Raw genomic sequence first — 460,290 nt, forward strand, 5'->3', positions numbered from 1 at the left:
AATCGGCGTAGGCCGAGCCGGCCACCATCAGCTCGTTGCTGTAGAGCATGCGGTCGAAGTGCTTGAACAGGTCGGCGGCGTGCAGGTAGTTGCTGATGGCTTGGTTATAGTTGCCCATGTGGCGGTACGAGCCGGCCAGCACCAGGTAGCAGGCGGCCTCGTTCTGCATGGGACCGTGCACGCGGTAGAACTCCAGCTTCTGCTTGAAGTAGGCCAACCGCTCCTCCGACTGCTTGAGCCGGTTGTAAAGCGGCGCTAAATCAATGAGCAGGCGTGGAATGGGACGGCGGGTTTCGTCAAACAACTCAACCGCTTGCTGCAGCAGCTGCATGGCCTGAGCGTCGTCGGTGGCGTTTACCCAGAACTGCACGCCGCGGCGCAGCAGGCGGTACGGCCGGTCGTCGAAACGCTGCAGTTCCTGGTTGAGCACCACCAGCCGGTCGAGAAAGGGCAGGGCTTCTTCGCGGCGGCGCGCCTCGGTTAGCTCCGTTACATCCAGCAGGTGCACAAGGGTGCGCAGCTCGGCCGTATCCGACTGCTGCCGCGGCAGCACGCGGCGCAGCGAGTCGTAATCGGCGTTCCAGTAGCCTCCGGCCCATACGTGCTGACTAAGCAACAGGGCGAGCAGCAGTAATGAGGTGCGGAGTGCGGCAGAAAGCACAAGTAACTGAATAAAGCGGTGTGAGGCCGGCAAGCCGGATGCCAGGTAATAGAATGCGGAGCAGCGGGTATCAAAAATACGGGAATACCAGCAGTCAATTGCTGTCGGGCAAAACGAATTGTCCCATTTTGGGATGGGGTGCCGTTCAGGCTTTACCCAAGCAGGCCGCGCAGCTGATCCAGCAGTACCGAGCCGCTCATGTAAGCCATAACCAGCACCACCAGCAGGCCAAATACCCCCAGCCACAGCGGGTGCCGGTAGCTGCCCACTATTTCCTTCCGAAAGGCCGCAACAAGTAAGGTGCCCAGGGTAATGGGGAGAATGAAGCCGTTGATGGCGCCGGCCCACACCAGCAGGCGTACCGGCTTGCCCACCGTCACAAACACCAGCGTAGAAACCACGATGAATCCGATGATATAGCGGTTTTCCGGGGATGCCACGCTGGGCACCAGGGACTTCAGAAACGAAATAGACGTGTAAGCCGAGCCGATGATGGACGTGACGGCCGCCGCGAACATTACCACCCCGAACAGCTTGTAGCCCAGCTGCCCGGCCGCCTGCTGAAACACCGAGGCCGGCGGGTTGGCCGCATCCAGCGCAAGGCCCTTGCTCACCACGCCCAGCGTGGCCAGAAACAGCAGCACCCGAATCAGCGACGCCACCGACACGCCCATAACGGCGCTTTGCGTTACCTGCGGCAGCGCGGCCGGGCCTTTCACGCCCGCATCGAGCAAGCGGTGCCCGCCCGAAAACGTGATGTAGCCGCCCACAGTGCCGCCCACCAGGGTTACAATCGACACAAAATCGATGGTGGCGGGGGCCACCGTGCGCAGGGCGGCTTCGGCCACCGGGGGATGGGTAGTAAAGGCCACGTAGAGGATAATCAGAATCATGACCAGGCCCATAAGCTGCGCGAAACGGTCCATAACCGGGCCGGCCTCGCGTACCAGAAATACTGCCACGGATAAGCCCGCCGCCAGCACCGCGCACAGGGTAACCGGCAGGCCGGTTAGCACCTCCAGCCCCAGTCCGGCCCCGCCCACATTACCGATGTTAAAGGCCAGGCCTCCCAGCACAATCAGCACCGAAATAAAACCGCCCAGGCCCGGCAGCACCTTGTCGGCAATGTCCGGTGCCCGCATTTCCGACACGGCAATAACCCGCCAGATGGTGAGCTGCACGCCGATGTCGATGATGATGGACGTGAGAATGACGAAGCCGAAGCTGGCCCCCAACGACTGCGTGAAAACCGTGGTTTGGGTAAGAAAACCCGGCCCCACGGCCGAGGTGGCCATGAGAAACGCGGCGCCCAGCAGCACGCCCCAGTTGCGTACCGGCTTCATAGCGCGGCGCGGTGTTGCGGTCCGGCCTGAACGGCAATGCCTTCGTGGTGCAGCGTCGCCCGGATTTCGCGGGCAAACTCCAGCGCGTGGGCGCCGTCGCCGTGAATGCACACGGTATCGGCCCGAATGGCTACGTCGGTGCCGGACAGGGCGCGCACCTGGCCTTCTTTCACCATGCGCACTACCTGGGCAATGGCTTCGGCGGGGTCGGTAAGCAGGGCATTGGGTTGGTTTCGGGGCGTGAGCGTGCCGTCGGGTTGGTAGCTGCGGTCGGCAAAAACTTCGTTGGCGGTGGCCAGTCCTAGCTTTTGCGCGGCCTGAATTAGCTCACTGCCGGCCAGGCCGTAGAGGCAGGCTTCGGGTTGTGTGCGGTACACGGCTTCGGCAATGGCCTCGGCCAGAGCGGCGCTGGTGGCGGCCATGTTGTAAAGCGCGCCGTGGGCCTTCACGTGGTGCAACTGGCCGCCTTCAGCCCGCACGAAAGCGGCCAACGCGCCAATCTGGTACACTACCATGTCGTAGGCCTCTTCGGGTGAAAGAGCCATGTTGCGGCGGCCAAAACCCACCAGATCGGGTAGGCCGGGATGGGCGCCGATGGCGACGTTGTGCCGCAGGGCCAGGCGCACGGTGCGCTTCATTACGGCCGGGTCGCCGGCGTGGAAACCACAGGCAATATTGGCCGAGGTTACGAAGGGTAGAATGGCTTCGTCGTGGCCCAGGGTGTAGGCGCCGAAGCTTTCCCCCATGTCACAGTTTAAATCGACGCGGTGGGTTGGGGTCATCAGTAGCGGTTGGTGGTCAGCGCAATGGCGGTTTGGAGTTGCTGAAGGTGTTGTTCCTGAGCCAGCAGGACTTGCTGGGCCTCGGCCAGCGTAACTTCCTGAAAGCGAATAGAGCCACCCGGCGGCACCTGCGCGAGCGGTGAAAAATCGGCGGTAATTACCTGCGCTAAGCGTGGGTAACCACCGGTGGTTTGGTGGTCGGCCATGAGCACGATGGGGGCACCATTGGCCGGGACCTGCACCGTGCCGAAGGTAACGGCGCTGGAAAGAATTTCCTGCGGCGTGTGCTGCTCCATTCGCGGACCGTTCAGGCGGTAGCCCATGCGGTCGGAGTGGGAACTGAGGGTGAATTCCTGCTGCCAGAAAGCCTTCTGGCTTTCCTCGGTAAACGCGTGGTACTCGGGCCCGTGCACCGCTCGAACGATGGTGGTGCTGCCCGCTCGGCTGGGTTGCTGCAAGGGCCCCGCAAACCACGAAGCCGCTTGCCACAGCTGCTCTGTTTCGGGAGCGGTTACGCTGCGCCGCAGCCTTTGACTTGATGCCGATGCTTCACCAACGGGCAGTTGGTCGCTGGCTTGTAAAGCGCGGCCCTGAAAACCACCGATGCCGGCCCGCAGGTACGTGGCCCGGCTACCCAGTATTTCCTCGGTAGCCAGACCCCCGGCCACGGCCACGTAAGCCCAACGGCCCTGGCGTGGGGCGCTGAAGGCTAATTCGCAGCCGGCCGCCACGGCAACGGACCGCCACATGGGCAGCGGAGTGCCGTTCAGCGTGGGAGCAAGGTCGGCCCCCGTAATTGCTATCAGGCATTCGGTTTCAAGGCGAAGCCGGGGGCCGGGCCAGGTACACTCCAGCGCCGCGGCCGTGCTGGCGTTGCCCACCAGTAAGTTGCCCAGGCGCAGCGCTACGCCGTCCATGGGGCCGCTTATAATTACGCCGGCCTGGCGGTAACCGAAGCGGCCCGCGTCCTGCACGGTCGTCAGCAAACCGGAACTCAGTACGCTAATGCTCATGCTGCTGGAGTTCTTCGTATTCAGCTGCCGAAATGGGCACAAACCGCAGGCGCTGCCCGGCGCGGAGCAAGCTGGGCGAGTCGGCCTCGAGGGTAAACAGGCGCAGGGGCGTGCGCCCAATCAGCTGCCAGCCGCCGGGCGTGGGCAGCGAGTAAATGCCGGTTTGCGGGCCCGCAATGCCCACCGAACCGGCCGGGACCAGCGGGCGGGGCTGCGGCTTACGGGGCGTGGCCAGCTGCGCGGGCATTCCGCCGAGATAGGGGAAGCCGGGCGCGAAGCCAATCATGTACACCAGGTAATCGGGCTGGCTGTGCAGGCGGATGATTTCCTCCGGGCTAAGGCCGGTGTGCTGCGCTACTTCGGCTAGGTCGGGGCCGTACGGACCGCCGTAGCACACGGGTACTTCCACTACTTGCGGCGGGGCCAGTTCATCGGCAGGAGGCACCCTGGGCAAAAGGGCTTGCAAGTGCTCAGCTACGTGGGCGTACGGATCGGGGTGGCCGTTCTGCCGAATCTGCCAGGGGTTGTAGAAAACGGTGAGCGTGGTAAAGGCCGGCACGTACTCGATCAGGCCCGGAAACGGGTGCAGGTCGAGGAAAGCGGCCACGGCCTGAATGGTGCGGTGCGTTTGCTCGCTAATTTCGTCGCCGAACTGCAGCACCAGCGCGGCGTCGCCGAGGGGAAAAAGCTGCACCGGATACCGCATAGCTGAGGTCGGCTGCCGCGTGGGCGTGGGCCGAATGAAATACGTAGGAAACTTTCACGGCGCTAGAACCGTCGGACGAGCATGAAATATAGCAAGTATGCGCGCAGGGGCACCGGTTGGCTCGCGCTGGGACTCATGGCCTGCACCAAAGGCCTGGTGGTTTCCGATGCTCCGCCCGCCGCGCCCGCGGCCGAAGTAGCCGTGGTGCCGGGCGTGAGCGAGGAGCTTGCCGCCGACCGCACCCGCCGCGTTTCCCGCCTGGGCTATGAGCTGCAGCTGGCCATTCCGGAAAGCAAAACGGCCGACATTCGGGCTTCCGAAACCGTGCGTTTTCATCTCGCCGATGCCCGCCAGCCGGTGCAGCTGGATTTCAAAGAGCTGACCTCGAACCTGAAAAGCGTAACGGTTAATGGCCAGTCCGTGGCCATCGACCACCGCCAGGAGCACCTGGTGCTGCCCGCCGCCAATCTGCGCGTGGGCGCCAACGAAGTCGGCATCGAGTTCATTGCCGGCAACCAGTCGCTTAACCGCAACGAGGACTACCTGTACACGCTGCTCGTGCCCGACCGCGCCCGCACTGTGTTTCCGGTGTTCGATCAGCCTAACCTCAAGGCTTCCTTTACCCTGAGCCTTACGCTGCCCAGAAACTGGCAGGCTATGGCCAACGGCCCGCTGCAGGATTCCACCGTCGCGGCCGCCAGCAAAACCTACCGCTTCGCGCCCTCCGATACCATCAGCACCTACTTGTTCTCGTTTGCGGCCGGCAAGTTCACGCGCCTCACGCGTACCGTAGCCGGCCGCGAAATGCAGATGCTGCACCGCGAAACCGATAAGGACAAGCTGCGCCTGAGCCTGAATCCTATCTTCCAGATTCACGCCGATGCGCTGGCTTTTATGGAAAGCTACACCGGCATTCCGTACCCGTTCCGCAAGTTCGATTTCGTGGTGCTGCCCGATTTCCAGTACGGCGGCATGGAGCACGTGGGCGCCATCGACTACAAAGCCAGCACGCTCTTCCTCGACGAAGGAGCTACCCAGGATCAAAAAATAGCCCGCTCCAGCCTCATCAGCCATGAAACCGCCCACATGTGGTTCGGGGATTTGGTCACCATGCAGTGGTTCAACGACGTGTGGATGAAGGAGGTGTTTGCCAACTTCATGGCCGATAAAATCACCCAGGTGGCCGTGGCCAACTCGAATTACGACCTCAAGTTCGTTATCGACCACTATCCCGCCGCCTACGGCGTGGACCGCACCAGCGGCGCCAATCCCATCCGCCAGAACCTGGAAAACCTGAAGGACGCCGGCTCGCTCTACGGCAACATTATTTACCACAAAGCGCCCATTATGATGCGCCAGCTGGAGCGGCTTATGGGCGAAGACGCGTTCAAGCAAGGCCTGCAGCAGTACCTAAAAACCTACGCCTACCGCAACGCCACCTGGCCCGACCTCATCCAGATTCTCGACGCCCGCACCCCCGCCGATTTGCAGGCCTGGAACCAGGTGTGGGTAAACCAGCCCGGCCGCCCGGTGTTCGATTACGCGCTGAAAACCAGCAACGGCAAAATCACCGAGCTGCAGCTCACCCAGCAGGCCGAAGACGGCTCGGAACGGCTCTGGCCCCAGCTGTTTGAGGTGTTGCTGGTGTACCCCGACCGCGTGAAGGAGCTGACCGTGAACATGGGCCAGCGCCAGGTAGTGGTGCCGCAAGCTGCCGGCGAAGCTGCGCCCACGTTCGTGCTGTTCAACTCTACCGGCCTCGGCTACGGCGTATTCCCCATCGATAAGCAGCAACTGACATCGGGCCTCACCAAGCTCACGAACCCCGTGGCCCGCGCCGCGGCGTACGTTAATCTGTACGAGAACATGCTTAACGGCCGCCAGCTCAGCCCGCAGCAACTGCTGGGCGTGTACCGCCAAGCCCTGGCCACCGAGCAGGAGGAGCTGAATATCAAACTGATTTCGGGCTACGTGAGCGACATGTTCTGGAAGCTGCTCAAGCCCGCCGAACGCGTGGCCCAAGCTCCGGCGCTGGAAAAGGAGCTGTGGCAGCGCCTGCAGCAAACCGCGGCGCCCAATTCCAAGAAGTTGCTCTTCAAAACCTACCAGTCGGTAGCGCTGAGCAAAGACGCGGAAAAGCGCCTGTTCCAGATCTGGCAAACGCAGCAGGCCCCCGCCGGCGTAACGCTCACCGAAGACGACTACACCGCCTTAGCCCTGGCGCTGGCCCTGCGCGACTACCAATCCACCACGCCCATTCTGCCCACGCAGCTGGCCCGCATCAAGAACCCCGACCGCCAGAAGCGCATGCTGTTTCTGATGCCGGCCCTGTCGCCCTACGCCGAAACCCGCGACGCGTTTTTCGCCTCGCTTACCGACGAGCGAAACCGCGAAAAAGAGGCTTGGGTGGTGTCGGCACTGGCGTATCTGCACCACCCGCTGCGCGCTGCTACCTCGGAGAAATACCTGCCGAAAAGCCTGGAGCTGCTGGAAGAAATTCAGCAGACCGGCGACATTTTCTTCCCGTATTCCTGGCTGCAGGCCACGTTAGGCGCCTACCAGACGCCCACGGCCGCCCGCACCGTGCGCGAGTTCCTGGCCGCACATCCGCAGTACAACCCCAAGCTGCGCGCCAAGCTCCTGCAAGCCGCCGACGACCTGTTTAGGGCTGAGAAACTGGTGATGTAAGCATCTGTATAAATCAAACAATAAAGACCTTCATGCTGAGCTTGTTGAACCGAAGGAAGACGTAGTCAAGCATCTCTACCGCTTCGTTACTCCTCTGTAACCGATAAACCTGATGAGCACTACCTCGACGTGGATTGAGCACCTTGTGAATCCCAAAACGATAACGAGTATTTACACAACGGAACCACCATCATTAGCACAAGTACACTTGTCTGAGGTGTCGATTGTTTGTGGCAGTGACCTACAATGTAGACTCCACTTCGACTTGAAAGATTTTCCTGCTGACGCCCCAATCAAATGGGTACAGCGGAAATGCAATACAGTTCAACTAAGCCTGAACCTGATTCAAATTGAGCTAACCCAGTGCACTATACCCAGCGGAAGCGGCATTGGAGACTTGATTATCATACACGATGGGACACGCTTTCATATAACCTTCACCACCCAGCCGCAAGGAGTCGTTTTTCAAGCAACGGCTACTTGGATACATGTTGATAACATATCGGGCTATCAAAAAGAACAAGTTTCGTTGAGCGCCCAATGAAGCGGTAGAGATGCTTCGACTGCGCTCAGTATGAAGGTCTTAACGCCCGTAAGGACTATCGGCCTTAAACTGCCGCTCGAACTCTTCGCGGGAGCAAATCGACTTTACGTCCACCATGCGGTCCAGAGTTAAAATGCCGTCGAGGTGGTCGATTTCGTGCTGCAGCAGCTCGGCCAGGTCGTCTTCGCGGCCGGCGTAGGTTTCGTGCCAGTTGCCGGCCAGGTCCTGGTAGCGCACCGTTATCCATTCGTGGCGCTCCACCTGCAGGAAGATCGACAGGAAGGACAGGCACGCGTCCCACACCACCATCGTTTCGGGGCTGCGGTCGATGATGCTGGGGTTGATGAGCGGCCACGCTTCGCGCCCCGGCAGGCGCAGCAGAATAACCCGTTGCAGCTCCCCAATTTGCGGTGCTGCAATGGCGCGACCGTAGCCCGTGGTTTCGCGCCAGTGCGCTACCGTATCGGTCAGGTCTTGTACTAGGGCGGCTACGTCCGGTGTGGTTGGGTCAGGAACGGGCTGAGCCACAGCGCGCAGAAGCGGGTGGCCGAGCTGAAGTACGTCGCGAATGGGCATGGCGAAAAGCTAGCGGTTTTTAACGGCCTGCACCATAGCGCGCAGGTCCTGGGCAGTGTACACATTGCCGCGCGATACCACCGTGTGGACCCGCCGCAGGTGGCTGATGTTTTCCAACGGATTGCCGTCGAGCAGCACCACATCGGCGTCTTTGCCCGCCCGAATAGTGCCGGAACGCTGGTCGGATTTCAGGAACCGTGCGCCGTTAATGGTGGCGGCTTGTAGGGCCTGCGCGGGCGTGAGGCCGGCTTGTACCAGCAACTCCAATTCGCCCAGCAGCGAGGCGCCGGGGTACACGTAGGAATTGGAAGGGCCGCTGTCGGAACCGGCCAGAATGGTCACGCCGGCGGCTTGCAGAACCGGAATCAGGGTCATGAATTTGGCGCCGAGCTGCTTGTTAAAGGCGCGCGTAGCCGGGCTTTGCGCCCGGGCGCTGGCAATGCGCCGGGCGTAGGTGGTTTGAATGCCGGGCGCAATGTAGGCCAGCATGGTGTCGCGGGAATGGTCGGTTTCGGGTAGTTCCGTCAGCAGCTTCTGAATGAAGAGCGTGGGCACTACGGCCGTGCGGCGCTTGGCCAGCAGCCGGAAGGTTTCCTGAGCTACGGCGGGGTCGTAGGTGCGCAGTACGGCCGGCAGCACCGCAAACAGGCCCAGCGGCTTGCTCGTGCCCAGGCTGTTGCGTACGGCCGTGGTAATGCTGTCTTCCCTGGCAGAACAGGCTTTGAGCAGGTAATACAGGTGCTCGGTAGCATCCAGCCCGCGCTCGGAGGCCTCGCGCAGTGTGGCCGTGTAAGGCATGTGGCCGGTGGTGGTGAGGCCCCGCTTTTCAGCGGCCGCAATGGCGTTCAGAAACGCGTCCCGCGAAATAGTGCTTTCGTAGAGCTTCACGTAATCGACGCGCAGCTTCTGGAGTGAGTCGAGGGCCCGTTCGATTTGCGCCGGTGTTTCTATTTCCAACGAGCCGGCCCAAAAGGCTTTCGGACCATCGAGCTTGGGGCCGGAGGTGAAAATGCGCGGCCCGGCCAGCTGCCCGGCCTCCATTTGCTGGCGCCAGCGGTACACGGCCGGCGTCAGGTCGCCGCCCGCGTCGCGCACGGTGGTAATGCCGTGGGCCAGGTACAGCGGCAGCAAGTTGCGGTTGGCGTTAGTGAGCGAGTCGCCACCACGGAAGTGCACGTGCATGTCCCACAAGCCCGGCATCAGGTAGCGGCCCTGCGCATCAATGGTGCGGGTTGCCGGTGGAGGCGTAGCGGCCGACTTGCTTATCCGCTCGATACGGCCTTGGCGGATGCACACCGTTTGGTCGGGCAGCAGACGGCCGGTTTCCACGTCCACCACGTTGGCGTGGGCAATAACCACATCGTAGCCGCGCTGGGAGGTACTGCCGGCGCAACCGCAAAGCAGAAGGGCCAGCGTGCCGGTTAGAAAGGAAGGGGGAAACCGCATGTCAAGATCAGAAAAGCACGAAATAGCCCGAGAAGGTAGTGCAGAAACCGCGTTTAGGCTGAGTGGTTAAGCCGATAGTAACACTTGCAGGGTTAAATCGGCTGCGCGGCTAGGCGCCCAACAACTCCCGCAGCACCGGCAACACGCGCAGCCCGCGCTCCAGGTCTACATCGTACTTCTGGACTGAAACGGCCGCCAATTCACCGGCGGCCAGGTTCAACACCTGTTGCCGCTCGGGCTGACTGAAACCGATGAACGAGCGGCGCAGCAGCGGCACCGTTTCCTGGAAAACCGCCTCGTCGAGCCCGCTCAGCCAGGCATCAAGCAAGTCGAACAGCACGCGGTTGTGGATGAGCAGTAGCCCGCTGCCGCGCAGAAAGCCCTCAATCCAGGCAGTGGCATAATCGGTGGGTTGCGCGGGTGCCAGGGCCAGCCCGAGCAGCGTAGCAGTATCGTCGGGCAGGAGCTGCTGGGCATCGAAGAGCAGGCGCGTGGCAGCACCCGCTAGCAGGCCGCTGCTGGTGGGCTGCCGCGCGGTGGTGTGCAGGGCCGCGTACCAATTGGCGTGCTGCGCCTGATCGGGCAATAAACGAATGGCTTGGTGTGCGCCCTCAATGTGCTCCAGCAACTGCCGGGCCGCGTCGGCATCGAGGCCGGTGGTGGCCAGCGGCAACGAGATGCACAGGCGCGGCACCAAATGATGGACCACTTGGGCAACCTGCGCGCTTTCGGTGCGGCGCACGTTGCCGTAGCGCAGCACATTCACCAACGGCGGTAGGGCCGCCAGCAGGTGCGCTACGTCGCGGGTGCCGGCGCTCAACGCTTCCAATTGAGTTACTAGCGCCGGCAGGGCCGGGGCAAGGTCGGCGCGCAGGGCTTCTTCCAGCAGTTGGCTGATTTGCGCCAAATCGGTGGCTTGCCGGGCACGGTGGCCGACGGCACCGCTGGCGGCGGCCAGCACGGTGTTGCCCCAGCGGCCGGCTTCCAGTATACCCAGCACCATTTCGGGCCGCCACTGCAGCTCCCACACTTCGTGGAAAGTGCCGCTTTTGCCCTGCACGCGCTGCGGCCGGCCCCAGGCAATGCCCAGCAACTGCAAGCGGTGCAGCAAGTGGCTGCGGCTCAAGTCGAGGTCTTTGCGTAAGTCCAGGGCCAGGGTTTTGCGGGTGGCTTCGGGCTTCAGGCGCAACGCTTTTTGTTGCTGGGCCACATCCTGCTGCAGCGGCGAGGCCGGTAGCTCCTCCGGCACTTCGCCCAGCTTTTCGCCGATAACCAGCTGCTCATGCACCAGCCCCAGCGCCTCGGCATAGCCCCCACCGAAAATGGCCACCGCAGCTTCCTCTAATTCCTCGATGCCCGGCAGCGCCAGCCCGCGAACGGCTGCCAGCGCCTCGGCCAGCCGCACGCCCTCAATGGCGTGCGCCGACGACGCATCTACCTGTTGGGCCCGCAGCAAGTGGGCCGCCCGTACCATCCAATGCGTTACCACCCGCTCGTGCGGCTCCGTGAATAGCAGCTCGTACCAGGCCGGGGAAAGCACGCCCGCGCCGTAGCCCGATTGCCGGGCCAGCCGCTCGTAAGTCCACGGAACCCAGGTGGCTTCGGTGGTAACCTTCTTGATGCCTTTCAGGCGGGCCTTGTCGTCTTTGGCGTGGCGCGGCAGCTCCTCGGGGCGCAGCACTGGCGCGTGCCAGGCTCCGCACACCACGGCCACGCGCTGGTAACCCTGCTTGAGCGTGTTGCGCAGGGTTTCGCGCATGTAGGCCTCGCGCAGCAGCGTTTCTTCCGATTCGGGCAGGGCCAGCTCTTCGCGCAGCGCGGTCATCATCTGCAGTACCACCTCAAAAGCATCGGCGTTGCCGGTGCTGTGCTCGATGCGGGCTTCCCACCACCGTTCCCCGTCGGCATACCCGTCGAGGCGGGCAAGGTGGGCAATGGGGTCGAGGCGGAGCGGGGCTTCGTTGGGGGCTGAAGGTTCGTCGCCCGTTGGCAGTATGGTTTCGGCCTCCGGCACGTCAGAAGCGGTTGAATCGGCTTCAGCTGCTTCTGCCGGCACGCGCTCCACGGCGTCGGCCAGGGCAAAGCGCAAGGTCATGGGCAGGTCGAAGCAGCGCAAGTGGGCGCCGTGCTGCTGGCACCATTGCGCGGCCTGCCACTCGGGCGAGAAGTGCGCGAACGGTAAAAACGTAGCCTGGGCGTGCTGCTTGGGGTTGTAAATCAGCAGCGCTACGGGCGGCCGCAATGCCGGATCAGCGGCCACGGCCAACGCTGCCTCGCCGTCGGCGGGGCATTCGAGCAGCACCATGTCGGGCTGAAAAGCATGCAGGCCTTTTAGCAGGCTGGCGGTGCTGCCCGGGCCGTGGTGACGAATTCCGAAGAGGCGCGTTTCGGGTACCATGCTCACGATACATCAAGACCACGCTCCTGCAACAGTTGCAGCGCGGCCGCATGGGCGTCGGGCACTACCGCCCGGCGGCGCACGATTTCCTGCAAGCTGGCATCGGAGTACCGGGCGTACGTGGCTTTGAACCTGGCAATTTGCTCGTGGTGATATGCTGCCTGCTTTTGCGGGCTGGGCGGAGGTAGCATCTGGGTACGCAGCCTGCTCAGGAGCCGTTTTGAGCTGCGCCGATTAAGCAGGTAAAAACCGAGGATAAACAGCAGCGAAAGAGGCTGAATGCCTGCCCGAACCGAACCAAAACCCATACCTACGCTGAAACGATCGGGCGTAAAGCTCAGCACGTCCAACAGGCCCAGCAGTAACATGCCCAGCAGCGTGAATTTAAACCGCCGCCGGTTCAGGAAATACACCGCCAGATTTAGAGCCACGGCCGCAAACGCCAAGTAGTGCCGGTAGGTAAACGCCCGCTGAAAGTACTCGCCCTGGCTGTACACCTCCTCGAACCAAATGACAGCCGCAGCGTGAATGCACAAGCCCACCAGTAAGAGTAGAAGAAGCAAGTTGCGGTGCCTGTACAGAAGCGGCATAAGTGCTGAATAGAGGCCCCGGCCAATACAACCGGGGCCAACAAAATAAACCATAAAAAAAGAGGCTTCCTACGCCGTAGGAAGCCTCTTTAGTAAGAATGCCGCGCTGGTTAGTTGCGCGTCATCAGGCGGTTGGTTTGAAGCTCCGTTGAGGGAATGGGCCACACATAGAGCACGTCGCTGGGGTTAACCGCGCTAACCGGGCCCTTGCCAGGAATAGGAGCGTTAAGGCGCATGATATCGATGTTGCGGATGCCTTCACCCAAGAACTCGATGCGACGCTCAAACAGCACCGCATCCACGGCGGCCTGGGTCGACGTGAACGGAGCATACTGGAACGGCGCGGTAACCGGGTTCGTTAACGGCGTAGCGCGCAGCGGAATGGCGTTAAGAAGCGCCAGAGCTCGGACACTGCCAGCCCCTTCGGTGCGGAACAGGGCTTCTGACAAGCTCAGCAGCACTTCGGCGTAGCGAATAACCGGGGCTTTGTCGAGGTATGGGGTGCCGCTTGGGTACTTGCGCAGGTAAGAGGTAGTGCCAACCGTCGTCACGAAGTTTATGCGGCGGTCATCATTGGCCCGGAAAGCAGGGTTAGCCAGCAGGCTACCGGCAGCGGTGTTCAGGTTGTATTCACCGCCGCCACCTAAAGTCGTGGGCAGGTAGTAAAAAGCCAATTGGTTCTGCGTACCGGGCGTGTTTTGGGCCGAAAACGGAAAGGACAGGATGCTTTCCGTCGTCTCCTGGGGCGGAGCAAACACCGCGGCCACCGATGGGTTCAAGGCGTGGGGTACGCCCGTCGTGGCTCGGAAGGGGGCGGTCGGCGACACTATTTTGTTCGCTTCCCGAATGACATCATCGTACTTACCCATGGTGAGGTACACCCGCGTTTTCAGGGCAATGGCCGTGTTGCGGTGGGCCCGCGTCACGTTCAGCACCGCGCTGGTGTAGGTTAACGGCAGGTTGTCTTCGGCGAAGTTCAGGTCGGCTAGAATCTGGGCGTAAACTTCTGCCACGCTGCTGCGGGCCAGGTCGTTGTTATCCATGCCGGTTTCAGCCTGCAAACGCAGGGGCAAACCGGGCTTGCTGCCGTTTCCGTCGATGTAGGGGCGGGCGTAGAGCTGCAGCAGCGAGTAATAGGTCAGGGCGCGCAGCAGCCGGGCCTCGGCACGGTATTGTACGGCCGTGGTAGTTACGTAGTTAGCCGGGAAGGGCGTGGTGCCCAGCTTGGCTGCGTTGGCATCGAGACCGGCCAGAAACACGTTGATCTGGTTGATGGCCGCGTAGCCCGCCGTCCACGTGTTTACCACGTCGTTTTGCGACGTCTCGGTGAGGGTGTGGTTCCACACGCCCACGCCGGTAACCCCGTTCGACGTACGGTTGATAAAATCGTTAGCCCGGATGTCGCCGAAAATCTGGTAGCGGCCACCCAAAAAGTTGCCCACTTTCACGTAGGCGTACATGTTGTTCACCTGCAGCAGCACGCGGGCCGGGGTGTCGAACACCACTTCCTGGGGAAACAACGTTTTGGGCGTGGGGTCAAGCTTATCGGTTTGGCAGGAAACCGCACCGAAAGCCAGGAAAGCAGCAAATAGGCTTGCCGCGACGTTATTCTTATTTAGGGTCTTCATCAGACTACTGCAATTAGAATGCGATGTTGAAACCTACCGTGTAGGTGCGGGCCTGGCCCACAGAGTTGCGGTCGACGCCGGCGCCGGTGTTGCTGGCACCGTTGGTCGAAATTTCGGGGTCGATGCCCGAGTACTTCGTCAGCAGGGCGGCGTTCTGCACCTGGGCGTACACCCGGGCGCTCGACATGTTAAAGCGGCCGAGGAAGGTGGGCTTCAGGGTGTAGCCCAACGACACGTTACGCAGACGAATGAAGTCGCCTTTTTCTACGTTCGAGGACATCACCAGAGCCGAGCCGTTCGAAACGTTGTCGCCGTACACCACGCGCGGCCACTTGGCGTTTTCGCGGTTGCTTTCCGTCCAACGCTCCAGAATGTCCACCTCGTTGTTCCAGAAACGCATGTCGTGCAAACCGGCCTTGGTACCGTTGTAGATGTAGTTACCGCCCGAGTACTGCAGGAAAATGCCCAGGTCGAAGCCTTTGTACTGGAAGCTGTTGTCGAAGCCGCCGTAAAAAGTGGGCAGCGTCGGGCCGTAGTACTGACCGTCAACGAGCTGGTTTGGAGCCGACGTGGGCCGGTCGCCGTCAACCGTGGTCCAGCCTTTGCCGAGGTGGTCGTACTGCACCACGGTGCCGTCGGCCTTCTGCAGCATGCGGCGGCCGTTAGCCGGGTTAACACCCAATGAGGGCACAGCCAGAATTTCGCCTACCGAGCGTCCTACTTGCGTGAAGTTTACCGTTTCCAGGCCCGAGGTAGCCGTGCCAATGCGCTGGCCTTCGGAGGCCAGGGTCAGCACTTCGTTTTTCAACGTTGTGAAGTTGCCGCTAATCGTCCACTTGAAATCGTCGCGCTGAAAGGCGCGTACGGTCAGGTTCAGCTCGATGCCCGTGTTGCGCATGGAGCCCACGTTCGCCAGGAAAGAGTTGTTGTTCACGTTGGCCACGTCGCCGGGAGCGGCGCCGGTGCCCGGAATGCCTTTGGAAGGAGCCTGTGGCACGCGCAGAATCAGGCCGTCCACGTCGTTGCGGTAATACGACAGGTCGCCTTGCACGCGGTCGTCAAACAAACCGAAAGAAGCTCCTACGTCGGTTTTCTTGCTGGTTTCCCAGGTTAGCTGCCGGCTGCCGGGGCTGCTGAAGTACAGCGTGGCCAGCTCGCCGTAAAAGTTGTTTTCGTAGGTAAATAGGGAGCCGAAGTCGTCGACGCCCTGGCTGTTGCCTACTTCGCCGTAGCTACCCGTAAACTTCAGGAAGTTAACCGGAGCCAGGAAGCCAGTATTCTTCCAGAACTCTTCTTCGGAGATGATGTAGCCCACCGAAGCGCCGTAGAAGTTACCCCATTTCTCGGCCCAGGCCGAGTACCCGTCGCGGCGGAAGTTTACCGACGCCAGGTATTTTTTGCCGAAGTCGTAGTTCAGGCGGGTGAAGTACGAGAGCAGGTAGTTTTCGCCCTGAAAGTTACCGGCGGCGGCAATGTTGGTGTGCAGCCCCTGGAAACCCGAAAGGAAAGCATCGGCAATGGCGGTACGGTTAGCACCCCACCGGTCGATTTGGGTGTACTGCTGCTCGCCGCCCACCAGCAAGGAAATGTTGTGGTTCTCGCCAACGGTCCGGTCGTACTGGGCGGTGTTCTGCCAGTTCCAGCGCTTGTTGGTGCGGTAGTAGTTAACCGACTGGCCGCCGAGGGAGAAACCGTCGCCCGCAATTGGGGTGAAGAACGATTTATCCTCGAAGGAGATATTGTTGATGCCGTAGGTCGTGCGCAGGTTCAGGCCCCGAATGGGTTCCCAGTTCGCGTACAGGCTGCCTTGAATCTCGCTGCCGTCGGAGGTGAAGTAGTTGTTCTCCAGGTCCACCAACGGGTTGTAGTAACCGGGGAGCAAGGGCGCGTTGTTAACGCCCGTGGGGTTGATGTTCGCTCCTGGGCCAATGCCGGCTCCGCTGATGTTGTAGGTGCCGTCGGGGTTACGGGCAGGAATGTTGGGCGGCAGCACCAAGGGCAGACGGCCCAGACCGGCCGTGCCGAAGGCGCCGTCGGCCACGGAACCCGAGTTAGGGGCCTCGTTTCGGCTGTTAGAATAACCCACGCGGGCCCCAACAGAGAAGTTCTTGTACACCTTGTGGTCCACGTTCAGGCGGGCCGACATGCGCTTGAACTCGTTGCGCTCCAGCATGCCGCTCTGCTTGGTGTAGCCAACGGAGGTGTAGTAATTGGTTTTGTCGGTGCCGCCCGAGAAGTTCAGGGTATTGGAAGTAGCGAAGCCCGTGCGGTACACGTAGTCGTACCAGCGGGTATCTACCGGGTTGCCGTTGCCGTCGAGGGTGGGGCGGAAGCCCTCCACGTTGGTTGCCGGCTGACCCAAAGCGGCGCGGTTGGCATTCAGGTTGCGTACCGACTCGTTTTTGATGTCGATGTACTGCTCGGCATTCAGAATGTCGTAGAGGCGTACCGGCTCCGAAACCCCTGCCCAGGAGTCCAAGGAAATCCGGCTCTGACCGAGCTTGCCTTTTTTGGTGGTTACCAGAATAACCCCGCCAGCGGCCCGGGAACCGTAAATAGCCGTAGCCGAAGCATCTTTCAGCACCTCAATGCTTTCGATGTCGTTCGGGTTTACGTTGCCCAGCGGGTTGTTCGGCACGCTGCCCACGGCCGAGCTGTTGCCGCTGAAAGCCGGAATACCGTCAATCACAAACAGCGGCTGCGAGCTGAGCGTAATGGAGTTTACACCCCGAATACGAATAACCGGTGGGTTGTTGAGCACGCCGTTGGGCGTGGTAATGTTCACGCCCGGCGCCTGGCCCTGCAAAGCTTGGTCGAAGCTTTGCACCGGCTTGGTGGCAATTTGGGTGCCGCTGATGGAGGATACCGAGCCCGTCAGGTCGCGGCGGGTTTGGGTGCCGTAGCCTACCACCACTACTTCATCGAGGCCGGTGGTTTTGGCGCCCAGCGTCGTGTTAACGCTTGATTGGTTGCCAATAGCTACTTCTTTGGTGTCATAGCCTACGAAGGAAAAAACCAATACGCCCGACGACTCGGGAACTGACAGCGAATAGCGGCCTTCAGTGTCGGTGGAAGTGCCTTGCGAGCTGCCTTTTACCACCACGGTAACACCCGGCAGCCCCGACCCGTCGGTGCCCACTACACGTCCCGTAACGGTTCGGTTCTGGGCCTGCAAATCGGGGCTGACCAGCGCAATAAGTGCAGCTGGCCCAAACAGTAAAGCTTTCCTCATGTAAGTGATTTTTATGGTTTATGCATTGTTTGGCGTTAATTACCAGGAGAATTTACAAGCAAACAAGTGTTAGGCTGTAATTTTTAAAAAATTGAGGTGTACGAAATGCAACGCTTGAGCAGTATTTCCGCCTTTAAAAGTTTATCCTGATCGTTCGAAAGAAAGCCAGAACGCCCCAAGCCTGTAGACTTGGGGCGTTCTGGCTTTCTTCGTAAAGTGCTTATTTGTAGCTTAATAGGCTTTCGGCTACTCAGTCACTTCCCGGCATGCCCGGTACAAATCCTTCCATCCGTCGCGTTCCTTTACCACTGTTTCCAGGTATTCCAGCCACACCACGCGGTCCTGCACGGGGTCTTTCACCACGGCGCCGGTAAGGCCGGCAGCCAAGTCGGCGGCTTGAAGGGTGCCGTCGCCGAAGTAAGCGGCCAAAGCAAGGCCGCTGTTGAGCACCGAAATGGCCTCGCCGGTACTGAGTGTTCCGCTGGGACTTTTGAGCTTGGTTTTGCCGTTCTCCGTCACGCCCGAACGCAGTTCCCGGAAGATGGTAACCAAGCGGCTGATTTGCTCCAGAGCCGCCGTGGTGGGCGGCAATTGCAGGGCTCGGCCGGTTTTCTCTACCCGCGAATGCACAATCTGCACTTCCTTAGCCACCGAGGTAGGCAGCGGCAGCACCACGGTATTAAAGCGGCGGCGCAGGGCACTGCTGAGTTCGTTCACACCTTTGTCGCGGTCGTTGGCGGTGGCAATAACGTTGAAGCCGCGCGTGGCCTGGATTTCGGTGGCCAGCTCGGGTACGGGCAGCACCTTTTCGGAGAGTACCGTGATAAGCGTGTCCTGCACATCGGATGGAATGCGCGTGAGTTCTTCCACCCGCACCAAGGCTCCTTCTTGCATGCCTTTGAGCAGGGGCGAAGGCACCAGCGCCGCCGCCGACGGGCCCTCGGCAATGAGGCGGGCGTAGTTCCAAGAGTAGCGAATCGCGTCCTCGGAGGTGCCGGCCGTACCCTGAATGAGCAGGTTGCTGTGCCCGCTGATGGCCGCCGTCAGATGCTCCGATACCCAGCTTTTGGCCGTGCCGGGCACGCCCAGCAGTAGCAGGGCCCGGTCGGTGGCTAGCGTGGCGACGGCAATTTCCATCAGCCGCCGCTGCCCAATGTACTTGGGCTCGATTTCGAAGCCGTTATCGAGCGTGCCGCCGAGTAGGTAGGTAACCACGGCCCAGGGCGAGAGTAGCCAGTTGGGCGGTTTGGGGCGGTCGTCAACGGCGCGCAGGGCCGCAAGTTCTTCGGCGTACTGCACCTCCACGTGCGGGCGCAGAATGTTATCGGGGCTGTTAGTGGCGGACATGGTAGAAATAGTAGAGCTAAAGCTACAGATTAAGACAAGCGTGGAGCGACGAAGCTCGTTCGAAGCAGAAAAACCCGTCAGCTGTCAGGCCCGGGCGGCTCGAGGAGACTTGCCGCCATCTGCCGCCGGAAATACAGCGTGTCGAGGGTGCGATGCACGAGGCGTTGGTAATCGGGGAAGTACTCCAGAAGTGCCTGCAGCTGCTCGCTTACCGAATCAAATGAAGCTGGTTCAGCAGCATGGCCGAGGTGATTGAGCAGCCGGTCGAGGCCCTGCAGCACTTGGTACCCCGTGGGCGACTGAGCAGCGGCCACGATGGTGTTTTGCACCAGTTCTACGGCCCGCTCGTTCAGCCGCCGGGGCCAGGGGCCGGGCAGGTAAGCCAGGGCTTCGGCAGGCCGGGAGGCCGGGTACGTAAGGCTGTTAAGGCTTTGCAGATGGGTTAACAAAAGCTCCGCCACGGCCGCCCGGGGCGGCACACCCAGCAAATTCCAAGAGAACGAAACGTTCTGTTCCTGCGCCAAGCTCACGTTCAGCAAAGCCAAGGCCCAGGCTCTGTCGTGGTGCAGCTGGGCCGCGGCAGACCAGGCCGGAAGCAGCAGCGGAGCCCAGTCGCTTTCGATTACCAATTCTAACAAACGGCTCGGCGGCAGTTTGAACTGCTCCGTCCAGCGGGCGGGCGGAATCAACGCCAGCATTTGGCCCAGCCACGCCGCTTTTTCGCCGGTAAACCGGGCATCTTTCTGCTCAACGCCGTCGGCCTGCCATTCAGCGGCCCAGGCCTCTGGTAGTTCAATGTGCAGTTGCCGGCCGTGTAGTAAACTGCGCTTTACCTGCACCATTTTGCTGGCCCGCAGCCACAGCCGCTCGGCCAGCGCACTGCCGGAAATACGCGCCAGCATGGGAGCCACGACCTGGCGCACTTCCTTGCCTTTCGAGTTTAGGTACTGTTCCAGTAGGGCGGCGTCTTCGGGCCCTAGGTTTACAGTCAGTGCAGTGAGTAAGGCGGCTTGTTGCTTGGCGGCTTCCTGGGGCAAAGCGGCAGACAGTAATTCGCGGGCTTGCTGTGGGTTTTGCAGGCGCAGGTTTTCCAGGTAACGCTGGCGTTGCTTGTGCGTGCCGGTTTCCCAAAGGGCTTCTTCGTCGGGCATAGCAAAGACGGGCGCCCAGGCAGGATTAAGGCTGGCCAGCCACGGACCTCGCTCGCCCAGCACGTCGGGGGCGTGAAGCTGTAGCTCGGGGCGTGGCGTTATATAGTCGAGCAAGGAAGGCAGCAGGCGGTGGGGCACGCGCCGACCGTGCTGCGCCAGCTGGGCCAGGTACTCGGCAAACAACGGCGCGTGCTGGCCGTCGAGTAGCTGTTGCAGGCATTGCAGGCCTACACTGCCCAGCGTCGGCAGAATTTCAGTGGGCGCAGCAGCCGGTACGGCCGGGGCATCGGCGGCGGGCTTAAAGCCGGCTTTACGAATCAGCGCGAGGGTTCCGGCGGCTTGTAGCAACTGGTTTTCACGTGAATCGGGAACGGGCAAGCCGCCGGTTGCGGGTGCTGCTTCGCCGCTTTGGCGAGTACCGAGCAGGGCGATGCGCAAGAGCTGCTGCCAATCGGATTGCGGGTTCATGGCGCGACGGTTGCAGGGTGGAAGCTAAGGGGCAACAGGCGTACGCCGTTCCACTCCCCAAAAATGGTGAGCGGATGCCCGCCGCTTACGGCCAGCAGTTGCCAGCGCAGGTCTTCGTCGGCACTCACCGGTATCGAGGAAGCAGAGTCCGAAGCCAGCAAAACAACGTTGCCGCCGGGCAGCAGTACGGGCACTACGGCAGCCAATAGCACTGGCCATTCACGCAGCCACGGCTGCTGGGCAAGAGCGTCGGCGTAGGTGGATAAAACCTCCTCTGGGTTGCCGGAAAAAAGCAACTGACCCGGCGCTGCCGTACCCTCAAACGACCAATCGGGCCCGATAACAGCCCGTAACGAGGCGGTGCCGGGGTAAAAAGCCAAGCCGCCGTGGTACCGCCCGTTCGGCACCAACGGGCTGGCAAAAGCCTGGCCGCCGAAGGCGTATTCCAGCACCAGCGCGTAGTGGCCGGTTTCGTGCCCGCGCAGCCAGGTACGGCGCACCAGCAGCCGTTCTTCCTCGAAAGTAAGCTGGCCCATTACCAGCCAGGTATCCACCACGGTAGGTTCCAGGCGCAGCACCTCGTCTTTCTTAACGTTCACGCCCAGCAACTGCAATACGTCCTGCTGCCGAGGCGCCGGCAACTTATCAAACCGTTGGAAAGCGCGCACGAGCAGGTACAGCTCACCCAAACGCGCCAGCATACGCTCGGGCCAGTCGGGACCGTAGTGGCGCAAGCTGGCTAATTCGCGCAGTGTAGCGGCCAAACCCGGCAACTGGTCATCTATGAGGCGGGCCGCCTGGTTTTCCCAGAACGCGGCGGGCTGTTTTTCGGTCTGGGCCAGGCCGGCGCCCACCAAATCGTGCAGCCACGTCAGCAGCTCATCGGCACCGCGCCGCATGCGCTCCAACCGTTGCGCCGAAACACCTGGGCCTTTTTCTTCCTGCGGGGCGCCGGCTAATGGTGCCGTAGGGGGAGGTGCTTCGGTCGGCTTCGCTGCTTTCTTCTCTTGGGTGCTTTGGCGTTTTTCGAGCCACTCAGCAAGCCACGTGGGTGGCGTAGCGGCGTTCAGTATTTGCGGCTGACGGGCCAGCAGCAACAATAAACCCGCGCCGTGCTTGCAGGGAAACACCCGGCTGGGGCAGGAGCATTTGAAGGCGGGCTCCGAGAGGTCGATGCCAACCAGGTAAGGCTTGGCGCCGCTGCCGGCGCACTCGCCCCACACGGCGGCTGCGGTGCGGCCGAGGTTGCCCCATTTAACGGGCGCGGCCAACTCCATTCCGCGTTTTAGCGTGCCGGAATCGGTAATGAGGGCGCGGGCCTGGTCTTCGGTCCACATGAAAGCAGCGAGAAAATACAGTAAACAGGCCGCGGCGGGCACGAGCTGCCGGCAAGATAACGCAACCGGCCGCAAGCATGCCGGTATTTCAGCCGGCCAGTTCCTCGCCGCAATTGCGGCAGCGGTATACGGTGGTTCCGGCGTAAAACAGCCGTTTCAGCCACGAGCGGTGGGCTTCCGGATCGGGCCATACATCGTAGGAGCCGCAATGGGGGCAGCGCACGGCGGCGCGCTCGGTGCGTTGCTGCTCGAAGGCCGCCACAATCTCGCGGGCCGATTCCACGTCTTCTTCTTCGATGAGCAAGCGGAAATAAAGGCCGTCGCCGAAGGGCAGGGTAGCAGGGCCATAGTTCTTGACCAAACTCACCACGCCCACTTCGTCGTGCAGGCGGCGGTACAAACCCACGGCTTCGGTGTAGGTCAGGTATTCGGCGGCTACAACGAGCATGGCGGGCAGGAAACGGCTAGCGCCGACGGCGGGCCGGCGCAGCGCTCAGTTGCTGGCGCTGCCGAAAGATAACCCACAGCAAGCCGGCGCACAGCAGGGCCAAACCGGCCGCCAGCAGCTCGGGCGTGGAGCGGGCGGCCTCGGCTTCCTTGGCGGTGGCTTCGGCGTCGCGCAGTTTCTTCTCGCGCTGCTTGTCGCGCAGTTCCAGGTTCTGAATCTGGTTTTCGAGGTCGTAAAAACGCTGGCGGGTGGCGGTTTGGTCGGTGGTGGCCACGGTAACCTGCTGCTCGGCCTGCTGCTTTTCGGCCACAATGCCCGCTGTGCGCCGCAACGACGTTTCGTTCAGGGCCTTTACAATCTCGGTGTCTTTTCGAATGATTTCCTTGAGCGCGTCAATCACTTCCTGCAGGTCCTTTTTCGAGGGTTTATTGGCCAAGAAGGCGTTGCGCTGGGCACTGGCCTGCTCGTACTGGCTCATGAGCGTTTGCCGCTCCTGCAACAGGCTTTGCAGCCGGTCGTCGGTGGGGGCGGAGGCTGGCGCGGGCGTTTGGGCCAGGGCCGGCAGGGAAAGAAAAAGGGCGAAGAGTAGCGGGCGGAGCGTTTTCATAGGGTGGGCAAAAATACGCGGAAACCGGTAGGGGGTTCCTGCGGCTTACGCCGCTCGTGCCTGCCGCGCTTTGCCCACGCGCGGCTTTTTATAGAAGGCCAGGATCAGAATGGGCAGCAAGGTCAGCTCGGCCACCACGCCAAACAGCAGCGTGAGGCCAATGAGCAGGCCCACGTAAAACGTGCCATCGAACGACGAAAACAACAACGTGCTGAAACCGCCCACCAGAATGAGGGAGGTAACGATAACGGCCTTGCCCGCCAGCCGGTATGTGTGGCTTACGGCCCGCTTCACGGTAGGCTCCTTGCCCAGCATCAGGCGCAACTTGCTGATGAAGTGAATGGTGTCGTCGACGGCAATGCCGAAGGCAATGGTGAAAATGATGCTGGTGCTGACTTTCATGGGCACACCGCACACGCCCATTACGCCGCCCACTACCACAATGGGCAGCAAGTTGGGAATGAGCACCACCGGCACCATGCGCAAGGAGCGGAACAGGGCCAGCACAATAAGCGTGACCATAATCACGTCCACGCTGATGCCCAGCAGCATGTCGCGGGTCAGGTTCTGGTTGTTTTTATCGATAAGCAGGGCCGAGCCGGTCAGGCGGGTTTGCAGCACCTGCGGGTCGGTGTTGGTGCTCAGGAAGCGTTTCAGACCGCCATTCAGGCCCGCTACCACGGTGCTGCCGGGGTCGGGCATGCGGCCGGTTAGGCGGCCTTCCTGGCCGTCGGGCGTAGCTAGGGCGCGGAATTCAGGCCGCTTGCTCACGCGCCGCAGCTGTTTCTGCAGGCGCTTTAGCTCGGCTTCAGAAGCCGGCAGGCGGTATTCTTCCAGCGCGCCGCCGTTTAGGGCCTTGCGCACCGATTTCACCACCGACACCGGCGAGGCCACGAAATGCAGGCCGTACTGCCGGGTAAGGTAGTTTTCGATGGCCTCGGTTTGGCGAAGCACGTCCAGATCATACACCGAGCGGCCGCCTTGCGGCTGCAGGTTCAGCTCGAAGGGCCGCACGCCGGCAAAGCGCTCCTCAAAAAAGCGAAAATCGAGCTGTACGGGGTCGTCCTGGGCCAAATCATCGAGCAGGCGCGACTCAATGCGCACCTGACTGGCGGCGGCAATGCTACCGACCAGCAGCAGCGCGGCAATGCTCAACACCCAGCGGCGGCGCTTCAGCACGTGAAACAGCAGGCGGTTGAAAAACGCGTCCCAGGAGCGGCCTGCGCCGTAGCGTTGTTGCGGCCGCGGCAACAGTACCAGCAAAGCTGGCAGCAAGGTATACGTGAGGCCGTAGGCCAGCAGCACCGACAAGCCCGTGTACAACCCGAAGTTGTGGATGGGCCGAATGTGACTGGCCGTGAGCGTGAAAAAGCCCAGGCTGGTGGTTAGGGCCGACAAGCCCGAGCCGAACATGGATTCCCGCATGCTGATGCGCAGGGCCGGCACGGTGGCGGTGCCTTCGCCGGTTTCGGTGACGTAGCGCGTAAGCAGGTGCACCGAATCGGCAATGCCCACCACGCACATCATTACGGGCAAAAGGGCCGTCATCAGGTCAATGCCGGCGCCGCTCCAGCCCACCAGCGCCAAACCGCCCACAGTAGCGCCGGCCACTACGGTAAGCGGCAGCACCACACCCCACCACGAGCGGAACGTGAGCCACAAAAGCCCCATTACCAGCAGTACCGAGAGGGACACGAACACGGCCATTTCCACCTGCAGCCGGTCTACAAACACCGATTGCGCCACCAGCTTGCCGCCCAGGTGCACGTGCTCTTCGGGGAAACCCAGGCGGGTTAGCTCGGTGCGCAGGGCGGTCATGAGCGTGTCGCCGGGCGGTTTTTTAAGGTCGGGGGTGGTTTGCAGCAGCACCGTTACGGCGCGGGCGTCACGCGCAAACAGGTTGCCCACGAGGCCGGGCGTGCGGAAAATCAGGCTGGAATCCTGGGCGCGCGACGCTGGGTCGGTCAGGCGGTCGAGGTGCAGGTAGGGAATGTTGAACACGCCCAGGCCTTCCACCACCGGGTTAGCGGCCGTGGTGGGGGAAAGCACGTGCACCACGTTGGGCTGCCGCTGCGCGAACTGCGTGAACTGATCCACGCGGCGGGCGAAACCGGCATCGAATAACGTGCGGTCGGCAGGCGTTTCCAGGCCGATGAGCACGTAGTCGTTGTCGTTGCCAAAGCGGGCCGAGTACTTCTCGTAGAAAGCCAGGTCCGGGTCGCCGGTGGGGTAGAAGTCGTTGAAATTATAATTGAACCGCAGGCGCATCAGGCCGGTGACGCACACGGCGCCCACTACGGCCAACAGCAGCAGGGTGAGGTAACTAAGGGAGCGAACAGACATGCAAAACGAATACGGAAACCACTAAGCGAAGGCCCGGCAGGGTTGCCGGCGCGCCAAGTTCGGCGGACCAGCGCAGCCGGGCTGCATCGTTGCCGAATTCTACTTATCTTTCAACCCAGCGGTGAGCCAACCGCCCGTTTTCCGCTTTTGTTTCTACAATCCTTCATTTTCACCACCCATGAAAAACGCATTGCTCGCCCTGGCCCTGTTCGCATTCGTCGGCTCCGCTTCCGCCCACGACGGCAAGGATGAAAAAGGCAAAAAAGGCAAGAAGGCCAAGTCGGGCCAGTCTCATTGCGCCTCAGAGGCCAAAGAAGCTACGGCTACGCTGGGCAGCACGCCCTCTTGCTGCTCGAAAAAAGGCGCGGTAAAAACGGCGGAAGTGAAGACGACCGAAGCCACGCCCGCAGTTAAGTCGCTGTAACCAGCAACAGTTTATAAAAGAAGCGCCCCGGCTGTAAAGTCGGGGCGCTTCTCGTTTATCTGATATTGCATCATTCAAATAGAATATTACATTTAGGCTCAAGCATTCATTCATCCCCTTTCATATGGAATTAATAGATCAACTCACCAATCTAGCCTCACGTGTACAAAAGCAAGTAGGGCACATTCAGACAGAGGAAGCTACCAAAAACGCCCTCGTACTACCATTTATTAATGCGCTTGGCTACAACGTCTTCGATCCGACGGAAGTAGTACCAGAGTTTATCTGCGACATCGGTACTAAGAAGGGCGAGAAAGTCGACTACGCGATTTTTCGCGAAGGGAAGCCCATTATGCTCATTGAGTGTAAACACGTTGGAGCCGACTTGAATATCAATCATGCCAGTCAGCTTTTCCGCTATTTCCACGTGACTGAGGCACGGATTGCTATTCTCACTAACGGGGTAACCTACAAACTATTTACTGACCTAGAGCAGGCTAACAAAATGGACGAGCGGCCTTTCATGGAGTTCGATCTATTTAACTTCCACGAAAACGATACTACCGAGCTTCGCAAATTGAGCAAGGCTAATTTCAGCATCGATGATATGCTGTTTGCTGCCTATAATCTCAAATACATGCGGGCCTTCAAAAAATACTTTGATGAGCAGCTAACTCAGCCTTCGTCTGACTTCGTGAACTTTGTATCAAAGCAGGTATATGACGGAGTTCTGACGCCTAAACTGAAAGACCAGTTTGGCTCTTTAGTGCATCGTTCGTTCCATCAGTTTCTGAACGATAAGGTCACGGGGCGTTTAAAATCAGCGCTTGTAGACGCGAGCAGCCAAACTATGCTGCCGCCCGCTTTTCCTGTAATTGCTAAAGCAGAAGAATCTACAGTCGCTTCTGAAAACGGAGAAAACAAGGAAAAAGACATCGTGACCACCGTTGAGGAAACGGAAGGATTTATGATAGTGCGCGCCATTCTTCGCAAGATGGTTGCAGTTAACCGGGTTGTGATGCGTGACGTGCAATCGTATTGCGGCATTCTACTCGACGACAACAACCGCAAACCTATCTGCCGGCTTCACTTTAACGGAAGTAAGAAGTACGTAATGGTCTTTGATACCGAAAACGGCGAACGAGTTGATATTACTTCACTCGATGACCTTTACGGATTAGCAAGCCGTATTCGCGCTGCTGTAGAAAGGCATGAAACCAAGTCGAAAGAAGCGGTAGCCAGCGCTTAGCAAACCACCTTTCAGCAAACAAGCCGCTCCATTGGGGCGGCTTGTTTGCTGAAAGGCTTCGACAACTTGGTGCTTCTACTTCTTACCGGGCCCGGTAGTCCTTAATAGCTCCCTCGCAAATCCAGTTGGCCAAAGCCTGGCGGTTCTGGGAAAGCACGAAGCGGCGTTGGTCGTTGCTGTTGCGGATGTTGCCCAGCTCAATGAAAACGGTGGGAGCGTAGCTGTTGCGCACCACATACAGGCTGGTGCGCGGCGAAACCGTGCCCACGTAAGGCCGGTTAGGTTGGTAGCGCTTGTAGCGGCTGCTGAACGTTTGGTGAATGTTTTTGGCCAGGCGCAGGCCCACGGCGCTGTTTTCGTGGTGGTAGAAGAACACATCGGTGGTCATGCCCGCGCTGCGGCTGTCGATGTGGATGGTAATCATGCGCTGGTAGGTTTTCCGCCCGTAGCGGCCGTGTAGCCGGTTGATGGCATTTACGTACTGGCGCAGCCGCGCCACGTGGCCCAGCGGAATGGTCAGGTTGGGGTGCGTCAGCTCGTCGGAGTCCATGGGCAGCACGCCTTCGTCGCGGATGCCGTCGTTGGGGTCCTGCACAATCATGTGCACCGTGGCGCCGTGCTCCATCAGCACGCGGGCCAGGCGCAGCGTTACGTCGTAGGCGTATTCGTCCTCGGCCAGCTTGTTGGCGCCGTATTGGCCCACCGCCCCAGGATCGGGTCCGCCGTGCCCCGACATGAGGTAGTACACCGCGCCGCGCAAAGATTGGCCGGAGGCCGACGGGCGGCCGTACTTGCCGAACAGCAGAGCCGTTTGGCCGCTGTGCTTTTTGTTTGAGGCTTTGGCGGCCGCGGTATTCGGGGTTGCGCCTTTCCCGGCTACGGCCTTGGGCGCGGCGGGCTTGCGCCGGGGCAGCCGGTAGCTTTTGCCCGCCCGCAAACTGTTGCGCGGCCCCAGCAAGGGCTTGTTCAAGGCCACGAAGTCCCGCTCGTAAAGCCGCGGGTTCAGCCCGTGGCGCACCAACAGCGTCGAAATTACGTCGCCGCGTTTGGGTACTACTTTGCGGTATTGCTGGCTAAACGCTACAGCTGGAATGAGCAGGAGAAAGAGCAGAAATAGGCGCAAGGCAGCGGGGCGACGGGTGAAAACGAAACGTAGGTGTAACCGAATAGTGAGAATGGTAGGACCAAAGTCCGGCAGATAGCCGCATGCATATAGGGTAATACTACCGCAAAAGTAGTTACAGGAGTTGCTGCGAGAAGTATGCTGGCGGGTTCTGGGGTAGAAAATGCTGAAGTTGCGCCGCGGCCCCGCGCTACATCCTTATTTTTGCCAACTCCCCAATCCGCTCCGCCGCCATGCAGCAGTACCTCGACCTCGTTCGTCATATCCTTGAAAACGGAACCCAGAAAACCGACCGCACGGGTACCGGCACGCTTTCGGTGTTCGGCCATCAGATGAGGTTCGATTTGCAACAGGGCTTTCCGTTGGTGACTACCAAAAAGGTCCACCTGAAAAGCATCATCTACGAGTTGCTTTGGTTCCTGAACGGCGACACCAACACCAAATACCTGAAGGATCATGGCGTGAGCATTTGGAACGAGTGGGAGGACGAAAACGGCGACCTGGGCCCCGTGTACGGCAAGCAGTGGCGGAGCTGGCCCGACGGCCGCGGCGGCCACATCGACCAGATGCAGCAGATCCTGGACCAGCTCCGCCACTCGCCCGACTCGCGCCGCATCCTCGTCTCGGCCTGGAACGTGGCCGAGCTGCCCGACATGAAGCTGATGCCCTGCCACGCCTTGTTCCAGTTTTACGTGGCCGACGGCCGGCTCAGCTGCCAGCTTTACCAACGCTCCGCCGATGTGTTCCTGGGCGTGCCCTTCAACATTGCCAGCTACGCCTTGCTCACCCTTATGGTAGCCCAGGTGGTAGGCCTGCAGCCCGGCGAGTTTATTTGGACCGGCGGCGACACCCACCTCTACAGCAACCACCTGGAGCAGGCCCATTTGCAGCTCACCCGCGAACCGCGGCCGCTTCCCCAGATGCACCTGAACCCGGCAGCTCTGGACCTTTTTAATTTTCAGTTCGAGGATTTCAAGCTGGAAAACTACGACCCGTGGCCGGCCATTAAAGCGCCCGTAGCAGTGTAGCGGGGCTTCTAAACAGGTCAAAACGTTTCCTTCGGGCTTGGCCGGCAAATTCAGGCCGCTTCGGAGTGAAATAATATTTAGGCACAGGCACAAGCCTCGATTACCCGCTTAGGTAGGAAGGAGCTTGATCTTTACCAAGGTTGTTTATTGATTTAATCGGACCCGGGAAGGATGTCGGATAAATTACTGGGATAATCACATATAGATGTGAGGGTTTTAGTTTGCTTTCGGCAACATAACCATGGTTTTTTGCGTTGGGGAAATTAAACCCGCCCAGTAAAATCCAATCCAACGGCAGTTCCCGTATCTGCTGCATGGCACCTTCCCACCCGCGTCCGTTGCTTACCGCCACCCTAACCTCGCCTAGCTCCTTGCCACGTCAGCACCGGGCCTGGATTGCTCTTTATGCCCTGGAAGCCGGCGCCGCGCCCCGGATTCAGGTCTTACGCGATAACGACGTATCTGAAACCGACTTGTTGGAATTCGAAGAGAGCTGGCTGGCTTTGCGCTGCCGAACGGTTACCCCGGCCTCCTAAGCAACTTGCTCCCAAACGCGTAGGTCTTGTAACAGAGCGTGGTCTTCGCTCTCAAACAGGCTCTGCTCAATTCTCTGCACGGCGCGAAGTCCGGCCACGTTGGCCGTAAAAACAGCTTCCGAGGCTAACACTTGTGCCGCCGAAAAGTGCCCTTCGTGGCATTCGATGCCCCTTTCGCGGGCTACTTGCAGCAGGTGGGCCCGCCGCACGCCGGCCACGCAGCCGGTGGTTAACGCGGGGGTGTACAAAGCGCCGTCCTGAATCCAGAATACTGCTGCTGCCACGGCCTCGGCCACGGCACCGTGCGCATCGAGCAGCAGCAGCTCACCGAGGCCACGGGCCTGGCGTTCCTGGGCGGCCAGTACGTACAACCAGCCTTGGGGCCCCTTGCAAAAAGCCAGCGGTCCGGGCAGCGTTTGCACTTGCCGGGCAAAACCAGCTTCGTTTATCGGTTTATCGTTTAGGTGCAGGTCCGCAGCGGCAAGCAGGTAATCGGCCCGGTTTGTTTCGGGCAAGTACAAACCTGCGCCGCCGCGCCAGCATTGCAGCCGCAGGCGGGCTTGCTCGCGGCTGGTAGCGGCTACCAGGCGGCTTGCTTCCGCCGCAATTGCTTCGGCCGATTGCAGTTCGGGCGGCAGCTCAAGCCGTAATACGGCGGCCGCTTGTTGCAAACGGGCAAGGTGCCCGGCCAGGTAACCCACGCGGCCAGCCGTCCACACCATTGTCTCAAAAAAACCGTCGCCGTACAAAGCAGCCCGCGAGGAATGTGGCAGCGAAAAGCCCGCCGCGGTCTGCAATTGCCCGTTGTAAATCACGTAATCGGCGCCGGGTGTCATATCCGCGCGAATTTTTTTCCCGGTAAAGCCTTCACCAATCCTCGGAATTCCAGGCCCAGCAGCAGCGAGGCCGTTTGGTGGCCCGGTAACTGGGCCCGCCAGCTCAGCTCATCAATTTGCTTTTCGCCCGTGCCCAGGGCCTCGAGCAGCCGAAACTCCTCGGGCGTGAAATCCGCAGGGTCGAGCGCGGCTTTGGCTGGTTTGGTGGGGTGCAGGGCGTTGTCCCAGTTCAGGGTTTGCTCGATGTCTGCAGGTCCGGTGTAAATGCTGGCCTGCTGGTTCCGAATGAGGTGGTTGCAGCCCTCCGAAGCCGCGGCACCCAGGTTGCCGGGTACCGCCAGCACTTCGCGGTCGTAGTCCAGGGCCAACTCAGCGGTGATGAGCGCGCCGCCTTTTATTGCTGCTTCCACTACCACGGTGCCATCGGCGAGGCCAGCTATGATTCTGTTCCTCGCGGGAAAGTTGTAACGGTCTGGGCCAGTGCCGAAGGGGTATTCCGTCAGCAGACCTCCGTTTTCCAGCATTTTCTCGGCGGTGCGCCGATGCGCAGCGGGATACATCTGATCGGGACCGGTGGCCATAACGCCAATGGTGGGCAGGCCTTCCTGCAGGGCCGCGCGGTGCGCTACAATGTCGATGCCGTAGGCCAGGCCGCTGATGATGAGCGGCTGGTAAGGCGCCACGCCTTTAATGAGGCGTTCGGTTTGCTCCCGGCCGTAATCGGTGGCTTGGCGGGTGCCCACCACGGCCAGAGTGCGGGGGGCATTTAGCTCGGCGGTGCCTTGGTAATAGAGCAGCACCGGCGCGTCTGCTAGGGGCCGGAGGCGAGTGGGGTAATCGGGGCGGGTGTAGTAGAGCAACCTCGTACCGGTTTTTTCGGCTTGACGCAAGATGATTTCGGCCTGCCGCAGGGCTGCAGCTTGGTTGCGCAGGGTGGCTGCTACGGCCGGACCCACACCCGGTACTTTCTGCAGCTTTGCGGCTGGAGCACTGAGCACCGCCTGCGCCGAACCAGCGTAGCTAATGAGCTGCCGGGTTAGCAAAGGCCCGATGCCGGCCAGCAGCGTCAGGGCTACTTCGGGTAGTAAATCAGCTGAAGCAGCTGGCTGCGGGCCTTCGGCGCCAGCTTGCAGGTCGGGAGAAGATGTAAACAAAGGCACCTGCAATAACTGCTAGCGAATAGTGATGATACGTAAAGTCGGAATTAGCGGAGCCGTGCAGGCTCGGCTATTCTTTATCAAGAGTTAGCTGTTCAAATTCTTGCTCGTAGCATCTAACTCCTTGCGCAGGCCCACCAAAAAGTTGCGCACTTTCTCCAACGAGTGAATCACGTCTACTTTTTCCTTGAGTTGCGGGCCGCGCTGTTTCATTAGGTCGCGGGCACCGGGAATGGTGTAGCCACGCTCCTTTACCAAGTGGTAAATGGTGCGAAAAATCTCGATGTCCTGCGGCGAATACAGCCGGTTGCCTTTCTTGCTTTTGCGCGGCTTGAGGTCATCAAACTCGGTTTCCCAGAAGCGAATGAGCGACGGTGCCACGTCGAACTGCGCCGCCACCTCGCCAATGGTAAAGTATTGTTTCTCGATGTCGTGCTCTTTGTAAGGCATAAGGGCGTAGGCGGGGCGGTTTAGGGCAGCTACCGAACTCGGTAGAGCCGGAAGTGCGCTGCTGTGCAAGCTAAAGCCGGCGGCGCGTTCTTTCTTCCATGCGAAGTGGCTACTTTTGCCGGAAGTGCTTTCCGAGGCGACTTTACTCGCTTCGGAAGCCGAAAAGTAGCCAAAAACCCGGCCGTTGCCAATTCTCCGGCTGTCGGGTTTGTTTCTTCCGATACCTAACGATTCGCGAACCTCGTGTTCGTGCTCCAGCCGCTTATGTCGCTTCCCTCAGCCAATCAAGTTCGTCAGCAGTTCCTTGATTTCTTCGCCTCCAAGGGCCACCACATCGTGCCCTCGGCGCCCATTGTGGTGAAAGACGACCCCACGCTGATGTTCATCAACTCGGGCATGGCGCCGTTCAAGGACTACTTTCTCGGCAACAAGCCCGCGCCGTACGCCCGCATTGCCGATACCCAGAAATGCCTGCGCGTGAGCGGCAAGCACAACGACTTGGAAGAAGTGGGTTACGACACCTACCACCATACCATGTTCGAAATGCTGGGCAACTGGTCGTTTGGGGACTACTTCAAAACCGACGCCATTGCCTGGGCCTGGGAGCTGTTAACGGAAGTGTACAAGCTGCCGAAGGAGCGCCTGTACGTAACGTATTTCGAAGGCGACCAGGGCGACAAGCTGGGTGCCGATACCGAAACCCAGGCCCTGTGGCGCAAATACACCACCGATGACCGCATTCTGCCCGGCAACAAGAAGGACAACTTCTGGGAAATGGGCGACACCGGCCCCTGCGGCCCCTGCACCGAAATCCACATCGACCTGCGCGACGAGGCCGAAATTGCCCAGCAGGGCGGCGCCGAGCTCGTGAATGCCGACCACCCGCAGGTAGTGGAAATCTGGAACAACGTGTTCATGGAATTCCAGCGCAAGGCCGACGGCTCCCTGGAAAAGCTGCCCGCCCAGCACGTAGACACCGGCATGGGCTTCGAGCGCCTGATGATGGCCGTGTCGGGCGTGAAGTCGAACTACGACACCGACGTGTTCCAGCCGCTGATTCAGTTCATTGCGCAGGAAGCCGGCGTTAAGTACTACGGCACCGCCCCAGCCACCGTGACTGACCAACCGGCCACCGAGCACGAAAAAACCGACATTGCCGTGCGCGTCATTGCCGACCACGTGCGTACCATTGCCTTCACCATTGCCGACGGCCAGCTGCCCTCCAACGTGAAGGCCGGCTACGTTATTCGCCGCATTCTGCGCCGCGCCGTGCGCTACGCCTTTTCGTCGCTGAACCAGAAGCAGCCCTTTCTCTACAAGGTGGTGCCGGTGCTGGCCGACCACATGAAGGCTATTTTCCCCGAGTTGAAAGCCCAGCAGTCATTTGTGACGCGCGTGATTGAGGAGGAAGAAATTGCCTTCCTCAAAACCCTTGAAAACGGCCTGCGCCGCCTCGACGCGCTGGAAAGCGGCTTCCGCCAGAACAACAACCACATCGACGGCAAGTCAGCCTTCGAGCTAAGCGACACCTTCGGCTTTCCCTTCGACCTAACCGCCCTGCTGGCCCGCGAAAAAGGCCTGACGGTGAGCGAAGACGAGTTTAAAGCCGAGCTGGAACAGCAGAAAGCCCGCTCGCGCAACGCCTCTGAGCAGGAGCAGAGCGACTGGACCATTGTGGAGCCCTCGCAGGAGCTGCCGCGCTTTGTGGGTTACGATGCCATCGAGGCCGAGGCGCGCATTCTGCGCTACCGCGCCGTGACGCAAAAGGGCAAAACCGAGTACCACATCGTGCTCGACCAAACGCCGTTCTACGCCGAGTCGGGCGGGCAGGTGGGCGACACCGGCTACCTTATTACGCCGCTTTCCAAAGTGCGCGTAATTGACACCCGTAAGGAAAACGACCTGATTGTGCACACCGTGCTCGATTTGCCACAGGACCTGGATGCACCGGTGGAAGCCAAAGTAGACCAAGCCCGCCGCGAGCAGATTCGCAAAAACCACACGGCCACCCACCTCATGCACGCCGCCCTGCGCGAAGTGCTGGGTACGCACGTAGCCCAGCGCGGATCGTTGGTGAACGAAAAGCTGTTGCGTTTCGACTTCTCGCACTTTTCCAAGGTAACCGACGACCAGCTGCGCCAGGTGGAGCGCATTGTGAATGAGCGCATCCGCCAGCAAATTCCGCTGGGCGAGGAGCGCAACGTACCCATCGACGAAGCCCGCTCGCGCGGAGCCATGGCCCTGTTCGGTGAGAAGTACGGCGACTCGGTGCGCGTCATCACCTTCGACCGCGACTACTCCGTGGAGCTTTGCGGCGGCATTCACGCCCCGAATACCGGCGAAATCGGCTTCTTCCGGATCGTGAGCGAATCGGCCGTGGGCGCCGGTGTACGCCGCATCGAGGCCGTGACGGCCGACCTAGCCGAGAAGTTCGTGGACGAGCAAATGGACCTGCTGGCCCAGGTGCGTGAGCTGCTCGGCAACCCGCAGCACTTGGTTACCACCATCCAGAAGCTCTCCGACGAAACTGCCACGCTGCGCAAGCAGTTGGAGCAAGCCGAAGTGCAGCAGCTTGGGCAGTTGAAAGACCAGCTGGCCGGCCAGGTGAAGGCGTTGAACGGCGTGAACTTCCTGGCTGCCAAAGTGCCGGCTCGTTCGGCCGATGCGCTTAAAACGCTGGCTTTTGGCCTGCGCCAGGTTGTAGAAAACCTCGTGCTGGTGTTGGGCGCCGAAGTGGATGGCAAGCCGCAGTTGGCCGTGATGCTGGACGACGAGCTGGCGAAAGGCGGCAAGCTGAACGCTACGCAGATGATTCGCGAGCTGGCCAAAGAAATCCAGGGCGGTGGCGGCGGTCAGCCGTTCTTCGCCACGGCCGGCGGCAAAAACGCCGCCGGGTTGGATGCCGCCATTGGCAAGGCTGAAGGGCTGGTGAGCGGCCTGCTGAGCTAGTCTTAGCGCCGCAAATGCAACATTGGCGCTGGCCGCTTCTTTCGCTCTACACCGAGCGAGGGGAGCGGCCAGCAGCTTTTTGGTGGTGCGCCAACCGCTCCATACATTTATATTCCCAAGGTATTATTCAAATACTCCCGCAGGGTATTCGCCTCTTTTATTCTCTTCGCAATGGATCAGCTTTTACGCGTTGGCTTGGCTGGTTTGCTAGCTGCCTTACCTATTTCCATGCAGGCGCAGCAAACGTCCGGCTCCAACGAGCCGCGTACGGTGGTGGAGTATTTCGATGTCAATAACAAGAAACTTCCTTCGGCGGAAGGGGCTGTTACGCGGGTAGAAACCCAGTTCGCGGATAGTTTACACGCAGTTGAGTTTACCTATAACGCCAACGGAACCAAGATTGCAACTTGGCCCTACGAGCATTACCGCAAGCATATTACACACGGCGTGGCGGAGCGGTGGTACAAAAACGGTCAGCTGCATTGGCGCGACACATGGGTACACGGCCAACGAACCGGCGAATTAGTAGTTTATCACCGAACTGGACAACTCAAGCGGCGTGAGCAGTTTGTGGCGAACGAATCAAAGGGTGGCACTTGCTACGCGCCGGATGGACAGGTCGTGCCCTACTTTCCCTTCATGCAGATGCCCACGCCGCCCGGTGGCATGGCTGGGCTAATGAATCATCTCGGCAAAAACATCCATTACCCCGCCGAAGCCTTGCGGGAGCAGGTGCAGGGAAAGGTTTTCGTTGGGTTTGTGGTGGATACCTTGGGGAGGGTCACCAATCCCGTGGTCCGCCAAGGCCTGCACCCGGCGCTTGACGAGGAGGCACTTCGCGTTATTTCCGATTTGCCTGATTGGGAACCGGGCCGGCAGGATGAAGTTCCGGTTACCGTAGTCTACACCGTGCCGGTCACTTTTACCATTAAAAACGGCTTTGCGCCGCGGCGTAACAAGCGGCGCGAGGCCGCAATGGAATAGCTGCCCGCGCCGTTCGCAGCCATTGTCTTCCGTTTACACCTAATTCATTCTTTTCATCAACCCGCCTATGCAACTTTCTACTTTGTTTACGGGCTTACTGCTCGCCGGCCTCGCCACCACCGCCTCAGCCCAAACCTTCACCGACCCCGGCGCCTACAATAACTTTATTGTGGCTGAGCAACGGGCCATGCTCAAGAAAAACCTGCGCTACATCAGCAAAGCCGCGCACTCCGACAACGAAAAGAAAATCGATGCCAAGCGCCTCGATCTGGTAAAGCAAACCGAGCTGTCGTTGAGCAAGCTGGGCAAAATGCCGGCTTTTCAGGACGACAAAGGCTTTAAAGACCAAAGCATTGAGGCTTTTTTGCAACTCCTGAAAGTATATTCCGAGGATTACAAAGCCGTGGATATGTTGGCGGCCACTCGCACCGCTACCATCGAAAACATGGAACAGTATTTCCGGCTGCAGGAAATTGCCGAGCGTAAGCTGCAGGTAGTAAACGACTCGGTTGACGCCGCTCAGCAACGCTTTGCCAAGCGCCACGGCATGACCACCACCCAGGACCCCGAGGGCAAGCGTCTGGCGCAGTACATGGCGCAGGTGTCGGAGGTCAACAGCTACCAGCACCGAGTTTTCCTAGCCGAATTCCGCATCGAAAAGGCCTCGGCCAAGCTCACCGATGCCATGAACGCCCAGGACGCCGCGGCTTTCGAAACAGCCCGCCTGCAACTACTGGAAGACAGCAAAACAGCCTTGTCGGCGCTGGCAACTGTGCCCGCTTTTCGCGGTAAGGATGCGCAGTACCGCGAAGCCGCCAAGAACCTGGTAAACCACTATGCCGGAATGTGCCAGAACCAGTTTGTGAAAATGCAGGAACTGATGCAACGCAAAGACGCCCTATCGAAGGCCGATGTCACAGCTTTTAACGGCTACATCAATTACTTCAACCAGAATAACCAGAAATACATCGACGCTTATAACCGCGCCAGCCACCAGTTTATGGCAGCTTATGTGCCGGTTTTCAACGATTGATTTTAGAAGTTTTGACCAACGTAATCGAGTACAGTGAATCCGTCGCGTGAGGGTCGGGTAGTTCTTTCCAGGCTTTCGATGGGAGCTGATGATAACAGTATCTTTGCTCGAAGCCCTTGCCGATGAAAGCACTGTTACCCTTCGCTTTAAGTCTTGCTGCCTTGGGTGCACAAGCCCAACAGTCGGTGCTCACGCCCTGCATCGACGACTCCATGGTGCTTTACCTCGACGAAGATTTGGTACAAGTGCCTATGGCCAAGGCCTACTACACGCAGGTGCTGAAGCCAACCAACGGCGCACCCAAAGCCCCCGCCGTAACCCTCACGTTTTTTCCGGATGGGCAGCTGTACTCGGAGGTAACCTACGCCAACAACACCCGCCGCGTGCAGCAGGGGCCGGCCCGCAGCTTTTACCCCAATGGCCTGCTGCGCCTGAGCTACACCGCCGATGACGGCCAGACCGACGGTTACCTGCGCACTTACTACCCCGACGGCAGCCCCAAGCGCAACGACCTTTACGACCACGGTCGGCTGATAAAAGGCCAGTACTTCGCGCCCGATGGCCAGCTTGTGGAGCCTCATGTGCCGTTTCGGCAAGATCCAGCGTTTCCCGGTGGCAACGAAGCTCTCGTGGCGCACTTGAGTAACCACCTGCGTTACCCAAGTGGAGCCCTGCGCGACGCTGCCGAAGGCCAGGTGTTGGTGGCCTTTACCGTAACCGCCCGCGGCAACGTGGACGAGGTGCGGGTGCAGCAGGGTATTAATCCTGATTTAGATGCCGCCGCCGTGGCTGCCGTGCGCACCTTGCCTGCCTTCACACCCGGCCGCGCCGACGGCGAACGGATTCCGGTAACCATGCTGGTTCCCATCAGCTTTAAAGCGCCCGGTGCGGTAAAAGCGCTCCGCCGGCTGGGCTTGTAGGAAATTCGGTTGGGCAAAGCCTGATTAAACAGACATGCAGCAGGAGCGAGGTTGCGCGCTTAACAGTATCTTTCGCTTGCTATGACTTCATTCTACGTTCGTTTGGCTGCCCGGCGCGGCCTCTTGGCTTCGCTGCTCGTTGCGCCGCTTGCCGTTGCGCAGGCTCAGGTTAAAACCGTGGCTTCTCTCGAGCAGCTCGACGGCCATAAAGTAGCCGTGCGCTACCTCGACCGCAACGCCGTGCCGCTGCCCTCAGCTCAAGGGGCGTACAGCTACGACATCATGCGCCGCGCCGATAGCCTGGGCGTGAAATGGCGGGTGCGCCGCTATACGCTACAGGAGCACAAACAACTGCTCGATGCCGGTTTCAGCAGCGACGTGCCCTTTGTGACCCCGCACGCCCGCACCCGCGAGTGGTACCCGAACGGCCAGCTGCACGAGGACCTGAGCTACCGCGCCGGCAAGCTCGACGGCCCCATGAAAACCTTTTACCCCGACGGCAAACCGCGCCGCGACCAGCAAAACCGCGCCGGCACCATTGTAAAAGGCGAGTGTTTTGGCGCCGGGGGGCAAGTGCTGGAGGTTTGTCCGGTGTACCGCACCGCCGCGAAACTTACGGGCAAAGGCGCCGGACAAGCCGTGGTGTTTCAGGCCCTGCAAAAGCAATTCGCGCAGTTTATCCCTAAAGGCTACGCCCGCGCTACCGACGGTGCCGTGCATGTGGCCTTCGCCGTTGATAGCCTGGGCAACGTGCAAGACCCGCGCGTACTCACCTCCGACGACCCCGACCTGAACGCGCCCGCCCTAGAAGCCGTGCGGCGCTTGCCGCGCCTTGTGCCGGCCACTGAGGAGGGCCAGCCCGTACCAAGTGTAATGGAAGGCACCTTCTTTTATTACCCCACGCGCCGCGCTGCCGCCGCTTCCAACGAATAAGCGCAGGCTCACCTAAGAACGCCCAAAGCCCGCCGCGGCCCGAAAGCACACGACTTTGGGCCGCGGCGGGCTTTGCGCATTGCCGAGCCTTTCTCCTCCTAAAGCTTAGGCGGCGGACGTCGGCAAAAAGCGCGCGGGCTGCTAACTTGCGCCCTCAATGCCGGCGGGGCTGAATCCCGCGCCGGCGCCTTGCTTATGGACGAGAACATCAAATTGAAATACCAGCCCGTTATTGGCCTTGAAGTGCACGCACAGCTGCTCACGCGCAGCAAAATGTACTCGGCCGACGAAAACGAGTACGGAGCCCTGCCCAACTCCAACTTGTCGGTAATTACCCTGGGCCACCCCGGCACGCTACCGCGCATTAACCGCACGGCGGTGGAGTACGCCATTAAAATGGGCTTGGCCACCAACTGCCAGATTACCCGCGACAACCTGTTCGCGCGCAAAAACTACTTCTATCCCGACCTGCCCAAGGGCTACCAGATTACCCAGGACAAAACCCCGCTCTGCACCAAGGGCCACGTGGAAATCCGGCTGGCCGACGGTTCGACCAAGAACGTGGGCATCACGCGCATTCACATGGAGGAAGACGCGGGCAAGTCCATGCACTTGGCCGGGGAAACCGAAACGTTGGTTGATTTGAACCGCGCCGGCGTGCCGCTCATCGAAATTGTGTCGGAGCCGGACATCCGCAATGCCGACGAGGCCTACGCCTACCTGACCGAAATCAAGAAGCTGGTGCAGTACCTCGACATCTGCGACGGCAACATGGAAGAAGGCTCGTTGCGCTGCGACGCCAACATTTCGGTGATGCTGCAGGGGGCCGGCAAGTTCGGTACCAAGGTGGAGGTGAAGAACATGAACTCCTTCCGCAACGTGCAGCGTGCCATTGAGTACGAAATTGAGCGGCAAATTGCCTTGCTGGAAGCTGGGGAGGAAGTGGTGAGCCAAACCCGCGGTTTCGATGCCACCACCGGCACCACGCAGGCCCAGCGCACCAAGGAAACCATGAACGATTACCGGTACTTCCCCGAGCCGGATTTGCCGCCCGTAATCGTAGACGACGCCTGGCTGCACCGCGTACAGGCCGAACTGCCGGCCCTGCCGCAGCAGCTCTATGCCCGCTTCACGGGCGAGCTGGGCTTATCCGATTACGACGCCAACGTGCTGACTGCTGAGAAAGACATTGCCCTGTTTTTCGACGAGCTGACGCGTCTTACGCCCAACGCCAAAGCCGCTGCCAACTGGATGCAGGGTCCCGTGAAGTCCTTCCTGAACGAGCGGGCTTACACCATGAGCGAGTTTCCGCTTAAGGCGCAGCAGCTAGCCGACATCATCGGCCTGATCGACGGGGGCAAGGTAAACCACTCCGTAGCCTCCAAGCAGCTCTTCCCGCATTTGCTCGACAACCCTGCCCAATCGGCCAGCGAAGCTGCCGAAAGCCTGGGCTTGTTGCAGCAGTCCGATGCCGGCGAGCTGGAAAGCATGGTGCAGCAGGTGCTCGATGCCAACCCCGCCAAGGTGGCCGAATACCGCGCCGGTAAAAAGTCGCTGACCGGCATGTTCATGGGCGAGCTGATGAAGCTCACCAAAGGCAAAGCCGACCCCAAGCTGGCCAATCAGCTGCTGCGCGACAAGCTGGAGCAGGCGTAAACCGGCCGAGCCCCTTGCAACTTCACGCCCACTCATTGGTCTCCAGCGGGTGGGCGTGTTTTTTTGCCGCTCGTTCTTGGTTATGCGCCCAACCTTCTTGCTGCCGCTCACCTTCCTGCTCACCCTGGCCGTACCGGCCGCCGCCCAACGGCGCCCCGCCGCGCCCAACTACGAAGTCAGCGGGCAACTGCGCAACGCCCCGGCCGGCACCTGGGTGCAGGTCAGCGACTACCGCGATGGGCGGGACGTGGTCCTGGATTCGGCCCGCACAGATGCCGCCGGGCGCTTTCGCGTGCGGGGGCGGGTAGCGGCGCCGGGCGTGTACTCGCTGCGCGTGCCGGGCCAGCGCGCCACCGCCGGCTTGGCCCTGGCCCCCGGCAGCCACCTGCGGGTGCGTGCCGACGCGACTAGCCTCTGGCTGACGGGCGAGGTCAGCGGCTCGTCCGCGGCCGTGGCGCTGGCGGAAATGAACCGGGAGCACGCCCGCATTATGGGGCGCATAGAGGAGTTGGCCCGGCGCCCGCCGCCAGTCCCCGCCGACACGGCTGCCCAGCGCCGGGTGGCGCAGGAGTGGAGCGCCCACGCGGCGGCTCTCACCGCCGCGGCCAAGCGCGTGGCCCGGCAAAACTCCTTTGTAGCTCCGTACGCGGCCATGTCGTTTCTGAGCGGGGCCGCGTACGAGGCCGACCAGGCGTTTGTGGATTCGGCCACCACGCGCTACGCCCGGCAGTGGCCGGAGTTATCCTACACCCGGCGTCTGTTACAGTACCAGGCCATGCGCCGCGCTACCGCCATCGGCCAGCCGGCCCCGGACGTGCAGTTGCCCGGCCCCGATGGCCAGCCCCAGGCGCTGAGCAGCCTGCGCGGGCAGTACGTGCTGCTCGATTTCTGGGCCTCTTGGTGCGGACCTTGTCGGCAGGAAAGCCCCAACCTGGTGAAACTGCACCGGCAGTACCAGGGCCGGGGCTTCGCCGTGTACGGCATTTCCGTCGACAGCAAGCGCGAGGCCTGGACGGCGGCCCTCGCGCAGGACCAGCTGCCGGGGGCGCAGGTGCTCGACGCGTCGGGCGAGGCCAGCGTGGCCGGCACCAAGTACAACGTCTACGAATACCCCACTTCGTTTCTGCTGGATCGGCAGGGGCGCATCATTGCCAAAAACCTGAAAGGCGAGGCGCTGGAGAAAAAGCTTGCCGAACTGCTGCCGTAGCCGTCGGCAGGGAACCAACCCACCCGCCTACGACTTGTGCAGTAGCCGCGGAGTGCCGATTGCTTTCCAAACCGGCCGGCAATCGGCATCTTGCAGTCTGAACTGTTCGGGCGCCATGCCAGCTGGCGGTGCCGTGAATTTTACCCGCAGATGAAATACCCCATGTACAGCCTCTTTCTGGCCGCCGCCGTGTTTGGCGCCACCCACACCTCCTGTTCCGAATCCACGCCCGCGGGCAGCGCCGAAACCGTAGCTGCTGCCAAAGATGGATTCGAAATTACCGGCCAGCTGCGCAATGCTCCGGCCGGTACCAAGGTGTACTTGTCGGAGCTGACCGAAACCCAGTTCGTGAGCCGCGACACGGCCGCAACCGACGCGCAGGGGCGTTTTAAATTCAAGGGCAGCGTAACGGAAACCGGGCTGTACCAGGTGAAAGTTAACGAAGCCAACCAGGTGCTGCTGGCTCTCGACAACAAAACCAAGGTGCAACTAACCGGCGACGCCCAAAAACTGGGCACCGACTACACTGTGAAGGGCTCCAAAGACTCGGAGATGCTGCAGCAGGTTACGCGCACCATGAACCAGTCACGCAAGTCGCTGGAGTCGCTGAATGCCCGCTTCCAGGCGAATGGCCAGGCCGGGCGGGAAGACTCCATGAAAATTATTGAGCAGCAGTTTTACAAAGCTCAGGCCTACAGCACTGCCTCACTCAAGAAGCTGATGCTGCAGAATCCGAAGTCGGTGGTGTCGGCTTTCGTGATGACCAACCTGGTAAACCCCGACGAGAACTTCGGCTTTGCCGACTCGCTGGCCACCGGACTGAAAGCCAGTATCCCAAACTCGCGCTACACCAAAGCCCTGGTTGCCAAGCTGGAGCCGCTGCGCAAAACGGCGGTGGGCACCGTAGCCCCCGATATTAACCTCGCCACTCCCGATGGCAAAACGGTTTCCCTGAGCAGCCTGCGCGGCCAGTACGTGTTGCTCGATTTCTGGGCTTCGTGGTGCGGCCCCTGCCGCCAGGAAAATCCGAACGTGGTACGCACTTTTAACAAGTACAAAGACAAGAACTTCACCGTGTATGGCGTGTCGTTGGACCAGGACAAGGGCAAGTGGGAAAAGGCCATCCAGGCCGACGGGCTGACCTGGACCCACGTCTCGGACCTGAAGGGCTGGCAATCGGCCGCCGGGCAGGCGTACGGCGTAACGGGTATTCCCATGAACTTCCTGCTCGATCCGCAGGGTAAGATTATTGCTAAAAACCTGCGCGGCGAACAGCTGGAGGCCCGTTTGGCCAAAGTGCTGAAGTAAGCTTAAAACCGGGTGGTGTAATGCTGCTTGTTTTAACTACGGACAGAAAAAGAGCCCGCGGCATGCCGCGGGCTCTTTTTCTTTGTGGGAGGGGTAGAAAAGCCTTTACTAGCCCAGAAACATGCGCTGCAAGGCCTGCCAGAGCTGCTTCTTGCGCGAATTGTCGTACTCTATAATCTCGATTTCAGCTGCCGGCAGGTAGGCCACGTCACCAAGGCGCACGGGCTCGTAGGGCTGTGTGCGTTTGGTGGCCACGTCGAGCAGGTTCTTACCGAAGCCCAGTACCTGAGTGGCGGCCAGGCCGCTGGCGCGCAAATCGGCAATGCCCACGGGGTAGGGACTGCGCACGTTCACCACCACGCACTCTTCCATAACCCGCCCAATGGCCTTGAGCATGTTGTTCAGGAACACGTTGCGCTGCAGTTTTACGAGGTTTTCAGGCTCCACGCGCACTAGCAGCACAATGCCGGTTGGGTTACTGCCTAACGTATCGAACGGTACGGGTGGGCGGGCTATGGGTACCTGGGGTAGGGGTTGGGCAGCGGCGGCAGGCGCCGGGACCGGGTTTGGCGTGGCAATGGCCGGTGCCATTGGCGCTGCCGGAGTGGGCTGCGGAACGGCCTCCCGGGCCGCTTTCAAGTCGGCTAACGACGGTAGGCGGCTGGGGCCTGCTGGCGCAGCCGCAACCGGCACGGGGGCCGTTACAGAAACCTCAGGAGCTTGTTTGTTGGCTACCGGTAACGCAGAAGGCACCACCGAAGGAGCCGCAACGGCAGGAGCAGCTGGTACCGGTTTGGCAACTGCTGTTGGGGATGCAATCGGCTCGGACGCGGGCTCATTTACCACGTATAGGGGCGTGCCGTTGTAGAGCTGCTGGTAGAAGGCGGGCGTTGCGTCGTCCACGGGTAATAAAATATGGAAATGAGACGGGAAGAGGTTTGAAGAAGCGCCGGGCTGATGCTGGCAGCGCTCCTTCAAGTTAGCTCTTTCACTATTCCATGTCAAACAAGGCTTTCAGCTCATTGGCTTCCTGCGGCTTCATGCGGCCACCCAGCACAAGGCGTAGCTGGCGACGGCGCAGGGCCCCGTCGTAGTGACGAATTTCCTCTTCGGTTTCAGCCACGGCCTCGGGCACGTCAATAGGCCGGCCGGATTGGTCGACGGCCACGAAAGTGAAATAGGCTTCGTTCGACTTGACTTTGGTGCCGCTGGGAATGTCTTCGGCCCACACGTCGATGTGCACTTCCATGCTGGAGCTGAAAGCGCGCGTCACCTTGGCTTCCAGTGTTACCACGTTGCCCAGCCGAATGCCCTCGCGGAACGAAACGTTATCGACCGAGGCCGTAACCACGATGCGGTTTGAGTGGCGCTGCGCGGCAATAGCGGCAGCAATGTCCATCAGGTGCATCATACGGCCGCCCATCAGGTTGTTGAGCGTATTGGTGTCGTTGGGCAGCACCAGCTCGGTCATTCGGACGAAGGATTCCTTTACGGGTTTCTGTTTGCGCATCACTGGCAGGAGGTATAGCGGGAAATCGGCCGCAAAGATAGACTACCGCTGCTCTCTCTGGTCTTTCCATAAAAACAACACGGCCCCCGCACAATTGTGCGGGGGCCGTGTTGGCCGAAAAATAGGCGCCTGTTATTGCACCAGCACCCGGGTGGTGTACCGCTGCTGATCCAGGGTGAGCTGTACCACGTACACGCCGGCGGCCAAACGCTTGCCGTCGGCCTGCAAGAAAATGCGCTGCTGACCAGTGCCTAAGCTGCGCGCTTCGGTGCTGAGTACCGGGCGGCCCAGCAAATCGAACACCTGCACCTGGGCTGTGGTGGGCTTATCGAGGCGGAACTGCACAGCCGTTTCGCGGGTAAGCGGGTTCGGGAATACCGTAATGCCGCGGCTGGCCATATCAGCCGCCTGGTTCGAGGCCACTACCGGTTCGGCTACTCGGAAATTATCGAGGTAAAGGAAGTTGCCGCCAGCCGAGGTAACCTCCAGGCGCACCAGCAGACGCGTGGCGCTCTGCAAGGTGGGCGGAATCGGAATCGACGTGGTGGCCCACTGCGTTGGTTGCGGAATGAACGTGCCCGGCACAAACGCGCCGCCATTGGTTACCAACGAAGCCGTGCTGATGGTGATGGAACTCGTCCAGGTAGAGCCACAGTCGCCGCTGAAAGCCACACGCATTACCTCGGCCGAAGAGCTGTTGCGGCGGGCGTAGGCGCGGTCAAAAGCCAATTCGTAGCTACCGCGAACGGGCGTGGCTGCCAGGTTGATCAGGGGTGAGTAAAGCGTGGTAACCGTGCCGTTAGGCAGGCTGCTGGAGCCATTGGCCAGACGAATAGCAATATCGTCGGAGGGGCCGAGCAGGGGTGAGCCAACGCTCTGCAGGCGCACCCACTTACTTGCCGTAGGGGAGCTGCTTTCCACGCGCCAGCTTTTCTCGGGGTCGGTGGCGTTGTTAGGCCAGGAAGAGTTAGCAAAAGTTTCGAAGAAGGGCGCTACGAACGCCGCATTGGCTCCGATTACGCGTACAAACTGCTGCTGGGTGAGGGTGCCCGCCGGACCGTTGGTGGGCGTAACGGTCAGGGTTACGTCGTAAACGCCTGGGGTATTATAGGTAACCGTGGGCGTGCGCGCGGTAGACGTTGCGGGCGTACCACCGGGAAAACTCCACTGGTAGGTGGCATTGGCCAGGTTGGCATTGTAGGAGTACTCGGCAAAAGAAACCGAGCCGCCCTGGCAAATGGTGGAAATGGACGAGCGGAAGGCCACCGTGGGGGCGCACAACACCGGCGTGTAGCCGTCGTTCGTTCCCGTAGCCACGAGGTTAGCGGAGGAAACCATGGTGGACCGGCAGGCCAGATTCAGCGAGGCGCGCATCACGGCTTTCTGGCCTTCGGTAAACATCTTCGCGCAGGAAGAATAGTCCATGTAGTTCTGCACGTTGGCCAGCACCCCGCACGACTGGTTGGTGAGCGGGCAGCCGGTACCGCCGATGCCACCGCCTACGCCCACAGTGTTGGGCGTATCGGCAATGCCGTCGTCGAAGTTGCAGTTAGAGGCAGCGCCCGGCGTGTTGCCCGGACCCCAGGTATGGGGCAAACCAAAGTGGTGGCCCATTTCGTGGGTGAGGGAACGGTTGCAGAAGTTGCTGCCGCAGGAGCGGCCAATGCTGGCAAACTGCGTGTTCAGAATCACAATGCCATCGAGCAGCGGTCCGCCACCGCAGGGCAAAAAGGCGTAGCCGCCGGCGCCGTTGGCGCGGTCAACTACCCAAATGTTCACGTAACGGTCGGCAGGCCAGCGAATCACGTCTTTCACGTTGCTGTCGCCCACGTTGGTTTGCGTGGAGTAGGTGCGCGTGATGCCGGTCGTGCAGTTGCCGTTCGGGTCGCGCTGGGCCAGCCGAAACTGAAAGCCCACGCGGGCATAAATCGGCTGGAACGCGGCAATTACGTCCGACGTGTCGCGGTTCAGCTTGTTGAAATCTTCGTTCAGGATACGAATAGCGTCATACACCTGAGCATCCGAAATGTTATTTCCCGTGCCCGTGTGCATAACGTGCACCACCACCGGCACCGTTACGTCGGGCATGGCCCGCAACTGGTTGCGCTGGGCCGGCGTCATGGCGGCCACTTGCTGCATGAACGCCTGGTATTCGCGCTTGGCGCCGGGGTTACGTTGCCATTCGGCCTGCTGCACGCTGTCGAAAGCGCAGCGGAAGCCATAGGAGTGCTCGGGGTGCGACTGGCGTTGCGCCTGGGCCGGCGCCGCCGACCAAAAGACGCTGACGGCGAGCAGCAGCGCGGGTAGAAGTTTACGTAGCATGAACAGTAGAATGGTGGAACAAAAAAATACGGCTAAGCCCGACCGTTTAAGGCAGTGGAATGCAGGCGTGAAGCCATGACCGGGCCGTAACGGCTGGCCAATTTACATCAGCGCTTCTCGAATTCAAAGGCATGATAAAGAGGCGGTTCACTCACCCCAGCCTGCGGCTCCGCGCAGCGGCACAAAACGAAACTCTTCGAATACCTCCTGGGCGTAGCCTTCGGCCGATTCGCGCGTTACCCGCACCATGCGCTGCACGTGTTCGTCGCCCACCGGAACCACCAGCCGCCCGCCCACGCTCAACTGTCGCAACAGCGGCCGGGGCAGGGTAGGCGCGGCTGCCGTCACCAGAATGCGGTCGAAGGGCGCATGCTCGGGCAGGCCCACCGAGCCGTCGCCGCAAAACAACTGCGCGCCGGCAAAGCCCAACTGGGCCAGTCGGTGCCGGGTGCGTTCGTAAAGCACGGCATTGTACTCAATGCTGAACACGGTGGCCTGCAGCTCCAGCAGCACGGCGCACTGGTAGCCCGAGCCGGTGCCCACCTCCAACACCCGTTGCCGCGGGGCTACGTCAAGCAGTTGGCTTTGATAAGCCACGGTGTAAGGCTGGGATATGGTTTGGCCTTCGCCAATGGGAAAGGCTTTGTCCTGGTAGGCGTGCGACTCAAAGGCCCGCTCAAAAAACAGGTGGCGTGGCACGCTGCCAATGGCTGTCAGTACCCGCTCGTCGTGAATGCCTTTGCGGCGCAGCTCCTCCACGAGGGCGCGGCGCTGGCCACGGTGACGGTAGGTATCGGCGGCTGAATCGTGCATGGCGACGGAGTGGCGGGCGTTTCGGGTTGTGGAATCCTGCCCTACCTTTACACCCGGCTTCTTGCGGGCATTTTCAGTCGCTAAGCTACGCCGGCGGTACGATTTTCGCGTGCGTCGGCGTTTATTCAGCCGCCTCTATTTTCTCTCCTTGATTCGTTCCCTGCAAAAACTCAAGCTGCTGGCCGCCGATTTTGGCGCGGCGCTGTTGGCTTGGGTTGCGTTTTTTCTGCTGCGCAAGTACCTGCTGAGCGAAATCAACGCGGGTTACCGTTTTACCGGCGACCAGCTGTTCACGCTCACCGGGTCGGCCCTTATGATTGCCACCTTCTGGGTGATTCTCTACGCCCTCATCGGCGAATACCGTGACATTTTCCGCAAGTCGCGGGTGGCAGAAATCATTCGGCTGGCTCGCATTTCAGGTCTGGGGGCGGTGGTCATTTTCTTTGCCCTGCTGCTCGACGACCAAGGCGTGAGCAACTACCGGCTGTACTACAAAACCATTTCGGCCTATTTCCTGCTGCACTTCTCCATCACGGCCGTGCTGCGTACCTGGGCCGTTACCTCCATTCAAAAGCTGGTGCGGCGGCGCGTTATTTCCTTTAACACGCTGATTGTGGGCGCCAGCGCCCTGGCCCGTGACACCTACCGGGAACTGGAGCGTTCCAACCGCCACCTCGGCCTGAACATCGTGGGTTTCGCGCCCGTGGGCGAGGCCGTCGACCCCGACTTGGCCACCGAACTGCCACGCCGCGGCTCATATGAGCGCCTCCCAGCGCTTATTCGGGCCCTGAAAATTGAGCAGATTGTTATTGCCCTGGAGCCCAGTGAGCATGAAATGATTCAGCGGGTGCTCGACCGACTGGAAGGCACGCCGGCCCGCGTGAGCGTACTGCCCGACGTGTACCAGATTCTGCTGGGCTCGGTGAAAGTGAACCACTTGTTCGGTACGCCGCTCATCGAAATCAAACATGATTTGCTGCCGGTGTGGCAGGAGGTGGTGAAGCGCATAATCGATGTGGTGGGTTCCGGGCTGTTTTTGGTGCTGGCCTGGCCGGTGTACGCCTTCACGGCCATTATGGTGCGGTTGTCGTCGCCGGGGCCGATTTTCTTTGCGCAGGAGCGAATCGGCAAGCACGGCCACCCCTTTAAAATCTACAAGTTCCGCTCGATGTACGTGGATGCGGAGCGCATGGGGCCGGCTTTGTCGAGCAAAAACGATCCGCGCATTACGCCCTGGGGCCGCTTTATGCGCAAGGTGCGCCTCGACGAGCTGCCGCAGTTCTGGAACGTGGTGAAAGGCGATATGAGCCTGGTGGGCCCGCGCCCCGAGCGGCAGTTTTTCATTGACCAGATTGCCAAAGTGGCGCCGCACTACCGCCATTTGCACCGCGTGCGTCCTGGCATTACCAGCCTGGGACAAGTAAAGTACGGCTACGCCGAAACCGTGGAAGAAATGGTGCAGCGCTTGAAATATGACATCCTCTACATCGAAAACATGAGCCTGGCCATGGACTTTCGGGTGATGCTTTACACGGTGAAAATCATTGTGGAAGGACGCGGGAAATAACGTGCTGGAATGCGGAAATGCGCGTAATGTGGCCGTTGAGTTATTCTCAGGAATTGGCCCGTCAAACATTTGCACATTCGACCACATTTAGCACATTCAACCACATTAGAAACAATGTTCACCGGCATCATCGAGTCACTCGGAACCATAACCGAAGTGCGTAGCGAAGGCACCAACCGCCACTTTACCGTGGCCTCGCCCTTTTTCAGCGAATTGCAGATTGACCAGAGCGTGTCGCACGATGGCGTATGTTTAACAGTGGTGGCCCTGGATGCCGCCGCTGGCACGCACACCGTTACGGCTATTGACGAAACGCTACAAAAAACCAACCTGGATTCCTGGGCCGCTGGCCGGCAGGTGAACCTGGAGCGCTGCCTCGCCGCCAACGGCCGCTTCGATGGCCACATCGTACAGGGCCACGTAGACCTCACGGCCACTTGCGAAGCCGTGGAAGACCAGAACGGCTCGTGGCTGTACCGCTTCCGCCACGAAACCGGCCCCGGCCGCGTGACGGTAGAAAAAGGCTCCATTTGCATTAACGGCGTAAGCCTGACGTGCTTTAACAGCACCGACGACGGCTTCTCCGTGGCCATCATTCCTTACACCTACGAGCACACTACCTTCCAGCACCTGCGCCCCGGCGACAAGGTGAACCTGGAGTTCGATATCGTGGGCAAATACGTGGCAAAGCTGCTGGGGCGGTAAAATTCAACAGTCAAGCAGAAAGCATACGGATAAAGAACGCGCATAAACACTGCTTCCACGAACATGCAACAGGTGGATGAATCGGGACCAATGCGGGTGAATAATTAAGAGTATCACTTGTATAATACTGCGCATCAACCGCTTTTCGAGCAAGGTTAAACCAACTTCAGGGTACAGGCTGCGTACGAACTGGCGGACTAACTTCCCCCAAGCCATGTCGAAACGCGAGCTAATAGAACCCAACGAAGGCGACAAGCGCTACATCCGTCGCGATGGAAAAGGCCGGATTACGGAATCAGATGACCTGAACCGTTCCCTGTCGCAAGACGACCGTAAGAATTCGAAGACTACCACGGAGTCCGGCCAGGGCGACCGGGGCGACGGCCACACCGGCAACCGCAAACCGGCCAAGTAAATGCGTAAAAAGCCCCGCAGTTAGTAACTGCGGGGCTTTTTTATTGGGAGTGGTTAAGGCGTTACGCTATAAGCCGGCCACCAACGGGCTTCGCCTTGGCGGTAAAGCCAATAACAGAACCATCCAAGCAATGCGCCCAAAGTGGCTCCGGCAATTACATCGGAGGTATAGTGGGCCACCAGGTAAATGCGGCTGTAGCTAAGCACGGATGCCCAGATGAGAAGGAGCACTTTCACCGGCCGAAAGCGTTTGGGCAGCACCAGACACAGAAAGACGGCCATGGAAAAGGAGTTGGCCGCGTGCGAGGAAATAAACCCGAACTGCCCGCCGCAGCCGTTCACCAGGTTCAGCGTTTCCGACAGGTCGGGGTCGTGGCAGGGGCGAAGGCGGCCAAAAAAGGGCTTAAAGAACCGGCTCGAAATGGAATCGGCCAGGGCCACGCTCAGGCCCATCAGCGGCAGAACCAGGTAGGCCCGTTTGCCGAAGTAGTAAATGAGCGCAACGATTATGACCAGGTAAGCCGGAAACCACACAAACCGCTCCGACATGAAAATCATGAACTTGTCGAGGCCGGGGGAGTGGGTGCGGTTGGCCGCCTTCAGCAGCCAGCGGTCCAAATTCTGCAGGTAATCAATCAAGCGAAGAGGTGGAATTTTCCAGCCAATTTACGCCCTTTCGCAGCCACTGCTGCGTGGCGGCTTCGGGCGAGCCGGGCTCGGGTTGGGTGTTGTAGTGCCATTCGCAGCGGGGCGGCAGGCTCATCAGGATGCTTTCGGTGCGGCCGCCGGTTTCCAGGCCGAATTTGGTGCCGCGGTCGATGGCCAGGTTGAACTCGGCGTAGCGCGAGCGGCGCAGCATTTGCCACTGTACTTCGCGCTCGGTGAAGGGCAGGTCGGCATTCTGGCGCAGCAGCTCGCAGTACGTCGGCCCAAAGGTGTCGCCCACAGCCTGCACAAAGGCGAATAGCTCCTCGCGGGTGCCGTCTTTGCCTACCGTAAGGCGGTCGAAGAAGATGCCGCCCACGCCGCGCGTTTCCTGCCGGTGGGTGATGAAAAAGTAGTCATCGGCCCAGGGCTTGAAGCGGGCGTAATAGGCCGGGTTGTGGCGCTGGCACACGTCGTGCAGCTGCTGGTGAAACCAGCGCGCTTGCGCCTCGTCCACGTAAATCGGCGTCAAATCGATGCCGCCGCCAAACCACGCCTCGCCGTTGCCGGCCTCGAAGTAACGCACGTTCATGTGGGCAATGGGCACCATGGGGCTGCGCGGGTGCTGCACCACGCTCACGCCGGTGGCGAAGTAGCGCGGGTCAGGCATGAGCAGCATTTTGGCGGCGCGCTCGTCCATTTGGCCCTGCACCGCCGAGAAGTTCACGCCGCCTTTTTCCAGAATCCGACCGTTTTCCAGCACGTTCGATAAGCCCCCGCCGCCCGAGTGGTGCTGCCACGCGTCGGGCCTGAAACGGGCCTGGTCTTCCACGGCTTCCAGCTGGCCAATGAGGCGCTGCTGGAAGTCACGCATCCATTGTTCGACGGTGTGGCGGAAAGGGGGAAGTTCAGTATCGGTCATGAGAAAAAGCGGGGAGGCGTCAGCGTGGTCGGCGGGCTTGTAGAGGCGAAAAAGCGTTGCCTGGCCGCTATCGGTCCTGCACCGAAGGAAGCTCAACGGTTGTTTTCGGCATTGCAAAGGTGGCGGGTTTTAACGGAAGCTGCCATCCTGTACTGCCCCGCGGGCCACCTGCAGCTTTGCCGAGTGCTACTACTGCCGCGGCGCCGCTTGGCGAAGCTGGCGCAGAAAAGTTGGATCGACCGCAGCCGGATTCAATTGGCGGGCGCGGTCCGTCCATTGCCAAGCGCGCTCGTAATCCTGCTTGCGGAAATAACCCATGGCAAGAGCGGCATACACCGGTATCCGGGATTCATTTCCGGACGCATTATTTTCCCGCGACACATACAGTTCGAACAGTGCCAGGCTGCGTTCCAGGTCCGCATTGGCGCGGAAAGCATCGTAACGCTGGAGCAAAGTACCAGCTAAATCCGCCGTTAAATTCTGGTTGTCAGGCTGCCGCTTCAGGCTGTTGCTAAGCAACGTAATCGATTCGTTGTAATCACCTTGGGAGCCGCGCAAAATGCCGAAGCCCCAATAAGTATCTGCATTGGTACTGTCGAGCAGCCACGCTTGGTTGAAGCGCTTCATGGCAGTGGCGTAGTCGCCGGCTCGAAAATAGTCCATGCCTCGCTTCACAAAATGCTTGGCTGCCACGGCGCGGTTAGGTTCGTTACGGTCGGTTGTAGCCAAGAAAAGCTCGTCGGCTAATTGCAGCCTTTTGGGTTTGCGGGCCCCGCCGTACATCGGCAGCAGGTTAATGTCGACCCCGTTTAGCTTGCTTTGCGCCTGGGCAGCGTGTTCGGTTAGTAGAGAAAATGATACGAGGAGAATGAGCCAATAACGCGCCATTGATTGTTGAATAATGGAGTAGAACATCGACCAAAATAAGCGGTTTGTGAACCCGCTCCAAAACAAAACAGCTTAGTAGCTTGAATTTATACGAAAGCTACGACCCTCTCATTCAGGTTTTGTGAATGCAAGTAGCTCCGGCTCCGTTTGCCGATTTGAATTAGTCACGAAATCATACAGCCCAAACCTCAGACGTAGCAGCAACCCGTAACCACTGTCTGCGCCCGATGCCGTAATTTCGCCTTCCCGTCACCGCTTTCCCCATTGCATGCAAGCCTCCACCGACCTGGAAACCCCCGAAGCTGACTTTGCGCCCGTTGCAGCTCCCACGCAACCCGACCGCGCCACCTTGCTGCGCGCCTACCGGCTGATGCACACGTCGGCGGAAATGGCCCGGCTCTACGAAGAAAACAAGGCCGTAACGGCCAAATACGTACACGCCTCGGCCCGCGGCCACGAAGCCATTCAGCTGGCCGCCGCCTTCCAGCTGCGCGAAACCGACTACTGCGCCCCGTACTACCGCGACGACGCTTTTTTGCTCGGCCTGGGCCTGCAGCCTTATGAGTTGATGCTGCAGCTCATGGCCAAGCGCGACGACCCGTTCTCGGGCGGCCGCACTTATTACAGCCACCCGTCGCTGCGCCGCGCGGGGGTGCCGGTTATTCCGCACCAAAGCTCGGCCACCGGTATGCAGGCCATTCCGGCTACCGGCATGGCCCATGGCATCAAGTACCTCGAAAGCCAGAACCAGCTCCCCAGCGCTGCCCAGCAGCCAGTGGTAGTGTGTTCTATTGGCGACGGCGCCATGACCGAAGGCGAGGTGTCGGAAGCGCTGCAAATGGCCGTGCTGCACCAGCTGCCGGTTATTTACTTGGTACAAGACAACGAATGGGGCATCTCCGCCACCGGTCGTGAAATGCGCGCCATGGACGCTTACGAGTTTGCCGCCGGCTTTAAAGGCCTGCACCGCCTGCAATGCGACGGCGCCGATTTCGTGGACAGCTACACTACCATGGCCGCCGCCACGCAGTACGTGCGTAGCACGCGCGGGCCGGTGCTGGTTCACGCCAAATGCCCGCTGCTGGGCCACCACACCAGCGGTGTACGCCGCGAGTGGTACCGCGGCGACAACTTGGCCGAACATACGCTCAACGACCCACTGCCGCGTTTTCATCAGCAATTGATTACCGAGGGCTTCGACGAAGGTGAGCTGGGCTACGCCGCTGCCGCCGCCCGCACCACCGTGCTGGAAGACTACCAGCGTGCCTTGGCCGCGCCTAACCCCGACCCGGCCACCTTTGCTGACCACGAGTTTGCACCGCCCGCTGTTACCCAGGAAACCGGCCAGCGCAGCCCCGCCGGCGCCGATAAAGCCCTGATGGTGGATGCGGCCCTGCACACCGTGGATGATATTCTGCGCGAGTTTCCCGAGGCGCTGTTCTACGGCCAGGACGTGGGCGGCGAGCTGGGCGGCGTGTTCCGCGAAGCCGCGCTGCTGGCCAAAAAGTACGGCGACGCCCGCGTGTTCAATACCCCCATTCAGGAAGCTTACATAGTGGGCAGCACCGCCGGCATGTCGGCCGTAGGAGCCAAGGCCATCGTGGAAATTCAGTTTGCTGATTACATCTGGCCGGCCCTGAACCAGCTGGTGGAAGAACTCAGCAAGTCCTGCTACCTCTCGAACGGCAAGTTCCCGGTGCAGTCGCTCATTCGCGTACCCATTGGGGCATACGGCGGGGGCGGGCCCTACCACTCGGGTTCCATCGAAAGCACGCTGCTTACCATTCGGGGCATTAAGGTGGTGTATCCGTCGAATGCGGCCGATATGAAGGGCTTGCTGCGCGCCGCTTTCCTCGATCCGAACCCGGTGGTGATGCTGGAGCATAAAGGGTTGTACTGGAGCAAAGTACCCGGTACTGAAGACGCCAAAACCACCGAGCCGGAAACGGGCTACGTTATTCCGCTCGGCAAAGCCAACGTGGTGCAGGAAGCTTCGGCCGAGAAGCTGGCCCAGGGCGACACCTGCGCGGTAATTACCTACGGCATGGGCGTGTACTGGACCAAAACGGCCAGCAAGCAGCTGCCCGGGCAAGTTGAAATCCTGGATTTGCGCACCCTCAACCCACTCGACTGGGAAGCCGTGGAAGCCGCTGCCAAACGCCACGGTAAAGTGCTGGTGCTAACCGAGGAGCCGCTCATGAACTCGTTTGCCGAGTCGTTGGCGGGTCGTATTCAGCGTCACTGCTTTCAGCAGCTCGATGCGCCGGTGTTTACCCTGGGCGCTGCCAACCTGCCGGCCATTGCCCTGAACGTGGAGTTAGAGAAGCAAATGCTGCCCTCGGCCGACAAAGTGCTTGCTGCGCTCCAAGAACTACTGGCCTACTAAGCTGCTCCGCTAATCCGCGTAGCTAATAACGAAAACGCCTGCTTCTGTAAAGAGGCAGGCGTTTTCGTTGGCGGTTAATAGCAGTTAGAACGGGTAGCCAATGCCCACGTTCAGGGCCGGGGTATTCAGCCAAGGCTTGTTCCTGTTGCCGAACACAGCGAAGTTGCGCAAGGCCCACCGGTCCTGCGCTACGGCCGTGGGGTCGTACACTTTCACGGCGAAATCGAGGCGCACGATGAGGAAGGTAAAATCGAAACGCAGGCCGGCGCCGGAGCCCACGGCAAACTCGCGGTAAAAGCGTTTGGGGCTGAACCGGGCGCTGCCCTGGGTGTAGCCGGTGGTGTCGCGGCGGGCGTCGCGCTGCAGCGTCCAAACATTCCCAAAATCGGTGAAAACGGCGCCGCGCACGTAGCTAAACAGCGGAAAACGGTATTCCACACTGCCTTCGAGCAGCAGCTCGCCCGGCTGTTCAATGTTTTCGTCCCGCAGTGGAATGCCCCGGCTGTCGAGTATTATGTCTCCGCGGTTGTTGTACTGATACGTAGGATAAGAGCCCACGCCAAGCCGACGGGGCCGCCACGCCCGAACACTGGAGCCGCCGCCGGCGAAGAAGTACTTGTCGTAGGGAATCAGTAGCGACGAAGTGACTTGGCCGGATTGCAGGTTCCGTAGTTCGGTGGGAGTAAGGGCTTGGGCTATGCCTCCATTTAGTCGCCAGGTAAAGTATTGGCGGGATGTTAACTTATGGTAACGCCGGAAGTCGGCTCCGGCTCGGGCGTAGTCCAGCACCAGCAGATTACCCACCAGCGTTTCAAGTTGTTCCTGGTTTTGCGTGCCGATGGTAGTGCGGGTGCCCGGAGCAGTGTAAAACTGCCGGCCAGGGGCTCCCAATTCGGTGTAGAGCCGCAGGTACTTGGCGTCTAACGTTTGTACGAAGTCGTTGGAGTTGTAGAGCGAGCTGGCGTTAATGCTGGGAATCAGCAGGCGGTCGAAAGAGCGCAGCAAAGCGCCTGAATTGGACTGTTTCAGCAGTACGTCGCGAAAGGCAGCATCAATTTTAGGCGTGTTTACCAGGCTGACATTGAGCGGCGTGAGTACGTATTGGTGAAACGCGTTGCGCTGCCAGATATAATCGTAGGTACTCTCCAGCGTGGTACGGTTGTACTCCGGCCGGTCAACATAGGTATAGCCTAAGGAGAAACGCGTGCGCGGACTGTATTTGGTCAGCAGCGGATTGGCCCGCCACGGCACCAGAAACTGCGGCAACGTTAACGTGGCATTTGCTCCAAGCTGGAGGGTGTATACCGATGGTATTCTGGCATTAGACCCGGGAGGTGTGGTTGTGGCCTTATACTGTCCCTCCAAACCGGCCCGCAAACCAAGGTCAAGAATCTCGGCGCCGCCAAAAGCGTTGCGCACCCGCAAGCGGAAGTTTCCAAATGGACCTGGCTTTTCAGCTACTACAGTGCCGCCTATCTCGCTGGTTTCCTGATACTTTTTAAGTAACGAGGTGCTCACAAGCGCATCCAGCAAGCCGGTGGTGGTATCGGTGGGCATCGGCACTTTCTGGTACGTAACCCCTTGGAAACGAAATACGTCCAGATCGGCCAGCTGCCGCTGGGTAAGAATGGACTTCGAAAGGCTGTACTGCTCACCGGGGCGCACGGCCACCTTGCGGTCCAGAATACGGGTGCTGAAGCGGTGGTCGTAGGCCAGGTAATTGATCCCGTTGCGCTGCACCGTATCGCGCTGCACGCCAAAGCGGTTCACGCCCGCATCGGTTATCATGGTCACGTTGCGCACGGAATACGCGCGGTGGCCGGGCTCGTCGGGAGGGTTTTCCACCATTACCAGCAGCCGCACCGAGTAAGGCGCGAAACTGGTGTCGGCTTCCAGGGAAATGTATTGCTGCCGAAAATCAAAGTAGCCCCGGTTTTTAAGCATACTCTCCAGCCGGCCCCGCTCACGGCCAATCAGCTCTTCGTCGTACGGCTGGCCTACGCGCAGCAGCGCCTGACTGGAATCGGCCTTGATAATGCGGGCCACGGCCGAGTCGGCAATGTCGTAGGCCAACTGGCTGATGAGAAACTGCTGGCCTTCCTGCACACGGTAAGTAACCGCCACGCGGCGGCAGCCCAGGGTGTCGCGTCCCTGCTTGCCGGGGCCGCCAAACAGGCCGCGGGGGCAGTCGGTGGTGTCGGTGGCCGACACACGGGAGCGGAAAAAGCCCTTAGAACGCAGAAAAATCCGCATTTGCTCGGCAGTTACACGCGTGAGCTGCTCGTCGTAAATAACGGGCGGGTCGCCGAGGCGCATAATGGCATTCCCCTTGTCGATGGCGGCCTGCAGGCGCTGGGTGCGTTTCTCGCGCTTCTGCAGCAGCTTGCCCACGGCTACCGAGTCGGTACCGGCGGCGGCAATGCGCCGGGTGTATTCAGCGCGGGTGGTGTCGAGCTTCTGCTGCAGCCGCTCGGGGTTGTAAAACGTGTAGCCGAGATTGTAAGTGGCTAGCTTGGGCAACGGAAAATTATCGTTGGGCCGTTGCCGGTACAAAGCCTCCAAGCGCTCTTGGTCGGCTTGTTTCACGCCTTCTAGCTGTACTTTCGTCAGCAATTGCTGCCGCGGGCCCAGCAGCCGCATGGGCGAGCAGGCCGCGGCTCCCAGCAATACGGCCACGGTCAAGCCCTTGCTAATCAGGTGCCGAACCGGGCCCACATGCTCACTCATTACCGAAACAGATGGTTTCAAAAGCCGTTGCGAAATACGTGCAGTCGTTGCACCAAAAGAAATACCGCCAGCGTCACGGCGCCTTTTTGGTAGAAGGCACCAAGAACGTACGGGAGCTGCTAAGTTCTGCACTTACGGTGGAACGGTTGCTGTATACGGCTGATTTTGCCACTGCCGTACAAGTTCCGCACCAGCTGGCAGGCGTAGCCGATGTGGTTACGCCCGACGAGCTGACCCGCCTCGGCACGCTGCAAACCAACGACGCCGCCCTGGCCGTGGTGCGCATTCCCGAGGAACGTCCGCTCCAAGCGCAGGCCGGCGAACTGCTGCTGGCCCTCGACCAAGTGCGCGACCCCGGCAACGTGGGTACGCTCATTCGCTTGGCCGATTGGTACGGCCTAGCCGGCGTGGTGTTGTCGGAAACCTGCGCCGATGCCTGGAACGCGAAAACCGTAGCCGCCAGCATGGGCTCGTTTACCCGGGTGCCCGTGTGGCACCGCCCGTTGCCCGAGTGGCTGGCTGCCTTGCCACCCAGCCTGCCCGTGTACGGAGCCGATCTGCACGGCGATAACGTGCACCAGCAGCACCTGCGCCCCAGCGGCGTACTTGTAATGGGCAGCGAGTCGCACGGCTTAACGCCGGAAGTAGAAGCGCATCTTACCCAGCGGCTGCACATTCCCGGCCGCGGCGGCGCCGAAAGCCTGAACGTGGCCATTTCCGCCGCCATACTGCTGGATAATTTTTTTCGCCACGAATAAATCGACTAAAGTCGTACCCAGGGAAATAGCCTGTAAACAGGAAAGGACCTTCTCACGCCCAAACGAGTCGTTGGTACGATGCTCGCTCGGTGGTGAGAAGGTCCTTTGCTGCAATTAAGCTGACCGATGAACCGCGGTTACAGGTCGCTGAAGGTGATGCCGAAGCTTATTACTTGGGCTTTCGGGCCGCGGTTTTCTTTGAACAGGTCGTTCATGTTGTACTTGGCAAATAAGTCGAAGCCGTGTACGCCTACGCTGCCTTGCACACCGTACTGGAAATCCTCCAGGTTGTAGCTGCCGCGGTCTTTGTCTTTGCGGGTGCTGCCTTCGTCTTCGTACTTCAGCTTGGTGTGCGAGGCAATGCGGTAGCCCACAAAACCGCCGGCCCCGAGGCGGAACATCTCGTCGTGCTTGCCGTTGCGGAACTTCAGCGTAAAGCCCACCGGCAGGTTCAGGTTGGTGGTAGCCAACTTGCTTTTCTCGTACTGACGGGTGCCGTCCTGTATAATGTTGGTGCGGGAATCGGCCTGCACGAAGCGGCGGTTGCCTTCCAGCATGTAGTTATTGAAGGCAATTTCCGGCCCGAGGTGGAAGTACAGCGGGCTGTTTTTGCCGGTCCGGGCCCAGTAGCTCCACTTGAAGCTTACGTAGCGCGAACCGAATGGCCGCAGGTCGAAGGGCTGTTCCACGTTGTCGCCGCCAAAGTACGGCTGACGGTTCACCAGCGCGTTCAGACCTACGTCGAGCCCAAAGTCGGTGCCGGTGAGGCGTTCCTGATGGGCCTTGCGCTTGGCTGCTTTCAGCGAGTCGCTCTTGGGGTTGTCAGTATTGAGCTTTACCGAGACGCGGTCCTTGCCGTTGTCGATGTCCTCGTCGGATTCCACCAGGATGCCCATTTTGCCCATCATCACCTCCACGCGCTCTGATTTCGCATTCTTCGGGCCGCGTACTGTTACGCGCACTTGCTCGGGAGCGGCTTTGCTGTTGGGCTGCTCTTTGGCGGGGTAAAATTCCATGGTAACCTGCCCGTTGCCCGACTTGTTGCCGGCGGCTTCGGCCTGGCTGATGTAGCCCGAGAGCAGAATCATGAGCGAGTCGAGCTTGTATTCGCGCAGCTCGCGCAGCTGTTGTTTGTCGCGGGCCACAATGGTCATCGACACTTGGTTAGGCAGCTTCACCAGAATGGTGTCGTCGTTGCCGGCGGTGGGAGCCAGCGTGCGGGCAGAGGCAGCAGCGCCGGTGAGCAGCAGCGCCGCCGTGGCAGCGCAGAAAAACGCGGGTTTCATACAGGTAGAGAAATCGGAAAGTCGGAGGAAGAGAGGAGGGCGGCAGCGGGGCTGCGGCTACAGGGAAATCGTTTTGGTGAGGGTGTGGCTGCCCAGGCGGGCCTGCACCGTAAGGGCAGGGTTCGAAGGCAGGCCTACTTCGGTGAGGTCAGGCTTTTCGCCGCGCACCACACGGCTTACTTGTTTCACTACCCCAAACAGTCGGCTGCGGCGCGAGGCCTCAGGTTCTACTCCGGCGGTGGCCACCACCGGCAGGTTCGCGGCTGATTCACGCACTTCCACTTCAATGGCACCCTGCGGAGCCTTGGGCAGCCCAGTAGCTGCCAGGGCCTGGCTGCCGGCCGGTACTGGCGCCGGCGAGGTAGCGAGAAGTTCAGGGGCCGGAGCGGCAGCAGGTTTTACTGCCGCTACCGCTTCTTCGGGCTGCGGCGTGGGGCGAAGTGCGGGGCGCTGCTCCGGAGCAGGCGCCCCGCGCTTCGTGCGGGCTACCATCCGGATGGCGTCCCGCTGACGAGCAGCTTCTGGCGTGGGGGTGAAAGAATCGGTGGTTTGAGCAGGCGTGGAGCGGTTGGTATCGGCCGCCGGAGCGGCCGTTTCTTCAGATGAAGCAGAAGGAGTGTTGGCCGCCAGCGCGTCGGGTTGAGCAAGCGCTTCTTCGCTAACGGAGCCCTGGGTTTGATCAGCAACGCCGGTTTGCGGCGGCGAAACCGTGGCCAACTCACCCAAAACCGGGCTTTGGCTCAGTTGGGTGGGGCGCCACACCAGCCAGCCGGTGCCGGCCACCAGCAGCAGCGTAATGGCAGCAGCTACGGCGTACATCCAGAATCCGGCGCGGCGCTTTTCTTCCTTCGGTTCGATGCGTTCCTGCAGGTCAAACCAAAGGCCGGGCGGCGGGGGCGTTACGTGCTGGTCGAGCTTTTCCCGAAACAGCTTATCAATATCTTCCGGTCGCATAATATTCTTTCGGTGAGGAGTTGGACGAGGCCTGGGCGCTGGCGGCGCCGAGGCGGCGCTGAAGCATGGCCCGGGCCTTGCTAAGCTGCGATTTGCTGGTACCCTCTGAAATGCCCAGCAGCTCGGCTATTTCGGGGTGGTTGTAGCCCTCTACGGCGTACAGGTTAAAAACCGTGCGGTACCCGGCCGGTAGTTCGCTCAGCAGCTGCATTAAATCGGCAGCGGCCAGGTTGCTTTCGGCGTCGGCTTGCGTGGAGGGCACGTCGGTCACCATGTCGTCGATGGCCAAGTGCAGCGGTTCCTTGCGGCGTAGCTGCCCGAGGGCTTCGTTTACCATGATGCGCCGAATCCAGCCTTCAAACGAGCCTTCGTGGCGGTACTGATCGAGGGCGCGGAACACCTTCGTAAAGCCCATGAGCATGGCCTCCTCGGCGTCGGTGCGCTGGCGCAGGTAGCGCAGGCACACCGTCAGCATCAGTCCGGCAAACCGCTCGTAGAGCTGTTTTTGCGCCCGGACGCTGCCTTGCCGGCAAGCACTGATGAGTTCGGCGTCGTTCACGGCTTTGGGTAGGAGTAGAGCAGTAGATTGGGCGTTTGCAATGGTAGATGGAAGCGTGGCAAGCAGCGTTGCCTGGGCCGTGCGAAAAAGTTGCAAGACTATTTTGTATACTTATTAATCTATTGAAAATCAGTTGTTTAAATAAAGTATGGGCCGTTTGAAAATGTGAAAATATTTAATGTCGCATCGATAGAAAAAGCCCCGCCACCGCTGCTAAAGCGGGAAGCGGGGCTTGCAAAGCAGGATATACCCGTTTAGTAGTTGCCTACGGAGAGCATAACTAAGGTGCAGGCTTCTTCCGTGCGGATGCCCTGCTGCTGGGCGCGTCGTTCCAACTCGTCGTTTTCAGTACCAGGATTGAAAATGATGCGCTTGGGCTTTAGGTCGAGGATGTAATCGTACCAGGCGGGTTGGTTTTGCGGGCCCACGTATAGCGTAACGGTATCAACGCCTTCTACGGCCGGCTTGTCGAGGGCAATGTCGAGCCCGGCTACCTGGCCCTTGCGGATGCCCACCGGCACCACTTCGTGGCCGTGGGCTTTCAGCCGGTGCACGGCTTGGTAGGCATAGCGTGAGGGGTTATCGGATGCACCGATGACGACTGTTTTTTTATTAGCCATGGGGAGGAAAATGTCAGGCGTGATATATGAAAGGACGCGGCCTGTTTCAGGGAAACAGCTTCCGCAGCACTTTGTACGAAAAAACCGCCACCAACGTCAACTATTAACGGCCAGCAGCTACCTGTACGGCAATGGCTTCGGCGCACCGTTCCCCGTCCATCGCCGCTGACACGATACCGCCCGCGAATCCGGCCCCTTCGCCACAGGGGTAAAGTCCTGTTACTTCCGGGTGCTGGAGCGTGGCCGGGTCGCGCGGAATGCGCACCGGGGCCGAAGTTCGGCTTTCCACGCCCACAATCTGGGCCGCGTTAGAGGTATAGCCCGGAATTTTACGTCCGAAAGCCTGGAAGCCCTGCCGCAGCCGGTTGGCCAGGTTCGAGCCCAGCACCTCGTCCATGGGCAACGACGTCAGGCCCGGCTGGTAGGAAGTTTCCAGCAGGCTGCGCGAGGTTTTGCGCTGCACAAAGTCGCCGAGAAGCTGCGCCGGGGCTAACTGGGTATTGCCGGCCAGCTGGCAGGCGCGTTGCTCAATTTCCTGCTGCAACTTCAAACCCGCCAGCACGCCGTAGCGCTTCAGGTCCATGTCTTCGGGCTCAATAGCTACCACAATGCCAGAGTTAGCGTAGCGCGAGTCGCGGCGCGAGGGGCTCATGCCGTTTACCACTACCTCGCCCTGCGTGGTGGCCGCCGGTACGATGAAGCCGCCGGGGCACATGCAAAACGAAAATACGCCGCGCTGTCCGCCCGGTCCATCGGTTTGCTGCACCAAGGCATACGAGGCGGCGGGCAGCTGGCCGCGGTCGGTGCGGTGGTACTGGGCCTGGTCGATGAGGCTTTGTTGGTGCTCCACGCGCACGCCCAGGGCAAAGGGTTTAGCCTCGATGCGCACTTGCTGGCGCAACAGCAGCTCGTAAATATCCCGCGCCGAGTGGCCAGTAGCCAGCATTACCGCGTCGGCCTCAATCGTGGTGCCATCGGCGGTAACCACGCCGCGGGCCCGGCCACCGTCGAGCAGTAGCTCGGTCATGCGGGTTTCAAAGCGCACCTCGCCGCCGTGGTCCACAATGGTTTGGCGCAAGGCCTGCACTACGGCCGGTAGTTTGTTAGTACCGATGTGCGGGTGGGCATCCACCAGAATTTCGGCGGTAGCACCGTGCTGCACGAATAATTGCAGCACGCGCTGCACGTCGCCGCGCTTTTTAGAGCGGGTGTACAGCTTGCCGTCGGAGTACGTACCGGCGCCGCCTTCGCCAAAGCAGTAGTTGGAGTCGCTGTTTACTACGTGCTCCTTATTCAGGGCCGCTAAATCGCGGCGGCGGCTGCGCACGTCTTTACCGCGCTCCAACACAATGGGCCGAATACCCAGCTCAATGCAGCGCAGGGCCGCAAACAAGCCCGCGGGGCCCGCGCCCACAATCACGGCGCTGTGCTTAGCGTCGCTCACGTTTTTATAGTGTACCCACGGCCCAAACAGCTCCCGCGGTGGGGGCGTCTGGTAAATATCGGCCCGCAGGCGTACGCCCACGTTGCGGCCCCGCGCATCAATGGAACGCCGGGTCAGGTGCACGAAATCGGCTTGGCCAGGTTTCAGGCCGGCGGCCTGCAACAGCGCTCGGTAACGGGCCAGCTCGTCATACGCCTCGTCGGGCGCCAGCACGAGTTCTACTTCTTGTTTTTGCATAAAGAAGGCGGCAGGGAGTTAGGCCTGCAAGCCAGGTAGGGTTCAGACTGCAAAGATAACCTGATGGTTCCTTAGGGCGCCGAAGAGGCGACGGGAAGCTTATTGTATGGTAAACGTAATGGGCTGGGTGAATACCACCTTGGTTGGCTTAGCATCGATGGTGACTGGCAGCCACCAGTTGTCGAATACCTGCCGAGTGACGCGTAGGGCCTCTGCATCAAGGGCCGTATCCAGGCTTTCAACGACCCGAAAATCACGGGCATTGCCGTTCTCATCCACAATGAATTCTACCATGACCCGGCCGGCAGCTTGGCGTTTAAGAGCCGAGTCGGGATAACGGATGCGCCCGTCCGCGCCCAGCCAGCGGATTTCGTCGCCGCCGACAAACAATACGGGCGAGGTGAGCCGCTGCCGCCGACGTTGGCCTGCCAGCTCGACTACCCAAGTGGTAGTATCGGCCGGAGTTACTAGATTTTCCAGGGTACGCGTACTGTGGTTGTATCGACACCGCAGCTTGCCATCCGGCCCCCAGTACTCCCAGCGTCCGGCTTTCTGACCTACTTGGTAGCGGCCGCGGGACTGCAACTGCCCGCTAGGCGCGTAGTAAAAACTCCATATGCTGTCTTTACGCCCCTCCCGAAAATAGCCACGTACCAAGGCGCGGTTTAGCAATCCGTTTTTTGCGTACGGCCCATGCCGTACCCGGCTGTCTGCAGTCAGCACAGCGTACGTTTCGGTGTAGTAAGGTTTCTCCCGTTTCACTGTAAGTAGGCGAGTGGACTGGCACAGCACGGTCAGGGGGAGCACGCTGAGTAGTAGGCTCAGCATGCTCATTTGCAGCCTGCACATCAAGGGGAAAATAAAGTGAGACCAACAATAAGTACGCAGTTGAAACGCAGCGTCGTATCCGGGTATTGCCCCGGGGGCGCATTGCTTTGTGCCGGCACGAAAAAGCGACCCTGGCTTCGTGAAAAAGCCAGGGTCGCTTTTTAATGTGCGTTATACCGCCCCGCGCTGCGCGGTTGCTGCTTACATGTCGTTTACCTGCATTGCTGCTTACGACAGCACCACGCCGGGCGTGTCGGTTTGTTGCTCGCGCACGCGGGTTAGCCGCTCGTTGTACTTCTGAATTCCCTGGTTTTTCGGGTCACGGCGCTGGGCCAAGCGGAAATATTCGCGGGCTCCTTTAGCATCACCCTGCATACTGAGGCAGGCGCTGAAGCCGTAATACACGTTACAGTTGGTGCTATCGAGCAACCAGGCTTGGTTGAAACGCTTGATGGAAACTTCGGGGTTTTGCTGCGCCAGGTGCTGCCAGCCTAATTCCACGCTTACATCGGAGGCAGCGCGGGCATCGTTGCGGTAGCGTTTCAGCTCGGCGCCCACAAAAGCCCTATCAATCTTTTGCAATTCCTTAGACTTAGCCTTACCGCCGTAGCGCGGCAGCGTGTTTAGGGGCTGTTGCTTTACCTGGGTGCCGGCTGCCACAGGCTGCGCCAGCAGGAACGTGAAGGCCGAAAGGGTAGCGAGAAGCAGGCGTTTCATAGCAGGCAGCGGGTCAGTCTATAAACCAAAAATAGCCAGTCGGAATTATATTCCGACTGGCTATTCGTTTTTTATCTATTTGGTGCTCATGGCAGCTACTTCTTCCAGCACCTGATCGACCCAGGTTTTACCCCATTCTTCCAGTTCTTTTTCGGTCCAGAGCTGGGGGTAAAAAATGCGTTTCTGAAACTTGGGAGGCAAATACTTGCGCCAGTTGGTGCCGCCAGTAGCCGGAACGGCGTCGCCGGCCTGCCGCTCCAAATAGCGTACTGCCGACTTGTAGTGCATCAGCGGCCAGTTGATGTTCACGTTCACATCCAGCTGCTTTAGCTGGCGCATCAGGCGCGGGTGGCGGCGGTCGTCTACGGGCAGGCGGTCGACCACGGCCCACACGTTGCGCTGGCGGAAGCGGGCAGCGTGGTCTATGAGCAGCTGGTGGTATTTCTGCTCGAACTGCAGCAGGGTAAGGGTTTTGGCGCCGTCGTGCTCCTGGGTAGCGCCGGCCTTCCAGTAAATGCAACCCATCAGCTCCTCGTGGCTGTCGGACTCGCCCAGCAGGCGGTGCTTCTCCTTGTCCACGAGGTTATCGAGCGACGTGGAGGCAATTTCAATCATGCGGTATTGCACCGACTGAAAGCCAGAAGCAGGCATGAGGGCCATCCGAAACTGCAGGAACTGCTGCCGGTCCATGCCGTCGACCATCACATCGAACGAGTCGATCAGGTTTTCGAAGTAGCGGTTGATGCGGCCCAGGCGCAAGACCAACTCGCCTAGCGTGGGCTTTTGCAGGTCCCCAATTTGTTCGTATTCCACCAAACAGAGCTTGAAGTACAGCTCCGTAATCTGGTGGTACATGATAAAAATCTTCTCGTCGGGAATCTTGGTTAGCGGCCGTTGCAACGAAAGCAGGGTATCCAGTTCGATGTAGTCCCAATAGTTGACGTAATCGGCGTGGTATAAGCCTTCGAGGTAAGCGGCCAGATCTTGGCCGTCGGCGGCGTACTTCTCCTGCAATCGGCGTAGCTGGGTGACTACCGCCGGGGAGAATTCTTCTTGGTTTGGCATTGGGTGGGGAGGTGGGAAAGCGGGGAGGGGACACAAAGAACGAAATTCGGCGCAAAATGTAAGCTTGCCGAGCAACCCTTCGCTATCAGTATTCATCTAGCCGGTACACCGGCACTTCGCGAAGTGCTTTAGGAAGGGCATAAGGGTTGTTTTTACCCGCACAGCCAGTACCTTTAGCTCACTTTATGGCTGAAAAATCCAGTATTTTTGATATGATCGGGCCGGTGATGATTGGGCCCAGCTCGTCGCACACGGCAGGAGTCGTGCGCATTGCGCGGGCGGCCATCCGGGTGTTGGGGAGTTTGCCCACGCACGCCACCGTCACGTTCTACAATTCCTTTGCCCGCACCTACGAAGGGCACGGTTCCGACCGCGCCATTGTGGCCGGCATGCTCGATTACCCCACCGACGACAAACGGATTCGGGAGGCTTTCGAGCACGCCAAAGCGGCCGGTTTGCAGTACACCTTTCAGGGAGTGGGCAACGCTTCCACCATGCACCCCAACACCATTCGGCTGGAGCTGCGCGACGAGCGCACCGGTCAGCAGGTGGAGGTAATTGGGCAGAGCCGGGGCGGGGGAGTTATCCGCATCGTGGAAGTCGACGGGTTTCCGTGCGACTTTTCGGCCGGGCTGCACACGCTCATTATCGATGCCGACGACGTGAAAGGCTCCATTGCCTTTATTGCCGACGTAATTGCCCACGACGACTGCAACATTGCTACCATGAACGTGAGCCGCAAGGGCAAAAACCAAGTGGCCCGGCAATTCATCGAAATGGACTCGCCGCTTTCTGATTTAAGCCTGGAATACCTGCGTCACCTGCGCTGGGTGCATCAGGTTCGCTACCTTCCCGCCATCGATTAAAGTCCCGCTGCGGGCTATTGGCGTTTCCGCAGCCGATGAGCTGCTGGCCCTTATCAGTTTGAGAACCCCTCGCACGAAAACAACTACTATCCCCGATGACTCCTTTTGCCTCGCTTTTGTCGCGTCAGGCTACGCGCTCGGCCAGCGCCCTGGTGCTTGCTACGCTGGGACTGGCCCTGCCCGCGGCGGCCCAAAACCGACCCACACAGCCGCCCGCCGCGGCACTGCCGCAGGCCACGGCACCTTCGGGGCCGTGGACGTTGCAGCAGGCAGTAGATTACGCGCTGCAGTACAACCTTAATGTGCGGCAGTCGCAGCTAACGGCGGAAGTAAACGACGCCGTGTTGCGCCAGAGCCGGCTGAACCGCCTGCCCACGGCCAACGCTTCGGCTTCACAAACCTGGAACTACGGTACCAACGTCGACCCGCTCACGTTTACCTTCCAGAACCAGACCACCCGCGCGAACAACCTCTCGGCCAGCGCCCAGCTGAACCTGTTTTCGGGTTTTCAGGTGCGCAACTCTATTAAGCGCAACGCCCTCGATTACCAGGCCAGCTTGCTCGATATTGACCAGGCCCGCAACGATTTGTCGGTGAACGTGGCCTCGGCTTACCTGCAGTTTTTGCTGGGAGAAGAATTGGTACGCACCAGCGAGGCCCGCATCAGCTCGGCGCAGCAGCAAATCGACCGCACGCAGAAGCTGCTGCGCGCCGGTTCGGTGGCCGAAAGCAATTTGCTCGACAGCCAGGCCCAGCTAGCCACCGACGAGGTGAACCTGGTAACGGCCCAGAATCAGCGCGACCTGGCCCGGCTGCAGCTCACGCAGCTGCTCAATCTGGAAGCCGAACGCGCCGCCGCGTTTCAGGTAGCGGTGCCCGACTTGCCCGACCCCGACGAAATGCCCGCCATGGACGCCGACATAGCCGGCACATTTCAAACCGCGCAGAGCACGCAGCCGCAGATTCGGGCCGCCGACTTGCGCGTGCAAAGCGCCATGCGCGGCGTGGAAGTGGCCCGCGGGGCTTACTACCCACGCCTCACGTTTGGCGGTAGCATTTTCTCGGGTTACTCGTCGGCCCGCATTGGCCGCCGCCTCACCGGCGACTCTACCATTGTGCCGGCTGGTTTCATTTACCAGATTACCCCCACCGGCCCGCAGCAGGTACCTGGTGTGTTTGCCGGCGTGAACCAGCCCCGGTTCGAAACGCTGGAAGAAGGCTTTGGGTCACAGGTAAAAAACAACCTGGGCAAGCAGCTCAGCTTTAACCTTTCCATTCCCATTCTCAACGGCTGGCAGGCGCGTACCAACGTGCAGCGTTCCACCATTGGGGTGAAGCAGGCCGAGTTGCGTGCCGAGCAAAGCCGCCTCCAATTGCGCCAAACCATTCAGCAGGCCTACGCCGATGCTTTGGCCGCCCAGCGCCGCTACGCCGCTAACAAGCGCCAAACCGAAGCCCTGACTACGGCCTACCGCAACGCTGAAATCCGGTTTAACAACGGCCTGATGAACGGCACCGACTTCAACATTGCCAAAAACAACCTGACCGCCGCCGAGTCAGGCATGATTCAGGCCAAGTACGAATACCTGTTCCGGCGCAAAATTCTGGATTTCTACCAAGGTAAGCCGCTTTCGTTGTAGTCTCATTATCAATGCGAAAACGGCCAAACGTCTCGTTATAGCCCGGCTGCCACGCCTGCGCCTCTGCCGAGGTGTGCGTGGCAGCCGTCTTTTTTACTTCTTTTGCCCCGCCGGTGCCTTCGCCGGTTCATGCTGACCCCCATTCTACTGGTTTTATGCGCAACAACCGTCTGTTGTTTATTTTGCTCGGCGTACTGGCCGTGTTAATCGTGGGCTACGTGGTAGCCAAGAAACAAGGCTGGATAGGCAAACCCGCCGGGGTGGAGGTGCTGGCAGCCAAGGCTGGCCCAGCAAACATTGTAGAGAAAGTGAGTTCCTCGGGCAAAGTGCAGCCCGAAACCGAGGTAAAAATCTCGCCCGACGTATCGGGCGAAATCACGGAACTGTACGTGCGTGAAGGCGACTCCGTGCGCAAAGGCCAGCTCCTGTTGCGTATTCGCCCAGATAACTACCAGGCCATGGTTAGCCAGCAGTCGGCCGTGGTGGGTACGCAGCAGGCCAACGTGGGCCAGTCGCAGGCGCGTTTGCAGCAGCTGATGGCTTCGGCCAAGCAAACCGAGCTGGCTTACCGCCGCAACGCTTCCTTGTTTAAGCAAAAGGTGATTTCGCAGGCCGAATACGAGCAGTCGAAAGCCGCTTACGAAGCCTCGCAGGAAGAAATTAACTCGGCCCGCGCCAGCATTCGGGCGGCCCAGAGCAGCGTGCAATCGGCTCGCGCCGGCCTGGAAGAAGCCCGCCGCAACCTCGATAAAACCACCATTTACGCCCCCGTTAGCGGCACCGTTAGCAAGCTGAACGTGGAAAAAGGCGAACGGGTGGTAGGAACCTCGCAAATGGCCGGTACCGAGATTATGCGCATTGCCAACCTGAACTCGATGGAAGTGCGGGTGAACGTGAACGAAAACCAAATCGTGAATGTGAGCCTCGGCGACTCGGCCGACGTGGAAGTGGACTCCTACACCAGCAAGGGCGAGAAGTTCCGCGGCATTGTGACCAGCATTGCCAACAGCGCCAAAGACGCTGTGACGGCCGAGGCTGTAACCGAGTTTGAGGTGCGCGTGCGCCTGCTGCCCGAATCCTACCGCCAGCTGGTGCGCACGGTGGGCGGCCGCACCATTGTTCCGTTCCGCCCTGGCATGACGGCCTCGGTTGATATTATTACCGACCGCCGCGCCAACGTATTATCGGTGCCGCTGAACGCCGTTACCACGCGTTCCGACAGTGTTATGCAGGCGGGCAAAGAGAAGGAAGGCGGCTCGCGCATTCGGGTGGGCAGCCGCGGCGGATCGGGTACGCCCGAAGCCGAAACCATGCCCAAAGGCGACGTGCAGGAAGTGGTATTCGTGATTCGTAACGGCAAGGCCGTGCTGGTGCCAGTGAAAACGGGCATCAACGACCTGGAGCACATTCAGATTCTGGAAGGTGTTAAAGCCGGCGAGGAAGTAGTAAGTGGCCCGTACGGCGTGGTATCCAATGCACGGCGCCTGAAAGACGGCAGTGCGGTGGTGGTGAAGGATGCTAAGAGCCTGAACCGCGCTACGTTGAAGGAAGACCAACCGGAAGAAGATTAGGCAAGGCGGTTCTTACAGGTTCGAACCTGAGAGAGGCCGGGGCTGTGTGCAGCCCCGGCCTCTCGCTTTTTTTAGCTAAAATGCCGCTTGTTGCGTTGCAGGCGTGCGCCACAGCGCGGCCGGCCGTTGCGCGTTTACCGCGGTATGGCCACATAACTACTCCTTCCTCATGCCCGCGCTGTGGCGCGGCTTTGCTCTTTCCCCGTGGATAAAATAGCCATGATTGGCGGCGGCTCTTGGGCCACCGCGTTAGTGAAGATTCTTTCTGAAAACGGCGCCCGCGTGGGCTGGTGGATGCGCCACAAGTCCGACGTAGAGCACCTGCGCAGCACCCGTCACAACGCGCGCTACCTCTCGTCGGTGCAGTTTGACCTGACCCGTGTAACGCCCTCCACCGACCTTAGCGACGTGGTGAAAGATGCCGACTGGGTGGTGCTGGCCGTGCCCGCTGCCTTCGTGAAAGAAGCCCTCGATAAGCTTGACCGCGACGCTTTCAAGAACAAGCGCGTCATTTCCGCCATCAAGGGCATGATTCCGGGCCGCAACGAGTTGGTGACCGACTACGTGATGGAGCGTTTCAAGGTGAACCGGGAACGGCTGGGCGTGGTGGCTGGCCCGTGCCACGCCGAGGAAGTAGCGCTGGAAAAGCAGAGCTACCTCACCATCGGCTCGCCCGACCTTGCCTTGGCCGAAGACTTCTGCCAGCGCCTGCGCAACCGCTACGTGAAGGCGCACCCCGCCGCCGACCTCGACGGCATTGAGTACTGCGCCGTGATGAAAAACATCATTGCCCTGACCTCCGGCATAGCCCACGGCCTTGGGTACGGCGACAATTTTCAGGCGGTGCTGGTGGCCAATGCCGTGCAGGAAATTCGCCGTTTTCTGTACGCTCTCAGCCCTCAGCCGCGCGACCTATCGGCCTCGGCCTACCTCGGCGACTTGCTGGTAACGGCCTATTCCCAGTTCTCGCGCAACCGCACCTTCGGCAACATGGTCGGGCGCGGGTACTCCGTAAAATCGGCTCAGATGGAGATGAACATGGTGGCCGAGGGCTACTACGCCGTCAAAAGCATTTTTGAGCTCAACAAGGACCTGCGCGTGAACATGCCGATTACCACGGCCGCCTACCACGTGCTGTACGAGAAGATTGCACCGGCCGTGGAGCTGGAAATTCTCAAGGAGAAATTCAGGTAAGGCGGTAACAGCGGCTTCATTTTCTAGCCCGGAGTTTTAGCAGCCGGTTGGCCGCTTTAGCATGCACCAAATGAGTCAGCGCTTTTCGGCAGGGTTGTGGTTTTGTTCGTTGGGTGCGGCCATGGTGGCGTTCCTAATCATGGTGGTCTGCTACATCTGGTTTGATGCGGCTCGTTGGCTAACTTCCGGCAATGTGGGCGGGACCCTTTACCCGCCGCTGGCCGGACTGCCGCAGGCTGTGCCAGAAACCAATTCCGGTGACCCAGTTGACTTTTTACTGTACATGGGGGCAGTGTACGCCGGCGCTGCCGCAGCTACGGTTTCCATTGGGTTTTGGCTGGCCGCCTGGACGAGGGACCGGCAGCGTCGGTTGGTGCCTGAGCCGCAGAACAAACTGATATGGCTGCCGCTCGTGCTGCTTATTCCATTGGCTGTTCATGTGGCTGCTATGGCCTACCACGCAGCATCTGACCCGCAGAACTTTGAGGAGAGTACAGCTCTTGCTTCTTAGTTCTGCGTAAGTGCTTTTCCATTCCACCTAACCACTTCCACACATGGGCGCCTGGGGCTACTTTAACTTCGACAACGACGCCGCGGCCGATTTCGCCGGCGACTTTCGCGACAACCACACCGAGGCCATGCTCTACGAAGCACTGGCTACGGCTTCCGAAGAGGAAGGCTACCTCGAAGTCGATGAAGCCAGCGAAGCATTGGCTGCCGCCGAAATTGTGGCTGCTATTTTGGGTAAGCCGGCCAAAGATTTTCCTGCCGACCTTATTCCCGTTATTCTGAAGTTGGACGCTTCCGAAAGCGAAGACCTCCGCGACCTAGCCATTGAAGCAGTAGAAGCGGTGGTGAAAAAATCGGAGCTGCAGGAAATGCGCTCTGAAACCGATGATTACGCCAACTGGCAGCAGCTGCAGCAGGATCTGCTGGCGCGACTTAAATAAGATGCATTGGCTGGCTCTGGCGCTGCTCACGGCTTTCAGCCTGGCGCTGTATAACTTCTTCATCAAGTTGGCCTCCAGTCATGTGCAGGCAGCGGTAGGCGCCGTGGTGTTGCAGCTGGTGGCTGCGGTCCTGGGTGCCGTGTGGCTGCTGAAACTGAAGCTGCAAGGCCAGCCACTGCCCGTAACCAGTAAAGGGTTGTGGCTGGCGGCCTTGGCCGGTGTGGGCGTGGGGCTGGCCGAAATTCTCACGTTTGTGGTGTTTAGTCGCGGGGTTTCATCGTCGGTGGGCACGCCGGTTATCGTGGGTGGTTCGGTACTGCTGACGGCCATACTAGGCATGGTGGTGCTGCGCGAGGCGCTTACGGTTTCGCAACTCCTGGGCCTGCTATTGGTGGTGGGCGGTATTGCGCTGTTGGCCCGCGGCCATTGAGTTCAGGCACATTTGCACGTTACTGCGGGGCCCGTTCAGTAAAGCTGGACGGGCCCCGGTGCGTTAAGCAGCTTCCTGTATGGCGTGGGCCAGTGCCACATGCATGTGCGATGCCCACAACATGCTTATGCGATTGTGCCCCGCTGCTTGGTGCTGCTCCTTTGCTCTGTTCGTTAGCACCCTAAAGTCTGGGCTGCTGAGGAATGCCGAAAGAAGGCCCGGGAAGCACTTCCGGCCCGTTCTGGTCGGCCGAGGTTGTAGCGGGCTTTCCGGTTAATACCATGAAAAACGTGCAATGGCTGTGTTGCGGGCTGGTGGTGGCGGCCGGTCTGTTGGGTGGAGGTTCTGCCGGCTTCGGTGTCGGCTCTGCCGCAAATGTGCTGCAGGTGAAGCCTGCCGTGCAGCTTGGGCAGCCGTGGGCAGCTAGGTGGCTGCTTACCCGGGTGAATAATGGATCGGGAGCTAACACGTCCGAAACCGCACAAGCCTCCGTTGTGCGGGCCCTCGGGCGTTTGGTACGCGCTTACGCCGACTCAGCTCCGCGGTAAACTCCACCGGCGCATCAGGTCAGCGCTGCGCTCTTCTTGGCCGCTCGTCTTCAGGCGTACTCCCTGGCAACCCCTTTGTAAGTGCTCTGGGCGTAAGAGCCGATGCTTTTTTACCTCCGTCACCAGCTTGGCTGTAACCGACTTGGTGGCGCGCCGTACCTTAGCCCCGATCAGCAAGCCGCTCCCCTCGGGCTTGCTTTGCGCGGTAAGGCGTGCTGGTAACGCCCACCCAAGATGGTACGATAAGCCGAGCTGCTGATCAGCTTCGGTAAAGAGGGTTGCTTATGATTTCTGCTACCACTGCCTCGGCCCCGGCCGTTAACCGCACCCACCGCTGGGCCGTGTCGGCTTGGTTTTTCTTGCAAGGGTTGATTTTTGCGAGCTGGGCCTCGCGAATTCCCGCCATTCAGCAGCGCATGGGCTTCTCCGATGCCACGCTGGGCCTTGTGTTGCTGGCGTTGCCGTTGGGCCAGCTGCCGTCGTTGCCGCTCACGGGGTGGCTGATACACCGTTTTGGCAGCCAACGGACGGCTGTAGCGGGCGTGTTGCTGTACAGCAGTTCGCTGGTGGGTTTGGGTTGGGCTCAGCAGCCATGGCAGCTATTGCCCTGCATGGTGCTCTTCGGCTTTGCCAGCAACCTGATGAATATTTCCATCAACACCCAAGCAGTGGGAGTGGAGGCGCTGTACGGCAAGCCCATCATGGCCTCGTTTCATGGCATGTGGAGCTTAGCTGGCTTTACCGGCGCGGCCGTCGGCACGGCCATGATTGGTTGGCAGGTGTTGCCGCAGCTGCACTTTCTGCTCATTGCCGGGCTGGTGCTGGCCGGCGGTCTAATCAGCTACGGCGCTTTGCTGCCCCACTCGGTTTCCGACGATGCCGGTGAGCAGCCTGCCTTCGTACTACCCGACCGCACCCTGCTGGGGCTCGGTGCCATTGCCTTCTGTGCCCTCATTTGCGAAGGCGCCATGTTCGATTGGAGCGGCGTGTACTTTCAGAAAGTGGTGCGGGCCGAAAAAGCCTGGGTGGGTGCGGGCTACACCGCCTTCATGAGCACCATGGCCCTGGGCCGCTTCGGCGCCGATTGGCTAACGGCGCGCCTGGGGCCGAAAAGAGTTATTCAGTGCAGCGGGCTGCTCACGGCAACTGGCTTGCTGGTGGCAGTGCTATTTCCCACGCTGGGCACGGCCTTGCTGGGCTTTATGCTGGTGGGTTTCGGAACGTCGTCGGTGGTGCCGCTGGTGTACAGCGCGGCGGGTAAATCGGAGGTAATGCCGGCCGGCATGGCTTTGGCGGCCGTGTCGACCATCGGGTTTCTGGGTTTTCTGATCGGGCCGCCCGTTATCGGCTTGGTGGCCGGGGCCACCAGCCTGCGGTTTTCGTTTGCCCTGATTGCGGTAATGGGTTTGTGTGTGGCGGCCGTTGCCACGCGTGCTAAATTAAGATAGGGCCGGTGAACCGGGTTAAAAAATGTGGGGTTTTGGTATGGCTTGATTATGAGTGGAAATGGGAATGGGAGAAATTCCTTCTGGAGAATTATTCTCCGGAAGGAAACAGAATGGATATCTTGTCGTTAGTAAACTCCTACCCTTAAACCCCAAATGCCTATGACTCCCGAGCAGCCTCAGAACGGCCACAACGGCCATCAAAACGGCAACGGCCACAGTGCTGCCGATGGCACTGGTACGGCCGTAACAGGTAGCGGTTCTTCGCATGATCAGCGCACAGCCGCGGGCGAAGACGCCCAAACCCTGACCACCCGCCAAGGCCACCCGCTCTCCAACAACCAGAACATTCGCACGGTAGGCAACCGTGGCCCGGCGACGCTGGAAAACTATGCCTTCATTGAAAAAATCAGCCACTTCGACCGGGAGCGGGTGCCCGAGCGCGTGGTGCACGCCCGTGGCGCTGGTGCCCACGGTGTATTCGAGGCCTACGGTACGGTAGGCAACGAGCCCATTGCCAAGTACACCCGCGCTAAACTGTTTCAGGAAAAAGGCAAGCAAACGCCCGTTTTCGTGCGTTTCAGCACGGTAGGGCACGGCGGCCACTCGCCCGAAACCCTGCGCGACCCGCGCGGTTTTGCGGTAAAGTTTTACACCGAAGACGGCAACTGGGACTTGGTGGGCAACAACCTGAAGGTGTTCTTCATCCGCGACGCCATGAAGTTCCCCGACCTCATTCACTCCCAGAAACCCGATCCGGTACACAACCGGCAAACCGGCGAGCGTATTTTCGACTTCATCAGCAACACGCCGGAGGCCATGCACATGGTCGCCTTCCTGTTCTCGCCCTGGGGCATTCCCGCTAACTACCGTCAAATGCAGGGTTCGGGCGTGAATACCTACAAGTGGGTAAACGCACAGGGCGAGGCCGTGCTGGTGAAATACCACTGGGAGCCGTTGCAGGGCATTAAAAACCTGACCGCGGCCGAAGCCGAAGCTATTCAGGCCAAGAACTTCAACCACGCTACCCAGGACCTGTTCGAGAACATCAAGGCCGGCAACTTCCCCGAGTGGGAGCTGTGCGTGCAGATCATGAGCGACGACGAGCACCCGGAGTTGGATTTCGACCCGCTCGACGATACCAAGATTTGGCCCCAGGACCAGTTTCCGTTCCTGCCCGTGGGCAAGATGACGCTGAACCGTAACCCCGAGAACTACTTCGCCGAGGTGGAGCAAGTGGCTTTCGGTACCGGCGTATTGGTCGATGGCCTCGACTTTTCCGATGACAAGATGCTGCAGGGACGCACGTTCTCGTACTCCGATACGCAGCGGTACCGCGTGGGCACCAACTACCTGCAGCTGCCCATTAACGCTCCCAAAAAGCACGTGGCCACCAACCAGCGCGACGGCCAAATGGCCTACCACGTGGATGCGGCTCCTGGCCAGAACAACCACGTGAACTACGAGCCGAGCAGCCTGAACGGCCTGAAGGAAGCCCCTCGCAGCGCCCCCGACCACATGCCGCAATACACCGGCCGCCTGATTCGCCAGACCATCGACCGGCAGAACAACTTCAAGCAGGCCGGCGAGCGGTACCGCCTGCACGAAGACTGGGAACGAGACGACCTCATCAGCAACATGGTAGGTGCCCTGACAGATGCCAACAAGGTGATTCAAGACAAGATGATCGAGCTGTGCACCAACTGCGACCCGGACTGGGGCCGCCGCGTGGCCGAAGGTCTGCAGAAAGCCAACAATGGTAAGCAGGCCGAAGGCGGGAATCAGTACAACCAGCAGAAACAGGAACAGGCCGTGGAGCAAGCCGAAGCACGAGGCCACGAAGCCAAGCCTTACTAAGTACTGATCATATTTAAAAACAGAAAGGGCCGGCGGATATTCCGCTGGCCCTTTCTGTGTCATGCACTATGTAACGAAATGTGTCGCATTCGGCCAACGAATACCTAATCCACTACTTGCCACGCAATGGCTGCGAATGCGATGGTCAGAATGGTAAGGAATACCAACGCGGCAGAATCGTAACCCTTTATGGCAAAAAGTTGCGGATTGTTCGGTGAGTAAATAACGTTGACTTTATCACCTATGCAGAAGTAGCCGCCTGCTTCTTCCGTTCCATGCACTGATTTTGCTTCTATGTGGAGGCCTTCCGCAGTGTCAAAAGCTATTACTGGAAAATACACCGTTCCATCCCCGGTGTCGTCTTTGATCAACTTTACTACTGTTCCGACGGTACTTCGCCCTTTCAAACGCAGGTACAGTATCCGCCAAGCTATCCATCCCCAAATGCCTAAAAGGATGCTTCCAATCAGATAAGTCATTTACTGGTTTACAACCCCAAAGCCCAGCTTTTCCAATTCGGTGTACACGCGGTGCACTGGCAGACCCATTACGTTAAAGTACGAGCCTTCCAGACGCGTTACGGCCACCAACCCAATCCAGTCCTGCGCGCCGTACGCGCCGGCTTTGTCGAGCGGGCGGTAGTGCTGCACGTAGTAGCGGATGTCGGTTTCGCTAAGGGTGCGGAAGTACACCCGGGTTTGATCGGAGAATACTACCCGTTTGCCTTCGCCGGTGAGCAGACACACGCCGGTAAATACGTCGTGGGCGCGGCCTTGCAGTTGCAGCAGCATGCGCACGGCATCTTCCTCGTCGGTGGGCTTGTTCAGGATGTACTCGTCCAGGCACACAATGGTGTCGGCAGTCAGCAGCACGTCGCCAGGTACCAGTTCGTCGCGGTAGGCGCTGGCTTTGTGTGCGGCCAGAAACTCGGCTACTTCGGCCCCTTTCAGGTGGGCGGGGTAACTTTCGTCTACGTCCTTGAGGCGCACTTCGTAGGGCAAACCTAAGTCGGCGAGGAGTTGACGGCGGCGCGGGGAGTTAGAGGCCAGGATTAAACGGGGCATACGGCACGGGTTCGTCGTCGCGGATGCTGGTGAAAAGCAAACCGCCGAGGGTTTTAGGGTAGAAGAACGTGGATTTGGGCGGCATCACGGCGCCCGACTGGCACACGCGCTCCACTTCGTCCATGGTTACTTCGTTGGTGATGATGGCGGCGCGGGCCTCGCCCGAGTCCACACGCTGCAGGCACTCGGGGAAATTACGCACGTACGTAATGCCCGACCATTGCCGCTGCGCATCGGGGCCTACTATGCCCAGTACACGTTCCAGCACGAAGTAATGCAGCACTGTTAGGTCCAGGGCTTTTACTTCGGGGGTGGTGTCCCAAGCCAGCTGATCGTGTACTTCCGGCTTCAGGCGCAGTTTGTAGGGCTGCCCGCCCAGGTACAGGCCAAATGCCCAGGGCTTGCCGGCAATGATTTCGGGCAGAGCAAAGGCGTCTTCGCGGGAGGTTACGGTAAACCACTGGCCGAGGCGTTCCAGCAGTTCCGCATCGGTAATGTTTCCTGGCAGCTCCAGCAGCAGGCGGTGCGTGGGCAGAATGCGCAAGTCGTCGGCCGCCGCGTTGGTCAGGTACATGAGGTGGTAGTGCCACGGTTCGTGCCCGTTGTGGTTGGGCTCGGCGGCCATGCGGGCCTGCCGATAGGCCAGGGAGCCTTCATAACGGTGGTGGCCATCGGCCAGAATTACCTGCCGCTGGCTGAGCACCTCCTGAAAGCGCCGAATGACGGTAGCGTCCTGAATAACGGCCAGCACGTCGCGGGCACCCTGGTAGTCTTCCTCGGTTTGGCAGAGCGGATCCAGAATGGCTTCGTCGCAGTAGCGTTCCAGCTCGAAGTCCTCGTCGCGGTACAGGCCGTGGGTGGCGCTGGTCTGAAACTGCGTGCGGGCCAGCAGCTCGGCGCGGTCGTTTACGGCCGTGGGCAGCGTGTTTTCGTGGCGCAGTACTACCTTCTCCGCCCAATCGTAGGCCCGAATATGGCACATGAAGCCTTTTCGGCAGTATTCACGCTGACTGCCGGCCAGGCGGAAGTATTGGTAGTACACGTAAATGCCCGCCAATGCATCTTGCTCCACCACGCCCGACTGCTGCCATTCGGTAAGCCGGCGCAGGGCCTCACCGGCTGCATCGTCGCCACGCGGCACCGAAAGATGGATGCTGTTCAGCGGATTCTGGTACAGCAATTCCCGCTGTTTCGCCGACACCACGTCGAACAGCGGCGACACGTACTCATCAATGCGTTGGCTTAGGCCAGCGTTGTAGCGCCAGGCCCGAATGGGTTGAATTTCGGCCATGTAAGAGCGTAAGCTGAGGCTTGCGCCGACGCGTTAACGTCGGGCAGAAAGGAGGGAAGGCCAACCGAAATCAGCCTAATGGCGGCGCAAGCTAAAAATTACCCCACACTCTTCACGGCGCCAAGCGGCTGCGCTGCCAGCCCGTGGCCGTTTTTTCGTACAGCAGCCGGTCGTGCAGGCGGGAGGGGCGGCCTTGCCAGAACTCCATGCGGTGCGGCCGAACCACGTAGCCGCCCCAGTGCGGTGGGCGCGGCAACGGATCTTGCCCGGCAAACCGGGCGGCTATTTCCTGCTCGCGTTGTTCCAGCTCTTCTCGGTTCGTTATGGTCTGGCTTTGCGGCGAGGCCCAGGCCCCGATTTGGCTGCTGCGCGGGCGGCTTTGGAAGTATTCCGTCGAGAGGTTTTCCGGCGCTTTTTCCACGCTGCCTTCCATACGCACCTGCCGTTCCAGGCCCGGCCAGAAAAAGGTAATGGCTGCTTTGGGCAAAGTGGCTAATTCCTGCCCTTTACGCGAATCGTAATTGGTGTAGAACAGAAAGCCGGCATCGTCGGGCAGACCTTTCAGCAACACAATGCGGGCCGAGGGTTGTCCGTCGGGCCCCACCGTAGATACGGTCATGGCGGTAGGCTCGTCAAGCTGAGCTTGCAGCGCTTCGTCGAGCCAGCGGCGGAACTGCCGAATGGCGTCGGTATCGGCGGCGGCTTCGCTGAGTTCGTGTTGGGCGTAGGTTTTGCGCAGGTCGGCTAACGACTGGTCTTGCATAGGGGAGAGAGAAAAGAGCAATGCGGTACAACCAAGTTAACGAGCCACGCTTTTTTGTCGCTTGGGATACCACGCGTAAAGCGAAAGCGCGCCGTTGCGGTGCAGCAGCTCCAGCTGTTGCTCGCGTATGAAATCATCGTTTCGCTCAAAGGTTTCCTGCATGAGCTGTAAATCGGGGTGGTTCTTGAGCCAATCACGGTAGTAATTGTTACGCCCGTCGAAGTAAGTGGTATCCAGATATACCAGGATGGGCCGCTCGTCGAGGCGGGCAAGCAGCGCAGGGTCCATCCCCTCCGGGCGAAATATGCTGAAGAGCTGCTGCGCCTGCTGCGCGGGGGTGCGTGCGGCCTTGTGGCTCATCAGCGGCAGGTTGGTAATCATGGAAAGCTGGAAGGTCCGGTGCAGGTGGGGCTCGTCGGCGTCCAGCGTGTACTGGTTGTCGCTGCCGGTGTAGGTGAAAGGAAGAGGCAGAATGGCCTGGTAGGGCTTGGTGTCAACCCAGCCTACAAACTCCTGCATAGCAGCCCGAGTGGGTTCGTGGGTAAGTAGGTTGGGACGCTGGGTGTATTCTTTGTAAAAGCGCGCGGCGGCCACCACATCGGGCACCAACAACAGGGGCAGCGCCAGGCTCAACCATTTGGCGGGGCTTGTGCGGGAAGCGGTCCACCACTGGCCCATCAGCCAAACCAGGAAAAGATTCACGGCCCACCAAAATGGCCATACGTAGCGGCCCAGGGCCCGAAACTGCGTTACGCGCTCGGTGACTTTGCGCAGCCAATACAGGGGGTTGAGGTAGTTGTTTAACATATAAGCCCCGCCGTCCAGCTCGTATTTCTCGCCCAAAGCCATGAAAACCAGCGGCACGCTGGCCAGCAGCAGCAGCAGCAGGAAACGGCCGGGCACCGTCAGTCGGATCGGAATATTGGGAAGGCGTTTCACGAAGTACAGGACCAGCATCGCCAGTAAGGTGTAGAGCACAAAGGCGCCCAGGTAGGCGTTGGACTCGTAGGGAACCGCCTGAGTCGGATCAAGTAAAAAGCGCAGCTTGTTGTACACGGGAGCCTGAATAAAGCCGCGGAACTGCAATTTCCACTCAATCCAGTCGTACCCCCCGCTGCCGGCATCACGCAAGGCGTGGTTGCCGTCAAGCAAGAGCAACGACCCACCCGTTGCCACCACCGCCAGCCCGAAAACCAACGCGAAATCGCGCAGGAGGGAAACCCACGGTTTTCGGTCGTGGAGGTTTTCAACGGTCCAGACCAGGAAGAAAAAGCCGGCGAAGGCCCCCAGAATGGCCAGGTAGTAAAAATGCCAGTAGGCAGCTGCTGCCATACTCACGCCAAACATCACCAGCCATTTGCGGTAGGGCAGCCCCGCGGTGCGGCGCAGGTACGTTTCCTGTAGTAGCCACACCCCAACCAGAATGGCGGGGGCGTACGCCAGGCTCATGTGCCCTACCTGCAACCGAAGCGTTTGGGGAGAAATCCAGGGCAAGGCCACCGCGGCAAGTACGTGCAGCCCTGCTGGCAGCTGCCAGGGCCGGAAAATCCGGTGTAAAAGGAAGGTGCTCAGCAGTAAACCGCCCAGCGTAACCAAGTCGAACAAGTATAAACCATACGGCGCCAAGGCCGGTACCAAGCGCACCAGCAGGTGCACAAGCTGGATAAGCAGCGGCGCACTGTCGGTGTAATACATGTACTCCCCAAACGGATAATTGTGCCCGTATACCACCATGCCTTTGCTCAATGGCTGCCGCAAAAAGCTTTCCATAGAGAAGTAGCTTTTGATACCGTCGTAATGATCTATGATCAGGTAGTCTCCGGGGTTAAAAATCAAGGCCCGAAAAACATATAGCACCAAAGCCAGTTGCAGGGTTACCCCAATTAATCCTACCGCAGTGTTGCTAGTCAGTCTTTCGCGTAAGCGTTTAAAGAAAGTAGTCATATTTAGGGGTAAAGCCAGGGTCAAATATCTGGCTAAAAAACCAGTTCAGGCACACAGCAGTTGAAGGGGGGCAGCGTTGCCGGTTCGTGTGTGGCAAGGATGTTTGAGGGAACCTATTTTCCGGGGGCCAACGTAACATTAACTCCCACGATTCCTTGCGCGCTACGCACTGCCGCGCATCTTTGCAGCACCGCTGTGCGTCCGTATCCTTGTTTTTCACTTCCAGCTAGCCCACCATATGCCCCAGCTACGTAGCGGCAGCCTGCTGATTTCGCAACCCTTTCTGGGCGACCCCAACTTCGAGCGGTCGGTGGTGCTGCTGTGCCGCCACGATGAGGAAGACGGTTCTTTCGGTCTTCTGCTTAACCGCCCCACAACAGTAGCGTTGGGCGATGCATTGAGCTTGCCCGAGGGCGAAGACCATCCCGCTGCCGGCCTTACCCTGCATGTGGGCGGCCCCGTTCAGCCCGATACCTTGCACTACCTGCACCGCCGCGCCGATATCCCCAATGCCGAACCCCTGGGCCAGGATGTATACTGGGGCGGGGATTTCGACGTTCTACTAGGCCTGGTAGCCAGCGGCGAGTTAACCGAAGACGACCTACGATTGTATGTAGGCTATTCTGGCTGGACGGCCGGCCAGCTGGCAGGCGAAGTGCAGGAAAATACCTGGATAGTACATCCTAATGCTGCCGGGAAAGTGTTTACTTTGACTACCGATGCCTTTTGGCAGGCCATTTTGCGCGAAAAAGGCGGCCGTTTCCGGGTACTATCCAACTACCCCGTCGACCCCCGTTTGAATTAGTTTCCCTCCGTTGGCCCGGCCTGCTTGCGCCGGGCTCTTTATGCTGAGCAGCCATGCAACCCGAGAACGAGAACACCGCCCCCAACCAACCCGACGCCAACGAAGAATCGCCGATGAGCATTCTGGAGCGTCGGCTGGCCGAAATTGCGCGCACGAAGCAAGCTGATGCGCCCGCTGCCGCAGCTGAGTCGCAATCCGCTACACCAGCGCCCACGCAACCTGCCGAAACTCCCGTAGTGCCCCAGCCTGCCGAGGTAGGCATGGCCGTTCCCTCCGCTGCCGATTTGCCGGCCGCCGCGCCCACCGAGGCTACTGAGCCAGTCGCATCTGAGCCCATGGTTCGTGCCGAGCTGCACTACGGAACCGCCAACGAAGGTGTGCAAAGTGCCTTGGCTGCCGAAGCTCCCGGCGAAATTCAGCCGGTACACATCACCATGACTTCGCCCGAAGCCACTGCGACATCTGCCGACGCCCAGTCTGCACCGTCAGAAGCCGAACCCTTGGCTGTTACGTTGCCCGCCCACGAGCTGCACCAAGCTGCCGACATCGAAACGGCACCCGAGCCGCTGGCCGCATTGCCCACTTCAAATAACGAATCGGCTTCCGAAGCGGCCCATGCCGCTGAAGATGCGGGTGTTTCCGCATCACACGTTCCCCAAGCTGCTCTGGAAACACCCGGCGAAGTGCAGCCCGGTGGCTCTACCGATGCGCCCCAAGCCCAGGCAGTCAATCAGGCCGCTGCGGCTGCGCACGAGGACGAAGAGGAATACGTGCCCGAAACGCCGGCTCCCGATTTTGCCACCCTCGATGTAACGGCGCAGGGCGCTTACTTGCTGAGCCTTTTGCAGCGCCAGGATGCCCGCCAGAACCGCAAGCAGATTGCCGATCTGCACCGCGTTTACGAGCAAAACATCAACTCGGAACGCCAGGCTGCCCGGCAGCGCTTCGTGCAGGAAGGAAACGACGCCGAAGCATTCAACTTTGCCGGCCCCGAAGGCTACGCCGATGTGAGCAAAGCCGTGCAGGATTACCGCGACGCCCGCGTGCGCGATGCCCGCCAGGAAGACGAGCAACGCGCCAAAAACCTGTTGCACAAGCAGCATCTGCTTTCCCAGCTGCGGCTGCTGGTTGAGTCGGCTGAAACCAAGGATTCCTCGGCCCGCATCAAAACCCTGCAGGCCGACTGGAAAGCTACCGGCCCGGTGCCTCAAGCGCAGGCCCAGGAGCTGTGGAATTCCTACCACGCTCTGCTCGATATTTACTACAACAACCGTGGCCTATTCTTCGAAATGAAGGAGCTGGACCGCCGCCGTAATCAGGAAGCCAAGGAAGCCCTGATTCAGCGCGCCGAGGCTTTGGTAGGCCAGTCGAGCATTAACAAGGCGTTGCAGGAGTTGCGGCAGCTGCACGAGGAATGGAAGACTGTCGGCCCCGTGCCCAACGAAATGCGCGAGCCGCTGTGGCAGCGGTTCCTGCAAGCCTCCGAGAAAGTACACGACCGGAAGCGCACCTTCCTCGATGCTCGCTCGGCCCAGGAAAACGCCAACTTGGCCCGTAAGCAGGAAATCCTGACCCAGATTCTGCCGTTCGGGGAATTCAAGACCGAGCGCGTGAACGAGTGGCGTGCTAAAACCGACGAACTGCAAACTCTCAAGGAGCAGTGGGACAGCGCCGGCCTCGTGCCGCGCAGCCAGGCCGAGAGCATGAACAAGCAGTTCTGGGCCGCCTACAAAGGATTCTTCCAGCACAAAAACCAGTTCTTCAAAGCCCTCGACGAAGAAAAGTCGAACAATCTTAAGCAGAAAATAGCCCTCTGCGAGCAGGCCGAAGCCGCGCTCGAAAATCCGAATTGGGAAGAAGGCCGCGAAACGGTTATCCGGGTCCAGAAGGAGTGGAAGCTCGTCGGCCGCGTGCCCGAGAAGCAGTCGGATAAAATCTGGCACCGCTTCCGCACTGCCTGCGACGCTTTCTTTGAGCGCAAGAACCAGGAAGTACGCCACCGCGAGCAGCAGGTGCAGCAAGCTTCAGCCGAGCAGTCGGCTTACCTCGACCGTTTTGCCGAGCAGGTGGCCGGTTTATCAGTCGAAAACCCCGGCACTGCAGAAGGTCTCCAAGCCATGGTGCAGGAGTGGACGCAGTTCGACGGCCAGGGAAACCGCCGCGGCAGCGCCCAGGCCGAGGAGAAATTCCTGGGCTTGGCCACCAAGTACATCGATGCCATTCCCGGCCTTTCGTACACCGAGCGCGAGGAGCAGGCGTTCCAGCTGCAAGTGCAGCGCATGAAGGCCAATCCCGATGCCCAGCAGTTGCTTTACCGCAAAGAGCAAACCCTGCGTCGCGAGATAAACGAGCTGGAAAACGACATTGCTACGCTTCAAACCAACCTCGATTTCTTCGCTCGTTCGAAGAACGCCGGCCAGTTGCGAGAAGAATACCAAGGTCGTATCGACGAAACCAAGGTGCGCATCGAACGCATGAAGCGCCAGCTGCGTATCATTCGCAGCTAGTTTACACTCGATGCCTGATTGCTTGAAAGCCCCGTGCCGTAACTGGTACGGGGCTTTTTCAATGGGTTTATGTATGGATAGCGGGGATATATTGGAGGGCTATCAGGAATCATTTAACCCCGGTTTTTAGTTCTCTCGTATATTGTCGTCAAATGACGGTTTTAAAATAGTCAAATGCTGCAAGCACACACAACTCCGGTAGCCAAAGTGGTCGAATTACTGGGCGGAAGCTCGCTGGTACGGCAAGCCGTGCACAACGAGCTGGACTTGCTGGCCCTGGCTGCCCGCGGCTTGTCCATTCAATCGTTGCGGGCTTTGCAGCGCCGCATGCAGTTTTCGAACAAGGAAATCAGCGAGTTTCTCGACGTGTCGGAAAGCACGCTGCAGCGTCGGCAGCAAACCAAGCGTGCCCTCACGCGCGACGAAGGCGAAAAAGCCATTCAGCTTTCGAGCGTTATGGCCAAAGGCATCAGCGTGTTCGAAGACGAAGAAGATTTCCGGCACTGGCTGGAAACGCCCAACGTAGCGCTGGGCGGCATTGAGCCGAAGGAGTTGCTGGGGTCGTCCATTGGGCGCGAGCAGGTGCGCGAAATCCTGTTGCGCATTCAGTACGGCATCTACTCGTAAGCACGGCGGTCATGCGGCTTTTTAGGCTGGCGAAGGGCCAATACATTGCCGATATCAGTGGTACGGGCGGGCTATATGCCTCTGGCCGCTGGCACGAGCAGGGCACCCGCATTTTGTATACTTCGGAGCACCTCTCGTTGGCTAAACTGGAGGCACTGGCTAATTCACCGGTATTGCCGCGCAATTACGCCTTGCTGGAGCTGGAAGTGCCCGACGATGCGCCGGTAAAGACCGTGCGGGCGGAAGAATTGCCCGTTAATTGGGCCGCGTTGCCATACCCGCAGGAACTGGCCCTAATTACCCGGCAATGGGTGGAAGAAGGCAAGTACTGGCTGATGCGGGTGCCTTCTGCGCACTCGTTAGGAGAGTGGAACTACTGCTGAACCCCTTGCACCCCGAGCACGTCCGCTTAGAAGTGGTAGCCATAACCCCACACGAATTTGATCCTCGACTGAAAGCCAATCAGTCATCTTCCAGGTAGGCAGCGGCTAACATACACCGGCTTTTACAAGCCGATAGGCATTAGTAAGCACATTTATTGAGCCATTCGCAGCAATAACAACGGGCTAATGCCGAATGGGTGGGCCAATTCATACGGTATGAATTGGGACTATCGGTAAATGCTACCTGCCTTTTGGGGAAACAGACGGTGTACTAGCTGTTACCGAAGGTGCCGATAGCACCAAGGCCATGGCAATAAGTGCAAGTGAAGAAGAGGGAGTCATGAGAAAGCCTATTGATTCCTCAAATTTCAGGCTACGGTCGGGCTGTTCACAGGAAGAATGCTTGTCGCCTGTGACGCTTGTGTTTTAATGAATAAGGTGGGCGGCAACTGTAAAACGGGCTTGAAATGCTTTATGTCGGGCTTTGCCGTGTAGGAAGCATCTTGTTTGTGACAAAATTGCAATGAGTACGGGAAGGGTACTGTTAGGATAACTTTTGCTCGATCAAGTAGCGGCAACCTTTGGGATTTTGAAACGGGTGTCGTAGGTTTGCAGCACCAAATACGCCTCCATAGCTCAGCTGGTAGAGCAACTGACTTGTAATCAGTAGGTCGCTGGTTCGATCCCGGCTGGGGGCTCATATTTGACAAAAGACCCCGTGAATATTTGTTCACGGGGTCTTTGGCTTTTCTACCCACTTGCGTTTTGAAATCGGCTTGCCAGGGTTTATCAGGCAACTAGAACGACAGCGCAATGCTGGAGGTGAGGTTGCCATAATCATTGGCAAGGCGGTTGTTCGAGTGGGAAAAGATGTCGCGCCGGGCGTTAAGCAAGCGCCCTTCCAGGCGCACGAATACGTGGGATGTGGGAGTGTAATCAAGGTTAAGTGAGGCACCGTGCACCGTAAAGTGGTTGTGGCTCGCATTGGGCGACAACGACTGAACCACAACGCCGCGGTCGGCGTGGTAGTACTCGGCACGGGCGGCTGCGGCCCATTGCCCGGTGAATTGGTAGCGCACAAAGGCCGCGCCGGTGTGCCAGGTGTCGGCTTTTTCACCGCGTTGCTCGTGCTCCTGCTTGCCCACGTCAAAAACCAGAGCCACGCTGAGCTGCTCGGAGGCGGTGTAGCGGGCAAAAAAGTCGTGGAAATAACGACGCCGCCGGGGTTGGCTGGCGGGCTGCTCGTTGCCGTAAAACGAGCTGCTGTTGAGCAGTAACTTATCGGTGGCCTGCCACTGCAGTTGTGTGCCCAGGGCTTTGGCCTGGTTGTTTTCGCCAATGATTTGCCACCCGTTCAATACAAGGCCGGTAAGTGTCAGCTTCGGATCAACTTCGTACGTAACGCGAACCCCGGATTCGTAATAAGGCGAGTTTTCGGCCATCAGCGAGCGGGTAAGCGTCCAGTTGTCTTTGCTGATGGCCGACTCGAAACCGATGTGGGAGGTGAAAATGCCCGCGTCGAGCCAGATTTTGCGGAAGGGCCGGAACCCAGCGTAGGCCTCAAAGATGTGCCTGAACACGGGTTTCTCAGCAGCGTAATTGGCGGCCGGGTAAGTGCCGGCGTGCAGGCCTGCGGCGCCGCGCACCCGGTCGTTGTCGTAGCGGAGGCCCAGCAGGGCTTGGTTCACGGTGAACTGGTTGTGCCGGTTGTGGGAGTAGAGGAAGCCGGGCCGCGTGTGCGTATTGGGTTGGCGAAAGTCGTAGCCGAAGTAGCCGTCTACGCAGCCATACACGGCAAGAGACTTACTGGCCGCGGCTGAATCAGCAGCTGCGGGTGCTTGCGGCCAGGCCGCAGGGGCAGCTGCCAGCACAAGGCCGACCATTAAGAGTCTTTTCATAACGCGAGGATAACGTGGCGCGGGTGTTTGCAAACGCCCGGCTTGCGCAATAGTACGCTGCCTGCGCGTTTACGCTTGCATGGCCGGACCACGGCCATGCAAGCGGGTTTCGGGCGCAGATACTGCCATGGCTTTGTTGTGGCTACCTTAGCGCCTCTTTTCGCCTTGCTTTCTGATCCTTTGTTCTGCGCCTATGCAGCTTGTTGAAGTTAATTCGCCGGAACTGGCCCGCGAGTTCATTGAATTTCCGGTGCGGCTTTACCGCAACGACCCCAATTACATCCGCCCGCTCGATCAGGACGTTGAACAGGTGTTCGACCGCAAGAAAAACAAGTTCTTTCGTCATGGCGAGCTGGCGCGCTGGTTGCTGCAGGATGCGCAGGGCAGCACCATTGGCCGGGTAGCTGCGTTCATCAACAACCGCACCGCTAAAACCTTCGACCAGCCCACCGGTGGCATGGGGTTCTTCGAGTGCATCGATAGCCAGGACGCCGCCAACGTACTGCTCGATGCCTGCCGGGACTGGCTGGCTGCCCGGGGCATGGAGGCCATGGACGGCCCCATTAACTTCGGCGACCGGGACCAGTGGTGGGGTTTGCTTATTGATAATTTCGGGCCGCCTACGTACGCCGTGAACTACAACCCGCCGTATTACCAGCGGTTGTTTGAAACCTACGGTTTTCAAGTGTACTTCAATCAGTACACGTATTTCCGGAAAGTGGCCGAGCCGCTGGACCCCGAATACCAGGAACGGGTGCAGCGGTTGTTTACCGGTACGGAATACCGCTTCGAGCACCTGCGTCTCAAGCAGCTGGATAAGTACACCGAGGATTTTCGGCAGGTGTACAACAAGGCGTGGGTAAACCACGTGGGGGTGAAGGAAATGAGTGTTGAGCAGGCCAAAAGCATCATGAAGAAGCTACGGCCGGTGCTGGAAGAGAAAATCTGCTGGTTCGGGTATTACCGCGACGAGCCCATCGGGTTTTTGATTGCGCTGCCGGAGCTGAACGAGTTGTTCCGCTACGTAAACGGCAAGCTCGACTGGTGGGGTAAGCTCAAATTTGCCTTCCACCGCTGGCGTGGGGCTGCTAAAACGTTCACGGGAATTGCCTTTGGTATTGCGCCTGCCCATCAGCGAAAGGGCGTAGAAGCTGCTTTTGTTCTCGCTTCTTCTAAAGTTTTGCAGAACAAGAGCAAGGTCAAGTACGACGACTTTATCATGAACTGGATCGGCGACTTCAACCCCAAAATGATGCGGGTGGCCGAGCAAGTGGGCGCCAGGATTTGGCGTACCCACGCCACGTACCGGTATTTGTTCGACCGTACCAAGGAGTTCAAGCGGGCACCCTTAATTGGGTAAGCTTATTCATCAGCCTTGGCAACTCGCGGGCCGGTTCCATTGCGGAACCGGCCCGCGGCGTTTATGCAAGGCGAAGTCGGAGCGGATGCGTTGCTTTGCAGTTGCCAAAGCAACGTCGGGTCGCCGCGTTGCCTTATCATTCACCGCTATACCCGACATGTTGGAGCCTTCAAAACAGCACATCATTGACCAAACCGCCGCTTTCGTGCGCGAGAAATTCCTGGGTGAAGGCTCCGGCCACGACTGGGAGCATATCCGCCGGGTGTGGCAGACCACCCGTGCCTTAGCGCACGATACCACCGGCGCTAATGTTTACGTAGCCGAGCTAGGAGCGCTGTTGCACGACGTAGCCGACTGGAAATTTCACGGCGGCGACGAAGAAGCCGGTCCTCGCGCGGCCCGGACCTGGCTAACCAGCCTGCATGTGGAGGAGGAGGCTATTCAGCGGGTGGAAGCCATCATCCGTGAAATCAGCTTTAAGGGACTTGGCGTAGCCACGCCCATGAGCACCGTAGAGGGGGAGCTGGTGCAGGATGCCGATCGGCTGGATGCCATCGGGGCCATTGGCGTGGCTCGTGCCTTCGCGTATGGCGGCCACAAAGGTCGGCCGCTGCACGATCCGGCCATTCCGCCCGTGCAGCATGATTCCTTCGAAGCATATAAAACCAACACCGCGCCCACCATCAATCATTTCTACGAGAAGCTGTTGCACCTGCACGAGCGGTTGAACACGCCCGCCGCCCGCAGCGCGGCCGTGTCGCGCCAGGCCTTTTTGGAGCATTTTCTGGCGCAGTTCCTGCGGGAATGGTCGGGAGAAGATTTACCGCCGGTCGAGCCAGTATAGGGCACGTATATGGCCTTTTTTGCGTTGTTTTGTTTATGAAGTTTGAGTTCTACAAGCTGCGCCGCTGGTTACCATTCTTGGTAATGGCCGTGGCCATCAGCAGCTGCCGAACGTGCCCCATGGATTCCTGCCGCGTACGCAAGGTTCATTTCCACAACGGCAATAAGTACCGGGGCCAGCCGCTGTTTAAAAAACAGAACCCCGAAATAGGCGAGAAAATCAAAGTGCACGGCCAGCCAAACGGCAAAATGCACAACAATCGTTCGAAGCCCAAACCTTGATTCCTGCTAGGAAAAAAGGCCTTTTTTGGGTATCTTGCCAGCTTAAACACGAGTTTCCAACCAGGCTTGTCAACTGCGTTTTGTAACATTGGCAACCCATAGTTTTGATCATGGCTGAAGGCGAAAAGATCATTTCCATCAACATCGAAGACGAGATGCGCGGTGCGTATATCGACTATTCGATGTCCGTTATTATTTCCCGCGCCCTGCCCGACGTGCGCGACGGCTTGAAGCCCGTGCACCGCCGCGTGCTTTACGGCATGAGCGAGTTGGGCGTATCCTACAACAAAGCCCATAAGAAAAGCGCCCGTATCGTGGGCGAAGTGCTGGGCAAATACCACCCGCACGGCGACTCCTCCGTGTATGACACCATGGTGCGCATGGCCCAGGACTGGAGCCTGCGCTACCCGCTCGTCGACGGGCAGGGCAACTTCGGTTCCATCGACGGCGACTCGCCGGCCGCTATGCGTTACACCGAAGCCCGCCTCAAGCGCTTGGCCGACGAAATGCTGGGCGACCTGGACAAGGACACGGTAGACTTTCAGGCAAACTTCGATGACTCCCTGGAAGAGCCGTCGGTGATGCCCGCCAAGTTTCCCAACCTGTTGGTAAACGGTTCCTCCGGCATTGCCGTGGGTATGGCCACCAACATGGCTCCGCACAACCTGACCGAAGTAGTGGACGGCATCATTGCCTACCTCGATAACGATCAGATTACCATTCAGGAGCTCATGGAGTACGTAAAGGCTCCTGACTTCCCCACAGGCGGCATTATTTACGGCTACGAAGGCGTCCGCCAGGCGCTGGAAACCGGCCGCGGCCGTATCGTAATGCGCGCCAAAACGCACTACGAAACCACAGCTACCGGTAAGGAGCAAATCGTGGTGACCGAGATTCCCTACATGGTCAACAAAGCGGCCATGATTACCCGTACGGCGGAGCTCATCAACGAGAAGCGCATCGAGGGTATTTCCGACTTGCGCGATGAGTCGGACCGCGACGGTATGCGTGTGGTGTACGATCTGAAGCGCGACGCCGTGCCGCAGGTAGTCTTGAACAACCTGTTCAAGTACACCCAGCTGCAAAGTACCTTCGGCGTGAACAACGTGGCCTTGGTGAAAGGCCGCCCCATGACGCTCAACCTCTACGACCTGATCCATCACTTCGTGGAGCACCGCGGCGATGTTATCGTGCGACGCACCCGGTTTGAGCTGGCCGAAGCCAAAAAGCGCGCCCACATCCTCGAAGGCCTGCTGATTGCCCTCGACCACTTGGATGAGGTAATTGCCATCATCCGCGGCTCCCGCGACCCGGAGCTGGCCCGCACGCAGCTTATTGAGCGGTTTACGCTCAGCGACGTGCAGGCCCGCGCCATCTTGGATATGCGTCTGCAGCGCCTCACCGGCCTGGAGCGCGACAAGATCGTGAACGAGTACAACGAACTCATGAAGCTCATCGATTACCTGAACTCGGTACTCGATTCGCCGGTGCTGCAGCGTCAGATCATCAAAGACGAGCTAATCGAAATTCGGGAGCGGTACGGCGACGCCCGCCGCACGGAAATCGAGTACGCCGGTGGCGACATTGATTTTGAGTCGCTGATTGCCGAGGAGTCGATGGTTATTACCATTTCGAACGAAGGCTACATCAAGCGTACCTCGCTCGACGAATACCGGGCCCAGGGTCGCGGCGGTACCGGTGCAAAGGGAGCTTCTACCAAGGAGTCGGACTTTACGTCGCATCTGTTCGTTGCCTCCACCCACGACTTCCTGCTGCTCTTCACCGAAGGCGGCCGTTTGTACTGGATTAAGGCCTACGAGTTACCAGAGGGAGGGAAGGCTGCCAAAGGCCGCCCCATCCAGAACCTGATTCCCGACCTGGCTACCGACCCCGTACGCTCCGTGCTGAACGTACGCGACCTGCGCGACCCGGATTACGCTCAAAACAACTACTTGATGTTCTGCACCGAGCAGGGCACGGTAAAGAAAACGACCCTCGAAGCGTACTCGCGTCCCCGTGCCGCCGGTATCAACGCCATTACCATCAACGAAGGCGACCGTTTGCTCGACGTGCAGCTGACGACGGGTACCAGCGAGGTTATTTTGGCCTCCAGCAACGGGCGAGCCGTACGCTTCAACGAAGCCAACGTACGTCCAATGGGCCGTACCGCCGCCGGTGTGCGTGGTATCACGTTGGCCGATGACGGCAAAGACCGCGTGGTGGGTATGGTTTGCCTAGCCGATCCGCAAAAGGAGTTGCTCGTTGTATCCGAGAACGGATACGGCAAGCGCAGCCCCATCGACGACTACCGCATTACCAACCGCGGCGCCAAGGGTGTAAGCACCCTTAAAGTGACCGACAAAACCGGGGCACTGGTGTCGATTAAGGACGTAGCCGACGACGATGACCTGATGATTATCAATCGTTCGGGCATCACCATCCGCATGCACGTTGCCGATGTGCGTTCTATTGGCCGTGCCACGCAAGGTGTGCGCCTGATTAAAATCAGCGAGGGCGACGAAATTTCGTCGGTAGCGAAAGTAGCTGCCGATGACAAAGAGCTCGAGCTGATGGATTCCGACGCCGGCGAAGGCGTGTTGGTGGCAACTGAAGACAGCCAAGAGGAGGGAGGCGCAACCGCCTCTGCAGCCTCGTCTGATGCCACTTCGGGCACCGATGATGAGTTAAGCATTTCCTGAACCATGTAGGTCGCTTCCCCGTTTGGGAAGCGACTTCTTTTTTGTTTCCCTTCCTCAACAACTCCATGAAGAAGATTTTTCTGACCCTCGCAGCGGCGCTAGTTCTACAGGGCGCCATGGCGCAGAACTCTGCCGTTACCAATGCCATTATCATGCAAAAGAATGGCACCCTGGACAAAGCCCGTGTAGAAATTGATAAGGCAATAGCTAATCCCAAGACTTCGGAAAAGGCCAAGACGTGGTACACCCGCGGCGAGATTTACGAAGCCATGGCGCAAAGCCCTATTTACAAAAAGTCGTTAGGGGATACAGACGGTTCGAAAATCGCGTTTGAGTCGTATCAAAAAGCCATTGCGCTGGAAGGAAAAGACAGCGACTATGGAAAGCAGGCCGCGCAGCGCATGGATAATTTCTATGGCATTGCGCTCAACGCTGGTGTAGAAAGCTACAACGCCCAGAAGTACGACGAGGCGTTGGCTTCCTACAAAATGGCCAATCAAATTCGTCCGCAAGACACCACTGCCTTGCTGTACGCTGCATTTGCATCGGAAGCAAAGCAGGATTACGGGCAAGCGAGGGAGAACTACAATAAGTTGATGGCCATCAACTACAAGTCGCCGCAGATGTACAACCGCTTGCTGCAAATGGCCCGTCAGGAAAAGAACGAAGCTGAAGCTGCAAAAGTGGTGCAGCAAGCCTTAGCCGCATACCCGAACAACAAAGTCTTTTTGCTGGAAGACCTGAACATGACGCTGAGCTCGGGACGCGGTACCGAGGCCATCGACAAGATTCAGAAGGTAATTGCTGCGGACCCCAATAACTCAAACCTGTATTCGGTGCTGGGCTCAGTGTATGAGCAAAGCAAGCAGCCTGAACTGGCATTAGCTGCGCACAAGAAGGCCGTTGAGTTGGATCCTAAGAACTTCGATTCGCAGTACAACCTGGGTGTGTACTACTTTAACAAAGGCGCTGAAATTTATAAGGCCGTCAATAAGATGGACTTGAAGACTTATCAGGCCAAGGGTAAAAAGATGGAAGGCGACGGTAAGAAATTTATGGAACAAGCCATTCCGTATTTCGAAACCGCCATCCAACTCAATCCGAAAGAAAAGGCTGTGTCTTCGGCATTGCAGAAAGCTTACACTAGTGTAGGTCGTAAAGCAGATGCTGAACGCTTAGCTGCTCAGTCGAAGTAGGAGGATACAAAAGCGGGCCACCTAACGAGGTGGCCCGCTTTTAAAGAACATTACTTAACATAATATAAATTATATAACAAAAATCTACGTTTGGCTTGGCTCGTTGTTTATTTGTTGTTTATGCTTTGAAATTAATATTCATCTGGTTTGTAGAATTTCATTTAGTTAGGTCAATCATCGTGATGAGTTTCTGCTGAATGAGTTTAATCCTTACTGTTGACTTGTTTGTTGAATACTATTTATGTGTTGTGAGTCGTGCTTTTTCTTTTTTTGCAGATAAGAGTTCTATACTAAAAGTTCTAATGTTTAGACTCTTATTGAGGAGTTGACAGTTTTGGGCCAGCCGGGTGTTGTGAATTTTTTGTGTAGCTGTTTCATGTTGCCATTAGTTCTGCTATTTAAGCTTCTGACGATGCTTTGCGTTATTCCATCCACGGCAGCCTACTTTTTGTTTTGGATAGCTTAACTGGCTCTGTAGTCCCCTCTGCTACTTTCTTTTTTGAGGACTCCCCTTTCCTTTTCCCCCTTTGTTAGATAGATTTTATTGGTTTGTGTATTGTGAGTCTCTAAGTATGAAAGTGGGTGCACTAAGTATTAAATAGTACAAAAAGTTTATTTCGGTATTACTACTTTATACTTTTTATGCTTTATTGTTTCTTTATATACTTCTGTTCTTAGTACCTTTGAACTATGCCAAAGACAATCGATTATCCCCGCACTTCGTATCTAGGAGCTTGGGAAGCTGCTGAAGTAGTAGATGATACGGGTGGAAAGTGTTCTGTAGAAGCATGTGCTCGTAAGCTTAACCGCAAGGTTAGCGGCAGCTTTAAGGCTATCCTTGGATCTGCTGTTAAGTTCGGGCTACTAACTAGCAAACGGGAACTGCTTACTACCACCAATCTTTTCAGGCGCATTAAACATGCGTATGACAAGCAAGAAGAAAAGATATTTCATCGGGAGGCTTTTCTTCACCCTCCACTCTTTACCCACATCTGTCGGAAGTTCCGCAACCGCGAACTACCCGTGCATATGTTCGATGTGATGCTGGTGCGTGAATTCGGTGTGGAAGAAATAAATGCGCAATCAGTAGCCAAAGCATTTTTGGATGGTGCCCGAATGGTTGATGTCATAGACGAGCGCAACATTATTGCAGACATCGATAAACTAGCTCAGGCTATACCACGTCGTGATGTGGCTAGTCCGGAAATGCCCGTAAATCTGTTCCCTACTCAGAACCCGTCTACTGCAGTAGTATTACCTGTAGTGCCTGCGGTTACTTCAGCAGTATTACCAGATGCTGTTTCCTCCTTATTCGGCTTAACCCCCACACAGGCAACTGACACAACGCCACCGGCACAAACTCATATACCCGCCGAACGGCCAGCGGAAACAGGCAGCCGAGCACATACTATTACCAAGCCTGCCGACCAGTTACCACAATCAGGTATATCAACAACACGACCCATATACCAAGCGGCTCCAGCCACTATGGATTACATAAGAGCCGAAAGTCAGTCGCTAAACACTGCAACTGAACCTGCAACTCATTATACCATCCATATCAGCGGCCCGGGCATTGATTCTCAGCTGGCAGTTCAGGATCGGGCTGATCTTAACATAGTGTCAGCCCTTCTCGAAAAGATTAGAAAGCAGCTTCCAGAATAATATGTTGGCATAAGCAAAAGCTTCTACCCTACTTAGCCTAAATATGTAATAGAACGGAATATAATTATGTTAACCAGAGTTTTCAAACCCGACCCTCTCAGTCGAGTTACTGTACTTGTAAACGGACCTGTGGTCGATACGCAGCAGGCATAAATGCCTTTTGTTCTACCTTTGCTCCTCTCTGAACAGTACCCACACCGGAATCGACGGAGTACTTAAGGGGTACATCCTTTGCTGGCAACCGCATGCATACGGTTTTAGTAACGGGCTGCGCGGGCTTTATCGGCTCACACCTGTGTGAACGGCTACTAGCCGACGGTTTCCGCGTACTTGGCCTGGATAATTTCGATCCTTTTTACCCGCGTGCGCTAAAGGAGCAGAACCTCTCAGCCGTCCGGAAACACCCACAGTTCAACTTTCAGGAACTGGATTTACGCAGTGGAGTAAGGGCCCTCGATGCCGCATGGCCCCACGAAACACCCGACCTGGTGGTACACCTGGCGGCCAAGGCAGGCGTGGGCCCTTCCGTACACGAGCCCCTCGCCTACCTCGATAACAACGTTCTGGGAACCGGGCACCTGCTGGAGTGGATGCGCCAACGCCCGGTTTCACGGTTGCTGTTCGCCTCATCCTCGTCTGTATACGGAAACACGCGGCGGTTGCCGTTTCAAGAAACCGAGCCTCTGCAACTAGCTTGCATTTCCCCCTACGCCACCACCAAGCTGGCCGGCGAGGAACTGACGTTTACCTACCACCACCTGTACCGTTTGAACGTGCTCAATGCCCGCTTTTTTACGGTATACGGTCCGCGGCAACGCCCCGATTTAGCCATTCACAAGTTTGTGAGGCTACTGCAAGCCGGACAAACCATTCCCGTATTCGGGGATGGCACAACGGCCCGCGACTATACCTACGTAGCCGATATCATCGACGGCATTGTACGCGGAGTGAAGTATTTGCTGGTTAACGAACAGGTATACGAAACCGTGAACTTGGGCAATAACAAGCCGGTGCCGTTGCTGCAACTCATAGAAGCCGTGGCGGAGGCCGTGGGCGTACCCGCACGGCTTCGCTTTGAGCCTATGCAAGCCGGCGACGTGGACATAACGTTTGCCGATATCAGCAAAGCCCAACGCCTGCTGGGCTATGCGCCCCGTACTCCCCTTTCCGAAGGCTTGCAAGCTTTCGTGAAATGGCTGAAGGTTTCGGAGCAAACCCCGGCCCTAAAGTAGAACGCCCCTATCGAACTAGCGTGAGTGAAGCGGCGGTAGCTCTTCGGTGACTTGTTCTGCTGCACGGGCAGGCGGCCCCGTGTGCCGTTCTTCCCGACGCAGCAGCATGATGTTACGGCCGTACACCACCGCACCAAAAACATTACCCAGAATAAGCACCACATCAACGGGACGACGCGCCAGCGCGTAAACCAGGATCAGCAGGGACCCCACCAGACTCACTACCCAAAATCCAAGAGGCAAGACGGATTCCCCTTTGCGTTCCGAATAAGCCCATTGGTACACGAAACGCAGCAGAAAAATAAACTGCCCCAAGGCCCCCAGCACCAATACCCCACCCGGTATGCGGTTGCGTAGCATGGCTGCAAGGCTGAAATGCTGATTGCCTACCACAAACCAGCCAAGCACCGCCAGGGGAAAAACATAAGCGGCGGCCCGGAACCAACCGCTAAGCTTGAGCCATTCGCCCAGCAGCTGCAGGTTCCGGATGTAAATAATGTAGCTGATGAGCTGGGCCCCCAGAATAATTGGGTCGTGCCGCAGCATACCGTAAAGGATCATCAGCAAAGACGAAACCAGGCTGATTTGCCAGAATAAGGTGGGTACCAGAACGCGTTTGGCCTGTTCGCTTTGCACCCACTGGAGCACAATGCGGCTGGAAAACAGCAGCTGCGAAGCAAGGCCCGTAACCAGCGCAAGGGTTTCGCTTTCCATGGCCTTGTTTACGATGCCGCGTGGGAGTGCTGCTCCCCGATTTCGTAGTTTTTCCAGCGCGAGCGGATCCACCGGTACCCAAAGGTATCGACCAACGGTTTCCAGAGCCGGTTCCAGAGGTTGTACTTGGCGGTACCGGCAAAGCGCGGAAAATGCCGCACAGGCAATTGCTTTACTTTTCCGCCTTGCAATTGCACCAACGCCCCCAGAAAGCGGTGCATGCCGTGGAATAGCGGGATGCGGCGGGCATAATCGGCTTTGAGGATTTTCAGCGGGCAACCGGTGTCTTCAATGCCGTCGTTGATCAGCAGGCGCCGAAAATTATTGGCCACCTTCGACGATAGTTTCTTAACCGGCGAGTCCTGGCGCTGGGCCCGGATGCCCGTGACCATGTCGTACTCGGGGAAAAACGGCAGCAAAGCCAGAAAGTCCATGGGCGTGGTCTGGATATCGGAGTCGATGTACCCAATAAGGCTGCCGCGGGCGTGGTCGATGCCGGCTTTCAGGGCCGTTGACAGCCCCCGGTTGTGCGCCAACGACACGAACTCGTAACGCGCATCCTGCCGGCAGATATCGCGCATAATGGGCAGCGAGTTATCGGTGGAGCCATCGTTGACGAACAAAACCGTGGTGGCCACGGGGGCCACGGCCAGGTAGTGGTTCATTTCCACCACAAACTGACGAAGGCTTTCTTCTTCGTTGTACACGGGTACCAGCACCGTGAAGGATTGAGTGGCCAGAAAGTCCGGATCAACTGATGACATAGGCTAAGGAAACGGCGGGCGCAAAGTACAAATGAAATTCAGGCCCGCATGGAGCAACTCCGCAAGGCCGGCGGGCAACATATGGAACCAGGAGGGCCAAACGACCGAAAGAAACCGCGTGCAACCGTAGCCGGTGCACGCGGCTCATGGCTCCAAACGTTACCCCTACTTTCCATGAAACGACACTGTGCTCCTCTATTTTGTTGCCTGATCGTATTTACCGCCTCCTCAGCCGCATTTGCCCAGGTACCCAGTACCACCGCAACGGATAGCCCCGCCCGTACACATCAGCTGAAGCTTGGGCTGCGCTCCACCTATTACGACGGCTTGCTGCCCTCAGCCGCTTACGAATGGCAGGTAGCCCCGCAGCTCTCCATTGAAGTGGGCGGAAGTTTCCTGATGGGCTCCTCCAAAAGCGGCTGGGACTACGTGGATGGATCGGGCGACATTTCCCGCAACCGCTATACCAGAAGCCACCTAAGCGCGGCAGTGTTTGGGCAAGCCAGGTATTATTTACAGGCCAGTAAGGCTCCCCTAACGGGGTGGTACCTGGGCCTGGGGTTGCAATCCACCTACTCCTATTACCGCATCAGGTTCACCGAGGGCGGCACGGGTTCTACCCAGTACGCCCGCTTTCTGGTGCAGCCACAACTGCGGATCGGACGCCAGTGGGCCTTGGGTCAACGCCTCAGCTTAGACACCTACCTGGGCCTCGATTACGTTCCGAATAACAATGGTAACGGCATTGGCGGGCGGTTACGGCCAGCTACCGGTGTGCAATTGGGCTATCGGTTCTAGTCGCGGCGGAAACCGGCGGCAATGCTGAAATGCCGCTGACGCAGTACCTCCACCACATCGTCGAGCGTGAGGCCGGCGGCCGTCAGGAGCACCAGCAGGTGGTAAAGCAAATCGGCTGCTTCGCCCTTCAGTCCGTCCACGTTGCCACCCACCGCGTCGATAACCGTTTCCACGGCCTCCTCGCCTACCTTCTGAGCAATTTTGGGCATGCCCTTGGCAAAGAGCTTTACGGTATAGGAGTTGGGCTCTTCATCCGGAAATTGCTGCCGCCGCTGCACCAGCCGCTCCAGCTCCGCCAGAAAGCCCACGGGGGCTGTGGGCAACGCGGCCTGTTGCTCGTGCTCGAAACAGCTTACGGTACCGCGGTGGCAGGTGGGTCCATTGGGGCGGGCCCGGATGAGCAGCGCATCGTTGTCGCAGTCGGGGTGCAGGCTCACCACCGTGAGGAAGTGGCCACTGGTTTCGCCTTTGGTCCAGAGGCGGTTTTTAGAGCGCGAAAAAAAGGTCACGCGTCCCTCCTGCTCGGTTTTGCGAAGCGCCTCCTCGTTCACGTACCCCAGCATCAGCACCTGGCCCGTATCGGCGTCCTGCACCACGGCGGGAATCAGGCCGCCCATTTTCTCAAAGTCGAAAGTCATGTTCTGAAGTAGTCAGTTGCTGGTTGTCCGCTGTCAGTTACAGGCCGGATTTTCGTTGCGAAGCGTGGGTGCTCAATACGTGGCAGCGTTTTGAAACGGACCAAACACCCGTCCGTTAACTTACCACTCATCTTAAAAGCTGGCTCAGAGCCGAACGGGAACCCCTGCCTGGCGCAGGTGCTGCTTGAGGTCGGTAATGCCGATTTCGCCGAAGTGAAAGATGCTGGCCGCCAGCCCGGCGTCGGCTCCGGCGCGCTGAAACACATCGGTAAAGTGCTCCATACGGCCAGCCCCGCCCGAGGCCACCACGGGCACGGACACGGCGGCACATACGGCGCCGGTCACGTCGAGGGCAAAACCATCCTTGGTGCCGTCGTGGCTCATGGAGGTTAGCAGGATTTCCCCCGCGCCGCGCTCAGCCACTTCCCGGGACCAAGCCACGGCCTCGCGACCGGTGGCCTGGGTTCCGGCACGGGTATACACCTGCCAGCCGGCATCGGGGGTAAAGCGCGCATCCACGGCCACCACAATACACTGCGAGCCAAACCGGCGGGCCAGCTCGTCGATGAGCTCGGGCCGTTGCAAGGCCGCCGAATTGATACTAACCTTATCGGCACCGTTCAGCAACAGGGCCTCCACATCCGCCACGGCTCCAATGCCTCCGCCCACGGTAAAAGGAATGTCCAGCTCCCGGGCCACGTCGCGCACCAGGGCCACCAGGGTTTGTCGTTTCTGGTTGGTGGCCGTAATGTCGAGGAACACCAGTTCGTCGGCGCCCTGGCGGGCATATTGGGCGGCCAGCGCCACGGGGTCACCGGCGTCGCGTAGTCCCTCGAAGCGGATGCCCTTCACGGTGCGTCCGTCTTTCACGTCGAGGCAGGGAATAATACGTTTGGTTAACATATGGAGAGGGCTGCTAAGCAGGCGTGGCTTCGGCTAGAAATTGGCGAGAGTCGATGAACAGGGCTAAGCCACCAATCGGCGCAGATCTTTAAGCTGAATCGTGCCTTCGTAAATGGCTTTGCCGATGATGGCGCCGTACATACCGACCTCCGCCATTGCTTCCACATCGGCCATGGTGGTTACCCCGCCACTGGCTACCAACTGGGCAGCGGGCAACGCCGCGCGCAGCTGGCGGTAAGTTTCCAGCGACGGGCCCTGGAGTTTACCGTCCTTGCTGACGTCGGTACACACAAAGGTGGCGGCTCCCTGGCTCAGGTAAGCAGCTACAAACTCCTCCAGGGTGCGTTCCGACTGCTCGGCCCAGGCATTTATGGAAATGTGCTGACCGCGGAAGTCGGCCCCGATCAGGATGCGCTCGGCCCCGAAGGTTTGCAGCCAGTGCCGTACCGTTTCGGGTTCACGCACGGCAATGCTGCCGGCCGTAATCTGCGCCGCACCGGCGTCGAAGGCCTGGCGTACGGCTGTTTCGTGCTGCAAGCCGCCCCCGAAGTCCACCACCAGGTTGGTGTGGCGGGCAATGCGCTCCAATACGGGCAGGTTCACGGGTTGCCGGGCCCGGGCCCCGTCGAGGTCGACGAGGTGCAGGCGGCGCAGGCCGTGCTGCTCAAAACGCTGGGCTACGGCCAGGGGGTCGGAATCGTAAGTGGTTTGCTGGCTGAAGTCGCCCTCGGTCAGGCGCACGCACTGGCCACCGATAAGGTCGATTGCAGGAATGATTTCCATGGGTTCTGTAAAAGAAACACGGCCCCGCCCGGTTGCATACCGCCGGGCGGGTTACCGGGCTCCGCGTTAGAGGTTCAGGAAGTTCTCGAGGATGCGGGTGCCCACCGGGCCGCTTTTCTCGGTGTGAAACTGCACGGCGTAAAAGTTACGGTGCTGCACGGCCGCGCTGAACGGGGCCGGGTACTGCGCCTGGGCAATGGTGTACTCCCCAACCGGCGCATAGTAGCTGTGCACGAAATACACGTGGTCCTGCCCTTCGCGCAGCCCCTCGAACAAGGGAGAGCGAAACTCCTGCAGGGTGTTCCAGCCCATGTGCGGCACCTTGTGGGCGGCGTCGGCGGGAAAGCGCTTGACGGTGAAGGGCAGAATGCCCAGCAGCTCCGTATCGTTTTCCTCGCTGTGCTGGCCCAGCAGCTGCATACCCAGGCAAATGCCCAGGAAGGGTTGCGTGAGCGTGGGCAGCAGCTTGTCCAAACCCTGCGCCCGTAGCTCGCGCATGGCCGAAGCGGCCTCGCCTTCGCCGGGGAAAAGAATCTTGTTGGCGCGGCGAATCTCCTCCGCATCGGCCGTGAGGGTTGCCTGCACGCCCAGGCGCTCCAGGGCAAACAGCACCGACTGTACGTTCCCCCCTTTGTAGTCAACAACTGCTATATTCATTTGAAAACAGTTAGGGATTACACATTTGTTGTTATTAAAATTAAGCCGGCTTGCATGCACTCAACAAGCACCAACTCATATACACAAATGGGTAAACAAATGAATAAATCCTACAGAACGCCCTTGGTGCTTGGTATTTCCATTTTGGCGGCATCTCGTACCAGCGCCATCTTGGTTGCTTTGGCTACGGCTTTGAAAATGGCCTCAATCTTATGGTGCTCGTTGTCGCCGGCTACCTGAATGTTCAGGTTGCAACGGGCAGCATCGGCAAAGCTTTTAAAGAAATGGTAAAACATTTCCGTGGGCATATCTCCTATTCTTTCCCGCTTGAAGTCCGCGCTCCACACCAACCACGGCCGCCCCGAAAAGTCGATGGCCGCCTGCGCCAACGAGTCGTCCATGGGCAGCAGGAAACCGTAACGGGCCAGACCGCGCTTGTCACCCAACGCCTGAGCAAAGGCTTCGCCCAAAGCCAGGGCGGTATCTTCAATGGTGTGGTGCTCGTCGATGTGCAGGTCGCCTTGTACTTCAATGAGCATATCCACCCCGCTGTGCTTGGCCAGTTGGTCGAGCATATGGTCAAAAAAACCGAGGCCGGTTTTTATACTATGCCGCCCGCTGCCATCCAGGTTCAGCTCCACGCGGATTTTTGTTTCGTTCGTGTCGCGCTGCACCGTGGCCGTGCGGGCGGGCAACTGTTGCTCCCGCAGGAACTCCACGATGGTTTCCCAACTGGTGGTGGAGAGGGCGGCTCGCTCGTCGGGCTCCTCGCGAATCAGGATGGCCTGACTGCCCAGGTTCACGGCCAGCTCCACGTCGGTAAGCCGGTCGCCGATGACGAAGGAGTTGCGCAAGTCGTAGCCGTTGGCCGGGTCCAGGTACTCGGTGAGCAGCGCGGTGCCGGGTTTACGCGTGGGCAGCTGCTCGTGCGGAAAGCTGCGGTCGAAGAAACTGGCGGTAAACTCCACCCCTTCCCCGCGAAGGATGTTGACCATCATGTTCTGGCAGGGCCAGAAAGTGTCCTCCGGAAAAGATTCAGTGCCGAGCCCGTCCTGGTTGCTGACCAGTACCAGCTCGTAGTCCAGCTCGCGAGCAATGCGGGCCAAACCGGATATGGCACCCGGCAAAAATTCAAACTTGTCCAGGCTATCGACTTGCTGACTCGGCTGGGGCTCGATAAGGATGGTCCCGTCGCGGTCGATGAAGAGTACTTTTTTCATGGGAAGGCGCTAGTAAGGGTATTGCTGCAGGGCCGCAAGCAACTGTTGATTTTCGGCTTTGGTACCTACCGTCAGGCGCAGGCAACCGGCGCAGCCGGGCTGGGTAGTACGGTTACGTACCACAATGCCGCGGGCCAGCAGGTGCTGGTACATAGCCGTGGCATCGGGCCGGAAACGCACGAGCAGAAAATTGGCATCGGAAGGAAACACGTGCTCCACAACGGGCAGTGAGGGTAGCGTGCTTTCTAACGCCCGGCGGCCCTCCAGGAGTTGTTGCCGCATGGTCTCGTACCGGCCTACGTCGGCAAGGCCGGCCAGCACATGCTGCTGCGTGGCTTCCGACACGTTATAAGGAGGCTTGATTTTGTTGAGGTAGCCAATGACGGCCGGTGAGGCAAAGGCCATACCGAGCCGGAGCCCCGCCAGCCCCCACGCTTTCGAGAGGGTTTGCAGCACTACCAGATTCTCAAACTCCGCCAAGCGGGTCGTCCAGCTGGGCGCGGCGGCAAAGTCCACGTAGGCTTCGTCCACAACCACCAGTCCAGAGAAGCCCTGCAGGATTCGCTCAACCGCCGTCTGGTGCAACAGGTTACCGGTCGGGTTATTGGGCGAGCAGAGAAACACCAGCTTGGCCGACGAAGCCAACACCTTGGCAATAGCGTCCTCAGAAAGCTGAAAGTCGGAAGTTAACGGCACGCGCTCCACGCGCACGTCGTTTAAGTTAGCGGCTACTTCGTACATGCCATAGGTGGGCGGCAGCACCAGAATGCTGTCCTGGCCGGGCACGCAGGTCAGGCGTACGAGCAGGTCGATGGCTTCGTCGGAACCGTTGCCGAGGAAAATCTGCTCAGGACGAACGTGCTTGAGCGCCGCAACTTCGGTCTTAACCAGGCGCTGCAGCGGATCGGGGTAGCGGTTGTAGGCCGCGGGGCCTACCGAGCCCTGGCTGTTTTCGTTGGCATCGAGCATCACGCGGGCATCGCCCTGGAACTCGTCGCGGGCCGAGGAATACGGTTGCATGGCCCGTACATTGGGCCGAATGAGGTTATCGAGGTTCATGTCGTCGATGTTCTGTCACCACGGCATCCTGTGCAGGCGTGCGGCCGGCACCCTGCCGCAGCCACCGCCACACAAGGCCAGTAGATATTACTTGTCAATGGATTCCAGGCGCACGGTTACGGCGCGGGCGTGGGCCCGCAGTCCTTCTGCTTCGGCCAGGGTTTCCACCACCGGCCCCAGCTGGCGCAGCCCCTCGGCACTGATGCGCTGGAACGTGATTTTCTTCACGAATGAATCGAGCGAAACGCCGCTGTAGCTGCGGGCGTAGCCGTTGGTGGGCAGCGTATGGTTGGTACCCGAAGCGTAGTCGCCAGCCGCTTCCGGCGTCAAATGCCCCAGAAAAACCGAGCCGGCGCTGGTCACGCCCTCGGCCAGTTCCTCCGCGTTGTCCACGGCCAGAATAAGGTGCTCGGGGGCGTACTGGTTCGAGAAGAGCAGCATTTCCTCTTGGGTGCGCAGCAGCACGGCGCGGCTTTCGCGCAAGGCCAGGGCGGCCACTTCGCGCCGCGGCAGCTCGGCCACCTGGCGTTCCACCTCCCGTACCACATTTGCCAGCAGCTGGGTAGAAGTGGAAAGCAGCACCACTTGCGAATCGGGCCCGTGTTCGGCCTGCGACAGTAAGTCGGCGGCAACGAAGGCCGGCGTGGCCGAATCATCGGCAATAACCAACACCTCCGACGGACCGGCCGGCATGTCGATGGCTACGCCGCGCTGGGCGGCCAGCTGCTTGGCGGCGGTTACATAGCGGTTGCCGGGGCCGAAGATTTTATCAACGGGCGGCACCGACTCGGTACCCCCTGTGAGGGCCGCTACAGCCTGGGCGCCGCCTGCTTTAATAATCGTGGTAATTCCCAGCAACTCGGCGGTAAACAGGATAACCGGATTTACTGAACCGTCGCGGGCCGGGGGCGTACACAACACGATATCGGGGCAGCCGGCCAGCCGCGCCGGTACACCCAGCATCAGCAGAGTACTGAACAAGGGCGCCGTGCCCCCGGGAATGTAGAGGCCCACGCGCTGCACCGGCACCGCACGGCGCCAGCATTCCACGCCCGGCATGGTTTCCAGGCGCAGCTCGCCCTCGCGCTGGGCGGCGTGAAACCGCTCAATATTGGCGCGGGCTTGCCGAATGGCGGCCTGCAGGTTTTCGGGAACCTGCGCGGCAGCGGCAGCAAACTCCTCGGGAGTCACCCGCAACTGGGTGAGCGTAGCCCCGTCGAGTTCCGCGGCATAGTGGCGCAGGGCTTCGTCGCCGCGCTGGCGCACATCGTCGAATATCTGTCTTACCCGCTCGGCCACCTGGGCGGCTTCGGCTTGGGCGGGGCGCTGCTGCAGCGCGGGCCACTCGGCGGCGCTGGGGTAATTAATGATTTGCATGGCAGCTACCCGATTAGGCAATCATTTTTTCGATAGGGAGCACCAGAATGCCTTCGGCGCCCACGGCTTTCAGGCGGTCGGTTACGTGCCAGAAGTCGTCCTCGTTCACCACCGACTGCACCGACACCCAGCCTTCTTCGGCCAGCGGCGTGACGGTAGGTGACTTAATGCCGGGCAGCAGGGCTTTCACGGCGTCGAGGGCCGCCACCGGAGCGTTCAGCACAATGTACTTGTTACGACGGGCGCGGCGCACGGCTTGCATGCGGAAGCGTAGCTGGTCCAGCAACTCCTGCTTTTCAGCCGACAGGTTTTGGTTGGCAATCAGTACGGCTTCGGAGCGAAACACGGTTTCTACTTCGCGCAGGCCGTTGCCCAGCAAGGTGGAGCCCGAGGAAACGATGTCGCAGATGGCATCGGCCAGCCCAATGCTGGGGGCAATTTCCACCGATCCGCTGATGGTGTGCAGGTGTGCCTGCACGCCGCGCTCGGCCAGGTAGCTGCCCAGCAGCTGCGGGTACGAAGTAGCAATGTTCTTGCCCTGCAAATCATTTACCGAGTCGTAGGCCTGGCCACGGGGCACGGCCAGCGACAGGCGGCACTTGCTGAATCCCAACGGCTCGACTTCCAGCGGCATCAGGCCGGCTTCCACCAGCACGTTCTGGCCCACAATGCCCAGGTCGGCCACTCCGTCCTGCACGTAGCCGGGAATGTCGTCGTCGCGCAGAAACAGGATTTCGAGAGGAAAATTGGTGGCTTCGGTTTTGAGTTTAAAGGTGCTGCTCAAAAAGCCGATGCCGCACTCACGGATGAGCGAGAGGGAATCTTCGCTCAGGCGACCGGACTTCTGAATGGCCAAACGGATCATGTGGGGAGGGGTAATCGAAAGAAAAATAGCCCACGAGGCGCAGCTCCCGAAGGGCCAGCGTTACTCAGGCAAACACTAAACAGCGGAGGCGCCCAAAAGTCAGCGGCGAGCGGCTGCGGGCGAAGGGGTAAACCGGGGCATCCGGCGCACTAGCCGGATGCATGTAGTGTATCTATTCCTCCTGGGAGGAATGGTGATGATGGCCGGCATGCGCGTGTGCGGCAGCCCGAAACGGGGCAACCGGCAACAACGAGGGGCGCACAGGAGCAGCGAAGAATAGCATGCGGCGAATAATCGTGCCGCAAAAGTACACCCGGTTTCGGCTTTACCAAATTTTTAACCCGATTTGCATCACATGATGATGTGACGATTAAACCTCGTGCGCCCCCGCCTGTCGTATCTTGGCACTTTCTCAAGGGCTGAGCCGTTTTTTCACTACCCTCGCCGAAAACCTATGCCACGTATCCTCTCTTTCCTGGCCGGCAGCTTATTGCTTTGCTCGGTGGCCACCGCCCAGGAATTCCCGCAGCCGCAAGCCAGTCCGCACGCCGTGGTTACCCAAACCATCGGCCTGACCGAAGTAACGGTGGACTATCATGCGCCCAACGTAAAGGGCCGCAAAGTGTGGGGTAACCTGGTGCCGTACGGCCAAATATGGCGGGCCGGCGCCAACGAAAACACCCTCATTACCTTCTCCGACTCGGTGCGCGTGGGCGGCAAGCCCGTGCCAGCCGGCAAATACTCCCTGTTTGTGCTGCCCCTGGCCGACGAGGAATGGCAACTGGTCCTCAACAAGGTAACCACGCACTGGGGCGCCGAGGGGTACGACGAAAAGAACGACGTGGCCCGTTTCCCGGTGCTGCCTGAAACCGCCCCCATGCGCGAAACCCTGAACTACTGGTTTTCCGACGTGCGCCCCGGCACCGCGCGGCTTAACCTGTCCTGGGAAGAGCGCACCATTAGCGTAAGCATCCGCACCGATGTCAACACGCAGGTACTTCGGGCCATGCGCAAAGCCGTAGCCGAGAAACCCAACAACCCCCAACTGCTGGCGCAGGCCGCCGAATACCTCATTCAGAACCAACTGGAAGGCGAGCTGGCGTTGCGCTACATCAACCAGGCCATCGAGCTTAACAACACCTACGCCAACAACTGGCTGAAAGCCAAACTTCTGGCTCAGAAGGAAGACTACACCACGGCCGTAGCCTTTGCCCGCCGCGCCATTAAACTGGGCGACAAAGACGACGAGTCATTCAAAACGCAGCTGCCCAGCATGCGGGCGGTGCTCACGCAGTGGCAGGCCAAGGCGTATTAGTTACACGTCTAAAGAAAAAGAGGCTCCTGGCGTTGCCAGGAGCCTCTTTTTCTTTGTACCTAAATTTGAAATCAAAAGCGTGCAATCAGGCGCAGGTTAATCACGCGCTGAGAGAGGTAGTTGGGCACGGCATACGTACGGGCGTTTAAATCCTGCACGTAGCTGTAGCCGGCCACGTTGTTAGCGGCCAGCACGTTCAGCACTTCCAGGCCCAGCCACAGGCTTTCGGGCTGGTAAAACTTGCGCATCTGGTCGTTGCGGGCGCTCAGCACTTTAGAAACGCCCAAATCCACGCGCTTGTAGCTGCGGGTGAGGCTGGTGGTACCGCGTAGCTCTGGTAAACCGGGCGGGCTAAAAGGCAGGCCGGTGCCAAACACCAGGTTCACGTAGCCGCGCACGGAGGGATTGTTGGGCAAGTGGTCCTGGAAGTATACGCCTAGGTTCAGGCGCTGGTCGGTGGGCCGGCGAACGTAGCCTTGCTCCTTTTTGCCAATGGCGTTGCCCGCCTCGTCGCGCACGGTCAGGGAGTCGCCCTCCAGGTTTTCGCGGGTGGTGAGCAGGCCCAGGCTAAACCAGGATTCGGCGCCCGGCACAAACTCGCCGCTGATGCGGGTATCGAGGCCGGCGGCATAGGCCGTGGCCATGTTTCGGGCGAAGTAGCGCAGCCGCACGTTGTCTACGTCGTAGGGAATGACGTCGGTGAGGTACTTGAAATACACTTCGCCCGTGAATTGGAACGGCCGGCCCCACTGCTCAAAGCGGTACTCGGTGCCGGTGATGAAGTGCACCGAGCGTTGGGCGCGCAGCTCCCGGTTCAGCTGGCCCTCCAGGTCGCGCAGCTCGCGGTAAAACGGAGGCTGGTGGTACATCCCGGCCGCGGCTTTGTACGACAGGTTGCGGTTGCGCCGCGAAGTAACTGCGTACTGCACCCGCGGGCTAGCCACCAGCTGCCCGTTCACCGACCAGTAGTGCAAACGTGCCCCGTAGGTGAGCGTGCGCAGGGAATCGAAGCGTACGGTGTGCTGGGCGTAGGCCTGGTAACGCTCCGACGTCAGGTCGAGGTCGGTAACCAGGCGCGTAAAGCGCTGCACCGGCACGAAGTCGGCCGAATCGATGAAAGTGTATTCGTTTAAACGGTCGTTGATGCTTTCCACGCCGGCTTTAACGCCCCAGCGCAGCGTATGCCGCTCGTTGGGGTCGTAGGTGCCGCGGGCTTCCAGATTACCGATGCGAGCCAGCAGGGAATTGCGCGAATGATCGAAGCGCGAACCCACGTCGCGCTGGCGCACTACCTGGTTGAAGTCGGGCGAGCGGGGGTTGCTGTTTACGTCGGCAAAGCGGTAAGCGGCCTCCACGTCGCGCAGCTCCTGCTCCCGCGACACGAGCCCGCCCAGAAGCACCTCGCCCGTGAGTCGCGACGAGAAATGGTGCGTCAGGTTCAGGCCGCCCTGATAGGTATTGTACTGCATCCGCTCACGGCCGTCGTAAAAAATGAACAGCCGCTGAAACTGATTCAGTCCCGAGCTGAACGTAGCCTGCCCGGTTTGGGGCGCGAAACGAAAATTGTTGCTGGCCATGGTCGTGAGCAGGCCCAGCGTGGTGCGCTGCCGGTCGGTATCGGGGCCCAAAGCCGCGCTGATGTAAAGCTGGCCGTCGGCGTACGTGGGGTCGTACGCGCCTTGGTTCTGACGCAAGGACCGCAACACGTACTGCGCGTTTTTGTAGCGCAAACCCGCCAGGTAACTCACCCGTCCCGATTTCGACACTTCTTCCAGGTGCAGGGCACCGCCCACCATACTGGCCGTAACCGATGCTGCCCGCCGCTTGGGCTGCTTGTAATCAACGTTGAGCACCGACGACAGCTTATCGCCGTAGCGCGGCTGCCAGCCGCCGGAAGCAAACTGCACCCGATCAACCAAATCGGGGTTTATGAAGCTCAGGCCTTCCTGCTGGGCGGCCGTCACCAGGAACGGGCGGTATACCTCGATGCCGTTGACGTACACGAGGTTTTCGTCGTAGTTGCCGCCGCGAACCGAATACGTACTGGTCAGTTCGTTGTTGGCCACCACGCCGGGCAGCGTGGTCAGCACTTTGTTGAAGTCGCCGAACGCCGAGGGCAGTTCCTTGGCCGTGCGCGGGTCGAGCTGGGTAATGCTGATTTGCTCGCGCGTGTCTTCCTGACGCCGGCCCCGCACGGTTACGTCGCCCAGGTTGCGCGCATCGGCCTGCAGGGAAAAGCTTAGTTCGGAGCCGGCCGTGAGCTGTTCGGCCGTGAGCACGCGCCGCAGGGAAACGTAGCCCAAACGACGAAGAACCAACACCGCTCCTTTCCCGGCTTCCAGCCGAGGTACAACCAGCCGAAACCGACCGGCGGCATCGGTGTTTGTTCCACCGGGCTGACCCTCCAGCGCCACCGATACTTGCTCCAGGGGCTGCCCGGCCGCATCGCGCACCGTGCCGCGCAACTCGATGCGGGCGGGTGAAGCTGTTTCCTGCGCCTGGGCCGCATGGGGAACCACAAGGCCCGCGGCCGGCATCAGCAGCAACGTACGCAGGGCCAGCGCCGGCGAAAACGCGAAACGGGAAAACGGTACGGGTAAGTGCATTAGTGCTCGGCTATGGCCGCAGAAAGCTGGGCGCGAAGTTCGGCCAGGGTAGCCACGGGGTCGGGCGAGCTGAACACGAAACTACCGGCCACCAGCACATCGGCGCCGGCTTCAATCAAAGGCAGTGCGTTGTCCTGGTTTACGCCGCCGTCAATCTCGATCAGGGCGTCGGAGCCGGCATCCACCAGCAGTTCCTTTAGCTCGGCTACTTTTTTAAGCGTGTTCGGAATAAATGCCTGGCCGCCAAAGCCGGGGTTCACCGACATCACGCACACCAGGTCTACATCGGCGGCTACGTCCTGCAGCACCCAGGCCGGCGTATGCGGGTTTAATGCCACCCCAGCGCGGCAACCTAACTTTTTGATCTGTTCGATAACCCGGTGCAAGTGCGTGCAGGCCTCGTAGTGCACCGTAATGTTAGCCGCACCGGCGTCGCGAAACGCTTCGAGGTAGTGCTGAGGCTCCTCAATCATCAGGTGCACATCGAGCGGCTGCTGGGCGTGGCGGCGAAGTGCTTGGAGCACCGGCAGGCCGAAGGAAATATTCGGCACAAAGCGGCCGTCCATGATGTCGCAGTGCAGCCAGTCGGCGGCGCTGCCGGCCAGGCGTTCGGCTTCGGCTTGAAGGTTCGCGAAATCAGCCGCCAGCATCGACGGGGCCAGCAACGGAGCAATACGGCGAGTCATGTTCATGCCGCGAAATTAGGGGATTAAAGGATGGAGCAAAGGCATAATATGAGCAGCACAGCCAGCGCATTAGCGGAATAGGTAATTCGGTTGTAAGGAATTCCGATTCTACTTTATAGCCAGAGGGAAGCGCCAAAAGCCCTGCGTGTTGAAGTAAGGAACTTCCCAATTGGAGCGGCTGGTGCTGCCCTTCGGCTATTCCCCCTTCTTCCAGGGCTGCCAGTCTAACTCGCCGTTTTCCCGGCGGCGCAGGAAAACCGTTTGGTCGTCGCGCTGCATCTTGCCGAAGGTAACGTCGCCGCGGCAGTCCAGGCACTTCACTGAGGTGTACTTAAACTTATCCTGGGCTACCCGCGAGGTTAAATCGAGGTTATCAGAGCCGCACAGCCCGCAGGCAGGTACATCGGGAAAACTAAGCCGGTCGTATTCGGCTACGACTTCGTGAAAGCTGCTGCCCTGCACGGTAAAATGAAACTGGCGCCGGCCAATGCGCTTGGAAACCATTAACTGCAACATCGATTCAAAATGAATAAGGGGTTTCAGATTTGTAATGCCCGCTTGGCACTACGCCAACGCGGCGACGCGGACGGTATTGCGTCCACGTCGCCGCGCACAAGGTAACGCCACAGCTAGTGCTGCATGAAACGCAGCGTGCGGGATTTTCCGCCGCTTTGCGGCTCCACCGTGCACAAGTACATGCCCGAACGCAAAGGCTCGGGCTGCAGCGGCACTTGGGCAGCGGCACTCGGCGACATTATTTTCTCGGCCACCAACGCCCCCCGAACGTCGTAAATCACCACGCGCAAGGCTTGGTTGCGCAGCTCGGCCGGCAGGTTAAGGAACAGGTCGCGACCGGCCGGGTTCGGGAAAATGCTTAGTTCGCCATCGGGAATGGTGCCGCCGTTTTTGGCGAGGGTATTGGCCCGCTCGGCATTGGGAATGCCGTAACCCAAGAAATTATTAGGGTTATCGGCCAACGACGCACTGCGCTGCAGCCAGTGCATGACTTGCTGCGCCGTAAGCGTGGGATTGGCTTGCCAGAAGGCCGCGGCCGTGCCAGCCAGCACCGGGCAGGCGAACGACGTTCCGTTGCCACGGGCCACGCCGCCGCCCGTGGTAACGAAGGCCGCCAAATACCCCTGAGCCGCAAGGTTAGGCTTGATGCGACCATCAGCAGTGGGCCCTACGGAGCTGAAACCGGCAATAACGCCGAGCGAATCCACCGCGCCCACGGTCAACACCGAATCGGCATCGGCCGGTGCGCCAATGTAGCGCCAAGCGCTGCCGCCGTCGTTGCCGGCCGAGTTCACCACCAGAATACCCGCACGGGCGGCCATGGTGGCGGCCCGGCTGGCCACCGAAGTGCGGCCGTTCATGTCGGCATAAGTGTGGCTGCGCGACGGAAAATCAAAGGTGGTATAGCCCAGTGAAGAGCTGATGATGTCGACGCCGGCGGAGTCGGCATACTCGGCGGCGATAAGCCAGTTGGCCTCCTCAATTGGGTGTTCCGACGACACGTCTTCCGTCAGCAGCAAGTGGTAACTGGCCTTGGGTGCGGTGCCGATGTAAGTGGTGGCCAGGTTACCGGCCATGCAGGAAAGCGTGTTTGTGCCGTGGCTGTTGCGCTCGTACACGCCCCGGTCGCGGCCCACAAAATCGAAGGTACTGAGCAGGCGGTTCTCGTTGCGCATCGAGGCAAACGGCGCCGACTGGTTTACGCCGGGAAAACCGGCATCGAGCACGGCAATGTGCATGCCTTCGCCCCGGAAGCCGGCGTTGTGCAGGGCTACCGCCCCAATCATATCGGCCTGCCAAAACGCCTGGCCGTAGTTTTTGTCGCGGGTAGTTAACAGGTCGGCTACCGACGCGGCTGCTTCCGTGCTTGTTGGCTCGGCGGGTAAGCTACGGGTGCTGCTGCGCGTGGTACGGTTCAGGGTTTGGGCCGAGCGAACGAAAGGCAAAGCTTGCAAACGCCCCAGGGCAACGGAGTCGCAGGCTACCACGGCCGCGTTAAACCAACGCGAGGTGTACCAGAGCTGCACGCCCGAAGTTGCCTTTACCTGTGCCACGTACGTGGGCGACACGGGCAAGTCGCGGGGCTGTACCGGAATGTTCTGCCGCTGCCGTCGCTGTACGGCCCGCGCCGAAAGAAAAGCCTGCGGCTGCGCTATGGTAAACGGCGTACCGGCTTTATCGCGGAAGTAAATGAGGTGGCGACGCACGGTACCAGTGGTTTGCACGGGCGGCGTAGGAGCCGCTTCGGCAGCCGTTCCTACGAGGGCCGTGAGCAGCACAGCGAGAGAAAAAAGGCGCATGGGCAAGATGGCAGGAAAACAGATGAACGACGACAAGATAAGTATTTGGTTGCAGGCTACCCGGGGTACCCCCGCATACCCAGACACGCCCGGCGAATCGATTGTTTCCTACCGCGTACAAACACCGCCGTTGATCGTGTTTCACAACGAAAAACCCCGAAAAGCGAAGATGCTTTTCGGGGTTTTGCCTTCTTGTTTCCGAGGTATTTAAGGCTTGTATTCGATGAGGGTTTCGCGCCGCTCCTCCCCGATTACCACGTAGCCCGAGCCGATCTGGCAGTTCTGACCGGGAGTACCCTGGCAGTAGTTTAGCACACGCTTTTCGCGGTAAACCGGGCCCACGCCCTGCGCGAATATCTGGCGTTGGCTGCGGCGGTAAAAAATGGTATCGGGGCTGGGGTCAACGGTGGTTATGGTGCGGTTATACGATTGCCCTCCGATGGTGTATGCGGCTCCCACGGCCTGGTACTGGCGGGTTTTGGCAATTACGGTGTCGCGGTCGTTGTACACGTCGCGGTTCCACTGCACGTCGTTTTTCGCCGGAAACACCAGCTCCACGGTCCGCCGGTTGTTGCTCGACAGCTCCACGGTGGTTGGTTTCACGGTAAGGGTCATCACGCTGTCGTCCTGCCAGGCGGCGGTGGCGTTAGGCCGCACCGAGCGAATGAGGCGGTACGTAAGCGCACCGCTAACATTGGTGTACGTATCTACTACCCGCTCGCGCCGCTGCAGCGTGGAGGTAGTCACCACGTTGTTCGAGTAGTTCTTTACTTCAACCCGGTACACGCGGTAGCTGCCTACCTGCAACGGATAGTAGTCGGTATCGGCCGGCTCGGGCTTCAGGACTTCGTTTTCACAGCCTGCCAAGGCGAAGCAAACGCCCAGGAGAAAACCGGCCGCAACACGCATCCGAGGGAAAAGTAAAGTCATAACAAGGCACTAAACAGGTGTAGAAACCGCAAAACCCGGCAGCGGAACCGGCGGGGCCAGCTGTGCCGGACTCCGCTCTATCCAGCCGCCACCCAGCACGTCCTGACCGTCGTAGAACACGGCGGCCTGGCCCGGTGCAATGGCGTGTACGGGCTCGGGAAAATAAACGTACACTTTTCCGTCCTTTTCCTCGAGGAACGAGGGTGCGCCACCGTGGTTGTAGCGCACTTTGGTAACCGCCGGCACCAGGCCCCGGCCTTCCAGCGTGGCGAATTTGCCGTGATTCACCCGGCCCACCACCGTGGCCGAGCGGGCTAGCTCGTCGTAATTGCCCAGCACGACTTCGTTGGTTTCGGGCCGAATTTCCACCACGTAAGCCGGGTAGCCCAGCGTTACGCCCAGGCCTTTGCGCTGGCCCACGGTGTAAAACGGATAGCCTTCGTGCGTGCCCACGGCCGTGCCATTGGTTAGCACAAAACGGCCGCCGGCCACCCGCGCTTCCAGGCCTTCCACCCGGCGCTTGAGAAAGCCGCGGTAGTCGTTATCGGGAATAAAGCAGATTTCGTAGCTCTCGGGCTTGTTAATGAGCTCGGTGAAGCCGCGCTGGCGGGCATACTCCCGGATTTCCGATTTGCGCAGCTGGCCCAACGGGAAAATGGTGCGCGCCAGGCTTTCCTGCGACACACCCCAGAGCGCATACGACTGGTCCTTGCTTTCGTCGAGGCCTTTGCTGATGACGTAACGCCCGTTTTCCTGCCGGATCTGCGCGTAGTGGCCGGTGGCAATAAAGTCGCACCCCAACTGATCGGCGCGGCGCAGCAGGGCATCCCACTTGATATGGGTGTTGCAGAGCACGCACGGGTTGGGCGTGCGGCCAGCCAGGTACTCGTTCGTGAAGTCATCGATGACGTGGCCGCCGAACTCGTTGCGGATATCGATGATGTAGTGCGGAAAACCCAGCTCCACGGCCACGTAGCGCGCGTCGTTAATGGAATCGAGCGAGCAGCAGCCGGTTTCTTTTTTCGAGCCGCCGGCCGTGGCGTAGTCCCAGGTTTTCATGGTCATGCCCACTACTTCGTAGCCGGCCTCGTGCAGCATTACCGCTGCCACGGATGAATCGATGCCGCCGCTCATGGCGACGAGTACGCGCCCTTTGGACGGTGTAGAAGTGGTATCTGGGTTCATATGGCAACGCCCGCGAAGTCAAGGTTCGCGGCCGAATTGGCAAAGGTAACACATGCGAGCCGGCGCAGGTTTCGCTACTTTTGCCGAATCGATGTTTGAAGGCCTACAGATGGGGCGGCCGGCGCTGGCCGCAACCTTTGGGCGGGTCAAACATTTATTTGTTTTGACTGTCCGTCTTTCTAACGTCCGGTTTCGCCCATTCCCCGACCTTCTGCTCTGTGGCCCTTTTGATTCCCGTTATCGTTCGCGGCATTAACAACCTTTCCGATGCGCGCTACTGCGCCGGCATGGGTGCCGAGTATCTTACCTTTCGCCTCGACCCGAGCCTGCCCGGCGCCGTAACGCCTGAATTGGTGCAGGAGCTCAGCAGCTGGGTAGCAGGTGTTCACCTGATCGGAGAATTTGACACCCTGCCCGCCGAGCAAATCAACGCCCTTGCCAGCGCCTGCGGCCTGCACTCGGTCATGCTGCACCGGGTGCGCCGGCCCGAAGAAATGGCCGAGTTGGCCCTGCCCGTGCTAACCCTCGTGAAATGGGTACCCGACATGCTGCCCGAAGACGTGGACAACCGCTTCCGCACCTTGGCCCCGCACGTGGCCGGCTTCGTGTTGTCGATGCCGCCGCCCCAGCCGCTTACCGATTTTCAGATGGCCCACCTCACGGAACAGGCGCGCGCCTACCCCATTTGGTTGTCGCCGGCTTTCGCATCGGGCCCCCTGCGCCGCCTGCTAAGTACGGTTGCCCCTACGGGCTTAGTGCTGGAAGGCGGCGACGAAATCAGGACCGGCGTGCGCGACTTCACCGAGCTGGAAGCGGTGTTTGAAGAGTTGGAAGCCGAGGAGTAAACGCCCCGGCTACGCCATAACGGCGGTAAGCTTGCGTATAGGCTCGCCCAGCCGTTGGTCGCCGGTAATGCGCACGTACTGCTCGGCACTGGTTAGCTCCTTGCTTAGCAGCTGCCACATTACGGCCCCATCCACCTCAATGCTGGTTACCGGATCAACCACGAACTCGCCCAACATCCATTTATCGGTTGAACGGTGCAGGTGCCATTCCTGCGCGCCAGGCCCCGTAACCGTAACCCGTAACACGGTTCCGGCAGGAGCTTCCACCGCGCGGTAATGGTGCGGCAGCGCGTGCATGGACGTTTGTAAATAAGGCCCGTAGAACCGGGGTTGCAGCAGTTCCTCTTCGCCACGCCCCACCGCCTGGCGGATTTGCTGCTGATGGTGCCACTTCTCGGTAAACTCCCGCGCTACGTGAAACCAGTTCCGGGACTCGTTTTCCCCGGCCCAGGCTACCGCAAACGCCGCCGGTGCCCAGGGGTCCAGCGTACTTAAAAATCGGCTGTATTCTTTTCCGGTTGCTTCCAGCAGCCATACCACCACCTCCGGACTCAGGCGGCGGGTGGCCGTAATCCAGTCGGCGTTGAGCTGATTCAGAAAGCTGACCAGCCCGGTGTGCGTGCCCAAATCGGTTTGGGGCGCGATGCCGAAGTGCCCGTCGCGCAACATAGACAGGGTCCGCAGATTCCCATCCAGCAAGTGCAGCGCTACATCCATCACCTTCCAGCGCGGAGCTAAGGTTTGCTGCTCCCATTCGGCTGGCGACAGGTTACCCAGGAAGTCGATCAGCAGGGCATCGATTTCCGGGAACAAGTGCAGCGTTTCAATGGGAACCGGGCGCGACATGGCAAATGAAGTAGGTGAGCACACAAGGCAATGTTGTTTGCCTCTGGCGTCCTGTTTGAGGTTTAGGAAAGCGTGAAATGCAGGTATTTGATGGGCACACCCCGCTCGCGGTATTTCCGCTCGTAAGTGGTTTGAATGTCGTGCGCGTGGGGTAACAGTTCGGGCGTTTGGTAGAGGTCGTAGGTTACCACCAGGTTAGAGGCCTGCCTCTCCTGCAGCAATTCTACGCTGTACTCAAACAAGGAGTCCGAGTCGGTTTTGAGGTGCACCATACCGCCGGGACGCAGCACCTGGCGGTACAGCTCCAGAAAGCGCGGCGAGGTAAGCCGCCGCTTGGTGTCGCCGAGCCGCGGACGTGGATCCGGGAAGGTTATCCAGATTTCATCCAGCTCGCCGGGACCGAAGTGTTCCAGCAGCTTTTCGGCCTGCACCCGCAGAAACCCCACATTGGTTAGGCCCTGCTCTTCGGCCAGCACGCTGCCGCGGTGCATCCGCTCGCCTTTGATGTCGAGCCCCAGAAAATTGCGCTCGGGATAACGCGCCGCCAGGCCCACCGTGTACTCGCCCTTGCCGCAGCCTATTTCGATGGTAATGGGGTGGTCGTTGCGGAAGAAATCGGATTTCCAGCGGCCAATCAGGTTGCCGAACGTGGCTTTCCCCGGCTCCACAATGTCGGTACGCTGGGCGTTGTCGGCGAAGCGCTTCAGTTTTACTCGGCCCATGAAGGCAATGTGCTTGTGTGAATAATTTCGGTACGCCCTGTTTGCTCAACCAAGGCAAGGCAGGCTAATTAGCCCCGTACAAATCGGGTACTTCGGCTACTACAAAGGTGCTGCCGCCCACGAAAACCACATCATCGGGCGCGGCGGCTTCGCGGGCGGCGGCCAGCGCCAACTCCACCGACGCGTACGCCTGGCCTTGCAGGCCGAGCTGTTGGCCGTACCCGAGCAGGTCGTTGACGGGCAGCGCCCGCGGAATGCTGGCCTGGCAGAAGTAATACGTGGCTTCGCGCGGCAGCAAACGCAACACGGGCTGTGGGTCTTTGTCGTTCACCATGCCCAGCACCAGGTGCAAATGCCCGTACTGTAACCGCGCCAGCTGCTTCATAACCAGCTTGATGCCGGCTTCATTATGACCGGTGTCGCAGATTACCAGTGGGTTTCGCCCCACAATCTGCCAGCGTCCGCGCAGGCCGGTAAGCGTTTGTACAGAGCGTAACCCCAGGCGCACGTGCTTGTCGGTTATGCCGAAGCCCTGATTGCGTAATTCCTCTACCGTGGCCAGTACCCCCGGCAGGTTCAGCCGCTGGTAGTCGCCCACCAGCCCGAGCTCCAGGTCATCAAACCATACTTCCTGCCCGCGCCACACGCGCAGGTGCTGTGTAGCCGCGGACGGGTTATCGTGGAGCAGTTCGGCGCGGTACCGGGCATCGGCAAACAGCAGCGGCGCTCCTACCTGCCGGGCTACTTCGGTAAAAACCTCGGCAACCTCCGCCTGGGTCTGGCTGATAACCGCCGGCACGTTGGACTTGATAATTCCGGCTTTTTCACGGGCTATCAGCGGCAGCGTATCGCCCAGAATGGCCTGGTGGTCGTAGCTGATGTTGGTGATGAGCGACACCAGCGGTGTGATGATGTTCGTGGAATCGAGGCGGCCGCCCAGCCCTACTTCCACCACGGCTATATCAACCTGTTCGGCAGAAAAATAGTCGTAGCACAGCGCTACGCACATTTCGAAAAAAGAAGGCTTGACCTCTTCGAAAAGCCCCTGCCATTTTTCCACCCACTGCACCAAATAAGTTGGGGTCAGCTCCTGCCCGTTTAGGCGGATGCGCTCGGTAAACTCCCGCAAGTGCGGGGACGTGTACAACCCGGTGCGGTAGCCGGCTGCCTGCAACACGGCCGCCAGCATGTGCGAGCTGCTGCCCTTGCCATTGGTGCCGGCTACGTGTACGGCCCGAAAATTTCGCTCCGGATGCCCCATGGCCTCCACCAGGCGCTGTACCCCCACAAGCCCGTCTTTAAACCCGGCCGCACCCACGCGCTGGAACATCGGCAGCTGGCCGTAGAGGAAAGCAAGGGTTTCGGGGTAATTCATAGCGCGGGGCAGTTCAGGGTGCAAAAAAACGCCGCCGGCCGGAGAAATCCGACCGACGGCGCTAATTAAGCCGAAGATGTGCGGCTATTCTACCCGGAAACGGTAAGTGTAAAAGCCGGTGGCTCCTCCTGTTCCGCCCTTTACACGGCGGAACGTGGCCTTATTCGATACGGCGTCGATGCAGGCCTGCACCTGGCGCGGCGACATGTTGCTGCCCACTTTGGTTACGGACACAATTTCGCCGTCTTCGTCGATCTTGATTTTCAGGCGCACATAACCGCCTTCGTTGTCGAGCGGCTCGACGCGCGGCGTATTCTCGAAAGCCCAGCCGCTGTTGCCAAAACCGTCGCCCATGCCGTCGCCACCGCCGGTACCTCCCCCGCTGCCGGGGGAACCGTACAGGGCGCGGCCGTCGAGGGTACCTTCTGGGCTGCCCTGGTCGCCCACGGTGCCGGGCTTGTCGCCGTTGTTGTTGCCCGAGGGCGAGTTGCTGGTGCCGCTGGTGCCATTGCCTCCACCGGTGGCGGAACCACGCGGGGTAAACACGGCCCGGCGGTCAACCTTGGGTTTCTCGGGCTCGGCGGGCTTCACGGGTTCTTCGCGCGGACGCTCGGCGGGCTTTTCAACCGGCGGAATTTTTACGTCGTTTTCTTCTGCGTCGCTTGTCAAAATTTTCTCCTCGGCAGGCTGCTCGGCTACCGGCGGAGTACGCACGGCAGGTTGCGGCTCGGGGTCGGGCTGCTGGGCAGGTGGGCGGCTGTCTTCGCGGTTAGGCGAGTCGTTGGCCGGCGCCGTGGTCTGGATGTCGCCCGAACCCGCTTCGTCCAGTCCGTAGTTTAGCTCCACTCCGCCGCCACTGCTGAGCACGATGTCCTCGGGCGGGTTTTTGAAAACGATCAGGAAGAACAACAGGGCCAGCAGGCCGTGGAAAGCCAGGGTACCGATGAGCGCCTCGCGGCGGTGTTCTTCGCGAAATTCAACGGCCATAGTTCAAAGTTGAAAAGAGGTAAAAGCTGCGTTGCGGTTAAACAACGTGCCCCGGTGCGGCTGGGGTTCAGCGCATCGGGGCAAGTTAGGGGCCAAGACCGAAGAGGCTAGCCTTTGGACTGCTCCGCGGCGGTGGCCATGACCATTTTAATTTTTAGTCGATTCCCGATTTCAAGTACGTCCACCAGCTTCTGCACGTTCAGCGCTTTATCGACGCGCAACACCACGGTGGTTTCTTCGGAGCCTTTGATGCGCTGACGCAACGCTTCTTCGAGCCCGCCGGGCGCCAGTGGCTGACGGTCGAGGAAGTAAGAACCGTCGGCGGTAACCGAGACGTTAATGGTTTGCTTCATTACAGCCTTGCCCGACCGCGCATTGGGCAGCAGCAGCTTAATCACGTTCGGGTTAACCATCGTCGACACGATAAGGAAGAACAGCATCAGGAAGAACATGATGTCGTTCATCGAGCTGGTCTCGACGTGCGAAGAAAGTTTACGACGGCGGCTTAAATCCATGGGGCTAAGGTGGTACGCTTCGCTAATGTGCGAATGAGGTGGAATGTGCTGATGTGCATACGATGCCTTCAGAGCGGCTTGAGCACATTACCTTCATTTAACCTCATTGGCACATTAAAAATTTAGTTGTCCTGCAGAATGTCCATGAACTCGATGGCCGAGTTTTCCATGCGGAACACCAAACGCTCTACCATTAAAGTGAGGCCGTGGTACCCAACGTGTGCGATGATGCCCACAATAAGGCCGGCCGCCGAGGTTACCATTTTGGTGTACAGACCGCCCGAAATCTGGGCAATACCGAAGTCCCCGGTGGTACTGATGGCGTAAAAGATTTTGATTACCCCGACGATGGTACCCACAAAACCCAGCATGGGCGCAATACCAGCCACAATGCCGAGCACGCTGATGTTCTTCTCGAGGCGCGCAATTTCCACCTTCCCTACGTTTTCCACGCTGGTCTCGATGTCTTTGAGCGGAATGCCAATGCGGCGTATTCCCTTCTCAATCATGCGGGCCAGCGGCGAAGCGGTTTGGGCGCAGAGCATTTTGGCGCCCTGCAAGTCGCCCTTCACCATCAGGTTCCGGATTTGCGACATAAACGAATCGGGCAGCGCGGCGGCTTTCCGGATGGTGATGTACCGCTCGATGATGATGTAAATGGAGAGCAGCGAGAGCAACCCGATCGGGAGCATAATCCAGCCCCCTTGCAGGATCAAGTCGATGACCGAAAGCTCTGGCTGGGCGGCGGGTGCAGCCGCAGCGGCGGCGGTGGGGTCGGCGGCGGAGTCGGCCGCAGCGGTGGTTATCTGCAGCAGAAAAGGTGCAATCATGCTAATAGTTGTAGACCAGAATGTCGGAGCCGTATTGTTTGCGCAGGGCGGGTAAGCCCTGCCGGGCAGCGGCTTGGGTGCTGAAATCAGCGACGGTGAGACGGAAATGTTTGGTACCGCGAACTTGCTTGGAACCTCGGCGCGGCAGTAGTACTTTGGCGACCCGGCCTTTGCGGGCCAGGTTTAAACGGGCCTGTTCTACGCTTCGCAACGAGTTAAAGCTGCCCACTACCACGTAAAAACGGTTTGTAACCCCCGAAATTGTGGTGCCGGCTGCCGACGATGATGTTACCGACGGCGCAGGCTTGCGGCTGGTTGCAGCAACCGGCTTTTTAGCGGGCACGGCGGGCGCCACCGCACGGGCGCTAACGGCCTTTTTGGTGGCAGCAGCCACGGCTAGTTCCGCATTTGCGGGTTCCGGCTTGGCTATTTCGGGCTCCTCAACCTTGCTTCCGTCGGGCAGGGCTACCTCGCCAAAGGCTGTATTGGCCAGGTTGGCGGCTTGAGGCTGGCGAGCCAGTTCAGTTGTTGATTTGTTGGCATTCAGGTGCCATTCGTCGGGCCATTTAGCGTAGCCGTTCTGCACCGCGAACTGGTAATTGGCCGTCAGGAATAAACCAGCCAACACAAACACCGACGCAAAATTGAACACGCGGCGCAGTCGGGCACGGTTGCCGGCGGCCAGCAGCGGCTGCGGCGCTTCCCGTACCCGCTCCCGAGCCAGCAGGGCATCAGTAGCACGCACGGGCCGCGACGTAAGCTCGGGCAAGCCAAAGCTGGACGTAAGCAAGTTTGCCGAACCGGTGTACTCGAAATCCAGGCCGCGGTCGGGGGCGCCGCGGAACACGCCGATACCCGGCAACTCGGTGCGCTGTTGGGCTTCCAGTTCGCGCTGCATGGTGGCTACGGCTTGGCGGACCTGCTGGCGAGCCTGCGCGGCGGAAATGGCCAGGGAACGGCTGAGCGCGTCCACGAGCAAGCCGTCGTTGCGGGTAAGTGCTTGGTTAAAAGCCACGCGTTTAGCGGGCGGGGCCAGCGTGTGGCGCACCGGGTGCAGCCGGGCCGGTTCGTAATCCGCAATGAGCCCACCGAAATCGGGAATGATTACGCAGTCGTGGTCCCGGAGCAGGCGTTGAATGTGGTCGGATAGCTGCAAGGCGCTGAGGTAAAGGGTGATGAATGGGGTAGGCAACCGGGTTTGGCAAGCGAAAGCGGCAGAACACCGCCACAATTTACCGCTCGCCTAAAACTGGTAACCCAAACCGGCCAGTACGTTTATGCCCTTCACGGGGTAGTTCAGGAAACGCTCGTACTTGCGGCCAAGCAAGTTATTGCCCAAAACAAAGAACGACAAGTTTTCCGAAAAGCGGTAGTCGGCCCGCAGGTTCAAGTCCACCACGGCGTTGGTGGCGCGTAACTGTTCGCGGAATTGCGGCGTGGTGCTTCCCACGGGGTACCGCACCGAACCGTAGCTTGAGCTAAGCGTGTACAACTCACCACCCAGCAACAACTTATCGTACATGTTGTACGAAGCAAAGAACACGCCCTGGAAGTTGGGCCGGTGAAACGGCTCGGCCAGGGTTTTCACGTTGTAGCCGTTGTAATCGAGCCGGGTGCCCACCCGCAATTTCTCGGCGGCGTTGTACACCAGCTCGCCGTGCACGTTCAGCAGCTGCGTCGACTTGGGGTCGTATACCAATTCGTAGCGGGTGGTGTCGCGGCGCGAGAGGTTGTAGAAATACAGGTTGTCGTCGTTGCTGAGGGTAACCTTAACCGATGCCTGCAGATTGCGGACCGGTGCAGCGTTGAAACCGAAGAACACCGTGGGTCCCCGACGCGTGTCGGCCACTTGCTGGCGTTTGCCGAGCCACGCGTTTTCCTGGGTTAGATCGTAAAGCGTAACGCGCTGCAACCCGCCGCCGAGCCCGCCGAAGAGCACGAACTTGTCTTCGACCACGGTGTAGCCCAAGCGCACGGCCGGGAAAAAGTTTACCTGCCGGGCATTATTAATGGTGTCGCCGGTGTAACCAACGGTTCCTCCCACCGATACATCCAGGCGGGTACCCACTTTCTGCTCGTACGCCGCCGTGGCCTGGGCGAAGGGCCGGCTCAGGGAAAAGGCCGAATCTTTCTGGGAAATGAATGACAGGTCACCGTCGAAGCGCACGCGGCCCTTTTCGGTTACGTAGTACGCCGTACGCAATTGCCCGTACACGTTCGATTCCTTGGCATCGAAGCGGTCTTGCCAGTTGCGGTAGCCGCCGGCAATGTCGTACTGAAATGCGGCATCCCGGTCGCGGTTGCGCAGGTACACTTGCCCGTCGACACGGTAAAATACCTGCTTGATGCTGTCGGGTTCGGGCGTGGGCTCCAGGTTCGGGTTATAGCCGTAAAAGTTGGCCCGGTCGCGGCCCAGGTTCAGGCGGGCTCCCAGGGTTAGCGGGCCGTTGTAACGCTCGCCCTGCAGCTGCAGATTGCTTTGCGCTACCGAGGAGTTCTTGCCATCCACCGGACCGCGGGCAGACGAAATATGGTTGAGGTCGAGCCCGTAGGCGTAATCGGCGTTTCGGGTGGTGTGCAGGTGGGCCTGCCCCAGCAACGAAGCGTAGTTGCCCACGCCCAAGCGGGCGTAATTTCCCTGCAAGGGTGTCAGTTCCTCCTGCTTAATGGTCAGTACCCGAACCGATGGGTTCAGGTTCTGGCTCGGCAGGCGGAAATCAGGAAAGGTATAGCGCACCTGCCGGTCGGTTTTGGGTGCCGGGGCCAGCTGAATTTTCTCAAAGTTGCGCGCCGCCTCGGGGAGTTGGTTTTCGCGCTCTTTTACAATCTCAATTTCGGCCTCCTCGATTTTACCGCTGCGCGGCCGCGTGGGCTGGGCTTGCGCCAACGTCGGTACGACAGCGGCGGTCAGGAAAGCGGCCAGAGTTATATGCCGATGGGAAGAATGGCTCATTCAGGAACGTAGGTCTGCGGTTTCGAAACTGGCGGCTTGTGCTTTTTGCACCCGGCCGCCAGTCCCACTACCCGGCTGTTCAACGACTAATTTGATAGGAAACCGGCGGTTTTTACTCTTCGTCTTCCGTGTTCGTCGGCGTAGGAGCCGGCGAGTCGGTAGTGGTGGAGTCGGACTGCGGCTGCAAGGAATTGCGAGTGGCAGAGCGGCGGCCGGTAGTGGCGGGTTTGGGGGTGGCACCCGGTTTGGCTGCCCCCGCTTTAGGCGTACCAGTAGCTGGGGTGGCGGCCCCTCCTTTCGGAGCACCGGCCGGGTTGGCAGCATCCAGCGCGGCCAGCTTCTGTTTGGCCGCTTCCAGCACTTCAGCTACCGGAAACTTATTATCGATGATGGAGCTGAGCGTGGCGCGGGCCTGGAAGGTTTCCCCTTGAGCCACGTAAATGTCGGAAATCAGCAAGAAGGCTTTACCCAGCCACAAATCGTACTGGTTGAAGCTGGAGTTTAGCTTGAAAGCCGCGTCCAGCGCCGCTTCGTTTTTCTTCTGCTGAAACAGCACCTCCGCCAGCGTATACTGCGCTTCGGCACCGTTTACATCCACGGTTTTAGCGGCGGTGGTCAGCTCGGTTACCGCGGCATCTAGTTCGCCGGCTTTGTAGCTGGCTTTGCCGGTGTAGAGCTGCGCGGCGCTGGTAATGGCAGGCGTCGCACTGCCTTCGGCCAGTAATTCGGCGGCCACGCGCTTGGTGCCCGCATAGTCGGCGGCTTCAAACAGGCTGCGCATCAGGCCCAGACCGGCATTTGCCCGGTCGCGGCGGTTGCTGGTGGTTTCGCGCAAACGCGTGTAGAAACGGGCGGCCTCGCCGTAGTTCTTGTTCTCGAACTCCAGTTCGGCCACGCGGCCCACGGCGCGAATCACGTTTTCGCTTTTGCCCTCTTCCACCACAGCCCGCAGACGCGGCAGGGCCTCGGCCTTTTTACCGGTTTTCAGGTACGAGTCGGCTAGGAAGTAGCGCGCATCAGCAGCCAGTACCGTTTGGCTGTATTGCTTCAGGTACGCTTCGAGGCGCGGAATAGCTTGGGCGTATTTCTCAGCCGTGTACAGCGACTTGGCCGCCTCGAACTCCACGCTTTCCACGGCTTTGTCGTTCGGGTTAACCTGCTTGTACTGCGCCAAGGCCTGGTCGAAGTCCTCGGTGCGGCCTAGGGCCGACAAACTCTCTTGCAAGCTCAGAATAGCGCTGGAAGCCGATTTCGTGCGCGGGAACTGCGCCAGCACCTGCCGGAAATCGGTTACGGCTTTCTCGTGCTGTTGCAGGTTTTGGTAGGCAATGCCACGCTTGAGCAAAGCCTGCGGTACCAACGGGGAGTTGGGTCGGCGCTCAATCAGGCGCGAGAAGCCTTCCACAGCCGGTTGGAAATTGCCGCCTTCGTAATCAAGCTGGGCCTGCTGGTATACCGCGTCGTCGGCGTAACGCGAGTTGGGCGAGGTGCGCAACAGCGTCTGCAGCGTTTTGGCGGCGTCGTCTTTGCGGCCCATCAGACTTAGCGCCAGGCTTTTTTGGTAGTACGCAAAGTCTTTGTCGGCCGCATTGGCCTGAATGACTTTGTCGTACAGCTCAATGGCCTGGGTATAGCTTTTGGCCACGTAGTACGTGTCGGCGAGGCGCAGCGTCACGTCATAGTAGTTCGGGTCGGAAGCCGGCTTGGCTTCTTTGTCACTCAGGAAAGCCTGGAAATACGGCCGGGCCTGGGCGTACTGCTTGTTGTTATAATACGCATAACCAAGGCCGTAACGGGCTTTTTGGTCGAAATCGGTTTGGGCCGCAGATCCGCTGCGGGTGGTGCTCAACGCAGCGTTGTAAGCCCGAATAGCCGGCTCGTACTGCAGGCCCACCGAGTAAATCTCACCTTGCAGTACCTGTGCAGCTGCGCGTAGGGCATCGTCCTGCTGCACCCGCAACGACTTCTCGACCAGCGGCAGCGCTTCGCCGTACTTGCCGTTGTTGTAGAGCGTGGCCGCCTGGTAGTAGGCCACGCGCTGGTAAGTAGCGTTTAGCTTAGCCGTACGGTCGTCCAAGCCTTCGAGGTAGCGCAGGGCCCGGGCGTAATCGTTGCTGCCCAGGTAAGCATCCGACAGCAGGTCGTCGGCAATGGCGCGGTTCTTTGAGCGCGGGTACTTCTTTCCGAATTCCTCCAACGCGTCGATGGCATCGGGCGTGTTGCCCAGCTCGTAGCTTACCTGCGCGTACTTCAGCTGAGCGTTTTCGGCCACCAGCTTGTCGAACGGCGCCCGGCGGGCAGCATCAAACGAGGTTAGGGCCAATTGCTTGGAGTTGTTTTGCAGGTAGCTCAGTCCAAGGTGGTAGGCCGCGTTTTGGCCAAGCGAGTCACGCTGGGCCGCCACACCTTTCAGGCTGTTGATAGCGCCTTTGAAGTCGCCTTGCTTGAAGTTCGCGTAACCGATTTTGTACTGCACCATCGGCTCGATTTTCTTGCGGCCGGCGGCGTATTTATCGAAGTACTCGGCGGCTTTGGCAAAATCCTGCTTCTGGTAGAACGCGTCGCCTACTAACAGCTGAATTTCGTCGGCGCCCTGGGGCGGCGGGGTTTGCGCCAGCGCCTTGGTACCGTAGTCGATGAGCCCGTCGAGGTTGCCCTCTTTGTAGAAAATCTGGCTCATGATGGCCGGTACTACGGGCCGGTAAGCGTCGTTCTGCTCGGCGGTGGCCAGGTCCTGGCGCGCTGCGGCGTAGTTACCGGCTTTAAAGGCGAGGTAGCCCGCGTAGTAGCTGCTGGCGTAGCGGTACTGGTGGTTGCCTTGCTTGTTGCGGTCGAAAATCAGCTTGGCTTTTTCAAAATCCTTCAGGGCGAAGTAGCTGTAAGCCAGCTTGAATTCCGACTCGGCCCGCTGCTCGTTGCCGAGGTTATCGGGCGCCACGCGCTGCAGGTATTCGGCGGCGCGCTTGTAGTCCTTCTTGTCGAAGTACGTGCGGCCCAGCTCGAAGTACGCCGACGCGGCCCGGGGGTGCGCGGGGTTGTTATCGGCGAAGGCCAGAATGCGGCTTTCCGCATCGGGGTGAAACAGGTACAAGCCGCTAACGGCGTAGTAGTACTCGGCGTCTACGGTTCGGTCGCGCAGGTCGCCGCTGCGGCGCTGGGTTTGCTCCAGGTACTGCTGAAAGGCAGCTTGGGCGGCCCCGTACTGGGCGCGGTCGAAGAGTTCGAGGCCTTCGAAGAATGGGCGTTCTTCGTTAGTGAATTTCTGGGTATGCTGGGCTTGCGCGGCCAGCGGCGTCGCGGCACTGAGCGAGGCAGCCAGCGCCAGGCGAGAGAGAAGCTTCATTTGCGGAGCGTTGCGGGAGGAAGGGCCCCGTCGGCCCGGGATGTTCAAAAGTAGGGAAAAATGGCCGCGGGTTGCGCCTATTCCCTTTCCTTCAACGTGGATTCAGCCGAATATGGTATTCCGGCCGGCGGCCTTCGTTTAAAGCAAGCCAGGACTCGCGGCTCCAATACGCAAAACCGGCTGCCGGGGCTACATAGCGCCAGCAGCCGGTTTTGCTACTCACAGGTCCGTAGCCTTAATACGCGCATCGAAGCTGAACTCCTCCCGCCCTAGTATTTGAATGCGGCTGAAATCGGGGTGGCGACTGTGCAGGATAAAGTTGCTTTCCTGCGGCACAATGGACGACGGCACCCGCAGCACGGCTGAGCGGCGCGCTTCGTACCAGGCGCTGCCCAAAGGCTGGCACACGGCGTAGCGGCTGGCTTTTTCCCAGCCCGGCGGCAAATCCGCCGGGTTGATTTCTTCCACCAGCAGGTCGTCGGGCACGTCTATCACCAGCACCCGAAACTGCTCGTTCAGGCCTTCGCCGCTGCGGTGCACCACGTTTTCGAGGCAAGCCAGGGCCCGGCTGGCAGCGGTGTAAATCACGAACTGGTCTTTGAAATTCCAGCGCGCCCGGTAGCCCGAGGCAAACAGCCCGTCGGCGTACTTAGCCAGGCAAATGCGGTATACCAGCACGGGCTACGACAAGTCGCCGTGGGCAATGCGCTGCAATTCCTCGGCCACCAGATCTATGCCGCCGGAAGTTTCGAGCAAACGCAGGGGCACTTCCTGGTCGAGGCCGTGGGCGGGCTTATCCAGCCAGCGCAGAAAAGCGGCCGCTTCGCCGAACACCTCTACGCCCAGGTTGTAGAGGGCAATAATCTTGAGGGTCTTTTCGCTGCTGGCGGCGCTCAGCGGCTTTTTCTCCTGCGAGTAGCTGCGCAGCGTCTTCGTCGACAGCTCGTAGATGGCCTCCAGCTCGTGGGCCTGCAGCTGGTAGGCCTCGGCTACCTCGAAAGCCGTGGCAGCCGGCACGCCTTTGCGCGCCTCCAGCACCAAGGCAAACGAATCTTTGCCGGTGCGGCCCCAAGCCGCCCATTTCTTGCGCAGCCCCACGGGCAAGGCCGTATCTGCTTTGGGTTTGATGCTGGTAGTTGCCATGGTACTCTGAGGAATGCAGCCGAAACTTAGGGAAATTTTTCTCTTTAACGTGGAAAAATTTCTTTTAGGTTCATTCTTATATCAAGGAAGTCCGTTCAGGATTTAAATAGTCCAGACTTCTGACTTCAAACAGGTCCTCTAAAGCCTCCCATCCTTTTTGGATCTTATAATCACGCTCCGCTTCCGTAATCGGAATGAGCCAGTAGTGCATTAAAGAGTCATTCCCGACCTCAAACTGCTGTAAATCTTCTTAATCCAGATACGGCCAAGAAATAAACCCATGGTCACACACCGAAGAATCCATCCAAGCCTGTCCAAAATTCACGGTGTGGTTCAACCCTAGCTCAGCAACATTGCGGTGGAAAGAAGCTGCTGCAACCAGGAGTTCCACTAGGTCAATGCTTTCCTTTGAAGAGAAAAGGTGCAGTTCAAACAATTCCCCCGCCATGCCCAAGGTCATGCCTAGAGTTGAGTAAATCCAAAAGCTGTGAGTGCCTCCTGGCTCAAACTCAAGGACTCTAAAATCGGGATGTAGCTTTTCCGTTGGCCCAAGCTCCCATTTTATCCTGCGGCTTTGGGTTTGCCACACCGACTCAAGATGGCATTGTAGAGCGTCGAGGTTGTATTCCATTTCGCTCCTGTCACTTACCCCAGCACCGCCGCCACCGGCACTTGCGGGTGCAGAATCATGAACACCAGCTCCTGCAGAATATCACCGTCGGCCATGGAGCCGCTTTCCACGCCCTTGCTTTGCAAATCGGCGCGGCGGATGAGGCGAATGATGTCGCGGGTGCGTTGGTAGTTGAATACCTTTTGGGCCTGCTGGTATTCCTTCTGGGCAAAGGCGTGGGCAATGCCGAGGCGCTTCCAGTCGGCGGCCGTGGGGTTGGGCAGCGTATGCAACTGCAGCAGCCGCAGGAAGAAGTTAAAGAGCAACGTGAGGTTGGGAATAAGCGGGTTATCCTTAGGGTTGGCCGCGAAGTGCTGCACGATGCGGTTAGCCTTCAGAATATCACGCGTTACCAGGGCCTTCTGCAGCTCGAAGATGTTGTAGTCTTTGCTGATGCCCACCAAACGCTGCACTGTGGCCGCATCAATGGGCTCACCCGGCTTCAGGTTCAGCTCAATCTTCTGGATTTCGCCCAACAATCGGCCCAGGTCCGGCCCGATGTATTCGCTCAGCAGTTGCACGGCATCGTCGTGAATGGGCCGCTGGCGCTGCTTCATGGTGGCCTGCAGCCACTGCGGCACCTGGTAGTCGCGCAGTTTATCAGACGTAAGCAGCACCGCATGTTCGGCTATCAGCTTGCCAAGCTTTTTGCGGCCGTCGAGGGTTTTGTGCTTGTAGCCGAACACCAGCACCGTGCTCGGCAGCGGGTTTTTCAGGTAAGCTTCCAGCTGAGTGGCGCCGCTTTCGGAGTCGAGGCCGGGTAGATTCTGGGCTTCCTTTACAATGACCACCGTGCGCTCGGCCATCATGGGAAAGCGGCGGGCCTGGCCCAGCACGGTGGGCACGTCGGTGTCTTTGCCGTACAGCACCACCTGGTTAAAACCTTTGTCGGCTTCGCTGAGCACGTTTTTCTCGATGAAGTCGGAGGCTAAATCGATATAATACGGCTCCTCCCCTTGCAGAAAATACACCGGCGCAAACTGCCGTTTCTGCAGTTGCTGCATGAGTTGGTCGGCTGAAAGAGCAGGCATAATCGGAGTTGTCAGTTGGGAGTTATCAGTTGCCAGGGCGCGCAACAGCGGATAACGCCCTACTCAACTTCCGCGCAAAGGTACCGCCCTGCCCTTACCTTTGCGCCTCCAGTGCATCGGTTTTGCCCATTGGCTACTGACAACTGACAACCCGCAACTGACAACTGAATGGACCTGATTGAAGAACTGCGCTGGCGCGGCATGTTTCACGACATGATGCCCGGCACCGACGAGCACCTGCGCCAGAACGCCCCCATCAGCGGCTACATCGGCTTCGACCCCACCGCGGCTTCGCTACACATCGGTAACCTGGCCACCATTATGCTGCTGGTGCACCTGCAGCGCGCCGGCCACCGCCCGGTAGCCCTGGTAGGCGGGGCCACCGGCATGATTGGCGACCCGTCGGGCAAGTCGGCCGAACGCAATTTGCTGGACGAAGAAACCCTGCGCCGCAACCAGAACGGCATTAAAGCGCAGTTAGAGAAGTTTCTCGATTTCTCGGAAGGCCCCACCGGTGCCTTGGTCGTGAATAACTACGACTGGTTCAAGGAATTCGGCTTTTTGCAGTTTTTGCGCGAAGTAGGCAAGCACCTCACGGTGAACTACATGATGGCCAAGGACTCGGTAAAGCGCCGCATCAGCGGCAACGAGGAGACCGGCGCTGAGGGCCTGAGCTACACCGAGTTCAGCTACCAGCTGCTGCAGGGTTATGACTTTCAGCACCTCTACAAAAACCTGGGCGTAACGCTGCAAATGGGCGCTTCCGACCAGTGGGGCAACATCACCACCGGCACCGAGCTGATCCGGCGCATGAGCGGCGGCGAGGGAAAAGCCTATGCCCTCACCGGTCAGCTCATCACCAAGGCCGACGGCACCAAGTACGGCAAGAGCGAAACCGGCACCGTGTGGCTCGACCCCACCATGACTTCGCCCTACCAGTTCTACCAGTTCTTCCTGAACGCCGCCGACGCCGACGTGCCGCGCCTGATTCGCGTGTTTACGCTGCTCAACCAAGCCGAGATTGAAGCCCTGGAAGCCGAGCACGCCCAAGCCCCGCACCAGCGCCTCCTGCAGAAAACCCTGGCGCAAGACGTAACCACCCGCGTGCACGGCGCAGCAGCTTACGAAGCGGCTTTGTCGGCCTCGCAGGTACTGTTCGGTGGCGGTGACCTGGCCAGCCTCGACGAGCCCACCCTGCTCGACGTGTTTGCCGGCGTCCCTCATCTTTCGGTGCCCCGTGAGCAACTTGCGGACCTCACTGTACTCGATTTAGTAAGCGAGGCCACCGGCTTCCAGATTTTCCCCTCCAAAGGCAAGGCGCGCGAGCAGGTACTGGCCGGCGGCGTAAGCCTGAACCGCCAGCGCGCCGACGCACCGGCCCAGGCGGCTACCGAGCTGCCCTTGGTGCAGGACCGCTACATCGTAGCCCAGAAAGGCAAGAAGAACTACTACCTGATCAAGCTGACCTAAATCAGCCACAACAGAGAAAACAAAAAGGGCGCCCGACATGTCGGGTGCCCTTTTTGTATGGGTAACAGAGTGCGGCCAGGCGGCCGCGCCGAATTACTTCTTTTTAGCCGGAGCAGCTTTCTTAGCAGCAGCCGGAGCAGCCTTCTTAGCAGCGGGCTTGGCAGCACCAGCAGCGGCACCGGTACCGGCAGCGCTGTTTTTGGTGTTTTGAACTTCCGAACGGATGGCCTGGGCCATGTTCTTCAGTTCCTGCATGCCTTTGCGTACACGCGTACCAGCAGCAGAGTTGTTCTTGTCGTAGAACTTCTCGAAGTCACCTTCCAGAGACATTACGAGGTCACGCAGGGAGCCAAAGTTATTAGCCATGATTAAAAGAGAGAGGTTTGTGGTGTGGAACAAGAATTTGACCGGGTCTAATATACGGGCATTTCAAATACAAGCTAATTTTTTACTTTTTTTTTAAACGGCCAATACAGCGCGTATGGGCCCATTTCGACACCCAAAATCTGCGTTTTAGCATTTAACAGCTCATCAATTTCTCCTCATATAATACAAAAAACGAACTGCCCGCTGCGGGGTGCAACGGGCAGTTCGTGTCTTTAGCAAAATGGCGTTTTAAGCCGTTGCGGGCTGTTTCGAATACAAGCCCTTATCCAGCTTGGCTGCCACGGCCTCAAAGGCCGCAATGGTCTGCCGCACGTCTTCCAGCGTGTGGGTAGCCGTCGGAATCAGGCGCAGCATAATCACGTCTTTCGGCACCACTGGGTACACCACAATGGAGCAGAAAATGCCGTAATTCTCTCTCAAATCGAAGGTTAGCTGCGTAGCATCGGGGATCTGGCCGTTGAGCAGCACCGGCGTAACCGGCGACTCTGTGGTGCCGATGTTAAAGCCCTTTTCGCGCAAACCGCTTTGCAGGGCGTGTACGATTGTCCAGAGGTTATCTTTCAATTCCGGCTGCGTGCGCAGCAGCTCCAAACGACGGATTGCGCCCACCGTAAGCGGCATGGGCAGGGATTTGGCGAAAATCTGGCTGCGCATGTTGTAGCGCAAATATTCAATTACCGATTCTGGCCCGCCCACGAAGGCACCGATGCTGGCCATGGACTTCGCGAACGTCGAAAAATAAACGTCAATGCCGTCCTGAATGCCCAAATGTTCGCCCGTACCAGCGCCCGTTTCGCCCATGGTCCCGAATCCGTGCGCGTCGTCGACGAACAAACGGAACTCGAATTTCTCTTTCAGGGCCACCACTTCGCGCAGCTTGCCGAGGTTGCCCGACATGCCGAACACGCCTTCGGTAATCACCAGAATGCCGCCGCCGGTTTCTTGGGTCATGCGAGTGGCACGCTCCAGCTGCTTCTCCAGGCCGGCCATGTCGTTGTGCGGGTACACAAACCGTTTGCCCTGGTGCAGGCGCACGCCGTCGATGATACAGGCATGCGACTCGGCGTCGTACACAATCACGTCGTGGCGCGACACCAGCGCGTCGATGATGCTCACCACGCCTTGGTAGCCGAAATTCAGCAGCAGCACATCGGGCTTGTTGATGAACTCGGCCAGATCGGCCTCCAGCTTCTCGTGGTAGTTGGAGTTGCCGCTCATGATGCGGGCACCCATGGGCAGGGCCATGCCAAACTCGGCAGCAGCCTCGGCGTCCACTTTACGCACCTCGGGGTGGTTGGCCAAACCGAGGTAGTTGTTCAGGCTCCAGTTTAATACTTCCTTGCCCCGGAAGACCATTCGGGGGCTGATTTCGCCTTCGAGCTTGGGAAAAGTAAAGTAGCCGTGGGCGTAGTGCGAGTGGCTGCCGAGCGGGCCGCGGTTGGCGGCAATTCTCTCAAAAATATCCACGCGGGAATGCTTTTGGGTGGGGTAACTGAAAAATGACGGTCCTGCACCTCGTTGAGGCACGGCCGAACACGGCGCAAGTTACGAAACGACGCCCAGCCCGCCGTTAGTAAGTTGCGAGGTATTAGGAAGTGCGATGCGGTAACAGGTGATGCGGTTAATAGGTGACAAGTCTGCGGCCAAGAAGTTTTACCGATAATTTACCCTCGTGCGTTCCGCGTCTCCTCAGGACCTGTTACGTGTCACCCCTACCTATTACCTTCGGCCCGCTAAATCTGCTGTTCCCCTCCGCCCCTTCGGCATGAAGAAAATCACCAAGCTGCTCGTCGCCAACCGCGGCGAAATTGCCCTGCGCGTGCTGCGCTCGGCCCGCGAAATGGGCCTGAAAACCGTGGCCATTTACTCCGAAGCCGACCGCAACGCCCTACATGTGCGCTACGCCGACGAAGCTGTGTGCGTGGGCGGTCCGCAATCCAGCCAAAGCTACCTGCGCGGCGACCGTATCATTGAAGTTTGCCAGGAGCTAGGCGTCGATGCCATTCACCCCGGCTACGGTTTCCTCTCCGAAAACGCCGAGTTTGCCCGCAAGGTGAAAGAAGCCGGCATTACGTTCGTCGGTCCTTCGCCGGAGGCCATGAACATTATGGGCGACAAGCTTTCGGCCAAACAAGCCGTGAAAGCCTACGACATTCCGCTGGTACCCGGCACCGACGAGGCCATTTCCGACGTGGAAGAGGCCAAGCGCATTGCTCGCGCGGTGGGTTTCCCTATCCTTATTAAGGCCTCGGCCGGCGGCGGCGGCAAAGGCATGCGCCTCGTGCACCAGGAGTCCGAGTTTGAAGAGCAGATGAAGATGGCCGTTTCGGAAGCCGTTTCCTCGTTCGGCGACGGCGCCGTGTTCATTGAGAAGTTCGTGACCGGACCGCGCCACATCGAAATTCAGGTGCTCGGCGACGAGCACGGTAACATTGTGCACCTGTTTGAGCGGGAATGCTCCATTCAGCGCCGCCACCAGAAGGTAATTGAGGAGGCACCCTCGGCGGTGCTCACGCCCGAGCTGCGCGCCGAAATGGGCCGCTGCGCCGTAGACGTGGCCCGCGCCTGCAACTACACCGGCGCCGGCACCGTGGAGTTCCTGCTCGACGACCAGCGCAACTTCTACTTTCTCGAAATGAACACCCGCCTGCAGGTGGAGCACCCCGTAACGGAGTGCATTACCGGGCTGGATTTAGTAAAGGAGCAGATTAAGGTAGCCCAAGGCCAGCCGCTAAGCTTCCGCCAGGAAGACCTCTCCATTACCGGCCACGCCCTGGAGCTGCGCGTGTACGCCGAAGACCCGCAAAACAACTTCCTTCCCGACATCGGCAACCTGGCAGTGTATGTACGCCCCCAGGGCCCCGGCGTACGAGTCGACGACGGCTTTGAGCAGGGCATGGACATTCCGATTTACTACGACCCCATGATTGCCAAGCTGGTCACCTACGGGAAAGACCGCACCGAGGCCATCGAGCGGATGCTGCGCGCCATTGCCGAGTACCAGATTACCGGCATCGAAACCACGCTGCCCTTCGGCACCTACGTCCTCACCCACCCCGCCTTCGTTTCCGGCGACTTCGACACGAACTTCATCAAGGACCACTTCCAGCCCAGCGTACTGGCCAACAACGCCCCAAACGCCGAGCTGGAGCAACTTGCCGCTGTTTTCGCCGCAAAGATGCTCACGGAGCAAAAGGCCACGGCTGTTGCGAATGGCGCTAACGCTAATGGTTCGGCGGTGGGGGCTTCTAATTGGAAGAAAAATCGGTTAACGCGCTAGTTATAGAAACGCGCACGCCGGGCCATAACTGGTCCGGCGTGCGCGTTTCTATACTTATGATTGGCTCACCAAACGCGGAAGCCAATATTTCTACAAGCGGTTGGCAAGCAATGTTGGCATGTTGGAGGTTTTTACAAGCCGGAAAACACTTAACGAGAACAAGATTCAAAACTGCTTTTCTACGATTTCAGCTTGTAGAATTTCTGTAATGAAAAATGTGGGAATTTGTGTACTCAGCCATGGCTTCCTCTTATTGGAATTAGGCCTAAAGGCAGGATTGGGTAGAGTAATTAATAATTCTTTATAGGCAACGTAACGAAACTTTATTTTTACAAGATGCAATTCGCCAGTTATGCCTCGCGCACGCCAAAATTTATTATAGTGCAGGTTCTGTGCGCCGAAGCCGTGTCTTATACTTAGCAAAAGTGGACTAGTAACTGTTTCACATGCTGCAAGATTCCGTTGAATACTGTCCGCCATATCTGGGGGCAGAAAGGCGCCAAACCGAGTGAAACTGGTAAAAAAGACTCCTGCTTTCAATGCCTTGCTGAAACGTAACGGCTTGTTTCGGTATTGGATGAAGTAGTTTCCTCCCACAAGGCCCACCGGTAAAGCGGTAGATATATCCCCTTCAGATGTATACCCACCAACGACACCTGCGTAGCCAGGCATTAGCACAAACCCCTCGAAGGTCATAGTGTCGCCTTGTGGGCAGGTTTCTTTCTGGGAATAAGAGCTGTGAGCACATAGCAATATTACGAGCAACAAATAAAAAACATGTTTCATACAAAGGAGGCCAGTTCTATAGTGAGCTATGTGGTTTGGTTTGTATAAGCCACATGATTAAAACCATTATTGCAAAAACCAGCGGAATAGCTAAGATGATCAGGATTCCCCGCACGCGCTTTTGTTTTTTTGACTCTTGTTCCCACCGTTTGGCAAGCAGGGGATACTTATTATAGTACCTAAAAGAATTGTAAACCAATAGCAGCGTACAAACCACGATAGCAGCATTTCCCCACGTTTTCGAATGGTTGGGCGAAGCAAGGCCACCCAGGACAAACCCTATCCAGGATAAGCCCAAGATTGTAATCAGCAAAAACTGCAGCGCGCTGAGTCCCACAACAGCAGTGGCGGCACCTACGCCATCGTTTTTGTAATAGGTTTTTGCCACACGGTAGAAGAAATAATCGAAAACTTTCATTCAGAATATAGATTCTAACTAGAACACTCAAAAGAAGAGCCTTTACTGCAGTTCCGTTAAATCCTGCACCCCAATCGGCCGCTCCACGGTAAATCCTTCGCCGAATTCCACCCCGATGATGTGTCCCATTTCGCGGGCGCGGGCTTCGAGGAACTGCCAGAACACGGGCGAGGAAATATAGGTCTGCTCCTCCCCTTCGCCGGCCACGTTAAATTGCGACTTGAAGGCGGCAATGGCTTCGCGCTTCTTCGCCCAGTGCGCCGAAATATCCACGATGAAGTCGGGTTTGATCTGGCGGTCCTGGATGTAGTGGTACACATGCTTGGGGCGCCAGGCGGCTTGCGGCTGCCCGTCGGGGCCCAGCGTCTCTATCATCTTCAGGCCCGAAAGGAAACAGGCCTCCGACTCCAGCTGCGAGCCGCGGCCGTGGTCGGGGTGCCGGTCGTGAATGGCGTTGAGCAATACCACCTCGGGCTGGTAGCGCCGGATGGCGGCAATAATGGGCAGCTGATGTTCGCGCACGTTCTGGAAGAAGCCGTCGGGCAGGCCCAGGTTTTCGCGGGCGTGCAGGCCTAGAATCTGCGAGGCCGCGGCAGCTTCTTCGGCGCGGGTAGCGGGCGTGCCGCGTGTGCCCAGCTCACCGCGCGTGAGGTCTACAATTCCTATTTTCTTGCCGTTAGCCGCCGCAGCCAGCATCGCGCCTGCGCACGACATTTCCGCATCGTCGGGGTGGGCGGCCAGCGCCAGAATGTCGAGTTTCATCCTAATTGAATTGTTAAATGGCTGGATGGTTAAATGGTTGGTCGTTCTTCCGTATGCAGCGCAGAACGACCAGCCATTTAACCATCCAGCCATTCGGCCATTTATTTGATACGGAGGGTACGGCCCGGCCGCAAGGTAGTGGAGCCGGAAATGCCGTTCAGGCGCCGGATCTGCGCCTGCGACACGCCGTACTTATCGGCAATTTCCGAAAGCGTATCGCCCGGACGAATGCGGTGCGACACCACGCGGCGGGCTGCCGTAGGCTTGCTCGAAGTTGCCCGGGAACGTGCCGCGGCTTTCAGGCGGGCCGCCTGCCCGGCATAGTTGAAGAGAGCAGCGGTAATACTCAGGTTCTCGGTCCGCAGCTGGTGGTCGGGGAAATCGTAGACCTGCTCGGGGTCGATGGGGTTGCCCTCGTAGCGCACCTCATAATGCAGGTGCGAGCCGGTGCTCCGCCCGGTGCTGCCGCCTTTGCCAATGAGCTGCCCGGCCTTCACAAAAGTACCTGGCTTCACCAATTGCTTGCTGAGGTGGCCGTAAAGCGTTTCCAAGCCGTTGTAGTGGCGAATAACCAGGTAGTAGCCGTAACCGCCGCCGTCCCAGTTGGCCACGCGCACCACCCCGTCGAAAGCAGCCTTTACCGAGTCGCCGGTTTCCAGATCAATGTCTACCCCGTAGTGCCAGCGGTAGCCCCGGAAGCCGAAATCAGAAGTAAGTGGTGTTTCCGTCATGGGCATGCGGGCAAACCGTTCACGCGGCGGATCGGTGAGGCGCAGCGTAAGCGTGTCGCGCAGCCGGCGCCCGTCCATGCGGTAGGGGTTTACCGAGCGGGTGTCCCATATGGAATAGTAGCCGGCCACTTTAATCCAGGAGGAATCAATAAGCACCTCCTCCGACATTTCCACAATGCTTTGGGTGCCTTCGTTGAGCGTAGTAGTGTCTTCGCTCACAATACTCAGGGGCCGGGCCGGGCGAAACACCGATTTAGCTGCTTCGGAGCTTTCGTCGGGCAGTTCCTCGGTTTCGATGACGACCGTCGTATCGGGCCGCACGTAACGAATCTTGGGCGCTTTGATGCGGAAAAAGTCTTTGGGCGTGCCGGCTTTGGCCTTGGGCGTGGGCCTGCGTCGGCGCTGGGCGTGCCCCTGATCGGGGGCCAGCCAAAGCAGCACCGCCAAGAGCGTCAGGAGCCAGAATTTGAGCGTATTGGACAAGGGCAAGTAAGGTGGAGACGAACTAAACCCCAAGTGCTGGGCATGGCCGCCCGGCGCTTGGGGAGGCAAAGTACGGAAGCATTCAGCAAACGGGCCGTTCCGCCAGCGGCAGAACGGCCCGGACAACGGCAGCTTAGTGCCGTTTAGTATTCCTTAAGCTAAGGTTGACCAAGTAAACTTAGTGGACGCCCAGCGCCGCCAGGTACCGCTCTGCATCGAGCGCGGCCATACAGCCGGTGCCGGCCGCGGTAACTGCCTGGCGGTACACAAAGTCCTGTACGTCGCCGCAGGCAAACACCCCGTCGACGTTGGTTTTGCTGGTTCCGGGCAGGGTTTTGATGTAGCCCTGCTCGTCGTGGTGCAGGTACTCGCGGAAAATAGCCGAGTTGGGCTCGTGGCCGATGGCCACGAAGAAACCCTCGATGGCAATTTCACGGGTTTCGTGCGTCAGAATGTTCTTCACGCGCACGCCTTCCACGGCATGCTGGCCGAGGATTTCGTCGGTGGTGGTGTTAAACAGCACCTCAATTTTCGGGTTGTCGAGCACGCGCTTCTGCATGATCTTGGACGCGCGCATCTCCCCTTTCCGCACCAGCATGTACACTTTATTGCACAGGTTGGAGAGGTACGTAGCTTCTTCGGCAGCCGTGTCGCCAGCGCCCACAATGGCCACGTCTTTGCCGCGGTAGAAAAAACCGTCGCACACAGCACAAGCCGAAACACCCGAGCCGTTTAAACGTGCCTCCGACTCAATGCCCAACCACTTGGCCGAAGCACCGGTGGCAATGATAACCGTATCGGCCGTAAGCGTGGTTTTCTCATCAATGGTAACCCGGTGCGGATGGCCCGAGAAATCAACGCTGGTTGCCAAACCGTAGCGGATATCGGTTCCGAAACGTTCGGCCTGGGCTTTCAGGTCCTCCATCATTTCGGGTCCCATTACGCCTTTCGGATAACCGGGAAAGTTCTCAACGTCGTTAGTGATGGTGAGCTGGCCGCCGGGCTGCAGCCCCTGGTACATCACGGGTTGCATGTTAGCGCGGGCCGCGTAAATGGCGGCGGTATAGCCGGCCGGACCCGAACCTATAATCAGACACTTGATGTGTTCAGTGGTGTTTTCCATTGATTGGGAAAATTCAAAAGAGAGCGGCAAAGGTAGCATTCATCGGCCCGAACTGTACAGTTTGCAAACCGATGCCAGTGCACAACGTCATCAGGCTGATAACAACCAGTATGCCCCTTAAGTGCTACAAAAAACCCCGACCGGTGGGCCAGGGTTTTTGTATTAGTAGAGTAAAAGTAGAGCCTAGCCCAAGTACGGCTTCAGCGCCTTGCTGCGCGAGGTGTGGCGCAGGCGGCGAATGGCTTTTTCCTTGATCTGGCGCACCCGCTCGCGGGTGAGGTTAAACTTCTCGCCGATTTCTTCAAGGGTCAGCGAATGTTCACCGTTCAGGCCGAAGTAGAGCGTAATAACATCGGCTTCGCGCTTGGTGAGCGTGCTCAGGGCGCGCTGCACTTCCTTGCGGAGCGAGTCGGTCATCAGGCCGCTGTCGGGCGTCTCTTCGTCCTCGTTTTCGAGCACGTCGAGCAGGCGGTTTTCTTCGCCTTGCACGAACGGAGCATCTACCGATACGTGACGTCCCGAAATCTTGAGCGTATCCACCACTTCCGAGGTGGTCAGCTCCAGTACTTCGGCAATTTCTTCCGGCGACGGCTCGCGCTCAAACTTCTGCTCCAACTCCGAGAAAGACTTGCTGATTTTGTTCAGCGAACCAACACGGTTGAGGGGCAGACGCACGATACGCGACTGTTCGGCCAGGGCCTGCAGGATGGACTGACGAATCCACCACACGGCGTAGGAAATGAATTTAAAGCCTCGGGTTTCGTCGAAGCGCTTAGCTGCTTTAATCAGACCGAGGTTGCCCTCGTTGATCAAGTCGCCGAGCGACAAGCCTTGGTTCTGGTATTGCTTGGCTACCGACACCACAAAGCGAAGGTTGGCCTTGGTAAGCTTTTCCAGTGCCTGCTGGTCGCCTTCCCGAATGCGCTGGGCCAGCGTTACCTCCTCGTCGGGGGTTAACAGATCCACCTTGCCAATCTCCTGGAGGTACTTATCCAGCGACTGACTTTCGCGGTTGGTAATCTGCTTGCTGATTTTTAACTGTCTCATTGTGAGTTGCGCGGAAGCGAGTAGAAAGGTGCAGGTTGAATTTCAGAGTGAAAACCGGCCGAAGTCCGGTCAGAAGGGGCTAACGCCCACTTCCGACCGAAAGTTCGGCTTCAGCAGCTTACTGGTTCTGGGCGTCGTTGTTAGAGGACTCAGTCCGCTCCGGGCGGGGTCCACGGTCAGGGCGCGGACCGCGGTCGGGACGTGGGCCCCGGTCCGGACGGTCGCCACGCTCGGGGCGCGGGCCGCGGTCGGGCCGGTCGGCACGTTCCGTGGGCTCCACGTAGCCTTCGGGCTTGGGCATCAGGCTCTTCATCGACAAACGGAATTTGCCCGTTTTCTTGTCGACTTCCACTAGTTGCACTTGCACCTCCTGGCCCACCGTCAGCACGCCTTCCAGCGTGGGCAGACGGTCGTAGCTCACTTCGGAGATGTGCAGCAGGCCGTCTTTGCCCGGCATGAACTCCACGAAAGCACCGTATGCCTGAATTGAGCGAACGGTACCGGTATAGGTTTCGCCCGGCTCCGGCGTAGCGGCAATGCCGCGGATGCGGGCCACAGCGGCCTGCATGTCGTTGGCGTTGGCCGCGTAGATGTACACGTGACCTTTGTCGTCCTTCTCTTCGATGGTGATGGTGGCGTTCGTATCCTTCTGGATCTGCTGTACCACTTTGCCACCCGGGCCGATGATGGCACCGATGTACTCCTTGTCCACCAGCACTTTCTGCGAACGGGGAGTATGAGGCTTCAGGTCACCAGCAGGCACGCTAATGGTCTTGGCCATTTCACCGAGGATGTGCAAGCGGCCTTCGCGGGCCTGCATCAGAGCGTTGGTCAGGATTTCATTGCTCAAGCCTTGGATTTTGATGTCCATCTGGCAAGCCACAATGCCTTTCTCAGTGCCCGTTACTTTAAAGTCCATGTCGCCGAGGTGGTCCTCGTCGCCAAGAATGTCGCTCAGTACGGCGTATTCACCGGTTTCCTTGTCCTGCACCAAACCCATGGCAATGCCCGAAACAGCAGCGCGAACCGGCAAGCCGGCGTCCATCAAAGCCATTGAGCCAGCACACACGGTAGCCATCGACGAAGAGCCGTTCGACTCCAGGATGTCCGACACGATGCGGATGGTGTAGGGGTTTTCGTCCTCGGCGGGCAGCACCTTCTTCAAGGAGCGCATAGCCAAGTTGCCGTGGCCGATTTCGCGGCGGCCGGGGCCGCGGTTAGGCTTCACTTCGCCGGTCGAGAAGGCCGGAAAGTTGTAGTGCAGCAGAAACTTGTTGTAGCCTTTCACCATCGCCTGGTCCACAATCTGCTCGTCGAGCTTGGTACCGAGGGTTACGGTGGTCAGGGACTGGGTTTCACCACGGGTGAACAGGGCAGAGCCGTGGGCACCGGGCAGGTAGTTCACTTCGCTCCAGATCGGACGAATTTCCGTCAGCTGACGACCATCCAAGCGCGTACGCTCCTTGATCATCATGTCGCGGATAGCTTTTTTCTCAGCCGAGCCATAGTAGCGGCTGAACATCTTCATGTCAAGTTCCGGCTGCTCCAGCAGCAACTGGTCCAAGAACTGCTGCTTCACCGCCGAGAAGCCTTCCTTACGGCCGGCTTTGCTGGTGTTGCCGCTCTTGGCCACGTCATAGGCGCCCTGGTAAATGGCGTCGAGGATGCGCTTCTTCAGTTCCTCGTTCTCCTCGTACTTGGGGTACTCGCGCTTTACTTTGCTCTTCTCCACCTCGGCGGCGAGGTCGAGCTGCAACTGCACCTGCTGCTTGATGGCTTCGTGGCCGAACTGGATGGCTTCCACCATTTCCTGCTCGCTCACTTCGTTCATCTCGCCTTCCACCATGGCCACCGAGTCGGCGGTAGCACCCACGATGATGTCCATGTCGGCCCGAGCAATGTCGGCCGTCTTGGGGTTGATGACAAACTGACCGTCGATGCGGGCTACGCGCACTTCCGAAATCGGGCCGGCAAACGGAATATCCGAAATCGAAATGGCAGCCGAAGCGGCCAAGGCGGCCAGGGCATCGGGCTGAACTTCCTTATCGGCCGAAATCAGCGAAATCATTACCTGCACCTCGTAGTGGTAGTCCTTGGGGAACATCGGGCGCAGAATGCGGTCCACCAAGCGGCAAATCAGGATTTCGTAATCCGACAGGCGGCTTTCGCGGCGCTGGAACGAACCGGGAATTTTACCGGCCGAACCGAATTTTTCTTGGTAATCAACCGACAGCGGCAGGAAATCAACGCCCTCGCGCTGGCTGGGCTGCGACACCACCGTGGCAAGCAGCATCGCATCGCCGAGGCGAACTACGACGGCGCCGTCGGCAAACTTGGCCAGTTTGCCGGTTTCGATGGAAATCTGCCGGCCGTCGGGCAGGGCGAGGGTTTTGGTGACAGCGTTGTAAGGAGGCATTCCTTCAGGGGTAGCTTGGATGATGATGGACAGCTTTGGGCAGCGGGTTGGGCCGCGTGAGTGCACCCAAAGGTGCGGCGGCCGGGTCGGCGGGGTTAAAACAACGCGCCCGGCCGTTTAGGTACCGGGCAGCGCAAAAAAAGTAGGGAACCCGGCCGGCGGGCTCCCTACTGGCATGGAGTGGGCTTACTTACGGATGCCCAGTTCCTTGATAATAGCGCGGTAGCGGTTGATTTCGCGCTGCTGGAGGTAGTTCAGCAGACGACGACGCTTACCGACGAGCTTCAACAGGCCCAGACGCGTCGAGAAGTCTTTTTTGTTGATCTTCAAGTGCTCCGTGAGGTGGTTGATGCGGTGGGTGAACAGCGCGATTTGCGATTCGGCCGAACCGGTGTCAGTGGCCGTCTTGGCTACACCGTGCTGTTCGAAGATAGCCTGTTTGGCTTCGGTAGAGAGTTTCATCGGCAGATAGGGATTCAAACCCCGTCTTAGATTAAAGTGAAAAAAGAGAATTCACGCCGGGCATAGCTCGCCGTGGCCGCAAAGGTAAGGGATTTTTGCGGGCCATGCACTAAAAAAGGCCGCCCCGCACCGTATGATCGGTGCGGGGCGGCCTGTGCAAGGTTGCTTTGTAGCTTTAGCCGGGTACCAGGTCCGAGCGGCGGCTCAACCACTTCGGCAGCTTGCGGGCCAGCTTCTGCCAGAAGTCTACTTCGAACAGGCTGGAATCGTGGCGCGCCTGGTAGAGGAAGAACAAACCGGCCGGCAGCAGCACCAGGTTCGACATCCACATGCCCAGTCCCACGGGCATCACGGCCTCACGCCCGTACTTCTCGCCGATGATGGACACGACGTAGAAGATGATGAAGAAGAATATGGAAACCAGGGCAGGAACCCCCAAACCGCCTTTCTTGATGATGGACCCCAGCGGCGCCCCAATCAGGAACATCACCAGCACCGCCACCGACTGGGTGTACTTGCGGAAGATTTCGATGCGGAAATTACCCGCTTCGCGCGCCTGATTATGTAGACGTTCGCCGTAGCTGGCCACAAAGGCCTGTGCGTTACGCACGCGCCCCGTGGCGCTTTGAATGGTAGTTGGCGTAAGAGGCTTCAGGCGGGTTGCCGGAACTACCAGGTCGGCCACCCGCGCGTTGCTGGCCTGGCCGGTGGTATCGAAGCGGAGGTAGGAAAAATACATGTTCAGTTGGGGCAGTAGCGCTTCCCGATCTTTGTTAAGTTGCCGCTGCACCGAGTCCACAAAGGCGTTCAGCTGAGGCAGGTTCTTCATCATCTTGTTCTCCGAGAAGAGCTCAACGTTCGTACGGTCCAAGCTGAAAGAGGCCAGCGAAAACGTAACATTCGTTTTCTCGAAGCGCTGCTGCACGAAGCCGGCCCCGGCCTGGTCGCGGGCGTTGGGCTGTTCCACGTACTTGCGACCGTGGTGAAGTTCCAGGCCCAGGTACTGCCCGCCAAACTTGGTGTACATACGGCCCGAGTCGGCCACCATCATGGCGGCGTTGCCGCTGGTTCCGCTGTGGTCGTAAATCATCACGCCGTGCAGCCGGTCGCCGTTTTCGCCCAGCTTTTTATCCACCTTGATGGTATAGCCGGGAATACCGTTGTAAAACACCCCCTCTCGAATGTCCAGGGCCAGTTTTTGCTGGCGCACGTCCCACAATAAGCTAAACGCTTTCAGGTTGGCCTTGGGCACAATAGTGTCGTTAAACCAAAAGGCGAAGCCGGCAAGTAGTACGCTGAACACCATTACCGGCCGCAGAATGCGGGTAAGAGAAATGCCAGACGTTTTGATGGCTGTGAGTTCGTGATGCTCACCCAGGTTGCCGTACGTCATTAAAGAGGACAGCAGCACGGCCAGCGGCAGGGAAATGGGCACGATGAGCACACTGAAAAAACCCAGCAGCTGAATCAGCACCCCGGCGCCTAGGTCTTTGCCCACCAGGTCGTCCATGTACTTCATCATCGTTTGCGTCAGGAAAACAAATTCCGTAACCGCAAACGTGAGTAGGAACGGGCCGACAAAGGCCCGCATGATAAGCTTATCTAATTTCTTCATTCGCAAGAATCACACGACGGCTGCGCATCGAAAAGGACCGCAAAGGTAAGCGGCATATGGGGAGCCTTACCATGAACAGAAAAAGGAGCGGCCGGCCGCTTGCTGGCGGCCTCCTCTCCTTTTGCCTAAACGAAGCACGTTCCGGTTTGGTGCGCTAACCGCCTACCAGCTCCCGGAGCTTTTGCACCATGCTGTCCCACATATCCTGCAACTCCAGGTCATCGGTTTCTTCAGAATAATCGACTACGCGCAGAAAATACTCCTGCGTTAACTCCGAGGACTCGATGGTAAAATCAAGATAGTTGGCATCGGGAGTGTGCCGACGGTTGGTGTCAAGAAATACGAACCGCGCCGACCGGTTGGTCCGCTGCGAGGTTAATTCGGCGAAATGGTGCTGATTATCCCACACAAAATTGAAGGTGTGGTGGTCGATCATAATTACATCCTGGCAGAACCATTGCCGCAGGCCGGAGGCCGATGCTAAGTAAGGGTAGAGGATTTTGGGAGAGGCGTTTACGGGGAACTCGTGAACGAAACGATGTTTGGAGCGAGTAGCGGAAAGAGGCATAAGCAAGCGGAAAAGGCACGCAAAAGGTTCCGCTTGGTCTAAGGGCATCCAGCGGTTTGCGGCAAGATACACGGGTTTTTTTTCCAGCAAGGCTTGCGTCGCTCGAAATCTTCGCCTTACCTTTGCGCCACTAACCGGCGGGGTAGCTCAGTTGGTTAGAGCACAGGATTCATAACCCTGAGGCCACGAGTTCAACTCTCGTCCCCGCTACGTAGCTAAAAACCGTCTTCCCTAACCCGGAAGGCGGTTTTTTTATTTGCCTTGGCTTTGAGAGCCTTATAGGCCAACCGCGTGATTTCGCACTACACAGCGGATGCTTTTCGGGGTAAAAAAACGGGTGCTGCACACAATATATCTACTCAGGCACGTTTTTACCGTATTGTTAAGCAATCTGGGGCTGCGAACCTTGCGCAAGCAGGTCCCGATGTGTCCTCGTTGCGCTACACACACCCGTTGCAATGGCCCTACCCACCCCCGATCAATTCACCTCCACGATGCGCGAACACGCGCTGGAACACGTAAGCCCCGAGCAGCTTAAAGAGCTCATGCCCCATTTGCTCTCCGCGTTCGAGACCTTGGCGCCATTCCAGCCAATGTCGGTACGCCCCGTGCCACCGCCCTGGCGAAGCACAGCGCTGGCATTTGAAGCTTCCTGGCCCGACGCCTATTCCCTCACAGTTGCTACTCGCCTGCCTCCTTTTCAAGGCTCCCCTACCCAAATTACGCTAAGCAGGGCAGGTCAAATGGTATACGCGCTTGGCTCTACCTACGACCACTTAGCAGCCTCCGTTGAGCTTTGCATGAGCCACCGCCCCGTGGTGCTCGTTCCGCGCAACTAGGGCATTAACGCGCTTAACTGGCTTCAAAAGCAAAACGCCCGGTTGCTTTAAAGCAACCGGGCGTTTTGCTTTTGAAGCAGTTTGAGCTTACGCCTTTACTTTCTCCACGATGCCTTTGAAAGCCTCGGGGTGATTGAGTGCCAGATCGGCGAGAACCTTGCGGTTCAAGTCGATGCCGGCACGCTTCAGGCCGCCCATAAACTGCGAGTACGAGAGGCCGTACTGACGGGCACCAGCGTTGATACGCTGAATCCACAGAGCACGGAACTCACGCTTCTTAACCTTACGGTCGCGGTAAGCATAAAGCAAACCTTTCTCAACCGCGTTTTTAGCTACGGTCCAGACATTCTTGCGGCTACCAAAGTATCCTTTGGCCAAACGCATTACCTTTTTGCGACGGTGGCGCGAAGCCACGTTATTGACGCTTCTTGGCATAACCTACTGAGTTTTTGGCGGCCGGTGCCGTCTCTAATGTAGAGCGGCTTGTCTTCAGACCGGACGCCGGGTTAAAAAATGATTGGCAGATTGAAAGCAGGGAATTGAGAACTGATAAGGCATAAGCCCATCAGCCGCAAACAACCCGTAGCAATCTAGATGTTCAGCATGTCCTTCACGCGCGACATATCAGCCGAGCTTACAAGGGTAGCATGCGTGAGGTGGCGCTTGCGCTTCGTGCTCTTCTTGGTCAGAATGTGCGACTTGAACGCGTGCTTGCGCTTTACTTTGCCCGTACCCGTCAGCTTGAAACGCTTCTTGGCGCCGGACTTGGTTTTTACTTTCGGCATTTTGAAAGGTGTAAAAAGGTAAAACAACAACGGCGGCCGGCTGCCTAGGGCCGGCTCGCCTGAAAAGTTGTGCTAAAGCTGCGCAAGGCAGCTAAGAAGATCTATTCTGCGGCTTCGTTCCTGGACTCCTGCTTTTCGGCTTTCGGAGCCTTGGGCTTGGCCTCGCCTTCTTTAGGGGCAGCGGGCTTGGGCTTGGCTACCGATGGCGCCACTTTCGGGGCAAGGTACAGAAACATGCGCTTGCCTTCCAGCTTGGGCAGCTGCTCTACTTTGGCCAGGTCCTCGAGGGCCTGAGCAAACTTGAGCAGCAGGATTTCACCCCGCTCTTTGAAGACGATAGAACGGCCTACAAAGTGAACGTACGCCTTGATTTTAGCCCCCTCCTTCAGGAATTCCTGAGCGTGCTTGAGCTTGAAAGCGTAGTCGTGGTCGTCGGTGTTGGGGCCGAAACGAATTTCCTTCACGATGACCTTCGTCTGCTTGGCCTTCATCTCGCGCGTGCGCTTCTTCTGCTCGTACTTGAATTTCGAGTAGTCGATAACGCGGCACACCGGCGGCACGGCCGTCGGCGAAATCTCCACCAGATCGAGGCCTTGTTGCTCGGCCATGCGGCGGGCTTGGTCCGTTGGGAAAATGCCCTGCTCCACGTTTTCGCCTACCAGGCGAACCTCGCGGGCCGTGATTTTATGGTTGATTTTGAACGGCTCCTCTACCTGGCGTGGAGGGAGGCGGCGATTGGGGGTTCTGATAAGACGAAGGATTTAAGGTGAAACTTGCGGAAGAACAACCCGCCTAAAGGCATTGAGGTTCAGCTTTTCCGATGGAATCAGCGGGCGAATATCCGCCATTTTTCTGGAACCACAAAATACAGCGCGCCGGAAACGACTGTTTCCGGCGCGCTGACAAGGTTTACGGCAGCAGGCTAACGAAGTTTCAGCTCGATTGGCAGGCAGTTATCAAGCATTACACGCGCACGACGCGCCCGCTCATTACTTCTTCTACCTGTTCCTGAAAATTGCGAATGAACGCGTCGATGGGCATGGAGCCCAGGTCGCCTTCACCGTGGCGGCGGACGGAGACGATGCCGTTGTCGGCTTCTTTTTCGCCCACTACCAGTAGATAGGGAATCTTCTGCATCTCGGCGTCCCGGATTTTGCGGCCAATCCGCTCGTCCCGTTCGTCGGTGGTGCCACGCAGGTCGGCCTGCATCAGTTGTTCTTGTACCTGACGGGCATAACCGTGGTATTTCTCCGAAATGGGGAGAACCACAAACTGCTCGGGAGCCAGCCACAACGGGAAATTACCGGCGCAGTGCTCGATGAGTACGGCCACGAAACGTTCCAAAGAGCCAAACGGGGCGCGGTGCAGCATTACGGGGCGCTGGCGCGAGTTATCGGGCGCCACGTACTCCAGTTCGAAACGCTCGGGCAGGTTGTAGTCGACCTGAATGGTGCCCAGCTGCCACTTGCGGCCTAGCGCATCGCGCACCATGAAATCCAGCTTGGGGCCGTAGAAAGCCGCTTCGCCGAGCTCGGTAACGGTGCGCAGACCGCGTTCAACTGCCGCTTCCTGAATGGCGCTTTCAGCGGCCGCCCAGTTTTCGTCGGAACCGATGTATTTCTGCTTGTTTTCCGGGTCGCGCAGGGAAATCTGAGCCGTGTAGTCTTCGAAGCCGAGGGCGCGGAAAACGTACAGAACGAGGTCGATAACCTTGATGAATTCCTCTTTTACCTGATCGGGACGGCAGAAAATATGGGCATCGTCCTGGGTAAAGCCACGCACGCGGGTTAAGCCGTGCAGCTCACCCGATTGCTCGTAGCGGTACACGGTGCCGAACTCGGCGAGGCGCAAAGGCAGGTCGCGGTAAGAACGCGGCTTGGTCTTGTAAATCTCGCAGTGGTGGGGGCAGTTCATGGGCTTGAGGAAGAATTCCTCGCCCGGGTTCGGCGTCTTAATCGGCTGAAACGAATCGGCGCCGTACTTCTCGTAGTGGCCTGAAGTTACGTACAGCTCTTTCGAGCCGATATGCGGAGTAACCACGGGCAGGTAGCCGGCTTTTACCTGAGCACGGCGCATGAACTGCTCTAAACGCTCACGCAAAGCGGTGCCTTTGGGCAGCCACAAGGGGAGCCCCGCTCCTACTTTCTCCGAAAACGCAAACAGCTCCAGTTCCTTGCCCAGCTTGCGGTGGTCGCGCTTGCGCGCTTCCTCCAGCTTGTGCAAATACTCCTTCAGTTCCTTGTCTTTAGGAAAAGTAATGGCGTAGATACGAGTCAGTTGCTTGTTCTTCTCATCACCGCGCCAATAAGCGCCGGCAATGTTCAGGACTTTGGCCGCCTTAATGTTAGAGGTATCAGGAATGTGAGGCCCGCGGCAGAGGTCGGTGAAGTTACCTTGGGTGTAGAACGTAATGGTTCCGTCTTCGAGGCCTTCGAGCAAGTCGAGCTTGTATTCGTCGCCTTTCTCTTGAAAGTAGGCAACGGCCTCGGCTTTGGGCACGGCGCGCCGTTCGTAGCGGCTTTTGTTCTTGGCCAGCTCCAGCATTTTCTGCTCGATGGCGGCGTAATCGTCGGGCGAGATGCTGCGGCCTTCGCCGAGGTCAACGTCGTAGTAAAAGCCGTTTTCAATGGGCGGGCCGATGCCGAACTTTACGCCGGGGTACAATGCCTCCAGGGCTTCGGCCAGCAAGTGAGCCGACGAGTGCCAGAATGTATTTTTGCCAGCGTCGTCATTCCACGTGAGAATTTCCAACGCGGCGGAGTTGTCGATAGGGCGGTGCAGGTCGCGGACTTCGCCGTCGACGCGCACGGCCAAGGCATTGCGGGCCAGGCCTTCGCTGATGCTCGCGGCAATATCGTAACCGGTTACGCCGGCTTCGAACTGGCGCTTGGAGCCATCGGGGAGCGTGATGTCAATCATACCAAAATAGGGCAAAAACTGCAGTAGCCCGCAAGTTAGCAGCTTCGGGCGGGGAAACCACGCCACGTCGTAAAATGCCCACGGAGGGACTAGCGCGGCGTCAGCAAAGTAGGTTCTTTGGCTTCCAAAGGCTCAAAACTGGGCCTAAGGCTGCTAGGAGCACGGCGCGGCACGGGCGGCGCGCCGTACAGCTGCCGAAGAGAATCGAGCAAGATCGGCTCAATTCGGCCACCTATTTTCCAAATTTTAAAGGTATAGTGCTTGTTGCCGGGGAACTGACGCACAAGCTGCCGATAAGCCACCCAGGCCGGAACGTTTTGCCCAATTTGCTCGTGGCTATCGGCCACCATAAGCCCGATATCGGGCAGAAACTGGCTGCGCCGCTTGGCGCGGCTGAGCGGGCGAATAGCGTCTCTAAACCGTTTGGCTTTGTAGTGGTACAAGCCCAAGCGGTAATCGGCACGGTAGAGGGTGGAATCGAGCTGGGCGGCGCGGGCGTAATGGCGAGCGGCGCTGTCGGGCTGACCAGCGTAATCAAATACACGGCCGCGGTCGTACCAGAGCGATGCATGCGCCGGGTCAATTTTCAGGCCGCGCTCTATGTATAGCGCCGCTTCCTGGGGTTGCCGGCTGGCATTCAATAAATAGGCGAGCTGGTGAAGCACTTCGGGCTGCCGGGGTGCCCGTAAAGCACTGGCCCGCAAGAACTCAAGCGCTTGTGCCGTATCGCGCAAGGCCGAATAAGCCAGCCCCTTATAGAATAGAGCGGACGAGTTTTCAGGGTTGTCGCGCAATACTCGGTCCAGGTAATCAACGGCTAAATCGAAGCGCCGCGCAGCCAAGTTGGTTTCGCCAAGCAGCAAGTGAAGTTCGGGCGGGTTATAACCGCGCTGCTGGGCTTGCGCAGCGGCTTCGATTGCGGCCTGCAAACGCCCCTGACCGCGCAGAGCCCGGGCCTTGATGAGGAAGTATTCACCGGGCGCATCATCGTCCAACTCTATGGCCCGATTGATGTCGCGCAGGGCTTCGGTCTGATTACCGGCCTCTACCTCAAAAGCGGCGCGGCGGGCATAAAGCGCGGCATTCCGCGGCTTGCGGGCAATGGCTCCGTTGAGTTCAGCGGCCTGAATGGCGGGTCCGCTTTTCACCGTGCGCAGGTTAACCATCCGCTCAGAGGTACGCGCAGAACGCGCATCGCCACCACAGCTGGTAAGCAGTAGCCCGCTACCGCAGAGCAACAACGCAAAGGAACGAACTGGAAACACAACGAAAGAAGCAAGCTTGACCGCAGCAAAGGTACAACCCGTGCTCCGGTCAACGATGTTTCAAGCTCAGTGGTCGGCGTTTGTCAGGAGAGGCTCGGCCGATATTTGGTAAAAGGCCTTGAGCAGGGCCGCGTCGCGGCCGTACACATCGGCGTGGGTACGTAGCGTCGGTCCATCGGCTTCGCAGGTTAGGTAGCGGATAACAATGGGTAGTGGCCGGCGCAGGGAAAAAATCACTGTTTCGCCGCTGTACACGCTGTCCCACATGCGCTTGATGCGGGGTGTAGCATCCTGGTTTGCATCACGCCGCAGCAGGAAAGAGCCCAACTGCAAGGGATTTTGCAGCCGAATGCAGCCGTGACTCAGGGCGCGGTTAGGTCGTTCGAAAAACTCCCGGGCCGGGGTATCGTGGAGGTATATGTCGTGGGGGTTCGGAAACCGGAAGACCACGTTGCCCAGCGCATTGTCGCAACAAGCGGTTTGCCGAATCTGGTACGGGAAGTTTTCGGGGGTAATGGCAGTCCAATTAACCGCTTGCGCCTTTACCAGTTTACCTTGGTGGTCGTACAGATTGTAATTATTACTGGCCAAATAGCCGGAATTACGGCGCAAGCGCGGCAGAATCTCATTTACTGCAATGCTGCGCGGCACCCGCCATTCGGGTGAAGTTTGAAAGTATGTAAGGCGGCTATAAAACTCGGGCGTGGGAGTTGCCTTCCCTCCCACTACCACGCGGTGGGTGCGCACTATGCGCGGACCTCGCACAATTTGTAGGACGTAAGCCGGTATGTTCACCACTAGATAAACCGAATCGGCCTGGGGCTCCCAACGCAGGCGCTCCAGATTTACGGCTACTAGTGGCTTTAAGCGACGGGCGCGAACGGTGTCGGTGCGCAATAGATGCTGCCAAGCCCAGAGCAACCGCACATAACTGCGACTAGTGGGCTGCAAGGCCAGTATTGTTTGCGCAACGGCACCGGCCCGGCGAGCCTGGTGCAATACCGCAACGCCGTTCAGCGCAGCATCAGCAGCGGCTAATTGCGGGGGAAAAGGCCGCTGGGTTAGGCGACCATACCGCAGGTGCTGACTGAACTGCAGGAGCCCGGCGGACAGCAACAGTTCGGCGCGAATACGTTGCCGAAGCCGCAACTCGTCGGGTGCGGGGCACTGAAGCGAATCGGTCAGTTGCAGTAACGCGTTTGTGTGGTAATCGGCAGGCAGTAAACCAAATTCCGGTGCCCGGCTCAGAAGTCGTAAGCATTCGGAAGCAACCGGCAACCACCCCGCTTCTGCGGTCCAGACTGGCTTGTACGCCACCACACGATAAAAATGCCGTACCGAAGGCGTCCAAATAGAAACCGTTGCCGAATCCTGATGCAACAAGTACTGCAGCCGGGTCGTTACGGCCGCTTCGGACTGAGCGAAGCTTGGCACTGCGGCTGCCAACGACCACAGCAGCCATAAAATTGAGCGCGCATGCAGAAAACCACTGGAGCGCATAGCAGCCGGTACGGTTTAGTGGACCTTCCCATCACTGCTTAAGGTACGCTTTTCTGGCTGGTAAGCGCATCCGCTCAGCATTTTACTCTGCTCAGCTTCAACAAGCTACTTGGACGCCGTAGGGGCACAAACGTCACCGGGCATGCCACAGCTTTTGCGCACCTGGCTTAGGAGCTTAGTGCATTTGCGGCTGGTTTCCAGATCCTCACTGGTAACGGTAGGCAGGGCGGCAGCCAGTTCCAGCACCTGCATGGCTTCGATGGTTAAACCCTGGTTGTGGTATACCCGAGCCAAATCATAGCAGAATTGAATGCGCCGCGGATCCAGCTCGTGGGCTTTGCGCAAAGCTTCCATAGCACGGGTATTCGATGCACCAGCCGGCGTGCCTCCCAAGAACAGCCGACAATAAGCCCGCTCAACCACGTTAAAATGCGCCACACGGTAGTGCCAGCGCCCAAGCATTTGCCAGGCTTCGGGTAAGTTGGGGCTGCATTCTACGGCCCGCCAGGCATAGGGCTTCATTTCCTTGTATAACCGAATACGCTGGGGTGCATTCAGCAAGGTAGCGCGTTGGGCCAGCGTGAAGGCCACGGCATAATTCGCTTCCCCACCCTGCGGATTAACCGCATAGGCCCGGTCGGCATACTGGCGGGCCGAGGTGAAATACGCGGCCCTACGACTTTCATCGGTGTAGCGCATTCCAATGGTGGCGCTGAGCATAGCCGCACGCCACAGGGCTTCGTAGTAGCGCGGGTGCTGATTCAGCACTTGCTCGTAACGCGCCAAAGCCGCCGACTCGCGGTACTGTTTATGCAGTGCCCGCGCCTCGGCCATCAGCTTCGATACTTCAGCCGCTGGATTTGCGGGACCATCCGAGTCGTTGGCCCGGCCGTCGAATGCCACTAACAAGGCCATGCCTATGAGCAGGCAGCGCAGGTTTAAGGGCAAAACACGAACAAACAACATAGCGGGCAGACGGAAAGCGCAAAAAAGATACGCAAACCTTGGTTTTAGTCCTAAACGCCAAGCGGCCCGGCATCGTTGCACATCCCGCAGGAGGCAACGGCACCGGGCCGCGTAATACAAGTCAATCAGGCTTAAAACAGCGTCATCTGCGACTTGGGCCGGCGCAATATTGCCTGTGCTTGCGCCACATCTTCGGCGGTTACTTCTACGTCGCCTACGTGCTCGGGCAGAGGCTCGGCTTCTCCCGCTGCACTGCCGTTAACGGGCTTGGGAATGGTGGCCGGACCCTTCTTTTTCTGCTGGGCTTTGCGCTCCGGCTCGGGGCCTTCGTCGGTGAGTAATTCCACGCTCAGCACCTTAAAGTAGTTGAGCTTGTTGCCCATGGCCTTCCAGCCTTTCACGTCGATGAACTCATGCAGGTGAATGCGCTCGGTGAGCTTCTCCCCTTTTTTCTCCTTCTGCACCTTTACCTCTATTTCGGGCACTACGCCGCAGGTTACGCAGGACAAGCTCGTGCCTTTGGTTTCGGGCAGGAACGAGAAGCGCTTAGCCACGGTGCTCGTTTCGATCCGGAAACGTTTCACGAAGTAGGTCTTCGTTTCACCTTCCAGGTACACCGCGTTGATGACCGTATCGGGCTCGAACTTGCGCAGCAGCGCGATGTTGCGCACTTCGAAGTGAATAGCTGGGTCGGGCGGCGTCAGTTCGTACGAGCCGTCTTTGTACACCACCAGCACCGTGTTGTCGGTATCGAACGTACCCAAGAAGCGACCGTGGCCGCCGGTGTTCAGGCGGCCCACCACCTCGTCGAAGAAGATTTCGCGGCCTCCAAGGGTGGAGTCGCCTAACGATTTCTGGGTGATTTTCTTGACGGGTTGCTTAGTCACGATGTTGCCCATCGAACCCTTGCCCTTGATGGCCAATTCGGCAAAATCGAAGTCGAACTGCTTTACCCTTGCCGGGGCCTTGTCCGAGAGCTGAATGGACAACACCTCTGATTCGGAGTTCGGGTTAGCCGTTAGGTACAGCACCTTGGAGTTTTTGCCGCCCTTGGTCAGGTCGTAGCTTTTGTCGCGCGTAATGCCCGTAACCAGGAAACGCTTGCCGTAGCTGATGCCCGAGGGGCCATCCTGGTACACCATGTTGTACACCAGTCGGTCGTCGTTCTTGTTGTAGATGCCCACGTGCAGAATATCCTTGCCCACGAAGGTCTTCTCGGCAATTTTGGTCACCACGAACGATCCGTCGCGCTTGATGGCAATGATGTCATCGAGGTCGGAACAGTCGCACACGAACTCGTCCTTTTTCAGGCCGTGGCCCACAAAACCGTCTTGGCGGTTCACGTACAGCTTCTGGTTGGCTACGGCTACTTTTTGGGCCGTTACCACATCAAACGTGCGCAGCTCGGTTTTGCGCTCCTTGCCGTCGCCGTACTTCTTCAGCAGGCCCTCGAAGTAGCGAATGGCGTAGCGGGTGAGGTTGGCCAAATTGTCGGCTACTTCTTCCAGCTCGGCTTCCAACTTCTGAATCAACTCGTCGGCCTTGAAGCCGTCGTACTTGGAAATGCGCTTGATGCGGATTTCGGTCAGGCGCGTGAGGTCGTCTTCGGTAATGGCGCGGCGCAGCACAATGCGCGCGTCGTTGGCCCGCTCCTTCTCGCCCTGAATACGCACGTATTTCTTGAGGCCGGTATCGATGGTCTCCAGAATTTCGGCCCAGGTTTCGCACTCCTCAATTTTGCGGTAGATGCGGTTTTCGATGAAGATTTTTTCCAGCGACGCCGAGTGCCACTTTTCCTGCAGCTCGTCCTGCCGGATTTCCAGCTCGCGCTCCAGCAGCCGCAGGGTTTTCTGGGTGCTCAGGCGCAGCATATCCTCCACGGCCACAAAGCGCGGCTTCTCGTCGATGATGACGCAGGTGTTGGGCGAGAGGCTGATTTCGCAGTCGGTGAAGGCGTACAGCGCGTCCATAGTCAGGTCGGGCGACACGCCGGTGGGCAGGTGCACCTGAATTTCCACGGTGGCGGCGGTGTTGTCGACCACCTTCTTGATCTTGATTTTATTCGCCTCCGACGCCTTCACGATGCTTTCCATCACCCCAGTGGTGGTGGTACCGTAGGGCACGTCGCGAATCACGAGCATGGTCTTGTCGGCCTTCTCGATGGTGGCGCGCAGGCGCAGCTTGGAGCCGCGCAGGCCACCATTGTAGTTCGTTACGTCGCAGAGGCCGCCGGCCGGGAAGTCGGGGTACAGCACAATGTCGCGGCCCTTGAGTACGTCGATGCTGGCCTTGCACAACTCGCGGAAGTTGTGGGGCATAATCTTCGTGGAAAGACCCACGGCAATGCCTTCGATGCCTTGCGCGAGCAGCAGCGGGAACTTCACGGGCAGCGTTACCGGCTCGCGCTTGCGGCCGTCGTAGCTGGCCTGCCACTCGGTGGTGTCGGGGTTGAAGACCACATCCAGCGCGAACTTGCTCAGGCGGGCTTCGATGTAACGAGGAGCGGCGGCGCCGTCGCCGGTGCGTACGTCGCCCCAGTTGCCCTGCGTTTCGATGAGCAAGTCCTTCTGACCCAGGTTCACGATGGCGTCGCCGATGGAAGCGTCGCCGTGTGGGTGGTACTGCATCGTTTGGCCGATGACGTTGGCCACTTTGTTGAAGCGGCCATCGTCCATTTCTTTCATGGCGTGCAGAATGCGGCGCTGCACGGGCTTGAGGCCGTCTTCGATGGCGGGCACGGCCCGTTCCAGAATCACATAGGAAGCGTAGTCCAGAAACCAGTTCTGGTACATGCCGCCGATGCTGGAAATGTCGTGAATGGTTTCGCCGGGCTTAAAGTCGGCTTCTTCGGGCTGGGCTGGTTCTGCTGCCTCTTCATCGGAATCAGCATCGAGCAAGCCATCGAGGTCGTCGAGGGGCAACTCGTCGGGGTTATCGGCCTGCCCCGAATCAGAAGCTTCGGGGGTGTCTGCCGCGGCGGCGGAGTCGCCAAAATCTACCGTGTCGCCCGCGCCGAACAGTTCCGGCTGCTCGTCGCGCGGGGTATCGTCGGGGGTCGGGAATTCAGTGTTGACCACAGTTGGTGCGGATTGGTCAGGAAGTGGAATGCGTGTTGCCATCAAAAGTACCGTAAGCTGCGCAGAGCGCAACAATTTTCAAGGCTCTGCACGCGCATAAAGTTCCTAAATTATTTAGTATTTAACTAGCCGCGACAACTCAAAATGTTAGCAAATCCACTCATTGCGCACCAATCTGATGCCCGTACACAGGGTAAATCAGTCAAAATACGCTTTGGCTGTTTCCTAGCAGGCTGGGCCAACCATGCACGTCGTATTGTGATGACCCAACACCACCTGAAGCCCAGCCTGACAGCTCCACATACCCCTCCTTCTAGCGCCCTGATGGCCTGACGCTACCTTGCACTACCACGAGGTTGGGAGCTGGAACTCAGCAACCGCATTAGCGGGGAAACAGGGCCGTAAATACCGAACCCTGCCCAATTTGGCTTTGCACCTCAATGTGCCCGCCCGCGTTTTCCAGAATCTTCTTGACCATGTACAGGCCAATGCCGCTGCCTTCCACGTGGTCGTGGAAGCGCTGAAACATGGTGAATAGCCGCTGACTTCCGGCTAAGTTCAATCCCAACCCGTTATCCGCCACCACCAAACGCACGTATGGGCCGGCTTCGGTGCAACTAATCTTCACCCGCGCCGGACGACCGGAGGCGCTGTACTTAAAGGCGTTGCTCAGCAAATTATACACTACGCTGCGCAGGTTCTTTTCGGCAAACGAAATAGTTGGGCAGGTCTTCACATCTACCTCCAACTCGCCGTCGACGGCGTGCATCAACGGGGCCAGATCCTGTTGTACGTCGTGAATTAGGGCTTCCAGATCGACCAGGGCCGCGGGTTGCTCCTGCTCCTTTTGCAGCTTGGTTACCTCGGTTAAGTGCTCAATGGTGCGCTTAAACCGGTCGACGGAATCCTGCATCATAGCCAGCAAAGGCTGCACCTGCTCTTGAGCCAAAACGGCTGGCGGAAGCTCGCTTAGCAAGGCCTGCAACAGGCCTTCAATGTTGTTGATGGGCGCCTTTAGATCGTGCGAGGCGGTGTAGATGAAGTTATCGAGGTCGACGTTTGCACGCAGCAATTGAGCGTTGTTATCCTGCAACTGATGCTGGGCCTGGTCGATGCGCTCCAGGGCCAGCTTGTGCTCGTGAATGTCGGTGTACGTGCCTATCCATTGCATTATGGCGCCTTGCGCATCATACGATGGCAAGGCCCGGCCCAACATCCATCTATATTGACCGGAGGCATCCAAAATCCGGCATTCCACTTCCAGCGGCTCGCCGGTGGCCAAGCATTTCTGCCACCCTTCTCCCGCCGTCGCCAAATCATCGGGGTGAATGTGGTTGCCAATGATGCTATTCATATCGGCCTGGGGTGTTTGGCCGGTATATACAAACCACTGACGGTTGAGGTAGGAATTCCGGCCGTCGGGAGTGGCCGTCCAGGCAATTTGGGGAATGCCTTCCAGCATACGCTGGGCTTCGGCAATGGCTTGTTCGGCTGCTTTGCGCTCGGTTTGTTGCCGGGCAAGCTGCTCGTTTTTGTACTCGATAAGCGCATCCTGAGCCGAGATACGCGCTTGAATGACCTGCATCTCGCGTTGCGCGGCAAGGTCGGTTAAGATAACCGACAGCACCGGCGTGCCATTGAACACCAACGCTTTCATGGAAAGGGCCAGTGGACGAAACACGTCTTTGCCGGAGCGCAACGGAAGTTCGCCTTTGGCGCTGCCGGCCCAGCCCTTCGCGAGCAAGGCTTGCCAGCGCAGCAGCAGGTTGTCGGGAAGCAGGTTCGCGAAGGAAGTACCGATAAGGCCGTGGAGCGGCTCGTAAAGCCACGCGGCAACGCAGGCGTTAGCGTAAAGAATGAGGCCGTCTTCGCTGAGCAGCACCGCCCCTTCGTTCATCTGCTCGATGAGGGTGCGGTAGCCCTGGTCGGCGCCTTCAAGGGTGAAAATGCGCGGGCCTTCGGGGCCCTGCACGGCCAGCGCATCCACGGCGCCGGTACGAATGGCGGTAAGCAGCTCTTCGGCCTCCTGCAATTGAATTCGCAGCTCCTCGTTTTCCCGGGCCAGGTCCTCAGCAAGCATGGGAGGCACGTTGTTCATAGGTTAAAGGGTGCTGGCGTCGAAAGGCACGCCCAACACCTTCAGCACCCGGCTACGGTCGGAAAGGTCGCCAACCAGCCAGCGCGTGAGGCCGGGTTTCTTTTTAACGAGCGTGGGAGCCGCAATTATCTGGTCCTGCTGAGCCAGTTGCGGCTGTTGGTAAATATCCACAACCAGCAACTCGTAACGTCCCTTCAGGTACTGTTCGCAAATGTCGGTAATGTTGCGCACTGCTCGGGTGGAGTTGGGCGTAGCGCCCGTAATGTAGAGGTGCAACACGTACTCGGGGCCGGCGGTTTCAGCTGATTCTTCTGTTTCCATCCGCCCGCTATTTGTTCTCAATAGCTCGAATATCGAGCCCCACCAGCACGCGCTCCTGGTTCGATAAGTCGCCGATGATTTTGCGGATGGGCTGGGGCACTTTGCGCACAAGCGTGGGAATGGCTAATATCTGGTCGCCTTCGGCCAGCTGTGGGTTTTGAAGCAGGTCGATGACTTCGATCTGGTACCGGCCCTGCAAATGCTCTTCGCAGTATTTTTTCAGATTCGCCAAGGCCGTAACCGACTTTATGGTTTGACCAGCTACGTAGAGGCGCAGTTCCCAGATTTCCTCGTCCATGGCTGATGAAGTGCTTGCGGGTACCGTTTGCATAAAAAGGTCTACGAATGTTGGGGAGGCTCGGGCGTGGCACCCGGCTGTTCGGAGGGAAAATGATGGGCAATTTGCTGCCGCCCGTGGGTGAGCGTTTGCACGCGCTGCCGCTCTTCGTGGTTGATCTGGCGCAGTTCCTCCTCCACCGACTCAAACTCGGTGCGCAGGTTGGCAATAGTAGCTTCCAGCACGCGGCGCTTGCGGGCCAGTTCCCGGTCTTTGCGCTCGGTTTCCTGCTGCGCGGCCAAAGTCTGCGCTTGCTCCTGCATTTGCTGCGACAAGCGACTGGCGCCGGTAACAATGCCGCCCGGGCCAATTACCACATCCAGGAGTTTAATGCCCTGTTCGGTTACCACAAACTCCCGCACTTGGTTGGAATGCGCCATGCCGCGGGATTTGAGGATGCTGATGCCGCGGTTCCGCTCTCCTACGCCTTCCAAATCACGCACGCTAATCCAGGTATCCACGAGCGAGGAAACCCCTTCCTCCGTCATTTCCTGCTGCACGTTGCGGCCGCTCACCAAAGCCGTGAACAGGGCAGTGATATTTTTCACCTTCAGGTAATCGATGAGACGGGTGAGCATGCTGCGTACTTCCGCAATGTTGCCCACCGTAATAAGGTTGCTAATGGGGTCGATGACCACGGCATCAGGCTGCAACTCGTTGATGAGCCGGTGCAGCGTAACCAGGTGCTTCTCCAGGCCATTGAGCGTGGGGCGGGAAGCTTCAATGTACAACTGCCCCTGCCGGATGCACGGCTCCAGGTCCAGGCCCACCGAACCCATGTTGCGCACCAACTGCTGCGGCGACTCTTCGAAAGCAAAAAACAGGCAACGTTTGCCTTGGCGGCATATTTCATGGGCAAAACCAGCCGCCAGCGTGGTTTTAGCCGTGCCGGCAGTACCGGTAATAAGCACGCTGCTGCCCCGAAACAAACCGCGGCGCCCAAACATATCGTCGAGCCCGCCCACGCCCGTCGACACGATTTCGTCGGATACGTCGTGGGCCAGCTTGAGCGAGGTTACGGGCAGAACCGAAATGCCCGATTCGCTGATCAGGTAAGGGTATTCGTTGGTGCCGTGGGTACTGCCGCGGTACTTCACAATGCGCAGCCGGCGGGTGGTAATCTGGTCGATAACGCGGTTATCAAGCAGAATAACGCAGTCCGAAACGTATTCTTCCAAGCCTTGGCGCGTGAGGGAGCCTTCGCCCCGCTCGGCGGTAATAATGGTGGTTACGCCCTTGTCTTTCAACCAACGAAACAGCCGGCGAATTTCGGAGCGGAGCACCCCTTGGTTGGGGAAGCCCGAAAACAGAGCCTCAATGGTATCAAGCACCACGCGCTTGGCGCCAATGCTGTCGATGGCGTAGCCCAGCCGAATGAACAGGCCTTCCAAGTCGTATTCGCCGGTTTCCTCGATTTCGGAGCGGTCCACATGCACGTGGTCGAGCTTGAGCTTCCCGGCGGCCTGCAAGGCTTTCAGGTCGAACCCCAGCGACGTAACGTTGGCGGCCAGCTCGTCGGCCGTTTCTTCGAAAGCCATGAGTACCCCTGGCTCGTCGAATTCCTGAATGCCACGCACCAGGAACTCCACGCCCATCAAAGTTTTCCCGCAGCCTGCGCTGCCGCACACCAACGTGGGGCGCCCCAGCGGCAACCCGCCTTCTGTTATTTCATCGAGCCCATCGATGCCCGTGGGGGCTTTGGGCAGTTTGGGCAAAGCGGCGGCAATGGCAGTCATAAACGCGGCAAAAATTCAGCGGTAATAAGCGGCGCTGCCAACCATTGAAAAGGAGCCAAACAAGAAGCTCACGGACCTTGGGCAGCAGCAGCCAGTTGGAAAGGTACGTAAATACAGCCGGGCCGTTCAGCGTAAGCAGTGGTAAGACCAGCTCAATGCCAAGCCGGCGGCTGCTTTTAGGCTGGCTTCTCTACTTGCCTACCGCTCCCCTGAAGCTATTACCGCAAGCCAAAGCCTGAAACACAAAAACGCCCCACCTGCGCGTGGCCGGTGGAGCGTTTCGTGGTGCGTAAGCGTATGCTACGCCGAAGCGGCTGGGTAATGGGTTTGAGCCCCCAAAATCCAGGCAACCGATCCTTCTACCGGGCCGCTGACGCTGGGCGCGGGCGGGGTAAGCGTAATGGTTACCGAGGAGTTGCTGGCGTTGGTTTGCACCGAGTGGGAGTAGCTCGACTCGGTTACCGAGGCCAACGGGATGCCCAGGAAAGAAGCTTTTACCGTGCTGGATTGCTGGAACGTGGTAGCAATGCTTTGGTAGCTGCTGCTGGTAACGGTGATTTGCACCGTGGGGTAGTTGGATATGGCAACGCCCGTGAGGTAGCCAAACGGCCCGTTGGGCGAGAAATCGAGGGTGCAGGCCGGAGAGAAATGGAAGCCCGACACATCGGCGCCCGCGTTTTGAATGGCTTCGGTGATGGGCTCCATCCAGAGCCAGTTGGTGTTCAGCGACGGGTTAAAGGAAACCGGCCCGAAATTGACCAGCGTTACCCCGCTGAAGACCATGGAAATATCGACCGAGTTGGAGCTGGTGGCGATGTTATCGGAAAAGTAGCTGGCGCTGGCCCCAACCGAAACGCTGAAGAAGTCGAAAATGGGAATGGAGAAGCCCGTGCTGCCATTCACCGACACCGTTACCTCCGATTCACTGGTGCGCTTAACGGACATGTGCAGCGGCACCGCGTTCGACGTATCGGCCAAGCCGTTGATGATGTCGTTGAGCGGCGTGGAAACCGCGTACGCCGGCACCAGCTGGCTGATGGTGTCAATGGCCATGCCGCCGTTAGCAGCCGTGGGCGACTGCACGGCCAGCAGAGCGTTCTGCAGGTAGCCGTTGTTCATGGTGGTGGCGTTCTGCAGCGAAACACTGGTGCCCAGCGCGTTCAGGTAAGCAGCCAGAACCGGGCGAATGGGCTGGCCGCTGGCGGGCGTGTTGTTCAGCAGCGCGTTCAGGTTAGAAGCCTGCTGAATGCTGGTGAGGTCAGTTGCCGGCTTGGCCCAGGTGCTGGCAATGGTGCTCATAATAATATCGATGGGCTGCTGGGTGGCGGTAGCGGCCGGCAACGAACCGTAGGCGGCCCGCCAGGCATTAAGCAGCGCCATCTGCTGGTTGGTGGCGTTTTTCTGGGCCTGGCTCAGCAAGTCGTTATCGGCAGCAGACAAGTGGTAGCCGATCTTGCTGAATACCTCAATGTAATTGGTCGTGAACAGGTCGCTGTCGAGCTGCGCGGGCGTGGCCTTGGCTGCCAGGTTGTGGCCTATCCAGTTGTAGGTAGCTCCGTTGAAAAGCAGGTTGTTGGGGTTCTGCCAGTAATAAGGAAAATTGCCCGCGCTGCCAACGGCAAAACTCACGAGTGGGCTGCCTTCCAGCGCCGTACCAAGAATATCATCGGCCTGGGAGCGGAGTGCATCGATAATAGCGGAAGCTTCGGTGGCGGGCACAGCTTCGGCCACGGCCAGGGTTTCGGAGTTGATCATGGGAATAGATTGCTACCTGTAAGGGGAATGGATGCTTACTCTATCGCGGCTTTTCAGCGTCCGCCGTTGTCATGGGGTGAAGCTTCAGATGACATGTCAAAGGACGGCAGCGGCGAAGTCCGTTTTCAGCGTAGAAACGCCCTTATTTGTAAATCGAGTGTTTCTACTTGGCCCAGGTGGAAAAGCGTCGCCCCGCTGTTCTTCCGGCCGAAAAACGGGGAAGTACAGCGGAGCGAAACCCGGTAGCGCAGCAGGCGGGTATTACTCCATCTCAATGAGTTGGTGCTTCACCGCAAACAGCGCCAGGCTTACGGCGTTGCTCATGCCGGTTTTATCGAGCAGGTTTTTGCGGTGCCCCTCTACGGTACGGTAGCTGATGAACAGCAAATCGGCAATTTGCTGCGAGCTGAGGCCCTTGCAAATCAGCGTCAGTACTTCCCGCTCGCGCTCGGTTAACTCCAACGGCGCCACCGAGCCCGGCAGCTTTTTGCGGGCAAGGCGCGGACTTGCCGGTTCCTGAAGCCCCTGGCGCATTACCTGCGCCGTGGTGGCATCAATGTAGAAGCCCTGCATGTGCACCTGGGCAATGGCCTCGCCCAACGTTTTCTGGTCGATGTCTTTGGGCAGATACGCGTGTACGCCCAGGCGCATGAGCTCTAGGATGAACTCGGGGGCGTAATTCATCGACAGAATAATGATGCGAACGGCGGGGTACTGTTCCCGTAGCACTTGGCTGATAGCGCGCCCGTCCATGTCGGGCAGGTGCAGATCGAGCAAAACCACATCCGGCTGCTGCGCTTCCAAAGCCGTGAGCAGCTCCGGCCCCGAACCCGCTTCGATTATAACCTCGTGGTAGCCCACCCGCCCCAGAATGTGCCGCAAGCCCTGGCGGAATAGCTTGTGGTCGTCTACAATGGCAAGCGTAATCGGATTCATGGCATTTGAAGTATTACATAACGTTTTAGACTCGAAGCCTTGCCCTATTGCGGCAGCCGCAACCGCACGTGCGTGCCCTGCCCCACCGCCGACACCACCGATAACTGCCCCCCGTGCAGTTCTGCGCGGGCCTGCATGCCGCCCAAACCCATGCCCGGCGGGCGGTCGGCCAGCGCCTGGCCCTGGTCGAAGCCGCGGCCGTTATCGGTTACGCTGAGCAATACCCAAGGGCTTTGCGGCTCGATGCGCAACGACACGTGGGTGGCACCAGCATGTTTTATGGTGTTACCCAGAGCCTCCTGGGCAATGCGATACACGGCCAATTGTTTGGCTTCGCTGAGCGAGTCAACGCTTGGGTCGAGATGCACCTGCACCTCAATGCCGGTGGCCGCCAATCGATTGATAATGGTTTCAAGCGCTTTGCGCAGGCCCAGTTTGTTAAGGTTAGCCGAGGAAAGGTTATGTACGATTTCCCGAATACTCCGCACCGTTTCGGAAATGATGTCGGTGGCCTGCTCGGCCAGTTTGGCCACATCGGGCGAGGGAGCTTCGTACTGAATTTGATTCACGAACAGCTTAGCCACCGACAGCGAAGCCCCGATTTCGTCGTGTAAGTCGCGCGTAATCCGCTCCCGCTCGCTTTCCTGGGAGCCTATCACGGATTTAATCATTTCTTTCTGGTACTCCAGCGCCAACTGTTGCAACCGTACCTGCTGGCGGTACGCACGGCGCTGGTAGATAATCATAATCATTACCGTGGTTGTGGCCAGCAGCAGCATTACGCCCACCCCGCCAAACAGAAGCCAGGCAAACTCTACTTCGGCGGGCTTATCCATAGAGCGTAAGCATAAGCGGCGTACAGCACCAGATTTAACCCGGCATGGGTTGCCCAAATATGAAAATTAAGCTGCTGGGAGTAGTTCAGCGCGTAATTGATGAATAAGTAAATGAAAAAGTTAGCCGAAAAGAACACCAACAGCCCCAGCGACACCCACAGCATGGGCTGGCGCCACAGCTCCCCGGCCACCGGCTCCCGAAAACTCCGGTAGGCATGGCGCAAAGCCAGCGCTATAATCATAACGCTTTCGGCGGAGCGGGCCAGGTTGCTGATGACCAGCGGCTGGTTGCTGCGCCACACAAACTCGGTTAGTACTCCGGCCATGAAAAGGCCAATGGCTACCGTGGCGTACTTCCGGTACGGCGGCGTAACCAAGCTGTACAGCCACACGAGCAGGGCGAATTCCACGCTCATGTAAATGGGCCACAGAAACAGGTTGTTGATTTTCAGGAACCAGCACACCCGCGACACCACTTCCGTGGCCAAAGCAAACCACACCAGCGCTGTCAGCACCCGCCCCGTTTGGGGCAGGTGCCGAAACCGATAGGCCGCCACGCCGCTGGCCAGCAAAACGGGCGCAACCGCCGATAAAATGATTACCTGCTCGCGGGTGTACGCCATTACCCAATCAGGTAGCCGCTGCCTAGCACGTGCGTGGGCAAGGGGCCGTTAAGTCGAAGTACACGTCGTCGGTTGGGTCGGCGGCACCCACTGCCACGGCGTTAAACAGCAAGCCGAAGGTGTAAACCAACCGGCCTTCGGTGTCGTGGGCTTCTTTGGGCAAACCGAAGTACTTGTGCAGCCCGAAGGAAATGGCCACATCGGGCGAGCTGGCGAAGGGCTTTACGGCCTCCATAAACTCGCGCAACGGGTAGTTATAGCCCTGCAAAAATCCGTACGGCGTTTCAAACATGGCCGCGGTTACTTCATCGGCCAGTACTTTTTCCTGCCAATGTTTTTTCCACTGAGCTGCCAGCTCGGCCGGAAGGTTTCCTTGTTCTCCGCTGGTTAAAGCAGCGTTGCTGAACTCGCCTGCCTGGGGGTTGAAGTAGGGCGTAAGGCGCTGGCCGTAGTTATCAACGCCAAACAGCAGCAATTCAAAATGGTGGGCACCCTGGTCGTCCTGACGCAAGCCGAAGCGGATTTTGACGGTGCTGGCCCCCATGGTGGAGAAAAGCAGATTGGCGCTGGCGTGCCCCAAAACAACGCCTTGCTGGAAAGCCGAATCGCGTTTGAAAAAGGGCAAGGGCTTGGTGTTTTCCTGCTGTTCTGCCCAAGCCAATGTCCACTTGGCAAAAACGGAGTCTGAAATCAGATGTACGGATTGTAACATTTAGTAAGAATTTAATTAGCACGGCCAAGGTACACATTATCCGAGGCAGCACTGCACATTCACTATATTAAATTCATTTGCCAGCACGTTTAGAGGCACAAAAACGCCCCGCTGGAGTGGGTTCCAGGCGGGGCGTTTTAAAATAGCACAGGCATTTTTTAGAAATGGCTTCTAGCTAAAAGCCAAATCCTCTTCGGCTACGGTTTCGGCCGGCAAGGTATCGGACGTCACCAGATCCTTCTCGATGCGCAGGTGGTCGATGATGAAGGTCTGGCGGTCGGGCGTGTTTTTGCCCATGTAGTAAGTCAGCAGCTTTTGGATGGAGCGGTCCGACTGCAGAATCACCGGCTCCAGGCGAATGTTGTCGCCGATGAACTTGCCGAATTCGTCGGGGCTGATTTCGCCGAGGCCTTTGAAGCGGGTGATTTCCGGGTTGCGGCCCAGCTTGCGCATGGCGGCCTGCTTTTCCTGCTCGTTGTAGCAGTAAATGGTGGTTTTCTTGTTGCGCACCCGGAACAGCGGCGTTTCCAGAATGTACACGTGCCCGTTGCGCACCAAATCGGGGAAGAACTGCAGGAAGAACGTGAGCAACAGCAGGCGAATGTGCATGCCGTCCACGTCGGCGTCGGTGGCAATTACCACGCGGTTGTAGCGCAGGCCTTCCAGGCCTTCTTCGATGTTGAGCGCGTGCTGAAGCAGGTTCAGCTCCTCGTTCTCGTACACGATTTTTTTCTTCAGCCCGAAGCAATTCAGCGGTTTACCGCGCAAGCTGAATACGGCCTCGGTTTCCACGTTCCGGCTTTTGGTAATGGAGCCCGAAGCCGAGTCGCCCTCGGTTATGAACAAGGTGGTAAGAAGGGCTTGGTCGTTGGTGTCGGCGCCGAAGTGGAAGCGGCAGTCGCGCAGCTTGCGGTTGTGCAGGTTGGCTTTTTTGGCGCGCTGGTTGGCCAGCTTTTTCACGCCCGCCATGTCCTTCCGCTCCCGCTCGCTCTGCTCAATGCGCTTCTTTAGGTTCTCGGCCGTTGCGGGGTTTTTGTGGAGGTAGTTGTCGAGGTTTTCCTTGAGGAAATCGACCACGAAGTTGCGCACCGTCTCGCCATCGGGCTCCATCACAATGGAGCCGAGCTTGGTTTTGGTTTGCGACTCAAACACCGGCTCCTGCACGCGAATAGCCACGGCGCCCACAATGCTGGCCCGAATATCGGTGGCGTCGTACTCCTTTTTGTAGAAGTCGCGCAGGGTTTTCACGATGCCTTCGCGGAACGCGGCCAGGTGCGTGCCGCCCTGCGTGGTGTTCTGGCCATTCACGAAGGAGTAGTACTCCTCGCCGTAATCGTTGCCGTGAGTTAAGGCAATTTCGATGTCGTTGCCCTTCAAATGAATGATGGGGTATCGAATGGCCTCGGGGTCGGTTTTACGCTCCAGTAGGTCGCGCAGGCCGTTTTCGGAATGGTACTTCTGGCCGTTGAAGTTGATGGTGAGGCCCGCGTTCAGGTACGCGTAGTTCCACATCTGGCTGTCCAGAAACTCCGGGAAGAAGCGGTAGTTGCGGAAGATGGTGTCGTCGGGCTCGAACATCATCAAGGTGCCGTTGCGCTGGCTGGTCTTGATGGGCTTGGGGTTGCTCTTGAGAATACCGCCCTCGAACTCGGCCGACTTCATCTGGCCTTCGCGTACGCTCTGTACCACAAAGGTTTTACTGAGCGCATTCACGGCCTTGGTACCCACACCGTTCAGGCCCACCGATTTCTGGAAGACCTTGGAGTCGTACTTGCCACCGGTGTTGATCTTGCTCACTACATCTACCACCTTGCCCAGCGGAATGCCGCGGCCGTAGTCGCGCACGGTTACGCGCTGGTCGGTGATTTTCACCTCAATGGTGCGGCCATAGCCCATCATGTGCTCGTCGATGGAGTTGTCGATAACCTCCTTCACGAGAATGTAAATGCCGTCGTCGGGCGAGGAGCCGTCGCCGAGCTTGCCGATGTACATGCCCGGGCGCAGACGAATATGTTCGCGCCAGTCCAACGAGCGGATGGAATCCTCGTTGTAGCCGTGGTCGGCGGTTTTGGCGTTCAAGTCGAGGTCAGCTTCTTCGGCGAGCGGGAATTGCTGGTCAGCCATGCGTAATATCCTTCAGTACGTTTAAGCGGTAAAATAACGCAGAAAGGCGATGTTTACCGCCTCTACCACGCTGCGGCGCCAAGCTATTATCCTTGGCAAAACCGCATCTTGCCTAACCTTGCTAGCAGCGGATAGGTTCAGCCAAAAATCCGAAAATTCCGGCAGTATTCCAAGATTCTCCCCTCCCTCCTTCTCCCAATTTATTTAGCAAATGTTTCCTCCTCAGAACAACTTTCACGTACCTCGCTCCCCACAAGGGCCGCCGGAAATCAAGTTTCCACCGGCGGTTTATTACACCTTAGTGCTGCTTGGGCTGGTGCTGCTCGTGTATTCCCTGCGTTTGCTCGACGATGTGCTGCTCCCTTTTCTGTTCTCGGGGCTACTGGCGCTGTTGCTGCTTCCGCTCTGCCGCCGCTTCGAAACCTGGGGCGTACACCGGATTTTGGCCATTGTGCTGTGCATTCTGCTGCTGTTCCTCATTCTGGCGGGTATGATTTACCTGTTTGGCTCGCAGATTATGCAGTTCCAGGAGGAGTTGCCCAAGCTGCAAGACAAGCTCATTCAGTACTTCGACCAGATTCAGCAATGGCTTAGCCAGAAGTTTAACATGAAGCCGGTGAGCAAGGACGAACTCATCGACAAATCGATGGACTCGGTGAAAAAGCAGGCCGGCGGGTACCTGGGCAGTACCATCAATACCACCACCGGCGTGCTAAGCGTACTAGCCTTGGTACCGATTTATATTTTCTGCTTCCTCTACTACCGCGACCATTTGCGGCAGTTCCTCTTCCGCTTTGTATCGCCCGATAAACGGAAAGAGGCGCTGCATACCATGGATAACGTGCAAACCGTGGTGCAGGCTTACATTACCGGCTTGCTCACGGTTATCGTGATTGTGGCAGTGCTAAACGCCATCGGCTTACTGGTACTGGGGGTGAAGTATGCCATTTTCTTTGCCGTGTTTGCCTCAGTGCTGGCGGTTATTCCCTACATCGGTATTCTGGTGGGTGCCACGCTGCCGGCACTCATTACCCTGGTGGAAACCGGTTCGCCGGTGCGGGCGCTGCTGGTGGTGGGTGTGTTTGTGTTCGTGCAGTTTCTGGAGGGCAACTTCATTACGCCCACTATTACGGGTTCCAAAGTCAGCATCAACCCCATGGCCGCCATTATTGCCTTGATTTTGGGCGGTGAATTGTGGGGTACGCCAGGCATGATTCTCAGCATTCCGCTGGTGGCCGTGCTCAAAGTGATGATGGATGCCTACAAGCCGCTGGAGCCGTTCGGCTTCCTTTTGGGTGATGTGGCCTCCGGCGACGATACGCAACAGGATTTAACCGACTCTAACCCCAACTGGCTGAAACGTGCCTGGCGCAAGCTGCGGAGCGAGGGTTGAGTTTTTGGTGTAACCCCGCCGCCCGCAGTGTAGTATAAGCTCCGGAAGCCGCGCTTCGGCCGAGCTTCCCTCGATCCACTTCTTACCACACCAAAACTGTTCCGTAATGGCTGCTATAACCCCAGAAACTGCACGTGCTTTTAACGACCTGGTAGAAATTAACCGTACCGGCGCAAAAGGCTATCAGGAAGCCGCCGAGGGCGTAACGAACCCCCAACTGAAATCTGAACTGAGCCGATTGAGCCAGCAACGCGCCCAATTTGCGTCGGAGCTGGAGCAACAAGCTCGCTCGCTTGGCGTAGAAGCTCCTAGCAACGAGGGCACCATCGAAGGCGCGTTAACCGACGCCGCCGCCGCTGTGCACCGGGGCTGGATTAACTTGAAGTCGGCTGTAACCGGCCAGAACGACTCGGCCATTTTGGGCGAGTGCGAAACCGGCGACAGCGTGGCCCTGACGGCCTACGAAACGGCTTTGAAAAGCACTCATTTGCCGGCGCAAGCCTCGTCGGTAATTCAAAAGCAACACGGCGAAATCCTGGCCGCTAAAAACCAGGTAACGCAGTGGAAGGCCTCCAACCGCTAGGGTTAACCTGGCTGTTGAGAGAAGGGACGGTCCGCTGCAAGGCGGGCCGTCTTTTTTTGTGCTTCAGCGAGTTAGATTAGCTCCGTACGGTTGCAGCCAAGGCAGGCTGCTGTTCGTTTTGCTAAGCCGGGAGCCAAAAGCCGGCTAACTTTGTTATCAGCCGTTACCGAACGTTTTAGCAGCAGCCCGTTTGTACGCAATTATTGACCTTGAAACCACTGGTGGCCAGCCCACGCAGGATCGAATCACCGAAATAGCCATCTTCATTCACGATGGCGACAAGGTGGTCGATTCCTTCGCGACCTTGCTTAACCCCGGCCGGCCCATCCCCTTCTATATTCAGCAGCTTACGGGCATTACCGACGACATGGTGCGCGAGGCGCCGCACTTTCATGAGGTGGCCAAGAAGGTGGTGCAGATGACCGAAGGCTGTGTGTTTGTGGCCCATAACGTGCGCTTCGACTACTCTTTTCTGAAAAAAGAGTTTGCCGATCTGGGCTACACGTATTCGCGCAAAACCCTATGCACGGTTCGCCTGAGCCGTTCCCTCATTCCGGGCCAGCCCAGCTATAGCCTGGGCAAGCTCTGCCAGAACATTGGTATACCGCTGGAAAACCGCCACCGCGCTGCTGGCGACGCCGAAGCCACGGCCATTCTGTTTGACCGCCTACTGAAAATCAGCCAGCAGGCCGAGGCCCCCGGTTACGAGCAGGCCGCGCCCGCCGATAAGCTGGCCGCCGTGGATGCCAACGCCCCCAGTCACAACAGCCAGCGCACTAAGCAGCCCTCGGCCCGCAAGGTGGCAGCCGTGCAGCAGGCCATTAAAACGGCGCTGCTCCCTCCCAACATCACGCCCGAATTAGTAGCCTCGCTTCCACAGGAAGCCGGCGTTTACTACTTCCACGATGCTCAGGGCGAGGTGATTTACGTGGGCAAGAGCATCAATATTTACAAGCGCATTCAGCAGCACTTCGCCATTGACTATAAGTCGCGTAAGTCGTTGGAGTTCAAGAACTCGATTTCCGATATTACGTGGGAGTTAACCGGCTCGGAACTGGTGGCGCTGCTGCACGAGTCTTCGGAAATTAAGCGCATGAAGCCGGCTTATAACCGGGCACAGCGCCGCTCCATTTTTCCGGCGGGCATTTACCTGCGCGTGGATGAGAACGGCTACAAGCGCCTGTATTACGGCCGGGCCGATATAAATAACGCCGAAGTGCCCATCATTGCGCTGGCCAATCAGTTCAAGGCGAAGGGTTTTCTGTACCACAAAGTGTCGCGGTTTAACCTGTGCCAGAAGCTGTGCGACCTGTACAAAACCAACGGCTCGTGCTTCGATTACCAGGTGCACCGCTGCAAGGGCGCCTGCGTAGGTCAGGAGTCACCGGACGAATACAATGCCCGCGTAGACGAAGCCGTGGAAAGTATTACCTACGAACACCAGTCGTTCGTTATCATCGGGGCCGGGCGCCGAGCCGATGAACGCTCGGTGGTGGTGGTGGAACACGGCCGGTACCTGGGCTTCGGCTACATCGACGATACGTTTACGGCGCGGCGGCTGGAAGCCTTCAAAGACGTGATTAAGCCGCAGGTAGATAACAAGGATGTGCAGCAGATTATTCGGCAGTACCTGCGCACCAAGCACAAAGACAAGGTGAAGGTTTTTGCGTAGATCTGCCTTCTTAAGAGCCTCTATCGAACACTAGCTCAGCAGCAGGCTTGCTTTAGTACAGCCGATGCCGCAGTAACCACCCCACGCCGTCGTACTCGTTGGCTTTGGGCTGGTAGCTCTCTACTTCGAAGTGGTTTTTGTCGATTTCGATGGAATTACCGTCGCCGGAATCGTACACGGTAACCCGCGTTTTGGTGCGGCTCCGGTCGGTAGCGGTTGCAGGCTGTCGAATTACATCTTGCCCTTGCCCGTCGTAAATACCGATACGGATGCGACGGTCAGGATTGCCCACTACCTCAAAAACATCGTTTCCGCCTAAACCGAATAACTTGATGGAAGCGGTTTGGCGGGCATCAAACAGCCGGTCACCTACGGGTTTCATAGCCCCACCCGTACCTGCTGACAGCACTTTTACCCGCACTTTCCACGGGCCGGCGGCTTCCACAATAAAGTGCTCGGCTTGGTCGGTTCCGGGAATTTCCACGTCGCGGGCCAGTTGCCGGTAAAACTCATCGGCTACGCGGGGCAACTGCTCGCGCCGACTGGTGAGCTTGTTCCTAAACTCTTCGCCCGACAATGCATAAATTTCCTTGGGCCAAATGCCCAGGGCATTACTAATTATGCCATCGGTGAGGCGCAGGCGCAAGGAATCGGCCACCTGCCGAAAATCCTCCTCGGTTAGGTATACGAGCAGTGACTTATCCATGGGCCGCGCGGCGCGGTTCAGGCCTTCCACGTCGTGAAGGTGAATTTCGCGGGTGAACGTTTGGTAGTTCGTCTTGATAAAACTGATGAGGCGCGTCAGCACCCCATCATCGAACTTGAAAAAAGCGTGGTCCCGGTCGCGAGGAATGGCGCGGTACACCGTGGCGCTATCGGCCGCTGGAAACGAAGCCCAGCGCCATTGGTCTTCGCGGCGGCTCCAGTCGCCGAGCCACATATCGAACAGGCGGCTGCGCAGGTATTGGCGGGCATCCACTTGGTGCCGTGCGTTCAGCAAGAGCCGACCGAATACCACCCGCGAGCTAACTACCTGCGCCGAGTTTCCGAAGCTGCTGACGGTGCGCTGGTCGCCTTCGGGCCGTTCTTCAAAGAGGTAGAGCGCGTTGGCAAACGACTTCCGAAACTCGCCCAAGTCCGGGTCGTCGGCCAGGTACACCAGCCGCGGATTAGTATGGTACACGCCGGCAGCAGCAGCTAACGGCGGCACGATGTACGCGCCGTACGGGTGAATTACGCTGGTTTGGTCTTTCATCAGCCGCCCAATGCCGCCGTCGCGCAAGCCTTCGGGTAGCGCTACCGTGGCGTCTTTATCAACGGAACGCAATACAAATTGCTGGCCGTTTTGGGCCACAAGGCGCAGGTTTTTGGTTTGAAAGGAGCCGCCTTCTTTCACGGGTTTTAGTCCGCCGGGAACCGCCGTGCGCAAGCTAAACACCGGCGCCGGCACGGGCGTAGCCCATTCGTCGCGGTAATGAAAGCCCCAAAACAGCCGATGCAGCCAGCCGCGTTGGTAATGCGGTCCTGCGGCGGCGTGTACTACCGAGTCGGGGCTGATTGCGGGGCGTGGCGGAACAGCCGCCGATACGGAGGGTGCGAAAGCACTGCTTAAAACCAGCAGCCAACCGTAAGAGGAAAAAACTGACAACAACGGGCGGGAAAAAATAACGGCAAAAACCAGCCGCGTCGGCGGCAGGCTGATTGCTTATACCTTTCCTGAGGCTTAGCGGTTATACCCACGCGCAAATAGCCGTTTCTGTTCAGCTTGCGTTCAAGTACCCTGAACGATTGTATTTGCCCTACTTCGCCCCTATGCGCCCACCGCGCCCCCTTATTTGCGCTAGCCTTCTGCTGGGCCTGCTGGCCGGCAGCGGATGTGCCCGCCGCAATTTTTTTCAGCCCGACGCCCGCCTGACCACCGAGCCGCTGCCCGCCGGTACCGAAACCGTGCGCGCCACGCCGGGCCGCCATTACCAGCGTGGCGTGCTGCACCGCATGTTGTTTGGGGCGCATTATCGTCGTGTATGGGCCACGCCGGTTACGGTACCAGTTTTCAACCTGCAAACAGCCGAAAAGACGGGGCTTAAGCCTGGCAAAATTGGTGGGGGTTTCCAAACCACCAGCATGACGCTGCTAGGCCCCAACGACCGGGAATTTGCCCTGCGCACCCTCGATAAAGACCCGTACAAAACGCTACCCAAAGTAATGCAAAAGACGTTTTTGCTGACGTGGGTGCGCGACGTCACCTCCGCTGGCATGCCCTACGCGGCGTTTGTGGTACCGCCTCTGGCCGAAGCCGCCGGGGTACGGCACAGCACGCCCGAGCTGTTTTACATTCGCCCCGACGAAAATGGGCTTGGGGAAGCATCGGAACGGTTTCGGGGCAAGATGGTGATGCTGGAAGAAAAGCTGGAGGGCGAAGAAGTACCGGCACCAAATGGGCGCAAATACGAGATACAAGAAACCGAGGATATCCTCGAAGAGTTGTACGCCAAGCCAACCGGCGCCATTGCCCAACGCCCCTTTGCCCGCGCCCGCCTGCTGGACCTGTGGCTCGGCGACTGGGACCGACACGAAGGCCAGTGGACCTGGGAACACCGCAACAACGGCCAATTGTACGTGGCCATTCCCAAAGACCGCGACCAAGTGTTTTTCCGCTTCGACGATGGCATTCTGCCGTGGATAGGCAGTCGGTTTGTGAAGAAGTTCCGCACGTTTAAGCCGCGGTACGAAAACATAGAGGGCTACACCCGTAACGCCCGTTTTCTCGATGAGCGGGCCCTCAACCAAGTCACGCGGCAGCAAATGCAGGCCGAAGCCCGTAGCCTTCAGCAGCAACTTTCCGATTCGGTAATTGCCCAAGCATTGCGCCGCCTTCCGCCCGAGGTTTACGCCCTGGAGGGTCCGCGCCTGGCCTCTGCCCTGCGGGCACGCCGCGAAAAGCTTCCAGCCGCCGCCGACACCTACTATCGTATCCTGGCTAAAGAAGTGCTGGTGCCCGGCACCGACGAAGCCGAGCGTTTTGTGGTGGAACGCCAGAGCGATACGGCCACCGTGGTATCGGTTTACGCCCTAGCCGATGACGACAAGCCCGAAGAAGGCCGGCTGCGCTACCGCCGCGTGTTTCACCCTTCCGAAACCGAACGCGTGGTTTTGCACGGCCTGGGCGGCAAAGACTTATTTGAAGTACGCGGCAAGGTGCGCCGTTCGCCCCGCATTGATGTGTACGGCGGCCCACACGAAGACACCTTAAAGGACAGTTCCCGCGTGGCCGGTTTGGGCAAAAAAACCCGTTTCTACGATACCAAGCGCAACAACGTGTTTGAACCGGGTGCCGAAACCAAAGACGCGCGCAGCCGCGGTGTGGCTTCATACGCTTTCGACCGCGACGGATCGGGACGGTAAGCAATTATTTGGCGTCGAAAAAAGCCCCCGCAACCGAGGCTGGTTGCGGGGGCTTTTTTTAGTAGAATCTGCTTTAGGTATTAACGGCCCCTACCATGTCCAGCACCAAGTGCTCGGTAGGCGTCAGCAAGTCGTTTTCGTCAGGGTCGGCGTCGTGGCGGCGCAGGTACTCGATGAGTTTATCGGACTTAAAAAGCTCCACCACTTGCGGGTGAATGTAGTATTTAGAGCAAACCGTAGGCGTATTGCCCAAGCCGGCCGCAACGTCTTTAACGGCCCGTTTCAGCACTTTGTCTTTCGGTAGGTCTGGTTCTTCTTGCAGGATACCCTCCAGGCACTCCACCATTTTCACGGTGCCGCCCCAGGTACGAAAGTCCTTGGCCGAAAGCACGATGCCCGTTACCTCGCGCAGGTAGTCGTTCACGTCGCCCGATTCCAGTTCCTGCCGTTGTCCGTCGGCATCGTAGTACTGAAACAGGTGCTGACCGGGAATTTCTTTGCACTTCTGCACCAGGCGGGCCAGTTTTCGGTCGTTCAGGGTAACATCGTGGGCCACGCCTTTCTTGCCTACGAAGTTGAAACGCACTTCGGCTCCATCCACCTGTACGTGTCGGTCGCGAAGGGTCGTAAGTCCGTAGCTCTTGTTTTTCTTGGCGTACTCCTTGTTGCCCACGCGAATGAACGATTGGTCCATGAGCGTAAGCACCAAGGCTACTACTTTCTGCTTGTCCAGCTTGGCTCGCTTCAGGTCCTGCTGCATGCGGAGGCGCAGCTCGGGCAGTTTTTCACCGAAGGCCCGCAGCCGGCTGAACTTGGTGAGGCTGCGCGCCTGGTCCCACAGCGGATGGTAGATGTACTGCTTGCGGCCCTTCATATCGCGGCCGGTTACCTGCAGGTGCGCATTTGGCGAGGCGGCAATAACCACATCAGACCAAGCCGGGGGAATTACGAAGCTGCTCAGGCGCTTCATGATTTTTTCGTCGGTAATTTCTTCGCCTTTGGCGTTTGCGAAAAAAAAATGACCGTTATGTCCGGGCTGCCGCGTAAAGCCGCCCTTGCGAATATCGGCCACATACCGCAGGCCGGCCAACTCGGCCTGACGCGCGGGGTCTTGGTAGAGTTCGTGGGCGTCGAGCTCCACGGGCACTAACTTCTTTTTCTTGACTTTAGGCCGCGCAGGCGCTGATAAACTGGGCATGGACAATGGCTTGGGAAAGGCACCGGCTCCACGGTGGAACGGTGCGGAGGTTGTACGTACAACGCGCAGCTTAAGCTGTAAAACTGGCCTTTAAAGCACCTGGCACAACATCACGGCTTAGCGGTGCGTATCGGCATCGGTTGGCCGGCTGGCATTGTTTTTTCTAGGGGCCTTCCTAAGCAGCACGCCGCGCTGCCTTTCCGTACGTCTCACCCCATTCTTTTTACCATGTTCCGACGCTCACTTTCCCGTTTATACCTGATGGGTGCCCTGGCCCTTTCGCTGGGTGCCGCCACCTCTTCCTGCACCGATAAAGACGGCAACCCCGTGCTGTTCAGCATCGAAGACGATATTGCCCTGGGTGCCCAGGTTGCCCGCCAAACCGACTCCACGTACCGCGCCAAAGGTCAGCTGGTGGAGCGTGCCAGCAACCCCGCCGCTTACCGCGCCCTCGACAACGTGGTGCAACGTGTCCTGAACTCGGGCCAGGTGCAATACCGCAACGAGTTTAAGTGGGACGTAAAAATCATCAAGGACGACAACGTACAGAACGCGTTTGCCTCGCCGGGCGGCCACATCTACGTTTTCTCAGGTCTCATTAAGTTTCTCGACACCGAAAGCCAGTTGGCCGGCGTGCTGGGCCACGAAATGGCCCACGCCGACCGCCGCCACACCTCGCGTCAGTTACAAAACGAGTACGGCATTAGCCTGCTGCTGAGCGTGGTATTGGGCGAAAACCCCGGCCAGCTGGCGCAAATAGCCGCCGGCTTAGGCACGCTTAAGTTTGGCCGCGACTTTGAGCGCGAAGCTGACGAGTACTCGGTTATTTACCTCAATGGCACCGGTACCTACGCCTGCGACGGCGCGGCGGGGTTCTTCATCAAGGCCGAGCAGCAAAGCCAGGGCAACCCGCCCGAGTTCCTGAGCACCCACCCCAACCCCGGTTCGCGCGTGGAAGCCATCCAGAACAAAGGCACCGAGCTGAACTGCCGCAACCGCACCCCCGGCAACGAGAACCTGCAGATCCTGAAAACGAGCCTGTAGCAAGTTGTTTCCGACATAAGAAGGCCAGCCGCATCACTACGGCTGGCCTTCTTTATTTCCGGGTTATCTGTACTGTGTTGCTTAAACTCTTGGTGGCCGGAATTTGCGGGGTAGGCCGGCTTTTGGAGTAGCCGTACCCCACAGCTTGCAACCGATAAATACCAGTGGTTCGGTTGAAATATTTCGCGCAATTCAAGGAGCCTCGCGCCTCTGCAGAATCGATAAACGCCGCGGGAAACAGGCGGTTAAAATCCAGCTGCAGATTCACGGTGCGCTGGGCGCCTGGTGCCAGCTTTTCCGGTTTCCGGTATTTGACCTTAAATATGCAGTGCTGGCAGATGGCCAGGGAGTCGCCTTTGGGCGTGGTGCCTTGCACCACCAACCCGCGCCAGGATGAGCAGGCCGTTTCCACGGTATCGGGGTACTTTTCAACCCAAACCGCCCGGGTGCTGGTGTTGGTCACTGTTGCCCGCAGCCACACGATGTTGAATGCATCGGCGGATTGCGCCTGCAGCTGCACGGCCAACGGCGGGGCTTCCCCGGCATAAGGACGGGTGCCGCCGGCGCAAGCGGCCAATACCGCGGCCATCAAGCTGGTTGCTATTGCCTGTTTCATGTACTGAATTTTTCGCAAGCGCCCTCGCAGCGCGCACCAGGCTTCCTACGCAAGCGGCCTAACCTCGGCTTAAAACCTCCCGTACCGTAGTTTCGCGCTACTCCCACTGCCGCTTGCCATGCCTCTACTCGACCGCCTCTCCGAATTCGCCGAAAACGCCGACGACCTGCTGCGCCGCGCCCGCACCCGCTTGGGCTTGCTGCACCCCGTGCAAGTATTGCCCTACCGCAGCTACGGCACGCCCGAGCGCCTGTATGTGAAAGGCCGTGTGCTAACCGACAAAGGCATTACCGACCCCGACCCGTCGGATTCGCGCTGGCACAACCTGCTGAACATGTACCGCCGGTTCGACTCGCAGGAAATTCCCGGTGCGCAACTGCGTGTTCGGCCCGGCGACGGCACCGAACACCACGTAATTACCGACGAGGAAGGCTATTTCACCCTGAACCTGGAACCTCAGCGGCTCAACCAGCCCGTTGATTTTCTGTGGCACCAAGTAGAGGTAGAACTAATGCACGCTCCCGGTCCGCAGCCCGCCCAACGGGTGATGATGGCGCCGGTGCTGGTTCCACCCGCCGATGCGGAGTACGGCATCATTTCCGACCTCGACGACACGGTAATCCAAACTTCCGCCACCGATTTGCTGCGCATGGCGCGCACCGTGCTACTGCGCAACGCCCGTTCACGCTTGCCCTTTAAAGGGGTGGCCGAGTTTTACCGCCAGCTGCAGCTGGGCCGCAACGGCAAGCGCAACAACCCGTTTTTCTACGTGTCGTCGTCGCCCTGGAACCTCTACGACTTGCTGGAGGACTTTCTTACGCTGAATGAAATTCCGCCCGGCCCGCTGCTGTTGCGCGACATGGCCGTGAAGCGCAAAGCCAGCGGCGACGCCTCCGAGCACCACGGCCACAAGCTCCGCGAAATCGACAACCTGCTGCTGACCTATCCGCAACTACCGTTCGTACTCATCGGCGACTCGGGCCAGGAAGACGCAAACATTTACCGGGAAGTAGTGCGCCGCCACCCCGGCCGCGTGCTGGCTATTTACATCCGCGACGTGAACCTGCCCCAGCGCGCAGCCCTGGTTACACAGGTTTCCGAGGATTTACGTGGCCACGAAGTCGAGATGCTGCTGGTGAAAGACACGGTGCAGGCTGCCGAGCATGCCGCCCAAACCGGACTGGTTTTCAATGCCGCCGTAGAGGCCGTGGAAGCTGAAAAGCAGAAAGACGAAGCCACACCCGAAGACCCGGGCGAAGTAGCCGAACAGGAAGGCAAATAGCTAGCTGTTGTTGGTTGTCAGCCAGGAGCACTTTTCGTCTGACAACCGACAACTCTCCTTTAGCTGGAATGGTCAGCCACTATTACCCACTGCCCATTCTGCTGCCTGAACAGCAGCGTAAACCAACCTTGCAGGTCGCCGGCGGCCGGGCGGCGCAGGTGCCAATGGCCTACCACGTGCGCCGCGTCGGGGCTGAGCGGCGTAACGCGCAGCTCCGAAAACGTGAGCTGGCCCATTGCGGCCGCATCGGGGTAATTGCGGCGGTAGTTATCGAGGGTGCGCTGCCAGCCGTAGGTAGGGCCGTTTTTACCTATAAACAGCAATGAATCGGACTGCCAATAGCCCGCCATGAAAGCGGTAAGGTCACCGCGGTTCCAGGCGGCACTTTGAGTGGCCAGAACGCTGCGGATCTGGTTTTCGGCCGGGGCAAACTCGGTTGCGGTGGGCGCGCTGGGTTGAGTGCGGTTGCAACCGGCCAGCAGACCAACGGCCAACGCCGCATGTAGTAGTAGGATTTTAAGCATCTGAAGAGAGCATTAGTCTTGGTGAATGAGCCCGCGCACGAAAGCGGTACCGCCCAGCCGACGCATGTTGCGCATTACGCGGCGCTGTTTGGCGCGGGCTGTGGGGCCGGGGTGGCCAGCCTGAAACTTTAGTGGATTGGGCAACACAGCGGCCAGCATGGCGGCCTGCGCCTGCGTCAGGTTTTTAGCCGATTTCCCAAAATGCTTTTGCGCCGCAGCTTCTGCCCCAAACACACAGTCGCCCATTTCGGCCACGTTTAGGTATACCTCCAAAATGCGCTGTTTGCTCCACAGCAGCTCTATGAGCACGGTGAAGTAGGCTTCGGCCGCTTTGCGCACGTAGCTGCGGCCCTGCCACAGGAACACGTTCTTGGCCACCTGCTGCGTAATGGTGCTGCCGCCGCGCAGCTGTTTACCGCCCTCAAAATTGCTTTTGGCGGCTTTTTGAATGGCATCCATATCAAAGCCGCGGTGCTGCAGGAACCGTTGATCTTCGGCGGCCAGCAGGGCCAGCGGCAGGTGCGGCGATACTTCGTCGATGTATCTAAACTGGTAGTTAATCTGGCGCGAGGCTGCTACGGGCAGTAAGCCGCCGTAATTGGCCTCGGGGCGGTGGCTGCGGCGCTCCAGCATCAGCCACGTAGCCGGCGGCGACACCCAGCGGTAGAGCAGCACCCACACCACTGACATCAAAAACAACGCCGCCAGCGCCTGCAGCGCCACTTGCCGCGCCAGCCGTAACCGATCCGCTAAATCCTTCATCAATTTGTTTGTTGTATCTACGGCCTGACCACGGCGGCCCACCGGGCGAAATTAGCACCTTCCGCACGTAGCCAACCGGGTTTCCACGTATTTTCCCTCTCTGCTTTACCCCTTCTCTTTCATGTCTCGCCTCCTGCCGCTGTTCCCGCTAAACCTCGTGGTGTTTCCGGGTGAAAAGCTGAACCTGCACATTTTTGAGCCCCGCTACCGCCAACTGGTGCACGATTGCGCCACGGAAAACATAACCTTCGGTATTCCGGCGTTTCTAAACGGCGAAGTGCAGCCCATTGGCACCGAAATGCGCTTGATTCGCATCGAGAAACTCTACGAGTCGGGTGAATCGGATATCCGAACCGAAGGCGTGGGCGTTTTCCGCCTCGGTGAAATGCTGCGGCAGGCGCCAGGCAAGCTCTACGCTGCCGGCTACGTAGACGACCTGCCCGACGATGCCACCGAAGATCCTGACGTTCGGCAGCACATTGGTACGCTGGTGGCGCAGCTCTACAACATTCTCGGCCTGAGTCCTACCTTGCTTACCCTGCCGCCGCACTACCGCATGTTCGACGTGGCACATCAGCTGGGCCTTAGCAACGAGCAGGAATACCAGCTGCTGACCCTGCGCTCCGAGGCCGAACGGCAGGAGCTCGTGCGCGGGCATCTGGAACAAATTCTGCCCGTACTCAGCGAAACCGAGCGCCTGAAAGAACGCGTGCGACTAAACGGTCATTTCAAGAACCTGACGCCGCCCAGCTTTTAGAGCGGCTCGCCCCCACGCAATAACCTCCGGCACAAGGGCCCGTAAACCTGCCAAACGTACCGCCTTCCGTGTCTGTAGAATCCGTAGTGTTGTGGCTTTTTGCCGCGTTAGTGGCGTGGCTGGCATACCGTTTTTTTCTGGAACGGCGTGTACGACGGCTTCCTTACGTGGCGCCGGCTTTGCGCCATTGGAACGATGACGCCCCGCCCGCCGTTGCACCCGCCCATCGGATTTGCCTGATTGGTGACTTGGGAGCCGTGAGTACCGACGGCCACGACCCCGTGCTGAACTTGCTACGCACCTGGCTAGTGGAAGCCGGGGCACAGGGCACCGTGGTACTACTGGGCGACAACGTGTACCCCGTGGGCCTGCCGCCGGCCGGCCATCCGCAGCGCGAAGCCGCCGAGCGCCGGCTCGACATTCAGCTTGACGTCCTGCGTGAGTTTTCCGGCCGCGTGGTGTTTCTCAGCGGTAACCACGACTGGAACAAAGGCCGATCCGACGGTTACGAATACTTGCGGGCTCAAGAAGCTTACGTGCGGGAGAAGCTGCCCGGTGTGCAATACCTGCCCGCCAACGGCTGCCCCGGCCCGGTAGCCCTGCCCCTTGCCAACGGCTTGGTGCTGCTAGTGCTCAATACCCAGTGGTGGGTGCAGCGCGGGCCGCGTCCTTTGGGTCCGGCTCACGGCTGTACTGCCACCAACCCCAAGCAGCCCTTCGAGCAGCTACGGGCTTTACTGGCTCAGTACCACAACCAGCGTATTGTGGTGGCCGGGCATCATCCCATGTATTCCAATGCCGTGCACGGTGGCAAATTCACCGTGAAGCAGCACGTGTTTCCCCTTACCGCCGCGCACAAGCGGGCGTACGTGCCGCTGCCGGGCATTGGGTCGCTTTTTCCCATGTACCGCCGCGTGGTAGGCGCCGCCGAAGACATGGCCTATCCGCCCTACCGCCGCATGCGTCGCCGCTTGCTGCAAGTACTGCGCGAGGCTCCCGGCGCCGTATACGCCGCCGGCCACGACCATAACCTGCAGTACTTCCTGCGCCGTGGTGTACACTACTTAATCAGTGGAGCCGGCAGCAAAACTTCGTTCGTGCAGCCAGGTGGTCGGGCCGCTTTTGTGCACGAGCACAAAGGCTTCTTCACCCTCGATTACTACGCGGGCGGTCAGTTATGGCTGCACACGTGGCAGCCAGCCGATGCTACCGGCACGCGGGCGGCACCTGTTTTCAGCTGCCCGTTATCGGTAGAACCAATTACGCCGGAACCAGCACCCGCAGGCTCCGCGGGCTAATGGTTACTTCGAGCGGCGTACTGAGCTCCATGGGCTCACCATCTACCTGCACCTGCACCTTTTCCTCGTTCAGCACCCAAATTTGAGCTTTGCGGCAGCGTAGCCGTCGTGTGTAGTCGGAGTTTTCGAAGCCTTCGGTGTAGAGGTCGTACAGAATGCCGGGGGCCGCTGCGCCTGGAAAAGGCTCGATGATGCACAACTCAAACCAGCCGTCGTCTAGCTGACTATCGGGGTTGATGACCACGTTGCTGCCGAAGGTGCGCGCATTGGCAATGGTGAGCATGAAAGCCTCGCCTTCCCAGTGCTCCGTATCGGTTTCGATGCGGTAACGGGCAGGCTCGTAGCCCATGTATTCCTGCAGGGCTACGCGCACGTAAGCACCGGGGCCACGAGTGTCGCCGGTGCTGAAACGCTCGACCACTACGGCATTAAAGCCCAGATCGGCCAGGTGTACGGTTAAGTGGCCGCTTACACTCAGCGTGTCGATTTCACGCACACGGTGTTCCCAAAGCACGTTAAGCGCCTCGTCGGCTTGCTGCGGTATGTCGAGGTCTTTGGATAAGCCGTTGCCTGAACCCAGCGGAATGATGCCCATGGGCAGGCCCTCCGCCAGCACGGCCTCGGCCACCAGGCGCACCGTACCGTCACCGCCCGCTCCAAATACTACATCGTAGCTATTTTCCTGCAACTGTTGCCGCAGGTTGGTCAGGTCATTCGTGCCGGTGGTTTCAAACAGGTGTACCTCGTTGCCTCGCTCGGCGCACACCTGCTGCAACTGTTCAAGCACAGTTTCCTTGTCGATGTCGCCCGAAATGGGGTTCATCACGAACAGCACGCGGTGCAACGGTAAAGGAGCGTCGGACATGGATGGGTAAGTAAGCGGGAACGGACTTTAAACGCGACAGGCACAGAAAAAGCCGGCGCACGGGCGCCGGCTTTAGAAAAAACTTTTGAAACGAAGGTGGTTATTTTTTCAGGCCGCTGGGCACACCGCTGGGAAAAACCGCGGCAATTTCCTTTTCCAGCACGCCCACCCGGTTACCAGGGTTGGGGTGCGTACTCAAAAACTCGGGCGTACGGCCGCCGCCGCCTTTAGACTCCAGTACGCTCATCACCTCGATCATGGCACGGGGGTCGTAACCGGCCTCTGCGGTGTACTTCACGGCTAACCGGTCCGACTCCAATTCATCTTCGCGGCCGAAGCGCAACGACACAACCTTGGCAATGGCAGCGGCAACGGCAGCGTTGGCAATGGATCCGCCCGGGCGGTCCGGGTCATAAGCCGCAATGCCGGCCGCACCGGCTAAACCCTGCGTGAGCTGCGACTTTGCCAACTGTTCGGCAGAGTGCCGCCCAATAACATGCCCGATTTCATGGGCCAAAACGCCAGCTACCTGACCTTCGGTAGACATGGCTTTCAGTAAGCCTGCCGTAATAAAAATCTGCCCTCCGGGCAGTGCAAACGCATTAATCGTCTGCTCATCGGCCAGCAAATGGAAGTTGAACTTATACACCGACTGCCCGGCTCCGGCGGCTTGCACCAAGGTTTGGCCGATACGATCGACGGCAGCCCGGGCCTGCTCGTCGGGGTGCAGGCCACCGTATTGCTGTGCCATTTGCGGCGCCGCCTGCAAACCGAGCGCCACTTCCTGTTCGGCGGTCATGTTCACGTGTTGCACCTCGCCGGTTACCGGGTTGGTTTGCCGGTTGCAGTAATAGGTGATGAAAGAAAAGCCCGCGACAATTAGGGCTATAATGTAACGGAGGGAGCCTCGCATGATGAGATAAGCTGCGGTGGGGAATGGAAAACAACGCCAGCTGCGCTGTAACCCGTCTAACGCGCCACGCGCAACAGGGTTATCCCAACCATGCGCAGCCAAAAACTACCGGCTTGCGTATCAGGCCTAATTCCCACGCGGGATGGTCAAACGGCTTTTTTCGCTGGCCGCCTCGCCCCACACTCCTACTTCACCATGAACCAGAAACGCACATTTGGGTCGCTGCTTACGCTGCTTGGCATTGCGGCCCTTATTTATGGTGCCCTCGGCCTTTTGGGCAAAGTTGGGCTTAGTCAGATAAATTCACTGGTGCCCATCGGTCTGGGCCTCATTTTCTTCTTTGCCGGCATCAGCCTCGTACGGGCCACCGGCGACCGAGCATAGGCTTACCAATCCCCGTAAAAGAGCCGGCCCGGCGAACCATACTGTTCGCCGGGCCGGCTCTTTTACGGGGAGATATTATTGCATTACTGCCCAGCCATGGGGCTAATGCCATGGGAACGGGCAAACGAAGGCAGGGCCGCATCTAGGTTCAGCCATTGAGAAGAGTAAGTCACGCCGTCGGGTGCGTGTGCATACACAACCGAGCCTCCCTGAATGGTTTTGATAATGGGAGCCGACTGCTCCTGCGGCAAGGCGGGGCAGCCTTGGCTGCGTCCTAAACGCCCGTGCTGGCGGATAAAATCCTGGCATACGTACTGCGCGCCGTGTACCACTACCGCCCGCGGTCCGGCATTGGAGTTGAACTTGGGGTCCATACCACGCAATTTCAACGACAGGCCGTGCTTGCCTTGGTAGGTTTGCTGCGTGAGGTAAAAACCCAGGCTGCTTTGCTCCGAGCCGGAAACGTTAGAAAAAGCTTTGGCAAACTCCTCACCGGTACCTTTGCCGTGCGCTACCAGTGTATGGTACAGCAACCGCTGCTTGGCCAAATCAATAACCCACAGCCGGTTAAGCCGACTGGAACGGCTGAAGTCGATGATGGTTAATACCGGCTTACTGGCAAGGCCCCTACTGCGCAAGTTGTAGTAACCCACTAAGGCATTGCGCAGCACCGTGGTGCTAAGGCCCGTATTGGCCAGCCCCGCACCAACATAGGTACGAACCAGGTTTTGTTCGAAAGCAGCGCGGTAAGCGGCTAACGCCGGATTAGGCGGCGTTGTGGCCGGGCGCGAAGCAGCGCCGGTGGTGTGTACGCACAACGCAAAACCCAACGCAAGGCAGGTTTGTAGAATACGCGCAGGCTTCATGGCAAGGTGGAGGAAGCTTAGAAGTCGCAAATGGGCTGGGGTAAGGGCGGCTAAATATACTAGTTTTGTGCCGCCGTGCCCTCTAACGACCGAGGATCGGCCTGGGTTCCAACAATGATGCACCGCATATTATTATTTGGAGCAGTTGCTTCACTTCTAGCATCTTGCAGTGGCCAAAGCATCACTATTCCTGGCTTCGACGATGCTACCTGGCGCCGGGATTCCCGCGCCTGCCAAGGCCTGCGCCGCAACCTTCTCCCACCCCTCGACCAGAACCGGCAACTGCTGTACGGCAAGACCAATGGCGCAATTAACGCATTGCTGGGCCACCCCGACGAGGAGGAACTGGAAGCGCAAACCCAACGCGCCTACTACTACTACCTCGAACCTGGGGAGCAGTGCCAGCCGGGCCATCCGCGCAGTGCCGCTCGCCGCCTCTTGCTACGCTTCGGCGCTTTAAATACGGTTACGGAAGTGCTCTACACCACTTCCGCGCCCATTTACCACAAGCCAAACTAAACAACAACGGACCCCCTCCTTTCGGAAGCGGTCCGTTGTTGTTACTTGCCGTTGGCCGGGCTTAAAGCGTAGGATGCTTATCCCATGCCGTTCTGATTGGGGTCGGCAGACTGAGGAGCTTCCATGGCAGGCTTTTCTTCCCGTAGGGCACTCAGCTGAGAAGGAGTAAGAATAAGACGGCACTCTTGCTCGTACTGCGCTTCCAACTCCATTATGCGAGCTTGGCGCCCGGTTGGGTCCTGCTCGTACTGCCATTGAATTTCATCCAAACGCGCCAGCTTAATCTCATTAACGGAGCGCAGCTTGATAATCTGCGCTTCATTTAGGTGTAAACGGACAGCCATTTTACGGGTCAGTTCTTCAGCTTGCGCTGCCGAAACCCGACTTGGGTTAGGAACTTGTCGGTCACGCATCTGCCCGTGGGCCGACAAGCCGAGGCCGCAGCACACTGCGGCAATAAACAACGCTTTCATGTGGTGGAGCAAAAGGAGTGAAATTGGACGAATGGAAAGCCGGTTGGCACGACTTTGTGTAGTCCAATTATATATTATTTAAGTTTAAATTCAAATTCTCTTTAAAACATTTTCCTGTTTGGGTATAGTTCCCACATCGGGAAGTATACCAGTAGAGCAAGCGCATATAAAAAAAACCGGCCCGGCTTGGTGCTTAACGCCAAATCGGACCGGTTTGTATAACACATGCACAACTCGCTAATCGAGTTGCTCCATGGGCTTGTGGTCGGGGCTCTTAAAGTACTGCATGGCAACGAGTGAAATGATCATGCCCGACATTACACCTTGCAGCAAAACGGCCAGAAAGGCGATGGTTACCGAGAGGTCAAACCCAAACAAATCCTGAGCGCGCAGTTGCTCCACAAAGTTGGGGTTAACTACCATGTAAATGATCAGGAAGAGGCCGAACACAACAGAAGCTACGGCTGAAGTAATGATGCCCGTACCAAAACCGTGCAGGTAGGGCATCCGGTCGTGGCGCGCCCGCTTGTAATTTGAAATGGCCATGCAAACACCAATGGCCAGCACAATGCCGTTCAAAAAGCTGTACTCAATGCGGTCGGCCCAGCCGATGATACTGGCCAGCAGGAAGTAGGCAATCATTCCTACGGACGTAAAGAGTCCGTACCGAATTCCATTTTTTTCCGGGGAAAGAAGTGCGTCAGCCATAAGGCGAAAATTTGAGGAGGAACAACGAAGAGAGAAAAGAGCAACCAGCTGAACCACTGACAAGCGGTGGGTTTAGGTAGCGGTGCTGTTTTCCTATACTGAAATCGGAGCGTAGCGGTTGTGGTTTGTCGGCGCTGGAAAGAGGATTTTGTTTTTTAACCCGTTGATTATGTGTGGGCAGCCGATGGGATTTTTTGCGACACCAGCGTTGTTATCATCACCGATACGCAAGGGCCACGGTGCATTTTGCCTACCTTTGCGCGGTTTTTAGCCTCACCAGGCTTCTTTCATATTGATTTTTTCGGCAGCTACTGCATGATCAGCACTACCAACGTCAGCCTGCGCTATGGAAAGCGCGTGTTGTTTGAAGACGTTACCATCAAGTTTATGCCCGGCAACGTGTACGGCCTGATTGGGGCGAACGGGGCAGGTAAATCCACGTTTTTGAAAATCCTTTCGGGCGAAATGGAGCCGAACACCGGCTCGGTGGATATGCCCAAAGGCGCCCGCCTGTCGGTACTGAAGCAGGATCAGTTCGCGCACGACCAATACCCGGTGCTGCAAACGGTAATTATGGGTCACCAGCGCCTCTGGAAGGTGATGGAGGAAAAAGACGCCCTGTACGCCAAGGCCGATTTCTCGGACGCCGACGGCGAACGGGCCGCCGCCCTGGAAGGCGAATTTGCCGACCTCGAAGGCTGGAACGCCGACTACGAAGCTGCCGAGCTGCTCTCGGGCCTTGGCATCGGCGAAGACAAGCACTATACCCTTATGGGCGACCTGGGCACCTCCGACAAAGTGCGCGTGCTGCTGGCCCAGGCGTTGTTCGGTAACCCCGATGTTTTGCTGCTCGACGAACCAACCAACGGCCTCGATGCCGAGACGGTATTGTGGCTGGAAAACTTCCTCGACGACTTCCAGAACACGGTAATTGTAGTGAGCCACGACCGTCACTTCCTCGACGCGGTGTGTAACTACATGGCCGACCTCGACTTCTCGAAAATCACCATGTACCCCGGCAACTACTCGTTCTGGTACGAGTCGAGCCAGTTGGCCCTGCGCCAGCGCCAGGATGTGAACAAGAAGACCGAAGACAAGCGCAAGGAGCTGGAAGAATTCGTGCGCCGTTTCTCGGCCAACGCCTCGAAGTCCAAGCAGGCCACCTCGCGCCAGAAGCTGCTGCAAAAACTTACGCTGGAAGAAATCAAGCCTTCCTCGCGCAAATACCCGTACATCGCGTTCAAGGCCGAGCGCGAAGCCGGCAACCAGCTGCTCACGGTGGAAAACCTGAGCGCCAAAGTAGACGGCGAAGTGGTATTCCGCAACGTGTCGTTCTCGCTCGACAAGAAAGACAAAGTAGCCATTGTGGGCCGCGACGACCGCGCCGCTTCCCTCCTGTTCGACATTTTGTTCGAGCAGATTAAGGCTGCCACCGGCACCTTTAGCTGGGGCACTACCATTACGCCCTCGTACTTCCCCAAGGAAAACACCGAGTTCTTTAACACCGACTTGAACCTGGTGGACTGGCTGCGTCAGTACTCCACGGAAAAGGACGAGTCGTTTATCCGGGGCTTCCTGGGCCGTATGCTGTTCTCGGGCGAAGAGTCGCAGAAGAAGTCCAATGTGCTGAGCGGGGGCGAGAAAGTGCGCTGCATGCTCTCCAAAATGATGATGGAAAGCGGCAACGTGCTGGTACTCGACGACCCGACGAACCACCTGGACCTGGAAAGCATCACGGCGCTGAACAACTCGTTGCGCGACTTTACCGGCACCATGTTATTTGCCTCGCACGACTTGCAGTTTATTGACACCGTAGCCAACCGAATTATTGAGCTGACGCCGGAAGGCATCATCGATAAGCGCATGAGCTACGAGGAGTACCTGGCCGACGAAACCATTAAGGCCCAGCGTCAGCGCATGTACCAAACGGTAGGCGCGTAACGTTCCAACTGAAAGGCCGTGGATGCAACGCTCCGCGGCCTTTTTGTTTCTAGATTGCGGAGACGCGGCTGCGTCATCCGAAACTACTGCTCATTTCCTCTGCTATGAAGCGTTTATTGCTGGCGGCCGCCGTTGGCTCGGCCGCGCTGCTTACTGCCCCCGCTGCCCTGGCCCAGCGCACCGACTCTACGGCCGTGAAACCGCAGCTGAACACGGCGCCTCCCGGCCCGGTGTTGCCGCGCACCCGAACCACCACGCCCACCCCAGCGCCTACGGCGCCTAGTCCGGCCCCAACCCGGCCCACTACTCCGGCTCCAACCCAGCCCACAACCCCAACCCAGCCAAGCACCACCATCGACGACGATGGCCGCGAGGCGAAACCACTGCCCTCTACTGCCCCGGCACCGCGTACAGCCCCGCCGGCCACTACGCCCCGCAACGGCACTATTGACGACGACGGCCGCCCGGCCAAGGCCTTGCCATCTACCGGCACGGTTCCGGGCGCTACGCTTGATGAGACGCCTGAAAAGAGCAAGTATTTTATCTACGGAAACTTCAGCCTGGGCCTGAATGGTAACAGGGTCGGCGGCACGTCATACAACGTGGGGGCCTCACCGGCACTGGGCTACCGCATTACCGAGCGTATTGCCGTCGGCCCCGGCATTGTGTACTCGCACTCCGGCTACAGCATTCCGGCTTCTAATTCCAATACCGGCGTTCGGCAGCGCATTTCGGGTAACAATTACGGCTTGAAAGCATTTGCGCAGGTAATAGTATTCAAGCAATTCTTCGTGCACGCTGAGTATGAAGTAACCCGTGCCCAAATCATCTATGAAGTGCTTACCAGTCCCACTACTTTGATGATTGAGCGCCAGGAAGCTACAGTGCGCACTCCTTTGTTAGGCGTCGGCTACCGCCAGTCGCTAGGCGACAGGGCAGCGGCCGACATAGCTGTTCTTTACAACTTCAATAACGGCCTGCAGGCCAATATTTACGGGCAGCCGGTAATTCGCTTCAGCTTCCTGTTTGACATCGGAAAGTAAACTCTGATTTCCGCCCATACAAAAGGGGCGGCCTCCGCAATGGAGGCCGCCCCTTTTGTGTTTTTCAGACGCAACAAGCGTTGGTTCAGCTTATACTGATCCGCCGCGTATCAGGCGCAGAATAATGGCAATAATGGCAATTACCAGTAGGATGTGGATGATATTGCCCATTCCAAAGCTGTTGAAGCCAAGGAAGCCAAGTGCCCAGATGATGATGAGCACAACGGCAATGAGGTACAGCAGATTGCCCATGGTATTTCGAAAGATTAAGTGAGGGTGTGAAAGATTTCAAAATTCTCGCGACCCGTTTCCATCCAGTTTGGAGGTGGCGTGAAGCGGCATTCTGCGGGTTTGTACGCGGGGTTGTGCAAAAGGATATGTTCCAACTTATAATTTCATCAAAAACATATATATCTCGCTATACATCAAGCTGCTAAACATTCCACTTGCTTTCGGGTTATCAGAAGTTGTAACCACTGCTAGCAGGGTAAATACCCACAGTTGGGCGCCGTTTGCCTTTCCCGTAGCTTTGCCGGCGGCGAAGACGTCGCCGCTGACCTGTTTCCTCCCCTTTCTATTTCCCCTCGCATGCTGAACGTTGCCGTCATTGGCTCGGGCACCATGGGCAATGGTATTGCCCACGTGTTTGCCCAGTATGGTTTCCCGGTTACCCTCATCGACCTCAACCTTGACAACCTGAACAAGGGCCTTGCCACCATTGGCAAGAACCTGGACCGGCAGGTAGCCAAAGGGACTTTATCGGAGGACGATAAAACGGCCATCATGGGTCGTTTGCGCCCGTCGACTTCCCTGGAGGAAGGCGTACGCGACGCGGGCCTGGTAGTGGAAGCCGCCACCGAAAACGTGGAGCTAAAGCTGACCATTTTCCGTCAGCTTGATGAGCTAACGCCCGCTGGCTGCATTCTGGCGACCAACACCAGCAGCATCAGCATTACCAAGATTGCAGCTGTAACCAAACGCCCGGAAAGTGTGATTGGCATGCACTTCATGAACCCGGTGCCGGTAATGAAGCTCGTGGAGGTAATTCGCGGCTACGCCACTTCCGATGCCGTTACGGCGCAGGTAATGGAGCTGTCGCGGCAGTTGGGCAAAATCCCCACCGAGGTGAACGACTACCCCGGGTTTGTGGCTAACCGCATTCTGATGCCCATGATCAACGAAGCGGTGTACGCTCTGTACGAAGGCGTAGCGGGCGTTGAGGAAATTGATACCGTTATGAAGTTGGGCATGGCCCACCCCATGGGGCCCTTGCAGCTGGCCGATTTTATTGGCCTGGACGTGTGCCTGGCCATTTTGCGCGTGTTGCATGACGGCTTAGGCAACCCTAAGTACGCTCCCTGCCCCTTGCTGGTGAACATGGTAATGGCCGGCCGCCTGGGCGTGAAGTCGGGCGAAGGGTTCTATAAGCACACGGCTGGTTCCAAGGAGCTGATTGTGGCCGAACGGTTCCGCCGATAAAAGCATCCTGACGCGTACGAAAAGCCCGAGCCGCCCATGCGGCCCGGGCTTTTTTACGTTTTAACCCTACAAGCTATTGGTATGTCCGTAAACCCGCAGCTCAGGTGGTAACGAACATGCCTGGCTAGGCCAGACAGCACTTTTCGAAACCTTATCAACTGGAATACGCTTATTCCCCTACCACACACCTTCATTTTCAACTGCATATGGAATTAGCAACCTTCGGGGCCGGCTGTTTCTGGTGCGTCGAAGCCGTTTTTCAGAACCTGAACGGCGTCGAGAAAGTCGTTTCGGGTTATACCGGCGGCCGCATTGCCAACCCCACATACAAAGAAGTCTGTTCCGGTCTTACAGGCCATAACGAAGTCATACAAGTCAGCTTCGATCCGGAAAAAATCAGCTTTGCCGAGCTGCTGGAAGTGTTCTGGAAAACCCACGATCCTACCACGCTTAACCGCCAGGGCAACGATGTGGGCACGCAGTACCGCTCGGGCGTGTACTACCACAACGCCGAGCAAAAACGCCTGGCCGAGGAGTACAAGCAGAAGCTCAACGACGCCCACGCTTTCCCGCAGCCCATTGTCACGGAAATTCTGCCGCTGTCGGTGTTTTACCCGGCCGAGGATTACCACCAAAACTACTTCAACCTGAACGGCGGCCAGCCTTACTGCCAGTTCGTGGTGAAACCCAAAGTGGACAAAGTTCGCCAGGTATTTGCCGACAAACTGAAAACAGCCATGAGGACCTGAATGTGCTTACAGTTGCAAAAAGCCCGACCAATGGTCGGGCTTTTTTGTTTGCCCACCCAATTAGTACGGCGGCTTTTCCCAACTAGAAGCCCCGCGCCGCGTAACACTTGCACCCGCATGATGAAGCTACCACACCCCCACTTTTACTGCAGTATCCCATCATGGGCAAATACGTTATTGTCATTCACGGCGGGGCCGTCAACACCGATCCGTCCACGATTCCCAAGGAGAAGGAACAAAAGTTGAAGCAAGGCCTTGAGGAAGCATTACAGGCCGGCTGGGAAATTCTAAGCCGCGGTGGTACCGCCCTCGATGCCGTGGAATCGGCTGTGCAAAGCCTGGAAAACCACGAGCTGTTTAACGCCGGCAAAGGCGGCATGCTAAACCTGAACGGCGAAGTAGAAACCGAGGCCAGCATTATGGACGGGCAAACCCTGCGCGGCGGTGCCGTAAGCGGCCTAAAGCTGGTAAAGAACCCCGTTAGCCTGGCGCGGCTGGTGATGGAGAAATGCAAGCACTCTTTCCTGACGGCCGAAGGCGCCCATGAATTTGCCTTGTCGCAAGGCCTTACCCTGCTCGACCCTAGCTACTTCAAAACTGAGGAGCAACAGGAAGAATGGCTGGAAATCATACAGGGGGCGCAGGTAGAACACGCAAACAAGCACGACACCGTGGGGGCCGTTGCCCTGGATCAGCACGGCAACATGGCTGTGGCTACATCCACCGGCGGCATAGAAGGCAAGTTGCGCGGCCGCGTGGGCGACAGTTGCATCTACGGCGGCGGCAGCTACGCGAACAACGATGTGTGTGCGGCTTCCTGCACCGGCGACGGCGAAATTATTATGCTAGCGGCCGTGGCCCACGAAGTATACGCCCTGCGCAAGTACAAAGAATTACCCATTCGGGAAGCCGCCCGCGAAGCCGTAGCCATGTACGCCGACAAGCTGGCAGGCGACCGGGGCATCATTGCCGTGGACCCGGAGGGCAACATTGCCATCGAATCCAACACCAACGTGATGCGCTGTGCCTACCGCGTAGGCGAAGAGAAACCGTTCGTGGCAGTCTGGAAAAAGGAAGTTGACAAGCACCTGCGAAAGTAACCCTCACAAAAAAGCCCGGCTGCCGAAGCCGGGCTTTTTTGTGGGCACTTGTACCGGTTACACTGCCACGTCGTGCTCCCGCAGCGCATCGTTGAGGCTCGTTTTCAAGTCGGTGCTGGGCTTGCGCTGGCCGATAATCAGGGCGCAGGGCACGTGGTACTCCCCGGCCGGAAACTGCTTGGGCAGCGTGCCGGGAATGACCACCGAGCGCGGCGGCACGTAGCCCCGGTATTCCTTCGGTTCCGAGCCCGATACGTCGATGATGCGGGTGCTGCCGGTAATGGTAACCCCGGCACCTACCACAGCTTCTTTGCCGATGTGGCACCCTTCTACCAGAATGCAACGCGAGCCAATGAAAGCACCGTCTTCAATAATAACGGGCGAGGCTTGCACAGGCTCCAGCACCCCACCGAGGCCCACGCCGCCGCTCAGGTGCACATGCGAGCCTACTTGCGCGCAAGAACCCACCGTGGCCCAAGTGTCCACCATGGTACCCTCACCCACGTAGGCACCAATGTTCACGTAGCTGGGCATCATGATAACGCCGGGTGCCAGGAAAGCCCCGTAACGGGCCACGGCGGGCGGCACAACGCGCACTTTTTGCTGGGCGTAGTTGGTCTTGAGCTTCATTTTGTCGTGAAACTCGAACGGGCCCACCTCCATGGTTTCCATTTGCTGCAGTGGGAAGTACAGGATGACGGCTTTTTTAACCCAGTCGTTTACCTGCCAGCGACCTTCCTCCGTGGGTTCGGCAACGCGCAGCTGGCCGCGGTCGAGGTGGTCGATAACGGTGCGAATGGCCTCTTGGGTATCGGCTTGCTGAAGCAGGCTGCGGTCGGTCCAGGCGGCTTCAATGAGGGCGTGAATGTCGTTCATGAGAAAGGCGTGCGCGGCCGGCTGTCGGCCGTTTTGAAGGTAAAGTACATTGCTCTGGCCTGCTGTAACGGGGTATAATTCCGGTATGGCGGCTGCAGCGGCACGAAAGTAGTAGGTTTGGCGTGGTATGACAGCCTCTGTTTCTCGTCCGGTGCGCGTGTTGCTGGCCTCGGTGCTCAAGCCCGTGGACGATACCCGCATGGTCGAAAAGTTTGGCCGCACCCTTGCCGAAGCCGGCTACGAAGTGCACGTGGCGGGCCGCCAAGCCCCTGATGCAGCCCCGGCATCATTTGTACAGCGCCACGTGCTGTTCAGCGCGCACCGCCTCGCCTTCAGCCGCCTCACCGCCCAGTGGCGCTACTGGCAGCTGCTGATGCACAGGCGTACTGCGCCCGACGTGGTGGTGGTACATGCTCCTGAACTGCTTCCTCTTACCCTGCTTTGGCATTTTCTCAACCCGAAGCGGGCCTTCCTCTACGATGTTCGCGAGAACTACGCGCTTAACATTGAAACCCAGCAAGTGTACCCAAAGTGGCTGCGGGGTATGCTGGCGCGAGCTGTACGGGCCGTGGAAACCGCCGCCGCCCGTCTTGCCACCCAGGTACTACTGGCCGAGCGCAGCTACGCCGACGAATTGCCGTTTGCCACGCCCGAGCGGACGCGCATCCTCGAAAACAAGTACCAACCCCAACCCGGCGAACTGGCTCTTTCGGGCACCATTTCGCTTCCCTCTCAGCCTGATGTTCCTTTACGGCTGCTGTACTCAGGTACCATTTCCGAACTGAACGGCGTGTTCGATGCGCTGCGTTTTGCCCAGGCCCTGCACGCGCTGTGGCCCGGTACGCGGCTTACCATCATGGGTTACTGCCAGCGCCCCGAGCAGCTACGGCGCTTGCAGCAGGCGGTGGCGGACGCCGGCCCGTGGGTGCAGCTAATTGGCGGCGCCGCGCTGATACCCCACCCGACCATTGTGGCCGAAATTCAGCGCAGCCACTTTGGTCTGATTCCGTACCAGCCTCACCCTAGCACGTGGCTGTGCGTGCCCACCAAGCTGTTCGAATACCTAGCCAACGGTTTGCCGATGCTGGTGCACCGTAATCCGCACTGGTCCGACTTGGTACACGAGCACCAGGCTGGCTTGCTCATCGACTTCGCAACGCCGGAAGCCGCTGCCCGCCTGGTGGCCGATGCGCTCCGGCAAGGGAGGTCTTTTTACGCGAGTGGGGCGCCCGCTTCCGCGCTTTGGGCCAGCGAAGCACCGCAGTTACTAGCGGCGGTGGCTACTGCCCTGCGGGGGAAAACCGTCCGGTAGCACACATCCGGCCGTTAAAGGCGGCAACACCAGCTGGCGCGACGCCGTTGTAACAAGCGGCGTAGGCGTTGCTATCTTTGGCGCCCTTTCCCCGGCTCTGTTCTGTACCACACCCCCATCATTCCCATGTCCCAACTTTTTACTTCCGCCATTGCCGGCGTCGGCCATTACGTGCCGTCTCGCGTGGTACCTAACGTGGAGCTCGAGGAGCTCATGGAAACCACCGACGCCTGGATTCAGGAGCGCACCGGCATTAAAGAGCGGCGCTGGTTTGAAGAAGGCACTGACACCACCGCCAACATGGGTGCTGCGGCTTCCCGCAAGGCGCTGGAAATGGCCGGCCTCACGCCCGACGACGTGCAGCTCATCGTTTTCGCCACCCTCTCGCCCGACTACCTGTTTCCCGGCTCGGGTGTGCTGTTGCAGCGTGAGCTAGGCATTCAGGCACCCATTCCCGCATTCGACGTGCGTAACCAGTGTTCGGGCTTCATTTATGCCCTGTCGCTGGCCGATCAGTTTATCAAAACCGGCATGTACGAAACGGCGCTGGTGGTGGGCTCCGAAATTCACTCTTCGGGCCTCGATAAAAGCACCCGCGGCCGGGCCGTGTCGGTTATTTTTGGTGATGGTGCCGGGGCCGTGGTGCTCAAGCGCAGCACTGAGGAAGGCCGCGGCATCCTAAGCACCCACCTGCACGCCCAGGGCGAGCATGCCGAAGAGCTGATTACCCGCGAACCGGGCTCGAACCGCGACAACCGCGTGCAAATCGTGCTCGACAAGCCCGAAGACATGTACCCCTTTATGAACGGGCAGCAGGTGTTCAAGCACGCCGTAACGCGTTTTCCCGAGGTTATTCAGGAAGCCCTGCAAGCCAACGGCTACCAGGCCTCCGACATCGACATGCTGATTCCGCACCAGGCCAACCTGCGCATCACCCAGTACGTGGGCCAGAAAATGGGGCTGTCGGAAGACAAAGTATTCAGCAACATCCAGCGCTACGGCAACACCACGGCTGCTTCTGTGCCCATTGCCCTGAGCGAAGCCGTGGGCGAAGGCCGCATCAAGCCCGGCGACCTTGTGTGTCTGGCCGCGTTCGGCTCGGGCTTTACCTGGGCTTCGGCGCTTATTAAATGGTGAGCCCCTTTTACTGAACCGGACCGGCCGGCAAGTTAATTCCAAGGTTGAGGCAGGCGTTTTTCGCCTGCCTCGCTTTTTTTTGGGACCTTTGCTCAGGTTACCGAAACCGTTTTCGATTCCTGCGCCACCCACAGCAAGCACCGCTTTGCCGAGTCACACCGAGGAGAACTACCTAAAAACCATCTTTAAGCTGGCAGAAGCCGAGCCGGGGATGGAAGTCAGCACCAACCGCATTGCCGAGCTGCTGCAAACCAAGCCGGCTTCGGTAACTGACATGCTGCGCCGCCTCGGCGAGAAAGGTCTGCTCAATTACCAACGCTACCGCGGTGTGTCGCTCACGCCCGAAGGCCGGCAGCTGGCCTTGCTTACCATTCGCAAGCACCGCTTGTGGGAAGTGTTTCTGGTGCAGAAACTCGGTTTTGCCTGGGACGAAGTGCACGACGTGGCCGAGGAAATGGAGCACATTCAGTCGCCGCTACTCGTGCGCCGCCTCGATGCTTTCCTGGGCTTCCCACGCCTCGACCCGCACGGCGACCCTATTCCGGCTGAGGATGGGGGCATGAACCGCCCGCAGCTCCAGGTGCTGGCCGACCTCGCCGCTGGCGCCACGGCCTCCATTGTGGCGGTAAAAAATACCGCGCCCGTGTTTTTGCAGCACCTCAGCAAGCTGGGGCTCGAACTGGGCACGCCCGTAACGGTGCTCGACTGCAATGCTTACGACCAGTCCATGCTAATCCGGATCGGTTCGAGCGGCATCGAGCGCATGGTGTCGGCCGAAGTGAGCCGCAACTTGTGCGTGACGGAAACCTACTGATCTGCCATGCTGCCAACCGCGCTTTCCGACACCATTGTTGCGCTTTCCACGCCGCCCGGCGCCGGGGCCATTGCGGTAGTACGCCTCTCAGGCCCCCGCGCCATTGAGCTGGCTAACGGGGTTTTTCGGGGTAAAAACCTAACCGAGCAGCCCGGCAACACCCTGCACTACGGTACGCTCCGCACTGATACCGGCGAGGTGCTCGATGAAGTGGTCGTTGGTCTGTTTCGCGGCCCCCACTCCTACACCCGCGAAGACGTGGTGGAAATCAGCACCCACGGCTCCGACTACATCGTGCGCGAGCTGCTGGCCCTGCTGGTGCGCCGCGGTGCCCGCCTCGCCGAACCCGGCGAGTTCACCAAGCGCGCCTTCCTGAGCGGCGCTTTCGATCTGGCCCAGGCAGAAGCCGTAGCCGACCTTATTGCCGCCGACTCAGCTCTGCAGCACCGCGTGGCCCTCAACCAGATGCGTGGGGGCTTCAGCCAGGAGCTCAAGGAACTGCGCCAACAGCTCATAGACTTTGCGGCGCTCCTGGAACTGGAGCTGGATTTCGGCGAAGAAGACGTGGAGTTTGCCGACCGCTCGGGCTTGCTGCGCCTGCTTACGCACGTCCAAACCGTGGTGCAGCGCCTGCTGCGTTCCTTCGAGCTGGGCAACGTCATCAAGAACGGTGTAACTACGGTTATTGCGGGCCGACCGAACGCGGGCAAAAGCACCTTGCTCAACGCTTTGCTCAACGAGGAACGCGCCATCGTATCGGCCATTCCCGGCACCACTCGGGATTTTATCGAAGACGAAGTCAGCCTCGACGGCATCAAGTTCCGGTTTGTGGATACGGCTGGCCTGCGCGAAACCACCGACGAGGTAGAAGCCATTGGGGTGCAGCGCACCCGCCAGCGCGTGGAGCAGGCCTCCGTGGTTCTCTACCTCTTCGACCTAATCACCGCCTCACCGGCCGAAGTAGCCGCCGATATAGCCGCGCTACCCGTTCCCGGCAGTGCCAGGCTACTGCTCGTGGCCAACAAGCTCGATCAGGCGCCGCCCGCTTCGGTAGCCATTTTTCAACAACAGTTTCCTGACTTGCTATTACTGGCTGCCGCGCCCCGTACCGGCCTCGACGAGCTGCGGCAACACTTGCTGGCTACCGTGCGCCGCGAAGGTCTGGATGCGGGTTCGGCCACCATCGTGACCAACCTGCGCCACGCGCGCAGCCTGGAAGTGGCCGCGCAGGCCCTGGAAGCCGTGCAACTTGGGCTAAACACCGGTGCCGGCACCGAGCTGGTAGCCGCTGACCTGCGCCAGGCATTACGGGCCCTGGGCGAAATCACCGGCGACATTTCCTCCGACGATTTACTGAGCTCGATTTTTACCCGATTCTGCATCGGCAAATAAATTTTGAACAAGCATAACGCTTTCCCTGTACTAGTGCGCGGGAGCAGCAAACTCGCCTTTGGGTTGCAGGGCAAGCTCCTAATTGCGTACTTCGCCCCCGTCGTTCCCCACCCTGTCCAATAACCTGTTTCTAATGGCAGAAAACGCTGAAATAATCCTCGACGGCAAGTCGTACACTTTGCCGGTTGTTGAAGGTACTGAACAAGAAAAAGCATTCGACATCGGCAAGCTGCGTGACCAATCGGGTTACGTAACCCTCGATTCGGGCTACAAGAACACCGGTGCTACCAAAAGCGCCATCACGTTCCTCGACGGCGAAGAAGGCATTCTGCGCTACCGCGGCTACCCCATCGAGCAGCTCGCCGAGCACTCCAACTTCATGGAAGTAGCCTACTTGCTGATTTACGGCAAGCTGCCTACCGAACAGGAAATCACCGATTTCAACGGCCAGATTGCCCGCCATACCCTCGTTCACGAGGATATGCGTAAGATTTTCGACGGCTTCCCCTCGAGCGCCCACCCCATGGGCATCTTGTCGTCACTGGTTTCGGCCCTCACTGCGTTCTACCCTGAGTCGCTCGACCCGAACCAGAGCGAGGAGGAAATGAACTTGAACATCAAGCGCCTTATCGCCAAGATTTCGACGATTGCCGCTTGGTCGTACAAGAACTCGGTTGGCCACCCGGTTAACTACCCCAAAAACAAGCTGGACTACGTGTCCAACTTCCTCCACATGATGTTCGCCTTCCCCACGGAAGATTACGACATCAACCCGGTGGTGGTAAATGCCCTGAACAAACTGCTGATTCTGCACGCCGACCACGAGCAAAATTGCTCGACCTCCACGGTGCGCATGGTGGGCTCGGCTAACGCCTCGCTTTACTCGTCGGTTTCGGCCGGTATTTGCGCCTTGTGGGGCCCGCTGCACGGCGGTGCCAACCAAGAGGTGATTGAGATGCTGGAAGAGATTAAGGCCGACGGTGGCAACACCGACAAGTGGCTGGCCAAGGCCAAGGACAAGAACGACCCGTTCCGTCTCATGGGCTTCGGTCACCGCGTGTACAAAAACTTCGATCCGCGCGCCAAAATCATCAAGAAGGCCGCCGACGATGTGCTGTCTGCCTTGGGTATCGACGACCCCATTCTGGAAATTGCCAAGAAGCTCGAAGAGGCTGCGCTTACCGATCCTTACTTCGTTGAGCGTAAGCTATATCCGAACGTTGACTTCTACTCGGGCATTATCTACCGGGCCATTGGAATTCCGACGGATATGTTCACGGTAATGTTTGCCATGGGCCGCCTCCCCGGCTGGATTGCCCAGTGGAAAGAGCTGCGCGAAAACAAGGAGCCAATTGGACGTCCGCGCCAGATTTACACGGGCGAAACGGAGCGCAACTACGCGCCTATTTCGGAGCGTTCCTAGTTCAAAGGTTTCTAATTAAACAAAGCGGCCAGCCCTTACCGGGCTGGCCGCTTTGTTTTTGGCCGAGCGGCTGATTAACGACCGTTCACGGCAATGGTATTGGTCTGGGCTTGCTTATATGCTAGCAGCTGTTGCGAATTGAGTACAGTAGCCAAGTTAGCTTCATACGCTATCTGCAGCTCACCGATGCGCTTGGCCAGTGCCGCAGGCTCGGCGGCATACATGGCCTTGGCCTCCTGCTCGGCTGTGAGCATATCGATGGTCATTCGCCGCACTTTTAAGTACTGGGCTTCATTAAGCTGAGAAGTGCGCACCATTTGGCGCGCAATGCCGGTAGCCCGCGCCTCTATGGGTTGGTCGCTGATCGGCTGGGCAACCAATGCACCACAGGATAATGCCAGGCTGAACACGCAGGCGTAAACGGTTTTCATAGTAAGGTTTGAAAAGAGGTGGAAGTATGATGACCCTGAGTCAGAAGCAGCAGTAAAGGCATCTGCCTAGCGCCGATCCAACATAACAATATTAACAATAATTTATATTTGTCAAATATTAAGTTTGATTTATTTTCTATCCATGGTTCCGCATGGCTCCCGATCAAGCCCACGTAACGCAACAACGCCAGCCCAATTCGGACTGGCGTTGTTGCATCGTGAAAGCGGCTGAAGTTAACGGCTCGGCTGGCCGAGGGCGGTCATGCTGCTTTGGTTTTTGGTAAACGCTACCAACTGGTTCGGCCGTAGCAAAGTGGCTAATTGGCGGTAGTAGCTTAGCTGAGCATCGGCCATGCGAATGTCCCGGATATCGGGGTCGGCGGCGAAACGCTCCTTAATGTCTTCCAGGTCGGTGAGCATGCGCAGGTTCAGTTGCTTCAACTTCAGGTACTGGCCTTCGTCGAGCAGGGCCTTCTCGGCCATGGTGCGCGTAAGGGCCGTGGCGCGGCTGTTAAGCGCGCCTGTTTCATCGGGCTCCGAGCTGGCAGCGGAAGCACCTTGTAGACCTGCGGCCAAACCCGCGACGAGTAGTAGCTTTTTCATGGTGGAGAAGTGTGGAAGATGGAAATGTGAATGGAAGGGTGTTTTTAAGCTGTTGTGAGAGGCTATGCTGCTGTTGCGCTTTGCATCAGAGCACATTCCAAACATACAGATAAATTTTAAATAAAAAAATAAAAATTATAACTATTCTAATCAATATCTTTGATGAAGAACACTCAATTAACTGTTTTTCAGACGTTTATTAACAACCCCAATTAGCACTACTTCAGCAACCTAAAGCTTTACTTTAAGTGCGTAAAAAAGCGGCCAACCTACGAATAGGTGGCCGCTACCAGAATAAAATAGAACAAGCTTCTACAGAATACGCAGCTCGATGCGCCGGTTTTGCTGTCTGTGCTCTTCTGAATCGTTCGCCGCTACGGGCTTTTGCTCGCCGTAGCCCCGGAAGCGAAGCCGCCCGGCCTTCACGCCGTGCTCAACTAAATAGTTGTACACCGACCGAGCCCGGTTTTTCGACAGCACCAGGTTGTCGTCGTCGCTGCCCACGTCATCGGTATGGCCCGAAATTTCCACCTGTATTTCGGAGTACTGGCGCATGAACTGGATCAGGCGGTTCAGTTCGGTGCGGGAGTTCGGCTTCAGCGCGTATTCCTTGGTATCGAAAAACAAGTTGTTCAGCACAATGCTCCGCCCCGAACGAACCGGCTCCAGGTAGATGTCAAGAGTCAGCGGATCAAAATTGCGCTTGTTGGAATAGTCAAAGTTGAGGCTTTTCATCAGGTACTTATCGGCCGCGGCGTACATGCCGTATTGGCGGCCTTCATTCAACACCACCGTGTACTCACCGTTTTCAGGGTCGGAGGTTACGAACTGGGTTAGCTCATCCGTTTTCAGGTCGTAAATCTGCACATCGGCCTGAATCGGCTTCTTGGTAATGGCATCGAAAACCCGGCCCTGCGTGTAGGTACTGTTTTCGCTCGACTGGACTTCCTTTGGCACTTCGAAGCTGAATAACTCCACCGGCCGTTCCCGCTCTTTCACAGTGGCCTCGGCCGGTCGGGTGCGTGAACAAAACCCGCGGCGGTTGTCCGATGACACAAACATCGAAGCTTCGTTTTCAAAGGTATTGAGCGGATAGCCCAGATTTACGGGAACCGACCATTTGCCCCCCGCTAGCGAGGTGCGGTACACATCGAGTCCGCCCATGCCTACTAAGCCGTCGGTAACATAGTAGAGCGTGGTGCCGCTGGCGTGAATGAATGGCGCCATATCCTTGCCGGCAGTATTCACGGGCTGCCCTAAGTTGCGCGCCAAGCTCCACGAACCGTCGGTTTGCAGGGTGGTAACGTAAACATCCTCTTGGCCCTGGCCACCGCGGCGGTCAGAAGTAAAATACAGCGTACGACCGTCGGCAGACAGGGAAGGCTGCGAATCCCAATTAACGGAATTGACGTTCCGGCCCAGGTTGCGCGGTTTGCTCCAGGTATTACCCGTGCGACGCGAAATGTATAAGTCGCAGTTACCCACGGCGCCAGGACGGTCACAGGAGGCGAAAACCAGCGTTTTACCATCGCCGGAAATCGATCCGGCTCCTTCGTTGAACTGGGTGTTGATGTTTGACGATATCAGCGAAGGCTCGCTAAAAGTACCGTCTTTGCCCATGCGACTCACCACGATGTCCTCGTCGGATTCTCCGGTTTTGCGGGCTGTGTACACCAAGAAGCGGTTGTCGGCAGTAACGGCGGGGAAATACTGAAACCGAAACGTGTTCAGCGGTGCGCCCAGTCGTTGCGGCGTGGTGCCTACCGGATGCTGAATGGCGTTCAGGGCAAACTCACAGCTCTGCAGTTGTTGCTGAGCCTTGGGAATGTAGCGTTGGCCTTTAGGAGCTGCTTTCAGGTACTTCTGATAAGCGTCCTGTGCCGTTTTGTATTCGCCGAAGCCCAACGCTAACTCGCCCAGAATGAAATAGTCGTTCATTCTACCCGCTTCGAAAGGCGTTTTCTCTAAACCTTGCCGATACGCCTCAAACGCGGCAGGTTTATCGCCCATGATGCGCAACAAAGAGCCTTTCAGCAGAAATGGCTCCCCCATGGAGGGAAACTTGTCGTTCAACCCATTCAGGGTTTCAATGGCTTTATCAAATTGCCGATCTTTGACTTGCTGCTGCGCTTTTTCCCAAAGGTTTCGGGCTTTGGTATTGGTAACGGGGCTTTTGGCTTGCGCAACTGCTTGGGGAGCAGCCGATAGACAAACCAATACAACAGCCAACAACGGCAGCAACATGCGGCGCATAAACTCGGGGCTACGGAATGTCGAGGTACTTATGCGTCTGAAGCGACACCTGCCAGCGCGGGTGTTGCTTGACGTATTCTATGAGCAATGGGGTAATTGAAGCGGCTTTGCTCCACTCGGGCTGTAAGAAAAGCCGGCAAGTGGGACCCACCTGAGCGGCATGTTCTTCGGCCCAGGCAAAGTCGCTTTTGTGGAATACCACCACTTTTAGTTCGTGGGCTTGTGCCAGTACATCGGGGCGTGGGGCTTTGAATTTCTTGGGCGAAAGGCAAATCCAGTCCCATTCACCGGACAGCGGATGGGCACCGGAGGTTTCGAGCCAGGTTTGCATCCCGGCTGCATGCAGAGAACGTGTAAGGGCGCCTAATTCGTGCATCAGGGGCTCACCGCCGGTAATAACCACGGCTTTGCCAGGGTGCTGGCTGGCCTGCGCCACCAAATCGGCAATGGCATATTTGGGATGAGCCTCAGCGTCCCAAGATTCCTTTACATCACACCAATGGCAGCCCACATCGCAGCCACCGAGGCGAATGAAGTATGCGGCACGGCCGGCGTTAGCGCCTTCGCCCTGAATGGTGTAAAACTGCTCCATCACCGGCAAAGCTGGCGCAGAGGCTGATAGGGAGGCAGGAAGTACGGGAAGCGGGTAAGTCAAAACGAATGAACTGCGCAGAAAAAAAGCCGGGCCGTCGAGTTTACGGCAGCGCCGCCAAATGCGATGCTCCCGTTTACCGGCGGCCCGACTTTAAAAATAGAACAACCCGCCGGCTTTAGCAATTCCCGAGCTGTTGAAATTTTGGATTTATTTACGAGGGTAGACCTCACCTGTTGCTGCACGCAGGGTATTTTGTAGCAACATGGCAATAGTCATGGGACCTACTCCACCCGGTACGGGCGTGATGTAACTGCATAGCGGCGCCACTTCATCAAAGTTCACGTCGCCCCGCAAAGCCCAGCCAGCCTTCTTGGATTCGTCGGGCACGCGGGTTGTGCCCACGTCGATTACCACTGCGCCGGGGCTAACCATGTCGGCCGTTACAAAACCCGGACGACCCAAAGCTGCCACCAGAATATCGGCGGTACGGGTTATGCTGGGCAAATCCTGGGTGCGCGAATGGCATAAAGTAACAGTGCAGTTACCCGGCTCTAAATTCTTAGCCAGCAGAATACTAACCGGTGTTCCTACAATGTTGCTTCGCCCAATAACTACGCAGTGCTTACCATCGGTAACGAGGTTGTAGCGGCGCAGCAGTTCTACAATGCCCGAGGGAGTAGCGGGCAGCAACGAGGGCAACCCAGCCACCATACGGCCGATGTTCATGGGGTGAAAACCGTCGACGTCTTTCTCGGGCCGAATGGCTTCGATGACCTTTTGCGACGAGATATGCGCCGGCAGCGGCAGCTGCACAATGAAGCCATCTATTTCAGGATCCTGGTTCAGCTCGGCTACTTTGGCCAACAGGTCGGCTTCGGTAATATCCTCTTCGTACCGCAGCAGCGTGGAGCCAAAACCCACGGCTTGGCAGGCCAGCACCTTGTTGCGCACGTAGGTTTCGGAGCCGCCATCATGCCCTACTAGTATGGCGGCGAGGTGGGGAATTTTGCGGCCCGCGGCGCGCAGCTTCTCCACTTCCTGGGCAATTTCACTTTTGATGTCCTCGGCGGTTTTCTTGCCGTCGATGAGGCGGAAAGTAGTGGCGGCTTCGGGGGCAGTGGTCATGCGCGTTTAGGCTTGGGTCGGTTTATGGGTTTGTTCGAATTGAGCAATTGCCTCGCGACCGGACTTCAGGATTTCCTGTTCCATTACCGGCCAATCGTCGCGCCACCGGAACTTCAGTTCCTGGCCGCGGCGTATTTTCTCGAGTTGGGCTTCGTTTGTACAGTTCTTGGTGAGGCTGTTATTCATGGCAATGCATTTATCAAACAGGGCTTTTGCAAGAACTGGATGAGGTGTGAAAATGAGTTAAGAGCAAAAAAAACGCGGCTCGGGGCCGCGTTTATGAAATCAATCAATTTTTAGCACTGCCAGAAAGGCTTCCTGCGGTATCTCCACGGAGCCCACTTGTCGCATCCGCTTCTTGCCTTCCTTCTGCTTTTCGAGCAGCTTGCGCTTACGCGAAATGTCGCCGCCGTAGCATTTGGCAATTACGTTTTTGCGCAATGCCTTTACCGTTTCGCGGGCCACGATTTTCTGACCAATGGCGGCCTGAATGGCAATTTCGAACATCTGGCGCGGCAGCAGCTCCTTGAGCTTTTCGCAGAGGCGTTTGCCCCAGTCGTAGCTCTTGGAGCGGTGCACAATAGCCGACAAGGCATCCACCTTCTCGCCGTTGAGCATTACGTCCAGCTTCACCATGTCCGACTCGCGGAAACCGATCAGTTCGTAATCGAGCGACGCGTAGCCGCGCGAAATGGTTTTGAGCTTGTCGAAGAAGTCGAACACGATTTCCGACAGCGGCAGCTCAAACGACAGCTCAACACGTTCCGACGTGAGGTAGCTCTGCCCCTTGATAAGGCCGCGCTTCTCCATGCAGAGCGTGATGATGGGTCCCACAAACTCGGCCGCCGTAATGATCTGGGCCTTGATGAAGGGCTCCTCGATGAACTTGATCAGGTTGGGCTCGGGCATTTCGCTCGGGGCCGATACCATTTTCAGTTCGTCGCGGTTGGTAGTTACCTTAAACTGTACGCTGGGTACCGTGGTAATAACCGTCATGTTGAACTCGCGCTCCAGGCGTTCCTGCACGATTTCCATGTGCAGCATGCCCAGGAAACCGCATCGGAAACCGAAACCAAGGGCGGCTGAAGTTTCCGGCTCCCACACGAGTGAGGCGTCATTGAGCTGCAGCTTTTCCATGCAGGAGCGCAGCTCTTCGTACTCGGTAGTATCAACCGGATAGATACCGGCGAATACCATAGGCTTCACGTCCTCAAAACCCACAATGGCTTCCTGCGTGGGACGGGCTACGTGGGTGATGGTGTCGCCCACTTTTACTTCGCGGGCTTCTTTAATGCCCGAAATAAGGTAACCTACGTTGCCGGCGCGCATTTCGGGGCGCGGCTCCTGGTTCAGGCCCAGAATACCGATTTCGTCGGCGCCGTACTCCTTGCCTGTTGCCAGGAAGCGGAGTTTGTCGCCCTTGCGCATGGTGCCGTTCTTGATGCGGAACAGAACCTCGATACCGCGGTAGGAATTGAATACCGAATCGAAAATGAGGGCTTGCAGGGGAGCTTCCGGGTCGCCGGCGGGGGCGGGTACGCGCTCCACGATGGCATTCAGGATATCCTCGATGCCCAAGCCAATTTTGCCCGACGCGTGGATGATGTCTTCGTGCTTGCAGCCGATGAGGTCCACAATTTCGTCGGACACTTCCTCGGGCATGGCGTGCGGCAGGTCAATCTTGTTGAGCACCGGAATGATTTCCAGATCGGCCCCAATGGCGAGGTAGAGGTTGGAAATCGTTTGGGCTTCGATGCCCTGCGAGGCGTCCACAATCAGCAAAGCACCTTCACAGGCAGCAATGGAACGGGACACTTCATAGCTAAAATCGACGTGGCCGGGGGTATCGATGAGGTTGAGCGTGTACACTTCCCCTTTGTAAGGGAACTGCATCTGGATGGCGTGGCTCTTGATGGTGATGCCCCGCTCCCGCTCCAAATCCATGTTATCGAGCAATTGGGCCTGCATATCGCGCTTGGCCACGGTGCTGGTAAATTCCAGCAGGCGGTCGGCCAGCGTGCTTTTGCCGTGGTCGATGTGGGCAATGATGCAGAAGTTGCGGATGTTCTTCACTCGGCTGGAATAGGCGTTCTTTAACCACAAAGGTAGGCCTTTCGGGCCGCAAAAACTACGCTGCCGCCCCCTCACCTCTTGTTGGCATAGGGGCAACCGCCGTACTTTGGCCGGAGTTCCTTTCGCATATGGCTGCAACTGATACCGCTTTCACCACTTCTGCTTCCGATGTTCGGCAAAAAGCCCTCATTGCAGGGTTGAACGCTACCGTTCTGTATGTGCTGGCTTATTTGCTGGCCAACACCCTTTACCAGGCCGCTACCGTGGCTATGGCGGTTCGCCTGAGCATCAGGGGCGTGTGGGAACTGGAGCGCGTAAAGTTTCTGATTGCCGATGGTGAATGGGTGCGTATTGCCGTGCTGGCCGTGTACAGCGTGGGTCCGCTGCTGTGCGCCGGCCTGGGCGTGGCTGCGGCGCTATGGTTCTGGTATTCGGCCCGACTGAAGCGCGGCTTGCTGAAGCTGTTTCTGGTGTGGGTGGCGCTGCATTGCTGTAACCTGTTTTTCGGCGCCATGGTAGCCGACACTTTTACCGAAAACGGCTTCTGGTACATTCCAAGCTGGCTTTTCCTGGCCGGTAACGGTCCTAATATTGCCGTGGCCGTGGTATTCGGCCTAATTCAAATGGTGTTGGGCTACTTCGCGGCCATTCTGTTTCTGCAAAGCCACGACTCTATTACCCTGATGAAGTATGTGAACCGCCGCGTACTGATTTACGCCACGCTGTTTGCGCCGTGGCTCGTAGGCTCGCTGGTGCTGGCACTAGCGAAGTTTCCGCACTTCGGCCGCAACGAGCAGTTGCACTTTGCCACCATGCTGCTGCTGCTGGCGCCGTTGTCATTCGCAGCCGCTAACGAGCTGTTCGAGTTTACTCTGGAAGCGCCGCAAAAGACGCGTATAGCCTGGGGCTTGGTGGTGCTGGCGCTGGTGGTTTTGGTTGCTATGCGCCTCGTACTGGGACCGGGTATTCATTTTGCGTAAGAGACTAGTAGATCAAACCGACCTCCTACTTAGTCATACTGAATAAGCGGATTTGCGTATTGGATCTACCCTCCAACCTTACTCCTACCGCTATGTCAGTCAAACTGAATCCCCAGGCCGTTTCCTACGCCAAACGCCTTATTCAAGAAGGCAAGGTACTACACGACGAAGGCCACTGGGGCGAACATAACCCCGACTCAAAAGCCGAAAACGCTTACCTGGAAAAACACGAGTACGGCGAGTACGGCAATTGGCACCTCGGCCTCGACGCCGAGGCCGGCGAAGACACGAAGGGCCGTTACAAATTCCCCATCGGCGACTTTCAGAAGATTCACCGCGACGGCCTGATTGCGGCCAAAGAGCGAGCCGCCCAGCAAGGCTACCACGACATCGAGCAAGCTGCCGATAAGCTTCTGCAGCTCGTAGATAATAAACAGTAGTGCGCTTTTCAGCTCAATTAAAAGCCCTAACCTTAGCTGGTTGGGGCTTTTTTGCTAATCGAACGACAACAGCATACAACGTACTGGGGAGCCGCTGCATCTTCTTCGTAACGTTTCCCACTACAAATTATATGCGCATCGTATTTGCTCTTTTTCTGTTTCTGCTGCTTTGCTCTTCAGTCCTACGAGCCCAGCAACTAACCGGCAATGTGGTAACCGCCGATTCCGGCCAACCGGTTGCTTTTGCCACCGTTGGTGTAAAAGGCAAGGCCGTAGGTACCACCACCAACGAAGCCGGCCGCTTTGCCTTTACCGCCCCCGAATCGGTGGTGGCGCAGGATTCCGTCATCATTTCCTGCATCGGGTATCGGCCGTTGCGTCTCACCATTGATCAGGTAAAGCAGTCGAACCGCACCTGGCAGCTCCAGCCCGCGCGTCAGGCTCTGCAGGAAGTACGGGTGCGCCACGGCCGAGTCGCGCCTGCGGTACTGGGGCGCGATGCCATTGGCGGTGCAGCACACTGGACCACGGCCCTGCGCGATGTGGAAGCGCTAAAAACCGACGAGCGGGGCTGGGAAATAGTTACTCTCCTGCCAGTGCGCAAATCCTGTTACCTCGATGCCTTCAGCGTGTATATTGAACAAAACGGCTTCCAACCCGTGCGCATGCGTTTCATGCTCTACAGCGTGGAAAACGGCAAGCCCGGCCGGCAGCTGCTCACCGATGACATCCAGTTTGTTATTCCCAGCCAGCAGACCGGCTGGGCTACCGTCGACCTGAGCAGCTACAACATCCATTTGCCCAAGGGCCAGACCGTAGCCGCCGGTATTCAGTGGCTGCACGGCGAAAAGCTCCCAAACGCTACGCAGGCCTTGGGCGGGCCCGGCGCCATTCCTTCCGTTGGCAGCCGGGTGGCTATTCGCAACAAAAGCGAAGACAACTGGCGCGTGCTGCCCGTTAACGTGAGCATGTACTTAGCCGTGCAGCAATACAAATGATATGCTTACAAAACCCTTTTCATTCAGCGCATTACCAAAATCAGCTGCAAGGACCTACCGACAGCCCCGCCAACGGGCGCAGGTAGCTGCAGACTAACACACCACGGTGCGGTGCCAGTGCGCCTCACCTACCCGGCTCAGCGCTTCTCCTTGTAGGGCTTGATGCTGTGCACCATCTGGGTAAGTAGCTCGTCGTGAGTGGCGAAAATTTCGGGCGAGGCATACAAGTACACCAGCAGCACGTGGCCGCGGTGGTGAGCCGCCAAGGCATCGTAACGCAGCTCCTGACCGGCCAGGCGCCCGGCACCGGTGGTTTCCACAAAGGCAATACCGTTGTAATGCGTGCTGTAGCGCTTGTTTCCCTGCACCCCGAAGCGTTGCAGCAACTCGTCAAGGGCCTCGTGTTGGGTATGGCGCCGGGCGGCGTACCGCAGCTTGGCCACCACCAGCAGAATCTGGCCGGTAGGATCGGTGTGGGTTACAACGGCAGCGCTATCCGTTGCTTCCATTTGCACCCGCCAGGACTGCGGCACCTGGTATTGAACCTGGTAGTTGGAATTCCGAATCCATTCCAGCTCGGAGGCAGCGGGCGTTTGGGCTTTCCCCACTACCGGTAACAGCAGTACCAACAGCACCCAAATCCAAAACCAGATATTGCTTAGGGCAGAGGCAGCGGTTGGGGCGACCAGTTGGGCAGCAGGTACCGCAGCGGCGACTCGGCTTGCGCCCAGGGCGTGGTGGACAGGAACAAATGCACCACGGTCGGCTCCGTGGCCGGTGCTTGCACCATGGCCTCGTAGTAAGCCACCGCGCCGCGGTAGCGGCCGAAACCCGTGACCAGCGCGGTAGCCGGTCCGGTGGGCACCACGCTCGGCGCCGCCGTAGGCACCAGCCCCGCGTGCCGCAACAATCGGTGTACGGCTGGCTCGGGGGCTATCGGGTGCGGGGCTACCCAATGGCCTACCAACAACAGGGCGGCTTGCTGCGGATGCCGGTAGCTTACTACCCTTAGCGTGTCGGGCACTACGTGGCGCAGCTCCGACCACCCGCTGGGCGCCCGAAACTTGAGTTGCCGGGCGCGCAGGGGGGCCGCAGGGTCGTTGGCCGGCGCGGCTGTTGTCAGGCCGGTGGCGAGCAACATTAAACAAAGCAGAAGCGGTTTCATGGCACATAGCAGAACAAAAGGTTGGTGGTCATTTAAAAGAGCGGAGTATGTGAGCAGCGTCATTTCAGGCGGTTGCCGTTGCCGGGTTTGGGGCCCAGCTACTTCCATGCATGGCCTCGGAGGCAGAACGCACGCGGCGGTTTACTGCCCGCAGAACCCTTACCCGCGCGGCGTACGGCCGTCGACCGGGGTGGTAAATAGGTTCTGCTGGGCCTGCGCCTCCGCTACCGGAGGCAGCAGGCTCAGCAGACCGGTCGCCAGCCTACGCGCTGGGCAGCCGGGCAAAAAGCGGATGGAAAGTGAAGGCATCTTACTGCGCCAGGGTGTTCAGTATGGGCGTGTCGCCGCCCGAAATGATGGTTTTGGTGTTCTGCGACTTCGACAGCTCGCGGAACGCCTCGATGCCCTTGTAGCGCAACACCTCCTTGGTAAGGCCCTGGCTGATGAGCCGGTTGGTGGTTCGCACGGCGTCGGCCTCAATGCGCATGGCCTCGGCCTGCCCCTGGGCCCGTAGTACCGCGGCCTGCCGTTCGCCTTCGGCCCGCACAATGGCAATGCGCTGCTGGCCTTCGGCCTCAATCACGCGGCGCTCGGCATCCTTGGTTTCGCGCTGCTTCAGGAACTCCATGCGCTGGGCGTCCTGCTCGGCCTCCAGCTTGTCTTCGATGGCCTTGGCCAGCCCGCCGGGCAGCACAATGTTCTTCAGCAGCACGTTCTCGATAACAAAGCCGCGCTTTTCCAGCGTAACGCTCATTTGTTCGCGAATGGCGCGCTCGATGGCAGCGCGCTCGGCGCTGTGCATGTCCTTGGCATAGTAGCGGGCGCATACATCGGCGGCCGCCGAGCGAAACACGGGTAGCAGTAGCACGTCGGCGTACTGCAGGCCCACGTTTTCCAGCATGTTGGGCACTTCGGCACCTTGTACGCGGTAGAGTATGGAAATTTCGGAGCCTACCGTCAGGCCTTCCTTCGACGGGAGGTTGGAGCGAATTTCCAGGTTCTGGGTGGTGGTAGGCACCTTAATAATGGTGCTGATGAGGGGATTAAAAACCTTAGCCCCGGCATACACCACTTGCTTATCCACCTGCCCAAAGCGGCGGCGTACGCCCACCTCGCCCTGGCGCACCACGGTGCAGCTGCTAAGTAAGGCCGCTACCAGCGGCAACGCCAGCAGCAGCCGGCCCGGTAAAAATGCCGGTAGCGAAAGGCGCCGCAGCCGCGTGCGGAAAGCAAACGGCCTGCGCAGTTGCGTGTTTCCGTAAGCGGCACGGGCACTAATTGGAAGCAGGAACTGCGCCGCGTGCAGGCCCCGACGGGTAAAGAGCTTGTGAAACCACACCTGAAGTTTCATGGCTACGAAAAAGTTGAAGTGAGAGAAACGTCTGCGTGCACCGCCGCACGCCCAGCTCCGGAATACCACTACCTCGGTCTGGCCAGAACCAAAGCATGATTATCATGCATGATAGTTTTACTATCATGAACGAAAGTAAGAACATTATGTTTGAATAAACCCAACGAAGCCAATTTTTTTTCGCCGCTCAGCCGTTCCGTTTTCGGACGACTGAATCCGCTTGGCTGATCAGCAGGTTTGCGGCGCTACCCGAGGACCATTCGCTGCTGAAGCGAGGCTGCACGAAGAGCCCATTGGCATGCACAGGCCTCCAATGTTTGCAGCAATTCCTGTACTAAGCAGCTGAGCCGCTTTCGGGGCAGGTCCCTTGGTTACAGGCTGTACCCCGGCCGCGTGCTGGGCCCGCCCTGGCTTAACCTTGCTGCGCTGCGCTGGAGATAGTGCCGCCCGGTGGCTGCTGGATTTAAGCCAGGGCTGATAGAGTCTGTTTATCAGGATGTACGTATATGCTTAACCAAGAATACTCATGAATCCAAACCTAACCTGCGCCTGCTGCGGCTATAAAACCATTGGGCGTGAATTCGAAATTTGTTATGTCTGCTGGTGGCAAAAGGACTCTTATCAAGAAGAAGTAAATCCCGATGATGATGACGGCCCTAATTATGTATCGTTAAAAGTTGCCAGGGAGAATTACAAGCAGTTCCGAGCGTGCGATAGGAAATTTGAAAAACTCGCCAAATCACCTGCGACCTACGACATGTAGGAAATCCAACCCGTAGTAAAGCGGATCCTTAAAAATTGTCAGCCACTTCAAACCGCAAGACACCCTAAGGCTAACGCAACCTATGCTAACACCTGTAAGTCCCGAACGTACCCCGCCGGGGCTTTTTCGTACCTTCGCTGCCCAATTTCCCACTCGCTCCACGCTGCCATGCATCCAGCTCCCGTAGCTCCTTACAAACCGACCAACCACGTCCGCATTGTTACCGCAGCGGCTTTGTTCGACGGCCACGACGCGGCCATCAACATCATGCGCCGCATTATCCAGGCCAGCGGGGCCGAAGTCATTCACCTCGGCCACAACCGCTCGGTGCAGGAAATCGTGGATTGCGCCATTCAGGAAGACGCACAAGCCATTGCCATTACCTCCTACCAGGGCGGCCACAACGAGTTCTTTAAGTACATGTTCGACCTGCTCAAGGAGCGGGGCGCGGGCCATATCAAAATCTTCGGCGGCGGCGGCGGCGTAATCCTGCCCTCCGAAATCGAGGACCTGCACCAGTACGGCATCACGCGCATTTACTCGCCCGACAACGGCCGCGCCATGGGCCTGCAGGGCATGATTAACGACCTGTTGCAGCAGGCCGACTTCCCGACCGGCCAGAACCTGAACGGCGAAGTAAGCCACGTAAAAGAAAAAGACGCCCGCAGCCTGGGCCGCCTGATTTCCGCCGCCGAAAACTTCCCCGAGGAGTTTGAGCGCGTGAAGAAGTTTCTAGTTGACAGTTATCAGTTGTCTGATAACGGCGACCAGAACGACCTGACAACTGACAACCAGCAACCGACAACTAAAAAAGCCCCCATCCTGGGCATTACCGGCACCGGCGGCGCCGGCAAGTCGAGCCTGGTGGATGAGCTGGTACGCCGTTTCCTGAACGACTTCCCCGAGAAGACCATTGCCATCATCTCGGTGGACCCGAGCAAGCGCAAAACCGGCGGCGCCCTGCTCGGTGACCGTATCCGGATGAACGCCATTAACAACCCGCGCGTGTACATGCGCAGCCTCGCCACGCGCCAAAGCAACCTGGCCCTGAGCAAGTATGTGCAGGACGCCGTGGACGTGGTGCGCGCCGCCGACTTCGACCTGATTATCCTCGAAACCTCCGGCATCGGGCAGTCCGACACCGAAATCATCGAGCACTCCGACGCCAGCCTCTACGTGATGACGCCTGAGTACGGCGCGGCCACGCAGCTGGAGAAAATCGACATGCTCGATTTCGCCGACGTCATTGCCCTCAACAAGTTCGACAAGCGCGGCGCCCTGGATGCCCTACGCGACGTGCGCAAGCAGTACCAGCGCAACCACCAGCTCTGGGACAAGCCGCTGGACGAGCTGCCCGTGTTCGGCACCATTGCCTCGCAGTTCAACGACCCCGGCATGAACCGCTTGTACCGCGCCGTGCTGGAAACCGTAGAACGCAAAACCGGCACCACCTTCGCCTCGCAGCTCGAAACCTCAGCCGACGCCAGCGAGAAGGTGTACATCATTCCTCCGCACCGCACGCGGTACCTTTCCGAAATCACCGAAACGATTCGCCAATATGATCAATGGGTGGAAAAACAGGCTGAAGTGGCTCAGCAGCTCTTCGGCCTCCAGCAAAGTCTTCTCGCCGTTCGAAGCCTCGGATCCGGAGCACCTAACACCGGCGGGGGGAGCAGCACAAACGGCCTCGACGCAGGAGCACTCGTGGCCGGCTTGGAGGGCACATTCGAGGAACTCAAGCTCCGGCTCGATGGGCAGAACTGGAAACTCCTGGAGACCTGGCCGCAAAAGGTAGCCGCTTACAAAGCCCCCGAGTTCATCTTTAAGGTGCGCGACAAGGAAATTCGCATCCAGACGCACACCGAAACCCTCTCCCACCTGCAAGTACCCAAGGTGGCCACCCCGCGCTACCAAGCTTGGGGCGACCTGCTGACGTGGATGCTGCAGGAAAACGTGCCCGGCGAGTTTCCCTACACCGCCGGCGTGTTCCCCTTCAAGCGCGAGGGCGAAGACCCCACCCGCATGTTTGCCGGCGAAGGCGGCCCCGAGCGCACCAACCGCCGCTTCCACTACGTGTCGGCTGGCTTACCCGCCAAGCGCCTTTCCACGGCGTTCGACTCGGTGACGCTCTACGGCGAAGACCCCGATTTCCGCCCCGACATCTACGGCAAAATCGGTAACTCCGGCGTGAGCATCTGCTGCCTCGACGACGCTAAGAAGCTTTACTCCGGTTTCAACCTCGCCGACCCGGTTACCTCCGTGTCGATGACCATTAACGGTCCGGCCGCCACCATTGCCGCGTTCTTCATGAACGCTGCCATTGACCAGCAGTGCGAGCTGTACATCCGGGAAAACGGCCTGGTAGACGAGGTCAACCAGAAGATTGACGCCATCTACCAAGAGCTGGGCCAGGAGCGTCCGCGCTACCAGGGCGAGCTACCCGAAGGCAACGACGGCCTCGGCCTGCTGCTGCTGGGGGTAACCGGCGACCAGGTGTTGCCCCAGGATGTGTACCAGCAAATCAAAGCCCGCACGCTCTCCCAGGTGCGCGGCACCGTGCAGGCCGACATCCTGAAGGAAGACCAGGCCCAGAACACCTGCATCTTCTCTACCGAATTCAGCCTGCGCCTGATGGGCGACGTGCAGCAGTACTTCATCACGAACAAGGTGCGGAACTTCTATTCCGTATCCATTTCGGGCTACCACATTGCCGAGGCCGGTGCCAACCCCATTACCCAGCTGGCCCTCACGCTCTCGAACGGCTTCACGTTTGTGGAGTACTACGTGAGCCGGGGCATGGACGTGAACGACTTCGCGCCCAACCTCTCGTTCTTCTTCTCGAACGGCATGGACCCCGAGTACGCTGTGCTGGGCCGCGTGGCGCGCCGCATTTGGGCCAAGGCCATGAAGCTGAAGTACGGCGCCAACGCCCGCTCGCAGATGTTGAAGTACCACATCCAGACGTCGGGCCGCTCCCTGCACGCGCAGGAAATCGACTTCAACGACATCCGCACCACGCTGCAGGCGCTGTACGCCATTTACGACAACTGCAACTCCCTGCACACCAACGCCTACGACGAGGCCATTACCACGCCCACCGAGGAATCGGTGCGCCGGGCCATGGCCATTCAGCTCATCATCAACCGGGAGCTGGGCCAGGCCAAAAACGAAAACCCGCTGCAGGGCTCGTTTATCATTGAGGAGCTGACCGACCTGGTGGAGGAAGCCGTAATGGCCGAATTTGACCGCATTACCGAGCGCGGCGGCGTGCTGGGCGCCATGGAAACCATGTACCAGCGCGGCAAAATCCAGGAGGAAAGCCTGTACTACGAGATGCAGAAGCACACCGGCGAGCTGCCCATCATCGGGGTGAACACCTTCCTCTCGTCCAAAGGCTCGCCCACGGTGCAGCCCGCCGAGGTTATCCGCGCCACCGAGGAGGAAAAGCAGTACCAGATTGCCATGCTGCAGAACCTCCAAGCCCGCAACGCCCAGCAAACCGAAGAAGCCCTGAAGCGCCTGCAGCAAGTGGCCGTGCAAAACGGCAACATGTTCGAGGCCCTGATGGAAGCCGTGAAAGGCTGCTCGCTCGGCCAGGTGACAAACGCGCTGTTTGAGGTGGGTGGGCAGTACCGACGGAATATGTAATTCGCTGCTACATTGGCTAAATGGAAACGGGTGCTACCTTGCTGAGGTAGCACCCGTTTTTATTCTACTAGATATTCGGTACAGATATTACTCGCAAAACTTTAACTGTCATTTCAACTACTTTTAATCATACCTTTTTCAATCAAAAAACAGGCTAAATAAAGTAATGCCATTTCCCAAACGAGCAAAATCTCAAATAATATGAAAATTTTATCCATACTTCTCCTTACATTCTACTCCTCAATTAGCAACCTTTATTCCCAAAGCAAAATCATTAATGGAAGAGTTATAGATGATAATTTAGAAATCTTGCCATACGTGTCAATAATGCTTAATGATTCAGTTCAAGTTGGCAAAACAGATTTAAATGGGTTCTTCCAAATAAGTATACCTATTTCTATTAATAAAATATTCTTTAGTGCTGTTGGAATAGAACCAGCATCCATAGAACTTATGGATAAATGCAATGAGGCAGAAGTTGTAATGATGTTAAGGGGTACTTATTGTTTTAAAACTCTTAAAAAAGCAGATAGACTGCGTATGAAAACATTCATGAAGCTACCAGAATTGCATAGAGAAGCATTCAAAAAGAATATATTTAAAACAAACAACACTTGTTATACACGAGAGTTTATACCTGATTATATTAAAAAATAAATTGATGCTAATAAGAACAATAACTTCCACCCCAACTGGCGCGAGTTTAGCGCAGCGTAACTTGTTACCTGCCCTGACGTGGAGGCTGCGCCTCCACTGCCGCCCCAGCGGCAAGCCGGCACCGCGCTACTTGAAATTATTCAATGTTTTATTTATCGGATGAATTCCGGGAAAGAAAATACACAAACCCTGCTACTACTAAAGGAACACACAAAAAAAACACTGTGAGATATTGATCCGTGTTGTCAGTTCTATTCATATCTGGCACAGGCCAAGAACGATAACCAATAAATGCTAATATAAATGCAATAATAAGTCCTATTGGCTTCAATTCTGATTTTCGCCAGTTATGAAGCAAAAAATACAATGACGTTGCATAGAGGATTACAATAAACAACAGTTTGAAAAGCCCTATTGTAGCAGTTATTGAAGAACCTTCGTCAAGTAACAACATGGCGTACATGAGAACCAATTACTAGAATGAAAGCTGCGAATGGTGTCGGGCAATGGACTGATTGACTCTATTTCAGTTTGACCAGTCATGTCACCTATTGGGGTATTACAACAAGTTAACGCTTTCTCCAACTGGCGCGAGTTTAACGCAGCGTAACTCGTGACCGGCCATGATGTGGAGGCTGCGCCTCCACTGCCGCCCCAGCGGCAAGCCGCTACTGCGCCACTTGAAAATAACCTACACAGGTATCGTTCTGACGGGGGAGGCCCAGCCTCCCGGCATAGCTGGTCACGAGTTACGCTGCGCTAAACTCGCGCCAGTCCCTGCGTACCTAAAGCGGTAGATGCACCGTACTTTTTCGTGGTATTCCCTATTGGGGTACACGATGAGAACGGCACACCAACACCTCCGCTACTACTGTGAGCAAAGCGCCTAAGAGGATGGGCAGTCCAGTAGAATCTTTCCCACCAGTCAGCATAAACAGGCTACCCCACCAAGTCAGACAGCCTACGGTAATTGTGCTAAACAAGCCGCCCTGTAACACCGTGTCCTCGCTCGTATCGGAGCGGAAGTAAGTATAGACCAGCAGAGCCAGTCCGACAGGAACGCCAAAGATGACGAAGATTGCAGTCCAGAGCACTTGGCCCATGCTGCTTCCTTTGAAGGCTTCTGCAAGGGCTGGCATTGTTACTACTAACAGAAAGAACATGCTCAGTAACGTAGCCCGAGCATTGCGACGGGTTGTATAGGAACGAAATGAACGCATCGTGAATCTGTGTGGTAGCTGAATTGATGCAGCAAGCTAATTTATATCCAACAAGCACTCGGTGCTGTACTTTGCCTTGCAATAGAAGCTTTTCTCGTGGCCTAGCGGCAAACTGTTTCTGCAACTCTACTGCACGCGCGGGTGGCAGCTGCGGCCGCTTGCGAGTAAGCATGGCTGGGTGCCTATGTGAAATAGAGAAGGATGTTGCGTTGAATTAGCTCCAGCTATAACTGTTCTGTCCATCGTAACCCCTCGACTGGCGCGAGTTTAGCCCCCCAACTGGCGCCAGTTTAGCGCAGCGCACCTGACGTATCACCCGGGCCAGATTAACTACCACCGGCGTTTGCTCGACGCTGAGCTGCAGTAGCTCATTAGGCTACCTGCCTGATGCACCCGCTTAGGTGATGCTACCCCGCGTCGAATGTATTTGCAGGAGGCAGGCAAAAAATGCTTGTCGTTTTTTCGGTTGCCGGGAGCGGTACGTGTCCTCGTCCTTTGCCGAAAAAAGGCCCATGACTACCTCCTATCAGCGCTTCCGAGCACTCCACTACCAAACCGGGCCGCTCCTGCTGCCCACCATCTGGGACGCCCGCAGCGCGGCCGTCAGCCAGCAGCAGGGCTTTACGGCCGTAGGTACTTCCAGCGCGGCTATGGCCAGCATGCTGGGCTACCCCGATGGCGAGCAAATGCCTTTTGCCGAGCTGCGCTACCTGGTGGAGCGCATCTGCAAGAGCACCACGCTGCCGGTGTCGGTAGATATGGAGGGAGGCTACAGCCGCCAGCCAGCCCAGATCGGGCAGCACATCCGGGAATTGGCGGCCCTCGGCGTAGCCGGCCTCAACCTGGAAGATTCGGTGGCCGCGGCGCCCGGCCAGCGGCAGTTGCTGCCGCCCGAGGCTTTTGCCACTACCCTGGCCGAAGTGCGGGCCGGTCTGGCGGAAGCCGGCGTGGAGGTGTTCATCAACGTACGCTCCGATACCTACCTGCTTCAGGAGCCGCAGCCCCTGGCCGCCACCCGGCACCGCCTGCGCCTCTACGAAGCCGCCGGAGCCGACGGCCTCTTTGTGCCCGGCCTCACCGAGTTGGCCGACATCCGCGACCTTTGCCAGGCCACGCCGCTGCCCCTCAACCTCATGGCTCTGCCCACCCTGCCCGACTTTGCAACCCTGGCCGCGGCCGGGGTGCGGCGCCTGAGCATGGGCAATTTTCTGCTCGAAGCCCTGGGCCAGCGCCAGCAACAGCTAAGCCAGCAAATCCGCCACGACCAAACTTTTGCCGCCCTGTTTGCCTGATGAGTACTCCGTTGCCTGCCTCCGCCCACGAATGCTACCGCGCCCTGGTGGCCAAAGACGCCACCTACGAAGGCCGTTTCGTGGCCGCCGTGAAGACCACCGGCATCTTCTGCCGTCCCACCTGCACGGCCCGCAAGCCCAGGCCCGAAAACGTGGAGTTTTTTGCCACACCCAAGGAAGCCTTGCTGCGCGGCTACCGGGCCTGTAAAGTGTGTACGCCGCTCACCCCGCAGGACGAAGCTCCGGCGGCCATGCAGGCGCTGCTGGAGCAATTGGCTGAGCAGCCCACGGTGAGGATAACGGACGAGGCCCTGCGCCAGCAGGGCCTGGAGCCGGCCACGGTGCGGCGCTGGTTCAGGCGCCAGCACGGCCTTACTTTCCAGGGGTACCAGCGGCTGGCCCGCCTGAACCACGCCTTCAAACGCCTGCAGGGCGGGGATACGGTGACGGCTGCGGCTTATGACAGTGGCTTCGAGTCGTTGAGCGGTTTTCAGGATTCGTTTAAGGCCGTATTTGGCGCGGCCCCCACTCACAGCCGCCAGCAGCAGCTCATCCACCTAACCCGGCTGGATACTCCGCTGGGCACCATGCTGGCCTGCGCCACCGAGCAGGGCATTTGCCTGCTGGAATTTACCGACCGGCGCATGCTGGAAACCGAGCTGCGCGACCTGGCGTCCCGACTCCGCGCCACCATCGTGCCCGGTGCCAATCCGCACTTCGAGCTGTTACGCACCCAGCTGGCGGAATACTTTGCGGGCCAGCGCCGTGAATTCTCGGTGCCGCTGCACACGCCGGGCACCGAGTTTCAGCAGGCCGTGTGGCAGGAGCTACGGCAGATTCCCTTTGGGGCCGTGCGCTCGTATGGGCAGCAGGCCCTGGCCCTGGGCCGCCCTACGGCCGTGCGTGCCGTAGCCGCGGCCAACGGCCTGAACCGCGTAGCTATTCTGATTCCGTGCCACCGCGTTATCGGCGCCGATGGGCAGCTCACCGGCTACGGCGGAGGCCTGTGGCGCAAGCAGAGGCTGCTGGAGCTGGAGCAGCAATCGGATAGGTAAGCTTGTTCGCCTCGTCAGGCATCCTCAGCCGCATTTGCCTAGGTTTGCCCTTATGCGCATGGCTATCAAACGGTTGAAAAACGTTCTGCCAGTCCTGGTGCTGGGTATAGCCGTCTGCTCTTCACGCCAACTGGCGCGAGTTTGGCGCAGCGTAACTCACGCCCAGCCATGAGGCAGAAACTCTAGCCTCCACTGCCGCTCCAGCGGCCAGCCGGTACCGTGCCGCTTGGAATCATCCGGGCGGCAAGGACTGTGTTAGCGCCTACTCAGCCGCTAGCAGCGCCGCTACTTCCTGTTTCGGCTGCGGCAGGTGGCGCGCCACAACGCTCGAGGCCCATTTCATCCGACACGACATCGTAGCCGTGAATGCTGCGGTTGCGGGCCAATGCGTAGTCGTTAAACAGCCGGCGGAAGTGCAGCTAGAAGGCTTCCCTTGCGGCAGGCGGCTGCCTGGTATTTTGGGCCGCATTGGTAATATTGCATATAAGAATATTGCCTCGCTGCCGGCCTTTCCTCGGTTTGGCGCAAACCCTTTTTGCCTCCCCTACCCACGCTATGAAAGCATTTTTACTCCCTGGCCTGCTTGTTCTGCTGTTGGTACTAACGGCTGGCGTGGCCCGGTCGCAGACGTACCCCCTGGCTACTTCAGGCACCAGCACCATCACTACGTGCAGCGGTACCATCACCAACACGAGTGCCGGCGGCCTGTACCCGCCCGACCAAAACGTAACGCTAACCATTCGGCCCGCCACCGTGGGCAGCAAAGTATCCTTCACCCTGGCCAATACCTTCATTGAACAGGGCTATGATTTTCTGAGCATATACAATGGCAGCAGCACTGCCGCCCCCTTGCTCGCCACGCTCACTGGCAACGTTAGCGGCACCTACACCGCAACCGCCGCCGATGGCAGCCTCACCATCGTCTTTCAATCGGACGCCATTATCCAGTACCCGGGCTGGACGGCCACCATCGCCTGCGTGCAACCCCCGCCCCGCGTGGGTATTGGCACCAGCAGCCCTACGCAGGCCCTGGAAGTAGCCGGGCAGGTGTTCAGCAACACAGGAGGCTTCCGCTTCCCCGATAACTCGGTGCAAACCACCGCCGCCAGCGCCCCGGACAATCTGGGCAACCACACCGCCACTCAAAACCTGCGCCTCAACGGCAACTGGCTGTCCAACGACGGCGGCAACGAAGGTTTGCGCATCGACAACAGCGGCAACGTAGGCGTGGGCACCGCCACCCCCAGCGCCCGCCTCGAGGTAGCCGGCAGCAGCGGCAGCCCGGCCCTGCGCCTGAGCAACGGCACCATGGTACTAAGTGTGTCTACGGCCATGGCGCCCACCACGGCCAGCACGCTGAGCGTAACGGCGGCCGTGCACTATTTTGTAAACAACGCTAACCCGAACGGCAACGTGACGCTAAGTACCACGGGCGCCCAGGAAGGCCAGGTGCTGCTGGTAGGTAATTTCGACGCCCAAGCGCTGACGGTGGCCTACGCCACTTCTTCTACCTCTATTCCAGCCAACGGCATTGCGCAATTTGTGTTCCTGAACAGCGGCTGGCGGCTGCTTTAGGCGGCCTGTTCCCGCGAGCGAAGCAGGAAAAAAATGGGGCGCCTGCAGCAAGTGACCGTGCAAAACGGCAACATAGAGGCCCTGATAGAAGCCGTGAGAGGCTGCTCGCTCGGCCAGGTGACCAACGCGCTGTTTGAAGTAGGCGGCCGGTACCGGCGGAAACGGATCAGAACGCTGTTCCAAGGCAGTCAAGACCTAAACGTATTTTGGGTAAGCGACGAAGGCGTGTACATGCTTCGTGCAGACAACGTCATCACGCTTAAAGCGGCCTTTTTTGGCGGTCCTGCGCAAGTATATGGTGGCACGCTGACGCTGTTACAGGTTCGGTAACGGCTTCCGGTGCTCACCACATCCCAACGGTGCAGGTTTAACGCAGCGTAACTCCTGACCAGCCATTACGCAGAGGCAGCGCCTCCATCACCGCCCCGGCGGCCAGTAAGCTTCAGTCCATTGTTGACATCAGGGCGGCGCAACGCACCATTCGAGGCAAGTAGACAACACCAAGCACAAATATACTTCTATGGCCTCAGACGATTCCACACCAAAACTCGGGGCCAAAGCAGGAAAAGCTAATCCCGTTTCAGGTGCAAAAATAGATTTACATTCTCTGGTTCGTGGCCCACATTAATGTGCTCGTCTTTGAAACCAGCCTGTTTGGCCAGTTCCATTAACTCATCACTCGTACGGTGATTCAGAAACCACTCGCCAAACAGCTCCATGTACAACCTGCTGGGGTTATGCTCCTGGTTGAAGTTACCAATCACGATTTCTCCTCCGGGCTCTAACCACCTGGAAATCGATTTTAACACAACTACAAATTGCCGATCATTGAAATAGTCGAACAGGCCGGCAGACCAAATAAGATCGAATTTAACAGTGGCTTTGTAGAGCAATATATTCTTGTTTACAAAGTCAATTTTACTAGCAAACTCCTTATTCAGTAAACCTGCGTAATAAATTGCTTCCCTATCGAGCTCCACACAAGTTGTTACAACTTTAGAATTTGGGTTTTCGATATAATATTCAAACAGGTCCCTCCCAGGACCACTTGCAATATTCAATAACTTCCCTTGACCATGTATCTTCTGCGATACTACTTTTTTAAAGTAATCTTTTCTGTTCCTCACGGCCTGAGCTGCAGAATTAGCAAGGGAATAATCGTCCCATTTACGATATTCACGAGAGGCGTTACGTGTATATATTCTATCTATGATAGAGAAGTCGCCCGCATAACCGTACGGCTTTTGGCAAATGTGCCCCATAATTGACTTTACATCATTCAACAGCTGCATATTCCGAACGAAACCAGATACGGCTTCCTTTTCTATCTTCTGGTCTGTAATCCTCTGACCTAATTCATTTACCAACATAGTAAAGCTTTGATATTCTTCTTCCTCGGGGCCATTGTTCGCAATATAGCGTTGGATTTCGCTGATAATTTCCGGGTTCTCTAACTGTGTTACGTCTTCCAGAATTGGGGTGGTTTTCATGGGTGAAATCGGCTTAAGGCAGAATTACCTACCAGTGGAAATGTTTTCAGGATTATTACGTCACAAAATTAATTTACACGGGTTTTCCCTCAGTCACATAATCATGTAGATCAGCAACTACAGACCATAACATATAATGTGGAGAAGCCAGTACAGCGGATTTGCAGACGCGGTATCGTTCAACTGGCACTGGTTTGAGGCAGCGCAACTTGTGGCCGGCCAGTACTTGGAGGCTGCACCCCGTTGTTAGGGCAACCATGGTGGTAGACCAATGTTGATTTTGTTGTTGAGGTGCGCGCTGGTAATCAGGTTCCGCTTTTTGCTCTCTGCTATGGGTGCTTCCATCTGGGACTTGCGTGGCTTCCAGTAAAAGCTGTTTCCGCTGCGCCTCCGGCAAAAGCGGTGTTGCCGCCTACGGCAAAGAATGTGTTGCCTATTTAGGGCTCATCTTGGCGTACCGGTCCCGTACCCCAACTCAAACGCGCAAACCATGCTCACCGATACCCTCCGCCCGCTCTTCCGCCGCGACCTGAACCGCGTACAGCAGGAACTCACCCAGTACCGCGACGAGCACAACATCTGGCACGTGGCCCCCGGCATAGCCAATTCCGCCGGCAACCTGTGCCTGCACCTCATCGGCAACCTGAACACCTACATCGGCGCCGAACTAGGCGGCGTAGCCTACACCCGCCACCGCGAACTGGAATTTTCGCTTAAGAACATTCCGCGGCCCGAGCTACTGGAGAAGCTGGCCGAAACGACTCGTATTGTGGATGATTCGCTGAGCAACCTAGCGCCCGAAAGGCTGGCCCAGGAGTACCCCCTCCTCGTTTTCGAAGAAAAGACCTCGACCGAATACTTCCTCGTTCATCTGGCCACGCACCTCACCTACCATTTAGGACAGATTAATTACCACCGCCGAATGCTCGATGCCGGGCCGCAATAGCAGGTGTGGCTACGCGCTAAAGCGGGACATTCCCTTTACAAACAGCTCATCTGGCAAACACTTGTCAGACTTCAAAACACCACGGCGTTGAGCATTCTTTCAGGAGCTTCTTCTTCCCTGAAGCCTTTTCTTGCTTACTACCAGCTTCAGCAAGCACCACCAATGCCCACGGGGCAATGCTATGCCGGCGCCTGTGCAGCGGTTTCAACTGCCGAAGCTGCATCTTAGCGGCCCCGACCTTTACGCTTCCCCTTTCCCTACATGCTCCGGGCTTCCCATCCCGCCACGCCGCGCGTCCTGCCGGTTATCGTGCTGGCCCAGTTTTCCTGTACCTCCCTCTGGTTTGCCGGCAACGCCATTGCGCCGGAGCTGGCGGCCTTGGTACAGCAGCCGCCTGCCTTTGTGGCGCACCTCACCAGCGCGGTGCAGTTTGGTTTTATTACCGGCACGCTGGTCTTTGCTCTGCTCGCCATTGCCGACCGCTTTTCGCCTTCCCGGGTGTTTTACCTCAGCGCCGTAGCCGCGGCCATGTGTAACCTTGGCCTCAACCTCCGCGGAGCCGACGCCGGCAGCCTGCTCGCATTACGGTTTCTGACGGGCTTTTTCCTCGCCGGTATTTACCCGGTGGGCATGAAAATAGCCGCCGATTATGCCCCCACCGGCCTGGGCAAATGGCTGGGCTTCCTGGTGGGCGCGCTGGTGCTGGGCACGGCTTTCCCACACCTGCTCAAGAGTCTCGCCGCGCAACTGCCGTGGCAGGCCGTGGCCTGGACCACCTCTACCCTCGCCGTGCTGGGCGGCTTGGCCGTGCAGCAATGGGTACCCGATGGGCCGTACCGTAAAACCGGGCAGCGCCTGCAGCCCAATGCCTTTCTGAGTGGCTTTCGGCTGCCCCGCTTCCGCGCCGCGGCGTTCGGCTATTTTGGCCACATGTGGGAGCTGTACACCTTCTGGGCGTTCTTGCCGCTTATCCTCGCCGCCTACAACCAAGCGCACCCTGGCGCCGCGCTGCCGGTATCAGCGTATTCGTTTGGGCTGATTGGAGCCGGCGGACTAGCTTGTGTGGGCAGCGGACTGCTCTCACGGGTGGTACCAGCTCGTGCTCTTGCTACCACGGCACTGGCTTTGTCGGGGCTGTGCTGCCTGTTGTCGCCGCTGGTGCTGCGCAGCTCCTCGCCCGCCTTGCTGCTGGGTTTTCTGCTGTTTTGGGGGCTGGTTGTTGTCGCCGATTCGCCCATGTTTTCCAGCCTCGTGGCGCAAAGCGCGCCACCAGCTTCCTCCGGCACCTCCCTCACCATTGTAAACTGCCTGGGTTTCGCCATTACCATCGTCAGCCTGCAGTTTACCCACTGGCTGGCCGGCCGGGTGCCCATCCACAACCTCTTTCTGGTGCTGGCCATCGGTCCAGCCCTGGGGCTGCTGGCTCAGCTGCTTGGCCGGCAACAAGCCGTTACGCCACCTCTGAAGTGAGCTTTTCGCAGAGTGCCCTACCGGTTTCGGACAGTGCCGGGCTTGGGTTAAGTACCGCGTGCCGGACGCAAGCCCGGCAATTGCCTAGCTTTACTCCATGCGCACGGCTTTCAAAAACTGGGGAAAAGGCATTATTGCCCTGTTGCTAGGCCTTATGGCCTGCTCCTCTCCCGACCAACAAGCCAACGACCCCACGAAGCCGGCCCAGGAGCCCAACCAGAATTATACCCGGCGGCGCGTAGTGGTTTCCGATTCCCTTTTTCGCGGCCGCATCCTCGACCGCTACGACTCGGTGCTGGTAGCCACCCGGCCCCAATACCTGCTGAAGCTGCCGCGCCGCGCGCCGCTCGACACCCTCGCCCTGGGCCAGTTGCTCGGCTGGGACTCCACAACGGTCCGCAAGCGCATAACCGACGCTCTGCCCTACGGCAAAGCCTCCACCGGTTATCAAGTGCAGCTTAGCCTAACCGCGGCCGAGGTAAAACGCGTACGCCGCGACAGCGCCGCCTGGCCCAAGCTAACCCTCGTGGCGCGCCCGCGCCGCGCGTATACCACCGGCGCGGGCGCCCCCGTGCTGGGCTACACTGGCCCCGAGGCTCAGTCTTTTTTCCGGCAGGCTCGTCGCACCGGTCGCGGCCGCTTCTACCGGCTGCGCAACGGCGGCGTCGAAACGTATTACAACGGCTTGCTTACCGGGCACTGGGGCTACCTGCACCCTCAGCTGGATGAAAAAGGCCAGCAGCACGGTACCTGGGCGCGCGACACCGCCTTTCAGCAGGGCCAGGACTTGCACCTCACCATCGACATCAAGCTGCAGGCCTACGCCGAAAAGCTGCTGGGTGGCCGCAAGGGCTACCTCGTGGCCCTGGACCCGCGCACCGGCGAAATCCTGGCCTACGTGTCGGCGCCGGTGTACCCAGCCGCCACCATCACCGCGCCCGACCAGGCCGGCGTGCGCAACCAGCTGCTCGAGCACGAAGACATGCCGTTGCTCAACCGGCCCGCCATGCTGGCCAACCCACCCGGCTCGGTATTTAAGCTGGTGAATGCCGCCGTGGCTCTGCAGCTGGGCGCCATTACCACCGGCACCGCGTTCCGCTGCGACCAGTCCCTCGTTAGTTGCGTGCACCGGCACCCGGCGGCTAAAAGTTTAACCGCCGGCCTGAAGTACAGCTGCAACCCCTACTTCTACCAGGTCATGCGCAACCTCATCAACCGCGTGCCCGATAGCCTGGCCCAGGATTCAGCCGCCGCCCGGCATGGCAACCTGGCACTTTGGCGCCGCTACGCCCGCTCCTTTGGCTTGGATTCGGCGCTGGGCGTAGACGTAGCGCGCGAAGCTCCCGGATTTCTCCCCACTCCGGCCTATTACGACAAAGCACGCCGCACCCGCTTCTGGACCTACCGCTCCGTGTACTCCCTCAGCCTGGGCCAGGGCGAAATCAACCTCACGGGCCTGCAAATGGCCAACGTGGCGGCAATCGTGGCAAACCGTGGTTGGTATTTTACCCCTCATCTGGTGCGCGGTATTGGGAAAGGCGGCCCGCTGCCGCGCTTCACTCAGAAGCACCACACGCTCATCGATAGCGTCCACTTTGCAGCCTTGGTGCCTGGCATGGTGGCCGTAATGCAGCGCGGCGGCACCGCCGACGCTTCCAGCCTGGCCGATGTGGGCATCACGGTAGCTGGCAAAACCGGCACCGTGCAAAACGACCAGGGCGACGACCACGCCGCGTTCATCGGTTTTGCGCCGGCCGACAATCCCAAAATAGCCGTGGCCGTGTACATTGAAAACGCGGGATTTGGGGCTACGGCCGCCGCGCCCTGCGCCGTGCTGGTGATGGAAAAATACCTGCGCGGCAGCATTGCTCCCCGTCGAAAGCGGTGGGAAGCACGCATTCAGCGCCGTGCCCGCCGCGAGTAGAGCGCAACCGGAGCAAGGATGCTTAACCGGGCGGCGGCAGACGCACCACAAACGTGCCGTAAGTGCCCGTCAAACCCAGAAGAAAGTTGCTACCTGAATGCACACATACCTATGTACTGCATTATTCCTCACGCTTTCACGCCACGGCCCCACAAAAGCCATGAATATTGACCAACAAATCAGCCCCCTCGCTGCCTTGCCGACTATGCTCATCGGTTAAGGCAGTATGGGGGCTGAAAACAGGAATCAGAAGCGTCTCTGTCGAATGGACTAACCTAATAGCCAGCACTCAGGGGATGGAAGTTAGCTGATGCTAGCCGACACAGCTACCTGCGCCGGTGTTACCTTTTCCACTACCGCGTCGGTAGTAGGCAGCAGCAATACGGGTTGCGTAACCCGGCGCAGCACCCGGGCCGTTACGCTTCGGTGAAACAATTGCCCCAGAAAGCTCCGTCGCCGGGCTACCAGTACCAGTAAGTCGGCTTCGTGCTGGGTGGCGGTGCGCAGGAGGCCCGCTTCGGGCGTTTCCGCCAGCGGCTGCTGAAAAGTCAGTTTGGTTTCGGAATCCAACAGTCCGCTGTGCTGCACGGTCCGCAATGCTTCGGTGCGGCTCACACTGGTGTCGGGCGTGGCGGCGCAAGTCAGTACCAGTTGGGCCTGCCAGGTGTTCAGCAATTCCTGAAACAACTCGCTGGCCGGTGGCGCCACGGCAAACGCTTCGCCGTCGATGCCCAGCACCACGTGGCGCGGAATTCGTGAACTCACGGCGCTGGCCGGAACCAGCAGCACCGGCACGTTACCGTATTGCAGCAACGGCAGCGCCCGGTTGGTCAACATCGCCTCTACATAGTTCTCGGCAGCTGAAAGGCCCAGTATTACCAGCCGCGGCCGGTAACGAGCCAGCGCAGTATTCAAAGCCGGCCCGAACGTCCCCTCCACAACCTCAGCAACCGTTGGTACAATCATGTTACCGGCAATGCCTTCGAGCGCGTAGGCCATTTGTTCACGGTTATACTGCAAGGCACTTCCTAAGCCCGGCACCAGGTCGCCGGTTAGCACCGGGGTTTGATGCACGTGCAACAGCACCACACGGGCACCCAACAGCGCTGCCACTTGCGCGGCGTAGCGACGGGCGTTTTCGGCAGCTGGCGAAAGGTCGGTGAGTACTAGCAGGTTTTCCATGGGAGGTGAGGCGGTTGAATTACCCCGTAAAAGTGCGGCTCCCGCCCCCGCCGGCCGATGAGTTTAGTCAGCCTCCGAACCTGATTTTTGTCAGAACTGTGTTTGCTGATCGGAATAGCCGACGCAACAAAACAATGATGCATGCATAACAACTAATTAACTTTTGCGGCGTATCTTTGCACCAAGATTCTGAACATCACTAACATAGAACATAGACAATGAAAAAGACCACCGCCTTATCGACGCTTTTGCTGTTGGGTGGCCTCGGTTCCCTGGGCATCATGGCAATACGTGCGCTGCGCTTCAATTTGCGCATCGATTCGCTCGACGAAGACTGGGCTGACTACTGCTGCTAGTCCCTGCTAAACAGTTCCTTTCGGTAAGCCGGCTCCGCTATTGCGGGGCCGGCTTTTTTTACTGCCCGGCCGCTACCTAACTCACCCAAAGCAGGCTGCGTAGTTTAGCTGCAGAAAAGCACCCTTTCGAATTTTTCCGGCGCAAGCTGATTTTTGCAGATAATGACTCGCCTTTTTGCCTGCCCGCGTTTAGTGGCCGCGTTGTTATTGCTTGGCTTTTCTGCGGGGCCTTACGCGGTGCGGGCCCAGCAACCTGCCGCTCCGCGCGACACATCGTTTACGGTACACAGTGCCTTGGTTAAGGCCAGGAAGCAGTTTCCCGAAATCAGCGTGGCGCGGCCGCCTAAACCGGATAACGTACGTTCCCGGCTGGCGCTAACTTATTGCACCCTACCGACCGGTCGCGAACTGAAGCTGGACGTATTTTACCCCAAAGCCCGGCGCAAACAGCGGTTTCCGGCCGTGCTAATCGTTCACGGCGGTGGCTGGCGCTCCGGCGACCGGTTGCAGCACGCGCCACTGGCCGAGCAGCTGGCGGCCCGCGGCTACGTGGCGGTTACGGCTGAATACCGGCTTTCCACCGAAGCTAAATATCCCGCCGCGGTGCAGGACCTGAAGACGGCCATTCGGTGGCTGCGCGCAAATGCTAGGCGCTTACCCGTTGATACTGCCCGCGTGGCGGTGTGGGGATTTTCGGCCGGGGGGCAGCTGGCGGCCCTTATTGGTACTACCAATGGCGAAAAGCTTTTTGAAACGCCGCCGTACGCTTCGCATTCGAGCAGCGTGCAAGCCGTGGTGGATGCCGACGGCATTCTTGCTTTCATTCACCCAGAGTCGGGGGAAGGCGACGACCGGAAAGCGACGTCTGCAGCCACGCACTGGTTTGGCAGCCCCAAAACCGAAAGCGCCGAGCTGTGGCAGCAGGCCTCGGCGTTAAGCCACATTAGCGCCCATACGCCGCCCTTTCTGTTCATTAACAGCGGCGTGGAGCGCATGCACGCCGGGCGCGACGATTTCCGGCGTCAATTGGAAGCGTTTGGTATTTACAGCGAAGTGCAGCATTTCCCTGGCGCCCCTCACCCCTTCGTGTTTTTTAACCCGTGGTTTACGCCCACCCTGGAATACACGGTTAACTTTCTCGACCGCATGTTTAAAGCCCAATAGCCACGCGGGCCCCTTGATGTGGGGGAAGTAGCTTTAGGTCTTGTGCAGCCTTTAATACCAGTGCCTCAACCCTAGCCCAGCCGAATAATCGGGTTTAAGGTCGACGGCATGGCATCCATGTACTGGGCAAGCTAAGCAACACGGAGCCTTCTTTTTTTGCACCTTCGCCCCGCCGAACCCGTATGGTTTCGGTGCGGGCCAGCGCGATTTTCGCTGAGCGCCCCCGCCTTCCTTTCCAGCGAAATCAGCTCTAACAGCGTCACCCTGCGACCTATGGAATTGACCTCCCTTAAGCAGCAAATCAGCTACATCATCGGCCGCGACCTGGCCCGCAACTTTGCCCAGCAAGGCCTCGACCTGGATGTGGACGTACTGGCTGCCAGCCTGAAAGACGCCCTCAGCGGCAAACCCAGCCAACTCTCGCCCGAGCAGATGCAGAAGGCCATGCAGCAGTTTCAGCAGCAAATGGAAGCAGCCGACCCGCAAAGCGGCGGCGGCCAGCAGAGCGGCAGCGACAACAAAGCGGCCGGCGAAGCATTCCTAGCCGAAAACAAGAACAAGCCCGGGGTGCAAACCCTGCCCAGCGGCTTGCAATACGAAGTACTGAACGAAGGCTCCGGCAAGAAGCCCACCCTCACCAGCTCGGTTACCACCCACTACCACGGTACTCTTATCGACGGCTCGGTGTTCGATAGCAGCTACCAGCGCGGTCAGCCCGCTACCTTCCCCGTGAACGGCGTAATTGCCGGCTGGACGGAGGCCCTGCAGCTCATGCCCGAGGGCTCGAAGTGGCGCTTGTACATTCCGTCCGACCTGGCCTACGGCAAGCGCGGCGCCGGCCGCGACATCGGCCCCGACTCGGCCCTGGTGTTCGACGTGGAGCTGATTAAGGTGAATAACTAGCGTAGCTTGGTAAGGCCGGCCGGAGCCGTTGCTTTCTTAGTAGAGCACCGCTATGGCCGGCCTTTTCTTTTACTTCATTCGTGCTCAACCCGAGGGCGCTTTTACCTGTTGCTCCCCTATGGAGCCATTTTCTTACGCTTCCTTCCTGCCTCCCACCCCGCCGCCCCGCCCTCCCGTGCGCAGCGCCGACGGACGTGTGGAGCTTACCGACGATGTGCTGACCGTGGAAGGCAACGCGTTTTCCTTGCTGGAGCTGGAAAGCGTATCGGTACAATCGGTACGCTGGCTGCTGTGGCTGATGCTGGGCGCGCTCGTGCTGGGCGGGTTCACGCTGGCCTTTTTGCAAAACTGGATTCGTACCCCCACGGCTATGGTGGGCATGGCAGCAGGCGCTTTGCTATTGGCCTGGGGCAACAGGGGCGCCACGCGTTTTGGGTTGCACCGGTTGGGCCGCGAAACTGCTTTCTATGCATTTTCTGGCGAACTAAGCCAATGGCAAAAATTAGCCGCCGATGCGAACCAGCGAATTCAGCAGCGGCATCAGCGGGCCGCCGCCGAAGCCATGGCCCTGCTAACCTGGCAACAAGCGCAGGAACAAGCCGCCGCGGAATCGGCCACGGACGCGCCCTCCACTGGCACCTAAAGGCTTGGTTTAGCGCTTCTTCCCTCTCCTAACCTTACGTAAAGCGCATGCTTGCGGGGCACCCGGCCCTGATGTGCTACCTTTGCGCGCCTCATTTTCGAGGGCGTACTTTCTACTTTTCTTTGTTGTCGCGAACCATGAGTGACACGAAAACGCTGTCCGAAGCCAAGTCTGCTACGGCGCCTCATGCCCACACCGCTATTTCCACGGCGGGTTTGCTTATTGCCCTGGGCATTATTTACGGCGACATTGGCACTTCGCCTTTGTACGTGATGAAAGCCATTGTACCCGGCATCATCACCGCCGATTTGGTGTACGGCGGCATTAGCTGCGTACTCTGGACGCTCACGCTGCAAACCACCGTCAAGTACGTGTTGCTCACGCTGAACGCCGATAACAACGGGGAAGGCGGCATTTTCTCGCTGTATGCCTTGGTGCGTCGGCGGGGGGCATGGCTGTCGGCCGTGGCCATCATTGGCGGCGCGGCCCTGCTGGCCGACGGCGTTATTACCCCTCCCATTTCGGTATCGTCGGCCATCGAAGGGCTGGAGCGGGTATATCCCGGCATTCAAACCGTACCCATCGTTATTGCCATTATTGTAGGGCTGTTTCTGCTGCAAAGCTTTGGCACCCAGATAGTAGGCAAGGCCTTTGGGCCGGTGATGTTCCTGTGGTTTTCCATGCTGGCGATACTGGGTATCATGGGCATTAGCCAGCACCCGGAGATTCTGAAAGCGGTAAACCCCTACTACGCTTACAACCTGCTGGTTAACACGCCGGGCGGTTTCTGGCTGCTGGGGGCGGTATTCCTCTGCACCACCGGGGCCGAAGCTCTGTATTCCGACCTGGGTCACTGCGGCAAAGGCAATATTCGCATCAGCTGGATGTTTGTAAAAACCTGCCTGCTGCTCAATTACTTTGGGCAGGGCGCGTGGCTGGTGGCAAACGAAGGCCAGCCGCTGAACGGCCGCAACCCCTTTTTTGAGCTGATGCCCGAATGGTTCCTGCTCATTGGCATCGGCATTGCCACCATGGCCGCCATTATTGCTTCGCAGGCCTTGATTACGGGTTCGTTCACGCTGGTTTCGGAAGCCATTCGGCTGAACATGTGGCCCAAGGTGCGCCTCAATTACCCCACCGATGTAAAAGGCCAGCTGTACGTGCCCAGCATGAACCGCCTGCTGCTGCTGGGCTGCATTGGCGTGGTGCTGTACTTCGAACGGTCGGAGAACATGGAAGCGGCCTACGGCCTGGCCATTACCATCACCATGATGATGACCACGCTCCTGCTTTCCATGTGGCTGCGCACCAAGCGGGTAGCCGGGCCGCTGGTGCTGCTGTTTCTGGTGGTGTACGGCGGTATTGAGGGCTCTTTCCTGATTGCCAACCTCATCAAATTCCCGCACGGCGGTTGGGTATCGGTGGCCATTAGCCTGTGCCTGATTGGGGTAATGTACGTGTGGCTGCGGGCCTACTTCATTAAGCGGCGCCTTACGGAATTCGTGAAAATAGACCCGTACATGGATGCCCTCAAGGAACTGAGCGACGACGACACGGTGCCGAAATACGCCACGCACCTGGTGTTCATGTCGTCGGCGGAACGGCAGACGGAAATAGAGTCCAAAATCATCTACTCCATCTTCCAGAAACGCCCCAAGCGGGCCGATATCTACTGGTTCGTGCACGTGGACACTACCGACGAGCCCTATACAATGGAGTACAAGGTTACCGAGCTGGCCCCGAACGATGCCTTCCGGGTGACGTTCCGCCTGGGGTTCCGGGTCGAGCAGAAAATCAACCTGTACTTCCGCAAAGTGGTGGAAGACCTCGTGCGCAACAAGGAAGTGGACATCACCTCGCGCTACGAGTCGCTGAGCAAGCAGCACGTTACCGGCGACTTCCGCTTTGTGGTGCTGGAGAAATTCCTATCGGTGGAAAACGAATTCCCCTTGGTAGAAAAGCTGGTCATGCAGGCCTACTTCTACCTCAAGCAGTTCATTCCTTCCGAAGACAAGTACTTCGGCCTCGATACGTCTTCGGTAAAAATTGAGAAGGTACCGCTGGTTATTACGCCGGTGCGCAGCGTGTCCCTGAAACGGGTATACTGATTTGAGAGGATATCAAAACGAGGAAGCCCCGCTGGTTTAGCGGGGCTTCCTCGTTTTTAGTCCTTGCCAAAATACGCGGCTTGCCGAATATTTTCCTTGCCTTTGTGGCGAAAACTGCTTGCTTTACAACACGTTTCCTTACCACCACAACCAAAATCTCTATGCAAAAAACTACCCTGTGGCTGGCCGCTGCATTAGCAGTTGCCAGTTCCTGTCAGCGCGCGTCCGACGATGAGCTGGCCAAGCCCGATCCGGCCCTGAGCGGCGAAGCTTTAAGTACCGGTCAGCTCGATGAGCAAATCTGGGCCCGCGTGCGGCAAACCGGCTCCTACGAATGGCAAGGCGCCTCCGACCACGTGGTGTGGAGCGCCCTGGAACGCTCCGACAACGTGCTGAGCATTGGCTACGCCCCTGCCGGTAACCGCTGCGGCACGCCCGGTGCTACCGACCAGCTGCCGGCTCGTGCCGCCGACGACGAAGCGTTCCGCCGGGTACGGCAGCAGGTGCTGGAAATGGTGCTGGCCGAAGAACGCAAAGGCAACCCGGCCCTCACCATGGAGCAACTGGTGGTGTTTCAGGACGAAATACTGCCCGTACTGAGCGTACGCGTGCAACAGCTGAGCACCGTGCAGCGCTTGCGCAGCTCGCCGCTGGTGCGCTACGCCGAGCCCATGGGCTACGAGCCCTACCACCCCGGCACCGCCAACCGCACCCTAAGCAGCAGCGGCTGCGGCAGCAACTCTGCCACCCCCAACCTAATAGCCGGCTCCGATTTTACGGTGCTCAGCAACGGCAGCAAATCGTCGTGGAACCAGGCCGATGTGTACCACGGCATCCGTTCGGCCTGGACGCAAAGCACGGGGCGGGGCATGAAGCTGATGATCATCGACTCGGGCTCCTCCAGTGCGCAGGAAAACCTGGGCTCGGCCTTTAACCAGGGCCTGAGCTCGGGTCGCACCATCGAGCGGCTGGTCACTATGCCCCGGAACACCATTTTCGGCATTCCCTACGGCGACGTGGAAACGCCCAACGACGGCTGCGGCCACGGCACCAGCATGGCTGGCGTAGCAGCGGCCCCGCGCGGCACCGACGGCGCCTCGGTAGGCGTTGCATATAATGCAAACCTGGTAACCGTGCGCGCCGCCGCCGACGTATTTCTTGACGAGAGCCGCGAGGTAAAAGGTGTATCGGATGCCTTTACCCTGGCTGGGAACCGCTCCGATATTCGCATCATTAGCATGAGCATGGGCCGGGTAACATCGTCGTCGCAAATGACGGACGCCATCCGGTACGCGCACCAGCGGGGCAAGCTCATTTTCTGCGCCGCCGGCACTTCCTTCGACTGGACCGCCGGATGGGTAGGCGTTATTTACCCGGCCAGCTTGCCTGAGGCCATTGCTGTAACCGGCGTGAAAGACAACCTCACTTCCCGCTGCGACGAATGCCACGTGGGCTCCGATGTAGAGTTTACGGTGGTCATGCAGAAGTCCAGCAACAACCTGCGGCCCCTGTCGCTGGCCATGAGCGGCGACGCCCCCAGCACCGTGGGAGGCTCGTCGGTAGCCACGGCCACCATGGGTGGCATGGCCGCCGTGGTGTGGGCGCTATACCCCACCGAAACCCGCGACCAAATCAGGCAACGCCTCATTTCGGCCAGCTCTAATGCCACCAACCGCAGCCCCTCCTTCGGCTACGGGCGCGTAAACCTGGCCCGAGCCGTGGGTGCTAACGTAGTGCAATAGCCAATTCGTTTAGAAACACAAAAAAAGCCGCTGGAGATATTCCAGCGGCTTTTTTATGCAAGCGGAGAAAAGAAGCGCCGAGACTTTACGGCTTATCCCTTCAGCTGAAGCCATTTTTTGCGCACCGCAAGCTGGGCGGGCGTGGCGTTTTCTACGGGCTCCATGCGGTAGCGCACGGCCTGGCTGGCCAGCAGCGGAATTGTTAGCTCGCGCAGCTGCCCGTCGCGGGCTACCAGCATGCGCACGGTGCTACCCACGGCGCGCCCGGCCAGGCTGCGGCTCAAGTCGTCGGTGGCGCGCATGCCGTCGAGGGCCAGCACTTCGTCGCCCACGTTCAGGCCGCCCTGCCAGGCGCTGCCGTCGCGCACCACGCCGGTCACGGTAGGTTTGCCGCTGGCAATGGAAATAGTTGCCCCCAGTGAGGCTTCGGGCTGAGCAAGGGTGTTTACCAGCCTCAGGCCCGCGTAGCCCAGTGCCCCTTCGTAATCGAGACGGGCAGTGCCGTAAACCGAGCGTTTGAAGAAATCATCGAACCGACGGCCGGCCACTTTGGCTACGGCATCCTGAAATTCGGCGTCGGTAAAGCCGCGGTTCAGCTTTTTGTAGTACTGATCGTAGAGCAGGCGCATCACGTCGTCGTAGCTCTTTTGCCCGGCCGTGGCATTTACAATCATCAGATCGAGTACGGCCCCAATTACCTCGCCTTTGTCGTAGTAGCTGATGGCGGTGTTGTTCGAGTTTTCGTTGGGCCGGTACTGCTTGATCCAGGCGTCGAAGCTGGCATCGGCGGCCGACTGCACGCGGTTGCCGGGCGTATTCTCCACGCGATTAATGCCGGTAGTAAGGTCTTCCAGGTACTTTTCGGGCTTGATGAAGCCGGCGCGCTGCACAATCTGGTTCGAGAAGTACTCCGTGCCACCCTCGCTCAGCCACAGCATGTTCGTGTAATTCTCCCGGTCGTAATCGAACGGGCCGAGGGCAATGGGCCGGATGCGCTTAACATTCCACAGGTGGAAGTACTCGTGCGCCGCCAGGCCGAGCAGGCCAAGGTAGCCAGCCTCTGTGTTGTAAGCATTGCGCGACACCTGCAGTGTGGTGGAGTACAAGTGCTCCAAGCCGCCGCCCCCACGTTCCAGGTTGTGCACGATGAACAGGTACCGATCGAGCGGGTTTTGCCCCACCACTTCTTGCGAAGTCTCGCAAATGCGCTTAAAATCGGCGGTAACGCGCTCGGGGTTGTAGTTGCCCGGGCCGTACATGGCAATGCGGTGCGGGGTGCCCTTCACGTCGAAAGTCAGCACGCGGTGGTTCCCGATTTCGATGGGCGAATCGGCCAGCTCGTCGTAATTGCTCGACTGAAACGTGAACGACGGCCCGGCCCCAACCGGCTTTAGACTCGTCGACACCTCTTTCCAGCCATCGGCCGGGCGTACCTCTACCGTGCTCGGCAGCTTCTGCTGACCTTCCGGGTACATGAATACGCTGGTGCCGTTCAGGTAACCGTGCGAGGCATCGATAAAGCTCGTGCGCACGCTCAACTCGTTGGCGTACACGCGGTAGCGCACCGTCACGTTTTTCTGGCCGGGGTGCGCAATACGCCAGGTGTTTTTGTTGATTTTTTCGACTTGCAGAGCCTGACCGCCGCCCGTGCTGGCCGCAAAGCCCTCCACGTTTTTGGCAAACTCACGGATCAGATAGGAACCCGGAGCCCACACCGGCATTTTCACGTCGGTGCTGCGGCCCGAAAAGCCGCTGAGCTGCATTTCAACTTCAAAGTAATGGGTTTGCGGTGCCGGCATCGACAGCACGTAACGCAGCGTGGGCGCAGCCAGCAAGGGCGCGCCGCTCAGCAGCACCAGCGCCGCGGTAGCGCCTAGCTGCCGAAAAGGAGTAGAAAGCATGTAAGAAACGGTGAGTGAAAACAAAAGGGCGAAAAACGAGCTACCGACGGCGGCCCGCCGGCAAGGCTGCAAAGTAATTCCGAAATGGCCTTGTTCGGCCCCGTGGAAACGCCAACCGGGCTTGTTGCGTTAGAAAAAGGCCTGATCGAGCTCCACACCTCCTCGTCTGGCACGATTATGCGCTACGTATGGCTGATGTTTGGAATTTTTGCTGCTTCACTGCTGGGCCTGCTGGCCTGGCAAAACCTTCGCCCTGCGGCCCCGGTGCCCGCCAGCGGCGACTTACCTCCCGTGCGGGCCGTGGTATACCGTGCGGCCACCTCGGGTAGCTCCGTTACCCGCGCCGACAGTGTAGTGCGCTATGCGCTGCGCCAGCTAGGCAAAGCCTACTGCTATGCCGGCACCACGCCCGAGGGCGGATTTGACTGCTCCGGTTTTTTGACTTACGTGTACAGCGAGTTTGGCGTGGCATTGCCGCACTCGTCGGCTATGCAGTATACCACGGGCACGGCCGTTCCGCGTCCGCAAGCCCGCAAAGGCGACTTAATCATTTTCACGGGCACCGCCCAAGGTAGTTCTACTCCTGGGCATGCGGGCATTGTTATTTCGGAGCCCGGCCAACCGCTTCGTTTTGTGCATTCGTCGTCGTCGCGCCGCGACCCGGGCGTGAAGATTAGCCAGGTAGACGGTACCGACTACGAACGTCGCTTTCTGGGCGTGCGCCGGGTGCTTTAGTTTATTACTCGGTTTACGGCATTCGTACCAGTGTTAAAGCATACTTTTTGCTAGTGAAGCACGTCTTTGTTATTTGCTTGTTTTTCGGATTGGGAACATGGGCGGCGCAGGCCCAATCAAACCGGCCTTCTGCCAAGCCCCAACGTTTTGTGTTACCGGTAGCACCGCATACCGGGCGCGTTACCTACTACGACACGGTGTGGGTGCCCGGCGCTACCGCCGAAAATCTGCGCAACTCAGTCTACGACACCTACGCCAAGAACTTCATATTCGCCGATTATCGGCGTGGCCTTCCCGACTCGGCTCAAGTACTTCGCCCCCGGGAAAAGGCCGCTCTAAATGAGTATCTGATGCTAAGCACCGTAATGCTGGTGCAACCTGGCGAGGAAATCGGGTACGTGGCCGGAGTGAGCCCTGCCGCCAATGCAGAGGCAACCACGCCGGTTCGCTATCTGCATTTTGTGTTGCGTTTGCGCACCGAGCCTGGTGTGTGTTACCTTACCATTACCGATTTGCACCAGCGTACCACAACCATGAAAAGGGAAATGGAGCGCCGTATGGCCGAGTACACGCTCTTGACCCGCGGGAAGCAAGCGGTTGAGCCTTCGCTTATACCTGTCAGTACACCCGTCGAAACAATGTACACCGCTTGGCTACCCGGCTCAAAACCAGTTCCGGTCACCAGCAAAACAGCTGCTCCCAAGCTTGGAACGCCCACTCTGCGAGATGCCCAACTGCTGGACCGTACTGCCCGATCGGTTTTTGCCGAGCTGCGCCAGCACCTCGTTCGTCAAGGCCGGTCAAGCAAAGCCGCACGCCAAGACTAGGTGAGTAGGGGCTCGGGTATAAAAAGCGAAACCCGGCTGCCTTCACAGGTAGCCGGGTTTCTAATCCTGGGGCCATCTTACCAAGCGACCGGCCACCGGGGACACCGGTGCGGCCATCTTAGCTCAGACCTGCCGTAATGCAGGGAAACATACGCTCCCCCACGACACTTGAGATGTTACGCGCGTTCGGCGGTGAAGCGAACGACATTACTCAGGCTTGGCAGGATGGATTTGGGACTATCAGACATTTTGTACCTCCTTTCTAATTGGTGAAACATAACTCCGGGGGCGCTACCAGCAACTTAGGTCCGCTGGCCGGAGCTGTAGCCCTCGCTACGGTCTCTAAAGTTATATCTCATACGATTGGTTCAAAATAAAGCCCCCATAATTTTAGTGAAAAAGCCACCTAAAGGGCCAGCAGCCTGAAATTCAGAGCATTTATTTTTAGCCCAGCCCCACTACGTATCAGTATACTTTAAGCTTGGTACACTACTTGCAAACTCCCACCGTAGTGCAAGTGCGTCATCAGGACGATTTTGTATCTTTTCCCAATAAATCCTCCCTCCCCCAACTTCATCATGAAAAAACTTTTTCTGTGCCTGGTAATGCTTCTAGGCGTGGCCGGCTATGCTTCGGCTCAAACCCTTTCTCCGCTGGGCATATGGACCAACAGCGAGAAGAAAGCCACTTTCGAGATTTACAAGTGTGGCAACAAGCTGTGCGGCAAGATTATCTCGCTGACGGTACCCAACGACCCGGCAACGGGCAAACCCAAAACCGATAGCCAAAACCCCAACCCCAAGATGCGCAGCCGGCCGCGTTTAGGCCTCGTGTTCATGGAAGGCTTCGAGTACGACGGTGAAAACAAATGGGACGATGGCAAAATCTACGACCCCGAAAGCGGTAAGACCTACTCCTGCTACATGAAAATGAACAACGCGAACAGCATGGAAGTGAAAGGCTACATCGGTTTTTCCCTCATCGGCCGTTCGCAAAACTGGACCCGCGTTAAATAAGCGGTTCGGTTAGCTGGTTTTCCGGCGCCCGCTCCCGATACGGAGCGGGCGCCTTCTTTTTTGTACCTTTTGCTCCGTCCGAATTCCCTTGTTACTGTTAATGCCCGTGAATCTGCTTCTGATACTTGCCTTTCTTGGGCAACTCGCACTGCCGCATAGGCCGGGTTGGCAAACGCCAAACCCGGCTCCGTTGGGGGTGTGGGCCGATGCCCGCGGCGAAACGCAGGTAGAGTTTTACCACTGCGGCGGGGAATTATGCGGCCGCATTGTGCAGCTGAGCCAGCCGACCGATGCCAACGGCAAACCCCGACAGGACCTCCACAACCCCGACCCCCGCCGCCGCTCGCAGCCGTGGCTGGGCTTGGTGGTATTGCAACATTTGCAGTACAATGCCGCCGAGAAACGCTGGGACAATGGCGCCATTTACGACCCCGAAAACGGCCGCACCTACTCGTGTTACGTGCGCCAGTTGTCCCCTGATCTGCTCGAGGTTAAGGGTTATATTGGCTTTGCCTTCGTGGGCAGAGCGCACGTATGGAAGCGCGTCCGTTAGTCCAGCGAGGCAGAGCAAGCATCTAAAAGGCATCTTTGCCCGTTCGCGGATAAACTATTTCCGCCGATGGGTGTTTTTGACCCGATCTGTGAGCTTATAACGTGGTGCACCTTTTTAAACAGCTTTGGGGCGGAAAAAAGCCCAACGAAGCGTGGCTGCCCTTGCAGCGCACGCCCGCCGAGCTGGGTGCGTACACCCAGTGGGTTGAGAAGCGGACTTATCTGAACTGGCTGGGACCCTACTTTAAAGCGTATCACTACGCCAAGGCCGGGTTACCCACCGGGGCCGGCGGCTTACGTGCCCAGCTCCTGCACGCCTGCGGTCAACGTGGCGCCATCCTGCTTTACGACCCCAGCATTGGCCCCGACAATTTTCGCCATTTGTTTCACCTGATCCGCGACCGGGTGCTGGAATTAGGTTACCACGCCGCGTGCTCCGATGTGCGCACACGTCAACACGAGCGGTACACCGAAACCATTGCCAAGCACTTTTTGAAGCCGTTGCCCACCAGTTGCCCCGAAACCGGGCGCTGCCAGCAACGCTTTGGCACAATAGCCGTGGACCTGGTTAGCATTAATAACTTGCCCGGGTTTATCAGGGTAGCGGCCAATGCCATCGACGATGGCATGTTTTGCGAGGCCTTTACGTTCGAAGAGCTGATGGAAGCCGTTTTTAACGTAAATGAGTAGATAATAGCCGCCCACCACCCAGTAAGCAGAAGCGCCCCCGCCAAGAGTTGGCGGGGGCGCTTCTGCTTACTGGGTGGTGCCGATTAGTTCTTCACGAAACGCGCAAACTTCACGGCCTGGCCGTCGGCGAGTAGGCGCAAGTGGTAGAGACCGGCGCGCAGGTGCAGCACATTTACTTGGGGCGCCGTGGCGTTAACCGGTTGCCGCAGCACCACGCGGCCAGTGGCATCCGAAACCTCGGCTACCGTTGCGCGGGCAGGCAGGGCACTCAGCCGGAGAACATCGTGGCAGGGATTGGGGAATACCTCTACCCGCTCGGCCCGCTGAGCAGCCGCGGTGGCTAGCACCAGCGAGTTGTCGCGCTGAATGGTGCCCACGCCATTCAGTATCCACTGGTTCGGATCGAGTTCAATGCCGGTAACGGTTTGCCCGGCTGGAATCTGCACGCCGAACTCGGTAACGGCTTGGGCCTGACGCCGACGCACCACCTGGCTTTGCCCCGAGGAAAAGCGGATTAGAAAATCGAGCTCGGTATTAAAAAACGGCGTTACCGACGACGTGCTGGTTTCCGTGGACCGCAGAAATACACTGGTGCCCTGCTGGTTCCACCGTACGCTGAAAACAGGGTAGCCTTCGCCGTAAATCCACTGGTTAAAGAAATACCCGAGCGACTGGCCGGCTTCCTGCTCAAAAACGCGAATCATGTCGGGCGTGGTGGCCGTGCGACCGGCGTACGTGTTCTGGTAGGTGCGCAAGGCGCGAAAGAATTTCACGTCGTCGTTCAGCAGGTAGCGCAGCATGTGAACCACCGTGGAACCCTTGGCGTAGCTCAGGCGCGAGGAGAAAATACGCCCCACGTCAGTCGAGTCGGCATCGGGCACGCGCACGCTGCCGCCAGGGCTCGAGGTTACGAAGCTATGCTGGCTGTCGAGCCACTGGCGGGCGTTGGCTGGGGTGCTCAGGGCATTCAGCGAGAGGTACTCGCCGTAGGTGGCAAAGCTCTCGTTCAGCCAAATGTCCTGCCATTTTCCGCAGGTTACGTTGTTGCCAAACCACTGGTGAAACAGCTCGTGGGCGGTAAGGGTAAAGCCGAAGTTTTGCTGGGTGGTCATGGTTTGGTGCTCCATGCCGCCGCCAATGGGGCCCATGGAATGGCCGTACTTCTCGTTGGCAAACGGGTAGGGTGAAACCAGGGTCGAGAAGTTCACCATCATGGCCGGCGTTTGGTCAATCAGCGACTTTTGATCGACCAGCACCTGGTTGTTGTAGATGTAGTGCAGCACCGGCACTACCCGGCCATCGGGCAGCGTGGCGGGCGTGTTGTAATCAATGTAGGGCGCACAGGCCACCGAAATGAGGTAGTAGGCCATGGGGTAGCGTGACTTCCACTCGTAGCGCACCCGGTTGTTAGGCAGGTTTACCGTGCGCTGTAAAAGCCCGTTCGAGCCCACTTTATTAGGTAGATTGGTAGTCGCCCACACATCTACCGAGTCGATTTTATCGGTAAGCACCTGCTTGCAGGGAAACCACTCGTAGGCCGAAAAGGGCTCGCTCAGGCTCCAGGTAACCTGGGTGCCGTAGGTGGAGCTGGTTCCGTTATCGAGTCCGTTACCAATGGCGGCCGAGTTGCCGCTGGGCGCCGTGCCCCGGTAATACACGGTGGCATCGAACAGGGCGTTGGCCGCTACGGGCTGCGGTATTCTGGCCGATACGTCGCCGTTGGCGCGGCGCCAGCCGGAACTGCGCCGTCCGTCCACCACCACCGAGTCGATGGTGTAAGTAGAATACAGCTCGAAAGCCACCGAATCGAGTGGCTGGCCGGAGGTATTGCGGGCACGCATGCGCACCGAGCCGCCCATTTGCAGCGACGTGTTCGTCAGGCTGATGTCGAGCTTGTAATACTTCACGTCGTAGCGCTCCATCTTTTGGCGGTGCCGCACCGAGTGTACCGGCTGACGCAGGGAGCTACGCTGGTGCGCGGCGGCGCACTCGGCCGCTGCCGATTGGTACACGGGCCGTTGTGGAACATCTTGTGCCAGCACCGAGGAAGCACTTAAGCCCAGCATGCCGGCCACAGCAAAGAGTAGAAAACGCATGTAAACTGCGGTAAAGTGGAGAATAAGAAAACCAGAGAGGACAAACGCCGCAGCGCAACGCCCCAAACGCAGGCCAATGTACGGTAGGTCTTTCACAAACCGCTTGAGGCGCAACGGTGTTCCAGCACAACGAAAGGAGTCGGATTCGTTGTAACTTGGAAGTAAGCCGGCCCTGCTACTTTTACGCGGTCCGCGCGACTCTCGGCCCGAAACCTACCTTACTATGCGCCTCCATTTCTACGTGTTTGCAGCCCTGGCGCTGCTTTTTGCATTGCCGGCCCGCGCCACCCACATCGTGGGCGGTGAGTTGGGCATGCAATACCAAACCGGCGACTTGTACCGCCTGACGCTGACCTTGTATTTCGACGCGATAAACGGCAACGTTGGCGCGCTGGACCCCGATGCCACCGCCGGTATTTTTGAGCAGGGCACCAACCGGCGCATTCGCAACATTACCCTGCCGCTCACGCAGAACACCTTTGTCCCCTACACCAATATTGCCTGTACCATTGGTTCGCTGAGCACCCGGCAGCTGGTGTACACGGCAGCACTGGAACTGCCCGCCAACGTTTACAACAACCCTCGTGGGTACTACGTGGCGGTGGAGCGCTGCTGCCGCAACAACAGCATCAGCAACATTGTGGGGCCCGGCAACGCCGGCCAGGTGTACTATCTGGAGTTTCCGGCCGTAGTACGCAATAACCAAGCTTTCCGGGATTCGTCGCCGCGTATTTTCCCGCCGCTCAGCGACTACGCCTGCCTGAACGAGCTTTTCTACTTCGACTTTGGCGGTACCGACTCCGACGGTGATTCGCTGGCGTACGAAATGAGCACGCCGCTGAATGGCAATGCCAACTCCCTGGACCCGCGCCCCAGCCAGCCTTCGGCGCAGCCCTACTCCCTTATTACCTGGAACGCGGGCCTCAGTCAGTCGGCTCAAATGCCCGGCGCTCCTACCTTAAGCGTAGATGGCCGAAGCGGTAGACTCACGGTACGCCCCACGCGCCTGGGTTTGTTTGTGTTTGGCGTGAAGTGCTCGGAATTTCGCCGGGGCATCAAAATTGGCGAGGTGCGGCGCGACTTTCAGCTGCTGGTTATTAACTGCCCCACCAACCGTACGCCCGAAATGGTGGTGGTACCGCCCGGCCCGGGCCGGGCCGCGTACGTGCCGGGCCGCGACACCATGCGCATTCGCTCGGGGCAGGACCGCTGCCTGCGCCTGCGCTTCACCGACCCCGACCCCGCCTCGCAGCTACAAATGGAGCTGCGGCCTGTGAATTTTACGGCGCAGCTGCCCACGCCTTCGGTGCGAAGCGGTGGCGTGCGCATGCCCGGCCAGCCCGATACCATTACCTCTACGCTATGCTTTCCCGAGTGCTTCAGCACGCAGGGCCGGGTGTACTTGCTTGATGTAATCGTGGCCGACAACGGCTGCAGCCTGCCGCGCCGCGACACCGTTCGGGTGGCATTTACCGCCGAAGCGCCGCCTAATTCCTTGCCCCAAGTTTCGCTGATTGCCCCTCCTACGCAGTTCCCCATTGCCGCCCGCGTGGGCACGCTGGTGCAACAGGATGTGCTGGGCCTAGACGTGGACAACGACGCCATGACGCTGGAGCTAACCGGAAGAGGATTCTCGCCGGCCGCCGTGGGGGCGCAGCTGGTTACGCTTACCAATGCTAACGGCCGCATAACGGCGCGGCTAACGTGGCAGGTTGATTGCCGGGCGGTGGACCGGCAACTCTACGAGTTCGAAATCCGGGCCGCCGCTAACCCTTGTCAGTTACGCCAAACCAGTTTGCCCGTGGTGATACCCGTTCGGGTTGATTACCAAAACCAAGCCCCTGCGCTAACGTCCAGCTTCCCCGCCGATACGGCCGTTGTAAAGATGCGGCTGGGCGACCGGTACGTGGCTCAACTAAAAGGTCTCGACGGCGACCTTGACGGCATGACCTGGGCCGTGGTAGATGACGGCGTGCCGCTGGCAGCAACCGGCATGAGTTTCCGGGTGGCCGACAACCGCGCGGGAGAAACCAATGCGGTGTTTGAATGGGTAGCCGATTGCGGAGCCGTGGAGGGAAAACAACTGGAAGTGGGGGCCAACGCGTTTGTGCGCAACCTCACGTTTGAATTGCGCGATGTTACCTGTCGCCCGGTTCCCCGTTTCCGCACGGTCCGCTTCGAAATCATTCGGCCCGAAGCGCCGGAATTCCTGCCTCCAAACATCTTCACGCCGAACAAGGACGGCCGAAACGAGGCGTTTCAGCTAACCACTCTTCCCCCCGACTTCTGCACGCAGCGCTTTGCTGACATTACAATTTTCAACCGCTGGGGCAGTAAGGTGTACCGCTCCACCGACCGCAATTTCCGTTGGGATGGTGCTGGCGTAGTAACCGGCGTGTATTACTACTTGGTCAAATTTACCGATGGCCGGACTTTCAAAGGCACGGTAACCGTGGCTCCGTAGGTCCTCGGCACTCTTCGTAAAAACAAGCGCGGCCCGGCATGCTAAGCATGCCGGGCCGCGCTTGTTTAAAACTGCTTTTCTAAAACAAAAAGAGAAAGAGCATGAACATGGCCACCCACAAGGCATCTATAAAATGCCAGTAGGTGCCAAGCAACCGCAGCTGCAGCCTGCGGTAAGGGTTCCGGATGAACACCAGGCTGCGCACACCGTCGCGGGACGCGTGCAGGCTGCGCAACAGGAGCACCAGCACAAACAGCATACCGCCCAGCAAGTGAACGATGTGAAGGGCAGAAATCAGGTACACGTACGTTCCCGAGGGTTCACCGGTAAAGAAGATGCCCTGATTGACCAGCTCGCGCCAACCCAGCATTTGCAGGCCGGAAAAAATACTCCCCAGCAACAGCGTAGCACCCAGGCAGCGCGCCACGCCTCTGATATCGTCTTCCCGATACAGTCGCGGGGCCTGCGCCAACGTGTAGCTGCTGATGAGCAGCACCACCGTGCTTAGTGAAAACCAGCGCGGCAACGGATGCACACTGCCCACCGACCCGTTGTTGGTTCGGGTTTGGATGTAGAGCACAATAAGCACTGCAAACAGCACCCCAATACCCGCCATGCCAATATAGAGCAGCATAGCCAGCGGCTGCACCTTCTCGATGCGGCTAAAAGCCGGGGTTGGCCGCCCCGCACCCACTTTGTCTTTACGTTCCTTGTCCGAATTCATGGCTTAGAGGCGGCTTGAACCGCATGACTAAGACCAATGGAGACGCAAAAGGTTCCGATGGTGGAGCGGGCACGGCCTTGAACCAAGATACGCAAAAACCCAGCGGAGGGCCAGGGCTTTTTTTGCGCACTTCCAGCCTCGCTATGAGCGAAAAAACGAGCCGATTTTCCCTAGCACGGCATTCAACGTAATCTTGGGTCCGCGGCCGGCGCCGAACGTCACCCAGGTTTTTCCGGCCACGCGCAAATCAATGACCAAACCCAGGCGCAGCGCCAGCTCGTTAAGCTGCTGCATTGGATCGGGGGCGTTAGCTGGTTTGGGCGGCTTGGGTCCCGGGCGCTTGTTGTTAGCGCCGGTTAGCTCGTCGAGTACCTGTGCGCTGGGAATATTGAGAATCAGGTACGTGCCCGAGCCAGCCAACTGCAGGTCATGGCCGTTCCAGGTAATTACCAGGCGGGCTTCAATGTCAAGTCCACTAACCACCGATGGCGGGGTTGTTAGCGGCCGGTGCGGCGGGCGGATTTTCGCCACGGGTCCGAATACGCAAGGAGCCGTTCAGGCGCCAGGTGGCGGGTGCCGCGCCCGGGTTCTGCAGGTTAGGCATTTGCAGCTCCATTTGCTCGAAGGTGCAGGCCAGCTCCACGCCGCCCGAAAGCTTAGAAAGCAGCGAGGCGGCCATATCGGCCCAGTTTGCGGAAGGTTGTGCGGAATCGGCCATGCGAAAGGAGAAAGTGGAATACGGGCTGCAAGAAAGGAACTAGGGCGCAGATGGGCAAAGCCAGCGGCAACCTGGGCCGGTGCCCACGCCTCTCCCTAAACCCGACCGCAACGGTTCAGGTTACGTATGCGGGGTAGTTCCCGTTTTGTACGGGGACTGATTCACCTGCTTTCTGCTTATGACAACCGCTTTCCTCCGCCCGACAGCCGCCCTGCTGGCGCTTCTCTGTGGCGTGGCCTGCACCCGCCCCGACACGTCCACCAAGCCCGTTGAAACGCCCGTTGCTTCCGCCTCCGCTGCAACCACTGAGGCTGCCGCCGTAGTAGCTGCGGATTGCCGCCACCCCTTTGGGCTGTACGACAATACCGAACTTACCTATCAGCTCACCGATAACGACGACAAAATAACGGGCACCCAAATCCTGAAAGTGGCGAGCATAACAGCGCATGCTGCCGAGAAAAAAGAGCCGGCCCGTACCGATGTGCTGTTGAAAAGCAGCCTTTACGACGCCGACAACAAACTGCTCAGCAACGACGAATTCGTGTTCAGCTGCCGCAACGACAGCGTGCTGACCGACGGCCGCCTGCTACTGGCGCCCGATATGCTGCGCTCCTTCCGCGACCGGCGTTTCAGCTACGTTCCTACTGCCTTAGCCTGGCCTAACCGCCCCGAAACTGGCTCCTTGCCCAACGGCCAGCTTACGGTGGAAGTCCGCAGCCCCAGTGTGGATATTGCCCGCGTAACCACCACCGTTAGCCAGCGTCAGCTCAACGGCCGGGAGGCGGTAACCACGCCCGCCGGTGTATTTCAGGCCTATAAAGTAGAGTCGAAATACGAATACGCCACCCAGCTTAAACCCGACCTCGTGCGCCGCTCTACCCTGCGCGTTATCGATTATTACGCCCCCCACGTGGGCATCGTGCGCACAGAATTCCGCTCCGACAACGGCAAGCTCGAGCGGGCAATTGTGCTTGCGCGCCATAGCTCGGTGCAGTAAGCGCGGCTTTTTCTACCTTTGGGTCAGTCCTTTGTCCCAAACTTCGCCATGAAAAGCTTTTACCTCGTGCTGGCCCTTGCGCTGGCCTCCTGCCAGTCGCAGTCATCAACCGAAAATGCTACCGCCACCAAGCAAACTGCGGCGGCCACCGGCCAAACGTACGGCGCTGCTGTAACCGAAGAGGGCGCGCAGCCGCTTTCTGTGCTCCCCACTGTATTAGGCAAGCAGGACTCCGCGCAGGTAAAGCTGGTGGGTACCATCACCGACGTATGCCAGGCCCGCGGCTGCTGGATGAAAATGACCACCGCTGAGGGAAAAGAAATGCGCGTAAAATTTAAGGATTACGCCTTTTTCGTGCCCAAAGACATCAAGGGTAAAACCGCCGTTATCGATGGGTGGGTGCACCGCGAAGAAGTAGCCGTGGAAGACCTGCAGCACTACGCTACCGACGCCGGCAAATCGGAAAAGGAAATTGCCGCCATTACCAAGCCTGAGGAGCAGGTAAACTTCGAAGCCAACGGCGTGCTGATTAAGAACTAAGCCCCGCTGGCTCGTTTTCATTTGCCGAAGGCCGCTCTTAACCGGGGCGGCCTTCTTATTTTTGACCAGCTCCGGCCCTTGTTCCTTCCCGCATGACCGATCTGTTCTCCATCCAGGATAAAATCCGCGCCCTCACCGAGCGCCTGCACTACCTCAATTACCAGTATTACCAGAACGATGTGTCGGAGGTGCCCGACCAGGAGTTCGACCGCATGCTGCACGAGCTGCAGGACCTGGAAAAGCAGTACCCCGAGTACGCCCAGCCCAACTCCCCCACCCAGCGCGTGGGCGGCACCATTACCAAGCAGTTTCCCACGGCCGAGCACCGCTTCCCCATGCTTAGCCTCGCCAACACGTATTCCGAAGCCGACCTGCGCGAATTCGACGAGCGGGTGCAGCGCGGCCTTGAAGGAGCCTCTTTCGAATACGTGTGCGAACTAAAGTTCGATGGCGTGGCCATGAGCCTGCGCTACGAAAACGGCCAGCTGACCCAGGGCGTAACCCGCGGCGACGGTACCCGCGGCGACGTGGTGACTAGCAACGTACGCACCATTAAAACCCTGCCGCTGCACCTGCGCGCCGACGCCAACCAGCCCAATGATTTTGAGGTGCGCGGCGAGGTATTTATGCCGCTGAACGTGTTTAACGACCTGAACGCCGAGCGCGAGCAGAACGGAGAGCCGCTGCTGGCCAACCCGCGCAACGCGGCCAGCGGAACCCTCAAACTGCAGGATTCCGCTACCGTGGCGGCCCGCCGGCTGCGCTTTTACGCCTACAGCTTCCTCAGCTCCCGCCGCGACTTTCCCTCGCACAGCGCGGCTTTAGAATCCTTGAAACGCTGGGGTTTGCCCGTATCGGATACTTGGCGCAAAGCCAGCACCATCGAAGAAGTGTTGGCCTACATTCACGAGTGGGATAAAAAGCGCTTCGACCTGCCGGTGGCCACCGACGGCATCGTAATCAAGGTCAACGATTTTCGTCAGCAGGAGCAGTTAGGCTACACCGCCAAAAGTCCCCGCTGGGCCATTGCTTACAAGTACCCCGCCGAGGCCGGCCGCACCCGCCTGAACGAAATCATCTACCAAGTGGGCCGCACCGGCGCTGTTACCCCCGTGGCCCTGCTTGATCCGGTGCCGCTGGCCGGCACCGTGGTTAAACGCGCCTCGGTGCACAATGCCAACCAGATTGCCGCCCTCGATTTGCGCCTCGGCGACATGGTGTTTGTGGAGAAGGGCGGCGAAATCATTCCCAAAATCACCGGCGTCGATTTGCTTGCCCGCCCCGCCGATTCGCAGCCCGTGGTGTACCCCACCACCTGCCCGGCCTGCGGCACTCCGCTCATTCGGCCCGAGGGCGAAGCCCATTACCGCTGCCCGAACGAACGCGGCTGCGCGCCCCAGCTGAAAAGCAAGCTGGAGCACTACGTGTCGCGCAAGGCTTTGGACATCGACGGCTTGGGCGCCGAAACGGTAGGCCGGTTCTTCGACCTAGGGATGGTGCGCACGCCCGCCGACTTGTACGAGCTGCCCCAACGCCGCGACGAGCTTATTAAGCTGGACCGGATGGGCGAGAAATCGGTACAGCGGATGGTTGCCGGCCTCGAAGCCAGCAAGCAGGTTCCTTTCGATCAGGTGCTGTTCGGCCTCGGCATCCGTTACGTAGGCGAAACCGTGGCCGAAAAGCTGGCCGCGCACTACCGCAACATCGATCTGATACTGGCCGCGTCGGCCGAAGAGCTGGCGGCCGTGCCCGAAGTAGGCGGCGTTATTGCCGAAAGCGTAGCTGCCTGGGCCCAGGACCCCGCTAACCGCGAGCTGGTGGAGCGCCTGAAAGCCGCCGGCGTGCAACTGGAGCTAACCGGCGAAGCCCCGCAACCCCACAGCGACCGGCTAAACGGCCTCACCTTTGTTTTGTCGGGCGTTTTCGAACAACATAGCCGGGAAGAGCTAGAGCAATTAATTGCCCTGAACGGCGGCAAAGTTACCGGCTCCATCAGCAAGAAACTGAGCTACCTGGTGGCTGGCGAGAAAATGGGTCCTGCCAAGCGCGAAAAGGCCCTTGCCATGAAGGTGCCCATCATTGGCGAAACCGATTTACTAGCCATGGTATCGGACGGGGGGCTTTAAGAAAATTTAATATTAGAGGGGCACATAATTGGGTAGTGCTGTTGTTACCTTAACGACGCTTCACTCCCCCGCTATGAAAAACCGCATACTCTTCTTATTCTCTGTACTACTGCTAGTTGGCAGTACAGCATCGGGCTGCGCACAAGCGCAAACCCTCGACGCGCAACAGGTACAACGGGTGCTGGCCAAGCCCAACGTGGTACTGCTGGACGTGCGCACCCCCGACGAGTTTGCCACGGGCCATGTGCGCGGGGCCCGTAACCTGAACTTCCTCTCCACCGATTTTACCGACCAGGTTGCTAAACTCGACCCTAACGCTACCTATGTTGTGTATTGCGCCAGCGGAAACCGCTCGGGTAAAGCAGCGGCGCTTATGCAGCAAAACGGGTTTAAAAATGTGATGAACGCCGGAGGCTTTCCCGCGCTGAAAGCCGGAGGACTGGCAACAGAATAAAGGTTTTCGTCATCAGTAAAAGGCCAGGCCTGGAGTTGCTAATTGCGGCTTCGGGCCTGGCCTTTTTCTGATCGTGTTACGGCTGAACCATGAAAGGCATATTTGCTGTGGCCGCGCTGCCGTGGCCGTCGGTAACGGTAACGCTGATGCGGTAACGGCCGGGCTTGGCTGGCGCAACTAAATCGGCTTGCAAGCCCGATGCATTGGCTACGGCGCCAGGCACTTCCTCGGGGCGGGTGCTGCGCACTTCAAATGCTAAACCTAACTCGGTGTCGGGCCGCACTTCCCAGTGGGCTTGTAGGGGGTCATGCTCAGGATCGGAAGCGGCTATACGGGCGGAGCAGCGGATGCCGGGGCGTAGAATCAGGTTTTCGGAATCCCGTTTGCCGCCTACGCGTAGCCCCGTCACCAGCGGGGCCGCATTGGCAGGCTTACGCCCCGACCACAATTCCTGGATCATATCCACGACGGCCGTTTTTTCGCCGGTTGGCGTAAACAGGCTGAACCACGAATCGGTGAATTCAAATTTCTGCCCCCAATAAAAGGCGTACGACCCCAGGCACCGGCTGCTATCGGCTAACACGGCTTGTTCATACCGCTCGCGCAGGAAATTGGCTTTTTGCGTGCTGTTTTGCTCTAAGGGAGCGTTCCATGAAGTTGTTTGCGACTCCCAGTAGCCCTTCCCACCGTATTCGGTTACAATATAGGGTCGGTCCCATCCCTTCTTCTTTAAGTCGGCGGGCAGTGTTTTCAGGCTACCGAAGGCATTTACCGACAGCACGTCCACATCGGGACACCAAGCCGAAATATTCCGAATCATGTTCAGCTGCCCCGATAGCGTAGTGGTTACCGGGTGATATGGGTCCAGCTCGTGAATCATGCGGGCCATGTCGTTCACGGCTGCATACACCTTGGGGTTGGTGGCTTCCATATCCAGCTCGTTGCCCAGACCCCACATGAGCAGCGCGGGGTGGTGCCGGTACCGCAGTACTTGCTGGCGTACGTACTCTTTCTGGCGTTGCACGGCCGCCTCGTCGTAGTAATCGAAGCCTTCCCGTTCGCGGGCCAGCCATATGCCCAGCAGTACCGATAGGTTTTGCTGGTGCGCAGCATCCAGCAAGGTATCGGCATAATCGGTACTCCAGAGCCGTACAGAATTCCCGCCCGCTTCGCGTATGGCCTGAAAGTATTGCAAGCCCGCTGCTCCCTTAATGAAGTATGGTTTACCAGCCCGCAGCAGTTGGGCATGCCCTTGGTAGCTCGCCATTTGCACAGGAATTACCCCGGGCGGTGGTGGGGGCAGTTGCGCCGGCTTCGAATCGGCAGGCTGACAGCCGGTAAGCGCCCACGCTCCCAGTAAAATACCCGCGGCTAATCGGACGCAGAAAAAAAGGGGTGCCAGCATGCAGATAGGTTCGGTAAAGCAAGGTGGGGACACGAGGCAAAGCGCACGGCTAAAATGCTACACACTCGTGAGACTTCAACAAAATAAATAATATTTTTTATTGTTTAAGTACATTATTATAATAATTTAGCCCTAGCGCACTCCTCCTGCTTTCTATCTCAGCAGCAGCTTTTACTCCCTTCTCCGGCACCTGCAGCAAGGATTATATGCCTTTGTCCTCCACTTCGACTTCGACTAGACCTAACGCATCGGTCGGCTACGCCTTGGCCCAGGGTAGCTGGCAAATGCGGCTCCTGGTGGTATTAGGCATTGTGTGCATGGCCCAGTTCGTCTATTGGTTTGCCGATGCCAGCCACATTGGGTATGCCCCGCTCTTCTGGCTTCTGGCAGTTTCAGTAGGATTTAAGCTCCTACGCATGGCCCACGAGTGGTACCACTACGTGAACGTGCGTGAACCCATGCGACCAGCTGGACCACATGCACCGCTAACCGTGGATGTACTTACAACCGCTTGCCCCGGCGAACCGCACGCCATGATCGTGCGCACCCTGGAAGCCATGCAGCGCATTCGATACCCGCATACCAGTTACCTCTGCGACGAAGGCAACGACCCTTACCTGCGCGCTGTGTGCGAGCGACTGGGTGTGGTGCACGTTACCCGCACGGTAAAGGTTAACGCCAAAGCGGGCAACATTAATAACGCCTTGCGGCAGGCAACCGGGGAGTGTTGCGTAGTGCTCGACCCCGACCACGAGCCTAGTCCTGACTTTCTGGACCGCGTGATGCCGTACTTCGAAAACCCGCAGATCGGCTTTGTACAGGTGGTCCAGGCCTACGGCAACCAGCACGAAAGCCTGGTTGCGCGTGGTGCTGCCGAACAAACGTATCATTTCTACGGCCCGCTCATGATGGGCATGAACACCTACGGAACCGCACAGGCCATTGGGGCAAACTGCACGTTCCGGCGGGCCGCGCTCGATTCTATTGGAGGACACGCGGCCGGACTTACCGAAGACATGCACACGGCCATGCGGCTGCACGCGGCCGGTTGGAAGTCCGTTTACGTGCCCGAGGTGCTCAGCCGCGGGCTGGTTCCGGCTTCACTGGGCGCTTATTACGCGCAACAGCTGAAATGGGCGCGCGGGGCTTTCGATTTGCTTTTCCGGGTGTACCCGGCTTTGTTCAGTCGGTTCAGCTGGCAGCAGAAGATTCACTACTTCACGCTGCCGCTATACTTTCTATTGGGGGTTGTGGCCCTCATCGATTTATTCGTGCCCCTGGCCAGCTTGTGGTTAAGCAAGTTTCCGTGGCACGTATCCCTCCCCGATTTTGCGGCCCATATGCTGCCGCTGATGGGTGTAGGCTTGCTTATTCGGTTAACAGCCCAGCGCTGGTTACGGGAGCCTCACGAGGCCGGCCTGCACTTGGCCGGCGGCCTGTTGCGTGTGGGCACATGGTGGATTTATACGCTGGGCTTCGTGTACACCTTGCTCAACGTGAAGGTCCCTTACATTCCCACACCCAAAGAAGGTGAAGCCCGGAACGAGTGGCTCATCAGTTTACCCAATTTAGCGCTGCTGGTGGCTTCATTGGCGCTGGCGGTGCATGGGCTGCTCCTTATGCACGACGCGTATGGCTGGGTTCTGGCCGGCTTGGCCCTGATTAACGCGGCCATTATGCTGGCCGTGGTGCTAATGGGCCAACAAGCCCTGCTAAACCGCCTGCGCGAAAAGCTGCACCACCGCACCGTAATACAGCCCATTGCGCAAACTCTCCAACGCCTGCATTCCTGGGCCCACGAAGGGCTGCTGCTGAAGCTGCCCCGCGTAGCTATACCGCTGGCCTTTGTACTAGTGAGTGTAAGCGGAGCCAGTCAATGGAAGCTCGACGAATGGAAGGCGCAGAAACAGCAGTATATCAATGACCTCTGGCTACTAACCGGCGACGCCCAGGTTCACACGGGCTCCGAACTGCGACGGCCCCGGGCGTCGCACGCGCTGCTTACAAGTGCGCCCGTTTCTCTGCCCAGTACCGATTATCCCACCGCTACCGGCTTGGTGGGCCTTAATTTCCCCGAAGGACCTTTTCCACGGGTAGCACAAGCAGAGCTGATGGACCCGCTTCAGCGCGGCCAGGTTCCGGTACTTAGCTGGGTAGTACCCAACGGGGCAATGCACGATACATCCTGGATCAAACGGGCCCGGAAAGGTGCCCGCGTCAGTCGTCCCATTCTGTTGCGCCCGCTCATTCAGGCCACGTCGGCCCGCGAGTACCGGGATACGTGGCGCAAACTGGTGGAGGGCGTACGGCAAGCCGGAATAGAACGAACGGTGTGGGTGTGGACGCCTCCGGCCACCGATTCCATTCCTTCCTACTTTCCGGGCCTGGCTTACGTCGACTGGCTGGCCATCGACGACAACCCGCAGGGACGTGGCAACCGTCCCACTGCCTCCTATCCAGCATTTCGGCGGCAAGTGGCCATGCACACCGCCTTCCACCACCGGCCGGTACTGGTGCTTACTTCACCCAAGGAAGGACAAACGCCAGAAGCTCGCACGCAGGAACTTATTCAGCTCTACCCCGAAGTAAAGGCGGTTATGTTTAAAGCCGACCCCAAGCGTGCCTCTCCGCTGCTGGCACAAAACAACCCGCTGCTATCCGCTGGAAAGTAGCGGGCAGCAGCGGGTTGCTGAAATTAGTAGCCGAGGCTGACTAGAAGCTTTGCACCATGCTGTTGTGCAGGGTACGGGCGCTCCAGTAGCCGCTGGCAATAATCCGACGGATGGTAAAGAGCGGGTCCTGCTGGTCGCGCTTTTCGGCGAGTACGAAGGCGGCTACCATGCCACGCTGCTTAAGCTGCGGAATGGCCTCGGGGTTCCACAAACCAAAGGGGTACGCGAAGTACTTTATTTCCTTGCCCGTAATTTCTTGCAGGGTTTTGGTGGGCTTCTCAATTTGCGTTACCCAGTCCTCGCCTTGGTACTTCTTCACGTTGTGGTGGTCCCAGGTGTGCGAGCCGATGACGTGGCCTTCATCCGACAGTTGCTTCACCTGGGCTTTGCTCATGTAGCGCGGACGGCCGAGGCTCACGGTCATCACGAAAAACACCCCCTTGTAGCCGTACTTATCCATTACCGGCTTGGCCACCGTGAACTGGTCGAGGTCGGTATCGTCGAAGGTGAGCATCACGGGCTTGCTGGGCAAGGGCGCACCGGTGGTGAGGTAGGCGTACAGCTGATCGGGCAGAATGGTGTGGTAGCCCGAGTCGGCCAGCATCTGAATCTGCTTTTTGAACGCGTCTACCGGTACAATGTAATCCTTCGCACCTTTCGAGTCTTTGGCCGTCCAGTTTCGGATTTGGTGGTAGCACAAAATGGGTACCTGCGGCCGGGCCAGAATGGCGGCGGCATTGCTCGTGGCCGAAGCCGGAATGGTGCTGGGGTCGGGCGCCGGGGCAGTAGCCGAGGTAGTTACGGCAGCGGCCTGCTCGGCGGCGGCCGTAGCGGCAGTGCCCGACATGGCTTCGGCCGTAGGCGAAGCATTTTCGGTGGCCGAAGCTTTTTCGGAGTTACAGGCGGGCAATACAAAGCCGGCGGCTACGGCAGCAGTGCCGAGCAGGAAAGCGGAGAAACGGTGCAACATGCGGTAAAAAAACGCGCCCAGCGGCGGCAAAACGAGAAAATCAAGCCCAAAAACCAACCAAAGCCGGGCGCGGTGTTACCTTCGCACGACCGGTTCTTCCTACAAAGCAACGGTTTCTGCGTCTGCCGCACAAACTTGGTTTTCTCCTTTTTCCCATAACCTCCCCGTGGCTGATTCGCCCCTTCCCCTTTTTCACGGCACCGGCGTAGCGCTGGTTACGCCCTTCTCCCCCTCCGATTTTTCCGTTGATTACGCCGCCCTGCGCCGCCTGCTCGATTTTGTCATCGAGGGCGGGGTGGAATACATCGTGATAAACGGCACCACGGCCGAGTCGCCGACTACTTCGACCGAGGAAAAAGCCGAAATCCTACGCGTGGCCAAAGAGCACGTGGCCGGCCGCGTTCCGCTCGTGTTCGGCATCGGTGGCAACGATACGGCCGCCGTGGAACGCACCATCCGCAGCACCGACCTGGAAGGCGTGGCCGCCATTCTGTCGGCCTCGCCGTACTACAACAAACCCTCGCAGCGCGGCATTATCGCTCATTACGAGCGTTTGGCCGATGCCTCGCCGGTACCCATCATCCTTTACAACGTACCCGGCCGTACCGCTTCAAACCTTACTGCCGACACTACGATTCGCCTGGCCCAGCATTCGAACATTATCGGCATCAAAGAAGCCAGCGGCAACCTGGAGCAGTGCATGCAAATAGCTTCGTTGAAATCGGATGATTTCCTGCTCATTTCGGGCGAAGATGTACTTACCACCTCCATGATTTCCTTTGGGGCAGTAGGAGTTATTTCGGTACTAGCCAACGCTTTCCCGCGTCCTTTCACCGACATGACCCGCGCTGCTTTGGCCGGCGACTTCGCCACGGCCACCGAGAAACTGTTTGAGTTGCTGCCGCTGAACCCGCTCATGTACGAGGAAAGCAACCCGGTGGGCGTGAAAGCCGCTTTGGAAGTACAAAGCGTGTGTTCGAACGCCGTGCGGCTACCGCTGGTAGAAGCCTCGGAGAGCCTGCAGCAGCGCATTCGTAAGCTGATATAAGCCCGTGCGCAACAAGTGTCTGGCTAAGACAAGTCCCTAGCTAAAAAAACGCCCGTCATCTACTTCGGTATGACGGGCGTTTTTGTATGCGGGAAATAGGTTAGCCACCTAATATCGTTCGACCGAGACAGAAAATGAAGGGGGCAAGAAGAATTCCTAAGAACAGCGTGTAGTCTATGCGTTTCTGTCCCTTAGCTGTTACCATTAAGATTACCAGAACCAAGGCAAAAACGGTTGTAATCAAAAATGTTAGTACTACCAATGCCCCGTTTGCCGCCCCACATGAATTTGGGTAAGCAGCTGCACCCGTCGAGAACCACCGGATTACATAAGCCCACCACAATGCGTACAACGCAAGTGCGAAGCTGGACTTAATATGGCGGGCGAGGATCTGTAAGACAAACACGTACCGATGGTTAAAACAAGGTCCCGTTTACCACCCACTAGCCAGCACATCGGCCACATGGAGTGTCTTCAGCGGCTTGCCTTCCTTCCGAATGTACGCGTCCAGGTGCATCAGGCAGCTGGTATCGGTACTGATAAGGTATTGGGCGCCAGTGGCTAACGCATGTTCCACTTTCTGCTGAGCCATGGCCACCGAAATCGGCTCAAACTTGACGGCGAAAGTGCCACCGAATCCGCAGCAAGTTTCGGTTTCAGCCATTTCCAGGCGCTCTAAGCCGGCTACCGAGTCGAGTAAACGGCGCGGCTCTTCACGGATGTGACACTCGCGCAGTGCGGAACAGGCGTCGTGGTAGGTGTAGGTACCTTCCAGCTTGGCGCCGGGAATCTGGTCGATGCCCAGCACGTCGACGAGGAATTCGGTAAACTCGAACACCCGGCGCTGCAGGGCCGGAAACTCGGCTTTGCGGCTGGAATCGGTGAGTAACTCCTGGTAACTGTTGCGCACCATGCCTACGCAGGAGGCCGAAGGCGCCACCACGTAACGCTCAGCCGGCCCGGCAAAATCGGTGAGGAATTTCTCGGCCACGCACTGGCTTTCCTGGCGGTAGCCGGCGTTGTAAGCCGGCTGGCCGCAGCAGGTTTGATTGGGGTTATAATTAACCTGGCAACCCACGGATTCCAGCACCTTCACCATGTTCATGGCGGTGGTGGGAAACAGCTGATCGACAAAGCAGGGAATGAAAAGGTCAACGAGGGCGGCGGGCATAATTAAAAGCGTAGTTAAGAGTATTCGGCTCTGAAGGGCAGGAAACATTCAAACGGTTGGACCAACCACGAAAAACTGCCACCGGGCTTTGCTCAGGCAGTTTTACCGCCGCTTAATGCCCCGCAAATACCTGCTGGCTCATCTGTTGTACCTCGGCCAGTGCCGCCGAATTTAGGCCGGTGGGCACGCCCTGCTCGGCAAAATACCGCACCAGGTTTTCGGTGGCCATGTTGCCGGTCAGTTCGTCGGCGGCCATGGGGCAACCGCCAATGCCGCCCAGGGCGCCATCGAAACGGCGGCAGCCGGCAGAATAGGCGGCCTCCACTTTTTCGCGCCAGCTGGTGGGCGTGGTATGCAAGTGGGCACCGAACTCGATGTGCGGGAAAGCCGCCGTAAGCTCGCGGAATGGCGGAATGATGGTTTCGGGGGTGGAAGCGCCTATGGTATCGGACAGGGCCACGATGCGCACGCCCAGCTCATCGAGCTTGCGGGTAAACTCGCCTAATACGGCGGGGTTCCACGGGTCGCCGTAGGGGTTTCCGAAGCCCATGGACAGGTACACCACCAGTTGCTTGCCGCGCTGCTCGCAGAGGTTCTGCATTTGCGCCACTTCCTGCAGTGCCTCGGCAATGCTCTTGTTGGTGTTGCGCTGCTGAAAAGTTTCCGATACCGACAGCGGGAAGCCCAGGTACTGAATTTCGGGGTAAGCCACGGCCGTTTCGGCGCCGCGCAGGTTGGCCACAATGGCCAGCAGCTTGGTGTTGGTGCTGGTCAGATCGAGGCCCGCCAACACTTCGGCGGTGTCGCGGAGCTGCGGTATGGCTTTCGGCGACACGAATGAGCCGAAATCAAGCGTGTGAAAGCCCACGCGCAAGAGCTGATTGAGGTAGGCAGTTTTGGTGGCAGTCGGAATAAAATCCGGCCAGCCTTGCATGGCGTCGCGGGGGCACTCGATGAGTTTCATGGGCGGAGCGGTTGAGGGCAGCCGCGCAAAGGTAACGGCCCTCCCGGCAACCGCACGCGGGTTACGCCCCCTACTTCCGCACTACGCCGAAGCGCCCACCCGCTACATCCAGAATTACGGTGCGCCCGGCAAACACCTCGTTGCCCAGCATGCCGCCCAAGCCAGAGAAACGCATCATAAGACTCTGGAACAGGTTCATGCCCTCGATGTACGTAACCGTGCCCAACGGAATTTTGGCAGCTCCCAGGTGCATAGCCGCAGCAGTGGGCGCGGTATAGGAAGTCAGGGTTTTGCCCCAGGAATTAACGGCCTGGGTATGCACCGGCGCCTGGGGCTGAATCAGGGTTTTCCAGTTGTTTTGGCTGGTTATCAGCGCGTAGGCGCTGGTACCGGAGTCGAAAAGCAGGTTTCGGGCTTCGTTCTGCAGATTAGCCTCAAACATTACCCGCCGGCTTTCAAAGGTTAAGGGCACGAAATCGGTTCGGCGGGCCAGGTCGTCGGGCACCTTGTTGCTCAGAGTAAGGCGGCGGCTAGCGTAATCGATCAGCAGCACCCGCCCTTCCAGCACATCGGTTCCGAGGGTACCAATAACGAAAGGCTTGGTGGAGTCGGCCGGTATTTCCCGGGCACCGAAATTGAGCACCGGCAACCTGCTAACGCGAACCTGAGCCTGGCCCAGGGCAAAGCGGAAGTTGTGAACAGTATCGGCCGGTGCTTGCAGCATTGCCCTGGTGGCGGGGTAACGGGCCCGAAGGGCAGCAATGGAGGGCGCGTAGAGCAGGGTGTACGGCGCGCCCGTGTCGAATTGCAAAAAGCACGTGCGGGAACAACCGGGAATTTGTACCGGCACCAATTGGGCGGCGTGCGCCACCGCCGGCTGAACAGCGTTATTAGCCTCCCACTCGAAAGAAAAGTTGGTCGGCAACCCAGCTACGGTTAACTGATTGGCCGGCGCTTCAAACTTTTTGCGAGCGTAAAAATAGCCACCAACGCTGCCCGCTACGAGCAGTGCCAGCACGAACAACACGATTTTGCGGAGGGTCTTCATGACGGGAAATGATTTGCCTGTTTGATGAAGCAAACCTACCGGCTTCGGCAACTCGCCCCTGCGTCATTTTGCCGCCATTGTCACGCCATTCTTTTCAATACACTGATATATAGACTACTGCTTAAAGCCGTATTGGGTACACGCGCAGGTCGCCACCGCGCAAACGCACCGCGTAGTAGCCTACGGTAAGCACATTAACGAGGTAAGAGAGAACAAACACGCCCAGGTACGTACCGGGCACCACGGCATTGAAATACCGCGCCGCCACCCAATGCCCCAGCACCAGCAGCAGGTAAGCAAAGAAACACCCCACCTGCCACAGAATCTGAAACCCCAGCACCCGGCGGCCTAATTCGTTTGCATGCTCGACGTCGTGCCGGTGAGCCCGCCACATGAGCAGGGGAACTACAATGTTGAGAAAGGGCAGCACCAGAAAGCTCAGCGCGCTTAGGTTAAGTAGCTGCAGAAAATGCGGATCGGGGCGCTTGGCTGGTTCAGGCAGCAATACGGTTTGTGGCTCCTGCGCTGGTGTTAATGCAACCGTAAAGCGCGGTGGCTGCGGCGTGGGTACCGCAGCAAAATCTACGGATTCAAGCCCGGATGAAACTTCCTTCACGGGGGCAACTTCAACCCGAAAGTCCTCCAGCGTTACGCCCAGCGCCGCAGCCAATGCTTGTAGCGTATGCCCACGGGGTACGGTTTCGCCTTGTTCCACGCGTTGAATAGTGCGCAGACTCACGCCCGATTGCTCCGCTAGAAGCTCCTGGGAATACCCTCTGCTTTTTCGAATGGAAGTAATGCGAACCGCAGAGAACATACCTGCAACAAGTGGAAACGATGAAGCCGCAATAATACCGCTTACGGGCCGCAGGGTAACGCCCGAAGCGCCGACCCTACCCGCGCGTTGCAGCATGTATCACCAAGTAAATTCCTTCGGCGCATCCTGATGTAGCCCGAACCCTCTCCCAACGTAAGGTGTTTGACGTTCATGCGCCTACCAACAACGACGCCCCGGACCTTATACCGGCTCTGGCCCCTGTTCCTGTTCTCCATGCTCCTGCTCTCCTGCGGGAAGCAACAAACCCTGCAGGGCATCTTCAACCAGAAACGCACCCCGCACGAAACCTACTCCCACCGCTTGCGCCAAAGCCGCCTCGACCAAACGGCCCTGGGCCGCGACTGGCTAGCCGCGGCGGACCGCGCCCTACAGGATTCACTGGTGGTAACGTTGCCCTTCCGCGAAACCGGTTTGTTCCGCGCCGATCAGGCCATGGCGGCCTCCTACCGCTATGCCGTGCGGGCGGGCGAGAAAATTAACATTGCGCTTACCGTGGAACCGGCCTCCACCGATGTGCACGTTTTCGTGGATGCCTTTGAGCTGAGCCCCGACGACAACCGCCTGCGCCCCGTGGCTTCGGCCGATACGGCCTCCCGGGCCTTTAGCTACGTGGCCGAAGACGACCGGCAGCATGTTTTGCGGGTGCAGCCGGAGCTGCTGCGTTCGGGTCGTTTTACCGTGCGCATCCAGCGCAGCCCATCTTTGGCATTTCCGGTGAAAGGCAAGAGCGACGCCGCAGCCGGCTCGTTTTGGGGTGCCGACCGCGACAACGGTGCCCGCCGTCACGAAGGCATTGATATTTTTGCCAAGCGCGGCACGCCCGTGGTAGCCGCAGCGCCGGGCATGATTACCCGCGTGGGCGAAACGCCCCGCGGCGGCCTGGTGGTGTGGCTGGCCGATGCCACCCACGGCCAGCACCTTTATTACGCCCACCTCGACAAGCAACTCGTGCAAGCGGGCCAGATTGTGAAAACAGGTGACACCCTAGGCTTAGTGGGCAATACGGGCAACGCCCGCTCTACCCCGCCACATTTGCACTTTGGCATTTACCGCGGCGGCTACGGAGCCATCGACCCGTTTCCGTCAGTACGCAACGCGGATAAAGAGCCAGCCGCGCCGCGCACTTCGCCGGAACGCCTGGGCCAGTGGGTGCGCCTGACCGATAGCCGAACGGTTTTACGCACCGTGCCTGCGGCGGCCAAACCCGCCAGAAAAACACCTGGCTTGCCCAGGCATACGCCCCTGCTCGTGGTGGGGGCCACGGCCGACTGGCTCCGCGTTCAGTCCCCGTCGGGGCAGTTGGGCTATGTTCCGGCCAGCGTAGTTTCCACCGAAGCGCTGCGCCGTGAAGCCCTGCCAGCCGCTGCCGATTTGCTCAGCCACCCCACCGCCACTGCCGCGCCCCTCGATACGGTACCGGCCAACGGCCGCGTGGCTGTGCTGGGCGAGTGGAGTGGCTACCGGCTGGTGCGCAACGCAACCGGCCAAATTGGCTGGCTACGTACCACCTAGGCGCCCCGTTTCGCGCTGGGAATACAAACAACGGCCCGTTCCACAACCGAGGTGGAACGGGCCGTTTCGCGTAGGTAGCTGCCGAAGCTTACTCGGCAATTACCACGGCTTTGTTTAGTTTTTTGGCAAACGCAATGCGCTTCTCCCGGCCCGAGGCATCGGTATAGTCGAATCCAATGGCACGGTTGTCGGAACGCACGGCCGCCCAACCCTCCGGGTCGGCGCCTTCGGGAGCAGATGTAACGTTCTTGGGAATAGCCGGCGAGTCGAACTTGTCTTCAGCAAAAAACTTGTTCATGCCTTGCAGAATGGCAATTTCCCGGGCCCGCACGCTACCAGCCTGCGGATCGTCCTGCATGGCGCGCTCGTCGATAAGGACCGATGCGGGCATTACCTCGTTTCGCAGGGTGTCGCCTTTGGCCGAAATGATGAGAAAACGGGCATTGGCATCGGTCACGCGGGTTCCCTGTAACAGGAGCACAAAGTTGTCTTTGGCGCGGGGGTCAGAAAAAGCATGCTGGGCTTTAACGGTGCGCAACACCGTGTTGCTATTCATGCGGGCGCGGCTGGCTTCGGGCTTGGGCGTGTAAAGCTTGTCGGCGTTATTGGAAGAGCCTACTTCCCGGTCGGTGGTAACACACGACGACTGAGCCAGCAGAGCAACAAAAGCAAAAGGGAAAAGATATTGTCTCATAAAAGTGGAGGTTCGGCAGTCCGGGTGCGGCGCAGCACAAAAAAGAAGGGCATTAGCCCGGACAGCAGGCAGCCGCTATTTTCGTACCAATGGACTTCTGTTGGCCGTACGTAGCTACGCAGGTGCGGTTGCGCTCTTTTGCTGGCAAATAGCTTAAAAAAGCCCGATTTCCAACCCGGCTTCCCAGCGCGGCAGTTCGGGGTAGAGTGAGTTAGACGCAAAAACATCGGAAAAGCGGTAGCGCGTTTGCACGGCGTACCGGCCCGCACCCAGCCGGGCACCCGCCCCGTACGCCCACCGGTTGAGGTAGCGGAGGCCACGTTCGGTTGTAAGCACCCGCCGGGCGGGGCCGCTACCGGGGCGGTCGTCGGTGTGGTGTGCGGTTCCCATAACCCAACCGCCCCAGCCCGCTACATCCAGGTAGTTGCCGATGGCGTTTCCGCGGCGGCCGGCATTCAAACGCAGCCACACTTCGCTTTCGGCCCGTTGCCAAACCAACGACTCGCGGTGGTGCAGCGCCGCCGATGGCAGCACTTTCTGCTGGGTTTGGCGCAGCGCGTACGTGTGGCGGGCGTAGCGAACATCGGCCCCTACGGCCAGGCTTTGCGTAAGCCGCAACTTGTGGCGCAGCCCGACAAGCACGGTGCCCGAAACGCCGTAGCGTACCGGCGCCCCGTCCGGGCTGGGGCCGATAACAGCCGTGTAGCCCACGTACAAGTGCCGAAACAGGCGGCGGTTCGGGCCGAAAGTCTGGCGGGCCGTGTCGGCGGCCACGTTGCCATTGAGTAACACGGTTTGGGCCACAGCAGGCGTACCACTTAACCACAGTACGGTTCCGGCTAGCTTTATCAAGAAAAAGCGCATCAGGGCTTGGTGTATTCGGCGGTGTAGCCGGCTATGTGCACCCGAAGCACGTCGCCAGAAGCCAGCTCGGTTAAGGGCAAGCGTAGTACGGCCCGCTGGACAATATGCAGCACTTGGTAGCGACGTATCCGCCCTCGGGTATCGGCAATGTGCCAGTAGGCGTAGTCCGTGCCAGAGAGTGGCTTTGGTGCGGCCGCCACGTTGGCGGGGGCGGGTAGCGCGGTTGGCTCATCGCGGCCCACGCGGGCCGATTCATGAGCTGGAGCTGGACCGGCCAACACACCGCCCGCAGAAACGAGCGAATCGAGGTACAGCGGGAGCGGCTTTTGCGGCAGCGCAGTGGTTCGCAGCACCACTTGCACCACATCGGAGGTGCTTACAAAATCGAAGTTGGGCGTAGCAAGTGTGCCGGGGCGAAGCAGGCGGACGGCCATGGGCATGCCGAAGCCATGCGCGTAATCGAAATAGGGAAACAGCTCGCCGGCGCCTTCTAACCGCTTGAAGAGACGCATGCTGGAAAGCGTACGATCTTGCTGCCACACGCAAGCGGCTAAGCCGGCCACCAACGGACTGGCAAACGAAGTGCCTTCCAGGCGACTGTAACCCCCGTTCGGATTGGCTACCACTACCACCCCAAAAGCCGCCACGTTGGGCTTGCGCCGCCCCCCGGCCGCCGGGCCACAGGAGCTGAATTCGGTAGCCAAAAAGGAATCGGGGTCGAGGGCACCCACGGCCAGCACTGAGTCAGCGTCGGCGGGAGTACCGATCAGGCGCCAATGCGGGTCGTCGCCGTCGTTGCCGGCGGCGCACACCACTAGCATGCCTTTGCGGGCCGCCATGTTAGCCGCCCGCGCCACTAAACTGGTACGCCCGTTCATTTGCTCCCTGAAATAGCGCCGGTCGGTATACCCCAACGACGAGTTGAGGATGTCGGCGCCGAGGCGGTCGGCCCATTCAGCAGCGGCCAGCCAGTTTAGTTCTTCTGAATACAGCTCGCGGTGCAACCGTTCGGTACGGGCCAGAAGGTATTCGGCATCGGTTGCCAGTCCCAGGGGCTGCCCATCGGGCAGTACCCCGGCCAGGCACGATAGTACTTCGGTGCCGTGCGCCCCGCCGTGGTACACATCCGGCTTATTCCGCACGAAATCGTGGGTGGCTACTATGCGTTTCTGGCGGCGCAGGTGCGCAAAAGCGGGGTGCGCATCGGTACCGGTAAAACCAACGTCGAGCACGGCAATGCGCAGGCCCCGCCCGTTGAGTTGGGCTTGCTGCAGTGCCTCGGCACCGAGGGTGCTGATCTGCCGGCGAGCCAGCTGCCGCTCTTCGGCGGTGAGCGGCTCGCTTTCGGACGGACGGACCGGATTGCGCCGGGCCGGCACCATTCGAGCAGTTTCCAGCGGCTCTACGCTGCGCACACCGGGCAGGCGTTTCAGCGCGGCCTGCTGGGCTGGCGTGGCCCGGCAAGCCACGGCATTAAACCAGCGGCTGGCAAACAGTACGGTGTCGGAATGCGCTTGCACCTGCGCCAAATAATCGGCCCGAAGCGGAAAATCGGTGCTGTCGATCTGGGGCAAGTGCTGACGTTGGCGACGCGCCAGCGCAGGAGCGGAAAAGTAAGTCCGGGGGTTAAACCGTACGCCAGCCTTGTTGCGAAGCACTACCCAACACGGCTCGGTCAGCGGCGCCGCACCAACCGATAACGAACACGTAATCAACCCTAAAAGGCAGTTCAACCAAAGTAGTAATCGAATCACGCGGGGCGGGTGCAGCAGGGAATATGGGCAGGGAGCAAGGTACGGCGGCCGGGCGGATACCGCAACGCTGCTTGCAACGTGCGCGGCACAAACACTGGGTAAACTCCTCCGCAGCTTGCCTCGTACGCCCCGCATCGGTTTCCTGTTGCCGAGCCCTACCCTATTCACATGAAAACTTTCGTTTTAAATGCCCTGCCCGTGGCCGCCGCCCTGCTAAGCGCAGTGGTGCTACCGAGCTGCGTCTCCCAGAAAAAATACACCGCCCTGCAAACCCAATACAGCGACTTAACCAAGTCAAAGGAGCAGCTGCAGGCCGAGAAAACCGCGCTTGAACAAGAGAAACAACGTACCGAAGAAGAGCTGCGGCAACGTTTGGTGTCGCGCAGCCAGCAGGTAAACCAGCTAAACCAAAGCCTAACCGGCGCCGAGCAACAGAACTCGCAGCTTTCGGCCAACCTGCAGGACCGCGAGCAGCGCCTGGCCGATTTGCAGCGCAAGCTCGACGAGAAAGACCGGGCCGTAAAAGCCCTGCGGCAGCGTGTGGCCGATGCTCTGCTCGGTTTTAACGCCCAGGATCTGCAAGTGAATCTAAAAAACGGCAAGGTGTACGTGTCGCTTTCGGAGCAGCTCTTGTTCAAATCGGGCTCGACGAAAGTAGACCCCAAAGGCCAGGATGCACTTCGGAAGCTGGCCGCTGCCCTAAAAGGGAACCAGGACGTGAACGTGGTAGTGGAAGGCCACACCGATAATGTGCCTATTGCCCGGGGCACGGCCGGCATGCGCGACAACTGGGACCTGAGCGTACTGCGCGCCACCGAAATTACCCGCATTCTTACCGAATCGGGCTTGGGAGCGGCGCAGGTCACGCCTTCGGGCCGTGGCGAAACCCTGCCGGTAGCGGCAAACACCACGCCCGCCAATAAACAGATGAACCGCCGCACCGAGATTATTCTCACGCCCAAGCTCGATGAACTGTTTCAGCTGCTGGAGCAAAACTAAATTCCGCTCCGGTTTACGTTAGCTCGACTGCTTGTTTTTGAAGTAATAAAAGCCCCGCTGCAGTGTGCAACGGGGCTTTTCAATTAGCACCTACAATCCTGCTGCTCCGCTTCCCAAGTGAAATTCGGCAATGGCCTCCCACTGCCGGCCGTTATGCCGAAACAACGCAAAACTGCCGACCTCAAACTGGGCCTGGAAACTACGCTGTGCAAATTCCAGCTTCAGGGCGGGCACCTGATCGGGCGGCAGGTCCCGGGTGGCCAGCGTCATGTGGGCCGTGAAGGCGCGTTTTTCGCGCGGCACGGCGGGCAAATGCTGCCGGCACCACGCGGTAAGCGTCCGGTGAAACGTCTGCAGTGCGCTGTCGTCGGAAACGTGCACGAACAGCGTGCGGTGGCCAAACCAGGCAAAATCGTGCAGGCCCACGCGAAACGGGTGTTGCCCAGCGGCAAACGCGGCCAGGGCGGGCAAGGCCAGTGGCTCGAACTCCGAAGCCCGCAAGCGGAGCGGCGGAATGAGCGTAATGTGCGGCGGCAGACGCACGGCGTTTCGGCTACCCGTACGCTCGTGTATCTCCTGCTTCATGGCCCAAACCGCCGAAAAAACCGGCTCGGGCGGTAACAAGGCCACCAGATACAACGACGGCGGAATGCGCAGGGAATCGGCTGTTTCAGTCACAGCCTTTCCTAACGCATTCCGCCGGTGAGTGGGTTACGGTTCAGGTGCGGGTTATAGCCCGTACTTGCTTAGCAGGTAAATCAACGATGCCATGGAAGCACCGCCCAATTCCAGCTCGCGGCGGTGTACCTGGTCGAAGTTGTCGGCGGCGGTGTGGTGCAGATCGAAGTAACGCTGCGAGTCGCCGTCGTAGCCAATGAGTGCCACGGCTTGATCTTTCAGCGGGCCGATATCGGTGCCGCCGTGGCCAGGGCCAATTTTATCAGAGTGGTACGGCGCCAGCAGCGGGGCCCACTTTTGCACGTTTTGCACCACGGGCAGCGGCGCCTCTACCCCAAAGCCGCGCGGCGTAAACCCGCCCCCGTCCGACTCGATGGCGGCCAGGTGCTTTTCGCCGGCGGCTTTGGCCAGCTCGGCGTATTTCATGCCGCCGCGGTTGCCGTTTTCTTCGTTCATGAACAGCACGGCCCGTACGGTGCGCTCGGGCCGCAGGCCCGAAGCCAGCAGCAGGCGCAGCGCCTCAATGCTTTGCACGCAGCCAGTGCCGTCGTCGTGGGCGCCCTGGGCCAAATCCCAGGAATCCAGATGGCCGCCCACCGTAATGATTTCCTCGGGGCGCTTCGAGCCTTTCACTTCGCCCACCACGTTATAGGATTTAACGTCGGGTAGGGTTTGGCAGGCCATTTCCAGCTCGAATTCCAGATTAGGGTCGGTTTTCAGGGCCTGGCTCAACCAATCGGCCGAATTGGTGCTGAGCGCGGCGCTGGGCACCTTCGTTACTTTTTCGTCGTAGCGCATGGTGCCGGTATGCGGCAAATCGTCGCGCGAACTGGTCATGGAACGCACCAAGGCCCCCACGGCACCGCGCTTGGCGGCTTCAATGGCCCCGCGCCCGCGCTGGTCTACGGCGCCGCTGTAAGCGGCGCCAGGCTCGATGTGCCGGTCGTCGAAGGGGCGGTTGAAGAACACGAACTTGCCCTTCACCTGCGCGTCGGAAAGCTTGGCCAGTTCGTCCCAGCTGCGCACTTCCACCACACCGGCTTTCAGCTTACCGCCGGTAGCCACCGACCCGCCCAGGGCGCAGATATTCATAGTTGGGGCCTTCCCCACCTTCTTGGACTTCACACTGGCTTTTTCTTTGGCCCCGCGCACCCAGTGAGGCACCATTACCTCCTGCAGGTACACGCGGTCGAAGCCCAGTTTTTCCATGGTTTGCTTGCCCCATTGCACGGCCTGGTCGGCCTGGGGCGAACCGCTGAGCCGTGCGCCAATGCGGGTGCAGAGGTAGCGGAGGTTCTCGTAGCTCTGCCCACGCAGCAGGGCCTCGTCGTAAATTTTTCTGATGTTAACGGAGTCAGATTTGAATTCGGCAGCGGTTTGCGCATGGGCGGACTGGGTGCCAAGCAACGCGCAGAAGCCGGCTACTACAGCGCGGCGAAACGAAAAGAGCATGTGCGGTACAGAGTTAGAGCCTTGGCCCAAATGGCAGGCTCATGCAAGGTAAAACGGGTTGGCTTGGTTTGCACCCGACCCCAAGTCGGAGTGCCGATGAAGTACAATTACTGGGCTCCGTAGCGCCGGGCGCGGGCGGTAGCCGGGGCGTCGTTGGCCGGAATGGTTACCTCAAACAGGTAGCTGTACTCCTCGTCGCCTACGGCCGGCACGGGGCGCGGGGCTCCCAGCGCCTCCACGGTTTCAAGCACCGTATTCGAGTGGCCCACTACCACCACTGCTTTGCCACGCGGCTGCGCCCGAATTAGCTTGGCAAGCTCTGCCAGTCCGGTCGGTTTCGGGTCATACGAGGCCACGGTGAGCTTCTTCGCTTCGGCCAGCGGCTGCCCCGTCATGCGGGTGCGCTTGGTATCGGTTGAGTAAACGGCTACCACTGGTGTGCGCAGCAGCGAGTCGCGCAGGGCCAGCGCACGTTGGGTACCGGCGGCGGTAAGCGGTGGGTCTTTGGGGTCGACGCTGGTGTCTTTTTCGGCGTGGCGCACTACGTAAACGGTTAGCGCAGTGGGCCCGCTTGCGGTTGGCTTTGAGGTGGAACATGCGCCGAGCAATACCGACAAGCTCAGCAGCAACGCACGAAACGGAACGATCATAAAAGAGAAAATCAGCGGTTAAACAGACAGGAAGACACGCCCCCACGGCCAAGGCTGCATCATTTCAGCGCCATAATCTGCTTGAGCTCGGCTTCCGACACCGTGAGCAGGCCCACTTTGGGCAAACGCTGGGTGAGGGTGCGCCAGTTGGGCTCCTGCTTGAAGATGGGCTGTAGCAGTTTCAGGGCCGCCGGCAGTTGGCCTTTGTTAGCCAGGGTAATGGCGTGCCAGTAGCGCATTTCCAGGTTGTCGGGAAACATTTTCTCGGCGGCCTCATACTCGCGTACGGCGCTGGGCATGTCGTTTTTCTCCACGGCCAGGTCGCCGGCGTTCATGTGGTCGTAGGCGCGCTGCAACCGCAGCAAACGGCGCAGCTCCTTGAGCGGCGCGGGGTTATCCTCTACCCGCAGGTCCACAATACGGTCGTCCCAGGGCTGCTCGCTGGCTTTGCCGCGCACCACCAGCAAGGCGGCTGATTGCCGGCCGCGAATGTCGCCGCCAGCGGCTTCGGCGGCGTCGAGGGCAGCCAGCACGCGCTCGGCCAGCGGCAGGGCGGCACTTTGCTCGTAAGCCTTAGCCATGGCAGGCCACACGGTGGCATTCAGCATCATGTTGGCTTGCACCGAGTACTGGGCACCTTGCTGATGGCCGGCCATGTCCACACACTTTTTACCGGTATGAGTAGCCACCCCACCTTTGGCATCCACAATGGCTACCTGGCGCACGTCGCGGCCTTCGTCGGTGGCTAGTAGCTCGTCGAGGGCCTGCTGGGCGGTTTTGCCGCTTTTAAGCAGTGCCAGGCCGCGCATGCCAAACGATTTATTGGTAAACGACTGCGTGGCCACAACGCCCACGCCGGCTTCGCCCCAGCTTACGGCCGTGCCTACCGAAAACCAGTGGCTTTGCACGGCTACGGCCATGTCGCCGGTTTTAGGGTCGCGGGCCACTATGGAAAACGTGTGCGCCAGCGGGTCGTGCCCGGCGTACACTTGCTGGGCCTGAGCGCTGCCGATAACGGCAGTTAAACCCAACATCAGCAACAGGAAACGAAAAAACTGCATGAAAATCCAGAGTAACAGTGAGACGGGAAACGAGAACAGTGGGCCCAAGATAAGAGCCGTTGCACGTAACAGATCCACAGCGGGCCGACTCGGCCATAAACAACAAGCGCCCCGGTTGTAGCCGGGGCACTTGGGCCTTGTGAGACACTGGCTTCGGTTTAGCCGTTTGGATTGGCGGGACCATAGTTTTCCGGCCCTACGGGGTGCGGCTTGGTGGGCACGGCCGGGGCTGGCTGGCCGGGCAGCTGCAGCTCCCAACTTTGGTTCATGTGGGGCAGGCCATGATAGGCCGTGAGGTCGTATTGGCAGGGCACAATGCTGATGAAGTTGTGCGCCAGGGCCCATTCGTCGGTGTCGTCGCCGTGGTCGAGGTTCACGAAATTGCCCATGAGCCAGTAGTACGGACGCTTGTATGGGTCGTGGCGCATGTCGAATTCCTCCTGCCACTTGGCGCGGGCCTGGCGGCAGAGCCGGATACCGGCAATGGGGTCGTCGGACTTCTTGGGAATGTTCACGTTCAGGGCCGTACCCGCCGGTATGCCGTTAGCCAGGGCTTGACGCGCAATGTGCTCGATCCAGGGCTCGGCGTGCGAAAAATCGGCGTCGGAGGCGTAGTCACACAGCGAGAAACCAATAGCCGGCATGCCTTCGATGGCGGCTTCGATGGCCGCCGACATAGTGCCCGAGTACAGCACGTTCACCGACGAGTTCGAGCCGTGATTAACGCCCGACACGACCAAATCGGCGGGCCGGTCCTTCAGCACGTGGTGCTTGGCCACTTTCACGCAGTCGGCAGGCGTGCCGGAGCACTCGTAAGCCTCCACGCCCTCGAAGCGGCGGCTGTGGTCGAGGCGCAGCGGCTCGCCCAGGGTAATGGCATGCCCCATGCCCGACTGCGGCGAGTTGGGCGCCACCACCACCACCTCACCAAGGCGTTGCATTACACGTACCAGCGTGGCAATACCGGCCGAATGGATACTGTCGTCATTAGAAATCAAAATCAGCGGTTGAGAAGGTTGTTTCGACACGACTAATGAGGTTTTGGGTGGGCACTGCTTGCCGCAAAGGTAGCCGCCCCGGCGCCATTGCGAGGCCATCGGCTGTGACTACACCACGCACGGTGGCCGGGTACTACGGTACCGCAGCGGTTCTTGTAAACCCGAACCGCTGCCTTGCGTAGGTTTGCGCCATGGAAAAATTCCGCCGTCTGCCCCTCCTGCCGGCCTTCGCCGCTGCCCTGCTCCTTACTTCGGCCTGCGAGCCTAATCAACGCCCCGCTTCCGAAGCTGCCACGCCCAACATCAGCACCGCACCTACTCCGCCCGTTCCCCAACCGGCTCCGGCTACGGCCGTTACGCCCGCGGTTTCGGCAGCCGAGAAGGCCTATTACACGCTGGGCCGGGGCTTTCTGGGCACCGAATTCATTCGGCTGAACATGACCGAAGAGCAGCTGCGCCAGAAAGTACCGGCCGACCGGCTCAAGCGCATTACCCGCGAATCGGAAGGTATTGAGTACCCGGCTTACGAGCTGCGCAACCCCCAGTACCCCGACGCCCCGCCCGTAATTCTGGAGCTGGCCGAAGACCTGGCCGGACGGCCGGGCCTGCGGATCTGGCGCATTGAGGTACGCGACCCGCGCTACCGAACCGGTAAGGGTGGTATTGGCGTGGGCAGCACTTTCGGCGAGGCGCGGCAGGCGTATGGCATTCAAACGGTGGAGCAAGCCGACGCGGGCCTGATTGCCGTTTCGGAAAGCGTGAGCATGTCGTGGATACTGGACCCGACCGGAATTCCGCAACCCACGGGGCGGCCGCTGCTGAAAGACGATGTTCCGCCGGGCACACGAATAATTGGGGTATTACTTTTCCGCTAAAGAAATAGCCCAGCGCGTGTTAATACGGCTGCAGTTATGTACTTTGGCAGCCACCTTCTCAAATCTGCATCACCTTTTGCCGCTTTCGCCCCTCATGCCCTTGCTGGAAAACCGCTACCGCACCGCCGATTTGGGTCTGCTGCTGCTGCGGCTGGGCTTGGGCATTATGTTCGTACTGCACGGCTACCCAAAGCTAATGGGTGGGCCCGAAAAGTGGCTGGGCCTGGGCGGGGAAATGAAGTACCTGGGCATTCAGTTCGCCCCTACGTTCTGGGGCTTTATGGCCGCCGTTAGCGAAACCATTGGCGGCCAATTACTGCTGCTGGGCCTGTTTTTCCGCTGGGCCTGCGTAGCCTTGCTGCTTACCATGATTGTCGCGGCCATATCGCACATCGGAGCCGGCGACGGGTTTGGGGGCTACTCCCACGCCGTAGAGTCGGCGGTGTTGTTTCTGGCGCTGGCGTTTATTGGTCCGGGCCGTTTCAGCGTCGATCAGGTCTTGTTTCCGCCCCGGCGGCGGCTGTATTAAGATTAGCTTTCCTTCAAGTTCTAAATGCCCCGGCCCGGTAGCCGGGGCATTCTGCTTTTTGGCGGGCCTGCCTGGTTTGGTTTTACCCTGTGAACTGTCTGTGGAATTCTACAGTCGAAAGCGGGAAAACGGCTTGTTTAGGCTCACCCAAACCTGCGCCTATCTTTACCACGCTTACCGTATCGCCCATGCTCGTTGCCATGCTCCTCGCTGCCGCCCTTCTCCCCGCCGACCCCGCCAAGCCCGACTGGCGCACGCCCTTTGAGCGCGGCGACGGCAACACCACGGCTACTTACGCCGAATGCATTCAGTTTTACCAGCGGCTCGACGCGGCTTACCCCGAAATAACCATGCGCGAGGCCGGCAGCACCGACAGCGGCCAGCCCCTGCACGAGGTGGTGGTGTCGCTCGACGGGGACGCGGACCCGGCTTCGGTGCGGCAGAAAAACCGGCGCGTGGTGTTTATTCAGAACGGCATTCACCCCGGCGAGCCGGAAGGCATCGACGCATCGATGATGCTGGTGCGCGACTACGTGCAGAAGAAAGACCTACGCGCCCAACTCTCAAACGTGACCTTGGTGGTGGTGCCGGTATACAACGTGGACGGCATGCTGAACCGCAACAGCACCACCCGCGTGAATCAGAACGGCCCGCGCGACTACGGTTTCCGCGGCAACGCCCGCAACTACGACCTCAACCGCGACTACATCAAGCAGAACTCGCGCAACGCCCGCTCGTTCGCGCAGCTGTTTCAGCGCTGGCGGCCCGAGGTGTTCGTGGAAACCCATACCTCGAACGGCGCCGACTATCAGTACACCATGACGCTCATTGCCACGCAGAAAGACAAGCTGCACCCGGCCCTGAGCCAGTACCTGCAGCAGCGCCTGCTGCCCGCGCTGTACCAGGGAATGGAAAAGCGAAAGTGGCCCATGGTGCCCTACGTCGACTTCGAAGGCCAGACCCCCGAAAGTGGCTTGGTGGGTTTTCTGGAAACGCCGCGCTACTCCACCGGCTACGCAGCCCTGTTTAACACCATCGGGTTCATGCCCGAAACCCACATGCTGAAGGCATTCAAGCCGCGCGTAGAATCGACGTACGCGCTGCTGGACGAGTTCATACGGTTCGTGCACCGCGACGCCGATGCCCTGGGTGCCGCCCGCGCCGAAGCCGACCGCCAGCTACTCACCCAAACCGCGTTTCCGCTCACCTGGAAGCTCGACAAATCGGCGGCCGATGAGGTGCAATTCCGCGGTTACGAAGGCCGTACCCGACCTAGCGAGGTCAGCGGCCTGCCGCGCCTTTACTACGACCGGAAAGCTCCGTTTACGCGGCCTGTGAAGTACTACAACACGTACCGTCCCGCTCTCACCGTGGAGCGGCCAGCCGCCTACCTTATTCCGCAGGCTTGGGAAGAAGTTATTGAGCGGCTGCGGCTGAACGGCGTACGCCTGCAGCGCCTCTCGCAGGACGTCACACTCAGCGTGGAAAGCCAGTACATCGACGACTTTCAGACTAGTCCCCGCCCCTACGAGGGCCATTACCTGCACAGCCAGGTGAAGCTGCGCACGGCCCCGCAGCAGCGGGCATTTCACCGCGGCGACTATGTGGTGACGCTCGATCAGCCAGCCGTGCGCTACCTTGTGGAAACCCTGGAGCCGCAAAGCCCCGATTCCTTTTTCGCCTGGGGCTTCTTCGACAGCGTTTTGCAGCAGAAAGAACACTTTTCCGATTATGTGTTCGAAGACCTGGCCGCGGACGTGCTGCGTCAGAGCCCGGACCTGCGGCAGCAGTTGGAAGCCAAGCAGAAGTCTGACCCGGCTTTTGCGAAAGACGCCACTGCGCAGTTGGAGTGGGTATTTCGCCACTCACCATACCACGAGCCTACGTACCGCCGATACCCGGTGGCACGCTGGAATGGCGGCACCTTGCCGATTGAATAGCCCGTAACTCCCGCCCTTCTAAGTTACCTGTACCTACTGGCTAACTGCTTATTGGTGAACAATAGGCAACTTACCGGCCGCTGATGGCTGATCCCAGCTGCACTCGGTTTTGCTGCAAAGCTTTCGTTTGCCGCCAGCTCCCTCTCCTTGCAAATTGTCCCGATGTCTGTACTCGACTTCGATAACCTCTCTAAAAACTACGGCCGCACGGCTGCGCTGCGCGAGCTTACGCTAAGCATTCCGGCTGGCAGCGTATACGGACTGCTGGGGCCAAATGGCTCGGGCAAAACAACAACGCTGGGCCTGGCGCTGGGCGTGTTGCGGCCCAGCGGTGGCACGGTGCGCTGGTTTGGTGGGCCGCCGGTGGCTACTACCCGGCGGCGGATAGGGGCTCTACTGGAAACGCCGAACTTCTACCCCTACCTCTCGGCCCGCCAGAACCTGCAGATTGTGGCCGATGTAAAGCAAGCCGATAGCCGCAGTATTGAGGCTGCTCTGGAAACGGTGGGCCTCGCCCAGCGCCAGCGCGAAGCCGTGAGCGGCTTTTCGCTCGGCATGAAGCAGCGCCTGGCCATTGGTGCGGCCCTGCTCGGGCAGCCGGAGGTGTTGGTGCTTGACGAGCCCACCAACGGCCTCGACCCACAAGGTATTGCCGACGTGCGGGAGCTGGTAAAACGAGTAGCCGCCGAGGGCCGCACCATTGTTATGGCCAGCCACCTGCTCGATGAAATCGAGAAAGTCTGTACCCACGTGGCGGTGCTGCACAAAGGGCAGCTGCGCGCTTCGGGTCCCGTATCCGGCATCCTGAGCACCACCGACCGCATAGTGCTGGGCCTGCCGCCCGGCACCGCCGCCGATGTGTTGCGCGCCGCCCTCAGCAGCTTGCCGTTTGTGCACGACGTGCGGCCCGAAAACGAAGGCCGCGTGAGCTGCGCGCTGGCCGTAGGCCATACGCCGTCGTCGCTTAACCAGGCCCTGTTTGCCCAAGGTCTGACGCTGGCGCACCTGGAGTTAAGGCACCGCCGCTTAGAAGACCAATTCCTCTCAATAATTAATAATTCCTAATTATTAATTCTGATAAGATGATTTCGACCGAACTACGCAAAGTGCTGCCCTACCGCACCGTTTGGATTATGCTGCTGCTCTTTGCCGTGCTGTTTGCCGGCTTTGTATCGGCTGGTAGCTCGTTCACGGTAAACGGCCAGCGCATGGGCGACAAGCTCTACGCCTTCCCCGACTTGTGGCCGCGGCTAGCGTATGTGGCCCACTATTTCACCCTGATACTGGGCATACTGCTCATCATTCTGCTCACCGACGAGTTTCAGTTCCGCACCTTCCGGCAGCAAATCATTGACGGCCGCTCGGTGGGCGACTTACTGTTGGGCAAGTTTGCTATTTCCGTGGGGCTAACGTTATTTGGGGTGCTGCTGGTAGTGGGTACAGGCCTCTATTTTGGTCTTACCAGGGGTGCTACGCCAGCGCCTGGCAGCGTTACGGCGCAGCTACCCAGCGTAGCGCTTTACGCCGCACAAACGCTGGGCTTCCTGAGCCTGGCGGCCCTGTTGGCCGTGCTTATTCGGCGCAGCGGCCCGGCCATTCTGCTTTTCATGCTGTACGTGTGGGTGGCGGAGCCCCTGCTTCGCTACATGCTCCTGCCCGACGCAGTGGATCAGTACATGCCCACCAAGGTACTAGGGGCCCTCACGCCCACCCCCGGCCAGGAAATGCTGACGCAGATGGTGGGTGCCAGCGGTGAATTGCTGCCCAGCCAGGCCCTGCCGGTGGCACTGGCCTACACGGCGCTATTTTGGGGGCTTAGCTACGTGTTGCTGCGCACCCGGGACTTGTAGCTGGCCGCCAACCGCTGTTTCCGTGGTTTCGGCAGCCTATTGGGTATTGCCGGCTTCGCGCAGGGAATTGGCATAGTTCACCAGGTAGGCCAGTTCCCGGGCGGTAGTGAAGCTTAGCTTGTTTTCCTTGGCGAAGCGCTCCAGCTGCCGGGCTTCCTTGTTGAAGTAGGCCAGCAAATCCTTCCTGGGGTTACGCAGGGCAACGATGTTGCCTTGCGGCGTACCCAGGAAAAAAGAGTCACGCAGGTCGGTGTAGTAGCCCGTAACCCCGCGGGGAAAGCCGTAACCGCCGTATGGAAAACCGGCGGCGCCGGCAAACTGCGGGCTGGCGTTAATAGGGCGTTCCACCAGCGTTTCGCGGCGCAGTAGCATTACCGGGCCGTTGCTGATCTGCTCGAAAAACGCGGGGGCTTTAAAATCAGAATAGTCATTGCCCCGGTCCCAGCGCAGGGTGCGAAACACCCGCACCAACGATGTGTCGCGGCGTTGCTGGCGTGGCGGCGGGGGCATGGTCCACAGGGGGCTGCCGTAGTAATACCCCCGGCGCACATCCTGAAAATCGTAGTAGTTGTAGTAGTCGCTGTTGCGGGTGGTTTTCTCGCCCCGCACCGCAAACGCGCGCACCGCCACCGCCGACACCGTACGCACTGACTGATCGGGCATTACTACCAGCAGCAAGTCGCGGTCGGCGTGCAGGGTAAGCGGGCCGTTCAGGGTGTCGCCGGTAGTGAGCAACACAGTAGAAGCGGTAAACTCCTGCACCAAGGCCCGCTGTGCCTGCACCTCATAAACAGAGAGCATGCAAGTGAGAAGCAAAGCAAAAGGGGAAAAGCGGGGCGTTTTCATAGCACTAATAAGTTACACAGAAAACGCGCCCGCCGTACCACTTGTTAGCTCGCCGGCTGATTTTCGTCGGTATGCAGCGGCGTAGCCAGCCGCCGCGACAAAATGGTGTGTCCCAATTTGTCGCGCTTGGTGGTCAGGTATTGTTGGTTGTGCTCGTTTGGCTCCATTTCAATCGGCACCGTTTCCACGATTTCCAAGCCGTAACCAATCAAGCCGGTGCGTTTGCGGGGGTTGTTGGTGAGCAAACGCATTTTAGACACGCCCAGGTCGCGCAGGATTTGCGCCCCCACGCCGTAGTCGCGCTCGTCCATGCCAAAGCCCAGCTCCAGGTTGGCCTCCACGGTGTCGCGGCCTTGCTCCTGGAGCTTGTAGGCTTTCAGCTTGTTGAGCAGGCCAATGCCCCGGCCCTCCTGGTTCATGTACACGAGCACGCCTTTGCCTTCGCGCTCAATCTGCTGCATGGCATGGTGCAGCTGGGGGCCGCAGTCGCAGCGGCAGGAGCCAAAAATATCGCCCGTAACGCAGGAGGAATGAACGCGCACGAGTACCGGCTCGCCGGGAATCAGCTCGCCTTTCACTAGGGCCAGGTGCTGGGCGTTGGTGGAGCGTTGCGTGTAGGCGTACAGGTCGAAGTCGCCGTACTCGGTGGGCATTTTCACCGAAATATCACGGTGAATAAGGCTTTCCTTTTCGAGGCGGTACTTGATCAGGTCTTGTACCGAAATCAGCTTCAGCCCCCACTTGGTGGCTACTTCGCGCAGCTCGGGCAGGCGGGCCATTTCACCGTCTTCGCGCAGAATCTCCACCAGCACGCCGGCCGGCTCGAACCCGGCCAGGCGGGCCAGGTCCACGGCCGCCTCGGTGTGGCCGGCGCGGCGCAACACGCCTTCCTTGCGGGCTTTCAGCGGGAAAATGTGGCCCGGCTTGCCTAACTCCTCCGGCTTGGTATCGGGGTCGATGAGGGCCAGTATGGTTTTGGAGCGGTCGGAGGCCGAAATGCCAGTGGTAACGCCGTTTTTCAGCAAATCCACCGACACCGTGAAGGGCGTGGCGTGCAGCGCTGTGTTGCGGCCCACCATCAGCTCCAGGCCCAGCTCTTCGCAGCGGTCTTCGAGCAAAGGCGCGCATACCAAGCCGCGGCCGTGGGTGGCCATAAAATTGATGACTTCGGGCGTGGCGCACCGGGCGGCACAAATAAAGTCGCCTTCGTTTTCGCGGTCTTCGTCGTCGACCACAACCACTACTTTGCCGGCCCGGATGTCGGCAATGGCGTCTTCAATGGAATCAAGCATAGCGGGGCGCAGGGCTTGCGGGGAAATGCGGCCGGCAGGGACCAGCCGCTGGTGGAAAGCACTTTCCGTTGACAACCGCCATCGGTGGGGCGAAGTTACAGGACCGGCCCCAGAATCGTGGGGAGTCATCGTTGATGATTTATTAGCCTTGCTCCTACCTTTGCCTCATGCCTTTCAGTCCCGAGGAGTTTGTGGCCATCATCCGCAAGTACCAAGCCGCCGTGCGAGAAGCAGTTGGCTGGTTGCGCCGCAAGGATTTCAGCACTACCATTCTGGCCCTTGCCCGCCGGGGACGCCTAGATGCCGATGGCCGGGCACACTATGAGTTTCACGGTTACGGTTGCTTGGTAACGCTTCCCGATGGACGTTCCGTGGATTTCGATTTTGGCTTTGATGAACGGTTTGAAGAAGGGCGAGTTGATGGATTCGATCCATACTTCGTGGTCAGCTACTATGCACAGCACACCGACACCGCGCTGGGCACTGCGCTACAGGAGGCCAGCTCAGCTTTGATAGCCCAATTGCTGGCCCAAGGCACTGTTGTCCGCCCCGATGAACAGTTATACTACTTCACCGAAGACTGGCAAAATCCATCACCGCCGACGTACCGGCCTAATTCGCTACTGCTGGAAGACGTACCGAATTACGAGGCATGGCTGCGGGACTTCTGCCCCTACTAAGAACTTATCCGAAAAATGATTTGGCGGTAATACTTGACCTGGCGTCCGCCTGTCTAAACATCTCTACCGCTTCGTTTGGGCCGTTAAACGAAGCGGTAGAGATGCTTCGACTTCGCTCAGCATGACGGTCTTTTTTGGATGACCTGTTTTTCGGAGAGGTTCTAAGCGGACATCGAAGTGACGCAAAGACTCGCAATAGCAAAGCACCAGAGCTTCCTTCCGCTTACTCGGAGAACCTGCCTACCTGTTGGGGTTTACCCCTACAGAACGGCCGCAGAAACACCCTTGCACGGAGTTCACGAAACTAATCTCCCTTCCGAATTAAATGTACTTTGATTAGTGAACGGGTTTCTTGAACTCAGACTGGACCGTAGAGCACCTTTGTAAGGTCAATAAGCGCCTAGGGTAACGGTTCACGCAAAGGGGCGAAATGCTGCTAGTCTCCTTCCGAGTTAGTCAGGTTGTAGGCCTGTACCCCTTCGGCTCTGATGGTGTCGTTGTCGCAATCGTCAGGTTGGTCGCGCTCATCCACTGGGTCTAAAGAGAGGTAATAGCCGTTGCTAACCCGCAAAAACTTGAAGGACTCCACGTTGTAAAAAAAGACTTCGCTGCTGTAGGCAAACGCGTACGAGCTAACGGGCTTAAACCGCAACAGAAGGCGGTTCAAGCGCTTGGAGTGCTGCAACTGAAAGATTACCTCCGCCACCAAACCGTCGCCCTCATAGCGCACGGCAAAGCCTTCCACGACCGCATCAAGCAGGGTCTCCGAACTCGTTACCAAGCGAAGGGCATCGTCGTTTTCAGCCAGCAGGTGCATGTGGGGCAAAGAAGTAGAACCGCAATGGTACTACAGTTCACGCAAACGGTGGTACTATAAACCTACTCCGTTTGATGAAATAAGGGCAAGGCGAAGTTTCATCCGTCGGAGAGCTAAAGAGTGAGGGGCAGCCCCCGAGGCATCAGGTATGCTGAAAAAGCTGCGCCAGCCGCTCCGTGGAGGCCGCCCAATTGTACCGTTCACGCACAAACTCGCGCCCACCCAGGCCTAGGCCGGCGGCGTTTACCGGGTGGTTTAGCAGCTCAGTGACGTATTGCGCCAGCTCAGCGGTGTTCTGGCCCACCAGCACGTGCTGCCCGGGCGTGGCGTGCAGGGCGTTGTTGGCCAGCGGCGTGGTCACGCAGGGCCGGCCCATGGCCATGGCCTCCAGCAGCTTGTTTTGCAGGCCGGTGCCGGTGCGCATAGGCGCCACAAATACCCGGGCCGAGGCGTAAGCCGTACGAATATCGGGCAGCCAACCGCTGACTTTTACGTGCCCGGATTGCAGCGCCAGCACGCGCGCCGCGGGCGTGGTACCGGCCAGCAGCAAACGGGCCTGCGGGTGCTGCACCTGCACGGCGGGCAGAATTTCCTGAGCCAGCCACTCTGCCGCCTCCACGTTGGGGTGGTAGGCCATATTGCCACAAAACACCAGTTCAAACGGCTCGTCGGCGGGCACGGCACCGGGCCGGAAATACTCCGTGTCGATGCCGTTGGGCACTACCTGAATGCGTTGCCGGTCTTCGTGGTCGATGAGCTGGCGGTCCTGGTCGGAAATGATGGTGTGGTGCCGAAACCAAGCAAAGCACTCGGCCTCGTACTGCCTAAGACGGTGGGCTTCCAGCTCAAACACCGGGCGCTGCCACGCGGGCGCCTTGCCGGCGCGCCGCTTCATGCCGGTCGAAAACACATCCATGTAATCGAGGGTAAGGGGCAGCTGATGGGCGAATGGCCGGGCGTACTCAGCCATCCGGATCAGCTGGCAGTACAGCGCATCGGGGCCGAAACCTTGAACTAAGGCTGCTACTTTTTGGGCGGCGGCGGCATCGTAGAAGTATCCTACCTGAAATGGCCACCCTTTTAACAGGCCAAGGCTCATGTTCAGGCCGATGCCGGGTTTGCGCAGGCGGTGAACGTGCAGGCCGCCGGCGCACAGCGGCGCTACGGCAGCGTGAGCCTCGGGCGTTACGTCCTCGTCGGTTAAGGCAAACAGGCACACGGTGTGCTGCTGGGCCAAATGGCGCAACTGGTGATAGGCGCGCAGCTTGTCGCCCTTATCGAGCGGAAACGGGAAACGGGAAAGCAGTACGAGGAGCTTCATTGGGGGCGCAAACTTACGCCTTCGCGCCTATCTGCTCGTACAAGGCCAAGAAGCGTTCCACCACCCGGGTGTTGTCGTAAAGGTTTTGGGCAGTAATGCGGGCCTGCCGGCCGACGCCCTCGTGGCAAAAATCCCCCTCCACGTAGCGGCCAATGCATTCAACCCAGTCCCCCGCGTCGTCGCATACCACAATGTCGTCGAGGTGGCGCACGGCTATACCTTCGGAGCCCAGGCCGGTGCTGATGATGCACTTGCCCATGGCCATGCCCTCAATGATTTTTACCCGCATACCGCCGCCGGAAAGCAGTGGTACAATCATTACTTCGTGCTGCTGCATGAAACGCGGCGCCGAATCGACGAAGCCGTGCATGCGCACGCCTGCCTCTGTGCGGCGCTCAATGTGCTCGGGCATGTCTTTGCCGGCCACATGCAGCTCCAGGGCCGGCCAGCGGCGTTTCACATTGGGCCACACGTTATCGAGAAACCACTCCAACCCTTCCACATTCGGCCGCCAGTTTAGGGAGCCAAGGAAAAACAAGGTTTTGGGAGTGGCTTTGATGGCCGGATCGGGTTGAAAGCGGGCCAGGTCCACGCCGGCTGGAATGAACACCACGGGTTCCTGGCAGCCGAGCTGCAGGAGTCGACGCTTGTCGGGCTCGGTAATGGCCGCCACGGCCGTGAAGCGGGGCAGGTACTGCTGCTCGAAGCGTTTCAGGCGGCGGGCCAGGTGGCGCAGGTAGCCCGCTTGCAGGGGCTTTTGCTCGTTGCGGGCCAGCTGGTCCCAAATTTCGTGCTCCACGTTGTGGGCGCGCAGCACCACCGGCACCTTGGGCGCCACGCGGCGAACCACGTCTACGTACCAAGCCACGAAAGTGCCCTCGATCTGCACCACATCGTAAGCCGTTTCGCGCAGTAAGGCTTCCAGCCGTGCGGCAAAGGACTCCGACATGAAACGCTCTACGTTGTAAGGCGTGCTGCGAAACAGCAGATTGCGCAGGGCTTTAACCGGCGACAAGCTGGTGTCGACTTCTACCGTTACCAAGCGGACCTTCGGGCCGAGGTGGTCGAGCACGGTGGCCTCCTGACGGTGTTTGGGCGTATTAGCTGCCAGCACGGTAACGTGGTGTCCGGCCCGTACCAGCCCGGCGGCCACGTCGTACATGGCAATGGCGCCGCCGTCGTGAGGCGGAAACGGTACACGCGGGCAGATTTGCAGAATATTCACGGCAGCAGTAACAATCGGACTACAAATATAGCCCCCAAACGAGGCATGTCCAGCCGAATTTACGGTTAGGCATGCCGCCCACCGCTTATGGTGCCTACCGCTGAACCAGCGGGTGTGAAAGCCCCCTTAGCTTATCGGTGTTGAGCAACCGCCAGACGCCTTGAGAGCCAAAAGGCAAGGGCCGACGGGCCGGGCTTAACCCAGCGCCCGCGCAAACTCATTCACCTGCTCCTGCTTACCGAAAACATATAGCGTGTCGCCGGGTTGAATAACGGTTTCGGCATCGATCTGATCAATCATCTGGCCTTGACGGCGAATGGCTAGTAAGCTGATGCTAAAGCGCTGCCGCACTTCTGCCTCGCCCAGCGTGCGACCAGAAAGGAAGGTGCCGGCGCCCACGGGAATGGTCATTAGCTCGGAATCGGACAGGGACAGGTGCATGGCCGACCAGTCGGTAGTGGAGAGCGAGCGGCCGCGCATCATTTGGTAGCTGTCGGCGCGCAGCTCTTTAATCAGCTGGTCGATGTCGTGCATAGGCACGAGGTACTTGGCCAGCACGCGGGAGAAGATTTCGATGGAGGTTTCCAGCTCTTCGGGAATGACCTCGGTAGCGCCCAGGCGGCGCAGCTCCTCGATTTCGGCGATGTAGCGGGTACGCACGAAAATGCAGGCCTGGGGGTTCAGGCGCCGCAAAGCCACCACCACGCGGCGGCTGCTGGCGGGGTCGGAAATGGCCACTACCATTACCCGGGCGTGCGTTACGCGGGCCTGTTCCAGCACATGTTCCTGGGTGGCGTCGCCGTACAAAATAGGTTCGCCCCGCTCCCGCTCCCGGCGCACGGTTACGGGGTTGGTTTCGATAATGACGTAGGGAATCTTGGCGAATTTGGCCGTGTGTACTAGGTTGCGGCCGTTCAGCCCGTAGCCCACCACCACCAGGTGGTCGTTCACGGCCGCGGGCAGTTCACCTACCCCCGCGGCGGCCGCAACGCCCAATGGTACCGGCCGTAGCATGGAGGCCGGCAGCGGCAGCCGCATAAACAGCACTACCAAGGGCTCGGCAAACAGCAACACCACGGGCGTAAGGCTCATGGTAAGCACCGAAACGGCCAGGAACAACTGGTAATCGGCTTGCTGAATTACGCCCGCATCGAGGCCTACCCGCGAGAGGATAAAAGCAAATTCCCCTACCTGACACAGCGCCAAGCCCACCAGCAGCACCGTGCGCATGGGCAGCCGCAATACGGCGGTGGCAGCCACGGTAAGCAGCAATTTTAAAACCATGACGCCCAGCGTGAGCAGCAGAATTTGTACCGGGTGCGCCAGCAAAAAGCGCACATCGAACAGCATGCCGATGGACACGAAGAAGAAGCTGGCGAATATCTCGCGGAAGGGCAGCACGTTGCTCACGGCCTCGTAGCTGTACTCGGATTCGGAAATGATGAGGCCGGCCATGAACGCGCCCAGCGCCATGGAAAGACCGGCTTCGGAGGTCAGCCACGCCACGCCCAGGCAGGTACCGATGATGGTGAGCAGAAACAACTCGCGGCTGCGGGTTTTGGCTACGGCAAACAGCAAACGGGGCATTAAGTAGCGGGCGCCCACGAACACCAGTGCCAGGACGCCCACCATTTTAGCGGCCATCAGGCCCAGGTCTAGCCACGGGTTGTCGCTGCCCTGGCCGCCCAGCAGCGGTGTAAGCAGCATCATGGGCACCACAATCAAGTCTTGGAAGATAAGAATGGCCAGCGTTACCTGCCCGTGCATTGATTCCATTTCCAGCCTGTCCTGCAGCAGTTTAAGCACAATGGCCGTAGAGCTCAGCGAAAACAAAAAGCCCCAAAACAGGGCCGTAGCCGGCGGAAAGCCCCCGAAGGTTGCCAGCGCATACACCGCCCCAATGGTTAGCCCCACCTGCAGGGAACCACCTAAAAACACGGCCCGCTTAATGCGCCCCAAACTTTGCAGGGAAAACTCCAGACCGATGGTGAACATGAGCAGCATCACGCCCAGCTCCGCCAGCTGGTCTACCTCCGCCTGGGCCTTTACCAGCCCAAGAGCAAAAGGCCCTGCCACCATGCCCGTTACCAGAAACCCGATGATGGACGGAAGTTTCAGCCGGTTAAAAATGAGGATAACGCCCACTGATAGCAGCAGGATAACGAGGATGTCAGAGAAGATGGGCAGGTGCATGTTTCCGGGGGCGGGTGAACCGGCGCAAGATGCAACGCAGATGCTTACATTGAGAGGCCCATTCGATGAAGCTTACATCACAACCGAAGACTTTGATAGCTATTGACAATGGCTGTTAGCGCAGCTATGTTTTCGGCCTTTCATGAAATCTTCTTATATCATTTCATCTATCAATAACGGTTACTTAATGCTTATGACATCGCCTGAAGAAACGGTTGCTCCCCAAGGGAATACTCATCTACCTCAAAATACAAAAGAGCTACTTGAGCAGATACGAGCCAGACCGGCTATGTTTATTGACCGGAAATCCATTCATTACCTCAGTGTCTTTCTGACCGGTTGGATTATAGGTTGTGGGACAAAGAGTGAAGTACTTATGGATAACGACGCTCTGTATGGCTTCCAAATTTGGATTGAAAAAAAGTATAAGATTCGAACGTCCCATTCCTGGGCTCGAATTATCGACTTCTATTCACCAGATGAAAGCTATGCTTTCGACAAGTTTTATGAATTGTATGACGAATTCACAAAGCTCAAGAATGCTGGGAAGCTGAAAAACCTAGAAAGAACTTGGTAAAAACTACCGCGAAATAATCGTCCCGAGCAGCCCCGCCAGCTGCATATCCAGCTGCTTCAGCGACTTATAAATGGCCATTTGCGCCAAATACTCATCGATGTTGCTGGGGTCGAGCTGGTTCATGGCTTCCAGACAGTCGCCTAGCTCGCGCTCCACGTTGCACTTGTTGAGGCGCAGAATGGCGTTGTCGCAGGCTTGCTGAAGCAGGTCGATTTCGCGGGGCACGTAAATGCTGTGCGTAATCCAGTTCGGGCTAAGCTCCCAAGGGTCGGTTACTAGGTCGCTGATGGCGGCGCGGATATCGGCGCGGTTGTGGCGCACCAACTCGCGGGCGTCGGGGAACCTGCCCGCGGCCAGGGTTTCGCGGCAGAGGTGCAGCAGATCGGCGTAAATGGGCGTGCGGAAGGGCGTTTCGTCGGTTTGGCCGAGCAGGTACGCGGCCACGCTCACGCCCTCGTGCAGGGGCTGGGCGGGGTAGTTAAGCACCAGGCGCACAATTTCTCGCTCCACGGCCACCTGAATATCGGGTACGGTATCGGATTCCTCGCCTACCTCGTCCTCCATGATGCCGTAGGCCTCGTCGGGCATGGCATCGTCGGGGCGCTGCTGGCTGAGGCCCTGGGGCGTAACCACCGTTTGCGAAGGCGCATTGGGGCCCGTAGACTGAGGACGCGTGGCGGTGCTGCCAGACCGGCTGCCGCCGCTGTTTCCGCTGCTGCCCGCGTTGCGTGGCCCCGGCGCAGTTTGCTTCACCAGCTTGTTGTATTCGCTGATGAGCACCTGCTCGTCGATGTGGAAGGCCATTGAGGTTTGCTGCAGGAACACTTGCCGCTTGAGCGGGTCGGGCACTTTGGCAATGCTCTGGAGCACTTCTCGAATGGCTTCGGCCTTCTTCACCGGATCCTGCGCGGCCTCTTTGGCCACCAGCTGGGTTTTGAAGGTGATGAAGTCCTGGCTTTGCTCCTCCACAAACTTGCGGAAGCGCGCGTCGCCCACCTTGCGGATGTAGCTGTCGGGGTCGTCGCCGTCGGGAAACAGCACCACGCGCACGTTCAAGCCGTTTTCCAGGATGATATCGAGGCCGCGTAGGGCTGCCTTTACGCCGGCAGCGTCGCCATCGTAGAGCACCGTGATGTTATCGGTGTAGCGGGCAATGAGGCGGATCTGGCCCTCGGTGAGCGAGGTTCCCGACGAGGCCACCACGTTTTTAACCCCGCCCTGGGCTAGGCTGATAACGTCGAGGTAGCCTTCCACCAAATAGCACAGCTCCTCCTGCCGAATGGCTTGCTTGGCCTGGTAAAGGCCGTAGAGCACGTCGGATTTGTGGTATATCTCCGACTCGGGCGAGTTCAGGTACTTGGCCCCGGCTTTGTCGTCGCGGCGCAAGGTGCGGGCGCCAAACCCCACCACGCGGCCCGAGATGTTGTGAATCGGGAACATCACGCGGCCCCGGAAACGGTCGTAGCGGCGGCCGTCTTCCTCGCGCTTTATCACGAGGCCGGTTTTCTCGAGGTACTTCACGTCGAAGCCGGCTTTCTGGGCTTCGGTCAGCACGTCGTCCCACTTATCGAGCGAGTAACCGAGCTCGAAAGCTTCGATGGTAGCTTGATTCAGGCCGCGCTCTTTCAAGTAAGCCCAGCCGATGCTTTCGCCCTCGTCGGACTCCTGCAGCAGCATGCGGTAGCGGTTTTTGGCCCAGTCGGAAATAATGAACTGGGAATCCCGCTCGTTTTGCGCCAGCTGCTGCTCGGGCGTGCGCTCCTCTTCCTTAATCTCTACGCCGTACTTCTTGGCCAGCCACTTAATGGCCTCGGGGTAGCTGGCCCCCTCCACGTCCATGATAAACCGGACGACGTCGCCGGCCTTGCCGCAACCGAAACACTTGTAAATGCCCTTGGCCGGGGCCACCGAAAACGAAGGCGAATTTTCGTGGTGAAAGGGGCAGCAGGCCCACATGTTCTGGCCCTTTTTCTTGAGCGTAACGAAGTCGCCCACCACCTCCACTATGTCGGCGTAGTGGAGAACTTGGTCAATGGTTTCTTTGGGAATGAGGGCCACGGCGGAGAAATGCGGAAAGACTGCGAAGGTACACACGAACACCCCCATCTGGGGCGGAGACTTTACTTCGCACCGCTTCATTAGCCGAACCCTCCACCCCTTCCGGCTGTTTTCTTCCCGACCGCACCGTTTCGGGTTTATCTTTGCGCCACGGCAGCTCACGCGCTGCTTTCCTGACTTATGAGCATTACCCCAGAAGCCGTACTAAAAGCCTTGAGCTACGTGGAGGAACCCGATTTGGGCCAAGACCTCGTAACGCTCAACATGATTGAGGACGTGCAGATTGACGGGTTGAACGTGTCGTTCACCGTTATTCTCACCACGCCCGCTTGTCCGCTGAAAGACCTGATCCGCAACGCCTGTATTCGCGCCATTACCACCATGGTGGACAAAGACGCGCAGGTGACGGTGAACATGACCTCGCGCGTGACCAGCATGCGCCAGAACCGCGACATTCTGCCCGGCGTGAAGAACATCATTGCCATTGCCTCGGGTAAGGGCGGCGTGGGCAAAAGCACGGTAACGGCCAACTTGGCCGTGGCCCTGGCCCGCACCGGCGCCAAAGTAGGCCTCGTGGATGCCGACATCAGCGGCCCCAGCATGCCCACCATGTTTAACGTGGAGGACTCACGCCCGCACGTGTTTCAGGCCGAAGACGGCCGGAACCTGATCGAGCCCATCGAGCAGTACGGCATCAAAATCATGAGCATCGGCTTTTTGGCTCCGGCCGAAAGCGCGATTGTGTGGCGCGGCCCCATGGCATCGTCGGCCCTCAAGCAGTTTATTACCGAGGTAGACTGGGGCGAACTGGATTACCTGCTGCTCGATTTGCCGCCCGGCACCTCCGACATTCACCTGACCCTGGTGCAAACCGTGCCCGTAACGGGTGCCGTTATCGTAACCACGCCGCAAAAAGTGGCGCTGGCCGATGCCCAGAAGGGTTTGCAGATGTTCCGCCAGCCGCAAATTAACGTGCCGGTGCTGGGCGTTGTAGAGAACATGGCGTGGTTTACCCCTGCCGAGCTGCCCGAAAACAAGTATTTCATCTTCGGCGAAGGTGGTGGACGCGCCCTGGCCGAGAAGCACGATGTGCCGTTGCTGGGCCAGATTCCGCTGGTGCAGAGCATCCGCGAAAACGGCGACGAGGGCATTCCGGCCATTATGCACCCCGGCACGCCCGCGGCTGAGTTATTTGGCCAGCTGGCCGAGGAAGTAGCGCGCCAGGTATCCATTCGCAATGCCGTGGCGCCCCGCACGCAGGTAGTGGAAATGAAGTAAGCCGACCTTTTGCCGCGAATGTGCGAACTTCGTGGCTCGGCCAAGTGTATTGAAAGCATGTCTGCAGCTACTTTAACTGACCACCCGCTCCTGCCACGCATCGAGGTAGCCCTCGATGGCATCCGTCCGTACCTTAAAGCTGACGGTGGTGACGTGCGCGTGCTTGGCATTACCGACGATATGGTACTGCGCCTGGAACTGCTGGGCGCCTGCGGCACCTGCCCCATGTCGCCGATGACCCTCAAGGCTGGCGTGGAAGAATCGGTGAAGAAGGCCGTGCCGGAAATTCGCTCGGTAGAGGCTGTAAACGTGGCCACTGCCTTACAACCTGCCGGTCAGGAAGGTCGTCCTCAGCCGCCCACAGCGGTACCAACGCCTAACTAAATTTGCGCTGCTAATGAAGCGCGCCCCGCTCCTGCCGAACCGGTGGAAGCGGGGCGCGGTGGTTTTGTATTGAAGCGGCACAATTCGGCATCTGCAACGACGATCAGCTGCTGGTACCGTAGCTGCAGCTGGTCAGTCTCGCTGACTTGAGTTAGCCGTAGCTACTTCTGCTACACCACCTCACAGGAGTATGCTTTCCTTATGACCTGCCTGTCAAGCTGCTTCCCCAAGCTGAGCGAAGAGAAAGGCGTTTCTGCCCAGTCCTTCATCGACTGTAAAGACCCGCACGGCTATCTTTGCAAGCATCCGCGTACTGCACATTGCTTCCATGGCCAACCCCAATACTCCCACGCTTCGCTCCTGGATTGACATTGCTCCCACCAGCGACTTCCCTATTCAGAACCTTCCGTTTGGGGTATTTGAAACCGAGGAGCGGGGCACCCGCGTGGGCGTAGCCATTGGCGAATACGTGCTTGACTTGTACGCCGTTAGCCAACATGGTTTTTTCCGTGACCTAGACCTGCCCACCGAGCCCAAAGTATTTCGCCGACGCACCCTGAATAGCTTCATTCGACTGGGCCGCCCGGCTTGGCGGGCAGTACGCAACCGCGTTTCGGAGCTGTTGCGTCACGATAACACGGAGTTGAGCGACAACGAAGAAGCCGTACATGACTGTTTGGTGCGCCAGCGTGACGTACGCATGCTGCGCCCCGTGAAGCCTCAGAACTACACCGACTTTTATTCCAGCATCGAGCACGCCACCAACGTGGGCACCATGTTCCGCGACCCAGCCAATGCATTGCTCCCGAACTGGAAATGGATACCCATTGGTTACCACGGCCGCACGAGTAGCATCGTGGCGAGCGGAACCTCTATCCGCCGTCCCAACGGCCAGCGCAAAGCTCCTGATGCAGCTGTGCCCACGTTCGGTCCGTCGCAGCAGCTGGATTTTGAGCTAGAGGTAGCCTTTGTGGTTGGCCACGGCACGAGCTTGGGCGAAACTGTGCCCATTGCCGAAGCCGAAGACCATATTTTTGGCCTGGCCTTGTTCAACGATTGGAGCGCCCGCGACCTGCAAAGCTGGGAATACGTGCCGCTGGGGCCGTTTCTGGGCAAGAACTTCGGGAGCAGCATCTCGCCGTGGGTGGTAACGCTGGATGCGCTGGAACCTTTCCGTCTAGCAGGGCCGGTGCAGGACCCCGAACCTCTGCCCTACCTGCGCCAATCGGGCCAACACAACCTCGACATAAACCTGGAGGTGAGTTTGCAACCGCAGGGCGGCGAGGAAAACGTTATCTGCCGCTCCAACTTCAAGTACATGTACTGGAGCATGGCGCAGCAACTCACCCACCACGCCTCAAATGGCTGTAACCTGGAAGTAGGCGACCTTTACGCCTCCGGCACCATCAGCGGCCAAAGCCCCGATTCGTTCGGATCAATGCTGGAACTGACCTGGCGCGGCACCAAGCCGCTCACCTTGACTGATGGTTCGCAACGCAAGTTCATTCAAGACGGAGACACGGTGATTATGCGCGGTTTCTGCGAGAAAAACGGCCTGCGCATTGGTTTTGGCGAAGTGCGAGGCACCATTCTGCCTGCTGCTGAATAAATCAGTAAGCGTAATTTCTTTTGCTTGTTATATCACATTGATGAATCAAATTTCACCTGTCCTGTATGCAAATACTGACGATGCAGTGCAGACGGAAAAGTCAGCTAAGAGCACACCCAAGCAACACTTAAACATCCTGGATCTGTTAAGGGGCTTTGCTGCAATTAGTGTTTGTTTATATCATTATACAAACGGAACTCTTCCTAAAATCTCGATACCTTTCACCAAATCCTTATTTTCTTGGGGTTCATTAGGTGTAGATATTTTTTTCGTCATTTCGGGATTCATCATCCCTTTTGCGCTGCATCGAAGTAATTACACATTACCCGGTTTCGGCAAATTCATGCTTAAACGAATTGCCAGAATTTGTCCACCTTCTTACGTGGTCATTATTCTAGCCATTGCGCAATGGTGGACTATCGACACCTTCTTAAAACCATCAGCACCTTACTTATCATTGATTTCAATACCCCAACTTATTCACAACTTTTTGTATACAATCGACTTTACAGGATACAAATGGATTAATGGCGTTTTTTGGACTTTGGCCATTGAATTTCAGTTCTACATATTTATGGGCTTGGTCTTTTCAATTATATCTAAAAACAAAATTTTTGCTTTTGCTTTAGCCATAATATTTACTGTGCTATCCTTTACAAAATTTGGCAACGGCAACACAATTATAAATTATGGCTCTTTATTTATAATGGGATATATTACATGGTTAAAGAAAACAAATCAGATTTCTACAAAAATATTTGCACCATTTTTATTTTTTATCACAGCAATTGCAAGCGCCAAGCTTGACATTCCTTCTGCTCTATTTGGAGCAGCAACATCCTTGCTTATAGCATATGTAAACGTTAAGCATCCAGTGTATACTTTTTTTGGCAATATCTCATACTCTCTATACTTAACTCATATTTTGGTAGGCACAACATTAGAAGGGGTTTTAGTACGCTTTCTTCCCGTCGAGTCGGTGATTACACGTTTGACCATTCTGTTAATCTGCCTGGTATCAGCAATTATTTTTTCGTATCTATTCTATATTACAATTGAGAAAAAGTTTATAGCTATTGCAAATAACCTTTTCAGATAGTTGACAGATATTGAAACAAAGCAGCTTGCTGTTTTCTAGAATTTAAACGTGCCAAATTCGCGGTAACAGATGTTTATCTGAAATTTTATTAGAGGTCCTAGTGGCCATATTGCCGCGGTTGCTCTCGTGGCTGAAGTCATTCAATGCTTCTACCAACCTAGCATCCCCTAGGCGTGATAGTTCAGGAAGTGGAGCACTGCATTATTTAAAGTATAGAAGCCGCCAAGCTCAGGCAGGACTTTCGAGCGGCACCCTCTGTTAGCTTGCCAGTGCCGCCAATCAGTTCCTTGCCTTGGTACACGCTGTGGAGGTAGTAGACCGGCAGTAGACGCCAACCCGGCGTTGAAGGAGTACTGGTTGACGAAACTCGCCTTGTTCTAGCACAGCTCGAAGTGGACTTGACCAATACTGCACCTAACCGCTACCTCTGCTGTTCGCAAAAATTTAACCCCAAGCGCATTTTCTTGACTACTCCGTATTTCTAGCAGGCATAAACCCAGTATAAATACTTATTTACCTTCCCTAAATCCAGCATCCGCAACCTTAGAAATACAGGACAGTACTAGATGAGTCCATTACCAAGCGCCCTGCAAGCGGCAGAGACAACAGCGGCTCGTTTGTAAAGACTCTTGGTTTGGGCACATCCGACCCACCTGAACTTCTAACCAAACCACCTATGCTAGCCATGGATTACCGGGGCCCGAAAAGGGTCCGTGCCGTGCAGAAACCGATGCCGGAAATCAAGCACCCCCAGGACGCCATCGTTCGGGTATTGCGCACCTGTATTTGCGGTTCCGATCTGCACTTATACAACGGCAACGTGCCCGATACCCGCGTGGGCTCCACTTTTGGACACGAGTTTGTGGGTGAAATTGTTGAAATCGGCTCGGAAGTAACCAAGGTTAAAATTGGCGACCGGGTTATCGTGCCGTTTAACATTTCCTGCGGTGAATGTCACTTTTGCCGTCAGGGCATGTTTGGCAATTGCCATGAGTCGAATACCGAAGCCACGGCTGTGGGGGCTATTTACGGCTACTCGCACACCGCCGGCGGCTTCAACGGTGGCCAGGCGGAATACTGCCGCGTACCCTACGCCAATGTAGGCCCCACCATCATTCCGGAGGGGATGGACCTGGACGATGCCGTTCTGCTTACCGACGTGGTACCCACCGGCTACCAGGCCGCTGAAATGGCCGGTATTCAGCCCAACGACACCGTTTTGGTGTTTGGCGCCGGTCCCATTGGCATTATGGCGGCGCGCTGCGCCTGGCTGTTTGGTGCAGGCCGTGTCATTATCATTGACCAGGAAGATTACCGATTGGAATTCGCCCGCAACTACTCCTACTGCGAAGCTTACAACTTCAATGAAATGGGCGACCCGGTGGTGTTCATCAAGAAGATTACCGATTGGCTGGGCGCCGACTGCGTGATTGACGCCGTAGGGGCCGAAGCCGCCGGCAATACCATGCAAACCATTACCGGCCGTAAATTGCTGCTTCAGGCTGGCTCGGCCACGGCGCTGCACTGGGCCATTAACTCGGTGAAAAAAGGCGGCGTGGTTTCGGTTGTGGGTGTGTACGGTCCTACCGACAACCTCGTGCCCATTGGCAACGTGCTCAACAAAGGCCTTACCATTCGGGCCAATCAGGCGTCGGTGAAGCGCCTGCTGCCGCGCCTCATCGAACACGTGCAGAACGGCGTAATCAACCCCAAAGGCTTGATTACCCACCGCCTGCCACTGGAAGAAGTAGCCGACGGCTACCGCATGTTCTCCGCCAAGCTGGACAACTGCATTAAAACCGTACTGCTTCCTCCCACCGCCAACCACTAACGCCGCCCGATCATGGAAAAGAACGTGATAAATACGCCCATCGACCCCAAGCAGATTAAAGGCTGGGGCATTGATGCCGACCCCAAGAACGACCCCACCTACCCCATGCGGGCCCGCATGAACATTGCCCAAGACCCCGATTACAAACACCGGCCCGATTCGTTGCAGCCCGTGGACGTAGAGGTGCTTCGCTCGGTAGAGCGGCCCAACGTGTCGGCCGTTTTCGGTACGCCCGAGCCTCCGAGCGGCCTAAGCGGTTGGATCCGGCGGGCAGCCTTTCACTACAGCGAAAACGAGTACGCGCACTGGCTACCCCTTATTCTGGCAGACCGCGTAAATGTGGTGGAAGGCGTGCTAAGCGACCTGGTACACGGCAAAGTGCCCAACATTTACGCTGAGAAAGGCTACCCCGTAGAGTGGAAGCACAACCGCACCAGCCTCATCCTGAAGCTCTCGACGGTAGCCGCGGTGGCCGTTGGCGGACTTATCCTGCTAAGCTCCGGCGACAAAAAGGGCAAAAAGCGCAAGCAAATTCGGCCGCGGGATTATCAGGACTATTAAGCTTGTTTCTTTCGAAACGAAAAGCGCGGCTGGTATTGCTACCAGCCGCGCTTTTCGTTTCGAGGAATTCCACCCAATTACTTCTTCCCGCTGATAATCTCGTCTACCACGGCAGGGTCGAGTAGCGTGGTGGTGTCGCCGAGGCTGCTGGTTTCGCCCTCGGCCACTTTACGCAGAATGCGGCGCATGATTTTGCCTGAGCGCGTTTTGGGCAAGCCCGACACAATTTGAATTTTATCGGGGCGTGCTATTTTACCGATTTCTGCGACTACCGTTTCAATAATGCTGGCCTCTACGTGGTGACGGTCGGCTTCGGTATCTACGTCGCCGGTACGGCAGATAACGTAGGCGTAAATGCCCTGGCCTTTTACGTCGTGCGGGTAGCCCACCACCGCCGATTCCACCACGTGCGGGTTCTGGTTGATGGCGTTTTCGATTTCGGCGGTGCCGAAGCGGTGGCCCGACACATTTATCACGTCGTCGACGCGGCCGATGATTCGGTAGAGGCCGTTTTCGTCGCGGCGGGCGCCGTCGCCGGTAAAGTAGTAGCCGGGGTAGGGCTGGAAGTACGTTTGCCGGGCCCGCTCATGGTCGCCGTAGGTGGTACGAATTACGCCCGGCCAAGGCGCTTTGATGGCGAGGTAGCCTTCCTGGTCGTTGCCCTCTATTTCTTGTCCTTCCTGGGTGAGTAGCACGGGCTGCACGCCCGGCAGCGGCAGGCCGGCGTGGGCCGGTTTGCTGGGTGTAATGCCGGCCAGCGCCGAAATCATGATGCCGCCGGTTTCGGTTTGCCACCACGTATCTACCACCGGGCACCGCTCCTTGCCCACGTGCTGGAAGTACCAGTACCAAGCCTCGTCGTTAATGGGCTCCCCTACCGAGCCCAGCACCCGCAGCGAGTCGAGCGAATAGCTGAGCACGTTATCGAGCGGGGCCGCCATGAGCGAGCGGATGGCGGTGGGTGCGGTGTAAAACACGCTCACCGAGTGCTTGTCGCACACCTGCCAGAAACGGCCGGCATCGGGGTAGGTAGGCACGCCTTCGAACATAAGCGTGGTGGCGCCGGCCAGCAGCGGACCGTACAGCAGGTACGAATGGCCGGTAACCCAGCCAATGTCGGCGGTGCACCAATACACGTCATTTTCCTCCACCTGAAACACGTTGCGGAAGGTGTAGTCGGTCCATACCATGTAACCGGCGGTGCTGTGCACTACGCCTTTGGGCTTGCCCGTGGAGCCCGAGGTATACAGAATGAACAAGGGGTCTTCGGCGTCCATTTCTTCGGCTGGGCAGCTTTTGCCCGCGTCCTTGGCTTCTTCGTGATACCACACGTCGCGGCCTTCGTGCATGTTCACGGGCCAGCCCAAGTGCTCAATTACCAGTACTTTGCGCACCGAGGGGCAGTGTTCCAGGGCCTCGTCGACCACGCGCTTCACCGGAATTTGCTTGGCACCGCGGTTCAGCCCGTCGGTAGTAACCACGAATGTCGCTTGGGCGTCGTTCACACGGTCGGCAATGGCCGTGGCCGAAAAGCCCGCGAAAATGACCGAGTGAATGGCCCCGATTCGGGCGCAGGCCAGCACGGCAATGGCCAACGAGGGAATCATGGGCATGTACAGGCACACCCGGTCGCCCTTCTCCACGCCCAGGTTATGGAGCACGTTTGCAAATTTGCAGACCTCCTGGTGCAACTCACGGTAGGTCAGTCGCAGGTGCCGCTCTTTGGGGTCGTTGGGCTCCCAGATAATAGCCAGCTTGTTGCCGCGCGTAGCCAGGTGTCGGTCGAGGCAGTTCTCGGTAATGTTAAGCTTAGCGCCTTCAAACCACGTGGCCGTGCCTTCGGGGGAAAACTGCCCGCCGCGCACCTGAGTCCACTTTTTGCGCCAAGTAAAAGGCTCGGCCAGTTCGGCCCAGTACGCATCGGGCTCCTCCACGCTGCGGCGGTAGGCGGTGTGGTAATCCTCAAGGGTGCGAATGCGCGGGTGGATGGGAACGGTAGCTGGCATAATGGAAGAAGCAGGGTTGGTGGGCGTGGTTGCGGCCTCGGAAGTACGTAAGGAAGGAGTAGAAAGCATGGCAGTCGAAGATTTTTATGTTGAGAGAAAAGACTTGGTTGGGGTAGCTATTATTGGAAAGCCCGCAGTATCTGCGGTTTCCAACCGCAGGCCGGTCCATACAGTGGCCTTGGCGAGGCATTAAGGTCAGGCCGTGTTCGTGGGCAGCAGGCCGGCTTGCCGCTCAAAGGCCAGCCCTATGCCCCGGCTCCGCAGCCGGGCCCGGATTTCGTCCAGAATCAGTGGATCGTCGATGGTGGAGGGCACGACAAAATCTTCGCCGTCGGCCAGTTGCCGCAGGGTTTTGCGCAGGATTTTGCCGGAGCGTGTTTTGGGAAGCCGCTTCACCACCAGAGCCTGACGGAAGTACGCCACTGCCCCTATCTGCTCCCGAATGCACTGCACCAGTTCGGTTTCGAGCTGCGCCTCCCCTATCGTCTGCCCGTCTTTGAGCACCACCAGGCCTATCGGGCGCTGCCCGCGCAACTCATCGGCAATGCCCAGCACGGCGCACTCGGCTACGGCCGGGTGCGCGGCCAGCAGCTCTTCCATTTCGCCGGTACTCAGGCGGTGGCCGGCTACATTTATCACGTCGTCTACGCGGCCCATGATGTACACGTAGCCATCGGCGTCGCAGTAGCCGCCGTCGCCGGAGAGGTAGTAGCCGGGGAAAGTGCTGAGGTAGGATTGGCGGAAACGCTCGTCGTCGTGCCAGAGCGTGGGCAGGCAGCCGGGCGGCAGCGGCAGGCGCACGGCCACCAAGCCGGTGGTACCGACGAGTACCGGCAGGCCGGCTTCGTCCAGAATCTGCACGTCGTAGCCCGGCACGGGGTGGCCGGCCGAGCCGGCGCGCGGCGCAGGCATGTCGGCCAGCCCCACCAGCGTAGCCAGCATGGGCCAGCCCGACTCGGTTTGCCACCAGTGGTCTACCACCGGCACACCGAGGTGCTGCCGGGCCCAGTCCAGGGTGGCCGGGTCGCACCGCTCGCCGGCCAGAAACAGGTGCCGCAGGCTGCTGAGCGTATAATTGCGCAGCAAATGCGCCTCAGGGTCTTCTTTTTTAATAGCCCGAATGGCGGTGGGCGCCGTGAACAGCACCCGCACCTCGTGCTCTTGAATTACGCGCCAGAACGCGCCGGCATCGGGCGTGCGCACGGGCTTGCCTTCGTAGAGCACCGAGGTGCAGCCGTGCAACAGCGGCCCGTACACGATATAGCTGTGGCCTACGGCCCAGCCGATGTCGGAAGCGGCCCAAAATGTTTCGCCGGGCTGCACGCCGTACACGGCGCTCATGCTGTATTTCAGGGCCACGGCGTGGCCGCCATGGTCGCGCACCACGCCCTTGGGCTTGCCGGTGGTACCGCTGGTGTACAGAATGTATAGCGGATCGGTGGCATCTACGGGCACGCAGGCCACGGGCGCGGCTTCCAGCAGACGTTGGTAGTCCACGTCGCGGCCGGGCTGCATGCGGGCGTGCACGGCGTGGGCAATGGCCTCGCGCTGCAACACCACCACGTGGGCGGGTTTGAAGGCGGCCTGCTCCATGGCCGCATCAACCAGGGGCTTGTAAGGAATGATGCGGTCGATTTCGATGCCGCCCGACGCGCAAATGATGACTTTAGGCTGCGCGTCGTCGATGCGTACGGCCAGCTCGTGCGGGGCAAAGCCGCCGAACACCACCGAGTGCACCGCGCCCAGGCGGGCGCAGGCCAGCATGGCTACCACGGCTTCGGGCAGGTTGGGCATGTAAATGAGTACCCGGTCGCCTTTTTCTACGCCCAGCTCGCGCAGCCCGCCCGCAAAACGGGCCGTAAGCTCCAGCAGCTCGCCGTACGTGAAGCGGCGCACGGTGTGGGTCACCGGCGAATCCTGAATCAGGGCTACCTGCCCGGCGCGGCCGTGGGCTACGTGGTAATCGAGGCAGAGGTAGCAGGTGTTCAGCTGCCCGCCCCGAAACCAGCGGTAAAACCCGTTCTCATCCGTGGAAAGCACCTGCGTGGGCTCCGTAAACCAATGCAGGGCCCGGGCCTGGGCGGCCCAGAAAGCGGCCGGATCGGCCAGACTCTCGGCATGTGCGGCCGCGTAGGCGGCGGGTTGCGGAAGCGAATCGGCGGTTTTCATAGCACGGGGAAAGGAGGTTTGGGAGGAGCACAGGCAGCAGGAGTTCGGGGCGAAACGGCGCCGGGCCGAGGCGGCGCGAACGGCTTTACACCGGCAACGGGGACAATTCGCGCACTTTTTCCAGCAGCTGGCGTGTGGAAAACGGCTTGGTCAGGTAGAGGTCGGCGCCGGCCTCGAGGCCTTTCTGAATATCGGCCTCCCGGCTTTTGGCGCTCAGAAAAACCACCTTGGTGTGCTGGTGGCCGGGCAGCTGGCGCAGGTGGCGGCACACCTGGTAGCCGTCCACGTCGGGCATCATAATATCCAGTACCACCACCCCGAAGGACTCCCGCTCGAGGGCTTCCAGGGCTTCGGTGCCGTTGCGGGCAATGCGCACCGCGTAGCCGGCTTTGCGCAGCAAAAACTCCAACGACATAACGATGTTCGGTTCGTCATCGACAACCAGAACTTTGGGGGCGGCGGGGGGCAAGTTTGACATAGCAATGGAGAGGGCGGAAATCAAAGAAATAAGGCCGAAGGAGCAGCATCAGGTGAGTACGCCGGGCGGTTCGGCGGGCAGCTCCACCCAGAACCGGGCGCCGTGCTCGGGTGCGCTTACCACGCCCATGCGGCCGGCGTGCAGCTCCACTATTTTTTTGCTGATGGCCAGGCCCAGGCCCGAGCCTTCGGGCTTGCGCGTGGTTTGGTTTTTGGCCTGGAAGAACTTGTCGAAGATGAGCTCGTGGTAGGCTGGGTCGATGCCTTTGCCGTTGTCGGCTACGCTCAGGCGCACGCCACTGTCGGTTTTCTGTACTTCGATGGTAATGCGCCCCTCCCCGGCCGTGCACGATTTCACGGCGTTGGAGAGCAGATTCACCAGCACCTGCATCAGCCGGTCGCGGTCGGCAAACACGGTGGGCAGGCCGGGCGGCACCACCACGTCGAGCACCAGCCGCTTTTCGCGCACCAGCTGGCCCACGGCGTCGGTGGCGTCGTGCACGATTTCGGCCACATCCACCGCCGCGCAGTCGAGCACGGCCTTGCCCGATTCAAACTTCTCCAGGTCGAGCACCAGCGTTATCAAGCGGCTCAGGCGCTCCGATTCGCGGGTGATGGTTTGCAGAAACCGCAGCCGCTCTTCCTCCTCGATGTCGGCGTTGTTATCGAACAGGATTTCCGACAACGCCCGAATGCTGGTAAGCGGCGTGCGCAGCTCGTGGGTTACGGTGTACAGAAACTCGTCTTTTTGCTGATCCAGCTCGCGCAGGCGGTTGTAGGCCTCCTGTAGCTCTTCGGTGAGGCGCTGAAGCTGGTGAGACTGTTTGCGCAGCTTGCGGTTGGCTTCCAGCAGCTGCTGCGACTCGCGCAAAGCACCCACCACGTTGTCGTAGCTGATTTCCTCGGCCCCCACCGAGGTGGCCAGCAGCAGCCGCGCCGAGGCCGGCCCGATGGTGCCGGCCAGCAGTTTTTCGGCGTAAGCCAGCAGGCGCGGGTCGGCGCGGTCTATGGGCGGGCCGTCGGCCGGCGCGGCGGCATCGGGGTAACGCTCGTCGAACTGGCGCAGCGCCTGGTTTGCCCGCTTGCGGCCCAAAAACCCCACGAGCAAGGCCCGCACATCGGGCAGGGCCGCGCCGCCGGTCCAGGCCACGGGGCTTTCAAAATCGTGGCGAAAACCGAACACATCCACGAACGCCACGGCTTGCCGCTGCTCGCTCACGCTGGGCCGCCCGGCCAGCGATACGCCCACGTACAGCCCGATGTTCAGCAGCCAGCTCCAGAACAAGCCGTGCGGCAACGGATCCAGCCCTTCGAGGCCCAGCAGCGCGAACGGCCGCAGCCCCATCAGCCCGCCCAGGCCTTCGTTTACCATTTCCTGCCCGAAGGCGGTGGTAGGCAGCACCAGCGTAAAAAACCACGCCCCAAAGCCCCCGATTAGGCCGGCGGTGGCGCCAGCACGCGTTCCGCCCTTCCAGTACAACCCGCCCAGCACGGCCGGGGCCAGCTGGGCTACTGCTGCAAACGAAACCAGCCCTATATTCACTAACGACAGCCCGCGGCCAACCGTAGCGTAATAACCATATGCAAGGCTTAGTACCAGCAGCACGGCAGCCCGACGGCTTTGCAGCACCACACGGCCCAGGTAAGCAAACCAACGAGCCTGCAGCTGTGGCCGCGCCGCCGGTACCCGTACCAGCAAGGGCATGAGCAGGTGGTTACTCATCATCACGCTTAGGGCCACGGTTTCCACAATAATCATGGAACTGGCCGCCGACACTCCGCCGAGGTACGTGAACAAGGCCAGCCAGGGCCGGTCGCTACTCAGCGGCAGGGCCAGGACAAAGGTGTCGGCATCGGGCGCCTGGGCACCTAGACCTAAACGCAGCGCGCCGCCAAAAGCAATGGGCAGCACGAATAAGTTGATGACGATGAGGTAGAGCGGAAACAGCCACATGGCCTTGCGCAGGTGGTCTTCGCTTACGTTTTCCACCACTGCTACCTGAAACTGGCGGGGCAGCAAAATAATGGCCGACGCCCCCAGCAGCAGCAGCGTGAGCCACTGGGCCGGGCTGGTGCCGGCCGTTTCCAGGGTAAACAGCCGCTGCAGCGCGGGCCGGGCTGCCGCCTGGTCGAACACGTCACCGAAGCCGTTGAACAGGCCGTAGGTCACGAACACGCCCACGGCCAGAAACGCCAGCAGCTTGATGAGCGACTCCAGCGCAATGGCCAGCACCATGCCTTCGTGCCGCTCGGTAGCCTCTACCGACCGCACCCCGAACATAATCGTGAAGAAAGCCAGGGCCACCGTGGTGTACAGCGCCGTGCTTTGGGCAGCCACGCCGCCAGCGGCAGGCAGGGCCGCCAGCGCGGCCGGCCCCAGCGTAAGAATGTCAAACGACTGAGCCACGGCCTTGATCTGCAGCGAGATGTAAGGCACTACCCCCAGCACGCAAAACGCCGTGACCAAGGCCCCCAGCGCCGCGCTTTTCCCATACCGCGCCGACACGAAATCGGCCAGCGAAGTAAGGCGCTGCTGCCGGCAAATGCGGATGATCTTGCGCAACACCACCCACCAGAGTGGCGCCAGCAAGGTGGGCCCCACGTAAATGGCCACGAACTCCAGCCCTGAATTTGCTGCCCGCCCCACCGAGCCATAGTAGGTCCAGGCCGTGCAGTACACGGCCATGCTCAGGGCGTACACATAGGGGTTGCTCACCAGGCTGCGGCGCGTAGCCGAGCGGTGTTCGGCAGCGTAGGCCACCGCAAACAGCAGCAGCAAATAGCCGAGGGAGCATCCTATTACAAGCAGCTTGTTCATGCAGGGAAAAGCCTTAATCAATCAGCACCTGATCAGGAGCAGGCAGAATGACGTCAGTCATGCGGCCTATGGTTTTGCTCATTGTTCATTGCTTCGTACCAACCAGCCAGTAACGCCTACCAGCACGAGCCACAGCAGCAGCATATACAAGTAAAGCACTGGCACGCCTGCTACCCGCACTGGCTTATCGACCATGGAGAGCATGGGAAAGGAGAGCAACACGGCAAACAGCACCCCCACGAAGAGCAGACGCTGACCTCGCCGGTGTTCGTGCGGCTCGTTGGGTAATGGGGCTTGCATGATTTCGTAAAAAAAGGTCTGCTAAAAGGGTGCGTAAGTAAGGTACCCAAAACGGCTGGCACGGAAAAGTCCGCCGTACGCGGGGTACGATGGACTTTTCCGGAAGCCAGCAAGGAGAAGCGAGCCGGACGCCGCCCCCACGGCGCCCGGCTCCTCAGCCACGAAACTACTGCGGCTGGTTCTCATCCATGAGCTTCACGTTGCGCACGTCCTTCATCAGGGCCATGCCAATCATCCAGCAAATCAGGGCAATAGCTACCGGGTACACCAGGCCGGCCAGGAAGCTGTATTCTTTGATGAACCCTTCGCCGGCGGCGGCGCGCAGCGTGAGGGCCGTGGCAATGAGCGGCACGAAGCCCCCGAATACACCGTTGCCGATGTGGTAGGGCAACGACAGCGAAGTGTAGCGCACCTTGGTGGGGAACAGTTCCACCAGGTAAGCCGCAATGGGGCCGTAGGCCATCGTTACGAACACCACCAGGCAGAATACCAGCGCAATCATGGCCGGAACGTTGGGGTCGAGGGCTTTCATGACGGCCGGCACGGCTTTGCCGGTGGCATCCACGGTGGCGGCGGTTACTTCCGTAATGGGGCCGGCAAATTGCTTCAGGCCGTAGAAGATCGGAATGGTGAACAAGGCCCCGCAGAGCAAACCCATCATGATGATTTTTTTGCGGCCGATGCGGTCCGAGAGGCTACCGAAGTACACGAACAGCGGCGTGGCCAGCAGCAGCGCGGCGCACAGCACCAGGGCCGCGTCCATGATGTCCATTTTCAGCGTCGACTGCATAAAGGAGTAGGCGTAAAACTGGCCGGTGTACCATACCACGCCCTGGCCCATGGTAGCCCCAAACAGCGAGATGAGCACCAGGCGGCGGTTTACCGGGTTCACGAACGACTCACGCAGCGGGTTGGTCGAGGTCTTGCCTTCGGCCTTGGCTTTGGCAAACAGCGGCGACTCGTGCAGCTTGCGGCGAATGTAGTACGAGGCAATTACCAGCAAACCCGACAGCAGGAACGGAATGCGCCAGCCCCACTCCTTAAAGGCCTCTTCGCCCATGAGCGTGCGGGTGGAAAGAATTACCAGAATACTGATGAACAAGCCGGCCGTGGCCGTAATCTGGATGAAGCTGGTGTAATACCCGCGCTTGTTATCGGGTGAGTGTTCGGCTACGTAAGTGGTGGCGCCGCCGTACTCGCCGCCCAGGGCCAAGCCTTGCAGCAGGCGCAAAATGGTAACGATTATGGGTGCCGCCAGCCCGATTTTCTCGTAGCTCGGAATCAAACCCGTAATGAAGGTGGCGCCGCCCATGATGAGCAGCGTGAGCAGGAAGGTGTACTTGCGCCCGATCATATCCCCGATGCGGCCAAAGAACAGCGCCCCGAATGGCCGCACCACGAAGCCCGCGCCAAACACGGCCAGCGTCCCGAGAATCGTATCCTCAATCTTGCCCGTGCTGCCGAACAGCACCGGCCCGATAAAAGCGGCCAGCGAACCGAAAATGTAGAAGTCGTACCACTCGATAACGGTGCCCACCGACGAGGCCGTGATGACCTGCCAGATCTTGCTTTTCTCCACCGAGTTGTTGTCGTGGGCCGCCGCCACGGGCGCGCCCCCAGCCGTCGTGCTCACTGCGGGCGCGCGGTTTGGTAATTGATTGTTCATGAGGATGAAAAGGTGAGGTTGTGAGAAGGAAAAGCAGCTAAAGGCTTACAAAAAGACCTGGGTTTGCAGCGTGATTTCAGGGCGGTACTTCACGTCGTCCACGTTGGTAAAGTCCGGCCGGGGACGGTAGTTGAGCGTGAATTTTGCGTTGTGGCCTTCCAAGAAGAGGTTGGCCCCCAAATCGGCGATGTGCACGTTCTGACGTTCACCGGCAGAGGTGCGCAGGCCTTCGTAGCCGGCGAGCAGATACGAAGCGTAAGGCTGAAGTCGAGCCTTGGTTCCAAACAAGGCTTTGGGCAGCAGATAGCCGGCCTCCACAAAGCCAATGTTGCCGGTACCAGAGTGCGGAACGGCATTGCCCCGCAAGGCATTCGCGCCGTAACCGGGGTTTGAGGCGCCGATATAGCGCACGTGATTTGGGCCGAAGTCATAGTTGTAGTACACGCCGTAAACCGTTAGGGCCGTACCGGTTTCCTTGTTGAGCGGCGTGTCATAGAACACATCCAGCGCCCACAGCCCGATGTCGTGTTTGCGCGTCGGAACGGCGTTAAACTGGTTCACACCTGCAGCGGTGGCGGCAGCAATGTCCGCCGCGTTCAGCACGCTGCTGTTGGGGCGCGAGTACATGCCATCGGGGTTGTACAGGAAGCCGCCACCGAAGTTCAGCACCCGCTTCGTGCCCAGGTAGCTGCCCACATTGAAGGGCAACAAGTTGGACTCCAGATCAAACAACGACCAGCTGACGTACCCTTGGTAAATATGCTTGGTGCTTTGCGGGTTGTACTGCGCTACGTTGCTGCCCGTATTGATCAGGTTGGCCCCCGTTCCGCTCATGGAACCTAGTCCCATGGGCGTGCTGGCTTGGTTTGTCAGAAACGATTCGTTGACGGAAAAAGCGTAGTCCAGCTTGCTGACCCGCCCCTTGGCGTACACCCCAATACCGCGAGCAAACTGGTCAGCGGTTTCGATAATGGGCCAATTGGTCAGCGGCGCATCCATCGACAGGAAGTTGAGCGTGCTCGAACGCGTCAGGCGCGAAAGCCCGTTCTGGTAGTGCATGCCGGCGCCAAAATCCAGGTACTTGTTGATTTTGTACTCCACCACGGCCTCGTGAACAAACAGCTGCGGCTTTTTGGCATCCACGGTGGGGTTCACGCCCCCGCTCACGGCGGTTTGGTTGTTTATACCAAAGTGGGTATAAACCATAAAGCGCGGGTTTAGCTGCGACAGCACCAAGAAGCGGGATCGGCGCAGGGCAAAATCAACCTGGCTGTCCTGTGGTTTGCCCGGGGCACGAAGCGTGCCGGTGTTGTTTTCGGTATAGCGCGTCCAGACTTGGTGCCAGGTGATAAAGCGCATGTACTTCGAGCCGTCCGGCGAAAGGTTCACTCGCATGCCGCCCCCGTAGGGTACCGGTGACGCCGGCTGTGAAGCGGCCGGCGTGGGCGCCTGCGACACCGACGGCGCCTGCGGATTGGCGGGCGGCGTGGCTGGCTGCTGGGCAGGTGTGGGCTCGGGCGTGGTGGGGACCGGCGGCGTGGGCGTTACCTGAGCCGCAGCTCCGGTTCCACTCAGCAGTGCACTCATTACTAAGGCGTAACGCGTTTTCTGCATGGCGTTTTGGTTCGGGTTCGTGTGGGAAATGCGAAATGCCGATGGCCCAGGTCATTACCTTGGGTTCTGCACTACCAAGTAGTGGAATCCACCACACGAAGTCACGTCTGTGCTATACTTATGCTAAGAGTATAGCTCCCCGAACTGCGGGCACGTAGCTCGCTAACCCTGCCGAAACCGTTCCCAGCGAATGAGCATGAACTTGTCGCCGAGTTCGGTTACCACCATACCGGCGCCTTTCAGATTACCCGGCTGCTGAAAAAACTCAGCCAGTTCTTTCTGATTAAGGATTTGATACGTGGGATGATACTCAGTCTGGCGGGGCGCCTTTACCCCGTACTTCTTTACCCAGTTCATTACCGATACGTGGCTCACGCCCAGCAACCGCTCTATTTCGCGGTAGCTCACGCCCTCAATGTACAGCTGCAGGGCCTTGATAACGTAATACGAATTCACCTCGCGGCCCACCTTAGCCACCGTGAAGTGGTAGCCGCATTTTTTGCACTTGTAGCGCTGCCTATCCCCTATTACCCCGCTTTTGGTGGCTTCGGTGGCGTCGCATTTCGGGCAGGCGGGTTTGCTCATAGGTCAGAACAGCCGTTTGAAAATAACTATAGCTAATTAGTAAAGATATATCAGTTTAGCAAAGTATTCAGCCGTATAAGTACCTGATCAGCAATTCCGTCGCTTTTACTGGCTTTCCGGCTCAGGTTAAACCCATTTCATGAGGAGCCCTCCGTTACTGAAAACAGTAGTTATAGCAGCAAACACAGGATAGCAAAACCGGGGTAACGCTTTCAAATACCAAACATGTGAGGCCCAGGCTTGAGTAGGTTGCCGGACTTACAAATACCCGTCACAATGCCAGCACATTTACATGTGATTGTGGCCCCATCTGGCTAGGGGGAACTTTGCAGCGCACTGCGGCTCCCACCGCTGGCGCCGCATCCGGAGCGGCTCCGGGCGAGGTGACAGACCTAGTGCTCTGCTTTCCCACTCCTTTTTGTCCTGCTTCTCAGCTATGAAAACGCTACCATTCCAAGTCGCAATGCTGGCAGTTGCCTGTTTGTCGCTAACTGCTTGTGACACTGAAACTCCCTCCCCCACGGGAACCACCGACCCGGCCGGCCCCAAACCGGAGCCCCACACCGTAACCGGTATTGTGGTAGACACCAATGGCCAGCCCATGGCCGGGGTTAAGGTGCGCGCCGACAACAGCACCTTGTATGGCTCCGCCGAGGTAACCACCGGCGCCGATGGCCGCTACACGCTGCCCCGATTGGAAATCGGCGGCTGGAAGGTCTATGCCTGGAAAGAAGTCAGCTACAAAGGCCACGTGTACCAGCTGCGCATGGGCATGAACACGGTTGCGGACTACAACGCCTTCAGCCCCGGTGAAAGCGGTGCCGTGAAGAACTTCAAGTGGCTGCTTTCGGGCACCATTCCCGATCGGCCGCAGCAGGCGCACAGCTCCTCCGGGTACTTCGGCGGCGCACTCCGGTTTGCCAACATGGACCAGAACTTTGCGTTTATCCCGCGCGGCACCGAAGTGACCATCACCTTCACACCCGTAGCTGGGGCCAAGCACTTCGATGGCAGCGCGGCCCAGGTTATTCGCAAGACTTTCACCATCGGGGAAAGCAGCCAGATCAACTACTGGCTGCCCGATATCCCGCAGGCCGAATACCGCATTACCGCCGAAAGCAGCCTAAACGGGGTGCGCCGCACCGTATTGCTTACCGAAAGCCTTTCGCGGGGGTTTGCGCCGGCCATCGAGAACTTTTACTTCCTCCCCGCGTCCAGATCGTACGAAAGCGGCCTGCTGGGGCCTGAAAACACGCCGTTCTTTATGCAGCAACAGCAGTAGCCCTAGCCTCAGCTATGGTGACGGAAATTCCACAAGCCAGTTCGCTGCCTTTTTTGCCAGCTGCTAAGCGTACATAAAAAGCCCCGGGCATTCCTGATACAGGAGCGCCCGGGGCTTTTTATATGGCACAAGGTACTTAATACGTCTTCCCCGCCTGCGTGAGTCCGAGGCATACCAGGGCACTTACCATAGTGCAGACAGCCTGGAACTGACCATGCTGGAGGCTACAGCTACTTTTGCAGCATGAAAAAAGCCCGGGGTGTACGTCGCCACTTCCGCCGTTTCGCTCACGGCAAGCTTCACCCGGAGCCGCTGTCGTTTCAGCGCCGGCACCAAAATCATTACGACTATGCCAAGCTCGGCCTGGGTCCCTGGCTAAGCACTTCCTTTGCAAGCTTGCCGCCCGTTGGCTTTCGGCGGGAGGCATTTCAACTACTGCTGGCAACGCATGCACAGTGGCAGCAAGAGCTTACCGCTAACCCCGATCCGTACTACCTGGCTATTTGGCTGATGGAATCCTGCTTTCGGGATTCGCAGGTGGTAGCGGCTATTGAACAGCGAATCGGGCACTACGAACGGGTGTTTGAACTGCCCGACCCTACGGCCCCGCCCTTACCGCCAGAGTACGAGGCCGTACCCGGGGCCGAGCTGCTGCACTGGACGGCCTACCACCATGCGGTGCCGCACACGTTTGATGCCGCCACCGCCAGCCCGCAGGAGCAGCAGGAATGGGCGGCCTTCCTGCGACGGGTACAATACCGCACCGTACCAAATGCGGAATGTGGAACCGTGTACCTTATCAGTACAGGTCGCGTGTGGGTGGGCCGCAGCCGGGAGCTAGCCGTTTAGCAGCGCTGCCAGCAAGGCATCCACGGCCAGGGCCATGCGCCTGAAATCCAGTTTCTCCATGCTGTCGGTGGCGTGGTGGTAGTTGCGGTTGCGGAAAAAGGCCGTATCCGTCAGCATTAAAGCGGAGTAACCGAATTTCCAGTAGTTGAGGTGGTCGGAGAAGTCGATGCCGGGTAATGCCGCAGGTGCCTGAAAGCGACGTACGGGCAGCGCTGCCACGCGCTTGTACCGGCGGGCAAAGGGCCGGCTGAAGCTGCCATTCCCGAATTTGCGCACCGCCGTGACGTAGTTGCCGCGGCTGCCGTAAATCAGCTTCAAGGGACCGAACGGGTAGTGCTGCGAGTTTTTGCGGTCATCGAAGTAGCCCAGCATTTCCAGCGCCACCATGCCCCGTACCGGTACCTGCGCATCGTGCAGGGACTTGGCATGCACGTAGCTACCCATGAGTTTGGTGCGGAAATACGGCGGCTCTTCCAAGGTATAAGCCACTAAGTCGATACGCTGTTTCAGCCCCTGTTGCTGGCCCAGCAGCCGCGCCAGTTCCAGCAGCGCCGCCACGCCCGAGCCGTTGTCGTCGGCGCCGGGCTGCTCGCCGCACACGTCGTAGTGCGCGCCCACAATAATACGCGGGCCGTTTTCGGGCCCGAAGGAGCCAATTACGTTGCGGTAAGTTTTTCCTTCGACTTGGTAAGGCTGCTCACTGGTGCGGGCTCCAGCCAGGCGCAGCTGCCGCGAGAGGTAAGCGGCTGCGGTGTCGAGCACAGCTACGTACTGGTGGTTGCGCGGCTGCGGAGTGGTGGTAAGGTACCGGAGGTGCTGCCGCAGGCGCAGGGTGTCGGCGGATTGGGCGTTGACCGCGGGCGCAACACCTCCTAACAGGCACGTGACAAAACCCAACCCGGTAACTAACTTCCTGCCTAACATTACACTTCTATTTTCCTGCAAGTAACGCGCTGTTCTCCGTGAATCTTACATACAAACGGGTTTTATGGGCCCTATTGACTCTGTTCGTACTGTTTCACGCCGAGGCTAGTGAACCGCTTTTGCTTATACCTCAGTTTGGCGGAATGGTGCTGCTATCGGTGGTGTATGGCATTCTGGAGCTGTTGTTTTCGAAAGCCCAAATGGCACTGCGGCGCATTGTTTGGCCGGCACTTGCTGCGGGAGTACTCTGCGTGCCGCTGCTGATTCCGGTTTGGTACCTGCAAGACAAACTAACGGAGCAACGCGCCGAACGCATCATACAACGACTCGGCACTTACCAACGCCAACACGGCCATTATCCGGATTCGCTCACACAACTAGCGAGGCAACAAACCCTAGCCGTTCCAACTACCGCGAATGGACTGTTTCGGCCTCGCTCCTTCGGCTACATCACAGCTACAACCGGCGGCTGGGGCGCGCAGGGGTTTCGGATGCAGGACTACGCCGGCGCCATGGTAGAGGCCAGCTACAGCAGCCGCAGCAAACAATGGAGCTACGAGGACTAATTCGCGCCAAACCCGGAACTTCGAGCGCCTAAACTGTTTGCTGCAATGCCCACCTCCGCTTTCTCCGCTTTCCGCACCATTACGCCCGGCACCCTAAAAGGCCCCGAGTGGCACCAGTTCATGCTGGGGGCCGTAGCGCCGCGGCCCATTGCCTTTGTTAGCACCATCGACCGCAACGGCGAGGTAAACCTGAGCCCCTTCTCGTTTTTCAACGTGTTCAGCTCGAATCCCGCCACGCTCATTTTCTCGCCCGCCAACCGCGTGCGCGACAACACCCAGAAGCACACGCTCTACAACGTGCGCGACGAAGTGCCCGAGTGCGTCATCAACATCTGCGACTACGCCGTGGTGGAACAAATGTCGCTGGCCAGCACCGAGTACGAACGTGGCGTAAACGAATTCCGAAAAGCTGGCCTCACGGAGCTAAAATCCGACATGGTGCGCCCGCCCCGCGTGGCCGAATGCCCCGTGTCGTTCGAGTGCGTGGTGGAGCAGGTTATTGCCATCGGCGACTCCAACGGCGGCGGCAACCTGGTTATTTGCCGGGTGGTGCAGAGCCATTTCCGCGAGGATATTCTGCTGGCCAACGGCGCCGGCGTCGACCCACACAAGTTCGACGCCGTGGCCCGCCTGGGCGGCGACTGGTACTCGCGCGTTATTCCCGCAAGCCTGTTCGAAGTACCCAAGCCCAACCGCAACAAGGGCATTGGCATCGACCAGTTGCCCGAGCACATTCGCAATTCCGACCTGCTGACCGGCAACAACCTCGGCCGCCTGGGCAACATTGAGCAGGAAGCCCTGCCTACTCCAGAAGCTGTAGAGGCTTTCCGCGAAGACCCGCTGGTGGCCTACACGCTAAACAAGTACCGCCACGATGCGGCCGAGCAGCGCCGGCAGTTGATGCTGCTGGGCAAGAAAATTCTGGAGGAAGGCCGCTTGCTGGAGGCTTGGCAAGTGCTGTTGATGGCGCAATAGCTAATTCTTTCTCAGCACCGTGTAAGGCACCCGCACGCGAAAAACACTGTCGCGGCTTCCTACTTGATACCTGATTGCTCCATCCCAATAGTGCTGACCGGGACGGTCAGGCGCGGTAAACGTTACCGGTGCGAAGCCATCAGTTCCTACCGTCACCGGCTGCCCGTTTGCCGACATGGTCAGCCCACGTGACGGAAGAGAAAGTGCCTGCGCAAGCATCAGTTCGGCCCGGTAAGTAGTGCCTGGGGCCACGGTTTGGGATTCGGCAGAAGCTAGCAAGCGAAAATTAGGCTTCGGTAAGGCAGCCCGCACTTTTGCCTCAAGCACGTTCAGGGCTGCTTCTTCGCGCAATAGTACCTGGGCTTCGTACCGCGCCAAGGTAGCCAACGCCGCCGCTACCGAAGCATCCGCAAAGTCAGTAACAGAATGCCCGGCTTGGGCCGCGGGCGCGACTTGGTGCAGGTAGCGGTAGTATCTGCTGAGGCGAAGGGAAAGAGTGCTTGCATTTCCTTGCCCCGGTTCTTCTCCCAACAGTGCAGCCACTTCAAGGCGGCCGTCGAGTTCTTGGAAACGCGTTTGGTTACCTGTCCGGCTCAGCAACTGTTCCCGCAGTTCATGCAGGTGGGTTACCAGTTGCTGGGTACTGTCGTGAACAGCCTCGGCTTGCCGCAGTATGGCAACGTCGGCCGGGGAGGGCGGGTACTGGTTCTTTTGGGTTCGAGCTTCGATGCCTCTTACTACGTACCGGTTTGCCTGCAACATCTCCTCGTTGCTGCGCATTAATGTGTTATCGATGAATTTTAGCCGAAGCTCGGCCATATCGGCATTGTACCTGGACTTGCAGCCCACAATACCAAATAAGCCTGCCAGCGCAAAAAGCAGCGTGTTTCGCCCACCGAAAATCGAATTACCCCGCATACGAGCAACTGCAAAGCCCCCTGACATTCCTTAATGAGTTAGTTGCGCTGAATCGTATAAGGCACCCGAATGCGAAAGGTGGTGTCCCGTCCTTCGTATCGTCCGCTGATTTTCCCATCCCACAACGCTGGCCCATCGGGAGCATCCGTCGGCACTAAAAAGGATACCTGTACCCGGCCATCGGGACCCACATTTACCGGATGCCCGTTTACTTGCCCGGTTTGTCGGTACACACTAAACTGAGTGCTGGTCAGATACAGATAGGCTCGATATACCTCTCCTGCCCGCACCGCGCGTGACTCTGGCGTAGCCATTGCCCCAATCTTAAAGAATACGGACGAATGCGAGCCTACCCGTTCGCTGAGCTTACGCAGTGCAGTTCGTTCCAAGTCACGCACTTCTAATTCTTTCTGGCTGAGCATAGCCAGTGCCGAGGCCACCGATGCGCCCTGAAAATACAATTGCGCAAAGCGCCAATCTTTAAGGGCGCTACCCATTGCCTGAGTCACATTTGGGTCTTGCTCGGCATCGAGTGCCAGCGGCGCCACCTCCGGCACGTATGGCCGAATAAAGGCAGCGTAGTTGTTGAGTCGGTGCTGCAACGTATCGGCCGCTCCGCCATCAAGGAGTAACGCCGTGACGGGCGCAGCATCGGCTAACCGGGAATCAATGGCTGGCTCTGGTGTACCCAAGCGCTGCCGAATATGCTGCAAGTACCCCACCAGCGCATTGGCTTGCTCCCTTACTTCTTCGGCCTGCCGCAACACTTCCACATCTCGCCGCTGCTCCCGGTTCTGCGACACACCACGCTCGATATTCGCTATGTGCTTGTCAGCATCCTTGCTGAGCCGGCTGTTAAGCGCCTGCATGGTTGCCTCCAGTTGCTGCAGTCGGTGCGATTCTACCTGAGCTGGTTCCTGACAAGCCGCCACCCCCCCAAGTAATAAGCCCATACTTACCCGAGGGTGACTTGCAGCTATTCGCATAATACAGTACTGAAATCGAGTGGCTTGCGCTGATGAAAATTCTTTCATACCGAGTATGCTTACAGCACGCACTCCATCTCATACAACTCCAGCGCCGACGGTTCCCAGCCACAGCGCCGCAACAACTGCGGCCCACCGCTTTCCGGCAGCAACGAATGTACCGTAAGGCTGCGGCCGGCGTACTTGGCTTCCAGAGCCCGCACCATGCGGGTTCCCCACCCTTGTCGGCGGGAAGCCTTAGGCACAATCAGGCTTAGCAGCATTACCCGCTCTGCGTCGGGCCGCACGAGGGCAAACGCGTTGTTTTCCAAGCGCCAAGCTTCTACAAAAGGCTCCGTGGTAGCGGCCAGGGTTTCGCCGGCCATCATCCAGGGAAGGGCATCAACGGCTCCGCGGGTTACGGTGCGGGCTACGGTCAAAGGGTCGGTTTTCGTTAGCGAATCTGCCGGAGTTGTAGGCCGCTCGGCCGGCTGCTGAAAGCCTTGAAGCCGACGGGTAATGCGAAACCCCAACCGCTCGTACAGCCGAATAGCCCGCTCGTTGTTCACGAATACCTCCAGCATAAGGGTTCGGTCGCCGCACCGGCGGGCTTCGTCAATGGCGGTTTGCAGCATCGGTTTTCCTAGCCCTAAGCCGCGGGCTTCCAGTACCACGCCCATGGCGGCCACGCGGCTGGTCCAGCCCCGCCGGGCAATGTATACCACCCCCACCAGTTCTTCGCCGCAATACCACAGCCGACTGGCTTCCGCATCGAGGTTTTCTCCCCGAAAGCGCCGCTGGAACGAAGCTTCGTCGAAGCGCATGGGCACAAGGTACTGCTCGAAGGAACGGTTCATGGCCTCCGCTTGCTCGGCGGAGGAACAGGCCAGCACGGGCCGTGAGATGAGCGTGGAAGCGGAAAAACTCATGTACCAGATTATTAGCGCGATTAATCACCTCCGACTTACAGCGGGCAATGCAATCAATGAAAAAGCCCGCACTAAAAGTAGCACGGGCTTTTTCTTGCTTAAAGAGGTGAGCAGCCTTCCCAGAATTGCACTTGGCTGGATAGTGCTAGTTGCGCACGGCAATCATCAGCCCAAGTTCCTTGTAGCGGAGGTTGAATTTCTTGGCAATGGCCGCGTTCGTCAATGCCCCCTTGTAGAGGTACACACCGGAGCGGAAATGCTCGTCGGCAAACAGGGCTTCGTTGATGCCCCCGTGCTGGCTGATTTCCTGCAGTATGGGCGTAAAAATATTGCTGAGCGCGTTGGTGGCCGTGCGCGGCACGCGCGAGGCAATGTTGGGCACGCAGTAGTGAATCACGTCGTACTTGCGAAACACTGGTTTGGAGTGCGTGGTAATTTCGCTGGTCTCGAAACAGCCACCTTGGTCAATGCTCACGTCGATGATTACCGAGCCGGGCGCCATAGAGGCCACCACTTCTTCCGACACCATGAACGGAATCCGGCCGTCTTCGGCGTTCAGGGCCCCGATAACCACGTCGGCGCGGCGAATCTGCTGGTTGAGCGTGTACGCGTCGAGGGTGCTGGTATAGAGTTGGGCCCCCAGGTTTTGCTTGAGGCGGCGCAGCTTGTAGAGGTGGTTGTCGAACACCTTCACCTCGGCTCCCAGACCAATGGCGGCTCGGGCGGCGTATTCGGCCACGGTTCCGGCACCCAAAATAACTACCTGCGACGGCGGCACACCCGTAATACCACCTAGGATTATACCCTTGCCTTCGTTCGAGCGGGCCAAGTATTCGGCGGCCACCAGCATTACCGTAGAGCCGGCAATTTCACTCATGGCCCGCACCACCGGCTTGGCGCCGGAAGGGTCTTTGATGAGTTCAAAGCTGATACCGTTGATTTTCTTGCGCTGCAAGGCCATCAGGTACTCCACCGACAACGACCCGAATTGCAGCGCCGACACAAGCGTTTGCCCGGCGCGCAGGTATTCTATTTCGTCGGCGGTGGGCGGCGCAATTTTCAGCACCAAGTCGGCTTCGTACACTTCCTTAGGCGTGTACACAATGCTGGCCCCGGCTTCGGAGTAGTCGTGGTCGGAATACTTGCTGGGCTCCCCGGCGCCGCTTTCCATTACCACGTCGTGGCCCTCGTTTACCAAGTGCTTTACGGCTTCGGGGGTAAGGCCCAGGCGGTTTTCCTGCAAGGAGGTTTCCCGAGGCAGCCCGATGAACAGCTTGCGGCGGCGTGTTTCCACGGCCAGCATAGATTCTTGCGGAATGTATGCGCGGGCGGGCGTGGCAAGCGAGCTAAAGCCGGGGGGGAGCTGATCGGGCATCTTCTAGGAACAAAGGTCCATTTTCAACGAGCGGCGGGCGTACCGGCAAAGCAAACCCGTACGCACTCGTTACTCACTGTGCGTTGTAATCTGAATCCGCCGGGATTCCGGCCCCGTCACGTCCAAGGTCACGAGCAGTCGATCCGGTGGCAGGAGCGGCGCAATTCGGCTTGGCCACTCTATTAGGCAAAGATAACCAGAATCAAAGTACTCCGGTGCGCCGATTCTGAGGGCCTCGTCGAGGGAGTCGATGCGGTAAAAATCGAAGTGGTACACGGGCCGGTTCCAGGCGTCGCGGTACTCGTTCACGAGCGAAAACGTGGGGCTGCTCACTTCATCGGTTACACCCAGCTCCCGGCACAGCGCCCGGATAAAGGTTGTTTTTCCGGCGCCCATTTCTCCTTCCAGCAGCACAACCGGACAGTTTGTGGCTTCGATGGCGACCCGGAGCTGTTGAGCGGCAGCCGGCAGGGCGTCAGTGCTTGGAATATCAAAGGTGGCAGGAAACAAATTCATTGGGGCAATATTAAGACCTCATGGCTTTTAAGCTGCCGTTAAGCATCGAAATACGAATTTCATTTGATTGGCTATGTCTCCCTAATGAGCGCATGCGGCAGCTTTCCAACTGACTTTATCAATCAGAAGTACAATGGCGGCAGCGAAGCAGCCGGGCCTCGAGGAATAAAATTTAACTGCAGCACAACCGGGAAACTTTGCTGGCAGGCCACTCTATTCGCAGAGGTAGGTCCGCTAAGCCTAACTTGCGACGCCGCGGCCCGGCCGGGGCTGCCGCTTTTGCACCCGCTAAAGCCCTACCAAACTTCCATGCAAGTCTCCAAAATGGCCGGCAGCCTCATCGGCTCCGAAATCATCAAAATTGGCAACGAAGTAAACGACATGATTCGCAAGGGGGAGCAAATCTGCAACCTCACCATCGGCGACTTCGACCCCAGTATTTTCCCGATTCCGGCGGAACTGCGCACTGAAATTACCCGCGCCTACGAGTCCGGTAATACCAACTACCCGCCCGCAAACGGCATGGCCGGCCTGCGCGAGGCCGCCTCTAGCTTTTTGCAGGAACGCCTGGGGTTAGCGTACTCGGCTAACGACATTCTGGTTGCCGGCGGCTCGCGCCCCCTCATATACGCCACCTACCTCGCCCTCATCGACCCCGGCGACCGGGTGGTTTTTCCGGTGCCGTCCTGGAACAACAACCATTACTGCCACCTCTCTGGCGCCCAGCCCGTTCTGATAGAAACCAGCCCCGATAACAACTTTATGCCCACGGCGGCCGAGGTAGCCCCGCACCTGGCCGGCGCCACGCTGCTGGCGCTTTGTTCGCCGCTGAACCCAACCGGAACGGTATTCACCAAGCAGGACCTAGAAGCCATTTGCGACCTGGTACTGGCCGAAAACCAACGCCGTGGCCCTAATGAAAAGCCGTTATACATTCTCTATGACCAGATCTATTGGATGCTCACTTTTGGTGACACCGAACACCACGATCCAGTAAATCTGCGTCCCGCTCTGCGCGAGTACGTAATATACATTGATGGCATTTCCAAATGCTTGGCAGCTACTGGCGTACGCGTGGGCTACGCTTTTGGCCCCGCCGTTGTTATCGATAAAATGAAGGCTATCTTGGGCCACGTGGGCGCTTGGGCGCCAAAAGCCGAACAAGTTGCTACCGGCCAATACCTCCCGCAAACTCAAGCGGTAGATGCATTCATGGATCAGTTTCGCCAAAACATTCAGCAAAGCCTGGTTGCGCTTTACAGCGGCCTCAAAGAATTGCAGCAGCAAGGCTACCCCGTTGATGCCATTGTACCCATGGGTGCCATTTACCTCACCGCCCGCCTCGATGTGCTGGGCAAAACCACGCCCGCAGGCCAGAAGCTAGCCACTACTAAAGACCTGACTTCTTACCTGATCAGCGACGCCGGTTTAGCCGTTGTGCCGTTCAGCGCCTTCGGCACTTCCGATACCGCCCCGTGGTTCCGCATGTCTGTGGGTGGTGCTTCGCTGGCTTCCATCGAGGCAGCCTTGCCACGCCTGAAAGCCGCGCTGGATAAACTGATTTAACCCCTTTACTACGCACGATGGCAGAGTAAACAAAAAGCCGCTCCCTCAAGGGAGCGGCTTTTTGTTTACTCTGCAAAACTTCGCAACTATTTGCCTTTGCCGGTTCCTTTGTGATTCAGGCTCAGCGTAACCTTACCGTTAGGATCAGTCACCGCTTGCGTATCGTAGGTAGTAGTTACACCCTCCACCGTTTCGGTCCAGGTAGAGTTAAACACCGTGCGTTGCTGCGGGCGAGCTTCAGCAGGTGCAGTGCCTTCCCACACCGACATGCGGTGACCCGAAGGAGTTACCATAAATTTGGTTTGCGTCATCTGCAGACAGCCATTGGGCAAATTCTGCAGGCCTAGCAGGCCGCCACCCATGCACTGTGCATAATCAGTCTTAGCTACGTAGGCACCGTTGCCTTGCTGAACGGCACGGCCTATTGTATCCGGATTACCCTTCTGCTTTGTTTTGGTCTTCTGTGCGGCGGCCTCGTGGGCACCAAATGAAAGACCTACTAGAAGGATAGCACCGGCAATTTTTTGAGGGAAGGATTTCATGAGTTCTGGTTGAAGGTGAACAGCAGTATGCTGTGGATTAGTGGGTATTTACCAAGTATCGTACCACAATACTTAAAATACTCCAGGGCCGCCCCTCTTACGTCCCACTAGTGGAATGGTTGAGACACAGCACCTATCTACTTTTTATCCAGCCCTATGCCTTGTTACGCCGCAGAATTTCGTCAGTGCGAGTTTGCACATACAATTGCTCCACCTTCTCGCGGGCCCAAGGCATGCGACGAAGAAAGTTCAGGCTTGATTTAATGGTGGGGTTGTTTGCAAAGCAGTTAATGCGCACTAGCCGATCCAACTCCTGCCAGCCGTAATGCTGCACCAGGTAATCAAGGATGTGGACCAGTGTAACGCCGTGCAGTTCGCGGACAAGGTGCCCCGATTCGTCTCGGACTTCGTGATAAGGGGTATCGGACATGGCTTCAGCAAGTGGAAATGCAAAGTAAATCGACTGGCAACACCTGTTCTGAATTAGGCTTGCCGCAAGCGGAATCTACTCCTGCTGACTCTACATGTTTCAAAATCGAACACACTGTTCGGAATCGGACATAACAGGAGAAATCAAAAAACACTACACCGTTATTAAGTATTTGATTGTGTGACTCTTACATTCTAGGCACAGTACTTGAAATGAGTTATGCATCTGAAGCTTGTAAGTAAATAATTGAACACTTGGGTTTCTCCCGTTTGGTGTAAGCACGGTCTTTAGAACACCAGTCGATTTCTTTTTCTATGTAGTTCACTGTTTCATACCCTCATCATCATGCAACTTCTATGACACATCATAGTCTTTGTTCCACAACTGTCTTTTATGCTTTCTAACGTCCTTTTTTACTCGCTCGACAAGGCCATTCGCAGCTACCGCCGCATGGCGCAGGCCACTATCGACCGGGTGGGTATTGCCATTACCATCGACCAATGGCTGGTAATGCGCGTGCTGCTGGAAAACGACGACCTCACCCAAAACGAAATAGCCGAACGCGTATTCAAAGACCAAGCGTCGGTAGCCCGCATACTGGGCCTGTTAACCAAGCGGGGCTTGCTGCTGGCTGTGCCCTTGCCACACGACGGGCGCCGCACCCAGTTGCGGGTGAGCGAGGAAGGCCAGCGTGTTCTCGATGCTGTGCACCCCATTGTGCTTGCAAATCGTCAGACGGCCCTAGCTGGCTTATCGAGCGAGGAAAGGGAGCTGTTGCGCAGCTTGCTCGAACGCATTGCCGATAACTGCGCGCCTGTCTCCCCCTGAGTACCTGCTTCTGATTTAATGTTCCTGCGGTTCGGCTCTGGCCTCAAGGCCCCCCCTCTGCATATAATACGAAACGATTCGTACGTTTACATACGAATCATTTCGTAGACAAACCTCTTCGTTTCGGCTTCCCCCAAGCTGCCGGCTTAAAACCACTCCGGCTTCCCTTCTTCCATCGGTTCATCAATTCTGTACCCCATGAAACTCTTTATCCCCAGGCGCGCCGGTTGGTTACTGGCCGTAGCTGCGTCACTTACTACCGGTGCCTGGGCCCAGAACCCGGCTAACGTAAGCGGCTCGGTTCGCAGCAGTGCCGGTGAGCCGGTAGAATTTGCCACCGTTACCCTGCACCGCGTAGCCGATTCGTCGGTGGTGAAAACCGAATTTAGCAACGAGCAGGGCCGTTACGAGTTTGAGCGGGCCCCTGCGGGGCGCTACTTAGTATCAACTGCGCAACTGGGATTTGTGCGTCAATGGAGCCAGGCGTTTGAGGTAGCGGGCAGCACCATTATGCTGCCGGTGCTTATAATGCCCGTGAGCGGCGCTACCCAGCTCAAGGAAGTTCAGGTGGTGGGTACCAAGCCGCAATTTGAACGGCTGGCCGACCGCACAGTGGTAAACGTGGAAGGCTCGCCGCTGTCGGCGGGTAACACCAGCCTGGATGTGCTGACTCGCTCGCCGGGCGTGACCGTGGACGGCAACGATAATTTGGCCTTGCGAGGCCGTCAGGGGTTGTTGGTGCTCATCGACGGGAAACGGCAGCCGATGACCGGCGCCGAGTTAGCCGATTACCTCCGCGGCCTGCCCGCCGACCAGGTAAAGAGCATTGAGCTGATAACCAACCCGCCGGCCAAATACGATGCGCAAGGTGGCGCCGGTATCATTGCCATTAACTTGAAGAAAGACCAGAAGTTGGGCACCAACGGTTCCGTAAACACCAGCCTAGGTTACGGTCGTTACCACAAGTTTACGTCGGGCCTGAGCCTGAACCACCGCCGCAAGCGGGTAAACTACTTCGGCACCTACACCTTTGCCGACCGCCGGAATTGGAGTGCATTGACCATCAACCGCGACTTTTTCAGCTATCCTGAGAGCCGCAAGACACTAGTTGGCAAATCGTTTCAGGACAACACCAGCGTTGGTCACGGCCGTTCGCACAGCTGGAAAGTTGGCGCCGACTACAACTTGGGCGAACGTACGGTGGTGGGCGTGGTGGCTAACGGTCTGGCCCTGCGCACCGACAGCGAGGGACGCAACTTTGCTGAGCTGTATACTCCCGATGGTGCTTTGGCTCGTCGCTCCTTCTCTGACAACATACGTGACGGAAATTTGCCCAACTACTCGGGCAACCTCAACTTCCGCCACACTTTCAAGGACTCTCTCGGCATTAACGAACTCACTGCTGACGCCGATTACGCCCGCTACGACTCGCGCCGTACCCAAGTGCTGGATACGCGGTTCTCCTTTCCGGGCACCTTTGCCGACCGCCGCCCCAGCGACCAGCAAAGCCTGCTGAGCATCTTATCGTTCAAAACCGATTACGTGCGTCCTTTGAGCAAGCAGCTGCGCCTGGAAGCCGGCGGCAAGATCAGCTACGTAGAAGCCGATAACGACCTGGAGTTCCTGAAACCTGCGGCGCGCGGTCAAATTGACAACCTCATTCGCGACGACAGTCTTTCCAACCGTTTTCGCTATGACGAGAACATAATTGCCGGGTATGTTAGCCTGAACAAGACCCTACCCAAAGGCAGCCTGCAACTGGGCCTGCGCGGCGAGCAGACCAACGCCATTGGAGTGCCGGAGGCCGATACGGCCCGCTTCGACCGTCATTACTTCCAACTTTTTCCAAGCGCGGCGCTAAAGCATACTTTCTCGGACAAGCACGAAGTCGCGGTGTCGGTCAGCCGCCGCATCGACCGGCCATCGTATGGTCAGCTCAACCCGTTCAAGAGCTTTATCGACCCAATTACATATGGGGCCGGTAACCCCAACCTGCTGCCCCAGACCAGCTACAACTTAGAGTTGACCCACACCTTTCGCCAGAAGTATAGCCTTGGTTTGAGCTACGGCATCACCTCCGACCCCATCGTGGGCACGGTGCAGCCGGAATCGGCCAACAGCCGGTTTGTGGTATCCACCACGCAGAACCTGAGCCGGCAGTACAACTACGGTGTAAACTTTACGGCACCACTGGAACTGGCTAAGTGGTGGAACGTGTACAACAACGCCGTGCTCTATTACAACCGCTTTGTGGGTGAGCTGGCCGGTACGCGCCTCAACGCCGGGCAACCCGCCTTTAACCTGAGCAGCAACAGCACATTCGTGTTGGGCCACGACTGGAAAGCCGACCTAAACGCTACCTACCGCTCGAAGGAACGCTATGCCTTTTTCCTCTCGCAGCCGCAAGGGCAGGTATCGGTGGGCGTGCAGAAGGGCTTGTGGAAGAATAAGGCCACAATAAAACTTAACGCTACCGACGTGTTCTTTACCGATAAGACGCGCGCCACTGTGAACTTCGATAACTACACCGAACGCTTCTTCCAGCGGCGCGAGTCGAGAGTGGCCACGCTTTCGTTCAGCTACCGTTTCGGTAACGACAAGGTGGCGCCCACCAAGCGCCGCGGTAGCGGTGCTGAGGACGAAAAACGTCGGGCAGGTGGCTCCTAAGAGCTTCGCTCTAACCCGAACGGACTTCGTCAACCCTATCATACACTTCCCGATTGAAAACAACAGAGGCCGGTTTGTAAACCGGCCTCTGTTGTTTTGCCAAGTACGCCATCAAACGATTTGTTAGCGGCTGCGGTGAGTGTACGATGCGGTGAATCCTACTACGTGACCAAGCCCAAGTGATACCGCCGGAAAAGATTTAACGCGCTAAGTATGGTGAGCCGGCAGTTTGCCAACCTCTGCTAGAAGGGGCCGTGATACCAACACCATCCTCATCCGTGATGCTTTAAGAACCCAAGCCGACGCCTAAAGCTCGGTTCAAAACCATAGCTATGAGTCCAAGATTGACTAGGTGCTCGTACAAACACCTGAACTAGGTAACCGGGATGTAGCAGCCCGAAACCAGACATTTATAACCTGACTAACTTGCTTTAAGCACCAAAAGAGGGGGCTGCCAGGTTTCTGGCAGCCCCCTCTTTTTAACGTGTTTCCGGCGTTGGCCTACGCCCCTTTCGCGGTAAGCGTGATGTACGGAATGATGCATTCCTCAAGGGAAATGCCACCGTGCTGGAACGTGTCCTTGTAATAGTTCACGTAGTAGTTGTAGTTGTTGGGGTAAGCGAAGAAATAGTCGCCCACGGTGAATACGTAGGCGGTGCTTACGTTTTCGCGGGGCAGGAACACGCGCTCTGGCTTGCGCACCGTGTACACGTCCTTGCTGTCGTCAAAGCCGAGGTTTTTGCCGTGTTTGTAGCGCAGGTTGGTATTCGTGTTCCGGTCGCCCACAATCTTGTAAGGGCGCTTTACCCGAATGGTACCGTGGTCGGTGGTGATGATGAGCTTGCCTTTCTTCTCGGCAATCTGCTGCAGCATTTCGTACAGCGGCGAGTGCAGAAACCACGAGCGGGTGATGCTGCGGTACGCCGATTCGTCGGCCGCCAGTTCCCGAATCATGGCCATGTCGGTGCGGGCGTGCGAGAGCATGTCCACGAAGTTGTAGACGATGGCATTCAGCTTGTAGTTGTTGTGCAGGTTGCTCATTTTGCCCAGCAAATCCTTGCCGGCCTGCAGGTTGGTGACCTTGTTGTAGCTGAACTTCTGCTTCTGGTTAGCCTTCTGGAACATGATTTCCATAAACTCGGCCTCGTTCAGGTTCTTGCCCTCGTCGTCGTCGTCCCACACCCACAGGTTGGGGTATTTCTTCTGAATGTCGCCGGGCATCATGCCCGAGAAAATGGCATTACGGGCGTAGGCCGTGGTGGTGGGCAGAATGGAGTAGTACATTTCCTCCGAGTCCACGGTGAACAATTCGGCAATGATGGGCTCCAGAATCTTCCATTGGTCGTAGCGCAGGTTGTCGATGAGCAGGAAGTACACGGGCGTGTCGCCGGTGGCCTTCATGAGCGGAAACACACGGTCCTTGAACAGCTGGTGCGACATCAGTGGCGCGTCATCATCGTCGCCGTTCACCCAGTCCTCGTAGCTCTCCTGAATAAAACGCCCGAAGTACGTGTTGGCTTCGTCCTTCTGCATGTTAAAGACCTCGGCCATGCTCTTGCCTTCCGTCTCGTTAATCTCCAGCTCCCAGTAAACCAGTTTCTTGTACACATCGGCCCATTCGCTCGGGCTGAGGCGGTCGGAAAGCTGCATACCCAACTGGCGGAAGTCGCGCTGGTAGCCCGAGTTGGTCTTTTCGCTCACCAAACGGTTGTAATCGAGCACCTTCTTAACCGACAGCAGAATCTGGTTCGGATTCACGGGCTTGATGAGGTAATCGGCTATTTTGGAGCCGATGGCCTCTTCCATGATGTGCTCCTCCTCGCTCTTGGTAATCATGATAACCGGCACCGTGGGGCGCGCAGCCTTGATTTCCGACAGCGTTTCGAGGCCCGACAGGCCAGGCATGTTCTCGTCGAGAAACACGAGGTCGTAGTTCTGCTCTTGGATCTGTTCCACAGCGTCGGCGCCCGAATTCACGCCGGTTACGTCGTAGCCACGCTCTTTCAGGAACAGGATGTGTGGTTTCAGTAAGTCAATTTCGTCGTCGGCCCAGAGGATGTTGTACCGTTGCATGAAGTTCGTTTCGAGTTGAGGGTAAAGTAGCCTTAGCGGCCACGTGCGGCAATAAAAAGCGAAGCGCCGAGGCGGCTTGCGGTGCGCAACCTAACGTATAGGAGCGGCTTAATGATACAAGCGTAGCCGGGTTAGCCGGCAAGCTTCAAGAGAAGGTAACCCCAAACCAAGGCTTAGGGTTGCATTCAATTCGCGCTATATGATTTGGTTACACGTGCTTTTTGGTGAGCCGCGTTGCCTCCTTAGCGTTTTTCAGAGGCCTTACTTTTTCTTCGGCCACGGGCGGTTCGCTTTCCGTACCACCGATTCCGGCTACTTTTCGGCCGCCAATTCCATCCCCGCCGCCCCTTGAACAAGAAAAAAATCCTGAACGACCCGGTTTACGGCTTCGTGTCAGTGCCTACCGAGCTGATCTTCGACCTCATCGAGCACCGTTATTTTCAGCGGCTGCGGCGCATTAAGCAGCTCGGGCTTACCGATTTTGTATACCCCGGGGCCCTGCACACGCGCTTTCACCACGCGTTGGGTGCCATGCACCTCATGTCGTTGGCGCTTCGCACGCTCAAGGACAAAGGCGTGCGTATTTCGGCACAGGAAGGCGAAGCGGCCCAAATTGCCATTTTGCTGCACGACATCGGCCACGGTCCCCTCTCCCACGCCCTGGAGCACGCCATTTTCGAGAACGTGCACCACGAAGACGTGTCGCTGCACTTGATGCGGCTGCTAAACGACGAATTTGGCGGCCGACTGCAACTGGGTATCGATATTTTCCAGGGCACGTACCCAAGGCCCTTTTTCCACCAGCTCGTTTCCAGCCAGCTGGACATGGACCGGCTCGATTACCTAAACCGCGACTCGTTTTATTCCGGAGTGAAGGAAGGTCAGCCCGGCGCCGACCGTCTCATTAAAATGCTCACCATCAGCCCCGACGACGAACGGTTGGTGCTAGAAGAAAAAGCCATTTACTCAGTGGAGAATTTTCTGGTGAGCCGCCGCGTGATGTACTGGCAGGTGTACATGCACAAGGCCGTTACATCAGCCGAGCAAATGATTATCCGCATCATGGAGCGGGCCCGCGACTTAACGCGCGCCGGCGTGCCAGTACCCGCTTCGCCCGATCTGGGTTACTTTCTGCTGCACCCTTCTACTATGCTCGATTTCGAGCGCGACCCGGCCATTATGCAGCGCTTTGTGCGCCTTGACGACGTAGACATTTGGGCTGCGGTAAAGCTCTGGGCTGCCCACCCTGATTTCGTGCTGTCGTTCCTAGCTCATAGCCTCTTGGAACGTCACTTGTTCAAAATCACCCTCGCCCCTGAACCCTTCGATGAGGATTTTAAACTTGGTGTAACGGAACTCATCGCCGACCATTTCAACCTGCCCCTTGAAGAAGCGGCCCTCCTCATGATTGCCGGCCGCATCAGTAACAACGCCTACGACACCGGCGGCGACACTATTAACGTACTCACCAAACGTGGGCACGTAATAGATGCCGCCGAAGCATCTGATTTGCCTAATATTCGGGCCCTGAGCAAACGGGTGGAGAAGTATTACGTCTGCTACCCCAAGGAAATAACGTCCTAATCGGGTCTTCCTGCCACGCGTGGCTTGGCCGTAGCTCGTCGGGAAGGAAAGCGAAATCATTACTTTTGCCTCCTATGGAATTTACGGTAGGCCAGATTGCGGGCGTATTGAACGGCACAGTAGAAGGTGATACTTCGCTGCGCGTCGACCGCTTGGCAAAAATCGAAGAAGCCCGCGCGGGCGCCATTGCGTTCCTTTCGAACCCGAAATACGAGCCACACCTCTATACCACCGAGGCCTCGGCGGTTATCGTGAGCAAAACACTGGTGCTGCGCCAACCGGTAGCAGCCGCGCTCATTCGCGTGGAAGACCCCTACCTGGGTTTTACCATGCTGCTGGAGTTTTACCAGCAGTTTGCCCGTACCGGCAAGCGCGGCGTGGAGCAGCCCTCATTTTTGGGCCAGGGTTCCGAAGTGGGTGACGATGGCTACCGCGGCGCTTTCTCCTACATAGGCGAGAGCTGCCACATTGGCCGCGGCGTGCTCATTTTTCCGCACGCCACCATTGGCGACCGGTGCCGCATTGGTGACGGCACCATTATTTACGCCGGCGCTAAAATCTACGCCGATACCGTCATTGGCTCCCGCTGCGTGGTACACGCCGGCGCCGTTATCGGCTCCGATGGCTTTGGTTTCGCCCCCCAACCCGACGGCTCCTACCGGCCCATCCCGCAGATTGGCAATGTGGTGCTCGAAGACAACGTGAGCATCGGCGCTAATGCTACCATTGATTGCGCCACAATGGGCTCTACGGTAATTCGCGAAGGAGCAAAAATTGATAACCTGGTACAAATTGCCCACAACGTGGAAATTGGGCGGCACACCGTAGTGGCGGCCCAATCGGGCATTTCGGGCTCTACTAAACTGGGGGATTTTTGCGTTCTAGCCGGCCAGGTTGGCTTGGCCGGGCACCTCACCTTGGCCAACCGCACTACCGTAACGGCGCAGTCCGGCGTGGGCAAATCCATTAAGGAAGAAGGGCAAGTATTGCAGGGCGCACCAGCCTTTAACCTGCGGGACAGTTTGCGGGCTAACGCGGTTTTCCGCCATCTACCCGAGCTCGAACGCAGGCTTTCGGAACTGGAAAAAGCCAAGTCCAAATCAGAGCAGACGGAAAAGTCATAGCTTTGCGGGCCGATAGTTGACGGTTGTCAGGTATCAGTTGGCACTGAACAAGTCCTTATAGCGGCTTGCCTTGCTAACCCGAACTGGACAACCGACGGCTGACAACTGAGACAATGTTCGACAAACAGCATACAATTAAGGCCCCGGTTACCGTGAGCGGCGTGGGCTTACACACGGGTGTGCAGGCCACCATGACCTTCTGCCCGGCACCCGTTAACCACGGTTACAAGTTTCAGCGCGTCGATTTGGAGGGCCAGCCCACCGTGGATGCCGACGTGGACAACGTGGTGGACCTTTCGCGCGGCACGACCATCGAGCAGAACGGTGCCCGAGTAAACACGGTGGAACACACGCTGGCGGCGCTGGTAGGCCTGCAAATCGACAACGTACTCATTCAACTTGACGGACCCGAGCCGCCCATCATGGACGGTTCCTCGCTCCCCTTTATTGAAGCACTGGAAGTAGTGGGTTTGGAGGAGCAAAACGCTCTGCGCAACTACTTCGAAATTCCCGACTCGGTACATTTCGTCGACCACGCCCGCGGCGTGGAAATAGCGGCCTTGCCGCTGAACGACTACCGCGTAACGGTGATGGTGGATTACAACTCCCCCGTACTAGGCTCGCAGCACGCGTCGCTGAACAACATCACGCAGTTCACTGAGGAAATTGCCGCCTCGCGCACCTTCTGCTTCCTGCACGAGCTGGAAATGCTCTACAAGTCGAACCTCATTCGGGGCGGCGACTTAAGCAACGCCATTGTAGTGGTAGACCGCGCCGTGAGCGAAGAAGAGCTGGGCGAGCTGGCTACCATGCTGGGCAAACCCAAAGTGGCAGTTAAAAAGGAGGGCATTCTGAACAACGTGGACCTGCGCCACAAAAACGAGCCCGCCCGCCACAAGCTGCTCGACCTGATTGGTGACCTGGCCCTGGTTGGTCGCCCGCTGAAAGGCCAGATCCTGGCGGCCCGGCCAGGGCACGCAGCTAACGTGGCCTTCGCCAAGAAAATCAAGAAGAAAATGATGGAGGTTGACTCCTCTCCCGTGCCGCGCTACGACCCTTCGCAGCCGCCGGTGATGGACGTCAACCAGATTTCCCAGACGCTGCCGCACCGCTACCCCTTCCTGCTCATCGACAAAATCATTCACCTCGATCAAACCACGGTTACGGGGGTGAAGAACGTGACGATGAACGAGGAGTTTTTCAACGGACACTTCCCTGGCAACCCCATCATGCCCGGCGTGCTGCAAATTGAGGCCATGGCCCAAACCGGCGGCATTCTGGTGCTCAATACCGTACCCGACCCGGAGAATTACCTGACTTTATTCCTCGGCATCGAAAACTGCCGGTTCCGGAAAAAGGTTATTCCGGGCGACACCATCATTTTCAAGTGCACGCTGCTTGCGCCCGTTAAGCGCGGTATTGCCAAGATGAAAGGCCAGGCCTTTGTGAACGGCAAAGTGGTGATGGAAGCCGAAATGAGTGCCGCCATTGTGCGCAAAGATGCCTAACCTCAATTATCAATGAGCAATGATTAATGAACAATGTACCCGTTCCTGCCGCAAGCGGCCCGGTCATTGCTCGTTGATCATTGATAATTGTTCATTGCCTGAATGACCCAGCCCCTCGCCTATATCCACCCCGAAGCCAAGATTGCGCAAAACGTCGTAGTCGAGCCCTTCACCACCATCGCGCAGGACGTCGAAATCGGCGAAGGCACGTGGATTGGCCCCAACGTGACCATCATGTCGGGTGCCCGAATCGGTAAGAACGTCAAGATTTTCCCGGGGGCGGTTATTGCCGCGGTACCCCAGGATTTGAAGTTCGCGGGCGAGAAAACGACCGTGCACATCGGCGACAACACCGTCATTCGGGAGTGCGTGACCATTAATCGCGGCACCGTGGACCGGTTGAAAACCACCATCGGCAAGAACTGCCTACTGATGGCCTACGTGCACGTGGCCCACGATTGTCACATAGGCGACAACTGCATTCTGGCTAACACCGTGCAGCTGGCCGGGCACGTAGAAATCGGTGACTGGGCCATTTTGGGCGGGGCCTCGGCCGTACACCAGTTTGTGCGCATTGGGCCGCATACCATGGTTTCGGGCGGTTCGCTGGTTCGCAAAGACGTACCGCCGTTCGTGAAAGCCGGGCGCGAGCCGCTGGCCTACGCCGGCATCAATTCCATTGGCCTGCGCCGCCGTGGTTTTTCCGACGAAAAAATCCTGCAGGTGCAGCAGTGCTACCGCTTGCTTTTTCTGACTGGCTTGAACAACAACGCCGCCCTCGACCAGATTGAGTTGGAGTTGCCGCCTTCGCCCGAGCGCGACGAAGTGGTAAACTTTGTGCGTAACTCGGGCCGCGGTGTCATAAAGGGCTATTCACGCAACGGCAACGGTGCAGATTGAGGCCCTCGGCCTGGGCAAACGCTTCGGCCGCGACTGGATTTTCCGGGACCTGACTTACACCTTTCTATCGGGTACGGCCACGGCCTTGCTGGGTCCGAACGGGGCCGGTAAAAGTACGTTGCTGCAGGTGTTGGCCGCTTACACCCTGCCCAATGCTGGTGAGTTGAAATTCTCACTGGGCAGCCGCTCCGTTTCGGCCGATGACGTGGCCGGGCACCTCACACTATGCGCGCCGTATCTGGAGCTGATCGAGGAGTTAACCCTACGCGAACAGCTGCATTTTCACACGCGTTTCCGCCCGTTACGCGCCGGCCTAAGTGCCGCGCAGCTCATCGACATCATGCAGCTGCGCACTGCGCAACACAAGCTTATTCGTGACTTCTCGTCGGGCATGAAGCAGCGCGTAAAGCTGGGCCTGGCCTTGTACACCGATGCTCCATTGCTGTTTCTGGACGAACCCACCACCAACCTGGACCGCGCCGGCGTGGCCTGGTACCACGAACACGTAGCGGCCACTACTAATGGCCGCACGGTGCTCGTTAGCTCAAACGTGGAGGAAGAGTACGCTTTTTGCCAAGCTAGCCTGCACGTCACGGATTTTGCCGTGCGCCGGTAGTTTTTTGAGTAGCGCAACGTGTTTATTCCTGGCCTCTGGAATTGATCTGATAGATCAAGCCAAAACCAAATTTGGCTTTTCGAAAAGGCGTGGCTGTCTGCTTATTGGATTATAGCCGAATACGGCTGCACAGCTTCCTACTAAAGTATTTTCCGCCCCGATGAGCTTGGGCACCTTCCGTGTAACCCCATTGCAAGTGCCTACGTTTTCCGCCTTGTTTTGCCGCCGGTCCATTATTTTTGTTCTCGCTCAACCTATCAATTCACCGCTCCCATGAGAAGCTACGACGACCTCGACGACGATCTGCTGGACGACGACGACGAACTTGACGAGGCTACGCCTAGCCGTGGCGCCGCCCGTGGCGGCCGCAAAGGCGCCTCTTCCGAAGACTCCCTCTCGGCTAAATACGCCGACTACTTGATGTGGCGGGACACGGGTTCCTCGCACGACGAGGCTCTGGATCTTGCTAACCTAACCGAAGACGAATTTGCAGCTGCCGAGGCGCAGGAAGACCCCGAAGGCAGCAACCGCTACGCCAGCGGCCTCGACGACGATGACGACGACTTGGGCCTGGACGATGACGACAGCTACGAGTCACAACGCCGCAGCCGCCGCGGTGGCCGCGACGACGATGAATACTAGATAAGGCAAACTGCAGCAAAAAAGCCACGACTTGAAAGTCGTGGCTTTTTTGTTTTGCGCCGTAGCTGGCACTACACTACCCGTGTGGGGATTAGCTTTTTTTGCTACCGAACACGCGCCGAAGCAAATCGGTGGTGCGGGCTACGGGGTTTTCGCGGATATTGGCCTCTTCCTGTGCAATGAGGGTAAACAAACCGTCTACCGCCTTGCCGGTGGCGTACTCGTTCAGATTGGGATTAGCGGGCTGCACCAGCGGAATACGATTGTAGCGCGTTACCAGCGTGGTGTAATACTTGGTGGCGTTGGTTTGATCGAGGGCCTGCTGCATAATGGGCGAAAAGGCCGATACCAGCTGCGTGGTGGTCGTGCGCTTCAGGTACTGCGTGGCAGCGTCCTTCTGGCCCGAGAGAATATTCCACACATCGGTAAATGTGAGGCTTTTAATGGCCGAAATGAAGATGGGCTTGGCCTTGATGGCGGCCTGCTCGGCGCCCCGGTTCAAAGCTAGTTCGAACTTATCGACTTCTGAACCCAGACCAATACCACGCAAGGTGTTAGCCACACGTTGCGCATCGGGCGGGAAGGGAATCCGAATCAGCTTGTTGAGATAAAATCCGTCTTGCTTTGATGCTTGGTCAGAACCCTTGCTAATACCCTGCACAAGTGCCTCCTTCAGGCCGTTAGCCGCCTCGGTTTGGGTGAGGCCGCCGGTAGCCGTATTGCCAGCAGCCGGAGTTGGCAGCTTAATGGTGGTAGAGCCCCCACCGATTTTAGGAATGCGGAAAACTTGAGCTTGGGCAGCATTCGGGCCCAGTAAGGCAAACAGGCTGGCAACGGCAGCGGCGCGAAGGGTCTTCATAATAGACGGCAGCGAAAGTGAACCCCACTTAAGAGGCGGATGAAGTGACTTTTGCAGAAACCGGACCAAATAACACCGCGTTCCGAAAACCCAGTGTTTGGGCTACCGAAACGCGGCGCTGTTCAGCCGAAAATTGACGAAGGTGCTATTTCGGACCGAACGCCTTCTTGAGAGTTGGAGTAGAACGAGCAGACGAATTCATTCGAATGCGGCTTTCTTCATCCGCAATAAGCGTGAAGATTCCCTCTGCCGTTTTCGGGGTGGCGTAATCGGTCAGGTTGGTGGTGATGGGCGTCATGAGCGGAATCTTTTTGTAGCGCAGCATCAACTCACCGAAGGCCTGTTTGGCGCCGGTTTGCTCGAGGGCGGCATCCATGAGCGGACGTAGTTCCTGTTGTACCTGCGCCATGGCCTGTTGCTTGAGCAGTTGTGCAGCCACGCGGCTTTCGCGCGTGTTCACCAAGGCCAGACCATCGGCAATGGCGAGGCGCTGTACGGCGGCGGTGTAAATGGCCGCCGCTTGGGGCGCCACGGCCTCGGCACTCCGGTTCAGTTGGACTTCAAACTTGTCGACCACAGCACCTAGCTTCAGTCCGCGCAGCGTGGTGGCTACCAGTTCTGCCTCGGGGGGGAATGACAGACGAATATCGGGGTTGGCGTTAAAGCCATCGGGTTGACCACCGGCTTCTACGGCCCGGGTTACGCTCAACGTTAGGGCTTCGCGCACGGCGGCGGTAGCTTCTTCGGCGGTAAGCGGCGGCGCGGCGGGTGTTGCAGGCACCACAGGAGCCGCGGGCTTGGCGGTGGCAGCAGGCTTGGGAGCCGGCTTTGCTGCCGGCTTGGCGGCAGGCTTTTTAGCCGTCGTGGTTTTCTTGGTAGTAGTGGTCTTTTTGGTGGTCGTTTTGGTTTGGCCCAACGACGAGGTAGCAGTAGCCAGAGCAAGTGCTACGATGAAAAACGATGCGCGAAATGCGGTCATAAAACAGAAAAAGAGAAAAACCAGGATGCGGCGGCGCTTGTCTTACCTTGCGCGGCTCCAAATTGCGCCGAATTCCTGCCTTTCCCAATTTCCTTGCCATGCTCCTCCCCCCCGACGTAGAAATCATGACTATCGGCGACGAACTGCTTTACGGACAGGTTGTCGACACCAACTCGGCCTGGATGGGCCAGGAACTGGGCCGCATTGGCCTGCGGGTGCGTCAGATTACCAGCGTCTCAGACCGGGCCGATGAAATTGTGACGGCTCTCGACCTGGCCCGCACCCGGGCGCGGGTGGTGCTCATTACCGGGGGCCTGGGCCCAACCAAGGACGACCTTACCAAGCACGTGTTGGCCCGGTACTTCCACACCGAGTTGGCGCTGCACGAGCCTTCTTTGCGCGACGTGGAGCAAATTTTTGCTCGCTTTAACCGGCCCATGCTGGAAGTAAACCGTCAGCAGGCTTTTCTGCCCAAATCCTGCACACCCTTGCGCAACCCCGTAGGCACCGCGCCCGGCATGTGGTTCGACGAAGGCGGCACCGTGTTCGTGTCCATGCCCGGTGTGCCTTTCGAAATGAAGCGCATCATGCAGGATTCGGTGCTGCCGCGTCTGCAAGAATATTTCCAGGTACCGCCCATCGAACATGCCGTGTTGCAGACGGTAGGTCAGGGCGAGTCGTTCCTAGCCGCACATATAGCCGAATGGGAAAACCAATTGCCTGCTAACATGAAGCTGGCCTACCTGCCCTACCTCGGCGGCGTGCGCTTGCGCCTCACCGCTTCCGACGACGGCCAGCCCGACCTGCGCCAGCGCCTGGAAGCCCAGCTACCGCCGCTGCGCGCTCTGCTCGGCCCGTACCTATACGCTGAAGGAGAAGTGTCCCTGGCGGCTGCCGTGGGCCGAATGCTGCAGGAGCGCGGCCTCACCATCGGCACGGCCGAAAGTTGTACCGGTGGCTACATAGCCCACAAGCTTACGAGCGAAGCCGGTAGCTCGGCGTATTTTCTGGGCAGTGTAATTGCTTACCACAACGATGTAAAGATGCGCCAACTCGGCGTTCAGGCCGAAACATTAGCGCAGTTCGGCACTGTAAGCGAAGAAACCGTTCGCCAGATGGCCGAAGGTGCCCGCCGACAGTTGGGAGTGGATGTAGCCGTAGCTACCAGCGGCATTGCCGGGCCGGGCGGTGGTTCAGAAGAGAAGCCCGTGGGCACCTTCTGGTTAGCGTATGCCGATGCCCACCAGACCGTTGCCCGCAAAATCAGCTTCGACCGCGGACGTCAGTTAAACATTGAATACGTAACTACGCAGGCCTTAAATCTGGTACGGCTGAGCCTACCGGTGGTACCCCAGTCGCAGCGCACCGAGGTGTGATTTTGCGCACTAAATCGTAGCGCCGACCCGAACGGCAACGGGCCAAACGCGTACATGCAGGGCCACTTACGACTCTACTTGCCTGCCACTACCGCCGCATAAGGCAAATCAGCTACCTTTGGCCCCGATTTCGGCCCCTGCCGCCGGGTAGTGGCCGCTCCGCACTCTACGTTTCCCCTTTCCCAATATCCAAGAAAACACGCATGGCACGAGTCGAAATGGTGATGCCCAAGATGGGCGAAAGTATCATGGAAGGCACCGTTCTGAAGTGGCTCAAGCAAGTGGGCGACTCCATTGACCAGGACGAATCGGTGCTGGAAGTGGCCACCGACAAAGTGGACACCGAGGTACCCGCCATTCACGCCGGTGTGCTGCAGCAAATTCTGGTGCAGGAAGGCCAGGTTGTGGCCGTGGGCGCCCCTATTGCCGTTATCGAAACCGATGCCGCCGCTGCCGCCTCAAACGGCCAGGGTTCGGCAACTGAAGCTGCCCAACCCGCCGCTGCTCCTGTTGCCGCGGAAGCCGCAACCGCTACCGCAGTACCTTTTGTGCCCGCCGCTTCGGGTGGCGCGCAATTGGGCGAGGCCCAGCCCGGCCGCTTCTACTCGCCGCTGGTGCTCAACATTGCCCGCGAAGAAGGCATTTCCATGTCGGACTTGGAGCGCTTGCCAGGTACCGGCCAGCAGGGCCGCGTAACCAAGAAGGACATTCTTGATTTCGTAGCGAATCGCGGCCAACAGGCGGCTCCGGCAGTAGCTTCTGCTCCTGCCGCTGCGCAGCAAGCAGCACCAGCCCCGCAAGCCGCACCGGCTCCACAGGCCGCCGCAAACAACCAGCCTGCTGCCAGCAAGCCGGCTCCGTCTGTTTCGGGCAACCAGGAGTTGATCGAAATGGACCGCATGCGCAAGATGATTGCCCAGCGCATGGTCGACTCGAAGCGCATTTCGCCGCACGTTACTTCCTTCGTGGAAGCCGACGTGACCGAAATCGTGAACTGGCGCAACAAGCACAAGGATGCTTACAAGAAGCGAGAAGGCGAGAACTTGACCTTCACGCCCATCTTTATCCAGGCCGTGGCCCGCGCCATTCAGGACTTCCCGATGATCAACGTTTCCATCGACGGTGACTATATCATCAAGAAGCGTGACATCAACATCGGTGTGGCCGTGGCCCTGCCCTCGGGTAACCTCATCGTGCCGGTGATTCACAATGCCGACCAGCTCAACCTAAACGGCCTGAGCAAGCGCGTGAATGACCTCGCCACCCGCGCCCGCGCTAACAAGCTGAAGCCGGAAGACCTCGAAGGCGGCACCTACACGCTGAGCAACGTAGGCTCGTTCGGCAACGTGATGGGCACCCCCATCATCATGCAGCCGCAGGTAGCTATTATGGCTGTGGGCGCCATCAAGAAGAAGCCGGCCGTGATTGAAACGCCGCAGGGTGATTTGATCGGCATCCGCCACTTCATGTTCCTTTCGCACAGCTACGACCACCGCGTGGTAGATGGCTCGCTGGGCGGCATGTTCGTGCGCAAAGTGGCCGACTACCTAGAGCAGTTCGACCCGAACACGGCCATCTAGTACCGCTTTATCTTACTTGAACAAGCCCGTCACATCGGCGGGCTTTTCTTTTTGACCTTCTTCACTTTATGAAAAACGTTGCAACCCTGATAGCACTGGTTTTGGCCCTCGGTCTGATCATCTACTTGTATCTGCAACTGTCAACTGCCAACCAGCAATTGGAACGGGCTGAACGCCGCTACAAGGACTGCGAACAGGTAACCTTTCAGCTTCAGAACCAGCTCACAGCACAAACCCGTGAGAATGCAGCCAAGGCCCGGCAATCGGGTCGAAAGCCTTAACATTTGCCCCACTTCTGATATCATCAGATCCTAAAGCAAAACGGCTGCTTCCAATCAAGGAAGCAGCCGTTTTGCTTTTTCAACCTTATGGACACTGACTTACAGGGCAGCGAGGCTTTGCTCTAACGCAGTAATCTTGGCTTCGGCGTCGGCTAGCTTCTGCCGCTCGCGCTCTACCAGATCGGGCTTGGCATTCTGCACAAACTTCTCATTAGCCAATTTCTGCAATACTGAATTGCGGAAGCCCTGAGTATACTCCAGCTCTTTGCTAAGCCGTTCCTTTTCGGCCCCCAAATCAATCTGACCTTCCAGCGGCACGAAGAACTCCACCCCACCCGATACAAAGCCGACAGCGGCTGCGGGAGCGGCCCCTACGGCATTTATTTCCGTGAGGGCGGAGAGCTTGCGGATAATGGCGTCGTATTCCCTCAGCAACGAAGTATCGTCGGTCTTGGCAGCTAGGGTCAGTGGTTTGTTGGGACCCAGGCCCTTCTGGTTGCGAATGTTGCGCACGCCGGCCACAACGTCCAGGGCCTTGTCCATGTTCGCCAGGATTTCGGCGCTGCCAGTTACCGGCTGCTGCTTGGGCCAGGGCGCTACGCAAACGTAGTCCTTGGGGCCGCGCTCGGCCAACAGGTGCCAGATTTCTTCGGTGATGAAGGGCATGAACGGGTGCAGCAGCTTCAGCAGTTGCTCGAAGAAGCCGGTAGTGCGCCGCAGCGTCTCGGCATCAACGGGTTGCTGGTAGGCGGGCTTCACCATTTCCAGATACACCGAGCAGAAGTCGTCCCACACCAGCTTGTAGACCGTCATTAGGGCATCCGACATGCGGAACTTGTCGAAGTGGTCTTCCAGCTGCGTCAGCGCGTCCTGCAGGCGGGCCTGGAACCACTCGGTGGCCTTTTCGTTCGGGAAGGGCAACACGGCGTTTACCTCCCAGCCCTGGGTGAGGCGGAAGGCGTTCCAGATCTTGTTAGTGAAATTGCGGCCCTGCTCCACCAGCTTAATGTCGAACAATAGGTCGTTGCCGGCCGGTGAGGAGAACAGCATACCGGTACGCACCCCGTCGGCGCCGTACTGGGCAATGAGGTCGAGCGGGTCGGGCGAGTTGCCCAACTGCTTGCTCATCTTGCGGCCCTGGTCGTCGCGCACGATGCCGGTGAGGTACACGTTGCGGAAGGGCACCTCGTGGCGGTATTCCAGACCGGCCATGATCATGCGCGCCACCCAGAAAAACAGGATTTCGGGGGCGGTTACCAGGTCGTCGGTTGGGTAGTAATAGTTGACGTCGGGGTTGTCGGGGTCTTTGAAGCCGTCGAATACCGAGATGGGCCACAGCCACGACGAGAACCAGGTATCGAGTACGTCCTCGTCCTGTCGCAAGTCGCTAATCTGCAGCGCGCTGTTACCGGTCTTCTCACGCGCTTCTTGAAGGGCTTCTTCGGCCGTGAGGGCTACCATAAAGGAGCCGTCGGGTAGGTAGAACGCGGGAATGCGCTGGCCCCACCAGAGTTGCCGCGAGATGCACCAGTCGCGGATGTTTTCCATCCACGAGCGGTACATGTTCTTGAACTTGGGCGGGTGCAGCTTCACGCGGTCATCTTCCACCACGGCCAGGGCCGGACCGGCCATTTCCGACATCTTCAGGAACCACTGCATGCTCAGGCGCGGCTCGATAACAGCCCCGGTGCGCTCGGAAGTCTGCAGGATGCTCTGGTAGTCGTCGACCTTCTGGAGCAGGCCAGCGGCGTCAAGGTCCTTGCTGATTTGCTTGCGCGCGGCAAAGCGGTCCTGCCCCACGTACAGCACCGCCTTCTCGTTGAGCGTACCGTTGTCGTTCAGGATATCGATGACGGGCAGATTGTGCTTCTGCCCCAGCTCGTAGTCGTTAAGGTCGTGCGCGGGCGTCACCTTCAGCGCGCCCGTGCCGAAATCCATCGTCACATACTCGTCGAGGATAACCGGGATTTCGCGGCCGAGCAGCGGAATCTGCACCTGCTTGCCGTGCAGGTGTCGGTACCGCTCATCATTGGGGTTTACGCACACAGCCACATCGGCCATAATGGTTTCGGGGCGCGAGGTAGCCACGGTAAGGAATTCTCCCTCGCTGCCCACCACGGGGTAGCGCAGGTAGAACATCTTCAGTTGGCTTTCCTTGGGCACTACCTCTTCGTCGCTGATGGCGGTGAGGCCCTGTGGGTCCCAGTTCACCATGCGCACGCCGCGGTAAATCAGGCCTTTCTTATAAAGGTCCACGAACACGCGTAACACGGCCTCGGTGAGGTCGGGCTCCATGGTGAAGCGCGTGCGCGACCAATCACACGAGGCGCCCAGCTTCTTGAGCTGCTCGAGGATGATGCCGCCGTACTTCTCTTTCCACTCCCAGGCGTACTTGAGGAATTCCTCGCGGGTGAGGTCGGTCTTGGCAATGCCGCGCTCCTTGAGCATCTGCACCACCTTGGCCTCGGTGGCAATGGAGGCGTGGTCGGTGCCGGGCACCCAGCAGGCTTCCTTGCCCAGCATGCGGGCGCGGCGCACCAGCACGTCCTGAATGGTGTTGTTGAGCATGTGGCCCATGTGCAGCACGCCCGTTACGTTGGGCGGCGGAATTACCACCGAGTACGCGGGCTTGCGCGGGTTGGGCTTCGACTGGAAAAAGCCTTGCTCCTGCCAGCGTTGGTACCACTTATCTTCGACCTCGGCGGGCTGGTAGGTTTTGGCAATAGGCTCCATAGGGCGGCGCTAATCTGAATTGGGAAGCCGCAAAAGTAGGCATTTAAGGTCGGCAGCGGAAGCCCATCCGTCTATTGTGGAGCTTAGCCGCTTTTACATAAAAAATGGGCGTGTTGGCATTAATAACGCTAAATTTAGGCCCGACAGTAAAGTGACTTTTGGGTTTAATCCTGAACTCCGGTAATTTCAAAGATTAGGATTGGTTCGGGCACCCTCCCGGCTGATGCCCTTGTTTTCACATGAAGTTTTTCACCCGCAAGCCTAAATCCGAGCAACCCCAGCCCTCCATCGCGCCCGTAAAGTCCACTGCATCGTTCAGCGAAGGCACCGTGCGCGTGGGCATGGGGCAATTACTGGTGGAAGGTGGCGAACCACAGCGCAACCTCGACCGCGCGGCCCGCATGATTGCCGAGGCCGCCGAACGCCAATGCGACCTGGTGCTGCTTCCGGAAACCCTTGATTTTGCCTGGACGCACCCCAGCGCCCTTACCGAAGCCCAGCCTATTCCCGGCATTTACTCCGAACGTCTGTGCCAGGAAGCAAAGCGCCACAACATTTACGTGTGCGCCGGCCTGACCGAACGCGCCACCGATGGCCGCATTTACAACGCGGCCCTGCTTATCAGTCCACAAGGCGAAATACTAGTCAAGTACCATAAAATCAACCTACTGACTGTAGAGCAGCCATTTTACAGCGTAGGCCAAACCCTGAACGTGGTAGATACACCGCTGGGAAAAATCGGGGTAAACGTGTGCGCCGATAACTACATCGACGGCCTCAGTATTGGGCACACTCTGGCCCGCATGGGCGCCGAGTTCATTCTGGCCCCGGCATCTTGGACAGTAGATTACTCGCTGACCGAAGAAGACGACCCTTACCGCGAAAAATGGGTGAAACCATTCAGCATTCTGGCTTCCCTCTACAACGTGGTGGTAGTAAGCACCACGTCGGTGGGTTATATAGTTGGAGGCCCTTACGAAGGCAAGAAAAGCGTGGGCTGCTCTTTAGCAGTAGCTGCCGACGGCATTCGGGCCCAGGGAACCTTCAATGAATTTGCCGGCGAACTGATTGTCGCCGATTTGCCTCGCCCGCAGCGCCCCGAGCAGGGAACCCAAATCGGGGAAATGCTCTTGCGCAAAGGCTACCGTTTCGATAACCCGCTCTCTTAACTGCCCACACCTTAGCTACCCACCCCCCATGCCCCAAACCTTACTCCACGAAGCCGAGCCGGCAACGGGTCCCACCATCCGCACCGCGGCCCCGTCCAGTGGCCAGAAATGCACGCGGTGCATTATGGATACCACCGTGCCCGGCATCAAATTCGATGCCCACGGCGAGTGTAATTTCTGCGCCCTGCACGACAAACTCGACCGCGACAACCCGCTGGGCGCAGCTGGCGAGCAGTACGTGCAGCGCATGGTGGCCGACATCAAGCGTGCCGGGGAAGGAAAAAAATACAACTGCGTGCTGGGCGTAAGCGGCGGCCGCGACAGTAGCTACACGCTGTGGTACTGCGTGGTGAAACTAGGGCTGAAGCCGCTGGCCGTCCATTTCAACGACGGTTTTGGTAACCCCGTGGCCGGCGAAAACATGGTAAAGGCCTGCCGAAAGCTGGGCGTGGAAATGCGCACCATCACCTCCGACTGGCGCGAATCGAAAGACCTGAAAATTGCGTTCCTCAAGGCCTCAACTCCCGACATTGAGGAAGGTACCGACGTGGGCATTGCCACCGCGCTTTACGGCGTAGCCGCAAAGGAAGGCATCAAACGCATCATCATCGGGCAGTCGTTCCGTACTGAGGGCATCGCCCCGCTTTCCTGGAATTTCCTCGATGGCAAGTACTTGAAGGCTGTACACCGGCAATTTGGAACGGTGCCGCTGCGCAAATGGAGCCCCACCGACCCCGGCTTCCACCTCGACTTGAGGGAAATGTTTTACTACACCGTATTGCGGGGTATTAAAACCGTTACGCTGCTTTACCACGTGCCCTACGTGCGTACTACCGTAGATGAATTACTGGAGCGCGAGCTGGACTGGGTAAACCCAGGCTCCCACTACTTCGACGACCTCTACCAGAGCGTTATCTATTACCTGAACCGTACCAAATTCAACATCGACCGTCGCTTGTTCAACTACTCGGCCTTGGTGCGCTCGGGGCAGATGACGCGGGACGAAGCCCTGGAAAAGTGCCGCTACGTAAACGCCATCGAAGACGAGAAGGTCATCAACCTGTGCATCAAACGACTCGGACTAACGCGTGAAGAGTTCGAGCAGATCGTAGCCGCGCCGGTGAAAACGTTCCGCGACTACCCCAACAACTACACGCTAATCCGCTTGCTGCGCTGGCCCATTAAAATAGCTAGCAAGATGCGCCTGCTGCCCGAATCTGCTTACGATAAGTACTTTAACTGCGGCACCTGATTTCGGCTTGCGGCTGAACCGGCAGGCTTTATGACCGCCCAAACGCAGCGAAGCCCGGCCAGATGGCCGGGCTTCGCTGCGTTTGGGCGCGTATGATCTGATACGCCAGGGATGCAAATCCGGCTGCACCATACAAAAGGCGCAAGTCTAGGATGACTCAGACCTTCTAGGATCGGAGAAACCCGTTGTTAGGCGATGTGCAGCCAGTCCTTTTTCTGAAGCAGGCGCTCCTGGGTTTCGCGGTAATCGGGGTCGTCTACGCAGCAGTCGACGGGGCAAACGGCAGCGCACTGGGGTTCTTCGTGGAAACCCACGCACTCGGTGCATTTGTCCGATACGATGTAATAATACTCGTCGGAAACGGGTGTTTGGGGGCTGGTAGCATCCACTTGCTTGCCGCCGTCCACATCAATAGTGCCTTTCAAGGTGGTACCGTCGGCCCAGCGCCAGTTTGCACCGCCTTCGTAAATGGCGTTGTTTGGGCATTCCGGTTCGCAGGCACCACAGTTGATGCACTCGTCGGTTATCATGATGGCCATAGCCGTGGGGTATCGTTAGGATGAGGAAGGATTGCTGACTGATACGCAGCCTGGCACATGCAGGATTTACACAGGCAACAAGCGAGCGGGCCTATGAGTTGGCGCGCAAGCGGGCAAAAGTAGCACTACCCGCGGTTTCTTGCGAACTTTCGGCCCGGTTTACCCCTTATTTCCCGCATGACCCATTCCGAACGCCTCGCTGCCTTCGTGCGCCTTGGCCACCGCCTGCTTGCTTTATCCGACGACGAACTGCTGAACCTAGTAGCCCGCGCCCGCAACCACAACCCGTGGTTTGATGAGCGCAATGTACGAGCCGGCGTGGCCGGCGTAGCCCATTTGCTCGACGAAAATGCCCTTACCGGCTGGGCCGGCCGCTACCCGCTGGAGCCGGCCGTGGCCCCGCGCAACGTGGGCGTGGTAATGGCCGGTAACATACCCATGGTGGGCTTTCACGATTTGCTGTGCGTGCTGCTAAGCGGCCACACGCTGCTGGCCAAGCTCTCGGCCGATGACAACATTCTCCTGCGCTGGGTGGCCAACGAGCTGGTGAGCATCGAGCCGCGCTTTCAGGAGCGCCTGCAATTTGTGGAGCTGCTGCGCAATGCCGATGCCTACATTGCTACCGGCTCCGATAATACGGCCCGATACTTCGAATACTACTTCAGCAAAAAACCGCACCTGATCCGGCGCAACCGCTCCAGCCTGGGCGTGCTGGCCGGGCTGGAACCCCGCGAAGAACTGGCCGCTTTTGGGGCCGACATCTTTCAGTATTACGGTTTGGGCTGCCGCAACGTGTCCAAGCTGCTGGTGCCGGCTGGCTACGACTTCACGCCCTTGCTCGACTCGTTGCAGCCCTGGGAATTCGTGCTAGACCACCACCGCTACAACAACAACTACGACTACCAAAAGAGCCTGCTGCTGGTAAACCGCGTGCCCCACCTCGACACGGGTTTCCTGCTCCTGACCGAAAGCATGCAACTCGTTTCCCCCATTTCGGTGCTGCACTACAGCCAGTATGCCGATAACGACGACTTGCAGCAACAGCTAGCCGAAATAGCTCCGCAAACGCAGTGCGTGGTGTCGGTGGGCGGCTGGTACGCGGGCAGCGTGCCGGCCGGCCGCGCCCAGCAGCCGGGCGTGCACGAATACGCCGATGGCGTGGATACCATGGCTTTTTTGACGGCATTAGCTTAACTTAGGAATACTGCGCCCAAGGCTTCGTCCGGGCTTTTGCTGGAATGCGAAGACCTTGTGGCCCGGTTGTTTGTTCTACCGCAGGAACACCCTGACCTCCACACCTATGTTAGTTGTCAACGACCCCGCCGAAACCATCGACAAAGAGTCGATTCCGAGCCTCCGTTTCTCAGCCAATGACGTGCTGCCTACCGCAGCCGAACAGAAGATCCGACGCTTTGATGCCGAACGGGCCTGTGCCCTCGGCAACAACTACCACGGCAAACTCGACATATACCTGCGCACCGCCGACGGCCTCACCAAACGTGTGCAAACCACGGTGTGGGCCGTACACGAAGAGTACCTCACACTGAAAGCCGGGGTTAGCGTTCCGCTCCGGGCTGTACTCGGCTTCGATTTCTATTAATCCTTTGGCAGTTCCCCAACTGTCTTGTGGAACTGCCAAAGGATTATCACTTATGGCCCACTTGCCAACGTTTTCAGTACCTTTTCGGCGGTTTGGTGCCTTTCACCGACCCACTGCAAAATCACTCTGAACCGTTAACCAATGAACGTTATTTCTACCATCTGGGGCGTTGTCGTGCTGTTGCTGACCATTCTGGCCCTCTTCCCTTTTTTGGGCTGGGCTAACTGGTTTATCCTGGTTCTGGCCGTTATCGGAGTTATCATTGGTGCATTTGGCAAGCAAAAAACCGGGCTTATCCTGAACGGAATAGCCATTGTTATTGCCAGCATCCGCCTGATTATTGGCGGCGGCATTATTTAACAATACACCAACAAAAAGCCCGCCGCACAGATGCGCGGCGGGCTTTTTGTTGGTTCTCGGTTTCTATAAACGGTCCAGCGTGGTAGCAATTAGGTCGTTTACTACCTGGTCTGGGCGCTCGGCAAACTCGCCGGTGGCGCGGTTGGCCACAATGGCATTTAACGACACCACATCGTGGCCCAGCATGCGGCCCAGGGCGTAATAGCCGGCAGTTTCCATCTCAAAGTTGGTGAGCCGGAAAGTACCCTCTGCGTTCGAATAGCTGACGCTGCGCAGGCGCTCCAGCAAATCGGGGTAGCGCAGGGCCAGGCGCAGCGAGCGGCCCTGGGGGCCGTAAAAACCGGGGCAGGTAACGGTGTTGCCGGTAATCATGCCCGCGCCCAATTGTTCGCGCAGCAAGTCGGAGCCCAGCACGCAGTACGGACGGTAATCGAGGCCCACGACCTGCTGTACGGCGGTGGCAAACTCCACTTCGGCGCCGGTTTCCACCAGCGGGTAAAACTGCATCAGCGACTCCAGCCCAATGGCGTGCTCCGACACCAAGTGCGAGCCTACGGGAATATCGGGCTGCATGGTGCCGCTGGTCCCGATGCGGATAATGCGCAGCTTAATGTGTTCTTCCACGGGCATAGGTTGGCGCGTCACGAAATCAATGTTGACCAACGCATCCAGCTCATTGAGCACGATATCGAGGTTATCGGTACCGATGCCGGTAGACAACACGGTGAGGCGCTTGCCGCGGTAATACCCAACGTGCGTTACGAACTCGCGCTTGCTGACCTCGGTCTCGATGGAATCGAAATGCCGGCTGACCTGCGCCACGCGGTCAGGGTCGCCGACGGTAATGATGGTATCGGAAATGTGGTCGGGTAGCAGGTTCAGGTGGTAGATGCTACCATCCGGATTCAAGATCAGCTCGGATTCGGCAATGGCCATGGGGAAGGACGTTTGAAGTGACGCGTTATGCAGTACGAAATACGCGTTCTGCGGTTAATTGTGCGACTGAAGCCCAGCCGCACCTGAACAAGAAGCGAAAAAGCCAAGCGCCGCCGGGTGAGCCCCGACGGCGCCTGCGTTAGCTACTGTGCAAAAAGAGCTATCGGTTTACCGAGGCGCGGTACGAGGCCAAGCCCTGTTCGGGGTTGTAGTGGTTGCTTTGCTTGGGGTAGGTACCGGTGCCATCATAGGGGCGCTTGTCGGGGTGTTGCTGACAGGCATCGGAGCAGGCACCTTCGCGCTGCTCGGCGCAAGATTCGCACATCACCACGTGAGCGTTACAGTGTGGATTAGCGCAGTTTACCATGCGCTCATCGGGGCGGCCACAGCTCACGCACTGGGCAATTACGGTGGGGTTTACGGTGTTAACGTCTACTGCCACCCGGCCGTCGAACACGTAGCATTTGCCCTCGAAATCTTCGCCCCCGGCCTCTATGCCGTATTTGATAATGCCGCCGTGCAGCTGGTATACGTTTTCAAAGCCCTGTTCCAGCAAAAAGGCACTGGCTTTTTCGCACTTGATGCCACCGGTGCAGTAGGTCAGTATTTTCTTGTCCTGGAAAGGGCGTAAGCGCTCCACGCGGTCGGGAAACTCGCGGAAGTTTTCGATGTCCAGCGTAACGGCATTTTTGAAGCGGCCCAAATTGTACTCGTAATCCGAGCGCACGTCCACGATTACCACGTCGTCGCGGTCTTTAAGAGCGCGAAATTCTTCCGGCGACAAATGCGTGCCGGTACGCTCGTAAGGCTTGATGTGGGGCAAATCGGCGTGTACGATTTCGGGCTTCACGCGCACGTGCAGCTTCTGGAACGTGTGCGCCGGGGCTTGCTCCACCTTGAATTCCAGCGCCGCGAAGCGCGGATCGGCTTTCACCGTTTGCATGTAGGTTTCGCAGTTCGCCACCGTGCCCGATACCGTTCCGTTTAGCCCCTCGCCAGCCACAATAATGCGGCCGCGCAAGTCAAGCTGCAGGCACAGGCGGTGGTGCTCCTCCCGAAACGCCTCAACATCGGCAATTGGCGTGAAGCAGTAATACAGCAGAACGCGGTAATCCATTTCTTGACAAGTATGAACCGTGATTGACAAATAATGCATTGGCTACCGGGACCGTTCACATTATTTAACATTCATGGTTCTCCGTTCATAATTAAACCTTCGTGGCCGGGTTGCCGAACACGGTTTGGCCCGCCGGCACATCGGCCACTACCACCGAACCGGCCCCGATACGGGCCTTGGCACCAATTTTAACGCCGGCCACCACCACCGCGCCCGATCCGATAAAGGCCAGCTCACCCACCGTTACGTCGCTGTTTACCACGGCGCCGGCGCCCACATTTACGAAGTCCGCTAGTTCGGCCTTGCTGTCGATAACCGCGCGGGCTCCCAGAATGCAGCCGTCGCCGAGCTTAGCTCCTGCAGCCACCACAGCACCCGCTGCTACCAAGTTGCCGTGGCCCAGCCACGCGTGCGGCGATACGCTGGCGGCTTTGTGAATGGCATTAACGGGCACCTGCTGGTACTGCTCGCGCAGCATGTTGGTGAGCGAGCGGCGGCTGGCGGTGTCATCGGCCGCCACGAATACTTCGCACTTTTTGCCCAGTAAGTTCAGGTACTGCTCGTCGTCGGTAGCACCCATTACGGGCACGTCGTATAGCTCAGTGTCCTTAAGTTTGGCGTCGTCGTCGAGCAGGCAGTATACCACCACCTCGTTGCTGGTGAAAGCGTCGAGGGCCGTGGAGCCGAGGGCTTTAGCCCCGAGAATAATAACCGGATTTTCCATGCAGGTAGCAAAGCAATTGCGTGCGGGTTAGCCCGCAGCAAGCCGCAAAGATACGCGGCTCGGCAGCGCCTGCCAACCGCCCGGTTTACTCAATCCCAAACAGGCGAAAGCGCCGGGCCCAGCTGGAAGCAGTGTGCTGGCTGAGTAGCACGTACACGTACAAAGCCAGCCAAGGCGCCCGATACCGGCTTAACGTACCCAGGTTGGGCGTGCTTAGCCCCAGCAAAGTGGCCAGAAGAAAACAGTAGATCAGCAACGAAAGCACCACAGCAAAGGGTAAAGGAGCCGCCCTGCCACGTAGCACATCCCAAACGGCCAGCCCCGTGAGCAGAAGCAGCAACAGGTTTTCCAACGCTGCAATGCCGTAAAACACCGAGTCACCTTCCCAGATAAAAGGGCGAAACAAGGCGCTTGCCACGGCTTTTGGCGTGTAAAGCGCAATGCTGCCGGCGGTGGGCGCCAAATGCGGCAATGCAATGTGCGGCCGGCCCAGCGACTTTTCCTGCAAGGAGGAATAGGTGCGCGTGAGTTGGCTGGCAAACTTGTTGAACCGAAACACCGGCGTTATTTCACTGGCCAGCCAGGCCCCCGACAGCAGAACGGCCGCGAATACCGCGGCCTGTACCCACCGCCTGCGGGCAAGGCCAAGCTGCTGCGCAAAGCGCACGACGGCAAGTCCGGCCAAGGCAGCAAATAGGGCGCCACCGAAGAAAAACCGCATTTTAAACTGCACCACCGCCAGCACCATTGCAGCCAGCACCAGCCGCCACCGCCCCGGCTGCGGCGGGCCATACAGCAACCAGAGCGTTACCGCCAGCAGTCCGGTGCCGCTGGCCAGCAGCAGGCTTTCCTTGGTTATTCCCGTTGACCAATACAGGGCCGAAGGCCATAACAGCAAAGCCCCAATGCCAGCCCCACGCGTACCGGGAAACAACTGGCTCAACACCCGAACCAAATACCAACAACCGACGAAGCTTGCTAACGACAAATACAGCGCGTTCAGCAAAGCTGAGCCGCCCGAGAACAGGTTCAATGCCGACAGAACTTTGATTAAGAACAGCGTATTCGAGTACCCGTGGAAGACGAGGTGGTTGCCCGCAAAATGAAACTCGTCGCTGATCAGGGTTTGCAGCCACTGACCTGGCTCCTCCCACAGCTGCCGGGTAAACCGACGCGCCCACAACTGAAAGTACACCGCATCGGCGCTGGGCGAAGCGGCCGACAGCGCACCGGAAATCAAGCGTACGGCCAGCGTGGGCAGCACAAAGTGGCCCAACTTGGGTACACGGCGCTGGCTTTGCAGCCAACGCCACAGCGCCAGCAGCACCAGTGCATTTCCACCTAATATCAGCAGCAGTTTCAACGGGTGGAGTTTGCGGGTAAGTTGCGCTGCAAAATACGACTCCCGATGGCACAGTGCAGGCAGCGGCGCGGCTGGCAATACCCGCGGTGCAGCGCCAACAAGCCCTGCGAATCGGCGGCGGTGCGGTGCCGGAACTGCAGGGCTTCGTAGGGAGCCAACACCCTGTTCTGCTCGCGCGGCAGTTGGTTGAGCAGCTCCACCGCGGCTTCTACCCCAGCCGGGTTATCAATAGACTTGGCATGGGCGACCCGCAGCGGCATTACTACGTTAACAATGAGCAGTTGCGCGCTGCTACGCCCTAACCCGGCCACTTTAGCGGCGGCCGGTACACCCGGGCGGTAATGGGTTTGCCAGTAGGTGCTCAGCGGCAGCAGCAAGAGCTTTTCCAGGGCGGCCACATCGGGGGCGTCGTGCAGGGGCTGAAACAAGCGCGGTTGGGCGTGCAGTAAGGCCGCGAGTTGGGCCAGGCGCACCGTGGGAAAGTTAGCGGGCCGCAAACGCAAAAAATTCCAGGCGTGCGCCGGTAAGGCCTGTCCAACAAGGCTGTATTTATGAGCCAGGAAATCGTACTCGCGGCGCAAATCCCGGCAGTAATCATCGGGGCTTTCGGACGCTACGGGCAGCAAGCCTGCCTGGCCGAACAACAGCGCCTCGGTTTGCCGCAAGTCGTGGCGGTGACGACGTAACACGGGCAATGGCAGGGCTTGGGCCAGTTGGGTTAACGCGTCGGTGTTTTTCTTGAACCCGAAGCCGGCTGCCAATGCCAGCCACGCGGTGGACTCCCAATCGTGGCCGGCCTGCTCGTGCAGCTCCAAAATAGCATCGGCCTTTTCGGCCACACGTTCCATCAGCACCCGCTCCACCATCATGAGGCGGGTAAGCTCGGGCACGGCAGGCAAAGCGCCGGCGCAAGGCAGCACTTCTGGTGCAGGGCCGCTCATTAGGGCCTCGTATGCCGCCAGCAGCGAGGGCGCTATACGCGGCGCCAGCGCCAGCACGGGCACGATGGTGCCATCGGTGCGGCGCACGGGCTGGTCGGCAGTGAATACCACGTGCAGCACTACCTGGTCGTACTTGCGGTCGGTTTGGTGCTGGTGCCGGTGCCAGTCGGAAGCGCGCAGGTGAATTTCCACGGCGCCGTTCCATTCCACGTCGCCCAGCATCAGGCGGGCGTTCAAAAAATCGGGCCCGGCGTCGGAATTTCGGTAGCCGGGACGCAACACCACCACTTCGTCGCCTTGCTCCGTGCAAAGGGCGGCTTTGTCGAAATACTGATGTTGCCAGACGTAGTGAAGGAAATCTTCTTGCATAACAGGATAAAGCACCGGGTTCAATTCGTGCAAAATAGTCCCGCCACGCATTCTTTCTATTACCCTCCCTCATTGAGCGGTTTGCCAAGCCCGCCATATGGTTAAAAACACGGCGGCCCGCTCCCAGAAAAGAGGAGCGGGCCGCCGGTATATGTGCGAACTACAAGTTAGCGCAGGTCGATAACCTTCACGCCTTTGTACTTCGCCTTATCGAAGTTGAAAGTCGTGGCATCGGTGGGCACGTTCGGCTCGAACTTCTTGATGGCGAAGGTGTAGCGGTTGCCGTTCTTCTTGAACATCTTCCAGCTCTTCACCGACTTGTCCGTTTTGCTCACGTTCAACCGGACTTTGTAAATCTGGTTGTTGTGGTCTTCCGGCGACAATTCAATCACGTCGCAGGGCACGCCGCCTTCCTTGGTTTCGCCGGCGTACGCATATTTGTAGCCCTTCTTGTAGAGGGTATAAATCTGCGAGGGCGAAATTTCCTGATCATCGGGGTCGTAATCCGAGATGTTCACCTCGTTTTCCGACTTCATGTAAGTCCACATCGTCTGGCCGTTGTTAATGACCTCCTGGCCGTTGAGCTTCAACCGAAACTTCGGGCCGCTCACGATGATGTCGCCGCTGATGTTTTCTTTAACCTTGGCCGTTTGGTTTTCCAGGGTTTGTGTGAACGAAGCTTTAAAGGCTTTCATGCCTTGGTACTTCGCACTCATTTGATCAAGGATTTTAGTAGCCTTGGGGTCCTGCTGCGCCGGCGCGGTGTGCACGATGGTGGCGGTGAGGGCAAGCAGGGCGAGTAATTTTTTCATGGAGAAAAGAGAGAAGACGGAAGCTGGAGCGCGGTATGGATGGTTGAAAACCCGACGGGTTTAATTTCCCGAAATGCTCCCAGGCAGTTACCCATACTGAGAACTACTTGGGCAGGTTATTCAACAACTGTTCCAAAGCGTATTCGTCCGGAATTAAAACTTCACGCGCCTTGCTTCCTTCAAACGGTCCAACCACCCCGGCGTGTTCCAATTGGTCAATCAATCGGCCGGCGCGGTTGTAGCCTAGCTTCAGGCGGCGCTGCAACAAAGACGTACTTCCCTGCTGATGTTGCACGATAATGCGCGCCGCGTCCTCAAACATCGAATCCCGGTCGGCAGGGTCCATATCCTCGTTACCGCTACCGGCGTCGCCATCGGCACCGGCTACTTCGGGCAGCATATAAGCGTCGGAGTACCCTTGTTGTTCGCCCACAAAGTCGCAAAGGCGGTCTACCTCTGGCGTATCGATAAACGCGCACTGCACGCGAATAAGGTCGGAGCCGGCCGAGAACAGCATGTCACCTTGTCCGACGAGCTGATCGGCTCCGCCGGTATCGAGAATAGTGCGCGAGTCGATTTTGCTCGTCACCTTAAAGCTGATACGGCACGGAAAGTTGGCCTTGATGATACCCGTAATTACGTTTACCGACGGACGCTGCGTAGCTACAATCAAGTGAATACCGATGGCGCGAGCCAGCTGGGCCAAGCGGGCAATGGGCGTTTCCACCTCTTTACCGGCCGTCATCATGAGGTCGGCCAGTTCATCAATCACCAGTACAATGAAGGGCATGTAGCGGTGCCCCTTCTTCGGGTTGAGGCGGCGCTCGGTGAACTTGCGGTTGTACTCGCTCAGGTTGCGGCAGCCGGCGTCCTTCAGCAGGTCGTAGCGGCGGTCCATTTCCATGCACAACGAGTTGAGCGTGTTCACCACCTTCTTCGTGTCGGTGATGATGGCCTCCTCAGTGTCTGGCAGCTTGGCCAGGAAATGGCGTTCAATCTTGTTGAAGATGCTCAGTTCTACCTTTTTGGGGTCGACGAGCACGAACTTGAGCTGCGAAGGATGACGCTTGTAAATCAGCGAGGCCAGAATCACGTTCAAACCCACCGATTTACCCTGGCCCGTGGCACCGGCCATCAGCAAGTGGGGCATCTTGGCCAGGTCGGCCACAAACACCTCGTTGGTAATGGTGCGGCCGAAGGCAATGGGCAAACTCATTTCGGTTTTGGCGAACTTCTCGGTGGCAAAAACCGACCGAATGCTCACCATTTCCTTTTTGGTATTCGGCACTTCAATACCAATGGTACCCTTGCCCGGAATGGGCGCGATAATACGGATGCCGAGGGCGGCGAGGCTCAGGGCAATGTCGTCTTCGAGGCTCTTGATTTTGGAAATGCGCACCCCGGCGTCGGGCACGATTTCGTAGAGCGTAACCGTGGGGCCGATGGTGGCTTTGATGGAGGCGATGTTGATGCCGTAGTGGCCCAGCGTCTCTACAATGCGGTCTTTATTGGCCTCCAGCTCTTCCTTGCTGACTTGCGCTTTGGCCACTCCGTAGTCGTTGAGCAGCTCCAGCGTAGGGTATTGGTAGCGCGGCAGGTCCAGCGTGGGGTCGTAATTAACGGAGGGCATGGCGTCCTCATCTTCTTCCACCACGGCGGCTACATCGGCGCCGGCATTGGGGTCCAGCTCATCGGGGTCTTCGTCGATGTGCAGGGCCGGGGCCGCAGGTATTTCCACCTCGAAAGCCGGGCCTTTGGTGGGCACGGGCAAGGGGGCGTTGTCGTCGGCCAAGTCGGCCATGGACAGCGGCGTGGGTACCCGCGGTGCTACCACCGGAGCTTCGGAAACCGGTGCTTCAATGGAGAAGCTCGGGCCGGAAGCAGCACCGCTTAGGGCCGCTGCGGCAGCGCTGGTAGCAGCCGTAGCCGGAGCGGCCATACCGCCCAGTGCCAGCGAAGCACCAGCTGCTACCGAGGCCGCAGGACGCAAATCGAAGTCGGTTTCGGTCGTGGGTTCTTCGTTTTCCAGGGAAAGCGAAACGGCTGGGCGCGCAAGAGCGGGCTCGGGCTTGGTCGACTTTGCGGGTGCGGGAGTTTCTACTTCGGCGACCGGACCGGTGCGGCGCAGGGTGAAACCCGGTGCGTCATCTTCTTCGGTGTCGTCGCCGTCAAGCGAGGCTGTGGGGTTTGCGCCGTGGTTCACGCCACCCAAACCCGTACGCTCGTAGAGGTCGGGCTGATTTACGGCTTCATCTTCTTCGCCTGAGGCGGCCATACCGACGCGACGCGGCAGGTTAAGGGTGGTTACGTTAAAAAACGCTACCACAAAGGAAATCAGCAGGAAAGCCAGCAGCAGCACCGAGCCCCAGCCCAGCAAGCTATCGAGCCATAAGGCGGATTCGTAGCCAACTTGGCCGCTCAGAAAATCGAGGCTGTGGGCGGTACGGGGGTCGGCATCGGGCGTTTGAATGCTCAGCACCAGATAGCCTAGCAGCAAACTCAACCACAGCATGGCAAACAGGCACAGCGCCAGCACGTAGCTCAGCGACACTTCCATGCGCCGGAACACGATTTTGTAACCCACGGCGAAGGCCACCGGAATCAGGGCGAAAGCGCCTAGTCCGAAGCCTTGGTAAATGAGCAAATGCGCCATCCAGGCCCCCGTGAGACCCAGCCAGTTGCCCGATTCCTGCCCGGCTTCTTTTACGGGAGTACCGTTGAGGCCTTCCACCACGCTTTGATCGGCGTGCCCCGTAAAGAGGAACGAGAAGAAGGCAATAGTGAGAAACAGCGAGGAGAGCAGAAAGAAAAAGCCTACGAACAGCTGAAAGCGCCGGTCGCGCAGGAAGCCGAACACACCGCCAAAGTTGGGCAGCTTCAGGGGCTGCCGCGGCGGCTTAGGCGGTTTGGGAGCGGCCGCCGGGCGGCGGTTTTCGCGCAGGGGCTCCGGTGCCTCAACCTTGGGTTGGTTGCGCACGGGGCGGGGCTCATTGGCAGCGCGGGGAGCGTTGCCATTCGCCGGTTTAAAAGTATTCTTTGCCATTGGACGCACCAAAGAGCCAAAATTACGGGTTTTTCGGCAGCGAAAATGGGAAAATCAAGCCCCCAGATGCCTCCTCAAACCCTAAGTTACTGGGGTATTACTTCATAAAGATACACCTGCCAGTACGCCGTAGGGTCGCTGTACTGCTTAATCAACTGCAAGCCCGTTTGGTTTGGGGTGGCAAGCCGCGCTGCCGACAACAAATACTGCCCCCCCATTTGCCTGAACGTCACGGCATCGAAGCGGAAATCGTTGACCACGGCTTGTTCGTTGCGGCCTTCGCGAAAGTTCTTTCCCAACTCGGCCGCCACCACGTAGCAGCGGTTGCCCCAGGCATCGTAGTAACGGCGCAGCTCCGGGCTTTTGGCCAGCTCGCCCGCAATAATGGGCCGGAAACGGTGCTTGTACTGAAGTGGGTAATTGTTCTGGTAGCTGTCGAGGGTGTAAAAGCCGTTGAGTTGGGCCACTGCTGGCGGGAACCCCAAACATGCCACGCGCCATGCAGAAGCTGGGGCTTGCTGCCGTTGCTCCAACTCCTGCCGAATGGCGGTGAACAAGGCTGGCGCCACGTATTGCCGCCACGTAGGCTCGTGGGCTGTGGGTCGGTTCAGCCACATTCGAGCGTTATACAGCCATTCCAGATTGCTGAGTAGACCTAATGCGAGTTGCAGACCAACAAAACCCAAACGTAGCTTCGCCGAAGGCAACAAACGCAACGCCAGCACCAGCACACCGAACCACAGCAGCGGCGTCAAGAAGTGAAAACGCGTGAGGTTGAACGCGCCCAACGCCGGCAATACGCGCTGCACCGGTGTCATCAGCTGCGGATAGAAACCGCAGAAAACAGCCAACGCCAACAGCACCAGCAGCAAAACCGCCACGGGCCGCAGCCCCTCTCCTATTGTTTTTGAACCGGTTCGGCTTCTGAACTGCCACGCCGCCATGGCAACGACCAGCAACACAACCCCGTGAAAAAAGCGGCTCGAATGGTACTGACCCCACAAAAAGAACTGCACGGTGCTACGTACACCGGCAAGTAAACCTGCCGGGGCCAGTTCGGCCAAACGGAACTCCACCCGATGCGGCACGAACTCGGGTTGCACGAACACCGAACGTAAAAGTGGCCACTCTACCACCGCGTAGCTAAGCGTAAGGACCAGTAGGCCCGCCCACGCGCTCCAAGCCAGCTGCCGGGCGCGTAGCGCATTGACCAGCAGAAAAGCGCCAAGCCCAGCAACAATGAACGCACCGGCCAGCACCAGGCTCGACCACAGCGGAAAGAAGAGCAACACCAGCCAATCAAACCAACGCCCGCGGCCAGCACGCAGGTTTAGCACCGCCAGCAGCGGCCAAGGTGTGCCCAGCGCCGAGAGGCCGTACATGGTATAGGTAGGTAGCACTGCCCAGGCCAATGCGGTAGATGCGGCCAGAACGGTATTTTCAGGCTCGGGCCAAACGTAGCGCCGCAGCAGACAGAATATGCCCAGCAACGCTACTGCGCGCACCATTAACTGGTTAACCCAGTACGCAGCCAATGGAGACAGTAGACCAAACAGCCCCACGGTAACACTAAGACCGGGCCGTACAGCGGAGCGTGGCAGGCCATCCATAATGGGCGGCAAAGTGGTGCCGGGGCGGTAGTCCAGCACCACTCCTACCTGGTGCAGCACGTACGGGATATTGATTTCAGCGTCGAGGTTGTCGTCGATGGTGACGTAACTGTCGGCACCACGCATCACGCAAGGCAGCCACAGCAGCAGCAACGCCAGCACGGCCATTGCGGCAGCGCGTGAAGGCGGCAGGGACTTCAACCAAGAGCGAAAAGAGGCGGGCATGGGCGCAAAGGTCGGAGCGGCGGCGACGCGGTGGGCGGGCCACGGAAAAAAGCCGATAGATTTAGCTGCGCGGGTGAAACGCCGTAATCACCTGCCGCAGGTAGTCGCGGTCGAGGTGGGTGTAAATTTCGGTGGTGGTGATGCTTTCGTGGCCCAGCATTTCCTGCACCGCCCGCAAATCGGCGCCACCTTCGATGAGGTGAGTGGCGAACGAGTGCCGGAACGTATGGGGGCTAATGGTTTTGCGCACCCCGGCTTTGTCGGCGGTGTCTTTGATGATGTTAAACACCATTACCCGCGACAAGGCTCCGCCACGCCGGTTCAGGAACACGATGTCCTCGGAGCCTTTTTGCACATCGAGGTGGCAGCGCACGCCGCTTAGGTAAATGCTGATGTGCTTGAGGGCATCACGGCCAATGGGCACAAGGCGCTCCTTCGAGCCCTTACCCAGCACGCGCACAAAGCCTTCGTCGGGATACAAATTGGAGAGCTTTAGCCCGGTGAGTTCCGAAACGCGCAGCCCGGAGGAGTACAGCACTTCCAGCATGGCGCGGTTGCGCGTGCCTTCGTTGGTGCTTACATCAATGGCGTTTAGCAGCTGCTCAATTTCCTCGTAGCTGAGCGTATCGGGTAGTTTGCGCCCCAGCTTCGGCGACTCCACGGTATCGGTGGGGTCTTGGGAAGTGAGGTCTTCCATAAGCATGAACTTGTAGAAAGCCCGCAGTCCCGAGAGCGTGCGCGCCTGCGACACGGCCGATAAACCCAGTTCGCCCAGCCACGCCAGGAAGTCTCGAATAAGGCGAGTGGTGACTTTTTCGGGGCCGGCTGGCAGCTTGTACAACTCTAAAAACTGGCGCAGCTTATCAACGTCGCGGGAGTACGCTTCAATGGAATGGCCCGACAACGACTTTTCCAGCCGGAGGTAGCCTTCAAACTGCTTGATAACTGCGTGCCAGTGTAGCGCCATACGCCCGCAAAGCTACGGTGCCGGGCCGTAGTGCCAGCCGGACAGTGCTTGCTGCTTTGCTTAGAATGCCTGCACGTCGAAGCGGCCTTCTTTCACGGTTATGGTTTTGCCTGCCGAAGTCGTGGCCGTAAACTCAAACGTGCCCGATACCACTGTGAAATTAGAAGTAACGGTGTTGCCCAATACGGTGGTGGTTTTGGTGCGTGGCTCCACCTTGGTGATGGTAAGCGTGCCGGTGTTGCCCGAGCCGGCTATGTAATCCTCGATGTTGTTGAGGTCGTTTTCGCGCGACCAGTAGCGGGCCGTTAAGCCGTTTCTGAGCGTGTAGGTACCGGGCACGAACGAGGTGGTGTTCAGCGACAGATTAAACTCCTCCCACCCCGGCGCGTCGTTGTGGTCGTCGGAGGCTCTGAGGGTAAAACCGGTGCCGGTGAGGTCGGCATCCAGCGGGGGCAGCAGCATGTGGTCGGAGCCGGGCAGCCACACCTTGTCGCCGAGCTTACAGCCGAAGGTGTTTTTGCCGTCCTGGGTGGCTTCGGGTAACTTGGGAGTTGCCGCTTCTACAATTACTTTTTTGCAGTTGCTGGCCGACAGCGTCAGCGCCAAGATGGGTAACAATAAGGCCGCGCGGCGAATGGGGAGCATCGAGGGTAGTTTCATCGGGAGGCAAGTTACAGATTCGTCTCGTTCGCAAAATCACATCTTTATGTAGTTCCTCCCATCTTCGTCCATGCAAATTCTGATTCTCAACGGTCCGAACCTCAACCTGCTCGGCCGCCGCGAACCCGCCGTGTACGGCACCCGCTCTTTCGACGACTTCCTGCCCGAACTGCGCGAGGCTTTTCCCGACCTCACACTCGAATATTTCCAGAGCAACCACGAAGGCGAGCTGATCGACAAACTGCACGAAGTGGGCTATACCTACGCCGGCGTAGTGCTAAATGCCGGCGGCTACACACACACCAGCGTAGCCCTGGCCGATGCCGTGGCCGCTATTGCCACGCCCGTGGTGGAAGTACACCTGTCGAACACCGCCGCTCGGGAGGATTTCCGCAAAGCCAGCCTGATTGGGCGCTACTGTGTGGGTTCCATTGCCGGTTTCAAGCTCGAAAGCTACCGCCTAGCGTTGCAGTATTTCCAGTCCTTGCGGCCCAAGCGCGTGGGGTTTAAGGTCTGAGGTTAGCGTCAGCAGATCATCGGCTGATTCGCCGGGTTGGCAATGATGGGCCCGTTTGGTCGTTTGCATACCCGTAATTCGCCAAGCATCGTGGGCTTGTGCGGTCTACCTTTGCGGCGGCCTTGCGGCCCCTTCCTTTGACTTCTCTGCCATGTATACTTTCATTCCCGGTCCTTCACAGGTGTACCCCGCTGTACGCCAGTATTTAGCCGCCGCCTTCGACGAAGGCTGGCTATCGGCACCGCACCGCGGCGAACGGTTTACGGCGCTGGTGCGCCAAACCGTGGGCGAGCTGAAAGCCCGCCTGAATATTCCGCAGGACTACTTCATTTTCTTCACATCGTCGGCCACAGAGTGCTGGGAAATCATTGCCCAAAGCCTCACCGCCAAGCGCAGTTTCCACCTGTATAACGGATCCTTCGGCGAGAAATGGCTGGAATACGCTAAGTCTATTCAGCCGGCCAGCAGCGGCCACCAGTTTGGGTTGGAGGAAGTAGCCGACCCCAACCTGATTCCCGACGATGCCGACATAGTCTGCATCACCCAAAACGAAACCAGCACCGCGACCCAGCTGCGCGACGGCGCTGTGCTCAACATTTACAACCGTTGCCAGCAAACCGGCGCGTTACTGGCCGTGGATGTTACGTCGTCGCTGGGTGGCATTCAGCTGAAGCACATCAAGGCCGATGTGTGGTTTGCCTCGGTGCAAAAATGCTTTGGCATGCCCGCCGGGCTGGGTTTGCTGATTTGTTCGCCGCGGGCCATTGCCAAGGCCAAAGAGCTGAACGAGCGAGGCCATTACAATTCGCTTACGGCCATGCACGAGAAGATGCTCAACCACCAAACCACGCACACGCCCAACGTGCTGGCCATATACCTGCTCTGCCGCGTGCTGCTCGACCGCGCGCCCATCAAGGTTATCGACCAGCACCTGCGCGAGCGGGCCGCGCGGCTGTATCAGTTCTTCGAGGAGAACAGCCCGTTTACACCGCTGGTCCAAAACCCCGAAACGCGTTCCACCACCGTTATTGCGCTGCAGGGCCAACCAGCCCGCATTGAGGAAGTAAAGCGCCGGGCCTTGGCCGTGGGGCTTACGCTGGGCGGCGGCTACGGGCCGTTGGCCAAAACCACCATCCGCATCGCCAACTTCCCCGCGCTACCCGACGTAGCCTACGAACAGCTGATGCAGTTTTTTACGGCCGAATAAGGCACCAACCAAGCCGGCTCCGGCCCGAGTTTCCTTTCACACCACGCGAGTCTTCTGCCCGCGACACTGCCCATGCCCGACCTTGCTGCCATGTTCTCGCTGAAAGAAATTTCTTCGGTAACACTCACGCTGTTTGCCATCATCGATATTCTGGGCTCCATTCCCATCATCATCCAGATTCGGCAGCGCGAAGGCAAAATCAACTCCGAAAAAGCCACCATCGTGGCCGGGCTGCTTATGGTGGTGTTTCTGTTTCTGGGCCAGAGTATCCTGTCTTTGTTCGGGGTCGATTTCCAGTCGTTTGCTTTGGCCGGTGCCCTTATCATTTTCCTGATTGGAATGGAAATGGTGCTGGGCATCGAGCTGTTTCGGCACAACCCGTTGGCTAGCGGTTCGGGCTCCATTGTGCCGCTGGCTTTTCCCCTCATCGTGGGCGCCGGCACCATGACCACGCTGCTCTCGTTGCGGGCCGCGTATTCGCTTCCGAACGTGCTGGTGGGCATCTTTTTCAACCTCGTGTTCGTGTACCTGGTGCTGAAAAGCAGCTCGTGGATTGAGCGCAAACTCGGCAAAGCCGGCGAAGACATTCTGCGCCGCGTGTTCGGCGTGATTCTGCTCGCCATTGCCATTAAGCTATTCAAGCAAAACTTTTAGGTGACAAGGTGAAGAGGTAACACGTGACAGGGCCATAAGCCCAACGACTTACCTCTTCACCTGTCGCGTGTTACTCCTCACCCCAAATGATTTACCTCTTCACCGACGGTTCCTCGCGCGGCAACCCCGGCCCCGGCGGCTACGGCACCATTCTGCGCTTTGGCCCCCACGAAAAAGAAATTACCCAGGGTTTTCGGCTGACCACCAACAACCGCATGGAACTGCTGGCCGTGATTGTGGGCCTGGAAGCCGTTACCCGCCCGGAACTGCCCATTATGGTGGTATCCGACTCGAAGTACGTGGTGGAAGCCGTGGACAAGCGCTGGGTATTTGGCTGGGAGAAAAAAGCCGATTTCGGTAAGAAAGCCAACGAGGATTTGTGGCGCCGCTTTCTGAAAGTGTACCGCCAGCGCACCGTGCAGTTCAAGTGGATTAAGGGCCACGCCGGCCACCGCGAAAACGAGCGGTGCGACCAACTGGCCGTGAACAGCGCCCTGCGCGGCCCCTTGCTTATCGACGAAGGTTACGAACGCATTGAGGCGGCCCGCAAGCTATTGTAGTCCGCGCCTATCTCTCCTACTTCGCGGCCCGTGGCTAACTCGTATTTCCAGTTTAAGCATTTCCGCATCGAGCAGGGCCGCACAGCCATGAAAGTGTGTACCGATGCCTGTGTACTGGGCGCCGTGGCCGACGTATCGGGTGCCACCCGCATTCTGGACGTGGGAACCGGCACCGGCTTGCTGGCCCTCATGGCGGCTCAGCGCAACCCCACAGCCCATATCGAAGCCGTGGAGCTAGACGAAGCCGCCGCCGCACAAGCTGCCGAAAACGTCGCTGCCAGTCCGTGGGCTGACCGCATCACGGTGCAGGCTTGCAGCCTGCAGACGTACGCCGCTTCCCAGCCCGCGCCCTTCGACCACATCATCTGCAACCCACCGTTTTTTCGCGACTCGCTACGGTCGCCCGATGCGGCCCGCACCACGGCTCGCCACACCGCCGATGATTCGCTGACGTTTGCTGAATTGGCGCAGTTTGCCGCTGCACACCTACCGCTTACCGGTTTGCTCACGGTGCTTCTTCCTCTACCCGAAATGCAACACTTCGCCCGCGAAGCCAGCGTGGCCGGCCTCTACCCGGTTTCACGACTGGTGCTGCGGCACCGCGCTTGCAGCAAACCCCTACGGCATATTGTGGCGTTCAGCCGTACACGAATCCCGTTTACCGAACAGGAGTTATCGATTCACGAAGCGCAAAGCACCGACTACTCCTCTACCTTCCGCACTTTGCTTAGTCCGTTTTATCTGGCGCTTTAGCGGGCTAGTTGGGAAGCAATTGGTGCAGTTGCCGCAGCTTTTCCTGGTGTTGGGTATCCAGCAAGTCGTCGGCTAAAGCCCCAAACTCGTGGGCCGCATAGTGGCGCAACACCACCCCGTTGCTGAGCACCGTTACCTCGTCGCAGATTTCGGTTAGTGAGCTAAGCAAATGCGAGGTAAGCAGAATTCCCACGCCCTGACTGCGCAAACGCAACAGTATTTCCTTCAGTAATAAATTGGCGCTTAGGTCAAGGCCGTTGAAAGGCTCATCCAGAATCAGGTAGCGAAAGTCCTGCACGAGAACCGCCAGCAAAGCCAGCTTCTTCTTCATGCCAGCCGAATACTCCTCGGCGTATTGGTCCAGCGGAAGTTCCAGCAAGCGGTTCCAGCCATTTAGGTCGGGCATGGTACGCTTTCTGGCTTGGAGGCAGAACTCCACGTACTCACGGCCGGTGAGTTTGGGGTAAAACCAGGGCTCGTAGGGCAGCAGGCCGGTATGTTGGCGGAGTGGCTGTCCGGTGGTTTCGGTTATCCGGCCTTCATCGGGGCTCAATAGGCCGTACAGGCAGTTGATGAGCGTGGTTTTGCCGGCTCCGTTGGCACCCACCAAGCCGTGAATAGTGCCCGGCCGCAGCGTTAAGCTTACGTCCTGTAGCACGGTATGGGCGCCGAAAGATTTGCGCAGGTGCTCGGCTCTAATCATAGCGGTACTGCCAAAGCTGGCGGCGACTTTTAAAGATGACTCCACCGAACGCGGCCGCGAACAGTGCGCCGTACACCGGATTTGAGGCGAGAAGCAACAGGCCCAAAGCCACCATGCCGCCTTGGGTCAGGCGAATTAAAGTGGCGTTCGGATAAAAGGAGTATTTGGCCAGCACCACCATCGTCCAGACGGCCGTTCCCCACAGCAGCAACAGCGCGGCTCCGGCCGGACCCGCGGGCCCAACAAGCAATAAGAACAGCAGCGGAGCCGTAGTGAGGAGGTAATACACTAACCCCAGCACCAACCGCCGGGCCAGGTACGCTCCCGGCTGCTTCGCCGCAACCAGGAGCATGGCCGTCGGCTCAGGAGTGCTGTATATGGGCGCCGCTATTACCGTCCAAACTACCAACGACGCGGCCGTAGCCGTGGGATACGCACGCAACGCCAAGGCTACGCCAAGTATCAGCAGCCACATCCACCAGGCCCCCAGCTGTCGAAAGCCGCCTACCCATTCAAAAGCCTCGCTGCGGAAAAAACTGCGCGGCCGGCTGCGCGAAGCCCGGGCAACGGCGGGTGACGCCCAAGCCACGCAGGGCGTTGAAAACAACGTCAGCAAGGCGGCTGGCCAATGCTCAAAAAGCAGCAGTATCAGGAAAGCCGGCAGGGCCAGCAACGCGTATTCGGCCATCAGCCAAATGCGGTGCTGGGGCGCAATGATGGCCAAACCAAGCAGATCGGTGCGGCGGCGGTGAGCCGAAAACGTGAAGACCAGTAGCAGTGCCGGCAACGCCCAATGGCCTTGCGGCCAGCGGGCCACCGTAAACAGGGTGTTGCCAACAGCGGCAATAAACAAGGGCCCCAGCAGCGCCAGCCGTACCCAACCCAGTTCAGCCAGTTGTCGACCAAGTACCCGTGCGCGCAGCCGCAGATAGGCTTTCATACGGCTGAGTTACTGCTGCTGGGCCGCACTAGCCATTACGTTCCGTGTTAGGGTGTGGCGCTCCTCCACAAACTGAATTCCGTAATCGGCATCCAGTTCTGCCAGAATGGGTTCGTACAAATCGGTGTGAACGGGAATAACTACCCCTCGGTGGGGCACTAAACCCTGGGTTAAGCGGCGCACGGCCATGGCCAGTGGCAAACCCACTGTTTTGGCCATGGCCGTATGCGTGGCGTCGTCGCCCACTACCACCAGGGAGGAGGTTTGCTGATATGTCATGCCCTCCTGCTCATATTCCAGCAGGTGCTGCATCACAATCATGTCGTGGTCGTGGGGCTGCAGCTGCCATTTGGCGGTCAGCAGCTTTTCCAGCAGTTGCGCCGGAGTGGCATCGGGTAACCCCACGGGTTCTGCGCCGAACAAGCCCAGCCACGCCAGTCGGGCTATTTCTTCACTTTCCGGAGCCAGGTTCAGCTGTGCAGCTACCCGCTCCGCTAAAGAGGTGGCGGTAACGGCAGGCGGCAGGAACGATTCCATCAGCTCCGACCACGGCAGCGAGGCGGCATTGCCCAAATGGTAGCTGTCGTCGGTGAGGCCCAACGACACCAGCGCGGCCCAGGCGGCGCAGTAGCCGGGCCGGCGCAGGGTACCGCGCAGCATTGTGGGAATATTCTCCAAGCCGTAAAGGGGCCGGTAGCTCAGAGAGTCGCGGTTAGCGTAGCCTTCAAACTGGCCGTACCCCGGCACGCCGAGGGTTTCTATCCGCCGAAACAGGTGCTGGTACGGAATAAAGCGCGGGTGGCCGTGTTCGATGTATTTGGCCGTGCCCTGTCCGGCCAACACTACGTTGCGCGGGTTCCAGGTGAATTTATACCGCCAGGGGTTGTCGCCTTCCGAGTCGGGGGCCATAAGGCCGCCGCAGTACGACTTAAACGAGGTAAGCTGACCACCAGCGGCCCTAATTTCCTCGATCATGGGCAAGGCCGACATGTGGTCGAGGCCGGGGTCGAGGCCGCATTCCATGAGAAACGTGAGCCCGGCTGCTCGCGCTTCGGCATCAAACGCGCGAATTTCTTCGGTGGCGTACGAGGCAGTGGCGAGGTGCTTGCCGTGGGCGAGGCACGCTTTGGCCACCACCGGGTGAAACAAAGCCGGCAGCATGGAAATAACCACGTCGTGGCCGGCCACCAATTCGTGCAGACGCTCCTGCTGCCCAATTTCAAAAGCCACGGCCTGGGCCCGCTCTGCAAAAGAAGCGAGTTGTGCGTGTAGCGGCTCGGGGTTAACATCGGCAATGGTCAGGTGCCAGTCTTCGGTAGTCAGGTGAGCCAGCAAGTACTGGATAAGTGACGAAGCCGAGCGGCCGGCACCAAGCAAAAGCAAACGAGTCATGTGCAGGTTATCAAGTATTGGTCGCTGGCAGCGGTACTAGACAAGTGTAAAAGGGCATTAACGATATGAGGACAAAACCCTATTGACACCTGCCAGCTGCCGTTCAACAATTTGTTTCCGCCCGAAATGTACTATTTTCGTCCCCCGTGGCCCAACGGGGCCGTCCTTTGGCGGCTGATTACTCCTCTTCCCCGCTGATCTTGCGCCCTCGATGGCTCAAACCCTGAACCTCACCATCACCGCCGACGTGCTTACGACGGCCGACCTTTCTCCCGACGAAGCTCGTTGCTGGGAAGCTGCTCAAGAGGCTACCAATCGGTCCTACTCGCCCTACTCCCACTTTCAGGTAGGCGCCGCGCTACTGCTCGACGACGACTCGATTTTTCAGAACGCAAACCAGGAAAACGCCGCGTATCCTTCCGGCCTTTGCGCCGAACGCACGGCTTTGTACGGTTTGGCGAGCCGGCCTGGGCGTACCATTAAATGCATGGCCGTAGCAGCCCGCCCCCACGGCGGCGAGTTTGTGGCCGTTACTTCCTGTGGCGCTTGCCGCCAGGTAATGGCAGAGTTCGAACAACGCCAATCTCAGCCTATTTCCTTGCTGCTCCCCGGTCCAAATGGCACCATCTGGCGTTTTCACCGCCTCGCCGATTTGCTGCCGTTTCAGTTCATGGCCGACGTGCTTCCCGCACGCGACTAAAGCTGAATTAAGTAATGGAAGCTTTCGAGCACCGCCTAGTGGTTCCGCGCACCGCTCGTTACTACCAAATCGGGGACTTAGCCACCGCCCGACAGTTGTGGGTGGTTTGCCACGGCTACGGACAACTAGCGGCTTATTTCATTCGGCATTTCCGTACGGTTGTGGAACACGCTCCCGGTACGGTAGTGGTGGCGCCCGAAGGCCTTTCAAAGTTTTACCTACAGGGCACCAGCGGCCGGGTAGGCGCTACCTGGATGACCCGCGAAGACCGCCTCAGCGAAATTGAGGACTATTCGACTTACCTTGACCAGCTGATTAGCCAGTTACTGGCTGCTTGCCCGAATCCGGTAACGGTAACCTTGCTTGGGTTTTCACAGGGCGCTACCACCCTCAGCCGTTGGCTGATGCGCAGCGCCTTTTTACCAGCACACCTGGTGCTGTGGGCGGGCACGTTCCCGGAGGACACTCCGAATGAGGCCGCACGGAACCTTCTCACCTCACTGCCCCGCCTAAGCTTTGTGTGCGGCACCGCGGACCCGTATTTTCCGAGGGAAAAAGTGGATGCGCAGCTACTAATGCTCGCGGAATATGGCGCTACCCCTCAGGAACTGCGCTTTACCGGCGGCCATGAGCTGAATGCGGAGCTGCTCCGGGAGTTGACTGCCTAGGTACTGAACCAGTGCTCAAGCAGCCCACCGTTAGGCGGGCTGTTGCTTGTTTATAACCGTAGCAGCAGCCTGGGCTCCGGCCAGAATAGTGACTTCCGAAATGGTTACGTTGGGAGGCCGGGTCACGATAAACTGAATAACCTCGGCTACGTCCTCGGGCCGCAGCGGCTCGTATCCTTGGTAAACGCTTTCGGCGCGGGTTTTGTCGCCCTTAAAGCGCACCTCAGAGAATTCCGTTTGTACTGCACCAGGGTTTACTTCCGCCACCCGAATGCCTAGACTGATAAGATCCAGGCGCATGCCTTTGCTGAGCGATGCTACCGCCGCTTTGGAAGCACAGTACACATTACCATTGGCGTAAGCTTCGTGACCGGCAATCGACCCGATGTTCACGATAAAGCCGTTGCGTTTTGCTTGCATAGCAGGCAGTACCGCGTGCGTAACATTCAGCAAGCCGCGCACATTACTATCCAGCATGGCATCCCAATCCGTAGGGTCCCCGTTTTGAATGGGAGCCAGCCCGTGGGCATTGCCGGCGTTGTTTACCAGTACATCTATTGCCTGAAATTCGGGTGGTAAGCTGGCTACGGCGGCTTGTACGGCTTCCCGGTCGCGCACATCAAAGGTGAGTACGTGTACCGGAACGGGCGCCAGCTGCTGGGCCAGTTCGGTCAGCCGCTCGAGCCGGCGGCCGGTTAGCACCAGCTTAAAACCGGATTGGGCCAGGGCTACGGCCGTGGCGCGGCCAATACCGGAAGAGGCACCGGTAATAAAAGCAATACGCATTGCCAATGTGGGTTGAGGTGCAACACAGGCAACGGCCGCCGCAGTAGCCTGCTTAGCTACTGCGGCGGCCGTTAGCCATGTGGTTTATTCGATGTTCAGGTAGAGCGTGACCGAATTGCTTCGAACCCGCTGGAAACTGCGGGTGTACACGTCGTTGCCTGGCTTCAGCAAATTGGGCAAGCCATGCGAGAAGCGCAACTCCGGCCCGAATTTAAAGAACGGGTAAAACAGGTCGAGGCCAACGCCGTACTCAAGGGCGAAATCGGAGCCGTTTACTTCCATGATGCTGCGCAGCGGCTCACGCTTGCGCTGCCCGATGTTGATGCTGGGCTTAATACCGCCAATCAGGTAAACACGCGTGTTGCGCCGCCGGTCCGATTTGTATTTCAGCAGTACCGGAAACGTAACCTGGGTGGTGCTTATTTCCTGGTTGAGCACGCTGTCCTGGCTTCCCCCAACTTTCAGAAACTCCACTTGGTTTTCATAAAGCGGGTTCACACCCGGCGCAAAGCGCAGACTTAAGTAATCGGTGAGGCGTAAATCCCCGATAAACCCAACCCCGAAGCCCGGCGAAACCAACGCATTGGCCGCCAAGCCCGAGCCCACATAGGCCTGGGAGTGTTCGAGCCGGTAGCGCGAGCCGTACACCGAGATGTAAATACCGGGGTGAAACCACTTGGTATCGTAGCCCGGCAGGTTGTTGACCGTAACCGACTTTACCCGGCCGTTTTTACCACGGTTGGCGCTGGTCGCGCTGCCTTTTTGTGCCAGAACTGCCGTGGGCAGAAGAAGCAACAGCAGCACAACGGCCCGCTTCAGCGAGCTTACTTGGTGGCGGTGTATATGGAGCTGATGCCGAACGTGAGCGGTTGCCATTGAGGGGAAGTAAAACCAACCTGCTTCAGGATAGCCAGAAAATCGGGGCCATCGGGAAACGCCTGCACCGACGCGGGCAGGTACGAATACGCAGCTTGGTCTTTGGAAATCAGTTTACCAAATACCGGCAGCACATGCCGGAAGTAGAAGTTGTACGCTTGCTTAAAAGGAAAAACGCGGGGCTTGGAGAATTCCAGAATCACCAGCTTCCCTCCGGGCTTCAGCACGCGTTGCATTTCGGCCAGGCCCAGGGACAGGTTCTCGAAGTTACGAACCCCAAAAGAAGCCGTAACGGCATCGAAAGTAGCATCGGCAAACGGCAGGTTCTCGGAGTCGCCCAGTTGCAGCTCGATCCGGTGCCCCAGCCCCCGTTCACGCACCTTGCGGCGGCCCACTTCCAGCATGCCTTCGGATATATCTACTCCGGTTACCTGCACCTCCGGGCCTACCCGCAGGGTTTCGAATGCGAAGTCCCCGGTGCCGGTAGCAATGTCGAGGATGCGGGCCGGCCGCAACTGCCGTAACTCACCCACGGCCTTGCGCCGCCAGTAGATGTCGGTGCCGGCGCTTAGGAAATGGTTTAGAAAGTCATACTTACCCGCAATGCTGTTGAACATCTGCGCGACCTGTGACTTTTTGCCCGTGGGGTCATCTTTGTAGGGAACTACGCTCATGAGTGGTCATGCAAACGGCGAATGAGGCCGCAAATTGCCCAAATAGAACGAGCCGGACGCGATATTGTTGGAAAAACCTAGTAAGCCTTGTTACAAGAGGCAACAACATTCATGATTTTCAGTCCAGTACGGCCACAGTAGGCAGTTTGGGCAACGGTATAAAAGAAACCGGACGGCCGGAAAAAAACGGGTCGGGCAATTTGCCCGACCCGTTAAACTAGTTGGCGCAGCCTGGGCTACTCCGTCTTGGTTTTCACTTTGGTTTTGTCGCCGTCGGCTTCTTTGGCTTTGGCATCAATCTCACCATTCTTCGTGGTGGTCTTGCTCTTCTCGCCCGTTGGCGACTCCGTCTTAACCTTCACCTTGTCGCTGTCTTCGTCTACCTTGGTTTTCACCTTGGTGCCGTCGGCCGCTTTGATTTTGGTTTTGCCGGGTTGCAGCGGGGCTGCGGTGCCAGTACCGGTGCTCATGGTACCAGTACCCGTAGCACCCGAGGTTGAGGTACCTGTGCCGGTTCCGGTAGAAGTGCCGGAAGCACCACCGCCGGGAGCCGTCATTACATCCTGCAACGACTGGCCTTCCTTCAGAATCGGACGGAATTCCACGCGGCGGTTCAGCTGCATGTTCTCCGGCGAATCGTTCGGAGCAGCCGGGCGACGCTCGCCGTAGCTAACCGTTACCATGCGCGTTTCGCCAATGCCGTTTTTCTTCAAGAAGTTGTATGCCGAGTTCGAGCGGTTCTGGCCAAGCACCATGTTGTACTCGTCGGTGTTGCGCGCATCACAGTGGCCTTCAATTGAGATGTTCAGACCAGGATTAGCCTTCAGCACCCGGGCAACGTTGTTCAACTCGGTAACCGACTCCGGACGCAGGTTATACTTGTCGGTGTCGAAGTAGATCTTCTTGAACATGTCGCCCGCAAGGCTCATCGTGTCGACGTACGGGATGTAGAAGTTCTTGGTGATGGTGCTAGAGTCGGCCGTTACGATAGGCACGGCAAACTCTTCCGTCGCAATGTTCTTACCATCCTTCGACAGAGCTACCTGATAGGTACGGCCCGAAAGCACGTTCACCTGGTAGTTGCCGGAATCCGGGCGGGTTACGTCGCGGAAGCTGATGGCAGTTTTATCGGCCGTCTGGCCGTTAAACACCAGCTCTACCCCGGGAATAACGGTTACGCTGTCACGGGCCGAGAATACCTTACCCTTGATCGTTACATTCTTGATGTAGTTGATCGTGTAGATGTCTTTCTCGCCGTAACCACCAATGCGGTACGAAGACAGGTAAGCGTACGAGCCATCGGGGCTCAGGCGGTAGTAAGTATCATCGTCCGGCGTGTTCACGGGGTAGCCCATGTTCTCAGCCTGACCCCATTTGTTGCCAATGGAGTCGTATACCGAGCGGAAGATATCGTAGCCGCCCATGGTGTTGTGGCCACGCGACGAGAAGTACAAGGTCTTGCCGTCGCGGCTCAGGTACGGGCTGTCGTCGTCGTACTTGGTGTTGATGGCGTTGCCGATGCTCTTGGCCGGACCCCAGTCTCCACCAGCCTGACGGCTAGCGTAGTAGATATCCAAACGACCATCCTCTGAGTACTTACCGGTCGAGAAGTAAATCGTCAGGCCATCGGGCGTGATGTAGGCGTCCGATTCGAACTGCTTGGAGTTGATGTTACCGTTCAGCTTCTTAGGCTCCGTCCAGTCACCGCCGTTCTTCTCCGAGTAGAAAATGTCGCCGTTCTCGTCCTGGCGGTACATCAACATCTTGGTATCGTTGTCGAACACCTGGATGGATGCATCGTGGCCTTTGCCGTTCAACGCACCCGACAGCGAGCGGGGCTTTTCCCATTCGTCTTCGTCGATACGCTTGGCTTCGAAGATGTCTTCGTAGTACTCGCCATCGGAAGCTACGTTGCCCTGGCCCTGCTTGGCCTTGCCAGCATCGGCGTTAGCACCCGTAACGTTCTCAGAACGAGAGGTAAAGAGCAGCACTTTATCATCCGACGAAATTACGGGGCTGTGCTCCGAGTACGCCGAGTTGATGGTAGGCCCGAGGTTCTTGACGAAGATGTCCTTAGGGCTGTTGAACTGCACCTTGGCGTTTTTGGCGTGCTGAATCAGCTGGGCCAAGTCGGCTTTGCGGGTGTCTTTCTTCTTGAGGGTGGCGTTGTAGGCCTGGAAGTGGGTAATAGCCTCGTCGAAGTTGTAGTTCAGGTGGTCTACACGGCCCAACCAGTACTCCACATCTTTAGCAACCTTCGGCTTCAGCTTCTGGGCTTTGTAGATGTAGTCGCTGGCTTTTTCCTTATCGAACGACATGTACGAAATGCCGGCGCGGAACAGAGCTAACGCGTTGTTGGGTTCCTTCGCCAGCACTTGCTCGTAGAAAGGAATAGCCGCGCGGTAGTTTTCTTGTTCCCAAAATTTGTTGGCGGTCTTCAGCTGCTTGCGGGTGCTCTGAGCCATCGAAGGCTGAGCCACAGCAGCGGTCAGAGCGAGTGCGCAAGAAGCATGAAGTAACCTTCTGACGAAGTTGTCCATTGGAAGGAGAGTTTGAAATAAGGAGTTGCGAGAAGGAGTGTGGTAGCTTCACTTTACTGGCCCTTGAATAAGGCTCAGGGTAGGTAAAAGCGTCCCTATATACTCAAAACCCGACTCAAGGTTAGTTGTCGGCGAATGATTTTGAAAGAAAAAAACGCAGCCGGCTGCCACGCGAAGAACTTCAAAACCGCTTACAAAGCCCCAAAAAAGGGGTTTGTTGCGGGCAAAGATAGAAATTTTATAATACGACCTTCCTCTTATCCAATCTATTTTACAAGCGGTAAGATGAAAAGAGGAGCCAAAAAAATGCCGGCCGCAGAATTTTGGTAAACCTTAGCTTATGCGGCACAAATATAGAAGCGTCGAAATAACCACAAGAAATTGACCCTAAAAATAACACGGCCTCCTATTGCGTTTGGATTTGATACGGGGTTAACCGCCTACTTTTGCTTTTTCTAATTCACCCTTTTTCCACCTAGCGCATATGGTTATTCGTGATGCCCGCTTTATCTGCAGCAACACCCAGGTTGCGTTATGTCCTGAGCCCTCCCTTCCCGAATACGCCTTTATTGGCCGGTCAAACGTGGGTAAATCGTCGTTGATAAATATGTTGACGGGGCGCTCCGGATTGGCCAAAACTTCGTCGTTGCCGGGGAAAACCCAGCTCATCAATCATTTTCTTATTAACGAAGAATGGTACCTGGTAGATTTACCCGGCTACGGATACGCCCGCGTAAGCAAAGACTCGCGTGCGAATTGGGCAAAAATGATTCGGGCGTATCTATCAAAACGCGAAAACCTGAGTTGCGTATTTGTTTTAATTGACTCCCGCTTACCACCGCAAAACGTTGACCTTGAGTTTCTCATCATGCTGGGAGAAATGGGCGTGCCGTTTGTTATGGTCTTCACTAAATCCGATAAACAGTCGGGGTCTCGTACGGCGCAAAACGTGCAAACCTTCTTGGCCAAGATGAGCGAAACCTGGGATGAATTACCACGTCATTTTGTTACGTCCGCCGTCGGGCGCAACGGCCGCGACGAAGTTTTGGCGTTCATCGACGAAGTAAACCAACAGCTACGCGAAACGGAGGGGAATGCGTAGATTGGCCCTGTAATTGCCGGGCCCTGGCCTCTACGTAATATTCTGTTTCCCACCCTCCTTTTTCTCTTCCTCCATGAAAGCTACCACCTTCACGCTGGCCTTGGCCCTGCTGGCACTTGCGGCCGTGCCGGCTATGGCACAGCAGAAAGTGAAAATAAAAACCAAAACTGAGTCCGGTAACGCACCTGCGCCCGAAACGGAGGCCGCACCCCAAGAGCCGGCAGCCGGTACAGGTGCTGGTAAAGCCGGCGCCGGAACCGTGGGCCGGTCTATTGCCGTAGCCCAATACTACGAAGGCGGCCAGGAGGCCATGTATGCCTTCATCGAGCAAGAGCTTAAGTACCCGCTGATGGCCCGTCGCAACCGGATTCAAGGCACTTGCATCGTGAGCTTTACCTTGAACCCCGACGGCAGCATGTCGGGTGTGAAGCTGGTGAAGAACATTGGCGGCGGCTGCGGCGAAGAAGCGCTGCGCGTGGTGCGCCTGCTCAAATTCAAACAGCCCGATTACCCGATCCTGACCAGTTTGCCCATTGCCTTTAAACTGGGCGCAGCCGGAGCTAACACCGCGCAGTAATTCTGCCTTTCTTTCACTTCTTTTTCATCCTATGCCCTACGACCTGAGGGAAATTGCTGCCATTAGTGGCATGAGCGGCCTGTACCGCTTGGTACGTCCCGCCAACCAAGGCGTGCTGGTGGAGTCGCTCGACGAGCGCGCCCGGCGTTCGGTAGCATCGGCCCGCAACAAGGTGTCGCTGCTGCACGAAATTTCCATTTACACCGAAGACCCTGAGGAAACCGTTCCGCTGACGGAAGTATTTGACCGCATTCACCAGAAGTACGGCCAGAGCCTGCCGGTAACCAATAAATCGGACGACGCCGCGCTGAGCCAGTTTATGGGCGAGGTAGTACCTGAGTACGACCGTCAGCGCGTGTATCACTCCGATATCAAGAAGCTTATTACTTGGTACGGTGCTGTGAGCAGCCGTTTGGAGTACCAGTCGGCCGAAGCCGCTGCAGGCGACGAAGCCGCGGCCCAAGCCGAGGAAAACGACCCCACAACGGACACGCTGAGCACGGCCGGCGCCATTCCGGCGCAGAACGAGGACGCAGCCGACAATGCTTCGGGAAATCCCGAAGCCGGCGACGACAAGCCAAAGCGCACGCGCAAGAAAGCTGAGTAAGCTCCCGGGCCTACAAACAAAAAGCCCCGCCGGATTATTCCGCCGGGGCTTTTTGCTTCGTAAAAACTAGTAACAGGGTTAAGCTTCCTGCGCCGCGTCTACGGTTTCCGTTTTGCGAATAAACTCTTCGGCCTTTTCTACCAGCTCGGTAGAGCCGATGAACAGCGGGCACCGCTCGTGCAGTTCGCGCGGTTCCACCTCCATAATACGCTTGATGCCGGTACTTGCCTTGCCGCCTGCCTGCTCCACGATGAAAGCCAGGCAGTTGCATTCGTACATGAGGCGCAGCTTGCCATTCGGAGACTTGGCGGTGGGCGGGTACATGTAAATGCCGCCCTTCAGCAGGTTGCGGTGGAAATCAGCCACCAACGAGCCGATGTATCGGGCCGAATAGTTCTGGTCTTTGCAGTACTGAACGTACTGCTTTACGCCTTCGGTGAAGGTGTTCGAGCTACCTTCGTTAATGGAGTAAATGGTACCGGTTTTGGGTGTGGTGATGTTGGGGTGCGAGAGGAAAAATTCGCCCAACGACGCTTCATAGGTGAAGCCGTTTACCCCGTTGCCGGTGGTGTAAACGAGCATAGTGCTCGATCCGTAAATCACGTAGCCGGCAGCCACTTGGTGCACGCCCTTTTGTAAGCAGTCTTCCTGTGTGCCCTCCTGCCCGATAGGCGACTGACGACGGTAGATGGAAAAGATGGTGCCGATGGACACGTTCACGTCGATGTTCGAGGAACCGTCCAAGGGGTCGATGGCCACCACGTATTTACCTTGGGTTTTGCCGGTCTGGATCATGTCCTCTTCCTCTTCGGAAATGACCGTGCAAACTTCACCGCCGTTGCGCAGGGCGCGGATGAAGCGGATGTTGGCAATGACGTCGAGCTTCTGCTGGTCTTCGCCCTGCACGTTTTGCTGGCCGTATGCGCCGGCAATATCGATAAGGCCCGAGCGGTTGATTTCGCGGTTCACGATTTTGGCTGCCAGCGCAATGTCGCGCAGCAGCTGCGACAACTCGCCGGTAGCGTAGGGAAAATCTTCCTGCTTGCGCATGATAAACCGGTCGAGGGTAGTGCCTACCGGAAGCGCGAGGCGGTCGGAGTTATTGTCCATAACAGCAGTAAGAAGGGGAAAAAGGGCATTGACTGGATAGGCAAAACTACGCGATTTCGCGCGCATCTGCGGGGCGTTTTTCTACTTTTGACGCCATGCAGCATCCGCTTCCGCTCAGCGTGTACAAATTTGGCGGCGCTTCCGTTAAAGACGCCGCCGCTATTCGCAACCTCCAATCCATTATTGGGCAGCACCCAACCGAGCAGCCGCTCCTGGTTGTGGTATCGGCCATGGGCAAAACCACCAACGCCCTGGAGCACCTGTTTCAGTTGGCGCATTCGGGCCAGGACTACACCGAACCGCTATTGGCATTGCGGCAGTTTCACCAAGAAGTAGCCGCAGAGTTGCTACCTGACGCGCCATGCAACGCGCAGGGCCATGTAGAATGCGGGGCTTTATCTGGGCTTTTGCAGGAACTAGGCGACCGGCTTGGCAGCGTAACCAAAGGCGACTACGACCGGCAATACGACCAAATTGTGAGCTACGGCGAACTGTTGGCCACCTGCGTGGTGGCCGCCGCTACCGGTACACAGTGGCTGGATATTCGCCCCCTTATTCGTACCGACCACACCTGGCGCGAGGGCCGTGTAGATTGGCCCACCACCGAGCGGAACCTACGCGACCAGGTTCTGCCCCTGCTAGCCCACGGACCTGTGCTTACGCAAGGCTTTTTGGGCGGCACCAGCAGCGGGCAAACCACCACGCTGGGTCGCGAGGGTTCCGATTACACGGCTGCTATTCTGGCTTACTGCCTTGGAGGGCAGTCGGTAACTATTTGGAAAGACGTGGCGGGCCTGCTGAACGCCGACCCCAAGATTTTCCCGAACACGGTGCGTTACCCCGAAATCAGCTACCAGGAAACCATTGAAATGGCGTACTACGGGGCTTCGGTCATTCACCCGAAAACCATTAAGCCGCTGGCCGTGCGGGGTATTCCACTTTATGTGAAATCGTTTGTGGACCCCACGGCCGAGGGCACCAAGATTCACGACTGCAAGCACGCGGGTTTGGTACCGGCCTACATCCGTAAAACTGATCAGTGCCTGATTTCCTTCGAGTCGAAAGACCTGACCTTTATTTCCGAGGAAAACCTGGAGGTCATTTTTGGGGCGCTGGCACAGGTGCGGCTCAAAATCAACCTGATGCAGAACTCAGCAATCAGCTTCTCAGTGTGTACCGACTGGCACGAGTACCGGCTGCGCAAACTGCTGGAAACGCTGCGGGAGCAGTTTACCATTTACTACAATACCGGCCTGGAGCTTTACACCATTAAGAACTACACTGCCCAAGCCATTACAGAGCTTACCCATGGCCGCGAGCTTCTGCTGGAACAACGCACCCGTCAGACCTTTCAATTCGTGAGTCGTACAACTGGGCTTTAGCTGCTTTTGTCTTTCGATTAGCCAATAAACGACACTCGTTAGGGTATGCGGCTGTAACAGTGTGGCAGCCGCATTAGCAGGAAGCCCACCTATCAGACGGACGCGCTTACTCTTGTGGTTCAGGTAAAGTTCAGGCGCCTCATTTGGGTACTGCGCAACTCAGAAATGCCGCCGGGCAAACTTGTAGCACAGTTTGCATGAAACCTTTTGCAGCGCAAAGGGCTTTTAAAGCTACCTTTGCACCGGAGAATAATTCTTGTCTGTGAGTTTGCATACCGCCCACCATTCTTTGCCAAGTCCCGAGCAGTTGCGCGAACAGTTGGCCACGGCCGGCCTGCGTGCTACTCAGCAGCGCGTGGCTATTTTGGCGGCGTTGCGCACGTTACCGGGGCATCCCACGGCCGAGCAGGTGTTCCGGCAAGTGCGCCCGGCCAACCCCACGGTGTCGTTGGGCACAGTGTACAAGGCGCTGGATTCGTTTGTAGCGGCTGGCTTGTTGCGCCGTGTGGCCGATGCCGACGGTACCCGCCGCCGCTACGACCCCGATTGCACCAACCACCACCATTTGGTGTGCCAGAACACGCAGGAAATCATTGATTACTGCGACCCCCAACTAGACCGGTTGCTGCAGGAGTTTTTCGCGGCCCGCGGCTTCGAAAACTTCCAACCCCACTCCTACTCACTGCATATCACCGGCGTACGGAGTGAGGCGTAGTAAGTAGTGTTAACCGCTTTTGACATCATGCCTCGCGGCTCTGCTGCGCACATGAGCGTGCCCATACTGGCTGTTTCATAGCCTCATCGTTTTTCCACCTCCCCCACTTTTTTCATTAAACCCCACTTACCATGGCAGTTCTCGTTGGCAAGCGTGCCCCTTCGTTTAAAGCTACCGCCGTTATCGATGGCGAATTCGAGGAGGATTTCTCGCTTGACCGCTACCTGGGCAAGAAGCACGTCATCTTCTACTTCTACCCGGCTGACTTTACTTTTGTTTGCCCCACTGAAATCATTGCGTTTCAAGACCGTTTGGCTGAGTTCGACGCCAAAGGTGTAGCCATTGTGGGCTGCTCGACCGACTCGCACTTCTCGCACTTTGCCTGGCTGCAGACCCCGCGCGACAACGGCGGCATTGAGGGCGTAACCTACCCGCTGGTGGCCGATGCTACCAAAACCATTGCGGCTAACTACGACGTGCTTGGTGGTCATTACGACTACAACGAAGCCGGCGAAATGATCTACGTAGGCTCGCCCGTAGCTTACCGTGGCTTGTTCCTGATCGACAAAGACGGCATCGTACGGCACCAACTGGTGAACGACGGTCCGCTGGGCCGCAGCATCGACGAAGCCATTCGCATGGTGGACGCCCTGCAATACTTCGAGAAAAACGGCGAAGTATGCCCCGCTAACTGGGAAGAAGGCAAAGAGGCTATGTCGGCCACCCGCGAAGGCGTAGCCAACTACCTCAGCAAGCAGCCGGTTGCCTAATTCGGCTCTTCTGACAGATTGAAAAGCCCTGGCCACTTACGGCCGGGGCTTTTTTGTGGGCCGAAGCCGGTCAGAGCGCGTACTTTTGCGGATGCGCTTCGGCTTTCTGGGTTAACCTGAACCGATGCGCACCTCAACTTTTTTACCTCACGCGTTTCGTTTCAGCGCGCCGTTGCCCTTGCTGCTCTACTCCCTTGCCATTCGCCTGTACGGCTTGCTGCTACGGCTCGTCGCGCCGTTCGTGCCGAAGGCCAAGCTGTGGACCGAAGGCCGACGCAACTTGTTTGCCCGCATGCAGCACGCGTTGGCGGGTGACTCGGCGCCGAAAGTGTGGTTTCACTGCGCTTCGTTGGGCGAATTCGAGCAGGGCCGGCCGCTCATGGAGGCTTACCGACAGCAGTTCCCCGAGCACCGCATCGTTCTTACTTTCTTCTCGCCCTCGGGTTACGAAGTGCGGCACAACTGGCCCGGAGCCGACTACGTGTTCTATTTGCCGCTTGATACGGCCTCAAACGCCTGCGCCTTTGTATCGGCTGTGCGGCCTAAGCTGGCCGTGTTTGTGAAGTATGAGTTCTGGTACCACCACTTGGCGGAGCTGAAGCGCCACAACATCCCGGTAGTATGCGTGTCGGCCATTTTCCGGCCGGATCAAATCTTCTTCAAGCCGTGGGGCGGGTTTTTCCGGCAGATTCTAGGGTTGTTCTCGCATATTTTCACGCAGGACCAAGAATCCGTGGTATTACTGCGCCGCGCTGGAGTTACCCGCGCCAGTGCCGCCGGCGACACCCGTTTCGATACCGTACTGGGCACTGCCGCCGCGGCAGCGAAGAACTTGCCCGTGGTAGCGGCCTTCGTAGCAGATGCCGCACCCGTGCTGGTAGCCGGCAGCGTTTGGCAACCCGATGTTGAGGTACTCGTACCGGCGCTGCAGCGTTGGTCGCAGGAATTGCGCACTATCGTTGCGCCGCATGAAATCAGCGAATCCCACTTGCAGCAGGTGGAACAGGCCTTAGCCGGACAGGTGGTACGTTACTCCCAAGCCACTACCGAAACCGTGGCGCAGGCCCGCGTACTCCTGATCGACAATATTGGGCTGCTGCGGGAATTGTACCGCGTGGGCAACATAGCCTACATCGGTGGCGCATTCGGTAAGGGCCTGCACAATACCTTGGAGGCGGCGGCCTTTGGTTTACCGCTGCTTTTTGGTCCGCGCTACGAGAAGTTTCGCGAAGCCCGTGACCTGGTGGCCAGCGGCAGTGCGGTTGTTGTGCATGATGCCAACGAGGTACAGGCCCAACTAGAGCCCTGGCTAACCAATCCTGCCACGCCTCAGCAACTCGGCGCCCAGGCCCGCGCGTATGTGCACCGGGAAGCCGGCGCTACGGACCGAATTATGCAGGCGCTGCGCACCATGTTGACATAAAATCCGATTAGACCACTTACTGCTTTTGGTCTCTGCGCAGGCAATTTTTCTTTCGACCTCTTCAGTTTAAATACTACTCTCGTTGATTCCCTCCCCTCCCGCCATGACCGGCACCGTTGTTAAATCCACAGGCTCCTGGTACATCGTGCGCGACCACGCCACGCTGGCGCTGCACCGCTGCCGCTTGCGCGGCAAGTTCAAGCACAAAGGACTGAAGGTGAGCAACCCGCTGGCTGTAGGCGACGTGGTGACGTTTTCTGTGGAGGAGCAAACCGAGGGCGCGGGCGTTATCGACCACATCGAGCCGCGGCGCAACTACATCATCCGCCGCTCGGTGCACAAAACCGAGCACGCCCACATCGTGGCCGCCAATCTTGACCAGGCTTTGCTAGTGGTAACCCTAGCGTCGCCCGCTACCTCGTTCGGCTTCATCGACCGGTTTCTGGTTACAGCCGAAGCGTACAGCATTCCGGCCACGTTGGTGTTTAACAAACTCGATTTGTACGACGAGGAACTGCTCGACTACCTCGGGCAGGTGCAAAAAATGTACGAGCGTATCGGCTACCCCACCCTGCGTTGTTCAGCCGAAACCGGGGAAGGCCTGGCCGATGTAGAAGTACTGCTCGACAGCAAGACCACATTGCTTTCGGGTCATTCGGGCGTAGGCAAGAGTACGCTCATCAACGCCATCGTGCCCGATCTAGACCTGAAGACCGACGAAATCAGCGAGTATTCCGATAAAGGCAAGCATACCACCACCTACGCCGAAATGCTGGTGGTGCGCCCCGGTACTTATTTAATCGACACACCCGGCATCAAGGAACTGGCTTTGGTCGACATCAGGCCCGGTGAGCTGGCGCATTTTTTTCCCGAAATGCGCGAACGGCTTAACCAGTGCCGCTACCACAACTGCCGCCATGTAGAAGAGCCCGGCTGCGCCGTGCACGAGGCCGTGGAGAAAGGCAAAATTGCCATGCCACGCTACGAAAGCTACCTCAGCATGCTAGCTGGCGAAGACAACCGCCGGTAGAAGTCTGCACCGCTAGGACGCCCGAGTCTGGTCGGGAGTAACAAGATCAAGCTCTTACGCACAGCTGGCTTACTCAGCCGGTGGCAGCAAGACTTTATCGATGATGTGCAGAACACCGTTTTTCGATACCACGTCGGCGGTGGTCACGTTAGCGCCGTTCACGGTTACCTGGTCGCCGTTCACGCCTATCTTGATTTTGGCGCCTTGCACGGTGGTCAGTTCCTGGCCGTCGCGGAGGTCCACTGCCAGAAGGCGGCTGAGGATAATGTGGTAGCCCACCAGATTCTGGAGCCCTTCCTTGCCTTCGGGCTTAAGCAGGCCAGCCATAGCGCCGTAAGGCAAGTTTTTAAAGGCGTCGTTGCTGGGCGCGAAAATGGTGTACGGCCCGTCGCCAGCCAGTTTTTCGGCAAGGCCAGATTGTTTGCTTGCTTGCAGCAACTGGCTAAGCGTGGGCGCGGCGGCTACGTTTTGAGCCAGCGTTTTATCGGCCGTAAGGGCTACGCCCCCTACGGGCACGCCCCCAGATTTGCCCATGCGCGCCGAGTCGGTGCTGGCATTGGGGTCGTAGGCTACGGAGTCGGCAATGGAAGCGCCGTTGGTAGCGGTGGTATCGGTTTCGGCGGGCTCGGAGTTGCAGGCGGCAAGCAGTGGCAACAAGGCCAATACAGGGGCGAAAGGAAGGCGCATAAGTAGAAACGGGTGTGTGGCAAAGCTAGGGACGCAACCGCGCCCTGCAAAGTTTAGCTGACCTGCTCATTTTGGAACAGCCGAACATGAGAACAAAAAAAGCCCGGCCGTGTTGGCCGGGCTTTTTTATTGTAATCGGCAGTTTGCCAGAATTACATTTTGGGCAACAGCACCTGGTTTACCACGTGAGTTACGCCGTTGCTCGACACTACGTCGGCAATTTCTACGGTAGCGCCGTTGATCATGGCCTTGCCATCCTTCAGGGTAACTTTCAGCTTCTCACCGGCTACGGTGGTCAGTTCCTGGCCGTCGGTCAGGTCGGCGGCCTTCAGGGCGCCGGGCACTACGTGGAACGTCAGCACTTTGGTCAGCTTGTCTTTGCTTTCCGGCTTCAGCAGGCCGTCTACGGTGCCAGCGGGCAGCGCGTTAAAGGCAGCGTTAGTAGGTGCAAATACGGTAAAAGGGCCGGGGCCTTGCAGCGTGGCCACCAAGTCGGCGGCTTTCACAGCGGCTACCAGCGTGGTGTGGTCGGCTGAGGCAATGGCGTTAGTCACAATGTCCTTGTCGGGCGTCATCATGGCGCCGCCTACCATTACCCCGTTCGAAGCCGTGGAAGCGTCCATTGCCGTTGTGTCGCCTTCCACGGTGGTAGTGGTGGCGGTGTCGGTGGTGGTTTCCGTGGTGGTTGCGGTGTCGCCGCAGCTGCTGAGCGAAAGAGCGGCTACCGCCAGCAAAGCAAACGAGGCGGTGGTGAATACTTTTTTCATGGAGGGGTTGAAAAGATGTGGTGTGGTGATTGTGCTAGGCTTAACCTCGACAAGGAGGAATTGTTTACATAGCGGTAGGCCTATACGCAGGCCCGCAACCCCTCGGATTTTCACCCGTTCACAAAAACTTACTTTTGCTGCATCCTCCGGGCCTTCCCGTTGGGCTTCTCATTCTACACTTTTCGTTTTCTACCGATGAAAACCGCTGAAATTCACACCGCTAAAGGCGTCATGAAAGTCGAGTTCTTTGACCAGGATGCTCCGAACACCGTCAAGAACTTTACCGACCTCGCCCAGAAAGGCTACTACGACGGCCTGAAATTCCACCGCGTACTGCCCAACTTCGTTATTCAGGGCGGCTGCCCCAACACCCGCGAAGGCGCTAAAGGCACGCCTGGCACCGGCGGCCCCGGCTACAAAATCAACTGCGAAACCTCCGGCGGCAACCAGCGCCACGACCGTGGCATATTGAGCATGGCCCACGCCGGCCGCAACACCGGCGGCTCGCAGTTCTTCATCTGCCATTCGCGCGACAATACCTCGCACCTCGATGGGGTACACACGGTATTTGGTAAAGTGGTGGAAGGTCTGGACGTAATCGACCAGATTCGCCCCAACGACGAAATTCAGAAAATCGTGGTGCAAGAGGCCTAAGCGCCGCGCTGTAATCAGACTATTGTAAACCCAAGAGCCCATCGGTAATTCGCCGATGGGCTCTTGGGTTTTTGTGAGAACCAGACAATTACTCAGAAGAAAACCGGCTCTGAACCCTTAGCCCTGGCGGTTACTTCAAGCACCAAGGCCCCGAAACCTAACGTGGTTTCGGGGCCTTGAGGTTAATTAGAAAGCCTAGGATTACTTCGTCCGCAGTTGCTTCAACAGCGCCTGAAAGCCGGTAGGACGACCACCTTTGTAGGTCTTGTATACCGGGCGGTGCACGCCTCCTTTGTAGTGCTTGGAGCGCGAGGGGTTAGGTGCTGCAGCCGCGTCGAACGACGGTACAAGCAGGGTAACAACCAGGAACAGCGAAGCGAAGCGGGCGATAATCGAAGCTTTCATGAGGCAGGCGTAAAAGCGTAAAAGAAGGTGTGAGGTTTAAAGCGAGAGGTCTGAGAGCGTTGCGCCCTGAGAACATGACAAAGGTGAGCCACCCCAGCTCCTACTTTTTCAATGTTTTACTTAAATTTCGGTTTCTCTATGTAAAAGCAGGTTTTTACTCTCCGAAAGCCTTTTTCGATTAAGTCAACAACGCAAAAGCCCGAAGCAGTGTGCCTCGGGCTTTTGCGTGTGTTAAGATTTGGCGCTTGTGCTACCGGCGCTTGCGCTTGCGGGAAGAGAAGTCTTCTTCATCCTCGTCGTCATCGTCGCCGCCGAATGAAGGCATGGTGAACATGGAGCTGAGCAAATCCTTGAACTGCGCGCCGGCCGTGAGGCGGTTGCGCGAAATTAGGCTGTGTTCGGCCATGCCGTGCAGGGCAAACTCCATCCAGAAGTACGGATCCTGCTTGGCTAACTCGGCGGGCACACTGTTTTGTACCAAGTCGCGCAAACCGGGCACCACGTCGAGCAATGCGTGGTAATCGGCGTCGGAAAGGTCGTGGAGCAGGTCAACGGTGTGGCCGCCAAACCAGTCCTGCACCGGTTTGTACGGATTGGGCTTGTCTTTCTGCTTTTTCGACTTTTCGGGGTCGGGGAAATACTGCAGAAACTGAGTGCGCAGGGCTTTGCCCATCAGCTTCTCGGCCACAATGCCGGCTCCCTCCTGCTCGCCCTCGTACACCAGCTCTACCTTGCCGGTGATGGCAGGCACGGCCGCCAGAAAGTCGCCGATGCGCACCTTGGTTTTGGTTTCGCCGTTCAGCAACGCACGCCGCTCGGCAGCGGCTATTACCTGCTCGTAAGCCGAGATGGTGAGGCGCGCCGAAACCCCGGACTTGGCGTCGACATACTCCGAGCCGCGGGCCTCAATGGCTACCTGCTCTACCAAATCGTGCACTACCTCATTGCCTTGCACCAACTCCCGCTGGGCATCGGTGAGGCGCGCTTCCTGCTGGGTAATGCGCTTGCCGATGTCGATGGTTTTGGGGTAGTGGGTGATGATTTGGGCGTCGATGCGGTCTTTGAGCGGCGTTACAATGGAACCCCGGTTGGTATAGTCCTCGGGGTTGGCCGTGAATACGAACTGCAGATCGAGGGGCAAACGCACCTTGAAGCCCCGAATCTGGATGTCGCCTTCCTGCAGAATGTTGAACAGTGCTACTTGAATGCGAGCCTGCAAGTCGGGCAGCTCGTTGATGACGAAGATGCCCCGGTGGGCCCGTGGAATCAGGCCGAAGTGAATCACGCGCTCATCGGAGTACGGTAGCTTCAGGGTAGCGGCTTTGATGGGGTCGGCGTCGCCGATGAGGTCGGCCACCGATACGTCCGGTGTGGCCAGCTTCTCAGTATACCGCTCGTCGCGGTGCAGCCAGCCAATGGGCGTGTCGTCGCCGCGCTCGGCCACAATATCCCGTGCAAAGCGGGACAGGGGCTGAAACGGGTCGTCGTTCAGCTCGGAGCCTTCCACCACGGGAATGTACTCGTCGAGCAGCTGGACCAGTTGGCGCGCAATGCGCGTTTTGGCCTGCCCGCGCAAACCGAGCAGGTTAATATGATGCATGGATAGAATGGCGCGCTGGAGGTCGGGAATTACCGTTTCCTCGTAGCCGTGGATGCCGGGAAAGGCGTTGTCGCGGCGGCGCAGCTTTTCAATTAGGTTGTCGCGGAGCTCTTGCCGCACCGAGCGCGGCTGATACCCAGCGGCGCGCAGTTGGCCGAGGGTGCGGATAGATTCGTGGTTCATCAAGGAGCAGATACGATAGGGAATGGTCCCGGTTAACTTAACAGCCAGAGCAGGCTGCAGGTTCGAGTGCACTTCCGGTAACCTGAATTTCACATGAATATGCTACTGACCTCAGCGCAGGAGTAAACCCCGAATGCTGCGAGCATCGCTCAATGTGATGATTGGTTCTTGCTTTCAGATGCAAGAATGGCCTGTTAATACGGCCTGAGGTGCATTAGAAGATGCGCCTTCTCGTTTTACAGTACCGCCAGCATTACTCTTAATAGTAGGAAGAAACAGCTCTACACATCACCGCTAGCCCTCCGTCTCACATCATTATGCGAGTGAATTTAATACAAGTCAAAATTACTTTTGTGCCACATCCTTCTCTTCCTCACAGCTATGAAAAAGGCCCTCAAAATTCTTGGCTTTACCCTAGCGGTTGTGGTTTTTCTGGTTGTGTGTGCCGCTGGATTCGTGCAGGTTCGCGGCATTCCTACTTATGAAAAACCGCAAGTCGCCGCCCTTAAAATTCAGGTCACTCCCGCGCAGCTTAAGCAAGGCGAAGCCATTGCCGTTTCCATGTGCGCCGATTGCCACCTGAACAAGCAAACCAACTCGCTTAGTGGCAAACTGCTAACCGAAATTCCCCCGGAATTCGGCAGCCTGTACGCGGCCAACATCACCCAGGATAAAGAGCACGGCATCGGTAACTGGACCGACGCCGAGTTGGTGGCCCTGCTGCGCACTGGTATTGGTCGCGACGGGCGCTTCCGCATTGTGATGCCCAACTTCGTGCGCATGTCCGACGAGGACCTGCACAGCGTTATTGCCTTCCTGCGTTCCGATAACCCAATGGTTAAGCCTGATCCTACACCCAGCCACGAGCAGGAACCGTCTTTGCTGGCCAAAACCCTGGTGAATACCGTGATGAAACCGGCGCCGATGCCCACGGCAGCCGTGCTGGCCCCGCCCCCTGCCGACCAAGTAGCTTACGGCCGCTACTTGGTTGTGGGCCGCTACAAGTGCTACGACTGCCACAGCAAGGATTTTAAGTCTAACAACGACATAGAACCCGAAAAATCGGCGGGTTACTTAGGTGGCGGCAATAAAATGATAGGCGACCAGCACGCCGAAATTATTACGCGCAATATCACGCCCGACCCCGAAACCGGTATTGGCGACTGGACCGAAGCCGAGTTTGTGAAAGCCGTTAAGTATGGCATGGCGCCCGGCGGCGGACTACGCAACCCCATGCCCAAGTTCTCGGTAATGGACGACGCAGAGGCCAAAGCCATTTTCGCTTACCTGAAATCGGTTCCGGCCATTAAAAACGCCACGCCCGAAGACGGCACTGGCTCTGCAGTGGCAACGCGTTAAGGGAACAACTCTTTCGCCACTGCAGGCGGCGGACCTGCCACCGGGTCCGCCGCTTTGGCATAAACAAAACCGGCCCGCGCTACAGCGCGGGCCGGTTTTGTTTATGCCAAAGCGGCGGCAACTAGAGCGTTTTGCGGCGGTTGCGCTTATAGTCCTCGAAAATCATTCCGCCCAAGCCCTTGAGCGAGCTGTAGTAGGCCTTGCCCTGATTTGTCTCAGTAAACTCGCGCACGAACTGCTGCAAGTACGGATCGGAAGCAATCATGAAGGTGGTAATGGGAATTTTCAGGCGGCGGGCGGCGGCGGCCAGGTTCAGGGTCTTGTTAACCACCTTCCGATCCAGCCCAAACGAGTTTTTATAGTAGCCGCCCGGCTCCTTCAGGCAAGTGGGCTTGCCGTCGGTAATCATGAAGATTTGCTTGTTGGCGGTTTTCCGCTTGCGTAGCAAGTCCATGGCCAGTTCCAGTCCCGCTACCGTGTTGGTGTGATAAGGCCCTACTTGCAGATAAGGCAAATCCTTCACCTCAATTTGCCAGGCATCGTTACCGAACACGATAATGTCGAGAAAGTCTTTGGGGTACTTCTGCTTTACCAGCTCGGCCAGGGCCATGGCTACTTTTTTGGCGGGCGTAATGCGGTCCTCGCCGTACAGAATCATCGAGTGCGAAATGTCAATCATGAGCACCGTGGAGGTCTGGGTTTTGTGCTCGGTGTCGCGCACTTCCAGGTCGCCTTCGGTGAGCAGGTACTGGCCTTCCAGCCCGTGGTTTAGCTGCGCGTTGCGCAGGCTCTCAGTCATTTCGATTTGCTCGATGGAGTCGCCGAACTGGTAGTCGCGCAGGTCGGTGGTCAGCTCATCGCCCTGGCCGGCGTGCGGGGTGCGGTGGTTGCCCTGGGTGCCGCGCTTCAGCTTGCCAAAAATTTCCTCCAGCGAGGAACGCCGGATTTGCCGCTCGGCTTTGGCGGTAATCTTCAGCTCGCCCAGCTGCTGCTCGTTTTCGTCGATGTAGCCTTTCTTCTTGAGGTCTTCGATGAAGTCGCCCATGCCGTACTCGTCGTCGGTGAGGCTGTACTGCTTATCTAGTTCATTCAGCCACGACAATGCCTCGGCCACGTCGCCGGAGGTAATGGTGACCAGTTGCATAAAAAGTTTGAAGAGCGTGTCGAAGCCTTTTTCGGGAGATTCTTCGGGCACGTAATCACGGAAGCGGAAGCCAACAGCCATAGGGAAAAGGAATGGACCTGGAAAACAACCCGGGCGCCAGCAATGTTCGTTTTATTTGAAGTAACGCAACGTGCACCATCGGTGATGCGCCTGCCGGTGTCCTTATGTACTTGTCCCCTATCACCACGTCTCCCGTCACCATGAAAGCCATTTGGAACAACGCCGTTTTGGCCGAAAGCAACGATACGGTTGTCGTAGAAAACAACCACTATTTCCCGGCCGATTCGTTGAATCGTGATTATTTCGAGGACAGCGTGGCCGGCACCACTTGCCCTTGGAAGGGCCGCGCCAGCTACTACTCGGTGCGCGTAAACGGCGAGCTGAACAAAGACGCCGCCTGGTATTATGCCGAGCCCAAACCCGCCGCCGAGAATATTCGTGGCCGGGTGGCCTTCTGGAAAGGCGTGCAGATAGTGGCCTGAGATAGGGTTATTCGGGGAGTAATGTAACCTCTGTCGCGGAATGGCGTTTGCATAGTGCATCATCTATATGTGCACTTCTCCCGACACCTTTTCTTGAACGCCATGAAATCCACTACTCCCTTCTGGTGTCTTGCTGCGGCTGCTGCTTTTGCATTGGCCAGCTGCGATTCGGCCCGTAATGCCACCGAAGACACTTCTACCGCTTCCACCACCGTGGAATCGACTGGTGCCCCCGCCGAAGTTGCCTTTACACGCGACTTAAGCCAAGGCGACTACCGTTTTCAGATCCAGTCGACTACCGCCGATAACGGCCAGCAGCTTACCATTAAAACCCGCCGCGGCGAGGCCCTTGTGACCGACCCTGTGCGCCTGAACGTGCGGGGCAACGTAACCGATGCCGTTATGGGCGACCTGAACGGCAACGGCAACCCTGAGCTTTACATCTTCACCAGCGGTTCGGGTTCGGGCTCGTTCGGGGGTGTAGAAGCGTACGAGTTTAAGGACAAGAGCTTTACGCCCTTGAAATCTCCGCAAACGCTGAGCGGCGACATGGCCACCGGGTACCAGGGCCAGGACAAGTACGAGGTGCGCGGCAACAAGCTCGTGCGCACTTTCCCCGTGTACAGCGGCACCGATACCAGCAGCCCCACCGGCGAAACCCGCACCATTGAGTACTCCTTGAACTCGGAAGGTATGCTAATGCCTGGTACCATGCCGGCAGCTTCAGGCAGCACTACGCCCGCTACTACCACGCCGCCCAAACAGTAACCATTGTACCACAGCATAAAAAAAGCCCGCTTGGTTTAAGCGGGCTTTTTTTATGCTGTGGTAGCTACAAATTCTTAGGGTCACGTTTGGCGTAACCTCCAGCATAAGTTGGCGTTTGTAAATACACTGGTTTGCTCGCACTACATCTTTTTGCCAATGCGTACGTTTCCCACCAACTTCCCTAAGTACTTGGTTTTGCCCCTACTGGCTGCCGCGTGTATGGGCTGCGACACCCAGCGCAGCGCCACGGAACTGGCCGACCCGAATGCATCGGCCGGCGCCGTTTCTACCCCGGCTGCCGCTGTTAGCTACACCAAAGACCTAAGCCGAGGCGACTACAACTTTGCGGTGAAAACGACGGGTACCGGCACCCAGCGGCAACTCACGCTGCGCGCCGAACGGCTAGGCCGGGAGCTGGCAGCCACGTCGGCTACCATCGAAGGCACTGTAGCCGATGCCGTGGTAACCAACCTCAACAACGACGACTACCCTGAGTTGCTGGTGTTTGTGACCGATGCCGGCAGCGGCTCTTACGGGCAGCTGCTGGGGTACGAGTTTCTGAGCCGTGGCCGCCGCGACCTGCTGCTTCCCGAACTAGACAAAAAGCTATCCAATGGCTACCTGGGCCACGATTCGTTTCGGGTAGATGGCCGCAAGATTATCCGCTCGTTTCCCATTTACCGTCCTCAAGACCCTAACAGTACGCCCACCGGCGGTACGCGTACTATCGAGTACGTGATGCCTAAGAAGGAAGGCATCATTAGCGTAGCCAATTACACCGACGCCCCGTAGCTAAGTACTCGTTAGGGTTTACCCTTCCGGTGCTGCCTAAACGCCCGAAACGCTCAAGGGCTGATGCTTCGGCAAACGGCACTAAACGACAGAACGCCCCGGCTTTCGGCCGGGGCGTTCTGTTTAAGAGAAACTTAAGTGCAACGAAGTGAGCTTACTCGATCCACTTGAACTTGTACTCGAGCTTGGGAACCGGCATGCGGTCGGCAACGCGGCGCAGGCGGTTGGGCAGTGCCATGATGTAGTCGCGGGCTTTTTCGGCCGGGGCCGTGAGGCCCGTCACCTTGTCTACATTCCAGGTAGCAATCAGGCCTTCCAGAATATCAGTGTAGTCCTGGCTGGTGTACACGCCCAGGCGCTGAGCGGCATCCGTGAAGTGGCCGAAGGTTTTGCCGATTTCCACGCCCATCTCGCGCATGTAGTGGGCGGGCATTACAATTTTTTTGCGCATCATGTCTTCGAAGGCCAACATCATTTCGGATGGGTCTACTTCGAAGATCTTCTCCACGAACGTTTGGTACACGCGGGCGTGGCGGGCTTCGTCGCCGGCAATCATGCCGCAGAGCTTCGAAAGGGTGGCGTCGCCGGCTTTGCGGGCCAGGGTACCCACGCGACGGTGCGAGAGGTTAGTGGCCGCTTCCTGGTAGCTGGTGTAAATGAAGGCGCGGTACGGGTCCTGGGCGGTACCCAGATCGAAGCCATCGGCAATCAGGTACTGGGTGCTCAACTCAAACTCGCGCATGTTCACGCGGCCCGAAAGGTAGAGGTAGCGGTTCAGCAGGTCGCCGTGGCGGTTTTCTTCGGCCGTCCAGCCCCGAATCCACTGTGCCCAGCCGTTGTTGGGGTCATGGCCAAGGCCATCGAGCTGGTGGAACCAAGCCTCGTAGTTCGGCAGGGCTTCCTCGGTGATGGTGTCGCCGATGAGAACGGCCAGCAAATCGTAGCTGAGGTCCTTGGCTCTTTCACGAAGCAGTTTTACTTCGTCAAAAAAAGTATCAAGCCTCGAATCGGGCAGGAAGTCAGACGGTTGCCAGCTCTCATCAACCTTCTTCAGGAAAGATCCAAGATTCTCTCGCAAAAAGGATTCGAGGTGCTGAAGTACTTCCGCGCGGGAGGTCATGGTGGCAATCATGCGGTGATGGGAGAAAAGGTGTGGACGATGGAAAAGACTAGACTGCGGGGAAAGTCCAAAAGTAGGCAATCAAGCGTTGGAAATTTTAACTGAAAATCCAACTTCTAACTTACATACGGATACTGGACAAGAATAGCCTACCTCAGCAGGTACAAATTCTCGGGCTGGTGCAGCAGAGCCGGAGGTATGTTGTGTGCTTTCGCGTATTGCCGTAACAGATTGGCTACCGATTCGTTCGGGGGCCACCACACCACCATGTCTGGCTGCGTCAATAAATGCCGCAAGGCAGCGGCCTGGTCGCGGGTACCGGCCAGGTGCTGCCGCAGTTGGGGCTGGGAGGGGTCGGGGGCGGGCCAGCCGGTAAGCAACAGCCAGCGTCCGTTGGTAGGCTGGTCGTAGTTTGCAAAGGGCGACAACGCTTTAAAGGTTTCCTCCAGCCCTGCCGCAATTACGTTGCGGCCGCCAGCCTGCCTACTTAACGAAGTTAACGCCGCCGCGTGCCCCCGCTGTTCCTGGCGTAAAACGCCCACCCGATGCAAGGTTTTGTACCCGTACAGGCCCACGGCAACTACCAGCAACCCCACTCCCAGTGCCCTCCACCCAGGCGGTAGCCGTGGCAAGGATCGTTGCGCCAGGGCGGCTACCTGGGCCACCAGCATCAGGCCCAGCAACGGCAGGGCCAGCCGGGGAGGCAGCTTGAGAACGACGCCCAACACAAGCAAGCCCAACACTACCGCCACCGGGTAAAGCCAGGCGCCGCGCACAGGCCGTTGCTGCCGGAAAGCAATACCGGCCAGCAAGGCACTCGTAAGCAGCACCAGAAAGTAGTCGCGAAGCAATTGGCGGAGGGTTAGGCCAAGTTTCAGCAGAGCCTGGTGCTGCAGGAAATACGGAACATCGGGCCGCATAACGCGTTCAAAAAAAGCTTCGTTAACGAGTGTGGAGTCGCCCAGAAGCCATTCCTGAACGGCGGCCACTGCCAGCCGATCGGCGGGAGTTTGGGGCGCCGCGCGGTACAGCTGATAGTCACTGTAATTCGATTTAAGCACGTCGAGGCGGCGGTAGCGGGCCGACTCGGGCGAACGGCTAAACGCTAGCCCCGCGCTGCCGGCTGCGAACAACACTGCCACCAGCAGCAGCAGCTGAGAGCCCCGGCGCCCGGCCACCCACCAGGCGGCTGGAGCAACCACCGCCACTGCAAGTATGGCCGCGCTTGGTCGAATTGCCCAGGCTGCGGCAACGCCCACCAAGCCTATGATCCAGGACCAGCGGCGGCCGTGCGTACTGTGCTGAGCGGCAAATAATACGGCAGCCCCCGCTAGTAGCAACGAAACCCGCATGTAGTTAAACCACAACACGTGCTCCAGCGCGGCGGCAAAAAAGAAAAACACCAACAGGCCGGCCCGCGCCCAACCACTGCGCACGTGCTGAGCCATTAGGCGCTCCAGCACCGCAAAAAGCAGCACTAACGCGAACGTAAGCAAACCATACAGCACCAAACCGTACCACGGCACCGCTGGCCAATACGTGTAAAGCTGGGCCAGCAGCCACGACCACCCGTGAAAGTAAAGGTGCAGGTTGGTAACGGGTGCCGCGGCGGTTCGGCCGCGCAGCAGCAGGGTGATGACGACGTCGTCGTTTGTTTCGTAGTAACTGCCCAGCCCAATGGCAACCAGCAGCACCAACAACACGGGCAACCCCACAATGCGCAACCAAGGGCCGAGACGAGCGTGATTCATGCCCCGCAAAGTACGGCAATTGAAGCACTGGCTTCACTGCTGACGCGGCAGCCCTGTTTTCTTCCCAACTTCGCCGCCGTGACTCCTCTTTCCGCCATCCGGCTGCACCGCTGGGCCGACCTGACGTTCGGCTTCGTCGTGCTGTTTACCCTCGCCTACTTCGTATTCACCCACGAAGGCCTGTACGCCCTCGACGACTATTACTACGCCCGTTACGCCCACCAGCTACTAAACGGCACGTTTCAGCTTGGGCCCGATCCGCAAAGGCTACTCCACGACCCGCTGCACGAACGGTGGCTGATATTTGGACCGGTGGCGCTGTGCTACGCTTTGTTTGGCGTGAACATCGTTAGCACAACCTTGTGGCCTTTGCTGGCAACGCTGGCCTGCTCGGCACTGCTGTGGTGGTACTACCGCCGCCGCGAGCCGCTGGTAGCTTCCGGCGCCATGCTGTTGCTGGGCCTACACTACTTCACCCTTAACCTTAGTAACTACCTCTACCCCGACAACATCAACATGCTGGCTTGCCTGGCGGCATCGGTAGCCCTGCACGCGGGCCGCCGCAGCGGACGAAACGCCGAGGCGTGGGGTGCGGGTTTTGCGGCGCTCAACTTTGCCGCCATCCTTTGCAAGGAGACGCTGGTGTATTATCTGCCTTTTTACCTGGGCGTGTTTGTGCTGGACGTGGTTCGGCGGCAGCACTGGCGGCTTTGGGCAACGGCTGTGCTTACGGGCACTGGGCTGCTTGCTGCCTACCTCCTTTTTTACCAGGTGCAAACCCACGATGCGCTGTACCGCATCCACCTCATCGAGCAGACCAACGATTTTCTGAAAGAAGGCAACTACTTGGAGGGCAACCGTGCGGGGCTGCTGTTTCGCCTTACCTACGGCCCATTGTTGTTTCTGACGGGTACCGGTTTGGGCTTTGTGCTCCTCCTTGCTTTGGGAAGCCTTCGTTCGGCCGCCCCTACTCCTGCCGATGACCGGCAATTCTGGCTGGGCTTGGCCTTAAGTACCTTACTTTGCTACTGGCTGGGCAGCACCTCCCTGACCCAGTATAACCCCATTACGCTGCAGCCGCGCATGCTTACCCCACTGCTGCCGCCGTTGTGCCTGGCCGCCGCGTTTGGCCTTCGCGACGTGCTGGTGCAGGGGCGCGGCGCGGCTCTTTACGCGCTTTTGTTGCTACTGCTGGCCGCCCTGGACCGCAGCAGCGTAGCAGTGCTGTACCTCGGCTGGGCACTGCTGATGCTGCTTCTGGCCATGGGGCACCGCACAAGAAAACTGCCGGCTGGCACTACTTCCTACGCGGCCCTGGGCTTGCTAGGTGTGGCGGCCGTGTTGGCGTTGCGCCCGGCTTACTTTATGCAGAAGCCCAGCGTGTCGGCGCACTTTGCGCAAGACCGCATCGTGCGGCAACACCTGCAGCCGCCCCGCCGCGGCGTGGTGTTTGTCGACGATTACCTGATCGGCAACGTTGATTTTTACTACGGCTTTGCCCCGCCACCCGGCCTGCAGTTCCGCCGCTTCTGGGCCCGCGACTCGGTGCAGCTACGGCCCGGCGAGGGGGCGTTTCTGCTCCTGAATAGGGCCACCCTCAGCAACCCCGAACTCACCCGCAAGCTCCTTCGCTACTCCGCCGACAGCGCCCTTAGCTGGTATCCGCAACGGGGACTTTTGGCGCAGGATGGGCCCGTGGAGCTTTATCAGATTCCCTTAAACCAAACCCAAAAAGTCGGTCAAACCCGTTAGCTAGGGCTTTTCATACTGTATTGTATTTCAACGCGAAGCGCGACTCTACCTATACACATAGTTCAACAACGCTGCGGCTACTCCCAGCAGCCTGTCGCGGAGGTTTAGCGGGGTTACTTGCCGCAACAAAGCGAAGAGGCGCGTGGCTTCCCGGGGGTGCCGAAAGCGTACGGCCTGCTGCAGTTCCCAGCGTACCCGCACGGCCAGCGCCGCCCATTCATTGGGGGTTTGGCATAGGGCCAGTGCCTTCTCGCACACCCTGATGGTGGAGGCGGCATTAGGGTCGCCAGGCCGGTGGGCTTTCGATGACATCGACCGTGGGTGTAACCGCTTGCGGGTTAGCAGGGCATCCTGAAAATGAAACTCCCAACGGGGGCTGGCACGCACGCAAAAATCAAAGTCTTCATAAGCCAATGTTTCATCGTAGCCTCCCAATTCCATTAGGGTTTCGCGCCGCATCATCATGGTTGGTGTACTGATGAAATGCCGAGCCAACACATCGGCCAGGATGAACCCCGAAGCTGGTTGGGGCTTGCTGATGCGGCCTTCCGGGGTGCGGTAATAGAAGTTGCGCACGTGCTGGCTGGCCTCGTCAATCAGCTCGCAGTCGTGGTAGGCCATGCCACAGCGGGGGCCTTGCTCCTGCATGAAGGCGACTTGCCGGGCAACACGCTCGGGCAGCAGTACGTCGTCCGTAGCGAAGTCGATGACAAACGCTCCGCTGCTGCGGCGGAAGGCTTCGTTGAAGGCCCGGCAGTTGCGCACGTTTTCGGGCAGCAGCAGCAGGTTCCAGCCGGGATTAGCCGCCGCGTACCGGCGCAGAATGTCCGGACTGCCGTCGGTGCTGGCGTCGTCTACCAGCCATACCTCCAGATTGGGGTAGGTTTGAGCGGCCACGGAATCCAGCGCTTCGGCCACAAAACGAGCGTGGTTGTGGCACAGCGCGATAATGGTTACAAGCGGCAAATCGGCAGGCATAGCAGGACTTCTAACGGCGGGTAGCCGCACTTAAACCGAACGGCGCAAAGGCCGAAAATAGAGCACGCACGCCAACAGCAACAAGCCGAAGCGCACGGCGTGGGCCAGCGGCGCCCCCATCAGTCCGTAACGCGGCAACAGCCACACCAGCAGCCCCGCGTACACCGCCGCCGACACCACCTGCACCAACACGTACCGCCCCACCCGCGCCTGCATCATGAGCGTGTAGAGCAGCATCCAGGAGAGAAGTTTGGCCCAGTCACCCATTAGTTGGGGACCAAGCAATGTGCGGGCGGCCGCAAAGCGGGCATCGAAGAGGAACGGCAGCAACCAGTCGCGCAGCAGCCACAAAGCGCCCAGGCCCAGGGCCAGCGTAACGGCCAGCAACCCGAATACCCCGCGCACGAAGGCGCGTTGCGTGGCCGGTTGGGGCGCAAGCGCGGCCAAACGAGGGTAGTATACCGCGCCCATCACCGCCGAAAACACCATGGTGTAGTTATCGGAAAGCTTGGCAACGGCTTGCCATAGTCCCGTTTCGACCAGGCTAAAGCGGCCTATGAGTAGGTCGCGGACCACAAAATCCACCGCTTTGCTGCACAACAGCACACTGAGCGCCATAAGCAGAAACCGGCCGAGTGCCTGCAAAGCCAAGCCACTAGGACGCCGCCACGTTAGCGTCAGCAAGCCAGACCGCCAGCAAATAAGGCCGGTGGGCAGCAGCATCAAGCCTTGCCCCAGCAAATAGGCTAACAGCACCCGTGGCACGGGTTGGCCCGCTAACAGCGCCAGGGCCACGGCGCCCGGTCCGGCTACACTCAGCGCCACGGTGAGCCACACGTACGCCCGCAGGCGCTGTACGGCCAGCAAAACCGCCGACAAGTACGCGTGCCCGGTAAGCAACGCAATGCCGAGTATCAGGCCCGCTACCCAACCAGCAGTGGGCTGGAACACCGCCAGCAAAGGCACGTGCAAAACCGCCAGTGCCGCAAAGCCCAGCACCAGTACAGCCGCGTTCAGCAGCGCCCCCGCGCCCAGCCACACCCGCCAGGCCATTGAACCCGGCCGCCGCGGCGCCAGGTATTTAACGATGCCCACGTGTACGCCGTCGTTGGGCAACGTGGTGAGCAGAGCCATGAGGTTTTGAAAGTGAGCCAGTAGCGTGAGGCCGCCGGGCCCACCGTACACGGCCAGTAACTTGTTCAGGGCAAGGGAACCACCGGCGCGGGCCAGTACAGACACCCCGGAACCTAAGGAGCCGCGCACAACCCCCCCGATACCGGCCGCCGGGGACGGAACGGCTTCGGCAGTGTCGGTTTCGGCGGCGGGCAAAGCCATGGTGTATGTGGGTGAAGAGGGATTTGTATGCTTGGGAGTCGCTGAAGTGAAAACCTAGAGGTTTCACGGCGCATCACTGGATTCCTTCTGATTCAGTGCTTTACTCGCATCAGTTCTGCCGGCTTCACCGCTTTTTGTAAATCAAGCGGCTACAACTGGTGGTTGAGCGTCAGTTTTAGACCGGGTACACCACCTAAGTGGCGCTTGAACCGCAGCAACGACTCGTTCAAACCGCTCGGCAAGGTGCTGGTGCCTAAATCGAGCAGGCGCAACCCGCTGGCCTGCCCGAAAGCATGTAAGCCCGCATTCAGCAGTACTACCGGGCTAAACGAATTCAAATTGAGCGGACTAGCGGGATAAAAGTTATACAGCACGCCGTTCCCAACCAGCACGGCTATGGTAAGCGCGGCCCAGTCGCCGGCGGCATCGCGCACCGAAAAGAGAAAGTAGTGGTCGGGGAAACGCACGAAAAGGTCGTTTACCTGATCCTCGGTGAGCGACAGCGCTTGTCCCTTCTCCTCGCGGCAGCGCTTCAGAAAAGCGTAGGCCTGCGGCAACAGGTAGCGCGGCTCTTGCTCGAACCGAAAGCCGTGGCGAAGGCACTTGTGCAGGCGGCGGCGCTCGGAAGGGTGCAGCCAGGGCTCGAACGGCCGGTCCAGCGGCAGGTAATTATCTACTTCGGCCAGTGCAACCTGATAGCCGTGCCGGCGAAGAGCTTCCGCGACCCTGGCTCCGGCTGCGGGCGCGTACGCCAGGGCGGGCAAACGTACCGTCAGTTGCGTGGCACCACGCCGGCTCAGTTCCTGCTCGGTAACGGTCACCCATTCGCGCAGCACCGCCAGCGGCACCTCGGTATCGAGCAGATACGGCCCGCCGAACGGCGCTTGATCCAGGCTAACCGCATGGCCCTCGGGGTTGATACGTAAGGGCCACCAGCCTACCGTAAGCCCTGCCGCGGTGTCTTCCAGGGTACACAACAACTCGTTGGCGGCTGTGCCTGGGGTAGTCGAAGCGCTGAGCTGCTCTATTTTCTGGTACAGAAAAAGCTCACCGGCCAGCGGAGCTCCATCGGCCGTACCAAAACCAACTGCCAGACGCACAGCATACCGCCCGTTAGCCGCGTGCAATACGTGCAAGGCAGATTGTTGTCCCTGAAAAACGGAAGCAGATGGGGCTACAGACACGGATTTAAACTGGCGCGGGGCCGGCGAAGGTACGCCAAAAAGCGCGGTAGCAACCCCCAGCGGCGGTAAGCCTTGGTAATACGGCTGCGGGTGATTGGCGGACCAAGTGTCCAAATTCTTTTCCGCTGATGTTTAAGGTTTCAAGGCACTGCTCTGGACTCTGCTCCCGCTGATTCTTGCGCTTCCTTCCGGGAGTTGTATCCCGAAAAGATCAGCCCGCGCCGTAGCTTATATAATAACTCGGCTGGCCTTTTGCCAGCCGAGTGCGTAGCATTGCGCACCCGCTGTTCTGCAGAGGCTGTAATGGCCTCGGGTTTTATACTTCTGCCCCACGATGCCGCTTACCGACCCTACCAAAGGCCCCGCCACCTCCGACCCCGAGCTTGTTGCGGTTGCACAGTCCTCTCCTGCCCCCGACGACGATGCGGCGGAGGCGGGCACCAGCATATCCGACCACGAAGCCACCCGCCAGGCCCGGCACCAGGAAGTGGGCGCGCGGCCAGGCACGCTTACGCCGCACCCAGGTTCTTTAAAACCGCGGCTGTTCATGTTCAGCTACAACGAAAACGGGTTCGACGAAGAGGAATTCCAGCAATACGACGAGCTGCTGGAGCGTTTTCGCAGCCAGCCCGAACGGCGCCACTGGATTGACGTGCGCGGCTACGACGACGTGGAGTTGATGCGCCGGATCATGGCTGATTTCGAACTGCATCCCTTGCAAATGGAGGATGTGCTGGGCGACTATCAACGTGCCAAAGTGGAGGTTTTCGGTGACAACCGTCTGTTCATGGTGTCGCGCATGACGGAATTTACCGCCGAGTTGGAAGTGGAGGATGATCAGCTTTCCATCTTCACGGGCTCTAATTACGTGCTGACGTTTCAGGATGACTACGAAGACTGCCTGGACGCCGTGCGCCACCGCATCCGGTCCGGCTTCAGCCAGATAAAATCGCGGCCGCCCCTCTACCTGGCCTACGCCTTAACCGATGTGGTGCTCGACCACTACTACCCCACCATGGCGGCCATCGGCGACTACATCGAGGAGCTGGAAATGCTCATCATTCGGGGGCGGCCAAATAAACGGCTGCTGGCGCGCATTCTGCAGATTAAGAAAGACATTGTACGCTTCCGCCGCCTGGTGTACCCCGAGCGCGACAAGATTCTGGAAGTGTTGCGCCTGAGCGACGACGTTGTGCCAGAGGAGACAAAGGTGTTCTTCCGCGACTGTTACGACCACGCCATTCAGGCCATGGACCTCTCGGAAAGCTACCGCGAATCGGTTTCCAGCCTCGTCGACCTGTACATGTCGGACCAAAGCAACCGCATGAACGAGGTGATGAAAGTGCTGACGATGATCAGCGCCGTGTTTATTCCGCTCAGCTTTGTGGCGGGGCTCTACGGCATGAACTTCTCCCGCGAGCGACCCGACGGGGGCATTAACCCCCTGAACATGCCCGAGCTATATACCCCGCTCGGCTACCCCATGGTGCTCCTTTTAATGGCCGTTATGGCCATTGGTATGGTCATTTACTTTTATCGCAAAGGCTGGTTCAGCAGTTGATTCAAGCGCCAACAGTCCAGATTCCGGTTACCGCCCGACCTCAGAAGCAGCTTCTAATTCAGCCGGATGGCCAGGCGCTTTAACTCACTGCCCGTCACGCGGTAGAGCTGGTATAAATTGGCTGCCGGGTCGTAAGCCAAGCCAATGGTCGGGGCCTGGCTGTCGAACGGTTCCCCGCCCAACAAGCGGCCACGGGCATCGTAGAGATAGGCTTTGCCGGGGCCGGTTTCGGTAATCACCAACACTTGCCGCCCGGTCCCGAAGTCAAAAAACTGCACGGGCTTTTCGGCCGAAGTAACAAAGCGCTGCTGCACCAGCTGACGGCCGGAGGCATTAAACACGGTTAGTTCGCCCAGTCCATTGTCGCGGGCCACCACAAAGCGTTGCTGGCTCTGATCGGGCACCAGCCGGAAGCTGCTGGTGCGGCTCCAGGTGGTCAGGCGCCGCCGTTGCACCACGTCGCCGGAAAGCGTGAAGCTTACCAGCTCGCCGTGCTGATTCACAACGCTAAGGCGGGTGCGGCGCAAAGTAGCTCCAGCCTCCACAAAAGCTCCGCTGTTCAGCCGGGCGCCTACGCTAATGGGGAAACCCGGCATGGCATTGCCCAGCGCGTCAAAAGCAAACACGTAGCCGTTTTGCAGCAAGGCCACCACTACTTCGCGCGCCCCTATTGTTAGCAATACGGGCGGGCCTGCCAGCGGAAAATCGAGGCGTTTGGGCTGCCAGCCAACCGGAGCATTACCATTGGTATCGTAGAGGTAGAGGTTGGCGTAGCGGTCGGCCACCAGCACCCGGCCGGAGCGAGTTTCACTGGCTGGCGCGCTGCTGATGAACGCGGCTTGCAGGGTATCGGGTAAGTTCAGCGGAAAGTTAGCCGCCGAACGGCCGCGACTATCCAGCAAAAACACCCGATTGTTAGCAGCTAACAAATAGTGCGGGGGCGAATCGGGCCGCAGCCGTAACGGCTGCGGCGGGGCCAGCAGCGGCCCTCCCAGCGAGTCTGACCAAGCCACGGTATTGTCGGGCGTAACGTAGTGGGCCACGCCGGCGCGGTCCTGCACCAGCACCGCCGACCTTCCACTCCCCTCCGGCAAAGCGAGCAAAGCAGGGCCAACGGCCGCCAGCCCCGCCCGAAAATTCAGCGCACTGCCGGCTCCGGCCTGGGTTTGCGGGCGTGCCACGGCAGGGCCCACCGGCGGATGACGCAACACCAACTGGGTGTAGTATTGCCCGTCGTTCTGCCGTTGCGGGGCATCGTGGGGCACAAACTGCAGTCCTACCTGTGGAAAGCGTTTGAATAGGTTTTCGTTGCGCAGCAGGCCCGCACGGCGGTTTTCCCCCAAGGCGCGTAGCAGCAGGTTCCAGCTGTTGCGCGTGTCGAGCAGAATGCTGAGGCGGGCAAGCGGCGCGGTTTCCTGGAGGAATGCCACCTGCGTGGGGGACCGACTCCATACGCTGCCGGCTGCTACATCGGATAACCACGCGCGCAGGGCGGTAGGGTCGTCGGCCAGGGCCAGGTATTCGCCTACCACGGCAGTAGCCCCCACGCTCGGTACGGTTTCATCGGTAGAGCGGCCAAACAACGGCCCCAACAGCCGCTCGGCCAAGTGCGGCACGCCCGCTTGCTGTAACTGATAGGCTCCTACCCGCTCGAACGACGGGCTGGTGCTGGTGGCCCGGCGCAAACGGCCCAGCAGCTGAGCGGTTCGGGCGGGGTTGGGGCAATGCACCAGCGCCAGGCGCCCGGCCCGTACCCGGGCCGAAGGCGTAGCTAGGTAGCACATGGCCACTTCGGAGCCTAAAGAAGCCGCCACACTGTCGATTAAGGCCGAGGTGGTGTCGGTAATGGTTCGGCCGCGGCGCAAAGAGGCCGGCGTGGCGCCCAGGTGTACCAGCGCGGCCGTACGGGTACTCAGCACGCTGGCCATGCGCAACCGAGCGGCGGGCTGCCCGTGCAGGCGCTGGTGCAGGGAATTAGCGGCCGACTCGGGATTGGAAAACCCGTTGAACAACACACGGTTGCTGGCTACTTTCATTTCCAATAGGCCGTTGCGGCCCAAGCTGCTGAGCTGCTGAAAGGCGGGCTCCAGATCGGCGCGAAAAAACAGGCTAAGGAAAGCCGGCAGCTGCCGGTAGTTTACCAGCACCGTGGCGTCTACATCCTTGAGCTTGAGGTAATCGGTGTCGCGAAAATCAGCCGCGATAGAGGGTTGTCCCGGTCGTTCCTGGCGCCGGACTACGTTTTCCACCAGCGCATCATTAGAACTCATTACCAGCGTATTGCGGTAATTATAATAGGTAATTCCCCCGCCGGCGCCGCGCTCCTCTATGCGGGTGAGTTGCTGACCGCGGTATTCGCGCACGCTCACCCGAAAACGCGGGTCTTTGCCCAGGCCCTCGGTCAAGGTGCGAATCTGCCGGTGTTGCCGCACGCTGCCCACGGGCACCAGAAACAACAGATCGAACTGGGTTTCGCTGGTTACGTGCACCGAGGTAAGCACCATTTTGGTACCCAGAAAATTAAGCAGCGAGCTACGTGGCCCGCTTCCGCTCAAACTATCGAGAATGGCCACGTTCTCTTCCATTTGCTGGAAGTAGCGTACGGTAGTGAGGTTGTCCCAGAGCTGGGTTTCCTTAAGGTGACGCACCAGCATGGGATGGTCGCGGGTGGCGGCCACCAACACGGCATCGTCGGGCACCAGGGCCCACAGGTCTACGGGGGTACGGGCCACCGTACGCCGGTAGTACACCCACGACGCAACGGCCGAGATGAGCAGCAAACCCGCAAGAAAAACCAGTAAACGTTGCGACATGCAGCGGCAGCCTCGGAAAAACAGGGTAGCGGCAAAGGTAGCGAGCTATTCGTGCTACGGCCGTGCAAGGGTGCCGCTGGGCTGGGGTTTTACCGTAATGCGCAGCGTGTTGCTCGTTAGAAACACCCGGGGCACCTGCCGCAGGCGCGTTAGCACGGTATCGGTAACAGGGCTTGGGGCTTGCAGCGTGTCCAGTCCCCATTTGGTTACGTTCAGCTCGCGGGTGCAGTACAAGAAGTGAATGTTGTACGTACCCGGCGGCAACGTGGGGTATACGGCTGGTACTGAAAACGGGAAACGAGTCATGCGCTCCAGCGGGTTAAAGCTCTGGCCGGGTTGCAGGGTGGTGAAGTCGGCGGGCAGAATACCGTTGAGGTGCCCCGCATCGGCCGGTGCCGTGGGGGCCGGCCCTTCCAGGCGAACCACCGAAACATAGAAAGCCGCTTTCGGGCTCCGGCTCACCGACTCGGACCCTTGCAGGGCGCTGACGAGGGTAACGGGGGCGTGTGTATGGTTTTTGATGCGCACCCGCAGGATAATGGGCTCGTAGGCAGTGTACTCAGCGGTTATGGGCTCGATAACGCAGCGCAAGCCACGGGACGCCAGCCGAGGCCGCTCGTCGGGCATTACACGCTGAGCTTGTAGGTCCAAGCCATTAACGCCAAGCAGCAACAGCAACAGGTAGCGCCCAAACATCTGGAAAGCGGGAAAGTAGAGTGAACTGATTACGCTCGTGTCGGGCGACAAAAACATACTCGTATATTCGGAAATATACGCGTTTTCCTGCCCATGCCGCTCCGCCACTCTTTTGTCCGTTGGCTTCTGCTCCTGCCTTTGTCGGGCCTGATTAGCGGCTGTTTTGACCTGCGCGAACCGGAGCCGGCTACCGCTGCCGGGGAATGGGTGCAGCCCACCAGCGTGGACGTACTTCTGAGCAATTTTGTTACGGCCGTGCAGCGCATGAATCCGGCCAACTACGAACGGTGCTTCGCCCCGCAATACCGGTTTTACCCCGACCCTTCGGCGGCGGGCTCTACCAGTGCCGCGCTGTTCGTGAACTGGGGCGTGCGCGAAGAACTGGATTACTTCAACAGCCTGCGCCGACGTACGCCCGCCACCGCCCAAAACCAGCTTACCTTAACCGCCCGGCGCGACCAGCTTTTTTCGCCTGATTCGGCCGAGGTTTCAGCCCAGTACCAGCTCACACTCGCGCAGCAGGACACGGCCTACCGGTTTAAGGTCATGGAAGGCAATATTCGACTGATCATGCGCCGCCGCAACAACGAATGGCAGATATCTGGCTGGCGCGACGTGGCCACTTCCAACCGCCCCGTATGGACCGAGGCAAAAAAATACTTTATCCGAAACTGATGCTTCAAAAACAGTCGGGGTAGCTGCGCCGTTAATACGCCGCCAAGCTAAGGCGCTGCCGCTCCGGGCAGTTAACTACCTGATTGCGCTTGTGTATGGCGTTGCTTACCTTCACCCACTTCTAGTTGCTGTCCGGTGCCGTTTTCGCTCGTCACTTTCGTTGCCTGGGTTAAACCGCGCCAGCTGGGTGCTTTGGGCACGGTGCTGCTGGTATCGGCCTGCAACCCCTTTGCCCCGGCCCTCGACGACGAAACGGCCGACCCAAACCAACTGCTCGGCAACCCGGTAACGGTGCGCGGCTTCTTCGACCGGTTTCGGGCCGCCTACCAGCTCCGCGACTCCACCCTCTACGGGCAGCTGCTTACGCCGCGCTTCCAGTTCACCTACCGCGACTTTGCCGCCAACGCCGACCGCAGCTGGAACCGCGACGTGGACGCCACCACTACCTTCAAGCTGTTTCGGGCTGCCCGTACCGCTAACCTACAGTGGACGCAGTACCTCTCTACCTCCGACACGGCTTACTCCGATACCCTCGCGTATGTGGAGCGCGGGTTTTCGCTCAGCATTGAGCAGCGCGACAATACCCGCTACGATGGCACCGGAACCGCGCGTTTGGTGCTCGTGCGCAAGAACCGTAACGAACCGTGGCGCATGCGCTCCTGGTACGACCGCAGCGAGTTTTAGGCTCCTTAATCAAGCCGTAGCACTCCTCGTAAGGTCCTTACCCCGATTCAAAACGCCGTTATAACATAAGCCTACCGGTCTGGTGGGCTTTTTTATTGGTTCATATCCTGCCCAAACGTCTATCTTCCCGCTTTTAATCCTACTCCGCCGCATGAGCGACCCGCAACCACAAGGCCACTTCCAACGCGCCATTACTCTTTTCGATGCCATCATGATTGTTACCGGCAGCATGATCGGCTCCGGTATCTTCATCGTCTCTTCCGATATTGCCCGGCTTGTGGGCTCCACCGGCTGGCTGCTGGTGGTGTGGCTGGTAACGGGTGTCATTACCCTAGCCGGGGCAGTGAGCTACGGCGAGCTGGCCTCCATGTTCCCGAAGGTGGGCGGGCAATACGTATACCTGCGCGAGGCCTACAACAAGCTGGTAGCGTTTCTGTATGGCTGGTCACTGTTCTTGGTAATTCAAACCGGGGTTATTGCTGCCGTGGCTGTGGCTTTCGCCCGTTTTGTTGGGGTGCTGGTGCCTTGGTTTAGCGAAAAGAACATCCTGTTCGAACTGGGCCCGGTGCGCTTCAGCACGGTAATGCTGCTGGCCATCGTCATGCTGGTGGGCCTTACGTGGATCAACTCCCGGGGCGTGCGCGGCGGCAAGCTGATTTCCAACATCTTCGGCTCGACCAAGCTGGTGGCCTTGGCCCTGCTCATCCTTGTAGGCCTGTTCATTGGCGTGAACGACGAAGCCGTAAGCCAGAACTTCACCAACATGTGGCAAGCCGCCCGCTACGACGCCCAGGGCCAAGCCGTGCCGCTGACGGTGTGGGGCTTGGTGGCCGCCATCGGCCTGGGCATGACCGGCTCCCTGTTCAGCTCCGATGCCTGGAATAACATCGGCTTCTCGGGCGACGAAATTGTGCGGCCCGAGCGCACCATTGTGTTGAGCATGGCTATTGGAACGGGTATCGTTACGGGACTGTACCTGCTCATTAACCTTGTGTACCTACTGGTACTGCCGTTGAATGGCAACCCCAACGCCGCCGAAACCGACGTAATCGGCCGCGGCATTATGTACGCCGCCAACGACCGGGTGGGCACTGCGGTAGCTCAAAGCATCCTGGGCAACGGCGGTGCTGCCGTTATGGCCGTTCTCATCATGATCAGCACCTTCGGAGCCAATAATTCCATTATCCTGAGCGGGGCCCGCGCTTACTACGCCATGGCCAAGGACGGGCTGTTCTTCCCTGGCCTGGCCCGCCTAAACCGCGCTGGCGTACCCGGCGTGGCGCTATGGGCCCAGTGCCTATGGGCCAGCCTGCTCTGCCTGTCGGGCTCTTACGGCCAGCTGCTCGACTACGTGATGTTCTCGGTAATTCTGTTCTACGTCATCACCATCGTGGGCATTTTCGTGCTGCGCCGTACCCGTCCCGAGGTTCCGCGCCCGTACCGGGCCTGGGGGTATCCGCTGGTGCCGCTGCTGTACATCGTGCTGGCTTCGGCTTTCTGCATGATTTTGCTGTTCGATGCCGACAAGGGCCCGCAGGCGCAATACGGCCTGCTGCTGGTGGCGCTGGGCATTCCGGTGTACTTCCTCTTCGGCAAACGCTTCGCAAATCGAACGAACGACGAGTCGTAGGTTTTTACGTAAACCGTTTTCACAAAAAAGCCGCGCTTACATAGAGTAAGCGCGGCTTTTTTGTGAAAACGGTTCAGCAATTACCGCCGACGGCCGCGACGGGCATCGTCGCTGGGCACCAGGGTTACGCTGATGGGCTGACCACCGCGGGCGCGCATCTCCTGATCCTGGTAGCCACCGTAGCCGTACACGAGCGTGTTTTCACCAGCCGGTACTTCCAGGGTGTAGTTGCCGTTGCCATCGGTGCCGGTACCCCGACGCGAGCCTTTCACAAAAACCGTAGCCCCTGCCAACGGACGGCCTACCTCGTTCAGCACACGTCCCGAAAGCGTTACCATGCGGGGCGCCTCTTCCACTGCCGGCGCGGCAGCCTCCTGTACCGGCTCGGGCGTGGCCACAACCGCCGGCAACGACGCCGTGGTGGGCTCCAGCGCATCTATTTCTTCACGCTGCACGGGTTTCTTAACGGCAAGCGCAGGCTTGTTCTTTTCAGGAGCATCGGCGGGAGCAGCGGCAACTTCCTCCACGGCGGGTTTGGGGGCCTCTTCAACCTCGCGGGTTCCTACCACGCTGGCACCCATCAATTCAAAATTGGGCATCTGGCCGTTGGCAATGCGCTGACGGTTACTCGCCGGAACAAACACAAAGGCCAGACCGCCGATTAGCAGCACCAGTACGGCAATGATTGCCAGCTTGCGGTTGCCAGAGTCCAGCGAGTCTTCCTCGCTGTGCAGCTGCTCGTCGGATTCAGTTGTTTCGTAATCAACTTTCATAAGAAGGTGGTGAAGGGGACGCAGAGAAATTTAATACCTGGAGCAGTGCAAGCAAACCATTTGGGCTGTTTTGGTGGCTTGTCTTTGTCTCGGGTACCCTAAATATATTGATATCGGACATGCTGTGCTGCAAATCCTAAAATAATTTCGCCAAAGGGCCCTGTTTTCGGTGGAAAACAGGGCCCTTTGGCGAAATCCAGAATTTCGGTAGCAGCCTTACCTCGGGCTTGACCCGAAAAGTGCCATTTCAGACCATTCCGGCACCTTCTAATCCTGAACCGGATTGGCGGGGCCGCTAGGTTCTTTGTCGCCGAATGCCTGCTGGCGGGTACGCAGGTTTGCTTCGTGGTCGAGCTCGTACGTGCCTTCTACCTCAAAGCCGGGGCCCTGCTGCTTACCAGGGTCGGTTTCGTGGTCGTTGCCGCCTTGCGGGGTTGTTTCACTGCCCTGTATGTGCAGGTTTTCCAACTGGTCCTTTTGGCCTTGCTTCTGGCTGTACCCCCGGGCACCGGCGTTGCGGTAGGCCGTGGGGTCTTTGTCCACGTCGGTATTGTTGTTGATTATTTGCTCGAAGTCGCGTTCCTGCTCTTGCTGCTCGTCGCGCTTGGTAACATCTTTCTGGCGCTTGATCTGCTCGTTTTCGTCGCCTTTGGTGCCTTCGGTATTTAAATTCAAGGGAGTGGCCATGGTTGCGGTAGGTTAGATACTCTCCTTTCCTACGCAGGGCCGCGGCCGGGTGTTGTTTAGCGCTGGTCGTTGAGGCCCCAGTCGTAGGTGTAATAGTCGATTTTGTAGCTGGCAGGAATGGGTTTGTCCAGGTATTGATTGATATAAGCCAGTACGGTTTTGCCACCGGCCTTAAAGTCGCCGTCGTACCACTTAAATATTTCCGAGAGCTGCACTTTACCGGCAGCATCGTCGCGGCGCAGGAACTGCGGGTCGCGCAGTACCCGCCGGGTTTGCGCATCCAACTGTTCGTCGAGGCCATCGGCCCGGTACGGCTCGGCCACCAACCGGGGGCAACCCTTGGCGGCGCACACCAACGCAAAATGTATACGAGCATCGCCAAATGGCTTACGCAGCTTATTAGCTTCCAAGCCATTAAGCGTCATACTTTCACCTGCCACTTTATGTCTTTTGGTATCAAAAAACCCGGGCAGTTTCATTACCGATGGCGTAGGGTAGCGCTCCACCACCGAGCTAATTACGAGTACGTTGTAGGCGTTCAGGTAGAACGCCTTACGCTCGGCCGCGGTGGCCGCTTTAGCGTCGAACGACTCGATTTGCTTGACTAGGGCCTTTAACTCGGTGGGTGCTTTTTGAATGGCAGCGTAGTTAACCGAACCATTAGCCGCCACGTGTTTTTTCAGGAAAGCGCCTGTTTGCGTTGTGAAATCAGAGACAGAATTGGACGGAGCCGCACTGCCGGAATAAGCCACCAGCGTCAACAGGAGCGCAAAGAATACACCGCACACGGCGCGGGACAATCCGACAAAAGGCATACCGAAGTAAGTAAGGCAAAACAAACGCCGCCCCGCAGGGTATGGCAAGGACGCGAATAAACTCCGCACGGATCCGGGCAGTTGTTCGGCGCTCATCCAAGTACCGGGCCAGTACGGACAATTCAGCATTACGTTTTGTTTACAACTGGCTACTGCCGCCGCACCCGCAAACCTTGTAGCTTGCAAGGCCTCGTTTTCCCGAGCTTTACTTCCATGCACCTCGTCATCATCGGTAACGGCATTGCAGGCGTCACCTGCGCCCAAACCGTTCGTCGCCTGCGCCCCGATGCCCGCATTACCATTGTATCGGAGGAAAGCGCGCACCACTATTCCCGTACCGCGCTGATGTACGTGTACATGGGGCACCTGCGTCCGCAGGACATCAAACCCCACGAAGACTGGTACTGGCCTGAGAATCGTCTGGAGTTGGTTCACGCCACCGCTACAGCCCTGGATGCTGATCAGCGCACGGTGCAGCTGAGCACGGGCCATGCCCTGCGTTACGACAAGCTGCTGTTGGCCACGGGCTCCGTAAGTCGGTTTGCCAATTGGCCCGGCCGGGAGTTAGAGGGCGTGCAAGGCCTATACAACCTCCCTGACCTGGACCGAATGGAACGCACCACGCGCGGTATTCAGCAGGCGGTGGTGGTGGGCGGTGGGCTGATTGGGGTGGAGCTAGCCGAAATGCTGCGCAGCCGGAGAGTGGCCGTAACCATGCTCGTGCGCGACGCCCGCTACTGGGGCTCGGTACTGCCGCCCGAAGAAGCCCGGCTAGTCGACCAGCAGCTGGAGCACCACCACGTAACCGTGCGCTACGACACGGAGCTGCGCGAAATTCTCGGTGATGCTACCGGCAAAGTGCGGGCCGTGGTCAGCTCTGCCGGCGAGGAAATTCCCTGCCAGTGGGTGGGTCTGGCCACCGGGGTAACGCCCAATCTGGCACTGGCTCGTACGGCCCCGGGTCTGGAAACCGACCGCGGCATTCTTGTGAACGAGTTTCTGCAAACCAACCTGCCCGATGTGTACGCCGCCGGCGACTGCGCCCAGCACCTCCTTCCTGCCGCGGGCGAAGTGCCCGTAGAGCAGCTTTGGTATACGGGCCGCATGCAGGGCGAAACAGTCGCCCATACCATTTGCGGGCAGCCGGTGAAGTACAACCGCGGCCCCTGGTTTAATTCGGCGAAGTTCTTCGACCTCGAATACCAGACCTATGGCCGTGTGCCTGCCGGCCCCGAAGCCGGCGTGAGCAGTTTTTACTGGGAGCACCCAAACGGCACCGCGGCGTTGCGAATCAACTTTCAGACGGCGGTGCCACATGCCGTGCAGGGCTTTAATAACCTGGGCCTGCGCCTGCGCCATGAAGTTTGCGAAAAATGGCTTCGGGCCGGCACACCCGTCCAGGAGGTGCTGGCGCAGTTGGGTGCCGCGAACTTCGACCCGGAATTTTTTCCCCAATTCGAGCCGTTGGCACTGGCAGCGTTCCGCTCTCAGTTTCCGGACTTTGCCCCGGTACAGCTCCGCTTGCGCAAAGGCCTGTTGAGCCGACTGCTGGCCCGGTGACGCCGCCTTTACCGTACTTGCTACCATGGACAAACTCGATCTGCGTAAACTTTACGTACCTGCCGCCCTTAATTCCTGGCAAACCATTGCCGTTACCGGGCTCATTATGAGCGCCGCCGCGCATGTGGTGCTGCTGTTGCTGAACCAGGACCGCCCCGATGGCTTTAACTGGCTGTACGTGTGCTGGACGGCCCTGTACATCGTTGGGTCGTTGGCCAACCTGTTCGGCAAACCCGACGAGGACCACCACCATCACCACTAACAGGCCTTACCCGCCGCTCCGTTGCCCTTCCCTTCGCCATGCCCGCCGCATCCCTCTACCCCAGCCTAGCCCTCGCCGATTCGCCACCCGACACGCCCTGGCTGGAACGCCTGTGGCTGACGCTTGTTGCCGTGGGCTTGCTGGCCTTAACCGTGGCCGGGCTCACGTCCAGTTTCAATTACCTCGCCTTTTGGGCCGGGGTTTTGCTGGTTAGCGCGGGCACGCTGGGCTGGAGCCGTTACAAATTTGGGCAGCGCCCCGCCGGCGTGCATCAGAATTACCTTTGGGTGCGCGGTAGCACCGGCCGCGGGGCGGTGGCCTGGGTAACGGGCGTGGTGCTAACGGGCTTTTACGTGGTGCTGTACTGGTGGCCCGAATACCTCGAAAACCTCGTTCGCCCGCTCGATGGACTGAGCCAAAGCCTGCGACAGAGGCCGGCCGACCAGTGGTTTTTGTATGGCACTTTTTACACGCTGGCCGTGCTGCTGATGGGCGTGCGGGCACTGTACAAGTACCGCCATTCCCGCTACCAAATCATTCGCACGGTTTCGGTCATGTTCTTTCAGTTTGGGCTGGCTTGGCTGATTCCGGCATTGCTGCTGGCTTTGCAAAAACCGGAGTACTACTTCAGCTACTTCTGGCCTCTGAAATACGACTACCTGTTTCCAGGCACGGTAGATTACCTGGTGCGCGACGGCAAAGCCCTCGGTGTGTTCATGGTTTTTTGGGGCGCGGTTATGTCGTTCGTGGCCACGCCCGTACTCACGTACTTCTTTGGGAAACGCTGGTATTGCTCGTGGGTGTGCGGCTGCGGTGGCCTGGCCGAAACTGCCGGCGACCCGTACCGCCACCTCTCCGACAAAAGCCGGGCCGCCTGGCGTCTGGAAGTTCGTCTGATATACCCCATCCTGGCCTTGATAGTACTGGTTACCGCTGTGCTGTGGCTGGGGGCCGCCGGAGTGTTGCCCGCGTGGTTCACTACCGATTCGACTTCCAGCATCGGGCTGTTCAACAACATCAGTCCTATTGACAGCCTGGGCAAGTTCTACGGCTTCGTTATCGGAGCCGTGTTTTCGGGCGTTATTGGCGTGGGATTTTACCCCATTTTGGGCAGCCGCGTGTGGTGCCGTTTCGGGTGCCCCATGGCGGCTTACTTGGGGTTGCTGCAGAAACACTTATCCCGTTTTCGCATCACCACCAACGGGGCGCAGTGCATTTCGTGCGGTAACTGCTCGAACGTGTGCGAAATGGGCATCGACGTGAAGCAGTACGCCCAACGTGGCGAACCAATCATCCGGGCGTCGTGCGTGGGCTGCGGCATGTGCTCCACGGCTTGCCCCCGCGGTGTGCTGAACCTGGAAAACGGCCCACGCGAAGGACGCTACCAAGGCAGCCAGTTGATTCACGCCGATTCACTGCGGATCTTGTCATGACCACTACGCATAAGCTTAAAGTACTTGCGGGCCGTGAAACGGATTGCATGGCCGCCCTCAAACGCAATGGCTGCGCTCGTGACAATTACAATTCTCAGGTTGAAGCCCAACTTTCCCAATAGAAAATAAATTCTACCGCAAAAACGCCAGCAGCTCGCGGTGGAAAACCTCCGGCGCTTCCAGGTGCGGAATGTGGCCCGCTTTCTCCAGCGCCACCAGCTTGCTCCCTTTAATAGCGGCGGCCGTGCGTTTGCCCAGCGCCGGGTACTGCCCTAAAGTGGCCAGCACTTTGGGCTCTTTCACCAAGCCTTTGCCCACCACGGTTCGGTCCTGCTGCCCCATTACCAGCAAGGTAGGCGCACGCACGCGGTCGAACTCATATACCACGGGCTGCTGGTAAATCATGTCGTAGGTGAGGGCATTGGCGCGGGCTACTTTGGGGAAATCCGCGTGGCGGGTTTGGGCGGCTAAGGGCAGCAGCCACTCGTCGTGGGCTTTGGGGTAGCCGTTGGGGTAATAGGTAGCGTGGTATTTCCGAATGCTTTCCTCGGTGCTTTTGCGTACGGTAGCTTCGGCCTGCTCTACGCTCTGAAAGGGCACGCCGCGGCGGTAATCCTCCAGGCCGATGGGGGTTTCGAGCACCAGCCGCTCGGTGGTTTCGGGGTACTCTATGGCGAAGCGCGTAGCCAGCATGCCGCCCATACTGTGGCCTACCACCACGGCTTTTTTAACGCCCAGCGTGTCGAGCAGCCGCTTGGTGTTGCGGGCCAGCAAGTGGAACGAGTAATGAATATCGGGCTTATCGGACTTGCCGAAACCCACCTGATCGGGTACCACCACGCGGAAACCGGCGTCGGTTAGCGCCTGAACGGTACCCCGCCAATAAGCCCCGAAGAAGTTTTTGCCGTGCAGGAGCACCACGGTGCGGCCGTTAGCTTTACCGCCGGCGGGCACGTCCATGTACGCCATGCGCACGGCTTGGCCCTCGAGGCGCAACGGCAGATATTTTACCGGATGCGGGTACTGGTAACCGTCGAGGGTGGCGTTAAGGGCGGTGGATGGAGTAGTTTGCTGGGCCTGAGCGCCCCAAACGTTACACCAGAACAAGCACAGGAAAACTACAAGACAACGCATTGGCAGGCAGAAAAAGTAAGCTTTTCTCTTACGGACGCTGTTCCTGTGCGGCCATCCTGTTCAGGCTTTAGCTTGTGGCTGCCGCCTGCGTAAGGCACTAAATCCCCGGTGCAGAGCTTCCCAGGCAAATTCGTCGTCCAGAAAATGTGTTAGATCCTTGCCTTTGTAGGTAACAAACAAAGCGTGCTCAACCGGGCCGTCGTACGTTCCCCCAAAATCAAAGTGAAGCCGGGCATCTGCGTCGCGCTGGGATAGAACCGTTTGAGAAAGCACTGCCACGCGGTCTACCACCACTTCCGACAACGGAACCCGTATGGCTGGCCCAACCCAACCAAAGCGGCGAAAACACACGTGCTTGTTGGTAACCGTGACCGTTGAAAAGCATGCTATCAAGGCCACTCCCGGCGAAACAGCCAGTAAAAGCAATAACCCAGACCAATCGGAAGTCAGCATCCTGTAAGCTCCAAGGAAGTGTATTACCATGAAAACCCAACCCGGGACCAGCCACGTCAGAACAAACCACAACCGCCAGCGGCACACAATAACGAATCCGCCTTCCGGCGTTTGGCGGAAAGTATTGCGGTGATGATTCGGAAAATTTAGCCGCATGGAACTGGCAGGCCGGTTTACAGCAGAGCCAACTACTGGCCCGGCGCCACGTTCATTTCGCGCAGTACCTTCTTGGCTTCGGCCACGTGGTCGGTAGCGCGGTTCATGGAGTTAAAGATGTAGCTCACCTTGCCCTGGGGGTCGATGACGTAGGTTACACGACCGGGCAACAGGCCCAGCAGGGCGCGTGGTACTTCATAGAGCTTGCGCACGCGGCCGCCTTCGTCGGCAAGCAGTGGGAAAGGCAAGCGGTGCTTCTGGGTAAACTTCTGGTGCGAGGCTTCGCTGTCGGAGCTGATGCCTACTACTTCTGCGCCAAGGTCCTGAAACTCCTCGTACTGGTCGCGGAACGAGCATGCTTGGGCGGTGCAGCCGGGCGTGTCGTCTTTGGGGTAGAAGTAGAGCACAATGCTGCGGCCGCGCTGATCGGCCAGGCGAAACGTCTCGCCGGCAGTGGTTTTGAGGGTAAAATCGGGAGCGGAGTCGCCTACCTGGAGCATAGCAGAAAGAAAGTCGGAAGAAAGAAACCCTATACGCACCCGGTTAAAAACCGGCGGCAAAAAATCCGCGGGCGGGCGGGCTGCGTAAGGTGCCACGGTGCAACAAGTATAAGAAGGTAAAATAGTTTGGCGCCAACTGGTACCTTGGGGCAACGCCGCACGTTTCGCGGCCCTCCCCCGACTGCACAGATTCCCTCTATGGTTCGGCTTCCGTATCGTTCCGTTCTGTTTCTGCCGCTGGCCATTATCCAGGCCATTACGGTAGCGTATGTCCTGCGGGCGGTGTCGCGTTACGCCGGGCTGTCGTCGCTGCTGGTGCCGTGGCTGGGCGAAGCTGTACACCAAACCGTGTTGCTGTGCGCCTACCTGGCGGCCCTGGTATTTGAAAAGCCACATCCCACACGCCGAACGGCGGTGCTGGCCGCTATACCTCCTGCCCTGCTGGTAGCCTACGACGTGTACATGATGCTGACGGTGAATTGGCTCTGGGTAATCAGCGCCGTAACGGCGGCCCTGTTTGGCGCTGGTATTTACGCTTTGCTTTCCGAAGACGCCAAGCTCCTGGCCAGCAACCGCGCCGGCCGGTGGCACCGCTTGGTGGCCCGCCGCCGCTCGTCCTGATTTTATGCTTCCTCGCACCGCCTCTGGCGGAGCTTCCGCACCTTTGCGGTTCTGTTTTTCCCTTTCATGCTGCCCGCTGCACCGCCCGCTTCCCTTCCGCTGATCGACGTAATTATCCCGGCCCACAACGAAGCCCAGAGCATCAGCCGGGTGCTGGCCGAAATTCCCAGGGGCTGGGTGCGCGACATTCTGGTGGTAGCCAATGCCTGTACCGACGACACCGCCGCCGTGGCCCGCGGCGCCGGCGCCACGGTACTTACCGAAAACCGCCCGGGATATGGCTGGGCCTGCTTGAAAGGCATGGCGCACTGCTACGCCCGCCCAGCCGCCGAGCAGCCCGCCATTATCGTATTTCTCGACGGTGACTATTCCGATTACCCCGAGCAGCTGCCTGACCTGGTACAGCCGCTGCTTAACGGGCAGGCCGATCTGGTTATCGGCTCTCGGGCCCTGGGCCAACGCGAAGCGGGCTCCATGCTGCCGCAGCAAATTTTTGGCAATTGGCTGGCTACCACGCTGCTTCGGCACCTGTACAAAGTACATTTCACCGATTTAGGGCCGTTTCGAGCCATTAATGCCTCGGCCTTGCAGCGCCTGAACATGGCCGATACCACGTACGGCTGGACGGTGGAAATGCAGCTGAAAGCCGCCAAACAGGGTTTGCGCTGCGCCGAGGTACCGGTGCGCTACCGGCGCCGCATTGGCATATCCAAAGTATCGGGCACCGTGAAAGGTACTCTTGGGGCCGGGTACAAAATCCTCTGGACCATCTTCCGTTACCTATAATTCGGAACGGAAGCCAAACCGAAACCCGACCTTTGGGTTAGCCTCGCACCGCGTAGCTTTTCCCCTCACCTGCCGCCTACCTCCGTTGCCACATTCTTCTGCTTACTGCTCATGATCGGACTGGAAATTCTCCTTCTGGTCCTTTACGGGTTGTGCCTGACCTTTATCCTGGGCTTTAGCCTCACCCAATGGCAGCTCACTCGCCTGGCAAAGCGCGCTCATCAGCAGCCCGTTCTGCCTACCCCGCTCCTTGCCGAATGGCCCCTGGTAACGGTGCAGCTCCCGGTTTATAACGAGCTGAATGTGGTGGAGCGCGTGATTGACGCCGCCGCCGCCCTGGATTATCCGCGCGAGCGGCTGCACATTCAGGTGCTCGACGATTCCACCGACGAAAGCGTAGCACTCGGTGCTGCGCGCGTTGCCCACCACCGCGCCCTGGGCGTTTGCATCGACCACGTGCGGCGCCCCAACCGCGAAGGCTACAAGGCCGGCGCCCTCCGGCACGGCCTAAATGAAACCAACGGCGAGTTCATTGCCATTTTCGACGCCGATTTTGTGCCCGACGCCGACTTTTTGCGGCGCACCCTGCCGCACTTTTCCTCACCCGAGGTGGGCGTGGTGCAAACCCGCTGGGGCCACCTGAACGAAGGCGAATCACTGCTTACCCGCTTGCAGGCCTTCGGGCTGAACGCACACTTTTTGGTGGAGCAAGTGGGCCGTTCCCAAGGCAGCCACTTCATCAACTTCAATGGCACCGGCGGCGTGTGGCGGCGCACCTGCATAGCCGATGCCGGCGGCTGGCACACAGATACCCTAACCGAAGACCTGGACCTAAGCTACCGCGCGCAGCTGCGCAATTGGCGCTTCGTGTACCTGCCCCACGTTATAACGCCCGCCGAACTCCCCGACCAAATGGATGCCCTTAAGTCGCAGCAATACCGATGGACCAAAGGAGCGGCCGAAACCGCCCGGAAACACCTTGGGCAGGTACTGCGCGACCCAGCAGTTACAGGTGCCACCAAGCGCCACGCGGCTTTTCATTTGCTCAACAGCACGGTGTTCGTGGCCATTTTGCTGATGACTTTGCTGAGCGTACCGATTGTGGTGCTCCAAAGCGAAGCCTATCTGCAGCCGGCGTTTAAACTGGCCTCGGTGTTCCTGCTGGGATTTGCACCGCTTACCTTCTATTACCACGCTTCCTGGCGCTGGAACGGGGGTAAGCGCGGCGCCCCACTGGGCTTCGCAGCACATTTCCTGCTTTTTCTGGCCGTGTCCATGGGCCTGGCGCTGCACAACACCCGCGCCGTGTTATCGGGCCTGGCCGGTTACGCCTCCGAGTTTGTGCGCACGCCTAAATTGGGAGCTGCCAAACGCGGTCGGGTGCGGCGGCGCTACCGCACCGGTGGCCTGGGCCTGATGACCCTGCTGGAAGCCATGCTGCTTGGCTACGCGCTGCTCGGCATTTTTCTGGCTTTCCGTCTCGGCAACTTTGGTTTGCTGCCCTTTCATATACTGTTGGTAATTGGTTACGGCGCAGTGGTGGGGTACTCGGTGGCTCATGCCCGACGCTCGTGAAACCGGGCCGGCATTATCTCTTACTTGCCTCGCTGGCCGCATTAGTGCTGGTTGCCTCGCAAGGTTTGCTGGCTTACGCTACCGAACGCAGCCAAACCGTACAGCTGCTCGGCCTTTTGGCCGTGGGCACTGCCGCGTACCTGGTCTTGCTTCGCGGAAATCTGCCGTTGCGCGCGGGCTTGCTGCTGGCGTTGGTGCTGCGCCTGATCTGGCTGCCCGCCATGCCCCGGCTTTCCGACGATTACCACCGGTTTCGGTGGGATGGTTTACTGGTAGCCACCGGTCAAAACCCTTACCAGCACCGTCCAGATGAGTTCCGGGCGGGTGGTGGCGCTTTAACGGGCCCCGCTGAACTTAGTCCTGCACTGTTCAAGCAGTTGAATTCGCCGCGCTACTATTCGTTGTATCCGCCCGTTTCCCAGGCTGCGTTTGGCGTAGCGGCCTGGCTGTTTCCGGCTTCTGAAACCGGCTTCGTGCTGGTGCTGCGTGGGCTGCTGCTGCTGGCGGAAGCAGCGTCCGCCGGGCTGTTGCTGCGGTTACTGCTTCAATGGCACTTACCAGTTCAGCGTGCGTTCTGGTATTTGCTGCATCCCATGGTAGTCGCAGAACTCACCGGTAACCTGCATTTCGAGGCGTTGGTTGTTACGGGCTTGCTGCTTACGTGCTGGCTGCTGGTGCAGCACCGTGTTGTGGGTGCCGCCGTGGTGCTGGGCGGTGCCGTAGCAGCTAAGCTTACGCCATTGCTGCTGTTGCCCTTGCTGTTGCGGCGACTGGGTTTACGAGCCTGCGTGTTGCTCGGAGCCGGTACGTTGCTAACGCTAGGGCTGCTTTTCACGCCGTTTGCATCGGTGGAGTTGGTGCAACACTTCGGCAGCAGCCTGAATCTGTATTTCCACTCGTTCGAATTCAACGCCAGTATCTACTACCTGTTTCGAGCCCTGGGTATCTGGCTGACGGGCTACAACCAAATTGCCCACATAGGCACGCTGCTGCTGGGTTTGGCGGTACTGGGCATCCTTGTTTTCGTGGCACTGGAACGCCGACCTACACTGGCCGGTTTGCCCGGGGCTTTGCTGCTGCTTTTCACCGGCTATTACGCCTTATCGACTACCGTACACCCGTGGTATTTAGCGCCACTGGTAGCCCTGAGCTGCTTTAGCGGCTGGCGGTACCCGGCTGCGTGGGCTAGTTTGGCGGCTTTGTCTTACGCTGCCTACCGCACTCCGGCTTATACCGAAGACCTGCGTTTGGTAGCATTGGAGTACTTGGGTGTGCTGCTGGTTATGGCGCTGGACTGGCGCCGACGAGGAGAGACGGGAAACATTGCGCCTCCTGCCAAGCCGATACAAGACAACCATTTGGCGTAGCGAAGCGCGTCTACTAAAAGCCGCAGCCTTCGGCCGAGAAGCAAAGCCCAAGTAGAGTGAATTTGCCCTTGGCTATCCAAGCCTAGCTCAGGATTTCGCCAGGGCGCTGCGCACATCCACGACCTCACTCATAGGCCTTTTCGCCCTTTTTCAGCCAGATACCCCACAGGGCCGAATAGGGATGCACCCGGCTTGTAGGCCCTTTCGCGTCATACACGGGCTGGCCTTCGTTCACCCACTGGAAGATGCCACCGTAGAGGTTGCGCACATCCCGAAACCCCAGCTTTTGCAGCTTCTCACCGATAGTTTGGCTCCGCGCGCCCACCGAACAGTACACTACCACTGGCTGGTCGCGGGGCACGTCACGCAGCGTGGCGGGGTCAAATTGGTCGTAATCGACAAACCTGGCGGCTTGCAAATGGCTTACCTGGTACTCGGCCGGTGTGCGGGTATCGAGCACCACGAGCCGGGGCGTGCGGCGGCGCAGTTCCACCAGTTCGGCCGGCTGTATAGTGGGCACTTCGCTACGGTACAAGGTGCGCAACAGCCGGTCGTAACCCGAATCGACGTTGGTCGCAGATTTATTCTGGCCGCAACCGGGCAGTGCGGAAAACAACCCTATACCGTATAAAAGCCACTTCCTCATTGTTTATACCGTAACATCCACCACTAAACAGCGCGCCAACCACAAGGTGCATCGGCTTAACCCTTTCCCACTGACTTAGTGGAGAAGAACGAACCTTTAGTGGCAGTGCAGGCACCTAATGGGTATCATCGGTGCCTTGCTCCCGCTACATCGATAGGTCTTTAGCCTTGTTCATCATTTGTACGCCATGCACTAATACCGCTCCGCCTTTAATAGCGGCCGCAACGTGTACGGCTTCCATCATCTGGGCTTCGTCGGCTCCCTTTTGCAGCGAGTCGGTGGTGTAAGCATCAATGCAGTACGGACACTGCACGGCGTGGGCCACGGCCAGAGCAATAAGGGCTTTTTCGCGCTCCGTCAAGGCTCCTTCTTTGAAGACCGCGCCATAGTACGAGAAAAACTTGTTGCCCATCTCGGCTTGCCATTCCGTGATGTTGCCAAATTTGGCGAGGTCTGCGGGGTTGTAGTAGGTTTTTTCCATAGGTAAAGGCAACAAACGAAAGTGGGGCTGGTTCGGTTTGCCCAGCGCTGCAAGGGAAAAGCGGGCTGCTTCAGCTCAGGCGGCGCACCCGAATCTGTACGTGCTGGCCGTCTTCGCGGGTCGTGGGTTCTACCACAATCTGCTCGGCCTCGTCGAAATACACGGCCAATCCGCGCACTATGCCCACGGCCAAAGCCCCCATGCGCCGTTTCGATACATACTCAATCAGTACTTCATTGGCGGCCATGCGGCTCACGTGCAGCACGGGCGGGGCGTTTTCCTGGTGCTCTTCGCGCACGCGCTTGTGCATTACAGTCTCGGTGTGCTCTATCATTTCCAAAGTACGCCATTCGGGCTGCAGGAGCTTGCCGTACATGTACAGGAGGTCGGGCACCAGGTACTCGCCGAATTTCTCCTGGAGTTCCTCGGCCGGAATTCCCGTCATGCGGGCTGCCCCGCCCACCAACGCGTACATGTGCTCGTCGGGGTAAACCTGCTTGTGGTCGAAGTCGCCTGACTCCAGGCCGCTTACCTCCAGCAACTTTACCCAGGTGCTGTGGTCGTATTGGGTTTGAACGTAACGCTTGAGCAGTGTGAAAATGGTGCCGTGCATAAACAGAAAAAAGCCTTCGTCAATGGCTTGACGAAGGCTTAAAGATAGAGTTTACGGGGTGGTTATATCTGCCCCATTACCGTTAAGGCCGATAAGTTAGGCGTTGGGCGGCCGCCGGCATCTTCCAACGTAATGGCAAAGGCCTGCGCACTGGCAATGTTTTTCATTTGCTGCAAACTGTCGCCGGCAGCGGTTTCGGTAGCCAACATGCCCGCGTCCACGGGCTTGCCTTTATCGAGGGCCCACAACTGGTACTGCTTGCCGGCGGGGGCGGCGGGCAGGTTGTTTACGTCGAGGTAAACGGCCTGCGTCGATGGGTTGTAAAGCACACGGGCGCGGGCACCGGGAGCGGCGGCTACACCTTTCAGCACCACGGGCGCAAACTGCTCGTTGCGCAGTACGGCCAGCTCCTGATTTCGGGCGCCAAGGCGTTTTTCCATTACCTGCATGGTGGAGGCCACGCGGGCCTGGTCGTTTTGCACGGCCAGTAAATTGGCCTCGGCATCGCGCCAGCGGTTATAGAAAATCATGTTGGCGCCGGCACTCAGCACCAGTAACGCTACCGATGCGGCGGCCAGCCAACGGTACCAGCCGCCACTGCTCGTTACGGTGGGTTCAGCAACGGGCATGGGGCGCACCACAGCTTCGGGGCGGGCTTGGGGTTCGGGCGCTGGCGCAGCTGTTAGCGGCGCGGCAGTGGCTTGGGGCGTAACCTGAGCTTGCGGGGTACGTATGGCTTGCTGCCAACCGGCCAGAACCCGTTCGCGCATGGCGTTGGGGGGCTGCACGGCGTGGGCAGTGGCATAGCCTTCCAGCGTTTGGCGGATGCGGTCTATTTCGGCGCGCACCTCCGGATTTTGAGCAGCCAGCTGCTCGGCCTCGGCGTGTTCGGCCGGGCTGAGTTGCTGAAGCACGTACAGCTCCAGCTGACCTGATTCGATATATTCGTCGATGTTCACGGCTACCGGATCAGTTTTGAAAGTACTTTGATAGCGGCGCGGGCGCGGGTTTTCACGGTTCCTAGGGGCAAGTTGAGTTCCTCCGCGGCTTCACTTTGTGTGTAGCCGCCGAAATACAACAGATCAATGATTTGCTGTTGGTCCGGGTTCAACTGGCGCGTCATTTCCTGCAAGCCAATGTGCTCGGGCCGGAACGTGGTTACCGCGGGGGTATGTTCGGCCGGGCTGTCTTCCAAAGACTGGCTACGACTACCTACGCGGTACTGACGTGACCGGATTTTATCAATGGCCAGATTTCTACTCACATTCAGCACCCACGTAAACAAACGGCCTTTGCTGGGGTCATAGGAGTGAAACGAGTGCCAAATTTTGACCAGACTTTCCTGCAGCACGTCTTCGGCTTCTTCCTCGCGCCGCACAATGCGCAAAATTACGCCGTACAGCGCCGAAGAGTATTTGTCGTAGAACTCCGTCATGGCGGACTCGTCTTGGGCCCGTAATCGGGCCACGAGTTGTTCTTCGGAAGCTGGGGGCTGCGGCTCAGTTAACAAGCTTGACACGTGGAATGGTGTGGTGAAAGTAACAGCTCCAGGAGATGGTAAGGTAGCGCGGTGGCCAAAAATACACCTTAACGCGGCATTTTCACTGTGGAGCCTTGGCAGCCTTAACAGCATATTGCGGATGGAGGTTATTACGATGCGTAATATCCATGCTCCCGTAAGGCCCGTACTTTACCAGCTCCACCCCTGTTCTGTTTCTCTGCATGGCTATTGAGTCGTTTAACCCATACACCGGCCGCGTGCTGCGCCGCTTCAAGCCCCACACGCCTGCGCAGGTCGAGCGCATGGTGGCGCAGGCCGATAAAGCCTTCCGCGAATGGCGCCGCACCTCGTTTCAAGAACGCTCCCGCGTGTTGCACCGGGCAGCTGCTTTGCTGCGCGAGCGGCAGCACGAGCTAGCCCGGCTGATGACTTTGGAAATGGGCAAGCCTATTAAGGACGGCCGCGGCGAAGTGGAGAAATGTGCCCTCACCTGCGACTTTTACGCCGAGCACGCCGAACACATGCTGGCCGACCAAGTCATTGAGACCAAAGCCCGGCGCAGCTTTATTGCCCACGAGCCGCTGGGCGTGGTGCTTGCCGTAATGCCGTGGAATTTTCCGTTCTGGCAGGCCATTCGGTTTGCGGCACCGGCGCTTATGGCCGGCAACGTAGGATTGCTCAAGCACGCTTCCAACGTGCCGCAGTGTGCGTTGGCACTGGAAACCATTTTTCATGATGCCGGCCTGCCCCGCGCCGCGTTCCGCACACTGCTGCTGGAATCGAAGGACGTGGAGAAGCTGATTGAGGACGACCGCGTGCAGGCAGTAACCCTAACCGGCAGCGAAGGCGCCGGCAGCCACGTGGGCGCCGCCGCGGGCCGCAACATCAAGAAAACCGTGCTGGAACTGGGCGGCTCCGATGCCTTTATTGTGCTGGCCGATGCCGATCTGGAGTTGGCTGCCAAAACAGCTGCCCAAGCGCGCATGATTAACGCCGGCCAAAGCTGCATTGCGGCCAAGCGTTTCATTGTGGAGAAGCCCGTGGCCAAGGAATTCATCAGCCAGATGAAAACCCACCTGCTGGCTATGCGCGGCGGCGACCCCATGGACGAAGGCACCCAGTACGGCCCCCTCGCCCGCCCCGACCTTGCCGACGAACTTACCAAGCAAGTGCAGGACAGCATTAAGCTCGGCGCCAAGGTGGAATTGTACGGCGGCCAGTCGGAGCCCGGCTCGGCGCGGTTTGCGCCCATGATGCTCAGTAACCTGAAGCCCGGCATGCCGGCTTACGACGAGGAGCTATTCGGCCCGGTGGCTTCTATTCTTATTGCCCGCGACGAGCAGCACGCCATCGAGCTAGCCAACGATTCGCGCTTTGGGCTGGGCGGCGCCGTATGGACCCGCGACGAGAAGCGCGGCGAACGGGTGGCGCGGCAAGTGGAATCGGGGGCGGTATTCGTAAATGCGCTGGTGGCTTCCTCGCCCGAAATGCCGTTTGGCGGCATCAAGAAATCGGGATACGGGCGGGAATTGTCGCACTTGGGAATCCGGGAATTCGTCAACCAGAAAAGCATCTGGATTGGCGGCGACAAGCCCTTTGACGCCCGTAAAAAAGCGGAATAGCGCGTTGCTTTTGCAGCGTATTGAACCGTTGCCTAAGGCTCTGGACGGCAAATCTAGCAGCAGCAAATCAAGGCCGTCATGTCGAGCGCAGTCGAGGCATCTCGCCGGACAGTAAAATCTTCGCTGAAAAAGCAGGTTGCTATCCAGCATCAGCACGCGAGATGTCTCGACTGCGCTCGACATGACGTTCTGGCTTTTTCGGATAGCCTCTAAGTCCCAGGACCGAACTCAAACCGGCAATGTTTGATGGACAACGCATTGCTTGGCAGAGCACAACCTAATAGATCAGCACTTAAGCTGCTAGCAATACCCCAGCACACGGTAAATAGCGTAGCCAGCCACTTCGTGAATTAGCACGCTCCAATTAACCATGGCGTCAGCATTTGGCAGCAGCTGCGAAGCCGACAGGGCACTGGGCAGCACGCTGTAGTAGCTGGCCGGAAAAGTGGTAACCGACAGGCCGGCCTTGCGGAAACAGCCTTCGGCGCGGCGCATGTGAAAGGCGGATGTAACCAGAATCAGGCGCTGAACTTCCGGGTGGTCTTTTAATAATTGCCGGGTTTGCAGCGCGTTTTCGCGGGTATTTCGGCTTTTTTCTTCCAGCCAGATGTCCTTAGCCGGTACCCCGGCTAGGCGCAGCAACACCGCCAGTTCACGCGCTTCGGTCCGGGCACGCGGGTCGGGGTTCAACGCACCCGAGCCTCCCGATATGATAATGCGCCGCACTTTACGGGCCCGGTAAAGCCATAGCGTGTGCAAAAGACGATCGGCGCCGCGGTTGATGTATACCCGGTCGCGCAGGGCCTGGCGGTTCTCAGTAATGCCCGTCAGCAGCACCGCCGCATCAAACGTACCTGCCGGCAGCTGCGAGATGCGTACGGCTGGCCGCTCCCAGGCGCGCATGGCCCAGTTACTTAGGCTCAGTTGCGTAAGCACGAATGCCAGAACCAGCCCTAGCATCTGCCAACGGCGGCGCCAGCGCGGGCCCCGGGCTAGCACTGCGGCCAATAGCACCGCCACCAGCCACAAAGCCGGCATCAGCGCCACGTCAAGAATTTTGGAAAGGACGAAAAACACGCCGCGAAGCTACAGGCCTAGCCGCATTTTCCCCGAAGAATTGCTCGGCGTTGCGCGGCTTGTTAATGCCTGACCGTTACCGGCTCGAACGCCCGCAGACGGTCTAGCTGCGCCCGCACTTCGGCTTCGCTGGTGAGGGTGTCGCACTCCAACATGCGGCCCTGGCAGTACGAGACGAAGAACGGAGCGGAACGCTCGTTCATGAGCTTGCGCGCCACGGGGTTCTGGTCGCTGTCGAGGCGCAGAAACGCAATGCCTTCGTAGGTAGGATCGAGGGCAAACCGGCTGATGTGCGGGGCTAGTTGCTCGCAGGCGTCGCAGTCGTGGTCGGAGGTAAACTTGGCAAACACCTTCAGGTGTTCGTGGGCAAGACGGCGCAGGCCGGCATCGTTCGTATTTATTACTTCCATCAGCTAAAAGGACATCGGGCCAAACTGTGGCCTAAAAGCTCTTGCGACCAGAAAGGTTCCGTTGCGGGCTTTTTGTACGCATCGGTGGTAACAGCAAACAGCATTGGTAACGCAAAACGCCCCGCCGGTTTAAGCCAGCGGGGCGTTTCGTAAGGTTTACTTCGCTTTCAGCATCATTTGCCGAATGTACTTTACCGGGGCGCTTCCGTAGCTGAGGAACTGCTCGTGGAAGGCCTTAAGGTTGAAGCTCTGCCCCTGATCTTTCTTTAGCTCTTCGCGCAGGTCGTAGATTTCGGTGTAGCCGGTGAAGTAGCTGCTGAGCTGCACCTGGCTGAGCGTGGCCCGCCGCCATTTGTTTCGCGCTTCGGCTTCTTCCTGAAACCCGTCGCGCATGAGCATTTGCACGGCTTGGGGTTCGGTAATGGAGCCGGTTTGCACCATGTGGTCGAGAATGGTATTGAGCGTAACGCGCATGTTCCACTTGTCCCACATCAGCCAGATTTCGTCGGAACCGTTACCGTAGCCGTTTTCCAGCATCATGCGCTCGGCGTACACAGCCCAGCCTTCAATCATGGCGCCGTTGCCCAGCACGGCTTTAATCAGGCTCGGCGACGTGTTGGCGTACACCAGTTGCGTGTAGTGGCCGGGAATGGCTTCGTGAATATTGAGAATTTGCAGCGTGTATTGGTTGTACTCGCGCAGATAGCTTTCGGCCTGTGCGGTGGGTGTGCCGGTGAGCGGCTCCACGTTGTAATAGGTATCGGCCGATTTATCGTAAGGCCCGGGGGCCGAAACCGAAGCGCCGGCCCCGCTGCCGCGCATGTATAGCGGGGTTTCACGCACCACCAGCGGCTTGCTGGGGTCCTGGGTCAGCAGGTTTTTGTCGTTCACAAACTTCACCAGCTGCGGAATTTGCTGGCGTACGGCATCCACAAAACCCGCTGGCGTGGCGTGTACGGCCGCCAGCTTGCCAATCACCTGCTTAATGCGGGTTATGGTGTCGGCGGGCATGGGTTGCTGCGGGAAGTACTTGGGCCAGAGCCGCGTGGCCCGCACGGTCATGTCGCGCAGTAAAGCCTGTTTGTTAGCCAGGGCCTTGCGGTACACCTCGTCGGCCGAGTAGGTGGACTGGATATCGTAGGCGAACTTCTGGCGAAATAGCTCGGGGCCGATGCGGAAGCTGCGTTTGGCCTGGGGGCGCAGGTCTTTGTCGAGGAACTTGATGTAGTTCTCGATGGCCATGCGCGTGGTGGCAATGCGGCCGCGGAACTCCTCTTTCTCCCGCGGCGAAAGGCCCGAACGCTCCAAAGAATCGGTCAGGGCCTTGCCGAATACGTCGAGGCCGCCGCGGTTCTGCAGAATGGCCAGTTCCAGGTGCTCCTTGGTGGGGTTTTTCAGGTTGTCCTCGGCTGCTTCGTAGAACTCCGGCGCCCGGCTGATCTTCATGGAAATACTGCGCAGCCGGTGGTCGAGGGGTTGGTAGCGGCCGTTCAGAATTTCGGCTACCGCTTCGCTCACGTTGTACTGCGCGGGGTTCCACTGCCAGGCTTGCAGCGTATCGTTGTACCACCGCTCAGAGCGCAGCTGGTTGAGCATGAGCCGGAAATCGGTCTGGTTATTCACCGATAACTCACTGGGGTTGAACGCCGCCAACTCGCGCTGCCGCCGAATGTTGGCCTTGTCTTCCATGCGCCGTCGGCCGGGTGTGGGAAGCACTAGTATGGAATCGTAGCGGTGGTAGCCCTGGGAAGAAGCCCACCCGGGGTTGTAGTACCACAACGAGTCGATGAAGCGGGTTTTGTACTGCTCGAAAGCCTGATCGGGAGTCGCCTCGGCCTCTTTGGGCTGATCCGAAGCTGATTGGCAACCGGTAATAACCAGGGCGGCGGCAAAACCCAGCAACAAGCGGGAGTAAAGTGAATTCATAGAGGGCGTGTGAGAGAAATAACGGTGGCAAGGTAGGCGCAAACGACCATCGATACCGATCCGCAAGGCAGATTATCTGACCGGTACCAACTGCGCACTGCGCCACCGACTCAATAGCTTTGCTTAGGTTGCGGCCGAAGCTGATAAATGAGGTCGTTACACCTAATTTACTGCGCCGTAGTATTCGCGCCATTTTCCTTGTCATGCGCCTCGTTACCTCCCCTTTATTTTCTGGTTTGCTGCTAACAGCTGGCTTAGCGGCCTGCTTTCAGCGTTCCTCCGACGAAGCCGTCAGCTCGTCTGATCCTGCCCTTTCTACCTCGGAAGCAGCGCAGCAGACCGGCCGCCCGTTGCTCGAAACCTTTGAAGCCGGCAGCAAAGGCTCTTACGCGGCAGCCGAGGAGAAACTGCTATCCGGAGCTTGGCTGCTCGATGATGCCCTCATTGGCACCGCTGATCAGGACCGCAAAAACGGAGCAAAATCGTTGCGGCTGCGCGGCAAAGGCCGGGCCCAAATGCGCTTCGATTTGCCCGGCGGCGCCAGCTCGGTACGCGTGTTCAGCGCCAGTTACGGCCAGGATGGCGCCGTGCGCTGGCAGCTATGGCTGTCGGCCGACCGTGGCCGCAGCTGGCAGGCCGTGGGCACCGAAGTCAAGGTAGAAGGCGCCGGTTTGCCCGTAGAAGTAACCGTAAACCGCCCCGGCCCGCTGCGCTTCGAAATTCGTAAAGTGGATGGCGGTGATGACCGGTTGAACCTCGACGACTTCCGCGTGGAGCCCTACCGCGGCAGCGCGGCGCCGGTTGCTGGCAGCCCAACTAAAGTTGTTGCGCCCTCCCCGACCGTTGTTCCAACGATGCCCGCGCAAGCACCCAGCACAGCCCGACGCGACGACCCGTTGGCCCTGGGCAACCCGAGCGGCGCTACCTCTAACCCCGATGCTTCGCCCAACAATTACCTCATGGCGAAGCCTCAATACACGCTCAGCTACTCGCGCGACCGGGGCATACCCAACTGGGTGCTCTGGCACTTAAGCAAAGCTTGGATGGGCGCCGCTCCACGCCAAGACGATTTTCGGCCCGACCCCGCCCTGCCCCGCGGCTGGTACCAGGTGTCGCGCAACTCCTACAGCAGCTCGGGTTTCGACAAAGGCCACAACTGCCCCTCGGCCGACCGCACCTTCGACCTCGACGACAACTCGGCCACGTTTCTAATGACCAACATGATTCCGCAGGCGCCCATGAACAACCAGCGTACCTGGAATCATTTGGAAGAATACAGCCGCGACTTAGTGGCCGCCGGCAACGAGGTGTACGTGCTCATGGGCAGCTACGGCAAGGGCGGCATCGGCGCGAACGGACCGGCCACCACCCTGGATAATGGCCGCGTAACCGTGCCCAAACGCATATGGAAAGTTCTGGTGGTATTACCTAACGGCGACAACGACTTGCAGCGCATAACCACCGGCCCCGTTCGGATTATTGCTATTGACACACCAAACGACAACAGCATCGAGCCGGACTGGAGCCGCTACCGCACCACCGTTGACGCTATCGAAAGCGCCACTGGTCTGGACTTACTAAGCAAAATACCCACGGCCGTGCAGGAAAAGCTGGAAGCCCGCATCGACAACGGCCCTACTCGCTAACCTCACTCACCAACAGCGCGGCCCGCATTCCTAGGTTTAGGAATGCGGGCCGCGCTGTTGGTGGCTCGTACCACTTAAATCATTATTCGGCAGTTACCTCAAAGCTGCTTTCAAGCGACTTTTTCTCGGATTCAGTTAAGCGTTTCTTAATGATGTCTTCGTACAGCACTTGGGCCTGTTGGGCCGTTGCCACGCCCAGTTCCTTCACCTTGGCCCCCCACATGTACATGGCCAACTCTTTCTTGTCCAGCATCTGACCGCCGTATAGAAAGGTGGTCTGCTTTTTCGAGGCCAGGATTTTAGTGAAGTCAAGTTCACCACCCACACTCTGGCTTCGGATGTAGGCTTCCATTTCGGCGAGGCTGGTGGGTGCCGGTCCGCCCTGGTTGGTGCTGGCCACCACGGGAGCTGCGGGGGCTGCAGGCGGGGATTGGGCCCAGCTGCTAACTGCGACTAAAAGTAAACCAGCATTTAAGGCAATATGCTTATACATAATAGCAGAAACGAAAGTAAGCATGTAAAAGTGCAGTAATGTAAACGTTTTACATTGCACAATAGATACACAATATAATGATTATTATCCTATTCTCAGGTTTCTACTATCGTTACTTTAAAGCCAACCAAATGATTGTCTGTTGATTTACCCAACACATAAACCTCCAGCTCAGGTTGCTCACCTACTCGGTACACATGTGTTTCCTCTAGTTCCTGCGTGAGGTACATCTGCAAACCTTTAAAACGGTTGGCCAAGTCGGGGTTCCCCAGCACTCCGTCGTCGGCGGTGTGGTTGCGCAAAAAATAGGTCAGTTCCTGGGTTTCCACTTTGGTGCCGGCCGGTTTGCCCAAAAGCTTCAGCAGTTCCGCATTGGTGAGGTTGCCATCTGGCGCAGGATAAGCCACCACTTCCAGGGCCGAGTCCGTTTCGCTCATGTAAGTCAGTCCTTGGGTTAGCGTCTGCAACGTGGCGGTTGCGGCGTCTTCAACTCCCGCCGTAGCCTTTGTCGTCTCGCGCCCCGTTTTGCTGGTGCTGGGCTGCTCCTTGCTGCTTGCGGAGTTACCCGATGCTGCCGGCACAGCGCCGCCAATGGCATCGGCCAGTTCTTGCATGCGCTTTTCGCTCACCTTAATCTTGGGGTTGGCGAAATTCATATCCGATACCCGGTTCATAGGAATCAGGTGAATGTGGGCGTGCGGCACTTCCAAGCCGATAACGGCTACCCCAATGCGCTTGCACGTCACGGCTTCTTTTACTCCCTTGGCTACGCGTTGCGCGAACTGGTGCAGCGCGGCCAGCTCGTCGGCGGGCAAGTCGAAAATGTAATCGACTTCGCGCTTCGGAATAACCAAGGTATGTCCTTCCACCAGCGGCGTGATGTCCAGAAAAGCCAGGTGCCGGTCGTCTTCGGCAATCTTGTAAGCGGGCAGTTCGCCCGATACGATGCGGGAAAAGATGGAAGCCATGCGGTGCAAGGGTAAATAGTGAGAAGCTAACCTACGTAACAGCCGCGGGAACCGCTGCCGCAGGCAGGCCAAAGTACGGGCAAAAAGCAAAAGGGCGAAGCCGCTGGCCTCGCCCTTTTGCATGACATAGGAAGTCCTATTTCGTTACTTCAGCCTAGCGGCTTACTTCCAGGATTTCGAAGTGCAGCTTGCCGGCGGGCACAGTAATTTCGGCCACGTCGCCAGCCGATTTGCCGAGCAATCCTTTGCCAATGGGCGACTTCACCGAAATCTTACCTGCGGCTAGGTTTGCTTCTTCCTCGGCCACCAGCAGGTAGTCCAGAATAGCGTTATTCTTCAGGTTTTTAAGCTTCACCTTGCTCAAAATGAGCACCTTGGTGGCATCCAGGTTGGAGTCGTCGATGAGGCGGGCATTGCCGATAACTTCCTCCAACTTGGAAATCTTCAGTTCCAGCAAGCCTTGGGCTTCTTTGGCGGCGTCGTACTCCGCGTTTTCACTCAGGTCGCCTTTGTCGCGGGCCTCACGCAGCTGCTCGGCAGCCTCGGCGCGTCCGCGGATTTTGAGGTCCTGCAGTTCGTCCTTGAGCCTCTGCAAGCCTTCGGGGGTATAATAATTGACAGCCATGACGGTGCGTGAGCAATTCAGGTAAAAAACAAGGAGAACGGCCGGGGGTGCCGGCCGTTCTCCCAAACAGGTCAAGAGCAAATATACGAACTACCCACGACTGTGCGCAAGGTCGGCGGGTAGCCACCGCCAGCACATGGGCCTATGAAAGGAGTCCAGTCGCTGCTAATTTAGGCTTGGTTAAGCGCGCAAGAACGCGCCTATCTTGCGGGCCAGCACCTCGTTTATGCGCTGGTACGACTCGTGCGTCCAGCCTGCCACGTGCGGGGTAAACAGCACGTTTGGGGCCGCCTGCAGAAATTCAAGTCGGGCTAGTTGGTCCGGCTTTAAGGCTCCTAATCGTTCGTTTTCGAGCACGTCGAGAGCCGCGCCCAGTATTTGGCCTTGCTGCATGCCCTTTATTAGGGCGGCATGGTCGAGCACTTCGCCTCGAGCAGTGTTCAGTAGCCAAAACGGCTGCCGAAATCCGCTTACCACTTTCTCATTTACAAACGCATGGTTTTCGGCGCTGTACGGAATGTGAATACTCAGCACGTCGGCCCGCTCCTGCAACTCTTGTAACGAAACCACCGACAGGTACTCGGTAGACTGTACCTGTGGATTGTTGTCGTGGCCCAGTACCTCGCAGCCGAAGCCGCGCAGGCAGCGGGCAAAACTTTGGCCCATGTGGCCGCAGCCCAGAATACCCACGGTGCGGGCGCTTAGCTCGTAACCCCGATTGGCCTCCCTTTGCCACTGACGGCGACGTACCTCGGCATCGGCAGAAGCTACTTTGCGCAGCAGCGCCAGTAATAACCCAACCGTGAATTCGCCCACGGCCTGGGAATTGCCTTCGGGCGCGTTCAACAGCGTAATTCCGGCTGCTTCCAGCGCGTGCATGTCAATGTTATCGATGCCGGCACCGGCACGGGCTACGTAGCGCAAGTGTTTGCCCTGGCGCAGCAGATCGGCGGTTATGCGCACTTTGCTTCGCACGATGAGGCCTTCGTACGGCTTCTCGGCCAAAGCAGCTGGCACTTCGGCGGGCAGTAAATCGGGGTCGTAGTCTATTTGCACACCTTCAGCCTTCAGCAAGGACTTGAGCGTGGGGTGCATTTCGTCGATAACGAGGCAAATACTCATGGCTTATTGCTTGCTCGTAAGGGCTATATTAAATGGTTTAGAGCCATTCCAAGACCCCTCTATTCTTCCTGGCTGGGCAAAGCACGTTGCACCGAAACCAGATTGGTCAGCCCCACGAAATCGGCTACGCTGAGCTGTTCGGCGCGCTTATCGAAAATGGGGTCGGCGGTGACTTCGGCCGAGAGGCCGAACGTTTTCATGCAATTGCGCATGGTCTTGCGGCGCGTCGAAAAAGCCTGCTTCACCACCTTAAAGAATAGATCTTCGTCGCATTCCAGTTTTTCTACCTTGTTGCGGGTGAGGCGCAGCACCGCGCTTTGCACCTTGGGCGGCGGCACAAACACGTGTGGCGACACTAAAAACAGCAATTCCACGTCGTACCACGCTTGCACCAGCACACTCAGGATACCGTAAGTTTTCGAGCCCGGGCCAGCTGCAATGCGTTCGGCAACCTCTTTTTGCAGCATGCCCACCGACTCACGCACCTGCTGGCGGTGGGCCAGAATGCGGAAATAAATCTGGGTGCTGATGTTGTAGGGAAAGTTGCCGATAACGCTCAGCGGCTTTCCTTCGAACTGCTTGCCCATGTCCATTTTCAGGAAGTCAGCCGACAAAATGCGGTTGTCAAGCCCTGGAAAGTGTACCTGTAGGTAGGCCACCGACTCACGGTCGATTTCCACCACCGTGGTTTCGTATTCGGCCGTGTGCTCTAGCAAAAACTGCGTGAGCACGCCCATGCCGGGCCCTACTTCCAGCACGTGGCGCACGCCGTCGGGCAGGCGCAAGGATTCAGCAATGCGGCGGGAAATGTTGAGGTCGGCCAGAAAGTGCTGGCCAAGATGTTTTTTGGGGGCGACGCGGTCCACAGGCAAGTGCGCGAACGGAAGGTTCGCGTTTCGGTTAGGGCTCAAAAGTACGAAAGCGCCCGGCCGAATGCCGAGCGGCGGCGGTTACGCATAACCGGATAACTTGCAGCCTCAAGTTCCGCTAGCCATGTCCCTCCACCTCGCTCCTGCCACCGCGCTGCCCCAGGGCCCCGCCGATACCGTTGTGATTCTGCCCGCCGGCACCACCTCGCTGCCGCCCGAAGCCCCCATGCTGCCCGAAGCCGCCCAACGGTACGCCGACGAGCAGCTGGCCGCTGAAAACAAGCTCTTCGCCGTGAACCTGTACACGCACCGCTTGTATGTGGTGGTGGCAAACGAGAAGAAATCCGCCGACCTCACCGCCGAGCAGCTCCGCCGCAGCGGCCACCAGCTGCACGCCAAGCTCATGGCCGCCAAGGTGAAGGCGCTGCACATTTTGGACCTGACCTCCGATAAAAGCGGAGCCCTGCCCCTAGCCGAAGGTCTGTACCTCACGGCTTATCAGTTTGAAGGCTACAAAACCGACGAAAAATCGAAGAAGCCCGCTGAACTGGAGCATGTTCACTTGGTAGGCGTACCCGAGGCCGACGTTCAGCAGTTGGAAAACCTCTTGCAAGGCGTAACCCTCGCCCGCGACTTGGTGAACATGCCGCAGAACAAGCTCACCGCCACCGACTTTGCCGAGCAGATGTCTGCCGCCGGTGAACGGGCGGGCTTCACCACCGAAACCCTCGATTTTGCCCACATTGAGTCCTTGCGCATGGGCGGCCTTCTGGCCGTAAACCAAGGCAGCCCCGAGCCTCCTACTTTCACTATAATGGAGTGGAAGCCCGAGGGCGCCCAAAACCCCAAGCCGTATGTGCTGGTGGGTAAGGGTGTAGTATACGACACCGGTGGCCTTAGCCTAAAGCCCACGCCCGCGGGCATGGACACCATGAAGTGCGACATGGCCGGCGCTGCTGCCATGGTGGGCGTGATGTACGCCCTGGCTAAAAACAACGTACCGCTGCACGTAGTAGCCCTCATTCCGGCCACCGACAACCGCCCCGGCGGCAATGCCTTCGCCCCCGGCGACGTTATTACCATGCACAGCGGCCTCACGGTGGAAGTACTGAATACCGATGCCGAAGGCCGTTTGATTTTGGCCGACGCGCTGAGTTTCGCCAAGAAATACCAGCCCGAGCTCGTGATAGATGCCGCCACGCTCACCGGCTCGGCCGCCCGTGCTATCGGTAAGGAAGGCATTGTGGCCATGGGCACTGCCGATGAAGACGTGATGCAGGCCTTAGCACAAGCCGGCCGCCGTACTCATGAACGCATCGTGGAGTTTCCCCTCTGGGACGAGTACGCCGAGCACATCAAAAGCGACATTGCCGACATCAACAACCTGGGTAAAGCCGAAGCCGGCGCCATTTCGGCCGGCAAATTCCTAGAGCGCTTCACCGAAGGCTACCCGTGGATTCACCTCGACATTGCCGCTCCCGCCTACCTCACCGCCCCCGACAGCTACCGCGGCAAACACGGCACTGGTACCGCCGTGCGACTCATTTACAATTTCCTGATTGCGCGCACTAACAGTAAATAAGAACAAAGCTCCCCTTCTCAGACGAGGAGGGAATGTTGCCGCTAAAGCGGCAACGGGGGTGGTTGACCGGCGTTGCTAACGGTGTTATACATAGTTAGCACGTTGGTATTTAAAATTTATACTCCGGTAGCTTTTCTGGTTCCTTTCAAACTGGGGCCTCTCCTCGCTCAATTTTTCTCCCATGCTCCCCCGCATTGCCATAACCACCGGCGACTTAGCCGGTATCGGTCCCGAAATCATTTACCGAACCCTGCAGGACCCGCGCATGCTGCGCTTCTGCACGCCTGTGGTCTACGGTACCGCCGCCACGCTCTTCGAAGATTTCCCGCACGACAAACAGCACGCGCCTATTGCCTACCGCCAAGTGCGCGAAGCCAGCGACATCGTGGAGGGCAAAATCAACGCCGTTACCTGCTGGGATGAAGAGGACTTCGTGCTCACGCCCGGCCAGCCCAACGAAGCCTCGGGCCGCGCTGCGCGCCTCTCGCTGCTGGCCGCTGTGCGCGACATGAAAGCCGGCCTGCTCGATGGACTCGTAACGGCGCCCATTAGCAAAGACAACACCCAGGGCGAAGGCTTCAGCTTTCCCGGCCACACCGAATTCCTGGCCCACCATTTCAGCCAGCACAACGACAGCCTGATGTTACTGGTAGCCGATGAGTTGCGCGTGGCCACCGCCACCGGCCATATAGCCCTGAAAGACGTACCCAGCCGCCTTACGCCCGAGGTGCTCAGCGGCAAGCTGCGCATGCTGCTGCACTCGTTGCGCCACGATTTCGGCATTGCCAAACCTCGTGTGGCCGTACTGGGCCTGAATCCGCACGCCGGCGAAAACGGTTTGCTGGGGCGCGAAGAGCAAGACTTGGTGCAACCCGTTATACAGCAGTTCCTCAACGAAGCCCACCTCGTCTACGGCCCCTACCCCGCCGACGGTTTCTTCGGCACCCGCCAGTACCAGCAATTCGATGCTACGTTGGCTCTCTACCACGACCAAGGACTGATACCGTTCAAGACGTTGGCATTCGAGCGCGGTGTGAACTACACCGCCGGTCTGCCGGTCATCCGCACCTCACCCGACCACGGAACCGCCTACGGTTTAGCCGGCAAGTTTGCCGCCGACCCCACTTCGTTCCGCGAGGCACTATACCTGGCTTGCGACTTAATCAAAAACCGCGCGGCGACTCATTCAAAATAGAATCAACTACATACACTAAGCCGGATCTACTGACTTAGTAGCTCCGGCTTTTTGCTTTGTTTGAAACATTCTTTTCAAAATCGAAACTTTGTTTGTGATTCTGGAATTGTTGCCGCAACTTTGCAGCCGCTTTGCTAAGTGCAACTCCTGCGCTTTGGTTAAGCAAGCTTCTCCACCCGTTCCATGATTCTCCACGAACCTGCCGATTACCGCGCTGCCTTACGTCGCCTCGATGCGCTGGTGGCCGCGGGGTTTGAAGGCAACCCGGTACTGGAAGCCGAGTTTCGGGAGCTGATTGTGGCCATCGACACGTACGAGGACAAGTTGGGTTTGCTGCCCATTCCCAATCTGCCGACCACCCTGGCCGAAATGATTGAGCTGAAGCGGCAGCAAATGCGTCTTAAACAAAAAGACCTGGCGCAGCTGCTGGAAGTACCGGCCGGGCGCCTTTCGCAAATCCTGAGCGGCAAGCGTCGCGTAACCCTGGACTTGGCCAAGAAGCTCTACGAGCGGCTCGGCATCAGCCCGGAGTTTATCCTCAAAACTGCTTAACCCGCTCACCTTAACCTTACAGGACCGCGGGCAAAACGCGGAAAACTTCCTACTTTTGCCGCCTGCTTTTATCCCAAACCGTGAAAAAGGACCTCCGCTACGATCTGCCGATTGCCAGCTTGAGCGATAAAACGCACGAGTTCGTTTTCGACCTCGACCAAGCTTTCTTTGAGCAGTTCGATCAGACCCTGATTCCGAGCGGCAAGCTGCGCGCCGACGTGAAGCTGGATAAGAACGACCGCCGCATGGTGCTCGACATCCACATTCAGGGCACCGTGCAGCTAATCTGCGACCGTAGCCTCGACGAGTTCGACCAGCCCATCGACGTGGAGCATCAACTGCTGGTTCGCTACGGCGACCACGTGGAAGAGCTCGACGACGACGTGCTGCAAATCACGCCCGACACACAGGTCTTGCCTTTGGCGCAGCACCTCTTCGATTACATTGGGCTGGCCCTGCCCATGAAAAAACTGCACCCCCGCTTTCAGAACGAAGAAGACGACAACCCCGATTCCGAGGTGAAGCTCATTTACTCTTCGGGTTCCGCGGCCAACGACGATGACGAGGATGACGACGCCAGCGACCCGCGCTGGAATGCGTTGCGCAACCTCAACTAGTCAATTCCTTGTTTTCTCTCGACACACTTTTCCTTCGCTTTCCATTTCGTTTTTGACCCATGGCACATCCTAAAAGCCGAATTTCCTCCACCCGCCGCGACAAGCGCCGCACCCACTACAAGCTCGACCCGAAGGCTGTTTCGATTTGCCAGAACACCGGCGAAACCCACCTGCGCCACCGTGCCTACGTGGTAGAAGGCGACCTGTACCTGAACGGCAAAGTAGCCATCAAAAACTACGCTCCGGTAGCCGCGGCCGCTCCTTCCTCCGACGAGGAATAGCCTAACCCGCCCTAAAAGTACCGGCGGCCGCAGCCCGGCCGCCGGTTTTTTACTATCTGCCTTCCCCCGAACACCGCTTACATGAAAATAGCCCTCGACGCCATGGGAGGCGACTTCGCCCCTCAAGCTGCCGTGGACGGAGCCGTGCTAGCCGCTGAAAAGCTGGCCGGCAAAGCCCAGATCGTACTCATCGGTCGGGAAGAAGCCGTGCGCCCCCTTCTGGAAGCTTACGGTGACGCTGCCGCTTCGCTCGAAATCATTCATGCCTCCCAGATCATTGAGATGGGCGAGCATCCGGCCAAAGCGTACCAGCAAAAGCAGGACTCCAGCATTGCCGTGGGTTACCGCATGCTGCACGCCGGGGAGGTAGAGGCCTTCTGCTCGGCTGGCAATACGGGTGCCATGCTGGTGGGTGCTATGTTCTCGGTAAAGCCGGTTCCCGGCGTTATCCGTCCTGCCATTGCCAACTTTGTTCCGAAGCTGCACGGCGGCTACGGCATCATGCTGGATGCGGGCGCCAATGCCGAATGCAAGCCCGAGATGCTGGAGCAGTTCGGCGAGCTAGGCTCGTTGTACGCCCGCTACGTGCTGGGCATTGAAGACCCCAAAGTGGGCCTGATGAACATGGGCGAAGAAGAAGGCAAGGGCACTCCCCTGCTGCAATCGGCGCACCAGTTGCTGAAGGTGAACCCGCACATACAGTTTGTAGGCAACATCGAAGGTCGCGACTTGTTCAACGACAAGGCCGACGTGATTGTGTGCGATGGTTACACAGGTAACGTTATCCTGAAACTAGCTGAAAGCATTTACGACTTGCTGGACGCGCGTAACATGCACGACCCCTTCTTCGACAAGTTTAACTACGAGTCGGTAGGCGGTTCCCCCATTTTGGGCATCAACGACAACGCCATCATTGGTCACGGCGTAAGCACGCCGCTGGCTATCTGCAACATGCTGATTCAGGGCTACCAAATGGCCCACGCTGGCATTGCCGACCAGATAAAGGATACGTTTAAGTCCTAGCTTCACGCCAAGTTTTGCGCAAAGTCCGGCCCCTTCAGGCTGGACTTTTTGCTACCTTGCGCCGCCTTTCTTCTTCCTTTTGCCGCTTTTACCCTCCAGCATGAAGCTGACCGCTGCCATTACCGGCGTAGGCGCCTACGTACCCGACTACGTGCTCACGAATCAGGAACTCGAAACGCTGGTGGATACCAACGACGAGTGGATTCAATCGCGCACTGGTATTAAAGAGCGGCGCATTCTGAAGGGCGAAAACCAGGGTACTTCGGTAATGGCCATAAAGGCAGTGCAGCGGCTGCTGGAAAAAACCGGCACCCGGCCCGAAGAGGTGGACTTGCTGATTTGCGCCACCACCACGCCCGACCTCGTGTTTCCGGCCACGGCTAACATCATTTCGGCGGCCGTGGGTTTAACCAAAGCATTTGGCTTTGATATTCAGGCAGCCTGCTCGGGCTTCCTGTTTTCGCTGGCCACGGGCGCCCAGTTTATCCAATCTGGTACTTACAAGAAGGTAATCGTGGTGGGCGGCGACAAAATGTCGAGCATCATCGACTACACCGACCGCGCCACCTGCATCATCTTCGGCGACGGGGCTGGCGCGGTGATGTTAGAGCCCAACTCCGAAGGCTACGGCTTGCTTGACCAGGAACTACACGCCGATGGTAACGGGGAACCCTACCTGCACCAGAAAGCCGGTGGTTCGCGCCGTCCGCCGTCCGCCGAAACGGTGGCCAACCGGGAGCATTATGCTTACCAGGAAGGCTCTACGGTCTACAAATTTGCGGTGAAAGGCATGGCCGACGTAGCTGCTGTGGTAGCCGAGCGCAACAACCTCACGCCCGATACCATTGCCTGGCTGGTCCCGCACCAAGCCAACAAGCGCATTATCGATGCCACGGCGCAGCGCGTGGGCATCGGTCCCGAAAAAGTAATGCTCAACATTCACAAGTACGGCAACACCACCAACGGCACCATTCCGCTGTGCTTGTGGGACTACGAAAGCCAGCTTAAGAAGGGCGACGACCTGATTTTCGCAGCTTTCGGCGGCGGTTTCACCTGGGGCGCGCTTTACATCAAGTGGGCTTACGACCCCAAACCTGGCCCGCAAAACGCATAACCACGGCGGCCCTAACGCGGGAAACTCCTATACTTGCACCCCCGACGTGCCGCCCCGCCAAGTACCGGGCCGGCACGTTTTGTTTTCTCCCCATTCGTTTTCCCACTCCCTTTACTGACCGCAGAAACGCCACTCTATTCCGGACTTCTTCGCGGGCAGTAATTTTTAACTTTTCACCAACCATGGCCACCACCGCGGATTTTCGCAACGGTCTCGTGCTTAACTACAACGGCGAGTTGCACGTCATCACCGAATTCCAGCACGTGAAGCCGGGCAAAGGCCCCGCTTTCGTGCGCACCAAACTGCGCAACATCAAAACCGGCAAAGTGCTCGACAACACCTTCAACGCCGGGGTAAAAGTGGAAACGGCCCGCGTAGAGCAGCGCCCCCACCAGTACCTGTTCAAGGACGATTACGGCTACACCTTCATGGACAACGCCTCGTTCGAGCAAGTGGTGCTGCCCGAAGCCATGGTGCCCTTCGCCGATTTGATGAAGGAAGGCCAGGAAGTAACCATCCTGTTCCACGCCGAAACCGAGCAGCCCCTCACGGCCGAACTCCCCTCGTTCGTGGAATTGGTGGTAACCTACACCGAGCCCGGCCTGCGCGGCGACACCGCTACCAACACGCTGAAGCCTGCTACCGTAGAAACCGGCGCCCGCATTCAGGTGCCCTTGTTCATCGACCAAGACCAGAAAATCCGCGTGGATACCCGCGACTACTCCTATGTCGAAAGAGTCAAATAAGCAGCCGCAGAAGCCAAGCAACGCCGCCATGAAAGCCAAAGAACTCCAGGAACTGATCGACTTCATCGCTAAGTCGGGTTTGAACAAGGTGAACATTGAGACCGAAGAATTCAAGATTTCGGTTCAGCGCGAGCCCAACACCAAGCAGGTGATGAGCCACTCGGCCCCTGCGCCGGTACAGCACGCCCCAGCTTCGGCCCCGGCCGCAGCGCCGGCTCCGCAAGCCGCGCCGGCAGCAGCTGCCCCGGCTGCTGTACCAGCTGCTCCGGCCGCTGCCAGCAGCAACACCGAAGCCATTAAAGCGCCCATGATCGGTACCTTCTACCGCTCGGGCAGCCCCGAAAACCCGCCTTTCGTGAGCGTGGGCGACGTGATTGAGAAAGGCCAGGTGATTTGCATCATCGAAGCCATGAAGCTTTTCAACGAAATCGAAGCCGAACAGAGCGGCCGCGTGGTGAAAGTGATGGTGGAAAACGCTTCCCCCGTGGAGTACGACCAGCCGCTGTTCCTCATCGAGCCGATGTAATTTCGGGCCCTTGCCGAAACACTCTTAATCTGTCATCCGGCGCAACGCGAAGGACCTTCGCACGTTCGGCTACTCGCAGGCGAGTTGTTCACGCGTGACAAGATGCTTCGCGTTGCGCCGGATGACAGTTGTTTTAGGTAGCGTCCGGTTTCCTTTTCTCCAGCCACACCATGTTTAAGAAAATACTCATTGCCAACCGCGGCGAAATTGCGCTTCGCGTAATTCGCACCTGCCGCGAAATGGGCATCAAAACGGTGGCCGTGTACTCCACCGCCGATAAGGAAAGTCTGCACGTGCGTTTTGCCGACGAAGCCGTGTGCATCGGGCCGGCGGCGTCGTCGCAGTCGTACCTGAACATGCCCAACCTGATTGCGGCGGCTGAAATCACGAATGCCGACGCCATTCACCCCGGCTACGGCTTCCTGAGCGAAAACGCGGAGTTTTCCCGCATCTGCCGCGAAAACGGCATCAAGTTCATCGGGGCCTCGCCCGAGATGATCAACGGCATGGGCGACAAGGCTTCAGCCAAGGCCACCATGAAGAAGGCCGGCGTGCCCACCATTCCGGGCTCCGAAGGCCTGCTTTCCTCGTTGCAGGAAGGCATTAAGGTGGCAGCCAAAATGAAGTACCCCGTTATCCTGAAGGCTACGGCCGGCGGCGGCGGCAAGGGTATGCGCATCATCAAGGCCGAAAGTGAGTTCGAGAAGGCTTGGAACGACGCCCGCGCCGAAGCCCGTGCTTCCTTTGGCAACGACGGCGTGTACCTGGAGAAATTTGTGGAGGAACCCCGCCACATCGAAATCCAGATTGTAGGCGACCAGTTCGGCACCGTGTGCCACCTCTCCGAGCGCGACTGCAGCATTCAGCGCCGCCACCAGAAGCTGGTGGAAGAAGCTCCGTCGCCGTTCATGACGCCCGAGCTGCGCGAGAAGATGGGCAAAGCCGCCGTGGCCGGCGCCAGTGCCATCAATTACGAAGGCGTGGGCACCATCGAATTCCTGGTAGATAAGAACCGGGACTTCTACTTCATGGAGATGAACACCCGCATTCAGGTGGAGCACCCCGTGACGGAGGAAGTAATCAACTACGACCTGATTAAGGAGCAGATCAAAGTAGCGGCCGGCATCCCGATTTCGGGCAAAAACTACGCGCCCACCATGCACGCCATGGAGTGTCGCATAAACGCCGAAGACCCCACGAAGGACTTCCGTCCGTCGCCGGGTAAAATCACGGTGCTGCACATTCCGGGCGGCCACGGCGTGCGCGTGGATACCCACGTGTACGCGGGCTACACCATCCCGTCGAACTACGACTCGATGATTGCCAAGCTCATTACCGTGGCCCAAACCCGCGAAGAGTGCGTGGTAAAAATGAAGCGTGCCCTCTCGGAGTTCGTGGTAGAAGGCGTGAAAACGACCATTCCCTTCCACCTGAAGCTAATGGACGACCCGGACTTCAAAGCCGGCAACTTCACCACCAAGTTTCTGGAGTCGTTTGATTTTTCGACACTCTAAGTTCTGTTTTGAAGTTAAAAGCAAAACGCCCGGCAGGCTTGTCGGGCGTTTTGCTTTTTCTCCGGTATGAGGTGCCGGAGCCATTGCTGTTTACCTGCGCCCCCGCTTCATGCTTACCCTTCGTGGCTGTACCGCATATCACCGGTCGGTTGGCTAAACGGATGCGTGTTTGCTCATTGCTCCATGACGGAGTACGCGCCTATCAGCTCCCCACCTGCCGAATTTTCAAGTCTGACTCTGCAAAATATTGTATTTCCTGAGCCGGCTCGTAAGTGGCTTTTTTAATGGCAACAGCCTGATTTTTACATGCCAAAGCCCTGCCAGCGGCCTTATTACAATTTCAATGTTGCGTAATTTTTTTATGATTGTTCATCTGTTTTTTGCTATTTAGCCGCCGCTCCTCACCATCTACAACCAAAACCTACCTACTCTATGATCAACCGCAATGCGGTAGCCGCTTGGCTGCTCGCAGCTGGAACTCTGTTGGGTTCTTGCAGCAAAGACGCCGCCGTTAACACGGCCCCGTCGGTGGCGCCTCTGGCCACCACCAACAATGCCGTGGCCACGAACGGCGTGATGATGCAGGCCTTTTACTGGGACGTGCCCAGGACCACGCCCGCTGGCAGCTGGTGGCAGAACCTGGGCAGCAAAGCCGCCGAACTGAAAGCCGCCGGCATTACCGCCCTGTGGTTGCCACCCGCTTACAAAGGCGGCAGCGCCACCGATGTTGGCTACGGCGTGTACGACCGATACGACTTGGGTGAATTCAACCAGAAAGGCACCATAGCCACGCGCTACGGCACCCTCAGCCAGTTACAGGGCGCCATTACGGCCCTGCATGGCCAAGGCATACAGGTGTACGAGGACATGGTGATGAACCACTTTGCCTGGGCCGATGCACAGGAAAACGTGAACGGGAACCTCGTTTACACCAAGTTCAACTACCCCGGTCGCGGCAACACTCACAGCGCTTACAGGTGGGGCTTCAACAACTTCACCGGTACGCAGCAGGCCCCCAACAATGGCTGGTATCAGTGGAAAAGCTGGGACTTTCAGCCCTACGCCTTCAACGACGCCTACGATAATCTGCTGGGCTCCGAAATTCAGTACAACGGCAACCCTTCCAACCAGACCGAAACCATTAACTGGGGTAACTGGATTACCACCACGCTGAAGCTCGACGGCTACCGCCTCGATGCGACCAAGCACATCTACACGCCGTACGTTAACCAGTGGCTCGATGCAGTGAAAGGCTCGCGTTTTGCGGTGTCGGAGGCGTGGTTTCGTAACCTGCAGGACCTGAAAAACTACGCCGCTGCCACCGGCGGGCGCACCAGCCTGTTCGACGTACCGCTGCACTACACCTTCCAAGACATGAGCAACGGCAACGGTGCCTGGGACATGCGAGGTCTGCAGTTTGCGGGCTTCACCGAAGCCAACGGCCCGTTATCGGTATCGTTTGTGGACAACCACGACACCGACCACCCCGGCGCGCTATACTCGCCCGTAACGAACCTGAAGATGCTGGCGTACGCCTACATCCTGACGCGTGAGAAAGGCTACCCCTGCGTGTTTTACCGCGACTACTACGAGTACGGCTTGGGCGCGCAGATCAAGAAGCTCATTGCCATTCGCCAAGCCCATGCTTACGGCCCCGCCACGGAGTACACCGGGGTAAACGATGCCGACGTGTACGCTTACTCCCGCGCCGGCGACGCCACGCACCCCGGTCTGCTGGTGATGCTGAACGACGGCAGCACGGCGCGCTCGAAAAGCATTACCACGCCTTTCAAGAGCGTTACGCTAACCGATAAAACGGGCAATAACACAAGCACCGTTACCACCAACTCAACGGGTTTGGCCACTTTCCCGGTTAACGCCCGCAGCTACTCGGTGTGGGTGCCCACCACGGGCGGCACCACCACACCTCCACCCCCGCCTACGGGCACCACGGCGGTTTCCTTCAACGTGACCTACAGCAACACCGTGAGTGGGCAGGATGTATACGTAGTGGGCAGCACGGCTCAGTTGGGCAGCTGGAACACCGCCAGCGCCATTAAGCTTAGCGGCGCAGCCTGGCCCCGGTGGAGCGGCACCATTAACCTGACCAGCGGTACGGCCGTGCAGTACAAGTACATCCGCAAAGACGGCGCGGGCAATGTGCTTTGGGAAGGCGGCGCGAACCGCAGCTTCACCCCATCGGGCGCTACCCTCACCCGTACCGATACCTGGCAATAACGCCTCAACTTTTCGTGAGTGAGTGAAAAAAGGCCCGCTGTATCAGCGGGCCTTTTTTGTTCCATTCGTTCGCCGGGTAACGCACCTAGGGCTGAGGGCTCAGGACTTAGGCGAGGACTTGACAGCAGATCGAGCTGGCGCAGGCCTGGGCGCGGGCTTAGCCGGAGCAGCTGGTGCGGGCCGTGGCGCTGCTCGGGGGACGGGCGAGGCAATGGCATTGCGGGTAGTGGCCTGCGCTACGCCTTCGAAACGCTTGTCGGCGCGGAGCAGGGCGAGGTCCGGATCGGAGCGCAGGCCGTTTACGTCGGAATAGCCCAGCGACGTGGCTTGCCGTAGGGCAGCAAAACCGGCTTCGCGTTTGCCATCGAGCGCCTCAATACAGGCCAGGTTATAGCGGTGTATGGACTCCCGCGGCTCATAGGCAATAATTTGCTGGCACAAGGCACGGGCTTTAGCCAAGTCCCGGACCTGGATGGCGTGCATCATGGTGGGGTAGGTTCCCAACACGGCCTGGTGCTTAGAAATGGCATCGGCCGATTGAGCCCGTACTGCTACCGGCGCAGCTGCTAAAACCAGCGCCAAAAAAGCGGAGACAACAACGTATTTCATACCGCAGCAAGTTAACACGCACCGTTGGCCGGTGAAAGCAACGCCCCTTGCACGTTTGCCGAGTTCCACTCCTAAAAAACCGGCCCGCAGCTGGCTTTGCTCTTACGTCAAAGGTACCTGCGTGGGATGCTCGATTTCCTGCACCAACTCCCCGTACCACTGTTCCCCGTACTTGCGGATAAGCGGATCCTTGAGAAACTTGTACACCGGCACGCCTAACGAGGCACCAAAGGCGCAGGCCGGATTGCAGATGTCCCACCGGTCGTAATTCAGCGCGTCGAACTCGTCGTACTTGCTGATGCGGATGGGGTACAGATGGCAGCTGATGGGTTTTTTGAAAGTGGTAGCTCCGGCCAGGTAGGCCTGTTCGATGCCGCACTTCAGAATATTCCGCTCGTCGTAAAGCGCGTAGGCACACTCCCGGTTATCGATGGTGGTAGTGCTGAAGTCGCCCTCCCAGTCCTTCACGTACAGTCCCTGCTCCTCAATGGCGTGGCGGCCGGCGTGCGTTAGGAAGGGCTTGATGTTTTCGTATTCCTGCTCCAGAATGCGCAGTTCGGCTTCTTCCAGCGGCGCGCCCAGGTCGCCTTCCACGCAGCAAGCGCCCTTGCAGCGCTCCAGGTTGCAGACGAAGAATTCGTCGCGGACGTCGTCGGAGACAATGGTATTCTGGATGACAATCATGAGTATTCGGGCAAAGCGAACCGTAAAGATACGGCGGCGGGGTTCGGGGTGAAACAGCATGCGCAGGGTGAGAAGTTCGCCCGAAGTGCTCCGCAGCATCTTTCCGCCCCTCCGAAGGGTGTTTCCGGGCTTCCGAATGCCCTTTCCATCGTCCCGAATGGTCTTTACGCCCCTCCGAACGCTTTTTCCGCCCCTCCGACTGGTCTTTACGCCGTTCCGAACGCAGTTTACGTGCTTCCGAAGCATCTTTCCGCCCCTTCGAAGCCGTTTTACGCCCGCGGCGCGGCCTTGGGAAACGGCGCCCGGCTAATTTCCCCCGCCGCACCTTTCGCCCTACCTTTGTGGTTTAGCTACAAGGCTGGCTTGAAAGAGAACGAATGGCACTGGATTATATAAACCTACTGAACGAGTCGCAGCGCGGCGCGGTATTGCACACCGAGGGCCCGGCCATGATTATTGCGGGCGCAGGCTCGGGTAAAACGCGCGTACTCACCTACCGCATTGCGCACTTGCTGGAACAAGGCGTCGACCCGTTTAACATTCTGGCCCTGACCTTTACCAACAAGGCCGCGCGCGAAATGCGGGCCCGTATAGAGAAGGTGGTAGGTCCCGAGGCCAAGAACCTCTGGATGGGCACGTTCCACAGCATTTTCGCCCGTATTCTGCGCTCGGAGGCCGACAAGATTGGCTACCCGCGCCACTTCACCATTTACGACACCCAGGACACCAAAACACTCATCACCCAAATTGTGAAAGAGTTGGACCTGGACGATAAGCTCTACAAGCCCAGCACGGTGCTCAGCCGCATTTCGGCAGCTAAGAACAAGCTGATTTCGGTGGAGCAGTACCTCAACGACCCCGTTATACGGCAGGACGACGAGGCGGCGCTGCGCCCCAAGATCGGCGTCCTTTACCAGCAGTATCAGCAGCGCTGCTTCAAGGCCGGTGCCATGGATTTCGACGACCTGCTGTACCAAACCAACGTGCTGTTCAAGGAACACGTGGATGTGCTAAACAAGTACCAGCACATTTTCAAGCACGTAATGGTGGACGAGTACCAGGATACCAACTACTCGCAGTACCTGATTACGCGCAAACTGGCAGCCAAAGACCGTAACATTTGCGTGGTGGGCGACGACGCGCAGAGTATCTATGCCTTCCGCGGCGCCGATATTCAGAACATCCTGAACTTCGAGAAGGACTACCCCGAGCTGGCCATTTTCAAGCTGGAGCAAAACTACCGCAGCACGAAGAACATCGTGAAAGCGGCCAACTCCGTCATCAAGAACAACCAGGCTCAACTGCGCAAAAGCGTGTTTTCCGACAACGAGGACGGCACCAAGGTGGAAGTTATTCGGGCAGCTTCGGATAACGAGGAAGGCAAGCTGGTGGCCAACAGCATCTACGAGGACAAGATGAACCACCACTTGTCCTACGAGAACTTTGCCATCCTGTACCGCACCAACGCGCAAAGCCGCGCGATGGAAGAAGCCCTGCGCAAGCTCAACATCAAGTACAAAATCGTTGGCGGCCTTTCGTTTTACCAGCGCAAGGAAATCAAGGACCTGGTAGCCTACCTGCGCCTCACCGTTAACCCCAACGACGAGCAGGCCCTGCGCCGCGTAATCAATTACCCAAAGCGCGGCATTGGCGACACCACGGTAGCCAAAATCATAACCACCGCCGACGAGCACAACGAGACGCTTTACGACGTGGTGTGCAACGCCAACCAGTTCTTGCCCGCCCGTATTGCGGGCGCAGTGCAACAGTTCGGCGACCAGATCAAGAGCTACGCTGTGGTTGCCGGTAAAGACGACGCCTTCGAAGCTGCCAAGTTCATTGCCAAAAACTCGGGCATGATTGAGGACCTGTACGCCGATAAGAGCATTGAGGGCCTCTCCCGCTACGAGAACATCCAGGAACTCCTGAACGGCGTGAAGGCCTTCGTGGAAGACCCCGAGCGCGAGGACAAGTCCCTGGCGGCATTCCTGCAGGATATTGCCCTGGTGACCGATACCGACCTGAAGGACGCCAAAGACGACGGCGAATCGGTTACGATGATGACCATTCACTCGGCCAAGGGTCTGGAATTCCGCAACGTGTACATCGTGGGCATGGAAGAAAACCTCTTCCCCTCGCAAATGATGATTACCTCGCGGGCCGATTTGGAAGAAGAACGCCGCCTGTTTTACGTAGCCATTACCCGGGCCGAAAAGAAGCTTACGCTCAGCTACGCCACCTCGCGCTATCAATGGGGCAACCTGCGCAGCTGCGAGAAAAGCCGGTTTATCGACGAAATCGACCCGACCTATGTCGAGTTCAAGTACGGCCAGGAAGACAGCCCGTTTGCGCCGGTTTTGGAACGCCGCTCGAATTTGGTGGCCGTGCAGAAACCCAAGCTCACGGTAGCCAAAGCCTACGTGCCCTCGGCCGATTTCAAGCCATCGGACACCAGCAACCTTGCGGCCGGCAACAAGGTGGAGCACCCCAAATTCGGCTACGGTACGGTAACCAAAATGGAAACCCAGGCGGGCCAGACCAAGGCAATCATTCAGTTCGATGAAGTAGGCGAAAAGACCTTGCTGTTAAGCTTCGCCAAGCTGCGGATCTTGTAAAGATTGAAACCCTAACGCGGCGTTTTGCGGTGCGTCTTGTAGTCGTTGCCGTGCGGGTAATCGACCTACGACGCAGGCCGTAAAACGCCGCGTTACATCTTTTGCTATCGAAGACGGTCAACTGCCGTATATTTAGCCCTGTAATAGCTGAGCTGTTTTTCCGCTCGGCGCTTCGGCCGGCCCCTCCCACCTGTTTCAGGCTTATTCCACCCGCCGCCGAAGCCTCTTTCGACTTTGACAATGACCGAAACCCTCTCCCCGCAACTCGAACTGTTGGTTCGGGAATACGGGCAAAACACCTTCCATTTGGCTCAGCAGCTGCTGACGATGGAAGACCGCGCCGAGCGTACCAAACGCGCCACCCAGGTGGTGCAGCTGATGTTCCGCCTGAACCCGGGTGTGCGCGAGCAGCAGGATTACCAGCACAAGCTCTGGAACCACCTCTACGCCATGACCGGCAACAAGCTGGAAGTGGATGCGCCCTTCCAGTTGGTCGGCCTTGAGCAGTTTAACAACAAGCCCACGCCCATTGGGTACCCCACCAAAGGCCCCAAGCTGCGCCCTTACGGTAAAAACGTAGAAGAAATGGTAGCCAAAGCGGCCGCCATGGAAGATGCTACGGAGCGCGAGCAAGCCGCCCTGACCATTGGGCGCGTGATGAAGTTCCTGCACCGCATGCACAGCAAAGACGTGCCCAAGGACGTGACCATCATCAAGCACATGCGTGACCTGTCGGGTGGCAAAATCACCTTGGAGCAAGCCCAGGTAGACGCCGCTGGTGGATTTGATACCATGACCGGCACGGCCAGCCAGGCCGGAGGCGGCGCCCGCCAAGGCGCATTCGTGGTGCCCCAGCCCCGCGCCGACCGTGAGCAGCGCCGTGGTGGCGGAGGCGGTAAAAACGACCGGGACCGTCGCGACAAGCGCCGGGGTAAAAAAGGAGGACGCGACCAGCAACAACCGCCGCAATAAACTATGTCCGCAGCATTTGAAGTAATCGGCGGGAAACCGCTGCGCGGCGAGATTGTGCCGCAAGGAGCCAAAAACGAGGCCCTGCAAATTCTATGTGCCGTTTTGCTGACCGCCGAGCCGGTTACCATTTCGAACATTCCCGATATCCGCGACGTCAACAAGCTCATCGAGCTGCTGGGCAGCATGGGCGTAAAGGTGGAGCGCCTTGCGCCCGACACCTACCGTTTCCAGGCCGACGACGTTAACCTCGCCTACCTCGACACCCCGGAGTTCATTAAGCAGGCCCGCGAACTGCGTGGTTCGGTAATGATTCTGGGGCCGATGCTGGGTCGCTATGGCAAATGCCAGCTGCCCAAACCCGGTGGCGACAAAATCGGCCGCCGGCCGCTTGATACTCACTTTCTCGGCTTGCAAAAACTGGGTGGTGAACTGAAAGTAGAAGGCCCCGACTTCTACAAAATGACGGTGTCGGGCAAGCTGAGCGGCGCCTACATGCTGCTCGACGAAGCCTCGGTAACCGGCACCGCCAACATTTTGATGGGTGCAGTTTTGGCCGAAGGCACCACCTCTATTTACAACGCGGCCTGCGAACCGTACCTGCAGCAGCTATGCAAAATGCTGGTGCGCATGGGCGCCAAAATTCAGGGCATCGGCTCGAATTTGCTGGTTATCGATGGCGTGGACAAGCTCGGTGGCACCGACCACCGCATGCTGCCCGACATGATTGAAATCGGTTCCTTTATCGGCCTAGCGGCCATGACGGGCTCGGAAATCACCATCAAAGACTGTCAGATTCCGGAGCTGGGCCTCATCCCCGATACCTTCCGCAAGCTGGGCATTAAGCTGGAATTCCGCGGCGACGACATTTACGTGCCCGCGCAGGACCACTACGAAATTGCTACTTACCTCGACGGTTCCATTCTAACGGTTTCGGACCACACCTGGCCGGGTTTCACGCCCGATCTGCTGAGCATTGCGCTGGTAGTGGCCACTCAGGCCAAAGGCACGGTGCTTATTCACCAGAAAATGTTCGAGTCGCGCCTGTTCTTCGTCGACAAGCTTATTGATATGGGCGCACAAATCACGCTCTGCGACCCGCACCGCGCCATCGTCATCGGCCTCGATAAGCGCAACACCTTGCGCGGCATCACCATGACTTCGCCTGATATTCGCGCCGGCGTGGCCTTGCTCATTGCCGCTCTGTCGGCGGATGGCAAAAGCACCATTCTGAACGTGGAGCAGATTGACCGCGGCTACCAAAATATCGACGGGCGCTTAAATGCCCTCGGCGCGCAGATCAAACGCATATAGCCCACTTTTTCTGCTACCCAAAGCCCTGCCCTACCGGCAGGGCTTTTTGTTTTGGTGGTTTCGCGGGTTACCCCAGGCAGCCGTTCGAATAAAGAGCAAGGCTGCGCAGCTTTTATTCTGCTTCTTAAACCCATTCCGATGAAACGTCTGTCGTGAGCCGGCTTGGGAAATACAAGCAAACAGCTGCTCAGGCGTTACTAGCTAAACTCACCAAATCCCGTTTTGCCATGAACAAGTCAATCGGAGTGCTAGTGTGGTTGGGGTTGCTGTTGGGAAGTTGCAGCGACGAGAAAGGCGCGGTATCCGAATCCGCAGATGTGCAGGCAAGCGCCGTCATGTTGGCGCCGCCGGCACCTTCGGAACATGCCGTTGGGAATTCTGATGCGAGTCAAATTGTAGGCGAAGACCAAGGCGAGACTATTGCCGATAGTCGTTCCGGGCCAGCTGCTGTGCCGGTAAATTCAGTGGCCCGGCAACTAATCTACCGAGCCGATGTCGACATTAAGGTCCAGGACCTTGCCCGCGCCGTTACCCGCGTCGACAGCATTGTGCGGCGCAGCGGCAGCTGGTTGGGAGCCTCCGCTCAATCGCGCTCAGACGAAGAGTGGCGACAGGAAATGACCATCAGGGTGCAGCCCGCCAAGTTCACTGGGCTAATGGCTGGCCTTTCCACCTTGGGCACAGTGGAGCGTAAGTCCATGACTTCGCAAGACGTAACGGCCGAACACGCTGACGTAGCAGCCCGGATCCGCACCAAACGAGCCTTGGAACAGCGCTACATTGGGTTGCTCAGTCAGGCTAAGAAAGTAAGCGAGGTACTGGAAATAGAAGCTAAGATTGGGCAAGTTCGGGAAGAAATTGAATCGGCTGAAAGCAGGTTTAAAGCCCTTAATGACCAAGTTGCCTATTCTACTATCACCTTAAAGCTCTACCAGCCCTTGGCCTTGCCCACTCCTGATGCACCGGTACTATCCTTCGGTAGCCGCGTGGCCGAGGCTTTTTACGGCGGTTGGCAATTGGTGACTGGCTTGGCTATAGGGTTGGTTTACTTATGGCCCCTGCTGCTGCTGGGTGGCGTAGTTTACTGGCTGGTGCGGCGCTGGCAACAAGCTAGAGCTTAGAAATAGCAACGGCCGGCCCATTCCTGGGCCGGCCGTTGTGGCGTTTACGGAGCGAGTTCTAATCAACCACCATATCGATTACCGCCGTGACTATGGACAACACGATGCTGAACAACAGAGCAGCAATGAAGCCGTCGAGTTTGAAGCCGGGCAAAATATAAGCGGCCAGGCCTACGATGAGGGCATTGATAACCAGCAGAAACAAGCCCAGCGTGAGAATGGTAATGGGGAATCCAATGATTTTGAGGATGGGCTTGAGCACCGCGTTCAGTACGGCCAACACCACAACCAGCAAAATGGCATCGGTGAAGCCGGCTAGATGCGCACCTGGCAAGTAATTGCCCAGCACGTACACGAGCACGGCCGTGAGCAGAAATTTAATAATGAAACCCATAAGCACCAGGAAGGAGGTTGGTGGAAAAAAGAAGCCCGGCAGCCTGCTGAGTGCGAGGCTGCCGGGCAACTATACGAAAAACAAAATACTTGGCTGCGTTTACTCCGTTTCCATGCCGGTTGCCTTTAACCGGCCTTGCGACACGGCCATCCAGTTCGCCATTTGATACAACAGACGGGCACCCACGTTACCGTTCCAATCGGTGTCGCCGGGGCCTACTTCGTTCAAGTCGCAGCCGATGATCTGGCGGCCCGAGCGCACCACGGCCCGAATCAAGTAAAGTGCTTCTTCGAACTCCAGGCCGCCGGGAACGGGTGTGCCGGTGCCGGGGCACAACTTGGGGTCGAGGCCATCAATGTCGAAGCTCAAGTACACCTTCTGGGGCAATTGGGCAATGATTTTGCCGCACACCTTTTTCCACGACTTTTTGCCGTACTGCTCTTCGCGCAGGAAGCGGTGGTGGAACATTACCACTCGCCCGCCCGATTGGGCAATTACGTCGGCTTCCTGCTGGCACATGTCGCGAATACCCACTTGCACCAGCTTCTTCACCTGCGGCAGTTGCAGCGCGTTGTGCATGATGGAAGCGTGCGAATACTCGAAGCCTTCGTAGGCCACGCGCAGGTCGCAATGGGCGTCTATCTGCAGAATGCCGAACTCTTCGTGGCGCTCGGCCAACGCGTGCATGTAACCCAGCGGCGTGCTGTGGTCGCCGCCTAATACCACCACACCTTTACCAGCATCGAGTAAGGCACCGGTTTTTTCTTTCAGCCAAGTCAGCAGGTCTTTGCCAGCTTTGGTTACTTGGGCGGGTACGCTTTGGAAGCTGCTACCGCCTTTGGTAGGCCGACCTTCTTCCAGCCAGCCAATGTATTCGGCGGCCAGAGTACGCAAGCGGGTGCTTTCGGCTGCCCACTCGGAGTCGATGTCTTCCATGGCCAAGCCCAACTTCCAGGCATCGGGAATGTCCGGGTCGTAGAGGTCCATCTGGGCCGAGGCCTCGTGTATGGCAGCCGGGCCTTGGGCGGTACCGGCGCTGTACGATACCGTCACTTCCCACGGCACGGGCACGACCACCACCTGCGCTTCAGCGGGGGTAAAGGGCAAGCCAAACAAGCCGCCCGAGGCATCCCCCACGGCGTTTGGGTCGAAAGAATCTATTTTTTGTTGGCGGGATTTGGCCGACGAATCTTGCATGACTGGAAAGAGCAGAATTGAAGTGACCTTATTTACCGCCCGACAAATCGTAGGTGCGAATAATGGCCAGGATTTTCACGAAGGTTTCGCGGTCGAAAAACAGCATCAGCGGCAATTCCACGTTGCTGTTCTGGTCGGAAAACTGAGTGATTACCGAGAAAATCAATGGCTGCATGAGCGGGTGGTTCAGCAGCAGGCTGTCGAGGGCCCGGGCAATGTCGCCTTTTGGCGCTGTAGGCGGCGCACCGTATATCTTGGCTTTTAGAATGTTAGCCAATTGCGTTACCAGGGCCCCGGTAATGATGTTGCTGATTTCGAGCAGCAGCGACTCTTGCATTTCGTTGAGCTCTACCGTTTCGGAAACGGTGAGGCGCAGACACACGCGCGAGAGTCGCTGCACGTGCTGGCCCGAAAAGAACATCAACGTTGTGCCATTGAACTCACCCTTGATGTCGGATTGAATGGCAACGTGTTCACTCTGATACTTGCGCACCAAAGCTAGAATGTCGCGTCCGCGAACTAGTTCGAGGCTGGGCACCTCTAACAACACCTTTTCCTGGGCAATGGCCGCAAACGAGTCGGCAGCCCTTGCCAGGCCGATGTTGAGTATTTCGCGGATAATGTCCCGCTCCAGATCTGTCATGTGCAGGTCCATACAGAATCAGTTAAGCATGCGGGCAGCGCGGCAGCTAAAGCCCGAATGGGTTGGTACGTGTTTCATGGGCGGCGGGCTAAAAACAAACGTGTAAGGGCCGGTACGTCCAGTACCAAGCACACTTGCCCGCTGCCCAGGAGCGTAACGCCCCCGAACAAATCAATCATGTCCAGCGGCTGGCTCACGGGCTTAATCACAATGTCCTGCTGGCGCAGGAAACGGTCTACAATCAGTCCCAGTTTGCGGCTGTTGTAGTTGGTAATGATGATGTCTTGGCGGCCTACCAAAGTAGCCTTGGTGGCCGGCGCCAGGGTATCGTCGGAGTCCGACAGCAGCTCGCGCATGCTAACCACTGGCACATTTTCGCCTTGAATTTCGGCCAGTAGTACTCCGCCTACCACGTTCAGCCGCTCGGGCCATAACGACACCACGGAATCGGTGTGTATAAGCGGCAGGGCGTAAGAATGTTCCTCCAGTTCGAACAGCAATGCCCCTTTCACGGCAATGGAAGTGGGCAGTACCAGCGTGAAAGTGGTACCCTTACCCAGTTCTGAATCTACGCGAACCTGGCCTCCCAACGAATCGATGGCCAGTTTTACTACGTCGAGGCCTACGCCACGGCCGGAAATTTCGGTTACCTGATCGGCCGTGGAAAAACCGGCTTCGAAGAGCAAGCTGTATACTTCGGCATTGCTCATGCGCCCGGCAGCTTCCGCAGACACCTGCCCACGCTGTACAGCTTTGCGGCGTACCGATTCCACGTCGATACCCCGGCCGTCGTCGCTGATGCGGATCAGCACGTCATCGCGCTCGGTTTGGGCTGAAAGCTCCAGATGGCCTTCGGGCGTTTTGCCGGCTTTACGACGCTCGGCCGGTTCTTCTATGCCATGACCAATGGCGTTACGCACCAAGTGCAGTAACGCATCGGCAATGATTTGCAGGATGTTACGGTCAATCTGAATATCCTGACCGCTGATGCTCAACTCCACCTCTTTTTGCTCGGTAGAGGCTACGTCGCGCACCACGCGGGGGAATTTATTGAACAGCGTACCCACGCCTACCAGGCGGGCATCCATTACGGAGTATTGCAGGTCGTCGGCTATGCGGCTCAAGTGCGCGGCTACGCTGGCCAGCGCAGAATCACCTATTTCCTTGCTGAGGGTCAGCACCCGGTCGCGGTCGATAATCAGCTCACCCACCAAATTCAGCAGGTGGTCGAGTTTTTTGATCTGGATGTAAACCAGATCCGACAGCTCCAGCTTGCGGTTGGCATCGTCGTCGGCGGCACCTGCTCCATCGGTTTGCACCAGGGGTTCCTCGCCGCTGACCAGCCGGTCGAGGTTCTCCAGCAGCTTGCTGATGTTTGGAACGGGTTGGTCTTCGTTAACGGCCCGAATCATGGCCCCCATGGTGTCGACGCCATCGAACATCACGGGCACCAGTGGGCCGCCAAACGTGCGCTCCTTGCTGCGAATTAACCCGAAGATGGTTTCCATGCGGTGCGCCAGCTCCCCTACTTCGGTGAAGCCCATGGCGCGGGCATTGGCCTTCAGGTTGTGCATCAGACGAAACAGCTCATTCAGAGCAGATTCGTCTTCGGGCTTTTTCTCAAGCACTGAAATGTGCTGGCTCATGGCGTCGTACGCTTCCAGCGCCTCAGCCATAAAGATTTCCCGGTATTCCTGTTCGCGTGACTTCATCAGCTAATCGAACGGGTGACGGGATATGGACGAATCGTTGCCGGCCAGATGCGTTGCGGCAAGGCGTGGGCATTCAGGTAGCTGGCAATAGTGGGCAGTGGCAGCGTAGCCGTGGCCAAACCTGCCTCAATAACCGATTTAGGCATGGCAAACACAGCGGCTGTGTCTGCATCCTGCGCTACAACTACGCCGCCGTGCAGGCGTACGGCATGGGCGCCCAGGGTTCCATCGGAACCCAGGCCCGATAGCACAACCCCAACCGCCTGGCGGCCCGCTACCCTAGCAGCAGAACGCATCAGCAAATCAATGCTGGGCTCGTCGAAGCAGACCGTGGGTTCAGCTGTGGGTTGAAGCACCCAGCCCACTCCCGGCGCCGATTTTACCACCATGTTACCACCGCCCGGCACTACTACCACGTGACCGGCCCGTAGCCGCAGGCCCGCTTCACCTGTAACCACCGGCAATACCGAAGCCCGGCGAATGCGCTCGACCAATGAAGCCGTGAAGGCGGCGGGCAAATGCACCGCTACTACCACTGCGTAAGGCAAACCCGCACGCAAACCGCTTACAACCCGTTCAACAGCTGCTGCACCTCCGGTAGAGCCACCTATTACCACAATTCCGCGCGGCGGAAGAATGATTGACTTCTGACCTACCAGGGCATTGGGAAAATGCATCGCCCCTTGCGCCGACGCGCTGCGGACCTTACGCAACACTTCGCGCTGGCGCTGTCCGGAGTCGGGATGAGAAGGAGGTAGCAAAGGAGGCAGGTAATCGTGTGCCCCCCGCTGTTGAGCTTCGCGCAGCACGGCGGGCCATGGCGGCGTGGCGGTATACACCAGAATGGGGGCCCGGGAATAGGATTTGAGCTGCTCCAGGCGCAATAAGCTTTCCTCGCCCACAATGATTAGTTGTGGCCGGTGCCGCTGAATTTGCAGCTCCAGCTCGGCAGTGCCATTGCTGGCCACTACTACGTGCATTTGCGCTTCTGCCCGTAACAGCTTGGCAAGCTCCAGCCGTGCTAAGCTGGGCAGGTCGCCGAGAATTACAGTAAAAGAAGAATTAGTTGCGGGCACAGCTAAACGCAGAAAAGCGAGATGTTGCCACGGCTGAGTAGCCGGCGGCAAGTACTAAGAGATGTAAGAGAACCGACCGAACTACGACGAAGCTTCGTCGCTCTGCTGCAAAGTGGTGCTTACAATCTCCAGCACTTTGTCTTCGGAGAAAGGCTTCACGATGTAAGCCGAGGCTCCGCTTTCGAGGGCTTCGTTCACAATGATTTCCTGGCCTACGGCGCTGCACATCACAATCTTCACCTCGGGCAACTCCTGCCGAATGTCTTTGAGTACTTCCAGCCCCGTATTGTCGGGCAGAATTACGTCGAGAGTAATCAAGTCCGGCTTGGTTTCGGTGGCCATTTCACGGGCCTGCTGACCATTAGCTGCTTCACCTACCACGTCGTACCCGGCATCGGTGAGCATGTTCTTGAGCATCGTGCGCATGTAGAACGAGTCGTCTACAATGAGGATGCGATTTTTCATACGGATAAAATGAAAGGTGCGAGGAAAAGGTCAATAGACGAAAAAATCAGGCCTGTTTACGCTCGGCAGCGGGGGAAGATGCCGATTTGGGCTTGAGTTGCATGATTTCCTCGGGGGTAAGCAGTTTCAGCATGTCAAGTACCACAATGATGCGGCCCTCGAGTCGGGCAATGCCTTCGATGTATTTGTCGTGCACATTCAGATCCTGAATGAATTCCGGGGTTTTCTCTATAGCCGAAGCCAGGATGGACAACGGCTGGGGCACTTCCCGTACTACAATCCCAATGGTGTAGTCCCGGGCTTCGATGGCGAGGGTGAAGCTGTGGTCGGGCAATTTCTCCCCAGCCGGGCGCAGCTTAAACCGCTCCTCCAGGTCCACAATGGCAATAATGTCGCCCCGCAGGTTGGCAATACCTTTCACGAAGGGCGGGGTTTTGGGCATACGGGCAACTTCCGGGGTGATGGTCACCTCTTTCACTTGCTCAATTCGAATACCGTATTCCTCGTTGCCGAGCCGGAAAACAATCAGCTGGATCGGGGTTTCGGGACGCGAAACCTTTTTTTCCGAAGCTGGGGTCTGTTCAATCATGCGTTGCAGAACAATTACTACGGCTGGGCCTGCCTTCGCAGGCCCAGCGCGTTAGCTTATGCGTCGGATTACTTCTTTTTGGGTTTAGGCGCCGGGTTAGGCTTGCCTGCCGGTGCGGCCTTGCGGGCCGGAGCCGGTTTGGTAGCAGGCTTAGCGGCGGGTGCGGCAGCCCCATTTACCGGCGCTGGCGTGGCCGCCGCGTCGCGCGTGGCCTTGCGGCGCGGGGTAGCTGGCGTTTCGGTTGGCCGCGCAGGCTGTGCCTGGCGTGGGGTTAAGCGGTTACCAGCACCTTCTGTCTGACTGTTTCGGGCTGGCAGAGCCGATACACCCGGGCGCCGGTCTGCGGCTGGGCTGCCTGATCGGGAAGGCCGGGTAGCAGGCTGACGGCCACCGGCGCGGAGAGCATCTTCGCGGCTGGCGGCGGCTTGCTGTTGCAAACGGCGCAAACCGTTGCCGCGCTGGGGCACGGGCTCGTAGTATACTTCCTCGGCCAAGTAGTCCATCAGCTGGAAGGCCGAGAGGCCCACCTGCAGGTCGTCGGCAATGTCGGTCAGCTTCTGACTCGACACCGTGAGTTCCTGCATGGAAGTGGAAAGCTGCTTGGCCGTAGAGGCTACCTGCTGCGTACCCGAAGCCGTTTGCTCAGCAATGGCTACTACTTCTTCCACGTACTTCACCACGTCGCCAATCGACGTTTTCTGCACGTCCGTGGCCGTGAGAATGTCGCGGGAGGTACGCAGGGTTTCACCGCTGCTGGTGGCAATATTCTTAAATGCCGAGCTGGCTTCAAAGGTGGCGTTCTTCCCTTTCAGTACCCGCCCTTCCATGGTCGAAATTGCGGTAGCGGCCGAGTCGGTGTCTTTTTTAACGTCTTCCACAAGCGTCGCAATTTCGCTGGCCGATTTGCGGGAGCCTTCGGCCAGTTTGCGGATTTCCTCGGCTACTACAGCGAAACCACGACCGGCTTCCCCGGCACGGGCGGCTTCGATAGCAGCGTTCAGGGCCAGCAGGTTGGTTTGAGCGGCAATGTCGGTAATCACGCTCAGCGACTTGCTGATGTCCTGCGAGCGGATGGAGAGTACGTCAATCGTTTTGGCTGTTTGAGCAGCGGCCGAAGAAATTTCCTCCATGTTCTTTACCACCTCGGCCACGGTTTTCAGACCGAGCTGCGAGGTTTGCTCACCCAAGATTGCCGCCTTGTTCACCACATCGGCTTTGCCGGCGGTTTCCTTGGTGGCCTGCATGATTTCCTCAATCAGTTTGAAGGCCTGGTCGGTTTTCAAAGCTTGGTTCTGCGCGCCTTCGGCCATTTGCTGCATGGCCAAGGCCACGTCAACCGTTACGCGGCTCATCTCCTGCCCTTTCTGCGCCATTTCCTCCGACGACGTTCCCACAACCTGCGAGGACTCGTTGATTTCGGCCAGCAGTTCGTTCAAGGACTCCACGGCCGTGTTCAAGGCAATGGCCATGGCGTAAATGTCGCCGGCCGTGGAAACCTCAACTTTCTGCGTCAGGTCGCCTTCCGAAATGGCTCGTACCACGCGGGATACTTCCAGTACCGGCGAGGCAATGGATTCGATCAGGTCGTTGAGCGTGTCAACGATGTCCTTCCAAGAACCCGACACGCCGCCTACCGTGGCGCGTTCCGTCAGCTTGCCTTCTACCCCGGCTACGCGGGCTACACGGCTTACTTCCTGCGCCAAGCGGTTCAGGTCGTCCACCATGCGGTTGATGGTGTCGGCCAGCTCGGCAACTTCGCCGCGGGCTTCCAGGGTCAGCTTCTGGGTCAAGTCACCCTTCGATACCCCGGTTACTACCTTCACAATGCCTCGTACCTGGGTGGTGAGGTTGGCCGCCAGCGTATTTACGTTGTCGGTTAGGTCTTTCCATACCCCGGTCACGTTTGGTACGTTCGCCTGGCCACCGAGGCGGCCTTCGGTGCCTACTTCCTGCGCCACGCGGGTTACTTCGCCGGCGAAGATGTTCAGCGAGTCCACCATGCGGTTGATGTTGTCTTTTAAGTCGAGCAGCTCGCCTTTAACATCTACCGATACCTTCTGGCTTAGGTCGCCGCGGGCAACCGCAGTGGTTACGTTGGCAATGTCACGTACCTGCGAGGTAAGCGACGCGGCCATGAAGTTTACGTTGTCGGTCAGGTCTTTCCAGGTACCGCGTACGTTGGGCACTACAGCCTGGCCGCCGAGCTTTCCTTCGGTGCCTACCTCGCGGGCCACGCGGGTTACTTCGTCACCGAACGTGTTCAGCGAGTCCACCATCTGGTTGAGGTTCTCCTTGAGTTGGAGCAGCTCGCCCTTTACGTTTACCGTAATCTTCTGGCTCAAGTCACCGCGGGCAACCGCGGTGGCTACGTTGGCAATGTCGCGCACCTGACTCGTCAGGTTCGAGGCCATCGTGTTTACGTTGTCGGTCAGGTCTTTCCAGGTACCACCCACGTTTGGCACGTTGGCCTGGCCACCCAGAATACCCTCCGTACCCACTTCACGGGCCACGCGGGTTACCTCGCCGGCGAAGATGTTCAGCGAGTCCACCATCTGGTTCAGAATGTTCTTCAGATCCAGCAGTTCGCCCTTTACATCAACTGTAATCTTTTGGGTCAGGTCACCTTTTGCTACGGCCGTGGCCACGTTGGCAATGTCGCGCACCTGACTCGTCAGGTTCGAGGCCATCGTGTTTACGTTGTCGGTCAGTTCTTTCCAGGTACCACCTACTCGCGGCACGTTGGCTTGGCCGCCGAGCTTTCCTTCGGTACCTACTTCACGGGCCACGCGGGTTACTTCGTCACCGAAGATGTTGAGGGAGTCCACCATCTGGTTCAAGATGTTCTTGAGCTCCAGGATTTCGCCCTTCACGTTTACCGTCATCTTTTGGCTCAAGTCACCCCGGGCAACCGCGGTAGCTACGTTGGCAATGTCTCGTACCTGAGAGGTCAGGTTCGACGCCATGTTGTTTACGTTGTCGGTGAGTTCTTTCCAAACGCCACCAACACCAGGCACTACGGCTTGACCGCCGAGTTTACCCTCCGTACCTACTTCAAGAGCCACCCGGGTTACTTCCCCGGCGAACAGGTTCAGCGAGTCCACCATTTGGTTGAGGTTCTGCTTGAGCTGCAGCAGCTCGCCCTTAACATCAACCGTAATCTTTTGGGTCAGGTCACCTTTTGCTACGGCGGTGGCTACGTTGGCAATGTCTCGTACCTGAGAGGTCAGGTTCGAGGCCATCGTGTTTACGTTGTCCGTCAGCTGCTTCCACACGCCGGCTACGTTCGGCACTACGGCTTGGCCGCCAAGGCGGCCTTCGGTGCCTACTTCCTGCGCCACACGGGTTACCTCGCCGGCAAACAGGTTCAGCGAGTCCACCATCTGGTTGAGGTTCTGCTTGAGCTGCAGCAGCTCGCCCTTAACATCAACGGTGATTTTCTGGCTTAGGTCGCCGCGGGCTACGGCGGTGGCCACGTTGGCAATGTCTCGTACCTGAGAGGTCAGGTTCGAGGCCA

General features: G+C 58.5%; 415 protein-coding genes, 2 tRNA genes and 3 pseudogenes (2 of these 420 only partly in view). 184 read left to right on the forward strand and 236 right to left on the reverse strand.

Annotated features, from left to right (window positions below; translation table 11 throughout):
* From ABD903_RS14910 to pxpB, 5 genes are all read right to left on the reverse strand, one after another.
* Positions 1–661 carry the beginning of an ATP-binding protein gene (locus ABD903_RS14910; protein ID WP_345225556.1) on the reverse strand. Its footprint begins 1,586 nt before the window's first position, so only the first 661 of its 2,247 coding nucleotides appear in the window; it begins with the start codon at positions 659–661; its stop codon lies beyond the left edge, outside the window.
* Between the two features lie 152 nt (positions 662–813).
* The gene (locus ABD903_RS14915) at positions 814–2,004 is read right to left on the reverse strand and encodes an NRAMP family divalent metal transporter (protein ID WP_345225557.1); all 1,191 of its coding nucleotides are present in this window, start codon (positions 2,002–2,004) and stop codon (positions 814–816) included.
* On the reverse strand, positions 2,001–2,786 hold the full coding sequence (locus ABD903_RS14920) for a LamB/YcsF family protein (RefSeq protein ID WP_345225559.1): 786 nt from the start codon (positions 2,784–2,786) through the stop codon (positions 2,001–2,003). The genes ABD903_RS14915 and ABD903_RS14920 overlap by 4 nt, the downstream gene beginning before the upstream one ends.
* Positions 2,786–3,799, reverse strand: coding sequence for a 5-oxoprolinase subunit C family protein (locus tag ABD903_RS14925; protein ID WP_345225561.1), 1,014 nt, complete (start codon positions 3,797–3,799; stop codon positions 2,786–2,788). Before ABD903_RS14925 ends, ABD903_RS14920 begins: the two co-directional genes overlap by 1 nt.
* Positions 3,789–4,493: a 5-oxoprolinase subunit PxpB gene (gene pxpB / locus ABD903_RS14930; protein WP_345225563.1), complete on the reverse strand. Its 705-nt coding sequence runs from the start codon at positions 4,491–4,493 to the stop codon at positions 3,789–3,791. The genes ABD903_RS14925 and pxpB overlap by 11 nt, the downstream gene beginning before the upstream one ends.
* Positions 4,494–4,640: 147 nt before the next feature.
* Here pxpB and ABD903_RS14935 point away from each other — a divergent pair, with 147 nt between their 5' ends.
* A complete protein-coding gene (locus ABD903_RS14935; protein WP_345225565.1) occupies positions 4,641–7,193 on the forward strand; it encodes a M1 family metallopeptidase in 2,553 nt (850 codons plus the stop codon).
* A gap of 112 nt (positions 7,194–7,305) precedes the next feature.
* Positions 7,306–7,737 (forward strand): Imm50 family immunity protein, encoded by a 432-nt coding sequence (locus ABD903_RS23275; RefSeq protein ID WP_425555494.1) that lies wholly within the window; start codon positions 7,306–7,308, stop codon positions 7,735–7,737.
* Positions 7,738–7,776: 39 nt separating this feature from the next.
* Here ABD903_RS23275 and ABD903_RS14940 read toward each other — a convergent pair whose 3' ends face one another.
* The 12 genes from ABD903_RS14940 to ABD903_RS14995 all read right to left on the reverse strand — a co-directional run bounded on the left by ABD903_RS14940 (position 7,777) and on the right by ABD903_RS14995 (position 25,308).
* Positions 7,777–8,313 (reverse strand): peptide deformylase, encoded by a 537-nt coding sequence (locus tag ABD903_RS14940; RefSeq protein ID WP_345225567.1) that lies wholly within the window; start codon positions 8,311–8,313, stop codon positions 7,777–7,779.
* A gap of 9 nt (positions 8,314–8,322) precedes the next feature.
* Positions 8,323–9,759, reverse strand: a complete 1,437-nt coding sequence (locus ABD903_RS14945) for an amidohydrolase family protein (RefSeq protein ID WP_345225569.1) — start codon at positions 9,757–9,759, stop codon at positions 8,323–8,325.
* 109 nt (positions 9,760–9,868) lie between these two features.
* On the reverse strand, positions 9,869–12,157 hold the full coding sequence (locus ABD903_RS14950) for a DUF5682 family protein (protein WP_345225570.1): 2,289 nt from the start codon (positions 12,155–12,157) through the stop codon (positions 9,869–9,871).
* Between the two features lie 2 nt (positions 12,158–12,159).
* Complete coding sequence (locus ABD903_RS14955) at positions 12,160–12,747, reverse strand: hypothetical protein (RefSeq protein WP_345225572.1); 588 nt, start codon at positions 12,745–12,747, stop codon at positions 12,160–12,162.
* A 110-nt stretch (positions 12,748–12,857) separates the two neighbouring features.
* Positions 12,858–14,375: a RagB/SusD family nutrient uptake outer membrane protein gene (locus ABD903_RS14960; RefSeq protein ID WP_345225573.1), complete on the reverse strand. Its 1,518-nt coding sequence runs from the start codon at positions 14,373–14,375 to the stop codon at positions 12,858–12,860.
* Between the two features lie 13 nt (positions 14,376–14,388).
* The gene (locus tag ABD903_RS14965) at positions 14,389–17,607 is read right to left on the reverse strand and encodes a SusC/RagA family TonB-linked outer membrane protein (RefSeq protein ID WP_345225575.1); all 3,219 of its coding nucleotides are present in this window, start codon (positions 17,605–17,607) and stop codon (positions 14,389–14,391) included.
* Positions 17,608–17,853: 246 nt separating this feature from the next.
* Positions 17,854–18,954: an ATP-binding protein gene (locus ABD903_RS14970; protein ID WP_345225576.1), complete on the reverse strand. Its 1,101-nt coding sequence runs from the start codon at positions 18,952–18,954 to the stop codon at positions 17,854–17,856.
* 77 nt (positions 18,955–19,031) lie between these two features.
* Positions 19,032–20,573, reverse strand: a complete 1,542-nt coding sequence (locus ABD903_RS14975; RefSeq protein ID WP_345225578.1) for a DUF5691 domain-containing protein — start codon at positions 20,571–20,573, stop codon at positions 19,032–19,034.
* Positions 20,570–21,910, reverse strand: a complete 1,341-nt coding sequence (locus ABD903_RS14980) for a hypothetical protein (RefSeq protein ID WP_345225579.1) — start codon at positions 21,908–21,910, stop codon at positions 20,570–20,572. Before ABD903_RS14980 ends, ABD903_RS14975 begins: the two co-directional genes overlap by 4 nt.
* A gap of 88 nt (positions 21,911–21,998) precedes the next feature.
* Entirely contained in the window at positions 21,999–22,358 is a 360-nt protein-coding gene (locus tag ABD903_RS14985) for a hypothetical protein (protein ID WP_345225581.1), read from the reverse strand.
* Between the two features lie 16 nt (positions 22,359–22,374).
* Positions 22,375–22,965, reverse strand: a complete 591-nt coding sequence (locus ABD903_RS14990; protein WP_345225582.1) for a hypothetical protein — start codon at positions 22,963–22,965, stop codon at positions 22,375–22,377.
* A 45-nt stretch (positions 22,966–23,010) separates the two neighbouring features.
* Positions 23,011–25,308, reverse strand: coding sequence for an efflux RND transporter permease subunit (locus ABD903_RS14995; protein ID WP_345225585.1), 2,298 nt, complete (start codon positions 25,306–25,308; stop codon positions 23,011–23,013).
* 178 nt (positions 25,309–25,486) lie between these two features.
* Between ABD903_RS14995 and ABD903_RS15000 the strand changes: the two genes are divergently transcribed.
* Both ABD903_RS15000 and ABD903_RS15005 read left to right on the forward strand, forming a co-directional pair.
* A complete protein-coding gene (locus tag ABD903_RS15000) occupies positions 25,487–25,732 on the forward strand; it encodes a hypothetical protein (protein WP_345225586.1) in 246 nt (81 codons plus the stop codon).
* Between the two features lie 124 nt (positions 25,733–25,856).
* The gene (locus tag ABD903_RS15005) at positions 25,857–26,981 is read left to right on the forward strand and encodes a type I restriction endonuclease (RefSeq protein WP_345225587.1); all 1,125 of its coding nucleotides are present in this window, start codon (positions 25,857–25,859) and stop codon (positions 26,979–26,981) included.
* Positions 26,982–27,063: 82 nt separating this feature from the next.
* Here the strand turns inward: ABD903_RS15005 and ABD903_RS15010 are convergent, their stop codons facing one another.
* Complete coding sequence (locus ABD903_RS15010; RefSeq protein WP_345225589.1) at positions 27,064–28,104, reverse strand: N-acetylmuramoyl-L-alanine amidase family protein; 1,041 nt, start codon at positions 28,102–28,104, stop codon at positions 27,064–27,066.
* A 233-nt stretch (positions 28,105–28,337) separates the two neighbouring features.
* Here ABD903_RS15010 and ABD903_RS15015 point away from each other — a divergent pair, with 233 nt between their 5' ends.
* Positions 28,338–29,132: a thymidylate synthase gene (locus tag ABD903_RS15015; RefSeq protein ID WP_345225590.1), complete on the forward strand. Its 795-nt coding sequence runs from the start codon at positions 28,338–28,340 to the stop codon at positions 29,130–29,132.
* A 314-nt stretch (positions 29,133–29,446) separates the two neighbouring features.
* Positions 29,447–29,668, forward strand: a complete 222-nt coding sequence (locus tag ABD903_RS15020; RefSeq protein ID WP_345225591.1) for a hypothetical protein — start codon at positions 29,447–29,449, stop codon at positions 29,666–29,668.
* Here the strand turns inward: ABD903_RS15020 and ABD903_RS15025 are convergent.
* The 3 genes from ABD903_RS15025 to ABD903_RS15035 form a co-directional block, all read right to left on the reverse strand.
* On the reverse strand, positions 29,665–30,504 hold the full coding sequence (locus tag ABD903_RS15025) for an aminotransferase class IV (RefSeq protein WP_345225592.1): 840 nt from the start codon (positions 30,502–30,504) through the stop codon (positions 29,665–29,667). The two genes, ABD903_RS15020 and ABD903_RS15025, sit on opposite strands and share 4 nt — an antisense overlap.
* The gene (gene dprA, locus ABD903_RS15030; protein ID WP_345225595.1) at positions 30,501–31,658 is read right to left on the reverse strand and encodes a DNA-processing protein DprA; all 1,158 of its coding nucleotides are present in this window, start codon (positions 31,656–31,658) and stop codon (positions 30,501–30,503) included. Before dprA ends, ABD903_RS15025 begins: the two co-directional genes overlap by 4 nt.
* A gap of 90 nt (positions 31,659–31,748) precedes the next feature.
* Positions 31,749–32,111 carry a MerR family transcriptional regulator gene (locus ABD903_RS15035; protein ID WP_345225597.1) on the reverse strand — a complete coding sequence of 121 codons (363 nt, stop codon included), beginning with the start codon at positions 32,109–32,111 and terminating at the stop codon, positions 31,749–31,751.
* Positions 32,112–32,375: 264 nt separating this feature from the next.
* Here ABD903_RS15035 and alaS point away from each other — a divergent pair, with 264 nt between their 5' ends.
* The 8 genes from alaS to ABD903_RS15075 all read left to right on the forward strand — a co-directional run bounded on the left by alaS (position 32,376) and on the right by ABD903_RS15075 (position 43,101).
* A complete protein-coding gene (gene alaS / locus ABD903_RS15040; RefSeq protein ID WP_345225599.1) occupies positions 32,376–35,060 on the forward strand; it encodes an alanine--tRNA ligase in 2,685 nt (894 codons plus the stop codon).
* Between the two features lie 228 nt (positions 35,061–35,288).
* A complete protein-coding gene (locus ABD903_RS15045) occupies positions 35,289–36,044 on the forward strand; it encodes a TonB family protein (RefSeq protein WP_345225601.1) in 756 nt (251 codons plus the stop codon).
* Between the two features lie 67 nt (positions 36,045–36,111).
* Entirely contained in the window at positions 36,112–37,077 is a 966-nt protein-coding gene (locus ABD903_RS15050) for an LIC11966 family surface protein (protein ID WP_345225603.1), read from the forward strand.
* Positions 37,078–37,199: 122 nt separating this feature from the next.
* Complete coding sequence (locus ABD903_RS15055; RefSeq protein WP_345225605.1) at positions 37,200–37,997, forward strand: TonB family protein; 798 nt, start codon at positions 37,200–37,202, stop codon at positions 37,995–37,997.
* An 81-nt stretch (positions 37,998–38,078) separates the two neighbouring features.
* Positions 38,079–38,930, forward strand: a complete 852-nt coding sequence (locus ABD903_RS15060) for an energy transducer TonB (RefSeq protein ID WP_345225607.1) — start codon at positions 38,079–38,081, stop codon at positions 38,928–38,930.
* 195 nt (positions 38,931–39,125) lie between these two features.
* Positions 39,126–40,586, forward strand: a complete 1,461-nt coding sequence (gene gatB / locus ABD903_RS15065; RefSeq protein WP_345225609.1) for an Asp-tRNA(Asn)/Glu-tRNA(Gln) amidotransferase subunit GatB — start codon at positions 39,126–39,128, stop codon at positions 40,584–40,586.
* 82 nt (positions 40,587–40,668) lie between these two features.
* A complete protein-coding gene (locus ABD903_RS15070) occupies positions 40,669–41,793 on the forward strand; it encodes a TlpA family protein disulfide reductase (RefSeq protein WP_345225610.1) in 1,125 nt (374 codons plus the stop codon).
* Positions 41,794–41,943: 150 nt separating this feature from the next.
* The gene (locus tag ABD903_RS15075; RefSeq protein WP_345225612.1) at positions 41,944–43,101 is read left to right on the forward strand and encodes a redoxin domain-containing protein; all 1,158 of its coding nucleotides are present in this window, start codon (positions 41,944–41,946) and stop codon (positions 43,099–43,101) included.
* Between the two features lie 108 nt (positions 43,102–43,209).
* Here ABD903_RS15075 and ABD903_RS15080 read toward each other — a convergent pair whose 3' ends face one another.
* The 4 genes from ABD903_RS15080 to ABD903_RS15095 form a co-directional block, all read right to left on the reverse strand.
* The gene (locus ABD903_RS15080; protein ID WP_345225614.1) at positions 43,210–44,004 is read right to left on the reverse strand and encodes a hypothetical protein; all 795 of its coding nucleotides are present in this window, start codon (positions 44,002–44,004) and stop codon (positions 43,210–43,212) included.
* A gap of 88 nt (positions 44,005–44,092) precedes the next feature.
* Complete coding sequence (locus ABD903_RS15085) at positions 44,093–44,611, reverse strand: acyl-CoA thioesterase (protein ID WP_345225616.1); 519 nt, start codon at positions 44,609–44,611, stop codon at positions 44,093–44,095.
* Between the two features lie 132 nt (positions 44,612–44,743).
* Complete coding sequence (locus ABD903_RS15090) at positions 44,744–46,933, reverse strand: M43 family zinc metalloprotease (RefSeq protein ID WP_345225618.1); 2,190 nt, start codon at positions 46,931–46,933, stop codon at positions 44,744–44,746.
* 147 nt (positions 46,934–47,080) lie between these two features.
* Positions 47,081–47,746 (reverse strand): protein-L-isoaspartate(D-aspartate) O-methyltransferase, encoded by a 666-nt coding sequence (locus ABD903_RS15095; protein ID WP_345225620.1) that lies wholly within the window; start codon positions 47,744–47,746, stop codon positions 47,081–47,083.
* 148 nt (positions 47,747–47,894) lie between these two features.
* Here ABD903_RS15095 and ABD903_RS15100 point away from each other — a divergent pair, with 148 nt between their 5' ends.
* From ABD903_RS15100 to ABD903_RS15110, 3 genes are all read left to right on the forward strand, one after another.
* Positions 47,895–49,313, forward strand: a complete 1,419-nt coding sequence (locus tag ABD903_RS15100) for a sugar transferase (RefSeq protein ID WP_345225622.1) — start codon at positions 47,895–47,897, stop codon at positions 49,311–49,313.
* Positions 49,314–49,427: 114 nt separating this feature from the next.
* Positions 49,428–50,018 carry a riboflavin synthase gene (locus ABD903_RS15105; protein ID WP_345225623.1) on the forward strand — a complete coding sequence of 197 codons (591 nt, stop codon included), beginning with the start codon at positions 49,428–49,430 and terminating at the stop codon, positions 50,016–50,018.
* A gap of 214 nt (positions 50,019–50,232) precedes the next feature.
* Positions 50,233–50,433, forward strand: coding sequence for a hypothetical protein (locus tag ABD903_RS15110; RefSeq protein ID WP_345225625.1), 201 nt, complete (start codon positions 50,233–50,235; stop codon positions 50,431–50,433).
* A 53-nt stretch (positions 50,434–50,486) separates the two neighbouring features.
* On the opposite strand, the gene ABD903_RS15115 is transcribed toward ABD903_RS15110, so the two are convergent.
* The 3 genes from ABD903_RS15115 to ABD903_RS15125 form a co-directional block, all read right to left on the reverse strand.
* Positions 50,487–51,071: a phosphatase PAP2 family protein gene (locus tag ABD903_RS15115; protein WP_345225627.1), complete on the reverse strand. Its 585-nt coding sequence runs from the start codon at positions 51,069–51,071 to the stop codon at positions 50,487–50,489.
* Complete coding sequence (gene hemF / locus ABD903_RS15120; RefSeq protein WP_345225630.1) at positions 51,064–51,999, reverse strand: oxygen-dependent coproporphyrinogen oxidase; 936 nt, start codon at positions 51,997–51,999, stop codon at positions 51,064–51,066. The genes ABD903_RS15115 and hemF overlap by 8 nt, the downstream gene beginning before the upstream one ends.
* A 189-nt stretch (positions 52,000–52,188) precedes the next feature.
* Positions 52,189–52,914, reverse strand: a complete 726-nt coding sequence (locus ABD903_RS15125; protein ID WP_345225632.1) for a tetratricopeptide repeat protein — start codon at positions 52,912–52,914, stop codon at positions 52,189–52,191.
* Between the two features lie 241 nt (positions 52,915–53,155).
* Between ABD903_RS15125 and ABD903_RS15130 the strand changes: the two genes are divergently transcribed.
* Entirely contained in the window at positions 53,156–55,273 is a 2,118-nt protein-coding gene (locus ABD903_RS15130; RefSeq protein WP_345225634.1) for an alpha-ketoacid dehydrogenase subunit alpha/beta, read from the forward strand.
* Positions 55,274–55,357: 84 nt separating this feature from the next.
* Here ABD903_RS15130 and tamL read toward each other — a convergent pair whose 3' ends face one another.
* Positions 55,358–58,021, reverse strand: a complete 2,664-nt coding sequence (tamL, locus tag ABD903_RS15135; protein ID WP_345225635.1) for a translocation and assembly module lipoprotein TamL — start codon at positions 58,019–58,021, stop codon at positions 55,358–55,360.
* Here tamL and ABD903_RS15140 point away from each other — a divergent pair.
* Positions 58,012–58,758 (forward strand): TrmH family RNA methyltransferase, encoded by a 747-nt coding sequence (locus tag ABD903_RS15140; RefSeq protein ID WP_345225637.1) that lies wholly within the window; start codon positions 58,012–58,014, stop codon positions 58,756–58,758. The two genes, tamL and ABD903_RS15140, sit on opposite strands and share 10 nt — an antisense overlap.
* Positions 58,759–58,895: 137 nt before the next feature.
* On the opposite strand, the gene ABD903_RS15145 is transcribed toward ABD903_RS15140, so the two are convergent.
* The 8 genes from ABD903_RS15145 to ABD903_RS15180 all read right to left on the reverse strand — a co-directional run bounded on the left by ABD903_RS15145 (position 58,896) and on the right by ABD903_RS15180 (position 66,468).
* Positions 58,896–60,044, reverse strand: a complete 1,149-nt coding sequence (locus tag ABD903_RS15145) for an outer membrane beta-barrel protein (RefSeq protein WP_345225639.1) — start codon at positions 60,042–60,044, stop codon at positions 58,896–58,898.
* Positions 60,045–60,101: 57 nt separating this feature from the next.
* Positions 60,102–60,998, reverse strand: coding sequence for a hypothetical protein (locus ABD903_RS15150; RefSeq protein ID WP_345225641.1), 897 nt, complete (start codon positions 60,996–60,998; stop codon positions 60,102–60,104).
* Positions 60,979–61,557, reverse strand: coding sequence for an RNA polymerase sigma factor (locus ABD903_RS15155; protein WP_345225643.1), 579 nt, complete (start codon positions 61,555–61,557; stop codon positions 60,979–60,981). Before ABD903_RS15155 ends, ABD903_RS15150 begins: the two co-directional genes overlap by 20 nt.
* Before the next feature lie 254 nt (positions 61,558–61,811).
* The gene (locus ABD903_RS15160; protein WP_345225644.1) at positions 61,812–62,177 is read right to left on the reverse strand and encodes a CoA-binding protein; all 366 of its coding nucleotides are present in this window, start codon (positions 62,175–62,177) and stop codon (positions 61,812–61,814) included.
* A 103-nt stretch (positions 62,178–62,280) separates the two neighbouring features.
* Positions 62,281–63,858 carry an NAD(P)/FAD-dependent oxidoreductase gene (locus ABD903_RS15165; protein ID WP_345225646.1) on the reverse strand — a complete coding sequence of 526 codons (1,578 nt, stop codon included), beginning with the start codon at positions 63,856–63,858 and terminating at the stop codon, positions 62,281–62,283.
* A 99-nt stretch (positions 63,859–63,957) separates the two neighbouring features.
* Positions 63,958–64,620 carry a TonB family protein gene (locus ABD903_RS15170; RefSeq protein WP_345225648.1) on the reverse strand — a complete coding sequence of 221 codons (663 nt, stop codon included), beginning with the start codon at positions 64,618–64,620 and terminating at the stop codon, positions 63,958–63,960.
* Between the two features lie 294 nt (positions 64,621–64,914).
* Complete coding sequence (locus ABD903_RS15175; RefSeq protein WP_345225649.1) at positions 64,915–65,403, reverse strand: tetratricopeptide repeat protein; 489 nt, start codon at positions 65,401–65,403, stop codon at positions 64,915–64,917.
* Between the two features lie 75 nt (positions 65,404–65,478).
* The gene (locus ABD903_RS15180; RefSeq protein WP_345225650.1) at positions 65,479–66,468 is read right to left on the reverse strand and encodes a tryptophan 2,3-dioxygenase family protein; all 990 of its coding nucleotides are present in this window, start codon (positions 66,466–66,468) and stop codon (positions 65,479–65,481) included.
* A gap of 185 nt (positions 66,469–66,653) precedes the next feature.
* Here ABD903_RS15180 and sdaAB point away from each other — a divergent pair, with 185 nt between their 5' ends.
* The 10 genes from sdaAB (at position 66,654) to ABD903_RS15230 (ending at position 76,969) form a co-directional block, all read left to right on the forward strand.
* The gene (sdaAB, locus tag ABD903_RS15185; protein ID WP_345225652.1) at positions 66,654–67,334 is read left to right on the forward strand and encodes an L-serine ammonia-lyase, iron-sulfur-dependent subunit beta; all 681 of its coding nucleotides are present in this window, start codon (positions 66,654–66,656) and stop codon (positions 67,332–67,334) included.
* 95 nt (positions 67,335–67,429) lie between these two features.
* On the forward strand, positions 67,430–68,974 hold the full coding sequence (locus ABD903_RS15190) for a TolC family protein (protein ID WP_345225654.1): 1,545 nt from the start codon (positions 67,430–67,432) through the stop codon (positions 68,972–68,974).
* A gap of 155 nt (positions 68,975–69,129) precedes the next feature.
* Positions 69,130–70,545, forward strand: a complete 1,416-nt coding sequence (locus tag ABD903_RS15195) for an efflux RND transporter periplasmic adaptor subunit (protein ID WP_345225656.1) — start codon at positions 69,130–69,132, stop codon at positions 70,543–70,545.
* A gap of 204 nt (positions 70,546–70,749) precedes the next feature.
* Positions 70,750–71,739 carry an NAD(P)H-dependent glycerol-3-phosphate dehydrogenase gene (locus tag ABD903_RS15200; RefSeq protein ID WP_345225658.1) on the forward strand — a complete coding sequence of 330 codons (990 nt, stop codon included), beginning with the start codon at positions 70,750–70,752 and terminating at the stop codon, positions 71,737–71,739.
* Positions 71,740–71,809: 70 nt separating this feature from the next.
* Positions 71,810–72,250: a hypothetical protein gene (locus ABD903_RS15205; protein ID WP_345225660.1), complete on the forward strand. Its 441-nt coding sequence runs from the start codon at positions 71,810–71,812 to the stop codon at positions 72,248–72,250.
* Between the two features lie 43 nt (positions 72,251–72,293).
* Positions 72,294–72,689 (forward strand): DUF4259 domain-containing protein, encoded by a 396-nt coding sequence (locus tag ABD903_RS15210; RefSeq protein WP_345225661.1) that lies wholly within the window; start codon positions 72,294–72,296, stop codon positions 72,687–72,689.
* Position 72,690: 1 nt separating this feature from the next.
* Positions 72,691–73,119, forward strand: a complete 429-nt coding sequence (locus ABD903_RS15215; protein WP_345225663.1) for an EamA family transporter — start codon at positions 72,691–72,693, stop codon at positions 73,117–73,119.
* Positions 73,120–73,400: 281 nt separating this feature from the next.
* On the forward strand, positions 73,401–73,667 hold the full coding sequence (locus tag ABD903_RS15220) for a hypothetical protein (RefSeq protein ID WP_345225665.1): 267 nt from the start codon (positions 73,401–73,403) through the stop codon (positions 73,665–73,667).
* A 284-nt stretch (positions 73,668–73,951) separates the two neighbouring features.
* On the forward strand, positions 73,952–75,115 hold the full coding sequence (locus ABD903_RS15225) for an MFS transporter (RefSeq protein ID WP_345225666.1): 1,164 nt from the start codon (positions 73,952–73,954) through the stop codon (positions 75,113–75,115).
* Positions 75,116–75,274: 159 nt separating this feature from the next.
* Complete coding sequence (locus tag ABD903_RS15230; protein WP_425555512.1) at positions 75,275–76,969, forward strand: catalase; 1,695 nt, start codon at positions 75,275–75,277, stop codon at positions 76,967–76,969.
* A 104-nt stretch (positions 76,970–77,073) separates the two neighbouring features.
* On the opposite strand, the gene ABD903_RS15235 is transcribed toward ABD903_RS15230, so the two are convergent.
* The 5 genes from ABD903_RS15235 to ABD903_RS15255 form a co-directional block, all read right to left on the reverse strand.
* Positions 77,074–77,448: a DUF3592 domain-containing protein gene (locus ABD903_RS15235; RefSeq protein WP_345225670.1), complete on the reverse strand. Its 375-nt coding sequence runs from the start codon at positions 77,446–77,448 to the stop codon at positions 77,074–77,076.
* Entirely contained in the window at positions 77,449–78,033 is a 585-nt protein-coding gene (locus tag ABD903_RS15240) for a Maf-like protein (RefSeq protein ID WP_345225671.1), read from the reverse strand.
* Positions 78,008–79,324 (reverse strand): DUF1015 domain-containing protein, encoded by a 1,317-nt coding sequence (locus ABD903_RS15245; protein ID WP_345225673.1) that lies wholly within the window; start codon positions 79,322–79,324, stop codon positions 78,008–78,010. The genes ABD903_RS15240 and ABD903_RS15245 overlap by 26 nt, the downstream gene beginning before the upstream one ends.
* Positions 79,325–79,436: 112 nt before the next feature.
* A complete protein-coding gene (gene pdxH, locus ABD903_RS15250; protein WP_345225675.1) occupies positions 79,437–80,087 on the reverse strand; it encodes a pyridoxamine 5'-phosphate oxidase in 651 nt (216 codons plus the stop codon).
* A 36-nt stretch (positions 80,088–80,123) separates the two neighbouring features.
* The gene (locus ABD903_RS15255; protein ID WP_345225677.1) at positions 80,124–82,031 is read right to left on the reverse strand and encodes a DUF6311 domain-containing protein; all 1,908 of its coding nucleotides are present in this window, start codon (positions 82,029–82,031) and stop codon (positions 80,124–80,126) included.
* A 238-nt stretch (positions 82,032–82,269) separates the two neighbouring features.
* On the opposite strand from ABD903_RS15255, the gene ABD903_RS15260 reads away from it, so the two are divergent.
* The 5 genes from ABD903_RS15260 (at position 82,270) to ABD903_RS15280 (ending at position 87,051) form a co-directional block, all read left to right on the forward strand.
* Positions 82,270–82,836: a YqgE/AlgH family protein gene (locus tag ABD903_RS15260; protein WP_345225679.1), complete on the forward strand. Its 567-nt coding sequence runs from the start codon at positions 82,270–82,272 to the stop codon at positions 82,834–82,836.
* Positions 82,837–82,889: 53 nt separating this feature from the next.
* Complete coding sequence (locus tag ABD903_RS15265) at positions 82,890–85,343, forward strand: DUF349 domain-containing protein (RefSeq protein WP_345225681.1); 2,454 nt, start codon at positions 82,890–82,892, stop codon at positions 85,341–85,343.
* A gap of 174 nt (positions 85,344–85,517) precedes the next feature.
* On the forward strand, positions 85,518–85,970 hold the full coding sequence (gene parS / locus ABD903_RS15270; RefSeq protein ID WP_345225683.1) for a type II RES/Xre toxin-antitoxin system antitoxin: 453 nt from the start codon (positions 85,518–85,520) through the stop codon (positions 85,968–85,970).
* Positions 85,971–85,981: 11 nt separating this feature from the next.
* A complete protein-coding gene (locus ABD903_RS15275) occupies positions 85,982–86,353 on the forward strand; it encodes an RES family NAD+ phosphorylase (RefSeq protein WP_345225685.1) in 372 nt (123 codons plus the stop codon).
* A gap of 625 nt (positions 86,354–86,978) precedes the next feature.
* Positions 86,979–87,051 (forward strand) — tRNA-Thr (locus ABD903_RS15280).
* A gap of 99 nt (positions 87,052–87,150) precedes the next feature.
* Here the strand turns inward: ABD903_RS15280 and ABD903_RS15285 are convergent.
* Positions 87,151–88,251, reverse strand: coding sequence for a porin (locus ABD903_RS15285; RefSeq protein ID WP_345225688.1), 1,101 nt, complete (start codon positions 88,249–88,251; stop codon positions 87,151–87,153).
* Positions 88,252–88,444: 193 nt separating this feature from the next.
* Between ABD903_RS15285 and ABD903_RS15290 the strand changes: the two genes are divergently transcribed.
* The 7 genes from ABD903_RS15290 (at position 88,445) to ABD903_RS15320 (ending at position 97,528) form a co-directional block, all read left to right on the forward strand.
* Positions 88,445–89,611 (forward strand): hypothetical protein, encoded by a 1,167-nt coding sequence (locus ABD903_RS15290; RefSeq protein ID WP_345225690.1) that lies wholly within the window; start codon positions 88,445–88,447, stop codon positions 89,609–89,611.
* 157 nt (positions 89,612–89,768) lie between these two features.
* Positions 89,769–90,455 (forward strand): HD domain-containing protein, encoded by a 687-nt coding sequence (locus ABD903_RS15295; RefSeq protein ID WP_345225691.1) that lies wholly within the window; start codon positions 89,769–89,771, stop codon positions 90,453–90,455.
* Between the two features lie 35 nt (positions 90,456–90,490).
* On the forward strand, positions 90,491–90,736 hold the full coding sequence (locus ABD903_RS15300; protein WP_345225693.1) for a hypothetical protein: 246 nt from the start codon (positions 90,491–90,493) through the stop codon (positions 90,734–90,736).
* A 110-nt stretch (positions 90,737–90,846) separates the two neighbouring features.
* On the forward strand, positions 90,847–93,435 hold the full coding sequence (gyrA, locus tag ABD903_RS15305; RefSeq protein ID WP_345225695.1) for a DNA gyrase subunit A: 2,589 nt from the start codon (positions 90,847–90,849) through the stop codon (positions 93,433–93,435).
* A 65-nt stretch (positions 93,436–93,500) separates the two neighbouring features.
* The gene (locus ABD903_RS15310; RefSeq protein ID WP_345225697.1) at positions 93,501–94,631 is read left to right on the forward strand and encodes a tetratricopeptide repeat protein; all 1,131 of its coding nucleotides are present in this window, start codon (positions 93,501–93,503) and stop codon (positions 94,629–94,631) included.
* Between the two features lie 690 nt (positions 94,632–95,321).
* Positions 95,322–96,296 (forward strand): hypothetical protein, encoded by a 975-nt coding sequence (locus ABD903_RS15315; protein ID WP_345225699.1) that lies wholly within the window; start codon positions 95,322–95,324, stop codon positions 96,294–96,296.
* Positions 96,297–96,541: 245 nt separating this feature from the next.
* Positions 96,542–97,528 (forward strand): GDP-mannose 4,6-dehydratase, encoded by a 987-nt coding sequence (locus tag ABD903_RS15320; protein ID WP_345225701.1) that lies wholly within the window; start codon positions 96,542–96,544, stop codon positions 97,526–97,528.
* A 15-nt stretch (positions 97,529–97,543) separates the two neighbouring features.
* Here ABD903_RS15320 and ABD903_RS15325 read toward each other — a convergent pair whose 3' ends face one another.
* Positions 97,544–98,242 carry a lipid-A-disaccharide synthase N-terminal domain-containing protein gene (locus ABD903_RS15325; RefSeq protein WP_345225703.1) on the reverse strand — a complete coding sequence of 233 codons (699 nt, stop codon included), beginning with the start codon at positions 98,240–98,242 and terminating at the stop codon, positions 97,544–97,546.
* An 8-nt stretch (positions 98,243–98,250) separates the two neighbouring features.
* Positions 98,251–99,006 carry a glycosyltransferase gene (locus ABD903_RS15330; protein ID WP_345225705.1) on the reverse strand — a complete coding sequence of 252 codons (756 nt, stop codon included), beginning with the start codon at positions 99,004–99,006 and terminating at the stop codon, positions 98,251–98,253.
* 174 nt (positions 99,007–99,180) lie between these two features.
* Between ABD903_RS15330 and ABD903_RS15335 the strand changes: the two genes are divergently transcribed.
* The gene (locus tag ABD903_RS15335) at positions 99,181–99,804 is read left to right on the forward strand and encodes a DUF3575 domain-containing protein (RefSeq protein WP_345225707.1); all 624 of its coding nucleotides are present in this window, start codon (positions 99,181–99,183) and stop codon (positions 99,802–99,804) included.
* On the opposite strand, the gene hisIE is transcribed toward ABD903_RS15335, so the two are convergent.
* The 8 genes from hisIE to hisG form a co-directional block, all read right to left on the reverse strand.
* Positions 99,801–100,442: a bifunctional phosphoribosyl-AMP cyclohydrolase/phosphoribosyl-ATP diphosphatase HisIE gene (hisIE, locus tag ABD903_RS15340; RefSeq protein ID WP_345225708.1), complete on the reverse strand. Its 642-nt coding sequence runs from the start codon at positions 100,440–100,442 to the stop codon at positions 99,801–99,803. The genes ABD903_RS15335 and hisIE overlap by 4 nt on opposite strands.
* A 144-nt stretch (positions 100,443–100,586) precedes the next feature.
* Positions 100,587–101,345 carry an imidazole glycerol phosphate synthase subunit HisF gene (gene hisF / locus ABD903_RS15345; protein ID WP_345225710.1) on the reverse strand — a complete coding sequence of 253 codons (759 nt, stop codon included), beginning with the start codon at positions 101,343–101,345 and terminating at the stop codon, positions 100,587–100,589.
* A gap of 63 nt (positions 101,346–101,408) precedes the next feature.
* Entirely contained in the window at positions 101,409–102,128 is a 720-nt protein-coding gene (hisA, locus tag ABD903_RS15350) for a 1-(5-phosphoribosyl)-5-[(5-phosphoribosylamino)methylideneamino]imidazole-4-carboxamide isomerase (RefSeq protein ID WP_345225712.1), read from the reverse strand.
* A gap of 66 nt (positions 102,129–102,194) precedes the next feature.
* Positions 102,195–102,785, reverse strand: a complete 591-nt coding sequence (hisH, locus tag ABD903_RS15355) for an imidazole glycerol phosphate synthase subunit HisH (RefSeq protein WP_345225714.1) — start codon at positions 102,783–102,785, stop codon at positions 102,195–102,197.
* A 110-nt stretch (positions 102,786–102,895) separates the two neighbouring features.
* Positions 102,896–104,005, reverse strand: coding sequence for a bifunctional histidinol-phosphatase/imidazoleglycerol-phosphate dehydratase HisB (hisB, locus tag ABD903_RS15360; protein WP_345225716.1), 1,110 nt, complete (start codon positions 104,003–104,005; stop codon positions 102,896–102,898).
* 9 nt (positions 104,006–104,014) lie between these two features.
* Positions 104,015–105,064 carry a histidinol-phosphate transaminase gene (gene hisC, locus ABD903_RS15365; protein ID WP_345225717.1) on the reverse strand — a complete coding sequence of 350 codons (1,050 nt, stop codon included), beginning with the start codon at positions 105,062–105,064 and terminating at the stop codon, positions 104,015–104,017.
* A gap of 87 nt (positions 105,065–105,151) precedes the next feature.
* Positions 105,152–106,441: a histidinol dehydrogenase gene (gene hisD, locus ABD903_RS15370; RefSeq protein WP_345225718.1), complete on the reverse strand. Its 1,290-nt coding sequence runs from the start codon at positions 106,439–106,441 to the stop codon at positions 105,152–105,154.
* A gap of 13 nt (positions 106,442–106,454) precedes the next feature.
* On the reverse strand, positions 106,455–107,306 hold the full coding sequence (gene hisG / locus ABD903_RS15375; RefSeq protein ID WP_345225720.1) for an ATP phosphoribosyltransferase: 852 nt from the start codon (positions 107,304–107,306) through the stop codon (positions 106,455–106,457).
* 454 nt (positions 107,307–107,760) lie between these two features.
* Between hisG and ABD903_RS15380 the strand changes: the two genes are divergently transcribed.
* On the forward strand, positions 107,761–108,621 hold the full coding sequence (locus tag ABD903_RS15380) for a DUF2911 domain-containing protein (protein WP_345225722.1): 861 nt from the start codon (positions 107,761–107,763) through the stop codon (positions 108,619–108,621).
* 71 nt (positions 108,622–108,692) lie between these two features.
* Here ABD903_RS15380 and ABD903_RS15385 read toward each other — a convergent pair whose 3' ends face one another.
* From ABD903_RS15385 to mnmA, 6 genes are all read right to left on the reverse strand, one after another.
* Positions 108,693–111,227 (reverse strand): TonB-dependent receptor, encoded by a 2,535-nt coding sequence (locus ABD903_RS15385; protein WP_345225723.1) that lies wholly within the window; start codon positions 111,225–111,227, stop codon positions 108,693–108,695.
* The gene (gene rpe, locus ABD903_RS15390) at positions 111,227–111,919 is read right to left on the reverse strand and encodes a ribulose-phosphate 3-epimerase (protein ID WP_345225726.1); all 693 of its coding nucleotides are present in this window, start codon (positions 111,917–111,919) and stop codon (positions 111,227–111,229) included. The genes ABD903_RS15385 and rpe overlap by 1 nt, the downstream gene beginning before the upstream one ends.
* Positions 111,920–112,108: 189 nt before the next feature.
* Positions 112,109–112,429: a hypothetical protein gene (locus ABD903_RS15395; protein WP_345225728.1), complete on the reverse strand. Its 321-nt coding sequence runs from the start codon at positions 112,427–112,429 to the stop codon at positions 112,109–112,111.
* A gap of 113 nt (positions 112,430–112,542) precedes the next feature.
* Positions 112,543–114,228: a S8 family serine peptidase gene (locus ABD903_RS15400; protein ID WP_345225729.1), complete on the reverse strand. Its 1,686-nt coding sequence runs from the start codon at positions 114,226–114,228 to the stop codon at positions 112,543–112,545.
* Between the two features lie 207 nt (positions 114,229–114,435).
* The gene (locus ABD903_RS15405; protein ID WP_345225731.1) at positions 114,436–115,158 is read right to left on the reverse strand and encodes a hypothetical protein; all 723 of its coding nucleotides are present in this window, start codon (positions 115,156–115,158) and stop codon (positions 114,436–114,438) included.
* A 9-nt stretch (positions 115,159–115,167) separates the two neighbouring features.
* Complete coding sequence (mnmA, locus tag ABD903_RS15410; RefSeq protein WP_345225733.1) at positions 115,168–116,343, reverse strand: tRNA 2-thiouridine(34) synthase MnmA; 1,176 nt, start codon at positions 116,341–116,343, stop codon at positions 115,168–115,170.
* 218 nt (positions 116,344–116,561) lie between these two features.
* Here mnmA and ABD903_RS15415 point away from each other — a divergent pair, with 218 nt between their 5' ends.
* Positions 116,562–117,188 carry a hypothetical protein gene (locus ABD903_RS15415; RefSeq protein WP_345225735.1) on the forward strand — a complete coding sequence of 209 codons (627 nt, stop codon included), beginning with the start codon at positions 116,562–116,564 and terminating at the stop codon, positions 117,186–117,188.
* Between the two features lie 9 nt (positions 117,189–117,197).
* On the opposite strand, the gene ABD903_RS15420 is transcribed toward ABD903_RS15415, so the two are convergent.
* The 14 genes and pseudogenes from ABD903_RS15420 to holA all read right to left on the reverse strand — a co-directional run bounded on the left by ABD903_RS15420 (position 117,198) and on the right by holA (position 131,603).
* On the reverse strand, positions 117,198–118,034 hold the full coding sequence (locus ABD903_RS15420; RefSeq protein WP_345225737.1) for a maleylpyruvate isomerase N-terminal domain-containing protein: 837 nt from the start codon (positions 118,032–118,034) through the stop codon (positions 117,198–117,200).
* Between the two features lie 62 nt (positions 118,035–118,096).
* On the reverse strand, positions 118,097–118,756 hold the full coding sequence (gene trmB / locus ABD903_RS15425) for a tRNA (guanosine(46)-N7)-methyltransferase TrmB (RefSeq protein ID WP_345225739.1): 660 nt from the start codon (positions 118,754–118,756) through the stop codon (positions 118,097–118,099).
* Between the two features lie 64 nt (positions 118,757–118,820).
* Positions 118,821–120,131, reverse strand: a complete 1,311-nt coding sequence (locus ABD903_RS15430) for a bifunctional folylpolyglutamate synthase/dihydrofolate synthase (RefSeq protein ID WP_345225740.1) — start codon at positions 120,129–120,131, stop codon at positions 118,821–118,823.
* A gap of 84 nt (positions 120,132–120,215) precedes the next feature.
* The gene (locus tag ABD903_RS15435) at positions 120,216–121,118 is read right to left on the reverse strand and encodes a hypothetical protein (RefSeq protein ID WP_345225742.1); all 903 of its coding nucleotides are present in this window, start codon (positions 121,116–121,118) and stop codon (positions 120,216–120,218) included.
* Positions 121,119–121,225: 107 nt separating this feature from the next.
* Positions 121,226–121,633 carry an ExbD/TolR family protein gene (locus ABD903_RS15440; protein ID WP_345225743.1) on the reverse strand — a complete coding sequence of 136 codons (408 nt, stop codon included), beginning with the start codon at positions 121,631–121,633 and terminating at the stop codon, positions 121,226–121,228.
* Positions 121,634–121,755: 122 nt separating this feature from the next.
* On the reverse strand, positions 121,756–122,463 hold the full coding sequence (locus ABD903_RS15445; protein ID WP_345225745.1) for a MotA/TolQ/ExbB proton channel family protein: 708 nt from the start codon (positions 122,461–122,463) through the stop codon (positions 121,756–121,758).
* A 1-nt stretch (position 122,464) separates the two neighbouring features.
* Positions 122,465–123,655 (reverse strand): HU domain-containing protein, encoded by a 1,191-nt coding sequence (locus ABD903_RS15450; protein WP_345225747.1) that lies wholly within the window; start codon positions 123,653–123,655, stop codon positions 122,465–122,467.
* A 51-nt stretch (positions 123,656–123,706) separates the two neighbouring features.
* Entirely contained in the window at positions 123,707–125,416 is a 1,710-nt protein-coding gene (locus ABD903_RS15455; RefSeq protein WP_345225748.1) for a TonB-dependent receptor, read from the reverse strand.
* Between the two features lie 112 nt (positions 125,417–125,528).
* Entirely contained in the window at positions 125,529–128,759 is a 3,231-nt protein-coding gene (locus tag ABD903_RS15460) for a tetratricopeptide repeat protein (protein WP_345225750.1), read from the reverse strand.
* A 219-nt stretch (positions 128,760–128,978) separates the two neighbouring features.
* Complete coding sequence (locus tag ABD903_RS15465; RefSeq protein ID WP_345225751.1) at positions 128,979–129,437, reverse strand: RES family NAD+ phosphorylase; 459 nt, start codon at positions 129,435–129,437, stop codon at positions 128,979–128,981.
* A gap of 3 nt (positions 129,438–129,440) precedes the next feature.
* Positions 129,441–129,902, reverse strand: a complete 462-nt coding sequence (parS, locus tag ABD903_RS15470; RefSeq protein WP_345225753.1) for a type II RES/Xre toxin-antitoxin system antitoxin — start codon at positions 129,900–129,902, stop codon at positions 129,441–129,443.
* A 76-nt stretch (positions 129,903–129,978) separates the two neighbouring features.
* A pseudogene (locus ABD903_RS23280) lies at positions 129,979–130,140 on the reverse strand (suppressor of fused domain protein); the annotation flags it as partial.
* A 12-nt stretch (positions 130,141–130,152) separates the two neighbouring features.
* Positions 130,153–130,533 (reverse strand): hypothetical protein, encoded by a 381-nt coding sequence (locus tag ABD903_RS15475; protein ID WP_345225754.1) that lies wholly within the window; start codon positions 130,531–130,533, stop codon positions 130,153–130,155.
* Between the two features lie 14 nt (positions 130,534–130,547).
* Positions 130,548–131,603, reverse strand: a complete 1,056-nt coding sequence (gene holA / locus ABD903_RS15480; RefSeq protein WP_345225755.1) for a DNA polymerase III subunit delta — start codon at positions 131,601–131,603, stop codon at positions 130,548–130,550.
* 168 nt (positions 131,604–131,771) lie between these two features.
* Here holA and tyrS point away from each other — a divergent pair, with 168 nt between their 5' ends.
* Positions 131,772–133,073, forward strand: coding sequence for a tyrosine--tRNA ligase (gene tyrS / locus ABD903_RS15485; protein ID WP_345225757.1), 1,302 nt, complete (start codon positions 131,772–131,774; stop codon positions 133,071–133,073).
* Positions 133,074–133,265: 192 nt separating this feature from the next.
* Here tyrS and ABD903_RS15490 read toward each other — a convergent pair.
* Positions 133,266–133,439: pseudogene (locus tag ABD903_RS15490) on the reverse strand (histone H1); the annotation flags it as partial.
* A 249-nt stretch (positions 133,440–133,688) separates the two neighbouring features.
* Complete coding sequence (locus tag ABD903_RS15495) at positions 133,689–134,927, reverse strand: aminotransferase class I/II-fold pyridoxal phosphate-dependent enzyme (RefSeq protein WP_345225759.1); 1,239 nt, start codon at positions 134,925–134,927, stop codon at positions 133,689–133,691.
* A gap of 298 nt (positions 134,928–135,225) precedes the next feature.
* Between ABD903_RS15495 and accC (ABD903_RS15500) the strand changes: the two genes are divergently transcribed.
* Positions 135,226–136,740, forward strand: a complete 1,515-nt coding sequence (accC, locus tag ABD903_RS15500) for an acetyl-CoA carboxylase biotin carboxylase subunit (protein WP_345225761.1) — start codon at positions 135,226–135,228, stop codon at positions 136,738–136,740.
* Positions 136,741–136,905: 165 nt separating this feature from the next.
* Here accC (ABD903_RS15500) and ABD903_RS15505 read toward each other — a convergent pair whose 3' ends face one another.
* The 10 genes from ABD903_RS15505 to ABD903_RS15550 form a co-directional block, all read right to left on the reverse strand.
* A complete protein-coding gene (locus ABD903_RS15505) occupies positions 136,906–137,526 on the reverse strand; it encodes a hypothetical protein (RefSeq protein ID WP_345225762.1) in 621 nt (206 codons plus the stop codon).
* A gap of 16 nt (positions 137,527–137,542) precedes the next feature.
* Positions 137,543–137,944 carry a hypothetical protein gene (locus tag ABD903_RS15510; protein WP_345225764.1) on the reverse strand — a complete coding sequence of 134 codons (402 nt, stop codon included), beginning with the start codon at positions 137,942–137,944 and terminating at the stop codon, positions 137,543–137,545.
* 42 nt (positions 137,945–137,986) lie between these two features.
* Positions 137,987–138,706, reverse strand: coding sequence for a bacillithiol biosynthesis deacetylase BshB1 (gene bshB1, locus ABD903_RS15515; protein WP_345225765.1), 720 nt, complete (start codon positions 138,704–138,706; stop codon positions 137,987–137,989).
* Between the two features lie 101 nt (positions 138,707–138,807).
* Complete coding sequence (locus tag ABD903_RS15520; protein ID WP_345225767.1) at positions 138,808–139,920, reverse strand: peptidoglycan DD-metalloendopeptidase family protein; 1,113 nt, start codon at positions 139,918–139,920, stop codon at positions 138,808–138,810.
* A 178-nt stretch (positions 139,921–140,098) separates the two neighbouring features.
* Complete coding sequence (gene trxB / locus ABD903_RS15525; RefSeq protein WP_345225768.1) at positions 140,099–141,043, reverse strand: thioredoxin-disulfide reductase; 945 nt, start codon at positions 141,041–141,043, stop codon at positions 140,099–140,101.
* 183 nt (positions 141,044–141,226) lie between these two features.
* A complete protein-coding gene (locus tag ABD903_RS15530) occupies positions 141,227–142,090 on the reverse strand; it encodes a sigma-70 family RNA polymerase sigma factor (protein ID WP_345225770.1) in 864 nt (287 codons plus the stop codon).
* Positions 142,091–142,208: 118 nt separating this feature from the next.
* Positions 142,209–144,506 carry a polyribonucleotide nucleotidyltransferase gene (gene pnp, locus ABD903_RS15535; RefSeq protein WP_345225771.1) on the reverse strand — a complete coding sequence of 766 codons (2,298 nt, stop codon included), beginning with the start codon at positions 144,504–144,506 and terminating at the stop codon, positions 142,209–142,211.
* A 186-nt stretch (positions 144,507–144,692) separates the two neighbouring features.
* Positions 144,693–144,968, reverse strand: a complete 276-nt coding sequence (gene rpsO, locus ABD903_RS15540; RefSeq protein WP_345225773.1) for a 30S ribosomal protein S15 — start codon at positions 144,966–144,968, stop codon at positions 144,693–144,695.
* 175 nt (positions 144,969–145,143) lie between these two features.
* Positions 145,144–146,583 carry an LptF/LptG family permease gene (locus tag ABD903_RS15545; protein ID WP_345225775.1) on the reverse strand — a complete coding sequence of 480 codons (1,440 nt, stop codon included), beginning with the start codon at positions 146,581–146,583 and terminating at the stop codon, positions 145,144–145,146.
* Between the two features lie 154 nt (positions 146,584–146,737).
* Positions 146,738–147,151 carry an START-like domain-containing protein gene (locus tag ABD903_RS15550; RefSeq protein WP_345225777.1) on the reverse strand — a complete coding sequence of 138 codons (414 nt, stop codon included), beginning with the start codon at positions 147,149–147,151 and terminating at the stop codon, positions 146,738–146,740.
* A 136-nt stretch (positions 147,152–147,287) separates the two neighbouring features.
* On the opposite strand from ABD903_RS15550, the gene ABD903_RS15555 reads away from it, so the two are divergent.
* Positions 147,288–147,361 (forward strand) — tRNA-Met (locus tag ABD903_RS15555).
* A gap of 248 nt (positions 147,362–147,609) precedes the next feature.
* Positions 147,610–147,990, forward strand: coding sequence for a septum site-determining protein MinC (locus ABD903_RS15560; RefSeq protein ID WP_345225779.1), 381 nt, complete (start codon positions 147,610–147,612; stop codon positions 147,988–147,990).
* An 87-nt stretch (positions 147,991–148,077) separates the two neighbouring features.
* On the opposite strand, the gene rplT is transcribed toward ABD903_RS15560, so the two are convergent.
* The 18 genes and pseudogenes from rplT to ABD903_RS15650 all read right to left on the reverse strand — a co-directional run bounded on the left by rplT (position 148,078) and on the right by ABD903_RS15650 (position 169,980).
* Positions 148,078–148,425, reverse strand: a complete 348-nt coding sequence (gene rplT, locus ABD903_RS15565; RefSeq protein ID WP_345225780.1) for a 50S ribosomal protein L20 — start codon at positions 148,423–148,425, stop codon at positions 148,078–148,080.
* Positions 148,426–148,580: 155 nt separating this feature from the next.
* A complete protein-coding gene (rpmI, locus tag ABD903_RS15570; RefSeq protein ID WP_345225782.1) occupies positions 148,581–148,775 on the reverse strand; it encodes a 50S ribosomal protein L35 in 195 nt (64 codons plus the stop codon).
* Positions 148,776–148,981: 206 nt separating this feature from the next.
* Positions 148,982–149,524: pseudogene (gene infC, locus ABD903_RS15575) on the reverse strand (translation initiation factor IF-3); the annotation flags it as partial.
* 214 nt (positions 149,525–149,738) lie between these two features.
* Positions 149,739–151,694: a threonine--tRNA ligase gene (gene thrS, locus ABD903_RS15580; protein ID WP_345225784.1), complete on the reverse strand. Its 1,956-nt coding sequence runs from the start codon at positions 151,692–151,694 to the stop codon at positions 149,739–149,741.
* Positions 151,695–151,783: 89 nt separating this feature from the next.
* Positions 151,784–152,959, reverse strand: a complete 1,176-nt coding sequence (locus tag ABD903_RS15585) for a tetratricopeptide repeat protein (RefSeq protein ID WP_345225786.1) — start codon at positions 152,957–152,959, stop codon at positions 151,784–151,786.
* 66 nt (positions 152,960–153,025) lie between these two features.
* On the reverse strand, positions 153,026–154,393 hold the full coding sequence (locus tag ABD903_RS15590) for a L,D-transpeptidase family protein (protein ID WP_345225788.1): 1,368 nt from the start codon (positions 154,391–154,393) through the stop codon (positions 153,026–153,028).
* Positions 154,394–154,564: 171 nt separating this feature from the next.
* Entirely contained in the window at positions 154,565–155,425 is an 861-nt protein-coding gene (locus tag ABD903_RS15595) for a tetratricopeptide repeat protein (RefSeq protein ID WP_345225790.1), read from the reverse strand.
* A 131-nt stretch (positions 155,426–155,556) separates the two neighbouring features.
* Complete coding sequence (locus ABD903_RS15600) at positions 155,557–158,217, reverse strand: DNA gyrase/topoisomerase IV subunit A (RefSeq protein ID WP_425555513.1); 2,661 nt, start codon at positions 158,215–158,217, stop codon at positions 155,557–155,559.
* A gap of 667 nt (positions 158,218–158,884) precedes the next feature.
* Positions 158,885–160,600, reverse strand: coding sequence for an ATP-binding protein (locus tag ABD903_RS15605; protein WP_345225794.1), 1,716 nt, complete (start codon positions 160,598–160,600; stop codon positions 158,885–158,887).
* Between the two features lie 3 nt (positions 160,601–160,603).
* Entirely contained in the window at positions 160,604–160,921 is a 318-nt protein-coding gene (locus ABD903_RS15610) for a circadian clock KaiB family protein (RefSeq protein WP_345225796.1), read from the reverse strand.
* A 7-nt stretch (positions 160,922–160,928) separates the two neighbouring features.
* Positions 160,929–161,252, reverse strand: coding sequence for a circadian clock KaiB family protein (locus ABD903_RS15615; protein ID WP_345225798.1), 324 nt, complete (start codon positions 161,250–161,252; stop codon positions 160,929–160,931).
* 8 nt (positions 161,253–161,260) lie between these two features.
* Positions 161,261–162,994: a circadian clock protein KaiC gene (kaiC, locus tag ABD903_RS15620; RefSeq protein WP_345225799.1), complete on the reverse strand. Its 1,734-nt coding sequence runs from the start codon at positions 162,992–162,994 to the stop codon at positions 161,261–161,263.
* Between the two features lie 300 nt (positions 162,995–163,294).
* Positions 163,295–164,749, reverse strand: a complete 1,455-nt coding sequence (locus ABD903_RS15625) for a hypothetical protein (protein ID WP_345225801.1) — start codon at positions 164,747–164,749, stop codon at positions 163,295–163,297.
* Between the two features lie 261 nt (positions 164,750–165,010).
* Complete coding sequence (locus tag ABD903_RS15630) at positions 165,011–165,685, reverse strand: response regulator (RefSeq protein ID WP_345225803.1); 675 nt, start codon at positions 165,683–165,685, stop codon at positions 165,011–165,013.
* Positions 165,686–165,729: 44 nt separating this feature from the next.
* Positions 165,730–166,521: a sensor histidine kinase gene (locus ABD903_RS15635; protein ID WP_345225805.1), complete on the reverse strand. Its 792-nt coding sequence runs from the start codon at positions 166,519–166,521 to the stop codon at positions 165,730–165,732.
* Entirely contained in the window at positions 166,500–167,144 is a 645-nt protein-coding gene (locus ABD903_RS15640) for a hypothetical protein (protein ID WP_345225807.1), read from the reverse strand. Before ABD903_RS15640 ends, ABD903_RS15635 begins: the two co-directional genes overlap by 22 nt.
* Positions 167,145–167,166: 22 nt before the next feature.
* Positions 167,167–167,856 (reverse strand): hypothetical protein, encoded by a 690-nt coding sequence (locus tag ABD903_RS15645; protein ID WP_345225809.1) that lies wholly within the window; start codon positions 167,854–167,856, stop codon positions 167,167–167,169.
* A 171-nt stretch (positions 167,857–168,027) separates the two neighbouring features.
* A complete protein-coding gene (locus tag ABD903_RS15650; RefSeq protein ID WP_345225810.1) occupies positions 168,028–169,980 on the reverse strand; it encodes a DNA topoisomerase IV subunit B in 1,953 nt (650 codons plus the stop codon).
* A 211-nt stretch (positions 169,981–170,191) separates the two neighbouring features.
* Between ABD903_RS15650 and ABD903_RS15655 the strand changes: the two genes are divergently transcribed.
* The 3 genes from ABD903_RS15655 to ABD903_RS15665 all read left to right on the forward strand — a co-directional run bounded on the left by ABD903_RS15655 (position 170,192) and on the right by ABD903_RS15665 (position 173,628).
* Complete coding sequence (locus tag ABD903_RS15655; RefSeq protein ID WP_345225812.1) at positions 170,192–171,373, forward strand: AI-2E family transporter; 1,182 nt, start codon at positions 170,192–170,194, stop codon at positions 171,371–171,373.
* 106 nt (positions 171,374–171,479) lie between these two features.
* Positions 171,480–171,956: a PA2169 family four-helix-bundle protein gene (locus tag ABD903_RS15660; RefSeq protein WP_345225813.1), complete on the forward strand. Its 477-nt coding sequence runs from the start codon at positions 171,480–171,482 to the stop codon at positions 171,954–171,956.
* Positions 171,957–172,146: 190 nt separating this feature from the next.
* Complete coding sequence (locus ABD903_RS15665; protein ID WP_345225815.1) at positions 172,147–173,628, forward strand: exonuclease domain-containing protein; 1,482 nt, start codon at positions 172,147–172,149, stop codon at positions 173,626–173,628.
* Between the two features lie 52 nt (positions 173,629–173,680).
* Here ABD903_RS15665 and ABD903_RS15670 read toward each other — a convergent pair whose 3' ends face one another.
* Positions 173,681–175,276: a hypothetical protein gene (locus ABD903_RS15670; protein WP_345225817.1), complete on the reverse strand. Its 1,596-nt coding sequence runs from the start codon at positions 175,274–175,276 to the stop codon at positions 173,681–173,683.
* Between the two features lie 164 nt (positions 175,277–175,440).
* Here ABD903_RS15670 and ABD903_RS15675 point away from each other — a divergent pair, with 164 nt between their 5' ends.
* Entirely contained in the window at positions 175,441–177,033 is a 1,593-nt protein-coding gene (locus ABD903_RS15675) for a hypothetical protein (protein WP_345225819.1), read from the forward strand.
* 73 nt (positions 177,034–177,106) lie between these two features.
* On the opposite strand, the gene ABD903_RS15680 is transcribed toward ABD903_RS15675, so the two are convergent.
* Positions 177,107–178,231 (reverse strand): DNA topoisomerase IB, encoded by a 1,125-nt coding sequence (locus tag ABD903_RS15680; protein ID WP_345225821.1) that lies wholly within the window; start codon positions 178,229–178,231, stop codon positions 177,107–177,109.
* 261 nt (positions 178,232–178,492) lie between these two features.
* On the opposite strand from ABD903_RS15680, the gene ABD903_RS15685 reads away from it, so the two are divergent.
* On the forward strand, positions 178,493–179,275 hold the full coding sequence (locus tag ABD903_RS15685) for a M48 family metalloprotease (protein WP_486334022.1): 783 nt from the start codon (positions 178,493–178,495) through the stop codon (positions 179,273–179,275).
* Positions 179,276–179,327: 52 nt separating this feature from the next.
* Here ABD903_RS15685 and ABD903_RS15690 read toward each other — a convergent pair whose 3' ends face one another.
* Complete coding sequence (locus ABD903_RS15690; protein ID WP_345225824.1) at positions 179,328–179,864, reverse strand: hypothetical protein; 537 nt, start codon at positions 179,862–179,864, stop codon at positions 179,328–179,330.
* 145 nt (positions 179,865–180,009) lie between these two features.
* On the opposite strand from ABD903_RS15690, the gene ABD903_RS15695 reads away from it, so the two are divergent.
* Positions 180,010–181,173 carry an App1 family protein phosphatidate phosphatase gene (locus tag ABD903_RS15695; protein WP_345225826.1) on the forward strand — a complete coding sequence of 388 codons (1,164 nt, stop codon included), beginning with the start codon at positions 180,010–180,012 and terminating at the stop codon, positions 181,171–181,173.
* A 59-nt stretch (positions 181,174–181,232) separates the two neighbouring features.
* Here the strand turns inward: ABD903_RS15695 and ABD903_RS15700 are convergent, their stop codons facing one another.
* Both ABD903_RS15700 and mtgA read right to left on the reverse strand, forming a co-directional pair.
* Positions 181,233–181,697 (reverse strand): YybH family protein, encoded by a 465-nt coding sequence (locus ABD903_RS15700; RefSeq protein ID WP_345225828.1) that lies wholly within the window; start codon positions 181,695–181,697, stop codon positions 181,233–181,235.
* Positions 181,698–181,709: 12 nt separating this feature from the next.
* The gene (gene mtgA / locus ABD903_RS15705) at positions 181,710–182,459 is read right to left on the reverse strand and encodes a monofunctional biosynthetic peptidoglycan transglycosylase (protein ID WP_345225829.1); all 750 of its coding nucleotides are present in this window, start codon (positions 182,457–182,459) and stop codon (positions 181,710–181,712) included.
* A gap of 121 nt (positions 182,460–182,580) precedes the next feature.
* Here mtgA and ABD903_RS15710 point away from each other — a divergent pair, with 121 nt between their 5' ends.
* Both ABD903_RS15710 and ABD903_RS15715 read left to right on the forward strand, forming a co-directional pair.
* On the forward strand, positions 182,581–183,216 hold the full coding sequence (locus ABD903_RS15710) for an LON peptidase substrate-binding domain-containing protein (RefSeq protein ID WP_345225831.1): 636 nt from the start codon (positions 182,581–182,583) through the stop codon (positions 183,214–183,216).
* Positions 183,217–183,284: 68 nt separating this feature from the next.
* A complete protein-coding gene (locus tag ABD903_RS15715; RefSeq protein WP_345225832.1) occupies positions 183,285–184,514 on the forward strand; it encodes a metallophosphoesterase in 1,230 nt (409 codons plus the stop codon).
* Here the strand turns inward: ABD903_RS15715 and ABD903_RS15720 are convergent.
* Positions 184,477–185,379: a diacylglycerol/lipid kinase family protein gene (locus tag ABD903_RS15720; RefSeq protein ID WP_345225834.1), complete on the reverse strand. Its 903-nt coding sequence runs from the start codon at positions 185,377–185,379 to the stop codon at positions 184,477–184,479. The two genes, ABD903_RS15715 and ABD903_RS15720, sit on opposite strands and share 38 nt — an antisense overlap.
* A gap of 100 nt (positions 185,380–185,479) precedes the next feature.
* Complete coding sequence (locus ABD903_RS15725; RefSeq protein ID WP_345225836.1) at positions 185,480–186,292, reverse strand: M48 family metalloprotease; 813 nt, start codon at positions 186,290–186,292, stop codon at positions 185,480–185,482.
* Positions 186,293–186,487: 195 nt separating this feature from the next.
* Between ABD903_RS15725 and ABD903_RS15730 the strand changes: the two genes are divergently transcribed.
* Positions 186,488–186,676, forward strand: coding sequence for a hypothetical protein (locus ABD903_RS15730; protein ID WP_345225838.1), 189 nt, complete (start codon positions 186,488–186,490; stop codon positions 186,674–186,676).
* Between the two features lie 83 nt (positions 186,677–186,759).
* Here ABD903_RS15730 and ABD903_RS15735 read toward each other — a convergent pair whose 3' ends face one another.
* The gene (locus ABD903_RS15735) at positions 186,760–187,542 is read right to left on the reverse strand and encodes a murein L,D-transpeptidase catalytic domain family protein (protein ID WP_345225840.1); all 783 of its coding nucleotides are present in this window, start codon (positions 187,540–187,542) and stop codon (positions 186,760–186,762) included.
* Positions 187,543–187,656: 114 nt separating this feature from the next.
* Here ABD903_RS15735 and ABD903_RS15740 point away from each other — a divergent pair, with 114 nt between their 5' ends.
* On the forward strand, positions 187,657–188,061 hold the full coding sequence (locus ABD903_RS15740) for a hypothetical protein (protein WP_345225841.1): 405 nt from the start codon (positions 187,657–187,659) through the stop codon (positions 188,059–188,061).
* 77 nt (positions 188,062–188,138) lie between these two features.
* On the opposite strand, the gene ABD903_RS15745 is transcribed toward ABD903_RS15740, so the two are convergent.
* Complete coding sequence (locus ABD903_RS15745) at positions 188,139–188,534, reverse strand: hypothetical protein (protein WP_345225843.1); 396 nt, start codon at positions 188,532–188,534, stop codon at positions 188,139–188,141.
* Positions 188,535–188,771: 237 nt separating this feature from the next.
* Positions 188,772–189,242 (reverse strand): DUF4199 domain-containing protein, encoded by a 471-nt coding sequence (locus ABD903_RS15750; RefSeq protein ID WP_345225845.1) that lies wholly within the window; start codon positions 189,240–189,242, stop codon positions 188,772–188,774.
* 315 nt (positions 189,243–189,557) lie between these two features.
* Here ABD903_RS15750 and ABD903_RS15755 point away from each other — a divergent pair, with 315 nt between their 5' ends.
* Together ABD903_RS15755 and ABD903_RS15760 are read left to right on the forward strand one after the other, a co-directional pair.
* Positions 189,558–191,183, forward strand: a complete 1,626-nt coding sequence (locus tag ABD903_RS15755; RefSeq protein WP_345225846.1) for an ABC-F family ATP-binding cassette domain-containing protein — start codon at positions 189,558–189,560, stop codon at positions 191,181–191,183.
* 104 nt (positions 191,184–191,287) lie between these two features.
* On the forward strand, positions 191,288–192,226 hold the full coding sequence (locus ABD903_RS15760; RefSeq protein WP_345225848.1) for a hypothetical protein: 939 nt from the start codon (positions 191,288–191,290) through the stop codon (positions 192,224–192,226).
* A gap of 90 nt (positions 192,227–192,316) precedes the next feature.
* Here ABD903_RS15760 and ABD903_RS15765 read toward each other — a convergent pair whose 3' ends face one another.
* Positions 192,317–192,478, reverse strand: a complete 162-nt coding sequence (locus ABD903_RS15765) for a lmo0937 family membrane protein (protein ID WP_345225850.1) — start codon at positions 192,476–192,478, stop codon at positions 192,317–192,319.
* Positions 192,479–192,814: 336 nt separating this feature from the next.
* Between ABD903_RS15765 and ABD903_RS15770 the strand changes: the two genes are divergently transcribed.
* The 3 genes from ABD903_RS15770 (at position 192,815) to ABD903_RS15780 (ending at position 195,554) form a co-directional block, all read left to right on the forward strand.
* Positions 192,815–193,705 carry a 3-hydroxyacyl-CoA dehydrogenase family protein gene (locus ABD903_RS15770; RefSeq protein ID WP_345225851.1) on the forward strand — a complete coding sequence of 297 codons (891 nt, stop codon included), beginning with the start codon at positions 192,815–192,817 and terminating at the stop codon, positions 193,703–193,705.
* Positions 193,706–193,911: 206 nt separating this feature from the next.
* Entirely contained in the window at positions 193,912–194,454 is a 543-nt protein-coding gene (msrA, locus tag ABD903_RS15775; protein WP_345225852.1) for a peptide-methionine (S)-S-oxide reductase MsrA, read from the forward strand.
* Between the two features lie 161 nt (positions 194,455–194,615).
* Positions 194,616–195,554 (forward strand): isoaspartyl peptidase/L-asparaginase family protein, encoded by a 939-nt coding sequence (locus tag ABD903_RS15780; protein WP_345225854.1) that lies wholly within the window; start codon positions 194,616–194,618, stop codon positions 195,552–195,554.
* A gap of 57 nt (positions 195,555–195,611) precedes the next feature.
* Here ABD903_RS15780 and ABD903_RS15785 read toward each other — a convergent pair whose 3' ends face one another.
* Positions 195,612–196,430, reverse strand: a complete 819-nt coding sequence (locus tag ABD903_RS15785; protein ID WP_345225855.1) for a 2,3,4,5-tetrahydropyridine-2,6-dicarboxylate N-succinyltransferase — start codon at positions 196,428–196,430, stop codon at positions 195,612–195,614.
* A 127-nt stretch (positions 196,431–196,557) separates the two neighbouring features.
* Between ABD903_RS15785 and ABD903_RS15790 the strand changes: the two genes are divergently transcribed.
* The 5 genes from ABD903_RS15790 to ABD903_RS15810 all read left to right on the forward strand — a co-directional run bounded on the left by ABD903_RS15790 (position 196,558) and on the right by ABD903_RS15810 (position 202,508).
* Positions 196,558–197,742: a glycosyltransferase gene (locus ABD903_RS15790; RefSeq protein WP_345225857.1), complete on the forward strand. Its 1,185-nt coding sequence runs from the start codon at positions 196,558–196,560 to the stop codon at positions 197,740–197,742.
* A 126-nt stretch (positions 197,743–197,868) separates the two neighbouring features.
* Positions 197,869–198,879, forward strand: a complete 1,011-nt coding sequence (locus tag ABD903_RS15795) for a 3-oxoacyl-ACP synthase III family protein (RefSeq protein ID WP_345225859.1) — start codon at positions 197,869–197,871, stop codon at positions 198,877–198,879.
* Positions 198,880–199,024: 145 nt separating this feature from the next.
* Complete coding sequence (locus tag ABD903_RS15800; protein WP_345225860.1) at positions 199,025–199,693, forward strand: metal-dependent transcriptional regulator; 669 nt, start codon at positions 199,025–199,027, stop codon at positions 199,691–199,693.
* A gap of 6 nt (positions 199,694–199,699) precedes the next feature.
* Positions 199,700–201,085 (forward strand): tRNA uridine-5-carboxymethylaminomethyl(34) synthesis GTPase MnmE, encoded by a 1,386-nt coding sequence (gene mnmE / locus ABD903_RS15805; protein ID WP_345225862.1) that lies wholly within the window; start codon positions 199,700–199,702, stop codon positions 201,083–201,085.
* A gap of 133 nt (positions 201,086–201,218) precedes the next feature.
* A complete protein-coding gene (locus tag ABD903_RS15810; protein ID WP_345225864.1) occupies positions 201,219–202,508 on the forward strand; it encodes a citrate synthase in 1,290 nt (429 codons plus the stop codon).
* A gap of 74 nt (positions 202,509–202,582) precedes the next feature.
* Here ABD903_RS15810 and ABD903_RS15815 read toward each other — a convergent pair whose 3' ends face one another.
* The 7 genes from ABD903_RS15815 to lepA form a co-directional block, all read right to left on the reverse strand.
* Positions 202,583–202,939: a hypothetical protein gene (locus ABD903_RS15815; RefSeq protein WP_345225866.1), complete on the reverse strand. Its 357-nt coding sequence runs from the start codon at positions 202,937–202,939 to the stop codon at positions 202,583–202,585.
* Between the two features lie 234 nt (positions 202,940–203,173).
* The gene (locus tag ABD903_RS15820) at positions 203,174–203,542 is read right to left on the reverse strand and encodes a hypothetical protein (protein ID WP_345225867.1); all 369 of its coding nucleotides are present in this window, start codon (positions 203,540–203,542) and stop codon (positions 203,174–203,176) included.
* 312 nt (positions 203,543–203,854) lie between these two features.
* Entirely contained in the window at positions 203,855–205,795 is a 1,941-nt protein-coding gene (locus ABD903_RS15825; RefSeq protein ID WP_345225869.1) for an OmpA family protein, read from the reverse strand.
* A 10-nt stretch (positions 205,796–205,805) separates the two neighbouring features.
* Positions 205,806–206,387 (reverse strand): 7-carboxy-7-deazaguanine synthase QueE, encoded by a 582-nt coding sequence (locus tag ABD903_RS15830; protein ID WP_345225871.1) that lies wholly within the window; start codon positions 206,385–206,387, stop codon positions 205,806–205,808.
* Positions 206,388–206,597: 210 nt separating this feature from the next.
* Positions 206,598–207,515, reverse strand: a complete 918-nt coding sequence (locus tag ABD903_RS15835; protein WP_345225873.1) for a bifunctional 5,10-methylenetetrahydrofolate dehydrogenase/5,10-methenyltetrahydrofolate cyclohydrolase — start codon at positions 207,513–207,515, stop codon at positions 206,598–206,600.
* A 6-nt stretch (positions 207,516–207,521) separates the two neighbouring features.
* Positions 207,522–207,701: a hypothetical protein gene (locus tag ABD903_RS15840; RefSeq protein ID WP_345225875.1), complete on the reverse strand. Its 180-nt coding sequence runs from the start codon at positions 207,699–207,701 to the stop codon at positions 207,522–207,524.
* Positions 207,702–207,800: 99 nt separating this feature from the next.
* Positions 207,801–209,588: a translation elongation factor 4 gene (gene lepA, locus ABD903_RS15845; RefSeq protein WP_345225877.1), complete on the reverse strand. Its 1,788-nt coding sequence runs from the start codon at positions 209,586–209,588 to the stop codon at positions 207,801–207,803.
* Between the two features lie 128 nt (positions 209,589–209,716).
* Between lepA and ABD903_RS15850 the strand changes: the two genes are divergently transcribed.
* The 3 genes from ABD903_RS15850 to ABD903_RS15860 all read left to right on the forward strand — a co-directional run bounded on the left by ABD903_RS15850 (position 209,717) and on the right by ABD903_RS15860 (position 212,006).
* Positions 209,717–210,568 carry a hypothetical protein gene (locus ABD903_RS15850; RefSeq protein WP_345225879.1) on the forward strand — a complete coding sequence of 284 codons (852 nt, stop codon included), beginning with the start codon at positions 209,717–209,719 and terminating at the stop codon, positions 210,566–210,568.
* Positions 210,569–210,660: 92 nt separating this feature from the next.
* Complete coding sequence (locus ABD903_RS15855) at positions 210,661–211,008, forward strand: hypothetical protein (protein WP_345225880.1); 348 nt, start codon at positions 210,661–210,663, stop codon at positions 211,006–211,008.
* 131 nt (positions 211,009–211,139) lie between these two features.
* Positions 211,140–212,006 carry a carboxypeptidase-like regulatory domain-containing protein gene (locus ABD903_RS15860; RefSeq protein ID WP_345225881.1) on the forward strand — a complete coding sequence of 289 codons (867 nt, stop codon included), beginning with the start codon at positions 211,140–211,142 and terminating at the stop codon, positions 212,004–212,006.
* A 137-nt stretch (positions 212,007–212,143) separates the two neighbouring features.
* Here ABD903_RS15860 and ABD903_RS15865 read toward each other — a convergent pair whose 3' ends face one another.
* The 4 genes from ABD903_RS15865 to ABD903_RS15880 form a co-directional block, all read right to left on the reverse strand.
* Positions 212,144–212,614, reverse strand: coding sequence for a hypothetical protein (locus tag ABD903_RS15865; protein WP_345225884.1), 471 nt, complete (start codon positions 212,612–212,614; stop codon positions 212,144–212,146).
* Between the two features lie 50 nt (positions 212,615–212,664).
* A complete protein-coding gene (locus ABD903_RS15870; RefSeq protein WP_345225885.1) occupies positions 212,665–213,147 on the reverse strand; it encodes a hypothetical protein in 483 nt (160 codons plus the stop codon).
* Between the two features lie 183 nt (positions 213,148–213,330).
* The gene (locus tag ABD903_RS15875) at positions 213,331–213,480 is read right to left on the reverse strand and encodes a hypothetical protein (RefSeq protein WP_345225887.1); all 150 of its coding nucleotides are present in this window, start codon (positions 213,478–213,480) and stop codon (positions 213,331–213,333) included.
* A 1-nt stretch (position 213,481) separates the two neighbouring features.
* Positions 213,482–214,522 (reverse strand): prohibitin family protein, encoded by a 1,041-nt coding sequence (locus tag ABD903_RS15880; RefSeq protein WP_345225889.1) that lies wholly within the window; start codon positions 214,520–214,522, stop codon positions 213,482–213,484.
* Between the two features lie 526 nt (positions 214,523–215,048).
* Between ABD903_RS15880 and ABD903_RS15885 the strand changes: the two genes are divergently transcribed.
* From ABD903_RS15885 to ABD903_RS15895, 3 genes are all read left to right on the forward strand, one after another.
* The gene (locus ABD903_RS15885) at positions 215,049–215,285 is read left to right on the forward strand and encodes a CPCC family cysteine-rich protein (RefSeq protein ID WP_345225891.1); all 237 of its coding nucleotides are present in this window, start codon (positions 215,049–215,051) and stop codon (positions 215,283–215,285) included.
* A gap of 168 nt (positions 215,286–215,453) precedes the next feature.
* On the forward strand, positions 215,454–218,933 hold the full coding sequence (locus ABD903_RS15890; protein WP_345225892.1) for a methylmalonyl-CoA mutase family protein: 3,480 nt from the start codon (positions 215,454–215,456) through the stop codon (positions 218,931–218,933).
* Between the two features lie 201 nt (positions 218,934–219,134).
* Positions 219,135–219,590: a carboxypeptidase-like regulatory domain-containing protein gene (locus ABD903_RS15895; protein ID WP_345225894.1), complete on the forward strand. Its 456-nt coding sequence runs from the start codon at positions 219,135–219,137 to the stop codon at positions 219,588–219,590.
* 148 nt (positions 219,591–219,738) lie between these two features.
* On the opposite strand, the gene ABD903_RS15900 is transcribed toward ABD903_RS15895, so the two are convergent.
* Together ABD903_RS15900 and ABD903_RS15905 are read right to left on the reverse strand one after the other, a co-directional pair.
* Positions 219,739–220,053 carry a hypothetical protein gene (locus ABD903_RS15900; protein WP_345225895.1) on the reverse strand — a complete coding sequence of 105 codons (315 nt, stop codon included), beginning with the start codon at positions 220,051–220,053 and terminating at the stop codon, positions 219,739–219,741.
* Between the two features lie 361 nt (positions 220,054–220,414).
* On the reverse strand, positions 220,415–220,753 hold the full coding sequence (locus tag ABD903_RS15905) for a hypothetical protein (RefSeq protein WP_345225897.1): 339 nt from the start codon (positions 220,751–220,753) through the stop codon (positions 220,415–220,417).
* A 569-nt stretch (positions 220,754–221,322) separates the two neighbouring features.
* Here ABD903_RS15905 and ABD903_RS15910 point away from each other — a divergent pair.
* The 4 genes from ABD903_RS15910 (at position 221,323) to ABD903_RS15925 (ending at position 225,062) form a co-directional block, all read left to right on the forward strand.
* The gene (locus tag ABD903_RS15910; protein ID WP_345225898.1) at positions 221,323–222,102 is read left to right on the forward strand and encodes an isocitrate lyase/PEP mutase family protein; all 780 of its coding nucleotides are present in this window, start codon (positions 221,323–221,325) and stop codon (positions 222,100–222,102) included.
* On the forward strand, positions 222,102–223,157 hold the full coding sequence (locus ABD903_RS15915; protein WP_345225900.1) for a bifunctional transcriptional activator/DNA repair enzyme AdaA: 1,056 nt from the start codon (positions 222,102–222,104) through the stop codon (positions 223,155–223,157). Before ABD903_RS15910 ends, ABD903_RS15915 begins: the two co-directional genes overlap by 1 nt.
* A gap of 555 nt (positions 223,158–223,712) precedes the next feature.
* On the forward strand, positions 223,713–224,732 hold the full coding sequence (locus ABD903_RS15920) for a CUB domain-containing protein (RefSeq protein WP_345225902.1): 1,020 nt from the start codon (positions 223,713–223,715) through the stop codon (positions 224,730–224,732).
* Between the two features lie 57 nt (positions 224,733–224,789).
* A complete protein-coding gene (locus tag ABD903_RS15925) occupies positions 224,790–225,062 on the forward strand; it encodes a hypothetical protein (RefSeq protein ID WP_345225904.1) in 273 nt (90 codons plus the stop codon).
* A gap of 239 nt (positions 225,063–225,301) precedes the next feature.
* Here ABD903_RS15925 and ABD903_RS15930 read toward each other — a convergent pair whose 3' ends face one another.
* On the reverse strand, positions 225,302–226,222 hold the full coding sequence (locus ABD903_RS15930; RefSeq protein WP_345225905.1) for a methyltransferase domain-containing protein: 921 nt from the start codon (positions 226,220–226,222) through the stop codon (positions 225,302–225,304).
* A gap of 490 nt (positions 226,223–226,712) precedes the next feature.
* Here ABD903_RS15930 and ABD903_RS15935 point away from each other — a divergent pair, with 490 nt between their 5' ends.
* From ABD903_RS15935 to ABD903_RS15945, 3 genes are all read left to right on the forward strand, one after another.
* Positions 226,713–227,168 carry a DinB family protein gene (locus ABD903_RS15935; RefSeq protein ID WP_345225907.1) on the forward strand — a complete coding sequence of 152 codons (456 nt, stop codon included), beginning with the start codon at positions 226,713–226,715 and terminating at the stop codon, positions 227,166–227,168.
* A 261-nt stretch (positions 227,169–227,429) separates the two neighbouring features.
* Positions 227,430–228,638, forward strand: a complete 1,209-nt coding sequence (locus tag ABD903_RS15940; protein WP_345225909.1) for an MFS transporter — start codon at positions 227,430–227,432, stop codon at positions 228,636–228,638.
* A 97-nt stretch (positions 228,639–228,735) separates the two neighbouring features.
* Entirely contained in the window at positions 228,736–230,562 is a 1,827-nt protein-coding gene (locus ABD903_RS15945) for a peptidoglycan D,D-transpeptidase FtsI family protein (RefSeq protein WP_345225910.1), read from the forward strand.
* A gap of 303 nt (positions 230,563–230,865) precedes the next feature.
* Here the strand turns inward: ABD903_RS15945 and ABD903_RS15950 are convergent, their stop codons facing one another.
* Positions 230,866–231,744 carry a universal stress protein gene (locus ABD903_RS15950; RefSeq protein ID WP_345225911.1) on the reverse strand — a complete coding sequence of 293 codons (879 nt, stop codon included), beginning with the start codon at positions 231,742–231,744 and terminating at the stop codon, positions 230,866–230,868.
* A 218-nt stretch (positions 231,745–231,962) separates the two neighbouring features.
* Between ABD903_RS15950 and ABD903_RS15955 the strand changes: the two genes are divergently transcribed.
* The 6 genes from ABD903_RS15955 (at position 231,963) to ABD903_RS15980 (ending at position 238,660) form a co-directional block, all read left to right on the forward strand.
* On the forward strand, positions 231,963–232,100 hold the full coding sequence (locus tag ABD903_RS15955; RefSeq protein WP_345225912.1) for a hypothetical protein: 138 nt from the start codon (positions 231,963–231,965) through the stop codon (positions 232,098–232,100).
* Positions 232,101–232,262: 162 nt separating this feature from the next.
* A complete protein-coding gene (locus ABD903_RS15960; RefSeq protein ID WP_345225914.1) occupies positions 232,263–233,264 on the forward strand; it encodes an alpha/beta fold hydrolase in 1,002 nt (333 codons plus the stop codon).
* Positions 233,265–233,537: 273 nt separating this feature from the next.
* Positions 233,538–234,167 carry a BamJ family beta-barrel-assembly machinery protein gene (bamJ, locus tag ABD903_RS15965; RefSeq protein ID WP_345225916.1) on the forward strand — a complete coding sequence of 210 codons (630 nt, stop codon included), beginning with the start codon at positions 233,538–233,540 and terminating at the stop codon, positions 234,165–234,167.
* 118 nt (positions 234,168–234,285) lie between these two features.
* Positions 234,286–234,810 carry a hypothetical protein gene (locus ABD903_RS15970; RefSeq protein ID WP_345225918.1) on the forward strand — a complete coding sequence of 175 codons (525 nt, stop codon included), beginning with the start codon at positions 234,286–234,288 and terminating at the stop codon, positions 234,808–234,810.
* A gap of 137 nt (positions 234,811–234,947) precedes the next feature.
* Entirely contained in the window at positions 234,948–236,918 is a 1,971-nt protein-coding gene (locus ABD903_RS15975) for a KUP/HAK/KT family potassium transporter (protein WP_345225919.1), read from the forward strand.
* 161 nt (positions 236,919–237,079) lie between these two features.
* Entirely contained in the window at positions 237,080–238,660 is a 1,581-nt protein-coding gene (locus ABD903_RS15980; RefSeq protein ID WP_345225921.1) for a S8/S53 family peptidase, read from the forward strand.
* 92 nt (positions 238,661–238,752) lie between these two features.
* On the opposite strand, the gene ABD903_RS15985 is transcribed toward ABD903_RS15980, so the two are convergent.
* Positions 238,753–240,561, reverse strand: coding sequence for a M61 family metallopeptidase (locus tag ABD903_RS15985; protein ID WP_345225923.1), 1,809 nt, complete (start codon positions 240,559–240,561; stop codon positions 238,753–238,755).
* Positions 240,562–240,663: 102 nt separating this feature from the next.
* Between ABD903_RS15985 and ABD903_RS15990 the strand changes: the two genes are divergently transcribed.
* The 5 genes from ABD903_RS15990 (at position 240,664) to ABD903_RS16010 (ending at position 244,381) form a co-directional block, all read left to right on the forward strand.
* Entirely contained in the window at positions 240,664–241,296 is a 633-nt protein-coding gene (locus ABD903_RS15990) for a C40 family peptidase (protein WP_345225925.1), read from the forward strand.
* Positions 241,297–241,445: 149 nt separating this feature from the next.
* Positions 241,446–242,123, forward strand: a complete 678-nt coding sequence (locus ABD903_RS15995) for a hypothetical protein (RefSeq protein WP_345225927.1) — start codon at positions 241,446–241,448, stop codon at positions 242,121–242,123.
* A gap of 578 nt (positions 242,124–242,701) precedes the next feature.
* Positions 242,702–243,139, forward strand: a complete 438-nt coding sequence (locus ABD903_RS16000; protein ID WP_345225929.1) for a DUF2147 domain-containing protein — start codon at positions 242,702–242,704, stop codon at positions 243,137–243,139.
* Between the two features lie 106 nt (positions 243,140–243,245).
* Positions 243,246–243,692 (forward strand): DUF2147 domain-containing protein, encoded by a 447-nt coding sequence (locus tag ABD903_RS16005; RefSeq protein WP_345225931.1) that lies wholly within the window; start codon positions 243,246–243,248, stop codon positions 243,690–243,692.
* 101 nt (positions 243,693–243,793) lie between these two features.
* Positions 243,794–244,381, forward strand: a complete 588-nt coding sequence (locus tag ABD903_RS16010; RefSeq protein ID WP_345225932.1) for a hypothetical protein — start codon at positions 243,794–243,796, stop codon at positions 244,379–244,381.
* Between the two features lie 83 nt (positions 244,382–244,464).
* On the opposite strand, the gene ABD903_RS16015 is transcribed toward ABD903_RS16010, so the two are convergent.
* Positions 244,465–246,477: a M1 family aminopeptidase gene (locus ABD903_RS16015; RefSeq protein WP_345225934.1), complete on the reverse strand. Its 2,013-nt coding sequence runs from the start codon at positions 246,475–246,477 to the stop codon at positions 244,465–244,467.
* Between the two features lie 223 nt (positions 246,478–246,700).
* Between ABD903_RS16015 and ABD903_RS16020 the strand changes: the two genes are divergently transcribed.
* On the forward strand, positions 246,701–248,941 hold the full coding sequence (locus ABD903_RS16020; RefSeq protein ID WP_345225935.1) for a T9SS type B sorting domain-containing protein: 2,241 nt from the start codon (positions 246,701–246,703) through the stop codon (positions 248,939–248,941).
* 79 nt (positions 248,942–249,020) lie between these two features.
* Here the strand turns inward: ABD903_RS16020 and ABD903_RS16025 are convergent, their stop codons facing one another.
* The 3 genes from ABD903_RS16025 to ABD903_RS16035 form a co-directional block, all read right to left on the reverse strand.
* The gene (locus tag ABD903_RS16025; RefSeq protein WP_345225937.1) at positions 249,021–249,665 is read right to left on the reverse strand and encodes a cytochrome c oxidase subunit 3; all 645 of its coding nucleotides are present in this window, start codon (positions 249,663–249,665) and stop codon (positions 249,021–249,023) included.
* A 141-nt stretch (positions 249,666–249,806) separates the two neighbouring features.
* On the reverse strand, positions 249,807–250,148 hold the full coding sequence (locus ABD903_RS16030; protein ID WP_345225939.1) for a hypothetical protein: 342 nt from the start codon (positions 250,146–250,148) through the stop codon (positions 249,807–249,809).
* On the reverse strand, positions 250,141–250,383 hold the full coding sequence (locus ABD903_RS16035; RefSeq protein ID WP_345225941.1) for a hypothetical protein: 243 nt from the start codon (positions 250,381–250,383) through the stop codon (positions 250,141–250,143). Before ABD903_RS16035 ends, ABD903_RS16030 begins: the two co-directional genes overlap by 8 nt.
* Positions 250,384–250,561: 178 nt before the next feature.
* On the opposite strand from ABD903_RS16035, the gene ABD903_RS16040 reads away from it, so the two are divergent.
* From ABD903_RS16040 to ABD903_RS16055, 4 genes are all read left to right on the forward strand, one after another.
* Positions 250,562–251,380: a TapB family protein gene (locus tag ABD903_RS16040; RefSeq protein WP_345225942.1), complete on the forward strand. Its 819-nt coding sequence runs from the start codon at positions 250,562–250,564 to the stop codon at positions 251,378–251,380.
* A 48-nt stretch (positions 251,381–251,428) separates the two neighbouring features.
* On the forward strand, positions 251,429–251,920 hold the full coding sequence (locus ABD903_RS16045; protein WP_345225944.1) for a DUF4920 domain-containing protein: 492 nt from the start codon (positions 251,429–251,431) through the stop codon (positions 251,918–251,920).
* Positions 251,921–252,012: 92 nt separating this feature from the next.
* Positions 252,013–254,046, forward strand: a complete 2,034-nt coding sequence (gene ligA, locus ABD903_RS16050; RefSeq protein WP_345225946.1) for an NAD-dependent DNA ligase LigA — start codon at positions 252,013–252,015, stop codon at positions 254,044–254,046.
* A gap of 73 nt (positions 254,047–254,119) precedes the next feature.
* Positions 254,120–254,500 (forward strand): rhodanese-like domain-containing protein, encoded by a 381-nt coding sequence (locus ABD903_RS16055; RefSeq protein WP_345225948.1) that lies wholly within the window; start codon positions 254,120–254,122, stop codon positions 254,498–254,500.
* Positions 254,501–254,576: 76 nt separating this feature from the next.
* Here ABD903_RS16055 and ABD903_RS16060 read toward each other — a convergent pair whose 3' ends face one another.
* Positions 254,577–255,905, reverse strand: a complete 1,329-nt coding sequence (locus ABD903_RS16060) for a glycoside hydrolase family 2 TIM barrel-domain containing protein (RefSeq protein ID WP_345225950.1) — start codon at positions 255,903–255,905, stop codon at positions 254,577–254,579.
* Positions 255,906–256,111: 206 nt separating this feature from the next.
* Here ABD903_RS16060 and ABD903_RS16065 point away from each other — a divergent pair, with 206 nt between their 5' ends.
* Positions 256,112–258,577: a glycosyltransferase gene (locus tag ABD903_RS16065; RefSeq protein ID WP_345225951.1), complete on the forward strand. Its 2,466-nt coding sequence runs from the start codon at positions 256,112–256,114 to the stop codon at positions 258,575–258,577.
* 40 nt (positions 258,578–258,617) lie between these two features.
* Here ABD903_RS16065 and ABD903_RS16070 read toward each other — a convergent pair whose 3' ends face one another.
* A complete protein-coding gene (locus ABD903_RS16070) occupies positions 258,618–259,547 on the reverse strand; it encodes a polysaccharide deacetylase family protein (RefSeq protein ID WP_345225952.1) in 930 nt (309 codons plus the stop codon).
* 166 nt (positions 259,548–259,713) lie between these two features.
* On the opposite strand from ABD903_RS16070, the gene dapA reads away from it, so the two are divergent.
* Positions 259,714–260,595, forward strand: coding sequence for a 4-hydroxy-tetrahydrodipicolinate synthase (gene dapA / locus ABD903_RS16075; protein ID WP_345225954.1), 882 nt, complete (start codon positions 259,714–259,716; stop codon positions 260,593–260,595).
* Between the two features lie 433 nt (positions 260,596–261,028).
* On the opposite strand, the gene ABD903_RS16080 is transcribed toward dapA, so the two are convergent.
* The 4 genes from ABD903_RS16080 to ABD903_RS16095 all read right to left on the reverse strand — a co-directional run bounded on the left by ABD903_RS16080 (position 261,029) and on the right by ABD903_RS16095 (position 264,595).
* Positions 261,029–261,766 carry a (Fe-S)-binding protein gene (locus ABD903_RS16080; protein WP_345225956.1) on the reverse strand — a complete coding sequence of 246 codons (738 nt, stop codon included), beginning with the start codon at positions 261,764–261,766 and terminating at the stop codon, positions 261,029–261,031.
* Positions 261,767–261,878: 112 nt separating this feature from the next.
* Complete coding sequence (locus ABD903_RS16085; RefSeq protein ID WP_345225958.1) at positions 261,879–262,730, reverse strand: hydroxymethylglutaryl-CoA lyase; 852 nt, start codon at positions 262,728–262,730, stop codon at positions 261,879–261,881.
* A gap of 70 nt (positions 262,731–262,800) precedes the next feature.
* Entirely contained in the window at positions 262,801–263,778 is a 978-nt protein-coding gene (locus ABD903_RS16090) for a hypothetical protein (protein ID WP_345225959.1), read from the reverse strand.
* A gap of 121 nt (positions 263,779–263,899) precedes the next feature.
* Entirely contained in the window at positions 263,900–264,595 is a 696-nt protein-coding gene (locus ABD903_RS16095; protein WP_345225961.1) for a helix-turn-helix domain-containing protein, read from the reverse strand.
* A 234-nt stretch (positions 264,596–264,829) separates the two neighbouring features.
* Between ABD903_RS16095 and ABD903_RS16100 the strand changes: the two genes are divergently transcribed.
* Positions 264,830–266,128, forward strand: coding sequence for a peptidoglycan DD-metalloendopeptidase family protein (locus ABD903_RS16100; RefSeq protein WP_345225963.1), 1,299 nt, complete (start codon positions 264,830–264,832; stop codon positions 266,126–266,128).
* An 88-nt stretch (positions 266,129–266,216) separates the two neighbouring features.
* Here the strand turns inward: ABD903_RS16100 and ABD903_RS16105 are convergent, their stop codons facing one another.
* The 3 genes from ABD903_RS16105 to ABD903_RS16115 form a co-directional block, all read right to left on the reverse strand.
* Complete coding sequence (locus tag ABD903_RS16105; RefSeq protein WP_345225965.1) at positions 266,217–266,822, reverse strand: hypothetical protein; 606 nt, start codon at positions 266,820–266,822, stop codon at positions 266,217–266,219.
* Between the two features lie 153 nt (positions 266,823–266,975).
* On the reverse strand, positions 266,976–267,686 hold the full coding sequence (locus ABD903_RS16110; RefSeq protein WP_345225967.1) for a hypothetical protein: 711 nt from the start codon (positions 267,684–267,686) through the stop codon (positions 266,976–266,978).
* The gene (locus ABD903_RS16115) at positions 267,686–269,260 is read right to left on the reverse strand and encodes a S8 family serine peptidase (protein ID WP_345225969.1); all 1,575 of its coding nucleotides are present in this window, start codon (positions 269,258–269,260) and stop codon (positions 267,686–267,688) included. The genes ABD903_RS16110 and ABD903_RS16115 overlap by 1 nt, the downstream gene beginning before the upstream one ends.
* Before the next feature lie 348 nt (positions 269,261–269,608).
* Here ABD903_RS16115 and ABD903_RS16120 point away from each other — a divergent pair, with 348 nt between their 5' ends.
* Positions 269,609–270,439 carry an OmpA/MotB family protein gene (locus ABD903_RS16120; protein ID WP_345225970.1) on the forward strand — a complete coding sequence of 277 codons (831 nt, stop codon included), beginning with the start codon at positions 269,609–269,611 and terminating at the stop codon, positions 270,437–270,439.
* Positions 270,440–270,529: 90 nt separating this feature from the next.
* On the opposite strand, the gene ABD903_RS16125 is transcribed toward ABD903_RS16120, so the two are convergent.
* The 5 genes from ABD903_RS16125 to surE all read right to left on the reverse strand — a co-directional run bounded on the left by ABD903_RS16125 (position 270,530) and on the right by surE (position 275,278).
* Positions 270,530–271,117 carry a 2'-5' RNA ligase family protein gene (locus tag ABD903_RS16125; protein WP_345225972.1) on the reverse strand — a complete coding sequence of 196 codons (588 nt, stop codon included), beginning with the start codon at positions 271,115–271,117 and terminating at the stop codon, positions 270,530–270,532.
* A 51-nt stretch (positions 271,118–271,168) separates the two neighbouring features.
* The gene (locus ABD903_RS16130; protein ID WP_345225974.1) at positions 271,169–272,569 is read right to left on the reverse strand and encodes a M20/M25/M40 family metallo-hydrolase; all 1,401 of its coding nucleotides are present in this window, start codon (positions 272,567–272,569) and stop codon (positions 271,169–271,171) included.
* Between the two features lie 107 nt (positions 272,570–272,676).
* Positions 272,677–273,219 carry a histidine phosphatase family protein gene (locus ABD903_RS16135; protein WP_345225976.1) on the reverse strand — a complete coding sequence of 181 codons (543 nt, stop codon included), beginning with the start codon at positions 273,217–273,219 and terminating at the stop codon, positions 272,677–272,679.
* 59 nt (positions 273,220–273,278) lie between these two features.
* Positions 273,279–274,280 carry a DUF1028 domain-containing protein gene (locus tag ABD903_RS16140; RefSeq protein ID WP_345225978.1) on the reverse strand — a complete coding sequence of 334 codons (1,002 nt, stop codon included), beginning with the start codon at positions 274,278–274,280 and terminating at the stop codon, positions 273,279–273,281.
* Between the two features lie 158 nt (positions 274,281–274,438).
* Positions 274,439–275,278 carry a 5'/3'-nucleotidase SurE gene (gene surE / locus ABD903_RS16145; protein ID WP_345225981.1) on the reverse strand — a complete coding sequence of 280 codons (840 nt, stop codon included), beginning with the start codon at positions 275,276–275,278 and terminating at the stop codon, positions 274,439–274,441.
* A gap of 191 nt (positions 275,279–275,469) precedes the next feature.
* Here surE and ABD903_RS16150 point away from each other — a divergent pair, with 191 nt between their 5' ends.
* From ABD903_RS16150 to ABD903_RS16170, 5 genes are all read left to right on the forward strand, one after another.
* Entirely contained in the window at positions 275,470–276,153 is a 684-nt protein-coding gene (locus ABD903_RS16150) for a hypothetical protein (protein WP_345225983.1), read from the forward strand.
* Between the two features lie 76 nt (positions 276,154–276,229).
* Positions 276,230–276,682: a DoxX family protein gene (locus tag ABD903_RS16155; RefSeq protein WP_345225984.1), complete on the forward strand. Its 453-nt coding sequence runs from the start codon at positions 276,230–276,232 to the stop codon at positions 276,680–276,682.
* A 200-nt stretch (positions 276,683–276,882) separates the two neighbouring features.
* On the forward strand, positions 276,883–278,622 hold the full coding sequence (locus ABD903_RS16160) for a M14 family metallopeptidase (RefSeq protein ID WP_345225986.1): 1,740 nt from the start codon (positions 276,883–276,885) through the stop codon (positions 278,620–278,622).
* A 162-nt stretch (positions 278,623–278,784) separates the two neighbouring features.
* Positions 278,785–279,687 (forward strand): ABC transporter ATP-binding protein, encoded by a 903-nt coding sequence (locus ABD903_RS16165; RefSeq protein ID WP_345225988.1) that lies wholly within the window; start codon positions 278,785–278,787, stop codon positions 279,685–279,687.
* A gap of 17 nt (positions 279,688–279,704) precedes the next feature.
* Positions 279,705–280,472 (forward strand): ABC transporter permease, encoded by a 768-nt coding sequence (locus ABD903_RS16170; RefSeq protein ID WP_345225989.1) that lies wholly within the window; start codon positions 279,705–279,707, stop codon positions 280,470–280,472.
* Positions 280,473–280,508: 36 nt separating this feature from the next.
* Here ABD903_RS16170 and ABD903_RS16175 read toward each other — a convergent pair whose 3' ends face one another.
* Both ABD903_RS16175 and ABD903_RS16180 read right to left on the reverse strand, forming a co-directional pair.
* Positions 280,509–281,273 (reverse strand): hypothetical protein, encoded by a 765-nt coding sequence (locus ABD903_RS16175; RefSeq protein WP_345225991.1) that lies wholly within the window; start codon positions 281,271–281,273, stop codon positions 280,509–280,511.
* Between the two features lie 89 nt (positions 281,274–281,362).
* The gene (locus ABD903_RS16180; protein ID WP_345225993.1) at positions 281,363–282,610 is read right to left on the reverse strand and encodes a bifunctional 3,4-dihydroxy-2-butanone-4-phosphate synthase/GTP cyclohydrolase II; all 1,248 of its coding nucleotides are present in this window, start codon (positions 282,608–282,610) and stop codon (positions 281,363–281,365) included.
* Between the two features lie 167 nt (positions 282,611–282,777).
* On the opposite strand from ABD903_RS16180, the gene ABD903_RS16185 reads away from it, so the two are divergent.
* Positions 282,778–283,290 carry a DUF6896 domain-containing protein gene (locus ABD903_RS16185; RefSeq protein ID WP_345225995.1) on the forward strand — a complete coding sequence of 171 codons (513 nt, stop codon included), beginning with the start codon at positions 282,778–282,780 and terminating at the stop codon, positions 283,288–283,290.
* A gap of 436 nt (positions 283,291–283,726) precedes the next feature.
* Here ABD903_RS16185 and ABD903_RS16190 read toward each other — a convergent pair whose 3' ends face one another.
* The 4 genes from ABD903_RS16190 to ABD903_RS16205 form a co-directional block, all read right to left on the reverse strand.
* Positions 283,727–284,107: a hypothetical protein gene (locus ABD903_RS16190; protein ID WP_345225996.1), complete on the reverse strand. Its 381-nt coding sequence runs from the start codon at positions 284,105–284,107 to the stop codon at positions 283,727–283,729.
* Positions 284,108–284,249: 142 nt separating this feature from the next.
* The gene (locus ABD903_RS16195) at positions 284,250–285,428 is read right to left on the reverse strand and encodes a glycosyltransferase (protein ID WP_345225998.1); all 1,179 of its coding nucleotides are present in this window, start codon (positions 285,426–285,428) and stop codon (positions 284,250–284,252) included.
* 13 nt (positions 285,429–285,441) lie between these two features.
* On the reverse strand, positions 285,442–286,653 hold the full coding sequence (locus ABD903_RS16200) for a glycosyltransferase family 4 protein (RefSeq protein ID WP_345225999.1): 1,212 nt from the start codon (positions 286,651–286,653) through the stop codon (positions 285,442–285,444).
* Positions 286,654–286,848: 195 nt separating this feature from the next.
* Complete coding sequence (locus ABD903_RS16205; RefSeq protein ID WP_345226001.1) at positions 286,849–288,846, reverse strand: monovalent cation:proton antiporter family protein; 1,998 nt, start codon at positions 288,844–288,846, stop codon at positions 286,849–286,851.
* A 142-nt stretch (positions 288,847–288,988) separates the two neighbouring features.
* On the opposite strand from ABD903_RS16205, the gene ABD903_RS16210 reads away from it, so the two are divergent.
* The gene (locus ABD903_RS16210; RefSeq protein WP_345226004.1) at positions 288,989–289,423 is read left to right on the forward strand and encodes a hypothetical protein; all 435 of its coding nucleotides are present in this window, start codon (positions 288,989–288,991) and stop codon (positions 289,421–289,423) included.
* 3 nt (positions 289,424–289,426) lie between these two features.
* Here the strand turns inward: ABD903_RS16210 and dnaG are convergent, their stop codons facing one another.
* Positions 289,427–291,481, reverse strand: a complete 2,055-nt coding sequence (gene dnaG, locus ABD903_RS16215; protein ID WP_345226006.1) for a DNA primase — start codon at positions 291,479–291,481, stop codon at positions 289,427–289,429.
* Between the two features lie 180 nt (positions 291,482–291,661).
* Here dnaG and ABD903_RS16220 point away from each other — a divergent pair, with 180 nt between their 5' ends.
* From ABD903_RS16220 to ABD903_RS16245, 6 genes are all read left to right on the forward strand, one after another.
* On the forward strand, positions 291,662–292,759 hold the full coding sequence (locus ABD903_RS16220) for an Mrp/NBP35 family ATP-binding protein (RefSeq protein WP_345226008.1): 1,098 nt from the start codon (positions 291,662–291,664) through the stop codon (positions 292,757–292,759).
* Positions 292,760–292,816: 57 nt separating this feature from the next.
* Complete coding sequence (locus ABD903_RS16225; RefSeq protein ID WP_345226010.1) at positions 292,817–293,143, forward strand: NifU family protein; 327 nt, start codon at positions 292,817–292,819, stop codon at positions 293,141–293,143.
* A 328-nt stretch (positions 293,144–293,471) separates the two neighbouring features.
* Positions 293,472–294,752 (forward strand): fumarylacetoacetase, encoded by a 1,281-nt coding sequence (fahA, locus tag ABD903_RS16230; RefSeq protein WP_345226012.1) that lies wholly within the window; start codon positions 293,472–293,474, stop codon positions 294,750–294,752.
* A 40-nt stretch (positions 294,753–294,792) separates the two neighbouring features.
* On the forward strand, positions 294,793–295,851 hold the full coding sequence (locus tag ABD903_RS16235; protein ID WP_345226416.1) for an acyltransferase family protein: 1,059 nt from the start codon (positions 294,793–294,795) through the stop codon (positions 295,849–295,851).
* 676 nt (positions 295,852–296,527) lie between these two features.
* Complete coding sequence (locus tag ABD903_RS16240) at positions 296,528–297,682, forward strand: zinc-dependent alcohol dehydrogenase (protein ID WP_345226014.1); 1,155 nt, start codon at positions 296,528–296,530, stop codon at positions 297,680–297,682.
* 12 nt (positions 297,683–297,694) lie between these two features.
* Positions 297,695–298,243: a hypothetical protein gene (locus ABD903_RS16245; protein WP_345226016.1), complete on the forward strand. Its 549-nt coding sequence runs from the start codon at positions 297,695–297,697 to the stop codon at positions 298,241–298,243.
* A 77-nt stretch (positions 298,244–298,320) separates the two neighbouring features.
* Here the strand turns inward: ABD903_RS16245 and acs are convergent, their stop codons facing one another.
* The 8 genes from acs to ABD903_RS16285 form a co-directional block, all read right to left on the reverse strand.
* Entirely contained in the window at positions 298,321–300,249 is a 1,929-nt protein-coding gene (gene acs / locus ABD903_RS16250; protein WP_345226418.1) for an acetate--CoA ligase, read from the reverse strand.
* Positions 300,250–300,444: 195 nt separating this feature from the next.
* On the reverse strand, positions 300,445–302,418 hold the full coding sequence (locus ABD903_RS16255) for an acetate--CoA ligase (RefSeq protein ID WP_345226018.1): 1,974 nt from the start codon (positions 302,416–302,418) through the stop codon (positions 300,445–300,447).
* Between the two features lie 85 nt (positions 302,419–302,503).
* A complete protein-coding gene (locus ABD903_RS16260; protein ID WP_345226019.1) occupies positions 302,504–302,896 on the reverse strand; it encodes a response regulator transcription factor in 393 nt (130 codons plus the stop codon).
* 48 nt (positions 302,897–302,944) lie between these two features.
* The gene (locus ABD903_RS16265) at positions 302,945–305,713 is read right to left on the reverse strand and encodes an ATP-binding protein (protein WP_345226021.1); all 2,769 of its coding nucleotides are present in this window, start codon (positions 305,711–305,713) and stop codon (positions 302,945–302,947) included.
* 78 nt (positions 305,714–305,791) lie between these two features.
* A complete protein-coding gene (locus ABD903_RS16270) occupies positions 305,792–306,013 on the reverse strand; it encodes a hypothetical protein (protein ID WP_345226022.1) in 222 nt (73 codons plus the stop codon).
* 166 nt (positions 306,014–306,179) lie between these two features.
* Positions 306,180–307,679 (reverse strand): MFS transporter, encoded by a 1,500-nt coding sequence (locus ABD903_RS16275; protein ID WP_345226024.1) that lies wholly within the window; start codon positions 307,677–307,679, stop codon positions 306,180–306,182.
* 45 nt (positions 307,680–307,724) lie between these two features.
* Complete coding sequence (locus ABD903_RS16280; protein WP_345226026.1) at positions 307,725–309,293, reverse strand: hypothetical protein; 1,569 nt, start codon at positions 309,291–309,293, stop codon at positions 307,725–307,727.
* 162 nt (positions 309,294–309,455) lie between these two features.
* Positions 309,456–309,878: an IS1/IS1595 family N-terminal zinc-binding domain-containing protein gene (locus ABD903_RS16285; protein WP_345226028.1), complete on the reverse strand. Its 423-nt coding sequence runs from the start codon at positions 309,876–309,878 to the stop codon at positions 309,456–309,458.
* Between the two features lie 481 nt (positions 309,879–310,359).
* Here ABD903_RS16285 and ABD903_RS16290 point away from each other — a divergent pair, with 481 nt between their 5' ends.
* A complete protein-coding gene (locus tag ABD903_RS16290; protein WP_345226029.1) occupies positions 310,360–311,160 on the forward strand; it encodes a carboxypeptidase-like regulatory domain-containing protein in 801 nt (266 codons plus the stop codon).
* 243 nt (positions 311,161–311,403) lie between these two features.
* On the forward strand, positions 311,404–312,009 hold the full coding sequence (locus tag ABD903_RS16295) for a hypothetical protein (protein ID WP_345226031.1): 606 nt from the start codon (positions 311,404–311,406) through the stop codon (positions 312,007–312,009).
* Here ABD903_RS16295 and ABD903_RS16300 read toward each other — a convergent pair.
* Entirely contained in the window at positions 311,998–312,906 is a 909-nt protein-coding gene (locus ABD903_RS16300) for a M28 family peptidase (protein ID WP_345226033.1), read from the reverse strand. The two genes, ABD903_RS16295 and ABD903_RS16300, sit on opposite strands and share 12 nt — an antisense overlap.
* Before the next feature lie 170 nt (positions 312,907–313,076).
* Between ABD903_RS16300 and ABD903_RS16305 the strand changes: the two genes are divergently transcribed.
* Together ABD903_RS16305 and ABD903_RS16310 are read left to right on the forward strand one after the other, a co-directional pair.
* On the forward strand, positions 313,077–313,499 hold the full coding sequence (locus ABD903_RS16305) for a hypothetical protein (protein WP_345226034.1): 423 nt from the start codon (positions 313,077–313,079) through the stop codon (positions 313,497–313,499).
* Positions 313,500–313,544: 45 nt separating this feature from the next.
* Positions 313,545–314,474: a flavin reductase family protein gene (locus tag ABD903_RS16310; protein WP_345226035.1), complete on the forward strand. Its 930-nt coding sequence runs from the start codon at positions 313,545–313,547 to the stop codon at positions 314,472–314,474.
* Here ABD903_RS16310 and ABD903_RS16315 read toward each other — a convergent pair whose 3' ends face one another.
* From ABD903_RS16315 to tsaE, 5 genes are all read right to left on the reverse strand, one after another.
* On the reverse strand, positions 314,475–315,293 hold the full coding sequence (locus ABD903_RS16315) for a hypothetical protein (RefSeq protein WP_345226037.1): 819 nt from the start codon (positions 315,291–315,293) through the stop codon (positions 314,475–314,477).
* Between the two features lie 137 nt (positions 315,294–315,430).
* A complete protein-coding gene (locus tag ABD903_RS16320; RefSeq protein WP_345226039.1) occupies positions 315,431–316,426 on the reverse strand; it encodes a hypothetical protein in 996 nt (331 codons plus the stop codon).
* 11 nt (positions 316,427–316,437) lie between these two features.
* Positions 316,438–317,286, reverse strand: a complete 849-nt coding sequence (locus tag ABD903_RS16325) for a GNAT family N-acetyltransferase (protein WP_345226041.1) — start codon at positions 317,284–317,286, stop codon at positions 316,438–316,440.
* A 145-nt stretch (positions 317,287–317,431) separates the two neighbouring features.
* Positions 317,432–318,661: an alanine dehydrogenase gene (locus ABD903_RS16330; RefSeq protein WP_345226042.1), complete on the reverse strand. Its 1,230-nt coding sequence runs from the start codon at positions 318,659–318,661 to the stop codon at positions 317,432–317,434.
* 69 nt (positions 318,662–318,730) lie between these two features.
* Complete coding sequence (gene tsaE / locus ABD903_RS16335; protein ID WP_345226044.1) at positions 318,731–319,177, reverse strand: tRNA (adenosine(37)-N6)-threonylcarbamoyltransferase complex ATPase subunit type 1 TsaE; 447 nt, start codon at positions 319,175–319,177, stop codon at positions 318,731–318,733.
* Positions 319,178–319,486: 309 nt separating this feature from the next.
* Here tsaE and ABD903_RS16340 point away from each other — a divergent pair, with 309 nt between their 5' ends.
* On the forward strand, positions 319,487–320,743 hold the full coding sequence (locus ABD903_RS16340; protein WP_345226046.1) for a pyridoxal phosphate-dependent aminotransferase: 1,257 nt from the start codon (positions 319,487–319,489) through the stop codon (positions 320,741–320,743).
* A gap of 86 nt (positions 320,744–320,829) precedes the next feature.
* On the opposite strand, the gene ABD903_RS16345 is transcribed toward ABD903_RS16340, so the two are convergent.
* Together ABD903_RS16345 and ABD903_RS16350 are read right to left on the reverse strand one after the other, a co-directional pair.
* Entirely contained in the window at positions 320,830–321,285 is a 456-nt protein-coding gene (locus ABD903_RS16345) for a hypothetical protein (RefSeq protein ID WP_345226047.1), read from the reverse strand.
* 154 nt (positions 321,286–321,439) lie between these two features.
* On the reverse strand, positions 321,440–321,715 hold the full coding sequence (locus ABD903_RS16350; protein ID WP_345226049.1) for a VF530 family protein: 276 nt from the start codon (positions 321,713–321,715) through the stop codon (positions 321,440–321,442).
* A 393-nt stretch (positions 321,716–322,108) separates the two neighbouring features.
* Here ABD903_RS16350 and ABD903_RS16355 point away from each other — a divergent pair, with 393 nt between their 5' ends.
* A complete protein-coding gene (locus ABD903_RS16355; protein WP_345226050.1) occupies positions 322,109–322,543 on the forward strand; it encodes a MarR family winged helix-turn-helix transcriptional regulator in 435 nt (144 codons plus the stop codon).
* 198 nt (positions 322,544–322,741) lie between these two features.
* Positions 322,742–325,210 carry a TonB-dependent receptor domain-containing protein gene (locus ABD903_RS16360; protein WP_345226053.1) on the forward strand — a complete coding sequence of 823 codons (2,469 nt, stop codon included), beginning with the start codon at positions 322,742–322,744 and terminating at the stop codon, positions 325,208–325,210.
* A gap of 501 nt (positions 325,211–325,711) precedes the next feature.
* On the opposite strand, the gene porX is transcribed toward ABD903_RS16360, so the two are convergent.
* Positions 325,712–327,283: a T9SS response regulator signal transducer PorX gene (porX, locus tag ABD903_RS16365; protein WP_345226054.1), complete on the reverse strand. Its 1,572-nt coding sequence runs from the start codon at positions 327,281–327,283 to the stop codon at positions 325,712–325,714.
* Positions 327,284–327,631: 348 nt separating this feature from the next.
* On the opposite strand from porX, the gene ABD903_RS16370 reads away from it, so the two are divergent.
* The 6 genes from ABD903_RS16370 (at position 327,632) to ABD903_RS16395 (ending at position 333,657) form a co-directional block, all read left to right on the forward strand.
* Positions 327,632–328,867, forward strand: a complete 1,236-nt coding sequence (locus tag ABD903_RS16370) for an HD domain-containing protein (RefSeq protein WP_345226056.1) — start codon at positions 327,632–327,634, stop codon at positions 328,865–328,867.
* A 74-nt stretch (positions 328,868–328,941) separates the two neighbouring features.
* Positions 328,942–329,991, forward strand: a complete 1,050-nt coding sequence (lpxD, locus tag ABD903_RS16375; RefSeq protein ID WP_345226058.1) for a UDP-3-O-(3-hydroxymyristoyl)glucosamine N-acyltransferase — start codon at positions 328,942–328,944, stop codon at positions 329,989–329,991.
* A 113-nt stretch (positions 329,992–330,104) separates the two neighbouring features.
* Positions 330,105–331,499, forward strand: coding sequence for a bifunctional UDP-3-O-[3-hydroxymyristoyl] N-acetylglucosamine deacetylase/3-hydroxyacyl-ACP dehydratase (locus ABD903_RS16380; protein WP_345226060.1), 1,395 nt, complete (start codon positions 330,105–330,107; stop codon positions 331,497–331,499).
* A gap of 102 nt (positions 331,500–331,601) precedes the next feature.
* Positions 331,602–332,399, forward strand: coding sequence for an acyl-ACP--UDP-N-acetylglucosamine O-acyltransferase (gene lpxA, locus ABD903_RS16385; RefSeq protein ID WP_345226062.1), 798 nt, complete (start codon positions 331,602–331,604; stop codon positions 332,397–332,399).
* Positions 332,389–333,015: an ABC transporter ATP-binding protein gene (locus ABD903_RS16390; RefSeq protein ID WP_345226064.1), complete on the forward strand. Its 627-nt coding sequence runs from the start codon at positions 332,389–332,391 to the stop codon at positions 333,013–333,015. The genes lpxA and ABD903_RS16390 overlap by 11 nt, the downstream gene beginning before the upstream one ends.
* A gap of 273 nt (positions 333,016–333,288) precedes the next feature.
* A complete protein-coding gene (locus ABD903_RS16395) occupies positions 333,289–333,657 on the forward strand; it encodes a hypothetical protein (protein ID WP_345226066.1) in 369 nt (122 codons plus the stop codon).
* A 91-nt stretch (positions 333,658–333,748) separates the two neighbouring features.
* Here the strand turns inward: ABD903_RS16395 and ABD903_RS16400 are convergent, their stop codons facing one another.
* Entirely contained in the window at positions 333,749–334,516 is a 768-nt protein-coding gene (locus tag ABD903_RS16400; protein WP_345226067.1) for a DUF4197 domain-containing protein, read from the reverse strand.
* Positions 334,517–334,661: 145 nt separating this feature from the next.
* Positions 334,662–335,495 carry a DUF4197 domain-containing protein gene (locus ABD903_RS16405; RefSeq protein ID WP_345226069.1) on the reverse strand — a complete coding sequence of 278 codons (834 nt, stop codon included), beginning with the start codon at positions 335,493–335,495 and terminating at the stop codon, positions 334,662–334,664.
* Positions 335,496–335,593: 98 nt separating this feature from the next.
* Here ABD903_RS16405 and ABD903_RS16410 point away from each other — a divergent pair, with 98 nt between their 5' ends.
* The 3 genes from ABD903_RS16410 to ABD903_RS16420 all read left to right on the forward strand — a co-directional run bounded on the left by ABD903_RS16410 (position 335,594) and on the right by ABD903_RS16420 (position 338,732).
* Positions 335,594–336,871 carry a competence/damage-inducible protein A gene (locus tag ABD903_RS16410; RefSeq protein ID WP_345226071.1) on the forward strand — a complete coding sequence of 426 codons (1,278 nt, stop codon included), beginning with the start codon at positions 335,594–335,596 and terminating at the stop codon, positions 336,869–336,871.
* A gap of 203 nt (positions 336,872–337,074) precedes the next feature.
* Positions 337,075–338,451, forward strand: coding sequence for a dihydrolipoamide acetyltransferase family protein (locus tag ABD903_RS16415; protein ID WP_345226073.1), 1,377 nt, complete (start codon positions 337,075–337,077; stop codon positions 338,449–338,451).
* Positions 338,452–338,519: 68 nt separating this feature from the next.
* Positions 338,520–338,732, forward strand: a complete 213-nt coding sequence (locus ABD903_RS16420) for a hypothetical protein (protein ID WP_345226074.1) — start codon at positions 338,520–338,522, stop codon at positions 338,730–338,732.
* Positions 338,733–338,831: 99 nt separating this feature from the next.
* Here ABD903_RS16420 and ABD903_RS16425 read toward each other — a convergent pair whose 3' ends face one another.
* Positions 338,832–341,465 (reverse strand): valine--tRNA ligase, encoded by a 2,634-nt coding sequence (locus ABD903_RS16425; RefSeq protein WP_345226077.1) that lies wholly within the window; start codon positions 341,463–341,465, stop codon positions 338,832–338,834.
* Positions 341,466–341,704: 239 nt separating this feature from the next.
* On the opposite strand from ABD903_RS16425, the gene ABD903_RS16430 reads away from it, so the two are divergent.
* Together ABD903_RS16430 and ABD903_RS16435 are read left to right on the forward strand one after the other, a co-directional pair.
* Positions 341,705–342,634, forward strand: coding sequence for a carbon-nitrogen hydrolase family protein (locus ABD903_RS16430; RefSeq protein ID WP_345226079.1), 930 nt, complete (start codon positions 341,705–341,707; stop codon positions 342,632–342,634).
* A gap of 28 nt (positions 342,635–342,662) precedes the next feature.
* Complete coding sequence (locus tag ABD903_RS16435) at positions 342,663–343,886, forward strand: N-acetyl sugar amidotransferase (RefSeq protein WP_345226080.1); 1,224 nt, start codon at positions 342,663–342,665, stop codon at positions 343,884–343,886.
* 188 nt (positions 343,887–344,074) lie between these two features.
* On the opposite strand, the gene ABD903_RS16440 is transcribed toward ABD903_RS16435, so the two are convergent.
* The gene (locus ABD903_RS16440; protein WP_345226082.1) at positions 344,075–344,425 is read right to left on the reverse strand and encodes a 4Fe-4S dicluster domain-containing protein; all 351 of its coding nucleotides are present in this window, start codon (positions 344,423–344,425) and stop codon (positions 344,075–344,077) included.
* 177 nt (positions 344,426–344,602) lie between these two features.
* Between ABD903_RS16440 and ABD903_RS16445 the strand changes: the two genes are divergently transcribed.
* The 3 genes from ABD903_RS16445 to ABD903_RS16455 all read left to right on the forward strand — a co-directional run bounded on the left by ABD903_RS16445 (position 344,603) and on the right by ABD903_RS16455 (position 346,385).
* Entirely contained in the window at positions 344,603–345,619 is a 1,017-nt protein-coding gene (locus tag ABD903_RS16445; RefSeq protein ID WP_345226084.1) for an aldehyde dehydrogenase family protein, read from the forward strand.
* 106 nt (positions 345,620–345,725) lie between these two features.
* Positions 345,726–346,025, forward strand: coding sequence for a hypothetical protein (locus tag ABD903_RS16450; RefSeq protein ID WP_345226086.1), 300 nt, complete (start codon positions 345,726–345,728; stop codon positions 346,023–346,025).
* Between the two features lie 141 nt (positions 346,026–346,166).
* Entirely contained in the window at positions 346,167–346,385 is a 219-nt protein-coding gene (locus tag ABD903_RS16455; RefSeq protein WP_345226088.1) for a hypothetical protein, read from the forward strand.
* Positions 346,386–346,448: 63 nt separating this feature from the next.
* Here the strand turns inward: ABD903_RS16455 and ABD903_RS16460 are convergent, their stop codons facing one another.
* The 10 genes from ABD903_RS16460 to ABD903_RS16505 form a co-directional block, all read right to left on the reverse strand.
* Positions 346,449–347,321, reverse strand: coding sequence for a nucleoside phosphorylase (locus ABD903_RS16460; protein ID WP_345226089.1), 873 nt, complete (start codon positions 347,319–347,321; stop codon positions 346,449–346,451).
* Between the two features lie 160 nt (positions 347,322–347,481).
* On the reverse strand, positions 347,482–348,438 hold the full coding sequence (gene trhO, locus ABD903_RS16465; RefSeq protein ID WP_345226091.1) for an oxygen-dependent tRNA uridine(34) hydroxylase TrhO: 957 nt from the start codon (positions 348,436–348,438) through the stop codon (positions 347,482–347,484).
* A gap of 91 nt (positions 348,439–348,529) precedes the next feature.
* Complete coding sequence (locus ABD903_RS16470; protein WP_345226093.1) at positions 348,530–349,162, reverse strand: NeuD/PglB/VioB family sugar acetyltransferase; 633 nt, start codon at positions 349,160–349,162, stop codon at positions 348,530–348,532.
* Between the two features lie 85 nt (positions 349,163–349,247).
* Positions 349,248–350,525, reverse strand: a complete 1,278-nt coding sequence (locus ABD903_RS16475) for a hypothetical protein (protein ID WP_345226095.1) — start codon at positions 350,523–350,525, stop codon at positions 349,248–349,250.
* The gene (locus ABD903_RS16480; RefSeq protein ID WP_345226097.1) at positions 350,522–351,835 is read right to left on the reverse strand and encodes a DUF2851 family protein; all 1,314 of its coding nucleotides are present in this window, start codon (positions 351,833–351,835) and stop codon (positions 350,522–350,524) included. Before ABD903_RS16480 ends, ABD903_RS16475 begins: the two co-directional genes overlap by 4 nt.
* A 167-nt stretch (positions 351,836–352,002) precedes the next feature.
* Positions 352,003–352,647 carry an outer membrane lipoprotein periplasmic chaperone LolA1 gene (gene lolA1 / locus ABD903_RS16485; RefSeq protein ID WP_345226099.1) on the reverse strand — a complete coding sequence of 215 codons (645 nt, stop codon included), beginning with the start codon at positions 352,645–352,647 and terminating at the stop codon, positions 352,003–352,005.
* A gap of 103 nt (positions 352,648–352,750) precedes the next feature.
* Positions 352,751–355,690 (reverse strand): FtsK/SpoIIIE family DNA translocase, encoded by a 2,940-nt coding sequence (locus ABD903_RS16490; protein WP_345226101.1) that lies wholly within the window; start codon positions 355,688–355,690, stop codon positions 352,751–352,753.
* Between the two features lie 86 nt (positions 355,691–355,776).
* Positions 355,777–357,525: a DUF6044 family protein gene (locus ABD903_RS16495; RefSeq protein ID WP_345226103.1), complete on the reverse strand. Its 1,749-nt coding sequence runs from the start codon at positions 357,523–357,525 to the stop codon at positions 355,777–355,779.
* 61 nt (positions 357,526–357,586) lie between these two features.
* On the reverse strand, positions 357,587–358,492 hold the full coding sequence (xerD, locus tag ABD903_RS16500; protein WP_345226105.1) for a site-specific tyrosine recombinase XerD: 906 nt from the start codon (positions 358,490–358,492) through the stop codon (positions 357,587–357,589).
* Positions 358,493–358,552: 60 nt separating this feature from the next.
* Entirely contained in the window at positions 358,553–359,152 is a 600-nt protein-coding gene (locus ABD903_RS16505) for a Riean_0653 family protein (protein ID WP_345226106.1), read from the reverse strand.
* 70 nt (positions 359,153–359,222) lie between these two features.
* On the opposite strand from ABD903_RS16505, the gene ABD903_RS16510 reads away from it, so the two are divergent.
* From ABD903_RS16510 to ABD903_RS16530, 5 genes are all read left to right on the forward strand, one after another.
* Positions 359,223–359,669: a type II 3-dehydroquinate dehydratase gene (locus tag ABD903_RS16510; RefSeq protein ID WP_345226108.1), complete on the forward strand. Its 447-nt coding sequence runs from the start codon at positions 359,223–359,225 to the stop codon at positions 359,667–359,669.
* Positions 359,670–359,820: 151 nt separating this feature from the next.
* On the forward strand, positions 359,821–360,876 hold the full coding sequence (locus ABD903_RS16515; RefSeq protein ID WP_345226109.1) for an aminotransferase class V-fold PLP-dependent enzyme: 1,056 nt from the start codon (positions 359,821–359,823) through the stop codon (positions 360,874–360,876).
* A 90-nt stretch (positions 360,877–360,966) separates the two neighbouring features.
* Entirely contained in the window at positions 360,967–361,530 is a 564-nt protein-coding gene (locus ABD903_RS16520; protein WP_345226419.1) for a MarC family protein, read from the forward strand.
* Positions 361,531–361,616: 86 nt separating this feature from the next.
* Positions 361,617–362,090, forward strand: a complete 474-nt coding sequence (rnhA, locus tag ABD903_RS16525; protein WP_345226111.1) for a ribonuclease HI — start codon at positions 361,617–361,619, stop codon at positions 362,088–362,090.
* A gap of 30 nt (positions 362,091–362,120) precedes the next feature.
* The gene (locus ABD903_RS16530) at positions 362,121–362,843 is read left to right on the forward strand and encodes a tRNA1(Val) (adenine(37)-N6)-methyltransferase (protein ID WP_345226113.1); all 723 of its coding nucleotides are present in this window, start codon (positions 362,121–362,123) and stop codon (positions 362,841–362,843) included.
* A 4-nt stretch (positions 362,844–362,847) separates the two neighbouring features.
* On the opposite strand, the gene ABD903_RS16535 is transcribed toward ABD903_RS16530, so the two are convergent.
* From ABD903_RS16535 to ABD903_RS16545, 3 genes are read right to left on the reverse strand one after another with little or no spacing between them, the layout of a single operon-like run.
* A complete protein-coding gene (locus ABD903_RS16535; protein WP_345226115.1) occupies positions 362,848–363,546 on the reverse strand; it encodes an ATP-binding cassette domain-containing protein in 699 nt (232 codons plus the stop codon).
* A complete protein-coding gene (locus tag ABD903_RS16540) occupies positions 363,539–364,486 on the reverse strand; it encodes a hypothetical protein (RefSeq protein WP_345226116.1) in 948 nt (315 codons plus the stop codon). Before ABD903_RS16540 ends, ABD903_RS16535 begins: the two co-directional genes overlap by 8 nt.
* Before the next feature lie 9 nt (positions 364,487–364,495).
* A complete protein-coding gene (locus ABD903_RS16545; protein WP_345226118.1) occupies positions 364,496–365,878 on the reverse strand; it encodes a saccharopine dehydrogenase family protein in 1,383 nt (460 codons plus the stop codon).
* Between the two features lie 211 nt (positions 365,879–366,089).
* On the opposite strand from ABD903_RS16545, the gene ABD903_RS16550 reads away from it, so the two are divergent.
* Both ABD903_RS16550 and ABD903_RS16555 read left to right on the forward strand, forming a co-directional pair.
* Complete coding sequence (locus ABD903_RS16550; RefSeq protein ID WP_345226120.1) at positions 366,090–366,578, forward strand: cytidine deaminase; 489 nt, start codon at positions 366,090–366,092, stop codon at positions 366,576–366,578.
* 14 nt (positions 366,579–366,592) lie between these two features.
* The gene (locus ABD903_RS16555; RefSeq protein ID WP_345226122.1) at positions 366,593–367,246 is read left to right on the forward strand and encodes an alpha/beta hydrolase; all 654 of its coding nucleotides are present in this window, start codon (positions 366,593–366,595) and stop codon (positions 367,244–367,246) included.
* A gap of 30 nt (positions 367,247–367,276) precedes the next feature.
* Here ABD903_RS16555 and ABD903_RS16560 read toward each other — a convergent pair whose 3' ends face one another.
* The 4 genes from ABD903_RS16560 to ABD903_RS16575 all read right to left on the reverse strand — a co-directional run bounded on the left by ABD903_RS16560 (position 367,277) and on the right by ABD903_RS16575 (position 372,062).
* Positions 367,277–368,032 carry an SDR family NAD(P)-dependent oxidoreductase gene (locus tag ABD903_RS16560; protein ID WP_345226124.1) on the reverse strand — a complete coding sequence of 252 codons (756 nt, stop codon included), beginning with the start codon at positions 368,030–368,032 and terminating at the stop codon, positions 367,277–367,279.
* A gap of 84 nt (positions 368,033–368,116) precedes the next feature.
* Positions 368,117–368,908, reverse strand: coding sequence for a type IX secretion/gliding motility protein PorT/SprT (gene porT / locus ABD903_RS16565; protein WP_345226126.1), 792 nt, complete (start codon positions 368,906–368,908; stop codon positions 368,117–368,119).
* Positions 368,857–369,582 (reverse strand): bifunctional demethylmenaquinone methyltransferase/2-methoxy-6-polyprenyl-1,4-benzoquinol methylase UbiE, encoded by a 726-nt coding sequence (ubiE, locus tag ABD903_RS16570; protein ID WP_345226127.1) that lies wholly within the window; start codon positions 369,580–369,582, stop codon positions 368,857–368,859. Before ubiE ends, porT begins: the two co-directional genes overlap by 52 nt.
* 236 nt (positions 369,583–369,818) lie before the next feature.
* Positions 369,819–372,062, reverse strand: coding sequence for an OmpA family protein (locus ABD903_RS16575; protein ID WP_345226129.1), 2,244 nt, complete (start codon positions 372,060–372,062; stop codon positions 369,819–369,821).
* Between the two features lie 544 nt (positions 372,063–372,606).
* On the opposite strand from ABD903_RS16575, the gene yihA reads away from it, so the two are divergent.
* From yihA to ABD903_RS16590, 3 genes are all read left to right on the forward strand, one after another.
* The gene (gene yihA / locus ABD903_RS16580; protein ID WP_345226131.1) at positions 372,607–373,224 is read left to right on the forward strand and encodes a ribosome biogenesis GTP-binding protein YihA/YsxC; all 618 of its coding nucleotides are present in this window, start codon (positions 372,607–372,609) and stop codon (positions 373,222–373,224) included.
* Between the two features lie 73 nt (positions 373,225–373,297).
* Positions 373,298–373,801 carry an energy transducer TonB gene (locus ABD903_RS16585; RefSeq protein WP_345226132.1) on the forward strand — a complete coding sequence of 168 codons (504 nt, stop codon included), beginning with the start codon at positions 373,298–373,300 and terminating at the stop codon, positions 373,799–373,801.
* A 31-nt stretch (positions 373,802–373,832) separates the two neighbouring features.
* Positions 373,833–374,408, forward strand: a complete 576-nt coding sequence (locus ABD903_RS16590; protein ID WP_345226133.1) for a DUF5606 family protein — start codon at positions 373,833–373,835, stop codon at positions 374,406–374,408.
* Positions 374,409–374,486: 78 nt separating this feature from the next.
* On the opposite strand, the gene fbp is transcribed toward ABD903_RS16590, so the two are convergent.
* A complete protein-coding gene (fbp, locus tag ABD903_RS16595) occupies positions 374,487–375,518 on the reverse strand; it encodes a class 1 fructose-bisphosphatase (protein WP_345226135.1) in 1,032 nt (343 codons plus the stop codon).
* Positions 375,519–375,613: 95 nt separating this feature from the next.
* Here fbp and ABD903_RS16600 point away from each other — a divergent pair, with 95 nt between their 5' ends.
* The 5 genes from ABD903_RS16600 (at position 375,614) to rsgA (ending at position 380,838) form a co-directional block, all read left to right on the forward strand.
* On the forward strand, positions 375,614–376,900 hold the full coding sequence (locus ABD903_RS16600) for an aspartate kinase (RefSeq protein ID WP_345226137.1): 1,287 nt from the start codon (positions 375,614–375,616) through the stop codon (positions 376,898–376,900).
* Positions 376,901–377,162: 262 nt separating this feature from the next.
* Entirely contained in the window at positions 377,163–377,615 is a 453-nt protein-coding gene (locus ABD903_RS16605) for a Fur family transcriptional regulator (protein WP_345226138.1), read from the forward strand.
* Between the two features lie 131 nt (positions 377,616–377,746).
* Positions 377,747–378,385, forward strand: a complete 639-nt coding sequence (locus ABD903_RS16610) for a peroxiredoxin (RefSeq protein ID WP_345226140.1) — start codon at positions 377,747–377,749, stop codon at positions 378,383–378,385.
* A gap of 124 nt (positions 378,386–378,509) precedes the next feature.
* On the forward strand, positions 378,510–379,808 hold the full coding sequence (locus tag ABD903_RS16615) for a 3-deoxy-D-manno-octulosonic acid transferase (protein ID WP_345226142.1): 1,299 nt from the start codon (positions 378,510–378,512) through the stop codon (positions 379,806–379,808).
* Positions 379,809–379,911: 103 nt separating this feature from the next.
* The gene (gene rsgA, locus ABD903_RS16620) at positions 379,912–380,838 is read left to right on the forward strand and encodes a ribosome small subunit-dependent GTPase A (protein WP_345226144.1); all 927 of its coding nucleotides are present in this window, start codon (positions 379,912–379,914) and stop codon (positions 380,836–380,838) included.
* Positions 380,839–380,907: 69 nt separating this feature from the next.
* Here rsgA and ABD903_RS16625 read toward each other — a convergent pair whose 3' ends face one another.
* Together ABD903_RS16625 and ABD903_RS16630 are read right to left on the reverse strand one after the other, a co-directional pair.
* A complete protein-coding gene (locus ABD903_RS16625) occupies positions 380,908–381,525 on the reverse strand; it encodes a fasciclin domain-containing protein (RefSeq protein ID WP_345226146.1) in 618 nt (205 codons plus the stop codon).
* A 152-nt stretch (positions 381,526–381,677) separates the two neighbouring features.
* A complete protein-coding gene (locus tag ABD903_RS16630) occupies positions 381,678–382,292 on the reverse strand; it encodes a fasciclin domain-containing protein (protein ID WP_345226147.1) in 615 nt (204 codons plus the stop codon).
* Positions 382,293–382,487: 195 nt separating this feature from the next.
* Here ABD903_RS16630 and ABD903_RS16635 point away from each other — a divergent pair, with 195 nt between their 5' ends.
* A complete protein-coding gene (locus tag ABD903_RS16635) occupies positions 382,488–382,946 on the forward strand; it encodes a peptidylprolyl isomerase (RefSeq protein WP_345226149.1) in 459 nt (152 codons plus the stop codon).
* A gap of 201 nt (positions 382,947–383,147) precedes the next feature.
* Here the strand turns inward: ABD903_RS16635 and ABD903_RS16640 are convergent, their stop codons facing one another.
* Together ABD903_RS16640 and ABD903_RS16645 are read right to left on the reverse strand one after the other, a co-directional pair.
* Entirely contained in the window at positions 383,148–383,351 is a 204-nt protein-coding gene (locus tag ABD903_RS16640; RefSeq protein WP_345226151.1) for a hypothetical protein, read from the reverse strand.
* A gap of 250 nt (positions 383,352–383,601) precedes the next feature.
* Complete coding sequence (locus tag ABD903_RS16645; RefSeq protein WP_345226153.1) at positions 383,602–385,134, reverse strand: sigma 54-interacting transcriptional regulator; 1,533 nt, start codon at positions 385,132–385,134, stop codon at positions 383,602–383,604.
* Between the two features lie 381 nt (positions 385,135–385,515).
* On the opposite strand from ABD903_RS16645, the gene ABD903_RS16650 reads away from it, so the two are divergent.
* Complete coding sequence (locus ABD903_RS16650; protein ID WP_345226155.1) at positions 385,516–386,493, forward strand: c-type cytochrome; 978 nt, start codon at positions 385,516–385,518, stop codon at positions 386,491–386,493.
* Between the two features lie 121 nt (positions 386,494–386,614).
* Here ABD903_RS16650 and ABD903_RS16655 read toward each other — a convergent pair whose 3' ends face one another.
* Entirely contained in the window at positions 386,615–387,718 is a 1,104-nt protein-coding gene (locus tag ABD903_RS16655; protein WP_345226157.1) for a vWA domain-containing protein, read from the reverse strand.
* A gap of 140 nt (positions 387,719–387,858) precedes the next feature.
* Between ABD903_RS16655 and ABD903_RS16660 the strand changes: the two genes are divergently transcribed.
* The 3 genes from ABD903_RS16660 (at position 387,859) to ABD903_RS16670 (ending at position 389,700) form a co-directional block, all read left to right on the forward strand.
* Positions 387,859–388,140 carry a DUF427 domain-containing protein gene (locus ABD903_RS16660; protein WP_345226421.1) on the forward strand — a complete coding sequence of 94 codons (282 nt, stop codon included), beginning with the start codon at positions 387,859–387,861 and terminating at the stop codon, positions 388,138–388,140.
* Between the two features lie 102 nt (positions 388,141–388,242).
* Positions 388,243–388,908 carry a hypothetical protein gene (locus ABD903_RS16665; RefSeq protein WP_345226159.1) on the forward strand — a complete coding sequence of 222 codons (666 nt, stop codon included), beginning with the start codon at positions 388,243–388,245 and terminating at the stop codon, positions 388,906–388,908.
* A 156-nt stretch (positions 388,909–389,064) separates the two neighbouring features.
* Positions 389,065–389,700, forward strand: coding sequence for a hypothetical protein (locus tag ABD903_RS16670; protein ID WP_345226160.1), 636 nt, complete (start codon positions 389,065–389,067; stop codon positions 389,698–389,700).
* Between the two features lie 154 nt (positions 389,701–389,854).
* Here the strand turns inward: ABD903_RS16670 and ABD903_RS16675 are convergent, their stop codons facing one another.
* Positions 389,855–390,832 carry an acyl-ACP desaturase gene (locus tag ABD903_RS16675; protein ID WP_345226162.1) on the reverse strand — a complete coding sequence of 326 codons (978 nt, stop codon included), beginning with the start codon at positions 390,830–390,832 and terminating at the stop codon, positions 389,855–389,857.
* A 137-nt stretch (positions 390,833–390,969) separates the two neighbouring features.
* The gene (locus ABD903_RS16680; RefSeq protein ID WP_345226163.1) at positions 390,970–392,571 is read right to left on the reverse strand and encodes a hypothetical protein; all 1,602 of its coding nucleotides are present in this window, start codon (positions 392,569–392,571) and stop codon (positions 390,970–390,972) included.
* A gap of 78 nt (positions 392,572–392,649) precedes the next feature.
* Here ABD903_RS16680 and ABD903_RS16685 point away from each other — a divergent pair, with 78 nt between their 5' ends.
* A complete protein-coding gene (locus ABD903_RS16685) occupies positions 392,650–394,323 on the forward strand; it encodes an ArnT family glycosyltransferase (RefSeq protein ID WP_345226165.1) in 1,674 nt (557 codons plus the stop codon).
* A 45-nt stretch (positions 394,324–394,368) separates the two neighbouring features.
* Here ABD903_RS16685 and ABD903_RS16690 read toward each other — a convergent pair whose 3' ends face one another.
* The 3 genes from ABD903_RS16690 to ABD903_RS16700 form a co-directional block, all read right to left on the reverse strand.
* Positions 394,369–395,301: a glycosyltransferase family 2 protein gene (locus tag ABD903_RS16690; RefSeq protein WP_345226166.1), complete on the reverse strand. Its 933-nt coding sequence runs from the start codon at positions 395,299–395,301 to the stop codon at positions 394,369–394,371.
* Between the two features lie 30 nt (positions 395,302–395,331).
* A complete protein-coding gene (locus ABD903_RS16695) occupies positions 395,332–396,636 on the reverse strand; it encodes an MATE family efflux transporter (protein WP_345226168.1) in 1,305 nt (434 codons plus the stop codon).
* Between the two features lie 149 nt (positions 396,637–396,785).
* The gene (locus ABD903_RS16700) at positions 396,786–397,736 is read right to left on the reverse strand and encodes a hypothetical protein (RefSeq protein WP_345226170.1); all 951 of its coding nucleotides are present in this window, start codon (positions 397,734–397,736) and stop codon (positions 396,786–396,788) included.
* A 418-nt stretch (positions 397,737–398,154) separates the two neighbouring features.
* Here ABD903_RS16700 and corA point away from each other — a divergent pair, with 418 nt between their 5' ends.
* The gene (gene corA / locus ABD903_RS16705; protein ID WP_345226172.1) at positions 398,155–399,381 is read left to right on the forward strand and encodes a magnesium/cobalt transporter CorA; all 1,227 of its coding nucleotides are present in this window, start codon (positions 398,155–398,157) and stop codon (positions 399,379–399,381) included.
* A 53-nt stretch (positions 399,382–399,434) separates the two neighbouring features.
* Here corA and ABD903_RS16710 read toward each other — a convergent pair whose 3' ends face one another.
* Positions 399,435–402,194, reverse strand: coding sequence for a hypothetical protein (locus ABD903_RS16710; protein WP_345226173.1), 2,760 nt, complete (start codon positions 402,192–402,194; stop codon positions 399,435–399,437).
* Between the two features lie 54 nt (positions 402,195–402,248).
* Complete coding sequence (locus ABD903_RS16715) at positions 402,249–402,947, reverse strand: hypothetical protein (RefSeq protein WP_345226175.1); 699 nt, start codon at positions 402,945–402,947, stop codon at positions 402,249–402,251.
* Positions 402,948–402,983: 36 nt separating this feature from the next.
* On the opposite strand from ABD903_RS16715, the gene ABD903_RS16720 reads away from it, so the two are divergent.
* The 3 genes from ABD903_RS16720 (at position 402,984) to ABD903_RS16730 (ending at position 405,879) form a co-directional block, all read left to right on the forward strand.
* Entirely contained in the window at positions 402,984–403,565 is a 582-nt protein-coding gene (locus ABD903_RS16720) for a hypothetical protein (RefSeq protein WP_345226177.1), read from the forward strand.
* A 135-nt stretch (positions 403,566–403,700) separates the two neighbouring features.
* Positions 403,701–404,249, forward strand: coding sequence for a hypothetical protein (locus ABD903_RS16725; protein WP_345226179.1), 549 nt, complete (start codon positions 403,701–403,703; stop codon positions 404,247–404,249).
* Positions 404,250–404,400: 151 nt separating this feature from the next.
* Positions 404,401–405,879, forward strand: a complete 1,479-nt coding sequence (locus tag ABD903_RS16730; RefSeq protein ID WP_345226181.1) for an APC family permease — start codon at positions 404,401–404,403, stop codon at positions 405,877–405,879.
* Positions 405,880–405,959: 80 nt separating this feature from the next.
* On the opposite strand, the gene ABD903_RS16735 is transcribed toward ABD903_RS16730, so the two are convergent.
* The 3 genes from ABD903_RS16735 to ABD903_RS16745 form a co-directional block, all read right to left on the reverse strand.
* Positions 405,960–406,652: a carboxypeptidase-like regulatory domain-containing protein gene (locus ABD903_RS16735; protein ID WP_345226183.1), complete on the reverse strand. Its 693-nt coding sequence runs from the start codon at positions 406,650–406,652 to the stop codon at positions 405,960–405,962.
* A gap of 267 nt (positions 406,653–406,919) precedes the next feature.
* Positions 406,920–407,339 (reverse strand): hypothetical protein, encoded by a 420-nt coding sequence (locus tag ABD903_RS16740; RefSeq protein ID WP_345226184.1) that lies wholly within the window; start codon positions 407,337–407,339, stop codon positions 406,920–406,922.
* A gap of 56 nt (positions 407,340–407,395) precedes the next feature.
* Positions 407,396–408,154 carry a DUF547 domain-containing protein gene (locus ABD903_RS16745; protein ID WP_345226186.1) on the reverse strand — a complete coding sequence of 253 codons (759 nt, stop codon included), beginning with the start codon at positions 408,152–408,154 and terminating at the stop codon, positions 407,396–407,398.
* A 213-nt stretch (positions 408,155–408,367) separates the two neighbouring features.
* Between ABD903_RS16745 and ABD903_RS16750 the strand changes: the two genes are divergently transcribed.
* From ABD903_RS16750 to ABD903_RS16760, 3 genes are read left to right on the forward strand one after another with little or no spacing between them, the layout of a single operon-like run.
* Positions 408,368–409,714: an NAD(P)/FAD-dependent oxidoreductase gene (locus ABD903_RS16750; protein ID WP_345226188.1), complete on the forward strand. Its 1,347-nt coding sequence runs from the start codon at positions 408,368–408,370 to the stop codon at positions 409,712–409,714.
* A 25-nt stretch (positions 409,715–409,739) separates the two neighbouring features.
* Positions 409,740–409,976 (forward strand): hypothetical protein, encoded by a 237-nt coding sequence (locus tag ABD903_RS16755; protein ID WP_345226189.1) that lies wholly within the window; start codon positions 409,740–409,742, stop codon positions 409,974–409,976.
* Positions 409,977–410,014: 38 nt separating this feature from the next.
* The gene (locus ABD903_RS16760) at positions 410,015–411,409 is read left to right on the forward strand and encodes a 4Fe-4S binding protein (protein WP_345226191.1); all 1,395 of its coding nucleotides are present in this window, start codon (positions 410,015–410,017) and stop codon (positions 411,407–411,409) included.
* Positions 411,410–411,541: 132 nt separating this feature from the next.
* On the opposite strand, the gene ABD903_RS16765 is transcribed toward ABD903_RS16760, so the two are convergent.
* From ABD903_RS16765 to ABD903_RS16775, 3 genes are all read right to left on the reverse strand, one after another.
* Positions 411,542–412,543: an alpha/beta fold hydrolase gene (locus ABD903_RS16765; RefSeq protein WP_345226193.1), complete on the reverse strand. Its 1,002-nt coding sequence runs from the start codon at positions 412,541–412,543 to the stop codon at positions 411,542–411,544.
* Positions 412,544–412,603: 60 nt separating this feature from the next.
* The gene (locus tag ABD903_RS16770; protein WP_345226195.1) at positions 412,604–412,996 is read right to left on the reverse strand and encodes a hypothetical protein; all 393 of its coding nucleotides are present in this window, start codon (positions 412,994–412,996) and stop codon (positions 412,604–412,606) included.
* 188 nt (positions 412,997–413,184) lie between these two features.
* Positions 413,185–413,652, reverse strand: coding sequence for a peroxiredoxin (locus ABD903_RS16775; protein WP_345226196.1), 468 nt, complete (start codon positions 413,650–413,652; stop codon positions 413,185–413,187).
* 198 nt (positions 413,653–413,850) lie between these two features.
* Here ABD903_RS16775 and ABD903_RS16780 point away from each other — a divergent pair, with 198 nt between their 5' ends.
* The 4 genes from ABD903_RS16780 (at position 413,851) to ABD903_RS16795 (ending at position 418,001) form a co-directional block, all read left to right on the forward strand.
* Complete coding sequence (locus ABD903_RS16780) at positions 413,851–414,273, forward strand: hypothetical protein (protein WP_345226198.1); 423 nt, start codon at positions 413,851–413,853, stop codon at positions 414,271–414,273.
* Between the two features lie 66 nt (positions 414,274–414,339).
* On the forward strand, positions 414,340–415,059 hold the full coding sequence (locus ABD903_RS16785; RefSeq protein ID WP_345226200.1) for a glycosyltransferase family 2 protein: 720 nt from the start codon (positions 414,340–414,342) through the stop codon (positions 415,057–415,059).
* 111 nt (positions 415,060–415,170) lie between these two features.
* Positions 415,171–416,634: a glycosyltransferase gene (locus tag ABD903_RS16790; protein WP_345226202.1), complete on the forward strand. Its 1,464-nt coding sequence runs from the start codon at positions 415,171–415,173 to the stop codon at positions 416,632–416,634.
* A complete protein-coding gene (locus ABD903_RS16795) occupies positions 416,631–418,001 on the forward strand; it encodes an MptA/MptB family glycosyltransferase (RefSeq protein ID WP_345226203.1) in 1,371 nt (456 codons plus the stop codon). Before ABD903_RS16790 ends, ABD903_RS16795 begins: the two co-directional genes overlap by 4 nt.
* Positions 418,002–418,125: 124 nt before the next feature.
* On the opposite strand, the gene ABD903_RS16800 is transcribed toward ABD903_RS16795, so the two are convergent.
* The 5 genes from ABD903_RS16800 to ABD903_RS16820 form a co-directional block, all read right to left on the reverse strand.
* Positions 418,126–418,647, reverse strand: coding sequence for a rhodanese-like domain-containing protein (locus ABD903_RS16800; RefSeq protein ID WP_345226205.1), 522 nt, complete (start codon positions 418,645–418,647; stop codon positions 418,126–418,128).
* A 145-nt stretch (positions 418,648–418,792) separates the two neighbouring features.
* Positions 418,793–419,128 carry an arsenosugar biosynthesis-associated peroxidase-like protein gene (locus ABD903_RS16805; RefSeq protein WP_345226207.1) on the reverse strand — a complete coding sequence of 112 codons (336 nt, stop codon included), beginning with the start codon at positions 419,126–419,128 and terminating at the stop codon, positions 418,793–418,795.
* Between the two features lie 70 nt (positions 419,129–419,198).
* Complete coding sequence (locus tag ABD903_RS16810) at positions 419,199–419,741, reverse strand: heme NO-binding domain-containing protein (protein WP_345226208.1); 543 nt, start codon at positions 419,739–419,741, stop codon at positions 419,199–419,201.
* Positions 419,742–419,803: 62 nt separating this feature from the next.
* Positions 419,804–420,700, reverse strand: a complete 897-nt coding sequence (locus tag ABD903_RS16815; protein ID WP_345226210.1) for an anti-sigma factor — start codon at positions 420,698–420,700, stop codon at positions 419,804–419,806.
* A gap of 2 nt (positions 420,701–420,702) precedes the next feature.
* Entirely contained in the window at positions 420,703–421,260 is a 558-nt protein-coding gene (locus ABD903_RS16820; RefSeq protein ID WP_345226212.1) for an RNA polymerase sigma factor, read from the reverse strand.
* Positions 421,261–421,463: 203 nt separating this feature from the next.
* On the opposite strand from ABD903_RS16820, the gene ABD903_RS16825 reads away from it, so the two are divergent.
* Positions 421,464–422,864 carry an NAD-dependent succinate-semialdehyde dehydrogenase gene (locus ABD903_RS16825; RefSeq protein ID WP_345226214.1) on the forward strand — a complete coding sequence of 467 codons (1,401 nt, stop codon included), beginning with the start codon at positions 421,464–421,466 and terminating at the stop codon, positions 422,862–422,864.
* Between the two features lie 300 nt (positions 422,865–423,164).
* Here ABD903_RS16825 and ABD903_RS16830 read toward each other — a convergent pair whose 3' ends face one another.
* The 3 genes from ABD903_RS16830 to ABD903_RS16840 all read right to left on the reverse strand — a co-directional run bounded on the left by ABD903_RS16830 (position 423,165) and on the right by ABD903_RS16840 (position 426,277).
* Positions 423,165–423,941, reverse strand: coding sequence for a YdcF family protein (locus ABD903_RS16830; protein ID WP_345226216.1), 777 nt, complete (start codon positions 423,939–423,941; stop codon positions 423,165–423,167).
* 62 nt (positions 423,942–424,003) lie between these two features.
* The gene (locus tag ABD903_RS16835) at positions 424,004–424,351 is read right to left on the reverse strand and encodes a YbbN family protein (protein WP_345226218.1); all 348 of its coding nucleotides are present in this window, start codon (positions 424,349–424,351) and stop codon (positions 424,004–424,006) included.
* Positions 424,352–424,507: 156 nt separating this feature from the next.
* Entirely contained in the window at positions 424,508–426,277 is a 1,770-nt protein-coding gene (locus ABD903_RS16840; protein WP_345226220.1) for a DUF885 domain-containing protein, read from the reverse strand.
* A 203-nt stretch (positions 426,278–426,480) separates the two neighbouring features.
* Here ABD903_RS16840 and ABD903_RS16845 point away from each other — a divergent pair, with 203 nt between their 5' ends.
* Complete coding sequence (locus tag ABD903_RS16845) at positions 426,481–427,923, forward strand: DNA/RNA non-specific endonuclease (RefSeq protein WP_345226222.1); 1,443 nt, start codon at positions 426,481–426,483, stop codon at positions 427,921–427,923.
* A gap of 82 nt (positions 427,924–428,005) precedes the next feature.
* Here the strand turns inward: ABD903_RS16845 and ABD903_RS16850 are convergent, their stop codons facing one another.
* The 5 genes from ABD903_RS16850 to rsmA all read right to left on the reverse strand — a co-directional run bounded on the left by ABD903_RS16850 (position 428,006) and on the right by rsmA (position 431,997).
* On the reverse strand, positions 428,006–428,416 hold the full coding sequence (locus ABD903_RS16850; RefSeq protein WP_345226224.1) for a hypothetical protein: 411 nt from the start codon (positions 428,414–428,416) through the stop codon (positions 428,006–428,008).
* Positions 428,417–428,511: 95 nt separating this feature from the next.
* The gene (locus tag ABD903_RS16855) at positions 428,512–429,384 is read right to left on the reverse strand and encodes a nuclease A inhibitor family protein (protein WP_345226226.1); all 873 of its coding nucleotides are present in this window, start codon (positions 429,382–429,384) and stop codon (positions 428,512–428,514) included.
* A gap of 154 nt (positions 429,385–429,538) precedes the next feature.
* Positions 429,539–430,009 carry a transcription elongation factor GreA gene (gene greA / locus ABD903_RS16860; RefSeq protein ID WP_345226227.1) on the reverse strand — a complete coding sequence of 157 codons (471 nt, stop codon included), beginning with the start codon at positions 430,007–430,009 and terminating at the stop codon, positions 429,539–429,541.
* Between the two features lie 180 nt (positions 430,010–430,189).
* The gene (locus ABD903_RS16865; protein ID WP_345226229.1) at positions 430,190–431,131 is read right to left on the reverse strand and encodes an NAD(P)-dependent oxidoreductase; all 942 of its coding nucleotides are present in this window, start codon (positions 431,129–431,131) and stop codon (positions 430,190–430,192) included.
* Between the two features lie 59 nt (positions 431,132–431,190).
* Positions 431,191–431,997 (reverse strand): 16S rRNA (adenine(1518)-N(6)/adenine(1519)-N(6))-dimethyltransferase RsmA, encoded by an 807-nt coding sequence (gene rsmA / locus ABD903_RS16870; protein ID WP_345226232.1) that lies wholly within the window; start codon positions 431,995–431,997, stop codon positions 431,191–431,193.
* 127 nt (positions 431,998–432,124) lie between these two features.
* On the opposite strand from rsmA, the gene ABD903_RS16875 reads away from it, so the two are divergent.
* From ABD903_RS16875 to ABD903_RS16925, 11 genes are all read left to right on the forward strand, one after another.
* Entirely contained in the window at positions 432,125–433,582 is a 1,458-nt protein-coding gene (locus tag ABD903_RS16875) for a leucyl aminopeptidase family protein (RefSeq protein WP_345226234.1), read from the forward strand.
* A gap of 181 nt (positions 433,583–433,763) precedes the next feature.
* Positions 433,764–434,777: a 4-hydroxythreonine-4-phosphate dehydrogenase PdxA gene (gene pdxA, locus ABD903_RS16880; RefSeq protein WP_345226236.1), complete on the forward strand. Its 1,014-nt coding sequence runs from the start codon at positions 433,764–433,766 to the stop codon at positions 434,775–434,777.
* A gap of 183 nt (positions 434,778–434,960) precedes the next feature.
* Positions 434,961–435,329 (forward strand): helix-turn-helix domain-containing protein, encoded by a 369-nt coding sequence (locus ABD903_RS16885; RefSeq protein ID WP_345226238.1) that lies wholly within the window; start codon positions 434,961–434,963, stop codon positions 435,327–435,329.
* Between the two features lie 80 nt (positions 435,330–435,409).
* Complete coding sequence (locus ABD903_RS16890; protein WP_345226240.1) at positions 435,410–435,946, forward strand: YceD family protein; 537 nt, start codon at positions 435,410–435,412, stop codon at positions 435,944–435,946.
* Between the two features lie 59 nt (positions 435,947–436,005).
* A complete protein-coding gene (gene rpmF / locus ABD903_RS16895; protein ID WP_345226242.1) occupies positions 436,006–436,227 on the forward strand; it encodes a 50S ribosomal protein L32 in 222 nt (73 codons plus the stop codon).
* Between the two features lie 81 nt (positions 436,228–436,308).
* A complete protein-coding gene (gene plsX / locus ABD903_RS16900) occupies positions 436,309–437,250 on the forward strand; it encodes a phosphate acyltransferase PlsX (protein ID WP_345226243.1) in 942 nt (313 codons plus the stop codon).
* A 100-nt stretch (positions 437,251–437,350) separates the two neighbouring features.
* On the forward strand, positions 437,351–438,364 hold the full coding sequence (locus tag ABD903_RS16905; RefSeq protein ID WP_345226245.1) for a beta-ketoacyl-ACP synthase III: 1,014 nt from the start codon (positions 437,351–437,353) through the stop codon (positions 438,362–438,364).
* Between the two features lie 182 nt (positions 438,365–438,546).
* Positions 438,547–439,110: an elongation factor P gene (efp, locus tag ABD903_RS16910; RefSeq protein ID WP_151077221.1), complete on the forward strand. Its 564-nt coding sequence runs from the start codon at positions 438,547–438,549 to the stop codon at positions 439,108–439,110.
* A 28-nt stretch (positions 439,111–439,138) separates the two neighbouring features.
* Positions 439,139–439,636 (forward strand): acetyl-CoA carboxylase biotin carboxyl carrier protein, encoded by a 498-nt coding sequence (accB, locus tag ABD903_RS16915; protein WP_345226249.1) that lies wholly within the window; start codon positions 439,139–439,141, stop codon positions 439,634–439,636.
* Between the two features lie 170 nt (positions 439,637–439,806).
* The gene (accC, locus tag ABD903_RS16920; protein ID WP_345226250.1) at positions 439,807–441,150 is read left to right on the forward strand and encodes an acetyl-CoA carboxylase biotin carboxylase subunit; all 1,344 of its coding nucleotides are present in this window, start codon (positions 439,807–439,809) and stop codon (positions 441,148–441,150) included.
* A gap of 432 nt (positions 441,151–441,582) precedes the next feature.
* Positions 441,583–443,388, forward strand: a complete 1,806-nt coding sequence (locus ABD903_RS16925; protein ID WP_345226252.1) for an alpha-amylase — start codon at positions 441,583–441,585, stop codon at positions 443,386–443,388.
* 99 nt (positions 443,389–443,487) lie between these two features.
* On the opposite strand, the gene ABD903_RS16930 is transcribed toward ABD903_RS16925, so the two are convergent.
* Complete coding sequence (locus ABD903_RS16930; RefSeq protein WP_345226253.1) at positions 443,488–443,997, reverse strand: TPR end-of-group domain-containing protein; 510 nt, start codon at positions 443,995–443,997, stop codon at positions 443,488–443,490.
* A 102-nt stretch (positions 443,998–444,099) separates the two neighbouring features.
* Positions 444,100–444,681: a DUF3109 family protein gene (locus ABD903_RS16935; RefSeq protein ID WP_345226255.1), complete on the reverse strand. Its 582-nt coding sequence runs from the start codon at positions 444,679–444,681 to the stop codon at positions 444,100–444,102.
* Between the two features lie 383 nt (positions 444,682–445,064).
* On the opposite strand from ABD903_RS16935, the gene ABD903_RS16940 reads away from it, so the two are divergent.
* The 4 genes from ABD903_RS16940 to ABD903_RS16955 all read left to right on the forward strand — a co-directional run bounded on the left by ABD903_RS16940 (position 445,065) and on the right by ABD903_RS16955 (position 450,700).
* Positions 445,065–447,296 (forward strand): ATP-dependent helicase, encoded by a 2,232-nt coding sequence (locus ABD903_RS16940; protein WP_345226423.1) that lies wholly within the window; start codon positions 445,065–445,067, stop codon positions 447,294–447,296.
* A gap of 240 nt (positions 447,297–447,536) precedes the next feature.
* Positions 447,537–448,268 carry a DUF4290 domain-containing protein gene (locus ABD903_RS16945; protein WP_345226256.1) on the forward strand — a complete coding sequence of 244 codons (732 nt, stop codon included), beginning with the start codon at positions 447,537–447,539 and terminating at the stop codon, positions 448,266–448,268.
* A 3-nt stretch (positions 448,269–448,271) separates the two neighbouring features.
* The gene (gene murA, locus ABD903_RS16950) at positions 448,272–449,579 is read left to right on the forward strand and encodes a UDP-N-acetylglucosamine 1-carboxyvinyltransferase (RefSeq protein ID WP_345226258.1); all 1,308 of its coding nucleotides are present in this window, start codon (positions 448,272–448,274) and stop codon (positions 449,577–449,579) included.
* 227 nt (positions 449,580–449,806) lie between these two features.
* Positions 449,807–450,700 (forward strand): DUF4349 domain-containing protein, encoded by an 894-nt coding sequence (locus tag ABD903_RS16955; protein ID WP_345226260.1) that lies wholly within the window; start codon positions 449,807–449,809, stop codon positions 450,698–450,700.
* A gap of 58 nt (positions 450,701–450,758) precedes the next feature.
* Here the strand turns inward: ABD903_RS16955 and ABD903_RS16960 are convergent, their stop codons facing one another.
* The 8 genes from ABD903_RS16960 to ABD903_RS16995 form a co-directional block, all read right to left on the reverse strand.
* Positions 450,759–451,094, reverse strand: a complete 336-nt coding sequence (locus tag ABD903_RS16960; RefSeq protein WP_345226262.1) for a phage holin family protein — start codon at positions 451,092–451,094, stop codon at positions 450,759–450,761.
* Between the two features lie 99 nt (positions 451,095–451,193).
* Positions 451,194–452,291: an agmatinase family protein gene (locus ABD903_RS16965; protein ID WP_345226263.1), complete on the reverse strand. Its 1,098-nt coding sequence runs from the start codon at positions 452,289–452,291 to the stop codon at positions 451,194–451,196.
* Between the two features lie 28 nt (positions 452,292–452,319).
* Positions 452,320–452,946 carry a chemotaxis protein CheC gene (locus ABD903_RS16970; RefSeq protein WP_345226265.1) on the reverse strand — a complete coding sequence of 209 codons (627 nt, stop codon included), beginning with the start codon at positions 452,944–452,946 and terminating at the stop codon, positions 452,320–452,322.
* Between the two features lie 62 nt (positions 452,947–453,008).
* Entirely contained in the window at positions 453,009–454,646 is a 1,638-nt protein-coding gene (locus tag ABD903_RS16975; RefSeq protein ID WP_345226267.1) for a chemotaxis protein CheA, read from the reverse strand.
* Positions 454,646–455,722 (reverse strand): chemotaxis protein CheB, encoded by a 1,077-nt coding sequence (locus tag ABD903_RS16980; RefSeq protein ID WP_345226269.1) that lies wholly within the window; start codon positions 455,720–455,722, stop codon positions 454,646–454,648. Before ABD903_RS16980 ends, ABD903_RS16975 begins: the two co-directional genes overlap by 1 nt.
* A gap of 81 nt (positions 455,723–455,803) precedes the next feature.
* Positions 455,804–456,187 (reverse strand): response regulator, encoded by a 384-nt coding sequence (locus ABD903_RS16985; protein WP_345226270.1) that lies wholly within the window; start codon positions 456,185–456,187, stop codon positions 455,804–455,806.
* A 46-nt stretch (positions 456,188–456,233) separates the two neighbouring features.
* Positions 456,234–456,776, reverse strand: coding sequence for a chemotaxis protein CheW (locus ABD903_RS16990; RefSeq protein ID WP_345226272.1), 543 nt, complete (start codon positions 456,774–456,776; stop codon positions 456,234–456,236).
* Positions 456,777–456,844: 68 nt separating this feature from the next.
* On the reverse strand, positions 456,845–460,290 hold the 3' portion of the coding sequence (locus tag ABD903_RS16995; protein WP_345226273.1) for a methyl-accepting chemotaxis protein. It continues 997 nt past the right edge of the window; only the last 3,446 of its 4,443 coding nucleotides appear in the window; its start codon lies off the right edge, out of view; it ends in the stop codon at positions 456,845–456,847.

The sequence above is a fragment of the Hymenobacter koreensis genome (genome assembly GCF_039541855.1).
GTDB classification, from domain to species: Bacteria; Bacteroidota; Bacteroidia; order Cytophagales; family Hymenobacteraceae; genus Solirubrum; species Solirubrum koreensis.

Bases quoted from the DNA above. Each gene is read 5' to 3' on its own strand.
- ABD903_RS16965 (WP_345226263.1), bottom strand. From the start codon at position 452,291: ATGCAAGATTCGTCGGCCAAATCCCGCCAACAAAAAATAGATTCTTTC.
- efp (WP_151077221.1), top strand. From the start codon at position 438,547: ATGGCCACCACCGCGGATTTTCGCAACGGTCTCGTGCTTAACTACAAC.
- ABD903_RS16450 (WP_345226086.1), top strand. From the start codon at position 345,726: ATGTTAGTTGTCAACGACCCCGCCGAAACCATCGACAAAGAGTCGATT.
- ABD903_RS15550 (WP_345225777.1), bottom strand. From the start codon at position 147,151: ATGCCTCTTTCCGCTACTCGCTCCAAACATCGTTTCGTTCACGAGTTC.
- ABD903_RS16840 (WP_345226220.1), bottom strand. From the start codon at position 426,277: ATGAATTCACTTTACTCCCGCTTGTTGCTGGGTTTTGCCGCCGCCCTG.
- ABD903_RS16640 (WP_345226151.1), bottom strand. From the start codon at position 383,351: ATGAAAGCTTCGATTATCGCCCGCTTCGCTTCGCTGTTCCTGGTTGTT.
- ABD903_RS15385 (WP_345225723.1), bottom strand. From the start codon at position 111,227: ATGCACTTACCCGTACCGTTTTCCCGTTTCGCGTTTTCGCCGGCGCTG.
- ABD903_RS15160 (WP_345225644.1), bottom strand. From the start codon at position 62,177: ATGGCTAATAAAAAAACAGTCGTCATCGGTGCATCCGATAACCCCTCA.
- ABD903_RS15875 (WP_345225887.1), bottom strand. From the start codon at position 213,480: ATGCCTTCACTTTCCATCCGCTTTTTGCCCGGCTGCCCAGCGCGTAGG.
- ABD903_RS15850 (WP_345225879.1), top strand. From the start codon at position 209,717: ATGGCTGCAACTGATACCGCTTTCACCACTTCTGCTTCCGATGTTCGG.
- ABD903_RS23275 (WP_425555494.1), top strand. From the start codon at position 7,306: ATGAGCACTACCTCGACGTGGATTGAGCACCTTGTGAATCCCAAAACG.
- thrS (WP_345225784.1), bottom strand. From the start codon at position 151,694: ATGATTGACATCACGCTCCCCGATGGCTCCAAGCGCCAGTTCGAAGCC.
- ABD903_RS15325 (WP_345225703.1), bottom strand. From the start codon at position 98,242: ATGGAAAGCGAAACCCTTGCGCTGGTTACGGGCCTTGCTTCGCAGCTG.
- ABD903_RS15595 (WP_345225790.1), bottom strand. From the start codon at position 155,425: ATGTTGTTTGTTCGTGTTTTGCCCTTAAACCTGCGCTGCCTGCTCATA.
- ABD903_RS16750 (WP_345226188.1), top strand. From the start codon at position 408,368: ATGCACCTCGTCATCATCGGTAACGGCATTGCAGGCGTCACCTGCGCC.
- ABD903_RS16885 (WP_345226238.1), top strand. From the start codon at position 434,961: ATGATTCTCCACGAACCTGCCGATTACCGCGCTGCCTTACGTCGCCTC.
- ABD903_RS15910 (WP_345225898.1), top strand. From the start codon at position 221,323: ATGACTACCTCCTATCAGCGCTTCCGAGCACTCCACTACCAAACCGGG.
- ABD903_RS16440 (WP_345226082.1), bottom strand. From the start codon at position 344,425: ATGGCCATCATGATAACCGACGAGTGCATCAACTGTGGTGCCTGCGAA.
- lpxD (WP_345226058.1), top strand. From the start codon at position 328,942: ATGGAATTTACGGTAGGCCAGATTGCGGGCGTATTGAACGGCACAGTA.
- ABD903_RS15330 (WP_345225705.1), bottom strand. From the start codon at position 99,006: ATGTCATCAGTTGATCCGGACTTTCTGGCCACTCAATCCTTCACGGTG.
- ABD903_RS16210 (WP_345226004.1), top strand. From the start codon at position 288,989: ATGAAATCTTCTTATATCATTTCATCTATCAATAACGGTTACTTAATG.
- ABD903_RS16790 (WP_345226202.1), top strand. From the start codon at position 415,171: ATGATCGGACTGGAAATTCTCCTTCTGGTCCTTTACGGGTTGTGCCTG.
- ABD903_RS15695 (WP_345225826.1), top strand. From the start codon at position 180,010: ATGCCTCTACTCGACCGCCTCTCCGAATTCGCCGAAAACGCCGACGAC.
- ABD903_RS16505 (WP_345226106.1), bottom strand. From the start codon at position 359,152: ATGAAACTACCCTCGATGCTCCCCATTCGCCGCGCGGCCTTATTGTTA.
- ABD903_RS16425 (WP_345226077.1), bottom strand. From the start codon at position 341,465: ATGGAGCCTATTGCCAAAACCTACCAGCCCGCCGAGGTCGAAGATAAG.
- ABD903_RS15395 (WP_345225728.1), bottom strand. From the start codon at position 112,429: ATGTTGCAGTTAATGGTTTCCAAGCGCATTGGCCGGCGCCAGTTTCAT.
- ABD903_RS15210 (WP_345225661.1), top strand. From the start codon at position 72,294: ATGGGCGCCTGGGGCTACTTTAACTTCGACAACGACGCCGCGGCCGAT.
- ABD903_RS14915 (WP_345225557.1), bottom strand. From the start codon at position 2,004: ATGAAGCCGGTACGCAACTGGGGCGTGCTGCTGGGCGCCGCGTTTCTC.
- ABD903_RS15940 (WP_345225909.1), top strand. From the start codon at position 227,430: ATGCTCCGGGCTTCCCATCCCGCCACGCCGCGCGTCCTGCCGGTTATC.
- parS (WP_345225753.1), bottom strand. From the start codon at position 129,902: ATGGCAACTACCAGCATCAAACCCAAAGCAGATACGGCCTTGCCCGTG.
- accC (WP_345225761.1), top strand. From the start codon at position 135,226: ATGAAGAAAATCACCAAGCTGCTCGTCGCCAACCGCGGCGAAATTGCC.
- ABD903_RS16460 (WP_345226089.1), bottom strand. From the start codon at position 347,321: ATGGCCATTGCCGAATCCGAGCTGATCTTGAATCCGGATGGTAGCATC.
- pdxH (WP_345225675.1), bottom strand. From the start codon at position 80,087: ATGCAAGACCAGTCGTTAGCCGACCTGCGCAAAACCTACGCCCAACAC.
- ABD903_RS14940 (WP_345225567.1), bottom strand. From the start codon at position 8,313: ATGCCCATTCGCGACGTACTTCAGCTCGGCCACCCGCTTCTGCGCGCT.
- ABD903_RS16625 (WP_345226146.1), bottom strand. From the start codon at position 381,525: ATGCGCCTTCCTTTCGCCCCTGTATTGGCCTTGTTGCCACTGCTTGCC.
- ubiE (WP_345226127.1), bottom strand. From the start codon at position 369,582: ATGAGCGTAGTTCCCTACAAAGATGACCCCACGGGCAAAAAGTCACAG.
- ABD903_RS16730 (WP_345226181.1), top strand. From the start codon at position 404,401: ATGAGCGACCCGCAACCACAAGGCCACTTCCAACGCGCCATTACTCTT.
- ABD903_RS16480 (WP_345226097.1), bottom strand. From the start codon at position 351,835: ATGCAAGAAGATTTCCTTCACTACGTCTGGCAACATCAGTATTTCGAC.
- mnmA (WP_345225733.1), bottom strand. From the start codon at position 116,343: ATGAACCCAGATACCACTTCTACACCGTCCAAAGGGCGCGTACTCGTC.
- ABD903_RS16985 (WP_345226270.1), bottom strand. From the start codon at position 456,187: ATGAAAAATCGCATCCTCATTGTAGACGACTCGTTCTACATGCGCACG.
- parS (WP_345225683.1), top strand. From the start codon at position 85,518: ATGCTGCAAGCACACACAACTCCGGTAGCCAAAGTGGTCGAATTACTG.
- ABD903_RS16400 (WP_345226067.1), bottom strand. From the start codon at position 334,516: ATGAAGACCCTTCGCGCCGCTGCCGTTGCCAGCCTGTTTGCCTTACTG.
- ABD903_RS16140 (WP_345225978.1), bottom strand. From the start codon at position 274,280: ATGCAGTTTTTTCGTTTCCTGTTGCTGATGTTGGGTTTAACTGCCGTT.
- ABD903_RS16760 (WP_345226191.1), top strand. From the start codon at position 410,015: ATGCCCGCCGCATCCCTCTACCCCAGCCTAGCCCTCGCCGATTCGCCA.
- ABD903_RS15205 (WP_345225660.1), top strand. From the start codon at position 71,810: ATGAGTCAGCGCTTTTCGGCAGGGTTGTGGTTTTGTTCGTTGGGTGCG.
- ABD903_RS15460 (WP_345225750.1), bottom strand. From the start codon at position 128,759: ATGAAGCTTCTCTCTCGCCTGGCGCTGGCTGCCTCGCTCAGTGCCGCG.
- kaiC (WP_345225799.1), bottom strand. From the start codon at position 162,994: ATGACTGCCATTGCCGCCGCTTTGCCCAAACTGCCCAAAGCCCCCACG.
- ABD903_RS15690 (WP_345225824.1), bottom strand. From the start codon at position 179,864: ATGGCCGCGGTATTGGCCGCTTGCGCCGGCGGCACCCGTCCTTATGCC.
- ABD903_RS16850 (WP_345226224.1), bottom strand. From the start codon at position 428,416: ATGTATAAGCATATTGCCTTAAATGCTGGTTTACTTTTAGTCGCAGTT.
- ABD903_RS15335 (WP_345225707.1), top strand. From the start codon at position 99,181: ATGAAACGACACTGTGCTCCTCTATTTTGTTGCCTGATCGTATTTACC.
- murA (WP_345226258.1), top strand. From the start codon at position 448,272: ATGTCCGCAGCATTTGAAGTAATCGGCGGGAAACCGCTGCGCGGCGAG.
- ABD903_RS15825 (WP_345225869.1), bottom strand. From the start codon at position 205,795: ATGCGCCGCATGTTGCTGCCGTTGTTGGCTGTTGTATTGGTTTGTCTA.
- ABD903_RS14925 (WP_345225561.1), bottom strand. From the start codon at position 3,799: ATGAGCATTAGCGTACTGAGTTCCGGTTTGCTGACGACCGTGCAGGAC.
- ABD903_RS15255 (WP_345225677.1), bottom strand. From the start codon at position 82,031: ATGACTACTTTCTTTAAACGCTTACGCGAAAGACTGACTAGCAACACT.
- ABD903_RS15855 (WP_345225880.1), top strand. From the start codon at position 210,661: ATGTCAGTCAAACTGAATCCCCAGGCCGTTTCCTACGCCAAACGCCTT.
- ABD903_RS16445 (WP_345226084.1), top strand. From the start codon at position 344,603: ATGACCCATTCCGAACGCCTCGCTGCCTTCGTGCGCCTTGGCCACCGC.
- ABD903_RS16130 (WP_345225974.1), bottom strand. From the start codon at position 272,569: ATGCTCTTTTCGTTTCGCCGCGCTGTAGTAGCCGGCTTCTGCGCGTTG.
- ABD903_RS15310 (WP_345225697.1), top strand. From the start codon at position 93,501: ATGAAGAAGATTTTTCTGACCCTCGCAGCGGCGCTAGTTCTACAGGGC.
- ABD903_RS15320 (WP_345225701.1), top strand. From the start codon at position 96,542: ATGCATACGGTTTTAGTAACGGGCTGCGCGGGCTTTATCGGCTCACAC.
- ABD903_RS16430 (WP_345226079.1), top strand. From the start codon at position 341,705: ATGAAGTTTTTCACCCGCAAGCCTAAATCCGAGCAACCCCAGCCCTCC.
- ABD903_RS16765 (WP_345226193.1), bottom strand. From the start codon at position 412,543: ATGCGTTGTCTTGTAGTTTTCCTGTGCTTGTTCTGGTGTAACGTTTGG.
- ABD903_RS16635 (WP_345226149.1), top strand. From the start codon at position 382,488: ATGAAAACCGCTGAAATTCACACCGCTAAAGGCGTCATGAAAGTCGAG.
- ABD903_RS15435 (WP_345225742.1), bottom strand. From the start codon at position 121,118: ATGGCCGTTGAATTTCGCGAAGAACACCGCCGCGAGGCGCTCATCGGT.
- ABD903_RS15240 (WP_345225671.1), bottom strand. From the start codon at position 78,033: ATGCCCCGTTTAATCCTGGCCTCTAACTCCCCGCGCCGCCGTCAACTC.
- yihA (WP_345226131.1), top strand. From the start codon at position 372,607: ATGGTTATTCGTGATGCCCGCTTTATCTGCAGCAACACCCAGGTTGCG.
- ABD903_RS16770 (WP_345226195.1), bottom strand. From the start codon at position 412,996: ATGCTGACTTCCGATTGGTCTGGGTTATTGCTTTTACTGGCTGTTTCG.
- ABD903_RS16235 (WP_345226416.1), top strand. From the start codon at position 294,793: ATGAATCAAATTTCACCTGTCCTGTATGCAAATACTGACGATGCAGTG.
- ABD903_RS16355 (WP_345226050.1), top strand. From the start codon at position 322,109: ATGCTTTCTAACGTCCTTTTTTACTCGCTCGACAAGGCCATTCGCAGC.
- ABD903_RS16180 (WP_345225993.1), bottom strand. From the start codon at position 282,610: ATGCTTGATTCCATTGAAGACGCCATTGCCGACATCCGGGCCGGCAAA.
- hisG (WP_345225720.1), bottom strand. From the start codon at position 107,306: ATGATCCGTTTGGCCATTCAGAAGTCCGGTCGCCTGAGCGAAGATTCC.
- ABD903_RS16110 (WP_345225967.1), bottom strand. From the start codon at position 267,686: ATGCGCTTTTTCTTGATAAAGCTAGCCGGAACCGTACTGTGGTTAAGT.
- ABD903_RS16560 (WP_345226124.1), bottom strand. From the start codon at position 368,032: ATGCGTATTGCTTTTATTACCGGTGCCTCTTCCGGTATTGGCCGCGCC.
- ABD903_RS16600 (WP_345226137.1), top strand. From the start codon at position 375,614: ATGCAGCATCCGCTTCCGCTCAGCGTGTACAAATTTGGCGGCGCTTCC.
- ABD903_RS15165 (WP_345225646.1), bottom strand. From the start codon at position 63,858: ATGCAAAAACAAGAAGTAGAACTCGTGCTGGCGCCCGACGAGGCGTAT.
- trmB (WP_345225739.1), bottom strand. From the start codon at position 118,756: ATGGGCCGAGTAAAACTGAAGCGCTTCGCCGACAACGCCCAGCGTACC.
- hisH (WP_345225714.1), bottom strand. From the start codon at position 102,785: ATGAATATAGCAGTTGTTGACTACAAAGGGGGGAACGTACAGTCGGTG.
- sdaAB (WP_345225652.1), top strand. From the start codon at position 66,654: ATGGCTGAAAAATCCAGTATTTTTGATATGATCGGGCCGGTGATGATT.
- ABD903_RS16175 (WP_345225991.1), bottom strand. From the start codon at position 281,273: ATGCTCTCTGTTTATGAGGTGCAGGCACAGCGGGCCTTGGTGCAGGAG.
- ABD903_RS15075 (WP_345225612.1), top strand. From the start codon at position 41,944: ATGAAATACCCCATGTACAGCCTCTTTCTGGCCGCCGCCGTGTTTGGC.
- xerD (WP_345226105.1), bottom strand. From the start codon at position 358,492: ATGGCGCTACACTGGCACGCAGTTATCAAGCAGTTTGAAGGCTACCTC.
- ABD903_RS16380 (WP_345226060.1), top strand. From the start codon at position 330,105: ATGTTCGACAAACAGCATACAATTAAGGCCCCGGTTACCGTGAGCGGC.
- ABD903_RS15045 (WP_345225601.1), top strand. From the start codon at position 35,289: ATGCAGGCGCAGCAAACGTCCGGCTCCAACGAGCCGCGTACGGTGGTG.
- pdxA (WP_345226236.1), top strand. From the start codon at position 433,764: ATGCTCCCCCGCATTGCCATAACCACCGGCGACTTAGCCGGTATCGGT.
- ABD903_RS14990 (WP_345225582.1), bottom strand. From the start codon at position 22,965: ATGAAAACGCTCCGCCCGCTACTCTTCGCCCTTTTTCTTTCCCTGCCG.
- ABD903_RS16285 (WP_345226028.1), bottom strand. From the start codon at position 309,878: ATGAGCAAACCCGCCTGCCCGAAATGCGACGCCACCGAAGCCACCAAA.
- ABD903_RS14920 (WP_345225559.1), bottom strand. From the start codon at position 2,786: ATGACCCCAACCCACCGCGTCGATTTAAACTGTGACATGGGGGAAAGC.
- rplT (WP_345225780.1), bottom strand. From the start codon at position 148,425: ATGCCAAGAAGCGTCAATAACGTGGCTTCGCGCCACCGTCGCAAAAAG.
- ABD903_RS16405 (WP_345226069.1), bottom strand. From the start codon at position 335,495: ATGACCGCATTTCGCGCATCGTTTTTCATCGTAGCACTTGCTCTGGCT.
- rsgA (WP_345226144.1), top strand. From the start codon at position 379,912: ATGACCGGCACCGTTGTTAAATCCACAGGCTCCTGGTACATCGTGCGC.
- ABD903_RS16735 (WP_345226183.1), bottom strand. From the start codon at position 406,652: ATGAAAGTTGATTACGAAACAACTGAATCCGACGAGCAGCTGCACAGC.
- ABD903_RS16520 (WP_345226419.1), top strand. From the start codon at position 360,967: ATGTTCTCGCTGAAAGAAATTTCTTCGGTAACACTCACGCTGTTTGCC.
- ABD903_RS16905 (WP_345226245.1), top strand. From the start codon at position 437,351: ATGAAGCTGACCGCTGCCATTACCGGCGTAGGCGCCTACGTACCCGAC.
- ABD903_RS15430 (WP_345225740.1), bottom strand. From the start codon at position 120,131: ATGAATTACCCCGAAACCCTTGCTTTCCTCTACGGCCAGCTGCCGATG.
- tsaE (WP_345226044.1), bottom strand. From the start codon at position 319,177: ATGAATTTGTTTCCTGCCACCTTTGATATTCCAAGCACTGACGCCCTG.
- ABD903_RS15145 (WP_345225639.1), bottom strand. From the start codon at position 60,044: ATGAAACCCGCGTTTTTCTGCGCTGCCACGGCGGCGCTGCTGCTCACC.
- ABD903_RS16220 (WP_345226008.1), top strand. From the start codon at position 291,662: ATGAGCATTACCCCAGAAGCCGTACTAAAAGCCTTGAGCTACGTGGAG.
- corA (WP_345226172.1), top strand. From the start codon at position 398,155: ATGCCGCTTACCGACCCTACCAAAGGCCCCGCCACCTCCGACCCCGAG.
- ABD903_RS15060 (WP_345225607.1), top strand. From the start codon at position 38,079: ATGACTTCATTCTACGTTCGTTTGGCTGCCCGGCGCGGCCTCTTGGCT.
- ABD903_RS16825 (WP_345226214.1), top strand. From the start codon at position 421,464: ATGGCTATTGAGTCGTTTAACCCATACACCGGCCGCGTGCTGCGCCGC.
- ABD903_RS16135 (WP_345225976.1), bottom strand. From the start codon at position 273,219: ATGATCGTTCCGTTTCGTGCGTTGCTGCTGAGCTTGTCGGTATTGCTC.
- ABD903_RS16205 (WP_345226001.1), bottom strand. From the start codon at position 288,846: ATGCACCTGCCCATCTTCTCTGACATCCTCGTTATCCTGCTGCTATCA.
- ABD903_RS16045 (WP_345225944.1), top strand. From the start codon at position 251,429: ATGAAAAGCTTTTACCTCGTGCTGGCCCTTGCGCTGGCCTCCTGCCAG.
- ABD903_RS16775 (WP_345226196.1), bottom strand. From the start codon at position 413,652: ATGCTCCAGGTAGGCGACTCCGCTCCCGATTTTACCCTCAAAACCACT.
- ABD903_RS15140 (WP_345225637.1), top strand. From the start codon at position 58,012: ATGGTTTCAAAAGCCGTTGCGAAATACGTGCAGTCGTTGCACCAAAAG.
- ABD903_RS16490 (WP_345226101.1), bottom strand. From the start codon at position 355,690: ATGGCAAAGAATACTTTTAAACCGGCGAATGGCAACGCTCCCCGCGCT.
- ABD903_RS15755 (WP_345225846.1), top strand. From the start codon at position 189,558: ATGATCAGCACTACCAACGTCAGCCTGCGCTATGGAAAGCGCGTGTTG.
- ABD903_RS16970 (WP_345226265.1), bottom strand. From the start codon at position 452,946: ATGGACCTGCACATGACAGATCTGGAGCGGGACATTATCCGCGAAATA.
- greA (WP_345226227.1), bottom strand. From the start codon at position 430,009: ATGGCTGTCAATTATTATACCCCCGAAGGCTTGCAGAGGCTCAAGGAC.
- ABD903_RS16545 (WP_345226118.1), bottom strand. From the start codon at position 365,878: ATGACTCGTTTGCTTTTGCTTGGTGCCGGCCGCTCGGCTTCGTCACTT.
- ABD903_RS15675 (WP_345225819.1), top strand. From the start codon at position 175,441: ATGCGCCCACCGCGCCCCCTTATTTGCGCTAGCCTTCTGCTGGGCCTG.
- ABD903_RS16265 (WP_345226021.1), bottom strand. From the start codon at position 305,713: ATGAACAAGCTGCTTGTAATAGGATGCTCCCTCGGCTATTTGCTGCTG.
- ABD903_RS16000 (WP_345225929.1), top strand. From the start codon at position 242,702: ATGAAAAAACTTTTTCTGTGCCTGGTAATGCTTCTAGGCGTGGCCGGC.
- rpe (WP_345225726.1), bottom strand. From the start codon at position 111,919: ATGAACATGACTCGCCGTATTGCTCCGTTGCTGGCCCCGTCGATGCTG.
- trhO (WP_345226091.1), bottom strand. From the start codon at position 348,438: ATGGATTACCGCGTTCTGCTGTATTACTGCTTCACGCCAATTGCCGAT.
- ABD903_RS15455 (WP_345225748.1), bottom strand. From the start codon at position 125,416: ATGAGCCATTCTTCCCATCGGCATATAACTCTGGCCGCTTTCCTGACC.
- ABD903_RS16630 (WP_345226147.1), bottom strand. From the start codon at position 382,292: ATGAAAAAAGTATTCACCACCGCCTCGTTTGCTTTGCTGGCGGTAGCC.
- ABD903_RS15190 (WP_345225654.1), top strand. From the start codon at position 67,430: ATGACTCCTTTTGCCTCGCTTTTGTCGCGTCAGGCTACGCGCTCGGCC.
- ABD903_RS15275 (WP_345225685.1), top strand. From the start codon at position 85,982: ATGCGGCTTTTTAGGCTGGCGAAGGGCCAATACATTGCCGATATCAGT.
- hemF (WP_345225630.1), bottom strand. From the start codon at position 51,999: ATGACCGATACTGAACTTCCCCCTTTCCGCCACACCGTCGAACAATGG.
- ABD903_RS16060 (WP_345225950.1), bottom strand. From the start codon at position 255,905: ATGCTGGCACCCCTTTTTTTCTGCGTCCGATTAGCCGCGGGTATTTTA.
- ABD903_RS16150 (WP_345225983.1), top strand. From the start codon at position 275,470: ATGGAAAAATTCCGCCGTCTGCCCCTCCTGCCGGCCTTCGCCGCTGCC.
- plsX (WP_345226243.1), top strand. From the start codon at position 436,309: ATGAAAATAGCCCTCGACGCCATGGGAGGCGACTTCGCCCCTCAAGCT.
- ABD903_RS15685 (WP_486334022.1), top strand. From the start codon at position 178,493: ATGGGTGCCCTGGCCCTTTCGCTGGGTGCCGCCACCTCTTCCTGCACC.
- ABD903_RS16660 (WP_345226421.1), top strand. From the start codon at position 387,859: ATGAAAGCCATTTGGAACAACGCCGTTTTGGCCGAAAGCAACGATACG.
- ABD903_RS15265 (WP_345225681.1), top strand. From the start codon at position 82,890: ATGCAACCCGAGAACGAGAACACCGCCCCCAACCAACCCGACGCCAAC.
- ABD903_RS15405 (WP_345225731.1), bottom strand. From the start codon at position 115,158: ATGACTTTACTTTTCCCTCGGATGCGTGTTGCGGCCGGTTTTCTCCTG.
- ABD903_RS15635 (WP_345225805.1), bottom strand. From the start codon at position 166,521: ATGGATAAGCCCGCCGAAGTAGAGTTTGCCTGGCTTCTGTTTGGCGGG.
- ABD903_RS15895 (WP_345225894.1), top strand. From the start codon at position 219,135: ATGAAAATTTTATCCATACTTCTCCTTACATTCTACTCCTCAATTAGC.
- ABD903_RS16260 (WP_345226019.1), bottom strand. From the start codon at position 302,896: ATGTCAAACTTGCCCCCCGCCGCCCCCAAAGTTCTGGTTGTCGATGAC.
- ABD903_RS15700 (WP_345225828.1), bottom strand. From the start codon at position 181,697: ATGCTTAAAATCCTACTACTACATGCGGCGTTGGCCGTTGGTCTGCTG.
- ABD903_RS16720 (WP_345226177.1), top strand. From the start codon at position 402,984: ATGCCGCTCCGCCACTCTTTTGTCCGTTGGCTTCTGCTCCTGCCTTTG.
- ABD903_RS15720 (WP_345225834.1), bottom strand. From the start codon at position 185,379: ATGTCCGACGCTCCTTTACCGTTGCACCGCGTGCTGTTCGTGATGAAC.
- ABD903_RS15560 (WP_345225779.1), top strand. From the start codon at position 147,610: ATGGCCCTACCCACCCCCGATCAATTCACCTCCACGATGCGCGAACAC.
- ABD903_RS16800 (WP_345226205.1), bottom strand. From the start codon at position 418,647: ATGAGGAAGTGGCTTTTATACGGTATAGGGTTGTTTTCCGCACTGCCC.
- ABD903_RS15315 (WP_345225699.1), top strand. From the start codon at position 95,322: ATGCCAAAGACAATCGATTATCCCCGCACTTCGTATCTAGGAGCTTGG.
- ABD903_RS16035 (WP_345225941.1), bottom strand. From the start codon at position 250,383: ATGGCCGATTCCGCACAACCTTCCGCAAACTGGGCCGATATGGCCGCC.
- porT (WP_345226126.1), bottom strand. From the start codon at position 368,908: ATGGCAACCGCTCACGTTCGGCATCAGCTCCATATACACCGCCACCAA.
- ABD903_RS15870 (WP_345225885.1), bottom strand. From the start codon at position 213,147: ATGTTGCTCGCCACCGGCCTGACAACAGCCGCGCCGGCCAACGACCCT.
- rpmI (WP_345225782.1), bottom strand. From the start codon at position 148,775: ATGCCGAAAGTAAAAACCAAGTCCGGCGCCAAGAAGCGTTTCAAGCTG.
- ABD903_RS16875 (WP_345226234.1), top strand. From the start codon at position 432,125: ATGTCCCTCCACCTCGCTCCTGCCACCGCGCTGCCCCAGGGCCCCGCC.
- ABD903_RS15655 (WP_345225812.1), top strand. From the start codon at position 170,192: ATGTTTCCTCCTCAGAACAACTTTCACGTACCTCGCTCCCCACAAGGG.
- ABD903_RS16225 (WP_345226010.1), top strand. From the start codon at position 292,817: ATGTCTGCAGCTACTTTAACTGACCACCCGCTCCTGCCACGCATCGAG.
- ABD903_RS16295 (WP_345226031.1), top strand. From the start codon at position 311,404: ATGAAAAAAGCCCGGGGTGTACGTCGCCACTTCCGCCGTTTCGCTCAC.
- ABD903_RS15245 (WP_345225673.1), bottom strand. From the start codon at position 79,324: ATGGCCGAAATTCAACCCATTCGGGCCTGGCGCTACAACGCTGGCCTA.
- ABD903_RS15950 (WP_345225911.1), bottom strand. From the start codon at position 231,744: ATGGAAAACCTGCTAGTACTCACCGACCTTTCGCCAGCTGCCGAAAAC.
- ABD903_RS15810 (WP_345225864.1), top strand. From the start codon at position 201,219: ATGGCAGAAAACGCTGAAATAATCCTCGACGGCAAGTCGTACACTTTG.
- ABD903_RS16975 (WP_345226267.1), bottom strand. From the start codon at position 454,646: ATGAAGTCACGCGAACAGGAATACCGGGAAATCTTTATGGCTGAGGCG.
- ABD903_RS14975 (WP_345225578.1), bottom strand. From the start codon at position 20,573: ATGAACCCGCAATCCGATTGGCAGCAGCTCTTGCGCATCGCCCTGCTC.
- ABD903_RS16420 (WP_345226074.1), top strand. From the start codon at position 338,520: ATGAAAAACGTTGCAACCCTGATAGCACTGGTTTTGGCCCTCGGTCTG.
- ABD903_RS16070 (WP_345225952.1), bottom strand. From the start codon at position 259,547: ATGTTGCACCGTTTCTCCGCTTTCCTGCTCGGCACTGCTGCCGTAGCC.
- ABD903_RS15125 (WP_345225632.1), bottom strand. From the start codon at position 52,914: ATGTTCTACTCCATTATTCAACAATCAATGGCGCGTTATTGGCTCATT.
- ABD903_RS15290 (WP_345225690.1), top strand. From the start codon at position 88,445: ATGCAGCTTGTTGAAGTTAATTCGCCGGAACTGGCCCGCGAGTTCATT.
- ABD903_RS15760 (WP_345225848.1), top strand. From the start codon at position 191,288: ATGAAGCGTTTATTGCTGGCGGCCGCCGTTGGCTCGGCCGCGCTGCTT.
- ABD903_RS15815 (WP_345225866.1), bottom strand. From the start codon at position 202,939: ATGAAAACCGTTTACGCCTGCGTGTTCAGCCTGGCATTATCCTGTGGT.
- ABD903_RS14955 (WP_345225572.1), bottom strand. From the start codon at position 12,747: ATGCCGCTTCTGTACAGGCACCGCAACTTGCTTCTTCTACTCTTACTG.
- msrA (WP_345225852.1), top strand. From the start codon at position 193,912: ATGGAATTAGCAACCTTCGGGGCCGGCTGTTTCTGGTGCGTCGAAGCC.
- mtgA (WP_345225829.1), bottom strand. From the start codon at position 182,459: ATGAAGGATTTAGCGGATCGGTTACGGCTGGCGCGGCAAGTGGCGCTG.
- mnmE (WP_345225862.1), top strand. From the start codon at position 199,700: ATGCTGCCAACCGCGCTTTCCGACACCATTGTTGCGCTTTCCACGCCG.
- acs (WP_345226418.1), bottom strand. From the start codon at position 300,249: ATGCCAGCTACCGTTCCCATCCACCCGCGCATTCGCACCCTTGAGGAT.
- ABD903_RS15890 (WP_345225892.1), top strand. From the start codon at position 215,454: ATGCATCCAGCTCCCGTAGCTCCTTACAAACCGACCAACCACGTCCGC.
- ABD903_RS15795 (WP_345225859.1), top strand. From the start codon at position 197,869: ATGTCCCAACTTTTTACTTCCGCCATTGCCGGCGTCGGCCATTACGTG.
- ABD903_RS15985 (WP_345225923.1), bottom strand. From the start codon at position 240,561: ATGCTTTCTACTCCTTTTCGGCAGCTAGGCGCTACCGCGGCGCTGGTG.
- ABD903_RS15630 (WP_345225803.1), bottom strand. From the start codon at position 165,685: ATGAATCCGATTACGCTTGCCATTGTAGACGACCACAAGCTATTCCGC.
- lpxA (WP_345226062.1), top strand. From the start codon at position 331,602: ATGACCCAGCCCCTCGCCTATATCCACCCCGAAGCCAAGATTGCGCAA.
- ABD903_RS16360 (WP_345226053.1), top strand. From the start codon at position 322,742: ATGAAACTCTTTATCCCCAGGCGCGCCGGTTGGTTACTGGCCGTAGCT.
- ABD903_RS15285 (WP_345225688.1), bottom strand. From the start codon at position 88,251: ATGAAAAGACTCTTAATGGTCGGCCTTGTGCTGGCAGCTGCCCCTGCG.
- fahA (WP_345226012.1), top strand. From the start codon at position 293,472: ATGGCCAACCCCAATACTCCCACGCTTCGCTCCTGGATTGACATTGCT.
- ABD903_RS16845 (WP_345226222.1), top strand. From the start codon at position 426,481: ATGCGCCTCGTTACCTCCCCTTTATTTTCTGGTTTGCTGCTAACAGCT.
- ABD903_RS16040 (WP_345225942.1), top strand. From the start codon at position 250,562: ATGACAACCGCTTTCCTCCGCCCGACAGCCGCCCTGCTGGCGCTTCTC.
- ABD903_RS15295 (WP_345225691.1), top strand. From the start codon at position 89,769: ATGTTGGAGCCTTCAAAACAGCACATCATTGACCAAACCGCCGCTTTC.
- ABD903_RS16340 (WP_345226046.1), top strand. From the start codon at position 319,487: ATGCAAGTCTCCAAAATGGCCGGCAGCCTCATCGGCTCCGAAATCATC.
- ABD903_RS15960 (WP_345225914.1), top strand. From the start codon at position 232,263: ATGACTCGCCTTTTTGCCTGCCCGCGTTTAGTGGCCGCGTTGTTATTG.
- ABD903_RS15610 (WP_345225796.1), bottom strand. From the start codon at position 160,921: ATGGAAACAGAAGAATCAGCTGAAACCGCCGGCCCCGAGTACGTGTTG.
- ABD903_RS16020 (WP_345225935.1), top strand. From the start codon at position 246,701: ATGCGCCTCCATTTCTACGTGTTTGCAGCCCTGGCGCTGCTTTTTGCA.
- ABD903_RS15260 (WP_345225679.1), top strand. From the start codon at position 82,270: ATGCCCCAGCTACGTAGCGGCAGCCTGCTGATTTCGCAACCCTTTCTG.
- ABD903_RS15000 (WP_345225586.1), top strand. From the start codon at position 25,487: ATGAAAAACGCATTGCTCGCCCTGGCCCTGTTCGCATTCGTCGGCTCC.
- ABD903_RS15750 (WP_345225845.1), bottom strand. From the start codon at position 189,242: ATGGCTGACGCACTTCTTTCCCCGGAAAAAAATGGAATTCGGTACGGA.
- ABD903_RS15605 (WP_345225794.1), bottom strand. From the start codon at position 160,600: ATGAACAACGTGCCTCCCATGCTTGCTGAGGACCTGGCCCGGGAAAAC.
- ABD903_RS15645 (WP_345225809.1), bottom strand. From the start codon at position 167,856: ATGTTACAATCCGTACATCTGATTTCAGACTCCGTTTTTGCCAAGTGG.
- ABD903_RS15545 (WP_345225775.1), bottom strand. From the start codon at position 146,583: ATGAAGAAATTAGATAAGCTTATCATGCGGGCCTTTGTCGGCCCGTTC.
- ABD903_RS16855 (WP_345226226.1), bottom strand. From the start codon at position 429,384: ATGGCTTCCATCTTTTCCCGCATCGTATCGGGCGAACTGCCCGCTTAC.
- ABD903_RS14945 (WP_345225569.1), bottom strand. From the start codon at position 9,759: ATGCGGTTTCCCCCTTCCTTTCTAACCGGCACGCTGGCCCTTCTGCTT.
- ABD903_RS16055 (WP_345225948.1), top strand. From the start codon at position 254,120: ATGAAAAACCGCATACTCTTCTTATTCTCTGTACTACTGCTAGTTGGC.
- ABD903_RS15110 (WP_345225625.1), top strand. From the start codon at position 50,233: ATGTCGAAACGCGAGCTAATAGAACCCAACGAAGGCGACAAGCGCTAC.
- ABD903_RS16585 (WP_345226132.1), top strand. From the start codon at position 373,298: ATGAAAGCTACCACCTTCACGCTGGCCTTGGCCCTGCTGGCACTTGCG.
- ABD903_RS16675 (WP_345226162.1), bottom strand. From the start codon at position 390,832: ATGATTGCCACCATGACCTCCCGCGCGGAAGTACTTCAGCACCTCGAA.
- ABD903_RS15095 (WP_345225620.1), bottom strand. From the start codon at position 47,746: ATGCACGATTCAGCCGCCGATACCTACCGTCACCGTGGCCAGCGCCGC.
- ABD903_RS15625 (WP_345225801.1), bottom strand. From the start codon at position 164,749: ATGATCAACTCCGAAACCCTGGCCGTGGCCGAAGCTGTGCCCGCCACC.
- ABD903_RS16555 (WP_345226122.1), top strand. From the start codon at position 366,593: ATGGAAGCTTTCGAGCACCGCCTAGTGGTTCCGCGCACCGCTCGTTAC.
- ABD903_RS15745 (WP_345225843.1), bottom strand. From the start codon at position 188,534: ATGAAAGCGTTGTTTATTGCCGCAGTGTGCTGCGGCCTCGGCTTGTCG.
- ABD903_RS15980 (WP_345225921.1), top strand. From the start codon at position 237,080: ATGCAAAAAACTACCCTGTGGCTGGCCGCTGCATTAGCAGTTGCCAGT.
- ABD903_RS16015 (WP_345225934.1), bottom strand. From the start codon at position 246,477: ATGCGTTTTCTACTCTTTGCTGTGGCCGGCATGCTGGGCTTAAGTGCT.
- gatB (WP_345225609.1), top strand. From the start codon at position 39,126: ATGGACGAGAACATCAAATTGAAATACCAGCCCGTTATTGGCCTTGAA.
- ABD903_RS15780 (WP_345225854.1), top strand. From the start codon at position 194,616: ATGGGCAAATACGTTATTGTCATTCACGGCGGGGCCGTCAACACCGAT.
- ABD903_RS15530 (WP_345225770.1), bottom strand. From the start codon at position 142,090: ATGAGACAGTTAAAAATCAGCAAGCAGATTACCAACCGCGAAAGTCAG.
- ABD903_RS15025 (WP_345225592.1), bottom strand. From the start codon at position 30,504: ATGACACCCGGCGCCGATTACGTGATTTACAACGGGCAATTGCAGACC.
- ABD903_RS16710 (WP_345226173.1), bottom strand. From the start codon at position 402,194: ATGTCGCAACGTTTACTGGTTTTTCTTGCGGGTTTGCTGCTCATCTCG.
- hisD (WP_345225718.1), bottom strand. From the start codon at position 106,441: ATGCAAATCATTAATTACCCCAGCGCCGCCGAGTGGCCCGCGCTGCAG.
- ABD903_RS15445 (WP_345225745.1), bottom strand. From the start codon at position 122,463: ATGATTGCACCTTTTCTGCTGCAGATAACCACCGCTGCGGCCGACTCC.
- ABD903_RS15785 (WP_345225855.1), bottom strand. From the start codon at position 196,430: ATGAACGACATTCACGCCCTCATTGAAGCCGCCTGGACCGACCGCAGC.
- ABD903_RS15380 (WP_345225722.1), top strand. From the start codon at position 107,761: ATGCCACGTATCCTCTCTTTCCTGGCCGGCAGCTTATTGCTTTGCTCG.
- ABD903_RS16410 (WP_345226071.1), top strand. From the start codon at position 335,594: ATGCTCCTCCCCCCCGACGTAGAAATCATGACTATCGGCGACGAACTG.
- hisB (WP_345225716.1), bottom strand. From the start codon at position 104,005: ATGAAAAAAGTACTCTTCATCGACCGCGACGGGACCATCCTTATCGAG.
- ABD903_RS16415 (WP_345226073.1), top strand. From the start codon at position 337,075: ATGGCACGAGTCGAAATGGTGATGCCCAAGATGGGCGAAAGTATCATG.
- ABD903_RS16955 (WP_345226260.1), top strand. From the start codon at position 449,807: ATGAACAAGTCAATCGGAGTGCTAGTGTGGTTGGGGTTGCTGTTGGGA.
- ABD903_RS15885 (WP_345225891.1), top strand. From the start codon at position 215,049: ATGAATCCAAACCTAACCTGCGCCTGCTGCGGCTATAAAACCATTGGG.
- ABD903_RS16120 (WP_345225970.1), top strand. From the start codon at position 269,609: ATGAAAACTTTCGTTTTAAATGCCCTGCCCGTGGCCGCCGCCCTGCTA.
- ABD903_RS16810 (WP_345226208.1), bottom strand. From the start codon at position 419,741: ATGCACGGCACCATTTTCACACTGCTCAAGCGTTACGTTCAAACCCAA.
- ABD903_RS16695 (WP_345226168.1), bottom strand. From the start codon at position 396,636: ATGGCTTTGCCCGCCGCCGAAACCGACACTGCCGAAGCCGTTCCGTCC.
- ABD903_RS16805 (WP_345226207.1), bottom strand. From the start codon at position 419,128: ATGGAAAAAACCTACTACAACCCCGCAGACCTCGCCAAATTTGGCAAC.
- ABD903_RS16780 (WP_345226198.1), top strand. From the start codon at position 413,851: ATGGTTCGGCTTCCGTATCGTTCCGTTCTGTTTCTGCCGCTGGCCATT.
- ABD903_RS15615 (WP_345225798.1), bottom strand. From the start codon at position 161,252: ATGCAAACGGTACCCGCAAGCACTTCATCAGCCATGGACGAGGAAATC.
- ABD903_RS16315 (WP_345226037.1), bottom strand. From the start codon at position 315,293: ATGGCCGAGCTTCGGCTAAAATTCATCGATAACACATTAATGCGCAGC.
- ABD903_RS16655 (WP_345226157.1), bottom strand. From the start codon at position 387,718: ATGGCTGTTGGCTTCCGCTTCCGTGATTACGTGCCCGAAGAATCTCCC.
- ABD903_RS16330 (WP_345226042.1), bottom strand. From the start codon at position 318,661: ATGCCCGATCAGCTCCCCCCCGGCTTTAGCTCGCTTGCCACGCCCGCC.
- ABD903_RS16080 (WP_345225956.1), bottom strand. From the start codon at position 261,766: ATGCCCGCCGCCCTCGTTGACCTTTTCATTCCCTGCTTTGTCGATCAG.
- ABD903_RS15765 (WP_345225850.1), bottom strand. From the start codon at position 192,478: ATGGGCAATCTGCTGTACCTCATTGCCGTTGTGCTCATCATCATCTGG.
- ABD903_RS16085 (WP_345225958.1), bottom strand. From the start codon at position 262,730: ATGAAACTCATCGAGTGCCCCCGCGACGCCATGCAAGGCTGGCCGGAT.
- ABD903_RS15860 (WP_345225881.1), top strand. From the start codon at position 211,140: ATGCGCATCGTATTTGCTCTTTTTCTGTTTCTGCTGCTTTGCTCTTCA.
- ABD903_RS14985 (WP_345225581.1), bottom strand. From the start codon at position 22,358: ATGCTCGTTGTAGCCGCCGAATACCTGACCTACACCGAAGCCGTGGGT.
- ABD903_RS14995 (WP_345225585.1), bottom strand. From the start codon at position 25,308: ATGTCTGTTCGCTCCCTTAGTTACCTCACCCTGCTGCTGTTGGCCGTA.
- ABD903_RS16615 (WP_345226142.1), top strand. From the start codon at position 378,510: ATGCGCACCTCAACTTTTTTACCTCACGCGTTTCGTTTCAGCGCGCCG.
- hisIE (WP_345225708.1), bottom strand. From the start codon at position 100,442: ATGACTTTCGACTTTGAGAAAATGGGCGGCCTGATTCCCGCCGTGGTG.
- hisC (WP_345225717.1), bottom strand. From the start codon at position 105,064: ATGAACCTCGATAACCTCATTCGGCCCAATGTACGGGCCATGCAACCG.
- ABD903_RS16090 (WP_345225959.1), bottom strand. From the start codon at position 263,778: ATGAAGACCCTCCGCAAAATCGTGTTGTTCGTGCTGGCACTGCTCGTA.
- ABD903_RS15400 (WP_345225729.1), bottom strand. From the start codon at position 114,228: ATGCGCCTTTTTTCTCTCGCTGTGCTGCTCACGGCCCTCGTAGGAACG.
- fbp (WP_345226135.1), bottom strand. From the start codon at position 375,518: ATGGACAATAACTCCGACCGCCTCGCGCTTCCGGTAGGCACTACCCTC.
- ABD903_RS15505 (WP_345225762.1), bottom strand. From the start codon at position 137,526: ATGAAACATGTTTTTTATTTGTTGCTCGTAATATTGCTATGTGCTCAC.
- ABD903_RS16470 (WP_345226093.1), bottom strand. From the start codon at position 349,162: ATGGAAAATCCGGTTATTATTCTCGGGGCTAAAGCCCTCGGCTCCACG.
- ABD903_RS16515 (WP_345226109.1), top strand. From the start codon at position 359,821: ATGTATACTTTCATTCCCGGTCCTTCACAGGTGTACCCCGCTGTACGC.
- ABD903_RS16680 (WP_345226163.1), bottom strand. From the start codon at position 392,571: ATGAATCACGCTCGTCTCGGCCCTTGGTTGCGCATTGTGGGGTTGCCC.
- ABD903_RS15835 (WP_345225873.1), bottom strand. From the start codon at position 207,515: ATGACCACTGCCCCCGAAGCCGCCACTACTTTCCGCCTCATCGACGGC.
- ABD903_RS15225 (WP_345225666.1), top strand. From the start codon at position 73,952: ATGATTTCTGCTACCACTGCCTCGGCCCCGGCCGTTAACCGCACCCAC.
- ABD903_RS16170 (WP_345225989.1), top strand. From the start codon at position 279,705: ATGATTTCGACCGAACTACGCAAAGTGCTGCCCTACCGCACCGTTTGG.
- alaS (WP_345225599.1), top strand. From the start codon at position 32,376: ATGTCGCTTCCCTCAGCCAATCAAGTTCGTCAGCAGTTCCTTGATTTC.
- ligA (WP_345225946.1), top strand. From the start codon at position 252,013: ATGACCGATCTGTTCTCCATCCAGGATAAAATCCGCGCCCTCACCGAG.
- ABD903_RS15930 (WP_345225905.1), bottom strand. From the start codon at position 226,222: ATGAAAACCACCCCAATTCTGGAAGACGTAACACAGTTAGAGAACCCG.
- ABD903_RS15220 (WP_345225665.1), top strand. From the start codon at position 73,401: ATGAAAAACGTGCAATGGCTGTGTTGCGGGCTGGTGGTGGCGGCCGGT.
- rpsO (WP_345225773.1), bottom strand. From the start codon at position 144,968: ATGAAACTCTCTACCGAAGCCAAACAGGCTATCTTCGAACAGCACGGT.
- ABD903_RS16275 (WP_345226024.1), bottom strand. From the start codon at position 307,679: ATGAACAATCAATTACCAAACCGCGCGCCCGCAGTGAGCACGACGGCT.
- ABD903_RS15900 (WP_345225895.1), bottom strand. From the start codon at position 220,053: ATGTACGCCATGTTGTTACTTGACGAAGGTTCTTCAATAACTGCTACA.
- ABD903_RS16535 (WP_345226115.1), bottom strand. From the start codon at position 363,546: ATGATTAGAGCCGAGCACCTGCGCAAATCTTTCGGCGCCCATACCGTG.
- ABD903_RS15735 (WP_345225840.1), bottom strand. From the start codon at position 187,542: ATGAAGCCTGCGCGTATTCTACAAACCTGCCTTGCGTTGGGTTTTGCG.
- ABD903_RS16540 (WP_345226116.1), bottom strand. From the start codon at position 364,486: ATGAAAGCCTATCTGCGGCTGCGCGCACGGGTACTTGGTCGACAACTG.
- ABD903_RS16665 (WP_345226159.1), top strand. From the start codon at position 388,243: ATGAAATCCACTACTCCCTTCTGGTGTCTTGCTGCGGCTGCTGCTTTT.
- ABD903_RS15650 (WP_345225810.1), bottom strand. From the start codon at position 169,980: ATGGCTGACCAGCAATTCCCGCTCGCCGAAGAAGCTGACCTCGACTTG.
- gyrA (WP_345225695.1), top strand. From the start codon at position 90,847: ATGGCTGAAGGCGAAAAGATCATTTCCATCAACATCGAAGACGAGATG.
- ABD903_RS15195 (WP_345225656.1), top strand. From the start codon at position 69,130: ATGCGCAACAACCGTCTGTTGTTTATTTTGCTCGGCGTACTGGCCGTG.
- ABD903_RS16270 (WP_345226022.1), bottom strand. From the start codon at position 306,013: ATGCAAGCCCCATTACCCAACGAGCCGCACGAACACCGGCGAGGTCAG.
- ABD903_RS16065 (WP_345225951.1), top strand. From the start codon at position 256,112: ATGCCTTTGTCCTCCACTTCGACTTCGACTAGACCTAACGCATCGGTC.
- ABD903_RS15020 (WP_345225591.1), top strand. From the start codon at position 29,447: ATGGCACCTTCCCACCCGCGTCCGTTGCTTACCGCCACCCTAACCTCG.
- ABD903_RS15005 (WP_345225587.1), top strand. From the start codon at position 25,857: ATGGAATTAATAGATCAACTCACCAATCTAGCCTCACGTGTACAAAAG.
- ABD903_RS16105 (WP_345225965.1), bottom strand. From the start codon at position 266,822: ATGAGACAATATCTTTTCCCTTTTGCTTTTGTTGCTCTGCTGGCTCAG.
- bshB1 (WP_345225765.1), bottom strand. From the start codon at position 138,706: ATGAAACTCGACATTCTGGCGCTGGCCGCCCACCCCGACGATGCGGAA.
- ABD903_RS15820 (WP_345225867.1), bottom strand. From the start codon at position 203,542: ATGAAAAAGCTACTACTCGTCGCGGGTTTGGCCGCAGGTCTACAAGGT.
- ABD903_RS16345 (WP_345226047.1), bottom strand. From the start codon at position 321,285: ATGAAATCCTTCCCTCAAAAAATTGCCGGTGCTATCCTTCTAGTAGGT.
- ABD903_RS15770 (WP_345225851.1), top strand. From the start codon at position 192,815: ATGCTGAACGTTGCCGTCATTGGCTCGGGCACCATGGGCAATGGTATT.
- ABD903_RS15015 (WP_345225590.1), top strand. From the start codon at position 28,338: ATGCAGCAGTACCTCGACCTCGTTCGTCATATCCTTGAAAACGGAACC.
- ABD903_RS15680 (WP_345225821.1), bottom strand. From the start codon at position 178,231: ATGCCCAGTTTATCAGCGCCTGCGCGGCCTAAAGTCAAGAAAAAGAAG.
- ABD903_RS16245 (WP_345226016.1), top strand. From the start codon at position 297,695: ATGGAAAAGAACGTGATAAATACGCCCATCGACCCCAAGCAGATTAAA.
- ABD903_RS15230 (WP_425555512.1), top strand. From the start codon at position 75,275: ATGACTCCCGAGCAGCCTCAGAACGGCCACAACGGCCATCAAAACGGC.
- ABD903_RS15440 (WP_345225743.1), bottom strand. From the start codon at position 121,633: ATGGATTTAAGCCGCCGTCGTAAACTTTCTTCGCACGTCGAGACCAGC.
- ABD903_RS16195 (WP_345225998.1), bottom strand. From the start codon at position 285,428: ATGAAGCTCCTCGTACTGCTTTCCCGTTTCCCGTTTCCGCTCGATAAG.
- ABD903_RS16325 (WP_345226041.1), bottom strand. From the start codon at position 317,286: ATGAGTTTTTCCGCTTCCACGCTCATCTCACGGCCCGTGCTGGCCTGT.
- ABD903_RS16610 (WP_345226140.1), top strand. From the start codon at position 377,747: ATGGCAGTTCTCGTTGGCAAGCGTGCCCCTTCGTTTAAAGCTACCGCC.
- ABD903_RS15510 (WP_345225764.1), bottom strand. From the start codon at position 137,944: ATGAAAGTTTTCGATTATTTCTTCTACCGTGTGGCAAAAACCTATTAC.
- ABD903_RS16935 (WP_345226255.1), bottom strand. From the start codon at position 444,681: ATGATTGTCATCCAGAATACCATTGTCTCCGACGACGTCCGCGACGAA.
- accC (WP_345226250.1), top strand. From the start codon at position 439,807: ATGTTTAAGAAAATACTCATTGCCAACCGCGGCGAAATTGCGCTTCGC.
- ABD903_RS15725 (WP_345225836.1), bottom strand. From the start codon at position 186,292: ATGCGAGGCTCCCTCCGTTACATTATAGCCCTAATTGTCGCGGGCTTT.
- ABD903_RS16435 (WP_345226080.1), top strand. From the start codon at position 342,663: ATGCCCCAAACCTTACTCCACGAAGCCGAGCCGGCAACGGGTCCCACC.
- ABD903_RS16690 (WP_345226166.1), bottom strand. From the start codon at position 395,301: ATGCCTGCCGATTTGCCGCTTGTAACCATTATCGCGCTGTGCCACAAC.
- ABD903_RS16320 (WP_345226039.1), bottom strand. From the start codon at position 316,426: ATGAAAGAATTTTCATCAGCGCAAGCCACTCGATTTCAGTACTGTATT.
- ABD903_RS16310 (WP_345226035.1), top strand. From the start codon at position 313,545: ATGCCCACCTCCGCTTTCTCCGCTTTCCGCACCATTACGCCCGGCACC.
- ABD903_RS16945 (WP_345226256.1), top strand. From the start codon at position 447,537: ATGACCGAAACCCTCTCCCCGCAACTCGAACTGTTGGTTCGGGAATAC.
- ABD903_RS16925 (WP_345226252.1), top strand. From the start codon at position 441,583: ATGATCAACCGCAATGCGGTAGCCGCTTGGCTGCTCGCAGCTGGAACT.
- ABD903_RS16025 (WP_345225937.1), bottom strand. From the start codon at position 249,665: ATGAATTCGGACAAGGAACGTAAAGACAAAGTGGGTGCGGGGCGGCCA.
- ABD903_RS15090 (WP_345225618.1), bottom strand. From the start codon at position 46,933: ATGCTACGTAAACTTCTACCCGCGCTGCTGCTCGCCGTCAGCGTCTTT.
- ABD903_RS15035 (WP_345225597.1), bottom strand. From the start codon at position 32,111: ATGCCTTACAAAGAGCACGACATCGAGAAACAATACTTTACCATTGGC.
- porX (WP_345226054.1), bottom strand. From the start codon at position 327,283: ATGCAACGGTACAACATCCTCTGGGCCGACGACGAAATTGACTTACTG.
- ABD903_RS16280 (WP_345226026.1), bottom strand. From the start codon at position 309,293: ATGCAGAAAACGCGTTACGCCTTAGTAATGAGTGCACTGCTGAGTGGA.
- ABD903_RS15945 (WP_345225910.1), top strand. From the start codon at position 228,736: ATGCGCACGGCTTTCAAAAACTGGGGAAAAGGCATTATTGCCCTGTTG.
- ABD903_RS15970 (WP_345225918.1), top strand. From the start codon at position 234,286: ATGGAGCCATTTTCTTACGCTTCCTTCCTGCCTCCCACCCCGCCGCCC.
- ABD903_RS14950 (WP_345225570.1), bottom strand. From the start codon at position 12,157: ATGGTACCCGAAACGCGCCTCTTCGGAATTCGTCACCACGGCCCGGGC.
- ABD903_RS15420 (WP_345225737.1), bottom strand. From the start codon at position 118,034: ATGTCGCGCCCGGTTCCCATTGAAACGCTGCACTTGTTCCCGGAAATC.
- ABD903_RS16865 (WP_345226229.1), bottom strand. From the start codon at position 431,131: ATGAGTATTTGCCTCGTTATCGACGAAATGCACCCCACGCTCAAGTCC.
- ABD903_RS16395 (WP_345226066.1), top strand. From the start codon at position 333,289: ATGAGAAGCTACGACGACCTCGACGACGATCTGCTGGACGACGACGAC.
- ABD903_RS16165 (WP_345225988.1), top strand. From the start codon at position 278,785: ATGTCTGTACTCGACTTCGATAACCTCTCTAAAAACTACGGCCGCACG.
- ABD903_RS14935 (WP_345225565.1), top strand. From the start codon at position 4,641: ATGGCCTGCACCAAAGGCCTGGTGGTTTCCGATGCTCCGCCCGCCGCG.
- ABD903_RS15920 (WP_345225902.1), top strand. From the start codon at position 223,713: ATGAAAGCATTTTTACTCCCTGGCCTGCTTGTTCTGCTGTTGGTACTA.
- ABD903_RS15640 (WP_345225807.1), bottom strand. From the start codon at position 167,144: ATGGCGTACACCCGCGAGCAGGTAATCATTTTATCGGCGGTTGCGCCC.
- ABD903_RS16590 (WP_345226133.1), top strand. From the start codon at position 373,833: ATGCCCTACGACCTGAGGGAAATTGCTGCCATTAGTGGCATGAGCGGC.
- ABD903_RS15175 (WP_345225649.1), bottom strand. From the start codon at position 65,403: ATGAAACGCCTGCTTCTCGCTACCCTTTCGGCCTTCACGTTCCTGCTG.
- ABD903_RS15085 (WP_345225616.1), bottom strand. From the start codon at position 44,611: ATGCGCAAACAGAAACCCGTAAAGGAATCCTTCGTCCGAATGACCGAG.
- hisF (WP_345225710.1), bottom strand. From the start codon at position 101,345: ATGTTAACCAAACGTATTATTCCCTGCCTCGACGTGAAAGACGGACGC.
- ABD903_RS16510 (WP_345226108.1), top strand. From the start codon at position 359,223: ATGCAAATTCTGATTCTCAACGGTCCGAACCTCAACCTGCTCGGCCGC.
- pnp (WP_345225771.1), bottom strand. From the start codon at position 144,506: ATGCCTCCTTACAACGCTGTCACCAAAACCCTCGCCCTGCCCGACGGC.
- ABD903_RS15880 (WP_345225889.1), bottom strand. From the start codon at position 214,522: ATGAAACTTCAGGTGTGGTTTCACAAGCTCTTTACCCGTCGGGGCCTG.
- ABD903_RS15215 (WP_345225663.1), top strand. From the start codon at position 72,691: ATGCATTGGCTGGCTCTGGCGCTGCTCACGGCTTTCAGCCTGGCGCTG.
- ABD903_RS16930 (WP_345226253.1), bottom strand. From the start codon at position 443,997: ATGAAATACGTTGTTGTCTCCGCTTTTTTGGCGCTGGTTTTAGCAGCT.
- ABD903_RS16185 (WP_345225995.1), top strand. From the start codon at position 282,778: ATGCCTTTCAGTCCCGAGGAGTTTGTGGCCATCATCCGCAAGTACCAA.
- ABD903_RS16645 (WP_345226153.1), bottom strand. From the start codon at position 385,134: ATGAACCACGAATCTATCCGCACCCTCGGCCAACTGCGCGCCGCTGGG.
- ABD903_RS15730 (WP_345225838.1), top strand. From the start codon at position 186,488: ATGAACCAGAAACGCACATTTGGGTCGCTGCTTACGCTGCTTGGCATT.
- ABD903_RS16255 (WP_345226018.1), bottom strand. From the start codon at position 302,418: ATGAAAACCGCCGATTCGCTTCCGCAACCCGCCGCCTACGCGGCCGCA.
- ABD903_RS16960 (WP_345226262.1), bottom strand. From the start codon at position 451,094: ATGGGTTTCATTATTAAATTTCTGCTCACGGCCGTGCTCGTGTACGTG.
- ABD903_RS16100 (WP_345225963.1), top strand. From the start codon at position 264,830: ATGCTCCTGCTCTCCTGCGGGAAGCAACAAACCCTGCAGGGCATCTTC.
- holA (WP_345225755.1), bottom strand. From the start codon at position 131,603: ATGCCTGCTCTTTCAGCCGACCAACTCATGCAGCAACTGCAGAAACGG.
- ABD903_RS16745 (WP_345226186.1), bottom strand. From the start codon at position 408,154: ATGCCTTTTGTCGGATTGTCCCGCGCCGTGTGCGGTGTATTCTTTGCG.
- bamJ (WP_345225916.1), top strand. From the start codon at position 233,538: ATGGAATTGACCTCCCTTAAGCAGCAAATCAGCTACATCATCGGCCGC.
- trxB (WP_345225768.1), bottom strand. From the start codon at position 141,043: ATGGAAAACACCACTGAACACATCAAGTGTCTGATTATAGGTTCGGGT.
- ABD903_RS14960 (WP_345225573.1), bottom strand. From the start codon at position 14,375: ATGAAGACCCTAAATAAGAATAACGTCGCGGCAAGCCTATTTGCTGCT.
- ABD903_RS15105 (WP_345225623.1), top strand. From the start codon at position 49,428: ATGTTCACCGGCATCATCGAGTCACTCGGAACCATAACCGAAGTGCGT.
- ABD903_RS16455 (WP_345226088.1), top strand. From the start codon at position 346,167: ATGAACGTTATTTCTACCATCTGGGGCGTTGTCGTGCTGTTGCTGACC.
- ABD903_RS16785 (WP_345226200.1), top strand. From the start codon at position 414,340: ATGCTGCCCGCTGCACCGCCCGCTTCCCTTCCGCTGATCGACGTAATT.
- lolA1 (WP_345226099.1), bottom strand. From the start codon at position 352,647: ATGAAAAAATTACTCGCCCTGCTTGCCCTCACCGCCACCATCGTGCAC.
- ABD903_RS15180 (WP_345225650.1), bottom strand. From the start codon at position 66,468: ATGCCAAACCAAGAAGAATTCTCCCCGGCGGTAGTCACCCAGCTACGC.
- ABD903_RS15840 (WP_345225875.1), bottom strand. From the start codon at position 207,701: ATGAATAACAGCCTCACCAAGAACTGTACAAACGAAGCCCAACTCGAG.
- ABD903_RS16715 (WP_345226175.1), bottom strand. From the start codon at position 402,947: ATGTTTTTGTCGCCCGACACGAGCGTAATCAGTTCACTCTACTTTCCC.
- ABD903_RS16305 (WP_345226034.1), top strand. From the start codon at position 313,077: ATGGTGCTGCTATCGGTGGTGTATGGCATTCTGGAGCTGTTGTTTTCG.
- ABD903_RS15150 (WP_345225641.1), bottom strand. From the start codon at position 60,998: ATGCGACCGGAAGATATTGATAAGCTGTTTCGGGAAAAGCTCGACCAG.
- ABD903_RS15050 (WP_345225603.1), top strand. From the start codon at position 36,112: ATGCAACTTTCTACTTTGTTTACGGGCTTACTGCTCGCCGGCCTCGCC.
- ABD903_RS15300 (WP_345225693.1), top strand. From the start codon at position 90,491: ATGAAGTTTGAGTTCTACAAGCTGCGCCGCTGGTTACCATTCTTGGTA.
- ABD903_RS16495 (WP_345226103.1), bottom strand. From the start codon at position 357,525: ATGCCCGCCTCTTTTCGCTCTTGGTTGAAGTCCCTGCCGCCTTCACGC.
- accB (WP_345226249.1), top strand. From the start codon at position 439,139: ATGAAAGCCAAAGAACTCCAGGAACTGATCGACTTCATCGCTAAGTCG.
- ABD903_RS14980 (WP_345225579.1), bottom strand. From the start codon at position 21,910: ATGTGGACCGAAGACCAGGCCCGCGCCCTCATTACCGATTCCGGCACG.
- ABD903_RS15740 (WP_345225841.1), top strand. From the start codon at position 187,657: ATGATGCACCGCATATTATTATTTGGAGCAGTTGCTTCACTTCTAGCA.
- ABD903_RS16755 (WP_345226189.1), top strand. From the start codon at position 409,740: ATGGACAAACTCGATCTGCGTAAACTTTACGTACCTGCCGCCCTTAAT.
- ABD903_RS16740 (WP_345226184.1), bottom strand. From the start codon at position 407,339: ATGGCCACTCCCTTGAATTTAAATACCGAAGGCACCAAAGGCGACGAA.
- ABD903_RS16240 (WP_345226014.1), top strand. From the start codon at position 296,528: ATGCTAGCCATGGATTACCGGGGCCCGAAAAGGGTCCGTGCCGTGCAG.
- tyrS (WP_345225757.1), top strand. From the start codon at position 131,772: ATGGACCTGATTGAAGAACTGCGCTGGCGCGGCATGTTTCACGACATG.
- ABD903_RS16550 (WP_345226120.1), top strand. From the start codon at position 366,090: ATGGCTCAAACCCTGAACCTCACCATCACCGCCGACGTGCTTACGACG.
- ABD903_RS15790 (WP_345225857.1), top strand. From the start codon at position 196,558: ATGACAGCCTCTGTTTCTCGTCCGGTGCGCGTGTTGCTGGCCTCGGTG.
- ABD903_RS16160 (WP_345225986.1), top strand. From the start codon at position 276,883: ATGCTCCTCGCTGCCGCCCTTCTCCCCGCCGACCCCGCCAAGCCCGAC.
- ABD903_RS14965 (WP_345225575.1), bottom strand. From the start codon at position 17,607: ATGAGGAAAGCTTTACTGTTTGGGCCAGCTGCACTTATTGCGCTGGTC.
- ABD903_RS16190 (WP_345225996.1), bottom strand. From the start codon at position 284,107: ATGCACCTGCTGGCTGAAAACGACGATGCCCTTCGCTTGGTAACGAGT.
- ABD903_RS14970 (WP_345225576.1), bottom strand. From the start codon at position 18,954: ATGTCCGCCACTAACAGCCCCGATAACATTCTGCGCCCGCACGTGGAG.
- ABD903_RS16670 (WP_345226160.1), top strand. From the start codon at position 389,065: ATGCGTACGTTTCCCACCAACTTCCCTAAGTACTTGGTTTTGCCCCTA.
- ABD903_RS16650 (WP_345226155.1), top strand. From the start codon at position 385,516: ATGAAAAAGGCCCTCAAAATTCTTGGCTTTACCCTAGCGGTTGTGGTT.
- ABD903_RS15955 (WP_345225912.1), top strand. From the start codon at position 231,963: ATGAAAAAGACCACCGCCTTATCGACGCTTTTGCTGTTGGGTGGCCTC.
- ABD903_RS15915 (WP_345225900.1), top strand. From the start codon at position 222,102: ATGAGTACTCCGTTGCCTGCCTCCGCCCACGAATGCTACCGCGCCCTG.
- ABD903_RS16350 (WP_345226049.1), bottom strand. From the start codon at position 321,715: ATGTCCGATACCCCTTATCACGAAGTCCGAGACGAATCGGGGCACCTT.
- ABD903_RS15130 (WP_345225634.1), top strand. From the start codon at position 53,156: ATGCAAGCCTCCACCGACCTGGAAACCCCCGAAGCTGACTTTGCGCCC.
- ABD903_RS15935 (WP_345225907.1), top strand. From the start codon at position 226,713: ATGCTCACCGATACCCTCCGCCCGCTCTTCCGCCGCGACCTGAACCGC.
- ABD903_RS15600 (WP_425555513.1), bottom strand. From the start codon at position 158,217: ATGTACCAGAACTGGTTTCTGGACTACGCTTCCTATGTGATTCTGGAA.
- rnhA (WP_345226111.1), top strand. From the start codon at position 361,617: ATGATTTACCTCTTCACCGACGGTTCCTCGCGCGGCAACCCCGGCCCC.
- ABD903_RS15830 (WP_345225871.1), bottom strand. From the start codon at position 206,387: ATGGAGCAGTTTTACACCATTCAGGGCGAAGGCGCTAACGCCGGCCGT.
- ABD903_RS16990 (WP_345226272.1), bottom strand. From the start codon at position 456,776: ATGATTGAACAGACCCCAGCTTCGGAAAAAAAGGTTTCGCGTCCCGAA.
- ABD903_RS15055 (WP_345225605.1), top strand. From the start codon at position 37,200: ATGAAAGCACTGTTACCCTTCGCTTTAAGTCTTGCTGCCTTGGGTGCA.
- hisA (WP_345225712.1), bottom strand. From the start codon at position 102,128: ATGGAAATCATTCCTGCAATCGACCTTATCGGTGGCCAGTGCGTGCGC.
- ABD903_RS15975 (WP_345225919.1), top strand. From the start codon at position 234,948: ATGAGTGACACGAAAACGCTGTCCGAAGCCAAGTCTGCTACGGCGCCT.
- ABD903_RS16835 (WP_345226218.1), bottom strand. From the start codon at position 424,351: ATGGAAGTAATAAATACGAACGATGCCGGCCTGCGCCGTCTTGCCCAC.
- ABD903_RS15710 (WP_345225831.1), top strand. From the start codon at position 182,581: ATGTCTCGCCTCCTGCCGCTGTTCCCGCTAAACCTCGTGGTGTTTCCG.
- ABD903_RS15660 (WP_345225813.1), top strand. From the start codon at position 171,480: ATGGCTGCTATAACCCCAGAAACTGCACGTGCTTTTAACGACCTGGTA.
- ABD903_RS15235 (WP_345225670.1), bottom strand. From the start codon at position 77,448: ATGACTTATCTGATTGGAAGCATCCTTTTAGGCATTTGGGGATGGATA.
- ABD903_RS15475 (WP_345225754.1), bottom strand. From the start codon at position 130,533: ATGGAATACAACCTCGACGCTCTACAATGCCATCTTGAGTCGGTGTGG.
- ABD903_RS15070 (WP_345225610.1), top strand. From the start codon at position 40,669: ATGCGCCCAACCTTCTTGCTGCCGCTCACCTTCCTGCTCACCCTGGCC.
- rpmF (WP_345226242.1), top strand. From the start codon at position 436,006: ATGGCACATCCTAAAAGCCGAATTTCCTCCACCCGCCGCGACAAGCGC.
- ABD903_RS16095 (WP_345225961.1), bottom strand. From the start codon at position 264,595: ATGTTCTCTGCGGTTCGCATTACTTCCATTCGAAAAAGCAGAGGGTAT.
- ABD903_RS15905 (WP_345225897.1), bottom strand. From the start codon at position 220,753: ATGTTCTTTCTGTTAGTAGTAACAATGCCAGCCCTTGCAGAAGCCTTC.